The sequence below is a fragment of the Priestia sp. SRI_019 genome, assembly GCF_057586255.1.
Genome location: NZ_JBYCZN010000001.1, coordinates 1,478,818 through 1,873,672 on the forward strand (window position 1 = coordinate 1,478,818; position 394,855 = coordinate 1,873,672).

The following is a 394,855-nucleotide window of genomic DNA, read 5'->3' on the forward strand; positions in this document are numbered from 1 at the left end:
TAAGTTAGTTCAAAAAACAAGCAATATTAATAAAAGGAGTGTTTGATATGTATTATTACAAAGAAGGATTAATCAATGGCATTAAACCGGATAAGCCCGATCCAGCGGCGGCGAAGGTACTGCAAGAAGCCTTAGGCGGGCAGTTTGGTGAAATGCGGACGATGATGCAATATTTCTTTCAAAGCTCTAACTTCAGAGGAAAAGAGACGCAGTATCGCGATTTAATGAAAGGTGTTTTTTTAGAAGAAATAGCTCACGTAGAACTCGTTCAAAATACCATTAATGCATTGTTAGATGAATCTGGCGGAGCCGGGGTAGGAAGTCAAGGTTCAGATCAGGCTCCTCTTGATGAAGCCGTAAAACATGCTAATCCTCATCACTATATCATGGGCGCTCAAAGCTCACTGCCAGTGGATGCGGGCGGAAATCCATGGAACGGCTCATGGGTTTATAATCACGGAAATCTAGTGGCTGATTTGCTCAATAACGTCGTATTAGAATCAACCGGTGTTTTACAAAAAACAAGAATATACGAAATGAGTTCTAACCAAACGTTAAGAGAAACGCTAGGTTTCTTAATTGTTCGAGATAATGCTCATCAAAATGCGTTTGCAAAAGCTCTTGAAACATTAGGCGTGGACTGGGGAAAACTATTCCCTGTACCAAATTATGATATTAACAAATACCCTGAATGCAGAAAATTTGTCGAGATGGGGTATCATAACACGCAATTTGATTTTAGGTTAGATCCGCATCGAATGGGAGAAATATTCCAAGGGCAGACGCCAAGCAGAAATGGCGGAGACTTGAGTGTAACACCTCCACCGGAAGCTTTTCCAGTCCCTCATTTACCTGAAATGCCCAATGAGCATGCTCCAGGTTTAGGAGATATGAACGCGTAAAAGTACCTGAATCGACTTTAATTACACACAGCTAAAATAAATAAAAAAGCATTGACTTAGAGCTAGTAGTCAATGTTTTTTATGCTTCTAAGCTAAATGCTGTCGTTCCTCTAAAGGCAAGAACATCTCGCCGTTTGCATAAACTCCGGATAAACCGGTTATTTTACCTCTGTGTATTAATTTAATTGTTTTTTATAAGAAGAAAAGGGAATACTTTCTTTAATCACTTGTGATAGAAAGCTAATAAGGGGCATGCTGCTATGAGTAGTCAACAAGATGAATTTTTATTTAAACGAGAGCTCTATCGCTTAGTACAAGAATACAAACGCTGTAAAGCTGAAGAAATTAGACGGGCAATTAAAAAGGATATTCTTCTTTTGAAGAAGGTTATAAATAACTAAAATAGATAGACACCGGCAAAAAAGCTCATGTTGGTTAATAAATGAGCTTTTTTGCCTGCTTTAAACTTGTTCAAACGAATTAGTATGTCTATAAACGGTATTGGGAAGATTATGGATCATGTTAAACAGAGCTAACGCAGTTGTTTCTGCTTCTTCATAACGATAAATAATATCGTTTTCAATATCGCAGATTTGAAAACTGTTTAATTGTTTTGAATAACTTAGTGTAAACCTATTGGCAAGAGTATGAGTAATGTCGCTATCTCTATAATTTACTAAATTTGCTGTCATGTGCTTAATTTCAGTTAGGTTCATCCACCAAGTCACCCTTTCATGTTATTGAGGTTATCATACCATGTGCAGGTAGTTTAAATGCTGTTTTTTACAATTTGTAACAACAATTTTCAAAATGAAACATAAAGGTAATAAAAAGTTAAAACGAGCAGCTAAACGGAAGCTGAACATTTCCTATGAGGGTGTAGGATTTTCGTTGCAGTAGGTCAACTCCAACTTTTTATCCGCGATTTCTTTTAGCCCAATATGAATCATACTGAATACCAAAATCCGTAATATAACCGTTAAAATCGTATGTCCAGCGGGAAAAATACCTAGTATAGGTGAGTCCCAAAGAGCGTGCATAAAAACGACAAGCAAAAATACACCGAGAAATTTTGGTTTAATCAACATGCTCCACTGAAATTTCTTATTTCCTTGCACGATGCAGATGGCAGCTCCAGTCAAGGCAGCCCAAGCCACATGTCCTCCAGGAGCAAAAATACTGCGCCAGAGTATTGTAGAATAAAGCATGTGAAAGCTCCCGGAAAGAAGTGCTCGCAAAGCATAGCCATCGGTTTCAAAAGCAGCAAAACCAGCTCCTATTGCAGCTCCTAAGAGAAGACCGTTAAGGATATATCTATATTTAAGATCGCGTACAAAATAAATAACCGCGATAACTTTAGCCAGTTCCTCACATATCCCAATCACGATCACGTTTGTGTTATTGCCAAGAATATCATAAAACACAAGTGCTAATAAAAGTGAAAGGATTCCGCCAATAAAAACGACATAAACAATTTTGTAAATAGCAATATTCTGCGGAGCGTTCATTTCCCAAAAGAAAATGAGAGTAGTAAATGGCACTGCAAAAGCACCAACTACAATAAGACCGGGTATGAAGTTGATGTTTTCGAACAAGCTTACGCCTAGATATAGCCCTAAGTATGCAACAAGCTCAATAAGAAAGACCCTTGCAAAAAGCCAAGGCTTTGGCTATGTATTTACAAATTCTTCTATTTTAGGAGTCGTAAGCCCTGTTCCTACAATAAAAAGCCGTTCAGCTTCCATTTCACTGTGCTGTCGGAAGACTCGAGAGAATATATTTCGAAATTTAGGTTCAACTGAACGTTCATTTCTTGGAATTTTATCAACACGATGGGCAAACAAGTAGAATATGCTGTAGTTTTCGTCCTGTTTCACGATTTCATGGCCGCAATTTAAGCAGAATTTTACCCCTTCTGGCTTAGAATAAGCGCAATGGGGCATTTCATTTATCTTCCTCCTTTTTCTAGATACAAATCGTTTGACGCTTGTCTTATGACATCTTCTACATATATTATGTGAACTGATGAAAAAAGCATAAGAGGGTTTGATAGGTAATTTGCTTAAATAATGGAATGGTATGTATATAAAAGACAGAAGCTATTGCTAAAAGAGACCTCATGAAACCAAAAAAGGCTGCGTCATAAGGCGAATATTCGACTTGTGACGCAGCTCTTTATATGATTAAAAATGTGGGTTTAAGCCTGTTTTCTTTACAATACTACTACGCAATAAAAAAGCTTCCTGAAATAAAAACGATGACACCAATGATCATCATTAATGTTTCGCGGTCTTTTTTTCCTGGTTTTTTATTAGCAGGAAGCAGCGATTTTGAAAGAGGCTTGGCAAAAATGATGACAAGCATGCAAACAGCAGCAAAGATGCCAAGCGCCACCTGAAAATTACCTTCAATAAAGACGCATGCCATTAAAAGTACAAGACTTATTTTCAGAAAAATTTTTGATAGGTTCACTATCAACACTCCTTTAGAACACTTAATATGAAAGACTTAGTGATTTTTTTATGTGCCTGTTGTTTTCTACGGCTTGAAGGAGAAAATGAGCGACGTCAGAACGGCTGATGTTGCGTCCGTTTTCTGGTATGCTAGCTTCTCCTATACGATAATACGCAGTTAATGGACCGCTCGTTAAACCCATTGGCCGAGCAACAGTCCAGTCGAGTCCGCTTACCTTCAAGAGCTTCACGGCTTCGTGATGATCGCGAAGCACATTTTTTAAAATACGCTGAGCAAGCCAGCCCGTCATGCCTGGAATTTCTCCGTCGATTCCGGCAGAAGCCGTGTAGGCGATACGCTGAATTCCGTTTTCGTTCATACATTGAATCAGCAGATTTGTCGTTTCTACTAAAAGGGTAGAATGCCCTAGATTTTCGGTTCCAAGACAAGAAATTACTGCATCACACCCTCGCATGGCCTGACACACTTCATAATAATCAAGCACGTCGCCTTGTATGATGTGTACGTTCGCATGCGTTATCTTAAGTTTAGATGGATTTCGCACAAATGCTTTTACATAATGTCCGTTTTTAATCGCTTGCTTTATTAATTCCTGTCCGGTCCTGCCGCTTGCGCCAATCAAAAAAATGTTCATACGATCAACCCTTTCGTTTCAATGTAGGTAGTAAAAACGAAATTTTCTTTTACCATAACACATTTTTCTCGATTTAGCTTGTCAAAACATAAAAGCTGCTTACGAGATTCACCAAAGTAAGAGGTATCCTCTGTTCTTTTTTAAAACTTATGTCATAGACTGTCTAGAAAACAAAGAAATGTACGAACGGTTTATAAAGGTGTTTAATGCTATAGAAGCGAAAGGGTATGATAGGAATAAGGGACGAACAGAAGGGGCGATGCACTATGAAAAAATCGGTAAGCCGAGCACGCGTTATCATAGTACTAATAGGTTTTCCGCTCATCTTTCTCATTATGGCGCTTGTGACGGGTGAGTGGCGATATATGACTTGGACCATTCCGCCTGCACTGATGTCATGTTGGACGGCACTCTTTGTATTAAGGAAGCAAGAAGAAAGATAACAGGAAATTTGAACTATTGCATCGAATTTATAGAAAAAGTATAAAATGATAGAAAGCTATAGTAAGAAAATCTAATGAAGGACGGTGTGAAGATGAACGGACAACAGTTATTGTATGGGTTGCTTACGTCTAAAGGCGATATCCTAAGAGCTGCTTATGTGTTATGTGACCACCGCATTTATACGGAAATGTCAGCACAGTATCAGCAAACGGAGCATACGGATTTTCAAGCGTCATTGGTAGAAGAAATGAAATTGCTTGAAAAACAGCCTGAAGTAGACATGCATCTGCATATTTTGCTTGAAATGGCGAAGTTTTTTGAACTTCCTGTTTCCCATGCTACAACAAATGGCGAGCTGTACGAGCTAAGCGATAACATTGGAAATTTGCTTGTATCTAAATACAATGAGCTGTTTTCAATTGCACGCTGTCATACGCTAGAAGACGTAATGCGCCATCAAATCCGGCTGTTCTTTCATCTAATTGATTCGCAATACATGATTGCTACAAATCGTCAGCAAGCTGTGTTTCAGCAGCAGCTGATGAATTGGATTGAACAGCTGCCCCCCATGTATCAGGAAAGAATGATTGATGCATTAGGAGAATATCAGCAGGAAGCACTTGTGAAACTGCTGCAGAAAAAAGGGACAATTGAACTGTACAAACAGCTTCCTCCGCACGCATACCCTGCTATTTCAGGCCTTATGGCAACCGTAATGAGTATCTTTATTCCCGTTAATTACCCGCCAGCACTGCTATTTAGTATGAATGCGCCGCTGTTTTTAATGGCGAGCTTTGAAAGTCATGAAATTATTGCAAAACGCAAAGAAGCTGGAACTTTTTTACCGCTGTTATTAGTAGTTGTTCAGCTGATGTGGACGTACAAGCTTGAGCATCAGGATGAGCTGTTGAATTATCAGTCTCTGCTGATCAAGTGGTCATCTGTACACACAGCGTATCAAGATTATATGAAAAAGAAAGAGCAGTCACTGTTTGACCGTGAACGGTTAGACAGCTTTATTTATAAAACAGAGCAGTATGTTAAGCAGCTCCGAGCTACGGAGAAAAAGACGGTGAAGCAAATTGAAACGCTCAAAACAGCCATTCGCCATCAGCTCGATGAAATGGAGCTTACGTCGTTAAACGGAGGGCTTGTGCTTCAAAAAATGATTGAAGAGCATGAATCATTAAAACAAGATGTAGAAGAACTGCAGCGCAAGCTTTCGATTAAAGGTGACTTCTTCTCTAAAGTAAGGCTGACGTTCCGTTCTGCAGAACGAGCCGTCAAAAGCAAAGTGAAAGAAGTAGAGCGTAAAAAAGTGCTTATGCAAATGACCGACTTTATTTTAGCAAATCGCTTGCCCGTATGCGTGGATATTCAAAATGAAATTTATGATTATCAAGACGAGCTGACGACGACTATTTTTCAAATTAATCAGCAGGTCGAACTGCTTGAAGAAACAAAACAAAGCCGTCAGCTAGCCGATGCAAAAGTACGCCGTTATGATCAAGAAATAAAGCGATTCGAACGGAACTATTATGGCTTAAAAGAAGGAACCGTTGAAGAAATGGCACAGTAAAACTGGGACAAACACATTTTATCCGAACGAGTTTGATTCTTGATGGAGAATCGAACTTGTTCGGATTTTTTTTATGATGGTCGTGAACATAGGTTTTATGTATGTAATTGCTTCTAGCTTTTTATTGGAGAGCAAGGCGAAGACTCCGGCCGCCTGCGGAAAGTAAAGCCCTGTACGGAAACCAACAGCGATGTCTCAGGCGATCCATACGAACTTATTCACCTCATTTGTCTGCCTTTAGAGTGGCGTAATTTAGTTATGTCTCAACCTTATTCTCTGTCTGTAGGAGCGGACAGCTGATCTTTATACTCATCTACATAGAGCATGCCGTTTGTTGACACAACTGCATACAGCACTTGGTTCAACTGAAGCTGGCGATTTGAAAGCTCAAGGTTGATTCACTGTTCGGTATATTGAGATGTTAAATTTTTATGAATAATTTCTCCGTCCATGATGAGTTCTACCGGTAAATTCATTTCTTTAAACGGCTTAGACAAAACGTCCTGTTTGGCAATGTTTTGATAAGCAGTTTTCTTTAACACCGACAGTTTTCCGCTTACTTCTAAAACAGCAAATTCTACTTAAGCAATGTTGAACGTTCCTAGTTCTCGTAAATGCTGATTCAAGTCGTCAATAGAATATTTGACTTTTTTCATATTTGCTTCAAGAAGCTTTCCTTTTTCCATAATAACCGTCGGGCGTCCTGTAATCCATTTTCGCAAGCGCCTGCTTTTTAGAGCTGTTGATGCTAAAAGAAAATGAATGGCCACAAGAAAAGCAAAAGAAGCGAACATCGGCAGAAATTTTAATTTTAAATCAAATCCCATATTTGCGATGAACGACCCAATGATGATGGACATCGCAAATGTAAAATGATTATTATGCGTGTTAATTTGTTTTCCAATCAGGAAAGTTGTAATGCTTAAGATAAGGAAAGAAACAAAGGTTCTAAGAAGGGACATGAGAATGTCTTCCATAGGTTGTGATGTCACCTGCTTTCTCATAAATAGAAAGAGTATCTATCTCTATAGCGTTATCCATTTAAAGGATCGTTATACAAGAAAAAACACCAAGAAGAAATGCGGATAATGCGTTCACATTCGGCTACTTAAAAAGGGGCGGAAAGGCTGTAGGTAAGGGACCAAAGCAAACAAAAAGAATGTGCAAATTCCTTTGAAATTTTTGGGGGGATTTGTTACAATAAAAGTGCTTATTTTTGTTCGGTAAGGATAGTTCGAAGTGTTCGTCTTGACTTATTGTAAGAGCAGGAATAGAGTAATACACAATGTGTGGATTGTCACACAAGGAGGAAAAGAGATATGTTACAAGGTAAAGTAAAATGGTTCAACGCTGAAAAAGGTTTCGGTTTCATCGAAGTAGAAGGACAAGACGATGTATTCGTTCATTTCTCTGCTATCCAAGGCGAAGGTTTCAAAACTTTAGAAGAAGGTCAAGAAGTTACATTTGAAATCGTTGAAGGCAACCGTGGACCACAAGCTGCTAACGTTCAAAAGTAATTTTTTTTATAAAGTTTAAGCCGATCAGCAGAACGTTTCTCTGGTCGTTCGTTAAACTAAACTGGGAGAAGGCCCCTTTTATAAAAGGGGTCTTTTCTTGTTCGCTTTTTACACCTTGTTGACGATTTCTTTGATTTTGTAGAAGTATTCAAATATGAAAAAAACTAGTCACGCAGTATAAAAAAAGCGTATAATGAAATGATGAAAATAGGAATTGTAGAGCAGAAAGGATTTTAAAACGTATGAACAACCAACTTCAAGAAACGATGGTCGATTCACGTCGTACATTCGCCATTATTTCTCACCCGGATGCCGGGAAAACAACGTTAACAGAAAAAATGCTGTTACTGGGCGGAATGATTCGTTCAGCCGGAACGGTTAAAGGAAAAAAATCAGGCAAGTTTGCTACATCTGACTGGATGGAAATCGAAAAACAACGTGGAATTTCGGTTACATCAAGTGTTATGCAGTTTGAGTATAAAGATCACTTTATTAACATCTTGGATACACCAGGACACGAAGACTTCAGTGAGGATACGTATCGTACCCTAACGGCTGTAGACAGTGCGGTCATGGTTATTGACGGAACAAAAGGAATTGAAGCACAAACGCTTAAACTTTTTAAAGTTTGTCGTATGCGCGGTATTCCTATTCTAACATTTATCAATAAATTAGACCGTGAAGGAAAAGAGCCGCTTGAGCTGCTTGAAGAAATTGAAGATGTACTCGGTATTGAATCATACCCCGTAACGTGGCCAATTGGCATGGGGAAACGATTCCAAGGAACGTATGACCGCTTTTCAAAACAAATTGAGGTATACCAAGGAAACAAAGAGTCATATTTTGCAGACTTTGACGGTGAAAATATCGACGATGAAATTAAAAAACACGTCGATGAAATGTATTTACCAGGCTTAGTGGATGATTTATCTCTATTAGACGAAGCAGGTAATGATTTTTCAATTGAAAAAGTAAAGCAAGGCCTATTAACACCTGTTTTCTTCGGAAGTGCGATTGCAAACTTTGGTGTACAGTCTTTCTTTAATTCATTTTTACAATTAACATCACCGCCGCAGCCTCGTGAATCAACGAATGGCACCGTTCAGCCTACGGATGAAAACTTCTCAGGTTTCATCTTTAAAATTCAAGCGAACATGAACCCAGCTCACCGCGACCGCATTGCGTTCGTACGCGTATGTTCAGGGAAATTCGAGCGTGGAATGAACGTGACGTTAGCAAGAACGAACCGTAAAATGAAGCTAGCGCAGTCTCATCAGTTCTTGGCATCAAGCCGTGAAACAGTAGACACAGCGTATCCAGGGGATATCATTGGCTTGTATGACTCGGGTACGTATCAGATTGGCGATACCATTGTAGGAGAGGGAAAAGTATTCGAATTTGATGCTCTTCCAAAGTTCCCGCCTGAACTGTTTGTAAAAGTTCGTGCGAAAAATGCAATGAAATCTAAGCACTTTGAAAAAGGGATTAATCAGCTTGTACAAGAAGGAGCCGTACAGCTTTACCGTACGCCGTTCTTTGGAGATTACATTTTAGGAGCAGTCGGTGAACTTCAGTTCCAAGTGTTTGAACACCGTATGAAAGGTGAGTACAATGTCGATCTTGAATTCACGCGCATGTCTCATAACATTGCAAAATGGGTAGACAAATCAACAATTGAAGATCGCATGCTAGATTCTCGCGTGATGCTAGTAGAAGATCGTGATAAACATGCCGTTCTTATGTTTGAAAACGATTTTGTATGGCGTTTGTTCCAGGACAAATATCCATCTGTTAAATTCCTAGACCCGTTTAATCTATAAAAGAGTATAAAAAAAAGGAAAACGATACATACTACTTTCATAAGTAGACAGTCGATTTTCCTCCTTTGCTTAAGAGTCAGTATTTACTGGCTCTTTTTTTAGTGAGCCGCTGATTTTAAATTTAAAAGAATGACTCCTGCAATGATTAATACGATGCCAAATACCATCGTGAGACTGCCGCTTTCTTTCCAAATAACTACGCCAATCACAGCTGTCACAGCAGTTCCTACACCAGACCAAATGGCATACGCAACGCTGAGTGGAATGTGCTGAAGCGATGTGGAGAGCGCATAGAAAGCAAGACCAAACCCTAATAAAACACCAAGACTAGGCCAAAATTTTGTAAATCCGTTTGATGCTTTTAACATAGATGTACCAAATAACTCTGAACTAATAGCAATCGCTAAAAATAAATAGGCTTTCATCGAAAACCCTCCTCTGTTAATTTCCGAAGTTGTTGTTGAATCTGTTTTTGCATGTCTGGATCCACGGGTGCGAGCCCAAACATTTGACTGAACCATAATCCGTCAGCTGCTAGGCGCACAATGGTAGCAAGCACGGGATCAATGTCGTCTTGTTCAATGTGCTGCTGCCACTTTTCGTATTGCTTTTGAAAGTGCTGCAGGAGTTCAGGATTGGTTGCAATACCTGCAAGTAACCCAGCGCTCATCACTTGTTCACGCTGAAGGTCATGAAGCGTCTCAGCGAGATAAGCCCGGCTCCATTTGCCAGGAGAATTGTCATGTTCAACTTGTACGTTTAGTCCGTCATCATATTTCTTTGTGACTGAATACAGCATTTGCTTAATCAATTCATCTTTTGAAGAGAAGTGATACAACAAACCGCCTTTACTGACGCCGGCTTCTTTTGCTACTTTTTCAAGCGTCAAATTTCCAACGCCGTCACGCTGTACAACCTGCGTAGCTGCAAGCAATATATCATCAAATGTAGACACACGAATTTCCTCCTTTTTGATTTTCCCTAGAATACTTTACCGTCTGGACGGTTTGTTTGGCAATACTTTTATTTCGAATTTCAAAAAAAATTTTTGTGCACACTAAAATATAAAGTATAAAAACAAAAATAAACGAGTAAACAAAGGGTTAATACCTTTACTATATGAAGAAAAAGAAAAAATAAAGCCTGGGTATATGAAAGATAAAAGAAAGGTGTGAAGAAACGGATGAGGGATGTGTATCAAAGTTTTCAAGAACTATCACAGTGTGAACGAGCGGGAATTGATTACGAAATAGAATGTGTCATTCGCCGGAGAGAAATTGTCGTGCTTGCTATTCACGGAGGAACGATGGAAATTGGGACAGAAGAAGTAGCAGAAAAAATAGCAGAAAAGCTGAACGCAACGGTGTACGTATTTAAAACGCTGAAAACAGAAAATCCGTTTGAATTGCATGTTACGTCTGCAAACTACGATGAAGAAATGGCGCGTCACCTCGTTAAAAAATCAGAGATCACCATTTCTCTTCACGGCGCCTATAGCGATGTATGCACAACTTATATCGGAGGAAGAGACGAAGAGTTAGAAAAAGCGGTGCGTCAAGCGCTTTCGAATTTTCCGATCAGTGAAACGCCCGTCCATTTAAAAGGCGTTTCACCTCGAAATATCGCCAATAGCAATCAGCGGCATAAAGGACTGCAGCTTGAAATAACCACTCCGCAGTATGAACAATTATTACAGAATAATCAGCTGTTTAACGAGTATGTGAATGCGGTAGTATCGGCTGTGAACTCAGTGATGTAAAGATAAATTCAACAGCTTCCTGCACGTTGGCTGCAATAAAGGCTGCTTGCACGTCAGCCCATTTTTCCCGTGCATGTAACGTGTCGTGCCCAGCACCTGTTAACACTAAAATACATTGAGCCCCTGCTGTATGGGCCGCTACGAGGTCTTTCCACCGGTCGCCAATCACGATGCAGTTAGCCAAATTTAAGCTGTGCTCCTCGGCTGCTCTTAACAGCATGCCGGGGTTTGGTTTGCGGCATGAACAGGCGTCCGAATCTTCATGAGGACAAAGGTAAACATCATCAAATCCAAAAGCTAAAAGCTCAGAGATAAACTGTGATTTCTTTACCTTTCCTTTTGCAATATCGGGCTGATTCGTAAAGGAAAACAGCGGAATGTTTTGTTTCTTTATGTCGATAATCGCTTGCTTTGCGTGGGGGAACAGCTGAAAATCACCTGGATATTGTATTTCATTACTGCCTCCAATCGTTCCGTCTCGGTCTAAAAATATTGCTTCAATCATATTCTTCACCTCTTTTTCTATCATAATATAAAACAGGATTAATTTGGTAAAAACTTTGTTTTTTGAAAAAAATCAAAGAAATATGACTGTCTTTTTACTTCTCATCATATGGATAAGTTAAATAGAAGTGGTGAGGAGGGGAAGACAAGTGAACGAAGAATCGTTTTATTCACCATTTATAAGCGAAGACGGAAAGAAAAAAACAATTGGAGAAATTGAGTTTTCAGATGTGCAGCGCATGATGGAAAAACATTTAGAAGAAGGCTATCAGCTTGAGTTCAAGCGCGAAGTAAGCTCAACGGTCAAACGAAAAATCCCAAATATCATCGCTTCGTTTGCCAATGAAAAAGGAGGGTGGCTTATTTTTGGCGTAGATGAAGACGACCATTCCATTAACCTGCTCGAGCGCAAGGAATATGAGCTGTTTATTAATAATATGCTTAAAGATGTCACCAATCCCATTCCTCGTATTGTTACGCGTTTTTTATCACCTGAAGATCACCCCGAGCAAGGTGTTTTTGTTATTTGGATTCCCGAAGGTCCGAACCCTCCGTACATGTCTTACGGGAAGATTTACAGAAGAATTGGAAGCGGCACATCTCCCGTTACGGAAATCGATGACCGCTATCATTTAGATCGACTCTATCAAAAATCCGAGGATCAAACGCAGCGAATAGAGGACTTTTGCACAAAAGAACTGTCTATCTATAACAGAAAATGGCCGATGCATGGAAAAAGCTATATTCATTACGGGATGTGTAATATGTACGTGCTGCCACTATATGATTTGCATTTAGTTGAACAAATGGAAGAAGAACGGTTAAAGCAATATATTTTAAGCAAGTCTAGCGAACCCAAACACTATCGTTTGGACGAGGAAAGTACGGTAATGCTGCATACACCGTTTGTTAAAGCCTCTTATTCAGCGGAATCCATCATTTTTCGAAGCACAGATGTGATTGATGCGTATGATAAAACAATTGCGTGGGAGCAGTTTTATAACGGATCAGCTAAGTTTCATATTCCTATTCCGTACATGGAAGAATCAAAACCAATTCATGACGTATTAAAGTCAAGTATTTCAAGCTACATCGATGAGACGATTTTTGAGCAGTTTCAATATATAAACGGACCCTTTTTTCTCACATCTTTAATCAGCTGCATCGGCGGATACATTGATTGTATGATGGAATTAAAAGCAGAGCTGGAAGATATGATTATTGTGATTGACTTAGAGAACGTTCGAAACGATGTGCTGTACTTTCCGCATGAGCAGTTTCAAACATTTCTAGAAGAAGAAGGGCTCGTCTTTTCAGATAAAAAGCAATATCGATTTAATCGATCATTTAAAACAACAAAATTAGGAGGGAATCTGGAGCTTCTTGCCTACGTTGATTATATCGTGACAGCGTTTGGCCTTTCAAAAAACCAGTCCATTGACTTTCTTAAACACTCATTAAACCAAGGATAAAATATACAATTTTTTGACAATAACTAAAAAAATGACAAAAGTGAAAAAAAGTATGATAATATCTTTCGTAAGTAATGAGCAAGTAAAGAAGAGAAAGGGGACTCTTCTTTTACGGATGCCGTTGCTAGGTAGGGTTAAACATAAGGGGAGAAAAGGCAATGAAAAAAGCGACATCCATACTTCTAATTGTCCTAGCACTGGCTGGATTAGGAGGAGTATGCGCTGCTTATTACCATCTGGAGCAGCAAAAGCAAACGGAAGAAATGACGTATGAACAGAAGTACATAACCGTAAGAAATGCATGAAAAAACCAGCCAATTGGCTGGTTTTTTTGGGTTTCAAGTCATAGTAAGTAAAATAAAGATTTTGCTTGTTCAGTTTTTTTAAATAACTCCAATGATGTATAGACGCAAAATAGAAAGCCAACGCTTGAAAAAACAAAAAACAAGCGGAGAAAAGGGCGTTTTTTTTGAATGCGAAAGTACGTAAAAACAACGAGTGAACATACAAGCAGTACGCTCATAGCAGCAAATCGAATCGCGAGGTCTGCTAAATCATCAACCGTACGCTGAAACAATTTTAGCGTTTCATCGTTCAAATCAGTCTCAGGAATGTTCGTTTTGTCTTGCTGATTTAACACCCCTACATCCCATTTTTCTCGACTATAATCATGAGAAACCGTGTAGTAAAACGGACCAAGCTTTTTTTCATCTGCACCGTCGTCAGCAAGTGCTGAAGCTGGGTGCATGAATGCTAGAACAAAAAATAAAAAGCTCCACTTTCTCATTACCAAAGCCTCTTTCTAACTCAGACTATCTCCCATTATAAACCAAAAATTTTTATGTTTCCATCATCCCTCTTTCCTATTTCCATTTCTATATATAAAGTGAAAGGGGGAATAAAAGATGGCAGAAAAAATTCAGCATTCAAGCCAGCTTCGCTTAGTATTAGAACAAGGAATAAAAGAGGATGGAAAACCCGATTTAAAGACAAAATCCTATATGAACATTCAGCCTGGAAGTTCTGCAGATGCACTCATTACAGCAAGCGAAACCATCGCCAGCCTGCAGTCGCTGCCGCTTGTTGAAATCAACGAAGTTGTCACGTTTTCACTTTTAAAATAAGAAAAGAGGTAGAGTATGAAAACTTTAACGATGCAGTTTTTAAATGAGTCACAAAAAGCAGTAAGCCTATCGATTGAATCACCAAAAGATACGTTAGACGCAGCAGCCATCACAGCAGCAATGAACGCACTGATTGCAAGCGATGTCTTTACTTCAAGCGGCGGAGCGCTCGTTGCCAGAAAAGGCGCCCAAATCGTCGAGCGAAATGTAACCGAATTTACGATTTAAAAATGAAAGTCCTTCCACTTCGGTGCGAAGGGCTTTTTTAAAAGGAGAGAGGAAGATGACAGAGTGGTTTAAGCTTGTTTCAGACGTTGGTTTTCCAGTCGTGGTGACGCTTTATTTACTTCACCGAATCGAAGCCAAGCTTGATACAGTTGTGCTGTCCATTCAGCATTTAACCGATGAAGTAAAAAAGTGATTATGACAATTGTAAGGCGGTTGTCATGGAAAAGTTGACGTATTTGACACCTCACACTACAATTAGTAGTGTGAGGTGTCGAATATGAAAATTGAAAAATTCAAATTTAACGAAACCGGCCTTAATCGCTTTTTTGGCCCGCTTGAAGCAAAAATTATGACGGCTTTATGGAACGGAAGTGAAATGTCTATTAAAGACGTGCAGCACGTGCTTGAGAAAGAAAAAGCAGTGAACTTCAACACCGTTATGACCGTTATGAATCGATTGGTGGAAAAAGGCGTGTTGCAAAAGCGTTTAAAAGGACGTACGTCGATGTATCAGCCGATTCTTTCTAAAGAGGAATTTATCGACGCTCAGTCGAAAGAGTTAACGCACGAATTGATCGACGAATTTGGCTCGCTTGCTGTTACTCATATGCTTGATGCGTTAGAAGAAGTCGATGATTCACTGTTAAGCATGCTCGAATCAAAAGTCAAACAGTTAAAAAAGGATGAATAATCAATGAATCAAGGAATACTAAAGCGTTCTAAGCTTATTTTTAACCTGTGCTTTTTTATTGCCGTGACGTTGCTTATGCAAATGGGCATGTATGTGCTGCATTTGCTGTTTGGATGGAATTTATCGTTTAACTTAATTTTACTTTGTAACAAAGTAGCCCACTTTTTCGGCTTGTTTTTTATTGAATACATGCTGAATGCGGTTATTTTTCATACGATGTTCGTACTGTTCATTAAAGCTGTAAAGCAAGTGATTCAAATTCGGAAAGTCCGTAAAATGATTACGAAGCTGCGACATGAAACAGCAACGGCTCACCTGCAAAAAGCGTACGGAAAGAATTTAACAGTTTTAACAACAGATCAGCCTATTGCATTAACAATGGGGCTGTTTACACCGCACATCGTTCTGTCTACAGGGTTGCTCTCAGTGCTTGATGAAAATGAACTAGAAGCTGTTATTTACCACGAGCAGTCACACGTTGCAAACAAAGATCCGCTCAAAACATTTTTACTAAGCACGCTTGCTTCTGCATTATGGTATATTCCGTTTATTAAATGGAGCCATAAACGTTTCAAAGTCATGCGTGAAGTGCTGGCTGATCAAGATGCCATTGTGAAAAATGGCACGTCTGCTCACATCGGCAGCGCCCTTTTAAAAATGGTTAAAACGGGACAGACAAGTCTTTCGTGTGCGCACGTATCATTTGCTGATACGTCGGTTAATTATCGCATTCAATATATTTTAAATCCGGAAACGAAAATGCCGATGCAGCCTCCTGTTGTTTTAACGCTGACGTCGCTATACGTGTTTTTTATTTTGTGTGCGCTAATTTTTACAGCTCTAACAGCTTTGTAAGTTTGTAAGAGAGAGAGAAAGAAAAGAAGGAGATGAGAATTGTGTCAAAAGCAAAGAAAAAGAAAAAAGTAACGCCCAATCAGCAAACGTCCTCGAGCAAGTGGATTTTTTGGGTGATTGGAATTATTGCGGTCTGTATTTTAGGGTTAATCGTCCTTTCTAATATGTCAAAGGGCGGAGAAGATGAAAAGGCCGCTCTTACATATGATAATCAGCCGTATCTTGGAAAAGAGTCAGCTCCGGTAGAAGTAGTAGAGTTTGGAGATTACAAATGCCCGGCTTGTAAAAACTTCACGGAATCCTTTTTCCCGCTGATTCAAAAAGATTATGTAGATACCGGAAAAGTCAAATTCTACTTTATGAACTATGCGTTTATCAACAATGACTCCTCTCGTGCAGCAGAGTTTGCTGAAACAGTATACAAAGAGCTTGGAAACGATACGTTTTGGAAATTCCATGAACTTCTTTATAAAAAGCAAAACGCAGCGGACGAAAAGAAAGATGTCTTAACGGAATCTTACTTAGAAGATACGCTGAAAGAAGTATCTAGCGATGCCGATGCGAAAAAAGTAGCGAGTGCATTTAAAGACGGAAAAGGAAAAGATGGGTTTGATCAAGATATGAAGACAGCCAATGATTTAGGTATCACAGGTACACCCACCATTTATGTAGGCGGCAAAAAATTCGAAGGAAAAACAATCGATGACTTTGATCAAATGGTCAAAGATGCGGCTAAGGAGAACAAATAATGAACAAGTCTTTGGTTTTCGGGTGGATTACAGCGCTTATCGCGATGCTTGGAAGCTTGACGTTTAGTGAAGTTCTTCACTTTATCCCGTGTGAACTTTGCTGGTATCAGCGAATTTTAATGTATCCGCTCGCGATTGTGCTAGGTGTAGCCGTGTACCGGAATGATATGGTCATCTACAAATACGTCCTGCCGTTTTCTGTGATTGGTATGGCGCTTTCAGGCTATCATTATTGCTTGCAGAAGATACCGGCTCTTAAAGCATTTGAAACGTGTACAAGCGGTGTTCCTTGCTCAGGTCAATATATTAACTGGCTTGGGTTTATCACCATTCCTTTTTTAGCGTTTATCGCGTTTACTATCATTACAATTACGATGCTTGTTCTTCGCAAGCAGACGAAAAAAGCTTAACCTCCGGGTTAAGCTTTTTTGTATGAAAACACAAAAAGGCCCGCTTCCAAGAAGCGGGTGCAAATAGGGTACATCTATGAAAAATGATGAAATTGTTTTGACAAGAACAGTATATAAAAGAAAAGTGAAAAAACGGTGAAAAGAGAAAAGCTTTTTTAAAAAATAAGGTGAAAATATGCTTTTCTTACAAAAAAAGCCCCGCTCACAAAAAGCGGGGAATAAATAGGGGTCATTTATGAAAAATGATGAAATTGCTTTGACAAACTTAGTATACAAAAGAAAAGTGAAAAAACGGTGAAAAGATGGAAGCTTTTAGAAAAAATAAAAAAAGACCTGTTTTGGGGAAACAGATCACTAGAAAGGGAGTAAAACTATGAAAAAAATATGCTAATTGGCTTCGCAAGTACTATCCTATACCTTTATGGTGAAAAAATGATGAAAAGAGAAACTGAATATAAAAAAAGACCTGCTCTGGGGAAGCAGATCTTCAAAAGGAGTAAAACTATGAAAAAATATGCTAATTGGCTTCGCAAATACGATTCTATACCTTTATGGTGAAAAAACGGTGAAAAGAAAAGCGGGATATAAAAAAGACCTGCTTTGGGGAAGCAGATCTTCAAAAGGAGTAAAACTATGAAAAAATATGCTAATTGGCTTCGCAAGTACTATCCTATACCTTTATGGTGAAAAAATGGTGAAAAGAGAAACGGGATATAAAAGAGACCTGCTCTGGGGAAGCAGATCTTCAAAAGGAGTAAAACTATGAAAAAAATATGCTAATTGGCTTCGCAAGTACTATCCTATACCTTTATGGTGAAAAAACGGTGAAAAGAAAAGCGGGATATAAAAAAGACCTGCTTTGGGGAAACAGGTCTTTAGAAAGGGAGTAAAACTATGAAAAAATATGCTAATTGGCTTCGCAAATACAATCCTATACCTTTATGGTGAAAAGATAGTGAAAACGATATTAGGATATAGCTCCTATTTTTCCATATTATAGATTCATTTCTCTTTAATAGGGTATACGTTCATTAGAATCGATATAAACTTAAAGAGCTGCCAGGGAGGTATATATATGGAAAAGAAACACGAAGCAACTACAAATCATCGCGTCGTTCATCGCGCTCGAAATAGCTGGTCAGGCTTTTTGTTTGGCGTAGGGTTAGTTGCTTTTATTGATGAAGCAGTGTTTCATCAGCTGCTTCATTGGCATCATTTTTATGATAAGTCCACAACGGCCGCTGGTTTAGTGTCGGACGGTTTGTTTCATGCATTCAGCTGGTTCGCTACAATTGCATCACTTTTTATGGTGGCAGATCTCAGGCGCCGAGGCGGCTGGTGGGTGAAAAGGTGGATAGGAGGAGTATTGCTTGGAGCCGGGGCGTTTCAGCTTTATGACGGGACCGTGCAGCATAAGCTTATGGGACTTCATCAAATCCGGTACGGAGTGAAGATTGCACCTTACGATATTACGTGGAATGTACTTGCATGTTTGATACTGCTTATTGGCATCATGTTAACATGGTTTACACGTAAACAAGGTGCACATCATGATTAAATATGAAGTATTGTCTCAGCTTTTATTAGCCCTGCCTTTTGCCGCTGCCTTTTTTTTATACATGCGGGCTGTAGCGTCTTCAAATGCAACGTATAGAAAATGGTCATTATATAGGACGTCCAGCTGGACACTTGGTATTTTATGCGCCATATTTTCCGTAGCCGGACCGCTCGCAGCCCGTGCTCATATGGACTTTACTGCGCATATGACGGGGCATTTGCTTTTAGGTATGCTAGCTCCGCTTTTAATGGCGTTAGGAGCACCTCTTACGCTGCTGCTTCGCACGCTTCCGGTTCATTCAGCCAGAAAAGTATCAAAACTTTTAAAAGGGCGGTTTGTTCGGTTCATCAGCAGTCCGGTGACAGCTTCTGTTCTTAACGTAGGAGGACTTTGGATTCTTTATACAACAAGTCTGTATGGCATGATGCATCACTCTTTTTTCGTGGATGTCGCTGTACATAATCACGTATTTTTAGCCGGCTATTTATTCACCGTATCGATGATTTCAATCGATCCTTCGCCGCATCAAAAAACTTTTACGCACCGAGCGTCCGTATTGGTTCTTGCTCTTGCTGCTCACGGTATTTTATCAAAATATGTGTACGCTCACCCGCCTATGCACGTCTCGACGGAAGGGGCGCAGCAAGGGGCTATGCTGATGTATTACGGAGGCGATTTAATCGACTTATGTTTAATTGTACTTCTTTGTTATGAATGGTTTAAGCGGTTTCAAAAAGTCTCTTTTACATAAAAAACGCGCAGAAAGCATGGTGCTTTCTGCGCGTTTTTTTAGTGAATGTTTCGTTTTTTAAAGCGTCCGCCGCGGACTTCGGTAATATCTGCAACAGCTAAAAAGGCAGTAGGGTCAAAATCTTCAACAATGGTTTTTAGCTTTGATTCTTCAAGGCGCGTAATGATGCAGAAAATCACTTTTTTGTCATCGCCCGTATAAGCACCTTCACCGTGCAAATAGGTAACGCCTCGACCTAGACGCGCATTAATCGCATCGCCGATGTCATCAGAATGATCACTAATAATCCAAGCTGATTTTGATTCTTCTAATCCTTCTACAACTGTATCAATGGCTTTGGCCGCAATGATGTACGCAAGGATGGAATACATGGCACGGTCCCACGTGAACACAAATCCCGCTGCTCCTAAAATGAAGAAGTTGAAAAACATCACAATTTCTCCTACAGAAAACGGAATTTTTTTGCTGATTAAAATGGCAAGTATCTCCGTACCGTCAAGCGCTCCGCCGTAGCGAATTACGAGTCCAATTCCAATTCCGAGAATAATCCCTCCAAAAACGGTAGCAAGAAGAACGTCTGCGGTAAACGCGGGGACATGGTGAAACCTAGAAGTTAAGATGGATAAAACCAGTATGCCAAAAATAGTGGAAAGGGCAAATGTTTTCCCCATTTGCTTGTACCCGATAAATACAAACGGAAGATTTAGTACAAAAAGAAAGATTCCTAGATTTACGCCAGTAATATGCGAAAGCATGATGGAAATACCGGTAATTCCTCCGTCGACAACGTGGTTTGGAACGAGAAAAATCTCAAGTCCTGTGGCCATGAGCAGGGCACCGATCGCAATAGCGATGGCCCTACCAAATACCTGTCCCTTAGACAGCTTTCGGTGCTGAATTTTCGCTTTTTCGAGTTCTGTCATTTGCATGTCTCCTTTGATGTCTCCTATGTATTTCTCACTTTAGAAAAGTGAAACTATCTTTAATTATACCTTACTATGCACAATTAGTGGGGATAGACGGCTTAATTACTTGTTTCATCCTATAAAAAAAGCCTGCTTTAGAGTCATAAGCAGGCTTTTTAAGGAGTAAAACGATGAAAAAAGATATTGGCTTCACGGCTTTAACTATATAGAAAATTGATGAAAAAACAGTGAAAATGCCGGCATGTGCGCCAAGAAAATCGGGGATACTAGTTAAAAAAGCCAAAAGGAGATGACGAAATGAGCGTGTGGATGATCTATAATCACTTGATGCATTCGCAAATCTTTTTAAGCAGCGTATTAATTAGCGGTATTCTTCTTGTTAGCGGAGGATTTGTGTACGGCAGAATAATGAGCAAAAAGTGAACCTAATATTGCCACGGATAGGTTGTTGATGGAAGATGCTCACTAGTAGCTTGGTTAATGTTATACTTGCTCCATAAGCTTAGCGTGGAGGTGTCAGCATGAGCAAGCATCATGATTTAACAGCATCATACGGAGAATCGTTAGTGACGTGTGAACATCAGTTTGAAGCTAGCTATTACTATCATCAAGTGCGCGAACAGTGCATGAATCACATTCATGAAATAAGCAAAGCGGTAGATGAATTCACCGTTGATTTTACAGATGAAAGTTTGAAAATATTAGAGCTTCTTTACTATGATCTAGAAGACAGCAATTGTTTTGACTATTTTTCGATGACAAAAGAAGAATTCGAAGAGTGTATGGGCGTATACTTTGGTGAGGTGGTTACGTCTACTATTGATGAAGCGCGCTGGGTTGTGAAAGAATATCCGCTTATGGAAAACAAGTATGTGACCGGAATTGAAAAAGGGAATCTTTCACTCATGTTTCCCCACGGCTTTTTTAACCATAAAGAGCGTCATCCAGAGTGCGTTTTTACTCTTTATCATTTATATAAACAGCTGCAAAAATAGGAAAAAGGTGAACGTAAGTTCACCTTTTTTATTGTCCCAGCTTTATGGGAATATAAATATCCATTTCATATGTATCACTATATAAATTGCTGTGTATAGCTGTATTTACAATTTCAAGAGCAGGACCTTCAATCATGCTGTAAGGAGAGTTCGGCAGCCATTCATTCCAGATGCTGTTGTACGTCGACCCGAGCGATGTAATGGGACCTCTGTGTTTAAACTGCAGGTATGTAAACGAAGGAAACGTATGAACGCTCATACCGTTTGGAATACAAGCCGTATCAGCCACTTCTGTCCCTGCAATATAAAAATAATTTTCTTTTTTCGGAGCCATGCAAATGCCTGTAACCATATGAGGTTCTTTTGAAGTGCTAATCATTTCTTTTTCTTTAAGTATTTGCTTCAAAAGATTCTCTTTTTGATACTCTCCGTTTTTTGCTATGCCTATCACTGAAAATCCTTCTTTATATACAACTTTACCTTGCATAATCCACCTCGAATTTTTCAAGCTCTAGCTTTTATTCTATCAATCATAAATTACTTTACCGTGATTGTAACATAATCTTAAGTAGATATCGATGCAGAAAATGGAACATTACAGTAGCCAGCTTTTGTGAATTAAGAAATAGTTTTAGCAAGCTGGTTAACGGAGGTCTTTGAACTCTTAGTCATGTAAATCAAAAGGGAAGTATATACTTTATTACCATATATTTCATATAACTAAGAGGAGGGAAAGTAATGGGAGACGTAATTCAAAGCCAGCTGAATATATTTTCATCGCAGTCTCAAAGCGTGCAGTCGTTGACTTACGGTTCTGAAACGAGCATTTTAACAGTAAATGCTGAGACAAAAAAAAATAATCAGAAGATGAAAATAGATGGGTTTGCTACAATTGAAGCAAACATTCCTCTTGGGTTAACTAGCTATCAATACGGGGTAACACTTAGAGTATATAGAAATTCTCAGCTTTTGTTTTCACAGAATTTACAGCAAGGAGCTGCAGCCGTTCTAACACTATCATTTACTCAGCAAAATGCTCTTTCTTTTACATGGGTAGATACAGTAGCATCAATCGGTACATACACGTACTCAGTCAGAATGGAATTTTTTGTCCGGTCTTCAACTGGGGTGACCGTTCAAACGACTACCAGTGCAATTGCGATTACTACATAAAAACAGCGCCAGAATTCTGGCGCTGTTTTTTTACTGATGCAACACTTTATTTATATAACGTTTACGAAGAGTAAATCCGGGAAACTCCTTAATATAAGTCAAAATGGTAGCTAAACCAGTAGTCGTCCTGCACATTCTTTGTGTTTGAAGCGACAATATGCTCATGACCTTGTTCGTCCGTGGCAATCCAGTTGTAGTTGATATCCATTTTAATCGGATACATATTGCCTTTTTTAAACAAAATAACGGGGGGAGTTACTTCAACGAACTCGTTTAGTTTTTTAACAACATTTTCTTTACAGCGAATTAGCTCCATGTCTTTTTCTCCTTCGGTGTTATTGCACAATCATATTTTTTGCGTTGTGCACAATATATAATTTAAAATAACAAAAGTAAGTTTAGCACATTTTACAAAAAACAGAGAAATAAAAAGGAGCGATATCGATGAATGAACAAATTTTATTAGCAGAACGTCCAAAGGGAATGCCAACAAAAGATACGTTTAAATACGAAAAAATTGAAATGCCTACAGCAAAAGAAGGCGAGGTACTTGTTCAAACACTGTACCTTTCTGTTGATCCGTATATGAGAGGACGCATGAACGATACAAAATCATATGTTCCTCCATTTGAGCTAAACGCACCGCTTGCAGGCGGCATTGTAGCACGCGTAACGGAATCAAAATCAGATCGCTTTAAAGAAGGCGATATCGTGACAGGTATGCTTCCTTGGAAACGCTATTCAGCGGCAGAAGCAAAAAACTTACACAAAGTTGATCCAGAGCTAGCGCCAATTACAACGGCTATCGGCGTTCTTGGTATGCCTGGTCTCACAGCTTACTTTGGACTGCTTGAAATCGGTCAGCCAAAAGAAGGCGAAACAGTAGTCGTTTCAGGTGCAGCAGGTGCTGTTGGATCTGTTGTTGGTCAAATCGCTAAAATTAAAGGCGCACGTGTTGTCGGCATCGCAGGTTCTGAAGATAAAATTGCTTATTTAAAAGATGAGCTCGGATTTGATGAAGTGATTAATTATAAAAAAGGAAATGTGAAAGAAGCGTTAGAAGAAGCGTGTCCTAATGGTGTTGACGTTTACTTTGAAAACGTCGGCGGAGAGATTTCAGATGCAGTTGTTAGCTTATTAAATAAATTTGCGCGCATTCCACTTTGCGGCCAAATTTCACTGTATAACTTAGAAAAACAAGACGTTGGGCCGCGTGTTCAAACACCTTTATTAATTAACAGTGCGTTAATGAAGGGCTTTATCGTAGCCGACTATGCAGACAAATTCCCTGAAGGCATTAAGCAGCTAGGCGAATGGGTGCAGCAAGGAAAAATCAAGTACAGCGAAAACGTTGTAGAAGGTTTTGAAAATGTACCTGAAGCGTTCCTTGGTTTATTTGAAGGAGCAAACTTAGGAAAACAGCTTGTAAAAGTAGCAGAATAAGCAAAAAAACTTGCGGGATCATTCCCGCAAGTTTTTTTTACATAGTTGAAGCCGTTTGTTGTTTCGCTTCTTCTTCAATATGTTCACCAGTGCGTTCGATTGGGGAGCGTTTGTGATAGCGTCCAAGCAGTCCTGTCATGATGAAGATCCCAATTAACGAATAAAGCACTTGCACCACGCCAAATACCACCGTTGCAGAGCCGACAATCAGTACATCTGTTAAAAGCATTGTTTTACCTGGATTAATGCCAAATCGTTTATCAAGAAACACGCATAGCATGTTGATTCCGCCAAGAGAAGAACCGTGGCGAAACAAAAAAATCAGTCCAATGCCGACAATAACGCCTCCCACAACCGCAGCTACAAGCGGATGCGGAAGCGCAAACGAAAAGTTGGCAGCTAATAAATCGGACATCACTGACATCAGGCTAACGCTGATGAAGCTTTTTATCGTAAACTGAAGTCCAATTTGTGTAAGAGCCATAAAATAAAATGGTAAATTGATAATAAAAAACAATACCCCAAATGAAATACCGGTTAAATGCTGCAGGACGATTCCAAGTCCTGCTGTTCCGCCAATAACGAGGTTAGAAGCGGTTAAAAATTGAATTCCGATGGCAACGCACAAGCAGCCAAAGGTAATCCATCCCCATTGTTTTACGTGATTCATATCTCCATCCCCTTTTGTATATTTATACAATACTTTCGATAGAAAACACCGTCTTTTAATTCACAAAATCTATTTTACTATATATCTTTTCAAAAAAAAGCACTTTTGTGAGAGAATCTAACACAAGATTAAAAGTTAGATAATTCAGATTTATTAAGTTTTTTTGAAGCGAATGAGTGATAAACCAATATGTTTCTAAAAAAAAGATTACAAAGAAAGAATGAGAAAAACGGATTTTGGAAAATGTATAAACAAATATTTGGATAATGGTTAAAAAAAGGGAGGAAACATTAGTTGAAACGAACAATTTTAAATAAAATTAAAATATAATTCGTATTTTTATTGATTTTTTGTTTAATTGAGGTAATATATAACATTATTAGCATGAAAATATGTAGAGATGGAAGTGGATGCGAAATGAATAAGAAATTATCAGCGTTGACAGGGGTGGCTGTACTTGCTTTTTCACTGACAGCATGTGCCCCTCAGCAGGAAAAAGAAGTGTCTGCTGAGAAAAAAGAACCCGCTCAAAACCTAGCTGATCAGCAAATCATGGCGGACGCTTGGTACCAAACATCGGGAGAAATGAAAACTTTGTATTACCAAGGCTATAATACAGGAAAGCTTCGTTTAGATGAGGCGCTTGCAAAAAGTACCGATAAAAAGCCTGCCATTATTTTGGATTTAGATGAGACCGTGCTTGATAATAGCCCATTTCAAGCTTCAGCAATCAAAACCGGCAAAGGATTTCCTTATAAGTGGGATGAGTGGGTGCAAGCAGCAAAAGCGAAAGCAGTACCAGGTGCTGTTGATTTCTTGACGTATGCGGATCAAAAAGGCGTAGATATTTACTATATTTCAGGCCGTACAACTTCTCAGCTTGAGGCAACAATTAAAAACCTAAAGAATTTACATATTCCTCAAGCAACCAAAGACCATGTGCTATTAACGGGTCCAAAAGATGAAGGAAAAGAAACGCGCCGTCAAAAAGTAGCGACAAATCATAATGTAGTCCTGCTGTTTGGTGATAACTTATCTGATTTTAGCGGCTTTGATAAAAAGTCCATTACTGATCGAAATAAGCTTGTAGAAGAGCAAAAAGAAGCGTTTGGCCAAAAGCTAATCGTATTTCCAAATCCAATGTATGGAGATTGGGAAGGAGCTATTTATAACTACGACTACTCAATTTCGGACAAACAAAAAGATAAGCTTCGCCGCGAACAGCTTCAGTATTTCAACTAAAAAAGAAATGGAGACATAACGAAATCGCTCCAATTCAAAGACGAACAAATTGGATATATGAGCTGAACCGCTTGTTACACCGCTGTTGACTTCCGTGCAAGACTTCGCTTTCCGCGGGCGGCCGATGAGCCTCCTCGTCGCTTCCGCTCCTGCGGGGTCTCATCTATTCCGCTTTTCCCGAAGGAGTCTTCGTCTTGCTCTCCAATCAACAGCTAGAAGCATCTGCATTGAAACCTGTGTTCACCATCACAATAAAAAATCCGAACGAGGTTGATTCTCCATTAAGAATCAACCTCGTTCGGATTTCCCTTCAACTAACATATTGTTGTCCCAGCTTCTTTTAATCTTTTCACTATAGCTTGTCCAACTGATCCCGCTTTTTAAGAAAGAAGCCAAGGAGCATAAGGAGCTTGCTTCCACTCGTGTTTTAACATGCCATAAATCACAAGGTCATGGTAGTGATCATATAGGTATTCACCTTCTCTGCAAATGCCTTCTTCTGTAAAACCTAGACGCGCAGGGATAGCTTTACTTTTTTCGTTATTAACCCCGCAGCGTATTTCGACTCGATGAAGGTTTAACGTATTAAATGCATAATTCAGGCATCCGTGTACGGCTCTTGTCATAATACCTTTTCCTTGAAAATCATGTCCAATCCAATAGCCGAGACTTGTACTTTTGTTTCCCCAATTAATTCCGTGAAAACCAATCATCCCGGCGATTTCTCCGTAGTACCGAATGATGGCCTGGAATCCTTGGTTATTATAATATTGAGCTCTCCATTCAGGGATGAGTTCATCATAGTCAGCAATACTTTGCATGCTATCTACCCATGGGAGCCATTCTTTTAGGTAAGGTCTTGACTCGTTAATAAGAGAAAGCAAGGGGAAAGCGTCAGTTGATTCAATCAAATGCAAACTAACTTCGTCATCAATTTTGTATTCAAACATACGAAAGCCTCCTGTGATGATGGGCCTGCTGAGATAAGCGTAGCGTGTAGGCAGTTCTAACATCTAGTTTTTCTTTATTCTACCACAAGTAACAGAAGGGAGAACGAGGAAGTTTAGGCTAAAAGTAAATAACGTATAAAGTCGATAGGATTTTAATGATTAAAAAAATTAATAATTGAAAGCACTTTTATCAATATTTTTACAGAAAAGAAGCATATACAGTGATACAATGGAAGAAGAGATAAGGCGCTGTATGTATTATACATACTTTCTAACAAACATGATATTGGATCGATAAAAGCAGGTGGTAAAAACATGGATGTACAACTATTAATAACGGTATTTGCACTCGGGTTTTTCGGGTCATTTTTAGCAGGTATGCTTGGAATTGGAGGATCAGTTGTTTTGTACCCGCTGCTGCTATTTGTCCCGCCTCTTGTAGGAGTGGGAATGTTCAGCGCGCACGAAGTAGCTGGTATAGGAGCCGTGCAGTCGCTGTTTGCGTCTGTTTCAGGAGCTCTTGCTTACAAAAAGGGCGGCTATTTGAATAAACCGTTAATTTTATATATGGGCATCAGCGTCTTAGTTGGCAGTCTCATTGGTTCAACGCTATCAAACTCGTTTTCAGAAGGAATGATCAATTTCATTTACGGCGTGATGGCAACAATTGCTGCAGGATTAATGTTTATGCCCAAAAAAAATAATCCAGCGGCCGATTCATTCGAAGTGACGTTTTCAAAACCCTTGGCAGCAGCTCTGGCGTTTTTAGTTGGAATTTGCGGGGGGATTGTTGGAGCAGGGGGCGCATTTTTACTTGTTCCTATTATGATTACCGTGTTAAAAATTCCTGTGCGCGTAACGATTGCAAGCTCATTAGCCGTGACGTTTATTTCGTCTATGGGAACAACATTCGGTAAAGTAATGACGCATCAAGTCCTTTTGCTTCCGGCGCTTATGATTATTGGAGCAAGCTTACTAGCAGCTCCAATCGGCGCTTTTGTCGGGCAAAAGACGAAGGTAGCGTCGCTGCAAGTTATCTTAGCGATCGTTATTACGGCGACTTCGCTGAAAATATGGTTTGATTTACTAATGAAATCTATTCATTAAAAAAAGCTGCCTTTTTAAGGACAGCTTTTTTATTTGGTTGTTGATGACACAAGGTGAGCGACTAAAATATAGCGTTCAGGTGCTGAACCAACGTAATTAAACGGATAACAGGTGCTGACGGTTAAAGTAGCTCTAGGCTTTGGCACAATAACGGTCCGGTCATCCGCATCAACGATTCGTACTTTGTTCACTTTGTATGTGAAGGTGCCTGCTGCCGTGTTCACTACGAGCGAATCGCCTTCACCGACGTCTCCAAGCTTACGAAAAACCGTATCGCGATGTCCTGATAGAACAGAATTGTCGTTTTGACCAGGCAGCACGCTTCCTGCAAAATGACCCACGCCTTTTTCTAATTCATCTTCGTTCGTACCGTGATAAATCGGCAGCTTAGCGTTTAATTTAGGAATATATAATTCTCCCATTAAATCACCGATTTTTGGCTGTTTCGGGTAAGACACATTTGACACTTTCGGCTTTTTTTCCGGGCTAGCAGTACGAGAGTGTACCGTTTTTTTAGCTTCAACAGAAGAAGCTTCAGCAGAAGAGTCCGCTGTTGAAGAATCCTTGCTTTTAGAAACTGAAGCTGCGGCTGGTTCTTCTGTATCCATTGTTTTAAATGCCAAATAGCCTCTTGCAAATTTATAGGCATTTGTTGTTGTAAACCAAAGACCAAAGCAAATGACGGCGGCTAAAAGGGAAAGAACAATCAACCGCTTTTTGCGATTGATTGTTCTTCTTGTTTTTCTTGGTTCCATTTTATGCGCGTCTCACTTTGCGGAAAAGAACAAAGCCAGCGGCTACAAGCACTAATCCAATTAATGTATTTGTTACATAATTAGAAGCCGTTTCCGGAAGCTTTCCGCCTTTAACGGTTTTTTGTACAGCGCCATTCGTTTGTTTCTTTACCGGTTCTTGCTTCTTTTCTACTGCTGGTTTTTGCGCTTGAGCTGGTTTTGCTACAGCTTCAGCAGATTTTTCCACTTCTTTTCCTGTGTCTGTGATGATATCAGAATTAAACATATCGCCTGTGATCACCATGTCTGCTAAAAATTTACCGTCTGTTGTATAAAGAGAAATTTTTAGACTTGCATTTTTTAATTCTTCTAAGTTGATTAAATCAGTAAGAGAAAGCGGTCTTTCATTTCCGCCTTGTACAAGTGAAAACTTAGCGTCTAAATGGAAGATTGATAGCATTTCTTTATAAATAGACATTAATTCAGCGATTTGATCAGCAGATAATTCTGTTGCTGTATCAAAATCTTCGAATGCCGCTAAGCGCTCGCCTAATTGATCTAAGCGGTTAAGCGTTGCTTCATTTGAAAGCTCATCTTCTAACGATGTAAAATGTGCTTCAATTCGATTTAACTCTTCTGAAGTTAAGCCTAATTCAGACTGCATAAACGATAGTAAGCCGCTTAAATCTTCTTCGCTTAATTCATCATCGTAAGAAGCGGCTTCTTCGTCATATGACTCATCATCTTCATACCAGTCGTCGCCCTCTAGATAGAAGTCAACATCCTCGTATAAATCATCTAGATATACATAATCGTCTAAGCTTTGGCCGTTCTCTTTTAATAACGCATTTAAGCTTGTTTTGTCTAAGTCAAAATCTGCATACACATCTTGTACGTTATGTAAGTCAGCTGAAATTGGTTCACCTAAAAATTCTTCTAAATCTGCGATTGTATCGTAGTTTTCAAGACTATCGTCATACAGTGAAAGTGAATATTCAACGTCGTCTTTGGTTACTTCAAAGCCTCGCGTTTGGCTTACCGATTTTAAATACTTGTTGAAATCTGCGTCAAATGTTGACGCTGCTGCGAATGAAGACGTTGGAAATACGCCAACAAACAGCAGAAATGATAATAGTATTGCCCCCAGTTTTTTCATCAATTTTCTCCTTTTTTTTACGTTTTCTACAAGATTATATAGGAAGAGTTATAAATTTACAATATATACTTATATTATATATAGCTTGAATATAGTGGTAATTTAAGGGATTTATAGAACTGTAGATTTTGAGAATCCCGTATGAAAGGGAGCGGAAAGCCCTAGATAGAAAAAGGAGGAAATAAAGAAAAAGGTTTATAATTTTTTTTGGCAGAGGCAGAAATATAAAAAAGCACCAAAAAAGAACAGCACTTAGAAGCTGTTCTTTTTGAAATGATATGTAAGCCTTAGCATAGATAGTTGAAATTCGATACCGTTCCGCTTTAGAAAAAGGTGGTTACGAGTTATGATTTTAGTAAGGATAGTGAAGAAAAGTGAGAGCGCGGTTTTGTCAGCTCTATTTTGATTCCTTTTAGCCTTAAACGTTCTACAAACTGTTTGCGTTTTTTTCGCTTTTCATGCGGGGATTGATTCATATTTGCCTCATCCTCCATATTTAGTCAAGTAGCTAACATATCATTATCATAATCAAAAGATCACGGTTACACAATAAACATTCTCAAATATTCACAAAGATTTAAAATTTGTTACATTGATAGTGTACATGTACCCCATTCTCTTTTTTTATAACATCTCAATGTGCTGTTTTTAAATCGAAGTTTTGTAAATCCTGTCGCAGGCTAAAAAACGCGCTGACTTTTATATTTTGATTCACTGTGCTTAAAAGCTATACTAGTAGTGCGTATAGAAAAGAGTAAAACGAATTTTTACATCTCATCTATTCGTATACAAAAAAGAAAGAGGGATTTTGATGAAAACAGAACAGCAGTATTTTGAAGAAGGAAAATCAATTCAAACATATATGAACGACATGAGTACATTAAAAGAGGAAAGTTTAGCTGTTTATGAACAATTTCAGCTTCCTAAAGATGGAGTGGCTGACAAATTAAAGGCTCACAAGCTTCATTTCTTAGCGATTACTGAAGATTGGTGCGGAGATGCGATGATGATTAACCCAATCATTCGTAAAGTAGCTGAAGCTGCCGGTATCGATGTGCGCGTTGCACTGCGAGATGCGGACACCAAATTAATTGACCGTCACTTAACAAACGGAGGACGTGCCATTCCGATTATTTTAATTTTTAATAATGAAGGGACGCTACTTGGGAAGTGGGGCCCCCGTGCTCCCGAAGTTCAGCAAATTGTTGATGAGCTTCGTGCCACGCTCCCTTCAAAAGAAGATCCTTCGTTTGAAGAGAAACAAAAAGAAGTTTTTTCTTCGTTACGAACAAGATATAAAGAAGAACCAGCTCTTTGGTCGCATGTTTATAACAGCTTTAAAGAAACGGTTTTAGCAGTTGTGAAATAACTTAAAAAAGCAGGATAAAATGAGCGCTTCATTTTATCCTGCTTTTTTTTCTAGCTATTGCAACAAGATCGTTTGTATATCACTTTAATGGAAAGGCAGCTCTTATGAATGTTAGTGTTCAAATCGCGCACTTTTAATTGAAAAAACGCACAAAATTCTAAAAATAAAAATATTTTTTATTCAAAACGCGTACTTTTTAACTTGATGATGATATAATAACAAATAATAAATGAAGAAGGAGGACACGTGAATGAATGGAAAAGCTTTCGGCTAGTACTTTTAAGCAGCATTTTTAAAGTTCAAAATGAATTTTATTTTTTAAATTTAATGAAAGCGCTTAATAACTCACTTCTCAGAAAATATAGAAGAAAGGTGTTAGATACATGAATAACTTACATAGAAAAATGGGAACGTTTTCTCTCATGATGGTCGGCCTTGGATCTATTATTGGATCAGGATGGCTGTTTGGGGCATGGAGAGCTGCTCAAATTGCAGGCCCCGCAGCAATTGCTTCTTGGATTATTGGAATGGTTGTTATTTTATTTATAGCTCTTTCTTACAGTGAACTAGGATCGATGTTTCCAGAAGCAGGAGGTATGGTTAAATATACGCAATACTCGCACGGCTCATTTCTTGGCTTTATTGCGGCTTGGGCAAACTGGATTGCAATCGTATCGGTTATTCCTGTTGAAGCCGTTGCTTCTGTTCAGTATATGAGTTCATGGCCGTGGGAGTGGGCGAAATGGACAGGCAGTTTAGTAGAAAACGGGATTCTTACCGGAAAAGGCTTGGCTATTGCTACAGGACTATTAATCATTTATTTTCTTTTAAATTACTGGACCGTCGGCTTATTTTCGAAAGCTAATTCACTTATTACCGTGTTCAAGATTGTAATACCAGGGCTTACGATTGGTGCTCTTTTATTCGCAGGGTTTCACGGAGGAAACTTCTCCTCTGCAGGAGGCGTTGCTCCAAATGGATGGGCAAGCGTTTTGACAGCTGTTGCTACGTCTGGGATTGTGTTTGCTTTTAACGGTTTTCAAAGCCCTATTAATATGGCGGGAGAAGCAAAAAATCCGGGTCGCTCTATTCCGATTGCAGTAGTAGGCTCCATTTTAATTGCAACCGTGATCTATGTATTGCTTCAAATTGCGTTTATTGGAGCGGTAAATCCTTCAGAAATCGTAAAAGGATGGAGTCATCTTAACTTTAATTCGCCGTTTGCCGATCTAGCGATTGCGTTAAATATTAACTGGCTTGTTATTGTGTTATATGCCGATGCTTTTGTATCGCCATCAGGAACAGGTATTACGTATACAGCTACCACGTCACGCATGATTTATGGTATGGAAAAAAATAAATATTTGCCGAATATACTGGGACGAGTTCATCCGCTTTATGGAGTTCCTCGTCAAGCCATGTTTTTTAATCTATTTGTCTCATTCATCTTTTTATTTTTATTTAGAGGCTGGGGAATTTTAGCCGAAATTATTTCTGTAGCTACGTTAATTTCATATCTTACTGGTCCTATCACAGCTATGACCTTAAGAAAAACGGGGACCGATCTTTATAGACCTTTACGTATAAAAGGGTTAAATGTAATAGCGCCTCTTGGCTTCATCTTTGCTTCACTTACTCTTTACTGGGCAAGATGGCCGTTAACTGGACAGGTATTATTTATTATTTTAATAGGGTTACCGATTTATTTTTATTACCAAGCAAAATCAAAATGGAAAGGCTTTGGTCAAAACTTCCGAGCCGGCGTTTGGATGATTGTCTACTTATTATGTATGATGACAATCTCTTGGATAGGAAGTGAAAAGTTTGGGGGACTCAATATTATTAAATACGGCTGGGATATGGGTCTTATTGCAATCGTTGCACTTTTCTTTTATGCTTGGGCACTTAAAAGCGGATACAAAACAGAGTATTTAAAAGAAGCAATTCATGTTAATAATGAAATGAAAGCAGCGGAAGCACAGACTGCCTCAGCTAAAGAGCAGATCATAGAAAAACAAATTAAATAAGTAGTAAAAATGAGGCTGGGACAAAAGTATTTCAGTTGAAGTCAAATGCGAACTATTAATTATTTTTTGATTGGTAGTTCGTGTTTTTTTGTTGTTATGTTGAATATAGATTTTATGTGTATAGTTGGTTCTAGCAGTTAATTGGAGGGCAAGGCGAAGGCTCCTTCGGGAAAAGCGGAATAGGTAAGACCCCGCAGAAGCGCAAGCGACGAGGAGGCTCACTGGCCGCCCGCGGAAAGCGAAGTCTTGCACGGAAATCAACTGCGGTGTAACAAGCAGTCCAGCTTATGTATCCAATTAGTTATGTGTCAGCCTCTTCTTTTGTGGATAAATTTTATTTTTTTGAATACTAGATAGTAAGAAATGCTATAATGGTTGGCAAAATCATGCAGGGGGAGAACGACTTATGGATATCGTATCAATCACTTCTTTTTTAGGCGTAGCCGCTTTGCTTACGGTTATGCCTGGACCTGATAACTTATTTGTTTTAGCACAAAGCATATCAAACGGTAGATATGCAGGAATCTCGACTTCATTAGGGCTTTGTACGGGCTTGCTTGGTCATATAGCTGCAGCAACATTGGGTCTATCGGCTGTTATCTATCAATCGGCTTTAGCATTTGCTATTGTAAAATACGCTGGAGCAGCTTATTTATTATATCTGGCTTATAAGACATTTACAGCAAAAGATTCCGCTCTCGCTGTTGAAAACAAAGAAGCTGTTGAGTACAAGGTGCTATACAAAAAAGGAGTGATTATGAATCTGCTAAACCCAAAAGTTTCGCTCTTTTTTCTTGCTCTTTTACCTCAGTTTGTTAATCATTCAACCGGACACGCCACACAGCAAATGCTTGTTTATGGAGCTGTATTTTTAGTTCAAGCGCTGATTATTTTTACGTTCATTAGTCTATTTGCAGGTAAAGTAGGGGAGTTTTTGCGGAAATCTCCGGCGCTGTCTAAGCGGCTTAATCTTGTGCAAGGCTCTATCTTTACGCTTATTGGCTTAAAAATTGCTTTTAGTGAGAAATAGCAGAAGATAAGACGGCCAACCTTCTTTTTATCTCTATTAAAAGGTGTGGACATAGGTTAGTTAAACGGAGATCCGAACGATAAATCCAATTCGTTCGGATTTTTTATGTATGTAGTTGCTTCTAGCTGGTGATTGGAGGGCAAGGCGAAGGCTTCTTCGGGAAAAGCGGAATAGGTAAGACCCCGCAGAAGCGCAAGCGACGAGGGGGCTCACTGGCCGCCCGCGGAAAGCGAAGTCTTGCACAGAAATCAACTGCGGTGTAACGAGATTCACGCTAGCTCATTTATCCGTCTTTATTTTGTGCTTTAAAACAGCGGTCCCTAGCAAAATCCTGCTTTTTTGAGTGAATATTCTCGAATGTTTTAAGGGGACGAACCCTTCTTGTCCAATCACATATATATATAGAATGAGAGATAAAACATCAGGTATAGCCAGTGTTAATCACAAGTTCTTTCATATTATGATTGAAAGGAAAGATTCACATGAAAAAAGTATGACTAGATGCAGGACACGGCGGTACAGATTCAGGTGCTTTAGGAAATAATTTGCGTGAAAAAGATATTACGCTGCAGCTTGTACTACACGCGCGGGCGTATTTAGAACATAACTATTCCGTAGATGTTCAAGTAACCCGTTCAACCGATGTGTTTGTTTCATTATCAGATCGAGCGAACCGGGCTAATGCATGGGGAGCGAATATTTTTGTTTCTATGCACATCAATGCTGGAGAAGGTACTGGATTTGAAACGTATCGATTTCCATCACAAGAGGGAAGTCAATCTTCTCTTTTACAAAAAGAGCTGCACACGGAGATTTTACCAACCATGCGCAAATTTGGGACGATTGCAGATCGTGGTTTAAAAACGGCTAATTACGCTGTACTGCGTGAAACAAATATGCCAGCTGTTTTAACAGAAAACTTGTTTATCGATACGACAGCCGACGCTGAAAAATTTAAAAACGCGACGTTTCTTCGGGAAGTGGGCAAAGCGCACGCGCGTGGAATTGCTAAGTATTTAAACTTACCTTCTAATGGAGTTACATTCTATACCATTCAATCTGGAGATACATTTTATAGCATTGCAAAGAAGTATAATATCACCGTTCAGCAGCTGCAGGATGCAAACCCTGGCGTAGATCCTGCAAAACTGCAAATTGGCCAGCAAATTGTTCTTCCTGTCACTACGTATACTGTACAAGCAGGAGATACGTTTTATAGCATTGCGAAAAAATATAGCATGACCGTTCAGCAGCTGCAGGATGCAAATCCTGGTGTGGATCCTGCAAAATTACAAATTGGCCAGCAAATTATCATTCCCGCTGTTTAATATCTGTAAATAAAAAAGATGACACGGCAGCGTGTCATCTTTTTTATTTATTGAACTAATCTTACAAGCATATGGGCAAGGTGATGCTGCTGTTCTTTGTCTCCAACCTTCCACAGTTCGTGAAGCAGGTTTTCCTCTCGATTGCGAGGCTCTTCATGCTTAGCAAGGTAATCAGCTACTTTTTGAGCTGTTTTAGCCAGCTGTTCCTCATTCATCCCTAACTTTTCACCTTTTGAGACCTTGTCCCCTAGATAACTTTTAAATCCTTCGAAGCTAGAGAGGATATCCTCTTTTTTCTCCTCGCTCATAGAATTAATTGCTCCTTCAACTTTTGCTGAATGATTTGTTTCTACAGAATTACTCATAGTTTTTTTCTCCTCTCATGGTTATATTTGGGTGTTAGAAAGCATATTCCCTGAGGCTTCAGTAACTAAACGTCCGAATGTGTTATTTTTATATTATGGCGTTTTACAAGGACTTAAAAAGGTGAGGTCAACCGAGATTTTATCAGCCAATAATAAAATGACAAAAAAGACTTTGAATAAAGAAATCAAAGTCTTTTACTGATTTTTATACTGCAGCATCATACTTCGGGCGTAGGAGTAGGAGTGGCATAGCCTTCCTTATATTTATCATTGATTTCTTGACGAATGTCTTCGATGCTTTTGCCTTTGCTGTAGTCTACTACAGCTTGAGCGGCTATTTCTAAACAGACGCCGCATTTTGTTCCGTGATCATCCCACGTCACTGCCCCGTTTCCTTTGTTTTCAAAAATAAAACAGTCGTAGTTGTTTTGATGATTAGCTTCTTCTCCACATCCGCAGTAGCAAGGAATGTTTTCAAGTAAGGTTTGATGCTTAGCAGCGGCTGCATAAATAAGCTGCATATCTTCGGGCTTGTCACTTAGAAAAGAGGGAAGAGTTTCACTATTTTTTGTTTCTTCTCGTTTATCACCTAATGTGTGCTGCTGATGTTCTTCATGTTGTGTTGCTTCTGTATGTTTGCTCCCTGAACTTTCTTTACTTTCGTTTCCGCAGCCGGAGACCATGCCCGCTGCAAGGACAGCTGTTATGACCTTTGATTTTATCATCAGAATGTTCATCCTTTCTTCAATTAAAGCTAGACAATCATATGTAGACCCATCATGTTGAGCAGGTATCATTTGTCTTTAAAGTCATTCATCAACTTTCTGCAAAATAATTTTCCGATACATACCTTTCAACATGACGCTTGAATTCTCCTTCAAGATAAGCTGATCCCGGCTTGCTTCAAACACATGTTCAAAAGAGAGTCCAATATCCGTTCCCAGTAATTTTACGAAAGGGCGGAATATCTTTTTAGGAAAAGCCGCTGATTTCTTTTTGGTTTCAAATTTATCAAAAATCAGGATAGTTCCCTTAGGCTTTACTACTCTTGTCATTTCTTTTAAAGCTTGCTTTGCATCAGGTACTACGCTAAGAATTAAGCTTGCTACAACTACATCAAACGAAAAAGAGTCGAATGTTAGCTGCTGAGCGTCCATTTGGTGGAAGGTTATAGATGGATTTTTGTATTTATCTTTTGCTTTTTGAAGCATTTCACTGGAATAGTCGATGGCTGTTACATTTACTTCATGAGGAATAAAAGCTAAATCTGCCCCCGTTCCAACACCTACAAATAAAATGCGCTGTTCAGATGAAAAGTGGACGTCTTGAAAGACTTTTTTTCTGGCTCGATAAAACATCCCGTTATTAAAAAACGCATCATAAAAAGGAGCCCAACACTTATAAATAAATTGATTCCAGCGGTTATTCACGTAAACCCTCCTAGAAAATAAGCTTTCCAACGCCTGCTGGAAAGCTTATGGATTACATTTAATTTTTCATTTTGAGTAAGCGAAGACTGTTTAAAATAACAAGTAGCGCTGCTCCTGTATCGCTTAAGACGGCAATCCATAGAGTAAGCCACCCTGGGAAGATAAAGGCTAAGGCAATGACTTTAACAATAATAGAAAACCAAATGTTTTGTTTGATGACAGCTAACGCTTTGCGGCTTAGCTTCATCGTATGAGGAAGCTTTTCTAAATTGTCTGCCATCAGGACAATATCAGCTGTTTCCATGGCCGTATCAGTACCAGCACCGCCCATTGCAATGCCAAGATCAGCAGTTGCGAGGGCAGGGGCGTCATTAATTCCATCTCCAACCATAGCGGTTTGATACCCTTCATGTTGAAGCTGCTGTATGGCTTTTACTTTGTCTTCAGGCAGCAAATCAGCAAAATAGCGGTCTACCCGAGACTCAGAGGCAATCCTTTTAGCTGTTCCTTCGTTATCACCGGTCAACATCACAATCTGCTGCATTCCGTTTTGTTTCAGGCTTTCTAAAGCAGATACGGTTGTATGTCTGATGGTATCAGCTACGCTAATGATGCCTAGAACACTTTTAGCTGTTCCGACAATAATAATCGTTTTACCTTCGTTTTGAAGCTTTTCAATATGAGGCCAGCAGTGGGATAGAGGTGTTTCTAAATCTGAGAATAATTTTGCATTACCTGCGTAATAAACCGTTTCTTGAATTGTTGCTTGCACGCCTTTTCCTGTAAGGATTTTAAAATTTGATCCTTGTAAAGAACCGACTTTCTTCTCCGCTGCATAATCCACGATAGCGCGGGCAATGGGATGATTTGAATAATCTTCAAGCGTTTTTGTTATTGCTAAAAGCTGATTTTCTTCAGCAGCAAGGGAAACAACCTCTGAAACAGCTGGTTTTCCTTCTGTTAGCGTTCCTGTTTTATCAAAAGCAATCGCATTGATTGCACCCGCTTTTTCTAAAAATGTCCCGCCTTTAATGAGCACGCCATTTTTCGCCGCGTTTCCAATCGCAGATACAATAGCGACGGGAGTAGAAATGACTAGCGCACATGGACAAGCCACAACTAATAATTCAAGCCCCTTGTAAAACCACTCACCCCATGCACCATCAAACAGGGGAGGGATGACCATAATGAATAAAGCTAAAATAAAGACGATAGGCGTGTAAATGGTTGCAAATTTATCAACAAATGCTTGAGTAGGCGCTTTTTTCTCCTGTGCTTCTTCCACTAAATGAATAATTTTAGAAATCGTCGTATCTTCTACTAGCTTTGTTACTTTAATTTCTAACGATCCGCTTTCGTTAATGGTGCCTGCATAAACAGCATCACCGACTACTTTATCAACTGGAATAGATTCACCTGTAATAGGGGCTTGGTTGATACTGGATTCGCCATTTGTAATTTCACCATCCAGCGGAATTCGATCTCCTGGCTTTACGACAATCACAGTGCCGATTGAAATATCTTCCGCTGCTTTTTTAATCAGCTGGCCATTTTCTTTCACCCATGCTTCAGAAGGAGCTAAATCCATCAAACCTCGTATCGAGTTTCTTGTTTGTTCAATCGACCTTGTTTGTAAAGCAACGCCTAAAGCAAATAGCCAAACGACCGTAGCACCTTCAAGCCATTCACCAATAACAGCTGCTCCAAGTGCTGCAACGGTCATTAAAACATTCATGTCTAAAGAACGGCTTTTAATTCCGTAATAAGCACTTTTAGCCGGCTTATATCCGCTAACAATCATGGCAATAGCGTACAGTACAGTTGTCATATAAGAAGCAATTCCTGTATGAGAACCGATAAAACCTAATGCGATGAGAATACCTGAAAAAATAATCGGACCATTTTTGCCTTTATGGTGCCTAGATTCAGAAGGCTGCCTGCTGCTCGTCACTAAAGTAGCGGTATAGCCAGCTTTAGATACTTCCTTAATAATGTCATCCGCTTCATTATCATGTTCAATTTGTGCTTTTCCCGTTGAAAAGTTAACGCGTACGTCTTTGACAGCAGGAACTGTTTTTAAATGATTCACAATTGTGTTCGCACAAGCTGCACAGTCCATTCCTTCAATCAAATACGTTTTCATTTTCTTGTTTGATTGAATAGGCTCAATACTAAACCCTAGTCTTTCCACGGAGTTTGGAATGAGTGACAGAGCCGACTCGCTTGTTGCCGCCACTTGAAGCTTTCCTGTATTGTAGTTGATTGCTACATGTTGAATGTCGTTTAACGTTTTTAAACTTTTTTCAATGGTAGCAGCACAGGAAGGGCAATCCATTCCATACACGCGGTATTCAGCCGTTTCTTCTATGTTGCTGCCTGTTGCTATATCCTGGTCGCCGCAGCAGGCATGCTGGCTTTTATCGGTCGTTAACGCAATCGTATCTGAACAGCAGCTGTGACTGTGTTCATGACTCTTTGTGCCGCAGGAAGAAGGCTCTTCAGTAGATGCGGCTTCTGAAGAAGAGGAGCAGCAGGTCTTGCTTTCAATTTCTGGTGAAGAAGATCCGCTGCAGCAGTTTCCGGTATGCTGATGATTTTTTTTATCTTCGTGTTTCATTGTGTCCCACTCCCTATACGGTAAGAAAAACTTAAATAGTTACGTCTTCTTTTTTAGCAAACATGATATCAATTACTTGTTTAATATGTGCATCTCTTAAAGAATAAAAAGCTAACTTTCCTTCTTTGCGATAATTGGCAATTCCTATATTACGCAGCAGTCTTAGGTGATGAGAAGCAGTCGCAACTGTAGAGCCTACAATATTGGCTACGTCACATACACATAATTCCTCGCCTTTATACAGAGCCAAGACGATTTTAAGCCTCGTTTCATCTCCTAACGCTTTGAACAGGACAGAAACCCCTTGAACAGCTTCGGCATCGATAGCAGGCTTAATACGGTTTACTTTTTCTTCATTAAAACAATAAATATCACAGCGGTCTTTTGGCATGATTTCCTCCTTCATTCAAACATTCAAATGATTGTTTGTTTATAATATATGTCAATTTTTAAAAATGTTCAAACATTTATTGAGTATTCGGAATTTTTTTCTGAGCAAAACATAAATATAGAAAGAATAAATATGAAAAGTATGCCTATTAGTGTATGTACTCTGGACTAAATGGTGCGGGCGAAAAGAGAATGACTTTACGTGTAGAACAAAACAAAAAGCCACCCCTATAGGTAGCCTTTCAATGACTTTAAAAATGATAGCAATAATGAAATACAGCTTAGACTTTGTTCACTTAATTAGCGTTTTAATCGATTAAATAATAAATCTGCTGCATTATTTAACACCTTGTCCGATTCTTTTAATCGTTTGTCTGAGTTTTCTAAATAGGATTGAGCAGATAATACAACATCTAACGGATCCTTGACATTCTTCTTTTCGGTACATACTAAATGCCCTACACCATTTTTCCAATGAATCGTGCATTTAAAATTTACAAATGTATCCTCGCTCGTTCTCAAACGCAAATGCCTGATGATGGGGTTAGATGAGGAGTACTGTGACAGCATCCACATTGCTTGTTTCCGGTCGTCTTTATGAATAATGCTCCACAGACTGGAGACTGAAGAAAAATAAGAATGTGCTTGACTAGAAAAATGAAGGATTTCACCTTCTTGATTTAATTGAAAGTAAGGAACGGGGATCCATTTAAGTATGTTACTTTCCATCATGCACCTCTCCCAACTTAAGTAATCTCTTTTACCATATCACAATTACCTAATATTTGTATGATTTTTATTAATTTCCCCGTGCTTTTTCCAGTTTTAAGCTGTAAAACCTAAAGAACTATTCAGTTTAAAACACTTGAAAAAAGAACGTATGTTCGATAAACTAAAAATTAAAGGAGCGAATTCTATGCGGCGGCTACTTCAAGAAAGCTACTCTTCAAAACGACCTGTTGAAATTATTTATATGGACGATAAAGGATGTTTGACACAGCGATTTATCATTGTGTATAAAATTTATCCTCAGAGCGTAAAAGCTTGGTGCTTACTAAGGAACGAGAAACGAACGTTTAAAATAGAGAATATCCTTTCATGCGGATTCAGCAATAAAAGAAAAAGCAGTTTTAGGCAGAAAGCTCACTCAATTTAAGAGTGGCTTTTTCATATCATTTCCTCTTATGGCGTGTGAGTTATTTTCATACACTATATCCACCAGAAAGGGGAATGAACATGACATTAAACCAAGGAAATAAAACTAAGCACAGCGCTAAAGGAAGAACGGAAAAAGATGATATGACCATGCAGGGTGAGAAAAACCAGCATGAAGCAAAAAGTACCTCTTTGTCTCATAACAATTGTCGGGCAAACCTTGATGGAGATTAATCTAAGAAAGGAAAGCTTTCGTTTCCGAAGCTTTCCTTTTTTGTGTATATCGCATTTTTAAGTTAACCTGTATTTTTCTGGGCCAATCACAATATAGTCTCTCGCTTCACGTGTTCATACTATCCTATCTCGCATCCTTCATTTGTAGAAACATCTTTCTAACGTTTGTGCAACATTGGTTCTACTATATTACTCATAAGCGAACTTCAGTTTTAACGGGAAAGAAAAGGGGAAATGAAAATAAAAATTCTGCGTTTCTTCATTATAATAAGAAAAAACGATCTGTTTACTAGTATTTAAATCTTTCGAAAAGTCAAAATAAATAATGATTGATTTCGTCACTTTATTGTGGTTTTATAATAAAGTGTAAAAAGACCATTTTTCTTTCAGAGAGAAATGAGATAGAGTACTTCTGTGTTGATTCTTTCTTTTGAATATAGTATACATACAGGGGTATAGAAATTAATTGGGAGGAAAACATGGCGATACTATATATGAGCATAGGTATTTTACTTTTATTAATTTGTTACAGTTTTTATAAACGCTATGTGCCGGTGCAGGGAATAAAGAAAGTGACGACCGCCGACTGTGCTTCTACAACAATTTCGTATGTAGATGTTCGTCATTTTCATGAAATGAAACAAAATCCCTGTCAAAAAGCAATCCATATTCCGCTTCCTTATTTAGAGAGACAGCATGAGGAAATTCCATATAAAGAAGTGGTCGTAATTGTTCCTGACAGCATTTCCCGAAATTTAAGCATCCGGCAGCTCAAAAAACATGGGTATCAGGTCAAGGGATACATGTGTGCGGAAAGATGTGTGTAATAAAAAGAACAGCAAATGACCCTTTATAGGGTTTCCTTTTGGAAAGCTGTGATATATAAGCTAAAAGATACCTGTGTCAAAATGGGTATCTTTTTTTGTTATGAAGATGAGAAGGGGGGGCAGGGAACGGTTTCTTTTGGTTCAACAGACACTGAGTCTTTTAGCGTATTTTTATGACAAAAGGTTTGAAAAATCCCTTTTGTGGTAAAAAAAAACGTAGTTCTCCTAGTGCATAGACAGAGGTTTAATAGGCAGTTATAATTTAGGCAATTACATAAAAGGGGAGTAAGCTAAGGAAGGTGAATAGATGTGCGAAAGATAAAGCGGTTGCTATTTCTGTTCATTTGTATAGCGGTTGTAATTGTTGCGTATGAGATGATTCGATATCCGATTAAAAACAATGCTACAAGTGTGCAGCAGCATTTGCGAAATTGGGAGCATAAAGAAAGTATTGATGGTTCTGCAAAGATTACGCTGCAAGATTTTAAACGGGTTGATCACTCTAATACATACATAGCCTTATTCTCCATACCTGGTGATAAAGAAGGAATGGCCGTATTGAAGCAAGGATGGAACAAACGCCTGCGTATTGAAGTCAGTACTAAAATGAGCAATTTAGTGGATTATGATGATATCCACACAAATAAAGGGACATATGCGCTGTTTACAGGAACAAATAGAAGTAAACAAATTGAGCGAGTAAAGGCGGCTTTGGTGCATGATACATATACCATTGATGCCGCGGTCCCAAAAAGTGATTATTTTGTGCTGTATGAAAAGATACCGAGTCATATTAAACATCCATTTCCAGCAACGACAACGCTGCTAGATAAAGCAGGGGATGATATCACGGTTAAAGAATTTATGGATCAGGAGCTGCGTGAATAACACGCAGCTTTTTTCTGTAATAAAAGCTTTTTAAAAAAATTCACGTTTTGTTCATATTTTCGAAAGAAAGAATTTTAAGCAAAGAAATCAAATATTTTCTACAAAATAAAGGGGAATTAACGGGCAAAATAAGGTTCATACAGAACGTCACATTTTCTTTGAAAATTTGTCACAAAATATTCAATTATGTCGATGTGTATTGATATATCAATGTTGAAGCAAACATGCAAAGCTAATTTTGCAGTTATTCCTAAAGAAATAGTTAAGAAATGGGAGCTTAATCCTTTTATTTACATTTATTCATACCAAATTATGTGATAGAATATCGCAAGGTTGAAGCACTCTAACCCCATTGGTACAGTCACTATATTAGAATATTTTTAATATAAAAAAATAAAGCAAAAGGGACGAAAAAAATGTCATTTTGTATTACAATAGTAGTGGCCTACAAATAAGGGGGAAGAGAGTCTGTATAAAAATGTCGTTATCTAGCGAAAGATAGCGCATTTTGAATGTTCATCAATATAGGCTTCGCATCATGTGTTGTTAGAAAGGAGAGTTTTAAGTGAAACCAAAAAAAGGATTTTGGAAGCTAGTAGGTTTACTATCTGCGCTTTCACTAGTATTTTTGAGCGGTTGTTCAAAGCTTGCTGTATTGAACCCGCAAGGTCCTGTTGCAAAAACGCAATCTGATTTAATCATTTGGTCTATGTGGATGATGTTGATCGTGGTTGTTGTCGTATTTGCTATTTTTATATTTGTTCTTGTCAAATATCGTGAAAAACCAGAAAACATGGACTATGAGCCACCTGAGCAAGAAGGTAACTTAAAGATGGAGGTTATTTGGACAGCATTCCCAATCATCATCTTAATTCTATTAGCAGTGCCAACTGTTAAAGCGATCTACTCTGCAGAAGAAGTACCGGCAGAATCAAAGGATAAAGATCCAATCGTGATTCACGTTACATCTGCAAACTGGAAATGGATTTTCAGCTATCCGGAACAAAATATCGAGACGGTTAACTACGTAAACATTCCAGCGGATACGCCAGTGAAATTTGAGTTAACGGCTCAAGGACCTATGAACTCCTTCTGGGTACCAGAACTTGGCGGACAAAAATATTCGATGAACAATATGTCAATGCCATTATACTTAGAAGCGGATAAGCCTGGTTCTTATATCGGACGTAGTGCTAACTTCTCTGGTGAACATTTCACTCAAATGCAGTTCGAAGTTCAAGCTCAAACGGACAAAGACTTCAAAGAGTGGGTTAGTGATGTAAAAGGTACAGCTGGTAAATTGACTGAAAAGAAATATGATCAAATCCTAAGCCCAGGCGTTGTTGGACGTCAAACTTACAACGGTACACATTTAAAATGGGTTGACCATGCAAAAGATGTATACATTCCTGGCAAAGAGCTAGAACGTGGTACAGGACATGACCACAGCAAGATGAAAGAAGACGAAAAAACGAGTAATGAAGAAATGGAAAACATGGATCACTCAAATCATGAATAACATTCATTTATTACACTAAATAACGCAATGATTGGGGGAAGACATAATGAAGCTAGATGAATTTTTCGTCACTGGCGAACCTATGATTTACGCTGCTGATGCAGCAATCGCTATGACGGTCATCGGTATCGTTTTTGTCTTAACATATTTCAAGAAATGGAAATGGTTATGGACAGAATGGTTAACAACAGTTGACCATAAAAGACTCGGTGTCATGTACATCCTTTCAGCTGTATTAATGCTTTTCCGCGGCGGAATCGATGGAATCATGATGCGTATGCAGCTTGCATTCCCGGGTATGAACATCTTAGATGAACATCACTACAACGGAGTCTTCACGGCTCACGGTGTTATCATGATCTTATTCATGGCAATGCCATTTATTATCGGACTAATGAACGTAATCGTTCCATTACAAATTGGTGCGCGCGACGTAGCATATCCGTTCCTAAACGCAATTAGTTTCTGGACATTCTTTATGGGAGCAATGCTATTTAACCTTTCTTTCGTAATCGGAGGAGCTCCTGATGCAGGTTGGACAAGTTACTTCCCGCTTGCAGGTAAAGAATTTAGTGAGGGCATTGCAAATAACTTCTATGCCGTTTCACTACAGATTGCTGGTGCTGGTACATTAATGACTGGTATCAACTTCTTTGTAACAATTTTAAAAATGCGTGCTCCTGGCATGACAATGATGAAAATGCCAATGTTTACTTGGTCAATCTTCATCACATCAATTATTATTATTTTCGCGTTCCCTGTATTAACAGTAGCGCTTGCACTTATGACACTTGACCGTGTATTCGGAACAGCCTTCTTTACAATGGCTAACGGCGGTCTTCCAATGATGTGGGCTAACTTATTCTGGATTTGGGGTCACCCTGAAGTATATATCGTTATTTTACCGGTATTCGGTGTCTTCTCAGAAGTTATCAGTACACATTCTCGCAAGAACTTATTCGGTTATAAAGCAATGGTAGTATCAATGGTCGGTATCGCATTCTTAAGTTACCTTGTATGGGTGCATCACTTCTTTACAATGGGTAACTCACCGTCAGTTAACTCGTTCTTCTCAATCACAACGATGTTAATCGCCGTACCAACCGGAGTTAAAATCTTTAACTGGCTCTTTACAATGTATAAAGGCCGTATCAAATTTACGACTGCGATGCTTTGGTCATTAGCGTTTATTCCAAACTTCGTAATCGGTGGGGTAACAGGGGTTATGCTTGCGATGGCATCAGCCGATTATCAATATCATAACAGTTACTTCCTAATCGCTCACTTCCACTATGTATTAATCTCTGGTACAGTGTTTGGCTGTTTCGCAGGTTTATACTACTGGTATCCAAAAATTTTCGGTCACACGTTGAACGAAAAATTAGGAAAAATTTCATTCTGGATTTTTGTTGTTGGATTTAACGTATGTTTCTTCCCACAATTCTTCCTAGGTTTAGACGGTATGACTCGTCGTATGCAAACTTATGCAGACAACCTTGGCTGGAACGGATTAAACTTAGTTTCAACAATCGGTGCATTTTTAATGGGTCTTGGCTTCTTCGTATTAGTAGTTAACTTATTATACAGTGCATGGAAAAACAAACGCGACACTGCAAACGATCCTTGGGATGGCCGTACACTTGAGTGGTGGACTAAATCACCAGTTCAAGCTTACAACTTTGCAGTAATTCCTCATGTGAAAGAAATGGATGCATTCTGGCACATGAAAAAACGTAATGAAACAGAAATTAAAGCAGAAGACTTAAAACCAATTCACTTACCAAGCAACTCTGGCGTGCCGTTTATCTCAGGTATTTTCTGGTTTATCGGTGGATTTGGCTTAGTATTTGAATGGATGCCAATAGCAATCTTCGGCTTAGCAGGTATTTTTGCTTGTATGCTTGCTCGTTCATTTGATTATGATCCGGGCTTCTATGTAAAAGTAGATGAAATTAAGAAGGTTGAAGGAATTACAGGGGGTGACAAATAATGGCAGGGCATTTAGATAAATCATTGCCGTTAGAATACCAAGAAGAACAAAGTCGCCTGAATATCCTTGGATTCTGGATTTTCTTAGGTGCCGAGATCGCGTTGTTCTCTACGCTGTTCGTAACGTACTTAACGTACCATACGCGCACAGCGGGTGGCCCTACTGCAGAAGAACTGTTCGTTGTTAAAGATTTTATGATCGAAACGCTGTTACTACTATTCAGTAGTTTCACGATGGGAATTGCCATCTTTAAAATGCGTAATAATGATTTAAAAGGACTTTTAGTTTGGTTCGTTATTACGCTTGTGCTTGGTGGAGGATTCCTTTTCTACGAAATTCGTGAGTTTTACGTGTACGCAGTTCACGAAGGTGCGACAATGCAAACAAGTGCCTTCTTATCAGGGTTCTTTACACTACTTGGAACGCACGGTCTTCACGTAACAGTCGGTGTATTCTGGGCAATCAGTATTATTATTCAATTAGTAAGACGAGGATTAACACCAGTTACTGCTCGTAAAGTATTTATTATCGGTTTATACTGGCATTTCCTTGATGTTGTATGGATCTTCATCTTCACGCTTGTATACTTGAACGGATTGGTGGGATAAGACATGGAAAATAAACAAGGCCAAAAAGCAGGTTTTCCGCTTAGTCATGTATTTGGGCTTATCCTTTCACTAGCCTTAACATTCGCAGCGCTTGGTTTAGTAGTGCTAGCTGATCTATCAAGAAGCATTACGATGACTCTTATCATGATCCTAGCGTTATTACAAGCAGCAATGCAGCTAGTAATGTTCATGCACATGACTGAAAGTGAAAATGGTAAAGTACAGGTTGCAAATATTCTTTACAGTTTCTTTATTGCACTTTGTATCGTTGTTGGTACACTGTGGATTCTTGCAGCTCACTTTAACCATTAAAAATAAAACCACTTACTTCGGTAAGTGGTTTATTTTTTTTCATTCAGTTTATATTTCAACGTTTGATATTCTCCCGTGGGAACTTTTTTTACTACTTTTCCTTTATCATCGCTATAAACATTTACTTGTTCGTACACTTCAATTCGGTATCCGCCTCTTTTTTCTGTTTTAACATGAACTTCTTTGACTGACATATTTAATTGTTCCGCCTCGTCTTCATCTGCAGAGGTTTCAACAGCTCCTCCATCAAGTGAAAGGTGAGATAAGCTGTCAAACGACTGCTGGGAATTGTTATCAATATAGCTTGTCACGACTAAAATGCCGGCAAAAAACAATACTAAAAAAAGCGTCCGGACTTTCATCTTCATTTTAAAACACCCCCGTAAACTGACAAACCAGCACGACTGCACCTAATATCCAAACGTAAATTGCAAACGTTTTTAATGAATGATTCTTTAAATAATTGATCATCCATTTTACCGCTACATAACCAAATAAAGCAGATGAAAGGGTGGCGACGAATAAAAAGAAAACGGAAAGCTGCTCGACTTCACCTGTGACTACATCTTTTAACTGAAGTAACACCGCTCCGCAAATGGCCGGAGTCGACAATAAAAATGAAAAGTAAGCGGCTGTTTCACGGTCTAATTTTCGCATTAACGCAGCTACCATCGTTAAGCCTGACCTGGATACAGCAGGGAATATCGCAGCTGCTTGAAATGAGCCGATAAAAAAGGCATCTCCGTATGAAATATGATCCATTTTTTTATAGCCATTTTTTACGGAATCACCAAACCATAACAGCAGTCCCGTCGCAAGAAATTCCCAGCCGATCGTTAAGCCAGATTTCGAAATACTGTCAAAATAGTCTTTGAACAAAAGACCAATCGCAACTGCAGGGATCGTTCCTATCACTAAAAGCCCTGTAAGCTTGCTAAACGGATGACGAATAATATGCCATAGCTCACGCTTATAAAAGACAAACACAGCAAGCAGAGTGCCCATATGGAGCATCGTATCTAAATACAATCCTGCATCGTCTAAACCAAACAAGTGGCGCCCTAAATACAAATGCCCCGTGCTGCTTATCGGTAAAAACTCTGTAAGCCCTTGAATGATTCCCAAAATAAATGCTTCAAACCACGACATCTTATCACCTCATACAGCGTGTCCTTATTAGTAGTGTATAGAGGAAGTTCTGAGAACATGACAAAAACATGGAAGTATAGGCATTCATTTAGTGAAATAAATACATAAAAATAGGTCATAGTATAAGAAGAGACGACCATTCTTATCTTTATCTCCTCCATAACGGAAAGAGGTGCTAAAAATGATACGAAAATGGGTTGCTGTATGCGTCGTATTCGCTGCTTTTATTTTTCCGCAGGCAGTAAGTGCTGAACAGCCAAAAGTAGAGGTATTTCAAATTGAAACGGGCAGAGTCGTTCGTTCAACGCCCAAACCTCCAAGTGTTCAAAAAGAAGCCGAAAAAAGTATTGCGTCCATTACTGGTTTATATAAAAAGGCAAGTCCGCTTCCTAAAAAAGGCTATCTTGTTAAAGTACCTCTTGATCCAGCCGTAAAAATTGAAAATAGTGCGATCAACACGCTGGCAAGTGAAGTTATTTTTGTTCTTGAGCCGAACAAAAAACCAATCATGATGGTATTTGACAATGAAAATAGAACCTATTTTTTTGAATTTACTCATGATTTAACTCTTTTCAGAAAAGCATTACAGCTATAAGTCATCGAAATGATGGCTTTTTTTTACATAGACAGTTGACAGTTTATTATGATAAATGTAATATATTTAGAAAAGTCAGAAATAATAAGGGGGAGAATTATGTGATAGCTTTACGACCATTCTCCAAAAAAGACTTTAAACAGCTAATGGAGTGGATTCCCTCCGAGTCATTTATGGTGCAATGGAGCGGCTCTAGCTTTTCTTTTCCGCTTACTCCTAGACAGTTAAAACACTACATTCGATATGCAAATGAAGATGGTGCTTCTACCTATGCTTTTTCGGTCATAGATGACAATGAACAGCTTATTGGGCATATTTCTCTGGCTCACATTGATTATTATCATAAAACAGGAAGAATTGGCCGAGTGCTGCTTGGTGAAAAGTATAGAGGAAAAGGACTTTGCTCGCACATGTTTGAAAAAGTGTTAGCTTTCGGTTTTGAAGAACTGGGTCTTCACCGAATTTCGCTCGGCGTCTTTGACTTTAACGAGCGGGCGATTCAGTCCTATGAACGAATTGGCTTTACACGCGAAGGCCTTCTTCGAGATGTCCGACTTGTAGATGGACAGTACTGGAGCTTAATTGAAATGAGTATGTTAGAAAGTGAATGGGCACAGCGTGATGTGCATCAAAAATCAAGCTAACATCTACTAGTGAAAAGCCAGCTTCTCAACAAGCAGGCTTTTTTGACGTGTGCTTAAATTTCTCTAAAAAGGTATAAATTTTCATTCATTAAGGCATATAGAGAGTAAGTGACGTGTAAAGGAGACCGTATGAATGAAAAAATACAAAATAGGGATCTTAGCGGCATGTATTTTGCTTTTAGGAACCGCTGGATTTGGAATTGTCTATCAACAGCAAACATCTGCTAAAGAGCAGCCTCACTCATTTAATGTACTGATGATGGGCGTAGATGAAAGGCCAGGAGATACAGGCCGCTCAGATGTATTAATGGTGGTTAACTTAGATACGAGCCACAATAAAGCAAAAGTTATGCCGATCCCTAGAGATACGCGCGTGCACATTGATGGAAAAGGAACGGATGAGAAAATTAATCATGCTTATCGATACGGAGGCATTCCTTTAACCGTACGCACGGTTGAGAACTTCTTAGATATCGATGTCGATTATTATGTGAAAGTAAATATGGAAGGCTTTAAAGATGTGGTAGATGAACTTGGCGGGGTAAACGTTAAGAACCCGTTTCCTTTTGTGTTTGATTCATTTATCTTTCCTGAAGGAGAAAATGCGTTGAACGGCGAAAAAGCTCTTGCCTATGTGCGGATGAGACACGAAGATCCAAAAGGAGATTTAGGAAGAAATAATCGACAGCGCCAAGTAGTGGAAGCCCTATTAGATAAAGGAATGAATATGTCAACGGTGAAAAACATTCCAAGTCTCCTCACGCTTGTAAAGAAGCATATTCGAACGAATATTGATGTCAGCGATGCATTTACGATGTATAACATCATTAAGAATGGACGGCCCGATTTCGAAACGGTAACGGTAAAGGGAGAAGGGCAAGTGGTAGATGGTACATGGTATTATGTTGTCAAACCATCTGAAAAAAAACAGCTGAGCGCTATGTTTCAACAAACCCATTAATAAAAAAGAGGGCTGAAGAAATTCAGCCCTCTTTTTATTCACCAATTTCTTCTTGACGCTGCAAGCAGGAAATTTGTTTTTTCTCTGGATGGACACCAAATGTATAGCCCCACGTTTGCAATTTATCTAGAATGATTTCATCTTTTTTAAAGCCAAAGATCATCACCACATCTTGGTTTTCATCTAAAAGCAAATACTTTTCATCTTTGCGCCACATCGTTAAGTTTGACGCGTAGAAAAGATTCCAGCCGTTATTCATGCGATGACCGGTTGCTTGGTTTTTATAGTTGACAATCATATTTCTTCCTCCATTAGTGAATCTTTCTAAAAGTAAAACTTCAAAGAATATTATAAACGTTCTATTCCTAGAAATCTATTATTTATCCTGTTGAAGGGAACTCGCCGTGGTGTTCATAAAATACATGTGATAAAAGATTTAGTATATAAGGATATATTTGTATAAAACGAAAGTCAATAAGTAAGAAAACGGAGAAAAGAAGGGTCTAAAAGCGTATATAATTGAAAAAAATATAAGTTATCTAGCTTTAAAGACTTAAAAACACGCTTTTCAGACCATGGACATGCTTTTTCAAATTTCTACCTACAAGAAAGAAGGCAGAGATGCGAAATGTGTAGGTGAATCTAAATGAGTTTACGGTAAACATGAGGCCCCAAAACGTGGTAAACGCTAGAAAAGGGGGAAATTCAACGATGTCAAAAAAAGCGCTATGGATTAAAAATGCTTCGCAAGTTGTAACGGCCAAAGAAGATAAAGGTCCTTTAGCTGGAAAAGAAATGAGAAACTTGACGGTGATTGAAAATGGCTCAGTCTGGATAGAAGGAGATCAAATTGTGACCGTAGGTACAACAAAAGAGCTAGAACAAAAATATGAAAGGGAAAGAAATGATGCAACGATTATTGATGCTTCTCATAAAATTGTGACTCCGGGTCTGATTGATCCCCATACACACGCTGTGTACGCTGGCTCGCGTGAAGAAGAATTTTATAGGCGGTTTGAGAGGCCAACTTCTTACTTGGATTTATTAGAAGAAGGCGGAGGTATTCACTCCACTGTCGTTCAAACACAGGAAGAGTATTCGTACCGGATTTATCAGCAGAGCTATGAGCGTCTTACGTCTTTTCTAGCTCACGGAGTCACAACTATAGAAGTGAAAAGCGGGTATGGCTTAGAATTAGAAACAGAACTAAAGCAGCTGCAAATCGCTAAAATGCTGAATGATACGCACGCAGTTGATGTAGTAAGTACCTTTTTAGGCGCCCACGTCGTACCTCTTGTATATAAAAAAGATACGCAGAAATATGTCAATTTACTTATTCACGAAATGATTCCTCAAATTTCTTCTTATAAGCTTGCAGCATTTAATGATGCTGTATGTCTTCCGAATGCTTTTTCATTCAAACAATGTCAAGAAATACTCGAAGCCGGGAAAAGCCATGGCATGCTTCCTAAAATACATGCCGACCCCTTTGAATACTGCAGAGGAGCAGAGCTCGCAGCAGAGGTAGGAGCGATATCAGCAGATTATCTTTTGTATGCTTCTGATGAAGGATTAAAGAAACTGGCTGAAAAACGGATCGTAGCCACGCTTTTACCGGGGAATTCCTTATTTGTTGGAATGAAATGGCCAGATGCTAGAAAAATGATCGATTTAGGCGTTCCGGTTACTCTTTCTACGGACTGCAATCCAGGTTCATCTCCAACGACTTCACAGCAATTTGTGATGAACCTGGCATGTATGAATATGAACATGAGTCCTGAAGAAGTGCTTGTAGCCACAACTATTAACGCAGCGCATGCTATTAATCAAGGAGATAAGATTGGGAGTATTGAAGCCGGAAAACAGGCTGACTTAGCGATTTTTAATGTCTCTAGTTATCGAACCCTTCAATATCAGTATGGCTTAAATCATATTGACTGCGTAGTGAAAAAAGGAGAAGTAGTTGTAGAAAACGGAAAAGTTTTGTAAAACAAGTTTATAGAAAAAGAGAAAAGGGTAAAGAATAGAGAATTTGTCACATATGCAAAGGCAGGGAATTTAGATATGATTACAAAACAAAATGTTATTCCATTACTAAAAGAAGCTTGCCCATCTTTTGAGCCAAGCGAAGAAGTGGACCTCAACGATAAAGACGAGCTGCAGCATGAATTAAGCCGTGTTGCGGGTCATTTAATCTCTCTAGAATATAACGGCCAGCTCCAGCGTGAACCGGACGTATTTGAAGCGATTGAACAGCTGTATATAGAAGGTGAAGCTGATGTGAAAGAAGCTGTTACAACGGGACTCTTTCAAGCAATGCATGAAATGATTATAGATCAGCAAATTAGTCCAGAAGAAATCGGAATGCTATTAAAACCTCACTCACTGAAGTGGTGGAAAACGATTGACCATTTTAGCGAAAACAGTGGTGAACAGTAAGGAAAAAGAACGTCATGGAAACATGATGTCCGTGACGTTCTTTTCTTTTACTGTTCTTTTTTCAGCTGTCTCTCTAAAATAAAAGGGCCAAACGGAATAACCGACATAAGAAACGCAAATAAAGAGCGGCCGATTGACCATTTATGCGCGAATTTTACATGAACGACTGCAAGAGCGTACAGCACAAAAAGTGCACCGTGTGCTGCGCCTACAACTGATACAGCTTCTGGTATGCCTGCTGCATATTTTAGGGGCATAGCAATGCCAAGCAGCAGTAAAAATGAAATTCCTTCTAAAATTCCTACTAAACGCAGGCGACCGATTGGTGATGTAAGAACCATGTTTTCTCCTCCCGTAACGACGGAATAAATTTCTGTATCAATGACAAAAATGTACCATAGCGGGCTCTTCATATACAAGCATCATTTGTATCTGTCACAAAAAAGTCGAAAACGCTTTAATTTGCTCTATAGAAGTGTTTGGTTTAAAAAACTGACATACTCTTGTGATGCAAGGGATAAAAGAGCACACTACGTGTTGACAAGTTAGTTTAATTATTTTATATGTATAGTATCGAAAACGTATGAGAGGATTTTTTACCATGACAAACCGAAAACAGCAGAGAGAGAAAATTTTAGATGCTGCTTTTGAAGTGTTCGGATCCAAAGGCTACTATGAAGCAAAAATGATTGATATTGCTAAACTAGCCGGTGTATCTAAAGGAACGCTTTACTTGTACTTTTCGTCTAAAGAGTCGCTTTATATCGCTGTGAACAATCGTTCGTTTGAGGAGTTTTTGTATCATGCAAAGCGAAGAACGGATGAATGCCAAACGTTTCATGAAAAGCTGTATTCAATTGCGAAGCATCATCTGCTCTTTTTTTATGAAACTAAAAAATATCCCGACTCTTTTTGGCAAGCCCCTCACCAAATGCCAGAGATGATGGGTCTTCTTCATCAATTTTTTGAGGATTATCACGGGCTTGTTGCTAAATTGATTGAAGAGCAGAAAATAAAAAATGCTTTTTTACATTCAAAAGCGTTTTGCAGCATGTTAAATGGGTATAGGATGGATATCGTTTCCGATGATGATATAACAGAAGAAGATATCATGAACTATGCGGAGTTCATTGTGAACTTATACATTGAAGGCTGCCATTTTGAGACCCAAAAATGACTCGTCGGTACTGGTTGATAATGGAGGGATATGATGAATACCAGCAGCACAGTAATTAATTTTTCATATTTTCAAGAACAAACCGTTACCAAGGTTAACACAGACAATACCCTGCCGTTTTCTCTTGGATTTAGTAAAGGTGGACTTGTGGCAGAATGTCCATGGAGAATAAAAAACAAACGCAGCATCTTGCTTGGTCAAGCGGACTGGAAATCGCTACATTCTGCCGAGCAGCGTCAGCAAGTCGAAGCGCTGCTGCTTGGCCAGCACATTATTTCTATACAGTGGTATGAAGATATCGGTATACTTCGAATTACGTTTTCTAATGGGTATGCGCTAGATATGTTTCACGACAGCTCGTTTTTTGAAGGTTGGGATTTATATGGTCAAGACGGCTTTTCCTTTATCTCGCTGCCAGGAGGAGCGTGCGACCATCAAATTTCAGTTTGTATAGACAGTTCATCAGCACATGAAAGGAGGTGAGTTTTTTTTGCGAAAAACTGACCCGTGGGTACTCTAAAATTGTTGAAAAATTAAAACGGGTCTGCAGCTATTAAAGGATGAAGGCTTCTCAAATAACTTAGTTACGTAACGGAGGAAAAAGATGAATTTTTTGACGAGATTTAGTTTAAAAAATGCGGTAGCTGTGTTTATCGTTTCATTTTTACTTATTTTAGCGGGGCTATATTCATTTTCAAAACTAAAAATTGATTTACTGCCGAATATCGAATTTCCGCAGCTGTCCATTGAAGCAACGTATCCCGGGGCTTCTCCTGATGACGTAAATGAAAGCGTCACGTCGAAAATCGAAGACCAAGTGAAAGGAATTGAAGGCGTTAAAAGCGTACAAAGCGTATCGTATGAAAACGTTGGTATTATTAATTTAGAATTCCCGTTTAATACGGATTTAGATAAAGTTGAACAGCAAATTAACTCGTCGATAAAAGAATTAGATTTACCAGAGTCATCAAATGTAGACGTAAATCGTTTTTCGTTTGGTTCATTCCCGATTTTCAACATTTCACTGTTTGCGAAAGATGATGCAAATCTTGAAAAAGTATTAAACGATGAAGTGATTCCTGAATTGAATAAAATTCAAGGCATTAACTCCGTCTCAGTTGGCGGCGTGAAAGAGGACCTTTTACAAATTACGGTCGATAAAGAAAAAGCAGCTCAAGCTGGCTTAACGCTTGATGAGATGAAAGAACAAATTAATCAAAAAGCTGTTTCATTCCCAGCAGGAACATTAAACGGAAAAGAGCTTCAAATTCCAGTGCGAGTAGAAGAAAAAGTTGCGACGATCGATGCATTAAAGAAAATCCAGCTGAAATCTACGATGAATCCTGAAGCAAAGCCTGTGAAGCTTGGCGATATTGCCAAAGTCGAAGCCGTAACAGAACAAGGCGAATATACGCGCTATGACGGCAAAGATGCGCTGTCGATGGCCATCACAAAAAAACAAGATGCCAATACGGTTGAAGTGGCAAGCGAAACGATGAAAATTTTGAAAAAATATGACGATCAGTTAGACTACGCAATCGGCTTTGACTCAGCTGACGGCATTGAAAAGTCTGTTGAAACATTAGTGCGTGAAGGATTGCTCGGAGCATTATTTGCGTCACTTGCCGTGCTGATTTTCTTGCGTAACTTCCGTGCTACAATCATTGCGATTATATCAATTCCATTATCGCTGTTAGTATCAGCTATTTTCTTAAACCAGCTTGATATTTCACTTAACATTATGACACTAGGCGGAATGGCTGTAGCCGTTGGGCGCGTAGTGGATGACAGTATTGTTGTGATTGAGAATATTTTCAGACGCGTACGCCGTTCAGAAGAAGGCATGAGCAATGAGCTTGTCGAATCGTCCACAAAAGAGATTTTAAAAGCCATTACCTCGTCTACGATTACAACGGTTGTGGTATTCTTGCCAATCGGCTTTGTAGGAGGAATTACAGGAGAGTTCTTCTTGCCGTTTGCCTTAACAGTTGTTTTTTCACTGTTAGCATCTCTTCTTGTAGCGATTACAATCGTGCCTATTCTAGCAAAGTTTGCATTTAAAAAAGTTCCGCCTGAAGAAAAAGAAGGAAAGCTGCAGCGCGGATATGCAAAAGCGATTGCATGGTCGCTTAATCATAAAATCAAAATTTTAATTTTGTCCTTTATTTTACTGTTTGGCTCATTTGCGCTTGTTCCTTCACTTGGCTTTACGTTTATTCCAAATGAAGAACAAAAAATGCTTCAAGCCAATGTTCAATTACCGGCATCTACATCACTTGAAAAAACAAACGATGTATCTTTAAAAATTGAAAAGATGTTTGCGGATCAAAATGAAATTTCAGATGTGACCACGGAAGTTGGATCACGCGACTTTTCAACAGGTGTAAAACGCCCGAACCAAGTTGGCTATTTCTTGAACGTAAAAGAAGGCGTGAATGTTGATACGTTTATTGATAAAGTTCAAAAGAAAATGGAAAGCATCACGAAAGAAGAATCACCGAAAGCAACAGTTAATGTGCAAGAAGCATCAACAGGAGGGCCTCCTACAAATAATAACGTAACGGTTGATTTGTATTCTTCCAATTTAGATGACTTGCAAAAGGCAGCTAAGCAAGTGGAAAACCACTTAAACAAAGACAAACGTCTTAAATATGTAACAAATAACTTCTCAGATAAGCAAAAGCAGCTTGTAGTAGAAGTAGATCCTGATAAAGCCGCAGAGTACGGAGTATCTGGATTTCAGCTGCTTGGTACAATCTCTGATCAAACCAAACCAGTATCCGTTGGAGACTTAAAATTAGACAATACAAAACGAGCGGTTCAGCTTTCGTACGATAAAGATCTTAGTTCAGTAAAAGAAATTAAAGATCTTCAAGTATTTACAGAGCGAGGGCCTGTGTTAGTAAAAGATATCGCTGACGTTCGTACAATTGATACGTTCACTTCTATTCAAAAGCTTGACGGCAAAGTATTTGCGCGAGTAGAAGCAGACATTAAAGGCGACGATGTTCAAGCTGTGACCAAAGATGTTGTAGATGGAGTGAAAAAGTTAGACTTGCCAAAAGATGTGAGCTTGGACGGTGGAGGCGGAAGCGACGAGACAGTGGAAGTCTTCCAATCTCTAGGTCTAGCTATTTTAACAGCAATTGGCCTTGTGTATTTAACGATGCTCGTTACGTTTGGAAAAGCGCGCATTCCATTTATCATTTTATCGTCACTCATTTTTGTGCCAATCGGTTCGTTAGTTGGCCTAGTCCTTGCAAAAGAACCGCTGTCTGTCAGCGTCATGATTGGATTCTTAATGCTGATCGGAATTGTTACAACAAACGCGATTGTGCTTGTAGATCGAATTACCCAAAATCGTGAACAAAAAGGCATGACAATCCGCGAATCCCTTATTGAAGCTGGGAAAACGCGCTTGCGTCCAATTTTAATGACGGCATTTGCTACCATTGCTGCATTAATTCCGCTGGCGCTTACTACGTCAAGTGGAACGCTGATTTCAAAAGGCTTAGCTATCACGGTAATCGGGGGGCTTACGTCATCTACCCTTCTTACCTTAATTATTATTCCAGTGGTATACGAACTCTTCTTCGCAAAGCAAGTAAAAAGAGAAAAACAGCTGGAAAAAGAAACGACATAAGAACTATTTTCTAATAGAGGAAAATATGACCATAGACTATATGTTATAATAAAAGTACGTTTTAACCCCTTATATTATAGAAAAAGAAGCGACGCTTTCGAGCGCCGTTTCTTTTTTGTGTAAAATCATTATTTACAAAAAATGATTAAATGTCTTGTATGGAGGGAAAGAGTGTTAACAGGAAGCTTTACTATATCCTCGTAGAGTTATCTAAAAACATACAAAGTACAGGAGTGTCGTTTTCGTGAGTTCAACAAAGAAAGTTGTATTTATCAGTTCCATTATTTTAAATGTCCTTTTCATAGGTGTTTTTGCTTTTTATGCCACAAGCAGCAGCGCAATGAAAAATCCGCTGTCATCTAAGGATTCGTCTAAGCAAAGCTATAAAGATAATCCTTATTACATTGAACGGACCACTTTGTTTAAGCAATTAAGTATTCCTAAAGAGTCAATCGTATTTCTCGGTGATAGCATTACCCAGCGCTCTGAATGGAGCGAACTTTTTCATAATAAGCAGATTGTCAATCGAGGCGTAGCCGATGATACAACAGAAGGGGTATTGCATCGTCTAAAAAGTATTACAGATGCTAAGCCAAAAAAGATTTTCTTAATGATTGGCATTAACGATTTAAACGAGCAAAAATCTGTAAAAAAAACCAAAGCCAATTACGCTGAAATTCTTGAACGTATTCATAAAGAATCACCAAATACAAAAGTCTACATTCAAAGTGTACTGCCCGTGAACAATAAAAAATGCGGCGACGCAGTGGACAATAAAGATGTTATCGCATTAAATAACTATTTAGAGCGTCTGGCTAAGAAACACAATGATTCTTACATTGACCTGTATTCGAAAGTATCTACACATAATCAGTTAAAAAGTAATTTCACGGTTGATGGTCTTCATTTAAAAGGCCAAGGCTATGCTATTTGGAAACAAGAGGTTCAGGCATACGTAAACCAATAAAAAAGCGCTCCGGAAGGAGCGCTTTTTTTTTAGATAAGCTCTGGTAAATGTTTTTTAGCATCGTATTCGACAAGAGACTCACCGTTTTTAATGCGCTGTAAATAATCAGGATTTGAAATAAGCGGGCGGCCAATAGCAGCTACGTCGATCCAGCCGGCCTGCAGCGCTTTTTCAGCTGATTCAGGCGTTAAGTCACCTACACCGATAATCGGTCCATCCCAGTACTTACGCGTAATTTCATAAAGATTTTGACCGTTTTGAACATCTTCATAAAAATCCAGCATAGACGGATGAATGATCTCAATTCCTGTTTCTTTAAATGCTTCTGTATACGTTTGAATAGCTTTTTCAGTGTCGTCCCAGCGATAGTCGGGTTTATCAAGCTTATGAGGAGAGAAGCGAATCACAACGCGCTCTTTTCCAATGGCGTCGATAACAGCAGAAATCACTTCTTTCATAAACGTTAATCGCTGTGCAAGGTCGCCTCCGTACTCATCAGTGCGTTTATTAGACCAGTCTGAATTAAACTGATCGATTAAATAGCCGTGAGCACCGTGAATTTCAACGCCGTCAAATCCTGCTTCAATGGCATTTTTAGCGGCTTGAGCATACTGTCCTACAACTTCTTTAATATCTTCTTTTGACATTTCTTCAGGCTCTTCGTAGGGCTTGCGGAAACGAGGCACTTGGCCTTGTGCTGCAATAGCGGAAGGTGCCTGAGGTTTATGTCCATTGATTAACCCGGAATGACTCAAGCGGCCAACGTGCCAAATTTGAGCGATAATCGTGCCGCCTTCTTCGTGAACAGCTTTCGTTACAGGCTTCCATGAATCAATTTGTTCTTGGGTATAGATACCCGGAACGCCAGGATTTCCTTTAGCGCGTTCGCTGATAACAATTCCTTCACTAATAATTAAGCCAATACCATCCTTTGCGCGGCGGCGGTAATAGTCTACAACGTCTTGACCGACTACGCCTGTCTCTGGATCAGCAAAGCATCTTGTCATCGGTGCCATTGCTGTACGAGTGTGTAAATCAAATGCTTCAATGTTTGTTGGTTGGAATAGTTTTTCAAATGTACTCATTTTATATTCAGCTCCTTAAGAGGAAAGTATAGCTGCGAACGTTTTGCAGCGGGTTCAGTTTATTGTAACAGGGGATTTGTTTTATCTTCAAACATTTCGACTTCCGAAAAAAGTTCAAAAAAAAAGTCGGCTGTCTTTACAGCCAACTTTTACAACATTAATGCTGTTTATTAGGAAGTTTTTTCTCAGGATGTCCAGTAGCTTGACCCTGCTTATTTTTACGCTGCTTTTCTTGATTATCATTCAGCTTTTGAACAAATTCATTTGTGTTTTCCATATTATCTAAACCTCCTTTATGAGCCTTTCCCTGTTACTATAACCCATTGCCTGTAAAAACATGACGCCAATTCGCTAAAAGCCGCTCCATATATCCACCGGTATATAGAAATTAACAGGAAAATCGTGTATACTGTTGTAAAAATAACGTTAATGTTTCGTGAGTTTATAAATTCTTATTCATTCATGAACAAGAAAAGGTGTTACGCAATGAGTGATTTTTTTAGCGGGAAAGAAATGTCGTTTATTTTAATTTTGACATTCAGCGTGTACATATTTGTCTGGAATGTGCCCCTTCAGGCGACAAATGCCATGATGATCTACTTTATCCTGCTGTTTTTGTATACAGTCAGTAAGCTGCTTTTTTCTCCTCAGTTCCGGCAATTTCCGCTTGTTAAGGTGCTATTGGCCATTTTATTCGTTCTTATGCTGGCTGAAATAATCGTTGCTTACAGCACTCATAGCATAAAGATTACAGATTTCCATCACATTTTTGATTATTTTAGTCATATGGATTTATATTCATAGTATGTACAGCAAACAAATGATTTACGACGAGATCCTCTCTGAGTTCTGGCTGTGCTTCTTTATATTTTTTACACACTGCTTGCACAATGAAAGAGAAAGCGTACGTTCTTTGACCAAAAGATCAGGGGAATGCCAAATTTCTTTGAATAGCTCTGTTAAGATGCTTTCGCAAGCATGTGGATCTTTTACTGCTGAATAGACAAGACGATACAAAAGCGATTCATATCGATTGTAAAGCTGATGAAGTGCTTCTTTCTTTCGGGTTTTTATCTCTTGAATGAGTAAAAGATCATTGTTCATAACCGAGCCCCTTCGAAAATCAATTATAGTTCATTGTACCCGTGTTAAGGTGAGTATAAACACCTAAAAAGGAGAGGCTTATGAGCGATGTAGTATCAAAAAAAACAAGACAAAATATTCAACGAGATATCGAACAAGGGAACTTGGGGAAAGTGAGAGACCGCCTGCACGGTTTGCTCGTTACGTATCCAAATGAGCTGTCTTTGCGAAAAGAACTCGGAGATATTTATTTTCATCTTCAAGATCTTCAAATGGCGGGACGCTACTGGTATTTAGAAAAAGAAAAAACGGTGGAAATGATTCGCGCTTGTCAGCTCTTTGAAAAGGAGTGTGGCGACAATCCAGCTATGATTGCAAGAGCATTAAAATTCAAAGGAGATAAAGAGCAAATTCACGATTTACGCATACAGGAAATGCTCTCACAAACTCAGCGTACGGTAATAGAAAAATTGATTGAACCGCCGGAGGAAGAAACGATAGGTGATAAACTTATCGCAGCTGGATGTGCATTGATTTTCCTTACAGTCGTCAGTTTACTAATCATTGGCGTATATACAGTTTGTACATGGCTGTTTTAATAAAAAAGGTGCACAAGATGTGCACCTTTTCTTTATGAATGCTGCTTCACTATGTGATTTACAATTGTTTCAGCTGCTGCAGCCGGACCGGATGCCTGCTGGAAACTTGCGCTGATTTCTTTAATTCCTTTTTTATAGCAATCGTCGCGGACAACTTCGTCAACGGCACTTCTTAAAAGAGAGGCATTTACCGTTTCTTTTGCTAAGCGATAACCAGCGTTTAGTTCCACGAGTCTTTGAGCAACGATCGGCTGATCTTTGCCATGAGGTAAAACGACTAACGGTACGTTAAAATGAATAGCTTCGTTTACGCTGTTCATGCCCCCGTGCGTGATAAAAACGTCCGCTTCTTTTAATACGTCAAGCTGAGGAACATAGGGCGAAATAATAAAATGCTCCGGTGCTTTTTTTATTTTTTTAAAATCAGCCCGGTCTCCTGCTGCAATCACAACTTTTCCATCAAAGTCGCTAAATGCGTCGATGCAAAGGTTGAAAAAGCCTTCTACATCATGAAGCACCGTGCCCATTGAAATATAAAGAACTTTTTCGTCTTTTAGCTTTTCTAGCGGAAAATCATGAGAGCCGCGACGCTCTGGAAAGCTTGGCCCAATAAATAAACATGAGTCATCAAAATGTTCATGAAGCGGCTGAAAAAAGCGGCTTGTATATACGACCGTTAATTCGCCTTCATTGTTCATAAATTGAAGCAGATTTTTAGGTTCTACGCCAAACTGATTTTTTAGCAAGCTGAGCCCGTACTGAGCTTTTTCGTCAGGTTTAAATGGAACGCCTGAATCCGGATGCAGAGGCATCATTGCTAGGCGTTCTTTTGGCATTAAAAAAGAAGCAGAGGATACAATTCCGGGAATCCGCAAATAATCACGCACTAATTCGCCTGCTCCAAACTTGTCGTAAAACACAAAGTCAAAGTCATTTTTTTTTGATAATGTATGAACAAGCTTCAGTGTATCTAAAGACGTTTGGATGTGGATATTTAAAAACGCGTTGATTCCTTGAGGAGTTTCAGGCTTGATGGATACACCGCTTAATAAGTCTCGGTGAGTGTGTACGATAGCCCCGGCGTTTTCAAGGCGCTCTTTAAAACGCTCGGCCGTAATGTAATGAACGGTATCACCTCGGTCTGAAAAAGCTTTTACCATTCCAAGCGTTGGGTTTACGTGACCTTCAGCGGGAAAATTAATCATTAAAATGTTTGCCATTTTTTCACTTCACTTTCGGTAAGATTTCTTCAAGCGTAATCAAATATAAGGAAGTTGACAACTAATTTGGCTAGCTCATTTATCTTTTCAAACTCTACCTTTGTGTGTAAAATGTGAAAAAATATAACTTTTTTCCTAAAAAATAACATAATTAAGCGGAGATTATGGTAGAATTTTGAGAGCACTAGAGAGAAAGAATCATTTTTGGAGGTTGCTATTTTGAGTACGTTATCAACAAATTCAGAACCGGTTTTAAAGCCTAAAAAGAAAAAAGAGTTTACTTACTTCACGCTGCTTCTATTTATTGTGTTGGGCTTCGGCCTGCAGATTATAGCCGGAATTGGAGTAGCTATTTACGATGAAGTTACAGGTTCAAATATGACGGGAATTTTATTAGAAGGACCATATGCTCTGCTGGTAGACGCGGCGTTTTTTCTAGGCGTTGCCGTGCTGTACAGGCCTGTGCGCAGATTTTTAAAGCCTATGTGGAACTTCTCAGTATTAAAAGAAAGAAAAACGTATGTATATATTGTAGTAGGCTTTTTAATTGTAGCCGCGGTGCAGTACGTGATGCTTTCATTTTTAAACGTAGAAAGCGCAGATCAGCAGCAAAAAGATTTAAATCAAGGCAGTTTTAATCAAACGCTGCTTTCGAGCTGGATATTTTTTATAAGTGTAGCAGTTATCACCCCTATTAAAGAAGAGTTGCTTTATAGAGGTGTTTTATGTGGTTTCTTAACTAAACGCCACCACATGCTTGTGGGCATTTTCGTTTCCGCTCTTGTATTTGGTCTTTTACATATTGGCTTTCCGATTACAGCTACCGTCATGGGACTTGTCTTTGCCATTATTTATTACCGAACAAAATCTATTTTTCCATCTATGATTTTACATATGCTGTGGAATGGATTAGTGAGTATAACCGTGTTCTTTTAAAAGCCGCTTAAGCGGCTTTTTTATTTGGATAAAGACGCAGAATGCTTTACGCGAATTTTCCCAACTATTAATAATCCAAGAGGGTAAAACAATCCAAATAACAGACTGTACGGAATCCACGTATCTCTGTCCCACGTTTGTTCATATGGAATGCTTGGATACACGATAAGTGAAAATGTAACGGCAATAATGCCTAGCGGAAGAGTTAAAACTCGGTAGTTTTTTAATTCAAGAATTTGAGCGAGTCCAGAAACGGTCGCATAATAGTAGAGAGATGTTTTAAAATAAAGAGATAAAAACCACATAATAGCCATAATGACTTCAATGTTTTTTAGAAAATCCGCAACTTCGATCCGTCTTGCAAGCTCATAGCTTGGATATAAAGCAATACGTGTATACGTATTTCCAAGTACAAGAATGCCAAGTAATAAGATAATAATCATAATGCCTCCGCCGATTAAGCTTCCCGTAAAAAAAGCGCGGTTTCGCTGATCTGGTTCCCCTACGTGAGCAGGGAAAACGGTTAGCAATACAATAAAAGTGAGAGACGTAATACTTGTAAATACCAGAATAGATCTGATAATAGGCTTAACGCCTACCTCTAACAAAGGCTGCAAGTTCTCATAATGAATTTGAGGGAAGATCGAAAAAACTAAGATTAAGAACGGAATAACAAACCATGGAAAGAGAATTTCGGCACAGCGGGCAATCGTTTCAATGCCAAGCCGAACACCGACAATCACAATTCCCATAAACAAAATATGAACAGCAAGCATAGGCGTTTGAATAATAATACGAGTTGTTAGAAACGAGCCCACGTAAAACAAAACTTGACTGCAAAAAAGAAGAGTAGAAGCGACAAATAAAAGAGAGACAAACTTTCCTAGCCACTTTCCTAAAATGGCTTCGTTTAGTTCTATGAGCGTTTTATTTGGATAAAGGCTAGAGAGTTTGATATACATCCATACAAGTAAAACGCCTACACCTACGCCTAAAATAGCTGGAATCCATGCCTCTTGTTTAGAGTCAGCCGTTAAGCTTCCAGGCACAACTAAAATAGTGTCGCCTAAACTATAAAAAATGACGAGTATTCGAAACTGTGCTGCGGATAATTTCATCTGACTGTGCACGTTGTTCACTTCCTTTTATTTCAACAGACTGAACAAAAAATCACTAAAAGGTTTTAATAAAAAAGCAATGCCGTCCCCAGGGTTAGGGATCTCCACACCGCCGTACTTTAAACTAACAATTAAAATGCTTACTATGAACAAACTCCAAAACATTCGCTTTTCTTTTTTACTGTTCACTTTTTTTAAATAAGGTATTTCTACTAAACAAACAGCTGCACAAAGTAAAAAAATCCCTAAAAATATAAGCATGTATCAACCTCGATTAGTAACCCTTTAAAAATGATCAAGGGATGTTAAAGACGCCTGTGTTTCAAAGATAGTATGACCCAAAAAGGCTTCATTTATGAAAAGTAAGACTAAAGGCAGGGCAAAACCGTGTTATAATGACCAAGTTGAGCGTTATAATAGAAAAACAGCATGAGTACAAACAAGTAGATACATAACAAGGTAAGGATGGGAGAGATATATATGGCAGATGAGCTCAAAAAAATGCTAGATGACAAAGAAAAGGTGCAGCTTATTATCGCCGCTGTTGTCATGCTTGGAGGCCTGGTCGTTTTGTTAAAAAGCGTTGCAACAGGGCAGGTCATGGGTCAAAAATGGCTAGAAAGTCAAGGGAACGCAGACACGGATCTGTATCTTGAAACGATAAAAAGCTACATACATCTGTATCAAATTGTGGGTGGCGTCATGTTTGGAGGAGGCCTTCTCACGTTACTTCGTGCTAAGCTAAAGAAATAAAGCGGCAGCAAAATAAAAGATCATAGTCCAAAAGAAGTGTCATATCTTTTTAATAACTTAAAAAATAGTGAAAAGGAGTTATGTATGAATAATGAAGAAAATACACCGGCTTATCATCTGTTTATGATGATAGGAGCGCTTGCTATGCTGATTTTTGGTGTTGTCGGTTTCTTTATTCAGTATCCTGCTACGTTAAGTTTTGTGATGTGTATTGGCGGAAGTATTATATTTTTGCTGCATTTATTTGAATATATGAAACCTAAAAATGAACTATAGCATCTTCAAACGAGGAAATCTAGAAGCAAAGGAAGATGAGAAATGCGGAAACACCGTACGTATGAAACGCTAGTTGATCTTTATCAAAAAAGCGCCAAAATTCATTATGAAATCGATTATCGAAATAAAAAATCTGTAAAAAAAGGCAATCGAGCTGCAGAGGATATGAAAAAAATTGCGCAGCTCATTCATTTATATTATCCAGGCATGCTGTTTGAATTTGCAACACTGCTGACGAATCCTACTTACCGAATTGACCTATGGGCTGCACATCATATTTTAGAAATCATGAGCTATTCACCAATGCTTGAGGACAACGCGCTTTCCGTCATTGAACGCTACGCCGATGAAAATGATTTTACAGCTTTAGGAAATCGCATGTGGTTAGATCAGTGGAGAGAAAAACAGCGCTAAAACTCGGCTAAGCAAACAAGAATAACCAAAAGGAAGATAAGTATATGAGTCTACGTACATTAAAGAACGGTATAGGCGTCAGCATTCGAGAAGCAGCACCGAAAGACGCAGAGAAAATGATTGCTTTTTACAACCGCGTAGGAGGAGAAAGCGATTTTCTTTCATTTGGAGAAGGTGAGTTTCTTACACCTCTTTCAGAGTACGGACTGTTTTTAGCTTCTGTAAAACAAGAGCAAAATGCTCTTATAGTTGTGGCTGAAAAAGAAGAGAAAATCATTAGTATTGCATCCATCACCTCGTCTCAAAACCCGCGTAATAAGCATGTGGGAACCCTCGGTATTGTAGTAGAGAAATCTTATAGCGGGCTAGGGTTAGGCAGACAGCTAATGATTGAGCTGATTGAATGGACACGTACGAATAAACAAACAAAAAAAATCGAACTTGTGACGCGAGAAGATAACCAAAGAGCTATTTCTTTATACAGGGAGCTAGGGTTTCAAACAGAAGGATTAAAAGAAAAAGACACCTATATAAATGGCGTGTACTATAATACAATGCTTATGGGTCTTCATTTATAAAAAGAGGCTGGAACAAAAGTATATCAAGTGAATGAAAATCCGAACGATGAATCGTTCGGATTTTTTCATTGTGGTGATGAACATAGGCTTCATATAGGCAGGTGCTTCTAGCGGTTTTGAAGGCTCAGCGGTGCCCGCGGAACGCGAAGCCTTGGACGGAAATCAACAGCGGCGGAACAAGCAGGTCAGATCATATATGCTAATTGTTCTTCTTTAGATTGAATTGACCTAGTTATATCTCAGTCTTTGGGTTTATTATTTTTAGCGTCTGCAAATACACTCATCGCCTCGTTCATAAATTTGGCTAATCCTTTTCCATAGCTGTCAATGGTAGTTGTAAACCGCTCATCTTGCACATACATTTCTCCAAGACCTTTAAAGGCTTCTAATGAATACGTTCCAAAGTTCTCATTTAAAAATTGATACCATGTCGCAATAGCTTTTTGAGCTTCTGTAGAAGAGGGTGACAGATCACGAAGCGAAGCTAAGTGAGTGTAGATACTTTCCCATTCGTTTGACATGTGCTGCTGTTCTTTTTGTGAGAAGCTTTGTACTTTTTCATTCGCTTCATCTACCCGCTGGTTTCCCCAGCGCTTCCGTGCTTCTTCTTCGTATGGGTTATGCGAAAAATCCAGTCCGTTAAACCGCTCTTTTTCGTTCATTTCAATCGCTCCTTCTTCATATTGAATCGTTTTATTAATGGTTACGATCATTTGATCGAGCCGACTGCGTTTTTCAATCAGCATGTTTTTTTGCAGTATCAACGCTTCTGTGCGATTAAACGTCGGGTCTGCTATAATCTCGTGAATTTGTTTTAAAGGGAAGCCAAGCTCTTTAAAAAATAATATTTGCTGAAGCATATCCAGATTAGCCGGTGAATAAAGCCGGTAGCCGGATTCACTAACGGCATCAGGTTTTAATAGCCCGATTTCATCATAGTGATGTAGCGTGCGGACGCTGATTCCTACTAAGTCAGCAACTTCTTTTACTTTTCTGTTCATTCTTTCATCTCCCTTCTGAAATCTACTATAAAATATAACGCAGCGTAAGGGTCAATACTAAAAAAGAAATAATTGACTTTTAGTTTATACGCATTTATATTTAATTAGCATTAACTATTTATGACATGAAATAAATAAGCAAGCCTGGAGGAATAGATGTGACAAAAAGCAATCAGTATCTTGGAGAGATTCGTTCATCGCTTCAAGTGCTATTTGAAAAAATGCAGCCTGAAATGATGGAGAGTTTAAATGAGCATGAGATGACTCCTACGCAATTATTTGTTCTTTCTTATTTAAAGAAAGTAGGGAGCAGTAAGGTTTCTCAAATTGCAGAACTAATGGATGTAAAACCGAGCGCCGTGACTCTTTTAGTAGATCGTCTCGAACAGCACAATTTTGTTGTAAGAGAACATAATAAAGAGGACAGACGAGTCGTTGATATTACTTTAACGGAATTTGGGCATCGCAAGCTTGAAGATGTGCTGAATAGTCGAAAAGCCATTATGGACCGCTATCTTTTGCATCTAACAGAAGAAGAGCTTTCCATGATGGCTTCTATTACGAAAAAGCTTGCAACATCAGCTGCTTCTTATAAAAATAAGCAGCAGTAACAAAAAAGAGGAGAGACACACGATGGAAAATCAAAAAAATTCAAAGCGCACGCTTTTATTAATTGGCTTAATTATTGCGATGTTCTTTTCTGCACTTGATGGAACCATTGTCGGAACAGCTATGCCAAGAATCGTCGGAGACCTTGGTGGTTTAAGCATGATGACATGGCTGACAACAGCCTATTTGTTAACATCCACAACGGTTGTTCCGATTGCAGGGAAGCTCGCTGATTTAGTAGGACGCAGAGTAATTTATGTTACAGGACTTATTATTTTTATGGTTGCTTCTGCTTTATGTGGAATGGCAAATAATATGACAGAGCTTATTTTATTCCGTGCATTACAAGGAATTGGCGGCGGCGTTATGATGCCGATGGCAATGATTGTAATTGGTGATTTATTTACAGGAAAAGAACGAGCAAAGTTTCAAGGAGTATTCGGAGGAATTTACGGTCTTGCTTCTGTCATCGGTCCACAAATTGGCGGATGGATTGTTGATTCACTGAACTGGAAATGGGTGTTTTACATCAACTTGCCGGTAGGGATACTCGCTACCGTTTTTATTGCACTGGGACTTCAAGGAAAGAAACATACGGGACCTGTGAAATTCGATGTAGCCGGTATGTTCACAATGGTTATCGGAGTAGTGAGCTTGCTTCTGGCCCTAAGCTTTGGAGGAAAAGACTATGACTGGAACTCTTGGCAAATTGTTAGTCTATTTACACTTGCTGTTGTTGGGATCATAAGCTTTATTATTGTGGAAACGAAAGCAAAAGAGCCGATTCTTCCGATGTATTTATTTAAGAATCGAACGTTTACGCTTTTAAATATCATTGGCTTTTTTATGAGCATCGGCATGTTCGGAGCCATTACGTTTGTTCCGTTCTTTATGCAAGGAATCGTTGGAGTCAGTGCCTCGGAATCAGGTACCATTATGACGCCGATGATGATTTCAATGATCGTAACGAGTATTATTGGAGGGCAGCTTGTTTATAAAGTTGGAATCAAACCTCAAATCGTAACGGGTATGCTTATTATGGCAGGAGGGTTCTTTTTATTAACAACTTTAGACCTTCGTACTAGCAAGCTTGTTGCCACTTCTTATATGGCCATAATCGGTTTAGGAATGGGTCTTGTGATGCCAATTTTAACGCTTGCTCTTCAAGAAAGCTTTTCAAAAGAAGAGCTCGGTGTGGTTACATCATCAAGTCAATTTTTCCGTTCAATCGGAGGAACGTTCGGTATTACCATTTTAGGAGCGGTAATGAATGCAAAATCAGGTACACTTCTTACTGACAAACTCGTTCCATATTTAAACACATTGCCTGCTCAAGCAAGTGCTTTTGCAGACGGATTTAAAAAAGCAATTGATACGAATCCTGAAAGTGTGCTGCAGATGCTGTTTAGCCCTGAGGCGCTAAAGAGTATTCCAGCTGTGCTTTCAGACAGCATTGTGCCAATTTTGAAGACCTCGCTAATGAGCGCATTGCACAGCGTCTTTTTCATGGGCTTAGCTTTTATTGTTTTAGGGGCGGTATGCACATTATTCTTAAGGCAGATCAACCTTTCAAATAAAAAAGCCGAAGAAAAACCAGAAGAAGGCATTGCTGAAGTAGAGCCATCACATTAAAAAAAGCGCACAAATTTGTGCGCTTTTTTCTATATCAACTAGTGGTTTCATTAGGCTTACGAAGAAAAGGGGATTGTTTAGACGTGTCATACGAAATTTGATCAAGTAAATACGTTAAATATAAGTTCAGTTCAAACCTATCTTCTGACACAAAATCTGTAAGCGCTTGCTTATTATCTTTCCACATGGTAATTCCTCCTTAATTTTACATACTAATGAATGGATTTAATATCAGAAAGCAAAAGGGAAACAACGGCTTCATTTTCGTCTTTTACGGATAGAATTTGCTGATGGAGATTTAAGTTGTGCACGCGGCCTTTGCACGTTTGCAACGTTCCATCTTTATAGTAAGAAACAGTTATCGTCCCACTTTTCGTTAATTCTCGTAAAAACATTTAAGAAGCCTCCTTAAAAAAGATTACCTGATTTAAAAGCCAGTCCTTTCATTTGAGATGAGCAAAAGGGAATTGTATGTACTGCAAAAGCTTCCCTTTATATTCTCTAACGTGTATGAATAGATCGAATAAAAGGTTGCTAGCTCATCTATAAACTGTCCTAAGTTTCAGAATATACTGTCTTTTCCGTATAGTGTTTTTTAAAAGGATTAATGTTACATTTATTATGTAACATTCTGATGAGAAAGAAAACCGTTTCTACAAAACTTCTCTAAAAATTACAAAATATTCATATTCATGTGAAGGATGTAGAATGAACAAATATGGAAGTAACTGCATTTATAAAAAACGTAATGACAGCTTCAATTATTAATCATCTTAATACTAGTTATCAATTATATGTATTTTACTAATTTATTCTTCTCCGATAAAATGCAGGTAGACGAATTTGATAAGAATTTTCTAATGATTTATATAATTAAATTTGATATAATCTATAGGAATAATAATGTATGAAGGGAAACATCATTGATTAATTAGACACAGGTATTAAATGTTGTTGAAGATGATTCGTAAAAGCATACATATTTAAATTATATATTTTTGTGAGGTGGACAGTGTTGCAACTTAAGGTAGTAAACAGCCCTTTTAATCAAGAACAAGCAGATTTGCTTAATCGCCTTCTGCCGACATTAACAGAAGCACAACAAATGTGGTTGAGCGGTTATTTAACAGCATCTCAATCTACGTCTGCCGAAGGAACGCCAGACGTTTCTACAGCAGCGCCTGATCAAACGAAACAGAAGGTTTCAAAAGACGTAACGATTCTTTACGGATCACAAACAGGAAATGCTCAAGGACTTGCTGAAAATACAGGCAAAACGCTTGAAGCAAAAGGTTTTAATGTAACTGTATCTTCTATGAATGATTTCAAACCAAATAATTTAAAGAAACTTGAAAATTTATTAATTGTCGTAAGTACACATGGAGAAGGAGAGCCGCCTGATAATGCGCTATCTTTCCATGAATTTCTTCACGGCCGTCGAGCGCCAAAACTTGAGAACTTCCGTTTCTCTGTCTTATCGCTTGGAGACAGCTCATACGAATTTTTCTGTCAAACAGGAAAAGAATTTGATGTGCGCTTAGCGGAACTTGGCGGTGAAAGACTGTATCCGCGCGTTGACTGTGATTTAGATTTTGAAGAGCCCGCGAATAAATGGCTTAAAGGTGTTATTGACGGATTAAGCGAAGCGAAAGGACACAGCGCTTCGGCAGCTGTTCCAGCGGAAGCTCCTGCAGGAACTTCACCATATTCAAGAACAAATCCTTTTAAAGCAGAAGTGCTTGAGAACTTAAACTTAAACGGCCGCGGATCAAATAAAGAAACGCGACACTTAGAACTATCTCTAGAAGGTTCAGGTTTGACGTATGAACCAGGAGACAGTTTAGGTATTTATCCTGAAAATGACCCGGAGCTTGTTGATCTTCTTCTTAACGAATTCAAGTGGGATGCAAGTGAAAGTGTAACGGTGAATAAAGAAGGAGAAACGCGTCCTCTTAGAGAAGCGCTAATCTCTAATTTTGAAATTACCGTTTTAACAAAACCGCTTTTAAAGCAAGCAGCTGAGCTTACTGGAAACGATAAGTTAAAAGCGCTTGTAGAAAATCGCGAGGAATTAAAAGCATACACACAAGGCCGTGATGTGATTGACTTAGTTCGTGACTTCGGCCCATGGAACGTATCGGCACAAGAGTTTGTAGCCATTTTACGTAAAATGCCAGCGCGCCTTTACTCGATTGCAAGCAGTTTATCAGCAAACCCTGATGAAGTTCATCTAACAATCGGAGCGGTACGCTACGAAGCGCATGGACGCGAGCGTAAAGGTGTTTGTTCAGTCCTATGTTCAGAACGTTTGCAGCCAGGCGATACGATTCCTGTATACCTTCAAAGCAATAAAAACTTTAAGCTTCCTCAAGATCAAGAAACGCCAATTATTATGGTAGGACCTGGTACAGGTGTGGCTCCGTTCCGCTCGTTTATGCAAGAGCGTGAAGAAACAGGAGCAAAAGGTAAGTCATGGATGTTCTTTGGAGATCAGCACTTCGTAACAGACTTCCTTTACCAAACAGAATGGCAAAAGTGGTTAAAAGATGGCGTACTGACAAAAATGGACGTGGCGTTTTCACGCGATACTGAAGAGAAAGTATACGTACAAAACCGTATGCTCGAACATAGTAAAGAATTATTCCAATGGTTAGAAGAAGGCGCATCTTTTTATGTGTGCGGAGATAAAACAAATATGGCACGCGACGTGCACAACACGCTAGTTGAAATTATCGAAACAGAAGGCAAGATGAGCCGTGAACAGGCGGAAGGTTACCTTGCTGAAATGAAGAAACAAAAACGTTATCAGCGTGATGTATACTGAGGATTGAAAGGAGATTTTCAACATGGTAAACAAAATTTTAAAAGCGCCCGAAGGTCCTCCAAGTGACGTTGAGCGCATAAAGGATGAAAGTAATTATTTGCGCGGTACATTAGGAGAAACAATGCTCGACCGCATCAGCTCAGGTATTTCTGAAGACGATAATCGTTTAATGAAGTTCCACGGAAGCTACTTGCAAGATGACCGAGATCTTCGTAACGAACGTCAAAAACAAAAGCTAGAGCCAGCTTACCAATTCATGCTTCGCGTCCGTACGCCAGGCGGTGTTTCAACACCAGAACAGTGGCTAGTGATGGATGATTTAGCACAAAAATACGGAAATGGAACGTTAAAGCTGACAACTCGTCAGGCATTCCAAATGCACGGCATTTTAAAGTGGAACATGAAGAAAACGATTCAAGAAATTCATGCTTCTTTATTAGACACAATTGCAGCTTGTGGAGATGTAAACCGTAACGTAATGTGCAATCCGAATCCGTATCAGTCAGAAGTACATGCTGAAGTATTCGAATGGTCAAAAAAATTAAGTGATTACTTATTGCCTCGTACAAGAGCGTACCACGAACTTTGGCTAGATGAAGAAAAAGTGATCAGTACACCGGAAGTGGAAGAAGAAGTGGAACCAATGTATGGTCCGCTATATCTACCAAGAAAGTTCAAAATTGGCGTAGCTGTTCCACCTTCTAACGATATTGACGTGTATTCACAAGACCTTGGACTTATTGCCATTTTAGAAGACGAGAAACTTGTTGGATTTAACGTAGCAATCGGCGGCGGTATGGGCATGACGCACGGAGATAAAGCAACGTACCCTCAGCTTGCAAAAGTGATTGGGTTCTGTCGACCTGACCAAATTCTAGAAGTAGCGGAAAAAATCATTACGATTCAACGTGATTATGGAAACCGCTCTGTGCGTAAAAACGCGCGCTTTAAATACACGGTTGATCGTCTTGGATTAGAAACGGTAAAAGAAGAGCTTGAAAAGCGTCTGGGCTGGAGCTTAGACGAAGCAAAATCCTATCACTTTGATCACAACGGCGACCGCTACGGCTGGGAAAAAGGTGTAAAAGGAAAATGGCACTTTACTCTTTTTGTTCAAGGTGGACGTATTGCTGACTTTGAAGGCTATAAGCTTATGACGGGTCTTCGTGAAATTGCAAAAGTTCATAGCGGTGATTTCCGTTTAACGGCCAATCAAAACTTAATTATCGCGAACGTATCAACTGAAAAGAAAAAACAAATTAGTGATCTTATCGAACAATACGGATTAACTGACGGCAAGCATTATTCGGCTCTTCGCCGCAGCTCATTAGCTTGCGTATCGCTTCCGACTTGTGGGCTTGCGATGGCAGAAGCTGAGCGTTATCTCCCAGTTCTTCTTGAGAAAATTGAAGCAATTGTAGATGAAAATGGTCTTCGCGATAAAGAAATCACGATTCGTATGACGGGCTGTCCTAACGGCTGTGCACGTCCTGCTTTAGGTGAAATTGCTTTTATTGGTAAAGCACCGGGTAAATACAATATGTATCTTGGAGCAGCATTTGACGGCAGCCGTTTAAGCAAAATGTACCGTGAAAATATCAGTGAAGAAGAAATTTTAAATGAACTGCGCGTCTTACTTCCTCGCTATGCAAAAGAAAGAGAAGAAGGGGAGCACTTTGGTGACTTTGTCATCCGCGCTGGAGTAATTGAAGCTGTAACAGACGGCACGAATTTCCACGCGTAATATGTATAGAGGGACTTTTCTAACTTACAGAAAGGTCCCTTTTTCTATTTTAATATTCTCTAACAAATACAGCTACTCCAAATACTCCTAATCTTTCAGCAGTAATTTGTTCAAAGCCGTTGTCAAGTAAACAATGAGCTGCAGTGCGGTAGCGCTGACCTTGAGCTAACAAGCGTCCGCAAGGCTTTGCGCTGCCGATTACTGTTGCTTCTACGACAGTACGAGGAGCTTGTCTATCCAAAGGATTTCGCTCCCACAGAATTGTCACCACATCCGGAGGACGTGGGATAGATACATTACCTGTGTGTTCATGCATAGCCATCACCTCCTTACACTATAGTAAATGCCAAAAATGACAGACTGCTTGTACACACGCTGATTTTTATTAAAAAAGGCGTTCAACTATGTCCCAGTTAACCAATTTCACGGCAATGAAGTAATTGATAGAAACAGCTGATAGAAAAAAAGAATGCTATAATGTAAAAGCAAGGAATTTTCACCAAGGAGGGAGAAACATGCAGCAAAAAACGAGTAGCGGTTATTACAGGGGGAGCAAGCGGAATTGGCAAAGAAACTGCCTTAAAGTTTGCGCAAAAAGGAGACGCCGTCGTCATTGCTGATTATGATGAAGGGAAAGGTAAAGAGACTCTTCAAAAAATTGAAGAAGCTGGCGGTAGCGCTTTGTTTGTGAGAACGGACGTCACAAAGTTTGAAGAAGTAGAAGCACTAATTGAGAAAACGGTGAACAAATTTGGTCGAATTGATGTTATGTTTAACAATGCAGGTATTGGACGTCCAACATCTATTTTAGATCAAGATTTAGAAGAATATCACCGTATTATTAATGTAAATCAGCACGGCGTTACATACGGGATTATGGCGGCGGGTAGAAAAATGAGAGAGTTGGGTATTAAAGGAGTTATTATTAATACGGCATCTATTTTTAGCTTTTTAGCCTCACCCGGAACGTATGCTTATCACGCAACAAAAGGGGCTGTTGTGATGATGACGAAATCAGCTGCGCTAGATCTCGCTAAATACGGTATTCGCGTCGTCGCCATTGCACCAGGATTTGTTGATACGCCCATTATTCAAGGCTATAAAGACAGCGGTATGATTGAAGGAATGAAAGTGAAAACGATGAGCAGGGAGCTCACTGCACCAAAACAAATTGCAGATATGGTTTATTTGCTTTCCTTAGAAGAAGCGGGAGCTGTAAACGGCAGCGTCATCATGGCTGATGATGGGTATGCGGCATTTAAATAAAACGAAAAAGGATTCTTTTCTTAAAAAGAATCCTTTTTTATTATGTAGTAGGCAGTGAACTATAAACAAACGTATCGTGAGCTTTTCCGTTTTGATACATATAGTTTTTTAACACTCCTTCTTTTTGAAACCCGAGCTTTTCAAGAACATGCTGTGATGCTTTGTTTTCAAGAAACACAACAGCTCCAATCCGCACTAGCTGAAGGGTATCGAATCCATAAGCCATAACAGCCGAAGCAGCTTCTGAAGCATAGCCATGACCCCAGTGCTGAGGGTGTAGCTCATAGCCAATTTCCGCGCGCTTATGCTTTTGGTTCCACTGATTAAATCCAACTGTCCCGATTAGTTCCCCCGTATCGAGCCGTTCAATTCCCCAGCGCACGCCTTTTTGATTTCTGTAATTTTCAGCAAAAATATCAATTAGAACCAGAGCTTCTTGAATAGTTGTAAATTTTTCTTGCCCGTAATATCTAATAACTTCTTTCTGAGAGAAGCAGTCAAAAATAGTATCTGCATCCGCTTCTGTTATTTCACGCAGTGTAGTGCGAGGTGTACGAAGAATAGGAAACATACTTTTCTCCTTTCTATTTTATATAGAAAGATTTCGTCAGCTCAGAGAAAATACCTTTTATTTTATTTTTCTGTTATAAATTAAGTAGAAATATGAGCTAAACGACTAAGAAAAAGACAGGAACAGCTTCTAAATAACGCAAACATTTGTTACGTACTAGCACTAAAAACAGTATACTAAAAAAACAAATAGAGCTAGCTGCACGTAGAGCAGCTAGCTTTCCTGCAGGAAAGAACCTATTTTTTAGTTAACTGATTGCGATCTTCAATTTGAGGAGGCTCTTCAAGCCATCCGTTTTGAATCATAATTTTGCCGCCTTCTTTCGCCAAACTGTAAATGTCTTTTGCAAGCTGGAGCATCTTTAATGGCAAATCACTTCTTAAACTAAAGGCTCCTCCTAAAGCATTACTCCCCAGACCGAACGTACTCAAAAGACTCGTATTGTACATCATCAGCTTATCTGAAAAAGGAGGAACGGTTGAATTCGTCGCTTTTCCGGCATGAGTAGCCGGGGGTTCTATGTAGCTATGGCGTAAAATATCACCTAGTTCTGTTTCAATTTTCTTCGAAAGCTTCATACCCCTGACAAAATGCTGCTGTGCCTCTTTGTTGTTGGCCACTTGAGCAAAACCAATCATCAGCTGCATTCCTACAAGATTTGTATCAACAGCATGTTGAATAAGTGACACTTCAATGGTATTCAGCGATCGTTTTTCGCTAAACCAGCTCAATCCGCCTATATAGTTTTGTTCATGGACAAAATGGACTTCCTTAGGCATAGAAACGTATGGGGGTTTTGCGATGACACCCGTTTCTAACAATACTTGTGTGGATTGATTGTATATGTCCTGTGCTTCTGCTGTTGCCTCTACGAAGAAATTTCGGACATCTTCTCGGTAAGACATGGTCGAATGCAAAGCAAACAGTCCTGTTTCAATTTGAGACATTAAGCGTATATACATGACTTCGAACATGTGGTCATATAGTTTAGGAACTCCTACGTTCACGTCATCTTTCGTAAAACCAATTGGGATAACAGCGCCTTCGTTCTCAAATATTTCTTTAATTCGAGCTACACTTTTTAAAGATCGGCTATAATATAGCTCAAAAAGTTCTTTGTAATCTTGTTTATCTTCCAGAAAATATTCTAGAAACCTCAAAATCATCGTTTTTTCTTGATAAGTCATCCATAAGTTAGCAAGCTCCGAGGACGTGAGCGGCGGAAGTTTTGATGTGCTCATTGTACACATTCCTCCTGAAAATAGTGATAGGTAAATATGTATAGCTTCATTAGTATTTCTTTTATTTATAGGAATATGCTTCTTTTTAATTTATTTAAAAGCTTCAGTAGCGGTTATTATAGTAAGATAGTTGAAGGAAATAAAGCTTACCAACAAGTCAGTTGTATGATAACTGATATGAATAAAACTAAGTTTTTCTATTACTTTAAATAATTTGACAATTGATGTTATTCTTACTATTATGGAAACATAAGTTTTACATATATTGCTAGAGTTCGGCAACAAATTCTAGCAGCACCATAAGTAAGGAGCTTACGATGAAGCACATTGTCCAAGCAACAGATCATCCTAGAACGAAAGATACATTAAAAGAAGATTTACGCAGGTTAGGCATAACAAAAGGGATGACTATCATGGTTCATTCTTCGCTATCTTCATTAGGGTGGGTAAACGGAGGTTCAGTAGCCGTTGTTCAAGCTTTAATGGAGACAGTGACAGAGGAAGGAACGATCGTGATGCCGTCACAGTCGGTCGATCTTTCGGATCCATCAGAATGGGGCAATCCGGCTGTGCCAAAAGAGTGGTGGGAAACGATTCGGGAAACGATGCCCGCATATGATCCAGCTCATACGCCAACAAGCGGTATGGGACAAATCGTGGAAACTTTTCGAACATACCCTGGCGTAAGAAGAAGCAGCCATCCAATGTATTCATTCGCCGCTTGGGGAAAGGACAGCGAAGACATCTTAAGAGATCATCCCCTTGAATTCAGTTTAGGCGAAAATTCTCCTCTTGAAAGGCTTTACAAAAAACATGCCTTTGTTTTATTATTAGGTGTCGGGTTTGGGAACAATACTTCTTTTCATCTAGCAGAATATCGTATTCCATATCGAAACGTGATTCAAAAAGGATCTCCAGTTATGGATGCAGGAAAGCGAGTATGGAAGACGTATAAAGAATTAGAGTTTAGAGAAGAGCTGTTTGAAAAGATAGGTGAAGCGTTTATTGAAGCAAAAGGAATAAATGCTAAAAAAATTGGTTCAGCATGTGCATACTTCTTTTCAATGCCTAAAGCCGTCGATTTTGCTGAAACGCATTTGAAAGCGCTATAGTGAGCGGTTGTATGCTTTCTAAGTTGTCTGTATATCAGACAACTTAAAGTGAGACAAACATGAGTCGCCGCGTCCAGACTTTATATTAACAAAGCGCATAAGTGGTTTAAGCAAGATAGTTTACTTTTTATATTCCTTGTTTCATAATGGCACTTGGCAGTGAATTTATTCGGTCAGGTTGTCTTACAATTATGGAGATAAAAAGCAAGTGTTAAATAAATTCATTAAAAAATTTAAATGTATAGAAAAAAAGGAGAGAATACAATTATGTCACTACGTGATCAAGCACTACATATGCATCAAGAAAAACAAGGTAAGTTAGAAGTTAAATCAAAAGTTGAAGTTCAAAACGCTCAAGATTTAAGCTTAGCTTACTCTCCAGGAGTAGCAGAACCTTGTAAAGAAATTCATGAACATCCAGAAACGGTGTATGATTACACAATGAAAGGAAACATGGTCGGCGTTGTGACAAATGGTACGGCTGTTCTTGGCCTTGGAAACATCGGACCTGCAGCTTCACTTCCTGTTATGGAAGGAAAAGCAATTTTATTTAAAAGCTTTGCAGGCGTAGACGCATTCCCAATTGCACTTGATACAACAGATACAGATAAAATTGTTGAAACTGTGAAATTAATGGCTCACACATTCGGAGGCATTAACTTAGAAGATATCGCAGCTCCACAGTGCTTTGAAATTGAAGAGCGCTTGAAAAAAGAAGTAGATATTCCTGTATTCCATGATGATCAGCATGGTACAGCAATCGTAACGGTAGCAGGACTTGTAAATTCATTAAAAATTGTAAACAAATCAATGGAAGACTTAAAAATCGTCTTAAACGGAGCAGGGGCTGCCGGCATTGCCATTACAAAACTTCTTTATTCTTACGGCGTGCGTGACATGATTATGTGTGATACAAGAGGTGCTATTTATGAAGGACGCCCTCAAGGTATGAACAAAGTAAAAGCGGAAGTGGCTTCTTATACAAATGTAAACAAAGAAAGCGGTACGCTAAGCGATGTAATTAAAGACGCAGATGTATTTATCGGCGTATCTGCAGCAGATGCATTATCTCAAGAGATGGTTAAATCAATGAATGAAGATGCAATTATCTTTGCGATGGCAAATCCTAATCCAGAAATCAAGCCGGATGCTGCAAAAGAAGCAGGAGCGGCTGTTATTGGAACAGGTCGTTCAGACTTCCCTAACCAAGTAAATAACGTTCTTGCATTCCCTGGAATTTTCCGCGGTGCGTTAGACGTTCGCGCTACTCATATCAACGAAGAAATGAAAAAAGCTGCTGTTGAAGCAATTGCAGCCCTTATTACAGAAGAAGAGCTGAACGCAGATTACGTTATCCCTGGACCATTTGATCCTCGCGTAGCGCCAGCTGTAGCAGAGTCTGTAGCAAAAGCGGCAATGGATTCAGGCGTTGCCCGCATTACAATTGATCCAGCACGTGTAAAAACACATACAGAACAATTAACAAAAATCGAAAACTAATAACGGTAAAAAAGCCCTTTGAAACGCTGTTTCAAAGGGCTTTTTGTTTTAAAGACCTGCTGTAACCGCTGTGAAATCTAAACGTAACACCATTTCATCTCCCATATGATGTACAATAAAGAGAAAAGAACCCAGGTTTTGTATCATAAAGGGAGGAACAAAGATGTACACCGTATTTTCAACATTTAATGTACCGGATGAAAAAGCTGAAGAAGTGATTGGAATTTATAAAAATCGTTCAAAATCAGTCGACGAGGCTCCAGGATTTGTAGACTTTCTACTTCTTCAAAACGATAAGCGAGCAGGGGAGCTCACCGTTCAGCTTACATTTGATACGAAAGAGAATTATTTAAGCTGGGTACGAAGCGAAGATTTCAAGCGTATTCATGATTTAGAGAAAAAGTACCCTGATCAAGAACTGGCAGCCGTCATCCCAAAAGTTTCTCAGTACAAAGTGGTGGCACGATGAGCTCACTTCCCGTTAATAAGATCGTCGAAAGAGTAACGGAGAAAATCTACGAGTTAGAACCTTCTTTGCTCGAAAAATTTGGAGAGCGCGGCAAAGAAAGATGTCATGAAGATAATCACTACCATATGAAGTATCTTGAGACAACATATAAGTTAGACAACCTGCAAATTTTTACCGACTATGCCTTATGGTTAAACAATTTACTCACAAGCCGAGGCATGAAAACACAGCATATTATTGATAATTTTAATTTTATACAAGAAGCGATGTTTGAACTAGATAATTATGGTGACAAACAAGTACAGGCGTATGTGGCTTACTTAGAAGAAGCAAATCATATACTGAAGCAACAGCAGCTTTAAAAAAGAGGCTAGTACAAAAGTGTTTTAGTTAAATGAAAATCCGAACGGGTTTGATTCTTGATAAAGAATTCAACCCGTTCGGATTTTTTTATTGGTAGGGTGAGCGCAAGTTTTCTGTATGTAGTTATGTCTCACTTTTTTGTTTTACATATGTATAAAGGTGGAAATAAAAAAGAAAAAGGAGAATACATATGCAAAAACAGCTAACAAAAGGAATCATGTTCTTAATCGCTATGTGTATGATTGGAAGTGCGGCAGCTTGTTCAGGTGAACCAGCTAACAAAACAAAATCTGATAATCATAAAGCAGAGGAAAAACCAATTGAAGACCGTCAAGAATTGACAAAGCTACAGCAGTATTCGAGCGACCCAGACATTAAAAAAGGGAAAGATGAAGATTTTGACTTGATGGGTACGTTAAAAAAAGACGCTGAAAAAGAAATGACGCTGAATATTGATGGTCAACTCGTTAAAGTACCAAAAAGCTCTGGGATGGAAGTGGAAGGCTCACAGCTAAAAGATATGATTAATAAAGAAGTAGAAGCTGAAATTGACGCAGCTAAACAAGAAGCAACTAGTATTGAATTAACTCCAAAAGCAAAAGCAGATAAAGATGGCGTGTATGAACAAGATGGAAACGAACGTAAAATTGTGGGTGTTTTTATAGAGGAAAGTAACAAACACCTAACGGTAAAAGTTCCAAACGGCAAAAAAACGTATCAAAAAAGCACAGACTTTGAAAAAGAAGAAAAAGGCAGTTTAAAAGAAAAGACGGTATACCTTGAAATCAACTCAGCTAACGAAGTAGAAAGTATAGAAAAAGAAGATCGTGAATAAATAAAGCTACAGTTCTTCTTTCCCTCCTTGCTCTCTTGACTTTTCGAACTGTGTCACTTAACGTTACAGTAGAGAAAGAAAAAAGGTGGTTTATGGAAGATGAACAGTGAATTTACCATTGCCGTGCACAGCTTAGTGTTCCTAGCAAATTTACCAGATCACCGAGCAAGCAGTGAATCGATTGCTTATAACATCTGTACCAATCCTGCACGGGTTCGGAAAATAATGAGTACACTCAGAAAAAACAACTTGGTTCGGACAAAAGAAGGGCTAGGCGGCGGTTATACTTTAGGCTGCAGCCCTGCTGAAATAAGTCTTGGGTTGATTTACCGAGTTATATCGACAGGAACACTGAAGCCTCACTGGTGCAGCGGCGACCCTGACGCTGACTGTATTGTCAAATCAAACATTCAAACAGTGATGGACGACATTTTTACAGAGAGTGAGCAAAGCGTAATCAGGCATTTAGATCAAATGACGATCGAAGACGTGCTGAAAAAAGTTAAAACTGCTCACTAAAAAGCACCTTGCATGAGCAAGGTGCTTTTGTTATGACTCTTTGGAAGCGGCTGTTTCAGCAGCTGCTGCTTTTAAGCCGTCATTTACTTTTCTTCCATTCTCTAAATACTCTGTTTTGAAGCCGCTTTTTAAAGCCCATGTGTAGAAGAGAAGAGAAACAACAACAATAATTCCCATATCCCATCCATATTTAATGACGTTAAGGCCCCCAAACTTTTCGCTTCCAAGCCATGAAATAGTCATCATACACAGTAAGTATACAACCATCCATACGCCGCCTTTGAAGTTCTGGCGGAATCCCTTCCATTTAGCCTTTGCTTGATAATAAAAATAAATAGGCAGGCCGATTAAAATAATAAACAAAACTTGTCCAGTTAGCGGCCAGCGCGCCCAATATAGCGTTAATGAAGCAAAAATAAAGCCGAGCGGCGCAATAATGCTTAATCCTTTTAAACGAAGGGGACGATATAAATCGCTTCCAGTTCGTCTTAGCGTCATAACCGTAACAGGACCTGTAATGTAAGAAATAAGCGTAGCGACTGAAATAATTTCAGCAAGCACGCCCCAGCCCCGAAATAAAAACAAAAAGACAAGAGCAACAGCTAAGTTAAAAAACATGGCTTGACGCGGAACACCATAAATAGGATGAAGGCGTCCTAGAACACTTGGCAAATATTTATTTTGTTCCATACCATAAATCATTCGAGCAGTAGTAGCTGTATACGTAATACCCGTTCCAGATGGTGAAACAAACGCATCTGCATACAGTACAATGACAAGCCAGTTAATGTTAAGGGCAATGGCTAAATCTGCAAATGGAGAGTTAAAATTTAAATGACTCCATCCCTTCGCAATATCAGAAGGATTTATTGCCCCGATAAAGGCAATTTGTAGAAGCAAATAAATGACTGTAGCCACTAAAATTGAGCCTACAACCGCAATTGGAATAGATCTTCCAGGATTCTTTGCTTCTCCAGCCATATTAATGGGACTTTGAAAACCGTTAAAAGCGAATACAATTCCAGATGTAGCAACAGCTGTTAGCACACTAGCCCAGCCGTTTGGTGCGATGCTGCTTCCAGAAGTGAAGTTCTCACCGTGAAAGCCTACAAATAAAAGTGCTCCAATTGTAAGTCCCGGTATAACAATTTTAAAAATAGTGATTAACGAGTTGGCCTTGGAAAATAGTCCAACTGTCCAATAATTCAGTAAAAAGTAAATAATCAATAGCACCGTAGCGATAGCTAATCCTTCGCCAGTTAACGTTCCTTTTTCTACGAGGTGGCTTGTCCACTGTGCCCACTTCCAAGGCCACGAACTCATATACTGTACAGAAGCTACTGCTTCGACTGGAATAACGGATACAATCGCAATCCAGTTTGCCCAAGCAGCGATAAAACCAATAAACGAACCGTGTGAGTACTGCGTATACTTGACCATCCCGCCGGCTTCGGGAAACATGGATCCTAATTCACTGTAAGAAAGTGCAATAAATAAAATAACGACCATTCCAATGACCCATGATAAAATAGCAGCCGGACCTGCAATTTGAGCTGCTCGCCACGCTCCAAATAACCAGCCGGACCCAATAATTGATCCAAGTCCCGTCATGGTTAACGCGAATGTTCCCATTCTTCGATGTAAATTGTTCATCTGACTAACACCTTTCATGTAAAATAAGTCCTTCAATTAAACATTGTTGCTTTATTATTATTATTCTGAAATCTTTAGTTGTCAACTTTTGTCGTTACATGAAGTTCTTGGTACCTATTGATTTCCAGTTATATAGGACAGCTATCCTCAACCTTTCTGCCAAGGTAATTAAAGCGCTTTACTTTCTTTTTCATCCTACAGGAAACCCTACAGAAATAGATAGAAACCGACAAAAAGTTATCAAGTTCATACCTTATGCACTAGCAATATGAAAAAATTAGGGGATAAGTGGTAGTTATGTTCCCTAAAAACGTGAAAAAAAACATGTTTCATAATAAAGCCCCTTTTGAATAGGGAAGTCACTACCTTCAAAAGGGGTAAATATTAGCTAATCAGATCTTTATCTCTCTTGATGCTTATACTCAAGCAGTTTTACAACGTTTTCTACATCATTTTCAGCAGAAAGTTCGTTAATATTCACTTTATAAATAAGCGTATCCGTTGCAAAAAATTCATCTTCTCCCTCAGGTTTTACTTTTAAGTTTAAGATTTTCACCCGCACAATATGAGTGAACTTACCGCCTTTACCGGGCTGTATTTCACCCATTTGTATCCCGATATCATCTTTTTTAATCGGGCGAACTTTTACTTTTTTATGCTGTTTACCGTAAACCTTCTCATAATGAGAAGTAATATCTTGATGTACCCAAGGTTCAAGAGATTGATAAATAAAATCTTTTACAACAGGCTGACTTACGTGTGATTCTATATTTTCTTCTGGTATATTTTCTTCTGCGGAAATGGAAAGCGTAAAACAAAAAAAGACAAATGCTGCTAAAAATAGAAATTTTCCCACGAAAAAACCCACCTTACCTGTTCGTTTATGTAGCCGATTTACTAGATCTGCCTTTTTATCTTTTGAACAAAGGCAGGAAGGTATGCACAATTTTTTTTGTGGAATTTACCTTATTTAAAATCAATTTAGTTTAAATAAAATATGTTCTAAATAATTAATTGAAAATTCAAATGCGGTTTACGTACAAAAATAGCCAAGTGCTCCTTTACATAGGGACATTTGGCTATTTTCATGAATATTTTATGCTGCTGTTTTCTTATTGCCTTTGAAAATAAAATAAAGAGCTAATAACATAAATGCTACACCAATCCAGCGGGATAGATCAAAGGGTACTTCCTTGCTTCCAAACCAGCCGAAATGGTCGATAATCATACTTGCAAATAACTGACCGATAACAGTTGAGATATTAGCTGCTGTTACACCAATTTTAGGTACAGCTAAAACTGTTAGAAATAAATAAGATGCTCCGAATAAAGCGCATGTAAGCTGCCATTTAGGGACATCAAAAACCGAGAGAATGTTTCCTTGACCAAAGAATACAACGACAATCGTTAAAATCATGGCACCTGTCGCAAAGGTTAAAAAAGCTGTTTCAAACGTACCTGTTTTTTTACTTAGTGTACCGTTAATAGAAGACTGAGCGCTTAGCGTTAATCCTCCTATTAAGGTAAGTATCACCATCAATAAACTCATCGTAAAACCCTCCTAGAAAATAAGTACAAGCGCAATTCCCATACATACAATAGCCATTACGCGTTCTTTGTTAATTTTAATTTTGCTGCTGCCAAGCCAACCAAAATGCTCAATGATCATGCTTGTAATCATTTGCCCTACAATAACAGCAACCATTGAAATCCCAATTCCGATAAAAGGAATACTAATAACTAGAATCGTTAAATAAAACGTACCTAATAATCCGCCCGTCAAATTCCACTTAGGGGCTCTTAAGACGTAAGGTAAATCTCCCTTTCCAGCAAATAAAGTGGTCAGACTTAAAATGAGCGTTCCCATGATAAAAATATAATAGCTGCTTTCAAGTTTCCCCACTGTTTTTCCGAGTTCTCCGGCAATAGCGCCTTCCATACTTAAAGCAGCGCCGCCTAGAACCGCAACTAAATAAACCAAAAACTTCACGTTTATCACTCCAATATTTCTTTATATTTGTATATCTAGAAAAATAGATATAATAAGTGAAAAAAACTCGTTAAAGTTTTTTTCGTAAGAATGAAGAAAGCTCTTGAAGCGTTTCTTCATTTCGGCGATAGTATGTCCATTGACCGTGCCGAATTGACTCTAACAAACCTGCTTTTTGCATCATGGAAAGATAACTGGACACTGTGGACTGAGACAGCTGAGCTTTTTCCTGAATATCTCCCACGCAAACACCGCCTCTGCTGCTGACCTCCTTAGGCAAATGTGCTTGTTTATCTTTGAAATGCTTTTCAGGTTCTTTTAACCACTCCAATATATTTAATCGAGTTTCATTAGATAATGCTTTGAAAATATCAATAGGTTTCATACTTATTATTTTATTCGTAACAGCTCAGATGTCAAATGTTCAAGTTTGCATTTTATAGTTGAATGACAAGCGATGGGTTGAATTATAACAGCTGCGCAAAAAAAGTCAACTTATAATAGAGGGTAAAGAAGAACGGTTTACTCAGTCATTTTTCTATGTATAGGATCAAAAAGTATCTTATTTTTTTGAGTAGAAAAGGTGACATATTCCTTATTTTTCAAGGGATAGTTTAGTAAAATAGAAAAAAGTGAATAACAAAAGAAGCTAGTCTATTTACTCAGGGGGAGGGCTGCATATGCAAGGGAAAACAAAACAAGTGCGCTTTCGTAATATGATAGCGTATGGATTTGGGGATTTGTTTGGCGGAGGATCCTTTTTTATTATCGGCACATTATTTATGGTTTTTTTAACGGATGTAGTCGGGCTTTCTCCTGTAGAAGCAGGAACGATTGTAGCTCTTGGAAAAGTGTGGGATGCTTTGTTAGATCCAACCATTGGGTACATATCTGATCATCTTCAGACAAAAAAAGGACGAAGAAGAGTCTTTTTTCTTTTTGGAATCATTCCAGTTGCGATCACGTTCAGTATGCTGTGGATTCCTATTGAAGGCTCACATATGTTCAAATACGCCTATTTTATCTTAGCCTACCTTTTATTTAACACGGCGTTTGGTATGGTCATGGTTCCTTACAATACGCTAGCAGCGGAGATGACGACAGATTATAGCATTCGTTCGAAAATGACGGGAATACGCATGGTCTTTTCACAAGGCGCTTCATTTTTAGGCGCTTTCTTCCCAAAACGAATCATTGATGCGTTTCCAGGTGGACAAGGGTATTTAATCATGGGCATTATCTTTGGTCTTCTTTTTGCTCTTCCATGGATTTTTGTCTATAAGGGAACATGGGATAGCGGAGAAGTAGTGGAACGCAAAAAGCAAAACGGATTTTGGTTAGAATTTAAGCAGCTTTTTATCAGTTTTGGAAGTGCATTTAAAAATAAGTCGTTTAACGTGTATCTTGCCATGTACTTAGCATCTTACATTGCAATGGATGTATTTAATGCCCTTTTCTTTTATTTTATTGCCTATTACATGCTGCGCGAAGCGATCTATGCAGACACCCTTAGCTTTGTGCAAATTACACAAGTGCTATTTATTCCTCTTGTTACGTACATAGCCATTAAGTTAGGAAATAAATTAACCTATAACTTCAGCATGATCATCTGGGGAACGGGCATTATTTTATTCAGTTTTCTAACAACAGATAGCTCGTTAGTTCTTATTTACTTAGCGGCATTTTTCTTAGGAAGCGGTCATTCTGGAGCAATTATGATTCCATGGAATGTACTGCCGTTCGTATCAGATGTAGATGAAATGATTACGACAAAAAGAAGAGAAGGCGTGTATGCAGGGCTGATGTCGTTTATTCGAAAATCTTCTCAGGCGTTTGCGATTTTTCTTGTAGGCGTTGCGTTAAAGAATATTGGCTATGTACCAAACGCTGAGCAGTCAGCGTCTACGCTAGCCGGCTTACAAAAGCTTTTCATGATTGTACCTGCTATTTTGATTCTCGCTGGAATTATCGCAACCGTATGGTTTAAAATAAGTCCGAAAAATCACAAAATCTTATTAACTGAAATTCAAAGAAGAAAAAAGGGAGGCCGAGCGAAAGACGTTACTCCTGAAGCGAAAGCGGTTTGTGAAAGTTTAACGGGTTATAAATACGAACAGCTTTGGAAAGACGTAACCATTTCAAAAGGAATTCGAGATAAAACGGTTGTTTAACCTATGACTTCACCAAAAAGCGCAAAATTTTCAGCGTAAACAATCGCTAATTATATCCAATAAGAAACTTCCTCTGACGTATTGCCTTTTGACAAGAAAAGAAATTCTCCTGTCTATCGACTCATTTTTCAGGTGAATTTTAGAAAGGAAGGATTTCTTACCATTAAAGATGTGCAATTTGGCACGTCTTGATAGGGTGGATTGTACAACTTATAATGAAACTATAAACTAACCACAGGCGCTTTCAAGGCGCAGGTATAAATTAGAAAGAAGGAAGGTACAGTTTATGCCAATTCGATATGTTTGTCCACAATGCCAAGGAGCCGGTAAGAAATTTGGATTGATAAAGTGCAAAGTGTGCAACGGCGAAGGAAACATTATCATGTCTTCAAATGAGTCAGATCCAACTAAAAATAAAAAATTAAAATCATCCTCTAAACAAGATAAAGCAATGTAAGGTATTGCTAGTAAAGGTATGTATGAACCCCGCTTTTCTATAAAAAAGCGGGGTTTTCTTCTAGACAGACGAACGCTTTTCTTATGATACAATAAAATGAAAGTCGCTAAAATAAGGGGTAGGGAACCGAAAGAAGAGGGAGATAGATGGAATACACCGCAAAACAATTTACGCCGCAGTTAGAACAACATATACATACAGTTGAAATATCTATGCAAGAACTTCTCAAATCAATATATGCACAATATAAAGAAGCTTTTGAAAAAAAAGGGATGGAGCTTTCTGTAGATGTGATCCGTGAAGGGGCAAATCCTTTTCAGCCTGGTTACCACGCCACCATTCAAGTGGGTATTTTGGAAAAAGGTGAGTTTTTAGACGGTCTTTTTATTCCTATCTGGCACTGTGTACGCACGTTTTGGGGCATCCGTTCTTCGAGGAAGCTCCCAGGCAGCAAGATAACCGGCGAGCTGCTGGAAGAAACAGAAGAGGAAATAACAAAAGAAGTAGTAGGGTATTTAGAAATGCAGCTAGAAGATTAGAAGCACCCTGCTTCTAATCTTCTTTAAATTGAAGAAGGTGCAGTTTCTTTTTCAATTTGTCTTTTAGCACGAATAAAAGCCGTCAGCTGCTGAATTTCTTCTTGAGATAGTTCGGCACCGTCGACTGTAATCGTATGAGGTTGAGGCGAGGTTAATTCAATGGATGCATCTGAAAGAGAATGAGGTTCCTTTTCCTTACCTAGCAAGTAGTCTGTTGATGTATCAAATAGTTCTGCGATTGTAACGAGTGCTTCAAGAGAAGGACGACGATAGCCAGATTCGTATCCTGCGTATGTGCTTTTAGCAATTTCAAGCTGGTCAGCTGTATATTGAAGAGACCATTTTTTTTCTTTCCTGAGTTGAGCTAATCTGCTTAACATTCATGACGCTCCTTTGTAGGTGTAGTATGTAAAAAAACCGAGGCATTCAGCTCGCGCGCAGATTTTTGTAATCAAACCGTGAGCTAATTTACATTTTTATTCATTATATCATTGCTGCAGAAAAAAGTGTACGCGAAACGAATAATTTTTCTCTTGATTTATTGATTTTTGGTTACTATAATTACAGGTGAAGTACGCGAAATGAATATAATTTATTTGATAGATTGTCAGGTTTTTTTACAAAAATTAAGCAAAGGGGATGTCGGTTTTGAAAAAACTATTATTGTTATCAACTGGTGGAACGGTCGCTTCACTTGAAGGTGAAAATGGACTTGTTCCTGGAATGGAGCCAGATCAATTACTAAGCTACATACCTGATTTAAATGAACATTGTCAAATTGACAGCAAATCTCTTATGAATCTTGATAGTACAAATATGCAGCCAGAATGTTGGATAGAGATGGCAAAAGCGATTGAAGAGCATTATAATGAATACGATGGTTTTGTTATTACCCATGGAACTGATACAATGGCCTACACATCGGCAGCTCTTTCTTACATGCTTCAGCATTCTAAAAAACCAATTGCGATTACAGGATCTCAAATTCCTATTTCATTTAGTAAAACGGACGCGAAGCGCAATATTGCAGATGCGATTCGCTTTGCTTGTGAAGAAACAGGCGGAGTCTATGTAGTCTTTGACGGTCGTGTGATTCAAGGCACAAGAGCAATCAAGCTTCGTACAAAAAGCTATGATGCATTTGAAAGCATTAATTATCCATACGTGGCGTCTATCCATGATAATGCGGTGGAATATACAAAACCCGTTCGCTCTAGTAAAGAAGAGTTGACGGTTAATACATCTCTTTGTACGGATGTAGCGGTTGTTAAACTGTTTCCCGGCATTAAACCCGAATTTTTCGATGGATTAAAGGATGTATATCAAGGCGTTGTTGTTGAAAGCTATGGAAGTGGAGGTATTCCATTTCAAGTTCGCAACATTTTAGCCAAGCTTGTTGAGTTAACACACCACGGTGTATCCGTTGTCATTACGACTCAGTGTCTTGAAGAAGGAGAAGACATGGGCATTTATGAAGTAGGCCGAATGATTAATCATGATAGCGTCGTTCGCTCAAAAAACATGAATACAGAAGCCATTGTTCCTAAATTAATGTGGGTGCTCGGACAAACCAAAGACCCTCACCAAGTTAAAAAGATGATGGAAACGTCGATTGCAGAAGATATTAATTAAAAAAGAAAGCAGGTACAGCTATGAAACAAGAAACAGCAGGATATCGTACAGAAGCTGATTTTCTAGGAGAAAAACAAATCCCAGCAGACGTATACTATGGTGTACAAACCGCACGTGCCGTAGAAAATTTCCCGATTACAGGTTATAAAGTACATGAAGAAATGATTAAAGCGCTTGCTATTGTAAAAAAAGCGGCAGCGCTTGCAAATATGGATACAAAGCGCTTGTATGAGGGTATTGGAAATGCGATTGTGCAAGCAGCTGATGAAATCTTAGCAGGTCAGTGGCATGAATACTTTATTGTGGACCCTATCCAAGGTGGAGCAGGAACGTCAATGAATATGAATGCTAATGAAGTTATTGCAAACCGTGCCCTTGAAATTATGGGAGACAATAAAGGCGAATACGGTAAATTAAGCCCTAACAGCCATGTGAATATGTCTCAGTCAACAAATGATGTATTTCCAACGGCTATTCATATTTCAACGCTGAACTTATTAAATAAACTTCTTGTTACAATGAATGATATGCACGATGTGTTTAAACGAAAAGCGCAAGAATTTGATCATGTAATTAAAATGGGACGTACGCACCTTCAAGATGCTGTACCCGTTCGCCTTGGTCAAGAGTTTGAAGCATACAGCCGCGTGTTGGCGCGCGACATTAAGCGTATCAGCGCAACGCGTGACCATTTGCATGAAGTAAATATGGGAGCGACAGCTGTTGGAACAGGCTTAAACGCAGATCCTCGCTATATTGAAAATGTAGTCAAGCATTTAGCCGATATCAGCGGTCTGCCTCTTGTGCATGCAGAGCATTTAGTGGACGCTACTCAAAATACAGATGCTTATACAGAAGTATCTGCAGCCCTTAAAATCTGTATGACGAATATGTCTAAAATCGCAAATGACCTGCGTTTAATGGCATCTGGACCTCGTGCAGGTCTAGGAGAAATCAGCCTTCCTGCTCGTCAGCCTGGTTCTTCAATCATGCCAGGGAAAGTAAACCCGGTTATGGCTGAATTAATCAATCAAATTGCGTTTCAAGTAATGGGAAATGACCAAACGATCTCTCTTGCTTCAGAAGCAGGTCAGATGGAGCTTAACGTCATGGAACCTGTGCTTGTATTTAACTTGCTTCAATCAATCAGCATTATGAATAACGGTTTCAGAAGCTTTACAGATCACTGTTTAGCAGGAATTGAAGCAAACGAAATGCGCATGAAAGAATATGTAGAAAAAAGCGTAGGAATTATTACAGCTGTTAATCCTCACTTAGGCTATGAAGTCGTATCGCGTATTGCGCGTGAAGCGATTTTAACAGGAAAACCAATTCGTGAGCTTTGCCTTCAATACGATGTGTTAACAGAAGAGGAATTAGATCTCATTTTAAATCCATTTGAAATGACGAATCCTGGTATTGCAGGAAGTTCATTGTTTGATCGTCAGTAAAAAGAACGGCTTCGATAAGGAAGCCGTTTTTTTTATAAAGACATTTGCTGAATGACTGAGCGCATTTTCTGAGCTGTTGCAGCCAAAGCGTCATCTTTTTCAGCAAACTGGGGAATTTGCGTATAAAAATCTCCGAAACACTCCTCTTGGTAGCGTGGAACGATGTGCATGTGAAAATGAGTTAACTCGTTAAACATTCCCCCGTTTTGAGAGAGAGTAACTCCGTCTGGAACAAAGAGTGTCTTCACTGCTTTTGTCATTAGCTTCGCTGCTTTCATCACGGCCAGTACGTGTTCAGTATCAAATTCGTCGATTTCCACTATATGTGTTTTAGGAAGAATTAAGAGGTGGCCTTCGTTAAATGGCTTGTGGTCTAACAGACATGTCACAAATAAATCTTCAAATATCACATGTGATTTCTCTTGGTTATTTGCTAATCGACATCCTAAACAATTTATACGTTGATTCCCCACTATGCGTTCTCTCCTTTTTATAAAGTATATAATAGTAATTTTTAGAAGTAGTAGCTTGAGATATAAGCAGCTATTTTTTGCATTCCCTTTTTTAATTCTCTTATATTTTACAAATTTTTACCATGGTTTTAATTGTAAAAACAAAACAATTACAGTATAATGACAGTGTAACAGTTAACTGTAACTAACAAGGGGGGATTGTTTGAATACATATACAGGCAAGCAAATTACGGAGTTATTAAATAGTGAAGGTGCGGACCTGAACCTGCGTACGGTACGATATTACACGCAAATAGAAATCGTTCCTCCGCTAGTGCTAGTAGGGAATAAACGCGTGTATACAGATCAGCACGTTCACTACTTTCGAGCTGTTTTAACATTATCAAAAGCAGGGGATTCATTAGCTTCCATTCAAGAAACATTGCGTTCAATGAGTGATGAAGAAGTAAAAAACATCGGCGCGCAGTTTCCTCTTTACCAAAGTAAACAAATTCAAAATCAAGAAATGCATCAAGTGAATGAAGATGTATTTGTCGCTATGAACCGAAATTTATCAGCGGACGTACGGCAAAAAGTGATTGAGTCTGTTACTCAGATTTTAAAGGATCATTTATCGCATGATTAAATTAGCATTAGCAAAATCAGTGATGGAAAAAGAAGAAGGAATGAACCACCTTTGTATTGCATTTGAACGTTCGCAAGTAAAAGTAACAAACATCACGATTGATATTCAGCTGCCCGAAGGTCTGTTTAAAACGACAAACTTAAATGGATACCGGGAAAACAAACAGGGGCAAATCGAAGTAAAACATATCGACGACGAACCTCTATTAATAGAGCTCTACACGGAAGAGGCCGTTTTATATCCACACGCAGAGGTTGCAGTTGCTGTGACTTACCGGGATGAAAGCTTGCATATGCAGCAAGAAAGACATTCTCTAATGATTAAATTTACGGATGAAGATTTGATAGGGGATTCATTTTTAAATCATGAAATCAGTACAAAAGTGAAAAAATTTGCTCGTACTAATTCAGGGGAAAGAGGCGGTCACATGAACTTAACGCCATATGTAGTGGAACAAACAAGCAAGGGAGAGCGTGCCTATGATATTTATTCAAGGCTGTTGCTCGACCGAGTGATTATGCTCACAGGTGAAGTTACGGATGAAGTGGCTACTAGCATCATCGCTCAGCTTTTATTTTTAGATGCAGAAAATCCAGAAAAAGATATCAGCATTTATATTAATTCAGCGGGAGGATCTATTACAGCTGGCATGGCTATTTTTGATACGATGCAGCTAATACGTGCAGATGTAAGCACATTGTGTATAGGGCTAGCAGCATCTATGGGTTCATTTTTACTAGCGGGCGGTCAAAAAGGGAAACGTTTTGCTCTTCCTAATAGCGAAGTGATGATTCATCAGCCGCTAGGAGGAGCAAAAGGGCAAGCAGCTGAAATTGAGATTCGAGCAAAGCGTATTTTACGGTTAAAAGATCACCTAAATGAACTTCTGTCTGCACGAACAGGACAATCGCTTTCAACAATTAAAAAAGACACTGATCGAGATACATTCTTTACAGCGGATGAAGCAAAAGAATATGGCTTGATTGATCAAATTTTAGTTCATCAATAAGGAGGGTACCGTGTGGAAAAAATAAATCGTTATTCAGTAGAATATGAATGGGCGAACGTGATTTTTTATCAAGAAGTAGAAGCAATGACTATACAGGAAGCAAAAGAGCGCATTCAACACACAAAAGTAAACGCCTCTATTCGCGCTGTTCATGTCATAGAAGATGTCGAATCGTAACGAAAAACTGGATCCTTTGGGGGATTCAGTTTTTTTGGGTAAATGAAGCAGGGATTTAGATGAAGAAAAGAGAATGCAAAAAGAGATTTAAAAACGAGCAGCTGGTAGCATCATTCAGCAAGAACATCTCATTTCAATTACAAAAAGAAAGGTAGATGTAAATGAAAAAAGTATGGTCTGGATTAGTTGTTCTCATTGCTATTTGTTGGGTGATAACAGGATGTCAGCAAAGCAGTGCTTCAAGCGGTACTGTTGAACAAAAGCTCGTAATCGAAAAATACATAGCCGATAATCAATATGGCCATGCGGTTAAAATGAAAGACCAAAATCAAGTGCAGAAAGTGCAGCAGTGGTTAAAAGATGTATCATGGAGAGAAGAAAAAGCTGAAATGATTCGAAAACCTAACTACATTCTTCACTTTGAACCGGTAGAAACAAAAAAGGATATAAGGGTACAATCTTATCGGATGTGGGTCAACTTAGGGAACGAAACCGTTGAATTAGCTACAGATACACACTACGCACAGTTAAAGGGCAAACAAGCAAGATCATTTATTGAATTAGTAGAGCCGAAATAGAAAGCAGCTATAAAACAATGTCCAATAAAAGCTAAAACTGCACCCGTTCATATTGAAGCTATCTTCACCGATATGCTTGAGGATATCGAAGGGACAGAGCTACTCATTACTAACGCGCTTGATATGGGGATATAGAAGTATTAAATGTGAGAGGTGACAAGCAGCAATTTTTAAATGTAGCAATAAAAAATTACACTTACAGGTACGTCATTGTTAAAACATTTTGCTACAAGAAGTAAGGGAAAAAGAGAAATCAAAACGCTGATTTCTCTTTTTCATTCAGGCATGTCGATGATTGTTATTTCCGCGCATTTTGCGTAAAACAAAACTCACAATTAAGACTAAAATAACAGCACCAATAATAGCAGGAACAATTGCGAATCCGCCGATCTCTGGACCGAAATCTCCAAAAATTAGAGAGCCTAACCATGCTCCAATGAACCCAGCAATGATGTTTCCGATAATTCCACCTGGAACATCTCGTCCCGTTAACACACCAGCAAGCCAGCCGATAAGCCCTCCAACAATAAGCGTCCAAATAAATGACATATACCTAACCTCCTTTTTATAGGGAATTCCTTTTCATTCTTTCCTAAAACACACCCTGTCATGCGACATGCTTGCTGCAAACCCTTTTACATTTTTTTATTTATTTATCATATATGCTAAGATAGCCTAACATTAAATTGAAGAGTTATGTATGAGAATTCACTGTGAAAGTAACGATAAAACGAAGGAGAGAAGTTCAGCTTATGTACGGTTTAAATTCAATTTAGCTCATTCTATTCGTAAAAAGGGACATCCGGTTCACTTTTTAAAGCTTTTTCCCCTAGTTTTACTTTTTTTAACGGTATTTGTGATATCATTTTAAATAAACAAATTCTTAACGGGAGAACAATATGGAGTCATTATTATTAGATAAAAAGCTTAAACACATTACGAATTTAATTCTAGAAAAAAAAGAAGAGTTCTCAAAACAAAAACAATATGAAGAAAAAGATATTCAACAACAGTTAGAACCGTGGCGCGTTCATTTAATTCAAATATATGCTGATTCTGTCTCAACAAATGATACAAAAAACGTTGAAGTGCTTGAGGAGTGGGGAAGAGAAGTAGCCAATTTACTCGTTGTCCTTCAGCTTCCTTTGGATGTAGCATTAGAAGAAATCAGCTATTACCGAAATCTTATCGGGGAAATTATTAAAGAAGAGGCAAAAGCCGAAACGTTTACGTTTGATGCCTTCTATCAAGTTATTTCTCGTTTCAACGTAGTAGTAGATAAGGCCGTACACTGGGTTAGTAAATCATATATGACCGACTTTGCAAACAAAATCCAATCGGCTCGCTATGCAATCGATGAACTTTCAATTCCTGTGGTACGCATTACGAAAGAAATTGGCGTGATTCCTCTTGTTGGCGATTTAGATACAAACCGCGCTCAAATTCTAATGGAAAATGCGCTTCAACACGGCAGCGACTACAAGCTAAATTGGTTGATTATTGATTTATACGCGGTTCCAATTATTGATACGATGGTAGCGGACCAAATTTTTAAAGTAATCGGTGCTTTAAGATTATTAGGAATTCAAGTGGTTTTAAGCGGGATTCGTGCTGAAATTGCTCAGACGATGGTGAACTTAGGGTTAGATTTGGCTGACATTACGACTTTCAGTAGCCTTCACCAAGCAGTGGAATACGTTAATCAAGAGGATTAATACAACACAAAAGCCCATGAGTATGTAACCATATCATGGGTTTTTATTGGTGGAAGAAAATTTGAAGCTTATTTAATAAAGCATCTAATGATTGACTAACTTGAAGTGTGTTAGGACTTGTCATTCCTTCACGGACAGCCGTTTGAATCATTAACGTTCGTGTCTGTTCGATTTCTTCTATTAGTATTTGGTACATGGATTTGTCTTTTGAGTGGGTTGAAAGCAGCATGTTAATTCCTCTTTTTTCTATAGTGATTATGGTTAAATTAACATTAATAGGTTTATTTTTCAATATTATGAAATTAAAAATAGTAAATTTTAAGAGTTTTTCATATAAAAAAAGAACCTCTTTTTCAACAGAGGTTCTTTTTCTAATATAATAATTTATTAGGCATGTTTATGACTACCACGCATTTTTCTCATAATGAAACTTACGATTAACACTAAGATGATTGATCCGATAATAGCAGGAATAATAGCAAATCCACCTACAACTGGTCCGAAGCTTCCAAAGATGGCTGAACCTAACCAAGAACCGATAAAACCGGCAATGATGTTACCAATAATACCTCCCGGAACGTCTCTTCCGGTAATTAATCCGGCAAGCCACCCAATAATACCACCTACAATAAGTGCCCATAAAAATGACATGAATATCATCCTCCTTTTTAATGATGTATTGCTTATATAGGTTAATACCCCACTTAAGAGAAAACTATTCATAGAATAACAAAAAAAAATAAAAAAACTTCTAAAAGGATTTAAGAACTGCGATAGAGTCATAGAAAATAGACTAACTAGTATATAATAGAAAAAGAAACATAGGTTAGAAGAGAAAGGAGACATGAAGTGAAAATAAAAAATCAAAGCGATGTAGTAGAACAGCACTTGATTCAGCACTGGATGTATTTTCAGCATACGAAGAAATCTGTGAAGGTGGATACATCAGAAATTAAATGGATTTCTGCATCTCCTTACAATCGGGGTATATATGCAGGAACCCGTCATATTGAGCCAGCGCTAGGGATATGCTCTCGGGAAGGGGAGGAACCTCTATGGATTGTTGGTCCATCTTCATATGATAACCTTGGGCCAGTTCTTCATAAAAATGGATTTGTTCCTTATGAAAAATGGATCGGAATGATTCAGCACATTCAAGAAAAAGAATACATACATACAGGAGTAGAAGGGTTTCAATGTAAGCGAGTGCGCTCAGAAGCTGAATTGAAAGAATGGATAACGGTATACATAGACGGCTATCAAAAACCAAAAGAATATCAAGCTGACTTTCTTGAAAGGTTTAGGGAGCTTATGCAACACGCTGACCAATATCACTTATATCTGGGTCTTTATCACAACCGGCCAGCTGTAGCTGGGTCTCTCTTTTTTTATGATGGTACAGCGGGTTTGTATTGTATCACTACAGCTAGACATATGAGGAGAAAAGGCCTGGCCACCGCATATTTGAAGGAAGTTCTTACTGAAGCAAAAAAACGGGCGGATACGTGTATTTTGCATGCTACAAGTGCAGGAAAGCCAGCCTATGAGAAACTTGGTTTTACAGCGGTTAACGAATTTGATGTATACAGATGGAAAAATAGGAATGGAACAAAATGTGCTGCAGTTCACGAAAAAAAGAGACAAAATTCGACAAAATTTTAAAAAAGTGTAGCTTCCATTTCATTTTTGGTGTATCCTAGGACAAAGTAGCAGCATGAGCTAGTGTTGTACATAGAACACAGATAAAAGGAGTCATTATGAAACATTTTTTTAAAACGAGCACGTTTTGGATAGGTTTGGTTGTTGGAATCGCGCTCACATTTGGGGGATATTTTACTGTTACTAGTATTTACGATTATTATTTAGGACGAGAACAGCTGAAAGTATTGACTGCCTCTCAGAAAAACCTTCAAACTGCTTTTAAAGAGTATAATCAGCTGATGGCCGAAAAGAAAACCAAAAAGCAATTTATCAATGAACTCGATGATATTTCAAATACTATAAACTATGAATATAATGAATTAGCTTCCCTTGATCCTACGATAAAAACGATGTATAAGCATACGGGCGTCATCGATGATATGGAACTGATGATTGATAATATCGATAGCATCTATGAATTAACGATGAATGATCACAAAGACGCAACAAAACCGCTTCAAACCTACGTATCTGATTTAATGGAATATGTAGAAAAAGATATGAAAAAAGAAATAAGCATGCTAAGTAAATAGAACAAAACAGCTGTCTAAACAAATAGGCAGCTGTTTTTTTGTTGATTATAAAAGGAATCTTTTGGTTGCAGGCGAAAGAGTATACTATGCACCCACTCGCTTACGTGCACCACGTTTACAAAAAAGGGAGGACATAGTATGAAAAAAGTGGTGATCATCCTATTTAGTTTGTTTTCATTAGCCGCATGTCAGGTTCCTACAGCTGAAACGCTTGAAGATCCTTATCCACCCGCTATAAAAATAATAGCTGAAGGCAAAGAAGCCATCATCAAGCCTTTATTCTTTTGCTGGACCGAATGTGAAGCTGATTTTGGCGAACGAAAAAATTTTAGACAAATTGTTATGAAAGATAGTATTCCCGTCTCTCAAGATGGTCAAGTGTCCATTAAAATAGATGGTAAAAAACCTAATGCGCTTTATTACAAACAAATTCGCAATCAGTCTATTCATGAAAACATAGTAGAAAAAAAGGACATAAAAAAAACATCTGCTATTACAGTAGACTCTGCCTCTCACAGTGACAGTGATCGGTATATACTCGTAGCAGATTGGAAAGATAACAAGGGAAAAAAGTTAATCGGGCGTGTCTACTATACTCCAGTAAAATTTGAAACACCATAGATATGGCTCTCTATGCTGTAATAGAGAGCCATGTGCTTAACTAATGGAATTAAGTGCTTGTGCAAGAGAAGAAGTAGTTTTAACCTGTTCAAATGAAAGCCCTAAGCGAATGGCAGTTTGAGAAATTTCCGGTCGAATTCCAGATAAAATTGTTTGCACACCAATTAAACGAAGAGCTTTTACCAAATTAAAAATCTCTTGTGCCATCATCGTATCAATCGTAGCTACACCGAGCAGGTCAATACATAAATGTTCAACGCCTTTTTCCGAGCATTGCTGAAGCGTGTTTTCTAAAATAAACTGACTTTTGACCGTTCCAATATCCCCCACAAGAGGCAGAAGTGCAACTTTATTTTGAAGCATGATCACAGGAGAACTTAATTCATTAATTAAGTCTTTCTGAGCGTTCAGCTGTTCTTGCGTATTTTTATGATATTCTTGAATAAAGATATAAATAGATAGATCAAAAGCTTTAACAATAATGTCATACCACATAAATATCTTATCTACGCTTACCTCATCCGAATGCAAAGAGATAAACTTCTTTAAGTAATTAACGGCAATTTTTTGTGAATTAAAATATTCTCGAATAATAAAGTGAAGAGGCGTACTTAAATGCTTTGGATCACGCGCTAGTTCTATCGACCACTGCTGAAAATCCGAAAAAAAATAATCCTCATCTCTTATAAATACATCAAATAAATGCTGAAAATAATCTTGATTTTGCTGCTTCAGTTCTTTCACAATTGCTGGATTTTTACTCGAATAGACAGAGAACTCATTTTCATCGTCGAGCTGATTGTACCAGTCTTCAGTTAATTGAAGAGAATGTTCTTTGAAAAAATGATATAAGTCCTGATTTTTATGCATGAAGACTCTCCTTATATATGTATAGTCTAATTGTTTTATAAATAAAGGCATAAAAGCATCCCCTGATCTAGAGTGAGGATGCTTATAAATAAATCCATTATGAAGCGCATTTATTTTCCTATACGCCTTGTTTTCCCTAACTGTATACTCTCAAACCCAATTTATTAAAAAATAAACATTTTTTAACTACCATATTCATGCATTTTATCTATTTTTCATAAAGAACCACTTCTTGTGCTTATAACTTTAGCTTCCGTAAGGCATCTTTAATGCTTTGATAGACTAAAATAAAGGACATATCATCTTCTATAGTGCTCATATGTATGGCCATGTTAGGAGAAATTCCTGTTAAAACAAGCTGAGTTCCCATGAGCTTCAGCCAATTGTAAATATTAAGAATATCACGGCCGAATGAATCATTAAATTGCGCTAACCCTGAGACGTCTAGGATTAAATAACGATCTTTGCTGCTTGTGTTACGCGAGGTAAAGCTATTAAATAGCATTTCTATACGACGTTCGTTTAACGTTCCGATTAATGGAAGAACAGAGATTCCTTCCTCTATTGGCACGATAGGGGTGGATAGCCTTTCAACTTCTTCCAAAGCTTGCTGAAGCTGTTCCTGAGCTGTAATCTCTATTGTTACGTCTTTTTGAACACCAATAAAGTAGTATTTATCTTCTTCTTCTACATATGTCGGGTCAATCGTTAGCTGATTATGAAAGAAAGAGCCGTCTTTTCGATAATTAACAAGCGTAACAGAGACTGACTGATTGCGGCTGATAGCGCTGCGAATTTCATCAACGTGGTGCGGGTTTGTAAGAGGACCTTGTAGAAAACGGCAATTTTCTCCTAATACTTCTTCTTCCTTATAGCCGGTCATAAGGGAAAACCCGTGATTGAGGTAAATAATTGGGTTATCAGGCAAAGAAGGGTCCGTCACAATAATACCAGATTGTGAGCTATGAAGGGCTTTATTTAAAATGGACCATTTCGAATCTTGAGCTTCAGGTGTAGTCAATGCATTCCCTCATTCCTTGGAATTTTTATAAAAATATTGTGACATAAACATGTCAAAAAAACAATTTTCGACGCGTTTGTTCCTAGAGAAAGAATGAAGATAAGGAAAAATATGTTATAATAGTTTCAGGGGCAAAGGGAGTGTGAACAAATGTGATAACCATCAATTTATTTAATGTTAGTTTCTTTGTGATGGCGCTAGCAGGCTTTATTCTCATTTTTTGTTTGCGTATAAAGTTCAAGCGGCCACTGTCATTATTTAAATGGTCTTTTTTATTCGGAACAGTGCTGCTGTCGTTAAGTTTATACTTGTTTATGGCGACCAGCCAATATATTCATTTGATATGCAATACAATCGGCTCAGTTATGACAGCGCTCTACCTTATCAGTATTATGGTTGGAGCAGAAGAATCATAAATACATATGTTTAAAAGTCTATTAAAAGTGGAAAAAAGGAAAGATGCATAAAAGAGAAAGAGACGCACTTACATTCTTTTAGCCGACGAAATGATAACAACTTGAAAAACACTTCGGTACAAGATGCCGAGGTGTTTTTCGTAAATGAAAGGGAAAGGAGAATATTTAGAGAAATACTAGTCATGTTTTACTGAGTGTAGTAAAATAAAAAGTTATTATTCTATTTTTAGGTTGTTGCTATTAGCAACATGTGTTAGTCTAAAAGTGGTATACATTTTAGGCGATCTTGAAAAAGAGAGACGAGAAGCTTTTATTCAAGTTTCTTAAAAGCTTTACGTTTACTGAGGTGAAACAATGAAATCTCAAGTACAAAAATTTGTAGGCTATTTATTAGCTGGTGATCAAGACAGCGCTTGGGAAGTTGTGCTAGAAGAAATCCAACAGGGAAAGAACAGCCTAGATATTTATGAAAATTTAATTACAACCGCAATGCGAGTAACTGGAGATATGTGGGAAGAAAATATCATTTCTGTAGCTGATGAGCATGTTGCAACTACGACATGTGATTATGTGCTAACTCGCTATCGCTTTTATAAAAAAATTCAGGGACACGCTTCAGACACCGCTCCAAGGGCACTGCTTCTATGCTTGGAACAAGAACAGCACTTCATTGGTTTAAAGATGGTGGCTTTATTGTTTGAGGAACACGGTTGGAATACTCGCTTTTTAGGGGCCAATCTACCTCTGGAATACGCTGAGAAAATGGCTATAGAATGGAAGCCTCACATGGTAGGATTATCCGTCAGCATCCCCTATCATATTGAGAGGCTTGCTGAATACACCAAAACTTTGGACAAATTAGAACCAAGACCAACAGTAATGGTAGGAGGGCGCTTAGTTTCTCAAATTGATTTCCGTTCTTACTGTTCTGAGCATACACGCCTAATTCCGGATCTTCACCAACTAAATAACTGGTTACTCAGTTATCACAAAGGAGTGGAAGTTAATGTCGATGCTTGAATATGTTCCAATTCCTTACTTTTTAGTGGATACTGAATTTAATATTTTGGAATGGTCGCAACAATCAGGTCATTTATTTAAGCCTTCAGCTAATTTTTTAGATCTTGTAGACGTATTTAGTCAAGAAAAGGCGAGAAAGTTTTTAAGCTTGCGCCAAAAAGATTCTCGAGAATTGTCTGTAGACGAACCCCACGATGAGCAAACGCTTGTCCAAAGCCGAGGCCAGGCTATTCAGAAAGTAGAGCTCGTGATGCAAACCAATGATTCGCCTTATTCATTGTTTGAATGCTTAATTCAATGGGATAGCGATATAGGTCATTTAGTTTGTATTCGCCAAGATGAACGTATACAAGAGCTAACGAGTCTTGTTCAAGACCATCGGAAACGATTAGCAGATACAGATTTTGAACTGCTTGAACAAAAAGAACGTCTTGAAAAATCGTTACAAAAAATTAAGCAACTGTCCGCTTCTTTTATTAAGTTATCCTCTAAAGTAGGACTTATACCTCTTTTTGGAGACTTAGATACAGATCTTGTAGCTGAAAATACGTCCATTTTGCAAAACTTTGCGCATGAAGGAAATTACACCACGCTTCTATTTGACTTTGGGGGACTAGATATATTAACGACCGAAGGAATTCAAGCTTTTGCAGGCTTTATGCAGTCCTTCTATCTCATGGGTATCACATGCTATATTATTGGCATGAAGCCGCACCATACGGCTGCTCTGAAAAATAGAACGTTTGGTGACCAAATTATTTATATGAATAACTTGAGTGAAATTATTGCTGTGAATAAAAATGTGAGTTAAAAGAGTGGAGGAGAAGAAAGTTATTCTTCTCCTCTTTCTGTATACACTTCTTTTCTTATAATTAAACATCTATTAAAGAATCTTTTTATATTTCAGCTGAAAGAATGGTGTTAAGACGTTGAAGTCCCGTGTTCAAATCAGTATCACTAAGGAGGGAATAGCTTATTCGAATGTAAGCATGAAGCGATTTGTGAACAAAACAAGCTTCACCAGGTAAAAAGCAGATATTGTGCTCCTGGGCTTTTTTTAATAACCCAAATGTGTTTATTTTTTGAGGCAGTTTTAACCATAAGTTGAATCCTCCTTTAGGAACTTGGAATTGAACGGATTCGGAAAGAGGCGAAAGCAGGTCGCTTGCATGATCTCTTCTCAGCTGCAAAGCGGTCCTCAGTTTTTCCATGTGATGTTTCATTCGCTCAGTCCGTAAAAAAGCTAGCACGGCTTTTTGAGTTAGCAAGGGACTACCAATATCCATCAGTGCTTTAACCGCATATAGCCAATCAAATACAGAACCTTGTGCATAAAGTAATCCAATTCGAAGTCCTGGAGCCAACGTTTTACTAAACCCCTTCAAGAACAAAACATGCCCGTTTTTATCAAACGTTTTGATCGGTGGAGGCACCGATATATCATCGAAATAAATCTCTCCAAACGATTCATCTTCAACAATAAAAAAGTGATACAATTCGGCCAAATCAACTAGTTCTTTGCGGCGCTGTCTGCTCATTAGTATACCTGTAGGGTTTTGAAAAGAAGGGTTCACGTACAAAAGCGAAGGCTTTATTTTTTGGCAGCATTCTTCTACTAAATCAGATTGTATTCCTTCTTCATCTAGTTCAATTGAAATGACGTTGACACCTTTATTGGTGAAGACATCAATTGCAGCTCCGTAGCATGGACTCTCTACTATAACCGTATCCCCTGGCTTTAAAAGCGTTTGAGCAATTAAATCAATACCTTGCTGAGCGCCACTTGTAATTATAATTTCATGAGGATCAGCTTTTATTCCTTGCTCTCTCTGTAAATAAGAAGAAAACTCTATGCGAAGCTCCCGGTCTCCTTGAATTGGACCGTATGTGGCTAAAACAAGCTCATTGGTACGTAACAGACTTTGCATTTCTTGCGCTAAAAACTGATTAGGAAGGAGACGAGGGTAAAGAATAGCCTGAGAGAAATCATAATATTTACGATCACGATTTAAGCTATACTGAGAGCGCGTGATATTTACGTTTAATTCATCTTGCCATGAAAAATTATTTAATACCTTGGAAGAACGTTTAGTAACCCCTTTAACAAAAGCTCCTTTTCCTGACTGTATTACGATTAATCCTGATTTTTGTAAGAGCTGATACGCTTTTCGTACCGTTAATAAGCTTATTTCTAACTCTTGTGATAGCTTGCGTAAAGAAGGGAGCTGATCACCAGGTTTTATCATGCTCGTTTGGATGCGATAACGAATCTGTTCATAGATTTGCTGATAAATGGGGGTAGAAGATTTTTTATGTACATTAAATCTCATTGTGTCACCTAACTATTCTTTTTCTTTAGTTAACCTCAAAATAAGCATGGGCGCAACTGGAAAAACAGCAACTGTTATAGTCAAGGTTTTACTGTTATACTTCCTTTCTTTTATACTCGTGGCATATTTAAAGGAGGAAGATATATGATTATTATTAATTACGTACTTATCTGTTTTATTTTCGGCACGACATTTTTAACTATTAAATTAGGGATTGAAGCAGGAATGCCTCCACTTTTCTCAGCTGGAACTCGCTTTCTTTTAGCAGGAATCTTAGTAATCTCGTACTTTGCATATAAAAAAGACGTTCGACGCTCGTTATTATTTTCAAAAAAAGTGATGATGGTAGGGTTTTGTTTGACCTTTATGACATTTTCAACGCTCTATTGGGCAGAACAACATGTGACATCGGGTCTTGCAGCTGTTTTATCTGCTACTGGGCCAATGATGATATTGCTTATTCAAGTGATGCAAAGAAAAATGGAATTAAAAAAAGAGCAGTTATTCGCTTTGCTTCTGGCTTTTACCGGTGTTATTTGCATTTCACTTCCCAATGTGACAGCCACTATGTCTTATTCGTGGACGTTAGGGTGTATTATTATCATAGTAGGAGAGGTATTTTACGGCATAGGCAGCAATTATTCGAAAGCTTTATTAAATGAACTAAAAGAAGTGTCACCGTTTTTAATTAACGGTATCCAAATGTTTTACGGGGGAATATTTCTACTGGTGCTATCTTTGTGTACAGAGCAGATCCATGTTTCAACTATTATGCCTTGGAACGCAGTATGGTCTATTGTATATTTAATTTTTGTTGGTTCAATTGCTGGCCACGGCTTATATTATTGGCTAATCGCCCAAACAAATCCGGTTTTTCCATCTACTTGGTTGTATGTATCTCCTTTAATCGCAGTGTTAATCGGCTATGTAGTCTTAAATGAAGCTATCACGCCTTCTATTATTGGCGGAAGCCTTCTTATTTTAATAGGAGTGTTTATGGCCAATCGTGAAGCTTTGGGAGTACATTTTAAAAAAGGTGTGCTATTCAAAAAGCAGCTGTAAAGCAAGTCGCCATTTGCTGACTTGTTTTTAGTTGATCGCAAGACAAAAAAGATTGAAGAAAGATATATAAGATGACTAAAAGCCTCTTCCTAATGAAAGAAGAGGCTTTTTTGTTAAGAGTTTGCTGACATCGTATGAGATGGTAAAATGATATCTTGGTCGACGAGAAAGGACAAAAGTTCTCGTGTAGCATATGACATATAGCGATCTTTTTTCAAAATAATGCCGAGCTCCCACATTGGAGTAGGTGCGGCAATTGGAATACTTTTAATAAAGGGATTATTGATTTTCGGAAACACGGACTTTGGTAAAATAGCAATACCTAATTCAGAAGCAACTAGTTCAATAATTAAATCCCATTGAGAACTTTCGTACGCTATTTTTGGATGAAAACCCGCTTGAATGCACTCATGAATAATGCGATCATGAAGAGAGAAATCTTTGCTGAACAGAACAAACGGCTCTTCTCTAAGCTCGCTCAAAGCAACAATTGATTTAGCTGCCAGCGGATGCTCATGATGAATGTATAAATTAAACTCTTCTTCAATAAACGGATAGACGTGAAAAAGAGGGTTTTGAATAGGCAACACGATAATGCCAAGGTCTACTTGTTCGTTTTCTACAAGTTCGACAATTCGCTTTGCGCCAAGCTCCACAAGCTCTAATTTCACCTGAGGATGTTTTGCTGTAAAGTTTTTTGCAATCATCGGGAAAACAACAGTCCCTACTAAAGGAGGAATTCCTACTTTAATATCTCCTGTAGGCAGATTTCGTAAATCATCTAACAGAGCATGCAGCTCGTGAAGAGTGGATACCAGCTTTTGGCTTTGCCCATACACAATCTGTCCTGCATCGGTTAACGTCAGCTTTCGAGTAGAGCGATCAAAAAGATCTACGCCGAGTTCTTCTTCTAGTTTTTTTACAATTTTACTTAATGCTGGCTGAGACAAGTGAATTGTAGCTGCTGCTTTCGTGAAACTTTTTTGATTAACTACTTCCATGAAATGTTGCAGTTCTCGAATATCCATAAATTCTCCTCACTAGTATTCTTAGTTTTCATACTATTTATTCTATTTATCTATTTTACTTATGATTCAAATAAATGTAAACTCTTACATAAGGAAATGAATAGTGATTCATCTAAAAATAGTACATCAAATTCCTCTAAATACGTTAGAAACCCGCATGTTTGTAAGCGTTAACAAAAAAAGCGCCCTCGAAGAAAATCCTAGAAAAATATTTTTTCCTCCCGTAAAACAAAGCCGCGAGCGCAGAAATAACACGTGTTGAAATGTTCATTTTGTATACTGTTCTGACAATTAAGAAAGAGGAATAAAATGGTATAGTGCACCACTAAGGTGAGTCTATTCATTCTGCAAACGAGCCGTACATAGAAAAAAGGGCCGGTTTGTTAAAAATAATTGGGGGAGTGGTTGAGATGACATACGTTAAAGGATTAGAAGGAATCGTTGCAGCTGAAACAAAAGTAGGGCATGTTGATGGAGAGAAAGGTCAGCTGATTTATCGCGGATATTGGGCAAAAGATTTGGCAATCAATTATTCTTTTGAAGAAGTTTCTTATTTAATTTGGAACGGCACGTTGCCAAATCATGATGAGTTAAAAGCATTTAAACAAAAAATGGTGACTCATCGTACGCTTCCAGCTAATATTGTTGCGTTAATGGACTGTTTGCCAAAAGATACAGAAGTGATGAGCGCGCTTCGCACATGTATCTCAGCTTTAGGAGACCCTTCATACAGCTGGCCTCCGACAAAAGAGCAGGCGCTTGCGATTACAGCGGTAACACCTACCATTATTGCGTATTGGTATCGTAAAATGAATGATTTAGAAGTAGTAGAGCCTAACGAGCATTTAGATCATGTAGCAAACTATTTATACATGATTAACGGAGAAATTCCAAATCAAAGTTTGGTTACTGCGCTGAACGCATATTTTGTTTTGACAATTGAGCATGGAATGAACGCCTCAACCTTCTCATCACGCGTTATTTCATCTACCGAATCTGACATGGTTTCAGCTATTTGCGGAGCAATTGGCGCGATGAAAGGTCCTCTTCATGGAGGAGCTCCTTCTGGTGTTATTACCATGTTTGATGAAATTGGAAGTGAAGAGAATATTGAGCCTTGGGTTCGTAAAAAGTTAGATAATAAAGAGAAAATCATGGGATTTGGTCATCGCGTTTATCGTACACATGATCCAAGAGCAGAAGCATTAAAAGAAGTATCGAAACAAATCTCAGGAGACAACGGGTTATTTGATTTAATTGTTAAGATTGAAGATAAAACCATTGAATTACTCAATGAATACAAGCCGGGTCGAGGCATTTATACCAATGTAGAATATTTCGCTGCAGCGGTTATGAAAGCGGTTGAGCTTCCGTCTGAACTATTCACACCAACCTTCACAGCAAGCCGTTTAGTTGGCTGGACAGCTCATGTCGTAGAGCAGTCAGAAAATAATCGTATTTACCGACCTCAGTCTGCGTATACAGGTTATACGCCAGTTGAACAAAATCAATAAATAAACTCGGTTTCACATAAAAAACGTCGGTAGATCCGACGTTTTTTTCATATGGTTAAATATATTCTTTTTGAGAATAAAATCGCTTTAATAAATAGAATAATCCGACTGCTAAGCATAAACTTGCTGCAGCTAAGCTAGAGGTAATCATGGCGTGCTCACCTTCTGTAGGGGTATGTGAAAGTTTATAGCTGCTGTAGCATAAGAGAGCTGTGATACATAAACAGCAGGAGCTAATCAATCCATACCGCTTTTTGAAGCCAATAATAGATAGTAATACAATCAAATAAATCCCGCTCACCATCATCATAATTGGAAACTGAGGATGGAATTTAATTGTATATAACAAATAATCGATGTGAGAATAGTGATGAACCGCCGAGGACTTTGTTAGCCCTCCGGTCAAACTAGCTGATAAAGGTCCTTCAAGCATCGAAGAGCCGTTATACCAAGTAGCGACTGAGGAAAGTAAAAAAACAAAACAACTTGCAAATAGCTGCGTCATGCATTTTATTGACACGTATAGAAAGCTCCTCTCAATAACCATCTTTTGTTAATACAAGTCCGAAAATTATTATAGCAGGTTTTGAAAGTAAAAAAAGTACTATTGGAATGGTTTCATAAAACGTTCATATTTGAAAAGGTTTGTTTTTTTTTAAGAAAGGGAAAAAAGGTGAAACGGAAGATATGAATAGAGGAGAGAGAAAGATGAAGGCAGCAGTGATTTTGAATCCAAACGCAGGAAACAAAAAATTAGTAAATGAAATTGACTTTATATGTGATCGGTTAAACACTGCATTTGAGACGGTTACTTTATATAAAACAGAGCAACCTGGAGATGGTGCCGATCTGGTAAGAAAATTGGAAGGCAAAGCGGATGTCATTATTGGAGCAGGAGGAGACGGGACAATTTATGAACTTATCAATGCTCTTGCTCCGCTGCAGCAACGTCCTGTATTTGCTATTTTACCTGGTGGAACGTGCAACGACTTTTCGCGTGCAATTGGAATGAATCAAAATCCTTTAAAAGCAGTGGAGCAAATTATTGAAAAGCAGACGGAAGCAGTAGATGTTGGAAAACATGGCGAAGATTATTTTTTAAACTTTTGGGGAATCGGCCTCGTAGCTGATGTATCTGAAAATATTTTGGAAGAAAACAAAGAAAAATTTGGTAAGCTCTCTTACTACATGAGCGTAGGTAGAACTTTAAATCAAGCAGAGCCTTTTCAATTAAAAATGACGAGCGAAAAAGCTTCCTATGAAGGAGAAGCTGTTATGGTGTTAATTGGAAACGGTCCTTTTTTAGGAGGAACTCGCGCTATGCTAGGAAACAGCTCATTTCAAGACGGATTATTAGACGTATTCGTTATTAAAGAAATGGGAATCGAGCCTGTTATGGCATGGTTACAAACAAGCCCTGATGAAGAACAGCTTAACCCCGAAAGCAACCTTATGCATTTTCGTGCAAAAGAAGTCCATATTGAAACTACTCCTGAAAAAACGGTAGATTGTGATGGAGAAAAAGAAACGACAACACCTTCAACGATTACGGTTCTCCACAATCACATAAATATGATAGTCGGAAACAGATAAAAAAACGCTGGAACTTCCAGCGTTTTTTTATGAAGAGAGCCATCGTGGAGAAGTAAAGAGCATAATCATTATGCTGCTCATCGTAACAACAAGCATGGAGTAGCAAAAAGCAGTAAATCCGATAATATGTAAGCCCACTATCATAATCGTACTGTCTAAGATGAAAATGGTTATTCCAATATTGATTTTCCATTTTTTCGATACAATAATGGCAATTAAATCAAGCCCATCCGAACTGATGCCGTAGCGAAGCATCAGTCCTATTCCCATTCCTACGAGTGCGCCTCCAAGCAATGAGCTAAAAAGCAAAGGAAGCTCCAGCGTACCTTCGAGAATAGACAGCCATTCTGTCATAAAAAAAGAAACAACTAAACCTATACTTCCATAAAAAAAGTTTTGACGATGACGAAAAAAAGCATATAAATAGACAGGTACGTTCAAAAAGAAAATGGACAGTCCGATAGGAGTTCCAAACACATAATATACGATAAGCCCAAATCCTATAAGTCCACCGTCTAGTAAGTGATAAGGAGCAATAAATCCGTTTAGCCCTAGTCCAATTAATAAGCTGCCACAGCAAATCGAAACCACTCTCGAAAAAATATTCCTCACCCTATACGTTAAATTTTAATAGGAGTACTCGTCCATCTATGTATATGGCAAGCTTAGGTTATTTAGAAGTAAAGAAGAAAAAAGAAAATTATGTAAAAAGTATTGATTCTATAACTCTGATATTCTATAGTTAATCTAACTTCGTTTTCACGACAATTTCTTGATTTTTTACGATACTGTTTAACTGTTTGTATTTTTTAATATATATAAAAGTTGTGTTTTGTAAAAAGCATACGATTGTAATAAGTGGGTAAAAGCAAGCCGCTATATAGAGGAGTTGATTACGTGTAGGATTCTCTTTCTTTTCAGTCATACTAAAAAGAAAGAGGGATTGTCGTGAAAAATCGTTCCGTACTTTTTTTATGGTTTGGTCAAAGCCAAGCCAATTTAGCAGATGTATTATATATTGTTGCGTTAATCAGCATTCTTTATGCTCAAAATAGTTCTCCTGTGCTGCTTTCATGCATTCCGTTTACCATTACGACTGCTAAGTTTTTGAGCAGTTTTACTGTGCCTTTTCTTATAGATCGCTACAGGGCTAAGCGTATTCTTGTGGTGTCTCAGCTGTTAAAAACCAGTGTTTTATCTATGTTTTTCTTGTGGCATATGTCGCTTATCAGCATGCTGTGCTGCGTGGCGTTTATTGCTTTTTTCGATGGGTGGGCAGCTCCTGTTCAAAGCTCTATGCTTCCTCACTTAGTAGATAAAGAAAAGCTGTTAAAATGGAACAGTATGTTTAATGTCACGGATCAAACGATTCAAATTGCAGCCTATCCGCTTGGAAGCTTTCTGATCATTAGCTGGGATGCTACTAGCCTTTTATGGCTGTCATTTTCATTATTCAGTTTGTCAATCGTATTTATGCAGGCCATTCGCATTAACGCTCATTCTTCTAAAACGAAGCAAAAACAAGGGTTAAAAGAGGGATGGAAGCTAATTTGGCATTATCCGCGCCTGCGGGTTTTATTAGTCATGGAGGTTTTAGAGGGGATGGCTGCCGGCGTTTGGGCATCAGCAATTGTCTACGTGTTTGTGAAAGAGATATTAAATAAAAATGAAGCTTGGTGGGGATATATCAACAGCAGTTTTTTTGTTGGAACGGTTCTTGGAGGTTTCGTTTTGTTGAAGATTTCAGTTGAACAAGAGAAAAGTCTTTATCATATCGTAACACTAGGCAGTCTTTTATCAGGTTTCTTTACATTATTGTTCGGAGTGATGTCTGCTCCTTTTCTTTCACTTTTACTTAGTTTTGCTATTGGCATTGCCCTTCAAATAAGCGCTACGTGTTCTTACACGCTTACACAAACGGCCGTTCCTTTAGAAAAGCTTTCTAAGGTACTTTCCGCTACGCTGAGCGTTTCATATGTGACGTTTGGGCTTTCGGTGCTGCTGCTTGGAGCTGTTGCTTCGCTAAATGTGACGGCGGCGTTTCTAACAGCAGGAGGACTGATTGTAATCAGCGGCTGTGTAGGTTTATTCTTACGAAATTATGCGCTTGCTAACTAAAAAAGGTTGCTATTTGCAACCTTTTTTTAAAACATCGTATTTTCTCTCCTCAACCATACGCCGTATACGGTTGTTTGCTTTAAATATCCCTTGTGTAAAAGTAGGGAGCTTTTCACGAAAACGAAAGGAAAAAAAGTATGGCTATCGAATTATGTTAAGAGCGTTGAGCTAAAAGGAGTGATTAAATGGTTGTCATTCGACAGGCGGTTGAAACTGATCGAGAGCGACTGGCTACGTTAATGCAAGAATATATAGTGAAATTTTGTGAGCAGCCTGCCCCTTCCCGGAAAGCTTTAACTTTACATATTAAGCGCTTATTGAATAATCCTTCCTATGGTATCCAGTTTGTTGCTGAATTGGAAGGGAAACTAGTAGGTTTTGCGACGGTTTACGTATCGTGGAGCACCTATTATTTTAAAGAAGTAGCCATCTTAAAAGACTTGTACGTATCTCCTTTAAACAGAGGAAATAAAATCGGTGAACGTTTGTTTAAAATCTGTCTGGCCTATTCTCAAAAGTATGAGTTTGCAGGTATGACCGCTGAGTGCAACAGTGAAAATAAAGTGGCTCAAAACCTTTATCAAAAAATGAACGGTAAAGAAAATGCAGGGGTTCAATACCGTTTTTTTTAAGAGAAGTGCAGCTTTTACTTTTAAGACTTCTACTAAATGGCAAAAATATGTTATAGTATGAAAAGTGAAATTGATGAAAATGTCGGTGGGCTATATGTTAGATGATCGTATCAATAGTAGGGGGAAGTTGGACTAGCTGTTTGAAAGGCGGCATCCTATTTTTAGTATAGCCGCAAGGAAGGAGCAGGACCTTGAAAAAAAATCCAATCTTAAACGCGTGGAAAATAGTAACTGCGACGAGCGGTTTTTTACTTGCGCTGTTTATCTTTAAAGTCCGAAAAGGAAGATAACCATATAAAGAAAGCTCCTCGATTGAGGAGCTTTTTATTATTTAGTAATAGGAAACGTCAAGGGAGTCACGGTTGATAAAGAATCTCTGTAAGAATGATAGGTGAAATAATGACGTGTTGGACTATAAATAGTCATGTAAAGTAAATAATCATATTTCGTTTCCATATAGAAAAAAACGCCGTCTGCGTAGAGTGTATAGAAAGAGTACGAAATCCCGAGCAGCGTTTGCTTTTGTACACTTGTGCTTGGGTTTTCTTTAATCCATTCATACAGTTCAAACGCACTCACTCCCGGTGATGATTGCAGCGTATGTACTTTGTCATATAACTTATCAGATACATCGGAAACCGACTGTTTTAATTGGTGAAATAAGTTGGACATTTGTTCTTTCATTGTGGTGAGCTCCTTTACGGGTAGTAAGCTATTAGCATGCTCAGGGAAATCCACGCTTATGTATAGTTAGTGGATGGCTGATTTGAATTTGCCGCCCTGCGCTTCTTGGGTATCCATAATGGTTGTAAATGCATGTGGGTCTATTTCGGAAATAATGGTTTTAAGCTTGGTAATTTCCAAACGCGTCACAACTACGTATATGACTTCTTTTTCTGTACCTTCAAATCCGCCTTTACCGTAAAGCTTTGTAACGCCGCGTCCTAGACGATGCGTAATAGCGTCTGATAGCTCTTCATAGTGATCTGAAACTATAAAAGCTGCTTTTGTTTCATCAAGACCCTGAATAATCGCATCGATTGTTTTAGAAGCAATATAGTACGTAAGGATCGAGTACATGGCCTGTTCCCAACCTAGCACAAACCCTGCCCAAGCAAAAATGAAGATATTTAAAAACATCACAAATTCGCCCACAGAAAACGGGATTTTTTTTGTTAATAAAATACCTAAAATCTCAGTTCCGTCTAACGCTCCGCCGTGACGAATGACCGTTCCTACACCTGCTCCTAACAGCAGCCCGCCAAATACAGTAGCAAGAAGCGGTTCAGATGTTACAGCTGGAACATGGTGCAATTGAGATTCTACAATGGATAAAGCAACGACTGCAAACATAGATGAGAAGCAGAAGTTACGACCAATTTGTTTGTACCCACTATATAAAAAAGGGAGATTAAAGATGATGATAAGAAGACTGAACGGCAATTTCGTTAAGTAAACTAAAATTAGAGAAATACCGATAATACCGCCATCAATTACGGAATTTGGGACTAAAAATAATTCGATAGAAACGGCAGCCAAGGAAGCTCCAATTAACATCATAATGTAGCGATAAATGAGCCGACCTGCCTTTTCCTTTTTGTGCTGTTTCGTTGTCATAAAATCTTTCCTTTCAAAATACTGCCTATACGCAACTCTTACTAGTATAACTAAGTCTTGGGAACTCTATCCAATTATCTATTTTAAAAAATACTAGCCAGAATAAATAAAATCCTGTTAAATTAAACGGTAGACATTTGCTGAAATAAAGGAGCTGTACATATGATAAACGTTTATATTCCAGCGCTTCAAACAAGCGCTGGCGAAAAAGCGGCACGCTATATTGATACATTAACCAAGCCGATAGGAAGCCTTGGAAGACTCGAAGAAATAGCAGTTGAATTAGCGGCCATGACCGGGGAAGTTTTTCCGACGGTCACACCCCCAGGAGTCCTCGTTTTTGCAGGCGATCATGGGATTGTAAAAGAAGGAGTTTCAGCTTATCCGCAAGACGTAACGGCACAAATGGCGCTGAATTTTTTGCAGGGAGGAGCAGCTATTAACGTGTTTAGCCAGCAAATAGATGCACAGTTCAAACTGATTGACATCGGCATTGCTTCTGATCTTTCTCATAAGGACCTTGTACAACGCAAAGTGAAGCGGGGCACAGCAAGTTTTTATAAAGAAGATGCGATGACGCGCAGTGAGGCAGAATTGGCTGTTCAAGTCGGATATGAAGAAGCTGAAGAGCTTATTGCCCAAGGAATTAAATGTTTGATTGTAGGAGAAATGGGCATCGGAAATACTACGTCAAGCACGGCTATTTTAGCTGTATTGACAGGAGAAAAAGTCTCTAAGCTTGCAGGAATGGGCACGGGGATTTCTGACGAACAGCTACGCCATAAAGTCAACGTGATTGAAGAAGCGCTGCAAAACAGGCACATCAACCCTCAGGATCCGATTGATATTATCAGTAAAATAGGGGGTCTTGAAATTGCCGGGATGACAGGTGCTATGCTGGCGGCAGCTGCTCACCGTATTCCTATTTTAGTAGATGGTTTTATTTGTACAGTTGCAGCCCTTCTAGCGACAGAAATCAATACACAAGCAAGAGACTATATGTTTGCTAGTCACGAATCTGTTGAACAAGGTCATGCGTGTGCAATGAAGCTTCTTGGCAAGAAACCGCTCCTCAATCTCAATCTTCGGTTAGGCGAGGGAAGTGGAGCTGCTGTTACATTTCCGCTGCTGCACTCGGCTTCACTGATGATTGCCAATATGGCCACGTTTCAATCTGCAGGAGTGTCTGAGAAAGAATAAACCTAAAAAAGACATGGAAACAAAACCATGTCTTTTTTTCTTTATTTTATAAAAAAACCTTATATTTTTAACATCATAAACCAATAAATGCTAAAGCTAGCACCTGTTAAAATAAATGATCCAATAATTAACAATACCAGTGCAACGCGTCGTTTAATCGCTTGAATTTCTCTATCTTTTGGCAAACGTCCCATTGGTCTTCCTCCATTATGTAAATATTTCACGTATTTTCCTATTTTACTCCGCTTTAAAAAGAGAGAACATATGTCAAAGTTACTAAAAATCAAATTATTTTACAAAAAAATTGTATCACCGTTACAGCAGGGTAAAGAATACGTATTTTTTCAGTTAGAAAAGGACTGCTCTAAAGGTTTACTTACATGGCAACAACCTTTATCATATAACTGACTATACTATGATGTTATCCAAAGTTGGAAGAAATCTCAATAAATGTGAGTGTTATAATTACATGATAAGAGTCAGAAAATTTTAAAAAAGAGTGTGAGCAAACAATGAACGGTATGTTGATTATTCGGAACGGTGCTCCTTTTTATGAAGGAGCTTCCGTGCCTATTCCAAAAGATAAAGCCTGTATTATCGGACGAAGCAGTGAAGAATGGGAGCCTTATCTGGCCTTTCAGAGTGCTTACATTTCACGCAAGCATTTTGAAGTAACGTACGAAAGCAATACATTTTTCATTACAGACTTGTTTAGTAAACACGGGACAAAAGTAAACGGAGAAGAGTTACAGCCTGGAACCCCTCGTTTATTGAAAGAGCAGGATGTCATTACCTTAGCAAATGAGGAAGCATCTTTAGTATTTAGAAATGATGATATGGATGCAACCCTCGATTTAGGACCTTTGCTAAAACAAATAAATAAGCCATTTTACACATTAGATCCAATTTTGCAGAAAGTAAAAGTAAAAGAGGAAACGTATATTCTGTCAGATAAAGAATACGCGTGCTTAGCTTATCTTCTAGAATACAACAATCAATTTGTTTCAAAAGAGGCATTAAAAAAAAGCGTTTGGCCTGAACGAGTAGAGTCAAATGGAGAAATTCTAGTAGCAGCGGAAGAGCTGAATGCGCTGATTTACCGGGTTCGCAAAAAAATTGGAACATATTTAGAAATCGAAGTGATTCGAGGAAAAGGATATTGGCTGCACTTTAACGAAAATGGACGTGAATAGAATCACGTCCATTTTTTAATCTCGTTTTACAGCATGTACACGTATATGTTTAGCTTCTGCCAGCCAAGATCCATTTTGAAATAGTTTATCTTGCATTCGATTTTCTAAGCGCGTAATGAGGACATTTTTAGTTTCTGTCGTCACGTGAGCAAAAAGAGGGGCTGCATTTGTTTCTAACCAATTACGCAAGCCGTTTTCCCCTTTTAACAAGAAGGGACGGCTGTAGTGAATGGCTGTGGTGACTTGAAAATTCTGTGATTCCAAAAGAGAAGAATATTCAGCTACAGAAGGAAAGTACCATGGGAAATCTACATCGTTATAAGGGATATCAAACGTTTTAAAGTGACGAATGATTTCTGTGAAAATTTCGTCCATGTTTCCTTTTCCCCAAAATTCTGCTACAAATCGGCCATTTGGTTTTAAAGCATTGTAAATGTTTTTAATGACAAGGTGAGGGGGACGGATGTCGTGTAAAGTTGCATTGGAAAAAACTGCGTCAAATTGTTCGTAATAAGGAAGGTTAAGGGCATTTAACTGTTCAAAGGATAGAGTTGGGTACTGATGACGAGCCTGTTCAATCATATTTTCAGAGCAATCGATGCCCGTTGCACGGACATGAAGCTTATTGAGCTGCGAAATAAATTCGCCAGTGCCACAGCCAATATCTAAAATATGTTCGCCAGCTTGAGGAGAAAGAAGGTTCATAGCACTTCCTCCAAATGAAGAAACAAACGGAAGATGATACACTTGAGCAATTTTTTGTTGGTTAACAGTTTGACTCATGAAGTGATTCCTCCTTTGTAAAAGATGATGACTATCGTTTTATAAGAAGAAACAAGCTTTGAATAGTAGATATGAAGTTATTGATAGAATTATACCATATATCTCACTTATTATGCCGAAAACTGCAAAGAAAAAGCGCACCAAACTTCTAGCTTGGGCGCTTACAAGCACGAACTATTTTCTAACCATTAACCGAACTGAACAAATAGAGGAAGATCTGTATGACCCATCTCACGTACGTAGACGTATAAATTTCCTTTATGATGAATTTCATGGTCAATGGCCATTTGTAAAAGTTGTCTTCCGGGAAGCTTTTTTCCAAACGCTGCAGTGGCGTCAATTGTTTTGTTTAAATCATCTTCGCTAAGTGAACGTAATACGTCTACTGTTTTTTGCGTATATTCAGCTGCAAGGTCCGATAATGACTTACCGCCAAAATCAGCTTTTTGACCAAGTGGAGATAAATCACCGGATTTTACCACTGATGCAAATGCATAAAAGGATGTTAAAATATGGGTAGATAAGTCAAAAGCGGACATAGATGTCGGGGCAGGCTTGTATTCGTAGTGACCTGCTTCAATTTTGTTGATTAATTCATTAGTTACGTTTCGATGTGCTAAAAAGTGATGAGTCATTTGTTCGACTGTCATGATAAAAGGCTCCTTTATTATGTATTCGCTTCTGAGTATAGCATTTGAAAATCAGAAAGCGAAGAAAAAACTTTATCAATAAGAAAAACAGCTGCATAGTAGCAGCTGCTTTTCTTATTATTAGAAATTACGTTGTTTTAACTCTTCAAGCAATAACTCCATACCTTCGCGGCTTAAAGTTAATTTGCCATCTGCGATTGTTACGTTATCAGAAGATACTTCGCCAGTAATCGCACAAGCACCGTTCGGCTCATATTTCTTTAAAATAATTCGATCTGTTTCGACAAAAATTTCAACAGGATCTTTTACATCTATTTCAAGAACACGTCTTAACTCTTTAGGAATTACGATACGACCTAAATCATCTACTTTTCTTACAATACCAGTCGATTTCATTTTTTAATCACCTTTACTTTTATATTTTATTGAGTACGCAAAATATTATTTTTGGAATTTCTAAGATGATTATATACTAGATAACCGCTAAATTTGTCGAAGTTATTAATATGTAAATGAACTGTAATATTATTGAAATATTATCTGTAAATACAAATCCTCCTACAATATGGAATATGTAGGGCTCTTTGTATGATATAGGAGATGCAGGAATTAATTACATTTGACATACAATTTTATTTATGTTTATGCAGCAGCCTGCGGGGAGGCTACATGTGAGTGTGGAAGCAAATAAGTTGAAAGAATGAAGAGAATATGATTAGATTAGAGAAGTGACTTGCTCAAAACATTTAAATCGTAATGATTACGTATTTCAAATAAAAAAGTAATAAAACGAAAGGATGACAAAGAATTTGGCTAAAAAATCAAAAGTTATAAAAGAACAAAAGCGTCAAGAGATGGTAGCGAAGTATGCGCAATTGCGCCAAGAGCTGAAGGAAAAAGGAGATTACGAAGCGTTAAAAAAATTGCCTAGAGATTCTTCGCCAACGCGCTTAAATAATCGTTGCCGCGTTACTGGTCGTCCGAGAGGCTACCTTAGAAAATTTGAAATGTCACGCATCGCTTTTAGGGAATTAGCCTACAAAGGGCAAATTCCAGGTGTTAAAAAAGCAAGCTGGTAGTATAAAAGCCCTCATAATGAGGGCTTTTATTATTTATTAGCTGCAAAATATCGAGCAATTCCTTGGTAAATACCTGTAGATATTTGCTGCTGATACGCGTTAGAAGAAACAATTTGCTCATCGTGAGCATTTGATAAAAAGCCTAATTCAAGAAGTACGGCCCGCTGGTTGTTTTCGCGAGTAACATAATAATCTCCAAAACGAACCCCCATATCCTTCATAGAAGGCGCGTTTTCAGCCATGCTTTCTTGAATGTATTTTGCTAATTCTTTATCTTTGGATTCACTGTAATAAAATGATGCGATGCCGTTTGCAGAAGATGAAGTAGAAGCGTTATAGTGAATGCTGATAAATGCATCTGCATGCTTTGCTTCACTAACATTCACCCGTCCGCTCAGTGAAATAAAAGTATCGTTTGAACGCGTCATAAATACATTTGCTCCAGAATTAGCTAGGCGGCTTGCCACAAGTTTTGCTGTTGTTAACGCTAAATTTTTCTCAATCGATGACTTGCCTGAAGTGCCAGGGTCATATCCGCCGTGCCCAGCGTCTACTACAATAATTTTATCTTTTAAAGCAGCAGAAGGAGAAGGCAAACTAGCTGAAGGTGTAGAACCAGCCGCAGCTGTTAACCCTTTTGATACCCATGCTGTTTGACTCGCAGAGTACTGAATTTGCACCCAGTCATTCGCTTCGCCTAATTTTTTGAATCTTTCACCTGCTTTTGCTACGCGAATAATTCCCGCATTTAAGCTCGGCTGACTGCGTAAATTTGAAGCTTTTGTAATTTGAATCGACTGGGCTGTTTGTGAAGACTGTCCGGAATCAGTTTGTAAATACTGACTTGCTACCCACCCCGTTTTGCCGCTTGCCGTTTTAATCTGTGACCACGATCCGCTTTCTTTTACCACGGTTACTTTTGCATTGCGCGGTAAGTTTGTCACGAGGGATGCGCTTGTGCTCGCAGAAGAGCGAACGTTTAATGAGCTCGCATTAACGGTCGCTGACTTGGACGTCGTGGACCCAGAATCTTTAGCTGGCGTAGAAGAAGCAGAGCCAGTTTTTAAATACTGACTCGCCACCCAGCCCGTTTGACCGCTTGCCGTTTTAATCTGTGACCACGATCCGCTTTCTTTTACCACGGTTACTTTTGCATTGCGCGGTAAGTTTGTCACGAGGGATGCGCTTGTGCTTGCAGAAGAACGAACGTTTAATGAGCTCGCATTCACGACCGCTGACTTCGATGTCGAATTTGCAGTAGACGTACTGTTTGTTTGCGTTTTATTTATGTATTGAGATGAAATCCAAGCTTCTTTACCGTTATAGGTAATTTTAGCCCATCCTTTGCTTTCATCTACTATATCAACGGTGTTTCCCTTCGTTATTTTTCCAACGATAGCACCGCTTGTACTAGGCGTTGCACGTACATTTAACGATGTAGCAGTTACTTTAGCCGATTCAGCTGCATTTGCATCAATTGAATGCAAAAGCAATGAAGAGCTTAAAAGAACAGAAGAAACGGCTGTGTACATGACATGTTTTTTATTCATTTTTTCCTCCTTGCAAATTACAAATTTCAACATAAGGTTATTAGTATACAAAGCATATATCGGCAAATAGCCCAAAAATTTGAGTTAAATCTACTATTATCTCATAATACCGATATTATCCATCATACTATATGTCGAAATTCAATTGTATAATGAATTTGAACTATCTGCCATCCTTAACGATAAAATTTTACATTAATGTAAAATATAATTATGTTGAAGGTGTAATTTAGCGATAGTAAAGACCTTTAATCCTTTGTTCATCTACATTTTGAGGATATGTCTTCTACTAACAAAAAGGTAAAATAGTATAAAACAGCTGAGTGTGAATATGATAGAGGAAAGATAGACACTAAAAGTGTATCTATCTTTTGGAGGAGGAAACATCCACAATTATGAAACATGTAGAATAAAAATAACAAAAATATATAAAATAATACAAAGCCTGTCTGGAGGGGTGTAAAGCTCGTAGCATAAACTAAAAGTAAATAGTTAGAAAATTCTTTCTTTTTATTTTAAAACATGATACAGTATAAAAAAGTGAAAGGGTGGAAACTGATATGCGAAAGATTGTTCAGTATGAAACAAAGTGGTCGCTTTTGTATCAAATGGAAAAAGAAGCGTTGCTTAATACACTAAAAGATTTTTCAGTAGACATCGAACATATTGGAAGCACGTCCGTTCCAGGATTAGCTGGTTCACCAATCGTTGATATTTTAATCGGAGTCAAACGCGAAGAAGATATAAATGAAGTGCGCGCTATATTAAAAAATAAATCTCACGTATATGTAGCGGAAAAAGAGATGTTTGTCTTATTAAAAGAAGGCGTTCCAGCTGCACACTACCCTACAATTATGACAGCTGAAAATGCCCGTAAGCTCATTCCACATGATGCGAGAAGAAGTCATGTGTACGTAACGGTCAGTGAATCACCTTACTGGAACGAACGAATTAATTTCAGGGAGCAGTTACGCTCGAACGAACGTGCTAGAAAAAAATATGAAGGTATGAAATACGAGCTTTCAAAACGACTGTGGAACGACATTTCTACCTATGAGTGCAAAAAAGAGGAATTCATTCAGCGCAGTCTATAAAAAACGTCATTTCAATTGAAATGACGTTTTTTTAATTAATTATCTTGTAAAACAATGGTCTCAAGCTTGTCAGCAGTATTCACTGCGAGAACCGTATAGTTTTTACCGCTTTGAAGATTTGTTCCAGGAAGACTTAGTATTTCTTTTCCATCTGCCGTAGAAACAGATAGATCATACGATCCCGGATTTACTACTTGATAACCTGAAATGCTTTTAAAAGACAGATCTTTAAATAAAGGAGCAGCACCTTTGGGACCTACGTTTACCGCAGGAGCATCAGGAGATAAATGAGCAACACGTAAGCTTGCTTTCCCATCCATTCCTTGCTTATTATTCGTGAAAGCCTGTAGTTCAAGGTTTTCTGCTTTATTTACAGCGGCCACTGTATACGATTTTCCACCGTCTACAACAAGGGTAGCTTCGATGATGGAATCTTTTGTTCCTTTTGTCTTCGCTTCGTATACTTCTACTTTATGAGAACCGGCTGCCAAAGGCAAAGAGTTGGCGACATCTTTAAACTTTGCTCCTTCTACTAAAGCTTTGTCATCCACAAAAATGTCTACAGCCGGAGCATCCGGTGAAGCATGAACGATGCGAACTTCTGCATTTTGAGCTGTTCGCTCATCTGCAGCAGGAGGTGTTTCAGCGGCAAATACTAACATGCGGCTAAGTGCCAAGAAGGCAATCACTGCTGCCATTACGAATAGTCGTTTCATCAAGTATCACTCCTTTTTTAGTATACACAGCTTTATGTAAAGAGAAGGACTGTGCAGTTGTTAGCGTATACTAAATAAAATCAACTATTCGTTTGTTTGTTAACTTTTGATGTGTTTACTGAGATTTCTGACGAAAAAATCGAAGAATAGCCAAAATATTGTACAGAGCTGTTAAGAGCCATGTCAATAAAAAGCCTAGGCTAAGCCCAATATTGGCATCTATATACGTATGCGTAAAGTCATCATATACGACGTAGGCAAGAGGAGCAATCGACAGTAAAAATAGAAGAAAAAACAAAAGCGTTTTCCAACTGTTTAATGTGAAGGTTAAATAAAACAAAAGGAATGCAGCGAACAATAGAAGAGCGTCTCGAATAGCCCAAGGTAAAACGCCGATATGTGGATTAGCGAGAAGAAAAGTCGGGACAATTGAAAAGAAGAAAAGGAGAGAAAGTAAAGTCACGTGAAGAGTGTGCTTTTTTGTAACAGCCGGCACCAATAAAAACGCTGCGGTTGCACTTAAAAGAAAATTACAAATTAAAATAAACTCCATACCAACACCTCATTTATTGAGTATTACTTTTAGTCTATTCAGCACGCTGTTAAAGTAGATAAAAAAGCTGCGATGTTCATCGCAGCTTTTGGTTATTCGAATTTAAACCCTTGTTTTTCAAGCATCGCTCGAACTTCTGGGTAATAAATGGTCTTATAAATAGCTGATACCGTTTGTGACCAGTTGCGGTCATCAGCACCGTTTGTTCTCTTTTTCATATACTCTGCCATTTCAGCATCATAGTCTTGAATCAATGACTTTAAGTCATGATTATAGCTTTCACGATGGTGCACAGCAGCTTGTGGCAATCGAGGTTTCTTCGCAGAATGATCTGCCGGATGTCCAACCACAAGACCGCTTACTGGGAATACGTATTCCGGTAAATCGAGCAGTTCAATGACTTCTAGCGGCTTTCTGCGAATTCCTCCGATTGGGACTGTACCTAAACCGAGTGATTCTGCTGCAACTGTTGCGGCTTCTAAAGAAATTCCAGCATCGGTTGCCCCGACTAAGATTGATTCAAGCCCATCAGTTACGCCAAGAGGGGCATCGTTAAGTTCAGCTGCAATCTTAGCACGATTAAAATCTGCACAAAAGATTAAAAATAGAGGAGCTTGGTCGATCCACGCTTGGTTGCCGGCAAGCTCTGAAAGTTTTTTCTTCTTTTCTTTATCTTGGACGCTAATAATAGTCACTTGCTGTCCATTGATAGAAGAAGCGGCTGACTGAGCAGATTGAATAATCGTATCTAAATGCTCGTCACTTACTGCTTCGTCTGTATACTTACGGATAGAACGGTGATCTTGAATTGTACGAATTGCTTCATTCATGATGCGTCATCCTTTCAAAGAAGTTATGATTAACCTTGTAATGTTTTTACATCTAAAGGTGCTACAAGTACGCCAGTTTGAGCAAATGCTACAAAACTTTGGAAGTGAGCTGATTTATTGTGGGCTTGAATTGCTTCTTCGCTTTTCCACTCTTCAATCATCATAAATGTGTTAGGTGTAAAAGCATCTTCAAATAGTTGATAGTTGCTGTTTCCTTCTTCTTGTAAAGAATGCTTAATTAGTTCTTGTACGTTTTCTAAAAATTCTTCTCTTTTTGCTGGGTTAACTTTCATTGAAGCTTGTAAATGAATCATGGGTGATTCCTCCTTTAATAATGATGGTGCTTTATATTATTTGTTTTGTTTTTAATCTTTCATTCAATTTATGATTAAAATGAAGATAAGTTCGAATATCATCGAACAATGAAACTATAACACCGATTAAATAACAGTGCAAGGAATTTAGTTCGAAAGTTATCGAACATTGATACACAAAAGAAGCTGTGTTATATTTTAAGCATGAGAAAACCTTATCAACCACCGAAATCTGAAATTAAATTAACGCCTATTTTACACGCGTTGAGTGATCCTAACCGGCTGCGAATTGTACAGTGTTTAGCGACAAGAAAGGAGCAGACCTGTTCGTATTATCAAAAATTAAATGTATCAAAATCAACGCTATCACATCATATTAAAGTACTTCGCGAAGCTGGAATTATCAAACTACGTATAGAAGGTACGCAGCACTATTATTCCTTGCGTTTAGAAGAACTTGAGGAATTGTTCCCAGGTCTGCTTCCTTCCATTATAAATATAGATGAGCAGTTATTTTAAAAGCTGAACTACGTTTTGTTCAGCTTTTTTGTTCAAAATAAATGTGTCCATGCAGGCTGCATCCGGGATTAAAAGAAGAACGACAGTGAGGGCAAGTCGAGTTACAGGTTAAATATTCATGAATTGATAACTCATGTTTACATACTCCGCAAAGAATAGCTTTTTCATTAAACATAGCTTTTGGCCACGTTTTAATATCATGATCAGCATGTCCGTTATGACATTGATAGCATGGATAATATGTATTACAGCAATAAAATTTTATTGCAATAATATCTTTATCCGTACGATAGTGCATGCAGCGCGTTTCGGAATCCACCGTATCACCTTTTACGACAGGTGCAGATTTGTTCATTATCATCACTCCCTATGAAAAGTATAGCATGCTTTTATACGCCTTATCATACATATGTAAAAAGAAAAATGCTATAATAAAACCATCGTTTTACATGTCAGATTGCATGCTAAAAAGATCAGATAAAAATTGATGTTAAAACAGATCAATTAAGTGAAGTAAAGAGAGGAAGAAAAAATGAGTAAGCAAGTTATCGTTTTTACCGGAGGCGGAACAGCTGGACACGTAACACCAAACATTGCCATTATGAAAGAATTAGACAGTGAAAAATGGGATATCCATTATGTCGGTTCTCACAATGGTATCGAGAAAGAATTAATTACAAAATTAAACGTTCCATATCATGCAATTTCAAGCGGTAAGCTACGTCGCTACGTAGATATGGAAAATGTAAAAGATGTATTTCGAGTAGCAAAAGGAGTTGGCGATGCACGTCGCGTGCTGAAAAAGTTAAAGCCTTCTCTTGTGTTTTCAAAAGGCGGTTTTGTCACAGTTCCTGTTGTAATGGCTGCTAAATCGTTAAACATTCCCGTGTTCATTCATGAAAGTGACTTAACACCGGGACTGGCAAATAAAATTGCGCAGAAATTTGCCACTAAAATTTTTACTTCTTTTGATGAAGCGGCAAACTATTTTCCAAAAGAAAAAGTGCAGGTTGTTGGTTCACCTATTCGAAAAGAATTATTTAGCGGAAGCGCAGCGAACGGGGAAAGCTGGCTTCGCTTTTATGATAAGCGCCCAATTTTAACGATTATGGGCGGAAGTTTAGGAGCACGCCGCATCAATGAAGTTGTTCGAGAATCCTTGCCTGAACTGCAAAAGAAATTTCAAATTGTACACCTGTGCGGAAAAGGCAATATTGATACAAGCCTTGAAAAAGAGTCGGGCTACCGTCAGTTAGAATATGTCAATGAACAGCTTCCAGATGTTCTAGCAGCGACTGATTATGTGATTACACGCGGCGGATCCAATGCCATATTTGAGTTTTTAGCCCTTCATAAACCGATGATGATTATTCCTTTATCAAAAGCACAAAGTCGAGGAGATCAAATTTTAAATGCACAGTCCTTTAAGAAAAAAGGCTACTGTATGGTTGTGGAAGAAGAACAGTTAACAAAAGAAGTGTTTTTGCGTGAAGTAAATGAACTTCAGCAGCAGGCAAGTACGATGAAGCGTACAATGCGTGAAGCAACAAAAACGGATGCCATTTCAATTCTTGTAAATGAAATTGAGAAAATGAGCTAAAAAAAGCGTTCTTATCGAGGAGATAAGAACGCTTTTTTTCTTTGAATCTATTATTTTAAAATAATGAATAAACAGCAAAAAATAAAGATTTTAAAATTTCAAAAAATGTTGTTGACAGTAAATTTTAACAGGAGTAAGATTACTCTCATGAAACGTTCCACAGTGAAACGCTGAGTCTTTCCTGAAAGAGAGGGAAAGAGCGGAGGACCCAATTATTAGGGGTGAATCTCTTAACTGAGTAGGGTTACTTTCTTGACCCGAACCCGTCAGCTAACTTCGTAAGCGTTAAGAGAGAGGATGGTGTAATCGTGGTCGTTTTCTATAACAGCGGATAGCGCGTTCCTTTCAAAATATAGGTGAAAGGAGCGTCAAGATGCATCTATCTAAGCAAATGATTCAAATGATTGAATATCGCGCAATATGCGATCAGCAATCTTTTGATCTAGCAAACCGCTATTTGTCTACGTTGGCTAATCAAAGTATTAAACGCAGCAGTAAAAAACATAATTAAGCCTAAAAATTAAATAACAAATATACGCTTAATCAATTATGAGCGGGGGACCCAATATTTTGTACGTATGTACTAGGGGTGAATCTCTTAACTGAGTAGGGTTACTTCCATAACCCGAATCCGACAGCTAACTCCGTAAGCGTTTTGGGAGTAAAAAAATTCGTGTCGATCACGGCTTATTTGTCGTGCATTAAACCGCGGAAGAGGACTCTCTTCTGCGGTTTTTTTAATAAAAAAACAGGAGAGCAGGTTATGTCTGCACCGTAAAGAGGCTATAGTAGGGCTGTTAAAACGTGATTAACAATACGTGAGGAATAAACAATCAAAGATAACCTTTCGCAGCTAGCTCACTTGGGCGTGATGCTTTACGCACAGTAACAGTCACTAAGCTCAGACAATCATTGGTAGTAAGAAACAGTTAGGAGGGAGCAACTTGGATATGATCATGCTTGGAACGCTTGTCATATTAACAGCTGCTATGTACGGAATTATTTGCTGGTCGTCTCATGTAGTAGATGAAAGAGAGGAGAAGTGAACATGTCGTTCATTTTGCTAGGTATTTCAGTTCTCGTTTTAATTTATTTAGTATATGTACTGTTAAATCCAGAACATTTTTTAATAAGCGGAGGAATAAAACGTGGGGATTTTTCTACTATCAGTTGCGCTGCTGCTTGTTTTTGTAGCGCTTATTGCAAAGCCCGTAGGTATTTATATAGCGAATGTGTTTTCAAACGATAAAAACACTAGCTTGGTAGGAAAGATAGAAACGGTGATGTTTAAAGCAGCAGGAATCAAAGGATACAATCAGACGTGGAAGCAATATGCACTTGCTCTCGTTTTGGCGAATACGTTTATGATTTTTGTGGTGTACATTATCTTCCGGTTTCAAGGGGTACTGCCGCTTAACCCAAGCCACATCAAAGGAATGGATCCGGCCCTTGCTTTTAACACGGCCATTAGTTTTATGACAAATACGAACTTGCAGCACTACAGCGGTGAATCAGGTTTGTCCTATTTCTCGCAGATGGCAGCCGTTGTATTTATGATGTTTGCTGCACCAGCAACGGCACTTGCAGCAGCAATCGCTTTTATTCGCGGGTTGGCAGGGAAGGAAATGGGAAACTTTTTTGTTGATTTTGTAAAGTCAATTACGCGTGTTTTACTTCCTATCGCTTTTATAACAGGCATTTTATTTATGTTTTTAGGTGTCCCTCAAACGTTAAGCGGAACGGTGACTGCCCATACATTAGAGGGGGCAACACAGCAAATAGAAAGGGGACCAGTTGCTTCTTTTCTTTCAATTAAAGAGCTAGGCAACAACGGAGGGGGGTTTTTTGGTGTTAATTCAGCCCATCCGTTTGAAAATCCTAACGCGTTAAGCAATGTATTACAAATCGTCCTTATGCTTTTATTGCCAACAGCACTTCCTTTTACGTACGGAAAAATGATCGGACAGCGTAAGCAAGGCCGCATCTTGTTTGTAGCGATGAGTATGCTGTTTATCGTTATTTTAAGCACAGCGTTTGTAACAGAGTGGGGCGGTAATCCAAGACTTGGTGCTTTTCACCTAAATGAAGCGAGCGGTTATATGGAAGGGAAAGAAGTCCGTTTTGGTGTCGGTATGTCAACTCTGTACGCCATCGTGACGACAGCAAGTGAAACAGGTGCAGTCAACACCATGCACGATACTCTTACGCCTCTTACCGGGTTATTGACGCTTGGAAATATGATGTTAAATACCGTATTTGGCGGTGTTGGAGCAGGGTTTATGAATGTGATGATGTACGTCATCATTGCCGTATTTTTATCAGGTTTAATGGTTGGCAGAACACCAGAATACGTAGGTAAAAAAATTGAAGGAAAAGAAATGAAGCTCATCGCCGTGACGCTTATTCTGCAGCCGCTGCTAATTTTAGGAGGAACAGCCGTAGCGCTCACTACTCATTTGGGAATAGAAGGTATATCAAACCCAGGCTTTCACGGCTTAAGTCAGGCACTGTATGAATTTACATCATCAGCAGCAAACAATGGATCTGGTTTTGAAGGACTAGGTGATGCAACGCCGTTTTGGAACATTTCTACGGCAATTGTTATGTATATTGGACGCTACTTCGGACTAATTACGATGCTGGCGGTATCGAGCTCACTAGCATCCAAGCAGCTTATTCCTGAAACACCTGGGACATTTAAAACGGATACGTCTTTATTTAGCGGCATTTTAATTGGAACTACCGTTATTGTAGGAGCACTTACGTTTTTCCCAGTGCTTGTACTTGGGCCGGTTGCTGAGTATTTGACACTGTAATCAAGAAAGCGGAGGATTATAATGAATAAACGGAATTTTACGAATAATCTTGAATTGGATCGTAACAGTCACATTCAAGGTTCTGTAGATAAACAAACTTCATCGATTTTTATTCAATCAGTAAAGCAGGCTTTTATCAAGCTAAGTCCAAGAACGATGATAAAAAATCCTATCATGTTCGTAGTAGAAATCGGGTTTGTTATTACGCTTTTTTTAGCTGTTGTTCCAGACCTTTTCGGAGAAAGTACAGTAAGCGCAGGCTTTAATATTGCCGTATCCCTCGTGTTATTTTTTACAATTGTTTTTGCTAATTTTGCAGAGGCATTGGCAGAAGGTCGGGGAAAAGCACAGGCAAACTCATTAAAACAGTCTAAAGGGGATATTACAGCTAATAAACTTGGAAACGGGCAAATGATACAAGTGTCGGCATCGCAACTAAAAAAAGGAGATATCGTCGTCGTTTCACAAGGCGAAATGATTCCTGGAGATGGAGAAATCATTAAAGGACTGGCATCTGTTGATGAATCGGCCATTACCGGTGAATCGGCACCTGTTATGAAAGAAGCAGGCGGGGATTTTAACTCTGTAACTGGAGGTACAAGAGTTGTCAGCGATGAAATTACAGTTAAAATTACGTGTGAACAAGGTGAATCGTTTTTAGATAAAATGATTTCGCTTGTTGAAGGAGCAGAGCGTCAAAAAACGCCAAATGAAATTGCGCTAAATACGGTTTTAACAAGCCTGACGATTATTTTCTTATTAGTTGTTGTGACGCTTCCTGTCTTTACAAACTACTTACATTTTCAACTCGACACGGCTATTTTAATTTCACTGCTCATCTGCCTCATTCCTACAACAATTGGAGGATTATTGTCAGCCATTGGAATTGCTGGGATGGACCGAGTTACGCAGTTTAACGTGATTGCTATGTCAGGAAAAGCAGTAGAAGCAGCTGGTGACATCAACACAATTATTTTAGATAAAACCGGCACCATTACGTTTGGAAACCGAATGGCTCATCAATTAACGACTGTAGAAGGAATAGACGAACGTGAACTTTACAAATGGGCGTTTGTTTCTTCTCTTTATGACGAAACACCAGAAGGGCGCTCAGTTGTTGATTTTATTCAAAATCGCATGGGAGTAGAAGATCTTAGAAAAACCGAAGGAACGTTTGTTGAATTCAAAACCGAAACGCGAATGAGCGGCATTGACTTACAGAATGTATCTGTACGGAAAGGGGCAGTGGACGCCGTCACGGCATGGATAGAGTCAAATGGAGGGAAGATTCCCTCTGATTTGCAGCAAAAAGCAAACGAAATTGCAGGAGCTGGTGGCACGCCGCTTGCTGTGGCCGCTGATGATAAAATTTACGGCTTGATTTATTTAAAAGACACGGTAAAACCAGGAATGAAAGAACGCTTTGAGGAACTTCGTAAAATGGGTATCAAAACAGTCATGTGTACAGGAGATAACCCATTAACCGCAGCAACCATTGCAAAAGAAGCGGGAGTAGATGAATTTATTGCGGAATGCAAGCCACAAGACAAGATTCAAGTGATTAAATACGAACAGCAGCAAGGAAAGCTAGTTGCCATGACAGGTGACGGAACAAACGATGCCCCTGCACTTGCTCAGGCTGATGTTGGCTTAGCAATGAACAGCGGAACCTCAGCTGCTAAAGAAGCAGCAAATATGGTGGATTTAGATTCTGATCCCACTAAAATCATTGAAGTCGTTTCGATTGGAAAACAGCTATTAATGACAAGGGGTGCCTTAACTACATTCAGTATCGCAAACGATATTGCTAAGTATTTCGCTATTATTCCAGCGATGTTTACCTTGGCGATTCCGCAAATGGAGGCTCTTAACGTAATGAAGCTGAATTCACCTCTATCTGCCGTATTGTCAGCGCTTATTTTTAATGCGGTCATTATCCCGCTGTTAATTCCCTTAGCCATGAAGGGAATTGCGTATAAGCCGATGAGTTCTAACGCCCTGCTGCGAAAAAATTTGTTCATTTACGGGTTAGGTGGGGTATTGGTTCCATTCATTGGGATTAAAGCAATTGACTTACTACTTTCATTTGTAATGTAGAGGAGAAGAAACGATGATACAAACAGAACGAACGGGAAGCATTATTGTTCGCTTAACAATTATGATGATAATTCTTTGTGGCCTTATTTATCCTGTTGTGATGACAGGAATTGCTCAGACGGCTATTCCAAGTAAAGCAAACGGCAGCTTAATCTATTCAAACAAGCATCAAGTTATCGGTTCTGAGCTCATTGGGCAGCAGTTTACGAGCAATACATTTTTTCATGGCAGAGTCTCTAGTATTGATTATAACGGGGCAGGGTCTGGGTCGTTGAATTTAGCACCTTCAAATAAAGATCTTACGAATCGTATCGAGAAATCCGTAGCGGCGTGGAAAAAAGAAAACGAGGTGCCAAAAGAAGGAATTCCAATTGATGCCGTCACAAATTCGGCTTCTGGACTCGATCCTGACATTACGCCACAAGCTGCATATGCACAAGTAGAACGTGTGGCAAAAACAGCACATATTAACACCAACAGGCTAAAAGAGCTGATCAAAGAACATACTCAGCAAGGAGCTTTTGGTGAAAAGCGAGTAAATGTAGTAGAGCTGAATTTAGCTGTTCAACGAGAGCGCTAATTACATGCACTCGCTTCATATGTTGAAGCGAGTGTGATAAAGGAGTACAAACAATGAAAGAAAAAGAAGCTCATCCATACTTTCGAAGAAAAACTCCGGAAGAACTATTGCGTGAACTTCATGATCAGAAGCGTGGAAAGCTTAAACTTTACATCGGTGCCGCGCCGGGAGTAGGAAAGACGTATAAAATGCTTCAAGATGCGCACGATTTAGTCAAAGAAGGCATAGATGCCGTAGTTGGATATATAGAAGCACACGGCAGGCACGAGACTAAAGAGATGCTTGGAAATCTAGAAGTAATCCAAAGAGAAACCATTTTTTATAAAGGAAAAGAATTGCAAGAACTTGATTTGCTGGCGATTGTAAGAAGGCGCCCAAAAGTTGTAATTATCGATGAACTCGCTCATACAAATGTTCCGACAAGCCGTCATAAAAAACGTTTTGAAGATGTTTCTTACCTGCTCAACCAAGGTATTTCAGTCATGTCAGCAATGAATATTCAGCATATGGAAAGCGTACATGATCTCGTATATGCCATTACCCAGGTAAAAGTTCGTGAAACAGTGCCAGATTTATTTATTCAGCAAGCAGATGAAATTCAGCTTGTCGACGTTACGCCGGAACAGCTGCAAAAGCGTCTTCGTGAAGGCAAAATATACGAAGGCCATAAAATTGAACAAAGCCTGCAGTCTTTTTTTAAGCTCGCAAATCTCCATGCTCTTCGTGAATTAACGCTCAGAGAAATAGCGGATGAAGTGGACGGCAAACTCATTCATTCCCATGAAATTGGCGTAACAGGTATTTGCGAACGCATTTTAGTATGTATTCAATACAGTGAAACAGCTGAAAAATTAATTCGACGAGGCTGGAGAATGGCGAACCGATTGAAAGCAGATTTACTGCTGCTTCATGTTTTTACAGGCGAGCAAACTGAAAGGCATCAAGCACAAATCAAACAGTGGCAGGAATTTGCTAATCGCTTTCACGCATCGCTACTTGTTGAAGAAGCTAAAAAGCAAAAACCAGCTGCAGTGATTGTGAACGTAGCCAAGCAGTATCGCGTTACTCAAATCTTACTAGGGCAATCAGCGAGGACAAGGTGGGAAGAGATTCGAAAAGGCTCTATTGTGAATACAATTATGCGGCAGACTCATAACATCGATATTCATATTGTTTCAGATTCAGCAAAGCAATAACAATAAAATGGATGTATAGTAAAAGGAGAATATAAGTGAATATTGCGTTCTTTTTACTTCCTAAAAAAGAAGTCGTTACCTTGTCGACACAGTCAACTGTCCGTCAAGCATTGGAGAAAATGGAGTATCATCGCTACTCTTCTGTACCTCTCATTAACCAAAAAGGAGAATATGAAGGGACTTTGGCAGAAGGAGACTTGCTATGGAAGCTAAAAAGCCTAGAACATATAGAACTCCATGAGTTAGAACACCTGCGAATTGAAGAGGTCCCAAGGCATCGCGATTATGAACCTATCACCATTAATGACGAAATGGAAAGTATTTTGTCACGCGCGGCGGAACAAAATTTTGTACCAGTTGTAGATGATCAAAACATTTTTATTGGACTTGTGCGGCGAAGAGAGATTATAGAGTATTGCATCTCTCAACTTTTTATACGTGGAGAAGCCCCTTTAAATATGAAGATTTAGTTAAGTTTACGTAAAAAACATAATTTTTACATAAAAGGTAGTCTCTTTTTATATAATTAATGTTATAATAAGAGATGTAAAGACGAAACTTGCGTAATGTAAGCCTCTAACATTTGTTAGAGGTTCTTTTTTTACATAACATAAAACATTTGATTTCAGTTCTTTCTACGGTTAAGTTAGAATAAGTGTTAAAGTAAGAGGTTTCTTGCTTTTTTACATAAGAAAAGTGAGCTGTACAAAGGAGACAAAGTATATTGACTACGGAAAAAACAAAAAGCGATCAATTACGCAGCATATTCAAAACTATTATCTTCGCTATCGCTCTAGTATTTATGATTCGCGCATTTTTATTTTCTCCGTATATTGTAGAAGGCGCTTCAATGAACCCAACGCTGCATAACGGAGAGCGTTTGTTTGTGAATAAACTGTCGTATTCGCTCCATGATATTCGCCGCGGAGATATTGTGATTATTAAAGATGAGGCTAAGAATAAGCATTATGTAAAAAGAGTAATCGGTCTGCCAGGTGAAAAAATCGAAATGAAAAAAGATCAGCTTTATATTGATGATAAAAAAGTAAGTGAACCTTATTTAAAAACGAATCGTCAAATTGCCAATAACATGGATATGGAGCTAACAGGAGATTTTGAACCCGTTCAAATACCTAAAAACGAAGTATTTGTAATGGGTGATAACCGTCTGTACAGTATGGATAGCCGCAACGGTCTAGGTCTCATTGATGAAAAACGGATTGTCGGAAAAAGCGAATTTGTATTTTACCCCATTAAAAAAATAAGAAAAACAACGTAAAAAGAAATGCCGGCCAAGGTATTTCTTTTTTTGTGCCTATGTCTACTCGGCTTCTAGATGGGCAAGCTAAGGAAAAAAGGTGTGAATTAATTGAAGACAGCCTATGAAAAATTATTTAAGCATTTTAAATTTGTTGATGCTCTTGAGATGAAAAACCGATTAGCAATGGGACCTATCCTCACATACGCTTCACGGGAAAACGGAGAAATGTCTGATATTGATATGTCTTTTTACGAAAAACGAGTAGGGGGCGTCAGTACGGTAATTATCGGCCCCGCGTTTACCACAGAAAATGGCCAAGTAGCACATGGTCAAATCGGAATTCATCGTGATCACGTCATACGAAAGCTTCATCAACTAACCCAAATGATTCATAGAAGAGGAGCTAAAGCGATTCTTCAACTATCGCACGGGGGCAGAAAGTGTGTAGAAATGGAAAATAAGTGGCAAGCTATTAGCCCAAGTGAAAAGCCTCATAAACGTAAAGGGAAAAAGCCTGTTCAAATGACCGAGCGCGATATAACTTATGTAGTTCAAGCGTTTGGCGAAGCTACCACCAGAGCTATTGAAGCAGGGTTTGATGGAGTAGAAATTGACGGGGGAAATGAATGTTTACTGCAGCAGTTTATGTCAAGGCAAGCCAATGAACGAAGTGATTCTTATGGCGGAAGCGCAGAAAACCGCTTCACTTTTGCACTTGAAGTTATTCGTGAAGTGACGCGTCGAGCAGCACATGCGGGCAAACCATTTATTGTGGGGTATACATTAGCACCCAAAGAAAAAGGCTATTTAGGAACTAAAGTGGAAGATACATTTGAGTGGATTGATCGTCTTGTTCATACAGAAATTGATTATTTACATATCAGTGCTTTGCATGAACCTACCTTAAATAGGGAAGAAAATCGTTCACTGCTTTCTTCGATTATTAAGCACGTCAATCATCGGGTCCCTCTTGTGGGTACAGGAGGACTTACGGCAACAGAAGTAGCAGAAGCTTTCGAGCAAGGGCTAGCTTTAATTACGATTGAACAAGCATTAGTTGTACAGCCAGATTGGGTAGAAAAAGTGATAAATAGCGATGAGCCCGCTTCTATGGATGAGACGTCATTAGATAAAGATGTGAGTTTGCCTCCTGAAGTGCTGGCTCATTGGAAAGACACGCATAAAAACGACCGCCCTTATTAAGTGAGCGGTCGTTTTTATGTTGTTGACTTAACAAGAAGAATTTTATTTTACTGATACTATAACCAAGCAGCGTACATAGACTAAAAGAAAAAATCAAAAACACAGTTGACTTCTAGGAATAGTTAGGATTACAATATAAACAACTTATTCATAAAACGGACAGCTGATCGGACATACCGAAGGCTTCTAGCAAACAACTGTTGGAGGCCTTTTTGTGCTTTCTAACAGAAGATGAAAGTGGAGGGACAACATGAAAAAGTTAATTACGTTTGCACTTATTGGCTTTTTAGCTCAGTTAATTGATGGATCACTCGGAATGGCATACGGGGTGACATCAACTACGCTGCTTTTAACGTTTGGAATTGCACCAGCTGTAGCTTCCGCATCTGTTCACTTAGCAGAAGTTGTAACAACAGCAGCTTCTGGTGTTTCGCATATTAAATTTGGAAATGTAGATAAATCGATGGTGTTAAAACTAATTATCCCAGGTTCCATCGGAGCTTTTGTAGGAGCCTGCTTTCTAAGTAATTTACCTGGAGATGCAGTAAGGCCTTACGTTTCAACATTCTTATTACTCCTAGGAGTTTATGTGTTATTTCGTTTTTTATTTACGTTTAAAACAAACGAAGAAAAGAGCACCAAACCTTTATCGACGAAGCAGTCCATTCCGTTGGGATTAATTGCTGGATTTGCTGATGCTACAGGCGGCGGCGGCTGGGGGCCGATAGCAACGCCTGTATTGCTAGCTAAAAAAGGCACAACAGCACGGAAAGTCGTTGGAACCGTGGATACAAGTGAATTTGCTATTGCCGTCTCGGCTACACTTGGCTTTTTAATTTCTCTTGGCTGGGAGCAGGTAAACTGGTTCTGGGTAGGCGCCCTTATGATTGGCGGAATTATCGCAGCTCCGATTGCTGCATGGTTTGTTCGTATTATCCCGGCTCACTTGCTTGGTTCACTTGTTGGTGGGTTTATCATTTTAACAAATGCTCGAACACTCTTAAACACTTGGGTATCAAGCAGCTCAACTCAGATAGCTGTATATGCATTCATACTTATTGTGTGGGCAGCAGCAATCATTTACTCACTGTTACAAGGAAAAAAATATAATCAAAATCGAAACGTAGAAGTTTCGTAATAAAAGAGGATGGAATAAAAGTAGCTTAGTTAAAGGAAGACCTGAACGCATTTGATTCTGGATGGAGAATCAAATGCGTTCAGATTTTTTTATGTTTAGGGTGAAGGTAGTTTCATATATATAGTGGCTTCTAGCTGTTGATTGGAGCGCAAGCGACGAGGAGGCTTAGCGGCCGCCTGCGGAAAGCGAAGGCTTGCACGGAAATCAACAGCGGTGTAACAAGGGGGCCATACTAGCGTATTATCCCATTTGTTCGTCTTTAGATTGGGGTGATTTCATTATGTCTCAATCTCTTTTATTATCTGAATTCCTTAAAATAGAGAAGCGTAGATATTTTTTTTGCATCTTATGATACAATAGACGAGTTCATTCATGAGTGGGAATACTTTCTAACACATATAAAATTCATTGAATCGTCGAGGTGTGAAGAGTAAGTGGTCTATTTTATTTTAGTATTAGTAGCAGCTATCGAAGTAATTGTCTTATTGATTAATCGACCTGTATTTGCAAACATTCCATATGTTCAAGTATATATTGTTCCTTTGTTAATAGTAATTGTCATCACGATGCTACTTTCGCGAAATCCAAAGAGATTTATGCGGTGGTTTAAACAAGGGCTTATTACGATTTCAGTCGTTGTGCTTGTATTCGTACCGGTTCTCTATGCCAAAAATCTCCCGCTGTATGGCTATAATGAAGCAAAAAAAATGCTTGCGCAAAGAGAACAGCTCTTGCTAAGTCAGTTCCAAAAAGGAAAATACGTATATCCAGCAAAAGACAGCCCTAAAAAATACCGTTATCTATTTAAAGTCAATCGTGGAAACGGCATGCTTGAATATGTATTCGACCCATACACGGGCGGTTATGAAGTTGTGACAGATGTGATAAAAAAATAAAGGTTTAGCTTATTTAAAGCTAAACCTTTTAATATGAGAAAAATTGAAACTTTTTGAAAATCTGTGCGTATTTATTAAAGAACGTTCACAAAAAAGTCACAAAAGGAGTTGCACAATGGGAAAGTTAGAATACCGACTGCTAAAGCCTGATGATACGTTTGTATCTATTTATCACTATCAATCTATTGAACTTGAACAAATTTTAGCAAGAAGAGAATGCGAATTTTTTGTTAAAGAAGGAGTAACGTATAAACAAACTTCATCTGCAGTCGAAGGTGATATACATATTATTTATGTAAAAGAACATGAACATGGACCGAAAGAGCAAGCAGAAGATGATCACAGAGAGATTATATTAGAATTCCGCGAACTGAATTCTCTTCTAGGACACCCGATTTTATTCATCTCTTCATTTGATACGCATTTGGACGTATTAAGCTATATCGGAACAGTTTATACCTACTACAATGGATGGGAATGGGAAAGAGACTCTGCGGAAATTGATGAAGATCGCAGCGTGTACAGTTTATATGTAACAAAAACAGGCGTAACGTATGAAGGGGGGAAGGTGTAATGTCAAAAACAAAAAAAATGATGGCTGGAGTTTTGACCACAGCTTTAATGACGTCGCTCGTTGCCTGTGGTTCAACTGATCAGGCAAGACCAGCTAAACCGAAAGATAAATCGTGTGACAAGTGGAAGTGGGATGAAGATACCCAAACGTACTACTGTTCAGATTCTTCTTCTTCGCACAGCGGCTCATATTATCATGGAGGCCGCTACTACGGCTCTAAAAAACAGTTGACCTCATCATCGGCCTATAAATCATTTAAATCAAGCAGCTCGTATAAATCGGGAATTGGGAGCGGCTCTAAAGGCGGTTTTGGCGGGTAATGCATAAAGAAAAGCGAGAAATGTTTTATAAAGAAATTGAAGATTTTTGGCACGATTTATACGGAACAGAGTATGCTCTTTATGACGTACATATAGAGTCTTCTCATATCATTGATTCTATTAAAGAAGCTGCAAATCAAATTGGGGAATTATTTTTTAAAACTGCACCTTTACTTCGTTCATTAGATAATCAGACGCTTTTTTCTTTAGGATTTCCAAAAGACAGCCTCCCGTACCTACGACTGAAAACGATGGAAACAGAAAGTGTGATTTCGCGCCTTGATTTTGCTGTTACGACTGATCAAATCAAGCTTTTAGAACTAAATGCGGATACGCCTACGTTTATTAAAGAATTATTTCATGTAAATGAGTTAGTCTGTCGGCATTTTCAAGTACAAGACCCTAATAAGCTTGAAGAAAAAAAGCTTGCTTTAGTATTAAAACACGCCATTTTTGAAGCTTATAACGAGCTCGATAGAACGAACTATCCAAACGTCGTTTTTTCTTCTCATGATACACATGAAGAAGATAAGCTAACGACTCTTTACTTAATGAAGCTAGCCGATGTAGATGCTACATACGTTCCATTATCCCAGCTTCGAATTGTCCCTTCCTCTACAGTGGAAGAAGGTGAACATATAGAAGCGGGCGTGTATGATCAATATGGACAAAAAATAGACGTACTTTATCGCCAAACGTATCCGCTTGAACATTTAATTGAAGATGAAGATCCGAGTACGCATGAAAAAGTCGGACATATGCTTTTAACATTGGCACAGCAAAAACAAGTAGCCATAATCAATCCGCCTTCTGCATTTTTGCTGCAGTCCAAAGCCGTTCAAGCCCTCATTTGGGCTTTGCATGAACAATATCATCCTTTTTTCACTAAAGAAGAGCATCACATCATTGAAACATACTTTTTACCAACGTATTTAGAAGAAGATCCATTTATTGAAAGAAAACAAGCATTTGTAAAGAAACCATCTTTTGGTCGTGAGGGAGATACCGTTGAAATTTATAATGAAGACGGAATCAAAATAGACGAAGATCAGCATAAAACATATCAAGAATACACGGCTGTGTATCAACAGTTTATTCCATTGCCAACTGCAACGATGAAGACTCAAACGCAAACAATAGAGGCTCATATCATGTACGGGTGCTTTTTATTAAATGGAAAAGCAAGCGCAGTAGGAATACGAGCTGGAAATCAAATTACCGATAACGAATCGTATTATTTGCCGATTGGATTAAAATGAAAAGGGGAATAAAAATGACACAATGGATTGATTGGGCTAGTATAGGAAGTTTTTTATCTCACGTAGCGGTAGGGTTAGGGCTATTATTTATCGGAGTTATGGTATTTGAATTAACAACAAAATTTAATGACCGTGAACTCATAAAAAAAGGCAATGTGGCGGTCGCTTTGAAATTATGGGGAAAAGGAATCGGGCTTGCTATTGTCATTTTTACTGTATGGAGCAACAGCTTAAATTTGGTAGATGCAACTCTTTGGGGAGTAGTAGGTATCATTACTCAAGTAGTGGCATATTGGATTATTGAATTTATCATGACGCCTAAAACGAGCCTAGCCAAAAAAGTAGAAGAAGGAAATATAGCGGTTGGAGTAACTCTTTTTGCAGCGTCGGTTGCCGTCGGCCTTATTGTGGCCGGAAGCTTAACATATTAAAAGAAGGCGATTCCTGTTTTACGGGGAATCGCTTTTTTTATGTCCAGATTGCTCGTGTTCACTTAGTGATAATGTACGTGTATTTTCACGGTCGGCACGAACAATTTTTTGCTGTGTGTAAAGCGGAATGACAAAGAGCAAAATAAATAAAAAAACATAGCTCATTTTTGTTATCCTCCCATGTAAATTGTAAACGCCTGCTAATAGTGTGTGACAAACAATACGTAAATATATCATATTTGACTGGGTGAACTGGAAAAAATTGAGGGATGCAAAAAGAATATAATCTTACCTTCAACAAAAACTAAAATCAGTATAGAGGCACGTCTTTTATTGAGAAAGGAGTTGGAAAAAATGAAAAGGTGGCTCATTTTGTGCTTAATGATTATAATCACAGCTGGATGTGGACGCCCAGATGAAACGTCTCAACCGAGCATTTTCCTTATACCAGAAGGGTACAAAGGATGGGTGATGGTCGAATATGATAAAGATAACGGAAATCCCAGCAAGACAGAAGGAGACTACACTGTATTTAAAGTAAATGACCAGGGAGTCGGGAAAACCAAAACGCTTTTAAGCGGCGGCGGCTGGGCAAGAAATAAATATTTCTATGTAAATAAGAATGGAGAGCGAAAGCAATTGAAGCAAGGGAAGATGATTCATGGAACGACTCAAGGTAACAAAAATCATACGGTAACCTACTTTTTCGTCGGCACCGCAAAAGAGTTCGATAAGGCCGGAGACTATCGAAGAAAACTTACCGAAGAAAGTCCTTCGTAAAAAAAGAAACGTTGCCTCTTTGGCAACGTTTCTTTTCTATCTTCATTTGAATGTGCAAAAGACGGTATCTTTTAAACGTTGAATTTCAATTAATGCTTCTTCTTGCTTATGAATTACCCAATCTGGCAATGAATGTTCAACCGACAGCTCGTCGAAACAAGCCCCGCATGTTTTAACTTCAATATAAGACTCAATATACTGAAGATGATCTAAGTTATAAGCCCAAAGTCGACGTTCAGGGCATATTGTTTCTAAGTAAAGCGGAAGCTGAAAAAAAGGATCTACTGCTTCAGAAAGTTCTAACGGTCCTTGGCTATCAGCATTGGCTACGTCTAGATAACCGCAGTGAGGACACGTGCATGAGTGCGTTGACCCGCTCAATTTTTTATCCAGTTTTACAACTCGCGCACATAGTTCGCAGTTTGGACATTTTACTAAGATAAAGTCAAGGAACTTATCTAAAAATTGTTGCTGTATTACTTGCTGATTTGTCATTTTTTGTACCTCTAACTGTCAAACTTTTTTTAGTTACGAAAATAAATCATGAAACCTACATACTATTCATAACACATGATGAGGGTTAAAACAACAAAAACCCTTTTCGACAGAAGGGTTGTGTGATATAGTATGACAAATCAGAATAAATAAAGAAAAATGGTGAGAAAAAATGAGTCAAAACGAACAATGGACATCAAAACTGGGCTTTATCTTGGCATCTGCCGGTTCCGCAATTGGAATCGGAGCCATTTGGAAACTGCCTTATGTAGCCGGAACAAGCGGAGGAGGGGCCTTCTTTTTACTGTTTATCTTGTTTACAGCAATTATTGGTTTGCCGCTTTTGCTTGCTGAATTTGTACTAGGCAGACATACACAAAAGGAAGCAATTCGTGCTTATGATGCAGTTGCTCCCGGTTCCCTATGGAAAGGAATCGGGTATTTAGGTGTGATCACATGCTTTATTTTATTATCCTTCTATAGTGTAGTAGGAGGCTGGATTTTGCAATATATTTTTGCAAGCGTCACGGGTCAGCTGAATGGAGTAAGTGACTACGGGAGTTTATTTAACTCGACCATTGCTAATCCAACAAGTGCTGTTATCTCTCAATTTGTTTTTCTTCTTTTAACAATTGTTGTAGTAGCAAGAGGCATTCAAAATGGTATTGAAAAAGCAAACAAAATTTTAATGCCTGCTCTCTTTATTTTATTTATTATTATCATTATTCGTTCTTTAACATTAGACGGGGCAATGGAAGGCGTATCTTTCTTTTTGTATCCAGATTTTTCAAAGCTTACATCCCAAACCATTTTGTTTGCGATGGGACAAGCATTCTTTTCCCTTAGCGTAGGCGTTTCAGTTATGGTTACGTACAGTTCGTATCTATCTAAGCAGCAGAACTTGCCAAAATCGGCTATTTCAATTTCAGCGTTAAATATTTTGATTTCTTTACTAGCAGGACTGGCAATTTTCCCTGCGGTCTTCTCAATGGGTGTAAAACCGACGGAAGGACCAGGTCTTTTATTCATTGTATTGCCTTCTATTTTTGAACAGCTTCCGTTCGGAATTGTTTTTCAAACTTTCTTTTTGGCGCTGTTTTTATTTGCCACTTTGACATCTGCGTTTTCGATGTTAGAAATTATTGTTGCTTCTTTAGCCAAAGGAGAGCAACATAAGCGTATAAAGCTATCTTGGATTTCGGGCTTGCTAATCTTCATAGTAGGAATACCTTCAGCGCTATCGTATGGTTTATTAAGTGACGTATCGATTTTTGGAAAAAGCATCTTTGACGCTTTCGATTTTCTTGTAAGTAATATCCTTATGCCACTAGGTGCTCTTTTAATTGCCATCTTTGTTCCTTGGAAAATGAAAAAAGATGTACTAATTGAAGAATTTAAGCACGGTTCAACGAATGTGAAGCGCTGGTTCTCTTTATGGCTTCTTGCTATTCGATACATTGCACCTGTTTTAATTATCATTGTATTTATTAATATGCTAGGCTTTATCTAACGAAGAAACGCTGTTAAAACGCTTGGTTTTAACAGCGTTTTTTTGAAGGAAGAGGGGGATTATGATGCTTGATTTCTTGTATGATATGTTTGCAGGGGCAGGGGTATTTATTTTATTAATAATTGTGTTGCTAGTAGCGAGAACGTCAGGGAAACGCAAGAAATAGGCGGGTATAATTCCCAGTGTAAAAACCCCAAAAAAGACTAACACCACAGAATTAAACTATGATAATATATTATCCTATGAGCATAATCAATGCTCACATATGTTGTGATGAAGCGTTTTTTAGAAAGAGGGATCATCTTGAGTGGAGAAGTTCTTGTCAAGATTTTATCTCAAGCGTATGAACAAAAAAAGACATTACCAATCGTCTCATTCTCGTCTTTTTTTGAACAAAAAAAGGTGGGCTTTCGTTTAAATAACGATGTGTCCGCTGATATTATCTACCATACGCTTATGTGTATTCAGAGAAAAACGTGTGTCCAAGATGTGTTAGTGGAAGTACTAAAAGTTGATAGTCCAAACAATGACGGGGCATTTTCTGATTGTGTATATATTTTAGCAAATGGTACAAAACAGCAAGTGAAAGAATGGGTTCAACCTTTACATCCTAAAAGAGTGAAACAAGGATATCAGCACGGGACACCCATTGATGCGCCACAGTTAAAAAATGACTACCACGTGTTTGCCGTTACTTGGTCATAAGCGTTTAACCCAAAAAACATCCTGCTGTCGCTGCAGGATGTTTTTTGTTAATAAGGATGAGCATCGTGTCCTTTTTCATTAGCTTCTTCTACCGCATCAGCAGCTTTGTTGCTTCCTAACGGTGAACCGCCTTCTTTTGGCAATTTCCCGTATGTAGGAGTCATTTCTGCTCCCATTTCAATTTCTAGGGAACCATCATCATGCATTAGAAGACCAATGCCATTTGCTACTCGATTGCCATAGTCAAAATCACATTGAGTTAAAAGCTCAATCATCTTTGTTTGAACGGTATGGTGACAACATTTTAAGCCGTCTACTAAATTTTGAATAAGCTCATCACGTTCCCAGTCCTCTAGTAAACGATAGCGTTCACCAGCTTGCTTAAAATCATTTGTACGATCAATTTTTTCTTTTTTTACATTTCCTTCAACATAAGGCTGATGAGGTTTTGGATGGTCATGCGCTTCTTGAAGACCTCCAAGAGAAGAAGGCTCGTAATTCACGTGCGGGTTTTGACCTGGAGCAGCATCTACATGATAGGCCATTTGACCGTCGCGTTGATTTGTTGCTACATGTTTTTTCGGCGCGTTAATAGGCAGCTGCAAGTAGTTTGTTCCCACCCGGTGACGCTGCGTGTCGGAATAAGAAAACGTTCTTCCTTGCAGCATTTTATCATCAGAAAAATCTAGCCCGTCTACAAGTACACCCGTACCAAATGCGACTTGCTCCGTTTCAGCAAATACGTTGCTTGGATTTTTATCTAGGACCATTTTACCTACTGGTAGAAATGGAAATTGGTCTTCCGGCCAAATTTTCGTGTCATCAAGCGGATCAAAATCTAGTTCGGGATGCTCTCCATCTGCCATGATTTGTATACAAAGTTCCCACTCGGGGTAGTTACCGCTCTCAATCGCTTCATACAAGTCTTGAGTGGCGTGACTGATATTTTTAGCTTGAATTTCTTCTGCTTGCTTTTGGGTCAAATTTTTAATTCCTTGTTTTGGTTCCCAATGGTATTTCACAAGAAACGCATCGCCATCTTTGTTTACCCACTTATATGTATTAACACCGGAACCTTGCATTTGCCGATAGTTAGCAGGTATTCCCCAAGGTGAAAATAAAAAAGTAATCATATGCATAGCCTCAGGGGTGTGAGAAATAAAATCAAAAATACGCTCGGTATCTTGACGGTTTGTCACAGGATCGGGCTTAAAAGCATGAATCAAATCAGGGAATTTAATAGCATCGCGGATAAAAAATATTTTAAGGTTATTTCCTACTAAATCCCAGTTTCCGTCTTCTGTGTAGAACTTTACAGCAAACCCCCTTGGGTCTCGCATTGTTTCTGGAGAGTCCTTTCCATGGGTTACGGTAGAAAATCTGACAAAAACGGGCGTCTGTTTGCCTGCTCCTGAAAAAACTTTTGCGCGGGTGTATTTTTCAACGGGCTCGTCCCCAAGCTTTCCGTACGTTTCAAAATATCCGTGAGCTCCCGTTCCTCGTGCATGAACAACACGTTCCGGTATACGTTCACGATCAAAATGCGAAAGTTTTTCAATCAGCTGGTAATTTTCAAGAGTAGCAGGTCCTCTGTTGCCTACCGTTCGAGAATTTTGGTTATCACGAATGGGGTGACCTTGACGCGTCGTAAGCGTCTGCTCGTTTTCTCCGGCTGCATAGCGTTTGTCTTCCGAGTCACCTGATCCGCTAACATTTGTACCATGAATGCCTTTATGGCTCATAAAATAATCCTCCTTGTTTCAAACATAACAAGACTATTTTTTTCAGCTCTCGCTTTTTTATTCATTAATATGGAAATAATATAAATTTTTAGAAGAAAAACCGTTTTACTAGAGAGGGGGAACAAATCCACTAAACGAATAAATTTTAAAAAAGTTTCACATTTCAAAAAAAATAAATTGTTTTTTTTGAAATATAAAGATAATGTTACGGGTGATTTTTTACCTATTATTAGTGTAGGAAAAGGAATAATTTTGGAATATATTAGCTTTTTTGTCGAACTTATTAAGTGTTAAACGACAATAAACTACGACAATATACACCATGCAGCTGTGATACTGTCGTTTCTTGTAACATAAATGTAATATTAGTGATGTTATTTTGTAATAATGTGTTGTTACAATGTAAACGTCTTATAGATTAGTAGATTATGGCATTGGAGGAACCTTTTTTTATGAAAAAGTTGATATATTCGTTAGCGTTATGTGGATCTTTAACAGTAGTACCTACAATTAGTGAAGCTGCTTTAGGAGATGCTACGCTGCACCCAGGAACAAGTAATTCAGATGTAAAAGAATTACAGCAAAAATTAAAAAACAAAGGTTATTTTACATACGGTACAACAACAAACTATTACGGTTCAATCACGACTAGCGCAGTAAAGTCGTTTCAGCGTGCAAATGGCTTGTCTGCAGATGGTATTGCAGGTCCATCTACATTTAATAAACTGCTAGGAAGCGGAAGCTCATCAAGTTCATCAATTAGCTCAAGTTCATTGCTGCGCGTTGGTTCAACTGGACCAAACGTACAATCTTTACAGCAGCAGCTAAAGAATAAAGGCTATTTTAAGGGAACTACGACTCAATACTTCGGTTCAATTACAAAAAATGCAGTAATGGCATTTCAACGTGCAAACGGACTGTCTGTGGACGGAATTGCGGGTCCAGCTACGTTAAGTAAATTAAAAAATGGCGGTTCTAGCGCTTCAACTGGTGGTTCTAGCTCTAGCAACTCAACTATTTTACGTCAAGGTATGAAAGGTTCAGCAGTAAGCAGCCTTCAGCAAAAACTAAAAAATAAAGGTTACTTCTCAGCTGGTGTAACAGGCTACTTTGGCTCAATTACAACAAGTGCAGTAAAATCATTTCAACGTGCAAATGGTTTATTAGTAGACGGAGAAGCGGGTCCAGATACGCTGAATAAATTAAATTCAAGCAGCTCTAGCAGCTCAAAACCTTCAACATCAACAGGAAGCAGCACAAGCTCAAGCTCAGCTTCAAAAGTTATTTCATACGGTAAACGTTTTATGGGAACACCTTATGTTTGGGGTGGAGCTGCGCCTGGAGGATTTGATTGCAGTGGTTACCTTAACTATGTATATCGCAATGCAGTAGGTGTAAGTCTTCCTCGTACAGTTGCTAGCATCTATCAAACTGGTACGCGTGTAAGTTCACCTCAGCCTGGCGATATCGTTTTCTTTGAAACGTACCAACCAGGAGCTAGTCATGCTGGAATTTATATCGGAAACGGTCAATTCATGCATGCAGGTTCTTCAACAGGCGTGACAATCACATCACTAAGCAACTCTTACTGGTCAAAACGTTACTTAGGAGCAAAGCGTTACCTATAAGAGTGTAACAAAAAGGAGTAGTTGTAGAACTATTCCTTTTTTCTATGCACCATAAACGTAAAAGTAGGAAATTTTTGCGCGATTTGGTATGATAACTAGGGAACAAATAAAAGGAGTGTATAACATGGCTATTGTAGATGTAACCATTATTCCGGTAGGTACGGAAACGCCAAGCGTGAGTCAGTACGTAGCTGATATTCAAAAAGTGTTGGCCAAGCATGAAGATGAAATTACATATCAATTAACCCCTATGAATACATTGATTGAAGGGGAATTAAGCACGCTGCTAAACATTGTTCAAGAGATGCATGAAGTACCTTTTGAAAATGGCATTCAGCGCGTATGTACAAATTTACGAATTGATGATCGCCGTGATAAAGAAAATCATACGATGGCTGGGAAATTACAATCCGTACAGTCTAAATTAAAAGCGAAATAAAAAATATGCAATACAATAAAAAACGCTTGAGTATCCACTCAGGCGTTTTTTATTGTATTTATACTTAATTAGCATGCACAAGAGAAAAAATTTGAAAAGCTACGCGCAGCCGAAGGGTTTCCTCTGACGTGTGAATAGGTCTTTTTAATAACTCTTCGCATTTTTCAATTCGATAGATCACCGTGTTCCGGTGAACGAATAACTGCTTAGCAGTCTCTGAGATTTGGCAATTGGAATTTAGATATGTTTCCAGCGTGTCAAGTAAGATGGAGCGATCTTTCTTATCGTACTGCAGCAAACCTTCTAATGTTTGAGAATAGTAATCCTGTAAATCGTTTGCTGGAAGCAACCTCAGCAGTTCTTTAAACTGTTTTGGTTGATAAAATTGAATAAGCTTCGACTGATCTTTAAAATGGATGGTTTCAAGAGCTTCAACAGCTTCTTTATATGAGTCAGCGATTGTAAGTAGGGATTGGCTTTGATTTCCAACTCCAAATGACATTCGCTTATCGTAGTGACGGTAAACAGCTTCTTGCAAGCGATGCAAGCATTCTATAATCATAGGTTGAGAATGAGGTGTAAACAAAAGAATATAAAGATTGTCATAGAAAAACAAAACGGCCTCTGTATGACCTGCTGATAACTCATAGTGAAGGAGCTCATAGATCATATCATCATCGCTGTAAGGCGTGAATGTAGAATGGATTTTCCCGACGGCGCAAATATAGCTGTTTGCTGCTGATAAGCCCATCATCTGTGCTTGAAAGGAAGCATCTTCTAGCGTTTTATAATAATTGTTAACAAGCTGATTGAAAAAATCGTTTTTTCGTCGCCGTTCAGCTTCATACAAAGCCTGCTGTCTCATCATTTCGAAGGATAAAACGTTTGTCGCTTGTTCAATCGTTAGGAGCGCTGAATCGGATAAAGAAACTTGGTGTTCAATAAGTAAATAACTGTACTTTCTTGTATGTGTCGCAATCGGAAAAAGCGTAACGGTTTTTTTGGTGTGTAAAAAAGAAAAGGTTGTATATTTTGACGTTCGTAAAAACAGCTGCTTAGCACCCGCTACCGCTTCTTCCATCGGGAGTGAAAAAGGTTCGCGTTTGTTTGTATAAAAGAGTTCATGGCCATGGGTATCAAAAAGGGCAACGTGAGCATTGCATAACGTTTGAATAGATTGCATAATTTTCTCAATGCCTTTTCCTTGTAAGATGTATGAGGAAAATAGCTGATGTGTGACCATCGCTTGCTGAAGCTCGGCTGTTTTTTTATCTAAAATAAAGCTGAGAGATTCGTTAATAACCGCGCCTAACGTTTCGTCCGTTTGGAAATCAATGATCGGAAAGTGAAGTTCATCAGCTAGCTGACAAATAGAAGCAGGCACGTGTTCGAAAAAGCGCTTTGTTTTGATGGCCAATCCTGCACATTTCTTTTTAGCCATTCCTTCTACAAGTTTTGCTAAGCTTTCTTCATGTTCTTTGAAGTGATAACCGGTTGTAATTAAAAATTCTCCTTCTTTTAAAAAAGATAAAATATCGGGTGCGTCCATCATATTGACGTTATGTACTTTGCGGGTGACTCCTTTTTGCCCGGCTACTACAGATGCTTTCTCATAAATTGGAATGCGTAAAAGAGTTTGTAGTTCCATTATTTATTACTCCTTTTGTTAAAAATTCTCACATTTCCCTGCGCGTATCTTTATCTATCTTTTATTTTATAAGAAAGTTTAGTTAAAATAAATAAAATTTTCAGAAAAAAATGTATAAATTGTTAATGAAGAAGTGTATTCAATCCTGTAAGATAAAATAAATAACATATAATGTTAGAAAAAGTGACGTATATAAGACTTTATATATTTAGTGATACTAGCTAAAAAAACACTAAATCATTGTAGGACGTGTTAATGAAAACAATCAGTCATTTTCTTAAAATGAAGATAGCAGGAGGGATAGCAATGGTTGCAGATATGACGGGGAAATCTAAGCTTTGTCAGCAAATCGAAGAAAACGTTAGCTGGCTGTCACAGTTTGGGTTAGATGAAAAAGAAGGGGTCACGAGGCTTTTATATACGGAACAGTGGAATGCAGCTCAAAAGGCATTGGAAGAAAAAATGAAGGAACTTCATCTCAAAACGTATTACGATGATGTAGGAAATTTATTTGGACGGTTGCAAGGAACGGGTTCAGAACAACAAGTTATTTTAACAGGATCCCATATCGACACCGTGATAAACGGAGGAAAGTATGACGGGGCGTTTGGTGTTGTGGCAGGTATCATTGCTCTGCAGTACCTATATGCGCATTACGGCTTCCCCACAAAAACCTTAGAGGTCGTATCACTTTGTGAAGAAGAAGGCAGCAGATTTCCTCTTACGTATTGGGGATCAGGTAATATGAATGGATTACACAGCAAAAGTGATGCAAAACATGTTATAAATAAAGAAGGGGTTAAGCTGGATGACGCAATGAAACAGCTCAATTTCGGAAAAGGCCTCCACAGCGAGCCATACCGCACGGACATCGCTTCTTTTATTGAACTGCATATCGAACAAGGAAAGCAGCTTGAAATGTCTCGTTGCGATATCGGAATTGTTTCTAGTATCGTCGGGCAGAAACGATTTACAGTATCTGTTAAAGGTGAAAGTAACCATGCGGGCACAACCCCGATGAACATCAGAAAAGATGCATTTTATGTGAGCTGCAAACTTGCTAAAGCATTTATTGAACTGAGCGAAACATATCATAACGCTTTATACGTAACGGTTGGCAAAATTACACTTTCTCCAAATGCACCGAATGTAATACCAGGATATGTAGAATTCACGGTCGATATAAGACATCATGAATATGAGGCTTTACAAGAGGCAGAACGAGAAATGAAGGAGATTATAAAGCGAACAGCAGGGGGTTTAGAAGTGAATATCGACTGCTGGATGGATGAAAAACCTGTCGCCATGAGCGAAGAATTATCTGAACTTTCCAAAATTATTTCCTCGGAAAAGAATATCTCCTCCCGAGAATTAGTAAGCGGTGCAGGACACGACTCACAGGTATTTGGACGAAGAATTCCAACATGTTTGTTATTCGTACCGAGCCAAGATGGAATCAGCCATTCCCCAAAGGAATTCACCAAAGGAGAACAGTTAGAAAAAGGAGTAAAGGTCTTAATAGAACTATTATATAAACTTGCCTACTAGGAGGAATTTGACATGACTATAACAAAACAGCTTCATACACCGCCGCGTACGATTATGACACCCGGACCTGTAGAAGCAGATCCCCGCGTATTAAGAGCATTAGGAACACCTATTTTAGGTCAGTTTGACCCCGCATTTACGCACATTATGAATGAAACGATGGAAATGCTTCGTGAACTATTTCAAACCAAAAACAAATGGGCTTTTCCCGTTGATGGAACGTCTAGAGCTGGGATTGAAGCAGTTCTTGCAAGTGTAATTGAGCCTGGCGATAAAGTATTTGTCCCGATTTTCGGCCGCTTCGGCTATTTATTAACAGAAATTGCCGAGCGCTACGGAGCTGATGTACACAATATTGAATGCGAATGGGGAGAAGTGTTTGACCCTGAAACAGTTATTCGTGAAATAAAAAAAGTAAATCCGAAAATTGTTGCAATGGTTCATGGTGAAACGTCTACAGGAAGAATACAGCGGCTTAAAGAAATTGGGGCTGCATGCCGAAACCAAGATGTTTTATTTATCGTCGACGCAGTAGCCACTATTGGCGGTACGGATGTAAAAGTAGATGAGTGGAACATTGATGCATTGATTGCAGGCACACAAAAGTGTTTATCTGTTCCGTCGGGTATGGCGCCTATTACGTACAATGATCGTATTGAAAAAATTATCATGGAACGTAAAAAAGTTGAAAAAGGAATTGCCACAAAAGCAGATGCTCAAACTGTTCGTCTGCGTCCAAATATTATCAGCAACTATTTTGATTTGAGTCAGCTTCAAGACTATTGGAGTGAGCGCAGATTAAATCATCACACGGAAGCAACGTCCATGCTCTATGCTTTAAGAGAAGGGCTGCGCGTTATTTTAGAAGAAGGATTAGAGGAAAGGTTTGCAAGGCATCGCCTCCATGAAAAAGCACTTGTAGCCGGTATTAAAGCAATGGGATTATCTTTATTCGGAGATGAGGATTCAAAAGTTCCAACCGTTACTTGTGTTTTAATTCCCCCAGGTATTGACGGAGAGGCAGTTCGTTCTACGCTCCTTGAACAATTTGGGATTGAAATTGCAAGTTCTTTTGGGCCGATGCACGGAAAAATATGGCGTATCGGTACAATGGGATACAGCTGTCGAAAAGACAACGTTCTCTTTACATTGGCTGGTCTTGAAGCAGTGCTTATTCGAAACGGCGCAACCGTGAATGCAGGTTCTGCTTTACAAGCAGCATTAGAAGTTTACGAGGAAGAAGTAGCGCTGTCTAGTCTGTAAAGATTCGTTTTATTCATCATATAAAGAAAAGAGGAGATTTTCTATGAGCGAATACTTTTTTACACACCCCTATGCATCGCAGCGTACGTGTACGTTTGGAAAAAATGGAATGGTAGCAACCAGTCAGCCTCTTGCCGCTCAGGCGGGTCTTGAAATGTTGAAAAAAGGAGGCAATGCGGTAGATGCTGCTATTGCCTCAGCGGCTTGTTTAACGGTTGTAGAGCCTACGTCAAATGGAATTGGCGGAGACGCATTTGCTCTCGTGTGGATCAATGAAGAGCTATACGGACTCAACGCGAGCGGTCCTGCTCCTGCTTCTATCTCTATTGAGGCTCTGCGTGCCATGGGGATAAAAGAGATGCCGGTTCGCGGTTTTGTTCCTGTTACGGTCCCAGGTGCCCCGAGTGCGTGGGCGGAACTGTCAAAACGCTTTGGGCGACTGTCGTTAAAAGAAGTGCTGCAGCCTGCTATTTCGTATGCACAAGAAGGGTTCCCAATCTCCCCAATTTTAGGGTACAATTGGGAACGAGCGTTTGAACGATTTACACACGCGTTAAAAGGTGACGAATATAAGCACTGGTTTGAGACATTCACCAACAATGGATCTGCTCCTAAAGTAGGGGAAATGTGGCGATCACCGGACCACGCTGCTACGCTGCTTGAAATTGCCGAAACGAATGGAGAATCTTTTTACAGAGGGGATTTAGCTGATAAAATAGCAGCTTTTTCGAAAAAACACGGCGGATTTTTAGCAAAAGAAGATTTAGCAGCTTTTAGAGCAGAGTGGGTGAAGCCAATTTCAACTTCTTACCGAGGATATGATGTGTGGGAAATTCCGCCAAACGGCCAAGGCCTTATTGCACTTTTAGCTTTAAATACGCTAAAAGGCTTTTCTTTCGATGCCAAAGATTCTGTCGATACATATCACAAGCAAATTGAAGCCATGAAGCTAGCGTTTGCAGATGGACAAAAATTCATTACAGATGCTGATAAAATGACAGTAGCAGTTGAAGATTTGTTGAATGATTCTTATGCAAACAAGCGCAGAGGGCTGATTGGCGAAAAAGCGCTTATTCCCGAAGCCGGACAGCCGTCTCATAGCGGCACGATCTATTTAGCGACAGCTGATGGAGAAGGAAACATGGTATCATTCATTCAAAGTAATTACATGGATTTTGGCTCAGGACTTGTCGTACCTAATACGGGCATATGCCTGCAAAACCGCGGGCATAATTTTTCGTTAGACCCACAGTACCATAACCGATTAGAGCCTGGAAAACGAACCTACCATACCATTATTCCTGGATTTTTAACAAAGAATAAAAGCGCTGTAGGTCCATTCGGTGTAATGGGCAAATTCATGCAGCCTCAAGGACATGTGCAAGTCGTCATGAATATGATCGATTTCCATCTAAATCCTCAGGCAGCTTTAGATGCACCAAGATGGCAGTGGATTGAACATAAAAAGGTTCTTGTGGAAAAAGAAATGCCTTCACATATTGTAGAAGCATTAGAACGCAAAGGGCATGATATTCATGTGGCTACGAGCAGACATACGTTTGGAAGAGGACAGATTATTTTAAGAGATGAACAAACCGGTGTATTATACGGCGGCACAGAAGCGCGAACAGACGGAGCGGTCGTTGCTTATTAGATCACAGAGAAAGGAGCGCGAGAAATGCGACAATTGGATATTTTTATAGCGTTTTTTCGCTCAGGTATGCTCGGCTACGGAGGCGGACCTTCAGCTATTCCACTCGTAAAAAAAGAAGTGGTCGATACGTACAAGTGGATGGATGACGATGAATTTGGCGATTTGTTAGCAATTGCCAATACGCTGCCTGGGCCTATTGCTACAAAGCTGGCTGGATACATCGGCTATCGAGTCGGCGGTATTTTGGGTCTCGGGACAGCTTTATTTGCAGCCGTTATTCCAACCGTTTTTTTAATGGTATTGCTGTTAACAACTTTAACGCAATTTAAAGATCAGCCGTGGGTTATGGGCATGACTAAAGCAGTTGTTCCTGTAGTGGGAGTTATGCTCGCGGTTATGACGTGGGACTTTTTTAAAAAATCAACGTCTGGTTTAGGGTGGACGCCAGCTATTATCTTACTGATTATTAGCTTAGGATTAATGGAATTTGCCCATATCCATCCAGCGGTCATTATTATTGTTCTTATGGCGGCAGCTTGGATTCCGCTAAAACGAAAAGGAAAAAAAGGCGAAAGTGCTGAACACAAGCAGAAGAGGGAATCGGTATGATTTATATTCAGCTATTCATGGCGTTTTTTGTTTCAAATATTTTAGGGTATGGAGGCGGACCTGCGTCGATTCCGCTTATTCAAAAAGAAGTCGTAGATCGCTACCATTGGCTTACGGTCAAAGAGTTTAGTGAAATGCTGGCAATTGGAAATGCGCTTCCTGGTCCGATTGCAACAAAAATGGCGGGGTTTATCGGATATCAGCAGGCTGGGATTTTAGGCTCTGTGATTGCTCTTTTTGCAACGATTGCTCCATCGGTTTTACTTTTAGTTATTTTACTTCGAATATTATTTAAGTATAAAGATTCGCCAAATGTTAAGAAAATGACGAACTACATTCGTCCCGTTATCGCTATTTTACTGGGCTTGATGGCATATGAATTTTTTATGAATTCATACGGTGATTCAGGGATATGGCAAACTTTATTTTTAGTAGCAGCCAGCTTTCTTTTATTGGAAAAATTGCGTGTGCATCCAGCGTTCGTTATTGTCGGAGCACTCGTATACGGAGCTGTTTTTCTTGCTTAAATGAAGCTCTCAAATAATGAGAGTTTTTTTGTGTAAAAGAGACGAAAAGAGGGGAAGTCATGGTTGAAAAAGCAGCGCTAGAAAACGTTCAGGATTTGGTTAAACTGCGAATGTTGCTCATGAAAGAACTGGGAGAATTAAACGGCAACGAGGAGCTGTTTCAAAAAGCTACAGAAAAATATTTTACTGCAAATATAAATAATCCAAATAGCTATACGGCTATTTTAAAAGCGGATGGAGAAATTGTATCAGCAGGAAGCATCGGATTTTTTATACGTCCGCCTTCACCGAGTAACCTCCAAGGAAAAGAAGCATATGTTATGAACATGTATACAGCTTTTGATCACCGAAAGCACGGCTATTCTTCAGCTGTTTTAAAGCATTTGATGCAGTACTGCCAAAAAAGTGGCGTAAATCGAATATGGTTAAATGCTTCTTCCGCTGGAAAAAGCTTGTATCAAAAACATGGATTTATTGAATGTGAATCTGAAATGGAATACAAGTTTGAAAAAAATTAGAGCAGCAAAACTCTTGATAGAGAAGGGTTTGAAAGAGCTGTGGTTTTTAAAAAATAAAAAAATTAATAAAAAGTGTTGACGAAGATAAAAAAACCATTCATAATACAAATCAACATCACACAACATTACACACAACTTGGAAGCGACAAACAGTTTCAAACGATCGGAACTGATTATCCAAGTACACATACATAGTCAATACTGAGCGTTGATAGGAGCACTAGTAGAAAAAATTTCCCTGTAACAGAGAGCTGACGGTTGCTGCGAGTCAGAACACAAATTTTTTCGAAGTACATTCCTTGAGCATCTTTTCCGAGCAGGAAAAGACGGCCTGGCCGTTATTTTAATGAAGAGGCAAGCAAAATGCTTGCAACTAGGGTGGTACCGCGAATTTTCGTCCCTACTGACTCTTAAGAAAAATCTTAAGGGTGAGTAGGGACTTTTTGTATTTCGGTCCGTTATAATTTTATATCCATTACAAGCGATGAAAAGAGCATAGTAGCAAAATCTTCCCTGTATTCAGAGAGCTGATGGTTGGTGCGAATCAGTACAAAAGAGATTGCGAATTACATTCTTGGAGCTTTCTTTTGGCGATAGTCAAAAGCGGCAATAGCCGTTATCTTAATGAAGAGGCAAGCAATGCTTGCAATTAGGGTGGTACCGCGATCAATTCGTCCCTACTGATACAATCAGTAGGGACTTTTTGTATATCCGCATAAGCGGCTGTGTAGGTGTAAAACGGATTTTTCAATACAAACTAAACGAGAAGATCCGTTCAAGGTTATAAAATCAAAGGAGGATTTTTAAAATGACAAAATCACTAGAACAATTACGAGGACAAATCGACGAAATAAATTTAGAAATTTTAGAATTATTAAATAAACGCGGTGAAATCGCACAAGAAATCGGAAAAGTAAAAGGTACACAAGGTGTGAATCGCTTTGATCCAGTTCGTGAACGTAAATCGTTAGATCAAATCTTAGCTAACCATAATGGACCATTCGAAGCTTCAACAATTCAGCATATTTTCAAAGAAATTTTCAAAGCAAGCTTAGAGCTTCAAGAAGACGATCACCGCAAAGCACTTCTTGTATCTCGTAAAAAGAAATCCGAAGATACAATCGTTGACATCAACGGTACAAAAGTAGGACCTGGAAACTTAGAATTTGTGATGGGACCATGTGCAGTAGAAAGCTACGAACAAGTAAAAGAAGTGGGCTTAGCGCTTAAAGAACAAGGCATTACGTTAATGCGCGGCGGAGCGTTCAAACCACGTACATCACCTTACGATTTCCAAGGTCTTGGAGTGGAAGGGTTAAAAATCTTACGTCAAGTAGGCGATGAGCTAGGCCTATCAATTATTAGTGAAATTGTTTCTCCTCAAGATATTGAAACGGCTCTAGACTACGTAGATGTGATTCAAATTGGAGCACGTAACATGCAAAACTTTGAGCTATTAAAAGCAGCAGGTTCTGTAGACAAACCAATTCTTTTAAAACGTGGATTGGCAGCAACAATCGAAGAATTCATTAACGCTGCTGAATACATTATGTCTCGCGGAAATGGAAACATTATTCTTTGTGAACGCGGTATCCGCACATACGAGCGTGCAACACGCAACACATTAGATATCTCAGCTGTTCCAATCTTGAAAAAAGAAACACATTTACCAGTTGTAGTAGACGTAACGCATTCAACAGGACGCAAAGACTTACTATTACCATGTGCAAAAGCAGCGATTGCTATCGGCGCAGATGCGGTAATGGCAGAAGTTCATCCAGACCCAGCAGTAGCACTATCAGATTCAGCACAGCAAATGAACATTCCTGAATTCCACAAATTCATGGAAGAATTAAAAGGTGCAGCAGTAAAATTATCTTAATTTCATAGTGATACAGTGATAAGAAACTAGTAGCAAACATTTCCCTGTCTCAGAGAGCTGACGGTTGGTGGAAGTCAGTACACAAATGTGAGCGAATTACACTCTTTGAGTACTCTTTTATAGAGCGGTCAGCGGATCGTTAACAATTCGAGGTGGCAAGCAATGTTTGCAACTAGGGTGGTATCGCGAGAAAAACTCGTCCCTATGACGTAGGGGCGAGTTTTTTATTTTTTATAACAGAAAGGAATCGATAATATGAGATATTTAACAGCAGGAGAATCGCACGGACCTCAATTAACAGCGATTATTGAAGGAGTACCGGCAGGGCTTGAATTAACAGCCGAACATATTAATGAAGATTTAGCAAGAAGACAAAAGGGACATGGGCGCGGACGCCGCATGCAGATTGAAAAAGATCAAGTTCAGATTAAAGGCGGGGTTCGCCACGGTGAGACGCTTGGTTCACCCATTGCTTTAGTCGTTGAAAACAAAGATTTTACTCACTGGAGAAATATTATGGGTGCTGATCCAGTTGATCATGATGAAGAAGTGAAGCGACAAATTACAAAACCTCGTCCAGGTCATGCGGATTTAAATGGAGCGATTAAATACGGCCACAGAGATATGCGAAACGTATTGGAACGTTCATCTGCTCGTGAAACGACGGTACGAGTAGCCACAGGCGCAGTTGCCAAACAAGTACTAAAAGCTGTAGGCGTAAATATTGCATGTCACGTACTTGAAATCGGCGGTGTGAAAGCTGAAAAAACGGCATATGAGTCACTGACAGAACTTCAGGAAAAAACAGAAGCGTCACCTGTTCGCTGCTTAGATGAAGAAGCGGGACAGAAAATGATGAAAGCAATTGATGATGCAAAAGAAAATGGAGACAGCATTGGTGGCGTAGTGGAAGTAGTAGTAGAAGGAATGCCAACTGCAGTAGGAAGTTACGTGCACTATGATCGTAAGTTAGACTCAAAGCTAGCTGCTGCTATTATGAGCATTAACGCGTTTAAAGGCGTTGAAATCGGCGTAGGATTTGAAGCAGCTCGCAGACCGGGAAGTGAAGTCCATGATGAAATTCTATGGGATGAACAAAACGGCTATACGCGTAAAACGAACAATGCTGGAGGTTTAGAAGGAGGCATGACAACTGGGATGCCGATTGTTGTGCGAGGTGTCATGAAACCTATTCCTACCTTATACAAGCCGCTGCAAAGTGTAGATATTGATACAAAAGAGCCATTTGCTGCAAGTATTGAACGCTCAGACAGCTGTGCAGTACCGGCGGCAGCGGTCGTAGCAGAATCAGTGATTGCTTGGGAACTAGCATCTGCTATTATCGATCAATTTGGGGCAGATCGAATTCAGTTAATTCAAGAAAACGTAAAAAAACATGAAGAATACGCAAAGCAATTTTAATGAATAGAGGAGAATGAAAGGTGAAAACACGTGTATTACTTATTGGCGTTGGTCTTATTGGAGGATCATTAGCGCTAGCTATGAAGAAGCATCGTCACGTCACAGTCGTTGGAGCTGATATCAATACAAATGAAGTACAAGTAGCCAACCAGCTAGGTATCGTTGATTATGTAGCTGAAGATATAAAAACAGAAGCAGCCCAAGCAGATTATATCGTGCTTGCTACTCCAGTAGAGTACACGACAGCATGGATACACGACCTTTCTACTTGGAAGCTTAAAGAAACGGTTATCGTAACGGATGTCGGAAGTACCAAAGGTGAAATTATGAAATCAGCCGAAGCGCTGAATAAAAAACGTATTTCATTTATTGGCGGACATCCGATGGCTGGTTCTCATACGAGCGGTGCAGTCAATGCACGAGCGGATTTATTTTGTTCGGCGCGCTATATTTTAACGCCGTTTGAAAATGAGCAAAAAGAAAAAATAGATGCGCTTATGCATTTGCTAGAGCCTACAGGTGCACAATTTGTACCGCTTGATGCAGCTACTCATGACCAAATCACTGGAGTTGTCAGTCATTTACCTCATGTGATTGCGACCAGTCTTGTAAGACAAGTAAAAGGATATTCAGCACAGAATCATCTTGTCACGGAAATGGCAGCAGGCGGTTTTCGAGATATTACGAGAATTGCTTCAAGCAACCCTCATATGTGGAGAGATATACTAAAACAAAACCGTTCTATGCTTTTAACATTGCTTGATGACTGGATGAAAGAAATGGAACAAGTAAAACTATTAGTAGAAAAAGGTGACGGTCACGAATTATTTGATTACTTTTCAGATGCGAAAGAATTTCGTGATTCGCTTCACGCATAAAAGGAGAGACGTATTGTGACAGTAAAAGCTTTACGAGGAACGATTCAAATTCCAGGAGATAAATCCATTTCTCACCGTTCCGTCATGTTTGGTTCGATTGCAGAAGGAAAAACAACGATTAACGGATTTTTGCCAGGAGACGATTGCCTTAGCACCATTTCCTGCTTTCAAAAATTAGGTGTAGATATTCAAATGATTGATGAACAAAGCGTCGTAGTAAAAGGAAAAGGTATACAAGCTCTAAAAGAGCCATCTGATATTTTAGATGTTGGAAATTCGGGCACAACGATTCGCCTTATGATGGGGATTTTAGCAAATACACCCTTTCATTCAACATTGATTGGAGACGAATCTATTGCCAAACGCCCTATGAAGCGTGTAACCGGTCCGCTTCGTGATATGAATATTCATTTAGACGGCCGAAAAGACGCTAATTTTACACCGCTTGTTATTCGTGGTGGGAAAGCAAAAGGCATACACTATACATCTCCTGTTGCAAGCGCACAAGTAAAATCAGCTATTTTACTTGCTGGACTGCAGGCGGAAGGAACAACTTCTGTAACGGAACCGGCGAAATCGCGTGATCATACAGAACGTATGCTAGAGGCATTCGGTGTTAAAGTGAAAGAAGAAGGCTTAACGGTTTCAATTGAAGGCGGTCAAACGTTAAGAGGAACGCATGTAGAAGTGCCTGGTGATATTTCGTCAGCTGCATTCTTTTTAGTAGCGGGGGCTATTATTGCAAACAGCCGCATTGAAATTCAAAAAGTGGGGATGAATCCGACTCGAACGGGTATTTTAGATGTGCTTTCAAATATGGGCGCTTCGATCGAGACAGTCAAAGAAACAAAAGAAACAGCGGAACCCTATGCAGATTTAGTTGTAGAAGCTTCTCACTTAAAAGGTACGGAAGTAGGCGGAGACTTAATTCCACGCTTAATTGACGAAATCCCAATTATTGCACTAGCTGCCACGCAAGCAGAAGGAATTACAGTTATTAAAGATGCTGCAGAGTTAAAAGTCAAAGAAACAAACCGTATTGATACGGTAGTGAATGAGTTAACCAAAATGGGCGCTAACATTGAAGCAACGGAAGATGGAATGATTATTCACGGAGGTGCAAAACTTCACGGAGCAAATGTAAACAGCCACGGAGATCACCGTATCGGTATGATGCTCGCTGTTGCCTCTTGTATTGCAGAAGGGGAAACAATTATTGAAAATCGTGACGCGGTATCCGTCTCTTACCCGCAGTTTTTTGCTCACTTAGAGTCTTTACAGTAGTAAATTCCCTTATTATGTTAAAATAGCAGTTTGAAAGTTGTAAGGAATTTATAAAATTAAAACCAATGACTCTATATTTCGCCGGAGAAATCCGATATAATCATTACAACACCTCTAGTATTAAATAGAATTTGGTGAATGATTATGTTTTTGATGATTGTCTACATCGGGGCCATTTTATTTTTTATAAAAATGTTTATGGATCGAGATTTTATTTGGTTTTTGTTTTTATTGCCATTTTTGATGTTTGTTATGTTTTTTGAAACAGACTATCTTGATCATGTCCCTGAATCTGGAAGGTTAATTATCTTTACGTTTTCTTTTTTAGTCATTTATGCAATGGTTTTGGTGTATAATCGATACTTTAGAAAAGAAGGATGTAAAGAGTAAACTCAAATGTGAATCCATTGATAATGATAAAAAAAGCATGCCCTACGGCGTGCTTTTTTTATCGCTTGAATTGACATCCACTGGTGTAAGCGGCTTTTTAGCAGGGCCTTCTACCACAGATCCGTCGTAAGAGAAACGAGAACCGTGACAAGGGCAGTCCCACGTGCGGTCACCAGCGTTCCAATTCACTTCACATCCTAAATGCGTGCATGTAGTATCGACGCAGTGAAGCTTCCCTTGAGGATCTTTATAAGCCCCCGTACGTTTGCTGCTTACATATACGACCGACCCTTCATCATTTTGGAGCTGATCCAGTCCTTTTTCAGGCATTGAAAACTTACCGGTAATAAAGTGTTCAGCCACATCAAGATTTTGACGAAAGAAATGCTTAAGGCTAGGGTCCGCATAAAAACGAGATGGATTATACAACTCTGCATATGGGTTGTCTTTTCCGGTTATTGCATCTCGAATAATATGTGCTGCAATGGTGCTATGAGTCATGCCCCATTTTTTAAATCCGGTGGCAATAAAGATATTTGGCTTGCTTTCTTTAATGGGACCGATATATGGAATTTTATCAAGCGTAAATAAATCTTGTGCAGACCATTTGTAACGAAAATGTTGAACAGTAAAATTTTCTTCGGCGAACCTCTGAAGGGACTCATAGTGGAACATAGTATTAATTCCTTGTCCAGCTTTGTGGCCTTCTCCGCCAATTAAGATGAGTTCTTCTCCGTCAACTTTTGTTGAACGCAGCGAATGAGTAGGCTGATCAGCACTTAAATACATGCCTCCAGGGTAAGCTTGTTCAACTTTTGCTGCTAACACATACGAACGTTTGGCATACATGCGCGTATAGTAAAAGCCCGCTCCATCATAAAATGGAAAATGTGAACACGCCACTACATATTTGCAAGAAATTCGATGGCCGTCTCTTGTGACAACGGTGGGCGCCGTGCTTTCTTCTACGTCCGTTGCTACGGTGTTTTCAAAAATCAATCCGCCGCTTTCTGTGAATTTTTTGACTAAATGAAGCAGATATTTTAACGGATGAAACTGAGCTTGATCTTTCATAATAGCTGCTGCCCTAATATCAAAATTAAAAGGAAGCTCTGTTGCAAATTCACATGGAATATGTAATCGCTGATAAGCTCGAAATTCTTTACGAACTCGATGATCAAACTCCAGCGTTTCTCCGTATAAGTAAGCATCTTGTACCGAAAAATCACAGTCAATGTTTTCCAATTGAATTAAGTTTTTCATAAACTGCAGAGCTTGTTCGTTTGCTTTATAATACAGCAGCGTTTTTTCTTCGCCAATGTGTGAAAGCAGCTCATCGTAGATAACGTCATGCTGAGCTGTAATCTTTGCTGTTGTGTGACCGGTTGTACCATTTAAAATATTATCAGCTTCAATTAACGCCACGTTCAGTCCTTCTTTTTGTAATAAATAAGCTGTTGTAATACCGCTAATACCGCCTCCTACTACTACAACATCAACTTTTCGATTTTCTGAAAGAGATGGGTATGTTGGAAACTTTAAATGATCGCGCCAGTAGGGTTCAGTATCCTTTGGGATATTTGCCAATTTATTCACCTCCATATGATAAGTCTTATTTTTACCATAGTTTTCTAAAAAATGTATGCAAAATAAAGGAATCTACTCCAATAGCATCTCTTTGCTATACCTATTTAAGCAAACGGAGGGGAAAAGAGTGATTACAATCAGCCCTTGTACGATTGTTGCGAACGAAGCAGAGGTTAAACAAAAATATTTGCTCTTTAAGATTCTTCTTTTTCAACGTGGCTTCCGTACCTGCACCTTGCCGTTTGCTACGATAGAACTGGTGAATAAAAAGCAGAGTATGAAATAGTAAAAGTTACAGATTTAAACATGAAGAGCAATAAATTCATATAAATGATAGGGAGCATCATATAATAAAAGTATAGAGGCTTAATTCGGCAAAGGGTATTTAAACATCAGGGTCCAAATAAAAGGGCAAACGGCATGTTTGTCCTTTTTTCATGATTATAGTGACAATTTTCATATATAGTAATAAAGTATATATATAGCAAAAAAATCCCAAATTTTAAGAAGATAAAAAACGGCTTAAAACCAAAACAAGTTGTACTCTCAGAGTATGTAGAACGTGCAAAAAAACGAAATAATATGTAGTATTGTAATACAGGACGTAATTGGGAAGAAAAATGAAAACGTTGACAAAAAGAGGAGGGGTACCATGTTGGGTTCACTACCTAATGTTATAAATACGTCAACGCTTGTGTCTTCAAGTGAACAACAAGAAGCGTCATCTGAATCATTTAAAACATATACTCATAAAGGAAAAAAATTCAAGGTCTATTTACCTAAATCCTATCATATTTTAAAATCTTACCCACTAATGGTTATGCTGCATGGATGTACACAAAATGCAGATGATTTTGCAATAGGCACGCAAATGAACGAGCTCGCCGACGAAAAAGAATTTATTGTCGTATATCCACAGCAGTCTTCTAACTCAAATATGAATAAATGCTGGAACTGGTTTGAACCTCTTCATCAAATTAGAGGGTTTGGCGAACCAGCTATTATCGCAGGAATTGTAAAAAAAGTCCAAAACATGCACTTTATTCAGAAAAATAAAGTGTTTATTGCCGGTCTGTCAGCAGGAGGAGCAATGAGCATCGTTATGGGGGTAACGTATCCAGAACTGTTTGCTGGAATAGGTGTGTCAGCAGGTATCGAATATCAGGCGGCTCTTAACGTATTTAATGCGTATTCTGTCATGGCCAGTAAAGGTCCTTCCCCCGTTAAACAAGGGAGAATTGCTTATCAGCAAATGGGGAAACGGGCAAAGCCACTGCCGCTCATTGTATTTCATGGTAACGCTGATTCTACGGTAAATGTAGCCAATGCAGATCAAGTGGTTCACCAGTGGATTACAACGAATAATCTTGCTTATAACGGAAGAATAGATGGATGGATTCAAGATAGCCCGGTTAAAACGAGAGAAGAAAAAATTCTCTTTGGACGGGATTATACAACATATCGCTACGAAAGCAGCAAGGGAGAATTGGCTATTGATAAATATATTATCAATGGAATGGGTCATGCATGGTCAGGAGGGAACTCAGCGGGCAGCTATACAGACCCTAAAGGCCCCAACGCTAGTCGAATCATGTGGGATTTTTTCATGAGTCAACAAGTATAAACAGAGCATATAATGAGGTTCAGTTGCGTTCTTATCGCAGAGAAGAAGAGCTGAAAGTAGCTCTTCCGGCCCTTATTAGTATAAAGAAGCAGCTGCAGGAACCACTATTTTAACTAGACGTGTTTTTCTAAAAATTAGGATTTGATTATTTAGAAAACGGGTACTGTAATAAAGAAAATAAGAAGTCAAAATTACATAGCTTAGGATTGACAGCTTATAGTTGTAAATGTAAGATAACTGCGAGCTGCATTTTGTATGATTAAAACATTAAAATAAGCCGAAAACTGAAAAAATAAATAGAAATTGTAAGATGAGCGGGTAAGGAAAAGGAGATTAAAAAATGAATATTGCATTTTTCTTAGTACCAAAAAGTGATGTTGTAACACTAAATATTCAATCCACATTAAGACAGGCTCTTGAAAAAATGGAGTATCATCGCTATTCTACAGTTCCGCTAGTTGACGATGATGGTAAATATGTGGGCGTTCTTACTGAAGGAGATCTTCTTTGGAAGTTAAAAAGCCTAGGAGACTATCGCTTTCAAGATACGGAAAATATTAAATTAACAGAGATTGACCGCTATCAAGATTATAACCCAGTTGCTATATATGATGAAGTTCAAAACATCCTTTCAAAGGCAATTGACCAAAATTTTGTTCCTGTAACGGATGATCAAGGTGTATTTATTGGAATTGTGAGAAGAAGAGAAATTCTAGAGTTTTATGCAGAAAGCGCAAGTAAAGTGAAAAATCAAATATAAAAAAGCCATCTCTAGATGGCTTTTTTTCTTGTCTTATCTCCCCCGTACATACTCCTAAAAACAGGCTTAGGTCATGGCCCACAGCAATGCACTTCCTTGTACTAGTTTACATAATCTATTTATATATAGGTATAAAATTGCCTATATAAATCTTATTTATAGATAAGGATGGTTTATGTGAGTTACAACAATAAAAAGAAGTGTTGCTGGTGTTCTAATCAGTATTATTACAAAACTTCTGGCTATGATCCAAGAAGCAGCCATGAAGGAAAATGCTGTCATAACGATTATAAGCATAACGATCATTGTCCTAAACATGATGATGATCATCGTTCTGGACATAAAAAATGCCATCATGGGAGCAACCATGGCGGAGGTCACGACGGTAACCATGGCGGAGATCACGGTGGCAACCATGGCGGAGGTCATGGCGGTAATCATGGCGGTTGTCATGGCGGAGGTCACGGCGGTAATCATGGCGGCAACCACGGCGGAGGTCACGGTGGTTGTCATGGCGGTAACCACGGCGGTTGTAAAAGACGTCGCTGCTGTTGGGGCTGGGTGTTTTAATTTAATAAATAATTGAATTAAAATGAAGCGTTGATTTAGCAGAAAGAACTCAAGAAATTGAGTTCTTTTTTTGTAAGTTGAAACTTATAAACGGTATACTTCGTATATATAGTAAGAGCATTTTGGAGGAGGAAAAAAAATGTTTAAAAAAATGTTTGCTAAAATTGGAGTTGGAGCTGCCAAAGTAGATTTACGCCTAAATGAAACGGCCTATACGCTCGGTCATGTAATTGAAGGAGCTATTATCATCCAAGGTGGAAACGTTCAGCAACATATTAATTTAATTGATGTTGAATTTTGGCTTGAAGTTCAAATGAAAAGCGGTCAAATGCATACACATCGTGTGGAAAGCCTGCGCGCAGCTTCTTCATTTACAATTAATGAAGGCGAGAAAAAAGAAATTCCATTTACATATCATTTACCTTTGGATCTTCCAATCTCTGCGAGCAACGTCAGCTATTTCTTTAAGACACACTTAGATATTGAAGGGGGAGTAGATTCAACAGACCGGGATCCTGTGCGCATTAAAGCTCCAAAAAGCTTATATCAGTTAGTAGAGGGATTTGAAGCACTTGGGTTTAGAGAAAAACATCATTCAGGAAAATTTAACGGATACAAACAAGAATTTGCATTTTTTCCTACGGATTTCTTAAAGGGGTATGTAAATGAGGTTGAGTTTGAGGTAGCCATTGAACGAGAAGGTATTCGCGTGTTATTGGAGCTGGATTTGCCTTCTTTCGGCCGAGAGAGGGAAATAAAAAACGAACTCTTTTTTACAAATGATGAACTAAGCCAGCCATCCACTATCGCTCGCTTGCTGGAAGAAGCGATGGAAGAGATGATGGAAAATCCTCGAGACTATGAGTATTATAAGCCTTCTCACTATGATCAGCATTCACACCACCCACGTATGAGCGGTTTGGGAGGAGCAATGGGAGGCTTTGCAGCCGGTATGTTAGGCGGACTGCTCATTGAGAATTTGATGGATGATATGTTTGAAGACTCGGCGCTTGGCGAAATTGGAGAAGATATTGAAGAAGCCGGGGAGGATCTGTTGGATGGAGATTTTTTTGATGGAGGAGACGATTGGTAAAAGGGATTTTGAATAAATAAAAAGGATGATTAATGATGATCATCCTTTTTTTCTTTCTTCTTTCTTTTTTTTACTTCTATATACTTAATGTGAAAATCCTCTATAATCAGAACTTTAAAGTAAAATTGCTCATGCTGAATGATATCATTTTTGGTCACATCAAACTTTTCGGTTAACACCCACCCGGCAATGGTATCTACTTCTTCATCGCTAATATCCGTACCGAGTAAATCATTTACTTGGCTAATGAGCATTTTTCCATCAAGAATATAATGATCATCTTTAATTTTTTGTACATAAGGAATTTCGTCCGTATCAAACTCATCTCGAATTTCTCCTACAATTTCTTCAATAATATCTTCTACTGTAACAAGCCCAGCGGTTCCGCCATACTCATCAAAAAGAATAGCCATTTGAATACGTTCTTTTTGCATCTTTACAAGCAAGTCATGAATAGGTACAGTTTCAATTACTTTAAAAATAGGCTTGACGTACGATTCTAACGTATTGGTGCCGTCTTTTTCGTTAAATACAATATCATTATAAATTTCTTTGATATTAACAAGACCGATTACTTTATCTTTATCCCCATCTTCAACAATTGGATAGCGCGTATATTTTTCGACATTTGCGATTTGCAAAAAAACCTCTACGACGTCGTCTTTGGAAGCACTCACAATTTCCGTACGAGGAACCATTACTTCTTTAGCTAAACGATCATCAAAATCAAAAATTTTACTCATATATCGATATTCGGATTGATTAATTTCGCCGCCTTCGAAGCTCTCAGATAACAAAATGCGCAGCTCTTCTTCACTATGAGCAGCTTCATTTTCTGAAATCATGGTTATACCAAAAACCTTGGTCAACATACGAGCTGAGCCGTTTAATATTTTAATGAACGGATACATAAGTTTGTAAAACACGATAATCGGTTTTGCAAAGTTCAGCGTAATTTGTTCAGCCATTTGAATAGCAAACGTTTTAGGAGCTAATTCTCCCAAGACAACATGTAAAAAAGTAATAACAACAAATGCAATGACAAAAGATAAAATGCCAGCAAGCGGCTCATTCGTATGGAAGGTAGTAAAAAGAGGGTGAAGCAACCGATCTAGCGTCGGTTCACCAAGCCAACCAAGCCCGAGAGCCGTAATGGTGATACCAAGCTGACAAGCGGATAGATATTCATCTAGATGCGTAATAACATGTTTGGCAGAGACGGCTTTTTTATTTCCTTCTTCTAGAAGCTGATTAATTTTTGAACTTCTTACTTTTACAATAGCGAATTCTGTCGCTACAAAAAAAGCAGTTAATGCAATTAAAACTGCGACTAATAGTAATTTTACGGCGATCATTAAAGTCACCACCTTGTACGTAAATGTATATCTTAAGTGTTAGCCAAAGTGGAGAAAACATGTATTAAATCCGGAAAAGAAAAACGCACATAAAAAAACTGCTTCTATCTTTAAAAAGAATAAGAAGCAGTTTATTATGTTACATGTTCATTTAGGGGAATTAATCTTAACTTTACCATCATGGTCTATCACGTATCGGTTCTACAGTTCAACTGACTTTTAGCAAACGTATTGCGAGCGTGTTATGACACCTCCTTTAACTGTAATCCGAGTATATATGATGCATCTCTCACTCCTTTCTATTGGTTATATTTATTATAATACATAATTAATCAAAATACTACAAATATTCAGAAAATAATTTAAAATGCATAGTTTTTTGTCATTTTCTGAAATATACACAAAAAACGAGATTGAGATATAACAAAATCAATACAATCTACAGACGAATAAACTGAGTAAATGATCTAGTACGGGTCGTTTGGTTACACTGCTAGTGATTTCCGTGCAAAGCTACGCTTTCCCTCCAATCAACAGCTAGAAGCAACTCTAAACAACCTATATTCACCATACTAATGAAAAGATCCGAACGATTCATCGTTCGGATCTTCCTTTACTTAAAATAGTTTGCCCCGGCCTCTTTTTAATTAATGCAGGTTATGGTTATTAGGCATCTGAGGAGAGGCAGTGGCTTTTGCAAAACTTGTGATCATTTGCTGCATATCTTCTTTTGCAAGCTGCGGTACTTGATAATAATGGTGTTTATTTTGATAAAGAGAAATTTCATAAGCCATTTCAATCCAATTAGGAACACTGTCTCCGAATATTCGACGAACAACAGGATTTGTTATTTCTAAAGCGGTCATGGTTAAAAGAGATGCTTGAGACTTAACTAGACCTAGCATATGACCTGATATGCCTTTTTCATTAATTTCCTCAACGGACTGATTCGGCTTTTTAGGCTGCGAAGGCTTTAAGCCATAAACAAAGGTATGAGACTGCTTCATGTTATATACATGTGTAGAACCGGCCGGCTTTTGACCAGTAGAAAAAGCTTCTACGATTAAATTATATTCATTTAAAATAAACTGATATTGCCGATCAATGATATCAAGCAGCTCTTGTTCTTTTACATATTGCCTAAACATCATAAACTGATCCATTACATTAATCGAGCCGGCTAGTGTTTCATGAACGTCAAATAGTTCATGCCCTCCATGGTTCAATTGAGGGGGTACAGCTCCAGTTTGCATGTTTGTAGGAATTTCGTGATTATTCATACTAAGTCCTCCTTAAAATCGGTATCAACTATAGTCTTTAAACTTCTTCGGGTTTTATACTCAAACTTGGTTTATTCATAAAATGTTGCTCTACATAACTTAATTTACAACTAGTTATTTAATTAAAGGATAAAAGTGAAAGGGTTTTATGAAAAAAAAGCGAATATCAATAACAATTCACGATCTATAGATAGGGGAATCAAAAAACATGAATGAGCTGCTGTCATACTCAAGTGAATTAAAACACGAAGCAAATCAACTGGTGGTATCCAATCATTTATTGGACCTGTTAAGAGAATATGGTTGTCCTCTCTCAGGGGAGAGTTTTGAGTTAAATGTCATGACAAATCGCATCATTAATTTTTACGTAGGAAATGATGAAATGGATGAAGAATCTATTTTTCACATGGGGTATCAGCTTACAAAGCGCTTTAACCCTTATAAGATGATAGTTGCTAATGAAAAAGATAAGTATCAGTGGAGTGTGTATATGATTCAGAAGGGAGAAGAGTGGAAGCTTGATATTTCCGTGCTTCCAGAAAATATCGTGAAAAGCAAAGTTGAGAAACAAGAGTTATTAAAATCACTTCTCACTGAAAAGAAGCGGGAATGCATTTTATTTTTCAAGCAGCAAAGCGGATATAATCGCTATTATACGAGTGATCATGTCTATAAGGCTGTGCTAGAAGATGACATTCACGATGATATGTCTTTTTTTATGTGGCTGCAAAGACAAAAAAAAGTAAATCAGCAAACGTAAAAAAGAGCCGCTTAGGCTCTTTTTATGCGTTTACGGATGTTTTTACAGGTAAAGCAGCTTTTAGCATCCAAATATGTTTTTCAATGTTACCGATTGTTCCAATGAATAAGTCAGCTGTTACGTGATCATGCGCTGCTTCTGCTTTTTCAACTCCATTTTTTAAACTTTTAACAAGCAGCGTATAGTCGTTAATTAAGGTTTCTACCATTTCTTCGCTCGTTTGTTCGTCCCCATCTTCAGAAAGAGTAGCTGTTTGTAAAAACTGCTTCATTGTAGCAATTGGGCTTCCTCCAATGGCTAGTAATCGTTCTGCATATTCATCTATATAGTCCGCCGTCTCATTATAGAATTCTTCAAATTTTTCATGAAGCGTAAAAAATTGAGGCCCTTTTACATACCAGTGAAAGCGATGTAGCTTCGTATACAATACGTTAAAATCGGCAATTTGTTGGTTCAATACGTTTTCTAAATTCATAGTTAATAGCCTCCTAATGAGTTGTTTTTATCTTATGTTCATATTATATCAAATATCAAATTAAAATCAATACTTATTTAGAATAATTATTAAATAATAATCAGGATGCTTTTAAATTGCAGTTATTCTCTTTAAAAACTCTAAAGATATGATAGGATAGAGCAAGAGTATTTAAAGGAAGAAGGGTTAGTCATGCATATTACACCAGAAGCAAAACAATTAATTAACAATATACTTGAAGAGCAGGAGATAACAGGAATTCGCTTGTATTTCAAAGGAATTAGCTGTGAAATCCCTAATATTGGGTTAGCTTTTGAAGAGCCTTTTGAAAATGATGAAATGTATGAAGTCGATGGAGTACAAGTAGCAATGGAAACTTCTATTGTACCTTATACAAATGAATTAATGTTAGATGTTCATACCACGCCGTACGGTCCAGGTTTAGCATTAGTTGGGGCTAAAGAGGCTGAATAAAAATTTTATGTAAGAGAAGCTAACAGGTTTGTTGTTTGTTTTGGTAAACCTTGGTTTACTTAATTTAAACGTTAGTGAAATGGAGGGGGACCTATGCTTCTTTCTCATCATGTAACGGTTGAACAAAGACAGCAAATCAAACGCTTTAAGCAGCAAATACAAGACGCAAAAACACTAGATGAGCGCCGTTTGTATCAAGCACAGCTAAATAAATTTGTTGAGCGCCTATTTATTGAGAATCGCTTGCAGCGCAGCGGCGAACAATAAAAAACACCTAGAAAAGAAGCCTTCAAAGAAGGTTTCTTTTTTTTAGTAGATTATTATACTTTTACACCTTGTCATTATTCATTTTCTTATATATCACCTTTTATCTACTTGAAATCCGGTTTTCTGTATGAATATAGAACTAAAAACGTGTAAGTGACTATTAAATGAAAGCGCTTTCTGTTATAGTGAAGGTATAGAATTGTACTTGTTCACCTACAATGTTCATAAGGAGTGGTTTGTATGATTGAAAGAGGAAACTTCTTAATTGGTTTAGCGTGGGGAACATCTTTGAGCATACCTTTATGGATCGCCTTCTTTGGCTGGATAAAATTAGTTTGGCGCTTGCTTTAAATAAATAAAAGCAAAAAAACTTCAGTGAATATGCGCTGAAGTTTTTTTAAATAGCATAAATAGGTATTAAGAACTATTAAATAAATTATAATTTGTAACGATAAGTAAATAAGACTACTATAATATTATTTTTGGTTTTTTTAAGATTCTAATGCTTTAGGTCTTATTACACAACGGAAAGCAGGAGTACAAATTGAAAAGCTATCGTTTAGTAAGTTTCTCTACCTTATGTATCTGTCTACTCGTTTTATTCATTTCACCTTTTCAAGATACATCTAGTGCGTCAACTGATAAATATCAAAATTTCAAGCAGCTCTCACAGCACGAGCCTTCAGCTAGCTATAAAGTGACGACCAAAAAAACGAAAAGCCCTGTCCTTATCTTTGCTCCACACGGTGGAGGAATTGAAGGGGGGACAAGCGAAATTGCCCAAGAGCTTGGCAAACAAAATGCTCTTTACCTATTCGAATCGTTAAAGTCGAAAGGATCACGAGACCTGCACCTCACAAGCACTCATTTTGATGAGCCCACAGCGCGTAAGATGGTAAGCAAGTATGATAATGTTTTATCTCTTCACGGGTATTCTGGGAATGAAAAACATATTTTTGTGGGGGGAACTGACCGGGAGCGTGCAAAAAAATTAACGCAATTATTAAATCAAAATGGATTTCCCGCGGAACTGATTACAAAAGGGCACGATGAGATTGCAGGCATTAAACCTGGAAATATTGCAAATAAAAATCGTACCGGGAAAAGTATTCAATTGGAGATTAGCCAACCGCTGCGAAGTGCTATGTTTCATTCATTCACTTCAAAAGGAAGAGCTTCGTCTAAAACTCAAACTTTTTATAGGTTTACAAATGTGCTTTCTACATTTGTTTCCACTTCTTACTGAATCAAAAAAAGAATGCTTTCACAAGCATTCTTTTTTTATAAACTAGTTTCGCTACTCGTGACTTATAATAGGTTTCCAGTTAAAATCTTTTACATCTTGAACAGAAGGCTTTCTCACGTGCTGTAAGCTTTCTTTATTACACGCTCCATAAACTATAAAATTTTCCTGAGCTTCTATTAAAGAAATAGAGTTGGCTCCTAATTCATTGGCATTCAGCTTTTGGTACGGATCGTCTTCCCAAAAACATATCTCACAAATATCATAGTCACCATCACTGTCTAACGATTGATAACCACAGCAAGGGCATGTATACTTTTTCATTGTTTCTATCCTTTCTGTATGGGATTTTAAGCTAGAAAAAAGTCAGCCATCTTATTTAACTATTTTACTATATTCAAGAATAGTCTGAAAGAATATTCAAAAAATTACAGCGGCACCTTTCCTAGGAATTGTGAACATTTTATAACGAATTGGGAATAGTTATTGTGAGACTGAGTAAAAAAGGAGTACACTTACTAGGAAAATAGATCGTGTTCGGAAACGTCTACATAAAAACATTTTTGGATATGATGAAAAAAGAAAAAAGAGATAGGGAGTCATAAATATGAAAAAAATAATAGGTTTACTTTTAGCATGCTTTTTAGCTGTTCCGACAGTTAGTTTTGCTCATACACATGTGCAAACAACCGTGCCGGAAAATGGTGCAACTGTTACAGCTCCTCTAAAAGAAATTAAATTAACCTTTGAAACACACATCGAGAAAATCAGTACTGTGACCGTTACAAAAGATGGACAAAAAGTTTCACTTGCATCGCAAAAAGTAGAAGATCATGATTTAATAGCTTCTGTTGATCAGCCTCTTGAAAACGGATCTTACGAAGTGAACTGGGAAATTGTAGGGGAAGATGGTCATGTAATGAAAGATTCGATTGCTTTTAAAGTAGATGTGAAAGATGAGGCGAAAGAAGAAAGCACTCAAGCAGCCGGAAAAGATAGTGAAAAAAAGCAAGGCGCCACGCAATCTGAACAGCACCAAAAAAGTGCAGTAGCAAATGATGAAAAAACAGAGAACAATGATTCTTCATCGTTTTTTGTTATCATGATTATTGCTATTGTAGTGGTGGTTGGAGCATTACTCTTAATCTTCAGAAAGAAAAAGGCTTAAAAAGATGAGTATTTTGTTGCCTGTTTTTGAGTGGTTCACATACGTAGGTCTTTCCTTATTATTAGGATTTGCCGTACTGCAATATGTACCGCTTACAAAAAAGCCAACAATTTTATTATCAAAGCGATGGCTACTTGCAAGTGCAGCGGCTATCGCTATTTTTTCGGTTGGAAATTCGCTTGAGATTATTTTATCTTTTTCAAAAATAAGAGGGTTAGGTGAAACAGTTCGTCTTGTATTATTGGAAACAAGAACGGGACACGCCTGGATCTTTGTTGTGCTGATTGCTATTTTATGTATGGTTGCTGTTTCAATAGAGAGCCATCCTCATATGTATACATTACTGACTGTAGCCTTGGTGGGAGGAATCGCCTACGCAAGTCACGCAGCATCGGCTTCTGCGCTTAGCGGCATGCTTTCTCATTCTCTTCATATTTTAGCAGTTGGACTGTGGGGAGGGGTGGTTCTGATTGTTGCCGCTTTTTCAAAAGAAACCTCCAATTGGAAAAGTTTCTTAAGCTGGTTTACGCCTTTTGCAATCGCTTGTTTTGTGCTTCTTTCATTAAGTGGGTTCATTTCGATGGTCATTATCATGGGGCTGTCCAACTATGTAAATTCATGGGCTACAGATTACGGGCAGGCTCTTTTACTAAAGCATATTACGATTATTCCGCTGCTTGCATTTGCCGTCATCAATGGCTTTCTTATGAAAAAAACGATAAAACATCCAGAATATAAGCCCGTGATGTGGATTCGAGCAGAAAGCATTATTTTGCTTATCATTTTTTTATTTACAGCTATGATGGTGACGCAATCGCCGCCAACTAATATAAGTCATATGGCAATGGATTCATCGATTCTTCCATTTATCTATGGGAAACAAGTGACGCTCCCTCTAACGTTTCACGTAACGATTGTAGGAATCCTATTCTTATTTGTCGCACTGCTGTTTTTTGTGTATTTACTTATTTGTTTTTACAAAAAGACAGTATGGCTTAGCGTATTAAGTGCGGGTTTGTTTGTTTTTGCTTTTTATATTGCGATGATGACAAGTATTCAAGTCTAAAAACAGTGAGAATTACCTCACTGTTTTTTATTAGCCATTAAAAGTGGTGTTATCTCTCGGGCCTTTTTCCGGAGAAGGAGGCATCGGCATTTGGGAACTAGAGCTAGAACCAGAGCCGGACGTAGAGCCGCTTGGAGGCGATATATTTCCTGCGTTTCCAAAAATAACGATCCCGCCAGAAATTGTGCCAATAGAAATAGATTTAATATAAACAGACATTCTTATTCAACCTCTCATCTAGTAAAAGAATTCAGTGTACCATAGTATATGACCAGCTTGTCATTTTCGTATAGACGAGTTTGAAAAATAGGTAAAAGCTTAGAAGTTCAGGTTGAAAAAGGAAATGGTGTAAAATAAGATAGAACTTTGAAGGTAAAGTGTGTGGTGTCTGCCTAAAGTGTGTATACCACCTATTAAAAGAATTAGAAAGGAACTAAGATGAATACGCAAAAAGGAATTCATTTTTCATTTAAAAAATTATGGTTGCTAACGAACCCTCCGACAGGAAAGCTACTCATTTCGTTCATACTGGCCTTAATTAATACCGGAGCGTCGCTTTCTATTCCTCTTGTCATTAAAGAAGTAATGGAGAAAATTACAGTAGGCGTCTCACCTCAGCTTATAGCAGGGCTCCTTGGTTTATTTGCTGCTCAAATGGTAACAAGCGCAGTATCTCTTTATCTCCTTGCTCAAGTAGGGCAAGGTGTTGTAAAAGAACTCAGACGTAAAGTGTGGAACAAGCTCATAAAGCTTCCGGTTTCATTTTACGACCAAAACCGTTCCGGTGAAATGGTAAGCCGCATTACAAATGATACAACCATTGTGATGAATTTATTGTCAACAGAAATGATTGACTTTGTTAAAAATATTTTATCTATTATCGTTGCCATTGTTATTTTATTTACGCTTGATGTACCCATGACGCTCATTTTATTAGCGGTTATTCCCGTTATGTTTGTACTGGTTATGCCGCTAGCCCGAAAAATACATAAAATTTCACGTGAGCAGCAGGATAAAATGTCTAAGCTTACGGCTTTTTTAGCCCAAATGCTGAGTGAAATCCGCTTGATTAAAGTATCCGGTTCAGAGAAAAAAGAAGTTGATTCCGGCTTACAATCGTTTCAGTCACTCTACCTCTTCGGTGTAAAGAGAGCTAAAATTGAAGCCATCATTACCCCGATTATTAGCACGGTGATGACCGCTGTTATGATTGCCATCGTCGGGTTTGGTGCATACCGTGTGAGTGAGGGATTTATCACTGCAGGAGAGCTGGTAGCTTTTGTTCTTTACCTTTTTCAAATTATGGTTCCGGTTGGTTCACTTACCCGATTTGTTACGAGCTTTCAGCAAACTAAAGGCGCTTCAGAAAGAATCTTTGATATATTAGCTGAGAAAGAAGAAAACTATGAAAATGGAGAAGTGCTTGAACAGGTAGGGAGTTTAAGGTTCGATAAAGTTGCTTTTCAATATGAAGATAAACCAGTATTGCAGGAAGTTTCATTTTCTGCTAAAAAAGGAGAAGTTACCGCTTTTGTTGGACCTAGCGGAGCTGGAAAATCTACTGTTTTTTCACTTATTGAACGCTTTTATGAGCCTTCATCGGGGCGCATATTCTTGGATGGAACAGACAGTCAAAACGTCAACTTACGTTCGTGGCGTCACCTGTTTAGCTATGTTCAGCAGGATTCTCCGATTTTAGCAGGAACAATTCGAGAAAATCTCATTTACGGATTAGAGCGGCATGTGACGGATGAAGAAATAGAAGAAGCAGCGAAGTTAGCGAATGCTCATCATTTCATTCAGTCCTTTGAAAATCAATATGAAACAATGATTGGAGAAAGAGGTATTAATCTCTCAGGAGGACAGCGACAGCGTATTGCAATTGCCCGAGCGCTGTTACGCAATCCCCAGTTTTTACTACTGGACGAAGCGACAGCTAGCTTGGACTCCGAATCAGAAAAGCTTGTGCAAGAGTCATTGGAAACGGTAATGAAAGAACGCACATCACTCGTCATTGCCCACCGTCTATCTACGGTTATTAATGCGGACCAAATTGTTGTAATAGAAGAAGGGCAGGTTACAGGAAGCGGAACGCATAAAGAGCTGTTAGCCTCTCATTCTTTTTACCAGCGTTTGGTAGAGCAGCAGTTTCAAACATCCCTATAGAACAAACAAAAAAGACTGCTTTCGAGCAGTCTTTTTTTAGTTTATTTATTTAGCTTTTTAACTAATTCATCACCCATTAACTCAGAAGAAAAAGGATCTCGGCTTGTGACAATTTGATCATTTGCCCAAACGGCATATGCTTTTTTATCCCTTTCAGGGATGTAGTTAGCCACTTCACGAAGTTCTTGTTCTAAACTGTATGGTAAAAAGGGAAGTACTTCTTCCGGTTCAATTTCATCAGGATAACCGGTTACGTCTAGTCCTTTAATTAACAGTTCATCCTCGGATCCTTTCAAGAAAGCAAAAACAGAAGGTCCGTGACACTCAGCTGCTAAAATACCTCCGTTGTCGTACACTTTGTTCATAAGTGCATGCAAGTCCACATTTTTTGCTAAGTCAAACATAGCGCCGTGGCCGCCTACTACTAAGATAACGTCATAGTTCTCAGCATCTACTTCTTCAAGTTTCATTGTCTGATCCGCTCTTCCTGATTCATATAATTTCTTATACGTTCCGTCTGGATCAAAGTCTTCTGAAATACTTCGAACGTCTACTTCCGGCTTACCTCCAAAAGGTGAGGCTAAATCAACGGTGTGCCCTGCGTCCTCAAGCTTTTGCAGCGGAGCAAATAATTCTTCTGCCCACCAACCTGTGTGATAATCTTTCTCTTCGTATCCGCTTGATAATACAGCTAACACTCTTGCCATGTTTATACCTCCTAAATGATGTAAAACGTATAGTGATACATATCATGTATTCATTGTGAACTGTACCCTATATAAAAAAACTTTAAACAATGGCAAGTTATGAAAAGGTAGCATGAATCATAAACAAAACCAAAAAAGAGATAGCAAATTTAAGATGCCACTTTTTATCTGTACGCTTATAGCGCTTCACGCCCATCACGAGTAAACAAGCTAGAACAGCCATCGTAATAATTCCTGAAAAGTACGTAAAATTTGCTTGAAATCCTTTTATTAAAGCCATATACCATGTAAAATAATCAAGGCCGTTGATGTAAGAGCAACGGGAACGTGCCACTGACGAACGTACTTGACTAAAAATTGGATAAGCGGTTTGAACTCAAAATTTCCTTTTTTTATGTGCGATAACGGTTTCCATTTTAATAATAAAAAAATAGGATAAATGGCTAAAGCTGCAAAGAAACCAATTCGTGCGATTGAACCAAGCTCTTTAAAATTCCCTTCATATATTTTAAAATCGAGTGGAAGGGAATGTTTATAAATAGGGATGTAAATAAGCCCTGCTACAACTAGTAAAAAAGACATAGTAAAGATAAAGATCACTTTTTTGCGCTCACTTTTATTTTTAATTAATGTCTGTAGCCATGATTTTTTAGCTGGAGATTTAGCTAAATTCATTTTCTTCCTCCTTGGAAAAAACTAGTTAGCATCAGTATGAACTTTTTTTCTTAAAAAATCTTTAAAAATCCTTCTTTTTTAGAAAAATTCATTTTTTTCTTGTTAATACGCGTTATAGTTAAAGAAAGGATTTAAAAAGGAGATGAATACATGAAAAAAAGAATAAGTATATCTATAATCAGTCTTTGTTTACTTTTAACGGCCTGTGGTCAGGAACCTGCTCAAAGCACAAATGCTGAGCAGCCAAAACCGTTGAATGTAAATCTTCAAGGTCCAGAAGCGTTGCAGAAAAATGAAAGCGGTACCTACAAAGCTGAAGTTACATATGGAGACGAAAAAGTGAAAAATGATGATGTTGAAATGATTGAATTTGAAATAGGGAAAAAAGATGGCGAAGGGAAAGGGAAGATGTTAAAGCCTAAACAAGTAGAAGAAGGTGTATATGAAATACAAACATCTTTCGCTGAGCCTGGCACGTATACCGTGCAATCACATGTTTCTGCAAAAGGGACGCATAATATGCCTCTTATAACCGTTACGGTTAAATAAAAGAAGTCAAGGACGCTAATTCCTTGGCTTCTTTTCGTTTAGTATGTCCACTGAATTCCCATTCTACAAAGGGAAAAGGTTATTTGGAATAGGATGATGTTTTCTATCATCAATTAAAGTAATGCACTGAGCCAGCTGTTCAATTCCTCGTTTGATTGTATTCGTATTTACTTGTGAGATGCTTAATCGGAGAAGAGTGTCTCGTTTGTATTCTGGTAAAAAAAATCTAGAAGCATCATCAACATATATGTGCTGCTCGTTTAGCATGTGAACGATCTGTTTTGCTTTCACATGCTCAGGCAAACTAATGGATAAATAGAATCCTGAAGTTGGTTTAGAAAAATGTGTATGAGCGGGTAGCAGTGAATCACATGCTTCTACAAGAGTTTGCATTTTGGTATGGTATACCTCTTTTATCTTTTTAAGATGACTCGTAAACATGCCGCTTTTTAAATATATTTCAAGAGCACCTTGGGAAAGCGCTGAGCTATTAAAATCTGAACTGAATTTATATCGTAAAAAGTTACTATTCATTAACGAAGGAAGCACAACAGCAGCAATCCGTAAACCAGGAAGAAAAATTTTCGAAAAGCTTTTAATGTAAATGACTCGTCCAGAAGGATTAAAAGAAAATAAAGGATCTGATTTTGCATCCGGATCAAGGTCGCCCAAAAAGTCATCTTCCACTATATATACATCGTATTTTTCGGCTAGCTCCACGATTTTTTTCTTCTCAAAATTTGTATAACAATGCCCAAGAGGATTGTGAAACCTTGGAATAATATAAAAAAATTTTATATCATTGTTTCGAAAAATGTATTCTAAATGATCAAGATCAATCCCTTCCATCGATAGCTCGATCCCAAAAGTAGTAGCTTGGTGCAGCGTAAGAGACTCAATAAAACCGAAATAAGTGGGCTGCTCAATTAGGATATTATTTTTTCCATTTGGAAATGGCATAGAAACTAGTAAGTGAAGAGCTTGCTGAGACCCGGATACAACAACTAACCTTTCAGCTTGAGTGAACACCTGTAGGTTCTGCAAGTGTTTCACTAACTGTACCCGCAATGAGTAAGAGCCTTGTTGATCAGAGTATGTAAAAAGCTCTTCTTTGTAGTGTTCAATCGCTTGGTTTATGCAATGCTGAAATTCAAGATAAGGCATAACGTTTTTATCTGGACCCGCAGACAAGAAATCAATCACTTCATTTTCATTCGTCTTATGTTGAAATTCTGCCACAACGTAGTAGCCGCTTTTAGGACCAGAATAAATTAAATGCTCTTTTTCTAGTTCGCTGTACGCTTTGATAACGGTATTCTTGCTGCACGAAAAATGTTGGGAGAGTCGGCGAACAGAAGGGAGTTTACCACCTGCAATAAGCGATCCATTTGCTAGGCCAAGCTTAATTTCTTCCATGATTTTTAGATATTTCACACTCATAGGTCCTACTCCTTTAATTTGTACCCGTACAGATAGGTAAAAGAATGATTTATTTTAGTAGTTGTCTTGGTCTATCCTTTTAATTATATCAGAACTTTTTTTAGAAAAATGATACAGTTCTGAAAAATAAAAAGACAGGGGTAGGGTAAGATGCAAAAAGAAACGAGAGAGAAGGTGGGCTTATTATTGGGGGTAGTAGGCGTTATCTGTTTTAGCTTAACCCTTCCTTCTACAAGCATTGCAGTCAAGTATTTCGGAACGACAGTCGCCGGTTTAGGAAGAACAGATGTAGCGGCTATTTTAGTAGCTGTGATATTGATTGTACGAAAAGAGAACTTTCCTTCTCTTCGCCAATTTAAAAGTCTGCTGATCGTTGCTTTAGGTGCAGTTTTAGGATTTCCTCTTCTCACTTCTTGGGCAATGAAATCATTGCCTGTTTCTCACGGAGCGGTTGAACTCGCTCTTTTACCATTAGCCACAGCCGGTTTTGCGATGTTTAGAGGGAGTGAACGTCCTTCTTTAAAATTCTGGGTCTCAAGTATAATCGGTGCGGCAGCTGTTATCGTGTATGCTCTTCACCTCGGATTCGGTCAACTGCAGTTTGCTGATGCAGCTTTACTAGCAGCGGTGCTGATACTTGGACTGAGCTACGCAGAAGGAGGGGTGTTAGCAAGAGAATTAGGCAGCTGGCAAGTGATTGCTTGGGCCATTATCATCGGTGCGCCATTTTTTATGATTCCAGTGGGACTAAGCATTACAGCTGAAATGCTCCATGCGCCTTTACAAGCGTGGGTTAGTTTGATTTATCTCTCAGTAGTGAGCCAATTTTTAGCATACGTTGCTTGGTACAGCGGGATGGCGATGGGGGGAATAGCCAGAGTTAGCCAGGTTCAATATTTACAGCCATTTTTAATGATTCTGTTTGCAGCTCTATTTCTAGGCGAATCAATTACACTTTTTACTCTTGCTATAGCAATAATTGTTGTCTTTTCGGTTGTACTAGGCAAAAATGCTTCGGTGTCAAAAAAAGAAGTGCATCCACAGAAAATGATGAATAAAGACGCTTAACTAATATGTGAATTTGTTACATTAAAACAACATGCTCTATTCCCGTTAGCAATCAGCAGGCTCATTGCGTCTTCTGTTTTTCTATGTAAGTCTCAAGAGTCAAAAGATAAGAAATGAATGAATTTCCTATGTGAAAAAGGTATATAACGGTTTTTTTTCACATAGGTTGAACATTATACAAGAACTTGTACACCGAAAAAATACAATTAGACAAATAATTCGTATTGGGCTTGTCATATACATAGAGAGAAGAGGTAGTGATGAAAAAGGACGGGAAATAGAGGAGATAACGAGATGAACACTTTTTTGAAAGGAACGTTTATTCTAGCAGGTGCTGCCTTTGCAGGAGAGTTAATTGAATTTCTTGTAAATATGGTGCTTGCTAGAGAATTAGGTAGGGAAGGCATGGGCATGTACATGACTGTTCTTCCTATCATTTTTCTTATTGCCACGGTAGCCAACTTAGAACTGCCTATTTCTATTTCTAAATTTTTGGCCGAACATCACCGCAAAGAACATCAGCATATGATGAAGCATGCCACCATTTTTGCGACTGCTGTGAGCTTGGGAATCTTTTTTATTACACTGGCCGTATTAGCAGCCTTTCCATTTTTTAGTCACTATCATCCTTACTTAAAATGGGTTGTACTATGTTTCATTCCGGTCGTTTCATTTTCAGCCGTGCTTCGTGGATATTTTACGGGTAAAAATAATATGACGACTATCGCCGTGTCTAATTTTATCCGCAAAGCCTTTCAGCTAACGATTTTATTTATTGTTTTTCAAATGTTTGCTTTCACAGATGTTAAAATGTCGCTGTTTATTGCGATTTGTACGCTAATTGGAACCGAAGCTGTTATTTTACTTTATTTTTTTATCACGTATGTTACTCAGTTAAGTGTTTTATCAAGAGGGCACAGACCTCTGCTTTCTCCAAGTGAGATTCGGAAAAAGCTGTTAGGCGTCTCACTTCCGACCACGGGACTGCGTTTATTTAATGCGGTATGTAATGCTGTTCAGCCGTTTTTAATCAAACACGCGCTCGTTTTGTCGGGCATGACTTTAACCGGGGCCACGCAGCATTTTGGTATGCTAACAGGGGTAGCGATGTCGATCGGCTTTTTTCCGGCTTTCTTTGCTCATTCTCTTTTAGTAGCACTCATACCCGCTGTATCTGAAGCTCATGCGAAAAATCAGGAAGAACAGCTTCAAAGACTTTTGACTCAAAGCATGCAAATGACGTTTTTATATGGCATTCCGTCTATAGTGGCGATGTATTTCTTTGCTGAGCCGCTTACCAACTTGTTTTTTCATTCTACCGAAGCCGTTTACTATTTAAAAGCTTTATGGCCGTATTTTCTTTTCCACTTCTTTGCGGTTCCGCTTCAAGCTTATTTAATTGGCCTTGGCTATGTGAAAGATGCTTTTTATCATACGATATGGTCGCATATTGTGTCTTTTTCCCTGATGTTTTTCTTAGGATCACAAACAAATATTGGCATGCAGGGAATTATAATCGGGATGAACTGTGGGGTGGTTGTCTTAACGGTTCTGCATTATGTAACGATTTGCAAAGTTATTAACGTTTCCTTTTTTTCACTTAAGCATAAAACGCATCTATCTTAAAAAAACCTCCAACAGTGAAGTTGGAGGTTTTTTGGTTACCAGTTATTCATAATTGAGCTAAACAGTGTAGCAGGATCTTGTCCGCCGCCGCCTGATAAGTACTTCTTTTCTTGCGTAGAATTGGCGTTATCAAAGCCAGCGTGGATAGAGACCACTGCATCATCGGTATACCCGACAAACCAAGCATCTTTGTCATCGTTAGTTGTACCGGTTTTACCTGCAGCATCTCTTGAAGAACGAGCGTTAACACCTGTTCCATAGCTTTTTTCAATAACATCTTGCAGCATAGATGTCATCGTATCTGCATTTTCTTCACTCATTACTTGCTCTGTCTGAATATCGGGCTTTTTCACTGCACCGCCGCGCATCTCAAGTTTTCGAATTGCATAAGGCTTAGTCATAACACCTTTGTTAGCAAACGTTGTATATCCTTGTGCTAACTGAAGAGGTGAGAACGTCGCTGTCGTTCCTCCAAGAGCAAGTCCTAGCTGCTTCTTATCATTATCTTCAAGAGGAAGTCCTGCTTTTTCCATAAATTTTGCACCTTTACTAATACCGATTTCTTTTAAAAGCCACACGGCTGGAACGTTAAGCGAACGAGTAAGCGCTTGACGCATTGTAACATGGTCTTGATATTGTCCATTTGCATTTTTAGGACTGTATCCACCGCCAAAGTCCTGACGTTCATCACTTAACAGTGAAGTTGGCGTATAGTCTCCAGTTTCTAATGCAGGACCGTATACAGCTAACGGCTTAATAGCTGAGCCAAGCTGATAGCCGCTAGTAGCGCGGTTTAAGCCGTTCCGCTCATAGCTGCGTCCTCCATACATAGCCGAAATGGCGCCCGTTTTAGGATTGACAGCTGAGATTCCTACTTCTACTTTGCTGTTGATGTCATCATCTCGGAACGTATGATTTGCTACAGAGTTATTAATCGATTCCTGTAAATTAGGATCAAAATCTGTGTAAATCGCATAGCCGCCTTCATAAAGATCGTCCGCTGATACGCCGTACTCCTGAGCAGCTTCTTTAATCGCGTAATCAATAAAGGCCTGATTTTGGCTTGCTTTTTTGACCGGAATGCTTGGCTTTACAACACGTTCGTTTAGTGCTTGCTGATACTGCGTGTCGTTAATAACGTTTTGGTCATGCATCAGTTTTAATACAACGTTTCGTCGGGATGTCGCTTTTTCTGTACTATTGCTTGGTGAATACGTACTCGGCGCTTTCGGCAGTCCTGCTAAAAGCGCAGCTTCGCCTACGGTTAAATCTGATACAGGCTTATTAAAATAAAGCTGAGAAGCTGCACCAATACCATATACACCGCTTCCGAAATAAATTTGATTTAAATATAATTCCAAGATTTGATCTTTTGTAAATTGTCTTTCTAAGCCTAGTGAGAGAAACATTTCATCTACTTTACGTTTAATGGTCTTATCACTAGATAAGTAAAGATTTCTTGCTAACTGCTGTGTAATGGTACTTGCGCCTTCAGCTTTACTCATTGTTACAATGTTCGTAAAAAGGGCGCGGCCAATACCTTGTAAATCAATCCCAAAATGCTTGTAAAAGCGACGGTCTTCCGTTGCAACAAACGCCATTTTTACATAATCGGGAATTTCATTGCTCGAAACATTTTGACGGGGAACGGTTTTATACAATTCGTCAATCTTACGGTCATTTTTGTCATAGACTACCGTACTTTGAACCGACTGCAGTTTCGAGTAAGATAAATCAGCCGTTTGCTGAAATTGCTTTAATACATAGGTAACTCCTAGCATTACAATTAAAACAACGACTAAAAAGGCTAAAATAAATTTCCTCATGTTGGTTCACTCCACTAAGTAATAATTCCATGTTCACACATAGCTACATTCTTCGTCTTTACAAGGTCGTTATGTAAAGAATGCTGAAGTTTGTTGACCCATTCAATCTTTTAACAGAGAAATGGATGATAAAGTATTAACGTTCACAAGCTGACGCGCTAAGTTTAATAAAGGCTATTATTCAAGTGCAGGTAAGTTTTTAGGGTATAAGATGATTGACATAAATAGCTCTTTACGCAGTTATTTTTTGCTTACTCGCAGATGCTTCGTTTTTTTATTAAAACTGAAACGAAGTGAAATACAATCATCTGAACTTAGTTTACCCATAAATTTGTGTTTGTCAAATAAAGTCGTATAAAGCACCATTCGGGGCTTTGTTCCCCTTTATGAAAAAACAAGCTGGTATTTTACTTTCTGTTTCTCATAGAAAAAAGTTGTTATAACACGTATACGAAATACGATTTAGTACGTTCGGGTATAAATGCTGATATCTGTTGAAAGTAACGAAATAAAGCAAAAATTAACTAATTTATCAGACTAGGGCACTTTTTATACGACGGAGGACGGGTGAGTTTTGATCATTATCCACCTTTTGACCGGAGCACTTAGCTAAAAGTGGAATATTTCTTTCCCCGTTATAAGTCAAACGAATTAAATACCTAGCTGCATATGAGCAATAGCCATATGAAGTTATTCAGTATTATGTGATACTGCCAGCAAAACATACAGGTATTTCTTTGACAGTGGTTCCTTTACAAATGCTTCGAAAGTTCTTATAATGAAATTATCTTTAATTCGAGATATTTAAAAGGAGTGGATATACGTGAAACATATTTTTAAAAAAGGGACGGACGAAACGAAACCGACTTTATTGCTGTTGCATGGTACAGGAGGTACAGAACAAGATCTGCTCCCTATTGCAGATATGATTGATTCCTCTTGCTCCGTATTATCTGTAAGAGGAAATGTATTGGAAAACGGAATGCCCCGTTTCTTTAGACGTTTACAAGAAGGAATATTTGATATAGAAGATTTAATTGAACGTACAAAAGACCTTCATCAATTTTTAGATGAAGCGGCTGAAACATATTCATTTGACCGAAACAACATCGTAGCTGTAGGCTACTCAAATGGTGCCAATATTGCAGGAAGTTTGCTATTTCATTATGAGAATTCTTTGAAAGGGGCAGCCCTTCTTCATCCAATGGTTCCAAGAAGAGGAATTGAAGTGCCTAAGACCGACGCTTCTATCTTTATTGGCGCAGGCACAAACGACCCTATTTGCCCAGCATCAGAAACGGAAGAACTTTCTGCGCTTTTAGAAAAAGCCGGAGCGGACGTACAGGTGCATTGGGAATCATTTGGTCATCAGTTAACACGAACAGAAATTGAAGCAGCTGAAAAATGGTATCGGTCAAAATTTTAACTTAAAAACTTTCCGCACAGGTGCGGGAAGTTTTTTTATTTTTAAAAAACAATGACAGTTATCATACAAAAGATAGATATAAATGGTAAAAAGTACTTTTTTTACTGAATGAAGGGAAATTTTATGATATCATTTTATTTCCGGTATATCCTTGCAGAACAGCTATTTTTAGGTGAAGTATCAAATTATTTTAAAATTCCGGACTTCTATCACAAAAAAATGAAACCAAAGGCTGAGTAAACCGTTATAATAAATGCAGGATTTAAATTTAAAAGGATGGTTAAAAGCATATGACTCGTTTTTTTATTGTTTTATTTTTCGTTCTAATGGTTATATGTGTATATACCATTATTTCGCAAACCCTTTACCGTCGCTATCATCCATCAGTCATAATAAAAGGGGCAAAAAAGCATAAAATAGCTATAACATTTGACGATGGGCCTCATCCTGTTTATACGCCAAAAATTTTGGACTTGTTCAAACTGCATGAAATGCAAGCTACTTTTTTTATTGTGGGAGAACTAGGGGAAAAGCACCCGTCTATTTTAAACAGGATGATCGATGAAGGACATGAAGTAGCTATACATCATCATCGCCATGTGAGTGCATGGACGCAAACACCTTGGCAATTAAAAAGACAAATTCATCAATGTGCACAGGTTATAGAAAAAGTAACAAATCAAAAGCCGCTTTTTTATCGTCCGCCGTGGGGACATTTAAATATGAGCAGTTTATCAATGGCCAAGCCATATCACCTTGTGATCTGGACAGGAATCTTTCAGGATTGGACACTAAAAACAACGAAAACGGCATTAGTTCAAAAACTAATGCGTAAAGTAGGAGATGGAGCCATTTTTGTTTTACACGATAATGGAGATACCCCGGGAGCAGATGAAAAAGCACCTGAAATGACGATTGCGGCGTTAGAAGAATTTTTACCTTACTTAAAACAGCAAGGATATGAAAGTATAACCATGCAGCAATTGATGAATCAATCGTAAATAGAGGAGCGAGCAGTGGACTTAACAATTATTTCTCAGTATATACATTCTTATGGTTATATTGTTATTTTACTTGTACTTTTTTGTGGGATTGTTGGAATTCCAGCGCCTGAAGAATCATTTTTAATATTATTAGGCATGTTTATTGCCAAACATCAGCTGAACTTATACGAATCATCTCTTTTTGCTTTTTTAGGTGTTATAACTGGAATGCTTACTGCTTATGGGCTAGGAAGGTATGCGGGAACCCCATTTTTTGATAAATACGGAAAATACGTAGGGTTAAACAAAGAGAAAATTGAAGCGGCAAGCGGCAGCTACCATAAATACGGGATATGGACCATTTTATTTGGTTTATATATTCCAGGCTTGCGTCAGATTAGCCCATATATGGCGGGAATAAGTCGCTATCCGTTTTTACTTTATTTATTGTTATCGGTAGTAGGAAGTCTAGTATGGGTCCTTTCTTTTCTGATTCTAGGTTACTATGTAGGAGATCGAATTCATATTTCGTATATTATCATGGGCGCTGTAGCTTTTTTCGTCATTTATTTACTTATAAAAAGAACAAGAAACCGAAAACGTCTTGAGAGGAGGGATGGTCAATGAGGAAGGTTTTATTTCTACCGCTTTTTCAGATGCCATCTGGTCATCACCAAGTAGCAGACGCCGTTATGGATGCCATCATGGAGCGTTTTTCGCACGTTATTTGTCAAAAAATTGATTGTTTAAGCTATTGGAGCAAACCGCTTGAACAAATGATTTCATCGATATACATGAAATGGATTTCTGTTTTTCCAAAGCAGTTTGAAAAATTTTATTACGGTCATGTATACAAAAAAAACGACCATACGATGGATGATTTTGTTGTAAAAAAGTGGCCGATTATCGAATACCATATGAAGAAATTAATTGATGCAGAGCAGCCGGATGTCATTGTTTGTACACACAGCTTTCCTTCCTGTGTATTAAGCGGGTTAAAAGAAAAAGGCATCATTGATCTTCCTATTATAAACGTATACACCGACTTCTTAGTAAGCGACGTATGGGGTAAAAATGGAATTGAGCTTCACTGCGTGCCTGATCAGGATACAAAAGCGTTTTTACAAAACGTTCACGGTGTAAAAGAGTCTTCTATTTATGTAACGGGCATTCCGGTTCATAAAGCGTTTTTAAAAAGACGGATTGACCATCTCATGCCACAGAAACATATACTGATTGCCGGAGGGAATTCCGGCCTTGGAAATGTACGCAAAATGCTTCAGCAGCTTCCGCAAAACTGTACGTATATGTATTATGTGCTGTGCGGAAAAAACAAAAAGTTGTATCAAGAACTAATAAAATTAAATCACCCGAGAATTAAAGCGGTCTCGTATGTAAAATCGAGAGAGAAAATGAATGATTTATATGAGGGAGCAGATGCGATTGTCACAAAAGCGGGCGGAGTGACAATTAGCGAAGCCCTTCACAAGAGACTACCTATTTTTATTCACTCATCTCTTCCCGGTCAAGAACAAATTAACATTGAATATCTAAAAGAAAAAGAGCTGCTGATACCGCTTAATGATGCTGAAGCCTTTGAACAGCAGCTTAAGAACATTTTAGAAAATGATGTGAAACGAAACCGCTTGATGAAACGAATGGACGAATATGTAGACAGCTTAGAAGTAAAAGTAGATCGCGTGCTTGCAGATCATTTTAAGCTGTATCGATATGAGACAAGTCAAAATCAATTTTAAGCAGAACATTGGTTATTTCTTTTTACATTCGATAAACTAACTGTAGACATAACATCTGTAGAAGGTTAAATGAAGTAAAAGGAGATTATAATATGAACTCAGTTATTGAAACGATTTTAAATCATCGTTCTATTCGCAAATATGAAGACAAACCATTGTCCGAAGAGCAAATTCAGACGATTGTAGAAAGCGCACAGGCAGCTTCCACATCAAGCTATATTCAAGCGTATTCCATTATTGGAGTAAAAGATAAAGAAACGAAGCGAAAGCTTGCTCAATTAGCAGGAAATCAACCTTACGTAGAAACCAATGGACACTTCTTTGTATTTTGCGCTGACTTTCATCGTCATGATGTCATTGCGGAAATGGAGAAAAAAGATTTATCAACAGCGCTCGAAAGCACAGAGCAGTTTATGGTAGCTATTATTGACGTTGCCCTTGCTGCGCAAAATGCAACGCTTGCTGCTGAATCAATGGGGCTTGGAGCTTGTTACATTGGCGGTTTGCGTAACGAATTAGAAGAAGTAAGCAAAGTGTTAAAACTGCCTCATCATGTAATCCCGTTATTTGGTCTAACGGTTGGGCATCCAGCGGGTATTACGGATAAAAAGCCGCGCTTACCATTTAAACATGTGTATCATGAAGAAACATATGAGCCGAATGATGAGCAGACGAAAAAAGAATTAACAGCGTATAACGAAGAAATTTCTGCTTATTACAACGAAAGAACAAATGGCAAACGCCAAGACACGTGGACTGGTCAAATGGCTGAAATGCTTTCCAATCCTAAGCGTATGTATATGAAAGAGTTTGTTGAAAAGCAAGGATTTAACAAGAAATAAAAAAGCTGGGACAAAAGTAGTTTAGCCGAATTGAAAAGCGAACCGCTCATCAAAAATTTTGATGAGCGGTTCGCTTTTTTTGTTATGGTGAACATAGGTTTCATTTATGTAGTTTCTTCTAGCAGTTGACTGGATTCATTTCCAACCTCTTTTTTTGTTATGAAAAAAACTTAATATACCCGTTAAATGGTCAATAAAAAAGAAGAGGCATAGCCAGCCATGATAGAGAAATTTAACTATTTTGGTAAAAACAACAACAAAAAGCAGTAAAAAGTAGAAACGTTTCATCATATAGCCAAATTATCAGAAATATTACGTTTAGACGTTCCGTTTTGTTAAGTTTTGTAATAAAAGTAGCATGGCTCTGTAACGGCTGTGAAATGTGAGGATGATATCATTCAATCATTGAGTAAATAAGGAGGTATTCGTAATGAAAAAATTTATATTTACTCTAGGAACAACAGCAATCCTTTCAGCGGGATTTGTAGGTGCAGCTTCTGCTTCTACAAGCGGAACGTATCACGTAGAAAAAGGTGATACGTTATGGAAAGTCGCTCAAAAGAACAGCGTGAGCGTAGACGAGCTAAAAGATGCAAATAACTTAACATCTAATATTATTTATCCAAATCAAGAATTAAACGTAGCTACTATAAAAGAAATGACGCACAAAGTTCAGCAAGGAAACACATTATGGTCCATCAGTCAGCAATACGGCGTGACGGTAGATCAAATTAAAGAATGGAACGGACTGAAGTCGGATTTAATTTATCCTGGCGAACAATTAAAAATTCAGTCTCCAAACGGCCAAGTTCAGCAATCAAGCCCTTCAGTAGCCCAGGCTGCTCCAGAAGCTCAGCAAGCTCAAGCGCCGGCTGAACAAACTCAAAAAGAGCAGCAGCAAGCTCAAGCTGAACAGGCTCAAAAAGAGCAGCAGCAAGCTCAAGCTGAACAGGCTCAAAAAGAGCAGCAGCAAGCTCAAGCTGAACAAGCTCAAAAAGAGCAGCAGCAAGCTCAAGCTGAACAGGCTCAAAAAGAACAACAACCTGCTGAATCGTCACAACAAGCCAGCGGCAAATCAATGACAGTTGAAGCAACTGCCTATACGGCTAATTGTGCTGGATGTAGCGGTACAACTGCTACAGGAGTGGATTTAAAAGCAAATCCAAATCAAAAAGTAATCGCTGTTGACCCTAGTGTTATTCCATTAGGTTCGAAAGTTTATGTAGAAGGCTATGGTGAAGCTGTAGCTGCCGATACAGGTGGAGCAATTAAAGGCAATCGAATTGATGTATTCGTTCCTGCTGAAGGTGATGCTCAACAGTTCGGAAGAAAATCTGTTAAAATCACTGTTATGAACTAAGAAGTTCTTTATAAAATTGCTAGTCTAGTATTAGAAATACATAGCTAGTAAAACAAAAGAGGTGCCTTATGGCACCTCTTTTTATTTTATAATACGCTTTGCTCCCGCATAGCTGTTTTTCCAGTAAGCTGTTGAAAGTGATTGCGTTTTAACGCCTTTGCTGCTGACATAAATGAATTCTTGTTTGTCTAGGTAAATTCCTACGACTGAAACGGATTTGCCGTTTTTAAAGAAAACTAAATCTCCAGCCTGCAGGCTGTTTTGCTTTACGTTCGTGCCGCTTTTATACTGATCTGCTACTGTACGAGGGATAGAAATATTTGAACCCGCGTTTTTATATACATACTGTGTGTACCCTGATACATCAAAACCTTTTGGTGTCGTGCCTCCATATTTATATGGCTTTCCAATTAGCGTTTTAGCATACGATATAATTTGCTGCTGTTTTGCACTAACAGAAGTTTGAGGTGCTGGAGCCGGCGAAGGTGCGCTTGCACTTTTCACTTTCAGAACTTGTCCAACTTTTAGCGCATCTGTTTTTAAGTTGTTTAATTTTTTTAATTCAGCTACCGTCATGCCGTACTTTTTAGCGACTGCTGTCAGCGTGTCTCCTTTTTTCACCGTGTAGGTGCCATTGCTATCAGCGGGTGTAGATGGAGCTGTTGGTGAAGGTTGAATATCTTCATCAAGCAAATAACTCATATTTGCGTTAAACGTTACTTTTCGCTTCGTTTTATAACTCTTCGCTTTTTGCTGAAATTGCGTATTGTATGCGTTGATTTCTTTTTCAAAATTTGCAGAGATCTTATTAAATTCCGCGTCACTTACATCTCCATACGCATAGTCTTCAAGATCCACAATGTAATTGTAAAGAGCAATTAAGCTGTCGTATAAATACCCTTGAAGCTGATCAGCTTCTGAATTAAGGTGATTCATCGCGTAATTTTTATCAGTCTTTGTTAGAAACTGGTCAATTTGATCCGCAAGCTGATCATATGCAGCTAACGCTTTTTCGTCATCTTTTATTCCTTCAATTTCTTTTAGCTTTTTTTCTACGGTTTTATAAAATGGTGCGTAATAATCTGCTAGCGAATTAACGTCTTTTTGATAAACGCTGACAGAAGAAGCAGCATAAGCAGAGTGACTAAAAACAGGCGTTGTCACCGATGCTCCTACTAAAACAGATGCCGCTATAAATGGTACAAGTAGTTTCTCTTTTTTCATTTGTAAAGTCCCCCAAATATCCAAATAATAGTATAGCAGATAGATTATACTATATTATGTTATAAAAGAACTAGTGCTTTTCCTTTAATTTCATATTTTTTAGCAGTTTGCGTACCTGATAGAAGATAATCTAAGGAACAAAGAAAATATGTGATACAATGTACAAATATTCAGTTAAAAAGGAAGTGTACGATATGCAGCAATTTATCAAAGAAATAGCGCGCGGAAAAAGGGGATCAACTGACTTAACGTATGAACAAGCAAAAGAAGCAGCTCGCTTAATCGCTTCTGGACAAGCTACGGATGCTCAGATCGCTGCTTTTTTTATCGCGGAACGTATTAAAACTGAAAATGCAGATGAACTATTGGGATTCGTTCATGCTTTTCGTGAAAAAACAAAAGAAATACCGCTGTCTCAGCCGTTAAAAGATAAATCAATTGATTTTGCAAGCCCTTATGCAGGGAGGAATTCATTTTTTGCGACCATTCCTGTATCGATTTTATTAGCTGAAAGAGATGTGCCAGCTTTTTTACACTGTACAGAAGCGCTTCCTCCAAAGTTTGGAACAACGATTGAAGACGTACTTCATTCATTACAGATCCCTCAAGCTCAAACGATTGACGACATCGGTCATGCGTTTGAAACGTTAAAAATTGGCTTTGTAAATGCCGAAACAATCTCTTATCCTCTTAGCCGCATCAAACAAGTTCGTCATGAAATTGGTGTAAGGACACTTATTAATACGGTTGAAAAACTACTAAACTTATCGAATGCTTCTTCTTTAATGATGGGCGCTTTTCACCGTACAGCCATTAATAAGATTGTGCCTATTTTTGCTTCTCTGTCTTTCAAACACGTATACGTGGTACAAGGGATAGAAGGATCAGAAGATGTACCTGTACATAGAAGCAGCTTTGTTTTTACGATCTCAGAAGGAGAGATGGAGTCGTTTATTGTCAATCCAAAAGAATACGGACTGTTTGTGGAAGAAGAGCACTTTGAAAAGAAAATAAGCGTTGAAAAACAAGCGGAATATGTGACGCGCATTCTGGAAGGTGAATCTTCTTCCGAACTGACTTACGTCTATAATCAAGTAGTATTAAACGCTGGCTTGCGCTATTATTTATTCGGGTATGAAGCTTCTATTGAAAAAGGAGTAGACTATGCAAAACGTCAGCTGGCTGAAGGTTTGGGCTGGAAACACCTGCAGAAATGGAAAACACAAGCGATTTCAGAAAAGTAAAAGGTGAGCAAATATGCTCATCTTTTTTTTATCGGAAGAGATAAATTCTTTGTTTTTTGTCAGAAAATTTACTATAATTAGTTATGTATTTTGTGTTAGAAAATGTCACATTTGATGTTAATTAGAAAATAGATTAGCAGAAAGGAAGCTTTCATTGAAACTTACGTCGAGAGAACAAGAAAAATTAATGATTGTCGTAGCTGCAGACTTAGCAAGACGCCGTCAAACAAGAGGATTAAAACTTAATTATCCCGAAGCAGTAGCTATTATTACATATGAAATTATGGAAGGAGCTCGTGATGGCAAGACGGTAGCACAGCTAATGCGAGAAGGGACCAAGATTTTAAAACGAGAAGATGTAATGGAAGGTATTCCGGAAATGATTCATGATATTCAAGTGGAAGCTACCTTTCCAGACGGAACCAAGCTCGTCACTGTGCACGATCCAATTCGTTAAGAGGAGGGAAAGATATGATTCCAGGGGAATATTTCTTAAAAAAAGACCCAATCACATGTAATAACGGAAAGAAATCAATTAGCGTGACTGTAATCAACAGAGGCGATCGACCTGTTCAAGTAGGGTCACACTTTCATTTTTTTGAAGTGAATGCTGCGCTCGAGTTCCCCCGCGAAGCTTCGCTTGGCTATCATTTAAATATTCCGGCCGGCACAGCCGTTCGTTTTGAACCAGGTGATGCAAAAGAAGTCGATCTCGTTGCTTTCTCGGGAACAAGAGAAATCTACGGTCTTAACAATAAAACAAACAGATCGCTTTCTGATAGAAAGGAAGATGTATAAGATGAGTTTTCAAATGTCGCGACGTCAGTATGCAGATATGTTTGGACCAACCGTTGGAGATGCGGTTCGTTTAGCAGACACAGAGCTATTTATTGAAATTGAAAAAGATTTCACCACGTACGGAGATGAAGTAAAGTTCGGCGGAGGAAAAGTCATTCGTGACGGAATGGGGCAGCATCCTCTTGCAACACGAAGCGAAGCAGCGGACTTAGTATTGACAAATGCAATTATTGTTGATTATACAGGCATATATAAAGCAGATATTGGAATAAAAGATGGGCTCATTCAAACCATCGGAAAAGCGGGCAATCCCCTGCTGATGAATGAAGTAGACATCATCATTGGTGCGAGTACAGAAGTGGTTGCAGCTGAAGGAAAAATTATAACCACCGGCGGTATTGATGCACATATTCATTTCATTTGTCCGCAGCAAATTGAAACTGCTCTTGCTTCTGGCGTTACAACAATGATTGGAGGAGGAACAGGACCGGCTACAGGAACAAAAGCGACAACTTGTACACCCGGAGCTTGGCATATTGAACGAATGCTTGAAGCTGCTGAAGCATTTCCAATGAATATTGGCTTTTTAGGAAAAGGGAATGCAAGTGCCAAAGAGCCTTTAATTGAGCAAATTGAAGCTGGAGCGATTGGACTAAAGCTTCATGAAGACTGGGGAACCACGGCATCTGCTATTGACACAAGCTTACAGGTAGCAGACGATTACGATGTTCAAATTGCGATTCATACAGATACTTTAAATGAAGGCGGCTTTGTCGAAGATACGATTGCAGCGATTGGCGATCGCGTCATTCATACCTATCATACTGAAGGAGCTGGAGGCGGACATGCACCTGATATTATGGAAATGGCAAGCTTTCCAAACGTGCTTCCATCATCAACTAATCCAACAAGACCTTATACTGTCAACACGCTTGAAGAACATTTAGATATGCTCATGGTATGTCATCATCTTGATCCCTCTGTACCAGAAGACATCGCTTTTGCTGATTCTCGCATTCGCAAAGAAACGATTGCAGCTGAAGATATTTTACACGATTTAGGTGTATTCAGTATGATTTCTTCAGATTCTCAAGCAATGGGACGTGTAGGCGAAGTGATTACAAGAACGTGGCAAACAGCTGATAAAATGAAAAAGCAGCGAGGAAAACTTGATGGTGACAGCGAAGCCGGCGATAACGCACGCGTCAAACGCTATGTAGCTAAATATACGATTAATCCAGCTATCGCTCATGGAATTTCCGAATACGTAGGATCGGTAGAAACAGGGAAAATGGCTGACTTAGTCCTATGGGAGCCAGCGTTTTTTGGAATAAAGCCTGACTTGATTGTAAAAGGCGGTTTGATTGCACACAGCTTAATGGGAGATCCTAACGCTTCAATTCCAACTCCACAGCCGGTTTTATACCGTCCGATGTTTGCTTCTTATGGAAAAGCAAGAGCTAAAACGTCTCTTACATTTGTGTCAAAAGCAGCTTACGAGAACAAAGTGGGCGAGAAACTGGGGTTACAAAAGCTGCTTAAACCGGTTAAAAATATTCGTCAATTAAAAAAAACAGATATGAAGTTAAACGGGGAAATGCCTAAAATTGAAGTTAATCCCCAAACGTACGAAGTAAAAGTAGATGGACAAATGATTACATGTGAAGCAGCAGAAGTTGTGCCTATGGCGCAGCGATACTTTTTATTTTGAGGTGAAAGAAATGGTAATCGAAAAAATTATCGGAAATATGGCAACATTAGAAAAACGGGCTCCACATATAGAAAAGGTATATATCGAAAGTGATCACTTAGTAAAACGCGTTCAGCGCGTTGTAACAGATCACGGCAAGGAACTGGGAATTCGTCTAAAAGAAAACCGTGAGCTCACTGATGGCGACGTGCTGTTTATGGATGAAAGCAATATGATTGTTGTGCAGGTGCTGGCAGACGATATTTTAACCATTCAGCCGATTGATATTCAGCAAATGGGAGAAATTGCTCATCAGCTTGGCAACCGACATTTGCCGGCACAGTTTGAAGGTGGAGACATGCTCGTACAGTACGATTATTTAGTCGAAGAATTGCTTCAACAGCTTGATATTCCCTATAAGCGCGAAAAAAGAAAAGTAAAAAAAGCTTTTAAGCATATTGGACACAGTCATGACTAATTCATTGCTTTCGCTGATTCAACTATGTGATTCAAATTTTCCATCCGGTGCATTTTCACATTCGTTTGGCTTTGAAACGTATATTCAGCGAGATCAAATTCACAACACAGAAACCTTTCAGGAAGCGCTTCGTACATACCTTGATGTTCAGCTGACGTATACGGACGGCTTAGCATGCAGACTGGCTTATGAGTATGCGGCTCATGACCAGTTTAACGACATTATGAGAGTGGATCATGAATTATACGCTCTTGCTTTGTCAAAAGAAACAAGAGAAGGGACAAGACGCGTGGGCCAGCGCATGTTAAAACTTTGCTTAGAATTATTTCAAGGCTCTTATTTAGAAACGTATATGAGTGAGGTAAAAGCAAAGAAGGCGTATGGACATCCTGCTGTTGTATTTGCGTTAGCCAGCCTGCAGTTAAATATCACAAAAGAAGAGGCAATTTTAAGTCACTTGTACGCTAGCATTTCTTCGTTAATTCAAAATGCTGTTCGCGGCATACCGATCGGTCAAACGGATGGACAAAAAACGCTCATTCTTTTTCAGCCGCTGCTGCAGCAAGCACTTCAGCATATTTTACAAGCGGATCAAGAGGAATTTGGTGCCGTGACACCAGGGTTAGAAATCGCTCAAATGCAGCATGAACAATTGCATGTCCGATTGTTCATGTCATAAAAAAGGAGGGAAGGCCTTCTAACGATGAAGGCGTAAAAAATGAATGCAATTAAAATTGGAATTGGTGGACCTGTTGGTGCAGGAAAAACAATGTTAGTAGAACGAGTAACGCGTGCACTAGAAGGACAGCTAAGCATGGCAGTCGTTACAAACGATATTTATACAAAAGAAGACGCGCAATTTCTAGTAAAAAACAGTATTTTACCGGAAAATCGTATCGTAGGAGTAGAAACAGGAGGATGTCCTCACACGGCCATTCGAGAAGATGCATCTATGAACTTTGCTGCGATCGATGAGTTAGTGGAACGTCACCCCGATGTTGAACTTATTTTTGTAGAAAGCGGAGGAGATAATTTAGCTGCAACGTTTAGCCCAGAGCTCGTTGATTTTTCGATTTATATCATCGACGTAGCACAAGGGGAAAAAATCCCGCGTAAAGGCGGTCAAGGAATGATTAAATCTGATTTATTCATTATCAACAAAACAGATTTAGCCCCGTATGTAGGAGCCAGTTTAGAAGTAATGGAAAAAGATACAATCCAAGCAAGAGGGCACAAGCCTTTTGTTTTCACCAATTTAAAAGAAGATAAAGGGCTCGACCAAGTGATAGAATGGATTAAAAAAGAGGCCTTTTTAATCGGCCTTGAATCATGAGCTACACGGGTTATTTAGAGCTTCGAGCAGAAAGAAACAGTGAGCGAACCGTTATTAAAGATACGTACCATTACGGTGCTTTCAAAGTTGCCAGACCTATTTACCTGACTCCTGAATCACCTTTTGTTTATATGCTTCACGTAGGCGGAGGATACGTGAGCGGAGACAAGTATAAAACGATGATAACGGTAGAGAAAAATGCCCAGCTGACGGCTACTACTCAATCTGCGACAAAGGTGTACAAAACACCGAACGAAGCTGTTTTACAAGAAACGTGTATAACCCTTGAAGAACAAGCCATCATGGAATATATACCAGACCCGCTTATTTTGTATGAAAATGCTGCATTTGTCCAAGAAATAACGGTTCATATGGCACAAAACGCTGCTTTGTTTATGTGTGACAGCATCACCCCGGGGTGGTCGCCGGACGGGCAGCTGTTTCAATATACCTCTATGCGTTCCAAGCTTAAACTGTATGTAAACGAGCAGCTGAAGGTATACGATCACTTATACTTGAAGCCAGAAAGCCATTTGCGCGGCATGATGAAAATGGAAGGGTATACTCATTTTGGATCGATTATCATTGTTCATCCAAACGCCGACGACGCATTTATAGCGAAAGTACATCAGCTGTGCGAAGAGGCTGGGTGTAAAGTAGGAGCTTCCGCACTTCGAATCCCTGGATGTGCTATTCGAATATTAGCTGCTAGTACACAAGAAGTTGAAGACATAATCGCTAAAGTATACGGATTGTTCCGACAGCATTTACTAAAAGCTGAAGTATCACTTTTGCGTAAGTATTAAAGAGGCTGGGACAGAAGTATTGTAGTTGAAGGAAGATCCGAACGAGCTGGATTCTTAATGGAGAATCAAATTCGTTCGGATTTTTTTATTGCTAGGGTGAACGTAGGTTTTCTGTATGTAGTTCCTTCTAGACGTTGATTAGAGGACAAAGCAACGTCTTGCACAGAAATCAACAGCTGTGGAACAAGCAGTTCAGATCATTTGTCCTGCTTATTCGTCTTTAGATTGAATTGTTTTTGTTATGTCTCATTCGCTTTTAGAACCACAGGCTAAATAATCCGTCGCTTACACCTAAATTGTACATATAATAAAGGCCAAATATAATGCTGACAGCGCCTGTTACCTGCATTAAGCAGCGGTTTAACGTGACTTGCTTTTTAGTTGTAACAAATGGAATTCCAATAACCGTTGTAAATAACAGCATGCCAAGACAAGTGCCGATTCCAAAAATGACAATGTACAGAGCACCTTGCCATACGTGAGTAACGGTGCTCATCGTTAATACCACCATCGCTGCGCTTCCGGCCAGTCCATGAACAAAGCCAATGCCCAATGACTTTAAATAAGACGTTTTTTCGTGATGCGTATGTATTTGTTTTTTGTAAGACAGAAGTGAGGTAAAACCGAGGTAAACGAGCATAATGCCCACTAAAAATTCAAGTGACATGCTCATCCGTTCAGAAATACTGCTTTTTGACACCATTAAAATCATGCCAAAAATAAACAGCGTAAGCGTATGACCAATCCCCCAGTATACTCCTGCAAGCGAAGAGCGCCACAGTTTTTTACTTTTTGAAGCAATGGTTGATACAGCGATAATATGATCTGGTTCTAGAGCATGCTTGATTCCTAAAAAAAACCCTAGTATTAAAATTGAAAAAAAACTTGTTTCCATGTCAGCTTTCTCATCCTTTCGTACGTATAAAACTAGTATATCGTACGCTTTTGTTTTAATAAACGGAAAATTCTAAACAAAAACGTCTGGTCAAATAGCTAAACTATTTATCAATTTACAATAAGTTACAAATATTAAAGGAGATGTAGTATAAAAATTTTACATTTACAAAAACTATGAGTAAATTATTGTGAGGTTGATAACTATGGACAAAATTTCTACTGATATCATGCTGTGGAGTTCTTTTATACGTCAAAATGTTAGGACAGAACGTGACTAGACTAGAAGCTCTTTTATGGAGCATTGCGTTGCCGGGCTTTGGCCAATTACTAAACAAAAAACATATAAAAGGAATTTTGTTTATTGTACTTGAATTTCTCATTAATGTGGGGGCAAATTTTAATGAAGGCATTCGCTTAAGCTTTTTAGGAGAAACAAGGCAGTCCCTAGAGGTAATGAACATGCAATGGTTAATGTTTTATCCATGTTTGTATTTTTTTGCAATTTGGGATGCTGTTAAAGAGGCAGAAAACGGCGCATCGAGATTTACATTTATTCCTTTTGTCTCCTGTGCTTATTTTGTTACAGTAGGCATTATGTATTCCTCAGTAACAACCATCAGCGGCGTTTTTATAGGGCCGATTTGGCTTCCTATGCTGTCTGTTATACCCGGACTTGTTGTCGGACTCATTGTCAAAAAGCTATTAGAAGTGTATATACATAAGAAAAAATAAACGTCATTACAATCTATACATCAGTAGATTTTAATGGACGTTTATTTTATTTTTGTTTATAAATAAGTAATAAAGTCTCTTATTTAGGGAACGTACTAACAGTGGCTGTTTTTACATAACTTTAAGAGAGCGGGGACTACTCATAAAAAAGAGCACATTGAAAATGGAGAGAATGTGTACAAGCTTATATAATAGCACTTTGACAAAAAGAAGCTGGAGAGAAGGTGGATAGAGGATGATCACAAATGGTATTTATCGTTTTTTTCTTATCTGGTACGTATGCGGAGTCGTCTTGCTTTCCTTCGATTTGCTGCCTTCATGGTTAGAATGGGCAAACGCGGTCTTTTTACACTTGAGCAGTCTTCTTGCTCTTATTTATCTAGCTAAAGCTTATGGAGTAAGGCGGGCACTGCTCGTTGCGATATTTGTGACAGGCGCATCTATTTATATCGAAAGTCTAGGTGTTAAGTATGGATTTTTATTTGGATCCTACGATTATGAAAAAGATTTTGGCGCCAAAATTTTAGGGGTTCCTCTGACCATTGGTTCGGCTTGGTTTATGGTTGTGATTACAAGCAGAATATTAGCTCTCGGAATTATGAAACGTATGGAACTGCCGTTTATTGTCCATGGAATTGCCTATGCAGTCATTAGTTCGCTTTTTGCTGTTATTATGGATTTGGCTATTGATCCTGTTGCTTATGTTGTTAAACAATATTGGGTGTGGGAAGGGGACAGCTTTTACTATAATATTCCTTTATCAAATTTCTCCGGCTGGTTTTTATTGTCTTTCTTCATTCAGCTGGTCGTATATTTCTTTTTAGCTAAGTCTCCTAAAGAGGAAAATCCAGTGTGGGAAAGAAGAATGGTATTTTTGTATAGTGCAGTTGTCATGATGTTTGTTATTGTAGCGTTAGCAAATGGCCTATGGCTTGTCGTATGGCTGACGATGATTCCTTTTCTTATTCTTTATATTGTGTATAAAAAGGAGACTCGCCTATGATTTACCCGAAGAAAAACTCAATATTTGAGCGATTTTTTCAACTGTTTGTCACATATCAGCTTAAAAAGCAATTTTATCGTATTCATTTACATATAGAAGGGCTCCCAAAAGATAAAAAAATCTTATTAATTGCTAATCATTCCAGCTGGTGGGACGGTTTAGTGACATTTTATTTAAATAACGCGGTATTAAAAATAGATCTATACGCTATGATGTCTGAACAAGGAATGAAGGATTTTCCTTTTTTTCAGCGAATCGGAGCTTTTTCAGTAAATGCAGCGTCTCCGAAGCACACGGTGGAATCGTTAAGGTTTGCCAGTAAGCTGTTAGAAGAGAAAAAAGCGGTGCTTATTTTTCCTCAAGGAAAAGAAGAGCATCTTGAAAAAAGACCGTTAACTTTTTCTGAAGGACCTGCTTTCCTTCTAAAAAAGCATTCTGACGTTGAAGTTATTCCCATTACGTATTATTATACGTTTCGCCATGATCAGCGACCAGAGCTTTTTATCTGGGTAGGGCAAGCTGTTTTTTACGACTCAGCTAAGGCAAGAGAAGAGATAACCAACACGCTAGGCGGTGCAGTCACTGCTCAGCTCGATCATCAGAAACAGAAAATAATTCAAGAAAACGATGAGGAATTTACGGTTTTATTAAAAGGAAAAAAGACGCTTAGTGAATGGTTAACGTGGTGGAAAGCGAAGGTGAAAGAATGATTTACTATGTGCTTTTATTTATTTTTATGCTGCTTTTAACCATTGTAAATATTCAAGCAATGCCTAAATTAAAAAGATACGAGCCGGATTCCAAAACCCCTCAGCCTCTCATTTCTATTTTGATTCCAATGCGAAATGAAGAACGAAATGTAAAACGAATCATTTCCTCTATTAAAGGATTAACGTACAGCAATCTAGAATGTGTCATACTAGACGATCAGTCCACAGATCAAACACGACCACAGCTGTTGAAAGAAATTCACGGCGATCCGAGGTTTACCATCATAGAAGGAAAAGAGCTGGGAGAGGGCTGGGTCGGAAAAGTTCATGCTTGTCATCAGCTGTCGCAAGCTGCAAATGGGGACTATTTATTGTTTGTAGATGCAGATGTAGAACTAAAAGAACGTACGCTAGAACATACTTTAGCCACAACACAAGCGACAAAAGCTGCTCTTTTAACAGGTTTCCCACGTTTTCCCGTAAAAACGTGGTTAGAAGCATTGGTTGTTCCGCTTCAGCATGTGGTTGTTTTTAGTTATTTACCGGTTGTCGTAGCTAATCGTAACAAGATGAGCAAAGCTTCAGCTGCTCACGGTGCTTTTATGTTTATAAAAAAAGAAGCTTACGAGGCCGTAGGAGGACATGAAGCCGTCAAATCTTCACTAGTAGAAGATGTACACCTGGCCCAGCTTTTTAAGCAAAAGAAATATCGCGTCATTTTAGCTAATATTACCTCTCATGTTAGCTGTTATATGTATGAAACAAGAGAAGAAGTATGGAACGGTTTTGCTAAAAACATCTTTGTAGGTTTGGGCCGCTCTGCTAAAGCGGTTTGGGTACTAAGCGTTTTTTTTGCCTGTTACTATGTGCTGCCGCTTCCTTTTTTTATAGCAGGAGGATTCACAGGCAACTTGCTTTGGATTCTGCCTTTTTGCATTATGCTTTTTCAGCGGTTTTTAATTGACCGGTCGGCTCAGCAAAAAGGGCTTTTGTTTTGTACGATGCCGGCGTCGGCAATTGCGCTCATGCTGCTGATGAATCATTCCATGAAGCGTGAACGAAAAAAGCAGGGATATGAATGGAAAGGAAGGCATTATCAATGAAAAAAGTACTAATAGTCGGGGCAGGATTGGGCGGATTAGCTGCAGGAGTTCTTCTTCAAACAAAAGGGTTCGATGTCACAATTGTGGAAAAAAACGAGCATGTAGGCGGAAAGATGATGCCTGTGCAGCTAGGAGAGTATTCTTTTGATTTTGGGCCTAATACCATTACAATGCCCGAAGTTTTTCAGTGGTTATTTGAGCAAGCGGGTGAACGGCCAGAAGACTATATGCCTCTTGTCAAACTAACCCATCATACGAATAATTTTTTCATCGACGGCTCACAATTTTCCATGTCTATAGACGAAAGAAAAATGATTCAGCAGCTTGAACGTCTCGATCCCTTTGCTGCGGAGCAATACCCTGCCTATTTAAAAGAAGTAAAAAGAATATACGACGTTGCAAAAAGCCAATTTTTCTACCGGACATTTTCATCGTGGAAAGATTACACAAACCCTTCTTTATTAAAAGCGTTGCTGCAAGTAAGGCCGTTCGAAACAGTAGATACGTTTCATCAGCGTTTTTTTCGAAACGAAAACATTCGAAATGCATTTAATCGATATGCAACCTATATTGGATCTTCACCTTATACATCACCCGCTACGTTTTCACTGATTGGACACTTAGAAATGAATGATGGGGTGTACTATGTAAAAGGAGGAAATACTAGAATTGCAAAAGGGCTGGGACATGTTTTCCGAAAAGCTGGAGGAAAACTGTATACAAACTGCAGCGTTACTGAAATAATCGTAAAAAATAAACGGGCTGTCGGAGTGGAAGTAAATGGAGAAGAAAAGATAGACGCGGATATCGTTATTGTGAACGGCGACTTGCTAAAAGCCTACCCGGCACTTGTAAAAGAACAGGATAGACCTCATTTTAAAAACAAAAAAGCAGCTGAATTTGAGCCTTCCATATCAGCTTATGTGATTATGGCAGCTGTTAAGAAGCGCTTTTCTCAGCTGATTCATCATCAAGTGTATTTTTCTCAGGATTATAAACAGGAATTTTATGAGTTATTTCAGCAAAAAACGCTTCCAACCGATCCCACCATCTATATTTGTAATTCTTCATATACCGATAACACGGTAGCACCGGGTGATAATTTATTTATTTTAGTGAATGCTCCTGCCGTGAAAGAAGAGAATCAAGAAGAAATGAACGCTTACAGAGAAGTTGTCTATCGCAAGCTTTCTCAGTTTGGTTTAGATATTGAGCCCTCGCTTGTACATGAACGAATTGTTACTCCATATGAAATTGAACAAACGTTTGGGGCATTTAAAGGTGCTTTGTACGGCGTGAGTTCAAATCGGAAAATGGATAGTTTTCTTCGGCCAAGCAACGTCTCAAAAGATGTTAAAAACTTATATTTTGTAGGAGGAACGACTCATCCAGGCGGAGGGTCTCCTATGGTCACAATTAGCGGTATCAATGTAGCTACGCTTATTTCCTCTTCCTAATTGATAAATCAGGATTGTCAAAAAGTTTAGTTTTTTGGTACTATAAGAAAGGACAGAGGCTGTTAACCACCTGTTCTTGCGGATGGAAAAAATGTTACATAATGAAGTTGAAAAGGTGATTACATAACTATATGATTGTATTTACGTGTCTTATTATTATCATAAGCATTATTCGTCCGTACTTGGAAAGCGTGACTGTTAAGCGAATTGCTTCAGAAGGCAAAAAAATTCGCTACTACAAAGAACAGTTCTTTTTTTATGTGCTAATTTTACTATTTTATATTGCGGTGATGGTATACCATAGGGTTCCAATTTCTATGTTAGGATTACAGGGAGTATATCTCGATACGATTCATCGCACGGCTCCGTATCCAGCGTGGATTGAATATTTGCTGCTTTTAATCTTTGCAGGCTTTATCGTTCTTTCCATTATGCTTCAATGGATGAAAGATCATGGAGAAACGGTTTTTGTGGAACAGGAAATGCCCACGTCAATTGAGGCAACCGTTCCTAAAACAGAAAGAGAGCAAAAGTGGTGGCTAGCATACAGCGGTATTTCCAGCTTCGTAGAAAGCACCGTCTATTTTCCTAGCTTTTATTTATATAGTCACTATATATTAGCCATTGAAAACACATGGGTATTGGCCGTTTTAATTGGTATTGGTTATTTCCTATCACAGCTAGCTTTCCAGCGTGACCGTTTAAGTGTCCAGACGCTGTTAGTTGGTATCGGGCTAGGCGCTTTATTTATCATGACGAAGTCAGTTGTCATCATAATCTTGTACTATGGCTTTAGCTTTTTGATTTATGATATTTACCAGCAAGATCGCAATCTAGTAAAAAGTACAGATGATCACTAAGAAACAACACGGCATAAAGCTGTGTTGTTTCTTTTTTTTATAATTTATAAAAAAAGCTTGAAAAGCGCTTTCAATAGTCTTATAATTTAGATAAATCGATTTACTAAACCGGTTTAGTAAGTGGTTAGTTAGTATAATAAGAAAGGTAGGTCGATTTATGAATAGTATCATTATCCCGTTAAATGCATTCGAAACAACAGGCTTTCAGCACACCATGATTGGGAAAATATATGAGCAGCAAGTACATGGAGTGGAAATTCGAAGAGAGTTAATGAAAAAAGTAGATCAAGAGATTAAGCTTATTGCCGAAGAATTAAAAAAATATCCGCTTTTTACAGTATATTCGGCTCCAATTGAACTCTGGAGAGAAAATGGAGAGTTAAACACACAAGAATTAAAAGCTATTCTTAAAGAAGCCTTATCACTTGGCGCTCAGTGGGTAAAAGTTTCTCTTGGTTTTTATCAGCCCCAATCACCTATGGAAGATTTACAGCAGCTATTAGAAGCATTTCCAGCTTTACGCCTATTTGTAGAAAACGATCAAACCAGTCACGGAGGCAACATAGCATCTCTGCATGCATTTTTTGATAACGCTTACGAAGTTCCTGTTTCCATGACGTTTGATATTGGTAATTGGCTTTATGTACATGAACAACCCAAAGAAGCAATCAAAATGCTAAGGTCATTTGTAGGCTATATTCATATTAAACACATCATAAAAAATAGCGGAGAGCTAGTGACAACAGCTATATCGAACGATTCAAATGAAATGTGGAAAGATATTTTGAAAGGGTTTTCTCATTCGATTTTTAAAGCTTTAGAGTTTCCAATCGGTGAACCGGAACAAATCCCCGGCTTCATTTCATTGGTGCAAGCAGTAGAACAGGAGGAAGTTCAATGAATTCATTAGACGTTATTACCTTCGGAGAAGCAATGGTGATGTTCATGGCAGAACAACCAGGACCGCTGCATGAGATTAAGCATTATACGAAAGAACTGGCCGGAGCAGAAACAAATGTAGCAATTGGTATCGCTCGTCTCGGTCTGCGCGCAGGCTGGGTGAGCAAAGTCGGCAACGATCCTTTCGGTACGTTTATTATGAAAAGGCTACAAGAGGAGTCAGTCAACACCGATTGTGTACTAATAGATAGCGAGCATGCAACAGGCTTTCAAATTAAATCAAAAGTGGAAGTGGGAGATCCGGAAGTTTGTTACTTCCGAAAAAATTCAGCAGCCAGTCACTTGCACTCCAGCGATTTTAATCAAAATTATTTTTTAGCGGCAAAACATATGCATATGACAGGCATACCGCTTGCTGTGTCAGCAAGTATGCGCGATTTTGCTCTACATGCACTTACATCGATGAAAGCAGCTGGAAGAACGGTTTCTTTTGACCCAAACCTTAGGCCCACTCTTTGGGCATCGAAAGAAGAAATGATTGTTACAATCAATGAAGCTGCTAAACAAGCAAACTACGTTCTGCCGGGTATTGAAGAAGGAAAAATCTTAACCGGCTACGAAAACCCAGAAGACATTGCTTCTTACTATTTAGATGCAGGCGTAGAGCTTGTCGTTATTAAACTAGGTGAACAGGGAGCCTTTTTTAAGACGGCTAAAGAGCAAGGGATAGTTGAAGGAATAAAAGTGAAACAAATAGTTGATACAGTCGGAGCAGGAGACGGTTTTGCAGTAGGACTGTTAAGCGGACTTCTTCAAAATGATTCTCTTACTCAGTCTCTAAGGAGGGCAAATGCTATTGGGTCATTAGCTGTACAAAGCCCTGGAGATAACGACGGATATCCAACCGAACAGCAGTTACAAAGATATATGGAATCCCAAAAACAAGGAGTGAAGTGATAATGAAACAGCAGCTAGCAAAAAAAAGATGGCTTCGGTTAATTCCTATCGTATTTATTACGTATAGCCTTGCATATTTAGACCGTGCAAACTATGGGTTTGGAGCAGCGGCAGGGCTGGCAGAAGACCTTCATATTACGCCAGGTATTTCGTCTTTATTAGGATCTCTCTTTTTCTTAGGTTATTTCTTTTTCCAAATTCCAGGCGCTCACTATGCTGAAAATAAAAGCGCTAAAAAGCTGATTTTTTGGTCTCTGATTTTATGGGGAGCACTTGCTACAGCTACGGGTATGGTAAGCCACGTCGGATTTTTGTTTGTTATCCGGTTTGCTTTAGGAGTGGTCGAAAGTGCCGTTATGCCTGCTATGCTCGTGTTTTTAAGCCACTGGTTTACAAAAGCAGAACGTTCTAGAGCCAACACGTTTTTAATTTTAGGAAACCCGGCAACCGTTCTTTGGATGTCTATTGTTTCTGGGTATTTGCTAGAATCGTTTGGCTGGAGATGGATGTTTATTTTAGAAGGTTTTCCAGCTGTTATTTGGGCATTTTTATGGTGGAAACTAGTAAATGACGAGCCAAAAGATGCAGGCTGGCTGTCGAAAAGAGAAAAAGCAGATTTACACGATGCGCTGCAAAAAGAACAAGAAGGAATCAAACCTGTTAAAGGCTATAAAGAAGCTTTCAAAAATCGTACTGTCATTTTATTAAGCATTCAATACGCTTTATGGAGTATAGGCGTCTACGGATTTGTTATGTGGCTTCCGTCTATTATTAAAGCAGCGCCTAACATGAGTATAGTGAAAACAGGTTGGTTAGCGTCCGTTCCTTACGTATTAGCAGTTGTATTAATGTTAACGGTTTCATATCTGTCAGATAAGTTTTTAAAACGAAGCGCATTTGTATGGCCGTTCTTATTAGTAGGAGCGCTTGCTTTTTACGGATCTTATTTAGTTGGCACAAGCAACTTCTGGCTTTCTTTTACCTTACTCGTTATCGCCGGAGGAACGATGTACGCTCCGTACGGACCGTTCTTTGCGATTATTCCTGAAATTTTACCCCGTAATGTTGCCGGTGGAGCAATGGCTTTAATTAATAGCATGGGTGCACTTGGTTCATTTGCCGGTTCTTATATTGTAGGATTTTTAAATGGATCAACAGGAGGATTTGGCGCTTCATATATCTTTATGGCTGGATCATTATTCCTTGCGGCAGTTTTAACCATTGTCGCAACGAAAAAGCCAAGAGAAGTTCAAAGTGTAAAGCCAGTCGAAACAACGGCTTAATGTAACGATAAAAAAGGAGAATGGAAATGCATATTGAGAAAATTACAAGTAGCGGTATTGTAGCGGTCATTCGAGGAGCAAGTGCTGAGCGGATTATTCCGCTTGCCTACGCGTTAAAAGAAGGCGGAGTAACAAACCTAGAAATTACAATGGAAAACCCTGCTGCTGTAGAGGTTATTAAAGAGTTGAAAAATGAATTTGACGACTCGATGTTTATTGGAGCAGGAACTGTTCTAGACGAAGAAACAGCACGAATTGCTATTATGGCAGGAGCGTCATTTATTTTTTCTCCTACGGTTAATGAACGAACAATTAAAACGGCTAAAAGGTACGGCGTCATTAGCGTGCCGGGCGCTTTTACACCCACTGAAATTTTAACAGCCTATGAATGCGGTGCAGATATGATTAAAGTCTTCCCGGCAAGCGTAGTAGGCCCCGCTTATTTTAAAAATATAGCAGGACCGCTTCCTCATATTCCATTAATGCCAACAGGCGGCGTTACGGCTGAAAATGCAGGAGCTTATATTAAAGCTGGAGCAGCTGCTATTGGGGCAGGAAGCACATTAGTGGATGGAAAGCAGCTTCCAACTCCTGAATACTTACTTCAAGTAACAAAGGAAGCGAAGCGTTTTACTCATGAAATTCAAGAAGCTAGGCTTGCGTACGCTTAATAAATAAAGCCTTCTGCTAGCAAGAAGGCTTTTCCTTTTTCGTTTTTTTCGTTTACACTAGGAGTAGCATAATTTTAGGGATTGAATGAAAAGGACGGATTATGATGCAAAAAGTTACTATGCTGGACGTTGCAAAAGCAGCAAATGTCTCCAAAAGTACCGTATCACAATACATTAACAAGCGGTATGAATATATGGGCGAAGAAACACGAAAGAAAATTAAAGAAGCGATTGATACACTCGGCTATCAGCCCAACTATCTAGCAAGGAGCTTAAAACAAAAGCGAACGTCGATGATTGGGATTATTGTCGCGAATATTATGCACAGGTTTTCTACTGAAGTCATTCGTGCAATTGAAGACTATTGCCATTCACAAGATATACATGCCATCATCTGTAACGCAGATGATGACCCTGATAAAGAAAAGAAATATATTAATATGTTAAAAGCCAAGCAAGTAGATGGCCTTATTTTATTTCCAACAGGAGCCAATACTTCTCTTTATGAGCAGATGATCAAAGAAGAATATCCGGTTGTTATTATGGACCGTAAAATTCATGATGTAAAAGGGAAAATTCCATCCGTAGTGGCAAACAATCAAGAAGCCACAAAACAGGCTATTTTGCATCTCCTCGAGCTTGGACATAAGCATATAGCGATCATTACAGAACCATTAACTATTACACCCCGGATTGAACGTGTAGAAGGGTACAAAGAAGCGTTAACATCAGCCAATATGCCTGTAAATGAATCCATGATTATCAACTGCAAAAAAGCGGACATGCAAAAAGCGCTTAAGAAGCTATTTGCAGCCGATAATCCGCCGACAGCGCTGCTTGCTGGAAACGATTTAGTATTCATTGAAGTGCAGAAATTTATTAAACAACACGGATTTAATATCCCAAATGATTTATCTTTAATTGTTTATGATAATATTCCTTACGCAGATGTAGCAACGCCTGCCGTTACGACGATTTCGCAGCCCGCTTTTGATATGGGAACAAAAGCAGCAGATTTACTTATTAAACAAATTTTGAAAGAAAAGATAGCTTATGAAGAGTACCAGTATGAGTGTGAATTAATTATTCGAGAAACAACTTTGTCGCATTAAGCTGAAAAGAGCGCCCATGGCGTGCTCTTTTTAGCTCATCAAAATATTAGTTTTTTTTACGTTATCACTAAACCGGTTTAGTAGAAAGTGAGGAGAAAAAATATGAAGATACAATTAGCATTAGATCGCGTCACAATTGAAGAAGCTATCATCCTTGCCAAGCTGGCAGAACCCTCCGTTGATTGGATTGAAGTAGGTACATCTCTTATAAAAGAGTATGGAATTGAAAGTATTTATAAAATCAAACAGGCATTTCCGCACAAGACGATTGTAGCAGATATTAAAACGATTGATAACGCAGAGTATGAATTTACCATGTGCTATCAAGCAGGAGCAGATATAGCAACAGTCATGGGCGTATCACCTTTACCTACGATAGAGACTTGCGCAAATGTCAGCGAAAAATGGAATAAAAAAATGATGGTGGATTTATTAAACACGTCAAGCAGTTCGCAAAAACAAGTAGGTATTTATAGAAACGCTATTTTTTGCCATCATATCAGCAAAGACGAGCAAGAAAAAGAAGGAAAATCGCTGAGTCAAATAAATTTGCGGCAATATTTTCATTCAGGTGCCCAAATAGCAGTAGCAGGAGGAATTAATCCAGCCTCAGCAGCATCATTAATTCAAATGAAAGCGAACGTCGCAATTATTGGATCAGCGATTACAAAAAGTGCGGATGTGGCAAAGGCATCTGCTGAATTTCAAGACTTATTTATGAGCAGGGGGAACGTATAATGACAAAAACACAAACGATTTTAGACGAAATTACGGCCGTAATGAATCACATAAAAGAACCGCAAATAGAAGAAGTAGCGTTTTCACTTTACCAAGCGAAACGAATTTTTGTTATAGGCGAAGGCCGCTCTGGGCTAATGGGCAAATCATTTGCGATGAGACTGATGCATTTAGGTGCGACAGTATATGTTGTAGGGGAGACTATTACTCCTTCGATTGCAGCAGGTGACGTGTTGGTGGCTGTATCTGGTTCAGGAAAAACACAGCAAGTGGTGAGTGTAGCTAAAAAGGCCAAAGAAGTAGGATGTTCCGTTATCGGCATTTCAGCTAGTACAGAATCACCGTTAACTGCTCATACTGATGAGCTGCTGCATATTCCTGCTGCAACCAAATACCGAAGCGAAAATGAAGCAGCTTCCATTCAGCCACTTGGCTCGTTATTTGATCAATGTGCTCACGTTGTATTTGATACCATTTGTTTAGAATACGGGAATTTGAACCACACGGATCATGAACAGGCGTTTAAGCAGCACAGCAATTTAGAATAAGAGGAAAGAGGCTAGAAAAAAGTAGGTTATTTAAAAGAAAATCCGAACGATGAATCGAGATTCTTGATGGAGAATCACATTCGTTCGGATTTTTTCATTGGTATTGGTGAGCGTAGGTTTCATGTGTGTAGTTGTTTCTAGCTGTTGATTGAATCGATATAGTTATATCTCAATCTCTTTTGATACAGGCAAGTCTAAGTCTAAGCGTTTACTTCAGTTTTGTTTATTGCGAGTATATTACTTTGCTTCAAAGTAAATAACAGCATTTTTATGCTGAAATTGCTATAATATACAAGCCGGTACATATACTAAGGCGACTGAAAATAAAGGAGTTTTGATTAATGACAAAAATAAAATTAATTTCACATAACGATTTAGACGGGGTAAGTCCAGCACTATTGGGTCGGTTAGCGTTTGGCGACGACAACTTTGATTACAGCACGGTAAGCATTGGCCGCATCAATGACATAGTGACGCATTTTATTGAAGAAGAAAACGATGGAGACACAGCTTTATACATAACGGATATTAGCGTAAATGAGGAAGTAGCGGAAAAATTAAATGAACTGGTAAAAAAAGGTCAACAAATCACTCTTATTGACCATCATATCTCTGCTCTTCCACTAGCTGAGAAATACGATTGGGTTCATGTTATTGCAGAAGATGAAAACGGTAAAAAGACGGCAGCTACATCTCTTTTCTACGACTACTTAGTGCGCCACGACATGCTTCAAAAAACGGCGTTGCTTGATGAATACGTAGAACTTGTACGCTTATTCGATACGTGGGACTGGTTCCACGAAAATAACTTGAAAGCAAAGCGCCTTAATCACCTATATTACCTAATCCCGCATGAAGAATTTAAAGAAACCATTCTAGAAACGCTTCGTGAATCGTACCATACTGAACATCAAGAATTTACGTTTACGGACAAACACGAAATTTTACTAGAAGCAGAAGAAAAAAAGATTGAAAAATACATTTATGACAAACAAAAACAAATCATAAAAGAAAGGGTTGAAATTGATAACACAGCCTACAATGCAGGAATTGTATTCGCAGATACATATCAGTCTGAACTAGGAAATGCACTGTGTCTAGAAAACGAAGATATCGACTTTTCCGTTATGGTGGACATGGGACGCCAAAAGATTGGCTTCCGTGCAGTAAAAGACGAAATCAACTTAGCAGAAATTGTTGGGCATCTTGGAGGAGGAGGTCATCCAAAAGCTTCTGGATGCAAGTTAACGGCTGAAACATTTGCTCTTTTCGTCACGGATCACTTGTTTAAAGACGAAGAAAAAAGTGAATAAAGCGTATAAGGAGGAGATGCTATGTCGTTTAAAGATTTAGTTGTTGTTGTTACCGGAGCTGCGAACGGAATAGGTAAAGAGGTATCCCGCGCATACGCGAAACAAGGAGCAAAAGTGGTATTGGCAGATGTGGACGAAACCGAAGGAGAGCGTCACGCAGAAGCTATTCAAAGACAAGGCGGAGAAGCAATTTTTGTAAAAACAGACGTCCGAAAAGAAGGCGACATTTTAAATCTCGTTGAAAAAACGGTCAGTACTTATGGGACGATACATATTTTGATTAATAATGCAGGCGTTTCCCGCTGGAAATCACCGTATGAGCTAACCATTGATGAATGGGATGACATTATCAATACGAACCTGCGCAGCGTGTTTCTATCCTCTCGCGAAGCAGCTAAGGTGATGAGAAAAAACGAAAGCGGAGGCTCCATTGTAAACTTAGCTTCTACAAGAGCTACAATGTCTGAACCTCACACAGAAGCTTATGCTGCTACAAAAGGAGGAATCGTTGCTTTAACTCATGCACTTGCCATTTCACTTGGTGATGACAACATCACAGTAAATGCTATTTCTCCAGGATGGATTGAGACATCTGACTACGATGGCCTTCGTGAAATCGATCATACGCAGCATCCGTCTAATCGGGTGGGAACGCCAGCCGATATCTCAAAAGCGTGTATGTACTTAACAAACGTTGAAAATGATTTTGTAACAGGAGCTAACCTCGTAGTAGACGGGGGAATGACGCGAAAGATGATTTATGAACATTAAGCATCTATAAAAAAAAGGCTAAGACAAAAGTATTTTAGACGAAGTGAAAAAATGAACCATTGATCAAATTTTTGATTAGTGGTTCATTTTTTTGTTACGGTAAACGTAGGTTTCACCTGTTTCGTTCCTTCTAGCAGTTGATTGAAGGGCACGACGAAGACTCCGGCGGAAAAAGCGGTTCAGCTCATATATCCCATTTGTTCATTTTAGATTGGATTCATTTCGTTATGTCTCAACCTCTTTTGATAATCAACAGAAGAAATAATAATTTTTCTGTTGACAGATAATAATAATCATTGTAAAGTAAGTTACATAAAGTAATTAAATTTCAATTAATATTTTTTTAGTTTAATATCTCGAATTAGAGATATAAGAATTCATTATATCTTGTTTATCTCCTTTTATCAGGGGGAAGGGTATAAACATGCAATTTAAGCTTAAAAAAACAAACAATTAGGAGTGTGGAAAATGGGTTTTTTAGATAAATTATTTGATAAATCAAGTGATCAACAACAGGTTGGAAAAGATTTTTATGAAGCAATTAAAAACCGACGTTCTATTTATGCAATTGATAAAAATGTAAAAATATCAGAAGAAAAAATTGAAGAAATTATTAATTTTTCGGTAAAACATACTCCTTCATCATTTAATTCTCAAAGCGCACGTGTAGTTGTTTTATTTGGTGAACAGCATGATAAAGTATGGGATATTACGAGAGAAACGCTTCGTAAAATTGTTCCAGCTGAAAATTTTTCAGATACGGATCAAAAAATGAACTTATTCGGAAGCGGCTATGGAACAGTTCTTTTCTTTGAAGATCAAGAAGTAATTGAAGGATTGCAAAAGCAGTTCGCATCTTATAGCGAAAACTTCCCGGTTTGGTCTAACCAATCATCAGGCATGCTGCAGCATGTGATCTGGACAGCACTTGAGCTAGAAGGCCTAGGAGCAACTTTACAACATTACAATCCATTGATTGACGATGAAGTAAAAGCAACTTGGAATATTCCAAGCTCATGGAAATTAATTACTCAAATGCCATTTGGTAATCCTGTGTCACCTGCGGGAGAAAAAGAATTTCAACCGCTAACTGAACGTGTAAAAGTATTTAAATAAGCAAAAAAAGGCACGGACAAAATTATTTTATTTGAAGCAAAATCCGAACGATTCATCGTTCGGGTTTTTTTATTGGGATGGCAAGCGTAGGTTTTGCGTATGTAGCTGCTTCTAGCGGTTGATCTCGTTATGCCTCAGCCCTTTTGTTATGATAAATAGTTTGAATATTCTTTTATGTTTAATCTAAGAAAAATGCGGTTAAATAGGAGGAGTAGTCCTCAAATCTTCGGTGGAATTTATGCGCTATACATAAGCAATTCAATGATGTTTTACAAAAAAATAAATTTTTTAACTTGGTTTTTTAGAGAATATTTGTTAACATATCCACTTGTGAGGTCTTAGTAAGAGGAGGATGATGTAAAGAATCCCATATCGGACGCAAGGGCGTAGATATGTGGAGTGGGAATTTTAAAGGAGGATTTTATGTCTGATCAAGGAAATCAAGGAAAATTTAAAAAATCAATATCGTTACTTGACCTAACGTTAATTGGGATGGGAGCTATTTTTGGTTCCGCCTGGTTATTTGCGGTTAGTAACGTAGCGTCAAAGGCTGGTCCAGCCGGAAGTTTTTCGTGGCTGATTGGCGGAGTCATTATTTTACTTATCGGCTTAGTGTATGCTGAACTTGGAGCAGCGCTGCCGCGTACCGGTGGAATTATCCGTTATCCGGTTTATTCACATGGTCATTTAGTAGGTTACTTAATTTCATTCATTACCATTATTGCTTATACAAGTTTAATTGCCATTGAGGTAACAGCTGTACGTCAGTATGTTGCTGTATGGATTCCTGGTCTAACTAAACATGGTTCTGAATCGCCTACAACGATTGGATGGCTATTCCAGTTCGCGTTATTAACACTATTTTTTATCATTAACTACGTAAGTGTAAAAGCATTTGCTAAGTCAAATGTCATTATATCTGTGTTTAAATATGCGGTTCCTCTTACAATTATCGTCGTGTTAGCTTATCACTTCAAATCAGCTAACTTTACAACTGGCGATTTTGCTCCGTTTGGTTTTAATGGTATTCAAGCAGCCATTTCAACAGGTGGCGTTATGTTTGCTTACTTAGGACTTCACCCTATTGTTTCGGTAGCCAGTGAAGTTAAAAATCCGCAGCGTAATATTCCAATCGCGCTCATTATCTGTATTGTACTTTCAGCGATTATTTACACAGCACTGCAAGTATTGTTCATCGGTAACATCCCGGCTGATATGCTATCAGGAGGATGGGGAACAATTCAAGAGCAATTCTCTTTACCATTTAAAGATATTGCACTTATTTTAGGCCTTGGCTGGTTAGTAACGCTTGTTATTTTTGATGCTATTTTATCACCAGGCGGTAACGGAAACATCTTTATGAATACAACTTCTCGTCTAGTTTATGCTTGGTCTCGTAATGGAACACTATTTAAACGTTTCTCAAAAGTAGATAAGAAAACAGGAATTCCACGTGCGTCACTATGGCTATCATTTGGAATGTCCGTATTCTGGACACTGCCATTTCCTTCTTGGGAAGCGCTAGTAAACGTATGTTCAGTAGCACTTATTCTGTCTTATGCTATCGCACCAATTTCAGCTGCAGCATTCAGAGTAAATGCAAAAGATCTTAAAAAACCTTTCAAATTAAAAGGCATGAGCATTATTGCTCCTGTTTCATTTATCTTCTGTTCATACATCGTATACTGGTCAGGATGGACAACAATTTCTTGGCTGCTAGGATCACAGCTTCTAATGGTTGTTATCTACGTAGCGTTTAAGAAATACGTACCAACTGACGTTGTGAAATTTGCACAGCAGCTTAAATCTGCTTGGTGGCTAGTTGCTTATTATATTATTATGCTTGTTATCTCTTATCTAGGTTCATTTGGTGGAGGACAAGGTGTGTTAAGCAACCCACTTGACTTAATTTTAATTGCTCTTGTTTCACTCGGTATTTTCTACTGGGCGAAATACACAGGTTTACCAAAAGCAGTTATCGATACAGATGATTAATAAAAAACACGGCATGAATTCATGCCGTGTTTTTCGTTTGTATAGGCGTGTACTCTATTTATTTATCAAACAGCCATGTTTTTAATATAGCAGCATACTCACGAAAGTAGGCTTGAAGTTTAATTGAATTTGGTGTCTTTGCGCCTAAAGGATAAACATCAAAACCTTGGCGCTTTGCAATAATAGAAGCGCGAAACAGATGAAAATCACTGCTAACAAGCACGATTCGTTTATCTGGAATATCAACTTTCTTTTTGGTGAAAGTAAAATTCTCAAAAGTAGAGGTTGACTGACCCTCTTTTATAATTCGATTCTTTTTAATTCCTGCTTTTCGTAGAAAACGGTAGGCTGCCTCTGCTTCAGAAATTTCTTCATCGGATCCTTTTCCACCCGTTACGATAACTTTTGTTTGTTTATGAGTCTTTAAATAAGATAAAGCCGTTTTTGCTCGTTCTTTTAAACTAGGAGACATTTGATCTCCATCTACTTTCGAACCTAAAATAAGCACATAATCTGCTTTTTGCGGAACAGGCTGATGAGCGGTTTGATACATACAAAAAGACATGATTACAGCATAAAGAACAAGCAAACTAATAAAGATATAAATGATTTTTTTCTTCAACTACGAGCACCTTCCTAGCTATTTCATAAGATGTTTGGAAAATAATTGTTATTATAGCATAAGAGACCCAAATAAGTATAAACACAGTAATATATAATAATAGAAGAAAATCGTTATTGTGAATGGTTATAAAATTCGTTACAATAAAGAATAAATGATTTTAAAAGTGCCTCTAAGGAGGATAATAGGGAAATCGGTGAGAATCCGGTGCAGCCCCCGCTACTGTAAATGTGGATGAACCTGCAAAGACCCACTAGTCAAACTAGGAAGGATGCAGAAGTAAAATGAAGCATAAGCCAGGAGACCTGCTTTTAAAAACCCCTTATTTTTCGGTGGGAGAAATAAGTCAAGACAATGTGTTAATGAGCGCATGACCAAACCTTGACTTTTACAGTTAAGGTTTTTTTATGTGATAGGGAGTGGGAAAAGTGAAAAAAGGAAAACCTCTTATGATTCAAGGAACGCACTCAGACGCTGGAAAAAGCATGATTGCTACAGCGTTTTGCCGTATTTTTAAAGAAGACGGCTATCAAACTGCACCGTTTAAATCGCAAAATATGGCGCTTAATTCATACATTACAATGGATGGAAAAGAAATTGGAAGAGCGCAAGGAATTCAGGCAGAAGCGGCTGGAGTCGAAGCAACAACCAATATGAACCCTATTTTGATTAAACCAACTCGTGATCATGAATCTCAAATTGTCGTTCATGGAAAGCCGCTTCGTAATATGTTTGCTTTTCAGTATCGGCAAGAATTTTTTAATGAAGGTTTGAACGTTATCACGGAGTCTTATAAAGAGCTTGCCAATCATTATGATCGAATTGTGATTGAAGGTGCTGGAAGTCCTGCTGAAGTGAATTTGAACGATCGTGAACTGGTAAATATGCGCGTAGCAAAGATAGCCCAAGCCCCTGTTGTGTTAGTAGGAGACATTGATAAAGGAGGGGTTTTTGCGAGTTTAGTGGGTACTCTTCAATTGCTCCCAGATGAACATAAGCCTAGAGTGATTGGGGTGTTAATCAATAAATTCCGAGGAGACTTAGAGCTTTTAAAACCGGGGCTAAAGTGGTTTGAAGAATACACGGGAGTTCCGGTACTAGGAGTGATTCCTTATATGCATGACGTGGAAATTGACGCTGAAGATTCGTTATCACTCAGAAATTACTCAACGCTTGTGAACCCGTTAAAAGAAATCGATATTGCGGTTATCTCGTATCCTCGCATCTCAAATTTTACAGACATCGATCCTTTAAGCTTAGAAGAAGACTGTCACGTGAGGCTTGTAACCAAGCCATCACAACTAGGTACGCCTGATTTAATTGTTTTACCAGGAAGCAAAAATACGATTGAAGATGCGCAGTTTTTACAAGAAAGCGGCCTGGCTCTAGCCATTAATCAAGTCTTGAACGCAACGAACGCTCACGTTATTGGCATCTGCGGGGGATATCAAATGTTAGGCGAGACGATTACGGACCCCGATGCAGTAGAGTCCCGGATTGAATCTATTAAAGGGCTGGGTTTGCTTCCAGTGGAAACCGTTATGACAACCAGCAAAAAAACAGAAAGAGTTTCTGGATATGTTCAGTTAGAGAGTGAGAAGGTTTCGATTGAAGGCTATGAAATTCATATGGGAAAGACGGTTTCTCAAAGTTTGACGGAAGCCTTTGCGGTGGTAGATGATCAAAAAGAAGGAACGGTTAAAGAAAACATCATTGGCACGTATGTTCATGATGTGTTTCATAACGATGCTTTGCGCAGAGCTTTGCTTAATCAAATTCGTAAACATAAAAAATTGCCACCTATTACGGATACATTCAACAGCCGTCTGCAAAAAGAGGAGTCTTTTTCAAAAGCAGCAGCATATGTGAGAGAAGCTGTAGATATGGAAAAGCTGTATCATTTAATAGACAACTATAAAAGCCCGGAGCAAGCACAAAAAGTATAGCTTGTAGAGGCTTTCGCTTGTTTTTTTACCGAGAACTTTAGTACGCTGTGCTACGTTGCCTAGTTCAACAGTCTAGCACTCGCAACAAATAAAAGATGATTGTTTCCAACTTAATGCATGGTGGAAGCATCGTTTATGGACAGGAAAATGAATGGTTAATGTAATGTAAAACATCACGCCTCGTTTCCTAGAGGAGCTGAAAGTATTGATTTTTAAACGTATTTTTTTTAACAAAGCATCTATTTTATACATAGTCAGTTTATTTATTGTATGTACTTCGGTAATTATGGGCGTATTTATTGGTACAGTTTCGTTAACCGTAGGAGATACAATCAAAATTATTATTGGCCACCTTACCGGGCTATCCTTATATCACGGTCCGGAAAATATGGATTTAATCATTTGGCAAATTCGTTTTCCAAGAGTACTGGTGGCATTTTTAGTAGGAGCTTCGCTTTCAATAGCAGGGGCTGCCTTTCAAGGGCTATTAAGAAACTCTCTTGCCGATCCTTATACGATCGGGGTTTCCTCAGGTGCAACCCTTGGCTCTGTCATGGCAATTTATTTTCATTGGAGTATTTTTGGTTTGTCTATCTTCACGCTGCCGGTAGTCGGGATTGTATCTGGTTTTATTACCCTTCTTTTAGTTTTTGGTATTACGAAGCTCGCAAGCGGCAATTTGGCCAATGAAACCATCATCTTAGCAGGGATTATTTTATCATCCTTTATGAGCGCGCTTATTTCATTAATTGTGGCTCTTTCTCCTGAAGAAGATGTAAGGCAGGTTTTATATTGGCTAATGGGAAGCGTATCAATGAGAGGATGGGCTCATATTCAAATTTTAGGGCCGTTCTTTTTAGTCGGTACGATTATGCTGCTGTTACACGTAAAAGAGCTGAACGGCTTAGCATTTGGCGATCAATCCGCTCAGTTTATGGGAATAGACGTAAAGAAGAAAAAAAGAATGATTTTAATAGGTGCATCCGTATTAACAGGGGCTGCGGTATCAGTATCTGGGGCAATTGGATTTGTTGGCTTAGTTATCCCCCACGTAGTGCGTCTCGTAGCGGGAGCTAATCATAAGCATGTACTGCCGCTTTCTATTTTAATTGGAGGAAGTTATTTGGTTTTAGCAGATTTATTGGCACGAACGATATTAGAGCCTCGTGAACTGCCGATTGGAGTTGTAACCGCCTTAATTGGTTCGCCGATTTTCACCCTGCTCCTTGTAAAAGAACGTATGCGGAAGAGAGGAATATCATGATTGAACTATATAATGTGACAGGAGGATACGATAAGCAGCAGCCGACCGTTCGTGACATCACGTTCACCGTAGACAAAGGTTCTTTTGTTGCTTTACTAGGACCAAATGGAAGCGGGAAAACAACGCTTATTCGCTTAATTATGAATGTATTAACCATTCAATCAGGAGAAGTGAAGGTGGAAGGAAAGTCAGTAAAGGCTTATTCACCAAAACAACTGGCGCAAAAAGTTGCAGTCATGACGCAAGAAAATCAAATTGGATTAGAATTTACGGTTCAAGAAATTGTTTCACTTGGACGTTATCCTTATCAGGCAAAAGGATTGTTTAGCACCGTATCAGCACAGGATGAAGAAGTGGTGGAAAGCGTGATGAAATTAACAAACATCTGGCACTATAGAAACCATACTTTTCAATCGCTAAGCGGTGGAGAAAAACAGCGGGTTTTGCTGGCTAAAGCACTAGCGCAAGAACCTGACTACTTACTTCTTGATGAACCAACGAATCACTTAGATGTAAAACATACAATGGAACTACTTCAGCTGTTAAAAACTTTACAGCAGGAAATGAGCTTGACGGTCCTGGCCATTTTGCATGATCTCAACATTGCCTCGCTGTTTGCAGATAATGCCGTGTTACTGAAAGATGGAAGAGTAGAAGAAACGGGGATGGATGCCATTTTTCAGGATGCAGCTACGTTAAAAAGAGTATATGGCGTTGATTTGCATGTATTTCACCATCCTGCTGTGAATAAGCGACAAATTGCTTTTGTGCCGCCTTATCAATATCCAGAGACGGACTTCCATGAGTTGTATCAGTTGCAAAAGGAACCGGGCAAGCTATGTTTATCCTTTGTTCGTCCTTTGAGAACTCTTTCACTGAGTTCCAATGAAACAGGTCTAGACTGGTGTCAAGAAATTGTTCAACAGCAAAACAGTGCTAACGCGGTATGGAAATCTGAGTCTTTATCTAGTCATGAAGTTCGCTTAAAAGACGATAAAGGTTACTCGTGGCTGGCTGTGCTGACACATGGACAAAAAGAAAACGAAGTAAATATTGTGCTACTAACAAATGCGCCGCTTTCGGACGGGAACTTACTTCATGCTGCGATGAAGGTAATTGAGTACCGGGCTTTCTTAGGAAAAACAGGACGTATTGTTGTAGCATCATCTCATCATAAAGAAGAAAATCAAGAAGAAATTTCAGAGTTCTTGATGGGACGCCTTAAAAAAGAATTACAACTATTTATGGAAACAAAAATGACCGACAATTGCTTTAAATAAGCAGTAGCGGTCATTTTTTATTCATCGGAGTGATCATCAGACTTTTCTGTTTCACCTCCTGAACTCATCGTTGTCTCAGTTGTATGTTTATCAATCTTTTTTTCTTTTAGCTTAACAGAAAACAAGTCTTTGACTTCTTCATCTACTTGATCAGAGTCAGCGCTGTAAGTGGTGCCGATGTTTAAGTGACCGGTCAAATCTTTAATGCCTAGCTGGCCAAAATTATTAATAAGATCAATTTTGTCTAACAATACTTTTTCGACCATGATTTTTTCAACAACAATGGACTGCTTTGGCTGAGTTACTTCATCAATCTTTTTGTCAAGAGTTTTCACCATCTCATATAAGGCTGTATTGGACGATTCTTCCTTTAACGCAGAGAGCTGATTTTGAATAGCTTCGAAATTAGGAGCTGACTGCATAGCCGAGAGTAAATGAGCTGTTTGCTCGTGCAGTTGAGACAGTGATTGAATAAGAAGAACTGATTCATTTAATTGCTGATGAAGCTCTTCTATTTTAGGGATCGCGTCGGTTAAACGCGCCACTTTTTAAATTTTCCGTGATTCATATTTGTCACCTTCTTTAAAAAAATAAAACAAGGCCTTTTGCATCTTTCTATTTTATATGTATGCATGAAAATAGAAAAAAACGTCCACTTTAATCTAAATCGTGGACGTCTATTTGAGACATAGGAATATTAACATGTTTAGGCATCCGGATTTCCAACACTCCGGAACGATAGATGGCGCGTGTGCCTTTTTTACGAACCGAACAAGGAAGCTGAATTTCTTCTTTGAAGGATTCTTCTCCATCTATTCCTTCAATCGTACACATATATGGCGTATGATAGACTTTAATGCTTGATACAATATCGCGGTTAGGGATTTTTAGCTGTACAATGCATTCATCTAATGTATTGATGACGTTTGAATCAAATCTTCTTGGCTTTTGTCCATGACCTTCAGTTCCCATATCCTGCTGTTCTTTCATCATGTCTTGGGCTTGCTTAAAGAATTCATTTCCTTGCATGAAATCCGGAAAAGAATGGGACATGGTAGAAGAAATCATTTGCTGAATATACTTATTCATGTCTTTAGATGCCATTCCTTTTGGGATATTTTCCATCATTCCTTTAAAAGGAGACTTTCCAAATGGAAACATATTTACACACCTCCTTGTAATGTGCCAAGTAAAACGACAAAATTGTTAAAGCTAAATTTGATTTCCAATTGGAGCTGAAGGGTTTGCAATTTGATCTTGATCGCTTACATCAGGATCTAACACGCCTGTATTCATTTGAGAGCAAGTAGGAGAGAAGTTACCTAGAGAAAAATTCGTGCCGTTAAATTTTGAGTTCGCCGTGTGACTGTTTTGAATGGTGGAACCAAAATCAATATTTGCGTTTTGCGTGACACCGTTTGTTACGATATTAAAAACGTTAATTTGAAGAGGCATAAAGAGACTCCTTACTGTTTTTATTCATTCTACTCCAACGGCCTATTACGTTTAGAGAGAATGTATTCACCGTTTGTCGTCATGCTGTTGACAAGCATTGCCCTATATCACTGCTGATAACCATTGACATGATCAACGTTTGCAATATCTGTTTGGTCATTTGTATCAGGATCGATATAAATGTTTCGCATTTTCGAGGAAGCAGGTGAGACATCGCCATAAGAAGAGTTCGTACCAGTGGATTTTGAATGGGCCGTGTGACTGTTGTGGAGTGCTTCGCCAATGTTGACAGAATCGTTGCTTGAGATACTGTTGATCTTTAAATTATAAATGTTAATAACACTTGGCATATGCTCTCACCCTTTTCTATGGTTGATTAATGTATCCTATGATGATAAGTGCCTAAACGTTCACAATTCCTCATAACTAAAATCGCCTTTTCCGATTGAAGGAAAAAGCGATTGAGAGAGGATTACTTAATGATATGATGGGCTTATGAAATGGGTGCAATACGATAATTCTTTTTTTCTAAAATGTAAGAGATGCTTTGTTGGACAGTGGAAAATGTCCGCCAATTAAACTGAGAATCTACAAGCGAGAGAGCCATTTTTGAAGAAAGACCAACAATAAGGCAAGTGGTACCAATCAAACGCAAAGCATCGTGGAGCGTGTTAATATAATAACCGTGTTCTTCATCTAACGAATGAAGGGAAGATAAATCAATAAGCAAATAGCGCGCCTGTTCTTTTACAACTGCCTCCAATACCGTTTCAGTTAGCTTCTTTCCACGTTCTATATCCATCTTACCGGTAATGGGCACAGCTAACACCTCGTCCCATATCTTTAATAAAGGAGTGGACAAATCCTCAATTAACCGTTCTTTTTCAAGCTCTGCTTCGGCTTGATCTGTAAAGTCTAATAGCATAAGTAAGTAGCCATAACGCTCGCCGTCTTTTGTATCAATGGGGTGAATCACAGCTTCTGCTACATATTGAGTTCCAATTGTTATACGCGTTCTGTAAGTTGTATGAAGAGAGGTGAGTAATTTTTCCGCTTCTTCAGAATTGGAATGAAAGAAGTCCATATGCTTTCCAATTAACTCTTCGATATGAGATAACTGGTAGATTGGGAGTACTGGTTGGAGTGTTTCAATTGCTCTTGCATTCATCCACTGCACACGATAGTCTTTATCCGCAATGATCATGGTTTCTTGAATATTTTCTAAAATCAAATGTCCATTAAGCTTTTGTGGAAGTCGTCCAATTCCATTCATTCTCCATCTCTCCTTATGCGTGTAGTAAGTTTATGTACATCTACTTTATATTTTACAGTGAAAAGAATGAAGAAGGCTATAAGAAATTTAGTAACGTGTATAGGGATCATGGTATGTAAAAAGCGTAGGAGTAAGCACTCGCTTCAATCAAAAAACTCCCCTGTGCAAAAGGGGAGTCCACCTTACTCATATGATTTAATAAAATCAATGTTATATTTTTCAACGCTTGATAAGTAGGAGTCTCTGAATGATGAATCAGGGGTATACCATGACTTTTCATAAAAATAGGCTTGAAGATCTTTCGATTTAAATACATACCCATGCCGCGCATAGATTTCATTTCGAGCTAGCCTTAATTCACTCGAGCTCAAACTGCTAATATCACTATAGCTTAATTTGTAAGAATCCGAACCAGGAAGAATATAAGAGCTTGAAGTAGCATAAGAGCGCGGCCCAGGCACGATCACTTCTCGTTCTTTTATGACGGTTTTTTCCTTTTCGACGGGCGGAGTTTGTATATTTAACATAATACTTTCTTCACTTTGAATAGTGTAGGGACTGCTTTTGAACGTTGTGCCGTCTTTTTGCACTTCTGCATGAACAGTGACGCTTCCATCCGTGGCAACAGGGCCTATTTGTGATGAGCTATTCACCTGCAGTCCTGTGCTTTTTCCGTTTACGAATAAAATAGCGTCATCTCTATTCGATGAGATTGTGACGTAAGTCCCTTTAAATACAACAGATATATTTTCTTCTTTTTGCCGGTGGAAATTTACAGTCGTTTGGTCTGTAAGTTTTCCGTAAGAGCTATCGTAAGAAGCCGTAAGCGGGTAATTTCCAATCATAAAAGGCCCTATTTTTTGCGTTTGATTTTTGGATATCGATTGTTTTGTATCATTGACTGTAACCGTTGCATCCTCTGGCGTGGCGAGGGAGATATAATATGATGACGGCACAACCACGTACTGTTTTTTGAAGAGTAGTGAATGTTTCTGTTCTTTTATTGTAAAGTAGATACTTGATTTATTTTTCAAATCATTTTCAACGTCTCGTAAAATAGAACCATCGGAAGTTGCATCCAACAGAGCTTGAATAGATGTGTCATTAATAACTATAGTAGACTGCGAAGAGTCTAATAACTCTCTTAACACAGCTGTATCTTTCGATTCTAATGCCTCAATAAAGCGGTCAGCCGTCTTTTCTTCTGAGCTAGAGAACAAGAAATAAAATACAAAAGTTAAAAGAAGTATAAGCGCAATACCCCCGCCAATATACCAGCTCTTTTTATACTTAGCTGCAGCTGGAGACACGGTGAAAGAAAAGCCGCAGTTATTGCAAAATAATTGGTCTGTGCTTGCACTCGCACCGCATTTTGGACATTGATTCATTCACACCATTCCTTTCTTTTTATTCCATTAAATGTATGGAATACATAGGTAAAACAGACCATTAAATTGGAAAAAGAATAGATTCAACAAGAAAGATAAACACACCAAACATGCACAGAAAAGGTGAGGTATGCTATGATAAGAACTGTATATTAATCCGATAGGGACACTCTGTCATATAAAAAGGAGATGAAGCAAATGAGTGTTTCATTTGTAAATAAAAATCAAAAGTCTACGTATGAAAAATTGCTGCCTCTAGTCGAAAAATTTAAGAAACGAGCTTTTAAAATAGATGAAGAAGGTACGTTTCCGTTTGAAAATATTCAAGAGTTAAAAGAAACGGGCTATACACGTCTTTCTCTCGAAAGCAAATATGGTGGAGATGAATTGCGCCTTTATGATTTTTTATTATTTCAAGAATTAATTGCTCAAGGAGACGCTTCTACGGCTCTTAGTATTGGATGGCATATGGGGATTACAATGGACTTGCGTGAAAAACAGCCTTGGAATCAGCAAATGCTCGATTTTATTTTTAAAGAAATAGAAAAAGGCGCACTTATTAACACCGCTGCTACTGAACCGAAGACAGGAAGTCCTACTCGAGGAGGAAAACCGGAAACGACAGCCGTAAAAACAAAAGAAGGCTGGCGAATCAATGGCCGAAAAACATTCACCACGATGTCTCCAGTGTTAAATTACTTTTTGGTAAAAGCAAGCATTGAAGGTGAAGAAGAGATCGGCTTATTTTTAATTCCTCGTGAAACAAGCGGACTTTCAATAGAAGAAACATGGGATATGATTGCAATGCGCGGGACAGGAAGTCATGATCTTGTGCTAGAAAACGTTGAGATTAAACACGACTTTCTTGTTGAACGCCTCGGTGGTTTTAAAAAGAATGAGCCAAGCGGCTGGCTTCTTCATATACCAGCTTGCTACATGGGTACAGCCATCGCAGCAAGAGATTATGCTGTCGCATTTGCCACAGAATATTCGCCTAATAGTATTGAAGGGACGATTAGCGAGTTGCCAAATGTGCAGCGTTTAGTAGGAGAGATAGAACTTGAACTCATGCAGGCGCGTCATTTTATGTACAGCGTGGCAAATAAATGGGATGAAACAAGCGAACGAGCAGCATTAGCGGGAGAGTTAGCAGCTGTCAAACACGTGGTGACTAATAGTGCCTGTACGGTTGTTGACAAAGCCATGCGCATAGTAGGAGCGCGTAGCTTGCAGCGCAGTAATCCGCTGCAGCGCTATTATAGAGACGTGCGTGCTGGGCTCCACAACCCTCCAATGGATGATATGACGATTGTTAATTTAGCGAAGCAGGCGTTTACTAGATAAAACTTAATAACATGTTAAATGATGAAAAACTGCTTATTATAGGCTATTCTATAATAAGCAGTTTTTTCGTTGCAAAAGGAGGAATTGAAGATGAAGTCCGTAAGAGAAATTCAGCTGACACCTTATAATATCGCGTGGGAAAAGGAATTTTCAAAAGAAGCTGCCACCTTAACAACTACAATGTCAGCTCAAGTTTTAGAGATTCATCATATCGGAAGCACTGCTGTTCCCGGCTTAAGCGCAAAACCGATTATTGATTTACTTATTGAAGTGAAAGATATAAAAAACGTAGATACATATAATCAAAAGATGGAACAACTTGGTTACGAAGCAAAAGGTGAAAACGGCATAAAAGGAAGACGATACTTCCAAAAAGGTGGAAACGAAAGAACCCACCACGTTCATGTTTATGAAAAAGGCCACCCCGAAATTAATCGTCATCTATCGTTTCGGGATTATCTGCGAACTCACCCTGATGCAGCAAAAGAATACGAAACGTTGAAAATAGAGCTAGCGCATCGCTATCGCTTTGAACCGAAAAAATATGTGGAAAATAAAACGAATTTTATCCATAAAATAGATGGGCTAGCTTTAAAATGGAAAAAAGGGAGACAGCAAGAGTTAGAATGAGAAGAATGACCTTAGATAAAAAGGAGGGAAAAGCTTGACTCCAGTTCTAAATAGACAGACCCCTACAGGTAAAAAGAAAAAAACGATATGGATCAGTCTGATATCCTTTGTTGCTCTTTGTTTTGTACTTTGTACGGCCATTTCTCTTTATGTAGGCATAAGCCTGACAAAACTAGATAAAAATCCTGCTGTGAAAAATCCTGGTAATTACGGCATGTACTATAGCAATCAAGTATTTTTGAGCAAAGACGGAATAACCCATTTAAAAGGATGGATGATTAAACCAACGGAACAGCCAAAAGCGACCATTATTATGTCACATGGATACGGAAATAACCGTGAAGCACAAGGAGCTGGCTTTCTGCCGCTGAGTAAAGAGTTTGTAAAAGCGGGATATCGAGTAGTCATGTTTGACTTCAGAGATTCAGGAGACTCAGAAGGAAATCAAACGACGATTGGTGTAAAAGAACAGCTCGATTTATTAGGCGTTATTCAGAAGATGAAAGAAACAACAAAAGAGCCAATTGTGCTCTACGGCATTTCAATGGGAGCAGCCACTTCTTTATTAGCAGCTTCTCAAGATGACGACGTAAAAGCAGTGGTAGCCGATAGTCCTTTTAGTGATTTAACCTCTTATTTAAAAGAAAATCTATCTGTATGGTCTCATTTACCAAACTTTCCGTTTACGCCGCTAACCATTGCTATTCTTCCTGTTATTGCAGATGTAAATCCTGCTGAAGCTAGTCCTATTAAAGCAGTCGAGCATATTTACCCTCGACCAATTTTATTTATACACAGCACAGGAGATACAAAAATTCCTTACACCGAAAGTGAAAAAATGGCTAAAACGCATCCAGATGCTTTTCACTTCTGGAAAACTAAGAAAGCAGAACACGTTCAAAATTATCACGTATATAAAAAAGAATATGTAAAGCGCGTATTATCTTTTATTGAGCAATCACTGTAAAAAAAGAGGCTGGGACAAAAATATTTTAGACGAAATGTAAAACGAACCATTGATCAAGACTTTTGATTAGTGGTTCGTTTTTTTTGTTAGGACAAACGTAGATTTCATGTGTGTAAATCTTTCTAGCAGTTGATTGGAGGGCAAGACGAAGACTCCTGCGGGAAAAGCGGAACAGGTGAGACCCCGCAGGAGCGAAAGCGACGAGGAGGCTCAGCGGCCGCCCGCGGAAAGCGAAGCCTTGCACGGAAATCAACTGCGGTGTCTCAAGCAGTTCAGCTCATATATCCCATTTGTTCATCTTTAGATGGGATTCATTTCGTGATGTCTCAACCTCTTTTAGCCGTTGATTTTACCTTGTTCTATAAGCTCAGCATATAAATTACGAAGAATGTAGGTTTTATAACTTTCTAGCTTTCTTCCATCAATTTTAGAGATGTTGGCTGCTTTTAACTGCTGAACAAACCAGCCCTTTGAATACATATGAGCCATCGTTAACCACTCCTTTAAAAAAGGTGCACTCTAAATAATTAACTATATTCATAAAAGGAAATAAAAAGAAGTGAACGAAGCAAATGAATTGACGTTCATTTTTTACAGCGTTATACTGCTCTACAGCTACATAAAAGGAGGAAATGAACAATGAGTAAACAGTATATAAACGTAAATGGCGTTAAACTGCACTACATAAGCAAGGGACAAGGAGATCTTATGCTATTTCTTCATGGGTTTCCTGACTTTTCGCATATTTGGCGACACCAGATCGATGAATTTTCTAATGATTTCCACACAGTTGCTTTGGATTTAAGAGGATATAATCTATCTGAAAAGCCAAGCGGACTAGAATCATACGAAATTGATGTATTAGTAGAAGATATCCGCCAAGTGATTGAAGGTTTAGGATATAGCTCCTGCACGCTAGTTGTACACGACTGGGGAGCAGGAATCGGCTGGACATTTGCTTATCGCTACCCGGAATATGTACAAAAATTAATTGCTTTTAACGGTCCGCATCCTTATACATTTATGCGTGAGCTTAGAACAAATAAAAATCAGCAAAAAGCAAGTGAGTATATGAAATGGTTTCAAAAACAAGAAGCACAGGACTATATGGAACGAGACAACTTCTCCGGTTTGCGTAAGCTTGTGATCGACCCAGGTGTAAAAAAAGGATATCTAACAGCTGATGATGTTCAAGCATACATGAACTCTTGGGAAAATGGCTCTGTGCTGTCAATGCTAAGTTATTACCGCAATTTAAAAATCTTCACGGAAGAAGATCTTCAAAGAAAATCTTTGTTTCCGTTAGAAGAGGAAGTGTTAAACATCCCTGTACAGATTATTTGGGGAAATCAAGATCCTACTTTTATGCCTGAAAACTTAGATGGCATTGAAGAATATGTGCCAAACATATCTGTTCATCGATTAGCTGAAGCATCTCATGCCCCTCAGCATGAAAAGCCTCAAGAAGTAAACGACGTGATGTGGAATTTTTTAAATAAGTAAAGATAAAAAAAGCTCAGACAAAAGTAGTTTAGTTAAAAGAAGATCCGAACGATGAATTGAGATTCTTAATGGAGAATCCAACCCGTTCGGATTTTTTTATTAATACAGTAAACGTAGCTTTCATGTATATAGAGGCTTCCAGCTGTTAAAATTAAAATATTTTTTCAAAAAGTGATCCAACTGAATAAGGTGCTCGTTAGGTAAGTAGGAAAGGAAGGCATTCTTAAGAAAAGGCGCTTAAAAACTTTTTTTTAAAAAAAGTGATCTAGCTGAAGAAGGCGTTCGTTAGGTAAGTAGAAAGGGAAGGCATTCTTCACGAAAATGACATTTTAAAAAATTTTTTTAAAGAGTGATCCAACTTCACTCAGCAATCGTTTAGTAGATAGAAAGAGAATACTTCCTAAAAAGGATCATTAAATGTGAGGGAACATGAAGGTTAATTATACAGAATATTCAAAATGTTCTATTTATTTAATGGTTTAAGATGTAGTAAGAATGAAAAAAGTGGCGTATATCAACTAAAAATGAGGAGAGTGGAAAATGATGAAATTAAGTAAAAAATTAATGATCCCTGTACTAGGAGCTTCACTATTGATGCCGACTATTGCAAATGCAGAGGAAGCAAAACCAACGGCAGTAACAAAAGCTTCAGATCTACGAGCGAACTTAGACTACTTATTATCTGAACACTTTACGCTTGCCGTTGCCGCTATGACAACAGCCTATGACGGTTCTAAAGATGCTGACGCTGCGTTCAAAGCACTCGATCAAAATGCCGTCGACATGGAGCCAGCCATTGCTTCTATCTATGGTGATAAAGAAGCGGCTGAATTTGAACGGATTTTTAGAGAACACAACAATTACACAGATGATTTTGTAAAAGCAACAAAAGAAAACGACAAAGAAGCCATGGCGGAAGTAGATAAAGAAGTAGATCAATTCGTGAATGAATTTGCTAAGTTTCTAAGCACTGCTACGGAAGGTAAACTACCTGAAGATGCAGCAAAAGAAGCGCTTCGTGTGCACGAAGATCAAGTAAAAGAAACGTTTGAAGATTATGTAGAAGGTGACTATGAGGCAGCCGCGAAGACATACCGCGAAGGATATCAGCAAATGTTTGCCATTAGTAAAGCGTTATCAAATGTAATCGTAACGCAAATGCCCGATAAATTCGACAATACAAAAGTAGATATACCAGCAGCAGATTTACGTTCTTCATTAAACAGCTTAGCAGCAGAACATTTTGCTTTAGCAACAATGGGAATGGAAAAAGGGTTTAACGGTTCAAAAGATTACGACTATGTTAGCTGGTTAGAAAATGCCAACACAGCAGATTTTAAAGCTGCAATCGGCTCAGTATATGGCGATGAAGGAGCTGCACAATTCGAAAAAATTTGGCAAGGAGACCACATCAATGCCCAAGCTGAATTAGTAAGTGCACAAGTAAAAGGCGATGAAGCAGGAGAAAAAGCTGCAAAAGATAAGCTCCATAAATTCGCGCAAGAATTTGGTACATTCTTAGGCACAGCAACAGATGGAAACCTTCCAACTGCAGACGCACAGGCAGCTATAAAAGCACATGAAGATACGGTTATTAAAACATTTGAGCAATATGCATCCGGTGACTACGCTGGAAGTTATGATACGTATCGTGAAGGGTATAAATTAATGTTTGGTGTCGGCCAAGCTTTAGGTGAAGCGATTGTAAAACAAAACCCCGATAAGTTTGCTGAAACAACTATGCCAACAGATATGCCGAAAACAGGTATGGGCGGGGCATCTGAATCAACGATGAACCCACTAACAGCGATCTATATTGCACTAGGTTCATTAGCCGTATTAACAGCTGGAGTTATTTTACGCAAGAAACCAGTAAGCAAATAATATTTTTTCTCCTTTTCCCTATCGATTACAAGTCAAGAGTCCTGAAAAAAGAAGAGAGGTTGTTCTCTCTTCTTTTTTATAAACAGCTGTGAAATGAGGTGACGATGTGAAAAAAGCGATTGTTTTTGCCTATTGTATATTAAGTTTAGTCCTGCTTGTTAGCGGCGGACTATATTTTAAAGAACAAATGGTAGAAGCAAAAGAAACAAAGCAACAGGCTGCAGCTAAGCAACAAGAGAAAGAAGCACAATCAAAGGATCTAAAAAGCCGGGTAACGCTTGAAGAAGAATTTGCTGTATTAAAAAAACATAAAACAGAAGCTAAACAGTTAAACAAAGAATTCAAAGGAATCATCCCTGAAAAAGTGTCCATTCCTGCTATTGGTGTGGAGGCTTCAATTGAAGAAGTAGGATTGTTAGATAACGGTGAAATGGCAGCACCCTCTACAGAAAATGGAGTTGCTTGGTTTGAACCAGGAGCTAAACCTGGCGTAAAAGGAAATGCTGTATTAGCAGGACACGTAGACAGTAAAACCGGCCCTGCCGTCTTTTACAATCTAAAAAACTTAAAAAAAGACGATGAAATTACCGTAAGAGATGCACAGGGGACCACGCTTACTTTTGTTGTTAAACGTATAAAAAGCTATCCGCGAGATAAGGCACCTCTAAACGAAATTTTTGGGTACAGCAACAAACGTAATTTAAATCTGATTACGTGCACAGGCACGTTTGACCGTGCGGAAGGAACCCATCAAGAGAGGTTAGTTGTCTATACAGAACTAAAAGCTGACCAAGCAAAAGAATTGGAGCGTGAAGCAACTGCCCCGCAACCTCCTACACATGTAAAGATGAGCGGTAATTTGCTTACGTGGTACGCGGTACGAGAAGGCAATATTATCGGTTATCGAATTTATAAAAAGAAACCAGGCGGAACATTTGTCCATATTGGCAGCGTTTCGGAATTTGAGCGAAAAAGCTTTGCTGATTCCGACGCATCTCAGTCTCGTTACTATGTAACAGCTGTTAATGAGTCAGGAAAAGAGTCTGCTCCGTCTAGTATAGCGAAATAACAAAAAGCTCTCTTCAAACGGAGAGCTTTTTGTTGTCGATTAAAAAGATATCTTCTGCCTTTCTATTTATCTAAATGCTATTAGTTTTAATAGATAAATAAAAAGCCCTTAAAAATAATACTTGAATAATATAAATATTCAGATTATTATGTACTAATAGTGTTTTGGTAATTAAAAGGAAAGAATCCAAAAGAAAAAGGAGAGAAAGCATGGCACAACCTAATTTGCAAACAGAGCAAAAATCACACCCAACAACCTTTCTAGACAAACTATTAGGAAGAGTAGAAGTGTTCGGAAACAAACTACCTGATCCTTTTATTTTGTTTGTATGCCTAGCGCTTATTATCGTAGTAGCATCTGTTGCTATTAATAGTATGGGAGTAACGGTGGTCCATCCTGGTACTAATAAAACTCTTCCAATTAAAAGTTTGTTGTCGCATGAAGGCATTCAGTATATCTTAACATCGATGCTGACCAATTTCACTGAATTTAAGCCCCTAGGACTTGTACTTGCTATGATGCTTGGAGTGGGACTTGCAGAAAAAGTAGGTCTGCTTGAAGTGGCCATAAAAAAAACGATTTTAAATGCTCCAAAAGCTCTTATTACATACGCCATCATATTTACAGGGATTATGGCCAACTTAGCGGCAGATGCTGCTTTTGTCATCGTGCCTCCGCTTGCCGCAATGATTTTTTATACAGTAGGAAGGCACCCGCTTGCTGGATTAGCAGCAGGATTTGCTGGGGTGGGATCAGGCTTTACAGCGAATCTTATTATATCTGGAACCGACGGATTGTTATCAGGCATTTCGACTGAAGCTGCCAAAACAATTGACCCAAGCACTGCTGTAAGTCCTGCAGCAAACTGGTACTTCATGGCGGCTTCTGTATTTGTTTTGACCGTTATAGGGGCGGTCGTCACCGAAAAGATTGTAGAACCTAGGCTGGGCAATTATAAAGGAAAAAAACGCAATGATTTTGGTGAAATTAGTGAGGCAGAAGCAAAAGGATTAAAAAACAGTATCGTTGCTACATGTATTTATGTCGCTGTACTAGCTGTTTTCTTATTTTGGCCCAACTCTCCTCTACGAAATGAAGACGGTGGAATTGTTCCATCTCCTTTTTTAGATGGTATCATCCCGATTACGCTGCTGTTTTTTGTGGTAGTTGGCTCTGTTTACGGAATAACAGTAGGGAAAATCAAAAGTTCTAGAGATGTACCTGCTTATATGACTGATTCGATGAAAGATATGGCTAGCTATATTGTCCTTATTTTTGCGGCTGCTCAATTTATCGCTTACTTTAATTGGACTAATATTGGAACGTGGATTGCAGTAGAAGGAGCGGATGCATTAAAAGCACTAAATCTAACTGGACTTCCAGTTGTGGTTGGTTTTGTATTTTTAACTGTTGTTCTAAGCCTTCTTATTTTTAGCGGCTCCGCTCAATGGGCACTAGAAGCACCTATTTTTATTCCATTGTTCATGCTGTTAGGCTACAACCCTGGATTTATTCAAGCAGCTTACCGAATAGCGGATTCGTCTACGAATGTAATCACTCCTTTAAATCCATACATGATTGTCATTTTAGCCTTTATGAAAGAATACGAGCCGAAAGCGGGGCTTGGAACCATCATTTCACTTATGCTTCCTTATACTTTAGCCTTTTTAGGAATTTGGATTATAATGTTGATTGTTTTTGCTGTATTCGGTATTCCTCTAGGACCAGGCGTATATATGTATTTGTAAAGAAAAATCCTCTTCTACTCCAAGAAGAGGATTTTTTTGTGTTAGAAATTCTAACACACACAAATAATATTTCAGTTTATGTGTACATAGGAGAATAAATAACAAAAAGAAAAGTGTATAAAAAAACAAAAGTTTTCTGAAAAAATTTGCAAAAAGTAGTTGCTAAATACATACAAATCAAATATGATAGTAAACATAACAAAAGATGTTATATAATCTAACATTTAATTTAGGGGTTATTTATTCGTACTTAAGGGGGAAATCATCATGCAAATGGGCGATTCAGTATTTATGTTTTTTTCAGCATTATTGGTTTGGATTATGACACCAGCTATTGCATTGTTTTACGGAGGCATGGTTCGAAGTAAAAACATGTTAAGTACCGCGATGTATAGCGTAGGTTCATTAGCAGTCATATCTGTTCTTTGGATAGTAGCTGGCTATTCTCTAGCATTTTCGACCGGTGGCAATGCTTTTATTGGTAACTTGGATTGGGTAGGATTAAAAGGAGTCGGGTTTACTCCAAACGGGGACTACAGTGCTACGATCCCGCATAACATGTTTATGATGTTTCAGCTAACATTTGCTGTGTTAACAGTAGCTATTATCTCCGGTGCTTTTGCAGAGCGCATGAAGTTTTCAGCATTTATCTTATTTGCTATCCTATGGTCATTATTTGTATATGCACCCGTTGCACACTGGGTTTGGGGAGTTGGCGGATGGCTTCGTGAACTAGGAGCGATCGACTTTGCCGGAGGAAACGTCGTTCACATTTCGTCAGGTGTAGCAGGATTAATTCTAGCTCTTGTTGTTGGAAAACGAAAAAATGCCGATGCCGCAGCACCTCACAATTTACCGCTAACTCTTTTAGGCGGAATGCTGATTTGGTTCGGGTGGTTTGGTTTTAACGTTGGAAGTTCTTTAACAATTAACAGCGTCGCAATGACGGCTTTCATTAACACGAATACAGCGGCAGCAACAGGAATTATCGGCTGGCTTGTAGTAGAGTGGATTATTAATAAAAAACCTACGCTGCTTGGAGCCGTTTCGGGAGCAATTGCTGGACTTGTAGCTATAACACCAGCTTGTGGATTCGTTACACCGTTTGCTTCTATTGTAATTGGTTTTATCGGCGGAGCGGTTTGTTTCTGGGGTATCTTCTCACTTAAAAAGAAAATCGGTTACGATGATGCGTTAGATGCATTTGGTCTTCACGGTATTGGGGGAACGTGGGGAGGTATCGCAACAGGTTTATTTGCCACAACTTCTGTAAATGACGCCGGTGCGAATGGTTTATTCTACGGAGATCCAAGTCTGCTTTGGAAACAGCTGGTGGCTATCGTAGCAACGTATCTATTTGTCGGCATTGCTACCTTCATTATTGTTAAAGTGGTTGGATTAATTGTATCTCTGCGTGCGACACAAGAAGAAGAAACGCTTGGGCTTGATATTACGCTGCACGGTGAAAGAGCGTATCACGAATCGAATATGTAAAAGGGGTGGGCACAGTGAGTGATGTTTTAACAAAAATTGAAATTATTACACGCCCTTCAAAGTTTGAAGAGCTTAAGCAAGAACTGGCGAAAATCGGCGTTAGCGGTATTACAGTTACAGATGCGCTGGGGTGCGGGTTGCAAAAAGGCATTACGGAACTTTATAGAGGCGTTAAAAAACAAGACAATATGCACGCACGAATTAAAGTAGAAATTGTGGTATGCGAAGTTCCAGTATCTGACGTTGTTGATAAAGCAAGAAAAGTACTAAATACAGGTCAGCCTGGAGATGGGAAAATATTCATCTATGAATTAAAAAATGCGATTAAGATCCGAACAGGGGAAGAGGGATCACAGGCATTACGAAATAATAGTTAAACTTAGGGAGAAAGAGAAAACAAAGGGTCATATAAAAGGTGCATACTATGCACCTTTTTTTAGGTTGAATAGTTACACGGCATGTTTCCTTACGGTGACATGCTTTTTTGTTATATATATAGCCAAAAAGTATATCACAAAAAATAAGTGAATATAATTAAAATTATTTTTATAAAATTTAGAAAATTATAAAAATATGTGTCATTATTACTGACAAGTTTGGTGAAATACTGCTGTTTATCCTTTTATAATAGTAAAAAATAACTATATTTTTACTTTTATTAGTGTCTCTTTATATATGAAAGTGAATCTATTATGAAAGGATGTGAAAAAAGATGTACATAAACAGCAAGCTGTTTCACCGTTTTCAGAGATGACATTTGTTGCAAAGATAAAAAGCGTTCTAGACGCGAGCAAAGGGAGGGAAAATCGTTATAAAAGACTAGCCGCTATTAAGCGCTTTATAACGATTACTACATGCTAAGTAAAAAAATGTTATCTATTTTAGCAACAACGGTCTTATCGGTAGGATTTGTAGCTGGCTGTGGGAGCAACAGTACATCAGGAGAAGATAAAGGTAGCAATGTTATTAAAATTGCTACGCAAAGCCCTTTGTCAGGAGGTAGTGCGACGTTGGGTGAAGCGATCAAACTGGGAGCTCAGCTAGCTCTTGATGAAGAAAAAGACACGTTTAAAAAATTAGGATATAAACTTCAGCTTGTACCGTATGACGATCAGGGCGATCCTAAAAAAGGCGTAGCGAACGCTCAGTTAATTGGATCAGATAAAGCCGTCTATGGAGTGATAGGACATTTAAATTCAGGGGTTACCATTCCTTCATCTGAAACGTATGAGAAATATTCAATTCCAATGATTTCTCCTGCAAGTACAGCAACGGACGTAACAGACCGAAAATTAAAAACGGTTAACCGCATTGTAGCGCGCGATGACTTCCAAGGGCCTGCAGGAGCTGAATATGCTGTTAAAGAGTTGAAAGCAAAAAATATTTTTGTCATTCAAGATAAAACAGCTTACGGACAAGGGCTTGCAGATGCTTTTAAAACAGCAGCTGAAAAAGAAGGAGCAAAAATTGTTGGATTTGAAGGAATTACGGTTGGAGAAAAAGATTTTAACGGCGTGTTAAATCAAGTCTCTAAAGAAAAGCCGGATCTCGTTTATTTTGGTGGTCTTTATGCAGAAGGCGGACTTTTAATTAAACAAGCTCGTGATAAAGGAATTACCGCTAAGTTTATGGGAGGGGATGGCTTAGACTCATCAACTTTAGTTGATATTGCCGGAGATGCTGTAAAAGATACGTATCTTACGTCAGTAGCAGGCGATGCTTCCAAGACGCAATTTGCTAAAGATTATGAGAAGAAATTCAATAAAAAAGTAGAGTCATATTCTGTATACGGGTATGATTCCATGAAAGTTATGCTTCAAGGTATTCAAAAAGCAATTGAAGACAATGATAAAAAGCTTCCTTCTCATGAAGCAGTACGTGACGCCGTACGCGGTATTAAAGAATACAAAGGAGAACTTACACAGGTAGGATTTGATGAGAAAGGAGACAATAAATACGCTAAAATCTTTATCTATAAGTTTGACGCTCCTTCGTACCCAGCTAAATTAGAAGGAGAAATCTCACAGTAAACCTTAGAAAAGAAAGGTATGGATGTTCCGTACCTTTCTTTTCTTAAAATCGATTTTATAGGACGAAAGGGACGAGGTTATATGTTTGCTCATATTATACAAACGCTGCCGCAAGTGTTAATTGACGGACTAACATTAGGAGCTGTATATGCAATTATTGCCCTAGGTTATACGATGGTATATGGCATTTTAGAACTCATCAATTTTGCACACGGCGAAATCTTTATGTCAGGCGCCTTTATCGGAACCGCTATTTTAATAGGGTTAACAGGCGTAGGCTGGATTGCAGCTTTTCCAGCTGTTGTGACGTTAATTTTAGTTCTTCTTATTACGAGCGTTGCGACTGGGTTTCTTGGTATGGGAATTGAAAGAGTAGCTTACCGCCCCCTGCGCAAGTCTTCTAAACTAATTACACTTATTACAGCTATCGGAATGTCGTTTCTATTACAGGATTTTGTGCGCTTCATTACGGAACTTAAGAATGGTAACTATATTGTTAATACCCCTGCTTTATTTTCAGGAAAAGTATCGGTTAGTGCTTCTTCTCTTTCATCATCATTTGATGATGCTACATTTAAAGTAACGTTTATCGTAGTGTTACTTGTTGCTTTTTGCTTAATGATCGGACTTGAAATTTTCGTCAATCGGACCAAATGGGGAATGGCAATGAGAGCTGTAGCTCAAGATCCTGATACAGCTTCATTAATGTCCATTAATGTAAACAAAGTTATTTCTCTTACTTTCTTTATTGGTTCGGCTCTAGGAGGCGCGACCGGTGTGTTATTTGCGCTTCATTACGGAACAATTGATCCTTACATTGGGTTCATATTGGGATTAAAGGCTTTTACAGCAGCTGTTTTAGGAGGTATAGGCAATATACGAGGCGCAATGTTTGGAGGCCTAATGCTCGGCATTCTTGAAATGTTTGCAGCTGCGAATTTATCAACAATTACCGGCAATGTTTTAGGAGCAGAGTATAAAGATGTATTTGCATTTGCCATTTTGATTTTGGTGTTAATTTTTAAACCAGAAGGCTTATTTGGAAAAGCCGTTACAGAAAAAGTGTAGGTGATGAAGATGAAAAAAATAATGAGTAGGCTTGAAGGAAACAAAAAGGCGCAAATCATTCTATTTTTTATATATGTAATTGCAACAAGCGGTAGTTTAATGCTTGCCCAAAAGTCCGTTGTCGCATTTTTACTTCTTTTATTTTCATTATTACTTCTGTATTTTATGTCTCTTTCTATTAAATTAAAATGGCTAATAGCAGGGGTCATTTTAATTGTGCTGCTTCCTTTTTCAGCTAGCCAAGGCCCTGCTTATGAATCATATATGGAAGTATCTACACTAGTAGGCATCTATATTGCTATGGCACTTGGGTTGAACATTGTAGTGGGGTTAGCCGGATTATTGGATTTGGGATTTGTTGCTTTCTTTGCAGTTGGGGCTTACACGTATGGAATTTTTGCGACCAATCAAGCTGCTAATTTTATGCCTTTTGGTACGTACCCATTATCAGGAGAAAGCTTTTGGTTTTTTATTATTGCAGGGTGCCTAATAGCCGCTTTATTTGGAGTTTTGCTTGGTATACCTGTGCTGCGCGTAAAAGGAGACTATCTAGCTATCGTTACGCTTGGATTCGGGGAAATTATTCGAATTGTGTTTAACAATTTGGATAAACCAATCAATATTACAAACGGGGCAATGGGGCTGTCCTCCGTGACGCCGCCTTCTATTTTTGGGATTAACTTAGTATATCCAAGTCAGTTTTATTATGTAGTATTAGTCATCTTAGCTGCGGTTATTTTTATTGTACGGCGATTTGAATATTCTAAAGTAGGACGATCGTGGAAAGCGGTTCGTGAAAATGAAATTGCAGCTCAAGCGATGGGAATTCACCTTGTCAGAACAAAGCTGCTTGCGTTTGCTATTGGTGCCTCTTTTTCAGGGATGATGGGAGTTGTTTTTGCCGCTAAGCAAACGTTTGTCGATCCAACCAGCTTTACCCTGTTAGAATCAATTACGATTTTAGTGATGGTTATTTTAGGAGGGATGGGGAGCGTTCCAGGCGTCATACTTGGAGCGGCGGTTGTAACCATTCTTAATCTTCAAGTATTGACGGAGCTCACTGATTGGTTTAATCAACTGAGTTTAAACGGGGTTATCTCTATACCAGATGCACTTTCGCCAGCTAAAATGCAGCGATTTATTTTTGGCGGACTTCTTATTCTATTTGCTCTATACAGGTCTCAGGGGTTGCTTCCTGCTAAACAGCCTACGTTCGATTTGAAAGAGCTGAAAGAAGAAGCTGAAGAAGAAATACAGCCTGTGATTTCAGCGGCTAAGAAAAACGTCAATCTATAGAGGTGAAAGAAATTGTCTATTTTAGAAGTGAAAAATGTAACCAAGACCTTTGGCGGTTTAGTTGCCAATCAAGACGTAACAATGGATATTCAAAAAAATTCAATAACAGCTGTAATAGGACCAAACGGCGCTGGAAAGACCACGTTTTTTAATATGGTGACAGGTGTTTATCAGCCAACCTCAGGTGATATTATGTTAAATGGTCAATCCATAACAGGGCTAAAGCCTCACAGCGTATCAAAACAAGGGATTTCTCGGACATTTCAAAACATCAGGTTGTTTAGTAATATAACGGTTTTAGAAAATGTGTTAGTTGGGATGCACAATCATTTGAAAGCAACCACTTTTGAAACGCTGTTGAATTTACCTCGAGCAAGAAGAGCGGAAAAAGCAGCTAAAAAAGAAGCGTATAAGCTGTTAGAATACGTTGGGCTAGAAGCTTTATATAACGAAGTAGCCAATAACTTATCATATGGAGCGCAGCGCCGACTCGAAATTGCCAGAGCGTTAGCTACTAGACCCTCACTGTTATTATTAGACGAACCGGCTGCTGGTATGAATCCGCGTGAAACAAAAGAGCTGACGGATCTTATTCACACGATACGAAAAGACCGGGAAATAACTATTTTATTAATTGAGCATGACATGAAGCTCGTCATGGAAATTTCTGATCATATTATTGTATTAGATCATGGAATAAAAATTGCAGAAGGAAACGCTGAACATATCCGTACGTACCCGAAAGTGATCGAAGCCTATTTAGGAAAAGGAGCGGCAGAGGAGATAGAGAGAAAGGAGAAAAGCACATGACTCTACTAAAGTTAACTGAAGTTGACACCTTTTACGGAGGAATCCAAGCGCTTAAAGGAATAACGATTGATGTAGAAGAAGGAGAAATTGTGACTCTTATCGGAAGCAATGGAGCCGGTAAATCTACCACACTAAAGTCCATTAGCGGTCAAGCTCCTGTCAATGCAGGTAGTATCGTGTATAAAGGCACCCACATCACGAAATTCCCTCCTCACCAAACGGCCCGGCTAGGAATAGCTCACGTACCAGAAGGAAGAAAGATTTTTCCTAAGATGACGGTAAAAGAAAATTTAACGATCGGAGCATTCTCACTTTCTAATAAAAAAGTAATAGAAGAAAATATGGCTAGAGTATTCACGTATTTTCCAAGGTTAAAAGAAAGGTTGACTCAAAAAGGAGGAACGATGAGCGGCGGTGAACAGCAAATGCTAGCTATCGGGCGAGCGCTTATGATGAACCCTTCCATGCTTATGCTAGATGAACCTTCTATGGGGCTTGCTCCTATCATTGTAGAACAGATATTTGAAATCATTATGGAATTAAATAAAAGCGGAATGACCATTTTACTCGTTGAACAAAACGCTTATCAAGCGCTGCAAATCGCGCACCGAGGCTATGTGATTCAAACGGGCGAAATTATTCTGCAAGGGAAAGGACCGGAATTAATTCATAATGAAAAAATAAAAGAAGCTTATTTAGCTTAAAAAAACAAACCGCATCGCGTTTTAACGCTGCGGTTTGTTTTTGTTCACAATGGATGATTTGGATAAAGCAGGTAAGCATTACTATTATCTGGTTTAGTTCCTTAATTAAGTAGGGAACGTTTAAAATAAGATTATTGAATAAGTGAGTAATTAGATAACCTCCTAGATGAAAGGAATGCTTCAATTTAAAGCTTTTTTATAAAAAACAAAAAAAGTTGAAACTTTTTTCATTAAAAAACGTTTATAAAGTAATAGAAAAAAATGGGTACGGTTATTTACACTCAAAAAGGAAGTGAGAGCGTGGCGACGCTGAAAACTAATTATTTGACTGACTTATGCTTAATCTATAGAGAAAGTCAATTTTATGTAATGCAAATACCTAGTTTCTACAAAAAAATGGCTAGCAAATACTTTCAGTTTCAGCCCCAAGAAAAAATAATTGCGTATTTACACAGCTCTTTTATAGCAGGCCTAGATAAAAGGGGAGTTTGCTTTACAAATAAGGGGATTTACTGGAAAAGCAGAGGGATGAAAAAAGGAAAAATGTTATGGGAAGAGTTCGCTAACATTCAATCCATTACCATTCGAAGAGAAGAAATGATTTGTTTTAATGACGTGGAGAAGTTTCAAGTCAATCAAAACGATTACTCAGCTAGAAAGCTAGTATCTCTATTAAAAAAAATCAAGAAATTTATTCGCACTCATTCCCATGAATATATGTGTCAAGACTATATATATCCGTGTGTGTCCTCAAAAGAATTAACTTCTATTTGTTCATCTTTTCAAATTCATCAAACCCCTGATCCAAAAGATGTGTTGTCGGTAGAAGGACAGCTATGTGAAGAAGTTGAAAAAGAGATGCGAAACAGGCTCTATTTACCTGCTAAAGAAAAAATTGTAGCTCATTTAAATACATATCCTCTTCAAAAAACCGAGGGGATTACCATTTGTTCTAAAGGGATTTATTTCTCAAAATCTTTTAAAACAGTTTACTACCCTTGGCACTTATTTCGCCACGTGAGCATTTCAGTGGAAACCGAGGAATTAAAAATTGCGAAAAAACATTCGTTATCTCTCAACTCAGCTGCAGTATCAAGCGGAGAAGTAATGCTGTTTCTCAAACAAATTAAACAGCATGTGCAAGCTTTGCATGAAAAAGAAGTCGATATTAAACAAGATAATAAGTTTGCATGGAAAATGTTAATTTAAAAAACAGGTTACGCGTAATCTGTTTTTTGTTTTGTAGTTCTTTAGAATCATTTATTTGGAATATTGAAAGACATCATACAAGTAAACAAGACTAGAATATTGGAAGTTAAGAAATTTTTTCCATGACTATAAGGTTAATTTTACCAAAATCTCTTTTCTGTTTGGATAATTATGCTAAAATAGAGCTCGAGTTTATTTTAAGGAGCTGACAACAAGATGGAACGTAATTATTCAATTGATTTTATTAAGTTTTTTGCTACAGTGTTTGTAGTTTGTATCCATGTTAATCCATCACATGACGATTTCTTTTTAGGGAACCAGGAAAATGTGCTAGATGTCATTGTTGACACATTTGCACGATTCGCGGTTCCTTTTTTCTTTATTGTATCAGGTTACTTGTTTATGAATAAAATTCAAAAACATCCAAAGCCTTCTGCATACTTAAAAAAATACACGTGGAATATTTCAAAACTTTATGCATGTTGGTTCGTCTTTTATTTATTGTTTGGTGTAGTTCTGCGCTTATTTCAAAACCACGGAACATTAGCAGAACGAAAAGGTGCAGTAGCTGATTATTTAACATCATCCATCACATTCAAAGATATCTTTTATTATGGAAGTGACACAAGTGGATTTCAGCTTTGGTACTTGATTGCATTAATTTGGGCTGTTGTCATTGTGTTCTTATTTCAACGATGGAAAAAGATTGGCTTATTAATGCTTATCAGCACCGTATTATATGTAACTGGGTTATTTGGGCAGTCTTATTCTTTATTTTTTCCACTTTCTTTTCAAACGAGAGATGCCCTGTTCTTTGGTTTGTTCTATACAGTATTAGGAGCTATGTTTGCCCTTTATGGTAAGCAAATTCTGTCAGTATTAAACGTAAGGCCAATGATTTATTTAGCCAGCTTTTTTGTGTTTTCAGCATTAGAGATCGTCGAGCGTTACTGGTTGGTTAATATCCAGCACAGCAAGCCCGGAGACTATTTTATTTCTACAATTTTTTTATCGGCATCATTGTTTTTATTCGTATTGAGCAGTCCAAGCCTTGGCAAAAACTCATTCTTTTCAAAGGTTGGGAAAAATTCAGTTGGCATTTATGTCGTGCATATATGTATATTAAATGAGACCTATCGATTGCTTCGTTCTATAGATTCTTCTTTCTTTACAAATAGTGTCGTTGCCTACGTACTTATCGTTCCAGCAGTTTTTTGGTGCTCGTACTATTTATATAGAGGGATTCAATGGACAAAGGGAAAATTACATGTGAAGCCGCATAAACATTCATTTACAAAGCTACAGCATAAATAAAAAGAGCTGGCTAACTAAGCCAGCTCTTTTTATGATGCAATAGCGTACAAAAGCTGCTTTTGCAGTTGAGGGGATAAAGAAATATTTTGATACAATTCGTAAATATGATGTTCGTTCCGGTGATAACAAATCCAATCCTTGTATGTTCCTTTTAAGAAGATGCGAAAAAACACGATTCGCTTATTCGTGCCGCCTGTTTTTAATTCAATTTTCAAATCATCTGTTTCTAATGTATACTGTACTGTAGAAGAGGAAAGAGCAAGTTTAGTTGTTTTTTTACTTGTTTTAATGAATTCGGCAAGTTCAATGATCTTCATTTTTTTACCTCACTCTATTGTAAATTAGGGGTATCTTATACGTATGATGTGTACAAGGAAAATAGAATCGTTTTTTTATAGCTTAGAAGAATGATCTTCAGCCCCTTCGTTAAGGGATTTGCACAAAAGGTTGACGTTTTCTTTGAATACAAATAAAATGCATATTAAGAAGTATTTCCCTCATTGTAACTACAGAAAAAGAAGAATTAAGGGGGCTCAATATGTTGACTGACTTAGTTGTAAGTCAAAAAGTAGTCAAGGTAAATGAATTTACTGTTGTAGGAGTGCCTATTCGAACAGATGAACCTGTGGAAGAAACGGGCACAGGTCTTATTCCTGAGCACTGGCAGACTTTTTATAAACAACAGTTAGCTAATAAAATCGCCAATAAAGTAAATGGCAATACATTTGCTCTTTATACAGAATTTGAATACAATCAAAAAATGGATTTTACATTTGCTCTCGGATATGAAGTTTTACCCGGGGGCGAACTGAAAGATGATATGAGAGAGTTCATCATCCCAGAAGGTGAATACATGGTGTTTACAACAGCTGTTGGGCCAGCTAGACAGGTAGTCGTAGAGGCTTGGGCTTATATTCGCGAGTGGGCTAAAAAAAATCATCGTGCCTATAAAATGGATTTTGAATTATATGATGAACGCTGTATTGATCCTGAGTACAGTCAAGTCGATATTTATGTTTCAATTTAATAGCTAGTTTTGCTAAGTAGTTAAGATGCAGAGAAGCGTTTTTTGCTGCGTTCTTACTTTTGACGATAGGAATACAAAAGGGGTTTAGCGAGAGTGATCAGCAACGATTTATTACAAGCTTTAAAAGACGGATATAAACAGAGAATTAAATGGGTACTTATAAGTCAAATGGCACTGTTCATCACCGTAGCAGTCATACTTGTATCAAATTTTGTCACTAAATTTTCGTTTAACCAATTAAGCTTTATTTTTGTTTTGGTTAGTATAAGTTCGCTGTTATCAGGAGTAGAGCACGTATTGTTAAAACGTGAAAAGTGGCAATGGATTTTTGATTTTATTTTAGCTGCTTTTTTTATTGGTTTATCTATTTTTTTACACCGTTAAAGCGCCTGATTCAGCGCTTTTTTATTTTGGGCAGCTCCGCACGCAATGTTCGGACCTTTCTAGTATAAACAAAACAAAAATAGGTATTTATGACGAAAATAGTAAGAAAATTTAGTAAAAAAGTCTTGTATCTTGTCTTTATTTCGATTATGATAAGTTTACACCCTTCGTATTCACTTCTTTGGATGTCAGTACCTCTATTTTCACACTACAGAAAAGAGGTGAAGCCATTTCTTCAGTTTTCCTGCTAGCCTGCATACTAACCCTTTTAGCTATTTTATTTAGTAGCAACTACCCTCAAAATTAAAGGAGAGATCCGCGCTTATGTCAAAAGCTCCTGTAAAAAACGATATTGAACTTCAACTATCTGAAACGCATTTTTTTCAACTGCTGGATTTAATTTATTTAGGTAACTGGATGGTCACGGCATGTTCTGGAGTGGAAGATGAGCATGCACAAGAATATACGGATGTAGAAAAACAAATGTTTTCTCATGCAGAGCCTTTCCTTGAAAAAGGACCTTTTCACACGCTAAACAGTGAGGTTATGTTTACAGAAGAACATGAAGATTCTCTTCAAGATATTATTGGAGAATACGATAACGAAGTGTTTTGGGAAGCGCTAGCCTATCGCATGGCTAAACGAGATGTGATAGAACAAATAGGACCCATTAAAGAAATAAAAAATGAAGTTTTTATGCAAATTTTTCATCGAGAAATGGAGTATATACGAGAGTTTGAAACAAATGGAATTAAACGAATAACCATACCGCCTTTGCAGTAAAGGAGACAAATCGGCTTTCAAATTTGAAGGCCGATTTGCTGTTAAGCTGAAGCTTTTCTATTCCGTCTGAGAGGCGGGAAAGATCGGTATGTAAAGCTCCGCCATAACCATTCAAACGGGCCGTAATAGAAATAATAAAGCCACCACTTATTAAAAAAAAGCTGGAGTGTATATATAATGAGACAAATAATCGTGCTTTCTGTTAAGGTAAGAGTTCCGTATAAACCAAAGGCTCTAACCATCCACAGGCAAATTAAAGTTTGGCTAAGGTAAGTTGTTAATGCCATTGTTCCACTATACTTAAAAAGACCCAGCATCGAAGCGTAAGGAGAAAATTGCAGGAATAACAGTAAGGTGGTAAGATAAAAAAAACATAGAAAAATGCCGCTCAAACTTGTAAAAAGGTGAATGGCCGCCTGCTGATAGAGTCCATATTTTAAAATTTCTAGTTTTAAGATAGCAAGAATAATAGTTAAAGTAAAACCTGCTGCGCCTGTTATTGACTGAATTTCCTTAAAAAAAGAACGATTTTGTTCGATACTATGTACTAATTCTTTTTTAGCAGTATATAAGCCAAATAAAAACATAGAAAATACGGGAAAGATAGAAAACGGTAGATTTAATAGCATAGGTACCACTTCAACATTCAAACGATAAAACAGCCAAGATAAATAGTCTGCTTGCCTGTAGGTGGATAAATATTGGACTAAGGCATGTTCTTGTAAAACCTTATACTCCAACTGAGCCTCCTGCAAGACGTGGGCTGGAATAAAAAACTGCATGCAAGCCAAAAGATAAAAAAAGCATAGCAGGCCTATTGCCCACAGCAAAATCGTCTTGGTTTTTCGATTATAAAAAAACAACAATAAAAAACCGCTAATAGCATACACATGCAAAATGTCTCCATACCAGAAAAAGACAAGATGAAAAAGTCCGATTAATAGCAAAGAAGCCATTCTTCTGGACCATAAAGCAGCGGCAAAGTAATGCTTTTCTTCAGCTCTACGCAAAAAGATTCCGCATCCAAGTCCAAATAAAAAAGAGAAAATCGTAAAAAACTTTCCTTGAACAAACAGCAGCAAGAATAAATCAATATAAGCATCGATTCCTTTATATTCATAAGGAATATCGTACAGCTGAAAAATAAATATCGGATAAGCAAAAGCAGGGATATTTACTAAGAAAATGCCTAGCAAAGCAATACCCCGAATAATATCAAGAACAACAAGGCGTTCGTTAAGGGGAAGTGGAGAAGGCTTCATCACTGTCGCTCCTTTTTGTTAGATATGTACATCTTAACACGACAGTGGCGAAAAAATAGGTGGGAATATAAAAAAATAAGCGGAAAGATTCATAGCTTTACGAACAAAAAAGTTGGATAATAATGGTATGGTTATCCATATCAAATACGAAAGGTGGAGAAAAGGATGAAAACAGCACTTGTGTTAGGTGGAACTCGTTTTTTTGGGAAAAATTTAGTCCAGACATTGCTCTCTAAAGGAGTTAAGGTTACGTTAGCGACGCGAGGTAAAACACCAGATGATTTCGGCAACCGAGTTGAACGGATTTTTCTTGATCGTGTAGAAAAAGATTCTGTAATCGAAACAACACGAGGAAGAAAATGGGATGTTATCTTCGATCAAATATGCTATTCTTCACACGGCGCAGCTGTGGCTGTTGAAGCTTTTCGTCATAGTACGAGTCACTATGTACTCACCTCGACTCTTTCAGTATACGGTTCTTTAGAAAAAACGTGTTATGAAGAAGATTTTGACCCATACAAGTATCCTATTTCATATACACGTCGTGAAAATATTTCCTACCAAGAAGGAAAGCGCCAAGCGGAGGCTGTATTCTTTCAAAAAGCACCGTTTTCGGTAACGGCTGTCCGTTTTCCAATTGTAATGGGAAAAGATGATTATACGGATCGTTTACGTTTTCACGTAGAAAAAATTATGCATGAAGAAGAAATTGGTGTACCGGCTATTGAAGCAGAAATGAACTTCATTTCACAGGAAGAAGCCGGTGAATTTTTAGTCTGGTGTGCAGAACAGAAGCTAAAAGGACCGATTAACGCTTGTTCAAATGGTACTATTTCACTCAAAAATTTATTTTCATATATTGAACAAGCAGCGAATAAAACCGCAAAAACAACCTCTCGTTTAACAGATGAAAATAGTTCTCCTTACGGAGTAGATCATTCTTGGACGATGAGCAATGAAAAGGCTAGCTTTTGGGGATATTCATTTACAAACCTGCGGGACTGGCTGCCATCATTAATCAAAGCTTTCGTTGAAAGCGAAAAGAAAGTACCTTTAAGTTAAGAAAAAACAAAGACTGCGCCGTTTAGCAGTCTTTTTGCTGTGACAAGCAGAACATTTTTATTTTATATATAAAAAGGGTACGCTAGGTACACATCATTATATAGAAGAAAGAAGGATAAACTATGGCAAAACATCACTTTCATTTGCAAGCAAATTGGCCAGGAGGCCGAAATGAAGTAGGTGCAATTGAATCAGGACAATTAAAAACAAAAATTTCTATTCCACCAGAAATGGACGGGCCAGGAGTGGGAACAAATCCAGATGAAATGCTGCTAGGGGCAGCAGCCACTTGCTACATCATCACGCTTGCAGCGATGTTCGAAAGAAGCGGAATCCGTCAGGAGGGTTTAACGATGGAATCAGAAGCTATTGTGGACGTGACGAACGGCGTATTCACATACGAAAAAATTATTCATAAACCTCATGTTATCATCACATCTGAATTTGCGGCTCAAGAAGAAAAAATCAATCGACTTATAAAAAAAGCAGAAACATCTTGTATGATTTCAAGAGCCATTCAAGGAAATGTTGAGATTGAATTAGAGCCTCAGCTCACAGTAAAAGCGTAATGGACCCATTACGCTTTTCTTATGTTTATTTCTAAAAAAAGCACATTTAAGATTGTAAAATACTCAAATTTGAATATAATAATTTAAGTAGCTATCATTTCTGTTCATCAAAAAGATGACGCGAAAGGAGGAACTGAAATGGTTTCATCAGAAAAAAATATTCGTTTTATCGTAGCAGGATTGCTGCTCGGTATTTTTATGTCAGCCATGGATAATACCATCGTAGCGACGGCTATGGGGAAAATCATTTCTGATCTAGGCGGGTTAGATAAGTTTGTTTGGGTGACGTCTGCCTATATGGTTGCCGTGATGGCGGGTATGCCGATATTTGGTAAACTATCCGATATGTACGGCCGTAAACGGTTTTTTATTTTTGGATTGACGGTATTTTTACTTGGCTCTGCATTGTGTGGCCTAGCGCAAAGCATTGTGCAGCTAAGTATTTACCGGGCGATTCAAGGAATTGGAGGAGGAGCGCTTCTTCCGATTGCTTTTACCATTGTATTTGATATTTTCCCTCCCGAGAAACGCGGGAAAATGACGGGATTATTAGGTGCCGTTTTTGGCTCAGCAAGCGTTTTTGGTCCGCTTCTTGGTGCATACATTACGGAATACATCAGCTGGCACTGGGTGTTTTATGTGAACGTGCCGATTGGACTTTTATCGTTATTTTTTATTGTGCGCTTTTATAAAGAATCAACAAGTCATAAAAACCAAAAAATTGACTGGGCTGGTGCAGCCACTCTTGTAATTTCAGTAGTCAGTTTAATGTTTGCTCTTGAACTTGGAGGAAAAGAGTACGAGTGGTCTTCTCCGCAAATTTTATCTCTTTTTGCTATCTTTGCTGTGGCGCTATCACTCTTCTTTTTTGTGGAAAAACGCGCGCAAGAACCAATTATTTCGTTTTGGATGTTCAAACGCCGTTTATTTGCAACATCACAAATTCTCGCTTTCTTATACGGAGCAACGTTTATTATTTTAACGGTATTTATTCCTATTTTTGTTCAAGCTGTCTATGGAGGTTCTGCTACAAATGCAGGTTTAATTTTAACTCCGATGATGTTAGGCTCGGTAGCAGGAAGTGCTATCGGCGGGATTTTTCTAACAAAAACAAGTTTTCGAAACTTAATGATTATGTCCGTTTTTTCATTTGCAGTAGGAATGTTTTTATTAGGAACAATGGAACCTGATACACCTCGTTGGATGCTGACGGTATTTATGATTTTGACTGGGTTTGGCGTAGGATTTAGCTTTTCTCTTTTACCAACTTCGTCAACGCATAAGCTGGATCCACAGTTTAGAGGTTCTGCCAACTCAACGAACTCATTTGCGCGTTCTTTAGGAATGACGCTGGGAGTTACGATTTTTGGAACGATTCAAAGCAATACATTTACAAATGAGCTGCAGCGCAATTTTCAAGGTATGGGAAATGGATCACAAGGAGCATTTTCTCAAATAGGAGATCCGAGTGCAGTTTTTCAATCAAGTGCCCGAAACAGCATTCCACCTCAAATATTAGATAAGATTGTTGATGCTATGTCTACATCGATCACGTATGCATTTATGCTTGCTCTTATTCCAATTGCAGTAGCTATCATTACTGTCTTTTTAATGGGAAATGAACGAGTGGAAGTTCCCCCTAAAAAGCGGGTAGAAGCTAAGGAACCTGCAGCTCAAAAATAGAAAAAGCGCGAAGATGTTCGTGCTTTTTTTACTAAATAAGATGCATGTCAAGAGGTGAAAGGTGTTATGAGTGTTAAATTAGTCATACTGGGCTTATTAATGGAAGGAAATAAGCACCCTTATGAAATTCAGCAAACCATTAATGAAAGACAAATGAAGCACTATATTAAACTTGCAAGCGGTTCTTTATATTACGCTTTTGATACGCTCGAAAAAGATCAGTTGGTAAAAGTAGTCGATGTGATTCGAGAGACGAACAGACCTGAAAAGACCGTTTATTCTATCACGGATGCAGGAAAAGAAGAATTTGAGCGCCTTTATTTTGAACAGCTGTTAAAAAAAGAGCATATGCATAGACCAGTTTATGCTGCGCTTTCATTTACTTCTTACGTCGATCAAGGACAAGTGGCTTCTGCTTTAGAAAAAAAGATTGAGGAAACGGCTGCTTATTTAGAAAAAATGCAAAATTTGTACCAAGTTAAAAAGGTGGATCATTCCATTGCAAATCTGTCGATCATTATGCGCACGATTATGCATTTGAAAGTAGAACTAACTTGGTTCACTCATTTACTCGAAGCGGCGAAAAGCAGCAAGCTTACAGAAGTAGATGATGGTTATTTTGAAGACGTTGAAAAAATCATAGATGAGTTTTAAAAAAGAAGCAAAACGCTGCTTCTTTTTTTAATAGTCATAAAATATATTTCAAGCAATTTAATTTTGTCAAAAGCTAGGTCAATAACAATTAATTAACACTTGATTCGACCTTTAATCAGCTTTACTTATAAAACGCTTTCAAAAAGTAGTAAGACTATTAAAAAAGTAAAAAAAATTAAAGAAATATAGCGATTTCATTTTGATTGACGAGTAAAAGAGTGGTAAAATATAAGCAGATATCAGATACACACGCAGTGAGATTTATCACTCGTTGTAAAGATGTCAGACGATAAGGTAATCGACATTCAAAATGGAAAGATTGTTGAGTACGACAATTATTATAACTCGTTGGGGGTTTTATCATGGGTAACGAAACGTCGAATAGAGGGGAGCCTTGGCAAGGATTTTTGGGTCCGAACTATGGCTATGTATTAGAACAGTATGAGTTATATGAAGAGCAGTCAGATCTAGTAGATCCAGAGTTAAAAGAATTATTTGATTATTGGGGTGCTCCTCCATTAAACGAAAGTGAGCAGGTTCAGCAAGCTGAATACGCACAGGCTGCACCTTCAGCTAACACATCTAAAATTGCATCGGCTATTAAGCTAGCGGAAAACATCCGTGCTTATGGTCATCTATACGCATCAATTAAGCCTCTTGAAAGCGAGAAGAAAGATCCTGTCTTGCTTCACTTGGAAGATTACAATTTAACGCAAGAAGATTTAAAATCAATTCCGGTTGATATTTTATGTACGAATGCGCCATCACACGTCAAAAATGGTTTAGACGCAATTAACTATTTAACAGATGTCTACACAAAAACCATTGCGTTTGAATTCCATCACGTACATAACATGGAAGAGAATAAGTGGCTGACTGATATGGTCGAGTCAGGTGCTATTTTCCAACCTCTTTCAAATGAGAAAAGAACTTCTGTATTAAAGCGTTTAACAGAAGTAGAAGGCTTTGAACAATTTTTACACCGTACATTTGTCGGACAAAAACGCTTTTCTATTGAAGGCGTAGATATGTTAATTCCACTTGTAGATGAACTGATTGCACGCTCAGTGGAAACAAGCCCAAAAACGGTTAATATCGGTATGGCTCATCGTGGACGCTTAAATGTATTGGCACACGTATTAGGCAAGCCGTATGAAATGATTTTTGCAGAATTCCAGCATGCACCTAACAAGGAATTAGTTCCTTCAGAAGGTTCAATCGGTATCAACTACGGCTGGACGGGGGACGTAAAATATCACCTGGGTGCCGACAAACAAATTAAAGCAGAGAACACAGTTCGAGCTCGTTTGACATTGGCTAGCAACCCTAGTCACTTGGAGTTTGTTAATCCTGTTGTGGAAGGGTTTACAAGAGCGGCTCAAGATGAGCGTGATGTGAATGGATACCCAAAACAAGATGTAAAAAAATCGTTCGCGATTTTAATTCACGGAGATGCTGCGTTCCCTGGTGAAGGTATTGTACAAGAAACACTGAACTTAAATCAATTGACTGGTTATCAAACAGGTGGAACAATCCACATTATTGCTAACAACATGATTGGATTTACAACAGAAAGCGTCGATTCTCGTTCAACGAAATATGCAAGTGATTTAGCCAAAGGGTTTGAAATTCCAATTGTTCACGTAAATGCGGATGATCCGGAAGCCTGTTTAGCTGCTGCTTATTTTGCTTATGAGTATCGCAGACGCTTTAACAAAGATTTCTTGATTGATTTAATTGGATACCGTCGATTTGGCCACAATGAAATGGATGAACCGTCTGTAACGCAGCCGAAGATGTATGAAATTGTGACAAAACGTCCAACCGTTCGTGCTATGTATGCAAAGCAGCTTGAAGAACAAAAGGTGATTCAAAGCGGCCAAGCAGATCAAATTAATGAAGAGTTACAAGCAAAGTTAAAAGCAGCTTATGAGAAAGTACCGCCAAAAGCTGAAAAGCAACATAGAATTATGGAAATGCCACAAGCAGTCTTCAAAGGAATTTCAGACATTGATACATCTGTTACAAAAGAAGAGCTGTTTGAAGTGAATCAAGAGCTAGTGAAATATCCTGAAGGATTTAACGTATTTCCAAAACTTGATCGCATCTTATCTAAACGTGCCAAAGCGTTTGAAGAAAATGAAAGCGTAGATTGGTCATTGGGTGAAGCATTTGCATTTGCTACGATTTTAAGAGACGGCACGCCAATTCGTATTACAGGCCAGGACTCTGAGCGTGGTACGTTTGCACATAGACATCTTGTTCTTCATGATCATAAGACAGGGGATGTTTACTCACCACTACACGCAATGAAGAACGTAAGCGCTTCCTTTGATATTCGTAACAGTCCATTATCTGAAGGATCCGTTCTTGGATTTGAATACGGCTATAATGTATTTGCTCCTGAAACGCTTGTTCTTTGGGAAGCACAGTTCGGTGACTTTGCCAATGCAGGTCAAGTTATTATTGACCAGTTTATTGCAGCAGGCCGCGCTAAGTGGGGACAAAAATCTGGAATGGTCTTATTGCTACCACACGGCCATGAAGGTCAAGGGCCAGAACACTCAAGCGCTCGTCTAGAACGTTATTTACAGCTAGCTGGAGAAAACAACTGGACAATTGCAAACGTAACAAGCGCTGCACAATATTTTCACTTACTTCGACGACAAGCTGCCATTTTACAGCGCGAAGAAGTAAGACCGCTAGTAGTTATGACACCAAAAAGTTTGCTTCGCAATGCTTTTAGTGTGTCAAACCTTGAAGAGTTTACAAAAGGCTCTTTCCGCTTAGTAGTAGAACAGCCTGGACTAGGCAAAAAAGAAGATGCAGTTGAACGAATCGTTCTGTGCAGCGGAAAAATCAGCAGTGAATTAACGGAACGCTTGAACAAAGCAGAAGATGATAAAGATTGGCTACACGTCCTTCGTCTAGAACAAATTTATCCGTTCCCAAGACGCGTAATTGCTGAAATCTTTGCTCGCTATAAAAATTTAAAAGAAATTGTCTGGTTACAAGAAGAGCCGGAAAACATGGGCGCATGGAACTATGTAGAAGATCGACTGCGTGAAGTAGCACCAGAATGCGCTACAGTTGACTACATCGGCCGCACAAGACGCTCAAGTCCAGCTGAAGGAGATCCAACAGTTCACAGACAAGAACAAGAACGTATTTTACAAGATGCATTAACTAAAAATGAAATTGCTAACGACGTTGTTACACGATAAGGAAGGGGAATGAACCATGGGAGAGATTAAAGTACCGGAATTAGCAGAATCAATTTCTGAAGGAACAGTTGCACAGTGGCTAAAACAAGTAGGAGATTTCGTTGAAAAAGGCGATTATATCGTTGAACTTGAAACAGATAAAGTTAACGTTGAAATTACAGCTGAAGACTCTGGTGTACTAACGGAACTTCTTGCTGGCGAAGGCGACACAGTGCAAGTTGGTGAAACAATTGCACGTCTTGAAGCGAAAGAAGGAGCTTCAGCACCAGCAGCACCAAAAGCTGAAGAAAAACCGGCAGAGGAAGCACCAAAGCAAGAAGCGGCTCCAGCTCAGCAAAAAACTGTTGAAGAAGTAGCGCCAGCAGCTGAAGCGCCTCAGCAAGGAAATCAAAAACAATGGCTAATTGCTTCTCCTGCAGCTCGCAAAGCAGCAAGAGAACGCGGGATTAAGCTAGATCAAGTGCCAACCACTGATCCTCTTGGCCGTGTGCGCAAACATGATATTGATTCGTATGCAGACCAAAAATCAAATGAGCAAAAGCAGCAGGCACAAGCAAGTAAGCCAGCTAACCCGGTATCTCCGTCTCCAGCGGCAAGTGAAAATAGCGACAAACCTGTTGAACGCGAACGTATGTCACGTCGTCGTCAAACAATTGCCAAACGTCTTGTTGAAGTTCAGCAAACAGCGGCTATGCTAACAACGTTTAACGAAGTAGATATGACGGCTGTTATGGCTCTTCGCAAACGACGCAAAGACAAATTCTTTGAACAGCACGACGTAAGACTTGGCTTTATGTCATTCTTTACAAAAGCAGTAGTAGCAGCACTTAAAAAGTATCCATTGTTAAATGCTGAAATTCAAGGAAACGAGTTATTAATAAAAAAATTCTATGATATCGGTATTGCTGTGTCAGCTCCAGACGGTCTTGTTGTTCCAGTTGTACGTGATGCTGACCGCAAAACATTCGCTGGTATCGAAGGATCTATCGTTGATTTAGCGAAAAAAGCGCGCGACAACAAATTAGCATTAAAAGATTTACAAGGTGGAACGTTCACAATTACAAACGGCGGCGTATTCGGTTCATTGATGTCTACACCAATTTTAAACGGGCCTCAAGTTGGGATTTTAGGAATGCATAAAGTTCAGCTTCGTCCGGTAGCAATTGATGAAGAGCGTATCGAAAATCGTCCGATGATGTACATTGCACTTTCTTACGATCACCGTATCGTTGACGGCAAAGAAGCCGTAAGCTTCCTAGCTACTGTTAAAGAACTATTAGAAGATCCAGAATCTTTATTACTAGAAGGTTAATAAAAAGAACCTGCTATTCTCTTAGAGAATAGCAGGTTCTTTTTATGTTCGCTTAATGCCTGCAACATAAGCAGGACCCAAAAAAGTCATGCTAGCGAGTGTCAGAGCCATTTCTCGCGGTGACTGCTTCATGCCTTGTTCTAGCCAGTGCTGAATGATTCCAAGGTGCGCTGACGTTACATAAGCCATTAAATGTTCAAGTGGAACAAGCGGAGACGTTTTATTATCCATAAGCTCTAATTTTTCCAGCATATTGGTTTTCATCACCTCTTTAATTTTAAGATGAAATCCAGGATTTCCTTTTGGACCAAGCATAACCTGCATAAAACGCGCATTTTCTTGAATATATTCAAAAAGTGCAATAATAAACGGTAAAGGCTGTTCTTTCAAATTAGCAGACACAATCTCATTTGGATTTGCTTTTTTGATAAATTCTTTTATCTCTTGAATGACTTCATTTTCGCTTTTTTCAAGCAAATCGTATTTGTCTTGGTAGTGTAAATAAAAAGTTCCGCGATTAATATCCGCTTTTTTCGTCAAATCCCTGACCGTGACGCCTTCAAACCCTTTCTCCTCCATTAATTCTGTCAAAGCATCTCGGATAAATCTTTTCGTTCGAATAATTCTGCGATCTGTTTTTGAATTCCCCACAGCTTTTAAACACCTACTTTTTTCTTTAATAATGAACAGTTATATGCTTTGTGTTAAGTAATCGACATTCCCGCTATTATTGCATATTGAGAATACAGATAAATTCATTATAATTTACATAGTGATCACTAATCAACACCATGTACATTATCTTTTCGTTAACGTGTATATCCTTAAAACATAAAGGGGAGATCTATATGAAATTAGGTAATCAAAAGCTTATATATTTTTCACCAATTATAGTAGTAGCTGTTATTTTTATCTTTATTCTAACCTTAATTCCTTCAGCAAGCTCAGCACCTAAGAATTTACCAATTGCATTCGTAAATGCTGACGAAGGAATGACAGTTCCAGCAAAGGGTAATGTAAATATAGGAAATCAAATGGAACAAAATATGAAACGGGCAAGTACTGAACAATCTTTAGTTAAATGGATTTTTGTCTCAAATACTAAAGAAGTTGAAAAAGGCTTAAATAATCAAAAATACTATGGGGCGCTTATCATTCCAAAAGATTTCACCAAAAAACAGGCGACTCTTCAGACGGCTAAGCCTGATGTACCTGCTATTAGATTATTAGTGAATCAAGGAATGAATACAGCTGCTTCAACACTAGCAAGTCAGGTGCTAAACGGGGCAGTCGATAAGATGAGTGAAAATATGCGCTTGCAGCTAGTGAAAAGATTTGAACAAAACGGAACGCAACTAAGTGCAAACCAAGCATTAGCACTCGCTGCACCAATTCAAAAGACAGTGATAAACGTAAACGAAACAGGGACTCATAGTGTCAACGGAAATGCCCCCGTTTCATTATTTCAGCCGCTGTGGATGGCGAGTATAGCCGGTGCCGCAATTGTCTTCCTCAGCATCCAAAAAATCACGTTTTCTTCTCGTAAAGAGAAACTCGTTAACCAAGTAGGGTTCATAGTCATCGGGGCTATACTTGCTTTAGCTGCTGGTTTCGGGCTTGTGTGGCTTGCTAAAGTAGTTGGAATAAGCGTTCCTTCATTTTTGGATACGGCACTATTCTTAGCTATTGCTTACTTCAGCTTTTTCACCTTGATATCAGCCGTACTTTCATGGCTAGGACTAAAGGGACTTCCAATTTTCGTTATTATTCTATTTTTTGGCGCACCTTTGCTTTCAATGGCCCCAGAAATTATGCCTGATTTTTATAGAGAGTGGATTTATCCATGGCTGCCAATGAAATTTATGGTAGATGGCGTAAGAGAATTATTTTTCTTTGGAAAACATCTGACATGGAATTCTTCTGTATCTGCTCTAACTCTTATCTCTTTAATAAGTTTGTGTGCTCTGTTTGCTTCTGCTTTACCTGCATCTTCTGTGAAAAGAGAGGAGTCTCGCTCAATATAAAAAATACTGTGACTGAATGAAAAGGAGAGATGATGATGAATCCACAAATCTTAATCGTTGGCGCCGGCCCTACTGGCCTCGTTATGGCCTACAATTTAGCCAGACATAACATTCCTTTTCGAATTATTGATAAAAGCGACGGGCCTGGGCAAGCCTCCCGGGCAATGGCTATTTTACCGCGAACCCTTGAATTTTATCAGCAGTTCGGTTTTGCAGATGAAGTCATAGACCGCGGGATTAAGATGGAAGATGTATACGTCCGAGTAAAGAATAAAATAAAAGCAAAAGTTCATCTAGGATCTTTAGGAGAAGGATTAAGTCCTTTTCCTTTTATTCTTACATTTCCACAGGACGACCATGAGCAGTTTCTGCTTGGAAAATTAAAAAATCTCGGGATTGAAGTAGAATGGAAGACGGAATTACTATCTCTAGCTGAACACGGAGAAGGGGTAAAAACTTTATTAAAAGCCCAGCAAGAGGAAACCGCTTATTTTAAATATATTTGTGGATGTGACGGAGCACACAGTACAGTTCGTAAACAACTGAAGATAGAATTTAAAGGAGAAAAATATAAACAGCATTTTTATGTGATGGATGTTCACGGCTCTGGTGAAGTGATGAAGGATCAAAAAATCAGTATTTCATTTAGCAATGAAGAATTTTTGATTTGTATGCCTGTTAGAAGTAAAGGAACGTATCGAATGATCGGCATTATTCCTTCAGCTTTTGAGGATCAAAACGATGTAAAAGCTGAAAACATTCACGCTTTTATTCAACGAACATTTGGTGCCCAGGTTGAGGGTATAAATTGGTTCTCGACATATCATATCCATCACAGAGTAGCAAGTCGTTTCCGACAGGGACGTATTTTTCTAAGTGGAGATGCGGCCCATATTCATAGTCCTGCAGGCGGACAAGGAATGAACACAGGAATTGGAGATGCAATCAACCTTTCATGGAAATTAGCAGCTGTCCTTCAACGCAAAGCGGCACTTTCCATATTAGATACATACGAAGAAGAAAGGTTGCCTTTTGCAGAGCTGCTTGTAAATACAACTGATCGCGCTTTTAAGCGAATGGTGGCACGAGATAAAACGAGTCAATTTTTTAGAAAACATATCTTTCCGCCTGTACTATCCTTTTTATTTCGTTTCCCTTATCCTCGTCACAAAGCATTTACGATTTTATCTCAAATCCGCATTGAGTATCGAAGTAGTGACCTAAGCAGCGGGAAAGGAACAAATGTGCAAAGTGGTGATCGGTTACCTTATGTAGAAGGGAATTTTGAATATTTACAGTCTATAAACTGGCAAATACATGTCTATGGAACAGCAACAGAGAAGCTAAAAAAGAGCATGCAAGAAAAAGACTTCTCCTTGCACGAGTTTTCTTGGAACCCTTACTTAAAGAAAGCAGGGCTTCAAAAAGATGCTCTATACGTTATTAGACCGGATGGATACATTGGTTTTATTGGCAGCGAGCAGCGTATAGATCTACTTCATCAATATTTGAATACTCATAAAATCCTGCCTTTTACAAATGAATAATAACGCTAATAAAAAGCTAAGACAACATGATTTTAGCTGAAAGAAAATTGGATCGATGAATCGAGATTTCTCAAGGAAAATCAACTTTATTCGAATTTTTTTATAGTCATGGTAAACGTAGATTTCATCTATTTAGTTTACTCTAGCGGTTGATTGGAGTACAAGGCGCAGACTCCTGCGGGAAAAGCGGAACAGGTGAGACCCCGCAGGAGCGCAAGCGACGAGGAGGCTCAGCGGCCGCCCGCGGAAAGCGAAGCCTTGCACGGAAATCAACAGCGGTGTAGCGAGCAGTCAAGCTCATTGACCCCGTTTGTTCGTCTTTAGATTGAATTGATTTTGTTATGTCTCAATCTATTTATTTTTGTTTACAATTTCGAAACAACTTGGAGATGTTTTTGCTAAAGCTGTTTGATAAGATAGACGAAGAGAAATATCAAATGAAAGTACGTGATACATTGAATAAAAGGATTTTAGTAGTTGATGATGAAAAAAGTATTGCTACAGCGGTATCTTATGCTTTCAAGCGCGAAGGATATATTGTAGACACAGCATCTGACGGTGAAGAAGCACTTGGAAAAGTAAAAAGCTTTCAACCTGACGTGATGATATTAGATGTGATGATGCCGAAATTAACCGGCTACGAAGTATGCCGAAAACTTGAGAATCGAAGAGGAATGGGGATTATCTTATTAACGGTTAAAAATGATATCGTCGATAAAGTTCTAGGTTTAGAGTTAGGCGCTGATGATTACATGACCAAGCCGTTTGATGTAAGAGAACTTGTAGCTAGAGCTAAAGCACTTGTTCGACGAATAGAAAAAAATGAAGCTCCTGAAGCTGTGGGAGAAATCACGGTGGGAAAAGTGAGAGTAAACTTAATTCAGCGCACGTTACATGTTGCCAATGAGTTAGTTAAGCTTACACCAAAGGAATTTGACCTTATTGCTTTATTACTTGCCAATTTAGAGAGAGTATACACACGAGAAGATTTACTAGATCTTGTCTGGGGGATGGATTATGCAGGCGGTACACGTACGGTAGACATTCACATGCAGCGCCTTCGAAAAAAAGTAGGAGAAGCAGAGCCTTATTTGCTTCAAACGGTATATGGGGTTGGATATAAAGCGACAGCAGGGATCAATGAATGAAAATCAGCCTAAAAGCTAAGATGGGGCTCGTTCTTGCTTTTTTAATTATTTTAACAGTAACCGTACTGAGCGTACTTGTGTTAAAAGGAATTGAGACAAATCAGCGTGATCAGCTAGAAAGTGAACTTATTCAAAAAAGCAAAGCAGCCGAGCAGACGATTCGTCAAAGTTATGTAACCGGTGACACGTCTTTGAATACAGATTCTTTTCTTCAGCAAAAAGGACAGCGTCTTGCCTCTTCGATTGCATCACAAAGCGGAATGCAAACAGTCCTATATAATCAAAAAGGACAGGAAGCAGGAAGCTCTATTCCCATCGGCCAAAAAGATGTGGATGTTTCTGACACGCTTAGCTATGCTTTGAAAGGAAAAATAGCTTATCAAATCTCGGGTTCTTCCCTTATTTACTTTGCACCTGTGTCAATCGATAATCAATTTATCGGCGCCATTCGTTTTGACCATTCCCTAAAAAATAATCAGCAGTTTATAGCTGACATTAGGCACCTATTTCGTACTTGGGGAACGATTGCAGCAGCAGCAGCTTTTTTAATTGGCTACGCTTATTTTTACCGTATTGCTTCGCTTATTGCTAGCCTTCAAAAAACTTCACAGCAGATTCGAAAAGGTCGTTATTTAACCGACCTGCCGTTCAAACGGCGCGATGAACTCGGAGAGCTCAGTCAAGGCTTGTTTTTTATGAGTACGTCGATTGAAAAAAATATCGATCAAATGAATGAAGAAAAAAGAAAGCTTGAGTTCGCTATTTCGAGACTGCAGTCTCTTGAACAGCAGCAAAAGCAGTTTATCGGTAACATCAGCCACGAATTTAAGACGCCTTTAACATCGATCAAAGCTTATGTTGACTTACTTGATATGTATCGAGATGATCCTCAGCTTATGGAAGACGGCGTGCAAAATATTCGTAAAGAAACGAATCGCCTTCATGAAATGGTAGATAAAATCTTAAAACTTTCAGCGCTTGAGAAATATGATTTCGAGCAGCGGCCAGAGAAAGTTGAATTGAAGCGGCTTATAGAAGACATATGCGATCGTATGAAAGGAAAAGCAGCTAAATTTGATTTGACTCTTCATACAAATATAAAAGAAGCAGTTGTTTGGGCTGATCGTGAAAGCTTAATACACATTTTTATCAATTTAATTGACAATGCTATTAAATATAATGAACCAGGCGGAAAAGTGGAAGTAACGTCTTACACTTTAGAGAATTCTATTATTGTGGATGTAGCTAACACCGGAATAGGGATTCCACCCGAAGCAGAAGAGAAATTATTTCAACCATTTTTCACCGTAAATAAAGATCGGTCGCGTTTATCCGGAGGTACAGGCCTTGGCTTAGCATTAGCCAAAGACTTAACTGAAAAGCAAAAAGGCGTTATCAAGCTGCATCATTCTGATTCTAAATGGACGATTTTCAAAGTGTCGTTTCCTTTGAAAACAGAGAAATGAGTTAGCTAAAAGGAGTGAACCGTTATTGAAACGGTATAGATTAATGATATGTATAGCAAGCACTTTTCTTATTTTAACATCGTGCGGACAAGAAGAAAGCCATAGAGAAACCATTGAAAAACCCGACAAGAAAATTACTGTATTGGACCAAGTAGATAAAGATGGAAAAATAGAAGTGAAAGACGTTCAGGATATTAACGGCGTAAGGGCGTTTCAATTTTTAAACGAAAACACAATGATTGTTAGTAAAGAAAATAAACAATTTCGTTCGCACGATTTCGGTCCCAAAGAAGTATATGCACAGAATTTAGCTACTTATAATCTAAAAAACAAGTCTACTTTTGTGTTGCATCCAAGCAATGAAATTCAACATGCGGCGAAGCTTTCTCCGAACGGTGAATATCTTTTTTATAAAGTAGCAAAAGGCGAAGATACATTTGGTTATATGATGAACCTTCAAACAAAAAAAACAGTTAAAATAAAGAATGTTCTGCTCTATCCATCAAGCGGAGAGTGGCTTAATAATTCAGAAGTAATGTTTATTACAATGGAAGGAAAGCTTTCTAAAGCAAATGTAAAAGGAGAAGCAGAACCTCTGTTGCACAGAGACGATCGAATCTTAGATGCAGTTAAAGGAATAGGTGGCATTTATTATATTGGTGTAAACAACAAGCTGTTTTTTCTTCATAACGAACAGACGGACCCTGAAAAAATCCGAGATAATGTGGTTTCTATTATCCCGTCTCCAAACGGAAAACAATTAGCGCTCGTTCAGCAAAAAGATGCCCAAACGAGAACGCTGTCTATCACAGATTTAAAAGGATCAGAGGCCTTTCAGCTTGCTCTGTCTACTCAAATTTTTGGTGTAAGCTGGTCTCCCGACGGTTCGAAATTAGCTTATAACTTTATTTCTGAAAAAAAGGGAGATAAAGGGATATTCATAGCAGATGGATTAACAGGAGATGTTACACACTTAAACCTAAATTTAGACTATGCTGCTGATCAGCTTGCTTGGAGTCAATCAGGAAATAAACTAGTTGCATCGAGCTTTACGCAAAATCAAGTTCATACGTATATTATCTTTTTGGAATAGACTGCTTAGGCAGTCTATTTCTATTTTTTCACACCTTGAATTTTTTTAAGAGTGTTTACAAGTTTGAAACAACTGAATAACAGACAGAAACATTTATATTTTATCCTTTCTGTATAGGCTTTTGTAGCGCATCAAAAGCCTATACAGAAAGGAGTAAGACATCATGAAATACTTTTTATTTATTTGTTCTTTAGCTTTTACGCTGATGATAGCAGGGTGCGGAACAAGCAATTCTTCATCAAAGCCTGCCAGAGAATTCACAAAAAATGGACAGGCTCAAAAACTAGAAAGCTCATCAGCTTCTCCATCTTTAGCGAAACCTAATGTAGACGAAACAGTGGTAATAGCCAATCCAGAATCGGTTACAGCTTTAGTTAATAAAAAGCATCAGCTTCCTGAATCCTATCAGCCTTCCGATTTAGTCTATGCCGACATTCCGTTTATCTTCAACCAAAAAATAGAAAAACGAATGCTTAGAAAGCCCGCGGCACAAGCGCTTGAAGAACTTTTCCGAGATGCTGAAAAAGAGGGAATCAGCTTACTTGGTGTATCCGGTTATCGATCTCACGAGCGTCAAAAAGAGCTTTTTGCATTTTACGCAAAGCGAGACGGAGAAGAACAAGCACGCACCTATAGCGCCTACCCTGGAACAAGTGAACACGAAACGGGATTAGCAATCGATGTCACGGGAGGAAGTGGAATGTGTGCTGCCGCAGACTGCTTCGCTGCTACATCAGAAGCTCATTGGCTTTCAAAAAATGCGTATCAATACGGATTCATTATTCGATACCCTGAAGGTGAAGAACAGGTTACCGGCTATAAATACGAACCATGGCACCTTAGGTATGTAGGGAAAAAAGCAGCCGCATCCATTTTTAATCAATATGCAACGTTAGAAACATATGCAAGTAAGAAAAAAGCTTAATCAAAAGTGCTATAACTGGAGAACGAAGAAAAATCAAAAGTCAGGTTTATCACTCTCACATATGATACAAACTGATACTATAACATGCTTGCTATAGAGGAAGGGTATCAATGTATAAAGATATTGCGATTGAACTGATATGTGGATTTTTAGCGCTATTTATTATGCTGAAGCTTTTAGGTAAGACGCAGTTTGCTCAAATCACTCCGTTTGACTTTATTACAACGCTTGTCCTGGGAAATATTGTGGGGGATGCAGCTCTTGAAAAAGGAGTAGAGTTAACTGAAATTCTTTATAGCATTTTGATTTGGGGGCTTCTGATCTACGCAGTGACAAAGCTATCTCAAACCTTTACAGGATTTAGAGGAATTCTTGAAGGAAAGCCTTCAATGATTATTTATAAGGGGAAAATCCTTTATAAAGAGCTTAGGAAAAACAACTTGGACTTGAATCAGCTTCAGCATCTAATGAGACAGCAAGGGTATTTTTCACTGTACGAAGCAGAATACGTCATTTTAGAAACAAATGGAGAGGTGAGCGTCGCTCCTAAACACGAATTCAGCCCTCCAACGAAAAATGATTTAAACATTCCTTATTCTCAAACCAATTTACCTATTGCTTTAATTATGGATGGAAAAGTAGTGCCTGGTAACTTGAAAGAAGCAAACGTAGATGAAAAATGGTTAAAAAAACAGCTTGCAATCAAAAAAATTAAAAAATACAGCGAAGTTTTTTATGCTGAATGGCAGCAAGAGCGAGGGCTGGAAATAACAAAATTTTAAAAGAGGCTGAGACATAACTAAATTCATCTCATCTAAAGACGAACAAATAGGAGAAATGAGCTAAATCGCTTGAGACACCGCTGTTGATTTCCGTGCAAGACTTCGCTTTCTGCGGGGTCTCACCTATTCCGCTTTTCCCGCAGGAGTCTTCGTCTTGCCCTCCAATCATCAGCTAAAAGCAGTCACATACATAAAACCTGTGTTCACCCTATCAATAAAAAAATCCGAACGAGTTAGATTCTTTATCAAGAATCTCAATTCATCGTTCGGATTTTCCTTTAACTAAAATACTTTTGTCCTAGCCTCTCCTAGCTTCCTTTTAGCATCTTAGCAAAATCTTCAATCGTTGTAGAATACGTGACGTACAGACGAGGAATAAGATAGTTTTCATTCTTTTGTCCGCTCTCAGTGAAAAATTTTGGAATCGTTGAAAGACCAAATGTATAATTCTTTTTTGTTTCTTCCACCACGCGGCTATTGAACTTTCCATAAGGGTAAGCAAGAGCAATAACGCGCTGGCTCGTGATGGCTTCAATTTTTCGTTTTGAATCAGCTAGCTCATAGGATACATTTTTCGTCTTAGTTAAATCCGGATGAGTAGCGGTATGAGACTGAATGGAAAAAAATCCTGAATCAACAAATTTTTTTAAATCGGCTGGCGACAAACGGTTGGGACGGCCGATAAAATCTGAAATCACAAAAATTGTAGCCGCTGGATGAAATTGAGGGCTGGCTGCTCTTTGAAAAATAGGCAAGATAGTAAGATTATTTTTATATCCATCGTCAAATGTAATAAATATAGGTTTTTTCACACGCTTTAGTTCCTGCCATTTTTCAAATGTTAGCGGCGTATATCCTTGCTTTTTGAGATAAAGAAGTTGTTTCTCAAAATTTTCAGGCGTCACATACAGTTCTTTTTCCCCGTGGCCTGTGTAGGCATCAATAGAATGGTAAATCAGGACGGGCACTTTCACTTGGCTAAAAGCGGGGGAAGGTAAAATAACAGTTAGCACTAAGATAACAAAAACCGAAATTTTTCTCATAACAATCCTTTCTGTTGCACAGTGGTGACGAGACTGTTTTAGTATGTCAAAAGAAAAGGAATGTATAAGCCAAGCTTTCTTTTTTACAAATATAAGCCTTCTTTTTTAAATATTTTATGCAGAACCAAATGCTCAGCAGAGTTCACAACTGCAAACTGTTTTTTAGAGAGAGAATGGGGAGAAAAACGCATTAGCTTAGTAAAGTCTGGTGGCAGCGTAGTAGATGAAACATCAGTAGAGAGTATAGGGGCAGACAAAGGTGTTTTCGAGCCGATGTGAAAACCCCAATCTCCAAAAGAAGGAATAATGGTGTGGTAGCTCAACGTATAAAACTGAGAAGCTTTCATCGTCTTATTAATGCTCCAAAAAACGATAGGTGTGTCTCTAGGAGAATTTGACTGACACACGACCAAGCAGCTGCGCGATAGTGAACGTTGGAGAAGTGCGTAAAATTCTTTTGTATAAAGAGCACTTATTTTTTTGTTAGTAGGATCAGGGAAGTCAATAATGATGATGTCATAACACGCTGAATTCAAAGAGAGGTAGTCAATAGCATCTTGAATATGAACGGTGACACGAGAATCTTCAAATGAGCGTTGATTTAACTTCTTTAATTCTTCTACATTCATCGCAGCATTTACAACGTCAGCATCTATTTCCACAAGGTCTATTTCTTTAACTTCTTTATATTTAAGGACTTCTCGTAAAGCTAAACCATCTCCACCGCCTAGAATAAGAATGCGGTGAGGACGTAAGGAAGCTGCAAAGATAGGATGTACAAGAGCTTCATGGTACGCATATTCATATAATGAACTAAATTGCAGCTGTTCATCCAAATACATTCGAATATCAGATGCTTTGATCAACTGAATATCTTGAATACAGTTTTTTTGATGAAACAAAACGTCGTGCTGGCCTGATAAGATCTGCTGTAGACTAACGTGATCTGAGTCATCTCCACGATTGAGAAGAAGCGTGCTTTCAGCATGCTGACGATTTTTTGTTGGAGTTTCGATGTGTTGAATTCCCCGAGAAATCGAATACACAACAGCTTTTTTTGAAGCTAATTGCTTCAGCAACGCATAACCGATTTCAATTATTTCTTTGTCTCCGCACGTATAAAAATCTAATGAAGCGTAGTTTTCCTCTGGCCACGTATGAATAGACAAGTGAGAGGTAGCTAATACGAGAATCCCTGTAATGCCTTGGGGCGTAAACTGGTGAAAATAACAATGCAAAACTTCCATCTCTGCATCTAATGCAGCTTCAACAAGAATTCTCCTTAAGAGTGAGGGGTCGTTTAATATCACTTCATCGCATTCGAACGCATCCATTAGCAAGTGTTTGCCTTTAATATCCACTACTTCAGCCTGCTTTTTGAGCATTATTTTCACTATCTTATGAAACTTTTTAGAAAAAGGAAACGTAAGCACGTTATTTTATGGATATTTTCGGGAAATAACTAATTATCTTTCCATAGAGAAGAAGCTGGGAAAACGTATTTTCGTTGAAAGGAGATCCGAACAATCAATCGAGATTCTTAACGGAGAATTCAACTCGTTCGGATTTTTTCATTGTGATGGTGAACGTAGATTTACCGTATGTAATAGCTGTTAATTAGAGGCAAGGCGAAGACTTCTGCGGGAAAAGCGGAACAGGTGAGACTCCTCAGGAGTGTAAGCGACGAGGAGTCTCATCGACCGCCGGCGGAAAGCGAAGTCTTGCGCGGAAATTGACAGCACTAGCTCACTTATCCAATTTGTTCGTCTTTACATTTGATTGATTTCGTTATGTTTCAATCTTTCTGCTCTTTATCAGTATTAAACCAGCCTTTTCGCTTGAACCATAGAATTAACCCCAGCGTTATCAGTCCCATGAAGCCAAGCACAAAGAAATAGCCATAGTGCCACTTTAGCTCAGGCATATTTTCAAAATTCATTCCGTATACGCCAACGATAAAGGTAAGGGGAATAAAGATAGATGAAATAACAGTCAGTGTCATCATGATTGAATTCATCCGGTTTGAATTAAGAGAAAGATAATTATCGCGCATATCAGACGTCATTTCCCGATTTGATTCAATCATATCGGCTAATTTTAATAAGTGGTCATAGACATCTTTAAAATACCTTTTTTGTTCAGGATGAACATCTAGGCGTTCAGAATTTATAATACGGTACAATAAATCGCGCATAGGCAAAATGGTTCTTCTGATTTTCAGCAAATCACTTCGAAGTTTGAATACATCTTCCATTAAAACAGAGATCGATTTTTTTGCATCTATGTTTTCTATATCATTCAGCTCATCTTCAATCTGATATACAGTGGGGAAATATTCATCTACCACTTTATCCATCACAGAATACGCAAGATAGCTTATCCCTTTTTCTTGAATCGAAGGTGTATGAAGCAGCTTTTCCCATACTTTATCAATTGCAGCTGACGGGTGAAAATGAAAAGTAACCACATAATTTTCGCCGATAAAAAGGTCAACTTCTTCAGCTTCTAACGTTTGACGATTTAACGAGTGAAGGACAAAAAAACTGTATCCTTCATAATAATCGAGTTTTGGGCGCTGCAGAAAATGAAAGCAATCTTCAATCGCTAACGGATGAAAGTGAAAGGATGATTGAAGCAGCAGCGCTTCTTCTTCCGAAGGGCAGTTAAAGTCAATCCAATAGTACTGAATAGAGGGATCGTGAATCTGATCTAATTGTATATGTTTCACAAGTTTGTCATCGTTCGTAAGAGCTAACGTTCGTATCATTTGAAAACTCCTTTGTGTTTTTATAGCTATTTTCAATGTAGCATAAAATCATAAACTGCACGTATTTTAAAAAATAATTTTCTTTCTTCTCTTTTTATAAAACTAGTAAGGGTGAAAAAGTTGAATTATAATGATAGTAGTAGCTGGTATGGAAAGGGGAATCGTTTTGAATAAAAATGAAGCACTTCGAATGTTTTTTTTAAAGCATGCAGATCAACTGACGGAAGAATGGTATGAAAGCATTGAAGACAATGACCCAGAATCGGTTTATGCATCTACTCATCCAGAAGTCATTTCAGTATTAAAAGGTCAAAATAATGAATTTCATTTATACATAGCCGATGTATTTATAAAAAGTGAAAAAGAATTTTTTGATTCATTTGAAACGTGGATTTTAAAGATTGCGGAAGACGGAGAGCATGTAAGAACGCCTATTCATTATATTATTCGAGAATTTTTCCGAGTTAGAAAACAGTATTTAACGTATTTAAATCAATTTGTAGAAGAGTACGAGCAAGATATTACGCAAGAAGAACTAGACGAATGGAACGAATTAATTGTACGCGTGTTTGATATCACCGTTTATAAATTTGTAGAAGAGCACCATCAGCATTCAAAGCGGTTGCTTGAAGCACACAAAGAGTTGATCAATGAGCTGAGCTCGCCAGTTATTCCATTAAGCGATCATATTGCGATTCTTCCGCTTGTTGGGGATATCGACACAGCAAGAGCGCGCCGCATTTTAGAAAATACGTTAACTCGCTGCGCTGAACAGCAAGTGAATCACCTTTATATTGATATTTCAGGAGTAGTTATTGTCGATACGATGGTTGCTCATCAGATTTTCCAGCTGATTGATGCATTAAAATTAATAGGTGTAGAATCAACTATCTCTGGGGTACGTCCTGAAATCGCAATTACCGCTTCTCATTTAGGTTTATCGTTTGAAAATATCTCAACAAAATCAACCCTTGCTAACGCGATGGCTTCACGTATGAGGAAATAAAGCAAACAAGAATTACTTTTAATTCTTGTTTTTTTATTCCAATTCATACTTGACATATAGGTTAAAGAGGTATTATGATTTTACTAATTTAATAAATAAAAAGAGTCGTATTACATACGCTAATATAAAAATGCATCTCTGTAATTAACGGACAAGAATTGAACAAACAATATGAAAACGCTTTATATAGAATACGAGAATATTTAGGAGGAAATAGAAATGAACATCTTATGGTTTTTCCCTACAGCAGGCGACGGACGTTATCTAGGCACAACCGAAGGAAGCAGAACAAGCGACATTCACTACTTAAAGCAAATCGCACATGGACTGGATTATCTAGGATATGACGGCGCTTTGTTGCCCACTGGTTCAAATTGTGAAGATTCATGGGTGATTGCATCAGCACTTGCTTCCGTTACGAATCGACTGAAGTTTTTAATTGCACTTCGCCCAGGTGTAATGTCTCCAACACTTTCAGCACGGATGGCTTCGACATTCGATCAAATGTCAAACGGCCGACTTATGTTAAATATTGTGACGGGAGGAGATCCCGTGGAGCAAGCGACGTACGGTAACTATTTAAGCCATGATAAACGCTATGAGTTAACAGATGAATTTTTAACGATTTGGCGAGATGTAATGGAAGGAAAAAAAGTGGACTATAAAGGAGAACATGTTGATGTAACAGGCGCGTACATTCCATCGCCTCCTATCCAAAAACCGTATCCTCCGCTGTACTTTGGCGGATCTTCTCCGGCAGGAAAAGAAGTAGGAGCAAAGCATGCAGATGTATATTTGTTATGGGGAGAGCCGCCCGCAGTGATTAAAACAAAAATTGATGAGATGAAAGAAAAAGCTGCAAACGAAGGCAGGGACATTCGCTTCGGTATTCGCCTGCACGTTATTGTAAGAGAATCAGAAGACGAAGCGTGGGAATCTGCAGATAAATTAATTAAACATGTTAATGATGATACGATCAAAGCGTTTCAAGATAAGTTTGCCTCATTTGACTCCACTGCTCAAAAAACACAGTCAAGTTTGCACAGCGGCACAAAAGATCGAGGTGCACTGGAGATTGCTCCGAATCTATGGGCGGGCATTGGCTTAGCACGAGAAGGAGCTGGAACTGCTCTTGTTGGAAGTCCTGAAATTGTAGCGGATCGGTTAAAAGAGTACAAAGAGCTAGGAATTGATACGTTTATTTTATCAGGCTACCCGCATCTAGAAGAAGCATATACGTTTGCTGAGCTAGTATTTCCACATATTCAAAAAGAACGAAGCAAGAGATAATTCTTGCTTCGTTTTTTTGAATCGCAAAAAAATAAATACCCCAGTTGACTTATAGGAATTATAGGTGTATTATAAAGATAGTTCATTTAGTCAGAAAATTTGTGATAAAGGGTGAAGAAAATGGAACGTTATGACGTAATTCAAGGCGCAGAATCTTTTTATTATAAAGGCAACGACATTGGTATACTTGTTTCTCATGGATTTATGGGGACTCCTCAAAGTATGGAATATATCGGAAAAGAATTAGCTGAAAAAGGTTTTACTGTGTACGGTTTGCGACTAACAGGACATGGTACTCACTACTATGATATTGAACAAACAACGTATGAGGAATGGAAGCAGGACTTTTTAAATGGGTATCAGCGTTTGAAGCAAGAATGCCGTCATGTATTTATCTTGGGTCAGTCCATGGGGGGCACTCTCACCTTTCATACAGCAAGCCAAGGATTAGATCTTGACGGAGTTATTGCCATCAATCCGGCTATGACGTCCATTCCTTCAATGGAGCCTTACCGCTCTCGTCATACGCCTCGTTATTTAAAAGAAGATCATCCTGATATTAAGGATCCAAACGTACATGAAATTACGTACGACAAAGTACCAGTGCGCTCTATGCGTGAGCTGCTTTCTTTAATGGACGAAACAAAAGAACGCTTATCTTATGTAACGTGCCCTGCTTTAGTCCTAACATCAACAGTTGATAACGTAGTACCGCCTGAGAATTCAGCTTATATCTTAAACCATATTCAATCAGCAGAAAAAAGACAGCACATGCTTCGAAACTCTTACCATGTTGCGTCGATGGATTTTGATAAAGACACAATTGTTGCACAAACGGCACAGTTTGTACAAGCAACAGTTGCCAAAAAAAAAGTGCATGAGCGAATTTTTTAATTTTTAAATTCGCTCCGTTTCTTTTTTACTTCAAGTAAGATAAAATGAATCTTGAATGAAAACAAAGGAGTGTACATACATGATTCATTTAGAATGGAACGATCGTCCAACAATTAAACAAGTAACATGCATACATACAGATGCAAAAAAATTCGTGGTTGAAAATGTTTTAACAGCAGGAAAAACATATGATGTAAAAAACGAAACAGAAGAATTTTATTTTGTTGTTGATAACACTGGCCAAGTCGGCGGCTTTTATAAAGAATACTTTGAAGGCTAAACAAAAAAATCATCGTCTCGGCGATGATTTTTTTATTGCAATAATTAAATGGAGCTTTCCTTAATGAAAACGAATGAACATACTTTTAAAGAGAAATTCCATATATCTCATCATTTCGAAAAAAGCTTTATGATAAAAATAGGATGTAAGACCTAAATTCTTCCGTTTCTTGTTCTGATTAAAAGGGTAACTGACTATAAATACCCATGACAACAATTATTTTACAATGTAAAATGAAAGCGACGCTTAACAGAAAAAGGAAAAGAGGAGGTCATACGATGAAAAAGCGTAATACAGCAGCTTTTACATTTTTAGCATGGACAGCTTTTATTACAGCACTATTAGCTATGTTTATAGGAATTTATACCTTAGATGCATCACTACCGGTAAAAGGTTATTATGCCGTTGGAACTTTATACTTAACGATGTCTGCTTTTGTGCTTCAAAAAACCATTCGTGATAACGAAGAAGATACGGCGCACGAACGCAAATATGACAAAGCAGAAGAAGAATTGTAGAGCTAAAAAAAAAGCATTTTTCTAGCTCCTTGAAAAACATCCCCATTTTTGGGAGATGTTTTTTTATATAAAAAAACAGGGAACTTGTCACTCCGTGTCGTATTAGTAAAGAAGGAGGCGATTGAATTGACACAACTAATGATTAATAACGTAAATTTTCACGTTGATATGTTTGAAGAAAAAATGATTACTGATGCGAATACAGGTGAAGAGTTGAAAAGGCTAAACTTTTCTTTTTCGGTTGTAGGCAAAGCAGCTTATGATAAATATGATGCATTTTTTGAGGATCCGTATTTTGAAGTAACAAATATGGAGACAAAAGAAACGCTAACACTAAAAAACATTTCGCACAGCACATTTTATCAGTCACCTGAAATTACCGATCATACAAATATTGTTTTCAGGGTCAAGCTGCAGCAAGAACCTGTTAAAGAAAAAGAACAAGTGAAAAATGAACGTCCAACAGAGAGCACGGTAAATGAAATGCTTTTATCTAGAATAAAGTTTAAGGCTCTTGTCGAATTACTTGAAGAAAAAGGACTTCTAACAGAGAATGAATTGTATACAAAAATTGAAGAAGTAGCAGAACGAGATTTTGATATTTTGCGGGATGAATTAAGTCATTCTAAAAAAGAGGTAAACGCGTAAAAACACCCCACTCTGCAGGGGGATTTTTTATTTATATCCATTAATTTATAACCCTTTTGATAAACCGTTCATATATTACATCACGATGAAAATAAAAAGGGTGAGGATAATGCCAATTGTTATTAACCATGTAGTGATTCCAAACGTTACAGGAGGAGTCGTTACGTTTGGAGATACGTACTATGTTTCTCCTAAAAGCAATAGTAAAACCGCACAAGGTTCAGGATCTTCAAATACAGGAATTTGTGTAAATACAAATTCAGGACTTTCTAATACACATACGCTCGATCCGGATGGTTCTGACCAAAACGGCTTCGGAAACGGATAAGGAAAGAGATGTTTTACTCTTCTTTCTACACGCCTTTTCAATATTCGTTTTATCCGTATTTTATGCCTTCTTTTGCACGTCCAATTGGATTTGTTGTGTCACCTGATGGAGCGATGGATAACTGGTGGGGCAAAAAACCATCTTGGTGGGGGAAAATCACGCCTTCAGCCGGCGTTTTCCCTCCTGTTACCCAGTATTATACGGGCAGTTTAGTTCCTTATAGTTTAAGGGGCTATTACTAATATAAAAAAGAAGTTCAGATTAAGCCATCTTGTTAGCGTCTATTTCCTGAAAATAGGCGTTTTTTTCCGTTTTACTTGATTCAAAGTTATTTTTGCTGAATAATAAGGAAAAGAGAAATTTTAGAAGTAAGCTGTAAGTAAGGAGATGTTCAATCATGACAGATAAATGGAGAGTTCATAAAATAAAAAGTGATTGTGAACCTTGGCTGTTTTTAGAAGGCTGGGAAAAAGATATTATTGAAACCATTGAATTTGAAAAAAAAGAAGAAGCGCTTCGCTACTACGCGATGATGATTTATGAATTTCATCAAAAATACGCAAGCGTGCGAAGTGATGAACTAGCGCTCTTTAGCTTTTGGAACGAAGGCGAAAAGGAATTTTGTGAAGCCTGTGATGATGACCTTCAAATCTTCCACGGTGTTTTATTCGCTAAAAACGATGAAGTCTATTCATTAGAAGAAGATGAAGAAGGATTAAAAATGCTTCGTACTAAATAAAAACGTCCTGCGGGGCGTTTTTTTTATATAAAAAATGAACGATTTCAATCGCTCAAGCGTCATATAGATGATGAAACAAAAAGGAGGGGTGACCGCTTTGGAACAAGATGATTTCATCCTTGTCCAAAAAGCATTACAAGGTGATGATGATGCCTTCTCATTATTATTTCAGCGCTATCATTCATTTTTATATAAATACCTTTTAAAGCTGACATTAGATGAGGACTTATGCAGTGAATTGTGTCAGGAAGCAATGATGAAGTGTTACGTGAATCTTTCTTCATACAAAAATGAAGCAAAGTTTTCGACTTGGATGATATCCATTGCTTCAAGACTGTACATGGATTATTTGCGTAAACAAAAACGTGAAAAAAGCAGTCTCCAGCGAATAAAGCAGTCTTTGTCGCACCAGCTTCAGTGGAAAGCTAAATACAAAGGAGTGGAATGGAGCGAGATGTTTTCCGATTTTAATGAACTCGATTCACGCTTTCGAATTCCTGTCTTGCTTCGACATTATTACGGATATACGTACGATGAGATTGCCCATATGCTGAATATGCGAGCAGGAACGGTCAAATCAAGAGTAAATAAAGGAGTAAACATACTGAGAAAGGAGTGGAAAGAATGAGAGAAGAAAATGACAATCAGTCCTTACATTCTTTAAAAAAAGATTGGGAGCAGCTAGAGAGTTTAGCAAGTCATGAACGTATTTCTCTTCATGCAATTCAAGAACAGCTTCTCATTCAAAAACAAAAGCAGAAAAAAGCTTTCCGGAAAGAGTTATGCTTATTTACATTAACAGCACTTGTTATTTTAACGATAATGGCAACTGCTATTTTACAAATACCTGCCTTGTTTATCGCCATTGAAGTAATTGGGATCATTGTTGCTCCTATTTCTTTTATCGTTTTTCACTATAAACGAAAAAAGGAGATGTTTTTATAATGAATGAAAAATGGATTCTTGTGCTGTTTATTTCACCATTTCTCCTTCTTCAAAGCTTTCTACTTTTTATCAATGCAAAAAAACGCGGCGCTCATCCATGGTTTTGGGGAATATGGGGACTGATTCAAATTCCAATGCCAACTCTGTTTTATTGGTTTTTTATTATTTGGCTTCCAGCACGAAGAAAAAGGAGGATGTAAATGAAGGACATTAACTGGTTGTTAATTGCTCCAATTCTATTCTTACAATTGCTTTTAATGATTCCAGCGTTAATAAGCTGCATAAAGCAAGAAGAGACAAACGGACCAAAATGGCTATGGGGACTCATTATTTTATGTGTAAGTACAGTTGGCCCCGTTTTATATTTTGTTTTAGGACGTAAAAAACAGTGAGGTGGAGCGAAGATGTTTATGCAAGTAGAAGGACTGACAAAAGCGTATCGTAATATAACCGTTGTGAATAACCTTTCATTTAATCTCGACAAAGGAAAATGTGCAGCGTTGTTAGGCCCTAATGGTGCAGGTAAGACGACTACTTTGCATATGATTGCAGGTCTTACTGCACCCAATAAAGGGAAAATTTCTTTTGAAGATAAACAGCACCAAGACGTACGATCATTTATTGGCTTTCTGCCACAGCATCCTACGTTTTTTAATTGGATGACGCCTCAGCAGTATTTAACTTTTTTAGGCCTTTTATCTAACATTTCAAAAAATGTGCTTTCTCAACGAATAGATGAAGTACTTGAAACTGTAGGTTTAAAAGGAAAGGAAAAGCAGAAAATTGCTGGGTTTTCTGGAGGAATGAAACAACGTTTGGGATTGGCGCAAGCCTTGTTACATAAACCTGAACTGCTAATTCTAGATGAACCGGTTTCGGCTTTGGATCCTGAAGGCAGAAAAGATGTCCTAATGATTATCGAAACATTAAAAAAAGATACGACTATCCTTTTTTCAACTCACATTTTGCATGATGCAGAACAAATATGCGATAACATAATCATGATTAAAAACGGACGTATGAAATGGAATGGAACAAAGAGTTCGCTGCGCCAAGAGTTTACGTCTCCTGCTTTTACGATTGAAACAGAAGAAAGGCTCCCTGCATCACTTAGCAGTCTGCCAAGTGAACAGGTGCTGTTTCATTCTCCTTATAAAGCCACTGTAAATGTAAAAGATACATCTCAGCAGCAGCAGCTGCTTCAACTGCTTGTTGATCAGCAAGCAAACCTTGTTTTATTTGAACGAAAACAGCATTCTCTCGAAGACGTGTATCTAGAGGTGATGAACAAATGAAAATATTTGGAGTCTTATTTAAAAAGGAACTGCATGAATTATTTGCGAACGGCAAAGGAATTTGGCTGCCAATTTCTCTAATTTTACTAGGCATCACACAGCCTTTAACCAATTATTATATGCCACAAATCATTAACATGGCAGGGAATTTACCAAAAGGAGCAGTTATTCAACTTCCTACGCCCACCGGTCAAGAAGTAATGCAAGGTGTCCTTTCACAATATAGCACAATAGGAACCTTACTGATTGTACTAGCAAGCATGAATATGATTTCAAATGAACGACAAAATCATGCTGCTGTTCTTGTTATGATGAGACCGGTAAGCGTCATTCAATACATTATGAGTAAATGGGCTGCGCAAATCGTACTCGTCATTGGCTCAACGTTTATAAGCTATATAGCAGCATGGTATTATACAAATCTTTTATTTTCACATGTGGATTGGACTCATATGCTAGTTAGCTTTCTTTTATACAGCCTGTGGCTGATTTTTATCTTGTCCGTTTTAGTGGCAGCTGGAACATTCCTTTTACAAAGCGGAGGGATTGCTGGAGTAAGCATTTTGATCATTGGATTACTTTCATTTTTGAGTACTTTGTTTACGAATCAATTAAAGTGGAGTCCTGCAGCGCTGTCGCAATACGCTGCTCGTTTGCTTGAACAGTTGCACTGGTCACAGAGTGTCACCTATACCGTAGTTGTTGCGTTAATGAGCAGCTTTTTTCTTTTAATCGCTGCTGTTCGTAGATACAAAAAAGTGGAATATGTATAAAAAGACTTCTTTAACGAAGTCTTTTTTCTAAGGGATTAATTTGCAAATCCATGCAATATAAAGAGCAGCGGGAACTAAGAGAATCTGGGCACAGACGGTTCCGCACAAACGAGAGATGACGAGTGTACCAACCATTTTGTTCATAGATTGCTTAGTCGATTCACCTTTCATTACCTTTTCAGTTAAAATGGCTACTTGCGGATCTACAAACACAGCAAGGGTAATCATCGCTAGTCCGTTAATAAGACCAGAAGACATCAGAATCGATTTAGAAAGAGTAGGCTCGAGCGTAGAAGCATAAAGAGTGGAAAGAACACCTACTGTATAAATGGTCGTAGCCATTAAATTTAAAAGAAGCAGCCGCTTAGGCACTCCGCCTATTCGCAGCTGAGACAGCATAATCCACCTAGGACGCTTCACGTGTTTTTTTGCTTTCTCAAGCGTATGTATGGAAGCAATGTTTTTCATCATTTTGGGTACAGATCCCGCTACTTCTAAGTGTGAAATCATTCGGGAGAAGATTGATACAAAGCTAGGAATTAAAAGAGCACCTGCGATTGTCCCAATAGAAGCCGCGAGCAAAATGGTTTGAAGCTGATGAAGCAGAACGGGCAAATCTTCTTTCGACTGAACCGCATCTCCTAATTTGCCGGTCAGCGGAGCTTGCACCATATTAGCTGTTCTTGACACAATGACAATAATATTAAAAAGAGATAGAGCCACGACTAGCTTCCGAGTTTTCAAGCCCGCAAGTCTCACAGAGTAGGCTAGTGTTTCAATCATGTGAATAATTCCTACAAATACACAAATAATAAGTAATTTTTCCATCATAATAAGCAAGTTCCTTTCTTTGATACACGCACTTCCTCATTATGTATAAATTTGGTTGATTTGTAAATAAAAAGCCGCTTGCTACCAATAGTAGCGAGCGGCTTTTTATTATCGATGCTGGTTAATATCACGCAGTATATCTTTGCTAGCCTGATAATCTTTTTCTCGTTCTTTTTCCACCTGTAGACGTTTGTCTAGTTTACGGCTATATTCAGCATACCCCACGCCGTGAGAAAGCTGCATGGCCTTTTCCATTTCTGACGTGTACGTTAGGTGAAGTGCGATAATGAATCAATCCTTTCAGCATTTTTCACTTGTGGCACATGTATTGCTGCTCAAGTGTTTGGATGTTTATGATTCTTGAAGTCTTTCTAGAAATCGTTTTCCCTGTCGCTCTGGATCTAAACATCAAATGATTAAAATTTCATAACATTCCAGGTAAAAGCCTTTTTTTCTTGCGTAGTATCCCATATAATAGCAGGAACAACGTTTTTAAAGGAGTTATATATGAACAATACAAAACGAGTATGGTTTGATTTACTTTTTTATATCGCTATTCCTTACCTAATATGGAACCAAGGAAAAGACATTATTGGTGATTACTATGCCATTTTGCTTTCAACAGCACCAGCGTTTGTGTATACCATTTATACATTTATTAAAGATCGCCAGTTTAACGTAACAGGATTGTTTATTGTCATTACGCTGCTGGCACGTACCATTATTGATTTAATTTCAGGAAACGCAGCAACGATGTTAAACAATCAAGTATACTTTATGATTGGACTGGCTGTAGTTGTCCTTTTTACCATTGTGATAAAAAAGCCAATTGGTTTGTACTTTTTTGTAGATACGGCTTACTTAATGGGCTATAAGCGAGAAGACTCTCTAAAACTCTTCCACCAGCCTGATTTATTCAAAATGATGAACTGGCTTACAGTACTGTTCGCAGGTCGCTATGTATTTTTAGCAATCGTAAAATACGTATTGATTCAAAAGTACGGAGTAGAAGGGTACGGGAACATGATTGTATTCCGTCAGGCCGTTACGTGGGCATTCTCCATTTTAATTGCCGTCTACACGTATTTTATCTATAAAAAAATTCAAGATAAAACAGGGATGGATAATCCAATGAATCCAAATGTAAATGAATAAAAAAGAAGCGTGCGTTTAACTAACGTACGCTTTTTTGTTACAAAACAGTGAACAGTGCTCGAAACACTAACATCTCATTTAAAATTAATAGTAAAATAACGCTATTAAAACCGGGATGAAAGTAGGTCAAGAAATGAAACTATTATTAGCATGTCAAAAGCAGCCTTATCGAATTTTAGAAATGATTATGGTGTTTTTTACCTTAATTTTTGTCGTACTGTCGTTTTTTGATTACCGCCAGCTTTTTTTCCTTGTGTTTACGCTTGGAATTGTATTTGCTATCCGGGCGTTTGAAATGCAAGAAGGAGAGAAAAAGACTCAAGGAAACATCTGGCTGCTTGTCGGTGTTGTAATGATTTTGCTAGACATAGTTTTATTTGTTGTATATGCCATTAATCGATCTTAACTAAAAGAAAAAAAGCTTCCGTTCAGAGGGGTACCTCTAGATACGGAAGCTTTTTTTGATTAAGGAATCATCCACGATAATACATTAGATTGTAAAAATGTTAATACGCAGACAATCAGCAGTAAAAATAAGCTGTGCTTCACCGTGAAACGAAGCAAATCGGACTCTTTTCCAGCTAACCCGACCGCAGCACAGGCAACGGCGATAGATTGCGGTGAAATCATTTTACCGGTTACTCCACCAGAAGAGTTTGCTGCAAGCGCAAGAAGCGGGTCCATTCCAATAGACGTAGCCGTGATTTTTTGCAAGTTGCCAAACAATAAGTTGGCTGAAGTATCTGATCCTGTAATAAAAACACCGAGCCAGCCGAGTACAGGAGAGAAAAAGGGAAATAACGCGCCTGTTTTAGCTAACAGCAGCCCTAAGGTTGTACTCATTCCAGACGCATTTGTCACGTAAGCAAATGCCACAACGGACATAATGGTAAGCAGCGGCAACGCTAATTCTTTGCACGTCTCGTTAAACGTAATGAACCAGTCTTTCCAAGAGATGTTGACGATAAATTTTGTGACAACAGCAGACAACAGGATAGCTGTACCGGCAGCGCCTAGTAATTCTAATTTATAAACTGCCGCAATCGGTTCTCCATTTCCATTTAAAATTAAATTATTTAACCAAGGTACTTCTGGCATAAACGTTAAATAATGTCCGATGGAATTGATAGCGCTCAAAAAAGCGTTAGCTCCTTCATAATGTCCTGTCAAAGCGGTTTTAATTTGAGGAATTCCCCATATAGAAATAAAGATCGTTAAAATTAAAAAAGGTGACCACGCCTTTGCAATTTGAGCCCCTGTGAATGCTGGTTGATCTCGAGTTTCTCTTGCCTCAGCCGAAGCGGAAGCTACTTCATGTGCTGCTTTTTCAGATTGAAAGCGAAACGTTGTTTTCGGTTTCCAGAATTTTAAGAAAATAGCGAGCGCAAAAAGTGAAACGAGTGCCGATAAAATATCGGGAAGTTCCGGTCCTAAAAAGTTAGAGCTGACAAACTGGGTAAGGGCAAAAGAGATGCCGGATACTAAAATAGCAGGGAGTACTTCTACTGTTTTCTTAAATCCTGCCATTACAAAAACCAAATACAGCGGAATAAATACAGAAATAAAAGGAAGCTGGCGGCCTACCATTTTAGAGATTTCCATTGCCGCTACTCCAGTAGGACCTTCCATAGCTGTGATAGGAATACCGATTGCACCAAAAGCAACGGGTGCTGTATTTGCTAATAAACATAAGCCAGCGGCATACAGCGGATTAAATCCTAAACCTACTAGCAAAGCTGCTGAAATAGCAACAGGTGCTCCGAAACCAGCGGCCCCTTCAAGAAAAGCCCCAAACGAAAAAGCAACCAACAAAGCTTGAAGTCTACGATCTTCTGTAATAGATACGACAGAGGTGCGAATAATATCAAACTGACCGGTTTTTACGGTTAGTTTGTAAAGAAAAACGGACGTAATGATAATCCATCCAATCGGCAGTATACCGTATACGGCTCCTTGACTGGCTGACATAAAAGCCATGCTAGCCGGCATTTTATAAGCAAATATTGCAACGGCAAGTGCGACCAGTAAAGTTGTAACTCCAGCCATATAACCTTTCATTCGTTTAATAGCCAGAGCCCAAAAGAAGTAAAGAATAGGAATCAAAGCGATTAATGAAGACCAAATGACGCTGTTTCCTACAGGAGTGAACTGCTGTGTCCATGTCATAACTAACACCTCATTTTCAAATTAGTGAACTATAAATTTAGTAAAACGAAACCATTAAAACTACGATGATAAGGTCATCTGATGACTTATGTAAAAATGAATTCGCTTACATTATATTCTAATCCTTTTAGGATAGGCAAGTACTAAAAGAAACTTTTTTTCAAAAGAACGGACATTTTTTTGGTGATAAGAAGAAAATACTGGTTGAAAATCCCAAGAATAGGTGATTTAATGATTGTAAGCGCTTAAAATATATCTTTTCATCTATTCTACTAATTATTCTTCTTATTAATCTACTACTTTTAGTCGTATTATACATGGCACTTCTTTATGTTATTAGTGAAACGTTGTTTGCTATTACAAAACGAGAGGAGTCAATTTATTGAGTACGTTAAAGCTTCCAGGTCATTTAAAATCCATTTTATCTCATCCTTCCACACTTGAAGAACAGCATATGAATCACTTCCTTGGAAATAACGGGTCCCTGAATATTAAGCCAACTTCAGAACAAGAAATAGCAGCCGTTTTAAAGTATGCGACAGAACACGGAAAAAAAGTCGTCATTGAAGGGAACGGTACAAAAAAAGGCTTTGGCGGACTTATAGATACAGCAGACCTTTTGCTTTCGCTGACTGAATACAGCGGAATTGTTGAACATACAGTAGGTGATATGACGGTTACTGTAAAAGCTGGTACACCGTTTGGAGAGCTCCAAACGTATTTAAAAACGCACAATCAGCAAGTTTCACTTGATCCATCTCTAGGAGACTACGCTACAATCGGCGGAGTTATTGCAGCGAATGAAAGTGGTCCAAAGCGCTTATCTTATGGATCGGCTCGAGATGCAGTAATCGGTATGAGAGTCGTATATTCAGATGGAACCTTTGTTCGTTCAGGGGGAAAAGTCGTCAAGAACGTGGCTGGCTATGATATGAATAAGCTGTTTATTGGTTCAATGGGAACGCTCGGCGTTATATCCGAAATAACGTTAAAGCTGCGTCCGCTGCCCAAGTATCAAAGCATTGTCTTTATTTCTTTTTCAACAGGCAATATCGAAGAAATTCATGCGTTTGTTAGCAAAGTCTTAGATTCCATGATAGAGCCTGTTGCTTTGGAGTTATTAAATCCTTCTCTAGCTGAAGATGTAATAGGGCAGCATTTGTTTACACTTGTAATCAGCTTTGAAGATGTGGAAAGTTCCGTTCATTATCAAGAGAATTACATCAAAAGTATTCAGCCGTCTGATACGATTTTAAAAGTGCTGCATGAAAAAGAATCCGAAGTATTTTGGAGATTTTTTAGTAACATGAGTCCAAATGGTGCATGCTGTTCTTCCGAAGAGGAAACGGAAGCCGCGCTAAAAATTGGCGTACCAAATATGAATGTACTCGATGTAATAAACAAAAGTACTGCATTAAAAACGTCCCGTCCAATGCTGATAAAAGCACATGGAGGAGTTGGCCATGGTCTTTGTTCAGTCTACATAAAAGGCTCAGAAGATGCCATTCTTTCCGTTATTACTTCATTTACTGAAACTGCTAAAACGTACGGAGGATATGTGGTCGTTAAACATTTGCCTTTTATACTGCGCCAAAAAGTAAATGTATGGGGAGAAGAACCTTCTCATTTTCCGTTACTGGCAGGAATTAAAGCAAAGATGGACGCTAAAAACGTGCTTAACTATAAACGATTTATAGGAGGAATCTAAGTGAATTCAGCGAAAGCGGATATCAAAGATGCTCCATGCCAAAGCGTTAGCAATTATTTGTGGAAAGACGCGCCAGACGAAAAAAAATGGGCGGATTGTGTACACTGCGGAATGTGCTTAGAGTCTTGTCCTACTTATGAAATAACGGGGCAAGAACAGCATTCACCAAGAGGACGCGTGCACCTTATCAAATCGGTAGCAGAAGGAAAAATAAGCGTGAATGAGCAGTTTACAGACCCTGTGTTTGCCTGTTTGGATTGCCGGGCCTGTACAACTGCTTGCCCTGCAAATGTAGACGTTGGCGGACTCATTGAAGAAGCTCGCGGCCAAATTCGTCAGGCAATGCCTTTGACGGGATGGAAAGGCATGATCAGCAAGTTTTTTCTAAAAGAACTTTTTCCTCAGTCTCATCGCTTAGAAGCCGCAGGAAGCTTATTGAAGCTGTATCAAAAAAGCGGAATGCAAAAAATGATGCGCACAACAGGCATGTTAAATATGATGCCGACACACCTAGCGGAAATGGAACATGTAATGCCTAAAATTACCCGTTCTGTTCGAAAAAAATATAAAAAGAAACGCGTTCTAAAAGCAAAAGCCGAAAGAAAAGCAGAAGTTGCTTTTTTAACCGGCTGCATCATGGACGTCATGTTCAGTGATATTAATGAAGCGACTCTTAATGTATTACGAAGAAATGGAAACGACGTCGTTATTCCTCCATCTCAAACGTGCTGTGGTGCTTTGCACGTTCATGCAGGAGACCGAGACATGGGAAGACAGCTTGCCAAAAAGAATATAGAGGCGTTTCAACATGCGGACACTGTTATTGTAAACGCTGCAGGATGCGGATGCATGTTAAAAGAGTATCCCGAACTATTTAGAGAAGAAGAGCAAGAGTGGCTTGAAAAAGCCGAAGTCTTTGCTGAAAAAGTCCAGGATATTTCAAAATACCTTCACGATACGGGATATCGCCCCCCGCAGACAACGTTGCATAAGCGCATTACGTATCACGACGCTTGCCATTTAGCTCATGGTCAAGGAGTTAGGAAAGAACCAAGAGATATTTTGCTTTCTATTCCGGGAGTGGAAATGGTTCATATGGCTAATGCGGACCGATGCTGTGGAAGTGCAGGAATTTATAATTTAACAAATCCTGATATGGCGGGAGCTGTGCTTCAAAGTAAAATGGAACATGTGCCTCATGACGTAGAAATGATTTCAATGGGAAACCCGGGATGCATGCTGCAGATGGCAGTAGGAGTGAAAAAATATGGACGAAGTCAGCAAATTGTTCACACGGTACAGCTTTTGGAGTGGGCCTATCAAAAAGAAGAGGAGGAAGCACATCGTGTTGAAGAAAAATAGAATAAAAGATCTTCACGTAAAAAATCTTTCTCAACTAGTAGATGCTCATTCTATTTTGCACCATAAAGAAGATTTGCTTGCGTACGACTGCGATGGCTTTACCATTCACAGACATTTGCCTAAAGCGGTGTTATTTCCTCAAAATACGAAAGAAGTTTCTAGCATTGTTAAATATTGCAATGAACATGATTTGCCTTTTCTTGCAAGAGGAGCAGGCACAGGACTGAGCGGGGGAGCGATTCCTCTTAATAACGAAGTGGTTATTAGTTTAGTGAAAATGAAGCGCCTGCTTAGCGTCGACTATGAAAACAGGCGTGCCGTTGTAGAGCCGGGATTTATTAATCTTAAATTAACTAATTCAATCTCTGAAAAAGGATATTATTATGCACCGGATCCTTCGAGTCAATATTGCTGCACCATTGGTGGAAATGTAGCGGAAAACGCAGGAGGGGCACACTGTCTTAAATATGGAGTAACCACCAACCATATTTTAGGGCTAGAGGTGGTGCTTCCGAATGGAGATGTGATTGAGCTTGGCAAGCAAGGTATTCCAGATGAACCGGGATATGATTTATTAGGGCTTTTAACAGGATCAGAAGGGACGTTAGGAATCGTTACAAAAATTACGGTACGCATTTTGAAAAATCCCCAAGCAAAACAAACGGTTCTTGCCTATTTCGACCGCGTAGAAGACGGGAGCCAAGCGGTATCAGACATTATATCAGCCGGCATTGTGCCTGCTGCGCTTGAGATGATGGATAAAACCGCCATTGAAGGAGTGGAAGCTGCTGCGTTTCCAGTCGGACACCCTAGAGATATTGAAGCTCTTTTATTAATTGAAGTAGACGGCATTTCAGCCGGTATCGAAGAGCAAATCCTTCGTATTTTAGACGTATGTAAAAAACAAAACGTACGGGAGGTGAAAGTAGCTGAAAGTGAAGAAGAGCGCGCGAGGTGGTGGGCAAATCGTAAAACAGGATTTGGAGCGATGGGAGCCATATCCCCTGACTATCTCGTACAAGACGGCGTTATTCCAAGAAGTAAACTGCCTCAAGTGCTGAAGCGAATTAACAAAATTAGCGAAGAATCTGGCCTTCGCATTGCCAATATTTTTCACGCCGGAGACGGGAACTTGCATCCGCTTGTATTATTTGATGCTAGAAAGCCCGGGGAAACGGAAAAAGCACTCGACGCCGGAAGCGCATGTTTGCAAGTATGTGCAGAAGTAGGAGGAACGATTACCGGCGAACACGGCGTAGGCATTGAAAAAAAAGAAGAAATGCGATTTGTTTTCAATGAAGATGAAATTCAAGCACAAACGAATATACGAGAAGTATTTAATCCTAAAAATCTATTAAATGCAGGAAAGCTTTTTCCAAGTCCAAGCCGCTGCGCTGAAGTCAAAAAAGAAATGAAAAAAACAGAATATTTTTAGAAAATTCTTGAAAATATATTCGCTCGATGATATGATTTTTTTAACAAAAATAAAACACTGTTTTGTAATAAGAAACAGTGCCGCATATGTTCGTCTTAATCATTTTGTCGAAAAGAAATGAAAGCGCGTCCAAATTTAAAGATGTAAAAGAGTAAGAGGAGGAAACAGACGGTGACAAACTACAAACAAGTTGGAAATCTGAAAGTAGCTCCAGTTCTCTATCAATTTATCAATGAGGAAGCTCTTCCGGGCAGCGGCCTAAGTACAGAAAATTTTTGGTCTGATTTTGAAGCGTTAGTAACCGAGTTAACACCCGTAAATAAACGTTTGTTAGAAAAGCGTGATCAGCTGCAAGCTCAAATTAATGCGTGGCATCAAGAAAACCCTGACGGTGACTTTAGCGAATACAAATCGTTTTTAACGAGAATTGGCTATTTAGAAGACAAGACAGAAGATTTTCTTATTGGTACAGAAGGAGTAGACAGCGAAATTGCCTATCAGGCAGGACCGCAGCTTGTTGTACCAGTAAATAACGCTCGGTACGCTATTAACGCTGCTAACGCACGCTGGGGAAGTCTCTATGATGCTCTTTACGGCACTGATGCAATCAGTGAAGAAAATGGAGCTTCGCGCACGAGTTCTTATAATCCAATTCGAGGAGAAAAAGTTATTGCGTTTGCGAAGAATTTTCTTGATGAAGTTCTTCCGCTCGTTCAGTCTTCTCATGCGGAAGTGGTTCAGTACAGCCTTGAAAATGGAAAGCTTGTCGCTCAATTAAACGATGGCAGTTTAACCGAATTACAGGAAGAAGAGAAATTTGCAGGGTATCAAGGAGAAGAAGAAAGCCCTGATGCTCTTTTATTCAAAAACAACGGTCTGCATTTTGAAGTTCAAATTGATCGTACGGATTCGATTGGTAAAACAGACGATGCGGGTGTAAAAGATATTTTAATGGAAGCAGCTCTTACGACGATTATGGACTGTGAAGATTCAGTAGCGGCAGTAGACGCAGAAGATAAAGTAGATGTTTACCGCAACTGGCTGGGATTAATGAAAGGTGATTTGACGTCTACTTTTAAAAAAGGAAGTCAAAACATGACAAGGCGTTTAAATCCAGACCGTACTTATGTTTCTCCCGACAAGAAAAAGATTTCACTGTCTGGCCGTTCGCTTATGTTTGTTCGAAACGTTGGACATTTAATGACAAACAGCGCTGTTTTAGATCGAAACGGCAACGAAATCTATGAAGGTATTTTAGACAGCGTGATTACTAGTTTAATTGCCAAACACACCTTGCTTAAAAACGGTACGTATCAAAACTCTAAAAAGAGCTCTATCTATATCGTTAAACCGAAAATGCACGGCTCCAAAGAAGTGGCTTTTGCCAATACGTTATTTAATTCAATTGAAGATATGCTAGGGCTTGAGCGTCATACAATTAAAATTGGCGTAATGGACGAAGAGCGCCGCACGACGCTTAATTTAAAAGCGTGTATCAAAGAAGTAAAAGACCGAGTGGCTTTTATTAATACTGGATTCTTGGATCGAACAGGTGACGAAATTCATACCTCAATGGAAGCGGGCGCTGTTATCCGTAAAAATGATATGAAAGCGTCTAAATGGCTTCAAGGCTACGAGCAGTCTAATGTAAATGTAGGATTAGCAAGCGGATTCCAAGGCCGCGCTCAAATCGGAAAAGGAATGTGGGCAATGCCGGATATGATGGCGGAAATGCTTAAACAAAAAGTGGGGCATTTAAAAGCAGGAGCGAATACGGCATGGGTGCCTTCACCAACCGCAGCAACGCTTCATGCTCTTCACTATCATCAAATTGATGTAAGAGATGTTCAAAACGAATTGCTTACTCAGTCTGCTGATTTACAAGATGACATTTTGCAAATTCCTGTAGCAGAAAAACCAAATTGGAGCAAAGATGAAATTCAGCAGGAGCTCGACAACAACGCTCAAGGAATACTTGGTTATGTAGTAAGGTGGGTCGACCAAGGAGTAGGGTGCTCAAAAGTACCGGATATTAATAATGTAGGGCTAATGGAAGACCGGGCAACGCTTCGTATTTCCAGTCAGCACGTGGCTAACTGGCTTCATCATGGAATTTGTACAAAAGAACAAGTAACGGAAACGCTAAAGCGAATGGCAAAAGTAGTGGATCAACAAAATGAAAATGATCCTCTGTATCAGCCAATGGCACCGAACTACAGCGCATCCATTGCTTTTCAGGCAGCCTGCGATTTAGTATTTCAAGGCTATGATCAGCCAAACGGCTATACGGAGCCCATTTTACACCGCCGCCGTATCGAAGCAAAGGCAAAAGCAGCTATAAAACAGTAAAACAAACGGCCTGTCAGCATAGAGATGGCAGGCTGTACTTACACCTTCAGAATCTGACTATCTACTATTCTTATTAAAATTAAGCAAATGGGAAAAGGAGCTATGTTATGAAATTTGTAAGGTTCGCTGTACAAGATAGCCGTCATACAGGTGTTCTAAAAGAGGATACGATCAGCGTCATTAAAGGAAATATATTTGAGAAATGGGACTATACAGGGCAGACTTTTTCACCGAGTGAAGTAAGGCTTTTGGCTCCTTTAGAGCCAAATCAAATTATTGGAATAGGCGCAAATTATGCAGCTGCAAAGTCGGATCTGCCAGGAGAAATGCCTTCTATTCCTGTCTTCTTTTTTAAGCCCACATCCTCTGTGATCGGTCCAAACGAGGCCATTGTCATCCCAACCGCGATTAAGCACGTCAAGTTTGAATCCGAGCTTGCAGTTATTATTGGAAAAGAAGCGAAGAACATCGCAAAAGAAGACGTGCTGGACTATATATTTGGGTATACAATTGGAAACGATGTAACGGCTCCGGATTATTTTCATGAAGACGGGCACTGGACCATTGGAAAATCCTTTGATTCATTTACGCCTCTTGGCCCCGTAATCGAAACGGAGCTTGATTTTAAATCCATTCATGTAAAAGCGTTTTTAAATGGCGTTGAAAAACAAAATAGCTCGACAGATTTAATGATTATTTCCGTTGAGCAAATGATCGCTTACCTTTCTACTGTTATGACCCTTAAGCCGGGAGATGTGGTTTTAACAGGAAGTCCGGTCGGCGCGGAGCTGGTAAGCGCAAACGATGTCATTGAATGCACCATCCGAGAAATTGGAACTCTCCAAAATCCGTTTGCTGCAGAGAAAGAACGTGTAAACGTATAAGAGTGATACAAAATGCCCGGCAGTAACACGACACATAAAGGAGAGAAAAAAATGGAGAGAGAAAATATGGTGAAGTCTGTAAGCCGGGCGTTGGATATCGTCACAATTGTCAGCATGGAAAGAGAAGGGGTAGGCGTCACAGAAATTGCAAAGCAAATGGACATCAACAAAAGCTCCGTATACCGTATTCTAACTACCCTTGCTCAGTACGGTTATATTGAACAAGATCAAGAAACCGGGCGGTACAAGCTTGGGTATAAGTTTTTAGAAGTAAGTTCAAAACTTTTAGATTCTATTGATCTTCGAACGGAAGCAAAGCCGTTTTTGCAAGAACTTGAAAGTGAAACAAATGAAGTTATTCATCTTGTTGTCTACGATCAAGGTGAAGTAGTGTATATTGAAAAATTAGAAGGCAATCAGACGCTGCGCATGCATTCAAAAGTGGGGAAAAGAGCCCCTATGCACTGTACGTCTGTCGGTAAAGCTATCCTAGCTTTTTTACCGCTTAACACGGTAACAAGCATTCTTGAAAGAAAAGGCTTACCAGCTCATACCGATCACACCATTACAGATGAAGAAAGCTTTCTTCGAGAACTTTCAGAAGTGAAGCAAAAGGGATGCGCGCTCGATTTAGAAGAAAATGAATATGGAATTACCTGCATTGCAGCGCCTATTTTTGATCACCTTGGTCAAGTCGTTGCCGCAGTCAGCATTTCCGGTGCTACGATGCGTATGACAAATGAGCGATTAACGTATCTTCAGGAACGCATGGTTGATATAGGTAAGAACATTTCGGAGCGGCTCGGCTACAAAACTGAATCTGTGAAAGACAAAAGTTTGTTCTGATTCTTCGAGAACAAACTTTTGCTATATAATAATCTGTAAAATAACGTAATTATATTATGTAAACTATAGGCTATGATTTTTAATTGATGTTTTATTCATGATACAATGAAGTTGTTAGAATATATACGTAAAGGAGATAAATTATGGAACAGTTTGAGCGCAATATTGAAAAGTACGCCGAGCTGGCTGTAAAAGTCGGTGTAAACATTCAAAAAGGGCAAGTATTAAACATTAATGCCGATATTTCTTCCGCTGATTTTGTTCGTGAAATTGCGAAAAAAGCGTACGAAGCCGGAGCAAAGTCTGTTGATGTAGACTGGCATGACGATCATTTAGTTCGTTTGAAATATGAAAAAGCGGATGAATCTGTATTTAATGAATTTCCTGCTTGGAAAGCTCAAGCAAGAGAAGAGCTTGTGAAAAACGGAGGCGCTGTTTTATCTGTAATTTCAAGCGGTCCTGACTTACTAAAAGGAGTAGACGGCAAACGTATTGCTGCGTTCCAAAAAGTAAGCGGAAAAGCAATGAAAAAATTCCGTGAAGCGATCCAATCCGATAAAATCAGCTGGTCCATTGTAGCTGTTCCTTCAAAAGACTGGGCAGCTAAAGTATTTCCTGACGTTCCAGAAGAACAGCAGCAAGAAAAACTGTGGGAAGCTATTTTTAAATCCGTGCGCGTAGATCAAGAAGATCCAGTGGCCGCATGGGAAGAGCATAACGCTTCATTACATACAAAAGTAGACATTTTAAATGAAAAAAGATTTGCTAAGCTTCACTATAAAGCGCCAGGAACAGATTTAACAATTGAGCTTCCTGACAAACATATTTGGGTTGGCGCAGGCAGTGTTAATGAAGACGGCAACTCGTTCATGGCCAATATGCCAACAGAAGAAGTATTCACACTTCCGAAAAAAGACGGCGTAAATGGTCAAGTAACGAGCACAAAACCGCTTAGCTACGCAGGAAACTTAATTGAGAACTTCACGCTAACATTTGAAAATGGAAAAATTGTTGATGTAAAAGCAGAAGAAGGCGAAGAAACGTTAAAGCACCTAATTGAAACAGATGAAGGTGCCAAATACTTAGGAGAAGTAGCCTTAGTACCGCATCAATCGCCAATTTCTCAGTCAAATATCATTTTCTACAACACGCTGTTTGACGAAAATGCATCCAACCATTTAGCCATCGGCAGCTCGTACTCTTTCTGTCTAGAAGGCGGAAAAACTATGTCTAAAGAAGAGCTGTCACAAAACGGAGCAAACGACAGCATCACCCACGTTGACTTCATGATTGGCTCAGCTGAAATGGACATCGACGGCATCAAAGCTGACGGTACAAGCGAGCCTGTGTTTAGAAAAGGGAACTGGGCGTTTTGAATTAAATAAATAACAATAATAAAAGCTTCTGCGCTATATCCGCAGAAGCTTTTGTTATGAGCACTAAATTTCTGTAAAACTGAGATTTTATATATCTTACACGTAATTACGCTTTATAACAATACCATAGTCATTTTTAAGTCAGTACATCTGTATCAGAATCAGGAGCAAAGTTTGTAACTTCTAATACTATAGGAGAACCAACCAAAATGGTAGATCCTGCAGGAACAGTAATGGCTAAAGAACCAACACCTGCAGCTCCCGCTGTATAAGCTGAAACGCCAGCCATTTGTAAAACGCCGTTAATATACACATTATAGTAGCTGTTATCCGTAGCTAAAGCAGGGAGTTCAGTAGCAGCTGCACCCGTATCGCCAAAAAAGTCAGCGGCATCGATTGTTAAAGTGGCTGCACCCGTAGTTGTAGCAGTTGCTGTATAAAAGAAACGTGAGACGGTTGGGCTGACTGTTACAGTGGTAGTAGCGGCTATAGCGAGTTTCATAATTTGAAGAGGCATAAATGTGTTACCTCCTTTCATGTTCTATCCTTCAATATGTGCATTCGTTCCTTCTAAGGAATAGGTTTAGTGGCATAAATTTAATTCTTAAAGACTATAACTAAACTAAGTACATCTGTGAAGGAGATTTTTTCTTGAAGAAAAAATCTTACGGCTGCGATCAGTATGCATCCTCTTGTTCGACACCTTTTATTAAGCTTCCCGTGTTGCCTCAGCAGGAATTTAGGTATATATTCCTGAAAAAAGTTCGCATCTTTGAATACTATACGGTAGCCGGAGGCAGCAAGCGCATCTTTACAGATCAAGACGCGTTAAAAGAATACGGCACGCAGCATATATTGGATCCTGAGAACTATTCATACAGTAATTTATTTATCAACGGTGTGTTACAGCCTTCCTCCAATTACAGCGTCCAAAAAGGACTTCTTATGATTAACACAGAGGATATTCCTTTAGAAAAATCACCCGTGATTTTACAAATGATTAAAGTAATCTAACTTTCAACCACAGAATGCGAAGTACACATGCCTGCACATAAAAAAACAAGGTGAACGTTAGTCAGTTCCACCTTGCTGTGATTCTTCTTTTTTAACCGGAGCGTCACGCTTGAACATGTGATAGTAGGTAAACCCTAAGCATAGAGCGCCGGCGATTGAACAAAAATATTGCAAAAAACGGACGAAATCCATTGGAATGACCTCCCATTTTCAGTTTCGCTTCTAGTATGTACAGGGAAGTGAAATAATATGTGAAAAAGGGAGGTTTTTTCTTATAGTTCGTATGGTTCTTGGAGAGTAAGATAAGGCTGCTGATCTTCAAGACCAAGACGCTTATTTAATTGTCTTTTCATTAAATCATATTGGTAGATGAGGTGAAATTGATTTTTTTTCGGTGTTTCACAGCGAATGTATGTTTCTTGCCCGTTTTTGTCTGTGAAATGAATGGTTAGTTCACCGAAATAGCGTTGAACAGGAGCTCCGTGAAGGCCTTTTTCATTTTTGACAACCTTTGAAAATTCTGCTCGTTGAATACGGTTAAATGGAATAATAGCTACTTGATTGATAACAAGACGCTGATCGTACATGTCAATTTTAGATATGGAAATTTGATTAATCCCTTCTGCAAATTTAACATGTCCGTTTACAGAAACAAGCGGTTTGCGATCCTCAGGATCAACAGCGCCTTGAGGCCGCTTAATGACGTAGAAGCTAGCTACGCCAAGTGCTACGATACCAACCACAACAATAAGTGCAAACATCATTTTGCATTCCACCTCCTGAGTATAGATGTGTAATCTGAATTTAACAGCAAGCTGTTTCAGTTGCCATATTGCCTCAACAATGAGGATAGAGAAAAGCAGTTCGGCAGTTCATTATAAGTATATACATACGTTCGACAATATGGTGTGATATTCCTTCTTATTATGACTTTTTTACGACAAAATGGGCAAAACTCTTTTCGAAAATGAAGCAAATCAGTTACAATTTAAGGATAAGGTACCAAATTTCTTTTTTATCTCAAAAAAGTGCAGAAAAGCGTAAAAAATTCTAGGTATTTTCTCATATTTTTACTATTTTTATAGAATTTATCCCAATTTCTAATCCTTTATCGTGTATAATCTCTTGTGTGCAGCATGATATACATAAAGGTGTAAGGAGGCACAGTTCATTGTCTTTATCAGCAAAAAAGATATTATTATTAGTTTTAGTAGTTATATGTTTAGTGTTAGTTGTGATGCAATTCATAAATCGATCAGCAGAGCCCACTTCTGAACAGGCCCAAGAAACACTGAGTAAGCTTCCTGAACAAGAAACCGTTAAAGAAAAAGCAAAGGGCGACGAGGAAGCGCACAAATATCGAGTGTATTATATTACTATTGAAAAAATCGAAAATGGTACATACAGCGGAACAACAAAAGAAGGAACGGGCATTAAATTTTCCGATAAAAATTTAAATGAACCGATTCCAAGCAATTTGAAAAAAGGGGATATCGTTAAAGCATACTTTGATCTTGAATATAGCACGAAAGGTCTAGTCAAAGTAGAAAAGGTAGACGAGATGCCCGATGATGAAGAGAGCTCAAGTTAATTGAGCTCTTTTTTTGTATTTTACGAATGTGGTAAAATATTGAATATACAGTACGATATAGGGGGGAGAAGATGATAGCAGCCATTATAGTAGGAGCGGTAATTCTTTTAGCTTTGATTAGTAAAGGAATTGCAAAGTCGAGAGGATTTCGCTTGTACAAAGAGGAGCTTCCAGATGAGCTCGGCATACATAAAGATCAGGGGTTTGAAGATATTGTCCATTCACTAGAAGATTCTTTACACACAGCCTATGTTCAACAGGTGAAACAGCGTATGAAAGGGAAAAATACAAAAGCCGATGAAGTAGAATGGACGTTTTTTGAGATGAAGCGCTACTTTTTATTAAATGCAGTCATCAAAGACGTACCGATGTTTAGTGCAAAAGTGGATGAAGTATGGCATGAAATGATTATGTTTACAGTGGATTATGAACGTTTTACAGACCGTTTTTTCAACCGCTTTTTGCATCACCAGCCAAATGTAGAGACAATTCCATCCCCACAGCCGAATAAGCGAGCGTTCTTTGATTGGATGTATGCTCATTTGTTTGACATAACGGGTAACAGCCGACTGCTTTGGGGGAAATTTTTTCAGCATCCGCTTGATAAAAGTACGCTTCAAGATTTTCAAAGGTTATCAGAAGATGAATTACTAGATCGCTATTTTTTAAGAAACGGCAAATGGGAAAAACAACAGAGGCACTTGATTCAAACATTAAAAGAAGAAATTAAGGATGCAAAAAAACGAATGAAATCCGGAGGATCGTCGTACTTTAAAAAAGCATTAACAAAAGGGAATGTATCAACCGAACTTCTTTTTCAAGGCTTTGTTTTTTATTCACTTTACGAAGCTACCGACTTTTCAAGACATATGAATGAACTGCTGCTATACAAAAAGACAATCTATGCGGGAGATACAGCCTCGTACAGCGGCTATAGCTGTTCAAGTCCATGGGAAGACAACCGTCATCATCACCACGACGGAGGTCACCATCATCATGACAGCGGCAGCAGCTCAAGCTGTTCAAGCTCTAGCTGCGGGAGCGGGTGCAGCAGCAGCTAGTACAGTGAAAAAACTCGTATAAAGCGAGTTTTTTTACTGCAAATGTAACAATGATAAAAAGGTTAACTGACAAGCAATGAAAAATTTGGTATAATCGTTACGTTTTTAAAAAGGAGAGACAGTGAAAATGAATATTTTATGGGACTTTGATGGAACCATCTTTGATACCTATCCGACTATTGTAAAAGCATTTAAAGAACTACTAACAGATCAAACGATCTCAGAAGATGATATTCTAAGACAAATGAAGGTTTCTTCTGACGTAGCAATTAAGCATTTCAATATTGAAAAGTCTTTGTTTGATAAACACTTCCATGTGGTCGAACAGAAAATCAACCCTAAAGATAAGCCTGCTTTTCCTCACGTAGAAGACGTACTGAGCTTTGCGGATACAAATGTAATTGTTACGCATAAGTCTAGACAGTCTACTCTTGATATTCTTGCATTTTTTAATATGGAGCACTATTTTACGGAGATTATTACAAAGGATGATGGCTACAAACGAAAGCCTGATAGCGGCGCTTATGCATATCTTCACGATAAGTATCAGCTCGATTTAGTGATTGGAGATCGCGAGCTCGATTTAAAACCTGCTCGTGAACTGGGAATTAAAACATGTGCATTTCAAAATGACGATATTGAAGCAGATTATCACCTTACATCATATGATCAATTCTTTACAACGGTCGTAAATAAAAACTCGTGAAGCTATTCTTCACGAGTTTTTATTTGTTCAGGTGTATGTATTTCGGGAATTTCACCGAGCGTGTAGTTCGCTACTTTTGTAATGTTACTATTGGCAAAAAAGTAAAACTCTCCGTCAACTCCGCGAATTTTTGTCGTGCGCAATCCAATTTCTTCAACAGTTCCTTTTGTATCATTTATGGATACGTGATCTCCTACTGAGAATTGATCTTCAAACAGAATAAAAAAACCGTTTAAAATATCTTTAATTAAATTCTGTGCACCTAAGCCTGTAATAAACCCTGCTACGCTAATACCAGCTAAAAGTGCTTTCATATTAATTCCGATTGCTTCTAAAGATGTGATAAGTACAATAAAATACACGACGTACATGACAATGCTCAGACAAAGTTTTTTGAGCGTTATTTCTTTACGTTCATTGTACCTCAGCAGCTTAGTTTTAAATCTGAAATCAAAGATTTTATTAATTACACTACGAGCAAACCGTATGACAATTTGAGCAATGATAAAAATGAGGATAATCTTTATGATTACTTCACTAATGTCAATCCACTTACCGGTATTAAATAGAGTTTGCTGTATCCACTGTATGTATTTCATGACTAAGTCCCTTTCTTGCTTTATAAAATTTTCTCTACTGAATAGTATAATTTATTTTAAAAAATATACTACTAGAATTTATTAAGGTAAGTTTGAACGATTGTATGGTTTTATTTTAATTTAATTTATTTGTATCTGGTATATGTAATAAAAATTCCTTAATTTAGAAAAAGAGAAATCTTCAAGTATAGAGATTTTTAAAGCATTTCTTTATACAAAGATTAAATAAAAAATTATAGCAGATATTAGTATAGATCTTATTAGCAAACATTATATACAGATATTAAAGAAAGAAAAATCTTCTAAAAACACAATGATATCAAGGGTTAGAAAGAAAATAGCTTTTCAATAAATAACTGTGTGGAAAATAGACCTTTTTTGTGAACAGCATCCTTTAGCTAAAGGATGTTTTTTATCGTAGTAAATATGTAATATATTTTATTTACTATGTTTTTTCTCCTGCAATAGAGGGATTTTAAAATCAATGGTATGAAGATTGCTGTTAAAAGTATGAATTATTTCCACTGTGGATAAAAGTAGTTGTGTTAAAGAGTAAATAACCTGGAAATTATCGTTAATAAAAAAATAAAAGGGATGTTTTTATTAACAAAGAGGATGATATAACAGTCATTGAATATGTTTTCTTTCTTTTGTGGATAAGTATGAAGGTGTTTTTTTAGTAATATTCCGTAGTTATACACAAGAAATATCATTTATTTGAACTCATTACGTTTATATGGATAGGATAATGGAATTGGAGAGCTGCAAAAATGGGTGTTTGTTTGCGCTATTTGTATCAAAAAGAGAAGAGAAGGGAGATAAAATAAAAAAAAAGCATGCCAAATAAGCCCCTTATGAAGCTGTAAGTTCGGCAGGGACTTGATCTTGAAGATTTTTTGAAAGCTCTTTTCGAATGAGCGTACGGATTTTTCCACCATAATTTTCAACGACTTGAGCGTCATGGCTGAAGAAGGCCTGTTCAATCAATGTATAAAGGGCAGACTTCACTCGTTCAATACCATATTCAAAAGAAAGCTGAACCAAATCAGCGATGTCTTCGTTTTGGAATGAAGACATAACAATTCCTGTAGAATCTGTGCTGTGTCCAGATAATTTTGCAAAAGTTTCTTCAATAGTACGTCGAATCGCCGCATTATATTGATCTTTCTTTTCTTGTTTTGACATCTTGCCATTTTTCGCTCCGTCTTTTAAAACAAAGAAAATAGTAGATCCTTGGACAACGGTTTTAAATGCGCTCGTCTGTGTTTCAGCTATCTTTTGCATCATACCTTTGTAGTGAGTATATTTCGGCGTAAAAATCTTATAGTCATTAAAGCTAATTTTTGAAGTGTTTTCTCCAGGATTAAACTGACGCTTAATCGTATCGTTGTCATAAACCAATTCTTTGCGCAGCTCTAAGCGAAGGGCGTTTACGTTTTCAATTAGAATAAGCTCTTCAAAGCGAGTATATTCTAATTCCATAAACCCAAAGCCGTGTTCTTCAAAATATTGAGGATAGGGAACAATACAAATATTGATTCCTTTGCCGCTGCGAGAATAGGAAATTAATTCTGTTTCTGCTAATACTACATTGTTGTTGCGAACTGTTCGAACTGTACAATTCAAAGCGGCTGCAATCTCTTTTTCAGAAACATCACAAATAATACCTCTTTCATCAACATGAAGGAAGTGATAAAAAATTAATTGTGAAATTTGAGATTTAGATAAACGGTGATGTTCTGCTACTGTTTTGATTGTAGGGTTCCCATGAGCGTCTAGGTCCATGTGATCTTCAATATCTTTATATTTTTCTACGGTGCTAGACAATTGGCGAATAATTTGTTTTCCAATTTTCGCAAATTCTTTTTTTATCATGAGAATCCCTCCAATCTATTTCATATCAACAATAATTTATTAGGGTAAAATAACAAAGAATACCTTGTGAAAATTATATCAATAAGAAACAGAATCGCAAACGAACGAGTAGTACGCTTAAAACGGCAAAAGGTTCAAAGAATGCTGTCGTATCAAGGGGTTCAGAGTATAGGTTTTTTAGTACGACAAAAACGGCAAAAGCAAGCAAGTACCGGTAGAACAGTGTTTGTTACGATCAGTAAAAACCAAAAAAAACTTTATGCGTTTTAGTACGTAAAAAACGGCCAAAGTTTCAGTATAGTACGCTAAAAATAGCAAAAGTGAAGAATGGTACGCTAAAAACAGCAAAAGCTACCTCGATTCACCTAAAAAAAGGTAAAAAAATCGCTTCTCTAATCTTTGTACATAACACAATGAATTTTATTGGTACGTCAAAAATGGCAAAAGCTATTTTTAGTACGTGAAAAACGTCAAAAACGACGTAGTAGTACGACAAAAACAGCAAAACTTATCGTTTGGTACGTAAAAAACGGCCAAAGCTTTATATATGCTGCGAAAAAAATAAAAAATGGGGTTTGAAAAGGCAATAATAAAGGGAAAAGCAATGTTTAGTACGCAGAAAACGGCAAAAGTAACGAAGGAGTACGACAAAAACGGTAAAAGGTAGGATTGTTTTACGGAAAAAAGCGAATAATTAACAATTAATAAGTAATTATTAGTAAATAAAATGCATTTAGTACGTCAAAAATGGCAAAAGAATCAGAGTGGTACGTCAAAAACAGCAAAAGGTAGTAATTAGTACGCTAAAAACGGCAAAAGAAGCGAAGGAGTACGTAAAAAACGGCCAAAGCTTCTGGTTAGTACGTTAAAAATGACAAAACTTCCAAACTATGAAATAAAAGTAGAGGGATATTTTGTATTTATAAGCTGAAAGTGGCAAAATATCAAATAAAAAAGGAAGGGAACAATTTACCCTTCCAATGTTTCTCTATGTTCTCCTCCAAAATAGTCTTGAATTTCATAATTTTGAAGAGGAATAAAAGAGATTTCAAATCCTTGAAGTTTTTGCTGATAACTTTGGATCAGGACTTGATTGCTAACAAACTCTGCTAGAGATTCATTAATTAATTTTAGATTGACATCAATTTTCTTTGAACGAAAACGAACTTTTGAAGCAAAATATTGATACGGGTAAAAATGAGTGTAAGACTTCTCTTGTAAATAACAATCTAATCGCTCTTTTTGAAATGCATACAGCAGTAAAGAAGACAGCGAGTTATCTTTAAACTTTTTAATAACGTCACTGTAAATTTGTACAAACTGCTGATTTAAAAAGCCTTGATGCGTATCGTCGCTAAATACGATGGTTGCATATCGTCTGCCCGTTACTTCATCGGTTTCAATAACAGCTTTTTGGAAGAAGTTTATCGCAAATTTTGTATCTCTGGAATTTTTCTTCTTCGCTACACCTTCTACGTGGTATCTAGCAATTTTCATAATGCGGGCTTCAACCGCTTCATAGTTTTTTACACCTTTTGAATTATAAATTTCCTTAACGATATCCGCTAAATCAAGAGTCACCGTTTTTTCTTTATAAAACATCTCGTCGCGCTGTGAAAGAGCAAACTGGATAATTTGGGAATCTTTTGGGTCTAAAACCATATTTCGTTTGGAAAGAACCGTTTGATTATCATTCACTGGGATAATGGTGCGAATGAAATATTCTTCATCAACTTTATAGTCATTATATAAAACGACTTCTTGGGAGTTTGTTTTAACTTCCATATTGGTTTTAAGAGAATGACTTTCATTTGAGAAGATAGGGGCCTCTACCCACGAATTTAATCTTTTATCAATCCAGTTACTCAAATTTCCATTGTATTTTTCTAGTATGATTTCAGCAATTAAAAAAGTAAAGTCTGTGTGAAATGCTTTCTCTATTTGATAATTCATCTTTGAATCTAAATAAGGAAAATCGGTAATATTTGTTTTTTTACTTTTAGCCCATGCCTCTACTTCTTTTAACTTTATCTTTAAAATATCTTCAGGCTTTTCCACGCCAAACAGCTTTTTTAAGTGTTCGGTATCCACTTTTTTATCCATCACTTTTTTGGCCAATTCAATGTCTTCAAAAATAGGGTTAGGCTTTTCTGCTTTAATATCTTTTTTTAATGTTTGCAGCCAGTTTTTCTTATTCGACTGTCTTCTTTTGTAGGCAGGGTTTCTGATTTCCTTAGGATTTATTAATTTATTCTCTAAAACAAACGTATCTTGCAATATATTTAAAATGTAGTCTTCTATAAAATCTTTTTCATTCGAAAAGAACGAGTGAGAATCATATAAAAAGTCTATACACTTTGCTTTGATATTGTCATCGATCGCATCGCTGATTTGTTTAATAAGGTAAGGAGAAAAATTGGATGGTTCTTTCATGTTGACCTCCTCTGTATGTATTTAATCTGTAACAATCTTATTATATCTTTTTTGAACGATACTCTAAAGGCTAAAAGGAAAATTCATTTTTGTGAAAGTTGTTTTATACCAAATAAGCCCAGCCGGCTATTAGTATATAAAGACTTATTGTAAATATAAATAGCTTTTTGTGGGGCCTCCATATAGTTACGTACTTTTGATATGAAGAGAGTATTATAGTAGCTTTATAGAAGCGAAAAGCAAAGTACATTCATTGAGTTTGAAAATGGAAAAGTTTATACTTGCCAAGTACACTCTTTTTACAAATAGGGGGAATAAATATGTTATTAAAACCTAAAGCAATTTTTTTAGATATGGACGGTACGATATTAAATCGCTCCAACAAAGTAAGTATTCAAACAAAAGAAATCATTGACGAATTACGAAAACAGGGAATTTTTGTTTTTATTGCTACGGGAAGAGCGTTTGATGAAATAGAAGAGTTAGTTCCTGAAGGCTTTCAAGTGGATGGATTTATCACGTCAAATGGTATGGCAGGGTACGTAGAAAAAGAATCAGTCTTTCAGCATTCGCTTTCGCTCCAGTTGGTGGAAACCATTATTGAAAAAGCAAGAGCGAACAAGGTATACTACGAGCTTTTCCCGTACGGCACACCTCGCGTGACGTTAAAACAAGATCAGCCGTATGTTGAAAATGAAATTAGAGAGCCAAAGCCAGCCAGTGTGGAAATTAACGAATGGCTTTCCCGTAAACAAGCAATTAAAGAAGAAATTGACTGGACAGATTCCGTAGAAGGAAGCGAATTTTCAAAGTTCTATTTCTTTGCAAGAACGCACGAGCAGATCGATAACTGGAAAGAGGAGCTTGAAAAACTCAAGCAAGAAATCGACTTTACAACTTCTACTTCATCTAAACACAATGTTGAAGTGATGGTGGCAAACGTAAATAAAGCAACGGGAATTCAGCAAATGCTAAAACATTTTAATTTGCCCGAGCAAGACATTCTAGCAATTGGCGACAGCAACAATGATTTACCAATGTTTCAGTTTGCCAGCTACGCTGTAGCTATGAAAAACGCGCCGGATCATATTAAAGAAATTGTCGATGACATAACGGAATTTAACTGTGACGAAAACGGCGTATCTCATTATCTTTCTAAATTTTTATTGCAAAAATCTACTAGAAGTAATCCCGTTTTATAAAAATTAATCTATTTTACGACATATAACCAACTATTCAAAACATCGTCTTTTAGGCGGTGTTTTTAGTATGTATAAGGTAAAAAGTAAACCGTTCATTATTTTTAGTTATAGCACTCTTAGCTAAAAAGAATAGATAAGAATAAATCTTCTATAATTTAAAAATCATGTTATAAACAACATAACTATTCTCGTGCCTATTCCTGCAAAACGCCTCTCAGCCCTGATGAGTGCCACCATGCCAAAGCATAAAACATTTTGAAATCTAAACTTTTTCTTTCTTCAAACTTTTTATAAAATGCGTAGAAAAGGGATTGTATCTCCGTATATTTAATGCTAATATAACATTTAACGAAAATAGTATAACATATTTAGCTTTATTTTATAATTAGTATGACATAAACGTTGAATTAGATCGTTTTTTTTGAAGTGTTTATAATCACATGTCCAAAATATTAGTCCATTCATTACGAATAAAATATGTATCTTGCAAGCTGCTAAATAATAGTTAAACAAAAAATACTAGCGTTATTAAACTATTAAAATCAAAGAATAGGAAGATTTAATGTGAATAAAAGAAAAATTGTCTATATAGTTTCCGACTCAGTAGGTGAAACGGCTGAGCTGATGGTAAAAGCAGTTTTAACTCAATTTAGTGGAGAAGATATTGAAATTCAAAATACTTCTTACGTAGAAGATGAGGGAAATATTGATAATATCATTGCTGAAGCAAGGTATAATGAGGCCATCATTGCGTATACCATCGTCATTCCACCTTTAAAACAGTATCTTGACAAAAAGGCACAAGAAGAAGGAATTGTAGCCATTGATTTAATGACTCCTCTTATGAGTGCCTTTAGCCAAACTTTTAATAAGGAACCTAATCTTCAACCGAGATTAACGAGAAAATTAGATGATAACTATTTTAGAAGAGTAGAAGCAGTTGAATTCGCTGTTAAGTATGATGATGGACAAGACTTCAGAGGTATCAAGCGAGCTGATCTAGTGTTGATTGGTGTTTCGAGAACATCAAAGACGCCACTTTCTATGTATTTAGCTCATAAAAGTCTTAAAGTAGCGAATATACCGTTAGTTCCAGAAGTGACGCCTCCTGATGAACTTTTTACTATTCCGAAAAATAAATGTATTGGTTTAGTTATTACACCGGATAAGCTCAATGAAATCCGAAAGGAACGATTAAAAAATTTAGGTTTAGCGTCTCGAGCCAACTATGCCAATGTAGATCGAATCCTTGAAGAGCTGGACTATGCTGAGAAAATTATGAAGCGCATTGGCTGTCCTATTGTTAATGTCTCAGGTAAAGCAGTTGAAGAAACCGCTGAAGTGATATTGAGCATGTTAAAAAAAGATAAGATGAAAGGGTATGTATAAAAACTCCCATTATGTAAGACAGATAACTTGTCAGACATACTTAATCTATAGAGGGTCAGGTAGAACAGGCGTGTTGCTAAAAGGTGCTTTTTAAAAATACAAAAGATAAGGAAGATTGTGATGGGCAATGTATATAAAAAAACAGACGTTATCTTAATTGGGGCCGGAGTTATGAGCGCAACGTTGGGGTCTTTACTAAAAGAGTTAGCGCCGGAATGGGAAATCAAAGTATTTGAGAAACTCGCAGATGCAGGAGAAGAAAGCTCAAATGAATGGAATAATGCAGGGACGGGCCATGCTGCACTGTGCGAGTTGAACTATACATCTGAACAAGCTGACGGATCTATAGATATTACGAAAGCAGTGCGAATCAACGAACAGTTTCAGCTTTCAAGACAGTTTTGGTCGTATCTTGTAAGCAGTAATTTAATTCATCATCCGCAAGAGTTTATTATGCCAATCCCTCATATAAGTTTCGTACAAGGAGAAAAGAACGTATCCTTTTTGAAAAAACGTTTTGAAGCGCTATCAAATAATCCGTTGTTTCAAGGGATGGAGTATTCGGATCGTCCTGAAAAGTTAAAAGAATGGATACCGCTTGTTATGAAAGGCCGTACATCGACTGAAGCAATTGCGGCAACCAAAATTGACTCAGGGACGGATGTGAACTTTGGAGCTTTAACTCGTATGTTGTTTACACATTTAAAAAGTAAAAGCGTAGAAATAAACTATAACCACAGCGTTGAAAATCTGACACGTACCGCAGATGGCTCGTGGGAAGTAAAAGTACATGATATTCATAGCGGCAAACAGGAATATCACACGGCGAAATTCGTTTTTATTGGAGGAGGAGGCGGAAGTCTGTCTTTACTCCAAAAAACGGGTATTCCCGAGTCCAAACATATTGGAGGGTTCCCGGTAAGCGGATTATTTATGGTATGCAATAATCCCGAAGTTGTAGCTCAGCATCACGGGAAAGTATACGGAAAAGCGAAGGTTGGGGCTCCGCCGATGTCGGTTCCGCACCTTGATACACGCTATATCGACCGCAAAAAAACACTGCTGTTTGGACCTTTCGCCGGATTTTCACCAAAGTTCTTAAAAACGGGTTCAAATTTGGACTTAATCAATTCTGTAAAACCGAATAATATCTTGACGATGTTAGCAGCAGGCGTCAAAGAGATGGGCCTAACGAAATACTTGATTCAGCAGGTGATGTTGTCCAATGAAAAGCGTATGGAAGAACTTCGCGAGTTTATTCCAAACGCAAAAAGCGAAGAATGGGATATCGTCGTAGCGGGTCAGCGTGTACAAGTAATCAAAGATACGGAAGCCGGAGGTAAAGGAACTCTTCAATTTGGTACAGAAGTTGTGAGTTCAGCTGATGGTTCCGTTGCTGCATTGCTCGGGGCTTCGCCAGGTGCTTCGACTGCCGTTCATGTTATGCTTGAAGTGCTAGAAAAGTGTTTCCCCCAGCATATGAAGAAATGGGAATCAAAAATAAAAGAAATGATTCCTTCTTACGGCTTGTCACTGGTAGAAAATCCAGCGCTTTTTAACGAAATTCATGCTTCTACAGCACAAACGCTTGATTTAAGTAAAAAAGAACTTGTGTACCGATGATTTTAAGCAGCTTTTGACACATGTGCTTTAGATTAAAAGAATCTTTTAGGAGCTGTTGTAAAGTATTAAAAATATAGGTGAAATCTATAAGAAAAAATGAGGGAGCTCCGTTATATGACGGACTTCTTTTTATTTATTTCCTTTATTAGCAGAATTTACTTCGTATTCATGATATAATTCTTATTAGTAAGCGTTTACATATAATGGAGTGAAGAATTGGAAAATAGCTATTTCGAGGAGCCGATAAAAGATGATTCTAACTAATACATCTTTACTAACGAAAGAACAAACGATTTTTAATCATATAGGGAATAAAGTTAAATTAGAAGACAGAGAGATTAATATTGTTGCTCGATTTGAAGAGCCTCTTGTTCTAGTTTTAGGAAATGTCCTAAGTAACGAAGAATGTGACGAACTTATACAGTTATCCAAAGATAAAATGCAGCGATCAAAAATTGGTGCTGCACGTGAAGTAAACAGTATTCGAACGAGCAGCGGCATGTTTTTTGAAGAAAGCGAAAACGAGCTTGTACATCAAATCGAAAGAAGACTTTCTAAAATAATGGGACCCTCTATTGAATATGCTGAAGGTCTTCAAGTTTTAAAATACTTGCCTGATCAAGAATACAAAGCACATCACGATTATTTCACTTCTGCAAGTAAAGCATCTAAAAATAACCGTATTAGTACATTGGTTATGTACTTAAACGATGTCGAAGAAGGAGGAGAAACTTATTTTCCTAAGCTGGGTCTTTCCGTATCTCCAACAAAAGGAATGGCCGTGTACTTTGAATATTTTTATAGTGATGCTGAACTTAATGACCGTACTCTCCACGGGGGAGCTCCTGTTATAAAAGGAGAAAAGTGGGTCGCTACCCAGTGGATGCGCAAACAAAAAATTCGATCGTAAAAACAAAGGTTTGAAGAGCCCTATTAGCTATTGTTAATGAGGGCTCTTATTTATGTTACAGAAAAAATAGCAATCATGTTAGCTAGTTATTATATTGAAATATTCATACTTATTCTATTTGTGCGGCTATTCCTTATTCTTATAAGCCGGTAGACGATAAATGTATTTGTAGTGTAAAATATCCTCATGATTAAAAATCTGGATACACGAAAACGAAAAATGTGTTCGTGAGATAAAAATAAAATAGATGCCATTTAAATAATGATTTTAAAACAGGTAACCAATTTTTATAACAGGTGCACGAAAAAACTCGTGAAAGGTATTTTCACGAGTTTTTGTTTTTAGGTGATTTACACTATTTATAAAATCATTTTACTTTTATATAGTAGATAGGGAACGTGTTAAAGGAGGACCCGGGTTTTGAAAGAAATAAAAGCAATTATTTACGCGATGCTCGCGACGTTTATGCTGCTTCTTACTGGATGCAGCGATGAGCAGGCAAGTCATTCAACCACATCTTCTACGGATACAAAACAAGCAGTTCAAGTAGAAAGTTCATCAGATCAAGAAGACGATCATAGTCCTTCTAAAGCAAGTCGTGAAGATGTAGTAGGTGAGGCAGCTACGGCAGAAAGAGTGGTGGATGGTGATACGCTTAAAGTGAAAATGCTGAACGGAAAGAGAGATCGAGTGCGACTACTTCTTGTCGATACCCCTGAAACAAAGCATCCCAAACTAGGCGTACAGCCCTTTGGTCCAGAAGCATCTGCTTACACGAAAAAAAGGCTAGAAGGGCAGGAAATCACTCTTGAATTTGATGTGCAGGAACGTGATCAATATGGACGCTTGCTTGCGTATGTATGGATAGACAATGAGCTGTATAATGAAGAGCTGCTAGCAAAAGGGTTAGCCCGCGTAGCGGTATTTCCTCCTAATACAAAGTACGTAGATGAATTTAAGAAAATACAGGAGCAGGCTCGAAAAAGCGAAAAAGGCATCTGGAGTATTGAAAACTATGCCCAAGAAAAAGGCTATAACACGGATGCTGTAAAAAATCAGTCCTCTTCTAAACAAAAGGATACTCAGTCTGCCAAAAGCTGTGAAGGTAAAATAAAAGGAAATCAAAACTCTAAAATTTATCACGTGCCAACAGGGGCACACTACAGCCAAACCATGAACAACGTCATTTGGTTCTGTACGGAAAAAGATGCGCAAGAAGCAGGATACACAAAAGCAAAAAACTAACAAAGAAATTCAGTAGCTGCTGAGTTTCTTTTTTTGTGAGTTCCGTAAGTATGTGTATAGGATTGGCTAAATACCATCCAACAAAGAGCGACCAATCCGTATAAGAAGACGCAGTGGCCATATGAGCAGCTGAGGCACCTGTAAAAGAATTTCTGCTAAAACTTCCCATCCACTTACCGTAGTATCTTTCTGCTGACGGCGTTTTTTCATAGTCATCATCCATTCATTTGAAAATATACATTAATTATACAATGAAAGGAAGATTAGGAGTTAATTTTTTCTTTCTTTTCTTTTTCGTGTTAAAGTAGATAGGTAAGAAGGTTTGCTACAAATAACGCAAGCGAAGAGAATAAAGGGAGTTTGAAAATCGTGAAAATAAGGAAAGCAAGAAAAGAAGATGCTTCTGCTGTAACGGAATTACTTTATGACATGCTTGGCAGTATTGCGCGCTCTCACACAGCGGCTACAACGAATGAAGAAGCGCTTTTAAGACTTAAAGCGTTTATTCTGTCTGAGAAGAATCGCTATAGCTATCATCATATTACAGTCGCAGAAGTCGATGAGAAGGTAGTTGGACTTATGCTTTGCTACGAAGGAAGTATGTTACAAACGCTTTATGAACCAGTTAAGCGTTTTGTGCGTGCTAAACTTAATAATCCAGCGTGGGAAATTGATATAGAAACTGAACATGGAGATTATTATATTGACTCTCTATGTGTAGATGAAGCTTACCGTGGAAAAGGGATAGGAACGGCTCTTTTAAATGTAGCCAAGCAAGAAGCCAAAAAGCGTAAGATGTTTTTATCGTTAAACGTTGAATATAATAACCTAGAAGCCAAAAAATTGTATCAGCGTATAGGCTTTCAAGAGTATAAAACCATTTTTATTGATAAAAAACCATTTTTTTATATGAAGACTGCCTGAGCATCTTTACGGTAGTATTTTTTGTGATAAAATGGATATATAAGTAAAATAATAAGAACCAACAGCTCAGCACTTTTGCTGAGCTTTCCTGTAAATCGCGTAAACGTATCAAAATGGAAAGAATCCTACATCCAATGGACCATAAGCAAGCGGTCATGAAAGTATGTTTGCTGATGTGCCACATGAAAGGAGCGTGCATGAACATCAGAGATCTTCCGTTTAATATGAGTTATCGATTTAATGAACAGCTTCGAGAAGTTCCGGTTAACCCACACCAAATGAAGCAGGGAATTATCTATTTAAAGAAACGAGCTCTTGAAGAAGAGGATGAGTGTGCCGCTGCTAAAACATATGGACATATTGGTGTATATGAGCGCATACTTGGAGAATTAACGAGCAGTGAAAGACATCTGCTGCTGGCCATTTATCTATATGACCGGCATGCTGATACAATAGGTGAATTTTTGAATACGATCCGACTTGGACATACATATCACTGGCAAGAACAGTGGGATAAAGCGAATGAAACGTTTCAGCTACTCATTGAACAATTAAAAGCAGATGAAGACCTTCACATATATGAAGACTTTGTCTATCAGCATTATGGAAAATGTTTACTTGATCAGCGGGTTGTTTCCAGAGCACATCACTATTTTCAACGTGCGTTAGAAATTCGATTGAAAAAAGGCGATAAAGAATTAATTGAGTCAACTAATTCCTGCATACGTCTTTGTTTAAATAAATTAAAACATTCCTAGTATACATAAAAGATAAATGACTCATAGCCTTGGTTACACATAATGCATAAACTTTCCGTTTGACAAACGTATTTGAACATATTATAGTCATACATGGCAATTTAAGAATACGTAATATAAAAACTAAACATAAGCGTCTCTTCTCTTTTGGAGAAGGGGCTTTTTTATGTGAATTTTTATGCCGAGGAGGGTTTAATCGATGAGTAAAACAGTAAAAGATGTCATCTTTTTATTAATAGGTTCGTTTGTATTTTCACTTGCAGTTAACATGTTTGTCATTCCAATAGGACTAGGTGAAGGCGGCGTTACGGGTATATCAATTATTTTATATTATACAACGCATCTTTCAACGGGCATCACTAACTTTATTTTAAACGGTATCTTGCTTATCGTAGGGTATAAATTTTTAGAGAAAAAAACCATCGTCTATACGATGATTACGATTATCGCTACATCTATTTTTCTTCATGTAACTGAAGGCTGGGGTCTTCAGTTACATGAAGAACTCATTGGCATGATTTTTGCCGGTGTACTGCTAGGCGTTGGAATTGGGATGATTTTGCGAGTTGGTGGAACAACAGCAGGTTCAGCCATTATTGCTCGAATTCTAAATAAGTTTTTAAACTGGAAAGTCAGTCATGCACTTTTAATGGTTGATTTACTAGTGGTATTGGCTTCTTATTTTATTATTGGAATCGAAAAGCTACTATTTACAATCGTCATGCTGTACATTACAACAAAAGTAATTGACTTCGTTATTGAAGGGTTCGATGCCAAAAAGGCCGTTACCGTTATTTCAAGCAACAAAAACGAAGTAGCGGATCAAATAAATGAACAGCTTGATCGCGGAGTAACGATTCTAAACGGTCGAGGAAACTATACAAAAGAATCAAAAGAAATCTTGTATGTAGTCATTAATAAACAAGAGCTTATTAAACTTAAAAAGCTGATTAAAAAAATTGATGATGAAGCATTTGTGATTGTACACGATGTACGAGATGTAATTGGAAAAGGCTTTCTAAGTGCATAATGCTGTGGTTCTTGGCAATTTTTTCTGACGTTGGTGTTCTCCGGAAAAGTATGATATAAGTGTGTCTAGAGACAATTCAATATACGAAAGGAAGAACCCATATGCGTAATAAAAGGCATGTAAAACGTCTTCTTCAACGTCGAATTCGTTCTTTACGATACGTTGTCTTGATTTTATTTACGATACTGATCTTAAAGTACGTTAGTGAAATTATGTAACTTTTTTATATGAGTCTTATCGCTGATTTGGAGTGCTTTTTCTTTTAATTTAGTAAACCAATTTGTATAATAGGTTTTAAGAAGGAGGAGTTCCATGAGCATTCCCAAACCATTAGTTCAGCTTAATCAACTCTTTATCGTTATAACGGTTTTGATCGCTTTACTTGCGGCAAAGTGGCTTTTACTTTTGCCTTTTCTCGTTGGAGTAGTCACACTTGCAACAAAGCGTAATCCCGTAATTATGGCAGGGAAAACGCTTCTCAAAAAGCCTGCTTCTTCTTATCAAATGGAAGACCGGGATCAGCAGCTTTTTAACCAATGGATTGCAACGATATGTATGGGAGTTGCTTTCATTTCTTTTTTAGTGGGTTATACGCTTGTCGGCTATGTATTTAGTATAATGGTCATTCTTGCTGCTGGTGTAGCACTGATGGGATATTGTATAGGCTGCACGATTCGTTATCGATATATGATGTGGAAATATAAAAGAAAAAAACACGCTGCATAAACAAAGCCTCGATAAGGCTTTGTTTTTTTATGCTCATTTGTATGCGTTAATCATCATAACGGGTGAAAACAAGTGTTGGAGCGCCTATATCCTTCAAAAACCTTTGTTGACAAAGTAAGGTAAACAAATTAAACTTTTTATGATAATAATAATCGTTACGATTTAAAAGGGGGAAGTTATAGTTAGAAACCGTACATAAAAAAAGATAGTTTTGAATAAAGGAGGGGTTTTATATGAGAAAAAGGATAAGTTTGCTATGCTTAACGCTTGCTGCGATAGGTATGCTAGTGGCATGTTCGGCTAACTCTGCGAGTACCGAAGAAAAGAGTGAAAAGAAATCACTTACTTTTGTATCGAATTTTCCAAGTGACACGCTCGATCCACAGTTAAATTATACAACTGTACGAGCCGGTATTGCCGAAACGTTAGTGAAAGTTAATGAGCAATTACAGATTGAACCGTGGCTTTCAAAAAAGTGGAAAACAGAAAATGATGGGACGACCTGGGTGTTTGAGATTAGAGACGGGATTACGTTTCAAAATGGCAAGGATCTGAATGCTGAAGCTGTGAAACATTCGTTAGAAAGAACGATAAAAGAAAGCGAAGCAATGAAAAGTGCACTTAAAATTAAAGAAATGAAAGCCAGTGGCCAAATCTTAACCATTACAACAACAGAGCCGCTTGCCACGCTGCCTTCTGAACTTGTTCATCCAAATACAGCAATTATTGATGCTGATGCTCCAAATAAAAAAAGTAAACCCGTGGGAACAGGGCCATTTAAAGTAGCTTCGTTTAAACAGGATAATGAAATGAAAGTAAAAAAATATAAAGAATACTGGGGCGGGGAACCAAAATTGGATGAAGTTGTGTTAACATTTAATGATGATGAAAATGCAAGAACGTCCGCTTTGCAATCAGGTGAAGCCGATATTGTATACCGTCCGGCTATTGAAAGCTTAAACACATTAAAAAAAGATTCTTCTATCGTAGTAGATATACAGCCGAGCCTGAGAAATCAAATGCTTTTCTATAATTCAAGGCAAGAAGCGTTTAAAGATAAAAATGTTAGAAAAGCGTTTGATGTATTATTAAATCCAAAAGACGTTGTCGATACAGCGCTTGCAGGTCAAGGATCCCCAGCAAATGGTCCATTTTTAAAGAGTTTAGATTTTTCGAACGATCAAAAAACGAAAACCTATGGACCGAGTGAGGCTCAAACATATTTAGAAAAAGCCGGTTATATACTCAAGGATGGAAAAGCAATAAAAAATGGAAAACAGCTTTCCTTTAAGCTCGTTACATACCCTTATCGTCCAGAGCTGCCTTTAATGTCACAAATGCTTCAGTCAGAAGCAAAAAAAATTGGTGTAAAAATAGACATTCAACAAGTAGAAAATATGGACGAATATATGACAACAAAAGATGAATGGGGAATCGTTACATATAGTCTAGTAACCGCGCCGCGAGGAGATGCAGGATACTTCTTTAATGCTCTTTACATGGAGGGAGGAGCATTTAATGTTGGGCATTTTCATGAACCAGCATTAGCATCCATTATTAATGAGCTTAATAAAACCGTTGATCAAAAACAGCGCAATAAGTTAGCAAGACAAGCCGGAGAAATAGCAGAAAAGGAAACGCTGCACTCTTCGATTGTTCATCCGAATAATTTTGTGGCCTATAGAGACAATGTGAAAAATTGGGTCACAACCAAAAGTGAATACTACGTGATAACAAAGGATTTAGATGTGAAATAGATATGAAATTAATTGGTAAAAGAATAATAGAATTACTCATTTTTTTAGTTATCCTATCGTTTCTCAGCTTTGTTTTGATGAAGCTGGCTCCAGGAGACCCAGTTAAGCAAATGCTCCGCGTAGATGACGTGGCAGTTTCTGAGGAACAAATAAATAGTTTGCGAACAGAGCTAGGGTTTAATGAACCCGTATATATTCAATATGTAAAGTGGCTGAAGCGCTTTTTTCAGTTTGATTTAGGATCTTCATATATGATAAAAGAGCCTGTCATTAATGAATTAGCCGAGAAGTTTCCGGCTACGCTGCGCTTAACGGCTGCATCTTTGGTTGTGATGCTGCTAATAGCTGTGCCACTCGGCACGCTGTCAGCACTATACCAGAATAAGTGGATTGATTATCTCAGCAGAAGTATTTCCTTAATTGGAGCGTCTATTCCCAGCTTCTGGCTCGGTCTTTTGTTTATACAGCTGTTCTCCGTGCGTCTTCAATGGCTTCCTTCGATGGGGACAGGCACAGCAGCTCATCTTGTGCTGCCTTCTTTAACACTTGGTTTTGCCATGTCCGCTGTGTATATGCGAATGGTTAGAGCTAGTCTGCTAGAAGGACTGAAACAAGATTTTGTACGATCCGCTCGAGCAAGAGGAATAAGTGAAAGCCGCATTTTTATTTTTCACGCGTTCCGGTATAGCTTAACGCCCATCCTTACCATTTTAGGAACGAGCTTAGGCAGTTTGCTTGGAGGAACGGTCATCATTGAAGTGCTTTTTGCTTATCCTGGCATTGGAAAATTAGTTATTGATGCGATTATGAATCGCGATTATCCTGTGATTCAAGGGTATATTTTGTGGATGGGCCTGTTTGTTGTGTTAATTAATTCACTTGTGGATTTGAGCTACAAATATGTAAATCCCCAGCTCTATGTAAAGGGAGGGGATAAAACGTGAAAAAGCCGCAGCTTCCTTTTGTAGTGGTAAGCGTGTGTGGTATTGCGCTTATTTTATTTTGTCTGTTTGGAAGTCAGCTAACACCGATGGATCCAACACAAGTCAATATGCAAGACCGGCTTCAAAAATCCACCGGTGATCACTGGTTAGGAACTGATCACTTAGGCAGAGATCTCTTTTCACGAATCGTAGCTGGAGCTCAGACCACAATTGGGACTAGTTTTCTTGTCTTAGCTCTTTCTCTTTTGATTGGAGTACCCGTTGGCTTAGTTTCAGCGTATATTGGAGGAAAAATAGACCGCTTTTTAATGAGAATTGTAGACGCTTTTTTAGCTTTTCCTGACTATATTGCAGCCATCGTCTTAAGCGGACTGTTAGGGCCTGGATTATTGAACTTAATTGCTGCGATGGTTATTGTAAAGTGGGTTAGTTATGCAAGGGTAGTGCGCAGTATTGTGCTTCAAGAAAAGTCAAAAGAATATGTGCTGATCGCTAAATTAAACGGAGTGGGAACACTGCCTTTAATCCTGCGCCACTTTCTTCCTCATGTGGGAGGACATATTCTTGTTCTTGCTACGCTGGATATAGGGAAAATTATTTTAATGATGGCTTCACTATCCTATATTGGACTAGGGACTCAGCCGCCTACTCCGGAATGGGGAACGATGCTAAATGAAGGCAGGGCCTACTTTTACAATGCTCCGCAGTTAATGTTGATACCAGGCTTGGCCATTATTTTATTTGTGCTGACGTTTACAGCTTTAGGTGAATATATTCGAGGAAAATATCAAGTTAGTCGGTAAAAGAGGTGATTGTCATCGTTTTAGAAATAAAACATCTAGTCATTCATAATAAAACAAAACAAATTGTAAAAGGCATTTCTCTTACAATCGAGCAAGGACAGTGGATGGCGCTCATTGGAGAAAGCGGAAGCGGTAAAAGTATCACTGCTGCATCAATAGGAAGGTTGTTGCCGTCAGGTGTCACGCTTAAAGGAGGCTCTATTACTTTTAAGCAGGAAGGATATGCGCCTATCCTTGGAAAAGATATTTCGTATATCTTTCAAGATTATCGAAGCGCCTTTACGCCTTTTTTAACAATCGGAAAGCAGTTTGATGAAACGATTCGTACACATTGTAAACTGTCTAAAAAAGATAGGAAAGCTGCTATTTTTCAGGCTCTAAAAGCTGTGAATTTACCGAATGAACGCGTGTATAAAAGCTATGCTTCTCAGCTGAGCGGTGGACAGCTTCAGCGAGCAGCGATTGCTTTAGCACTGGTGATGAAGCCTGCCTTGATTATTGCAGATGAGCCAACTACTGCTTTAGATAGCGTGGCAGCAGCTGAAGTTCTTCAGCTGCTGTATAAGCTGAAAGAAGAAGCAGGCTGTGCCATTTTATTCATTACCCATGATTTGCGTCATGTGCGGAAATATGCAGACCGAGCAGCCATTATGTTAGCAGGAGAAATCGTGGAAGAAAACAGTATCGAATCTCTGTTTCAAGCTCCGGATCACTTTTATACAAAAAAACTGTTTAACGCCATTCCTTCTTTACAGAAAACGCCTGATCGATTGTTAGATACGCAGAAAAAAGTGTTGATATAGGAGTAAGATATGAAAGAAAAAAGTATATTACGCGTCACGGAGCTGGTGAAACAGTATAAAGACGTTAAAGCGCTAAATAATGTTTCCCTGCATATCGATAAAGGGGAATGCTTAGGGGTTGTTGGAGAAAGTGGCAGCGGAAAAAGTACGCTTGTAAAAAGTGTGCTAAGGTTAACAGAAATTCAGCAGGGAGAAGTATGGTTTGCAGAGAAACCTCTTCACCGGTTAAAAGAAAAAAAACTGCAGCAAGCTCGTCTAGGCATGCAAGTTGTATTTCAAAACCCCGCGGCTTCTTTTAATCCAAAAGTAAAAATCATCGATTCTTTGCTCGAGCCTTTGCGGCAGCAGCGAACCGTTCCTTCATTTTTATCTCATGTGAGCAGAAACGAAAAAGAACTCGCTTTTTATTTGTTAGAAACAGTCGGGATTAGCGCAGAATATGCGTTGAATTATCCTCATGAACTCAGCGGTGGACAGCTTCAGCGTGTAGCGATTGCGCGTGCCATTAGCGTAGGTCCGTCTCTGGTGCTATTAGACGAGCCAACAGCGAGTCTTGATGTTACGGTACAAGCGAAAATTTTAAATTTATTAAAAGATTTGCAGGAGACGTTTCAGCTATCTTATTTGTTTATTTCGCATGATTTAGCAGCGGTAAATTTTATGAGTACCCGCATGATAGTTATGCAGCAAGGTGAGATTATTGATCAGTTTGAACGTGCAAAGCTATTTGATAAAAACAGGCATCCCTATACAAAAAAGCTTGTGCGTTTATTTGAATAGAGAGTAAAGCTCTTCGTTTAATATACTAAACGAAGAGCTTTTTTATAAATGAGAATGAGACAAAGTCAGGGATGCGGCGGTGGAGTATGCATATGTATAAAATGATAGCCTGCTTGGCAGAGCATGACAAAACTAACGCTGAGTACAAGGAGAGGAATTAGCTTGTTTTTTCCTCGTTCTTCATATAGTCCGGCTACGCTTAAAAGGAAGCCAACAGTAGCTAATGGAGGAGAGACGCGAAAGAATAAATCTGCAGCGGTAAACGCTTGATTTGTATATTTATAATAAAAAAATAGACCTGTAATCAATAAAAATAGCCCAATCCAAAACAGCGTAAGTTTTCCAAAAAGGGTTTTAGGCACTGCGATTTCACTCCTTTTGTCAGTCAAGTACCATAAAATACTAGCATAAAATGTTCTGGTTTGCATTAGAGAAAAAGAACGTGAATTATACAATAAGTGTAAAAAAACAGATTTGAAGTAGGAGGAGATGAAGTATTCAAAGCGCTTTATGTAAAAAAATACATATCGTTGGATCTGTTGGAAGTGGAAAAACAACTCTTGCTCGTTTATTATCCCATGAATTAAAAGTTCCTCACTACGAACTTGATAATATTATTATTATGTGGGAACGAACATATGAAGGAGATAAAAGAAGAAGTGAAGCGGATAGAAAAAAGTGTTTACATCATATTTCAGCTTCAAAAGAATGGATTATAGAAGGCGTACACTATACGTGGGTGAATGAAAGTTTTAATAGAGCTGACCTTATTATTTTTCTCGACATCTATTATCTAAAAAGAATATGGTTTATTATAAAAAGGTATGTTCTGCAAAAAGCTAAAATAGAAAAAGCAAATTATGCACCGACGTTTTCTATTTTCATTAAAATGTTTCAGTGGAATGCGGATTTTGAAAAGCAAAGTAAACCTGAAATTTTGCATATCCTTCGTACGTCATATAACGATAAACTTATAATAGTGAAAAAGAGAGAAGAGATAGAGCACTTTATATCGTAAGAAAACGCCGCTCAGTTGATGAGCGGCGTTTTTTGGTTTTTATTCTATCAACATAGAAGCGCCTTTTTTTTCACAAGCTTTTGCAAGGTTTTTGAGCAGCTGATTAAGAAACTCTTTGTCCATTTTAAGCCACTTTTCTTTTTGCAGCCCTTCTACGATATAGGAAGAAAAAAACCACACGTCGTTTTTGATGGCAGAGCGATTTGTTTCAGCGATTACGGTTAATGCCTTAATGACAGCAGACATCACGGAAACATCTTCTTTCCCATAATGGCGAATTTGGTAGAATGCTTTGTACAAATAATCCATAAAAGAAGGTTTTTCTAGCATGACGCGAATGCACCCTTCTTCATCGTAATAATAAGAGGAAGAAGAATAGCTTTTTCCAAGTTTAATAAACACTTGCGTGAGCTGTTCAATGCAGTTAATGGCTGTTTCAGGATCATTAATAGCGGGTGAAATAGCTCTTAATGCAATTTCACTCAGCTTTTGAATCCCTAACTTCACATCTTGAATCGATTCTTGATCATTTGTAATAAACAAACAATGAAGAAATTTTTCGTGTTCTAATGATTGATCGTGATGGATCACGCTTAGCAGAGGTGTGTCTTCTTCGACGTACTCACCGGGTGCTTTTTCAAGTTTCACAATAACATTATGTTTAGATGCTAGTGTAGTTAAATGCTTGAGTTCAATATAGTGAATATATCCTTGTTTGTTACTTTTAATTTGCAGCGTGTTTTCACTATCAAAATTAAGCTGTTCTTCATTTTTTGATTGAGGTGATTTTTGCTGTTCTAGCTGCCGTTCTTCAATGGTTAGCATCGTTTTTTGGGCAATGTTTGAAATTAAGTTGCCGACTTTAATCCAGTTAATGACATGATGAATTAAAAATACAAACATACCTAGACAAATGAAAGCTACCAAAATGGCTAGTGAAGGAACAATGAAAGTGTTGCTGACTTGATTGCTTCGAACTTGAATAAGTAGTACAAGCACGTACACATACCCACCGATAAAAGTGCCAAGCACACGCTGGGTTTTGGCATCTGTATTAAAATTTTGAATCGTTCTAGGAGAAAACTGGCCTACAAACGTAGTCAGTACCACTAACACAGAAGAAAACGTAATCGTCGTCATCGTTAATAAGGAGTTTGACACTGAACTCAAAATAGTATGAGCAAGCTCTTTATCCGTTAGAAATACAGAAGGAACCAACTTTAACCACTGTTTATGAGCTGTTAAAAATCGGTCTATAAACGTACTAATAGTGGCTAAAACAAAAGCAACGATTCCGTATATAGAAGGAGTAATCCAAAAATTAGCTTTGATTCGATTTTGCTGCAGTTTTATTGACATAACGAAATCTCCCGTATCATGATTTAATAAGTTCGGACTTCTTTTAACTCGAAGAAAAAAAGGTAGTCATACTCATCCCCCTATTATTACCCGCATCAGCAGGGGAAAAACTTCTTTAAGAAAAGTTTTGTCATTCATTTGTAAAGGGTAAAGATTAAAAAGGAGGGAAGAGCCGTGGCATTTGATTATTCACTTGATTTTGAGCATGTCGATTTTAGAAAACATCCTGAAAAATATAGAGTAGGAAAAGGCGAGCAAGGAGTTCTGCTTGTTGAGCCCTATAAAAGTGAAATTCTTCCTCATTGGCGATTTCGAACACCTGAAATTGCTGAAGAATCCGCGGATGCTATCTATCAACTTTTTTTAACCTACAAAGAAAAAAACGATTTTGTTGGAATGGATATGGCTCGCAAATTTCTCCAAATGGGATACACGCGATCCAGGCGCTACGCGAACTATAAAGGTGGAAGAAAATACAGCAAAGACGGAGAGCGTAACGAAAGGCAAATTGATGAACAAAAAGCAGAATCGGCGGCTATTTTTATGGAAAAATGGAAGGAAGCACGAGAGAATAAAGAGTACTTGCAGTTAAAAAAAGAGCATCAAAAAAAGTACGGATAATCAGCTGTTATCCGTACTTTTTTTCTTTGTGACTTCGATTCGTTTGATATGGTGATGTTCAATATCAATGACTTTAAACAAAAAACTTTCGTGTGTGATGCTATCACCTTTAGCAAGATCAAACTTTTCGGTCAGCATCCAGCCGCCAATGGTATCAACGTCTTCTTGTTCAATAGTTGTTCCGAGTAAATCATTTACTTCTTCAATCAACACCTTCGCATCGAGTACGTAGTGATTTTCATTCATTTTGTGTACGTCCGGTATTTCATCATCATCAAATTCATCACGAATTTCACCAACAATTTCTTCTAAAATATCTTCTACCGTTACAAGCCCTGTTGTTCCTCCGTACTCGTCTATTAAGATGGCCATGTGAATTCTGTCTTTTTGAATTTTAAGCAATAAGTCGTAAATGGCGATGGAATCAATGACTTGAATGATGGGCTTCATATACGTTTGCACGGTACGTGGTTTAATATCATCTTCTTTTATGTAATCCGCTAATATTTCTTTAATATTAACTAATCCCACCACTTGATCTTTGTTTCCATCTACAACTACTGGATAGCGAGTATATTGCTCTACTCTAGCCATTTTTAAGAATTCTTCTATTGTTTCATCTGCTGATACGCTAACAACTTCTGTACGAGGCACCATGATTTCTTTAGCCGTACGATTATCAAATTCAAAAATATTATTCATGAACTTAAACTCCGATTGATTAATTTCACCGCTCTCATAGCTTTCAGATAAAATAATTCTAAGCTCTTCTTCACTATGAGCTACTTCATTTTCAGAAGCTGGCTTCAGGCCGAATAATCCTACAACGCCTCTGGCTGAGTGGTTTAAAAGCCAAATAAACGGATAAAGTAACTTAGAAAAAAGAATAAGGGGACGGGAAAATAACAGCGTCACTTGTTCGGCTTTTTGAATTGCCACCGTTTTGGGCGCAAGTTCTCCAGCTACCACATTTAAAAATGTGACAATCGAAAAAGCAAGAACAAAAGATATGACATGCGAAAGTGATGTAGCAAAAGGAAGCATGTCAATAAGCGGCTCTAATAAATGACCTACCGTAGGTTCACCTATCCAGCCTAGACCCAGTGCGGTAACCGTAATGCCCAGCTGTGTGGCTGAAAGATAACCATCTAAATTTGATACTACTTTTTTTGCTGCTAAAGCGTTCCGGTTCCCTTCTTCAATTAACTGGTCGATTCTAGTCGACCGTACCCTAATGACGGCAAATTCCGTTGCAACAAAAAAGGCTGTTAATATGATTAATACGATGAATAAGATGACATTTACTGTTTCCAAATTTATCTCCTTACCCCGTTGAAACGGATAAGGGAACACCTCCTTTATAAAAGTTTGATGAGCTGATTTATATGGTAAATAAAGAATATCATGTATACTGTTCCCTTAATCTCCGTAGAAATAAACTTACCGAAAAGAAAGAGCACTTTTTAATAACCCGCAACATTTTTTGGCAGAAAAAGTGTAAACTAAACACTATAAAATGAACGAAAAGAGATAACGTGATACTTTAAAAGGATGTAAATAGAAGTAGGAGTCGATTGTTTTTATGGAATTTTTTCTGACGATATTAGTCTTATTGGCTTTGATTGGTCTATCTAATATCATTAATCATTTTGTACCATTTATTCCTGTTCCATTAGTTCAAATAGCTTTGGGAGCAGGGCTTGCTATCTTGCCATTTGGCGGAGATGTCCATTTGGAGCCTGAATTATTTTTTATTTTATTTATTGCCCCACTATTATTTAATGATGGGAAAAACGTGTCCAGAGCTGCTCTTTGGAAGCTTCGTACACCTATTTTATTACTAGCGCTGGGACTGGTTTTTGTAACGGTGGCAGTAGGGGGATATCTAATCAACTGGCTCATTCCTTCCATTCCATTACCGGCTGCATTTGCACTAGCGGCTATTTTGTCCCCAACAGATGTAGTGGCTGTTGGAGCTATGGCGAGCCGAGTAAAGCTGCCTAAGCGAATTATGCATTTGCTGGAAGGCGAAGGGCTGATGAATGATGCCTCTGGTCTTGTAGCGTTTCAAGTAGCAGTAGCTGCTACCGTAACGGGCGTCTTTTCGATAGTAGATGCTACATTTCAGTTCCTTTGGGTAGCGCTGGGAGGTTTGTTTGTAGGAGCATTTATCGCTTTTCTGATTATCAGACTGCGTGTACTTGTTCGACGTTTAGGAATGGAAGATATTACGATTCATATGTTAATACAAATTCTAACTCCATTCGTTGTCTTCTACATTGCTGAGCATTTTCATTTATCAGGAATCTTGGCAGTTGTAGCAGGCGGGATTGTGCATGCGATTGAGCGCGACCGAGAGGAATCACCTAATCAGCAGCTTAAAGTAGTATCAAAAAGTACTTGGACGGTTATTTTATATTTGTTAAATGGCTTGGTGTTTGTACTGCTTGGTCTGCAAATACCAAAAGTGGCGAAAGCAATTATTCAAGATCCAAACTTTAATAATGGACAAGTGCTTCTTTATATTTTGATTATTACTGTCTTTTTGCTTGTACTACGATTTATTTGGGTAATGGTGTCATGGTCAGTAGGCTGGTATTACAAAAATAACAAGCATCTAAAACCTGAGCCTCGGTCTATTGGCATTATCACGGTTTCAGGTGTACGAGGAGCTGTTACGTTAGCCGGAGCGTTTTCGATTCCATATACGCTTGATAACGGCAGTGATTTTCCGGAACGCTCTCTGATTATTTTTCTAGCAGCAGGCGTTATATTGTTAACCTTAGTTGCGGCAAGTATTCTTTTACCTGTCATTGCGAAAACAGAAAAGGCGCCGAAAAAGCCTGAGCGCAATACAAAAGAGGTTAAAGCACGCATTAAAGTGCACAAAGCTGCTATTCAGCGGTTAAAAAGAGAAATGACCGAGGAAAATCGTGGAGCAGCGCTTTCGTTAATTTCAACGTATAATACAACGATTAATAACATCATTGTTAAAACTCATCCTTTAGAAGCCTCTGAAAACAAACAGTATGAAGAAGAAATTCGATTGCTGGCTCTTCAGGCCAAGGGGAAATTGGTGGAAAAGCTATTAAAAGAGGAAAACATAGACCGTGAGACAGCGTATATTTGTTTGGAACATACGCACAAGCTTGAAATGGCTGTAACCAATCGTGTAAGGTACAAATTATTGGTGAGTTGGATGAGGTTTAAAAAAGTTTTATTATTACTAGTCCGAATTTTTTCACCGAATAAGCAGGCGTTAAGAAAACAAAGCTTGCGAAGAAGAAGCAAAGTGAACAAAGTACGTATTCAAATGATGGAAGAAGCGATAAAGGTCATTAAAGAAAATATGAACGAAGAAAATCGAATGATTTCACTTGCTATCATTAGTGAATACCATAGATCCATGGCAAGACTTAGAAAAGAGAGTACGGAGTATAATTCGGGAAAACGTAAAAAAGCAACGAGAGATTTATGTTATAAAGCGTTTCATACCGAGCGGGAAACGGTGCAAGAACTTTATGAAAAAGGAGAAATCACGCGTGAAATCGCTCATAATATCCGAAAAGATATCGCTTTGCGTGAAGCATTAACAATTGAAGAAAATGGTTATTAAAAAGTCGCAGAGAGTAGTCTCTGCGACTTTTTCTAGTAAGTTTCATTCTATTGCTTTTCAAAAAGATAAAGCTTTCCGTTAACAGCAATATCAAACCGAGGCCCTTTAAAGCCGCGTTTTATAAGTTCTTTACGCATAAACTTCATAATGCCTCCGTGGCTGACAATCAGCAAATCGTCTTCTGACTCGGAAATAGCGCGATCTAGCACTGCTGCTACTTTTCTCTTAGTCTCAGCCATATCTTTACGAGCTTGTTTGTTGATGAGTCCGGACATGCGAAACAGTAATGCCCAGAGGATAAAAGGAAGTTTAAATTTTACTGGAATAATAGGCATAGGTATTTCTCTAAGTTCCGGAAGAAGCGTGATCTCTTGTTTATAAATATGCTTTGCCGTTTTGTGTGCTCGCGGCATATCGCTTGAAAAACAGCGTTTCCATTCGATATTATTCAAATCAGTCTCTCCATACGTAATATCTGATTCATCATATTCCTGAAACCAAGTCACTAGTTCATCAGTGGATAAGCGGTTGTTTTCTGGAAGCCCTTTGTTTACTTCGTAATGACGTACTAATGCTACTTTCATTGTGAAATCTCCTTAAAATCTAAGCGCCAAAAATACTTATTCGGCGCAGCTTGATTTTCTTATTTAACGTTATTTTCATCATGCTGCACCTCCTTTCAAATATTTGTAAAATAAGTATAAAATGTATTGAGGAAATTGTAAATACGGCATAGAAGAAGATTTTGAGATAGAATAACTGGAAAATGAAACCTTTTCACAACGTAAAACGTATTACTTATAGATAATTCAAACAAATTGAAATACATATAAAAGGGTGGATTATAATGATGGATACAGAGAGAAAAGTGAACATCAGAGAAGAGTTTGGAACATTATTTGCACAAGGGGATTTTAAGAAGCTTTATGATTGTGTAAGCGAAGAATTTAAACGTCAAGTTTCGCTTCAGCAATTTTTAGAGCAGAGCAAATTGTTTAATCAAGGAGAACAGTTCTACAGACTAGAAACAAATCTCTATTTAACTCCTCAAATTGAGCAGTTTATTTGGTTAAATTCTAGGCAGACAAAATTCATCAGCGTCATGTTTGATGAACATAACATTATACAAGCACTTGTGATTGCTCCTATAGAATCATTTTCAGAGAGAGATCGATGGAGTACAAACAAATATACGATGCCGATTCAAAGTGAATGGTTTGTCTATTGGGGAGGAAAGCATGAGGTGTTGAACTATCACCATCCAGTCGAAAACCAAAGGTATGCGTATGATTTAGTCGTGCGAAAAGGAAAGCAAAGCTATAAAAATGATGGAACGAAAAACGAAGATTACTATGCTTATGGAAAAAAAGTTGTAGCGCCGCTTGAAGGAGTCGTTATCACAGCAGCTGATGGTCAAGAAGATAATGAAATTGGACACACGAATAAAAAAAATCCTTTAGGAAATCACGTTATCATTGAGCATGAAGGAAAAGAATACAGCGTGCTTGCACATTTGAAGAAAGGAACGGTTTCTGTGAAAAAAGGAGACGTGGTTCGTAAAGGAACGCTGCTTGGAAGATGTGGAAATTCCGGGAATTCATCCGAACCTCACATTCATTTTCACGTCATGGATGCCTCTGACATCGAAACGTCAAAAAGTTTGCAAATTCAGTTTCATGCGGCCGTTGAACCGATTCGCGGAGATACGGTTATTCCATTTTTTTATTGATTAAAAAGCCATAGCGTTTGCTGTGGCTTTTTATGCAGGGCTTTCCTCAAATATAAAGTCAAGCATCCGTTGAAACAAGTAAAGGATAATGGCTACGGTAGTCATGACAAGGAAAAGCCCAAAATGACTGATATCATACAGATTATAAAGCCCAATTTTAGCGAGAAAAGGAACAATAACATAACCATGAATCAAATCCAAAATAATGTTAACAATTATGTACAAGATAAACCCGGGATACGTAAGGTAAAAGACAAAGATCGTAATCACAATATGAAGGCAATAAATCGTTGCTCCCATGCTAGTAAGAAAAAATACGTTTTCTTGAACCGTCCACCAGTGCATTTTTTCCGCTACTTGATAGGCGATTGTCATCATTAATGCAGCAAATAGCCCTACAGTAAAAAATCGTTTAACACGCTGTTTATCAAGCAGCAGCAGTAAAAACCATGGAATAACAAGAATCCCCCATAATATCATTTGATTCATTCATCTTCCCACCTTTTATTTATCAGTAGTTCTTAGTGTAAGAAAGAATTGTAAAAATATACATTCTATAAAGAAAGCGTTTACAATTGGGTTTCTTATCTCTATACTAAATCTTGAATACTTGTATACAAGTTGGCTAAGGAAGTGATGACACATTAAAAAGGTAACCTACCCGGAAAGATGGCTTCGCGGAGCCTCGCTGGGAGAACAAGTTGTTAGCAAATTAAGAATTCAAATTATGAGCGGCGAGCTAAAGAAAGGAACCATTCTATCGGAAAATCAGCTCTCGGCAGAGTTTGGAATGAGTCGATCTCCTATAAGAGAAGCACTGCGAGTCCTTTCAAACGAAGGGCTTATTGAATTGCAGCGAATGGGAGCAGTTGTTATTGGTTTAACAACTAGGGATTTAAACGAGCTGTACGATGTTCGTCTGCTTTTAGAACATTTTGTCTTAGAACGTTTATCTGAAGTCAACCATGATTCGCTTATTAAAAAGCTTGAGCAAAGCATTGATCAAATGAACATGGCAGCTAAATACGATGACTATGTAGAGTTTGCTTATCAAGATTTGCGGTTTCATGAGCTCGTGATTATCGAAGCAGACCACAAGCGGATATTAAAATTGTGGGAAAGCATCCGTGAAATTATTTTAGCTGCTCTTTTAATTACCACTGAAAAAAGGTTTCGAGATGATAAAGCAGCTGTGCTCCCACTGATAAAGCAGCATCATGAAATGATTAAAGCATTAAAGTCTCAAAATACAGAACGCATTCAAGATGAAGTGAAGCGTCACTTTGAAGACACGCGAAATACGATAACAGCTTCACTTTTGAATGAAGCATAAAAAAGGGATAAAAAATTCAAAATGTTTTGGACCTTTTTATCTTCAAGTTGTCGACAAGTATACAAAGGGGATGGAGAAATGAAAGCAGGTGTCTACGTTTCAGAAACAAAAACCGTTATGCAGCAAAAAGCGAAACCGGTTATAAAAGAAGGAGAAGCGCTTGTAAAAGTATCTCATGCTGGAATTTGCGGAACGGATATGATGATTTATTTTGGAAAACATCCTAGAGCACAAGCGCCGCTTATTATGGGACATGAATTCAGCGGAGTTATAGAAGAGATCCGAGGGGAAACAACATTTTCTTTAGGTGACCGCGTAGCAGTTGAACCTACGCTTAGCTGTGGAATATGCGAAGCATGTGTAAAAGGACAGTTTCACGTCTGTAAAAAGTTAAAATTAATTGGCATTGATCAAGATGGAGGCTTCGCGCAGTACGTGGCTGTTCCAGTGAACCGCCTTCACCTCTTGCCAGAGAAACTGTCTAGCGAGCATGCCGCTCTTGCAGAACCTGTAGCAGTTGCCGTACATACAGTACGACGCTCGCGGTTGAAAGTAGGAGACCAAGCTGTCATTTTAGGAGCAGGACCTATTGGACTGCTGATCGGGATGATTGCGAAACGAGCAGGAGCAAAAAAAGTAATGATCTCAGATATTAGTTCTTATCGCTTAGCTAAAGCGAAAGAACTTGGCTTTATACCTATTGATGCAGCAAAAAAAGACGTTGTAAAAGAAGTACAGTTGCTTACGAGCAACGTTGGTGCAGACGTTGTGTTTGAAGTAGCCGGAAATCAAATGACAGCAAAACAAATGGTTGAAACAAGCCGTATTCAAGGAGAGATTGTGGTGGTGAGCGTATACAAAAAAGCTCCAGAAGTAGATTTAGCAGCGATGCACTTTAAAGAAATTTCATTAACTACAACGAGATGTTATACAAGGGAAGATTTTCAGACGGCTATTGATTTACTGGCAAGCGGTGAAATAGCAGCAGATTCTTTAATTTCTCATAAGCTGCCGCTTGAAGATATTCAAGCAGGGTTTGAGTTTATGCAGCGGCCTGATGAATCACTTAAGGTTTTATTTGCACCAAACGGAGAGGGGAATGAACAATGACAGTAGATTTGTTTTCTTTAGATGGTAAAGTAGCAGCGATTACGGGGGCAACAAGAGGAATTGGAAGGTCAATGGCGATTGCTTTGGCAGAAGCAGGTTCGGATATAGCTCTTTTGCAGCGATCAAAGGAATTTCTTGGAGTAAAAGAAGAAATTGAACGTCTCGGAAGAAAATGTTTTATTGTTAATTGCGATCTAGAAAATGCTTCTGAAGTAAGCGAAGCGATCTCATCGGTTGTTGCTTATTTTGGCAAGCTCGATATTTTAGTGAACAATGCGGGCATTCAAAGACGTTCACCCGCTGTAGACTTTGCAGAAGAAGATTGGGAAGCTGTTATCAATGTTAATTTAAAAACCGTATGGCTGTTATGTCAGCAGGCAGGCCGCCAAATGCTTAAACAAGGAAGCGGAAAAATCATTAATATGGCATCTTTGCTTTCTTACCAAGGAGGTATTACCGTTCCGGCCTATGCTGCAGCAAAAGGCGGAGTTGCTCAGCTTACAAAGGCTTTATCTAATGAATGGGCAGCAAAAGGCGTAAATGTTAATGGAATTGTACCAGGGTATATTGCTACTGATATGAATGAAGCACTTATTAACGATGAAACGCGCAGCAGACAAATCATTGAACGTATTCCCGCAGGCAGATGGGGGCAAGCAGATGATTTTAAAGGAGCGGTTGTCTTTTTAGCATCTGATGCATCTGCTTATATTCATGGGCACTTACTTGCTGTAGACGGAGGATGGCTAGGAAGATAACGCATGAATGAACGAATTTTTTCATATCATGAACAAACTTAATTAAAAGGAGCGTTCGTGGTATGAAAAGGTGGATGTTAAATGTGGGTATTTCTGTCACAGTGCTCATAACTGCTTGGGCGGTGTATACAAAGCCTGAAGAGAAAGAGGTTTCGCTATTTTCTTACGATCAGCCTTCTATATTTGTTCAAAAAGAAAGCACAGACTTTGAAAAAGTGTTAAAAGCTTTTTTGACGCAGCATGGCTTTCAAGAAGTTAGGGTGCTGAATAACTATGCGGAAGCTCAAATTCTGATTCTTCTACCCCGCGAACACCTTTCTTCCCATAAGAAAAGGGAAATTCAGCAAATGGTAAATCAAGTTGCCAAACAGTATTACGTTCATCCTGATGTAGTTAATGTTCAGCTATATGAAAAAAAGTAAAAAGCCTTTTAGAAAGGGGAATCACCCCTCGATAAAAGGCTTTTTTTACTCTTTTTTCTTCTCTTGTTCAGCGAGCCCTTCTTGTCTCTTAAAATGTGATTTTCCTAACGCATACACAAAACTAAAAAACAAAGGAAGTAAAATAGTTAGCAGCACAAGGCGGGTAAGCATATCGCCCAGATCATTTCTCGTTAAGTAAATATTAATAGCTGCAATGACAATATAAATAAAAATACCGAGGTTTCGTAAAAATCTCTTTAGCATAGATGCATTCATTTTTTTCACCTTACTTTTATATACTCACATTTAAGGTAAAGGAAACGATTCATAAAAGCAACCTATTTACTACAAAGAAAGAAGGAATATAGGAATTTATGATGAATATTTATAGGTTGCCTGAAAATTATGGGGATAAAAATCCTAACATGAAGCCGTTTTATAAAGCTGCCTTCTCTTCAATCAGCTTTATTTCTTAAAAAGGTAAGGTGATGAGATGAAAAGAGTACTGGTAATGGGCGTTTCTCCAGGAGTAGGAAAGTCTACATTTGCCAAGAAATTAGGGGAAAAGCTTGATCTAGAAGTATATCATTTAGACAGCTTGTATTGGCAGCCTGGCTGGATGGAAAGAGACAATGATAGCTTTAGAGAATTGCAGGAGCACATTATAAAAAAAGACAGCTGGATTATCGACGGGAACTATAGCAATTCGTATGACGTGCGAGTGAAGCGTGCAGATACCATTATTTATTTAGAGCTGCCGCTAATCGTTTGTGTGTACCGAGTAATAAAGCGAAGAATCGTATATGCAAGAAAAACGCGTGAAGATATGGCAAAAGGATGCCCTGAAAAAGTAGATTGGTCATTTTTTACGTTTATTCTTACTACGTATCGAGAACGGCAAAAAAAGATGAGAAACCGGTTTAAAAAGCTTAAAAATGATGAGGATTGCAAGATTTTTATGCTGATGAACAGAAAGGACATCGAGAACTATATATACAACCTATAAGGGGAGTATGTGCTGAATTTTGAACAAAAATAGCCACGTAACAAGTTCGCTTGTTACGTGGCTTTATTAAAAAAACAATCATTCTTGCGTAATCTTCAACATTCCTTCTTCGTCGAGCGCAACTGTTAGAGAATGATTGACCTTTGCCATTAAAGGATGAACTTCAGAGTCTCGGTTCGAAAAAAACCACCGTCTTTTAGGCGTTCCTACAAGAAAAAACGCACTGCCGCTTCCTAAAAAGTTAAAGGTCTCGTTTAATAGCCTGTTGTTGCGCACGGTGATACCGGAGTTAATAAGCTGTGTCCCTACAGAGTGGACATGAGGAGTTGTCAAGTTGATTTCTCCTATGCTTAAAAGCGACTTAGAAGAAAAGGGGTCCTTGGATGACGGGCAGTCCGAATGTCTTGAAATGTATTCAACAATATTATGAGCAGGGTCTTCAAAATAAAACGAATGAGCATCAAACGCTTCAAAATAAATCTCATCTTTCTTCTCTTCCGTATTGAGTATGACTCTCTGAGTAGCCCATTGCTTTGCTTCCATAAAACGGTTTGCTGGAACATTAAAAGCAAAATGGTAAAAGGGCTTTGTATGTAGAGAACTTGCTTTAAAGGTTAGCTCACTTTCACCAACCTTGATGGAAAAAGAACGCGGTGAAGCGGCGGTTAATGGAAAATCGAGAGAATTTACATAAAAATCCTTCATTGTGTCCAATAAGTGGGTGTACAGGACAGCTTGATTAATGATCATAAACCATTCCTCCTCGTTTAAGCGTTGTCTAAAATGGTATTACACGAATTTTTCGCTCTCTTTTTGATTACTGCTTTTCCAATGAAGCTGAAAAGAGCCTTTATGCTCAGAGCCTACAAAATTAATACGATATCTCCTCGTTTTTTCAGGTGTTAAATAAAGAGAGTTATTAGTCATTTCAAAAAATCGTGTCTGTTTTGGATCTTCTACGTACAGGGACAGGTCTCCGCTTTTGGTATTTTTAGATAGCGTAAAAGCGTAGGTTACACCTTTTTTGAGTTTAATGCTCCGGGAGTAGCGGCCCGTAAAGCTGTCGTATTCGCCAAAGAAAACCTCACTTCGTTCCTTTTTTATTTTGCCTCCTACAATTTGATTTTCCTGACCGTTAAAGTTAATAAGTAAAAAAGCGATAAGAACAATAAGAAAACTATATTTAAACATAAAAACCTCCATCTACTAAATTATAGATAGTTTTGGATTTCGTCAAATAGTGTTATAGTTTAAAAGGGAAAAATTAACAAAAAGTGAATTATCTTTTTACATGTTATGTCTAACAGAAAGGAGGAAAGAATTGACACAGCGTTTTTATCTTTTAGCAGCAAGTCAAGTAACCGCAAATGTAGGTTTTGTTCTTTATACAATGGCCGTCACTTCTTATATAAAGGAAAACACCGGTTCAACAGCTCTTGCGTCGATGATTACGATGACGAGCTTACTTGCACGGCTCCTTAGCGGCCTTAGCGTACCTTTACTAGCCGATACGTATAAATCCCTTCACATTATGCGGTCTGTTCAAATGATGCAGATAGGTATGCTTGTTGGATTGTATGTGCTGCTTACACAAGAATTTACAGTCACAGTACTAACGATGGGTTTTATCATTGTTGGAATCATTTCTTTTTTGAACGGCTTTTTTTCCATTTTTAAAACGTCAGTTGTACACAGCTTAGTAAATGACAGTCAAAGAATGCAGGCGAATAGCTTGCTTTCAACAATTGATCAAACTTTTCTGTTTGCAGGGTGGTCGCTTGGTGGTTTCGTTTTGTCCTTAACGGGATCCACTCAGTCTCTATTTATAACGGCAGGTCTTCTATCGATTTCATTTGTTTGCTTACTGTTTATAAAAGAAGTCCATACATACAAACAAACACAAAATCGAAGAGTGGCAAAACTAATGGAAGGATGGCGCATTTTATGGATAGATAAACGCATCAGAGCCCTCGTTATAATGGACATCATCGAGTCGCTTTTTGGAACCATTTGGATTGGAGCTATTACTCTTTCTTTTGTGAAAGAAGTGCTTGAAAAAGGAGAAGCGTGGTGGGGATATATAAACGGTGCGTATTATTTTGGAAGCATAGTTGGAGGAATTATTGTGTACCGAATGTCTTCTATGGTAAGAGGAAGGCTTTTGCTTTTTATGTTCTTAGGCTCAATTGGTTATGCTGTTTTAACCGGTTTTTACGGTCTAGTAACGAACCCGTATCTAGCTTTAGTACTTTTGATAATGATGGGTCCTGCCTATCAGCTTCGAGATGTAGCTCAGGAAACCATTTATCAAAATACCTGCAGCAACGGGATGCTTCCTAAAGTAATAGCGGCAAAATCAACTCTTGTACAGGCTGTGTTTATACTTTCCATAGCATTTGTAGGGACAGTAGCCGATCTGTTTGGGGTAAGGTTTGTATATCTATTTTCAAGCTTCATGCTGCTGTTAACGGCTCTGATAGGCGTGGCAGCGTTAGTGTATAACAAGCATTCTATTGAAATAAAATCACCTGCTGAACGGCGAGAGAATATATGAAAATCATCAGGCTAACGTATCTTATGGAGCATGATATAAAAGAACTGCTAATGGAAAGTCAGCAAGAAGGTTTTGCCTTTCTTACAAAGCTAATAGCAGAATATAAAAATGGTCAAAACATATTTAACAAAACAAGAGAAAGGTTGTGGGGAGTTTACGGTGAACAAAACCAATTAATAGCCGTAGCGGGCCTTAATCAAGATCCTTACAGTAAGTGTGCTAACGTTGGAAGAGTAAGAAGCTTTTATGTTTCAGCTCAGTTTCGGAGAAAGGGTATGGGCAAGCGACTTTTAAAAGAGGTCATTCACTATGCAGAGGACTATTATGACACCCTCGTTCTCTATACAAATAACGCTCAGAAAAAATCTGAGCGTTATTCATTACCATTCATATTGCCAATTAGGTTTCTATTTACATGGATTTTAGCATTTTTTCCGTATTGACCAAACCTGTTACTCTTTTTAGTTTGCTTTTTTTAGTTTAAGAGCTGTTTTAGGAGCAGGGCTTTTTTTGACAATATATAAACCGCTAAAAATAATAAGTCCTCCAAGTAGCTGCATAGCATTGATGGTCTCTCCAATGGCTACAGCAGCAAAAACAACGGCAAACAAAGGAATAACATACATATAAACCATTACTTTTGTAGAGCCAATTTTTCCAATTCCTACATACCACATCACGAGTCCGTACACCGTCACAAATAGAACAGAGTATGCCAGAGAGCTCCAGCTGACTATATCTGTGGGCCATACAAGTGTTTGATAGGTGAAAAGACAGTAGACAGTAAGCGGAATAGCGCCGATTAAAGCAGACCACGCAGTCACGCGCAAGGCAGAATATTTTACGACTAAAGGTTTTGCTAAAATCGGGTACCAGCCCCAAGCAATGGCTGCCACAATCCCCATGATGTTTCCGAACCATGCAAGCTGCGACAGCGCATGACTAGAGTGACCAAACAGTAGTACAAACGCAGCCCCGAAAAAAGCAAGCACAGAGCCTAGCTGTGTTTTTAACGAAAAAGCTTCATGCTTATATAATATAGCTAGGATTCCTGTGAAAATAGGAGACATGGAAATAAGTAAAGAAGCATTTGTAGCTGTCGTATACTTAACAGATACCATAAACAGCGTTTGATAGAGCGTAACGCCTACTATGCTGACCGCTATTAAACGTCCCCAGTCTTTTTTTTCGATCCGAATGCCTCGCTCTACTATTCCTGTAATAAGTAAAAGAATAGGAGCAACCATTATAAAACGCAGTGCGCTAAATTGAATGGAAGACATATGAGCAACTCCAAATTTTCCGATTGTATAATTGGCTCCCCAAATTAACGCCACGGATAATAATATCCATTCCAGCCAGCCTTTTTTCATGTAATCACCTCGAGTAAGTATAGAAACTAAATAAGTGCGAATATCCTTAGTTACAAAGTATACAGGAAGAAATTATGTAAAAGGCCAGCCAATTCAGCTATTTTTATCTCATCCACTTGTTTTTAATACAAACAAAAAAGCAGCTACATTAGCTGCGTTCATGACTGTTATCCACATTGTTCTATCTCATCTAATCGCACAAGTTCGACTTTAAAAGCATGATCAATCGGTCGAATTTCACAGTATCCTGAATCATATACGTGAATTAGTACAAAGCGTTTTCCTTTATATAATACTTCTTTGTAGGCTGTCACGAGATACACCCTTTCTTTTCATAGGTTTGTTTTTCATTCTATGAACAAAAAACGGCGTAATTGCCTAATATAAAAAGAATTTTTAAGGTTGATAAAATTGCTTGGCAAAACGAGTTCGCTTATACTGTACTGTGATTCTATTTACGTATAAGTTCTAATTACTAGAACAGCTTTAGCATATGGACAACGAAACCAAACAGCAGTACATAAGGAGCAGCATATGGATATTAATTATTTATATACATTTAAAGAAGTAGCGAAGTGGGGGAGCTATACACGAACGGGCGAGGAGTTAGGGTATGCTCAGTCAAGCGTTACCACTCATATAAAAAAATTAGAGGATCATTACGGTCAAAAACTATTTGAACGAACAGGGCAAAAAATGAAGCTGACTCAGCCTGGTGAAGAATTGCTTTATTATGTGAATCAAGTAACCGAGTTATTAAATGAAGCAAAAGAGCGCCTTACTACGAACGAAGATGCTAGAGGAACCGTTTCAATAGGAACCGTGGAGTCGCTGGCCGCTTATTTTATTACACCGTATATTCGTGAATTAAAAAAGCAGCACCCTTCTCTAAAGATTATGCTAGAAGCGGGGTTATGTCCAAATTTAACACAAGGGATTATTGACGGAAAGTATGATGTAGCCGTTTTGCTTGATCGCCTTCAAGCATCTTCAAGCTTAGAAGTAATTCCTATTCGAAAAGAAAAGATGGTTATGATTGCTTCGCCTTCCCATTCTTTTAGTAAAAGAAACAGCGTTCTAATGGAAGAATTTGAGGGAGAGACCATCATTTTAACTGAGAGCGGCTGCCCTTATCGCACGCTTTTAGAAGAGATGATGCGCAGCAGCGGTATTCATATGCAATCGGTCATCTCGTTTAGCAGTCTTGAAGCGATTAAACAGTGCGTAGCGGATAATTTAGGTATTGCTCTTGTACCGGAAATAGCGGTAAAACAAGAGATGGAAAGTGGAAAACTGATTAAAGTCCCGTTTGACCACGAAGAATTTTATCTTTATTCACAGCTTATATTCAAAAAGAAAAAATGGCTGACGGCACCTATTCAACAATTTATTTCACTTGTTAAAGAAGGTTATCAAAAATATTGATAATAGATATAGAGAATCTTCAATAATGATGAAGTAGTTTTCGTGCTACACTTTTTATAAAACATGAAACTAGAGGTGTAGAACATGAATATATTTTTGCAGCACAATCCTACAAAATTATACTTTGGAAAAAATCAAATTACGAAGCTATCGCAAGAGCTTGCTTCTTATCATAAACAAGTAAACGTTCTGTTAGTATACGGAGGAGGAAGTATCAAACGAAATGGCGTATACGACGAAGTGAAAGCTGAACTTCAGTCTATTAACGCGGTTGTTCACGAGCTGTCTGGTGTAGAACCTAATCCTCGTTTGACTACGGTAGCTAAAGGCGTGGACATCTGTAAAAAAGAAAACATTGATTTTCTTTTAGCCGTTGGGGGAGGAAGTGTAATCGATTGTACAAAAGCTATTGCAGCTGGAGCCGTGTATGAAGGAAATACATGGGACTTAATTACACGTAAAAAAGAGATTACAGATGCGCTTCCTTTTGGAACGGTCTTAACACTTGCAGCAACTGGGTCTGAAATGAATTCAACTTCTGTTATAACAAATTGGGAAACAAAAGAAAAGCTCGGATGGACGTCTTCTCACGTATTTCCCGTCTTTTCTATTTTAGATCCGTCGTACACATTTTCAGTGCCGCGCGATCAAACCGTCTATGGAATTGTTGACAGTATGTCGCATGCGCTTGAACACTATTTTCATCGCACGGAAAATACGCCGATGATCGACGGCTTTATTGAATCTTTACTAAGAACGGCTGTAAAAGAAGGTCCTAAGCTTCTTAAAGACCTGACTTCTTATAAGTATCGTGAAACAATGATGTATATCAGCACGACGGCATTTAACGGAAGCTTAGCAAACGGAACGGACGGGGGAGACTGGGCTACTCATCGTATTGAACATGCTCTGTCGGCCGTATATGATATTCCCCACGGAGGCGGTCTTGCTATCTTGTTTCCTAACTGGCTGGAGCACGTCTTAAAAGAAGATCCTTCTCGTGTAAAACAATTGGCTGTAAATGTATTTGGCATTGATCCAGCAGGAAAAAGCGATGAAGAAACAGCAATGGAAGGAGCAAAAGCGCTTCGCACTTTCTGGAATGACTTAGGAGCTCCGAACAGCTTGCGTGATTATGATATTGATGATGCTGAATTTGATGCGATTGTTGAAAAGACCTTTGTAAAACCAGGTGTTGGAACTTATAAAGAGCTTGATCATGCAAGCGTTAGAGATATTCTAGAAAGATCCAAATAAAAAAGACGAGCTGCCTGCTCGTCTTTTTTATATGTACTCAATAATCCATTAGAAAGTAAAGAAAAAGAAAAAAGCACAGCAAGATGCCTCCTGCTCCTACCGCTATTTCCGAAAAGCCTTGAATAAACGTACTTTTAGGACTACCTCCGTCGTTTTGCAGATGAAATACACGTTTTCTTTTGCGTTCATGTACGATCACCAACGAGCCAAAAGCAACCGATAATAAGGTAAAGAGCGGCACCACAATTAAAAACAGCTTAATAGAATACGCCCAGTACGATATATAGAGCGTATAATACATTGCTCCGGTACTTAAGGCAAAGAGTATTAAAGAAAATAAAAACCACTTCGTAAAACGGTTTTTGCTCATGTATGGTTCACTTCCTTTTATCAGGTGCGTCTTATGATGTAGACAATAAAACACGTCTATCATTTTACCAAAACTTTTTAATACATTCTATTTTAGCGGAAAAATAGGGTTTGTAAGTTTCTTAAAAGTGGTATAGTTCCTAAGAACTATTCATGTGTACATACAAAAAACTGATGATAAATGAGGGAGAAGATGAGCTATGGGGTGCGACGCGTGTCTGCCAATTAGGACAGGATATACGGTTTCTTTTCAGAAATCAAGCGATGTGAAGAAATTGGAAAAATACTTTAAGGATATTTCTCAAAGCCAATGGAAGACTCTTGGAGAAGATATGGTCTGGATGAGGGAAGATATCTTTTGGAGTTTTATGGATTATGTTCATCAGCATCTAGACCCTCGGCATGTGTGGGCTGTAGAAGCCAAGCAGCGGAGCCCGTTTGAAAACCTGCGGGATATGGAGCCAATCACCGTTTTTCAAAAAATGAAAGATGCCTTGTGGATTGATGAGCTGATTGAAGACAAGCGAATTTGCTCATATTATCAGCCGATTGTATCGATTGATCACGAACGCGTGCATATAGTTGGCCACGAAATTTTATCAAGAGGATTAGAAGAAGACGGAAGTATTATACCGCCTTTTAAAATGTTTGAAGCTGCTCAAATAAGAAATAAAACCTTCGCTCTTGACCGAGCCTGCCGCTTAGAAGCTGTAAAAAATGCTAGTATTATTGATCGTCAGCTGATTTTTATTAACTTTATTCCTACAGCAATATATAATCCCGAGCATTGCTTGGCATCTACATTTGCGTTAATTCAAGAATTGAATATAAAACCCGAACAAATAGTGTTTGAAGTGATTGAAACCGAGGATGTTCAAGATATTGAGCATTTAAAAAACATTTTGAATTATTATCGTTCCCACGGATTTAAATATGCTTTAGATGACGTAGGGGTTGGTTATAACACGCTGAAGAGGCTTTTAGAAGTGGAGCCTGACGTGGTGAAGTTAGCATTTGAATTCACAAACGGAGTCAGTAAAAATGAGAAACAGAAAAAAGTGGCCCAAGAGATGTTAGCTATCACCCATAAAATGGGGGCGAAGGCTCTTGCGGAAGGAGTAGAGACAGAAGAAGATTTAAAATGCCTGATAGAGATGGGATATGATTTGTTTCAAGGGTATTATTTTGCAAAGCCTCATCCTACTCCGGTAAAAGAGATTCATTCTATTTACGCTTAGCAGCGAAAAGCAGAAGGATAGAAGCTTCTGCTTTTTGTATGACTAAAGGTAAGAATATTTTAAAAATAAACAATTCACTTTCATTTTGCTAAACAGTTTACAGGAGAAGGGAAGTGCTATAAGATGATAAATATTAATTCTTAGTATTTCTATCAGAAAAGGAGTGGATGATGTGGCGCAAACGTTGCACTCATCATATAAATCAAAGCCTACTACTGTTGTAACAGAATTAAGCCCTATGCAAAAGCCATTATTTGCAGGAGGAGTTATAGCAGCGATTATTTTACTTCTTGCGATTGTGCTAACAACTAACTGGACGCAAGGTGTTTTATTTATGATCGGTCTAGCGTTAGGGATGACGCTTTTGTACGCACGGTTTGGCTTTACATCAGCATTTCGCCGCCTTGTGTCTGTCGGCAATGTTCAAGGCTTGCAAGCGCATATGCTTATGCTTGCAATTGCGTCAACGCTGTTTGCTATTATTTTAAGTACAGGCTTTAGCTTTACAGGGGTAACGCCAAAAGGATATGTTTCACCTGTAGGAGTAAGCGTGATAGTTGGTTCGTTTATGTTTGGAATTGGCATGCAGTTAGGAAATGGATGTGCCTCAGGGACGCTGTATTCGTTAGGTGGCGGCTCCTCTTCCATGATTTTAACGCTTTTAGCCTTTATTGTAGGTTCTATGTTTGGGGCGTATCATTTGCCATTTTGGCAAAAACAACCTTCGCTTCCCCCTATCTCATTAGCTGAATCGACAGGTCTTGGTTATTTTGGAGCTTGGATTGTACAGCTTATCGCGTTCGCAGCGATTTACTGGATTACGATTCAAATTGCCAAAAAGAAAAATCCGCCTATGATGAAACAGCTTCCTACTACAAAAGGGTGGAAAAAGATTATTCGCGGCTCTTGGCCTCTATTCACAGCAGCGATTGTACTGGCCGTGTTAAATGCATTGACGCTTGCTGTAAGAGGAAATCCTTGGGGAATTACCTCTGCTTTTGCTTTATGGGGCGGAAAAGCGATGATGGCAGCTGGGATAGATGTATCGAGCTGGGGATTTTTTCAAGGTGCAAATGGAGAAGCGCTAACGCAAAGTGTGCTAGCGGACTCTACCAGCGTGTTAAACTTTGGGATCATACTAGGCGCTTTCATTTCAGCAGCGGCGCAAGGGACGTTCAAACCAGGAAAGATTAAGCCCGGAGTTGCAGGATCAGCTGTTGTTGGCGGCCTTTTAATGGGATATGGTGCACGTCTTGCTTTTGGCTGTAACATCGGCGCTTACTTTGGCGGCATTGCTTCATTTAGTCTTCATGGATGGGTATGGATGGTGATGGCGATGCTTGGCACAGGCGTAGCACTATTTATCCGACCGATATTTGGACTCAAAAACCCTAAATCTAATGATTCGATTTGTTAAGTTTAGATAAAACCTTCTTTGCATGAGCAAAGGAGGTTTTTTATTTTAGGTGATGTTTGAAAATCTCTATATTTTTGTAAATTCCTTGACGTTTATCAAAGATAATCAGTTTTCTTCATAGCGCTTGTATTACAAAAACCTCTTGTTCTAATCCAAAAAGAAGATAGGAATTTCCTTTTTTTATAAAAATTTCACTTATTTTGCCGATATAACAGGAAGATTGTATGTATTTGGCGAAATGTACATTAAACACCATGTCCAAACACAGTTATTAAAACGTAAAAAGGGGTTTTAACGTTACATGAACAAGTATTTAAAAAAAGCTGTTATTTATGGAAGTTTGTGTTTTTTACTGGGAGCGTGCGGAGGAGCAGGAGAACAAACATCTTCTGAACCGCAGAAAAAAGAAGAAGCTGTAAAATCTAAAGAAGAAGCGACAAAAAAAGAGAAAAAAGAGGGCATTAATACAACCATTAAAATTAGCGCAGCGGGAGATTTTACTTTAGGAAATGATGAAAGCTTCAGCTATGATTCTACTTTTAATGACGTAGCGGCAAGAAATGGCCTTCCGTATTTTACGCAAAATGTAAAGTCGATTTTTGAACAAGATGATTTAACAACGGTTAATTTAGAAACGACGCTGACAACTGCGACTGAAAAAGCAAGTAAAACATTTCGTTTTAAAGGTGATCCTTCTTTTGTGAATATTTTAAAACAAGGAAGTATTGAAACCGTTAACTTAGCTAATAATCATACACGTGATTATTTACAGCAAGGATATGATGATACAAGAGAGAACTTGAAGAAAAGCGGAATAGGCTATTTTGGCTATGAAGATACATACGTCACAACGGTAAAAGGAGTCAAAGTAGGGTTGCTTGGATATCCAGGCTGGGATGACACCAAAGAAATAAGAAGCCAGATTAAAGACGGAATTAAGTCTTTAAAAGAAAAAGGAGCTAAAATTATCATTGTGCATTTCCACTGGGGATCTGAACGACACTATGTTCCTGATACAGCGCAGCAAGCATTGGCGAAATATACAATTGATAACGGAGCAGATTTAATTTTAGGTCATCATCCTCACGTTGTTCAAGGAATTGAAGAGTACAAAAATAAATTTATTGTCTATAGCTTAGGAAACTTTATGTTTGGTGGAAACAAAAATCCAAGTGATAAAGATACATTTGTATTTCAGCAGAAGTTTACGATTAAAGATGGAAAGCTAACGACGAATAAAGACATCAACGTCATTCCATTCCGTATTTCTTCCACAACAGCGCGAAACGACTACCGACCTACGCCTTTAACAGGTGAGGAAAAGGACCGAGTGAAAAATAAACTGATTGATGTTTCCAATCAAATCAAACAGGAAAAGTGGACAGTTTATGATGAAGATAGTAAATGAAGCTCTCAGCATTGAGAGCTTTTTTTATAAACTAAAGCAAAAACAACCAAAAAAATGATATAATGTAAAAAAATAGATTAAAGGTGGAGTTATGGTTAATACAGGTGATATTATTTTTCAAATTCTTATGCTGCTGATTCTTATAGGCGGAGCAGGGATAATTATTGCATTCATTATAGGTGTAAAAAGATTGATTCAAAGGCAGGGAGGAAATGAAAAAAGGCTTCAGCGAATAGAGCAAAGATTAGATGATATGCTAAAAAATAAAGAGTCTTGACTATACAGAAGCACTGTCAATACATCAGTGCTTCTGTACTTGACATTTTATAAAAAAGCAGTAAGATATGTATACATCGTTTATATAGGGAGGAAGTTACATGGCAAAGTCAAAAGCAAAAAAAATGCGTGATAAAATGACGCGTGAAGGAAAGCGAAATCCAGAATTAAACCGCAGCCTGTTTGTATTTGCAGACATGGAAACCCGCAAAACCAAAACAAAGAAGGAAAAACTTCAGCATCAGCAAACAAAACATAAAAAACGATTATCAGACGGAGCGTACAGTACCGGAGATGATCGTTTTTTTATTGCGTTTCATACATCTACAAAATGAAAAAAGAGCTTTTTGACTATCCATCTTCACTTTGCTCAAACATTTTTACTGTAAACTTTCACAAAAAACCCTTATGATAGGAAAAGAAGGGGATGAACTAAGAATGCTTACGATTGAAAAAGTACCTAAAAACCAAGCGGGCGTTTTGCAAAATTTGTATTCTCTTTATCTCCACGATTTATCTGCGTATACACCTTCTTTAGATATTCGCGAAGATGGAGCTTTTCACTTTGAAGAGCTGCCGCTGTTTTGGAAAGTAGAAGGCCTCTCGCCATACTTTATTAAAGTAGATGATAAGCTGACGGGCTTTTTTTTACTTCTTGAACAGCCCGCACTTCAGCAGGAAGCAGATTACTGCATCAATGATTTTTTTATCTTAAACAAATACCGAGGGCAGGGCATCGCTTCCAAAACGGTAAAAGACATTTTCTCTCATCGAAAAGGAACGTATATGATTATTGAGCTTGCAGGGAATAAGCGGGCTATTTCATTTTGGAAACATATTTATAAAAGCTTACATATTTCCTTTCAAGAAAAGAAAATTGAACTTGACGGAGAGCCAACTCTTATTCAAACATTTAGTGTGTAAAACCCTTCTGAAAAACAGAAGGGTTTTTTATTTAAACTAAATATTAACAATTTTCAACAAATTATGTATAATTAAAGATGCTTGTCGACATTTATTCACAGGAGTATTCCTGTAAAGGAGGAGTAAAATGAAAGCGTTATCTAATTTCTTTACGGCGCTTGTGCAGCGTTTTTTACCTGATCCGTTTGTATTTGCTTTAATCTTGACGCTGATTTTATTTGTATCAGGTATTGTTTTTACTCCTCACGGACCGATTGAAATGGTTCAGTTTTGGGGAAGTGGCTTTTGGAACCTTTTAGCATTTGCGATGCAAATGAGTTTAGTGCTTGTCACGGGACATGCGCTTGCCAGCTCGCCGCTTGTAAAGAAGTGGCTTGTGAACATAGCGCTGTTAGCCAAAACTCCGGCACAAGGGGTAATTCTTGTCACGCTCGGCGCAGCTATGGCCTGTATGATTAACTGGGGGTTTGGTTTAATTGTAGGTGCGCTGTTTGCGAAAGAAGTAGCGAAACGCGTGCCGGGATCTGATTATCGGTTTTTAATTTCCTGTGCTTACATAGGGTTTTTAACATGGCACGGAGGCTTGTCGGGTTCGATTCCTCTTGTTGCTGCTACACCTGGAAACCCAATGGAAAAAACGGCTGGACTTATTCCGCTGTCAGACACGATTTTTACAGGGTACAACTTATTTATTACCCTCGGGTTATTAATTGTCCTTCCTATTATGACAAGACTGATGATGCCGACGGGAAAAGAAGTGGTAGAAATTGATCCAAGACTGCTGGCGGAAGATGAAATGGCTCCGGCTACAGTTGTTGAGACCACTTCTTCTAAGCCAACATTTGCTGTACGGATGGAAAACAGCAGGTTTTTAAGTCTGACGATTGCGCTTCTTGGGTATTCATATTTAATTTATTATTTTGCTACAAACGGTTTTAAAATGGATATTAACACAGTGAACTTATTGTTTTTTACAACGGGTATTTTACTTCACCGCACGCCTTTATCCTATATGAATGCCGTTTCTAATGCTGCGAAAGGAACCGCTGGGATTGTGATTCAGTTTCCATTCTACGCAGGTATTCAAGGCATGATGGAGCTATCAGGTTTAGGCGGGAAGCTAACGAACGCCTTTATCTCGATTTCAAATGAAACGACATTTCCGTTTCTTGCGTTTTTAAGTTCTGGCGTTGTGAACTTTTTTGTTCCGTCTGGAGGAGGACACTGGGTTGTACAAGGACCTTTTATTATGCCGGCAGCTGAACAGCTTGGCGTAGATCCGGGAGTCGCTGCGATGGCCATTGCTTACGGAGAAGCATGGATGAATATGGCGCAGCCATTTTGGGCACTGCCCGCACTAGCTATCGCAGGGCTCGGAGCGCGCGATATAATGGGCTACTGCGTGACGACCTTAATTGTATCAGGCTTTATTTTTGCTATAGGACTAACGTTTTTCTAATACGAAAAGGTCAGCTGAAAAGCTGACCTTTTTTTATTCTACATTATAAGCCAACTTCGCGTGCACTCCAGTTCCAGAATTCTTCTGCAAACCGTTCATTTTTTGCTCTTGAAGAAGGGGGCGTCACGCGTTTTTTATAAAAGTAAGCGCCGCTAATATGCGTCACTTCAGGGCTGTCTGCTAAATAAATAGCTGTTTCGGCACCTTGAAGAGGTGTTAAAAAGAAAGGGCGAAGCACGGCGTGAACGCTTTTTCCAAAACCCGTTTGACGATTAACGCCGATAGCGGTAGAGACTGCACCGGGGTGTAGGCAATTTACGGTTACAGAAGTATCTTTTAGCTTTTTACTTAAATGGACCGTAAATAAATTATTCGCTAATTTAGACTGAGAGTATCCTCGCCATATTCCGAATCCTGTTGTTAAGTGAGGGTTGTTGAAGTCTATTTTTCCAGATTTATGGGCACCGGACCCAACGTTTATAATGCGTCCTTGCTGAGATTTTTTCAGCGGATCTAAAAGTAAATTAGTTAATAAAAAGTGACCCAAATGATTAACACCAAGCATCATTTCGAATCCGTCTTGTGTTGTTTCCCGCTTAACTGTCACGACGCCCGCGTTATTAATCAGCACATCAAGCATACTGTAGCGAGACATAAAGTCATCACTGAAAGCCCGGATACTAGCGAGAGAAGCTAAGTCGCAGGTCATAAGAGATATGGAATCCGATCCGCTTTGACGCTTCGCTTCTTCTAAAGCCGTATTTCCTCTTTCTTCATTTCGGCATACCATAATGACTTCGAATCCTTTTTTAGCTAGTTCAATCGTTGTGGCCAGCCCCATTCCAGAATTGGCACCCGTAATTAACGCTCGTTTGGCTGTCATGCGTATGTTCCTCCCAACTACATCTTTTTTCTAGTGTATAAGATAAGAAGATACGCCGTCCACTTCTAGCTTTTCTTTCACGCATACTTTAAAAAAATGCGTAAAGTGTGCACAGGGGAGAAAATGTTGCACAAAGGTCAATATTTTACACCCTACTCGTCAATTAAAGCGGTTTCATAAATAACTGATTTCGCTAAAATAAGACATAGGGAGGTGCTAGTAAGATGAATAGCCAAAGTAAATTACAGGAGACAGAATATGTTCCTTTAGAGCAAGAACTTAAAAGAGAACCATCCATTAATACGAAAAGACGTAAAAATTTGAAAAATGTAGGTTTATTTGCACTATTTGTAGGACCCGCACTATTAGCATTTTGTGTGATTGTACTTATACCATTTTTTACAGGAATTTATTACTCATTTACAGACTGGAACGGAGTAAACGGTACAATTAACTGGGTGGGACTTGATAACTTTAAGTACTTATTCACTGAAGATAAGCAGTTTCAGCAATCGTTTTGGATCACAACAAAATATACCGTCGTTGCAATTATCTTAACGAATGTGGTTGGGTTCGTGTTAGCAATCCTTGTTACTCAAATGTTAAAAACACGAAACATTTTACGTACGGTTTTCTTTATGCCGAATTTAATTGGCGGACTTTTACTAGGGTTTGTATGGCAGTTCATTTTTGTAAAAGGATTTGCATCTATCGGACAAATCACGGGAATTTCGCTTTTTGAGCTTCCTTGGCTGGGAGACGCAAAAACAGCATTTTGGGGCATCGTGATTGTAAGTGTATGGCAAGGAGCGGGTTATATCATGCTTATTTACACAGCAGCACTGCAAAACGTACCGCAAGAGCTAATTGAAGCAGCAAAAATTGACGGAGCAAGCAGATGGCAAATTCTTCGTCACATTACAATTCCAATGGTAGCACCGGCAGTAACGGTTTGTTTATTCTTAACGATTTCATGGTCATTCAAAGTATTTGATGTCAACTTATCATTAACAAACGGTGGTCCATTTAAATCAACAGAAATGTTAGCGCTTAACATTTATACAGAAGCATTTGTTAATAACAGATACGGTCTAGGTGAAGCAAAAGCCTTAATTTTCTTCATCGTCGTAGCAGCAATTACAATTATTCAAGTAACATACACCAAGAAGAAGGAGGTTGAATCGTGATGGGAAACAAATATACGAGCAAAACCTTTATTGTTGAAATTTTAGCAGTCCTGCTTGGACTAGTGTTCTTGGTTCCATTTTATTACGTGCTTTCAAACTCACTGAAGTCATTTGCAGAAATTTTATCAAACACATCGGCGCTGCCGACAACGATTCAGTTTCAAAACTTTGTTAATGCATTCAACCAAATGAATTACTTAAAAGTGCTTAGCAACTCGCTGATCATTACAGTCATCAGTAACGCAGTTCTAGTCATCTTCTGCTCAATGGCAGCTTACATGCTGGTTCGAACAAAGAAAAAAATCAGCAGCATTATCTTTATGGCATTCGTAGCGGCAATGGTTATTCCGTTTCAATCCATCATGATTCCACTTGTAAAAGTAGCAGGAAACTTAAATCTGTTAAACAGCATCTGGGGTATTGTGATCATGTATTTAGGCTTTGGTTCAGGTATGACGATTTTCTTGTACCACGGATTTATTAAAGGAATTCCAGTTGAGCTAGAAGAAGCGGCAATCATCGACGGATGCTCACGTCTAGGCGTATTCTGGAGAATTGTATTTCCGTTATTAAAACCAATTACAGTAACCGTAGTTATCTTAAACAGCCTATGGATTTGGAATGACTTCTTACTTCCGTCTCTTGTTCTTCAAGATCCTGAGCTAAGAACAATTCCACTTGCGACATTCTTCTTCTTTGGTCAGTATACAAAGCAGTGGGATTTAGCACTAGCAGCACTTGTAATCAGTATTATCCCGCTATTAATCTTCTTCTTTGCAATGCAAAAACACATTGTTAAAGGAATTACAAGCGGTTCAATTAAATAATAGTATCGGCAACAGGGCTGGTTTTGAGGCTGTGGCGTCAAAACCAGCAGCAAATAGGGAGGAACGGAAAATGGCATTTAAAATGAAAAAATGGCCTTTAGCAGCAGGTGTTTTATCGGCTACGCTTTTATTTTCAACCGCGTGTTCAAACGAAAGCGCATCGGGTAATAAAAAAAGCGGCGGAGATCAAGTAGTAGTAGATGTATTTCAAGGAAAAGTAGAAATCGCTGATCAGCTAAAAGCTCTAACTGATCAATACACAAAAGAACATCCAAATGTGAAGTTCAATATCCAAACGGTTGGTGGAGGAGCTGACGGTGCAGCAGCTTTAAAAGCGCAGTTTGCGTCGGGGAATGCACCTGACCTTTTCACAAACGGCGGATATCAAGAGGCAAAAACGTGGAAAAATAAATTAGAAGATTTATCCGATCAGCCTTGGATTGATGACGCGTACGAAAACACACTTACACCGATGACGATGGACGGTAAAGTATATGGACAGCCGATCAGTCTTGAAGGCTATGGATTTACATATAACAAAAAACTGTTCAAAAAAGCAGGCATCAAAGAACTTCCAAAAACATATTCAGAATTAGAAGCAGCGGCTAAAAAGCTAAAAGCTGCCGGCATTACGCCATTTTCTATCGGTTACGGCGAGTGGTGGGTGCTTGGAAACCACGGCTTAAATATTCCATTTGCTAGTCAAAAAGATCCGGATGCATTTATTAAAGGGCTAAATGACGGCAGTACGAAAATCGCAGGAAACGAGCAGTTCAAACAGTATGTGAAGCTGCTTGATTTAACGGTAAAATACGGAAACAAAAATCCGTTAACGACGGACTACAACACGCAAGTAACGAAGTTTGCGAACGGTGAAGCAGCGATGATTCAGCAAGGAAACTGGATTCAGCCAATGCTTGATAAAATTACGCCGAACATGGATGTAGGTATTCTGCCTATGCCGTTAAGCGATGATGCAGCTGTAGCTGACAAGCTTGCAATTGACGTTCCAAGCAACTGGGTTATTCACAAACAAGCACCAGCGGCAGATAAAAAAGCAGCCAAAGACTTCTTAAACTGGATGGTCACATCTAAAGAAGGCCAAAAAGCGCTAGTAGAAGACTTCAAGTACATTCCAGCCTTTAAGTCAATCGAAGCAAAAGACATTGGACCTCTAGGTGAAGAACTTCTTAAATATTCTAAAGATCAAAAAACGCTTCCTTGGGAATGGACAAAATTCCCTGAAGGCGTAACGCAAAAATTCGGAGCGGATGTACAAGAATACATCGGCGGCCAAACGTCTGAAGATGAGCTGTTAAAATCATTAGATAAAAGATGGGCTGAATTGAAGTAATGAAAAAGACAACCTTTGGGTTGTCTTTTTTTGTGGAATCAAAGATATGATATTTTTGTATCTTTATCCTTTTTATAGAAATTAATTGTGTATAAAAGGTTAGATATTCCTATTTAGATAGGTTAGCTGAAACTTTATAATGGATAATATAGGGAAAAATTAGATTAAATACAAAAAATTTGATGGCTTTCTAATTACAGTGATAAAAGAGGGAATTTAATGGGTAAAGTGTATGAAGCAAGTTCACTGCTTGCTTATGCAAAAGAGCGTGTAAGTACATATAAAAAGCTTAATCAAGAACTAGGTGAACTGAAAAAAGCATTACAAGGTGTAGCAAACTTAGATACCGAATTTCAAGGGAAAGGTGCAGACCAAATTAAAAAAATTTATCAAATGCAGGTAGACGTGGTTGGCTATTGGGAAGCATTAGTTTCTGCTAACCATGCCTATTTTTCTGTATTGTCAGAACGTGCACATGAAGAAAAATTAGATGGTCACACAATTGTTGATGTATCTTTTTTAGAACATGAACTCGAAGTAGCTAATAATCAGGCAACACAAATGATTGAAGAACAACATAAAGATTTAAAAGATATCTTGAATGATATACATGATATTTTGCCGTTGGACGCTTTTTCAACAAAGGATGTTCAATCGAAGCTAAAGAGCGCAGATAAAAAGAGAGCTAGTACCATTACTGCAGTAGAAAAACTAGATCATAATTGGTCTACTGAATATGCAAGTTTAGATGAAAATTACCAATCTGTAAAAAGCAGTGTTGATGAGCTAGAAGCGTTAACTTCTCAAGGGAGTGGAGCTTATCAAGTTGTTTTTGACACTAAAGCCTATCATAATAGTGAAAAATACAAAATACAGCAAAAAATCAGCCAAAATACTAAAAGTTATTTAAAAGCAAAAAAAGAAGAAAAAACATACTATGAAAATAAAAGACAAGCAGAAATTGAAGCGAATAAACCATGGTATGAAAAAACATGGGAAGTCGTTTCAACCTTTACAGGAGAAGCGACTGGATATTATGATTATAAGCGAGCAACCGAAGGTGTAGATCCTGTGACGGGTAAAAAGCTCTCTGCCACTCAGCGAGCAACTGCAGCGGCAATGGCTGCAGCTGGTTTTATTCCAGTAGTAGGATGGATTGGTAAAGGAGCAAAAGGAGCAAAAGGTGTATATAAAGCTGGTAAAGGAATGAATGCGGCTCACGATGCACTGCTTGCATATAAAAATCCTAAATCGTTTCATGTTCTTCAGAACACCGAAAAAGGTCTTTACGGACTTGTAGGTACGAATGGGACGTACGAATATGTAACAGGAAAAGATGTACTTGGAAATAAGCTAGATGAAGATGAGCGTAAAAGCGCGTTAATAGGAGCATTTGGAGGGCTATTTGGAAGCGGAGCTGGTGCAGTAATTACTCAGAAAGTCGCCAAAGATACGAAAGAAGCCATTAAAGGAGCAAAAGTGCTAGGTGAACAAGCAAAGCATACGTTTAAAGAAACCTCTAATTTAGCCAATACTACAGGCGTTCAAAGACACTTAGCATTTGCTGGAGAAAGTGCAGTGTCTGAGTCAAGCTTATATTCCAAGTCTTCATCTCATCTAGAAAACAATATTTATAAAACTACTTCTGATTGGAATGTACCACCGAAAGGTAATGGAAGAGGCTCTCAATCTTCAAAAAGTCTTGAGGCTGTTAACTCAGAAACTAGATCTGCTGAAACTTTATCAAAGAACTTAGATATTATTAACAAACTAGAGTTTAATCAAGCTAGTAAGGCCAAATTAGCAGCGGCTGTAAAAGAGGGTTTAGTTGACCCAGCAAGTTGGAAAGGTAGCTTAGTAGCTCCTAGTAAAGATGTTACACACCTAACTAACCGGGAGCTTCAAGCGATTAATTTACGTTTAAGCAAAGAAAAAATATTAAAGATAATACCGGTAAAACGTAAGGTGAATGCTGATAGAATTCAGCGATTAAGGTTAATGGCTGCTAAAAAAGCAGAACAATACGCTAATCAAGTGAGGAAAAATCAAGCTTGGACTCTTCAGAAAACACATAGTAAATCCAAACAAGATTCTGTAATACTAAGCGATGAATTAAAGAATGCCGGTATTATACGGCCGAAAAATTCTCAAGCTCATCATATCGTTCCTGTAAACGATGGAGGGATGAGAGAGTATTTAGAGAAATATGGTATAGATATTAATTCTGCTGCTAACGGAGTTTTTATAACCGCAAAAGAGTTTAAATTTTGGCCAGGACAAGTTGTCCACCATTTGTATGGAGATTATTGGCTAACTGGAAAGAGTTTTTGGGGGCATGGGAAAGCTTATAAAAAACATTTGGATGTAGAATTGCGTCGAATTGATAGCTTGAATATTTCACCTTTAATGAAAAAAGATTTAATTTTAGAGTTATTAGAGGATACCAGAGAAGGTTTATTTACCGGAAGAATAGACTTTTTATATAAAAATTAAAACAGAGGTGATTTTATGAAAATATGGCAAATGTATTGCACCGAAGAAGCTGTTCAACTGACAGCAAAGAATAAACAAAAGAATGAAGATTTTTTTGATAGGGGACTTATGGGAGAGTCTCTTCAGCACAGCTGGGAATCTATTGTAATGGAAACTTTTCAAGAAGGAGAGTATAAGGACTATATAACATATAAAGGGCGTTCGAATCCCCCTATTTTCTCACAAAAGGCTACTCAGCATTTAGACCGTTATTTAACAGACAGTGCTGAAATACTACCGGTAGTTCATAATGATGATAATTATTATGCAATTAATATTACAAATATTTTAGAATGTATTGATTATGAAAATTCGATACCTAATAAGTTTGGTGGTTTTGAACAAATAGCATTTATAGAAAACGAATTGAAAAAGAGTCATATTTTCCGTACAAAATCAACCAAGCATCGTTTCGGAGATTTCCCAATAATCTCTCAAGAAATTTATGTATCAGATGACGTACGCGATTATATCCTTCAAAGTGATTTAACCGGTTTTACTTTCTATGAAGTATGGTCATCACAAGAAGAAGAAGCATCAGTTGAAGAGGTAAATCCATTTGTTCGGGAATCACTCGATGAGGATGTGGAAGCTCACTTACAAGCATATTATGGGCCCATTATACGCCGTGTCGAAGCAGAATCAGCTGAGGTGACAGAGGCAGGTTTTTATGAAATGGCTCCTACAGAATCAGTGCCGTTTTATACGGTCGCAACACATGGTTATAGTACGCTTCGCCTGCCGACACCCCCTGGATTAGACAGCGCGTACGTTGAACTGGTGATGCATGCAGATCAAGATCCGTTTGAAGATGAAAAGTACAGCTGGATTCCACAAGTCATGCATCAAGTAGGAAGCTTTGCGGTAAACCATATGAATTGGATTGGTCAGTGGATGGTGTTTCCAAATCAAGAGCTGGATCGCTACGTGGATACTTATGAACGAATGTTAACAGGTGAAAAGGTGAAGTTTCCTTTACACGTTCAACCGTATTCACCAGAAAGCGGCTTTTGTGGTGTTATGGTCGTGCCGCCTCTGCCGCAGTGCCAAGAGGCATTTACGATGCCGTATCTTGAAAATGGAAAAGAAATTGACGGAGAGTGGCCAGTCTATTTCCACACGCTTCTTCCTTTGTACGAAGAAGAAATGGAGTACTATTTCCAGCATGGACAAGAAGCGTTGTTAGAAAAGATGATGGAAAATGGCATCGAACACCTATTTAACTTACATAGACCTAATACGTTTAAGGAAAAAAGAAAAGGCTTTTTCGGCAGGTTCAATAAGTAATAAATAAAAAGTAGCCAATATATAGGCTACTTTTTATTTTGGTTTCTCTTAACAAAAGGGGAGAAAACGCGCTCCTTCCTGTGTGATTACTTAACTTCTTGGCCAAAGCATAACCGCTACGCCAATCAGACACACAAGTCCGCCGATCCAATCGTATGTATCGGGCATTTTTTTATCAACCCACCACGCCCAAAACAGGCTTAAAACAATAAAAATACCGCCGTAAGCTGCATATACACGTCCAAAGTCCGGGAACGACTGCCACGTAGCAATGACGCCGTACAGCACCAAAGCAATACCGCCTAGAAGCCCTAACCAGCTTGATGCTCCTTCGCGCAGCCACTGCCAAATCAGATAGCCTCCGCCAATTTCAGCAAGACCTGCTAAAATAAAAAGAAAAATTGCTTTAATCATAAACTATACTCCTTATATCATCATTTCATCTCTTTATTCTATCTTACTTTTTTCGTTTGATGAACCATTTGCTCGTTTTAAATAAGTACACTGGAAAGCATTCCTTTATCAATTTGTCTTCAAACCTGCTAAACTATTAATAGTATGAGTTTATGTAGAATGTTTGTGGGAGTACAAAGAGTCATTCAATTATTGATGCTCAGGGTACTTTTAAAAAAGGTGAAAGTTAGCAGTAAATGGACTATATAAAAGAATGCAGATATAGGGGTTTGGTAAAATGAGTTTAGATCATAAAGTAATACGCATTGAGCTGCCTACGCCATTTCCAATTGGACCAGTGAATGTGTTTTTATTAAAAGCAGACAAGTTAACGTTAATTGATGCAGGGATGAAAACCGAAGAAGCGTGGAATATTTTTGAAGAGGCGCTTCGTAAAGAAGGATATAAAGTAACAGATATTGAACAAGTGATTCTTACTCATCAGCATCCGGATCACACTGGATTTTTAGAATGGCTGCCGGGTGATATACCGGTTTACGGTCATAAGCTTGTAGAGCCTTGGATTTATCAAGATGAAGAGTTTGTTCAGCAGCATAATGAGTTATACCGTAATTTTCTTATGGAGTTTGGAGTTAGTGATGATGTAATGGGAAAATGGCTTCGTAAAGCCACGGCTGCGATTCAAGTGTATTCACCTAAAGGGCAGAAGCTAACCGGGTATTTACAGGAAGGAGATACACTTCCGTATGCGAGTGATTGGGAAGTGATTGAAGCGCCGGGACATTCCTTGAGTCAGCTGATGTTTTACAATCGAAAAGAAAAAGTCGCGTTTGGCGGAGATCATATTTTGCCAAAAGTACCGTCAAATCCATATTTAGAGCCAACCATTCAAAATCCTAAGCCAACGCCGCTATTGGACTACTTGGCGTCTCTTGAAAAAACGTTGAACTACGACATTGATTTGATTTATAGCGGACATGGTGAACCGCTTAGTGACATTCATTCTTTAATTATGGAACGTATTCAAAAGCAGCATAAATGGGCGCTGCGCGTGTTACAAGCGATGGGGGAAGGAAAGAAAACAACGCTTGAAGTCAGCGCAGCTTTTTTCCCGGATATGTATCAAAAAGCACCGGACTTTATTTTCTCAGAAGTGTACGGTCAGCTTACGTATTTAGAGAAAGAAGGATACGTTGAATTAACAAAAAGTGAAGAAGGCGTCTTGCTGTGGGAAACTACACGTGTGCTTGCTCCTCAGTCATAACATAAAAAACCAGCTTCTATAAAGAAGCTGGTTTTTATGCTTATAGTGAATGCAAGCGCTCAATGCGTTTTTCAAGCGGCGGGTGAGTAGAGAATAAGCGTGAGAATTTTTCTTTGCCGCTAATTTTAAAAGCGGCAATTGATTTTTGGCGGTCATCTACTAATGAAGTAGTATGACGAAGCGATTCTAACGCATAAATCATTTTTTCTTTACCACCGAGTTTAGCTGCAAGCTCATCGGCTTTGAATTCACGTCTTCTTGAATGCCAGAAGATAATTGGGCTGCTTAAGATACTAAAGAGAATCTCAAATACAATCGATGTAAGGAAATAAACAACCATCGCAAACTCTTCTCGCACAAAGTTTGACACCGCTTTGGCTACTAAACGAGAGAAGAAAATAACGAATGTATTTAATACTCCTTGCAGAAGCGTAGTTGTGACCATATCACCGCTTTTAATATGCGCTATTTCGTGAGCGATAACGCCGCTGATCGCATCGCGGTCCATTCGTTCAAGCATTCCGCTTGAAACGGCAACAAGCGAGCGTCTTTTACTTGGCCCAGTTGCAAAAGCGTTAACTTCTGCTGAATGATAAATTCCGACCTGAGGCATTTTTCTTAATCCTGCAACAGATGCAAGTCGATGCGTTTCTTCTAAAACAAATCGTTCATATTCACCTTGAGGAGAACGTTCATCAATAACTTGAACACCCATCATCCACTTTGCCATCACGCGTGACATCATAAGAGAAATAATCGCGCCGCTGAAGCCGGCAATGACGCTAAATGCCAGCAGGCCGCCGTAACCGCTGCTTCCCATATAGCTTTGAACACCTAATAAAGATGTAATCGTTGTGATTGTAATTAATACTAAAATATTAACGAAAATAAACAGTGAAATTCGTTTTAGCACCAGTCTTCCTCCTTTAACTAATACGTGCATGATAGGTATACGGTCAGAGGAGAGGAAAGGTTTCATTTATTTATTCAAATTTACTAAAAAGATTACTATGTTAAGTTATTAAATAGTAAATATCAAATTACAAAATGAGATATAGAAAGCAGCAAAATGTATTGTTTAGTCTATAATTAAGAGCATTTTTTAAGAAATTTCATAATTTACGTCTATCTTGGGACAAGACGTACTAAAATAATTAAAAAGGTGTTCAACTCCTGAACACCTTTTTGATAACACCATTTAAAGATTACTAACTTTAGTACGCTTAAAAATTAACTTTTGGTTCTGTACCTAATTTAATACGTTTGAAGTTTTTAATATGCTTCCATGTAATGAAAACAAAAATAACGGCTGCAAATACCATTAATACTACATCGCCTACATAAATTGATGCTAAAAAGGCAACCAATGCGCCAATAGGTGAAGACAAGGATACGTATTTAGAAATTTTGAGAGAAATTAAAAAAGCAAGAATTCCTAGAATGAAAGCTAATGGTGAAAATGCAAGGAATACACCAGCGGCAGTCGCTACAGATTTTCCTCCTTCAAACTTTGCAAAAACAGGATAGCTATGTCCAAGAATAGCGATAAATCCAGGGACAAGCATATGCAAGTGACTATTCATCATAAGCGGTAAACAGACGGCTAGCGAGCCTTTTGCTATATCGCCAATCAATACTATAATACCTGCTTTCTTTCCTAAAGTGCGAAAGGTATTAGTAGCTCCTAAGTTACCGCTTCCGTGCTTGCGAACATCGGTTTTGTAAAAGCCCTTTCCAATCACTAAAGCAAAAGGAATGGATCCAATTAAATAAGCTAATAAGATAATTATAGCGTTTGTTAATACGTTCATCGTTGGCACCTCAAATTGTGTCGTTATTATTCATTTTATAGCAAGATATCAAGAGTAAAGTTTATTTTGTTTCTGAACACTTCTATCAGTATGTATTGCTTCCCAGCGAGTAAATTGTGGAAGGTAGTCTTTTATATCTCTACAAAAGATAAACGCGGTAAAAGCAGTCTTTTGTATGAATAGAGGTTGCTGGCTGTTTCGGTAGAGCATTTGCAAATTCAACTATATTTTTAACGGAATAGCTTCATGACTTTATGTTAAGATATTTTTGGATTTTCAAGCCTTCCTACGTATTAGGACGAATCCATATGTCCGTTATAAATATGTGAAAAAAGAAAAGAGGATAGGCGGAAAGGCAAAAATAAAAAACTTGCTACAACAACAGCAAAGTTTTTTGCGCATCAGCCGTTCTGATTTTCTCTACAAAAATAAAAACTTGTAATACAATTTTTAAAATATAACATAAATGTTTAAGGATTAAAAGATATTTTGGGTATATTGTATTAGAAGAAATGTGTTTTAATATTTTTTCATAAAAAATAAGACAAAGAAATTAACAAATCAAAAGAAATATAATAAAATGTAAAACGGTGTTTCGAAATATTAACTTCTTAAAGTTGAAAGGGGTCCTGCACTTGTTGTGGACAGATATCAAAGAACGAGAAGTAGTTATGTACAAAAACTGCCAGGCGAAAATTTTAGAGAAAAAGGTGCCGAATAAAATAGTCGTGCGCAATCTAGAATTCCCGGAAAAAGGCGATTGGATATCAGCCGAGCTTGATTTTGAAGCTGTTGAAAAATTTGAGAAGAGTCGAGAACACTAATACGAAAAACATTTTACAATACTTCTATTTGTTATATAGAAAAAAGCCGAGCTTACATTTTGAGTTCGGCTTTTTTGTTTATGTTTAATTCGTTTTCTTTACGAAGAGCTTCTCGTTATTACATGTAAAACCACGTCTTTTCCTCTCATACATTTTCCACTATTACAATAGTCCTGCACAAAAACGTATCTTTATGAGGGACTATTGATTTATTTTTAGTACACGTATTTTTGCCACTTTTTTCATATACAAACGTTCAGAAACAAAATCTCTGTGCATACATTGAAGACAAAGGGGGAGGATACATTGGGAAAAACAAGTCGTATATTGAAATGGGTCAGCGGAGGATTAGAGGCTCTTTGGGGGATTCCCCTCCTAGGCGGCACCCTGGTTATAAGTCTAGCCTACACGCCGCTTATTCTAATGCTCGCATTGCATGTCGTAGGTTTAGTATTCGCGATTAAAACAAACAAAATTCGGACAGGGCATATCATGGGAATTGTCTGTTCTGCTATTGCGTGGATTCCAATTGTGGGCATGATCATGCATATCTTAACGGCTATTTTCTTACTGATAGAAGCAGCCAAAGATAACGAGCCATCTGAAGACGCAGCATAAAAGAAAAGCCGCCTGATTTTTAGGTGGTTTTTTGTATTTACTATCACAGACTTGAAGGCTATATTATTTTGGGAAATCCTTTTTATGTTAGAATATTAGAAGTATTTTCTAAAAAAGGGGGTAAACATAATAGGCAAAGCCAATCAAAAAAACAAAAGACTTTTTACAGTAGGACTCATAGTAGTCGCTCTTGTAAGCTTTATATTTTTACTATGGAGTAAAGGATGGGTAATTCCTAATGCGATAAGTGCCAACCGTTATGATGTAAAAGGCGTAGACGTATCTTCTTATCAAGGGGAGATTGATTGGAATGTGCTGAGTAAACAAGATATTCAGTTTGCTTTTATCAAAGCAACGGAAGGAAGTTCATTTCAAGATCCTTTATTTAAACAAAACTGGGAACAAGCAAATCGGAAAAACATGCGGATCGGAGCTTATCACTTTTTTAGCTACGATAGCAAAGGTTCCACACAAGCGGCTAATTTTATCAAAGCGGTCTCTCTTAAAAATAACGATTTGCCACCAGTGATTGATGTAGAATTTTACGGAGATAAAAAACAAAACCTTCCGTCTCAGAAACATGTATACAAGGAGCTTTCTAGTATGATTGCACGTCTTGAATCTCATTATGACAAGCGCGTTATTCTTTATACGACGCCTAAAGCGTATGACTTGTATATTAAAAACAGATATCCTGAGTGTGATATTTGGATTCGTGATGTTGTGAAAAAGCCTACTCTTGAAGAACAGCAGAAATGGACGTTTTGGCAGTATACGGACAAAGGACGGTTAAGCGGCTACAAAGGTAAAGAAACGTTTATTGATTTAAATGTGTTTAACGGAAATCAAGCAGAATTTGAAAAATACTAGTTTACTAGAAAGGTAAGGGATGGAGGGGGAAATAATGCCTACTTATAACAAGCTAGTGCGAGATAAAATTCCTGCGATTATTGAACAAAGCGGAAAAACCTTCAAATCACGCGTGCTGCAGCAAAAGGAATATCAACATGAGCTGATAAAAAAAGCAAAAGAAGAGTTTCAAGAATATATAGAAGCCCAAACGCACCAAGAGGCCATTGAAGAACTCGCAGATTTACTGGAAGTTATGCAGGCGCTAGCAGCTGTGCACGGGGCCACGCCAGAACAGCTGGAGAAAGTGCGTGAGGAGAAGGCGAAGGAGCGCGGGAAGTTTGATGATCGGATTTATCTAGTGGAAACAGAAGAAGGGTAGTTTGGTGGTGCAATAGTGGAAGGAGCGAGCGGTGGCAGGTGAGTTTTAATTTAAAAGTAGGAGAAATAAAAAAAGCTTATTTAACAGAACAAGAAATTTGGAAGATCATTAATCAATTTTTCGCTAATGGTCACTTTACCACAACGTATAAATATGGATTAATGAAAGCTTTAATTGAAAACCTATATAACGTTGACAATCGGTTAGTACTCACGTTTGATCAAGTGTATTTTTCCTTTGCTAAAATATATTGGAATTTGGTTATTCATCATGATTTAAATCAATTAAATACACACAATAGACAAGCTGGAATTCAAAAAGAGTTAAAGGAATTTCAGTTAATGCATGGTGTCCCAAATAAAGTAGTATTTGATCGTTTACCAAGTAATCTTCAATTGCAGTTAGTAGAAAGAACTAAAAAAGTGGGGGCAAGGTATGTAGTAGGGGCGTTATACGGAGATATGGAAGGTTCCATTTATGAGTTTGATAAAAGAACAGAATACATAAAGTTTAACAGCAGTATATATATTTTTTTGCAAAAGTATAGACAAATTGTTACTCATTTAACCAATTATCATTTGGCGAAATTTTTAGAAAAGCATAATGACAAAAATAAGTTAGAAGATGTCTTGTTAAAAGTGGAGAATATTTCAAAACGCGAATCGCTGCATGCATTCTATAACATCCTTTGGAAATACGAAACAAAAGAATGTTTTTATTGTGGGAAAGTTCTTTCTGACAAACGCATCGCTACTCATGTAGATCATTTTATTCCATGGAGTTATATCCAATCAGATAATATGTGGAATTTGGTGTTAAGCTGTCAAAGCTGCAACACAAAAAAGAGCAATAAACTTGCTAAGAGTGTATACCTCGAGAAGATGTTTGTTCGTAACGATAATCTTAAATTAACAGCAGTTCACAATGATTTTAACTATTATTCGGAGCGTAAGTTAGAAGCTCTTTATGAGTTTGCTGGAATGAATGGATACGTAGAAAACTGGTCTCCTTAACCCCGAGTATTTCTCTTTTCATTTCAGTTACAAAATCCCCTCTTGAAATTTTGTTCATCAAACAAGTAAACTAAAGACATAAGTTTGGTAAAATTGGGATAAGAAATTCATGAGGTAAGGGAGAACAAGTCGATGGAGATGGATCAAGAGAAATTTAATAAGGTGATTGAAGCGGCAAGGATGTATTATATTCTTGATTATAATCAAAGTGAAATTGCAAAAAAGCTTGGTGTATCAAGGCCTACGGTTTCTCGATTGCTGCAGACAGCAAAAGAAGAAGGCATTGTTCAAATTAAAATTGTGGATTCATCTATCAATAGTGAAAAATTGTCTTCTCAACTTGAACAAAAATTCAATTTAAAAAAAGCAATCGTCACACCGGTGCCTCAATATGAAAATCACATTATTAAAAGTCATCTAGGCGTGGCAGCAGCTGACTATCTCTATGACATCGTAAAAGACGGAGATATTATTGGGGTGACGTGGGGAACAACTCTTTATCAAGTGGCCATCGATTTAAAACAAAAGTATGTGAATGACGTGCAGGTTGTGCAGTTAAAAGGCGGAGTAAGCCATTCGGAAACGAGCACGTATGCTTCTGAAATTATGTACTTATTTGGAAAGGCATACAATACGCCTCCTATGCATCTTCCTTTGCCTGTAATTGTCGATCACGTGGTAGTCAAAAAAGCAATGGAAACGGATCGTCATATTAAGCGTATTTTAGATTTAGGCAAACAAGCCAATATTGCCGTCTTTACTACGGGACCCATTAAAACGGATTCGCTGCTTTTTCAGCTTGGCTACTTTTCCGAACAAGATGTAGAGATGATTTCCTCGCGAGCGGTAGGAGACATTTGTTCACGTTTTTTTGATAAAGATGGACAAATTTGCAATGAAAGCCTGGATGAACGGACGCTTGGACTTGATTTGGACGAACTAAAGAAGAAAGAGTACGCCATTTTAGTAGCGGGCGGGGATCAGAAAATTGACAGCATTTATGGAGCGCTGCAAGGGAAATTTGCAAATGTACTCGTTACGGATCAGTTCACGGCGCGCTTTTTGTTAGATAAACAAGAGTAAGGGAGATGAAGAAGCTGTTTTTTCAAGAGCAAAAGCTTCATCGAATCGAAATAGTAGAAGATATTGTATCTTATTCGGCGCCATCTCTGCAGGAGCAGCGAAACCGGTATCCTTTTCACACAGACGTCTCAAAAGACGGGGTGATTGCCAAAGGAACCACAGGCTATATTATTAAACGGTGGGGAAGAATGTATTTTTCTCCTGATGCTAATCAAAAAGGAATTGAACGTTTTACGCCGCCTGATCAGCCGCATGTATTAATTACTTATAAAAAGGTAAAGAATAAGTATCGAATCATGTTGTCATTTGTGATAAAAGCTAAAAAATAAGGGAAGACTTCCGAGTGCGGAAGTCTTTTTTTATTCACTAAAACAGCGGCTATAAATATTTTTGAACAAATGTAAATATATATGTTTACAATTGTTCAAAGCTATTATATAGTAAGGGTGTAAGTTGTTGAAAACGTTTTAGTGGATGCACAATATGCAGATACTTTTAGGGGGAAAACGTCATGAGAATGGTTGACTTAATTGAAAAAAAACGTAATGGACATGAATTAAATAAAGCTGAAATCGATTTTATTATCGAAGGTTATACAAAAGGGGATTTACCTGATTATCAGCTATCGGCATTTGCGATGGCGATTTACTTTCAAGGAATGACGCAGGAAGAACGCGTAAATTTAACGCAAGCAATGGTTGAATCAGGTGATCAAATCGACTTATCAAAAATTGAAGGTATTAAAGTAGACAAACACAGCACAGGCGGCGTAGGTGATACAACAACACTTGTATTAGGACCTTTAGTAGCTGCGGTTGATGTACCAGTTGCCAAAATGTCTGGCCGCGGCTTAGGACACACTGGCGGTACGATTGATAAACTTGAAGCAGTGCCTGGCTTCCACGTTGAAATTACAAATGAAGAATTCATTCGTTTAGTAAATACAAATAAAATTGCCGTTATCGGTCAAAGCGGAGACTTAACGCCGGCGGATAAAAAACTTTATGCGCTTCGTGATGTAACAGCAACGGTTGATTCGATTCCGTTAATTGCAAGCTCAATTATGAGTAAGAAAATTGCAGCTGGAGCAGATGCTATTTGCTTGGATGTAAAAACGGGGAACGGCGCATTCATGAAGAAACTTGAAGACGCTGAAGAATTAGCAAAAGCAATGGTTGAAATCGGAAAAGGCGTAGGCCGAAATACAAAAGCAATCATCTCAGATATGAGCCAGCCTCTAGGATTTGCGGTTGGTAATGCGCTTGAAGTGAAAGAAGCTATCGACACGTTAAAAGGCGAAGGTCCTGAAGATTTAACAGAACTTTGCTTAACATTAGGAAGTCACATGGTTGTACTTGCTGAAAAAGCAAGCAGCTTAGATGAAGCGCGTGCAATGCTTCAAGAAGTAATTAAAAACGGAAAAGCATTAGAATCGTTCAAAACGTTCTTAAGCGCACAAGGCGGAGACGCTTCTGTTGCAGACGATCCGTCTAAATTACCTGATGCAGCGCACAAAATTGAAGTGCCAGCAAAAGAAGATGGCTACATTTCAGAAATCGTTGCAGAAAAAATCGGCGTAGCAGCAATGAAGCTAGGTGCAGGACGTGCAACAAAAGAATCTGAAATCGACTTAGCAGTTGGTATCATGCTTAATAAAAAAGTTGGCGATTCAGTGAAAAAAGGCGACTCTCTTGTTACAATTCACAGCAATAGTGAAGATGTACAGGAAGTAATGGATATCGTTTATGATTCTTACAGCACGGTCGCTGAAAAAGTGGAAGCTCCAACGTTAATTTATAAAGAAATTCATTAAGAGACAGAGAGGAAGAACAAAATGAGTCAAAACATTACGGGTATTATTGATCATACATTATTAAAAGCAGATGCAACAGAAGAGCAAATTACGGTTTTAGCACAAGAAGCAAAAGAATATTCATTCGCTTCGGTTTGTGTAAATCCAACGTGGGTAAAAAAAGCAGCTGAGTTATTAAAAGATGCTCCAGAAGTAAAAGTGTGTACGGTAATCGGTTTCCCTCTTGGAGCTACTACTTCAGCAGTAAAAGCATTCGAAACAACAAATGCAATCGAAAACGGTGCAGATGAAGTAGATATGGTAATCAACATCGGCGCGTTAAAAGATAAAAACTATGACTTAGTGCAAAGCGACATTCAAGCAGTAGTAGATGCTGCAAAAGGCAAAGCGCTAGTAAAAGTAATTATTGAAACAGCTCTTTTAACAGACGAAGAAAAAGCAAAAGTTTCTGAGCTAGCTGTAAAAGCTGGAGCTGATTTTGTTAAAACGTCAACGGGCTTCTCTACAGGAGGTGCAACGGTAGAAGACGTAGCGCTTATGAGAAAAACGGTTGGACCAGATGTAGGTGTAAAAGCTTCTGGCGGCGTTCGAGGCTTAGAAGATGCAAAAGCAATGATTGAAGCTGGTGCAACACGTATTGGTGCAAGCTCTGGCGTATCAATTGCAAAAGGTCAATTAAGCAACTCTGATTATTGATAAATGACAGCAGGTTAGTACTAGCTAACCTGCTGTAAACTAAGCAAAGGATGATGACGGTGGAGCCAAAACAATTAATAGATGAAGCAATCGCAGCAAGCAAACAAGCACATGTACCATATTCTCAATTCCATGTTGGTGCAGCTCTTTTAACAACCGATGGGAAGATTTATCGTGGATGCAATATTGAAAACGCTTCCTATGGATTGACGAACTGCGCTGAGCGAACGGCTATTTTTAAAGCTGTTTCAGAAGGGGACAAGCAGTTTTCAGCTATCGCAGTTGTAGGAGATACGGACGGCCCAATTTCTCCTTGCGGCGCATGCAGACAAGTATTAGCTGAGTTCTGTGATGATCACACACAAATTATCTTAGCAAACCTAAAAGGAGATTTTGTGATTACCAACATCAACGAAATCTTACCGGGCTATTTTTCATCAAAAGACTTACAAAAATAAGTAAGCAGTGGAGGATACTATGAAATATTTAATTGGCATCTTAGGGTTACTCGTTGTCTTTGGATTAGCGTATCTTGCAAGTAATAACCGTAAAGAAATCAAATATAAACCAATCGTTATTATGGTTGTGATTCAAGTTCTTTTATCAGCTTTACTTCTAAACACAAAGTTTGGCTTGATTATTATCAATGCGATTGCCAGCGTTTTTGGAAAGCTGCTTTCATACGCAAATGAAGGAGTAGAGTTCGTATTTGGCGGAATCGCGAATAAAGGATCAATGCCGTTTTTCTTAAACGTGCTGCTTCCTATCGTTTTTATCTCTGTCTTGATTGGGATTTTACAGCACTTTAAAATTCTTCCTTTCATTATGAAATGGATTGGCTTAGTTCTCAGCAAGATTAACGGAATGGGAAAATTAGAGTCTTATAACGCAGTAGCTTCTGCGATTGTAGGTCAGTCAGAAGTATTTATTACTGTTAAAAAGCAACTAGACAAACTGCCGCCAAACCGTTTATATACGCTTTGTGCATCAGCTATGTCGACTGTTTCAATGTCAATTGTCGGTGCTTATATGACAATGATTGAACCAAAATATGTAGTAACAGCAATCGTGATTAACTTATTTGGCGGATTTATTATTTCTTCTATCATTAACCCTTACACAGTAACGGATCAAGAAGATATTTTAGAAGTACAAACTGGTCATAAACAAACGTTCTTCGAAATGCTTGGCGAATACATTATGGATGGATTTAAAGTAGCGATTATCGTAGGTGCAATGCTAATTGGTTTCGTTGCGCTGATGGCTGCGATTGATAACGTGTTTGAAATGTTATTTGGTCTATCGTTCCAGCATCTGCTTGGCTATGTGTTTGCACCGTTTGCATTCATCATGGGTGTTCCTGCTTCAGAAGTTGTGGCAGCGGGTGGAATTATGGCAACAAAACTTGTAACAAACGAATTTGTGGCAATGATGAGCCTGTCGGATATGGCTTCAACATTCAGTGCTAAAACGCTTGGAATTGTATCTGTATTCTTAGTATCATTTGCTAACTTCTCATCAATTGGAATCGTGTCAGGAGCTGTTAAAGGCTTAAGCGAAAAGCAAGGAAATACAGTAGCGCGCTTTGGTCTTCGTTTACTATACGGAGCTACGCTTGTAAGCGTACTGTCAGCAATTGTTGTCAGCTTTATTTTATAAGTGTAATAGAAACAGAAAGAAAAGCAGTTTCCTTTTTAAAAGGAATTGCTTTTTCTTTTTTACATGTAAACCACAACTCCGTACATCCTAAAGAAAAACATAGACGCAGAGGAGGACAAGAAAAGCTGGGGGCTTTTCTTACTGAAAAATGGATCAAATTGGACTGTTGCTGTCAGGTGCAGCTTTATTTTTAAACGGACTGATGCTGCTTGGAAAAGCAGATGAAAAAAACGTAGGCGTATTTAACTTATTTGTTGGAGCTTTTCAAGTTATTGTTCCGTTTTATTTAATTATTACGTCAGATCAAAGCAACTGGATTTTGTATGAAAGAACGGCAATCTTCTTATTTGGCCTTACGTATTTGTATGTAGGGGTGACGGTATTAAAAGGAATGCAGGGAACAGGACTTGGCTATTACTCGCTTTGGGTATCGATTATCGCTTTAGTGTACGTGACCGTTTCTCTTGTTCACTATCATGACGTAGTTAACGCCATTACATGGATTCTTTGGTCGTTTTTATGGTTTTTATTTTATGTGCTTAATACGAGCAAAAAAGATGTATCTGCATATGTGGGGAAAGTGGCGATCGTCCAGTCGTGGGTGACGTTGACGATTCCAGCGCTGTTTTCACTAACAGGCGTATGGGGAAATAAGGATATGTACAATATGTGGGGAATTGTGCTGGTGGCGTCTATCATTTATTTCGTATATCTAGGGTATCGACTATTCTTTTCTCAGCCGCAAAAAATGATTTTGAAATAAAGTATTTACAAAAAATAGATAATAATGGTAAGATGTTAGAAATTAAATGCCGTGAAGAGAAAAGTAGACAGCGCGTATTCTTAGCAGAGAGCTCCGGAAGCTGAAAAGGAGCAAGAAAAATGCTGTTGAAACAAGCCTCTGAGCAGCGCATTGGATCTAACGTGATAGTGCGACGGCTGCTTCCGTTACAAAGCTAGAGTATAAGCGAAAGCCGTACTCGATAAGGTTTATATGGCGACATATGAACAAACTAGGGTGGCACCGCGATTCATAATCTCGCCCCTAAGACACATGTCTTGGGGGTGGGATTTTTTTATTGACCGAAATCAATAGTGAAGCGGAGGCCTTTCTTTTATGAAAAATAAGCTGTTGTCTTGGAAATACCCGTGTTTATTGCTGTTTGGAATTGGCACTAGCAATATCGGCGACTGGATTTATTTAATTGCTTTAAATGTAATGATGCTTGATATGACGAATGCGCCGCTTGCGGTTTCAGGGCTATACATGATAAAGCCGCTTGCTGCGCTATGTACAAATATATGGTCTGGAAGCTTAATTGACCGCATGAACAAACGGAAGCTTATGATGGTTTTAGATTGGACGCGCGCGGGAATTATTGCTTGCCTTCCGTTTTTCTCATCCATACTGATCATTTATGTGCTGATATTTATCATCAGTATGGCAAGTTCAATGTTTCGGCCGGCATCGATGGTTTATATCACAAAGCTTATTCCACGTGAAAAACGACAAAGATTTAATTCGCTGCGCAGTTTGATTGACTCAGGTGGTTTTCTTATTGGGCCAGCCGCAGCAGGTGCGCTATTTATGATTGGAACGCCTGCGTTTGCCATTTATGCTACTGCTGCAGCGCTGGTATCGTCAGGGATAGTTACTTTGTTTATGCCGAACCTGGATACAAAAACAGAAGTTAAAGAAAATAAGCTGTCTGTAAACACCATTCGAGAAGATTGGAAAGCGGTATTTCGTTTCAGTAGAGCCAACAGATACATTATCACCATTTATGTATTATTCAGTTTCTTAATGGTCATGGCCACGGCAATTGATTCTCTTGAAGTTTCATTTGCAACAAAAGTCATTCGTTTGTCCGAAAGTGAATACGGATTTTTATTAAGCATAGCAGGCGCTGGCATTATGATTGGAGCAGTTGTGAACACACTGTTTGCTAAAAAGCTGTCGACCAACTTTCTCATAGGCGCCGGCAGTGTAGGAGTGTCGCTTGGCTATTTGCTGTATGCGTGTTCGTCTTCTTTTCAAACTATCGGAGCAGGATTTTTTAGCTTATCCTTTGCGTTAGCTTTTGCAAGTGCTGGTTTTCAAACCTTTTATCAAAACAGTATTCCCGTTCACATGATGGGTCGAGTAGGAAGTATCTATGGACTGCTTGAGTCACTCCTGATCATTATCATGACTTTTTTCTGCGGCATGGCTGCGCACATCTTTTCGATTCAAGGAGCTGTAATTGGTGGAAGCCTGGTTATGCTTTTAAGTACAACTGTATTGTTTTTGTGCACGTTAAAGCCGGCGTTTTATAAAGTGAATTTGATCAAAAAGCAAAGAATCTAACGCACGGGTACGAGTGGACAAATAAGCTAAGAAGCCGATAAAAAGAAATGAATACAGGATAAAGGATGGAAAAGCACAGTGAAAATGAAAGATGCGTTAAAGAAAAAAGGAATGTTTGTTAAAAAAATTATCGAATCAAGGTGAATTCTTTCGAAAGCGATGGAAAAATGAATTTGCAAGTGCTTTAAGCGCATCGCAAAAAAAGAAAATTTATATGGACCAATTTTTGTGGCATGCGTTTAGCTATGAAAAGCTCCCTTGCTTGCAAGGAGAACAAGCGATTCAAGCGTTCGAACAGCAAATAATGAACGACTGTTATTTGCTGTTTGAGCATGATGAACGAGTGCTGCAGCTATCTAAATGTAAGCATCTAACAAGCGCTGATTTAAGTGAAAATACAAACATGTATTTAGAAGATTTATATGTGGTTGATAAAAACTTCACGTGGACTTACGTGATTACCCATGAAAGCTCATGTGGACCTTACTTTTACCGCACATAAGTAAAGATAGAGCCTGCCGATTAATACGGCAGGATTTTTGTTATAAAAAAACATTTTATAAATTAAAAGTAATTATAGTAATTAAATGGTTTTTTGACTGAATTTATTGGGTGTTTATTACTAACTATTATCCATCTCTTCCCTATATCTATATTACCATTTGGGATTTTTTCAAAAAATAGGATATGAAATTAATTTTTTGTATGCTAAGGTAATTACTGCTAGTAAGCTTGTCTTACAAAAAACGTTTTAAAAAAGGAGGTTTTTGTATGAAATGGTATTTACATGTACTAAAAAATTATGCAACGTTTCAAGGAAGAGCAACGCGTAAAGAGTATTGGATGTTTGTCTTATTTAATTTTATTATATGGTGTGTGCTTTCAGCTATTGAACTTATAACAGGTATGCCTCCGTTTTTGCGTATAGTTTATCTTGTTGCACTCTTCATTCCATCTCTTGCTGTGACGGCACGCCGACTGCATGACATAGGAAGAAGCGGCTGGTGGCAGCTCATTAGTATTATTCCGATTGCAGGAGCTATTTGTCTATTAATTCTTCTTTGTCTAAGAAGTGAGTCGCAGTTAAACCGTTTTGACGTACCTCATAAAGTTGCGTAGGCTTTTAACGGTTAGGTAGTTTAATTTTATGAAAAAAGAGAGGGTTTATCATGCACTGGTATATAAAAGCTTTAAAAAATTATGCAACGTTTCGAGGAAGAGCAACGCGTACGGAGTATTGGATGTTTACATTATTTGCTTATATCTTTACGCTTGTTCTATATGCCTTGGTTTTTATTGATTCAATTGCTCTACTTGTATCTATTTTAATATTGCTCTATGGAGTAGCAATGATTCTGCCTTCACTTGCCGTTACTGTTCGCCGACTGCATGATACAGGAAGAAGCGGCTGGTGGTATTTAATTAACTTTGTTCCAGTTATCGGAGGCATTTGGCTGCTCATCTTACTTTGTCAAAGAAGCGAAGTAACAGCCAATATTTACGATACATACACGCAGGCATCTTAACCAGAGTAGTTTATTAGTTTAAAAATTAATAAACTAAACGTGCGAATTATTTCTAATTAAAAAGAGGTTGGGACAAAAGTAATTTAGTTGAAGGGAAATCCGAACTAATCGAGATTCTTGATATAGAATCCAATTAGTTCGGATTTTTTCATAGTGTGATGGTGAACGTAAATTTTATGTATGTAGATTCTTCTAGCCGTTGATTGGAGGGCAAGGCGAAGACTCCTGCGGGAAAAGCGGGAGAGGTGAGACCCCGCAGGAGCACAAGCGACGAGGAGGCTCAGCGCCCGCCCGCGGAAAGCGAAGCCTTGCACGGAAATCAACGGCGGTGTCATAAGCGGTTCAGCTCATGTATCTGATTTATTCGTCTTTAGATTGGATTGATTTCATTATGTCTCAATCTCTTTTTTTTATTTTCCCACACGCTGCTGGGAATTTCTTTTCGAAGAACAGGTGCAATATCACTTGCAAAGCGCTCTAGCTGTTCGCGCTGTTCTGCTTCGCTTAGACCGTCTACGCTGATGCTCAGCACTTCGTTTCCATAAGCGCGGTGATAGTCTATTATTTTTTCAATGATTTGCTCCGGACTTCCTACTAAAGCAGGACCGTGTTGAATGATATCTTCTAGTGACGTGAACGGCGATTGATTATGTTTGGCTGCTTCTGTATTGCTAAATGCGTTATAGTACGGGCGATAGCGGCGAATTGCTTCTTCCGTTGTATCGGAAATATATAGGCTGCTTGCCCCCGAACCGACGATGGCCTTGCGTGGATCATGCCCATAATAAGCGAAGCGTTCGCGGTAATGGTCAATCAGCGCTTTATATTTAGCCTGAGGGTGGAAGGAATTAGATGAAAATAGGGGCTCTCCGTATTTAGCTGCAAGTTCTGTAGACAGCGGGCTTGACGCACTTCCATGCCAAACGGGAATAGAAGTTTGAAACGGACGAGGCTGAGTCGTAACGTTAGTTAAAGGCGGACGATAACGGCCGCTCCACGTGACATCTTCTTCTGTCCAAAGCTGTTTCAAAAGAGCGTATCTTTCAGCAAGAGACTCCCATTGTTCTTCTTCTGTAATGCCAAAAAGCGGATAATGACGCGGGTCATTGCCTTTTCCGATAATCAGTTCAAGGCGTCCACCCGACAGGTGATCAAGCGTTGCATAATCTTCAGCTACTCGTACAGGGTCTAAAATGCTTAGAACGGTAACAGTCGTAAGGAGACGGATGTGTGACGTTTTAGCCGCAATTGCACTTAAAACAACGGGAGGAGAAGAAGACAAAAAAGGAGCTCCGTGTCTTTCGCCGACTCCGTAAGCATCAAAACCTAACTTTTCTGCCAGCACCGCTTGATTTAACACATGCTGAAACTTTTCTTGAGCAGTGAATGTTTCTCCAGTAACCGGGTTCGGGATGTTTTGAATAAGACTAAATAAAGCAAATTTCATACGCTTTACCTCCAAAAGATAAAATGGTGGACGACAATAAAAAAAGCAAACGTACACGCATTATCGTGTCCATTTGCCTCCAGTTGACTGGTAGATATGTAGTTTCAATGTTTTATTAGTTGTATCTTAAGCGGTAGAAACCGAGCTGTCAAGATAATCTTTTTCTAAAAACCCACTTGATTTATCGGTTAACTAGTATTATGATGTGAATAATCTTACACGAAGTAAGCCCACTGGTTAACCAGAGGCTCTTGAGGAAGCAGCTGCTTCCTCAAGAGCCTCTTTTTATTACATAATATAGGGATTTAGGGGAGGAACGTATGAAAAAATATTGGCTGTTTTTACTTTCAATTGTAGTAGCTGTGAGCGTGGCAGGATGCGGAACCAACGCATCTTCAAGTGCAGGAGAAAAGAAAGAAAAAGATGTTCAAACGATTATTGTTGGAACAGGCACTCAGTTTCCTAATATTTGCTTTATCGATGATAAAGGCAAACTGACCGGCTATGATGTAGAAGTAGTAAGAGCAATCGACAAAAAGTTAAAGGATTATAAATTTGAATTTAAAACGATGGAATTTTCAAATCTGCTTCTCAGCTTAGAAAGTAATAGAATTGATATGATTGCTCATAATATGGCTCAGAACGCTGAGCGAAAGAAAAAGTTTTTATTTAATGATGAAACATATAATTATTCGCCGCTTTATGTAACAGTTCCTAAAAATCGAAACGATATTCATTCCTTAAAAGATTTAGAAGGTAAAAAAATGATTGTAGGAGCTACAAGCAATGCGGCGGTTTACCTAGACAAATACAATCAAAAACACGGCAATAAAATCGATGTAGTTTACGCCGGTCAAGGTGCGGATGATGCCACAACTCAATTAAAAACAGGCCGGGCAGATGCTACGCTTGCGACTCCATTTTCTATCGACTTTAGCAATCAAGCGCTGAAATTTCAGCAAAAAACGGTTGGAGATATCGTGATTAATTCAAAAGTATATTTTATGTTTAACAAAAAAGACGAAAAGTTAAAGTCGGAAGTCGATCAGGCGATTAAAAAGCTGAAAAAAGACGGTACGTTAAAAAAACTCAGCACAAAATGGCTAGGAGAAGACTATACGGTGCAAAATTGACTATAGCAAAAAAGCAGCTGCCCATACAGCTGCTTTTTTTGTAGGATATAAATCCAATAGATAGAAGAAACGATCTGCAAAGAAAACAAAAATTAGTGTATAGTAGAGCTATAAGTACTATAAAAGCAGGACCGCAGTAGGAGGCAATTCATTGATTACGGATTTACAGCGCGGAGATTTCTTTCAAAAAGGACATCGTTATCGCAGAAAACAAATTCATAAGCTTTATAAAGGACAAGAACAAAGCGAAATATCAACGCCAAAAGCGCATCCATATATTTTTATTTTCACAAAAGAAAGCGGAAGTGAATACGGAACGGGACACGGGTGGAACAGAGATAAAACCGCTTTTTTCTATACGGGAGAAGGCCAAAGAGGGTCGATGCAGCTCATTAAAGGCAATAAAGCGCTTCGTGAACATTTTTTATCAGGAAAAGCCGTTTACTTGTTTCACTACGTGGAGCCTGGAGTAGTAGAGTTCATTGATGAAGTGACGTATATTAATCATCAATTAGAAATCATGTGGGACTCAGACGGAGAGCTTCGTGAAGCCATTATTTTTGAACTTGAACGAAATTCCGTGATCGAGGAAAAAGCAGCAAAGCTGGATGTTTCACCTTATTCAACTGAACAGCTTCGTCATATAGCATTAGGAGAAGAAAAAAAGATAAGTGTTTACGAACAAACGGCAGCTCTTAAACAATATGTTCACAAACGCGCAGCAGGTATTTGCGAAGCCTGCGGAGAAAGCGCGCCGTTTATCGCAAAAGATGGCAGCTCCTTTTTGCAAATGTACCATCTTTCAAAGCTTTCAGAGAGCGGACTCGCTAAGCCAAAGGACGCTGCGGCACTATGTCCCAACTGTCATAGCCGTCTACGCTACGGGAAAGATAGTGAAGTATATAAAGAAGAGCTGATTATTAAAATTAATGAAAAAGAAGCAGGAAAGAAAAATGAGTAATATCGTCTTTTTTCATTTTATAAAAAACCGTCTCTAGGCAGGCCAGCTGCCGAGGCGGTTTTTTTGTATGTAGAATGACTTCAAAAAATAAAGACAGTAAAGCGTATAAAAATAATAGAAGAACAGATAATGAAAAACTGAAGCTTTCGTTTAAAAATAGTAAAAGCTGGGGTGATGTGCTGTGGCAGATAAGTATGACTGCGTCATTATAGGTGGAGGAATTGCCGGACTTCAAGCCGCTATTCAGCTTGGAAGATATAAGCGCAGTGTAGTGGTTATTGATTCAAACGATGGACGTTCCAATCTTTGCAAAAATTATCAAAATATATTGGGGTGGCCTGAGGGAATAAGCGGGCAAACTCTAAGAGAAACGGGAAGGCAGCAAGCAAAAAGCTACGGCATTCAATTTGCAGAAGAGCGTGTCCTTCAGTGTGAAAAAGAAATAGAAGGGTTTAACGTCATTACAAACTCTGCGAACTACGAAGCCGCTACTTTACTGATTGCGACCGGAGTCGTAGACCGGATTCCTTCTGAACTTCAGCAAGAGCTATATCCGTGCATGGGAAAAACGGTATATGTATGTCCCGACTGCGACGGGTATGAAGTAAATAATAGAAGGGTATTGGTACTAGGGTCAGGAAAAGCAGGAGCCAGTTTATCTCTTACGTTAACATATTGGACAAATGACATTACGTATATTAATCATGACAAAAAAGAGATTGGACCTTTAGCAGATACCTTGAGGCAAAAAGGAATTACCTATAAAGAAGGGGCAATAAAAAAACTCATAGCTGAAGCAGAAAGGTTAAAAGGAGTCATCCTCGAAAACGATGAATTTATCTATGGAGAAAGAGGTTTTTTAGCGTTCGGAGGAAATGAAGTTCGGACAGAATTAGCGCATGGGCTCGGAGTAGAACTCCTAGAAAATCAGCACATTATCGTAAATTCGCGTACAAAAGAAACAAATGTTTCAAACGTGTGGGCAGCAGGAGACATTGTGGCTCATTCTGAACAAGTTACGGTAGCGATGGGAGAAGGTTTACAAGCCGCTATTTGGATACACAAACGCTTGTTAGAGCTTTGTGAAAAATAATTGTTTTTTTATCTGTTTCTGAACACGCTACATTCTAAGTGGGAAAAGTCGATTTTTAGTGTTTTTTGTAATGAAACTCTGTACAGTATTCTGTGTTCAATAACCTTTCTTATTCTATTTTATATTACAATCAAATAAGAGAAAAATAAGAAAGAGTGATAATAGGCGTTTATTGGATATGCACGTGTATCAACAGGATTATAAAAATAAAAGGTATTTTCTACAAATAGAAAATACCCCCCCCGTTGGTTGCTACATTAAAAAGGTTAGGTTTGTTATAGCGTGACTTTATTTACCTGATAGCATGGATGATTTAGGACAATAAAAAGGATTAGATTTTCTCGATGACCATTTAAAAGATGAACTATGTATAAATTTGAGAATAGAAACTTTGCAAAAACGAATAGAAGAAAGTATTAGAGCTTTTGATTTACGAAAAGTTGGATTTATTGTAAATGAATTGGCTAAAGACTCCAAATCTGACGTTAGTAAATATTCTGCACGTTCATTTGCCAAAGCCATAGCAACAGGACAAATGAGAAGACAGGCAATGGTTAGCAGTGACTACGCAATAAAGGTAACAAATCTTCTAACACATAACTCCTTAGATTCCTCAACAAAGGAAAGGGTAAGGCAATTAAAGATAATAGATGAATTGTTAGAATCGCCAAGCTGATAATCAACAATCAGAAACAAGGACACTATGTTTTATTCCATATAGTGTTTTTCTTTATTCAAAAAATCAACAATAAAGTTTAACAGAGCCTTATAAAACTATTCTTTTTATAATTTAGTTTGTTATTTTACTCCTTTACATAGAAGATGTGATCTTTTTATTTTTAATAAATTTTATCTTATTTAAAGTATATTAACATTAGACACTTTATTATTTACTTAATGTAACGTACTTTCTGGGAAGATAGGAAGGTAATAAAAGTAATGACCATCTTTTGAAATAAATGGGTATGATATATAATAAATCTTTAATCAAAACATTTTGAAGGGAAATGTAATATGATAATTTCTAAGCCACGTAAAAAACATAAAGTGAAGCATCTGGAACCTGCAAGTATCTTGTTCGTGGGGTTTTTAGGATTAATATTGCTCGGCACCGGCTTATTAATGATTCCTGCTGCTACAAGCGATAGACATCATCTAAGCTTTATTGATGCTCTTTTTGAAGCCACTTCTACTGTATGTGTAACAGGCCTAGCCGTGGTAGATACGGGGACAACATTTACTTTATTTGGACAGCTCATTTTGCTTGTGCTCATTCAAGTTGGTGGCTGGGGATTCATGACTATTGGTATACTCATGTTTATTGTACTAGGTAAAAAAATAGGATTACAACAAAGATTAATACTTAAGGAATCTCTAAATGCTTTTTCGCTACAAGGCGTTATTGCATTAGTCCAACGTGTTGTGCTAATTACATTGGCTGTGGAAGGTATAGGAGCGCTTATCCTAGCTATTCGTTGGTCCCAAGAAATGAGCTGGGGAAAGGCTATTTATTATGGCATATTCCATTCTATCTCTGCTTTTAATAATGCAGGATTTGGTTTGGAACCAGATAATTTAAGCAAATGGGTAGGAGATCCAACCGTAAATATTATGATTACGTTACTTTTCATAATAGGAGGGACTGGATTTTTTGTCATTGCAGACATTTTTCAGAAACGAAACATAAGAAAGTTTTCTCTTCACACTAAAATTGTATTAGTTTCAACTATCCTACTAAATGTCGTGAGTACACTCATTATTTTTACTCTAGAATATCATAACTCTCATACTTTAGGTCAATTAAGCATGGGGGATAAATGGTGGGCAGCTTACTTTCAGGGTGTAGTTCCTCGTACTGCTGGTTTTAATACCTTGGATATCGGGGCGCTCACATTGCCTTCAAAAGTGTATATAATGGGTCTTATGTTTATTGGAGCGGCCCCAGGTTCAACAGGCGGTGGAATTAAAATAACTACGTTTGTCTTAATATTGTTTGCTTTATGGTCAGTATTGACAAATAAAGAAGAGATTAATGTTTTTCGACGCCGAATTCCTAAATCGCTTGTGTATAGAGCTTTTTCTATTGCTACTTCTGGCATTATTTTTGTTTCTATTATTTTCTTTCTACTCACAATCACAGAAAAAGGTATAGACATGTCTACCCTTTTGTTTGAAACGTTCTCTGCTTCTGGAACAGTTGGATTAAGTGCTAACTTTACAGGAGATTTAAGTCCTATAGGCCGAATTCTGATTACAATTATGATGTTTATTGGCAGAGTGGGACCTCTTACCATTGGCTTTGTACTTGCGATTCGTTCAAACAAACAATCTAAAATTAGGTATGCAGAAGAAAAGATTCTTATTGGTTAAAAATTTATTTTAAATATATAATTTGGTCAACATATTCATGATGTAGGCACAAGTAGCCTAAACCACGAATATCTCTTTTTATTATGAACAAACTACTCAAGGTGCTGAGAATTATCTTCGATCTAAATCTCATTAACCTGTAGAAAAACTCCCTATTTATTGGAGGGAGTTTTTTCTAATTTTAAACTGTATATGATTTTAGTTAACATAAAACATTTATCGGAAATAGTATGAGCTATTCTAGAAACCAACTTAGTTATAATAAAGAATTTAACATCTCATTAAAGTCTTCCTGAGTATCTTTGATATTATTAAAAAACTGTTCATCTACTTTTTCTACAATTGGAATCCCTTGTTTAACCTTATTTTTTCCTTCTGCAGTTATAGATAATAAAATTTCTCGCTTATCTAAGGGGTTCTTACTTCGCTCCAAAAGCCTTTTTGTTTCAATAGTACGTACTACATCAGAAACCATCATAATATTTAACTTTGTAAAATCAGCAAGCTTTTTTTGAGTCACGTTTTCTCCTTTAGTCTGTAGAAAATCACATGCTGCTAGTAACACAAATTGTGAATGAGTAACATTTATCTTACTCAGTTCTTTTGTTATGAGTCTTTGCCATGCATGTGTTACTTGCCATAATAGAAATCCTGAGCTATCTTCTGGATTATTAAATTTGGAAACCCATTTCATGTTGTTTTACCCCCATAGCTTTAGCAATTATTAAAAAGTCTTCCCGTTCTATCTCAAAATGCCCTCTTCTAAAGAGTAAACCTACATTTGGGGTCATACGGGCAAAATTTAATAAAGGCTTAATTTCTAAATAACTAGCAGATTGACATTCTTTGAACTCTACATCTATTCTATTCGGTATAAAGTTTGGATTCATTTCGTAAAGATAAACCTCCCCGGATTTAACTTTACCAATAGCAGTAAAAGACTGTAAAGGTAAGCCATTTTTATAAGATGTCTTTGGTGAATAATAAATGAGCCAATCTCCTGCTTTCATTCGTTTTAAAGGATATGCTTTACCATGACATAGTTGAGCAAAGCCATTTTCCTCTCCTATTCTTACATGATCCTCAGATACTACACCTATCCAATATCTTATTTTAGTCATTCGTTTTCACCTGCCAATTTAACAAGTCTATCCATAGAATGAGGGATATTTTTTGTTAACAAGGGTCCTATCTGACCTCCTATTTCCTTAGCATGAAGACCTGAAATGCTAACGCCATGAGTAATTTTAGTTTGGGAATCAGCATTGTTTATGTAATGGTAAAAAGCAATTTGTATATTTTGTTCGTCTATTACCATAACATTTGTAAAGCTTCGATTTTCTTTCACTTCTTTAAGAGTAAAGGTACTAGGTTTTTGATTGAGAACTGTTAGAGTTCCAATACTCCCCGTTGTAAAGGGACCCTCTAAATGAGCCTCTATAATTTCGTCATCCCACTTTGACCATTTAGATATATCTTGATACAGATTCCAAATAGATGTAGGGCTAGAAGTAGTAAAAATAGCATGTTCGTAGTTCCACATAATAAGACCTCCTAAAGTAGTAAGTGCACGTATTATTAATAATACGTGCACTTACTATCTGTGTAAATATTTAACAGAAGGTTTATCCTGCATAAAAATCTAGTTACCATAATCGCGATTACCGGAACAAATTGAATTATTAGATTAAAAGTATCCAAATACTCCATTTTAGTGTAAAATTACACTAAAATGGAGTATTTATTTTGATTATAAAGAGGAGTCAATGTAATGAAAAAGATAGTAATTATAATCTTATTTTTAGCACTTGGAATAGCTGGTTTTTCTGGTTATATAAATTACAAAAAACATTCTGCTAAAGCAGCAGTAGAAAATTATCTGGTAAACGAGAAGCATATAAGTGAAGAGAATATTGAAAAAATAAGTCCCTTTATGGGGAATCTGCAGGGTGATAAAAATTGGTTGGTTTATGTGAAAATTAAAGGGGACAAAAAGAAATATTACTATTACAAAAACGCTAAAAACAATAAGGTTATTCTGGAATCCTATATTTTGAATGGAAAAGAATACGGTAAATGAGAAAGATTTTGTACTAAATACACATGTCTTTATTTCAATAAGTTGTAACCTTATACCAATACAGTTTACATGATGTGTTTTATCGGCACGGATATGACGAAGAAGCTTTACTAATTTAATTGACATAATATATTAGTCGTATATCAAAAGATATAATATAATGAAATAAAAAAGGGAGAAATATCCAAGATGAAAAAACGCTTGTTGAATTGGGTCATCTTCATTGGGGTTATTATTATTTTAGCTATCAGTATACCGAGAATAACAAATAATGAAGCACGCTATTTAAGTTCACCAGAAGAAGAGAAAGAGGTAGCGCAACTTGAAGGGGATTTCAGAAAATGGTCACTTAGACCACTAGATAAATTTATGGTGCAAGGTTATCAAGCGAAACCGAATGGTCACGATTGGAACAGTGTGAAACAAAAATCAATAAAAAATTATCGCGTTACATATTACACCTTTTTTGGTATCCGTTATATGGAGGTAGAAGTCAGTTAAATCTAATGGTAAATATTTAAAAATGGAGGGGTAGAAAAATGTTTATAATCGAAACTATTATAGGCCTCATTTGCTTCTTTATTTTCAATATTTTATACGATACGTATATTACTAAAAGAAATAGTTCTTTTATACAATTAAGTATCATTTCAGTGGTCCAAACTATTATTGCAATGAGTATTTACAGCATTGTGTGAGGATTTCGAACTACTTTAAGACTCGGGCATAATAGAATTTTATACCCCATACATTTTTAGTTACCATAATCAAAATTCTAGGAATTTAAAAAACTTAAATCAAATTCTTATTTTTAATACACCAATCTAACATAAATGTTAAAATATGTAGAAAACACTTAAGGAGAACTACACATGAGAGAAGACTTTAGCAATACAGCTTTAATTGTCATTGACGTTCAAAGAGCTTTTGAAGATGAGAAATGGGGCACAAGAAATAACCTTAATGCTGAGGAGAATATCCAAAATCTTTTAAAGACATGGCGAGAAAAAGAATACCCTATTATACATATCCAGCACTTGTCCGATAACGATCAATCCATTTTCCACCCTAGTAAACAAAGTTCGGGTTTCAAAGATATTGCAGTTCCAGTTAAAAACGAAACAATTTTTAAAAAGAAAGTAAACAGTGCCTTTATAGGAACTGGACTTGAGAATCATTTAAAAGTACATAAAATAGAAAAAGTCGTAATAGTAGGATTAACAACTCCACATTGTGTATCAACTACTACTCGAATGAGTGGTAATTTAGGATTTGAAACGTACCTAGTATCAGATGCCACAGCTGCATTTGCAATAAAAGGAGCAGATAATACATATTATTCAGCTGAACAAATACATAATGTGTCATTAGCAACTTTAGACGATGAATTTGCTACAGTTTTAACAACTGAAGAATTAATCGAAAAGTTAGAGCTAAACGAAAAAATACAGTCTTAAGAGTTTTGTTTTAACTGTATATGATATGCATTTCTAGTTAACATAATGTTCCTTCTAGGTAGTAAATAAAAAAGAAGCTCTCTAAAAGAGACTTCTTTTTAACCTTTATCGAAGCTTTTTATTTTTAAAGAATACGTTACGGAGTTAATGAGACATAGGGCCACTATTATTAAAAACATGTAAGTTGAAATCGTATCTCCAGATAGATTAAGATCATCTACAATTATCCCTTCTAAGAAAAGGATTAAGCCTGAAATGAATAAACTAATGATTGCTATAGTGATTACATGCAAACCAGTAACTAATTTCTTCTTATGTTGCATTAAAATTGTGACGAACAAAGCAAACAATACAACAATGAAAAATACAAATAATGGTCTTGAATACAAAAGGCTTATAGCTCCCTCACTATTACTCCACATATACATATTAAACCTTCAGTACCACCTTTATTTTTCCATTTTATCAATAATATTCATTTAAATCACTATGTATAATATATGCCTTTAACTACCATGAAACGGATTCTAGGCACTCTTAACAAAAAAATGAAGCTCATCTAACAAAATTGTAAGCCCGTCTTACATTATTGTTAGGTGAGCTTTATTAAATCTCGTATTATAATTATTTGTAGAAAATATTTACAATTAGCTAAAGGGATGAGATATATTGAAGATAAAAAAAGACAATCAACCTATTATTATGTTTGATGGTATATGTAACGTATGTAATCATTGGGTCCAATTTGTGATAAAAAGAGATCCTAAAGGCATATTTAAATTTTTGTCTCTTCAATCGGATTTAGCACGTTCATTGATAATAAATCACAATCCGAATAACACGCAATTAGATTCCATTATCTTAATGGACAAAGGTCAAATATATACGGAATCTACAGCAATCTTACATATCATAAATAAGCTTACCGGACCTATAAGGTTTTTCATTCTCTTTTGGATAATACCTAAAAAAATTCGAGATAGAGCGTACCGTTTTATTGCAAAGAATCGATATCGATTCTTTGGGAAAAAAGAAAGTTGTCTCGTCCCTAGCAAAGAAATACAAAATAGGTTTATTAAAACGAAAATAGAAAGTGGGAAAATCAATGAATAGAAGTACATTTCTAACAAAGCTTAGAATGACAATTATCACTACATTTAGATGGTCTTTAGCATTAACTTTCTTGATTTACGGCATTGCCAAAATCTATCCAGGCCAGTTTTCTACTGGCGACTTTATATATGACTCGACAAAGGACTCAGCAATGCAATTGGCTTGGCACTTCTTTGGATATTCGGATACATATAATCTTTTTATTGCTTTGGGAGAAATAACAGCAGCCTTATTATTAGTAATTCCAAAGACAGCAACTTTAGGAAACATTATTTATTTACCTATCACAGTAAATATTACTATTCTTGATTTTTGTTTTGAGATACCAGCTCGTTCTGTTACCACATTGTTAACCTGTATGAGTATAGCTCTACTTTTCTTTGAATATAAAAAATTAAAAAGAGTATTTTTTGACTCTCCAGTAACAGCTGAAACGTCTATCCCAACAGGCCTTATGAAAAAGAAGGTGAACATACAATGATTGTGCTACCTATTATATTTGTTAGTTTGGGAATTTCTGCTTTCTACTATTTTGTTCTTAAAAAAGAAGCTTGAGATGAGTGCAATATACAGACTCAGTTAGCATAATCACTGTTATCGGTAGATAGGATTTCATTGTTCAAATATGTATTTTTTGGTAACATAAGGAGCGTTAAGAATAGTTATTTAAAACTCATCTAAACTATTAAGCAAGCGAGGCATAACACATTGAGAAAACATTTTGGTAAAATTTCATTTGCTTTTTTAATTTTGACTTTTGGCTTTTATTTCATGGTTCCTACAAATAATAATTACTCATCAACAACTATTAATACATGGTTATTGATTGGGTTAGCTTTGACATTAATTTTTGCTTTTTTAAGTCCTAAAAATATATGGAAAAGGATCGTACTAACCGTTATTACAATAGCAATTGTACTATTTTTATTTATTGCTGTAGCATTTGGAATATCAGGTCTATAAAGAATGCAGCTGTTATTTACATAATCATCATCATAGGTACTAAAAAGTCTAATAAACCAAGAATGAGTTTATTAGGCTTTATCTTTAAATAACATTTCTTTTAATTAAATCTCTAACGGCATATTGTACGCTTTCAGTTTGGGAATATTTAGTCTTGAAGCCTAAACTTCTTATTTTTTTATCATCCCAGATTCGATTTGTGCCGAAAGTACTTAAAGCGTAAGACATGGGTGTATTTTTCTCTACTATTTTAGATAAGTCGTGTATATTTGCTATTGTCCCTCTTGCTTCATCTATAGCTGCTTTTAGACTTCCCCAGGTTGTGTCAAATCCTTTAAGTAAAAAGACGTTTTGTTTTTTTGTAAACACCTTATAGGTACCTAACCATTCCATTGCTCTTCCTATATCGCGTGTATCAACTAAAGAAACTATCGTTTGACCATTTTTCAAAATCGGAAATTTTTTATCTACATGATTTTTTAGTAATCTTGAGAAAAAAGAAGCCTTATCTCGAGATCCTATTGCACTTGCTGGACGTAGAATAATCGTTACCATATCTGTTTCTTTTCCTATCTCTTGAACAATCTCTTCTCTTTTTAGAAGCAACTCCTGAATAGGGTACTCTGGACGTATATCATAGGATTCAGTTATAGGTTTATTTGTACGAAAATCATATACTACAATTGAGCTTAATTGTATAAAACGCTCAACACCATTTAAAGCAGCCTGTTTAAGGAGTTTTCTTGTCAATCCAATCTCCACAGGTGCTTCTAAATTAACATCAGTGCTTAGATTAGCATCTGCGGTACAGTTATAAACTGTTTGATGCCCTTTAATGATCTCTCCAAAAGATTCAGTTCTGGAGAAGTCTACTCTAACTACTCGCACACCTAAGCTATCCAAAAAGGAAGTGTCGCTAGTTTGGCGAACCACGGCTGTAACCTCGTGTCCTTTTAACCGCAATTGTTCTACCGTATGACTTCCTATAAAACCTGTACCTCCAAAAACAATGGCTTTCACCTTTATCATTCCTTTTATAAATGTATTATAAATAACCATTTACTGGGCGATTTATAATAATTATACTAAATGAAGTACTTGCATTTTTATAGTCCTGATATTTTTTATAGTAAGTATCCTTATGAATAGTAATGGAGGAATATCATGAATAATCAACTTGAACTGAAATCTAGTTCTTCTAAATGTCCTATAGAAAAGACAATGAATGTTATTGGAGGGAAGTGGACCTTCTTAATCTTAAGAGAACTTTTTACTGGACCAAAACGTTTTGGGGAGATACAAAAATCTTTAAAAGGAGTAAGCCCTCGAACTCTCTCTTTACGTTTAAAGGAACTACATGATGAGGGAATTATTACACGTAAAATATATTCAGAGATACCTCCTCATGTAGAATACTCTCTTACTGATAAAGGAAAAACAATGCGTCCAATATTCGAAGCAATGAAAGAATGGGGAAATACGTGGGATGTGCTAGGTATTAAAGAAAGGTAATAAGTTCTTTTTAGTTACAAAACCTCATGTATGCATATTAATTCATAGTTAACGTAATCAACATTTCCGGAACACTACATAAATGTTTCATAGCTTGTGAAACATTTATATGAATGATTTATATCCTAATTGAGCACACTATTGAAAAGACGGAGAGATGTTCATTCTCAATCTTTCATTGTGTACTATAAATAAGCTAAAAGAAAAACCTACTATCGTCCATGTTCAGTAGGTTTTTTCTCTTTTCTACACATAAATTCTTACTAACTTGAACAAACTACTCAAGACGCCGTGAGGTATCATAGAATGATCCTTCAATCCTTACGAGGACAGAAAAAGCTACTGATCCCTGGGGACTGACCCCTGTTCAGTAGCTTTTTCTCTTTTTACGCTGTATATCATATACAAAGGTAGTTAACATAATCACTCTTTTCCGGTACACATACCAAAAAAGAACCCTTGTCGCAGAACGGTTCTGCCGAGGGTTCTTTTTCCGGAGTATGCAGCTTTTTATACATCCTTGATATGACGGCCTTTACTCGATACCCAAGTGGGAGGCGGATGAATAAAAAGTGCACGTTTTATTCATATGCTTGTAATGGAAAAGATAGTATTTATAGCGAAAATTCGCTATGTCTTATAAGCTACCTCACCTGACGACCCGAGGTAGTTTTCTATTTGTTCTTTGTAAGACATACTTTTTAAAATATATATTTGTGTAATCATTATCTTTGGACAGACGTAGGGAATTGTGAGAAGATATACATATAATAAAGCCAAAAAACACATCTCTAAGAGATGTGTTTTTTGTTTCAATTTTCACTTTATAACACTCAATGCATAAAGTAAGCAAATTGATAACCATTGAGTAAATACTAGCATAATTAAAAAGCAGTGGCAAATCGTAGATGGCAGCTTTTTATTTGAAAAAAGTATTAGAAAGTCTTCCTTCTAGCCCTTCCTATTTATTGACATTAAACCAGCCTTTTCGTTTAAACCAGAGAATCATACCGATGGTCATTAAAGCCATAATTCCTAAAACAATATAATATCCGTAGTGCCAGTGAAGTTCAGGCATATGATCAAAGTTCATCCCATATAACCCTACGACAAAGGTAAGGGGGATAAAAATAGAGGAGATAATTGTTAGTGTCATCATAATAGAATTCATCCGATTGGCATTAAGTGAAAGGTAGTTATCTCTCATATCTGATGTCATATCTCGATTGGCTTCCACCATGCTTGTTAATTTTATTAAGTGATCATAGATGTCATTGAAATAGGCTTTCTGCTCTGTAGGTATATGTAAACGCTCAGAATTAATAATTCGATATAGCAGATCACGCATAGGAAGAACGGTTTTTCTGAGCTTTAATAAATCACTTCGGATATCAAAAACATCATTCATTAGTAAAGCAATTGACTTTTTGGCATCTTTGCTTTCAATTTCATTTAATTTATCCTCAATTTCATACACAATTGGGAAGTAATCATCCACTAATTGGTCCAGCACCGCATAAGCGATATAGGACACTCCTTTATTAAATCCACTAGGATGTTGTAAAAGACGTTGTTGTACTGTTTCAATACTGAGTAATGGTTTAAGGTGAAAGGTTACTAAATAATTATCTCCGATAAATAAGTCCACTTCTTCAACATCTAATGTGTGGCTATTTAAATAATGAAGAACTAAAAAGCTGTAACCCTCATAATAATCAAGTTTAGGGCGTTGTAATAAGTGAAGACAATCTTCGATAGCTAAAGGGTGAAAGTGGAAAAACGTCTCTAACACTTTTGCCTCCTCTTCAGAAGGAGAGGAAAAGTCTACCCAAAACCATTTAATTGAGGAATCAGATAAGTGAGCAAGGGGCACATCTTCTTTAACCTGTAGGTCTTGTGTAATAGCTATTGTTCGAATCATACTGCTGCTCCTCCATGTGATTAACGATTCTATACATTATAGTATGTTACATAAAATAAACGATTAATCCAACTGCTAACAAGACAATGAAATCTTTCTGATACTTTCTTCTCTTTTCTTCACTTGTATCTTTATTTTTACCAAAATATTTATCTATAAAAATAATAAAACAAAGCAGGAGGAAACTAAGAATGATATCTAGTATTAAGAAATGAAAGAAATCATCTGTAGTAGTCAATGACATAGTAATTCTCCTTATTTCTCACGTTTAAGTGTGAGAATACTAAATAAGTCTCTCTTCATATTTTAATCAGGGACAAAAAGTTCTAAAATCAATGTAGCTGTATAATAACGAATAGCATATAAAAGAAAGGATTCGCTTTTTATTGTTTTCCTTATCCTAATGTTTATAATTAAAACATGAAAAACAACTTATTATATAACAAAATGTTCTATATGTCCTGATTTTTTGGAAGAAAGAGAATGATTAATCTTAAAACAGGAACGTCTAAGAAGTGTATAAGTTAATAAGGTGAGATGGAGAGGAAAGGATAAAACGTAACGATATATAATAAAAGAGATAGTAGTGGGAGATTTTTATGAAATATGCACAAATTTTTATTGATAATCGAATTCGAAATGCAACGTTGATTGTATTGCTTATTTGTATGAGTATAGCTTGGCTTTTTGATAGCGATTACTGGTACAATATAGCCGTTCTTATGGTTTCAGTATCTTTTCTCTTACATGGTATAAATGATTATATCGTAGGAAAGAACAAAGCACGAGGAACTGTTATTATACTATTGAGTGTTCTTTTTACTCTATATAATCTACTAAGAATCTTTGTTTTATGATAAAAATAAGATTTTTACACTTGCAAGGAACGAGGAGTTTTTATGTTTAAGAAAATAGTAAAATGTTATGATTACAAATTTATTGTAGCCTTAATTGTTCTAAGCCTCATCGGTTTAGTCATGGTCTACAGTGCTAGTATGGTAACGGCGGTTAGTCGTTACGGTGTTGAAGGGGATTATTTTTATCAAAAGCAAAAACTTGCTCTGATAGCAGGCTTTTTCTTTTTCTGTGTTGCTGCCTTTATTCCTTATAAAATTTATCGAGAGAAAAAAGTATTAAAAATCTTATTAATAACAGTGATTACACTCCTTGCCTTGGTCCTTATTTTTGGACATACGGCAGGAAATGCACAAAGCTGGCTTATCCTGGGCCCGATTAGAATACAACCATTAGAATTTACGAAACTAACGATCATTGTATATTTATCGGCTGTTTTTGCGAATAAACAAGAGTATATCAATGATCTAAAGCGCTCTGTTATTCCACCTACCCTTGTTGTATTGTTTATTTGTTTCTTAATTGCTTTACAACCCGATTACGGTGGGATTTTACTTATTTTAGGTACAGTTGCAGCTATTGTTTTATGTTCAGGTATCTCGAAGAAATCAATGCTAAAGATTGCCTTACTAGGAGTAATAGGCATCCTTATTATGTTAGTCGTTTTATTAGTGACGGGACATATAGACACCGTGTTTTCGCCTGTTCGTTTAGCTCGTTTTACTGGCTATCTACATCCTTTTGAGAACCAACAAGGAAATGGGTACCAACTGGTTAACTCCTACTTGGCAATAGGGAGTGGTGGACTATCGGGCATGGGATTAGGGCAAAGTGTTCAAAAGGCAGGTTATCTGCCTGAATCTCACACAGATTTTATTATGGCAATTATTGCGGAGGAACTAGGTTTTTGGGGAGTACTTCTTGTATTAGGACTATTATTTTTTATTATCCTTCAAGGGTTAAAAATAGCAAGAAAATCTAATGATCCTTTTGGGGCACTACTAGCTATCGGTATTTCCGTTATGATAGGTATTCAAGCATTTGTTAACCTTGGAGCAGTAACGGGAATTCTTCCTATTACAGGTGTAACGTTACCTTTTGTAAGTTATGGTGGTTCTTCTCTTACCTTGCTTATGTTTGCTGTAGGAGTACTAGCGAATATATCCATGTTTAATAAATTTGAAAAGAAATACAAGCACAAAGTAACAGATCCAAGGAAACTGAAAAGTATCTAATGATTTGTATGAATGACATTTCTATAAAAATTATTGAGGATAAAATAAAATTATAAACAAAAGACACTGGTTAAGAGCCAGTGTCTTTTGCTTATGTAGAAAGGTTAAGTTTGTAGTATTACTAAAGGAATTCAAAGGGCTATTAGAAATCCTCTTATGTATGATTCATATACTTTACTAAAAATCTTTATTTAGAAGATGAAAATTATTCCCTTCGAAAAAACTGCAAGGCGCTATAAATGATCCATAGAAAGCAGGCTGCAATAACTTGTTTTTCTATGCAAAGAATAATTGTCCATAGTATCACTAAAATTAAAATAGGAATAGATAACTTTCTTATCATTCACACCTTCCCCCTTCTTCATTATTCTCCTATCTATATTCATGAAACCGTAGTGGATTGCCTTTTCTGCAAAAAAAAAAGACGCCATAGTAGGCGTCTATATCCAACAAAATTGTTGGGAAAAAGGGAAAGAATGCTAAATTAAAGCATTAACATGATCTTATTTGGTCATTATCCTTTTTAAAAAGAACAAAACATACATTGTAGGTAACACAAATAAGCTACTTAAATTCTCTATTTCATTTATTGATCCTGTGGATCTACCTCGAGACTTTCAACTTCATCAGTCTTCTTTACTTCTAATCGCACAACTTTGTTTTTACTATCTCCAGGCATATTGTCGTCATCTTGCTCAAAGTCTTTAGCTTTTTTATAAGTCTTTTTTCCACTAGACACTTCTATTGTTACATCATTATCGGTTTCATTAATTAATTTTCCAATTATGCTGTAATCTCCATCAGCATCTTTTTCGTATATACCATTTGAATCTGCTTTTGCTTGAGGAGTTAACTCTAGACTTTCTGCATTATTATTTTTAGCATCAATCTCTACGTTTACTTGTTTTCCATTAATATCTTTAGGTGTATCTTTTTCTTTTTTAAACGACTTACTTTTAGGTATCTTTACTTTTTTACCATCGATAACAAGTGTTAACTCATCGTTCGTTTCTTTCTCTAATGTTCCTACTAAATCAAAGTCTTCACCTTGCTGTTTACTATCCGGATCTTTGGAGAACTGTTGTAAATTTGATTTATTTTCAGAAGAGCTATTTTCACTTTGTGATGTATTTTGCGATGATTCATTTTGATTAGAGCATCCTACAAGAAATCCTGTAGCTAAAGTACCGGCTAATGAAATACAAAGCATTACCATTTTTTTATTCATATAGCTTATTTCTCCTTTTTCTTTGTTTTTATTTATATTGCCTATTCTTTAAAAAACCAAACGAAATTACTTTTTTAAAACCGGAGAAGTTATATAGCATAGTCACAAGAATAATCATAATTATTCTTGTGTTAACTACTATCTTTGTATGAGACCTTGCTGTCACCAAATTGAAATTAATTAGTTAGACATTTTTTTCTTTTCTTTATAATGAACTGTATATAGCATTATAACTATGAACCAAAACGCACTAATAAGGTATCCGCCTAAAATATCGCTTGGATGGTGTACACCTAGATAAATACGACTGAATCCCATTGCTAAGATAAGAATGCTTGCTAGTAAGGAAAATACGGCCTTTATTTTATTGCTCTTTAAATGTGTCCATAACAGAAATAGAAGTATACCGTAAAGAACAAAGGAATTCATAGCATGTTGACTAGGAAAGCTATGTTTATCCACCTCTACTAAATGAGATCCATCTGGTCGTGAACGGCTAAATAAATACTTTAGACCCTCGCTAAGCAGTCTTTCTCCTATCATGGCAACAATGAATAGAACAGAGGCAAAACGACGTTTAGTTACAAAATAAAGGTAAAATAAAATTGCAAGACAGATTCCGATAACACAGTAAGTTGATCCAATAAAATCAAAAAATTTCATTATAGGCGTTAAGTAAGAAGATCGTTTATGATGGATAAAAGATGATAACCATTTGTCAAATTCACTAAACTTGCCCATTTCAACTAAGATACCAGTACAAACAAAGCTAATTAGCAGTAACAGTCCAAGAACATATAATTTTAACTTTACTGATACCTTCATATTGAAATCTCCAGTTCTATATAAGTAATACTATTATTTACATGTATTTCACATATATACAATTTAGCTTCCTCAGAACCCTACTGTAGTAACCTGGCTTTCTTTCACTAAAGATGCGGTAATTATGGAGAGGCTAAAAGTGTTTATAATACTCAAAAGGAGCACTAACAAAGTTGCCCGAAAACTTCTGAATATTTACATTTTAATAAATATTATTTAGAGAATTAGTGTTAAAATAATGAAAGTTCCATTCTCTAGGATTACCGTTCATATAGATGGTCATTCTAATGTAAGCAAATTCTTTAACATAATGAATTATAATTTGGAAAGGAGGAAAATAGATGGACTCTATCTGGATCGAATACGCTTGGGCATTGTTAATTCTAATTGGTTTAGAAGGTTTATTATCAGCTGACAATGCTCTTGTACTAGCAGTCATAGCTAAACATCTACCGGATAATGAGAAGAAAAAAGCAATTAATTATGGAATTCTTATGGCATTTATTTTTCGATTTGGTGCTCTCTTCGCTATTTCATTTATCGCCAACGTCTGGTGGATTCAGGCGGTAGGAGCAGCTTATCTTCTGTATTTAGGTTTGAAGCATGTCCTTAAGGCACGGCTTGGGAAACACAACGAGAATATTCATAATGATGATGAAAAGGAGTCTGCTGGAAAAGGATTCTGGCCGACAGTAGGAAAAATTGCGTTAGCTGATTTGGCTTTTGCGATTGATTCTATTTTAGCTGCGGTAGCTATAGCCCTTGGTCTTCCAGATTCACAGTTTGGTGAAATTGGTGGTATGGGTGGGGGACAATTTGCAGTTGTAGTTTTGGGAGGAATTGCAGGTCTTATCTTGATTAAGTTTGCAGCGACCTGGTTTGTAAAACTCCTCGAAAAGCGTCCTGCCTTGGAAACTACAGCATATGCCATTGTTGCTTGGGTGGGTGTCAAACTTGCTGTTATTACACTTGCTCATAAAGATATAGGTGTCTTAGACCCTCATTTTCCCCATAGTACTATTTGGACATTAATCTTCTATGGAGTATTAGTTGGTATTGCTCTACTAGGTTGGTTTGCACCGAGCAATAAGTCTTTAGAAAGGCCTTCAGCTTAAAAAAATAATTAAGTATGGCGTATTAACGTAGAGAAACTTTCTGAATTAGACTATGTAAAAAAGGAAAATTAGAAGGCCTTGTAAAATTCACAGGGCTTTTTTGCATATAAAGACAATCTAGATAAATTAAATAGTTCGTAAAAGTATACCTTTACGGACTTTTCTTTTATATAAGGAACTTATCACTTTGATCGTTCGTTTTAGTTTTAAAACAAATTACGAACGTCTTCATATGTTTATGCACTTTTATGAACATTTTTGATGAAACAAAAGGAAGTTTGATATTAGAATAAATAAGTTAGAGTGGAGGAGCTGACGCAGGGAAAGCAACTTCAATACCTCAAGTAGTATTAGACGGTCCTAAAGAAATTGTTGATAGAAGATGCATCTATGTTATTATGTATACTAATGCTCTAAGAGACCGTATAAAAAATTATCAAATTAAATAAGAAGATACCTAAGCAGTTAGATACTAAAACCTTGCAGTTCCTCTTATTAAGAAAGTTTATCCCTCCATTGCACCACCTTTTTTATGAACAGCAATTTATAAAAGGAGCACAGATAAAATTGTTACTTAATTAAACGTAGCGAAGTCTTATATAGCTGTTATATCAAATGATTCAAGGGAATACATGTTAATTATACGAATGATTCATCACCCACTATAAGTAAGTATTAAACCGTTGAATTATATAGTTTGACTTAGAGTGCAAGCAGCAAATATCTTACAAGGTGGTATATCTATTGAAAGTTGAAACACGTAGCGTTGAATTTGTTCCAGTAGACGAACGTCATGGAAAAGCAAAAGATTTGTTCCCTATTTGGTTTGGAGCAAACATGCACATTACAACTCTTGTAACAGGTGCATTACCAATTAGTTTAGGCCTTAATTTATTTTGGAGTTTCGCAGCTATTATACTTGGAACCTTATTGGGTGCTATTTTTATGGCTTCACATTCTGCTCAGGGACCTAAACTTGGAATTCCTCAAATGATTCAAAGTCGAGCACAGTTTGGAGTAATCGGAGCTATTTTCCCGTTATTTCTGGTAATGTTCGTGTATTTAGGTTTTTTCGCAAGTAGTAGTGTGCTTGCAGCACAAACATTAAACAGTTTAATACCCATTAATCAAAGCTGGGCCATAATAATCTTAAATATTCTTTGTTTTATTGTTGCAATTTTTGGCCATGATTTAATTCATAAAATGCAGAAAGTATTATCATGGTCTTCATTTGTTGTGTATCTAGCAGCAACAATTATTATATTTCAGTTACCACTTCCGACAGGAAGTTTTTCATTAAGTGGTTTGGATTTACCTGTATTTTTACTCGCTATCAGCATTGTAGCAACATGGCAATTAGCATATGCACCATACGTAGCAGACTATTCACGCTATCTGCCCGTTAATACATCAACTGCACAAACCTTTTGGTATAGTTACCTGGGTACATTTGTAGGGACTGTATGGATGATGATTTTAGGAGCAACTTTAACAACTACTATTCCTAATTTCCTTGATCATTCTGGTGGGAATTTAGCTCACTTATTCGGAAGTTTTGCTATCTTTATGTATTTGATCATTATTTTTGGTCAACTAGCTATTAATGTTTTTAATTTATATGGTGCTTTCATGTCAACCATTACAACTATAGAGCCCTTTTGGAAGCTGAAAGTAACACAAAAAGTTAGAGTAGGGATGATGTTTTGTGTTACATTGGCAGGTACTATCCTATGTTTATTAGGCCAAAGTAATTTTCTATCATTTTTCTTAAATTTTATCTTTTTCATTAGTTATTTCTTGATTCCTTGGACGTCTATCAATCTTGTGGACTACTACTTATTACGCCGTGGTCAATATAATGTGAAAGATATCTTCGATGTAAATGGTCAATACGGAAAAATAAACGGAATCACTTGCATGGCATTTGGTGTATCAATTGTTGCAGAGATTCCTTTTATTAACACATCATTCTACATTGGTCCCGTAGCAAAGGCATTTGGTGGCGCAGATATTGCTTGGCTAATTGGAATAATAGTTCCCGCGATCTTATATTATTTTCCGATGAAACAAAAGTTAAATAAAGAGGTTTGTGGTAACTGAACTCGAAAGAAAGGCCTGTATCTAAACAGATACAGGCCTTTCTTTAACCCATGAAAAGAGAATAAACATTCTTTTTTTATGTAACAAAAACGAGATGCAAACGATTATGCATCCCGTCATATGAAGAAGGAAAAAATAGCTTTTAATGCAGCATATGATCTTTAAGGAACACCTCATTTACGTAATTGCATTGCCTAATGAAACAGTAACTTGAAAAAGTATATTCTCTTTAACAAACACCTCATTTAAGCATTGAACTAAAAAAATATACAATGTGAACGAAATCGTTCTTGGTCTGGGACAAACACCTCATTTGCATAGTTATAAATGAACGTTATTGTCTACCCATTATATATATTCTTACTACGCTCATGATTACCATCCCCTTATGAATCAAACATACATCGATTTACAATAAGGTTTTCTGAAATATGCCTGCTGTAGACACCTCATCCCAAATGTAAGAAGCTTTGTAATGATTAGTTGTAATCAATAACTTGTTTTCCTTCTTCCCTAAATAGAATATCCCAATAGCCTATTTATAATTCAGTAAAGCTAACAGGGGTTTTTTGGATTACATGTACCCTTTATTTATAAGAAAGATTAAATAATGAAGTTTTATTATGAAGAGCTATAATAAGTAAATATATGTACTTATTCATTTTATTTAATGTGCTAGAGCATCAAAAAGCTATGCTACATGTGCCTATCATAAGTCTTGGCAGGGGGAAGATGAATAGTTAGAACTTGTTGAAGGGGATATTTTTCTTATTTGCTATCCATCCTACTATGTGTTACACTACGGATAACTTATTTTTGTTCGGTATATTGAGAAAAGAAAAAACCCTAATTAGAAGTTTTTATCTTGAAATAGTATGTTTGGGCAAGATTGGTAATACATTTGTGGATCATTCCACAGCAGGAGGCAACATTATGACACAAGGTACAGTAAAATGGTTTAATGCAGACAAAGGTTTCGGTTTCATCGAAGTTGAAGGCGGAGACGATGTATTCGTTCATTTCAGTGCTATTCAAGGTGAAGGTTTCAAATCATTAGAAGAAGGTCAAAAAGTTACTTTTGATATTGAGCAAGGTCAACGTGGAGCACAAGCTGCTAACGTTCACAAAGCATAATAAAAAGTAATCACAAAAAAGACTCCTGTACAGGAGTCTTTTTTTTATGGTTTTATAATTAGAAAACCATGATTTATCTACCAGTAATTGAATAGAAACCCCAGGGTTTTAAAAAACCTGGGGTTTAGACAAGACGATCGATACAAGGTTAATTAGTTATAACATACAATAGAAATAGAAAGCAAATATGAACAAAGGCTTTTTTATGTATAGGTAGTGTTTAATCTTTTAAAAAGCATAGGTGTACATTATTTTCTATGGGGATTACGGGGGATTTTATCAATAAGGCGTTTTTTAGCTTCCATCTGACTTTTACACAAAGGACATTTCTGATGACTATCGTAAGAAAAGTCTTTCCTCATCCAGCCTTTACATTCTTCTACTGTACATTCCCAAATTTCTGTTTCTTCTTGAACCGGAGGTTCTTGATTTCTTTTACTATAATACATACTAATCACTACTCCTCTCTTTATAAGTATGCCTTATAAAGAGAGCGTAGATACTTTATATTTTTTCTTTCGTTCATGTTTTATTAGCACCAATTTCATAGTTAAAAAAGTGGAGTGGGATATTAAGAGACAATAGTTAATGTTTAATGAATAGTTGTTACCGTGATGTGTAAAATACAATGGAAATAAAAAAGAATGTTTTTTTAGAAAAACTATTGACGTTTCATATAATATGTTTTATTATTATTAGGCGTCGTTGAAACGACAACTTATAATTTGAACA

At 38.1% G+C, this 394,855-nt stretch carries 434 protein-coding genes, 5 pseudogenes, 3 riboswitches and 4 other annotated features; of the genes and pseudogenes, 303 read left to right on the forward strand and 136 right to left on the reverse strand.

Features of this window, described 5'->3' with window-relative positions; genetic code table 11:
* Positions 1-47: 47 nt before the first annotated feature.
* Complete coding sequence (locus AC2YJL_RS08000; protein WP_230933067.1) at positions 48-902, forward strand: manganese catalase family protein; 855 nt, start codon at positions 48-50, stop codon at positions 900-902.
* Between the two features lie 260 nt (positions 903-1,162).
* Positions 1,163-1,303, forward strand: coding sequence for a hypothetical protein (locus AC2YJL_RS08005; protein ID WP_176343797.1), 141 nt, complete (start codon positions 1,163-1,165; stop codon positions 1,301-1,303).
* Positions 1,304-1,363: 60 nt separating this feature from the next.
* On the opposite strand, the gene AC2YJL_RS08010 is transcribed toward AC2YJL_RS08005, so the two are convergent.
* The 5 genes from AC2YJL_RS08010 to AC2YJL_RS08030 form a co-directional block, all read right to left on the reverse strand.
* On the reverse strand, positions 1,364-1,618 hold the full coding sequence (locus AC2YJL_RS08010; RefSeq protein WP_195696509.1) for a hypothetical protein: 255 nt from the start codon (positions 1,616-1,618) through the stop codon (positions 1,364-1,366).
* A 153-nt stretch (positions 1,619-1,771) separates the two neighbouring features.
* A complete protein-coding gene (locus tag AC2YJL_RS08015; RefSeq protein ID WP_487374699.1) occupies positions 1,772-2,497 on the reverse strand; it encodes a PrsW family glutamic-type intramembrane protease in 726 nt (241 codons plus the stop codon).
* Positions 2,498-2,572: 75 nt separating this feature from the next.
* Complete coding sequence (locus AC2YJL_RS08020; RefSeq protein WP_487374700.1) at positions 2,573-2,845, reverse strand: hypothetical protein; 273 nt, start codon at positions 2,843-2,845, stop codon at positions 2,573-2,575.
* 280 nt (positions 2,846-3,125) lie between these two features.
* Positions 3,126-3,374, reverse strand: a complete 249-nt coding sequence (locus tag AC2YJL_RS08025) for a hypothetical protein (RefSeq protein WP_487374701.1) — start codon at positions 3,372-3,374, stop codon at positions 3,126-3,128.
* A 22-nt stretch (positions 3,375-3,396) separates the two neighbouring features.
* Positions 3,397-4,011 (reverse strand): NAD(P)-dependent oxidoreductase, encoded by a 615-nt coding sequence (locus tag AC2YJL_RS08030; RefSeq protein ID WP_195696510.1) that lies wholly within the window; start codon positions 4,009-4,011, stop codon positions 3,397-3,399.
* Positions 4,012-4,277: 266 nt separating this feature from the next.
* Here AC2YJL_RS08030 and AC2YJL_RS08035 point away from each other — a divergent pair, with 266 nt between their 5' ends.
* Both AC2YJL_RS08035 and AC2YJL_RS08040 read left to right on the forward strand, forming a co-directional pair.
* A complete protein-coding gene (locus AC2YJL_RS08035) occupies positions 4,278-4,454 on the forward strand; it encodes a hypothetical protein (protein ID WP_016764823.1) in 177 nt (58 codons plus the stop codon).
* 92 nt (positions 4,455-4,546) lie between these two features.
* Positions 4,547-6,034 (forward strand): hypothetical protein, encoded by a 1,488-nt coding sequence (locus tag AC2YJL_RS08040; RefSeq protein WP_050691542.1) that lies wholly within the window; start codon positions 4,547-4,549, stop codon positions 6,032-6,034.
* A 398-nt stretch (positions 6,035-6,432) separates the two neighbouring features.
* Here the strand turns inward: AC2YJL_RS08040 and AC2YJL_RS08045 are convergent.
* A pseudogene (locus AC2YJL_RS08045) lies at positions 6,433-7,038 on the reverse strand (DUF421 domain-containing protein).
* Positions 7,039-7,353: 315 nt separating this feature from the next.
* Here AC2YJL_RS08045 and cspD point away from each other — a divergent pair.
* Together cspD and AC2YJL_RS08055 are read left to right on the forward strand one after the other, a co-directional pair.
* A complete protein-coding gene (gene cspD / locus AC2YJL_RS08050) occupies positions 7,354-7,551 on the forward strand; it encodes a cold-shock protein CspD (protein ID WP_013057877.1) in 198 nt (65 codons plus the stop codon).
* A 242-nt stretch (positions 7,552-7,793) separates the two neighbouring features.
* On the forward strand, positions 7,794-9,371 hold the full coding sequence (locus AC2YJL_RS08055) for a peptide chain release factor 3 (RefSeq protein WP_016764821.1): 1,578 nt from the start codon (positions 7,794-7,796) through the stop codon (positions 9,369-9,371).
* A gap of 98 nt (positions 9,372-9,469) precedes the next feature.
* Here AC2YJL_RS08055 and AC2YJL_RS08060 read toward each other — a convergent pair whose 3' ends face one another.
* Entirely contained in the window at positions 9,470-9,796 is a 327-nt protein-coding gene (locus tag AC2YJL_RS08060) for a DMT family transporter (protein WP_195696511.1), read from the reverse strand.
* Positions 9,793-10,326 (reverse strand): TetR/AcrR family transcriptional regulator, encoded by a 534-nt coding sequence (locus tag AC2YJL_RS08065; RefSeq protein WP_043981414.1) that lies wholly within the window; start codon positions 10,324-10,326, stop codon positions 9,793-9,795. The genes AC2YJL_RS08060 and AC2YJL_RS08065 overlap by 4 nt, the downstream gene beginning before the upstream one ends.
* Before the next feature lie 228 nt (positions 10,327-10,554).
* Here AC2YJL_RS08065 and AC2YJL_RS08070 point away from each other — a divergent pair, with 228 nt between their 5' ends.
* On the forward strand, positions 10,555-11,130 hold the full coding sequence (locus tag AC2YJL_RS08070; protein ID WP_195696512.1) for a poly-gamma-glutamate hydrolase family protein: 576 nt from the start codon (positions 10,555-10,557) through the stop codon (positions 11,128-11,130).
* Here AC2YJL_RS08070 and AC2YJL_RS08075 read toward each other — a convergent pair.
* Positions 11,081-11,635 (reverse strand): HAD-IIIA family hydrolase, encoded by a 555-nt coding sequence (locus tag AC2YJL_RS08075; RefSeq protein ID WP_195696513.1) that lies wholly within the window; start codon positions 11,633-11,635, stop codon positions 11,081-11,083. The two genes, AC2YJL_RS08070 and AC2YJL_RS08075, sit on opposite strands and share 50 nt — an antisense overlap.
* A gap of 148 nt (positions 11,636-11,783) precedes the next feature.
* Here AC2YJL_RS08075 and AC2YJL_RS08080 point away from each other — a divergent pair, with 148 nt between their 5' ends.
* On the forward strand, positions 11,784-13,106 hold the full coding sequence (locus AC2YJL_RS08080) for an AlbA family DNA-binding domain-containing protein (protein WP_251568664.1): 1,323 nt from the start codon (positions 11,784-11,786) through the stop codon (positions 13,104-13,106).
* A gap of 158 nt (positions 13,107-13,264) precedes the next feature.
* A complete protein-coding gene (locus AC2YJL_RS08085; protein ID WP_013057870.1) occupies positions 13,265-13,411 on the forward strand; it encodes a hypothetical protein in 147 nt (48 codons plus the stop codon).
* Between the two features lie 38 nt (positions 13,412-13,449).
* Here the strand turns inward: AC2YJL_RS08085 and AC2YJL_RS08090 are convergent, their stop codons facing one another.
* Positions 13,450-13,893, reverse strand: a complete 444-nt coding sequence (locus AC2YJL_RS08090) for a hypothetical protein (protein WP_028409250.1) — start codon at positions 13,891-13,893, stop codon at positions 13,450-13,452.
* A 118-nt stretch (positions 13,894-14,011) separates the two neighbouring features.
* Between AC2YJL_RS08090 and AC2YJL_RS08095 the strand changes: the two genes are divergently transcribed.
* From AC2YJL_RS08095 to AC2YJL_RS08135, 9 genes are all read left to right on the forward strand, one after another.
* The gene (locus tag AC2YJL_RS08095; protein ID WP_013057868.1) at positions 14,012-14,230 is read left to right on the forward strand and encodes a DUF1659 domain-containing protein; all 219 of its coding nucleotides are present in this window, start codon (positions 14,012-14,014) and stop codon (positions 14,228-14,230) included.
* A 15-nt stretch (positions 14,231-14,245) separates the two neighbouring features.
* A complete protein-coding gene (locus AC2YJL_RS08100) occupies positions 14,246-14,458 on the forward strand; it encodes a DUF2922 domain-containing protein (RefSeq protein ID WP_013057867.1) in 213 nt (70 codons plus the stop codon).
* A 55-nt stretch (positions 14,459-14,513) separates the two neighbouring features.
* Complete coding sequence (locus AC2YJL_RS08105) at positions 14,514-14,651, forward strand: YvrJ family protein (RefSeq protein WP_195696515.1); 138 nt, start codon at positions 14,514-14,516, stop codon at positions 14,649-14,651.
* Positions 14,652-14,735: 84 nt separating this feature from the next.
* On the forward strand, positions 14,736-15,149 hold the full coding sequence (locus AC2YJL_RS08110; RefSeq protein ID WP_013057865.1) for a BlaI/MecI/CopY family transcriptional regulator: 414 nt from the start codon (positions 14,736-14,738) through the stop codon (positions 15,147-15,149).
* Positions 15,150-15,152: 3 nt separating this feature from the next.
* Positions 15,153-16,004 (forward strand): M56 family metallopeptidase, encoded by an 852-nt coding sequence (locus AC2YJL_RS08115; protein WP_195696516.1) that lies wholly within the window; start codon positions 15,153-15,155, stop codon positions 16,002-16,004.
* Between the two features lie 41 nt (positions 16,005-16,045).
* Complete coding sequence (locus tag AC2YJL_RS08120; RefSeq protein WP_230933059.1) at positions 16,046-16,753, forward strand: DsbA family protein; 708 nt, start codon at positions 16,046-16,048, stop codon at positions 16,751-16,753.
* Positions 16,753-17,163 (forward strand): disulfide oxidoreductase, encoded by a 411-nt coding sequence (locus AC2YJL_RS08125; protein ID WP_195696518.1) that lies wholly within the window; start codon positions 16,753-16,755, stop codon positions 17,161-17,163. Before AC2YJL_RS08120 ends, AC2YJL_RS08125 begins: the two co-directional genes overlap by 1 nt.
* A 1,075-nt stretch (positions 17,164-18,238) precedes the next feature.
* Positions 18,239-18,721, forward strand: coding sequence for a DUF2243 domain-containing protein (locus tag AC2YJL_RS08130; protein ID WP_487374702.1), 483 nt, complete (start codon positions 18,239-18,241; stop codon positions 18,719-18,721).
* On the forward strand, positions 18,714-19,472 hold the full coding sequence (locus AC2YJL_RS08135) for a cytochrome c oxidase assembly protein (RefSeq protein WP_230933057.1): 759 nt from the start codon (positions 18,714-18,716) through the stop codon (positions 19,470-19,472). Before AC2YJL_RS08130 ends, AC2YJL_RS08135 begins: the two co-directional genes overlap by 8 nt.
* 38 nt (positions 19,473-19,510) lie before the next feature.
* Here AC2YJL_RS08135 and AC2YJL_RS08140 read toward each other — a convergent pair whose 3' ends face one another.
* Positions 19,511-20,395, reverse strand: coding sequence for a YitT family protein (locus AC2YJL_RS08140; protein ID WP_033580547.1), 885 nt, complete (start codon positions 20,393-20,395; stop codon positions 19,511-19,513).
* A gap of 300 nt (positions 20,396-20,695) precedes the next feature.
* On the opposite strand from AC2YJL_RS08140, the gene AC2YJL_RS08145 reads away from it, so the two are divergent.
* A complete protein-coding gene (locus tag AC2YJL_RS08145) occupies positions 20,696-20,821 on the forward strand; it encodes a hypothetical protein (protein ID WP_269067657.1) in 126 nt (41 codons plus the stop codon).
* Positions 20,822-20,919: 98 nt separating this feature from the next.
* Complete coding sequence (locus AC2YJL_RS08150) at positions 20,920-21,393, forward strand: hypothetical protein (protein ID WP_013057856.1); 474 nt, start codon at positions 20,920-20,922, stop codon at positions 21,391-21,393.
* Positions 21,394-21,421: 28 nt separating this feature from the next.
* Here the strand turns inward: AC2YJL_RS08150 and AC2YJL_RS08155 are convergent, their stop codons facing one another.
* A complete protein-coding gene (locus tag AC2YJL_RS08155) occupies positions 21,422-21,880 on the reverse strand; it encodes a GyrI-like domain-containing protein (RefSeq protein WP_195696521.1) in 459 nt (152 codons plus the stop codon).
* A gap of 251 nt (positions 21,881-22,131) precedes the next feature.
* On the opposite strand from AC2YJL_RS08155, the gene AC2YJL_RS08160 reads away from it, so the two are divergent.
* A complete protein-coding gene (locus AC2YJL_RS08160) occupies positions 22,132-22,566 on the forward strand; it encodes a hypothetical protein (protein WP_487374703.1) in 435 nt (144 codons plus the stop codon).
* Between the two features lie 88 nt (positions 22,567-22,654).
* On the opposite strand, the gene AC2YJL_RS08165 is transcribed toward AC2YJL_RS08160, so the two are convergent.
* A complete protein-coding gene (locus AC2YJL_RS08165) occupies positions 22,655-22,882 on the reverse strand; it encodes a hypothetical protein (protein ID WP_013057853.1) in 228 nt (75 codons plus the stop codon).
* A gap of 128 nt (positions 22,883-23,010) precedes the next feature.
* On the opposite strand from AC2YJL_RS08165, the gene AC2YJL_RS08170 reads away from it, so the two are divergent.
* Positions 23,011-24,009: an NADP-dependent oxidoreductase gene (locus AC2YJL_RS08170; protein WP_251568669.1), complete on the forward strand. Its 999-nt coding sequence runs from the start codon at positions 23,011-23,013 to the stop codon at positions 24,007-24,009.
* A gap of 37 nt (positions 24,010-24,046) precedes the next feature.
* On the opposite strand, the gene AC2YJL_RS08175 is transcribed toward AC2YJL_RS08170, so the two are convergent.
* The gene (locus AC2YJL_RS08175) at positions 24,047-24,679 is read right to left on the reverse strand and encodes a YitT family protein (RefSeq protein ID WP_014459318.1); all 633 of its coding nucleotides are present in this window, start codon (positions 24,677-24,679) and stop codon (positions 24,047-24,049) included.
* Between the two features lie 417 nt (positions 24,680-25,096).
* Here AC2YJL_RS08175 and AC2YJL_RS08180 point away from each other — a divergent pair, with 417 nt between their 5' ends.
* On the forward strand, positions 25,097-25,921 hold the full coding sequence (locus AC2YJL_RS08180) for a 5'-nucleotidase, lipoprotein e(P4) family (RefSeq protein WP_251568670.1): 825 nt from the start codon (positions 25,097-25,099) through the stop codon (positions 25,919-25,921).
* 74 nt (positions 25,922-25,995) lie between these two features.
* On the opposite strand, the gene AC2YJL_RS08185 is transcribed toward AC2YJL_RS08180, so the two are convergent.
* Together AC2YJL_RS08185 and AC2YJL_RS08190 are read right to left on the reverse strand one after the other, a co-directional pair.
* Positions 25,996-26,130 (reverse strand): hypothetical protein, encoded by a 135-nt coding sequence (locus tag AC2YJL_RS08185; RefSeq protein WP_269067753.1) that lies wholly within the window; start codon positions 26,128-26,130, stop codon positions 25,996-25,998.
* A gap of 171 nt (positions 26,131-26,301) precedes the next feature.
* Positions 26,302-26,871: a GNAT family N-acetyltransferase gene (locus AC2YJL_RS08190; protein ID WP_025751097.1), complete on the reverse strand. Its 570-nt coding sequence runs from the start codon at positions 26,869-26,871 to the stop codon at positions 26,302-26,304.
* Between the two features lie 315 nt (positions 26,872-27,186).
* Here AC2YJL_RS08190 and AC2YJL_RS08195 point away from each other — a divergent pair, with 315 nt between their 5' ends.
* Positions 27,187-27,978: a sulfite exporter TauE/SafE family protein gene (locus AC2YJL_RS08195; RefSeq protein ID WP_013057848.1), complete on the forward strand. Its 792-nt coding sequence runs from the start codon at positions 27,187-27,189 to the stop codon at positions 27,976-27,978.
* Between the two features lie 29 nt (positions 27,979-28,007).
* Here AC2YJL_RS08195 and AC2YJL_RS08200 read toward each other — a convergent pair whose 3' ends face one another.
* From AC2YJL_RS08200 to AC2YJL_RS08210, 3 genes are all read right to left on the reverse strand, one after another.
* Positions 28,008-28,733 carry a class D sortase gene (locus tag AC2YJL_RS08200; protein WP_028409236.1) on the reverse strand — a complete coding sequence of 242 codons (726 nt, stop codon included), beginning with the start codon at positions 28,731-28,733 and terminating at the stop codon, positions 28,008-28,010.
* 1 nt (position 28,734) lies between these two features.
* Positions 28,735-29,868, reverse strand: coding sequence for a processed acidic surface protein (locus tag AC2YJL_RS08205; RefSeq protein ID WP_195696523.1), 1,134 nt, complete (start codon positions 29,866-29,868; stop codon positions 28,735-28,737).
* 344 nt (positions 29,869-30,212) lie between these two features.
* On the reverse strand, positions 30,213-30,344 hold the full coding sequence (locus AC2YJL_RS08210) for a hypothetical protein (RefSeq protein ID WP_013057845.1): 132 nt from the start codon (positions 30,342-30,344) through the stop codon (positions 30,213-30,215).
* Between the two features lie 335 nt (positions 30,345-30,679).
* Between AC2YJL_RS08210 and AC2YJL_RS08215 the strand changes: the two genes are divergently transcribed.
* The 5 genes and pseudogenes from AC2YJL_RS08215 to AC2YJL_RS08235 all read left to right on the forward strand — a co-directional run.
* Positions 30,680-31,237: a thioredoxin family protein gene (locus AC2YJL_RS08215; protein WP_251568673.1), complete on the forward strand. Its 558-nt coding sequence runs from the start codon at positions 30,680-30,682 to the stop codon at positions 31,235-31,237.
* A 383-nt stretch (positions 31,238-31,620) separates the two neighbouring features.
* Positions 31,621-33,264, forward strand: a complete 1,644-nt coding sequence (gene aimA, locus AC2YJL_RS08220) for a glutamate/serine transporter AimA (RefSeq protein ID WP_060746356.1) — start codon at positions 31,621-31,623, stop codon at positions 33,262-33,264.
* 406 nt (positions 33,265-33,670) lie between these two features.
* Complete coding sequence (locus AC2YJL_RS08225; RefSeq protein ID WP_195696525.1) at positions 33,671-34,294, forward strand: LysE family translocator; 624 nt, start codon at positions 33,671-33,673, stop codon at positions 34,292-34,294.
* A gap of 128 nt (positions 34,295-34,422) precedes the next feature.
* Positions 34,423-34,557 carry a hypothetical protein gene (locus AC2YJL_RS08230; RefSeq protein ID WP_369383374.1) on the forward strand — a complete coding sequence of 45 codons (135 nt, stop codon included), beginning with the start codon at positions 34,423-34,425 and terminating at the stop codon, positions 34,555-34,557.
* A gap of 246 nt (positions 34,558-34,803) precedes the next feature.
* A pseudogene (locus tag AC2YJL_RS08235) lies at positions 34,804-35,622 on the forward strand (N-acetylmuramoyl-L-alanine amidase); the annotation flags it as partial.
* Positions 35,623-35,669: 47 nt separating this feature from the next.
* Here the strand turns inward: AC2YJL_RS08235 and AC2YJL_RS08240 are convergent.
* The 6 genes from AC2YJL_RS08240 to AC2YJL_RS08265 all read right to left on the reverse strand — a co-directional run bounded on the left by AC2YJL_RS08240 (position 35,670) and on the right by AC2YJL_RS08265 (position 41,156).
* The gene (locus AC2YJL_RS08240) at positions 35,670-35,987 is read right to left on the reverse strand and encodes a DUF3243 domain-containing protein (RefSeq protein ID WP_013083905.1); all 318 of its coding nucleotides are present in this window, start codon (positions 35,985-35,987) and stop codon (positions 35,670-35,672) included.
* A gap of 218 nt (positions 35,988-36,205) precedes the next feature.
* Positions 36,206-36,712, reverse strand: coding sequence for a PCYCGC motif-containing (lipo)protein (locus AC2YJL_RS08245; protein ID WP_251568675.1), 507 nt, complete (start codon positions 36,710-36,712; stop codon positions 36,206-36,208).
* A gap of 84 nt (positions 36,713-36,796) precedes the next feature.
* A complete protein-coding gene (locus AC2YJL_RS08250; protein WP_230933049.1) occupies positions 36,797-37,417 on the reverse strand; it encodes a class I SAM-dependent methyltransferase in 621 nt (206 codons plus the stop codon).
* Between the two features lie 58 nt (positions 37,418-37,475).
* Positions 37,476-40,034: a heavy metal translocating P-type ATPase gene (locus AC2YJL_RS08255; protein ID WP_251568676.1), complete on the reverse strand. Its 2,559-nt coding sequence runs from the start codon at positions 40,032-40,034 to the stop codon at positions 37,476-37,478.
* A gap of 31 nt (positions 40,035-40,065) precedes the next feature.
* Positions 40,066-40,425: an ArsR/SmtB family transcription factor gene (locus AC2YJL_RS08260; protein ID WP_230933047.1), complete on the reverse strand. Its 360-nt coding sequence runs from the start codon at positions 40,423-40,425 to the stop codon at positions 40,066-40,068.
* A gap of 299 nt (positions 40,426-40,724) precedes the next feature.
* Positions 40,725-41,156 carry a PAS domain-containing protein gene (locus AC2YJL_RS08265; RefSeq protein WP_251568677.1) on the reverse strand — a complete coding sequence of 144 codons (432 nt, stop codon included), beginning with the start codon at positions 41,154-41,156 and terminating at the stop codon, positions 40,725-40,727.
* Positions 41,157-41,660: 504 nt separating this feature from the next.
* Between AC2YJL_RS08265 and AC2YJL_RS08270 the strand changes: the two genes are divergently transcribed.
* The 7 genes from AC2YJL_RS08270 (at position 41,661) to qoxD (ending at position 47,957) form a co-directional block, all read left to right on the forward strand.
* Positions 41,661-41,813 carry a hypothetical protein gene (locus AC2YJL_RS08270; RefSeq protein ID WP_230933045.1) on the forward strand — a complete coding sequence of 51 codons (153 nt, stop codon included), beginning with the start codon at positions 41,661-41,663 and terminating at the stop codon, positions 41,811-41,813.
* Positions 41,814-42,292: 479 nt separating this feature from the next.
* Entirely contained in the window at positions 42,293-42,640 is a 348-nt protein-coding gene (locus AC2YJL_RS08275; RefSeq protein ID WP_028409228.1) for a rhodanese-like domain-containing protein, read from the forward strand.
* Positions 42,641-42,949: 309 nt separating this feature from the next.
* On the forward strand, positions 42,950-43,528 hold the full coding sequence (locus AC2YJL_RS08280; RefSeq protein WP_251568678.1) for a hypothetical protein: 579 nt from the start codon (positions 42,950-42,952) through the stop codon (positions 43,526-43,528).
* A 565-nt stretch (positions 43,529-44,093) separates the two neighbouring features.
* On the forward strand, positions 44,094-45,047 hold the full coding sequence (gene qoxA, locus AC2YJL_RS08285; RefSeq protein ID WP_050691424.1) for a cytochrome aa3 quinol oxidase subunit II: 954 nt from the start codon (positions 44,094-44,096) through the stop codon (positions 45,045-45,047).
* A 46-nt stretch (positions 45,048-45,093) separates the two neighbouring features.
* Positions 45,094-47,037 carry a cytochrome aa3 quinol oxidase subunit I gene (qoxB, locus tag AC2YJL_RS08290; RefSeq protein WP_050691425.1) on the forward strand — a complete coding sequence of 648 codons (1,944 nt, stop codon included), beginning with the start codon at positions 45,094-45,096 and terminating at the stop codon, positions 47,035-47,037.
* Positions 47,037-47,645 carry a cytochrome aa3 quinol oxidase subunit III gene (qoxC, locus tag AC2YJL_RS08295; RefSeq protein ID WP_050691426.1) on the forward strand — a complete coding sequence of 203 codons (609 nt, stop codon included), beginning with the start codon at positions 47,037-47,039 and terminating at the stop codon, positions 47,643-47,645. The genes qoxB and qoxC overlap by 1 nt, the downstream gene beginning before the upstream one ends.
* Before the next feature lie 3 nt (positions 47,646-47,648).
* On the forward strand, positions 47,649-47,957 hold the full coding sequence (gene qoxD, locus AC2YJL_RS08300) for a cytochrome aa3 quinol oxidase subunit IV (protein WP_013057824.1): 309 nt from the start codon (positions 47,649-47,651) through the stop codon (positions 47,955-47,957).
* A gap of 29 nt (positions 47,958-47,986) precedes the next feature.
* Here the strand turns inward: qoxD and AC2YJL_RS08305 are convergent, their stop codons facing one another.
* Positions 47,987-48,325: a hypothetical protein gene (locus AC2YJL_RS08305; RefSeq protein WP_195696533.1), complete on the reverse strand. Its 339-nt coding sequence runs from the start codon at positions 48,323-48,325 to the stop codon at positions 47,987-47,989.
* A gap of 1 nt (position 48,326) precedes the next feature.
* Positions 48,327-49,106 carry an undecaprenyl-diphosphate phosphatase gene (locus AC2YJL_RS08310; protein WP_195696534.1) on the reverse strand — a complete coding sequence of 260 codons (780 nt, stop codon included), beginning with the start codon at positions 49,104-49,106 and terminating at the stop codon, positions 48,327-48,329.
* Between the two features lie 181 nt (positions 49,107-49,287).
* Here AC2YJL_RS08310 and AC2YJL_RS08315 point away from each other — a divergent pair, with 181 nt between their 5' ends.
* From AC2YJL_RS08315 to AC2YJL_RS08325, 3 genes are all read left to right on the forward strand, one after another.
* On the forward strand, positions 49,288-49,701 hold the full coding sequence (locus tag AC2YJL_RS08315) for a hypothetical protein (protein ID WP_251568679.1): 414 nt from the start codon (positions 49,288-49,290) through the stop codon (positions 49,699-49,701).
* A 101-nt stretch (positions 49,702-49,802) separates the two neighbouring features.
* Positions 49,803-50,345 carry a GNAT family N-acetyltransferase gene (locus AC2YJL_RS08320; RefSeq protein WP_195696535.1) on the forward strand — a complete coding sequence of 181 codons (543 nt, stop codon included), beginning with the start codon at positions 49,803-49,805 and terminating at the stop codon, positions 50,343-50,345.
* Positions 50,346-50,478: 133 nt separating this feature from the next.
* Entirely contained in the window at positions 50,479-51,306 is an 828-nt protein-coding gene (locus AC2YJL_RS08325) for an LCP family glycopolymer transferase (RefSeq protein ID WP_230933044.1), read from the forward strand.
* Between the two features lie 34 nt (positions 51,307-51,340).
* Here the strand turns inward: AC2YJL_RS08325 and AC2YJL_RS08330 are convergent, their stop codons facing one another.
* The gene (locus tag AC2YJL_RS08330; protein ID WP_013057818.1) at positions 51,341-51,604 is read right to left on the reverse strand and encodes a hypothetical protein; all 264 of its coding nucleotides are present in this window, start codon (positions 51,602-51,604) and stop codon (positions 51,341-51,343) included.
* A 413-nt stretch (positions 51,605-52,017) separates the two neighbouring features.
* On the opposite strand from AC2YJL_RS08330, the gene hutI reads away from it, so the two are divergent.
* Both hutI and AC2YJL_RS08340 read left to right on the forward strand, forming a co-directional pair.
* Entirely contained in the window at positions 52,018-53,295 is a 1,278-nt protein-coding gene (gene hutI / locus AC2YJL_RS08335) for an imidazolonepropionase (protein WP_487374704.1), read from the forward strand.
* Between the two features lie 75 nt (positions 53,296-53,370).
* Positions 53,371-53,745 (forward strand): DUF7674 family protein, encoded by a 375-nt coding sequence (locus AC2YJL_RS08340; RefSeq protein ID WP_013057816.1) that lies wholly within the window; start codon positions 53,371-53,373, stop codon positions 53,743-53,745.
* Positions 53,746-53,792: 47 nt separating this feature from the next.
* Here AC2YJL_RS08340 and AC2YJL_RS08345 read toward each other — a convergent pair whose 3' ends face one another.
* Positions 53,793-54,086 carry a DUF3817 domain-containing protein gene (locus tag AC2YJL_RS08345; RefSeq protein WP_013083888.1) on the reverse strand — a complete coding sequence of 98 codons (294 nt, stop codon included), beginning with the start codon at positions 54,084-54,086 and terminating at the stop codon, positions 53,793-53,795.
* A 260-nt stretch (positions 54,087-54,346) separates the two neighbouring features.
* On the opposite strand from AC2YJL_RS08345, the gene AC2YJL_RS08350 reads away from it, so the two are divergent.
* The 4 genes from AC2YJL_RS08350 to AC2YJL_RS08365 all read left to right on the forward strand — a co-directional run bounded on the left by AC2YJL_RS08350 (position 54,347) and on the right by AC2YJL_RS08365 (position 59,532).
* Positions 54,347-54,922 carry a TetR/AcrR family transcriptional regulator gene (locus AC2YJL_RS08350; RefSeq protein ID WP_230933043.1) on the forward strand — a complete coding sequence of 192 codons (576 nt, stop codon included), beginning with the start codon at positions 54,347-54,349 and terminating at the stop codon, positions 54,920-54,922.
* 33 nt (positions 54,923-54,955) lie between these two features.
* Positions 54,956-55,405, forward strand: a complete 450-nt coding sequence (locus tag AC2YJL_RS08355; RefSeq protein ID WP_195696539.1) for a DUF6188 family protein — start codon at positions 54,956-54,958, stop codon at positions 55,403-55,405.
* 121 nt (positions 55,406-55,526) lie between these two features.
* Positions 55,527-58,565, forward strand: coding sequence for an efflux RND transporter permease subunit (locus tag AC2YJL_RS08360; protein WP_251568681.1), 3,039 nt, complete (start codon positions 55,527-55,529; stop codon positions 58,563-58,565).
* Between the two features lie 244 nt (positions 58,566-58,809).
* Positions 58,810-59,532: a GDSL-type esterase/lipase family protein gene (locus AC2YJL_RS08365; protein WP_195696541.1), complete on the forward strand. Its 723-nt coding sequence runs from the start codon at positions 58,810-58,812 to the stop codon at positions 59,530-59,532.
* 29 nt (positions 59,533-59,561) lie between these two features.
* Here AC2YJL_RS08365 and AC2YJL_RS08370 read toward each other — a convergent pair.
* Both AC2YJL_RS08370 and AC2YJL_RS08375 read right to left on the reverse strand, forming a co-directional pair.
* A pseudogene (locus AC2YJL_RS08370) lies at positions 59,562-60,602 on the reverse strand (alkene reductase); the annotation flags it as partial.
* Between the two features lie 172 nt (positions 60,603-60,774).
* Positions 60,775-60,894, reverse strand: a complete 120-nt coding sequence (locus AC2YJL_RS08375) for a DUF4023 domain-containing protein (protein ID WP_013057809.1) — start codon at positions 60,892-60,894, stop codon at positions 60,775-60,777.
* 209 nt (positions 60,895-61,103) lie between these two features.
* Here AC2YJL_RS08375 and AC2YJL_RS08380 point away from each other — a divergent pair, with 209 nt between their 5' ends.
* On the forward strand, positions 61,104-61,421 hold the full coding sequence (locus tag AC2YJL_RS08380; protein WP_195696543.1) for a hypothetical protein: 318 nt from the start codon (positions 61,104-61,106) through the stop codon (positions 61,419-61,421).
* Between the two features lie 21 nt (positions 61,422-61,442).
* Here AC2YJL_RS08380 and AC2YJL_RS08385 read toward each other — a convergent pair whose 3' ends face one another.
* Complete coding sequence (locus AC2YJL_RS08385) at positions 61,443-61,721, reverse strand: RNA polymerase sigma factor (protein ID WP_116514096.1); 279 nt, start codon at positions 61,719-61,721, stop codon at positions 61,443-61,445.
* Positions 61,722-61,801: 80 nt separating this feature from the next.
* On the opposite strand from AC2YJL_RS08385, the gene AC2YJL_RS08390 reads away from it, so the two are divergent.
* Positions 61,802-62,299 carry a DUF6584 family protein gene (locus tag AC2YJL_RS08390; protein WP_195696545.1) on the forward strand — a complete coding sequence of 166 codons (498 nt, stop codon included), beginning with the start codon at positions 61,802-61,804 and terminating at the stop codon, positions 62,297-62,299.
* Positions 62,300-62,331: 32 nt separating this feature from the next.
* Here the strand turns inward: AC2YJL_RS08390 and AC2YJL_RS08395 are convergent, their stop codons facing one another.
* A complete protein-coding gene (locus AC2YJL_RS08395) occupies positions 62,332-63,519 on the reverse strand; it encodes a macrolide family glycosyltransferase (RefSeq protein WP_251568682.1) in 1,188 nt (395 codons plus the stop codon).
* A gap of 219 nt (positions 63,520-63,738) precedes the next feature.
* Between AC2YJL_RS08395 and AC2YJL_RS08400 the strand changes: the two genes are divergently transcribed.
* Positions 63,739-64,455, forward strand: coding sequence for a CPBP family intramembrane glutamic endopeptidase (locus AC2YJL_RS08400; RefSeq protein WP_050691438.1), 717 nt, complete (start codon positions 63,739-63,741; stop codon positions 64,453-64,455).
* Between the two features lie 20 nt (positions 64,456-64,475).
* On the opposite strand, the gene AC2YJL_RS08405 is transcribed toward AC2YJL_RS08400, so the two are convergent.
* Positions 64,476-65,585, reverse strand: a complete 1,110-nt coding sequence (locus tag AC2YJL_RS08405; protein ID WP_195696548.1) for a GerAB/ArcD/ProY family transporter — start codon at positions 65,583-65,585, stop codon at positions 64,476-64,478.
* A 15-nt stretch (positions 65,586-65,600) separates the two neighbouring features.
* Positions 65,601-65,834 carry a hypothetical protein gene (locus AC2YJL_RS08410; RefSeq protein WP_050691440.1) on the reverse strand — a complete coding sequence of 78 codons (234 nt, stop codon included), beginning with the start codon at positions 65,832-65,834 and terminating at the stop codon, positions 65,601-65,603.
* Between the two features lie 219 nt (positions 65,835-66,053).
* Between AC2YJL_RS08410 and AC2YJL_RS08415 the strand changes: the two genes are divergently transcribed.
* The 4 genes from AC2YJL_RS08415 (at position 66,054) to AC2YJL_RS08430 (ending at position 67,594) form a co-directional block, all read left to right on the forward strand.
* Positions 66,054-66,326, forward strand: coding sequence for a hypothetical protein (locus AC2YJL_RS08415; protein WP_230933038.1), 273 nt, complete (start codon positions 66,054-66,056; stop codon positions 66,324-66,326).
* An 84-nt stretch (positions 66,327-66,410) separates the two neighbouring features.
* A complete protein-coding gene (locus AC2YJL_RS08420) occupies positions 66,411-66,602 on the forward strand; it encodes a hypothetical protein (protein WP_014459359.1) in 192 nt (63 codons plus the stop codon).
* 42 nt (positions 66,603-66,644) lie between these two features.
* Positions 66,645-67,016, forward strand: a complete 372-nt coding sequence (locus AC2YJL_RS08425) for a hypothetical protein (protein ID WP_050691441.1) — start codon at positions 66,645-66,647, stop codon at positions 67,014-67,016.
* Between the two features lie 44 nt (positions 67,017-67,060).
* Positions 67,061-67,594, forward strand: coding sequence for a GNAT family N-acetyltransferase (locus tag AC2YJL_RS08430; RefSeq protein WP_230933037.1), 534 nt, complete (start codon positions 67,061-67,063; stop codon positions 67,592-67,594).
* A 239-nt stretch (positions 67,595-67,833) separates the two neighbouring features.
* On the opposite strand, the gene AC2YJL_RS08435 is transcribed toward AC2YJL_RS08430, so the two are convergent.
* On the reverse strand, positions 67,834-68,595 hold the full coding sequence (locus AC2YJL_RS08435) for a MerR family transcriptional regulator (protein ID WP_195696551.1): 762 nt from the start codon (positions 68,593-68,595) through the stop codon (positions 67,834-67,836).
* A 158-nt stretch (positions 68,596-68,753) separates the two neighbouring features.
* Between AC2YJL_RS08435 and AC2YJL_RS08440 the strand changes: the two genes are divergently transcribed.
* A complete protein-coding gene (locus tag AC2YJL_RS08440) occupies positions 68,754-69,206 on the forward strand; it encodes a MarR family winged helix-turn-helix transcriptional regulator (protein ID WP_050691444.1) in 453 nt (150 codons plus the stop codon).
* Positions 69,207-69,228: 22 nt separating this feature from the next.
* Positions 69,229-70,836, forward strand: coding sequence for an MDR family MFS transporter (locus AC2YJL_RS08445; protein ID WP_230933036.1), 1,608 nt, complete (start codon positions 69,229-69,231; stop codon positions 70,834-70,836).
* 34 nt (positions 70,837-70,870) lie between these two features.
* On the opposite strand, the gene AC2YJL_RS08450 is transcribed toward AC2YJL_RS08445, so the two are convergent.
* Together AC2YJL_RS08450 and AC2YJL_RS08455 are read right to left on the reverse strand one after the other, a co-directional pair.
* Positions 70,871-71,023: a hypothetical protein gene (locus AC2YJL_RS08450; RefSeq protein WP_013057796.1), complete on the reverse strand. Its 153-nt coding sequence runs from the start codon at positions 71,021-71,023 to the stop codon at positions 70,871-70,873.
* A gap of 25 nt (positions 71,024-71,048) precedes the next feature.
* Positions 71,049-71,231: a YolD-like family protein gene (locus AC2YJL_RS08455; RefSeq protein WP_013083869.1), complete on the reverse strand. Its 183-nt coding sequence runs from the start codon at positions 71,229-71,231 to the stop codon at positions 71,049-71,051.
* A 620-nt stretch (positions 71,232-71,851) separates the two neighbouring features.
* On the opposite strand from AC2YJL_RS08455, the gene AC2YJL_RS08460 reads away from it, so the two are divergent.
* Together AC2YJL_RS08460 and cysI are read left to right on the forward strand one after the other, a co-directional pair.
* Positions 71,852-73,660, forward strand: coding sequence for an assimilatory sulfite reductase (NADPH) flavoprotein subunit (locus AC2YJL_RS08460; protein WP_230933035.1), 1,809 nt, complete (start codon positions 71,852-71,854; stop codon positions 73,658-73,660).
* A 22-nt stretch (positions 73,661-73,682) separates the two neighbouring features.
* Positions 73,683-75,404, forward strand: coding sequence for an assimilatory sulfite reductase (NADPH) hemoprotein subunit (gene cysI, locus AC2YJL_RS08465; RefSeq protein WP_195696554.1), 1,722 nt, complete (start codon positions 73,683-73,685; stop codon positions 75,402-75,404).
* A 49-nt stretch (positions 75,405-75,453) separates the two neighbouring features.
* Here cysI and AC2YJL_RS08470 read toward each other — a convergent pair whose 3' ends face one another.
* The gene (locus AC2YJL_RS08470) at positions 75,454-75,720 is read right to left on the reverse strand and encodes a hypothetical protein (protein ID WP_028409202.1); all 267 of its coding nucleotides are present in this window, start codon (positions 75,718-75,720) and stop codon (positions 75,454-75,456) included.
* A gap of 176 nt (positions 75,721-75,896) precedes the next feature.
* Between AC2YJL_RS08470 and AC2YJL_RS08475 the strand changes: the two genes are divergently transcribed.
* Complete coding sequence (locus tag AC2YJL_RS08475; protein ID WP_369361410.1) at positions 75,897-76,670, forward strand: SDR family NAD(P)-dependent oxidoreductase; 774 nt, start codon at positions 75,897-75,899, stop codon at positions 76,668-76,670.
* Between the two features lie 40 nt (positions 76,671-76,710).
* On the opposite strand, the gene AC2YJL_RS08480 is transcribed toward AC2YJL_RS08475, so the two are convergent.
* Positions 76,711-77,241 carry a GNAT family N-acetyltransferase gene (locus AC2YJL_RS08480; RefSeq protein WP_050691450.1) on the reverse strand — a complete coding sequence of 177 codons (531 nt, stop codon included), beginning with the start codon at positions 77,239-77,241 and terminating at the stop codon, positions 76,711-76,713.
* 236 nt (positions 77,242-77,477) lie between these two features.
* Positions 77,478-78,482: a DUF3231 family protein gene (locus AC2YJL_RS08485; RefSeq protein ID WP_195696556.1), complete on the reverse strand. Its 1,005-nt coding sequence runs from the start codon at positions 78,480-78,482 to the stop codon at positions 77,478-77,480.
* 317 nt (positions 78,483-78,799) lie between these two features.
* Between AC2YJL_RS08485 and AC2YJL_RS08490 the strand changes: the two genes are divergently transcribed.
* From AC2YJL_RS08490 to AC2YJL_RS08515, 6 genes are all read left to right on the forward strand, one after another.
* A complete protein-coding gene (locus tag AC2YJL_RS08490; RefSeq protein WP_230933032.1) occupies positions 78,800-79,594 on the forward strand; it encodes an AAC(3) family N-acetyltransferase in 795 nt (264 codons plus the stop codon).
* Between the two features lie 267 nt (positions 79,595-79,861).
* The gene (gene ystJ / locus AC2YJL_RS08495; protein ID WP_369361144.1) at positions 79,862-81,094 is read left to right on the forward strand and encodes an NADP-dependent malic enzyme; all 1,233 of its coding nucleotides are present in this window, start codon (positions 79,862-79,864) and stop codon (positions 81,092-81,094) included.
* Positions 81,095-81,257: 163 nt separating this feature from the next.
* A complete protein-coding gene (locus AC2YJL_RS08500; protein ID WP_013057785.1) occupies positions 81,258-81,563 on the forward strand; it encodes an antibiotic biosynthesis monooxygenase family protein in 306 nt (101 codons plus the stop codon).
* Positions 81,560-81,925: a hypothetical protein gene (locus AC2YJL_RS08505; RefSeq protein WP_195696558.1), complete on the forward strand. Its 366-nt coding sequence runs from the start codon at positions 81,560-81,562 to the stop codon at positions 81,923-81,925. The genes AC2YJL_RS08500 and AC2YJL_RS08505 overlap by 4 nt, the downstream gene beginning before the upstream one ends.
* Positions 81,926-82,116: 191 nt before the next feature.
* On the forward strand, positions 82,117-82,761 hold the full coding sequence (locus AC2YJL_RS08510) for a hypothetical protein (protein WP_369361141.1): 645 nt from the start codon (positions 82,117-82,119) through the stop codon (positions 82,759-82,761).
* A 99-nt stretch (positions 82,762-82,860) separates the two neighbouring features.
* Entirely contained in the window at positions 82,861-83,280 is a 420-nt protein-coding gene (locus tag AC2YJL_RS08515; RefSeq protein WP_195696560.1) for an Rrf2 family transcriptional regulator, read from the forward strand.
* A 30-nt stretch (positions 83,281-83,310) separates the two neighbouring features.
* Here AC2YJL_RS08515 and aimA (AC2YJL_RS08520) read toward each other — a convergent pair whose 3' ends face one another.
* The 5 genes from aimA (AC2YJL_RS08520) to AC2YJL_RS08540 form a co-directional block, all read right to left on the reverse strand.
* A complete protein-coding gene (gene aimA, locus AC2YJL_RS08520; protein ID WP_369361139.1) occupies positions 83,311-84,933 on the reverse strand; it encodes a glutamate/serine transporter AimA in 1,623 nt (540 codons plus the stop codon).
* Between the two features lie 400 nt (positions 84,934-85,333).
* Positions 85,334-85,789 (reverse strand): hypothetical protein, encoded by a 456-nt coding sequence (locus AC2YJL_RS08525; protein ID WP_014459377.1) that lies wholly within the window; start codon positions 85,787-85,789, stop codon positions 85,334-85,336.
* A 240-nt stretch (positions 85,790-86,029) separates the two neighbouring features.
* On the reverse strand, positions 86,030-86,482 hold the full coding sequence (locus AC2YJL_RS08530; protein ID WP_013057779.1) for a DMT family transporter: 453 nt from the start codon (positions 86,480-86,482) through the stop codon (positions 86,030-86,032).
* A 12-nt stretch (positions 86,483-86,494) separates the two neighbouring features.
* On the reverse strand, positions 86,495-86,923 hold the full coding sequence (locus AC2YJL_RS08535; RefSeq protein ID WP_369361136.1) for a DMT family transporter: 429 nt from the start codon (positions 86,921-86,923) through the stop codon (positions 86,495-86,497).
* A 70-nt stretch (positions 86,924-86,993) separates the two neighbouring features.
* Positions 86,994-87,308 (reverse strand): ArsR/SmtB family transcription factor, encoded by a 315-nt coding sequence (locus tag AC2YJL_RS08540; RefSeq protein WP_013083854.1) that lies wholly within the window; start codon positions 87,306-87,308, stop codon positions 86,994-86,996.
* A gap of 295 nt (positions 87,309-87,603) precedes the next feature.
* On the opposite strand from AC2YJL_RS08540, the gene AC2YJL_RS08545 reads away from it, so the two are divergent.
* The 3 genes from AC2YJL_RS08545 to AC2YJL_RS08555 all read left to right on the forward strand — a co-directional run bounded on the left by AC2YJL_RS08545 (position 87,604) and on the right by AC2YJL_RS08555 (position 90,090).
* The gene (locus tag AC2YJL_RS08545; RefSeq protein ID WP_369361134.1) at positions 87,604-89,094 is read left to right on the forward strand and encodes an MFS transporter; all 1,491 of its coding nucleotides are present in this window, start codon (positions 87,604-87,606) and stop codon (positions 89,092-89,094) included.
* A 286-nt stretch (positions 89,095-89,380) separates the two neighbouring features.
* Complete coding sequence (locus AC2YJL_RS08550) at positions 89,381-89,551, forward strand: hypothetical protein (RefSeq protein ID WP_487374705.1); 171 nt, start codon at positions 89,381-89,383, stop codon at positions 89,549-89,551.
* Positions 89,552-89,697: 146 nt separating this feature from the next.
* Positions 89,698-90,090 (forward strand): hypothetical protein, encoded by a 393-nt coding sequence (locus tag AC2YJL_RS08555; RefSeq protein WP_487374706.1) that lies wholly within the window; start codon positions 89,698-89,700, stop codon positions 90,088-90,090.
* Between the two features lie 23 nt (positions 90,091-90,113).
* Here AC2YJL_RS08555 and AC2YJL_RS08560 read toward each other — a convergent pair whose 3' ends face one another.
* Positions 90,114-90,470, reverse strand: a complete 357-nt coding sequence (locus tag AC2YJL_RS08560) for a helix-turn-helix domain-containing protein (protein ID WP_028409189.1) — start codon at positions 90,468-90,470, stop codon at positions 90,114-90,116.
* A 268-nt stretch (positions 90,471-90,738) separates the two neighbouring features.
* Here AC2YJL_RS08560 and AC2YJL_RS08565 point away from each other — a divergent pair, with 268 nt between their 5' ends.
* Together AC2YJL_RS08565 and aspA are read left to right on the forward strand one after the other, a co-directional pair.
* Positions 90,739-91,722: an asparaginase gene (locus tag AC2YJL_RS08565; protein ID WP_025751148.1), complete on the forward strand. Its 984-nt coding sequence runs from the start codon at positions 90,739-90,741 to the stop codon at positions 91,720-91,722.
* A 20-nt stretch (positions 91,723-91,742) separates the two neighbouring features.
* Positions 91,743-93,173 (forward strand): aspartate ammonia-lyase, encoded by a 1,431-nt coding sequence (gene aspA, locus AC2YJL_RS08570; RefSeq protein WP_176343823.1) that lies wholly within the window; start codon positions 91,743-91,745, stop codon positions 93,171-93,173.
* A gap of 32 nt (positions 93,174-93,205) precedes the next feature.
* On the opposite strand, the gene AC2YJL_RS08575 is transcribed toward aspA, so the two are convergent.
* Entirely contained in the window at positions 93,206-93,649 is a 444-nt protein-coding gene (locus tag AC2YJL_RS08575; RefSeq protein WP_195697027.1) for an HIT family protein, read from the reverse strand.
* Between the two features lie 199 nt (positions 93,650-93,848).
* Between AC2YJL_RS08575 and AC2YJL_RS08580 the strand changes: the two genes are divergently transcribed.
* From AC2YJL_RS08580 to AC2YJL_RS08595, 4 genes are all read left to right on the forward strand, one after another.
* Entirely contained in the window at positions 93,849-94,271 is a 423-nt protein-coding gene (locus AC2YJL_RS08580) for a MerR family transcriptional regulator (RefSeq protein WP_487374707.1), read from the forward strand.
* Positions 94,272-94,698: 427 nt separating this feature from the next.
* Positions 94,699-95,280, forward strand: a complete 582-nt coding sequence (gene clpP, locus AC2YJL_RS08585; RefSeq protein WP_230933716.1) for an ATP-dependent Clp endopeptidase proteolytic subunit ClpP — start codon at positions 94,699-94,701, stop codon at positions 95,278-95,280.
* Positions 95,281-95,292: 12 nt separating this feature from the next.
* Complete coding sequence (locus AC2YJL_RS08590) at positions 95,293-95,457, forward strand: hypothetical protein (RefSeq protein WP_195696566.1); 165 nt, start codon at positions 95,293-95,295, stop codon at positions 95,455-95,457.
* Between the two features lie 161 nt (positions 95,458-95,618).
* Positions 95,619-96,035: a YhfM domain-containing protein gene (locus tag AC2YJL_RS08595; protein WP_369361130.1), complete on the forward strand. Its 417-nt coding sequence runs from the start codon at positions 95,619-95,621 to the stop codon at positions 96,033-96,035.
* 279 nt (positions 96,036-96,314) lie between these two features.
* Here the strand turns inward: AC2YJL_RS08595 and AC2YJL_RS08600 are convergent, their stop codons facing one another.
* A complete protein-coding gene (locus AC2YJL_RS08600) occupies positions 96,315-96,584 on the reverse strand; it encodes a GlsB/YeaQ/YmgE family stress response membrane protein (protein ID WP_013083843.1) in 270 nt (89 codons plus the stop codon).
* Positions 96,585-96,934: 350 nt separating this feature from the next.
* Between AC2YJL_RS08600 and AC2YJL_RS08605 the strand changes: the two genes are divergently transcribed.
* Positions 96,935-97,750: an STAS domain-containing protein gene (locus AC2YJL_RS08605; RefSeq protein ID WP_195696567.1), complete on the forward strand. Its 816-nt coding sequence runs from the start codon at positions 96,935-96,937 to the stop codon at positions 97,748-97,750.
* Positions 97,751-97,793: 43 nt separating this feature from the next.
* On the opposite strand, the gene AC2YJL_RS08610 is transcribed toward AC2YJL_RS08605, so the two are convergent.
* Together AC2YJL_RS08610 and AC2YJL_RS08615 are read right to left on the reverse strand one after the other, a co-directional pair.
* Complete coding sequence (locus AC2YJL_RS08610) at positions 97,794-97,979, reverse strand: aspartyl-phosphate phosphatase Spo0E family protein (protein WP_050689875.1); 186 nt, start codon at positions 97,977-97,979, stop codon at positions 97,794-97,796.
* Positions 97,980-98,137: 158 nt separating this feature from the next.
* Positions 98,138-98,401 carry a GlsB/YeaQ/YmgE family stress response membrane protein gene (locus tag AC2YJL_RS08615; protein ID WP_013083841.1) on the reverse strand — a complete coding sequence of 88 codons (264 nt, stop codon included), beginning with the start codon at positions 98,399-98,401 and terminating at the stop codon, positions 98,138-98,140.
* Positions 98,402-98,599: 198 nt separating this feature from the next.
* Here AC2YJL_RS08615 and AC2YJL_RS08620 point away from each other — a divergent pair, with 198 nt between their 5' ends.
* From AC2YJL_RS08620 to AC2YJL_RS08630, 3 genes are all read left to right on the forward strand, one after another.
* Entirely contained in the window at positions 98,600-99,412 is an 813-nt protein-coding gene (locus AC2YJL_RS08620; RefSeq protein ID WP_195696568.1) for a GNAT family N-acetyltransferase, read from the forward strand.
* Between the two features lie 95 nt (positions 99,413-99,507).
* The gene (locus tag AC2YJL_RS08625; RefSeq protein WP_195696569.1) at positions 99,508-99,984 is read left to right on the forward strand and encodes a hypothetical protein; all 477 of its coding nucleotides are present in this window, start codon (positions 99,508-99,510) and stop codon (positions 99,982-99,984) included.
* 138 nt (positions 99,985-100,122) lie between these two features.
* The gene (locus AC2YJL_RS08630) at positions 100,123-100,605 is read left to right on the forward strand and encodes a hypothetical protein (RefSeq protein ID WP_195696570.1); all 483 of its coding nucleotides are present in this window, start codon (positions 100,123-100,125) and stop codon (positions 100,603-100,605) included.
* Between the two features lie 36 nt (positions 100,606-100,641).
* Here the strand turns inward: AC2YJL_RS08630 and AC2YJL_RS08635 are convergent, their stop codons facing one another.
* Both AC2YJL_RS08635 and ytvA read right to left on the reverse strand, forming a co-directional pair.
* Positions 100,642-101,475 carry an STAS domain-containing protein gene (locus AC2YJL_RS08635; RefSeq protein WP_195696571.1) on the reverse strand — a complete coding sequence of 278 codons (834 nt, stop codon included), beginning with the start codon at positions 101,473-101,475 and terminating at the stop codon, positions 100,642-100,644.
* A 238-nt stretch (positions 101,476-101,713) separates the two neighbouring features.
* Entirely contained in the window at positions 101,714-102,496 is a 783-nt protein-coding gene (gene ytvA, locus AC2YJL_RS08640) for a YtvA family blue-light photoreceptor (protein ID WP_369361125.1), read from the reverse strand.
* Positions 102,497-102,648: 152 nt separating this feature from the next.
* Here ytvA and AC2YJL_RS08645 point away from each other — a divergent pair, with 152 nt between their 5' ends.
* The 3 genes from AC2YJL_RS08645 to AC2YJL_RS08655 all read left to right on the forward strand — a co-directional run bounded on the left by AC2YJL_RS08645 (position 102,649) and on the right by AC2YJL_RS08655 (position 104,743).
* Positions 102,649-102,912 carry a hypothetical protein gene (locus tag AC2YJL_RS08645; RefSeq protein ID WP_082178482.1) on the forward strand — a complete coding sequence of 88 codons (264 nt, stop codon included), beginning with the start codon at positions 102,649-102,651 and terminating at the stop codon, positions 102,910-102,912.
* Positions 102,913-103,266: 354 nt separating this feature from the next.
* Positions 103,267-103,932: a cobalamin B12-binding domain-containing protein gene (locus tag AC2YJL_RS08650; RefSeq protein ID WP_050689869.1), complete on the forward strand. Its 666-nt coding sequence runs from the start codon at positions 103,267-103,269 to the stop codon at positions 103,930-103,932.
* Positions 103,919-104,743: an STAS domain-containing protein gene (locus tag AC2YJL_RS08655; protein ID WP_047932508.1), complete on the forward strand. Its 825-nt coding sequence runs from the start codon at positions 103,919-103,921 to the stop codon at positions 104,741-104,743. The genes AC2YJL_RS08650 and AC2YJL_RS08655 overlap by 14 nt, the downstream gene beginning before the upstream one ends.
* Positions 104,744-104,828: 85 nt before the next feature.
* Here AC2YJL_RS08655 and pdxR read toward each other — a convergent pair whose 3' ends face one another.
* Positions 104,829-106,262, reverse strand: a complete 1,434-nt coding sequence (pdxR, locus tag AC2YJL_RS08660) for a MocR-like pyridoxine biosynthesis transcription factor PdxR (protein ID WP_487374708.1) — start codon at positions 106,260-106,262, stop codon at positions 104,829-104,831.
* A gap of 144 nt (positions 106,263-106,406) precedes the next feature.
* Here pdxR and AC2YJL_RS08665 point away from each other — a divergent pair, with 144 nt between their 5' ends.
* A complete protein-coding gene (locus tag AC2YJL_RS08665) occupies positions 106,407-107,324 on the forward strand; it encodes a DMT family transporter (RefSeq protein WP_487374709.1) in 918 nt (305 codons plus the stop codon).
* A 113-nt stretch (positions 107,325-107,437) separates the two neighbouring features.
* Here the strand turns inward: AC2YJL_RS08665 and AC2YJL_RS08670 are convergent, their stop codons facing one another.
* Positions 107,438-108,352 carry a LysR family transcriptional regulator gene (locus AC2YJL_RS08670; RefSeq protein ID WP_195696574.1) on the reverse strand — a complete coding sequence of 305 codons (915 nt, stop codon included), beginning with the start codon at positions 108,350-108,352 and terminating at the stop codon, positions 107,438-107,440.
* A gap of 410 nt (positions 108,353-108,762) precedes the next feature.
* Between AC2YJL_RS08670 and AC2YJL_RS08675 the strand changes: the two genes are divergently transcribed.
* A complete protein-coding gene (locus AC2YJL_RS08675) occupies positions 108,763-109,866 on the forward strand; it encodes a citrate synthase/methylcitrate synthase (protein WP_195696575.1) in 1,104 nt (367 codons plus the stop codon).
* Positions 109,867-109,921: 55 nt separating this feature from the next.
* On the opposite strand, the gene AC2YJL_RS08680 is transcribed toward AC2YJL_RS08675, so the two are convergent.
* Entirely contained in the window at positions 109,922-110,386 is a 465-nt protein-coding gene (locus AC2YJL_RS08680; protein ID WP_223260182.1) for a DUF4306 domain-containing protein, read from the reverse strand.
* Between the two features lie 188 nt (positions 110,387-110,574).
* Between AC2YJL_RS08680 and AC2YJL_RS08685 the strand changes: the two genes are divergently transcribed.
* Entirely contained in the window at positions 110,575-111,459 is an 885-nt protein-coding gene (locus tag AC2YJL_RS08685) for a diacylglycerol/lipid kinase family protein (protein ID WP_025751162.1), read from the forward strand.
* Positions 111,460-111,486: 27 nt separating this feature from the next.
* Here the strand turns inward: AC2YJL_RS08685 and AC2YJL_RS08690 are convergent, their stop codons facing one another.
* The gene (locus AC2YJL_RS08690; RefSeq protein ID WP_230933023.1) at positions 111,487-112,050 is read right to left on the reverse strand and encodes a YitT family protein; all 564 of its coding nucleotides are present in this window, start codon (positions 112,048-112,050) and stop codon (positions 111,487-111,489) included.
* 357 nt (positions 112,051-112,407) lie between these two features.
* On the opposite strand from AC2YJL_RS08690, the gene AC2YJL_RS08695 reads away from it, so the two are divergent.
* Positions 112,408-113,577, forward strand: a complete 1,170-nt coding sequence (locus tag AC2YJL_RS08695; RefSeq protein WP_230933022.1) for an MFS transporter — start codon at positions 112,408-112,410, stop codon at positions 113,575-113,577.
* Between the two features lie 185 nt (positions 113,578-113,762).
* A complete protein-coding gene (locus AC2YJL_RS08700) occupies positions 113,763-114,209 on the forward strand; it encodes a GNAT family N-acetyltransferase (protein ID WP_369361120.1) in 447 nt (148 codons plus the stop codon).
* Positions 114,210-114,536: 327 nt separating this feature from the next.
* Here AC2YJL_RS08700 and AC2YJL_RS08705 read toward each other — a convergent pair whose 3' ends face one another.
* A complete protein-coding gene (locus AC2YJL_RS08705; RefSeq protein WP_230933021.1) occupies positions 114,537-114,893 on the reverse strand; it encodes a hypothetical protein in 357 nt (118 codons plus the stop codon).
* A 66-nt stretch (positions 114,894-114,959) separates the two neighbouring features.
* Positions 114,960-115,826 (reverse strand): YitT family protein, encoded by an 867-nt coding sequence (locus AC2YJL_RS08710; protein ID WP_153254895.1) that lies wholly within the window; start codon positions 115,824-115,826, stop codon positions 114,960-114,962.
* A 162-nt stretch (positions 115,827-115,988) separates the two neighbouring features.
* Between AC2YJL_RS08710 and cobT the strand changes: the two genes are divergently transcribed.
* A complete protein-coding gene (gene cobT / locus AC2YJL_RS08715; protein WP_230933020.1) occupies positions 115,989-117,026 on the forward strand; it encodes a nicotinate-nucleotide--dimethylbenzimidazole phosphoribosyltransferase in 1,038 nt (345 codons plus the stop codon).
* Positions 117,027-117,085: 59 nt separating this feature from the next.
* Here the strand turns inward: cobT and AC2YJL_RS08720 are convergent, their stop codons facing one another.
* A complete protein-coding gene (locus AC2YJL_RS08720; protein WP_013057740.1) occupies positions 117,086-117,220 on the reverse strand; it encodes a hypothetical protein in 135 nt (44 codons plus the stop codon).
* Between the two features lie 318 nt (positions 117,221-117,538).
* On the opposite strand from AC2YJL_RS08720, the gene AC2YJL_RS08725 reads away from it, so the two are divergent.
* Complete coding sequence (locus tag AC2YJL_RS08725; RefSeq protein WP_369361117.1) at positions 117,539-118,219, forward strand: FHA domain-containing protein; 681 nt, start codon at positions 117,539-117,541, stop codon at positions 118,217-118,219.
* A gap of 15 nt (positions 118,220-118,234) precedes the next feature.
* On the opposite strand, the gene AC2YJL_RS08730 is transcribed toward AC2YJL_RS08725, so the two are convergent.
* From AC2YJL_RS08730 to AC2YJL_RS08740, 3 genes are all read right to left on the reverse strand, one after another.
* Complete coding sequence (locus AC2YJL_RS08730; protein ID WP_195696582.1) at positions 118,235-119,002, reverse strand: class I SAM-dependent methyltransferase; 768 nt, start codon at positions 119,000-119,002, stop codon at positions 118,235-118,237.
* A 188-nt stretch (positions 119,003-119,190) separates the two neighbouring features.
* Positions 119,191-119,652, reverse strand: a complete 462-nt coding sequence (locus tag AC2YJL_RS08735) for a DinB family protein (protein ID WP_195696583.1) — start codon at positions 119,650-119,652, stop codon at positions 119,191-119,193.
* A gap of 120 nt (positions 119,653-119,772) precedes the next feature.
* Complete coding sequence (locus tag AC2YJL_RS08740; protein WP_013057736.1) at positions 119,773-120,048, reverse strand: AbrB/MazE/SpoVT family DNA-binding domain-containing protein; 276 nt, start codon at positions 120,046-120,048, stop codon at positions 119,773-119,775.
* Between the two features lie 413 nt (positions 120,049-120,461).
* Here AC2YJL_RS08740 and rpsN point away from each other — a divergent pair, with 413 nt between their 5' ends.
* A complete protein-coding gene (rpsN, locus tag AC2YJL_RS08745; RefSeq protein WP_098600994.1) occupies positions 120,462-120,731 on the forward strand; it encodes a 30S ribosomal protein S14 in 270 nt (89 codons plus the stop codon).
* A 29-nt stretch (positions 120,732-120,760) separates the two neighbouring features.
* Here the strand turns inward: rpsN and AC2YJL_RS08750 are convergent, their stop codons facing one another.
* Positions 120,761-122,281 carry an N-acetylmuramoyl-L-alanine amidase family protein gene (locus tag AC2YJL_RS08750; RefSeq protein WP_369361114.1) on the reverse strand — a complete coding sequence of 507 codons (1,521 nt, stop codon included), beginning with the start codon at positions 122,279-122,281 and terminating at the stop codon, positions 120,761-120,763.
* A gap of 560 nt (positions 122,282-122,841) precedes the next feature.
* Between AC2YJL_RS08750 and AC2YJL_RS08755 the strand changes: the two genes are divergently transcribed.
* Positions 122,842-123,375, forward strand: a complete 534-nt coding sequence (locus AC2YJL_RS08755; protein WP_230933016.1) for a GrpB family protein — start codon at positions 122,842-122,844, stop codon at positions 123,373-123,375.
* A gap of 35 nt (positions 123,376-123,410) precedes the next feature.
* Here AC2YJL_RS08755 and AC2YJL_RS08760 read toward each other — a convergent pair whose 3' ends face one another.
* The 4 genes from AC2YJL_RS08760 to AC2YJL_RS08775 all read right to left on the reverse strand — a co-directional run bounded on the left by AC2YJL_RS08760 (position 123,411) and on the right by AC2YJL_RS08775 (position 125,788).
* Entirely contained in the window at positions 123,411-124,091 is a 681-nt protein-coding gene (locus AC2YJL_RS08760; RefSeq protein WP_025751171.1) for a DUF4397 domain-containing protein, read from the reverse strand.
* 115 nt (positions 124,092-124,206) lie between these two features.
* Positions 124,207-124,644: a hypothetical protein gene (locus AC2YJL_RS08765; protein WP_230933015.1), complete on the reverse strand. Its 438-nt coding sequence runs from the start codon at positions 124,642-124,644 to the stop codon at positions 124,207-124,209.
* A gap of 92 nt (positions 124,645-124,736) precedes the next feature.
* Positions 124,737-125,474 carry an oxygen-insensitive NADPH nitroreductase gene (nfsA, locus tag AC2YJL_RS08770; protein WP_195696588.1) on the reverse strand — a complete coding sequence of 246 codons (738 nt, stop codon included), beginning with the start codon at positions 125,472-125,474 and terminating at the stop codon, positions 124,737-124,739.
* 29 nt (positions 125,475-125,503) lie between these two features.
* Complete coding sequence (locus AC2YJL_RS08775; protein WP_013057729.1) at positions 125,504-125,788, reverse strand: putative quinol monooxygenase; 285 nt, start codon at positions 125,786-125,788, stop codon at positions 125,504-125,506.
* A gap of 204 nt (positions 125,789-125,992) precedes the next feature.
* On the opposite strand from AC2YJL_RS08775, the gene AC2YJL_RS08780 reads away from it, so the two are divergent.
* A complete protein-coding gene (locus AC2YJL_RS08780; protein WP_013083811.1) occupies positions 125,993-126,307 on the forward strand; it encodes an ArsR/SmtB family transcription factor in 315 nt (104 codons plus the stop codon).
* Between the two features lie 19 nt (positions 126,308-126,326).
* On the opposite strand, the gene AC2YJL_RS08785 is transcribed toward AC2YJL_RS08780, so the two are convergent.
* The gene (locus AC2YJL_RS08785) at positions 126,327-126,662 is read right to left on the reverse strand and encodes a CHY zinc finger protein (protein WP_050689852.1); all 336 of its coding nucleotides are present in this window, start codon (positions 126,660-126,662) and stop codon (positions 126,327-126,329) included.
* 177 nt (positions 126,663-126,839) lie between these two features.
* Between AC2YJL_RS08785 and murG the strand changes: the two genes are divergently transcribed.
* The 16 genes from murG (at position 126,840) to AC2YJL_RS08865 (ending at position 141,678) form a co-directional block, all read left to right on the forward strand.
* Positions 126,840-127,907 carry an undecaprenyldiphospho-muramoylpentapeptide beta-N-acetylglucosaminyltransferase gene (gene murG / locus AC2YJL_RS08790; protein WP_230933014.1) on the forward strand — a complete coding sequence of 356 codons (1,068 nt, stop codon included), beginning with the start codon at positions 126,840-126,842 and terminating at the stop codon, positions 127,905-127,907.
* 158 nt (positions 127,908-128,065) lie between these two features.
* Positions 128,066-128,208, forward strand: a riboswitch (cyclic di-AMP (ydaO/yuaA leader).
* Positions 128,209-128,280: 72 nt separating this feature from the next.
* Positions 128,281-128,418: a hypothetical protein gene (locus AC2YJL_RS08795; RefSeq protein WP_153254884.1), complete on the forward strand. Its 138-nt coding sequence runs from the start codon at positions 128,281-128,283 to the stop codon at positions 128,416-128,418.
* Positions 128,419-128,433: 15 nt separating this feature from the next.
* Positions 128,434-128,574, forward strand: a riboswitch (cyclic di-AMP (ydaO/yuaA leader).
* Between the two features lie 381 nt (positions 128,575-128,955).
* Positions 128,956-129,156, forward strand: coding sequence for a potassium-transporting ATPase subunit F (locus AC2YJL_RS08800; protein ID WP_487374710.1), 201 nt, complete (start codon positions 128,956-128,958; stop codon positions 129,154-129,156).
* A complete protein-coding gene (gene kdpA / locus AC2YJL_RS08805) occupies positions 129,062-130,723 on the forward strand; it encodes a potassium-transporting ATPase subunit KdpA (RefSeq protein WP_195697030.1) in 1,662 nt (553 codons plus the stop codon). Before AC2YJL_RS08800 ends, kdpA begins: the two co-directional genes overlap by 95 nt.
* A gap of 21 nt (positions 130,724-130,744) precedes the next feature.
* Positions 130,745-132,820, forward strand: coding sequence for a potassium-transporting ATPase subunit KdpB (gene kdpB, locus AC2YJL_RS08810; RefSeq protein WP_487374711.1), 2,076 nt, complete (start codon positions 130,745-130,747; stop codon positions 132,818-132,820).
* A 13-nt stretch (positions 132,821-132,833) separates the two neighbouring features.
* On the forward strand, positions 132,834-133,400 hold the full coding sequence (gene kdpC / locus AC2YJL_RS08815; RefSeq protein WP_230933012.1) for a potassium-transporting ATPase subunit KdpC: 567 nt from the start codon (positions 132,834-132,836) through the stop codon (positions 133,398-133,400).
* A 53-nt stretch (positions 133,401-133,453) separates the two neighbouring features.
* Entirely contained in the window at positions 133,454-134,596 is a 1,143-nt protein-coding gene (kdpDN, locus tag AC2YJL_RS08820; protein ID WP_230933011.1) for a KdpD-like non-kinase potassium sensor, read from the forward strand.
* Between the two features lie 35 nt (positions 134,597-134,631).
* Positions 134,632-135,066, forward strand: coding sequence for a CBS domain-containing protein (locus AC2YJL_RS08825; RefSeq protein WP_251568684.1), 435 nt, complete (start codon positions 134,632-134,634; stop codon positions 135,064-135,066).
* A 254-nt stretch (positions 135,067-135,320) separates the two neighbouring features.
* Positions 135,321-135,875 carry a signal peptidase I gene (gene lepB, locus AC2YJL_RS08830; protein ID WP_013057720.1) on the forward strand — a complete coding sequence of 185 codons (555 nt, stop codon included), beginning with the start codon at positions 135,321-135,323 and terminating at the stop codon, positions 135,873-135,875.
* A 90-nt stretch (positions 135,876-135,965) separates the two neighbouring features.
* Positions 135,966-137,060: an oxidoreductase gene (locus AC2YJL_RS08835; RefSeq protein WP_487374712.1), complete on the forward strand. Its 1,095-nt coding sequence runs from the start codon at positions 135,966-135,968 to the stop codon at positions 137,058-137,060.
* A gap of 250 nt (positions 137,061-137,310) precedes the next feature.
* Positions 137,311-138,198, forward strand: a complete 888-nt coding sequence (locus AC2YJL_RS08840) for a sulfite exporter TauE/SafE family protein (RefSeq protein ID WP_013057718.1) — start codon at positions 137,311-137,313, stop codon at positions 138,196-138,198.
* Positions 138,199-138,632: 434 nt separating this feature from the next.
* Entirely contained in the window at positions 138,633-139,094 is a 462-nt protein-coding gene (locus AC2YJL_RS08845) for a hypothetical protein (RefSeq protein ID WP_013083806.1), read from the forward strand.
* Between the two features lie 115 nt (positions 139,095-139,209).
* Positions 139,210-139,668 carry a hypothetical protein gene (locus AC2YJL_RS08850; RefSeq protein WP_230933008.1) on the forward strand — a complete coding sequence of 153 codons (459 nt, stop codon included), beginning with the start codon at positions 139,210-139,212 and terminating at the stop codon, positions 139,666-139,668.
* Entirely contained in the window at positions 139,668-139,988 is a 321-nt protein-coding gene (locus tag AC2YJL_RS08855; RefSeq protein WP_013057715.1) for a hypothetical protein, read from the forward strand. The genes AC2YJL_RS08850 and AC2YJL_RS08855 overlap by 1 nt, the downstream gene beginning before the upstream one ends.
* Positions 139,988-141,247: a glutathionylspermidine synthase family protein gene (locus AC2YJL_RS08860; RefSeq protein WP_487374713.1), complete on the forward strand. Its 1,260-nt coding sequence runs from the start codon at positions 139,988-139,990 to the stop codon at positions 141,245-141,247. The genes AC2YJL_RS08855 and AC2YJL_RS08860 overlap by 1 nt, the downstream gene beginning before the upstream one ends.
* A gap of 14 nt (positions 141,248-141,261) precedes the next feature.
* On the forward strand, positions 141,262-141,678 hold the full coding sequence (locus AC2YJL_RS08865) for a DUF350 domain-containing protein (protein WP_013083802.1): 417 nt from the start codon (positions 141,262-141,264) through the stop codon (positions 141,676-141,678).
* 18 nt (positions 141,679-141,696) lie between these two features.
* Here AC2YJL_RS08865 and AC2YJL_RS08870 read toward each other — a convergent pair whose 3' ends face one another.
* Entirely contained in the window at positions 141,697-141,843 is a 147-nt protein-coding gene (locus tag AC2YJL_RS08870) for a hypothetical protein (RefSeq protein WP_195696598.1), read from the reverse strand.
* 189 nt (positions 141,844-142,032) lie between these two features.
* Between AC2YJL_RS08870 and AC2YJL_RS08875 the strand changes: the two genes are divergently transcribed.
* Positions 142,033-142,458 carry a DUF6843 domain-containing protein gene (locus AC2YJL_RS08875; protein ID WP_195696599.1) on the forward strand — a complete coding sequence of 142 codons (426 nt, stop codon included), beginning with the start codon at positions 142,033-142,035 and terminating at the stop codon, positions 142,456-142,458.
* A 42-nt stretch (positions 142,459-142,500) separates the two neighbouring features.
* Here AC2YJL_RS08875 and AC2YJL_RS08880 read toward each other — a convergent pair whose 3' ends face one another.
* The gene (locus AC2YJL_RS08880) at positions 142,501-142,953 is read right to left on the reverse strand and encodes a hypothetical protein (RefSeq protein WP_230933006.1); all 453 of its coding nucleotides are present in this window, start codon (positions 142,951-142,953) and stop codon (positions 142,501-142,503) included.
* A gap of 172 nt (positions 142,954-143,125) precedes the next feature.
* Between AC2YJL_RS08880 and AC2YJL_RS08885 the strand changes: the two genes are divergently transcribed.
* Complete coding sequence (locus AC2YJL_RS08885; RefSeq protein WP_230933005.1) at positions 143,126-144,463, forward strand: sodium-dependent transporter; 1,338 nt, start codon at positions 143,126-143,128, stop codon at positions 144,461-144,463.
* A gap of 303 nt (positions 144,464-144,766) precedes the next feature.
* Positions 144,767-145,168 (forward strand): hypothetical protein, encoded by a 402-nt coding sequence (locus AC2YJL_RS08890; protein WP_013057709.1) that lies wholly within the window; start codon positions 144,767-144,769, stop codon positions 145,166-145,168.
* A gap of 217 nt (positions 145,169-145,385) precedes the next feature.
* On the opposite strand, the pseudogene AC2YJL_RS08895 reads toward AC2YJL_RS08890, so the two are convergent.
* A pseudogene (locus AC2YJL_RS08895) lies at positions 145,386-146,910 on the reverse strand (catalase); the annotation flags it as partial.
* Between the two features lie 452 nt (positions 146,911-147,362).
* Here AC2YJL_RS08895 and AC2YJL_RS08900 point away from each other — a divergent pair.
* Entirely contained in the window at positions 147,363-148,538 is a 1,176-nt protein-coding gene (locus AC2YJL_RS08900; protein WP_025751189.1) for a C40 family peptidase, read from the forward strand.
* 124 nt (positions 148,539-148,662) lie between these two features.
* Positions 148,663-148,977, forward strand: a complete 315-nt coding sequence (locus tag AC2YJL_RS08905) for an MTH1187 family thiamine-binding protein (protein WP_013083795.1) — start codon at positions 148,663-148,665, stop codon at positions 148,975-148,977.
* 64 nt (positions 148,978-149,041) lie between these two features.
* On the opposite strand, the gene AC2YJL_RS08910 is transcribed toward AC2YJL_RS08905, so the two are convergent.
* Positions 149,042-150,625, reverse strand: coding sequence for a PucR family transcriptional regulator (locus AC2YJL_RS08910; protein WP_230933004.1), 1,584 nt, complete (start codon positions 150,623-150,625; stop codon positions 149,042-149,044).
* A 306-nt stretch (positions 150,626-150,931) separates the two neighbouring features.
* On the opposite strand from AC2YJL_RS08910, the gene allC reads away from it, so the two are divergent.
* The 11 genes from allC (at position 150,932) to AC2YJL_RS08965 (ending at position 162,600) form a co-directional block, all read left to right on the forward strand.
* Positions 150,932-152,173, forward strand: coding sequence for an allantoate deiminase (gene allC, locus AC2YJL_RS08915; protein ID WP_230933715.1), 1,242 nt, complete (start codon positions 150,932-150,934; stop codon positions 152,171-152,173).
* Positions 152,174-152,185: 12 nt separating this feature from the next.
* Positions 152,186-153,436 carry a pyridoxal-phosphate-dependent aminotransferase family protein gene (locus AC2YJL_RS08920; protein WP_230933003.1) on the forward strand — a complete coding sequence of 417 codons (1,251 nt, stop codon included), beginning with the start codon at positions 152,186-152,188 and terminating at the stop codon, positions 153,434-153,436.
* A 43-nt stretch (positions 153,437-153,479) separates the two neighbouring features.
* Positions 153,480-155,090, forward strand: a complete 1,611-nt coding sequence (locus tag AC2YJL_RS08925) for a gamma-glutamyltransferase family protein (protein WP_369361104.1) — start codon at positions 153,480-153,482, stop codon at positions 155,088-155,090.
* A gap of 24 nt (positions 155,091-155,114) precedes the next feature.
* A complete protein-coding gene (locus AC2YJL_RS08930) occupies positions 155,115-155,699 on the forward strand; it encodes a chromate transporter (RefSeq protein ID WP_013057701.1) in 585 nt (194 codons plus the stop codon).
* A complete protein-coding gene (locus AC2YJL_RS08935; protein ID WP_014459451.1) occupies positions 155,696-156,226 on the forward strand; it encodes a chromate transporter in 531 nt (176 codons plus the stop codon). The genes AC2YJL_RS08930 and AC2YJL_RS08935 overlap by 4 nt, the downstream gene beginning before the upstream one ends.
* A gap of 59 nt (positions 156,227-156,285) precedes the next feature.
* Complete coding sequence (locus tag AC2YJL_RS08940) at positions 156,286-156,744, forward strand: GNAT family N-acetyltransferase (RefSeq protein ID WP_230932999.1); 459 nt, start codon at positions 156,286-156,288, stop codon at positions 156,742-156,744.
* A 199-nt stretch (positions 156,745-156,943) separates the two neighbouring features.
* Positions 156,944-157,149 (forward strand) — a binding site (T-box leader).
* A gap of 70 nt (positions 157,150-157,219) precedes the next feature.
* Positions 157,220-157,426 (forward strand) — a binding site (T-box leader).
* A 126-nt stretch (positions 157,427-157,552) separates the two neighbouring features.
* Positions 157,553-158,626, forward strand: a complete 1,074-nt coding sequence (locus tag AC2YJL_RS08945; RefSeq protein WP_013057698.1) for a bifunctional 3-deoxy-7-phosphoheptulonate synthase/chorismate mutase — start codon at positions 157,553-157,555, stop codon at positions 158,624-158,626.
* A gap of 6 nt (positions 158,627-158,632) precedes the next feature.
* Positions 158,633-158,833, forward strand: a binding site (T-box leader).
* Between the two features lie 48 nt (positions 158,834-158,881).
* Positions 158,882-160,048, forward strand: a complete 1,167-nt coding sequence (gene aroC, locus AC2YJL_RS08950; protein WP_013057697.1) for a chorismate synthase — start codon at positions 158,882-158,884, stop codon at positions 160,046-160,048.
* Between the two features lie 20 nt (positions 160,049-160,068).
* Positions 160,069-160,926, forward strand: coding sequence for a prephenate dehydrogenase (locus tag AC2YJL_RS08955; protein ID WP_028409144.1), 858 nt, complete (start codon positions 160,069-160,071; stop codon positions 160,924-160,926).
* A gap of 15 nt (positions 160,927-160,941) precedes the next feature.
* Complete coding sequence (gene aroA, locus AC2YJL_RS08960) at positions 160,942-162,210, forward strand: 3-phosphoshikimate 1-carboxyvinyltransferase (protein WP_369361102.1); 1,269 nt, start codon at positions 160,942-160,944, stop codon at positions 162,208-162,210.
* Positions 162,211-162,354: 144 nt separating this feature from the next.
* Positions 162,355-162,600: a hypothetical protein gene (locus AC2YJL_RS08965; protein ID WP_013057694.1), complete on the forward strand. Its 246-nt coding sequence runs from the start codon at positions 162,355-162,357 to the stop codon at positions 162,598-162,600.
* 42 nt (positions 162,601-162,642) lie between these two features.
* Here AC2YJL_RS08965 and AC2YJL_RS08970 read toward each other — a convergent pair whose 3' ends face one another.
* Positions 162,643-164,187, reverse strand: coding sequence for an FAD-dependent oxidoreductase (locus AC2YJL_RS08970; protein ID WP_369361101.1), 1,545 nt, complete (start codon positions 164,185-164,187; stop codon positions 162,643-162,645).
* 127 nt (positions 164,188-164,314) lie between these two features.
* On the opposite strand from AC2YJL_RS08970, the gene AC2YJL_RS08975 reads away from it, so the two are divergent.
* From AC2YJL_RS08975 to AC2YJL_RS08995, 5 genes are all read left to right on the forward strand, one after another.
* Positions 164,315-164,473, forward strand: coding sequence for a hypothetical protein (locus AC2YJL_RS08975; RefSeq protein WP_195696610.1), 159 nt, complete (start codon positions 164,315-164,317; stop codon positions 164,471-164,473).
* Positions 164,474-164,839: 366 nt separating this feature from the next.
* On the forward strand, positions 164,840-165,811 hold the full coding sequence (locus tag AC2YJL_RS08980; RefSeq protein WP_028409141.1) for an extracellular catalytic domain type 1 short-chain-length polyhydroxyalkanoate depolymerase: 972 nt from the start codon (positions 164,840-164,842) through the stop codon (positions 165,809-165,811).
* 340 nt (positions 165,812-166,151) lie between these two features.
* Positions 166,152-166,571, forward strand: coding sequence for a CBS domain-containing protein (locus AC2YJL_RS08985; RefSeq protein WP_013057690.1), 420 nt, complete (start codon positions 166,152-166,154; stop codon positions 166,569-166,571).
* A gap of 262 nt (positions 166,572-166,833) precedes the next feature.
* A complete protein-coding gene (locus tag AC2YJL_RS08990; RefSeq protein WP_369361099.1) occupies positions 166,834-167,157 on the forward strand; it encodes a hypothetical protein in 324 nt (107 codons plus the stop codon).
* A gap of 123 nt (positions 167,158-167,280) precedes the next feature.
* The gene (locus AC2YJL_RS08995; RefSeq protein WP_028409139.1) at positions 167,281-168,234 is read left to right on the forward strand and encodes a sporulation protein; all 954 of its coding nucleotides are present in this window, start codon (positions 167,281-167,283) and stop codon (positions 168,232-168,234) included.
* Between the two features lie 29 nt (positions 168,235-168,263).
* On the opposite strand, the gene AC2YJL_RS09000 is transcribed toward AC2YJL_RS08995, so the two are convergent.
* Together AC2YJL_RS09000 and AC2YJL_RS09005 are read right to left on the reverse strand one after the other, a co-directional pair.
* The gene (locus tag AC2YJL_RS09000) at positions 168,264-169,589 is read right to left on the reverse strand and encodes a hemolysin family protein (protein ID WP_060746966.1); all 1,326 of its coding nucleotides are present in this window, start codon (positions 169,587-169,589) and stop codon (positions 168,264-168,266) included.
* A gap of 647 nt (positions 169,590-170,236) precedes the next feature.
* Positions 170,237-170,869, reverse strand: coding sequence for a spore coat protein (locus AC2YJL_RS09005; RefSeq protein WP_369361097.1), 633 nt, complete (start codon positions 170,867-170,869; stop codon positions 170,237-170,239).
* 208 nt (positions 170,870-171,077) lie between these two features.
* Between AC2YJL_RS09005 and AC2YJL_RS09010 the strand changes: the two genes are divergently transcribed.
* A complete protein-coding gene (locus AC2YJL_RS09010; RefSeq protein WP_369361096.1) occupies positions 171,078-171,629 on the forward strand; it encodes a hypothetical protein in 552 nt (183 codons plus the stop codon).
* 22 nt (positions 171,630-171,651) lie between these two features.
* On the opposite strand, the gene AC2YJL_RS09015 is transcribed toward AC2YJL_RS09010, so the two are convergent.
* A complete protein-coding gene (locus tag AC2YJL_RS09015) occupies positions 171,652-172,104 on the reverse strand; it encodes a Dps family protein (RefSeq protein WP_369361094.1) in 453 nt (150 codons plus the stop codon).
* 192 nt (positions 172,105-172,296) lie between these two features.
* On the opposite strand from AC2YJL_RS09015, the gene AC2YJL_RS09020 reads away from it, so the two are divergent.
* The 3 genes from AC2YJL_RS09020 (at position 172,297) to AC2YJL_RS09030 (ending at position 174,091) form a co-directional block, all read left to right on the forward strand.
* Positions 172,297-172,578: a Fe-S cluster assembly protein HesB gene (locus AC2YJL_RS09020; protein ID WP_195696615.1), complete on the forward strand. Its 282-nt coding sequence runs from the start codon at positions 172,297-172,299 to the stop codon at positions 172,576-172,578.
* Positions 172,579-172,671: 93 nt separating this feature from the next.
* Positions 172,672-172,845 carry a hypothetical protein gene (locus tag AC2YJL_RS09025; protein ID WP_013057683.1) on the forward strand — a complete coding sequence of 58 codons (174 nt, stop codon included), beginning with the start codon at positions 172,672-172,674 and terminating at the stop codon, positions 172,843-172,845.
* A gap of 544 nt (positions 172,846-173,389) precedes the next feature.
* Positions 173,390-174,091 carry a poly-gamma-glutamate hydrolase family protein gene (locus AC2YJL_RS09030; protein WP_369361093.1) on the forward strand — a complete coding sequence of 234 codons (702 nt, stop codon included), beginning with the start codon at positions 173,390-173,392 and terminating at the stop codon, positions 174,089-174,091.
* 51 nt (positions 174,092-174,142) lie between these two features.
* On the opposite strand, the gene AC2YJL_RS09035 is transcribed toward AC2YJL_RS09030, so the two are convergent.
* Positions 174,143-174,412 carry a CPCC family cysteine-rich protein gene (locus tag AC2YJL_RS09035; RefSeq protein WP_013057680.1) on the reverse strand — a complete coding sequence of 90 codons (270 nt, stop codon included), beginning with the start codon at positions 174,410-174,412 and terminating at the stop codon, positions 174,143-174,145.
* 283 nt (positions 174,413-174,695) lie between these two features.
* On the opposite strand from AC2YJL_RS09035, the gene AC2YJL_RS09040 reads away from it, so the two are divergent.
* Both AC2YJL_RS09040 and AC2YJL_RS09045 read left to right on the forward strand, forming a co-directional pair.
* Positions 174,696-175,256: a copper resistance CopC family protein gene (locus tag AC2YJL_RS09040; RefSeq protein WP_195696616.1), complete on the forward strand. Its 561-nt coding sequence runs from the start codon at positions 174,696-174,698 to the stop codon at positions 175,254-175,256.
* A 4-nt stretch (positions 175,257-175,260) separates the two neighbouring features.
* Entirely contained in the window at positions 175,261-176,322 is a 1,062-nt protein-coding gene (locus AC2YJL_RS09045) for a copper resistance D family protein (RefSeq protein WP_369361091.1), read from the forward strand.
* A gap of 30 nt (positions 176,323-176,352) precedes the next feature.
* On the opposite strand, the gene AC2YJL_RS09050 is transcribed toward AC2YJL_RS09045, so the two are convergent.
* Positions 176,353-176,541 carry a hypothetical protein gene (locus tag AC2YJL_RS09050; protein ID WP_028412801.1) on the reverse strand — a complete coding sequence of 63 codons (189 nt, stop codon included), beginning with the start codon at positions 176,539-176,541 and terminating at the stop codon, positions 176,353-176,355.
* Between the two features lie 219 nt (positions 176,542-176,760).
* Between AC2YJL_RS09050 and AC2YJL_RS09055 the strand changes: the two genes are divergently transcribed.
* Complete coding sequence (locus AC2YJL_RS09055) at positions 176,761-178,488, forward strand: ABC transporter ATP-binding protein (protein WP_369361090.1); 1,728 nt, start codon at positions 176,761-176,763, stop codon at positions 178,486-178,488.
* A gap of 41 nt (positions 178,489-178,529) precedes the next feature.
* Here the strand turns inward: AC2YJL_RS09055 and AC2YJL_RS09060 are convergent, their stop codons facing one another.
* From AC2YJL_RS09060 to AC2YJL_RS09070, 3 genes are all read right to left on the reverse strand, one after another.
* Complete coding sequence (locus AC2YJL_RS09060) at positions 178,530-179,195, reverse strand: type 1 glutamine amidotransferase domain-containing protein (protein WP_195696618.1); 666 nt, start codon at positions 179,193-179,195, stop codon at positions 178,530-178,532.
* A gap of 97 nt (positions 179,196-179,292) precedes the next feature.
* Positions 179,293-179,418, reverse strand: coding sequence for a hypothetical protein (locus tag AC2YJL_RS09065; RefSeq protein WP_276511002.1), 126 nt, complete (start codon positions 179,416-179,418; stop codon positions 179,293-179,295).
* Positions 179,419-179,465: 47 nt separating this feature from the next.
* Positions 179,466-179,870, reverse strand: a complete 405-nt coding sequence (locus AC2YJL_RS09070) for a hypothetical protein (protein ID WP_369361088.1) — start codon at positions 179,868-179,870, stop codon at positions 179,466-179,468.
* Positions 179,871-180,020: 150 nt separating this feature from the next.
* Between AC2YJL_RS09070 and AC2YJL_RS09075 the strand changes: the two genes are divergently transcribed.
* Positions 180,021-180,419: a FixH family protein gene (locus AC2YJL_RS09075; protein ID WP_369361086.1), complete on the forward strand. Its 399-nt coding sequence runs from the start codon at positions 180,021-180,023 to the stop codon at positions 180,417-180,419.
* A gap of 63 nt (positions 180,420-180,482) precedes the next feature.
* On the opposite strand, the gene AC2YJL_RS09080 is transcribed toward AC2YJL_RS09075, so the two are convergent.
* Complete coding sequence (locus AC2YJL_RS09080; protein ID WP_369361084.1) at positions 180,483-181,859, reverse strand: aminotransferase-like domain-containing protein; 1,377 nt, start codon at positions 181,857-181,859, stop codon at positions 180,483-180,485.
* 150 nt (positions 181,860-182,009) lie between these two features.
* On the opposite strand from AC2YJL_RS09080, the gene AC2YJL_RS09085 reads away from it, so the two are divergent.
* Together AC2YJL_RS09085 and AC2YJL_RS09090 are read left to right on the forward strand one after the other, a co-directional pair.
* Entirely contained in the window at positions 182,010-182,927 is a 918-nt protein-coding gene (locus AC2YJL_RS09085; RefSeq protein ID WP_407818888.1) for a DMT family transporter, read from the forward strand.
* A gap of 294 nt (positions 182,928-183,221) precedes the next feature.
* Positions 183,222-184,553, forward strand: coding sequence for a polysaccharide biosynthesis protein (locus tag AC2YJL_RS09090; RefSeq protein WP_116514018.1), 1,332 nt, complete (start codon positions 183,222-183,224; stop codon positions 184,551-184,553).
* Positions 184,554-184,588: 35 nt separating this feature from the next.
* Here AC2YJL_RS09090 and AC2YJL_RS09095 read toward each other — a convergent pair whose 3' ends face one another.
* Complete coding sequence (locus AC2YJL_RS09095; protein ID WP_230932984.1) at positions 184,589-186,379, reverse strand: transglycosylase domain-containing protein; 1,791 nt, start codon at positions 186,377-186,379, stop codon at positions 184,589-184,591.
* A gap of 823 nt (positions 186,380-187,202) precedes the next feature.
* Here AC2YJL_RS09095 and AC2YJL_RS09100 point away from each other — a divergent pair.
* From AC2YJL_RS09100 to AC2YJL_RS09125, 6 genes are all read left to right on the forward strand, one after another.
* Complete coding sequence (locus AC2YJL_RS09100; RefSeq protein ID WP_195696622.1) at positions 187,203-187,805, forward strand: alpha/beta hydrolase; 603 nt, start codon at positions 187,203-187,205, stop codon at positions 187,803-187,805.
* 290 nt (positions 187,806-188,095) lie between these two features.
* Positions 188,096-188,806 (forward strand): polysaccharide deacetylase family protein, encoded by a 711-nt coding sequence (locus AC2YJL_RS09105; RefSeq protein ID WP_195696623.1) that lies wholly within the window; start codon positions 188,096-188,098, stop codon positions 188,804-188,806.
* Between the two features lie 15 nt (positions 188,807-188,821).
* A complete protein-coding gene (locus AC2YJL_RS09110; protein ID WP_369361080.1) occupies positions 188,822-189,415 on the forward strand; it encodes a DedA family protein in 594 nt (197 codons plus the stop codon).
* The gene (locus AC2YJL_RS09115; RefSeq protein ID WP_195696625.1) at positions 189,412-190,545 is read left to right on the forward strand and encodes an MGDG synthase family glycosyltransferase; all 1,134 of its coding nucleotides are present in this window, start codon (positions 189,412-189,414) and stop codon (positions 190,543-190,545) included. The genes AC2YJL_RS09110 and AC2YJL_RS09115 overlap by 4 nt, the downstream gene beginning before the upstream one ends.
* A 92-nt stretch (positions 190,546-190,637) precedes the next feature.
* The gene (nfsA, locus tag AC2YJL_RS09120; protein ID WP_153254509.1) at positions 190,638-191,387 is read left to right on the forward strand and encodes an oxygen-insensitive NADPH nitroreductase; all 750 of its coding nucleotides are present in this window, start codon (positions 190,638-190,640) and stop codon (positions 191,385-191,387) included.
* A 430-nt stretch (positions 191,388-191,817) separates the two neighbouring features.
* A complete protein-coding gene (locus AC2YJL_RS09125) occupies positions 191,818-192,747 on the forward strand; it encodes a 3D domain-containing protein (RefSeq protein ID WP_369361077.1) in 930 nt (309 codons plus the stop codon).
* A gap of 81 nt (positions 192,748-192,828) precedes the next feature.
* Here the strand turns inward: AC2YJL_RS09125 and AC2YJL_RS09130 are convergent, their stop codons facing one another.
* Positions 192,829-193,971 (reverse strand): C40 family peptidase, encoded by a 1,143-nt coding sequence (locus tag AC2YJL_RS09130; RefSeq protein WP_195696627.1) that lies wholly within the window; start codon positions 193,969-193,971, stop codon positions 192,829-192,831.
* A 194-nt stretch (positions 193,972-194,165) separates the two neighbouring features.
* On the opposite strand from AC2YJL_RS09130, the gene AC2YJL_RS09135 reads away from it, so the two are divergent.
* The 8 genes from AC2YJL_RS09135 (at position 194,166) to AC2YJL_RS09170 (ending at position 200,320) form a co-directional block, all read left to right on the forward strand.
* Positions 194,166-195,215, forward strand: a complete 1,050-nt coding sequence (locus tag AC2YJL_RS09135; protein ID WP_369361074.1) for an anthranilate phosphoribosyltransferase — start codon at positions 194,166-194,168, stop codon at positions 195,213-195,215.
* 154 nt (positions 195,216-195,369) lie between these two features.
* Positions 195,370-195,672 (forward strand): urease subunit gamma, encoded by a 303-nt coding sequence (locus AC2YJL_RS09140; protein ID WP_013057659.1) that lies wholly within the window; start codon positions 195,370-195,372, stop codon positions 195,670-195,672.
* 14 nt (positions 195,673-195,686) lie between these two features.
* Positions 195,687-196,013 carry an urease subunit beta gene (locus tag AC2YJL_RS09145; RefSeq protein WP_013083758.1) on the forward strand — a complete coding sequence of 109 codons (327 nt, stop codon included), beginning with the start codon at positions 195,687-195,689 and terminating at the stop codon, positions 196,011-196,013.
* Position 196,014: 1 nt separating this feature from the next.
* Complete coding sequence (gene ureC / locus AC2YJL_RS09150) at positions 196,015-197,724, forward strand: urease subunit alpha (RefSeq protein WP_369361072.1); 1,710 nt, start codon at positions 196,015-196,017, stop codon at positions 197,722-197,724.
* Between the two features lie 10 nt (positions 197,725-197,734).
* Positions 197,735-198,181 (forward strand): urease accessory protein UreE, encoded by a 447-nt coding sequence (gene ureE, locus AC2YJL_RS09155; protein ID WP_098332826.1) that lies wholly within the window; start codon positions 197,735-197,737, stop codon positions 198,179-198,181.
* The gene (locus AC2YJL_RS09160) at positions 198,174-198,860 is read left to right on the forward strand and encodes an urease accessory protein UreF (protein WP_369361070.1); all 687 of its coding nucleotides are present in this window, start codon (positions 198,174-198,176) and stop codon (positions 198,858-198,860) included. The genes ureE and AC2YJL_RS09160 overlap by 8 nt, the downstream gene beginning before the upstream one ends.
* Positions 198,861-198,899: 39 nt before the next feature.
* The gene (gene ureG, locus AC2YJL_RS09165; RefSeq protein WP_028409112.1) at positions 198,900-199,514 is read left to right on the forward strand and encodes an urease accessory protein UreG; all 615 of its coding nucleotides are present in this window, start codon (positions 198,900-198,902) and stop codon (positions 199,512-199,514) included.
* Complete coding sequence (locus AC2YJL_RS09170; protein WP_369361068.1) at positions 199,511-200,320, forward strand: urease accessory protein UreD; 810 nt, start codon at positions 199,511-199,513, stop codon at positions 200,318-200,320. The genes ureG and AC2YJL_RS09170 overlap by 4 nt, the downstream gene beginning before the upstream one ends.
* A gap of 256 nt (positions 200,321-200,576) precedes the next feature.
* Here AC2YJL_RS09170 and AC2YJL_RS09175 read toward each other — a convergent pair whose 3' ends face one another.
* Positions 200,577-201,215, reverse strand: a complete 639-nt coding sequence (locus tag AC2YJL_RS09175; RefSeq protein WP_369361067.1) for a HoxN/HupN/NixA family nickel/cobalt transporter — start codon at positions 201,213-201,215, stop codon at positions 200,577-200,579.
* 272 nt (positions 201,216-201,487) lie between these two features.
* Here AC2YJL_RS09175 and AC2YJL_RS09180 point away from each other — a divergent pair, with 272 nt between their 5' ends.
* The 17 genes from AC2YJL_RS09180 (at position 201,488) to AC2YJL_RS09260 (ending at position 218,486) form a co-directional block, all read left to right on the forward strand.
* Entirely contained in the window at positions 201,488-201,949 is a 462-nt protein-coding gene (locus AC2YJL_RS09180) for a hypothetical protein (protein WP_230932975.1), read from the forward strand.
* A 235-nt stretch (positions 201,950-202,184) separates the two neighbouring features.
* Entirely contained in the window at positions 202,185-202,952 is a 768-nt protein-coding gene (locus tag AC2YJL_RS09185) for a carotenoid biosynthesis protein (protein ID WP_116514009.1), read from the forward strand.
* Entirely contained in the window at positions 202,949-203,662 is a 714-nt protein-coding gene (locus AC2YJL_RS09190; protein ID WP_369361064.1) for a lysophospholipid acyltransferase family protein, read from the forward strand. Before AC2YJL_RS09185 ends, AC2YJL_RS09190 begins: the two co-directional genes overlap by 4 nt.
* Positions 203,626-204,765, forward strand: coding sequence for a glycosyltransferase family 2 protein (locus AC2YJL_RS09195; RefSeq protein ID WP_369361062.1), 1,140 nt, complete (start codon positions 203,626-203,628; stop codon positions 204,763-204,765). The genes AC2YJL_RS09190 and AC2YJL_RS09195 overlap by 37 nt, the downstream gene beginning before the upstream one ends.
* The gene (locus AC2YJL_RS09200; protein ID WP_230932972.1) at positions 204,762-206,222 is read left to right on the forward strand and encodes a phytoene desaturase family protein; all 1,461 of its coding nucleotides are present in this window, start codon (positions 204,762-204,764) and stop codon (positions 206,220-206,222) included. Before AC2YJL_RS09195 ends, AC2YJL_RS09200 begins: the two co-directional genes overlap by 4 nt.
* Positions 206,223-206,353: 131 nt before the next feature.
* A complete protein-coding gene (locus tag AC2YJL_RS09205) occupies positions 206,354-207,082 on the forward strand; it encodes a hypothetical protein (RefSeq protein ID WP_230932971.1) in 729 nt (242 codons plus the stop codon).
* Positions 207,083-207,239: 157 nt separating this feature from the next.
* The gene (locus tag AC2YJL_RS09210) at positions 207,240-207,983 is read left to right on the forward strand and encodes a sugar phosphate isomerase/epimerase family protein (RefSeq protein WP_369361059.1); all 744 of its coding nucleotides are present in this window, start codon (positions 207,240-207,242) and stop codon (positions 207,981-207,983) included.
* Positions 207,980-208,939, forward strand: coding sequence for a sugar kinase (locus AC2YJL_RS09215; RefSeq protein WP_230932969.1), 960 nt, complete (start codon positions 207,980-207,982; stop codon positions 208,937-208,939). Before AC2YJL_RS09210 ends, AC2YJL_RS09215 begins: the two co-directional genes overlap by 4 nt.
* Before the next feature lie 2 nt (positions 208,940-208,941).
* Entirely contained in the window at positions 208,942-210,222 is a 1,281-nt protein-coding gene (locus AC2YJL_RS09220) for an MFS transporter (protein ID WP_195696635.1), read from the forward strand.
* 26 nt (positions 210,223-210,248) lie between these two features.
* On the forward strand, positions 210,249-210,893 hold the full coding sequence (locus tag AC2YJL_RS09225) for a bifunctional 4-hydroxy-2-oxoglutarate aldolase/2-dehydro-3-deoxy-phosphogluconate aldolase (protein WP_057235406.1): 645 nt from the start codon (positions 210,249-210,251) through the stop codon (positions 210,891-210,893).
* A 101-nt stretch (positions 210,894-210,994) separates the two neighbouring features.
* Positions 210,995-212,005 (forward strand): LacI family DNA-binding transcriptional regulator, encoded by a 1,011-nt coding sequence (locus AC2YJL_RS09230; protein ID WP_195696636.1) that lies wholly within the window; start codon positions 210,995-210,997, stop codon positions 212,003-212,005.
* 102 nt (positions 212,006-212,107) lie between these two features.
* A complete protein-coding gene (gene hxlA / locus AC2YJL_RS09235; RefSeq protein ID WP_195696637.1) occupies positions 212,108-212,743 on the forward strand; it encodes a 3-hexulose-6-phosphate synthase in 636 nt (211 codons plus the stop codon).
* Positions 212,743-213,291, forward strand: a complete 549-nt coding sequence (gene hxlB / locus AC2YJL_RS09240) for a 6-phospho-3-hexuloisomerase (RefSeq protein WP_028412834.1) — start codon at positions 212,743-212,745, stop codon at positions 213,289-213,291. The genes hxlA and hxlB overlap by 1 nt, the downstream gene beginning before the upstream one ends.
* A 341-nt stretch (positions 213,292-213,632) precedes the next feature.
* Positions 213,633-214,604 (forward strand): DHH family phosphoesterase, encoded by a 972-nt coding sequence (locus AC2YJL_RS09245; protein WP_195696638.1) that lies wholly within the window; start codon positions 213,633-213,635, stop codon positions 214,602-214,604.
* Positions 214,605-214,625: 21 nt separating this feature from the next.
* Positions 214,626-215,375 carry an SDR family oxidoreductase gene (locus tag AC2YJL_RS09250; RefSeq protein WP_251568690.1) on the forward strand — a complete coding sequence of 250 codons (750 nt, stop codon included), beginning with the start codon at positions 214,626-214,628 and terminating at the stop codon, positions 215,373-215,375.
* A 468-nt stretch (positions 215,376-215,843) separates the two neighbouring features.
* Positions 215,844-216,491, forward strand: coding sequence for a nitroreductase family protein (locus tag AC2YJL_RS09255; RefSeq protein ID WP_487374714.1), 648 nt, complete (start codon positions 215,844-215,846; stop codon positions 216,489-216,491).
* Between the two features lie 423 nt (positions 216,492-216,914).
* Entirely contained in the window at positions 216,915-218,486 is a 1,572-nt protein-coding gene (locus AC2YJL_RS09260) for an APC family permease (RefSeq protein WP_014459507.1), read from the forward strand.
* Positions 218,487-218,544: 58 nt separating this feature from the next.
* On the opposite strand, the gene AC2YJL_RS09265 is transcribed toward AC2YJL_RS09260, so the two are convergent.
* Positions 218,545-219,108: a YdcF family protein gene (locus AC2YJL_RS09265; RefSeq protein ID WP_487374715.1), complete on the reverse strand. Its 564-nt coding sequence runs from the start codon at positions 219,106-219,108 to the stop codon at positions 218,545-218,547.
* A 147-nt stretch (positions 219,109-219,255) separates the two neighbouring features.
* A riboswitch (cobalamin riboswitch) is annotated at positions 219,256-219,435 on the forward strand.
* A gap of 92 nt (positions 219,436-219,527) precedes the next feature.
* Between AC2YJL_RS09265 and AC2YJL_RS09270 the strand changes: the two genes are divergently transcribed.
* The 3 genes from AC2YJL_RS09270 to AC2YJL_RS09280 all read left to right on the forward strand — a co-directional run bounded on the left by AC2YJL_RS09270 (position 219,528) and on the right by AC2YJL_RS09280 (position 223,598).
* Positions 219,528-221,054: a cobyric acid synthase gene (locus AC2YJL_RS09270; protein WP_369361053.1), complete on the forward strand. Its 1,527-nt coding sequence runs from the start codon at positions 219,528-219,530 to the stop codon at positions 221,052-221,054.
* A gap of 205 nt (positions 221,055-221,259) precedes the next feature.
* On the forward strand, positions 221,260-222,318 hold the full coding sequence (locus AC2YJL_RS09275) for a FecCD family ABC transporter permease (RefSeq protein WP_369361051.1): 1,059 nt from the start codon (positions 221,260-221,262) through the stop codon (positions 222,316-222,318).
* Complete coding sequence (locus tag AC2YJL_RS09280) at positions 222,315-223,598, forward strand: ABC transporter ATP-binding protein (RefSeq protein ID WP_369361049.1); 1,284 nt, start codon at positions 222,315-222,317, stop codon at positions 223,596-223,598. The genes AC2YJL_RS09275 and AC2YJL_RS09280 overlap by 4 nt, the downstream gene beginning before the upstream one ends.
* Before the next feature lie 17 nt (positions 223,599-223,615).
* Here the strand turns inward: AC2YJL_RS09280 and AC2YJL_RS09285 are convergent, their stop codons facing one another.
* The 6 genes from AC2YJL_RS09285 to AC2YJL_RS09310 all read right to left on the reverse strand — a co-directional run bounded on the left by AC2YJL_RS09285 (position 223,616) and on the right by AC2YJL_RS09310 (position 227,714).
* The gene (locus AC2YJL_RS09285; protein WP_369361047.1) at positions 223,616-224,143 is read right to left on the reverse strand and encodes a hypothetical protein; all 528 of its coding nucleotides are present in this window, start codon (positions 224,141-224,143) and stop codon (positions 223,616-223,618) included.
* A 112-nt stretch (positions 224,144-224,255) separates the two neighbouring features.
* Entirely contained in the window at positions 224,256-224,759 is a 504-nt protein-coding gene (locus tag AC2YJL_RS09290; RefSeq protein WP_195696644.1) for an Hsp20/alpha crystallin family protein, read from the reverse strand.
* A gap of 51 nt (positions 224,760-224,810) precedes the next feature.
* Positions 224,811-225,053, reverse strand: a complete 243-nt coding sequence (locus AC2YJL_RS09295) for a spore germination protein (protein ID WP_098599660.1) — start codon at positions 225,051-225,053, stop codon at positions 224,811-224,813.
* A gap of 107 nt (positions 225,054-225,160) precedes the next feature.
* Positions 225,161-225,403, reverse strand: coding sequence for a spore germination protein (locus AC2YJL_RS09300; protein WP_369361045.1), 243 nt, complete (start codon positions 225,401-225,403; stop codon positions 225,161-225,163).
* Between the two features lie 143 nt (positions 225,404-225,546).
* Positions 225,547-226,326 (reverse strand): STAS domain-containing protein, encoded by a 780-nt coding sequence (locus AC2YJL_RS09305; RefSeq protein ID WP_195696645.1) that lies wholly within the window; start codon positions 226,324-226,326, stop codon positions 225,547-225,549.
* A 182-nt stretch (positions 226,327-226,508) separates the two neighbouring features.
* Complete coding sequence (locus AC2YJL_RS09310; protein ID WP_369361043.1) at positions 226,509-227,714, reverse strand: TcaA 3rd/4th domain-containing protein; 1,206 nt, start codon at positions 227,712-227,714, stop codon at positions 226,509-226,511.
* Between the two features lie 198 nt (positions 227,715-227,912).
* Here AC2YJL_RS09310 and AC2YJL_RS09315 point away from each other — a divergent pair, with 198 nt between their 5' ends.
* The 4 genes from AC2YJL_RS09315 (at position 227,913) to AC2YJL_RS09330 (ending at position 231,033) form a co-directional block, all read left to right on the forward strand.
* The gene (locus AC2YJL_RS09315) at positions 227,913-229,058 is read left to right on the forward strand and encodes an acyl-CoA dehydrogenase family protein (protein ID WP_195696646.1); all 1,146 of its coding nucleotides are present in this window, start codon (positions 227,913-227,915) and stop codon (positions 229,056-229,058) included.
* 90 nt (positions 229,059-229,148) lie between these two features.
* Positions 229,149-229,688, forward strand: coding sequence for a GrpB family protein (locus AC2YJL_RS09320; protein WP_487374717.1), 540 nt, complete (start codon positions 229,149-229,151; stop codon positions 229,686-229,688).
* A 34-nt stretch (positions 229,689-229,722) separates the two neighbouring features.
* Positions 229,723-230,655, forward strand: a complete 933-nt coding sequence (locus tag AC2YJL_RS09325; RefSeq protein ID WP_230932959.1) for an alpha/beta hydrolase — start codon at positions 229,723-229,725, stop codon at positions 230,653-230,655.
* Positions 230,656-230,784: 129 nt separating this feature from the next.
* A complete protein-coding gene (locus AC2YJL_RS09330) occupies positions 230,785-231,033 on the forward strand; it encodes a hypothetical protein (protein WP_195696649.1) in 249 nt (82 codons plus the stop codon).
* On the opposite strand, the gene AC2YJL_RS09335 is transcribed toward AC2YJL_RS09330, so the two are convergent.
* Positions 230,992-231,144: a YflJ family protein gene (locus AC2YJL_RS09335; RefSeq protein ID WP_097825168.1), complete on the reverse strand. Its 153-nt coding sequence runs from the start codon at positions 231,142-231,144 to the stop codon at positions 230,992-230,994. The genes AC2YJL_RS09330 and AC2YJL_RS09335 overlap by 42 nt on opposite strands.
* Before the next feature lie 150 nt (positions 231,145-231,294).
* Here AC2YJL_RS09335 and AC2YJL_RS09340 point away from each other — a divergent pair, with 150 nt between their 5' ends.
* The 13 genes from AC2YJL_RS09340 to AC2YJL_RS09400 all read left to right on the forward strand — a co-directional run bounded on the left by AC2YJL_RS09340 (position 231,295) and on the right by AC2YJL_RS09400 (position 246,784).
* Positions 231,295-232,158 carry an alpha/beta fold hydrolase gene (locus AC2YJL_RS09340; RefSeq protein WP_230932958.1) on the forward strand — a complete coding sequence of 288 codons (864 nt, stop codon included), beginning with the start codon at positions 231,295-231,297 and terminating at the stop codon, positions 232,156-232,158.
* A 540-nt stretch (positions 232,159-232,698) separates the two neighbouring features.
* Positions 232,699-234,042: a copper amine oxidase gene (locus AC2YJL_RS09345; RefSeq protein WP_369361039.1), complete on the forward strand. Its 1,344-nt coding sequence runs from the start codon at positions 232,699-232,701 to the stop codon at positions 234,040-234,042.
* Between the two features lie 106 nt (positions 234,043-234,148).
* Entirely contained in the window at positions 234,149-235,111 is a 963-nt protein-coding gene (locus AC2YJL_RS09350; RefSeq protein WP_115654236.1) for a class F sortase, read from the forward strand.
* A 209-nt stretch (positions 235,112-235,320) separates the two neighbouring features.
* Positions 235,321-236,859, forward strand: coding sequence for an AbgT family transporter (locus tag AC2YJL_RS09355; protein WP_369361037.1), 1,539 nt, complete (start codon positions 235,321-235,323; stop codon positions 236,857-236,859).
* A 267-nt stretch (positions 236,860-237,126) separates the two neighbouring features.
* The gene (locus AC2YJL_RS09360; protein WP_013057612.1) at positions 237,127-238,353 is read left to right on the forward strand and encodes an ammonium transporter; all 1,227 of its coding nucleotides are present in this window, start codon (positions 237,127-237,129) and stop codon (positions 238,351-238,353) included.
* 14 nt (positions 238,354-238,367) lie between these two features.
* A complete protein-coding gene (locus AC2YJL_RS09365; protein ID WP_013057611.1) occupies positions 238,368-238,730 on the forward strand; it encodes a P-II family nitrogen regulator in 363 nt (120 codons plus the stop codon).
* A gap of 477 nt (positions 238,731-239,207) precedes the next feature.
* Positions 239,208-240,383, forward strand: a complete 1,176-nt coding sequence (locus tag AC2YJL_RS09370) for a branched-chain amino acid ABC transporter substrate-binding protein (RefSeq protein ID WP_230932955.1) — start codon at positions 239,208-239,210, stop codon at positions 240,381-240,383.
* Positions 240,384-240,464: 81 nt separating this feature from the next.
* Positions 240,465-241,451 (forward strand): branched-chain amino acid ABC transporter permease, encoded by a 987-nt coding sequence (locus AC2YJL_RS09375; protein WP_014459527.1) that lies wholly within the window; start codon positions 240,465-240,467, stop codon positions 241,449-241,451.
* Between the two features lie 9 nt (positions 241,452-241,460).
* Positions 241,461-242,747 (forward strand): branched-chain amino acid ABC transporter permease, encoded by a 1,287-nt coding sequence (locus AC2YJL_RS09380; protein WP_115654234.1) that lies wholly within the window; start codon positions 241,461-241,463, stop codon positions 242,745-242,747.
* 12 nt (positions 242,748-242,759) lie between these two features.
* Positions 242,760-243,557: an ABC transporter ATP-binding protein gene (locus tag AC2YJL_RS09385; RefSeq protein WP_369361033.1), complete on the forward strand. Its 798-nt coding sequence runs from the start codon at positions 242,760-242,762 to the stop codon at positions 243,555-243,557.
* The gene (locus AC2YJL_RS09390) at positions 243,554-244,261 is read left to right on the forward strand and encodes an ABC transporter ATP-binding protein (RefSeq protein ID WP_042992066.1); all 708 of its coding nucleotides are present in this window, start codon (positions 243,554-243,556) and stop codon (positions 244,259-244,261) included. Before AC2YJL_RS09385 ends, AC2YJL_RS09390 begins: the two co-directional genes overlap by 4 nt.
* A 528-nt stretch (positions 244,262-244,789) precedes the next feature.
* Positions 244,790-245,470: a hypothetical protein gene (locus AC2YJL_RS09395; RefSeq protein ID WP_230932953.1), complete on the forward strand. Its 681-nt coding sequence runs from the start codon at positions 244,790-244,792 to the stop codon at positions 245,468-245,470.
* A gap of 216 nt (positions 245,471-245,686) precedes the next feature.
* Entirely contained in the window at positions 245,687-246,784 is a 1,098-nt protein-coding gene (locus AC2YJL_RS09400; protein WP_075420842.1) for an acyltransferase, read from the forward strand.
* Positions 246,785-246,813: 29 nt separating this feature from the next.
* Here AC2YJL_RS09400 and AC2YJL_RS09405 read toward each other — a convergent pair whose 3' ends face one another.
* Positions 246,814-247,101 carry a hypothetical protein gene (locus tag AC2YJL_RS09405; RefSeq protein ID WP_028409073.1) on the reverse strand — a complete coding sequence of 96 codons (288 nt, stop codon included), beginning with the start codon at positions 247,099-247,101 and terminating at the stop codon, positions 246,814-246,816.
* A gap of 221 nt (positions 247,102-247,322) precedes the next feature.
* Between AC2YJL_RS09405 and AC2YJL_RS09410 the strand changes: the two genes are divergently transcribed.
* The 3 genes from AC2YJL_RS09410 to AC2YJL_RS09420 all read left to right on the forward strand — a co-directional run bounded on the left by AC2YJL_RS09410 (position 247,323) and on the right by AC2YJL_RS09420 (position 248,978).
* The gene (locus AC2YJL_RS09410) at positions 247,323-247,811 is read left to right on the forward strand and encodes a GyrI-like domain-containing protein (RefSeq protein WP_195696659.1); all 489 of its coding nucleotides are present in this window, start codon (positions 247,323-247,325) and stop codon (positions 247,809-247,811) included.
* Between the two features lie 93 nt (positions 247,812-247,904).
* Positions 247,905-248,195: a hypothetical protein gene (locus tag AC2YJL_RS09415; RefSeq protein WP_013057601.1), complete on the forward strand. Its 291-nt coding sequence runs from the start codon at positions 247,905-247,907 to the stop codon at positions 248,193-248,195.
* A 324-nt stretch (positions 248,196-248,519) separates the two neighbouring features.
* Positions 248,520-248,978 carry a hypothetical protein gene (locus AC2YJL_RS09420; protein ID WP_050689770.1) on the forward strand — a complete coding sequence of 153 codons (459 nt, stop codon included), beginning with the start codon at positions 248,520-248,522 and terminating at the stop codon, positions 248,976-248,978.
* 41 nt (positions 248,979-249,019) lie between these two features.
* Here AC2YJL_RS09420 and AC2YJL_RS09425 read toward each other — a convergent pair whose 3' ends face one another.
* Complete coding sequence (locus AC2YJL_RS09425) at positions 249,020-250,240, reverse strand: DUF418 domain-containing protein (RefSeq protein ID WP_369361028.1); 1,221 nt, start codon at positions 250,238-250,240, stop codon at positions 249,020-249,022.
* A 165-nt stretch (positions 250,241-250,405) separates the two neighbouring features.
* Here AC2YJL_RS09425 and AC2YJL_RS09430 point away from each other — a divergent pair, with 165 nt between their 5' ends.
* The 6 genes from AC2YJL_RS09430 to odhB all read left to right on the forward strand — a co-directional run bounded on the left by AC2YJL_RS09430 (position 250,406) and on the right by odhB (position 258,744).
* Complete coding sequence (locus tag AC2YJL_RS09430; RefSeq protein WP_195696662.1) at positions 250,406-251,302, forward strand: NAD-dependent epimerase/dehydratase family protein; 897 nt, start codon at positions 250,406-250,408, stop codon at positions 251,300-251,302.
* 122 nt (positions 251,303-251,424) lie between these two features.
* Complete coding sequence (locus AC2YJL_RS09435; protein WP_369361025.1) at positions 251,425-251,871, forward strand: OsmC family protein; 447 nt, start codon at positions 251,425-251,427, stop codon at positions 251,869-251,871.
* Between the two features lie 138 nt (positions 251,872-252,009).
* Positions 252,010-253,554 (forward strand): MDR family MFS transporter, encoded by a 1,545-nt coding sequence (locus AC2YJL_RS09440; RefSeq protein WP_050689766.1) that lies wholly within the window; start codon positions 252,010-252,012, stop codon positions 253,552-253,554.
* A 66-nt stretch (positions 253,555-253,620) separates the two neighbouring features.
* Positions 253,621-254,208, forward strand: a complete 588-nt coding sequence (locus AC2YJL_RS09445) for a PadR family transcriptional regulator (RefSeq protein WP_195696664.1) — start codon at positions 253,621-253,623, stop codon at positions 254,206-254,208.
* A gap of 362 nt (positions 254,209-254,570) precedes the next feature.
* Positions 254,571-257,432, forward strand: a complete 2,862-nt coding sequence (sucA, locus tag AC2YJL_RS09450) for a 2-oxoglutarate dehydrogenase E1 component (protein WP_369361023.1) — start codon at positions 254,571-254,573, stop codon at positions 257,430-257,432.
* A gap of 16 nt (positions 257,433-257,448) precedes the next feature.
* Positions 257,449-258,744, forward strand: a complete 1,296-nt coding sequence (gene odhB, locus AC2YJL_RS09455; protein WP_014459542.1) for a 2-oxoglutarate dehydrogenase complex dihydrolipoyllysine-residue succinyltransferase — start codon at positions 257,449-257,451, stop codon at positions 258,742-258,744.
* A 42-nt stretch (positions 258,745-258,786) separates the two neighbouring features.
* Here odhB and AC2YJL_RS09460 read toward each other — a convergent pair whose 3' ends face one another.
* Positions 258,787-259,395 carry a TetR/AcrR family transcriptional regulator gene (locus AC2YJL_RS09460; protein WP_195696666.1) on the reverse strand — a complete coding sequence of 203 codons (609 nt, stop codon included), beginning with the start codon at positions 259,393-259,395 and terminating at the stop codon, positions 258,787-258,789.
* A gap of 197 nt (positions 259,396-259,592) precedes the next feature.
* Here AC2YJL_RS09460 and AC2YJL_RS09465 point away from each other — a divergent pair, with 197 nt between their 5' ends.
* The 8 genes from AC2YJL_RS09465 to AC2YJL_RS09500 all read left to right on the forward strand — a co-directional run bounded on the left by AC2YJL_RS09465 (position 259,593) and on the right by AC2YJL_RS09500 (position 267,729).
* On the forward strand, positions 259,593-260,768 hold the full coding sequence (locus AC2YJL_RS09465; protein WP_407818896.1) for a YhgE/Pip domain-containing protein: 1,176 nt from the start codon (positions 259,593-259,595) through the stop codon (positions 260,766-260,768).
* A 35-nt stretch (positions 260,769-260,803) separates the two neighbouring features.
* Entirely contained in the window at positions 260,804-262,315 is a 1,512-nt protein-coding gene (locus AC2YJL_RS09470) for an FAD-dependent monooxygenase (protein ID WP_407818897.1), read from the forward strand.
* A 149-nt stretch (positions 262,316-262,464) separates the two neighbouring features.
* Complete coding sequence (locus AC2YJL_RS09475; protein ID WP_369361417.1) at positions 262,465-262,599, forward strand: hypothetical protein; 135 nt, start codon at positions 262,465-262,467, stop codon at positions 262,597-262,599.
* A 171-nt stretch (positions 262,600-262,770) separates the two neighbouring features.
* Complete coding sequence (locus AC2YJL_RS09480; RefSeq protein ID WP_195697032.1) at positions 262,771-263,463, forward strand: response regulator transcription factor; 693 nt, start codon at positions 262,771-262,773, stop codon at positions 263,461-263,463.
* Positions 263,460-264,929 (forward strand): sensor histidine kinase, encoded by a 1,470-nt coding sequence (locus AC2YJL_RS09485; RefSeq protein WP_369361018.1) that lies wholly within the window; start codon positions 263,460-263,462, stop codon positions 264,927-264,929. The genes AC2YJL_RS09480 and AC2YJL_RS09485 overlap by 4 nt, the downstream gene beginning before the upstream one ends.
* Positions 264,930-264,954: 25 nt before the next feature.
* A complete protein-coding gene (locus AC2YJL_RS09490; RefSeq protein ID WP_230932944.1) occupies positions 264,955-266,022 on the forward strand; it encodes a TolB family protein in 1,068 nt (355 codons plus the stop codon).
* A 163-nt stretch (positions 266,023-266,185) separates the two neighbouring features.
* Positions 266,186-266,947, forward strand: a complete 762-nt coding sequence (locus AC2YJL_RS09495; protein ID WP_369361015.1) for a M15 family metallopeptidase — start codon at positions 266,186-266,188, stop codon at positions 266,945-266,947.
* Positions 266,948-267,057: 110 nt separating this feature from the next.
* Positions 267,058-267,729, forward strand: a complete 672-nt coding sequence (locus AC2YJL_RS09500) for a DUF421 domain-containing protein (protein WP_230932942.1) — start codon at positions 267,058-267,060, stop codon at positions 267,727-267,729.
* A 28-nt stretch (positions 267,730-267,757) separates the two neighbouring features.
* Here the strand turns inward: AC2YJL_RS09500 and AC2YJL_RS09505 are convergent, their stop codons facing one another.
* The 4 genes from AC2YJL_RS09505 to corA (AC2YJL_RS09520) form a co-directional block, all read right to left on the reverse strand.
* Positions 267,758-267,898, reverse strand: a complete 141-nt coding sequence (locus tag AC2YJL_RS09505; protein WP_230932941.1) for a hypothetical protein — start codon at positions 267,896-267,898, stop codon at positions 267,758-267,760.
* Between the two features lie 139 nt (positions 267,899-268,037).
* A complete protein-coding gene (locus AC2YJL_RS09510; RefSeq protein ID WP_230932940.1) occupies positions 268,038-268,772 on the reverse strand; it encodes a polysaccharide deacetylase family protein in 735 nt (244 codons plus the stop codon).
* A gap of 83 nt (positions 268,773-268,855) precedes the next feature.
* Positions 268,856-270,157, reverse strand: a complete 1,302-nt coding sequence (locus AC2YJL_RS09515; protein ID WP_369361012.1) for a polyamine aminopropyltransferase — start codon at positions 270,155-270,157, stop codon at positions 268,856-268,858.
* 410 nt (positions 270,158-270,567) lie between these two features.
* Complete coding sequence (gene corA, locus AC2YJL_RS09520; protein WP_195696674.1) at positions 270,568-271,539, reverse strand: magnesium/cobalt transporter CorA; 972 nt, start codon at positions 271,537-271,539, stop codon at positions 270,568-270,570.
* 130 nt (positions 271,540-271,669) lie between these two features.
* Here corA (AC2YJL_RS09520) and AC2YJL_RS09525 point away from each other — a divergent pair, with 130 nt between their 5' ends.
* The 15 genes from AC2YJL_RS09525 to AC2YJL_RS09595 all read left to right on the forward strand — a co-directional run bounded on the left by AC2YJL_RS09525 (position 271,670) and on the right by AC2YJL_RS09595 (position 280,255).
* Entirely contained in the window at positions 271,670-272,545 is an 876-nt protein-coding gene (locus AC2YJL_RS09525; protein WP_372586380.1) for an STAS domain-containing protein, read from the forward strand.
* A gap of 219 nt (positions 272,546-272,764) precedes the next feature.
* Positions 272,765-273,835 (forward strand): FMNH2-dependent alkanesulfonate monooxygenase, encoded by a 1,071-nt coding sequence (ssuD, locus tag AC2YJL_RS09530; RefSeq protein WP_230932938.1) that lies wholly within the window; start codon positions 272,765-272,767, stop codon positions 273,833-273,835.
* Positions 273,836-273,955: 120 nt separating this feature from the next.
* Positions 273,956-274,729: an alpha/beta hydrolase gene (locus AC2YJL_RS09535; protein ID WP_116513967.1), complete on the forward strand. Its 774-nt coding sequence runs from the start codon at positions 273,956-273,958 to the stop codon at positions 274,727-274,729.
* Positions 274,730-274,808: 79 nt separating this feature from the next.
* Positions 274,809-275,009 (forward strand): DUF6501 family protein, encoded by a 201-nt coding sequence (locus tag AC2YJL_RS09540; RefSeq protein ID WP_369361010.1) that lies wholly within the window; start codon positions 274,809-274,811, stop codon positions 275,007-275,009.
* A 278-nt stretch (positions 275,010-275,287) separates the two neighbouring features.
* Positions 275,288-275,527 carry a YiaA/YiaB family inner membrane protein gene (locus AC2YJL_RS09545; RefSeq protein WP_013057577.1) on the forward strand — a complete coding sequence of 80 codons (240 nt, stop codon included), beginning with the start codon at positions 275,288-275,290 and terminating at the stop codon, positions 275,525-275,527.
* Positions 275,528-275,653: 126 nt separating this feature from the next.
* The gene (locus AC2YJL_RS09550) at positions 275,654-276,175 is read left to right on the forward strand and encodes a hypothetical protein (RefSeq protein ID WP_195696679.1); all 522 of its coding nucleotides are present in this window, start codon (positions 275,654-275,656) and stop codon (positions 276,173-276,175) included.
* 109 nt (positions 276,176-276,284) lie between these two features.
* Positions 276,285-276,503, forward strand: coding sequence for a spore germination protein (locus AC2YJL_RS09555; RefSeq protein ID WP_369361008.1), 219 nt, complete (start codon positions 276,285-276,287; stop codon positions 276,501-276,503).
* Positions 276,504-276,511: 8 nt separating this feature from the next.
* On the forward strand, positions 276,512-276,745 hold the full coding sequence (locus AC2YJL_RS09560) for a hypothetical protein (protein WP_028412882.1): 234 nt from the start codon (positions 276,512-276,514) through the stop codon (positions 276,743-276,745).
* Positions 276,746-276,900: 155 nt separating this feature from the next.
* Positions 276,901-277,242: a DUF1033 family protein gene (locus tag AC2YJL_RS09565; RefSeq protein WP_013057574.1), complete on the forward strand. Its 342-nt coding sequence runs from the start codon at positions 276,901-276,903 to the stop codon at positions 277,240-277,242.
* 70 nt (positions 277,243-277,312) lie between these two features.
* On the forward strand, positions 277,313-277,870 hold the full coding sequence (gene sigY / locus AC2YJL_RS09570; RefSeq protein WP_223260193.1) for an RNA polymerase sigma factor SigY: 558 nt from the start codon (positions 277,313-277,315) through the stop codon (positions 277,868-277,870).
* Positions 277,867-278,187 (forward strand): YxlC family protein, encoded by a 321-nt coding sequence (locus AC2YJL_RS09575; RefSeq protein WP_028409037.1) that lies wholly within the window; start codon positions 277,867-277,869, stop codon positions 278,185-278,187. Before sigY ends, AC2YJL_RS09575 begins: the two co-directional genes overlap by 4 nt.
* Positions 278,187-278,387 (forward strand): hypothetical protein, encoded by a 201-nt coding sequence (locus tag AC2YJL_RS09580; RefSeq protein ID WP_050690560.1) that lies wholly within the window; start codon positions 278,187-278,189, stop codon positions 278,385-278,387. Before AC2YJL_RS09575 ends, AC2YJL_RS09580 begins: the two co-directional genes overlap by 1 nt.
* Positions 278,388-278,579 (forward strand): PLD nuclease N-terminal domain-containing protein, encoded by a 192-nt coding sequence (locus AC2YJL_RS09585; RefSeq protein ID WP_013057569.1) that lies wholly within the window; start codon positions 278,388-278,390, stop codon positions 278,577-278,579. It abuts the gene before it with no gap.
* A 12-nt stretch (positions 278,580-278,591) separates the two neighbouring features.
* On the forward strand, positions 278,592-279,482 hold the full coding sequence (locus AC2YJL_RS09590; protein WP_369361005.1) for an ABC transporter ATP-binding protein: 891 nt from the start codon (positions 278,592-278,594) through the stop codon (positions 279,480-279,482).
* Positions 279,479-280,255, forward strand: a complete 777-nt coding sequence (locus tag AC2YJL_RS09595; RefSeq protein WP_195696682.1) for an ABC transporter permease — start codon at positions 279,479-279,481, stop codon at positions 280,253-280,255. Before AC2YJL_RS09590 ends, AC2YJL_RS09595 begins: the two co-directional genes overlap by 4 nt.
* A gap of 27 nt (positions 280,256-280,282) precedes the next feature.
* On the opposite strand, the gene AC2YJL_RS09600 is transcribed toward AC2YJL_RS09595, so the two are convergent.
* Complete coding sequence (locus tag AC2YJL_RS09600; protein WP_153254391.1) at positions 280,283-281,086, reverse strand: lipid II flippase Amj family protein; 804 nt, start codon at positions 281,084-281,086, stop codon at positions 280,283-280,285.
* A 108-nt stretch (positions 281,087-281,194) separates the two neighbouring features.
* Positions 281,195-281,341, reverse strand: coding sequence for a YuzK family famiily protein (locus AC2YJL_RS09605; protein WP_014459567.1), 147 nt, complete (start codon positions 281,339-281,341; stop codon positions 281,195-281,197).
* A gap of 252 nt (positions 281,342-281,593) precedes the next feature.
* Between AC2YJL_RS09605 and AC2YJL_RS09610 the strand changes: the two genes are divergently transcribed.
* The gene (locus tag AC2YJL_RS09610) at positions 281,594-282,241 is read left to right on the forward strand and encodes a VC0807 family protein (protein WP_013057564.1); all 648 of its coding nucleotides are present in this window, start codon (positions 281,594-281,596) and stop codon (positions 282,239-282,241) included.
* 133 nt (positions 282,242-282,374) lie between these two features.
* Positions 282,375-282,647 (forward strand): hypothetical protein, encoded by a 273-nt coding sequence (locus AC2YJL_RS09615; protein WP_223260190.1) that lies wholly within the window; start codon positions 282,375-282,377, stop codon positions 282,645-282,647.
* Between the two features lie 59 nt (positions 282,648-282,706).
* Here the strand turns inward: AC2YJL_RS09615 and AC2YJL_RS09620 are convergent, their stop codons facing one another.
* Complete coding sequence (locus AC2YJL_RS09620; RefSeq protein WP_195696683.1) at positions 282,707-284,407, reverse strand: L-lactate permease; 1,701 nt, start codon at positions 284,405-284,407, stop codon at positions 282,707-282,709.
* Positions 284,408-284,789: 382 nt separating this feature from the next.
* On the opposite strand from AC2YJL_RS09620, the gene AC2YJL_RS09625 reads away from it, so the two are divergent.
* From AC2YJL_RS09625 to AC2YJL_RS09655, 7 genes are all read left to right on the forward strand, one after another.
* The gene (locus AC2YJL_RS09625; protein WP_230932935.1) at positions 284,790-286,115 is read left to right on the forward strand and encodes an FAD-binding oxidoreductase; all 1,326 of its coding nucleotides are present in this window, start codon (positions 284,790-284,792) and stop codon (positions 286,113-286,115) included.
* The gene (locus tag AC2YJL_RS09630; protein WP_195696685.1) at positions 286,116-287,477 is read left to right on the forward strand and encodes a (Fe-S)-binding protein; all 1,362 of its coding nucleotides are present in this window, start codon (positions 286,116-286,118) and stop codon (positions 287,475-287,477) included. It abuts the gene before it with no gap.
* Positions 287,461-288,912 (forward strand): FAD-linked oxidase C-terminal domain-containing protein, encoded by a 1,452-nt coding sequence (locus tag AC2YJL_RS09635; protein ID WP_195696686.1) that lies wholly within the window; start codon positions 287,461-287,463, stop codon positions 288,910-288,912. The genes AC2YJL_RS09630 and AC2YJL_RS09635 overlap by 17 nt, the downstream gene beginning before the upstream one ends.
* A 171-nt stretch (positions 288,913-289,083) precedes the next feature.
* Complete coding sequence (locus tag AC2YJL_RS09640; protein ID WP_369361002.1) at positions 289,084-291,261, forward strand: malate synthase G; 2,178 nt, start codon at positions 289,084-289,086, stop codon at positions 291,259-291,261.
* Between the two features lie 107 nt (positions 291,262-291,368).
* Positions 291,369-292,145 (forward strand): fumarylacetoacetate hydrolase family protein, encoded by a 777-nt coding sequence (locus tag AC2YJL_RS09645; RefSeq protein WP_195696688.1) that lies wholly within the window; start codon positions 291,369-291,371, stop codon positions 292,143-292,145.
* A 51-nt stretch (positions 292,146-292,196) separates the two neighbouring features.
* Positions 292,197-292,991, forward strand: coding sequence for an IclR family transcriptional regulator (locus tag AC2YJL_RS09650; RefSeq protein WP_230932933.1), 795 nt, complete (start codon positions 292,197-292,199; stop codon positions 292,989-292,991).
* Positions 292,992-293,134: 143 nt separating this feature from the next.
* A complete protein-coding gene (locus AC2YJL_RS09655) occupies positions 293,135-294,367 on the forward strand; it encodes an aminopeptidase (RefSeq protein WP_025751295.1) in 1,233 nt (410 codons plus the stop codon).
* A 136-nt stretch (positions 294,368-294,503) separates the two neighbouring features.
* Here the strand turns inward: AC2YJL_RS09655 and AC2YJL_RS09660 are convergent, their stop codons facing one another.
* Positions 294,504-294,884 carry a DUF4183 domain-containing protein gene (locus tag AC2YJL_RS09660; RefSeq protein WP_230933713.1) on the reverse strand — a complete coding sequence of 127 codons (381 nt, stop codon included), beginning with the start codon at positions 294,882-294,884 and terminating at the stop codon, positions 294,504-294,506.
* 134 nt (positions 294,885-295,018) lie between these two features.
* Between AC2YJL_RS09660 and AC2YJL_RS09665 the strand changes: the two genes are divergently transcribed.
* The gene (locus tag AC2YJL_RS09665) at positions 295,019-295,381 is read left to right on the forward strand and encodes a DUF4183 domain-containing protein (protein ID WP_230932932.1); all 363 of its coding nucleotides are present in this window, start codon (positions 295,019-295,021) and stop codon (positions 295,379-295,381) included.
* 57 nt (positions 295,382-295,438) lie between these two features.
* On the opposite strand, the gene AC2YJL_RS09670 is transcribed toward AC2YJL_RS09665, so the two are convergent.
* Complete coding sequence (locus tag AC2YJL_RS09670) at positions 295,439-295,573, reverse strand: hypothetical protein (RefSeq protein ID WP_013083673.1); 135 nt, start codon at positions 295,571-295,573, stop codon at positions 295,439-295,441.
* An 80-nt stretch (positions 295,574-295,653) separates the two neighbouring features.
* Positions 295,654-296,145, reverse strand: coding sequence for a hypothetical protein (locus tag AC2YJL_RS09675; RefSeq protein ID WP_028409022.1), 492 nt, complete (start codon positions 296,143-296,145; stop codon positions 295,654-295,656).
* 407 nt (positions 296,146-296,552) lie between these two features.
* Between AC2YJL_RS09675 and AC2YJL_RS09680 the strand changes: the two genes are divergently transcribed.
* The 3 genes from AC2YJL_RS09680 (at position 296,553) to AC2YJL_RS09690 (ending at position 298,739) form a co-directional block, all read left to right on the forward strand.
* Complete coding sequence (locus AC2YJL_RS09680) at positions 296,553-296,972, forward strand: hypothetical protein (RefSeq protein WP_097825133.1); 420 nt, start codon at positions 296,553-296,555, stop codon at positions 296,970-296,972.
* A 71-nt stretch (positions 296,973-297,043) separates the two neighbouring features.
* Positions 297,044-298,033 (forward strand): glycine-rich domain-containing protein, encoded by a 990-nt coding sequence (locus tag AC2YJL_RS09685; RefSeq protein WP_195696690.1) that lies wholly within the window; start codon positions 297,044-297,046, stop codon positions 298,031-298,033.
* Between the two features lie 127 nt (positions 298,034-298,160).
* A complete protein-coding gene (locus AC2YJL_RS09690; protein ID WP_230932930.1) occupies positions 298,161-298,739 on the forward strand; it encodes an HAD-IA family hydrolase in 579 nt (192 codons plus the stop codon).
* Positions 298,740-298,741: 2 nt separating this feature from the next.
* On the opposite strand, the gene AC2YJL_RS09695 is transcribed toward AC2YJL_RS09690, so the two are convergent.
* From AC2YJL_RS09695 to AC2YJL_RS09705, 3 genes are all read right to left on the reverse strand, one after another.
* On the reverse strand, positions 298,742-299,338 hold the full coding sequence (locus tag AC2YJL_RS09695; RefSeq protein ID WP_014459595.1) for a mechanosensitive ion channel family protein: 597 nt from the start codon (positions 299,336-299,338) through the stop codon (positions 298,742-298,744).
* An 852-nt stretch (positions 299,339-300,190) separates the two neighbouring features.
* Positions 300,191-301,213 (reverse strand): hypothetical protein, encoded by a 1,023-nt coding sequence (locus AC2YJL_RS09700; RefSeq protein WP_195696692.1) that lies wholly within the window; start codon positions 301,211-301,213, stop codon positions 300,191-300,193.
* 969 nt (positions 301,214-302,182) lie between these two features.
* Positions 302,183-303,646, reverse strand: coding sequence for a hypothetical protein (locus AC2YJL_RS09705; RefSeq protein ID WP_115654203.1), 1,464 nt, complete (start codon positions 303,644-303,646; stop codon positions 302,183-302,185).
* Positions 303,647-303,966: 320 nt separating this feature from the next.
* Here AC2YJL_RS09705 and AC2YJL_RS09710 point away from each other — a divergent pair, with 320 nt between their 5' ends.
* From AC2YJL_RS09710 to AC2YJL_RS09730, 5 genes are all read left to right on the forward strand, one after another.
* Positions 303,967-304,848 carry an HAD family hydrolase gene (locus tag AC2YJL_RS09710; RefSeq protein ID WP_251568695.1) on the forward strand — a complete coding sequence of 294 codons (882 nt, stop codon included), beginning with the start codon at positions 303,967-303,969 and terminating at the stop codon, positions 304,846-304,848.
* 564 nt (positions 304,849-305,412) lie between these two features.
* The gene (locus AC2YJL_RS09715) at positions 305,413-306,237 is read left to right on the forward strand and encodes a pyruvate, water dikinase regulatory protein (RefSeq protein WP_195696694.1); all 825 of its coding nucleotides are present in this window, start codon (positions 305,413-305,415) and stop codon (positions 306,235-306,237) included.
* A 120-nt stretch (positions 306,238-306,357) separates the two neighbouring features.
* The gene (locus AC2YJL_RS09720) at positions 306,358-307,860 is read left to right on the forward strand and encodes a malate:quinone oxidoreductase (RefSeq protein WP_195696695.1); all 1,503 of its coding nucleotides are present in this window, start codon (positions 306,358-306,360) and stop codon (positions 307,858-307,860) included.
* Positions 307,861-308,110: 250 nt separating this feature from the next.
* Positions 308,111-308,770, forward strand: a complete 660-nt coding sequence (locus AC2YJL_RS09725; RefSeq protein ID WP_369360995.1) for a 2OG-Fe(II) oxygenase — start codon at positions 308,111-308,113, stop codon at positions 308,768-308,770.
* 420 nt (positions 308,771-309,190) lie between these two features.
* On the forward strand, positions 309,191-310,015 hold the full coding sequence (locus tag AC2YJL_RS09730) for a thermonuclease family protein (protein WP_195696697.1): 825 nt from the start codon (positions 309,191-309,193) through the stop codon (positions 310,013-310,015).
* A 66-nt stretch (positions 310,016-310,081) separates the two neighbouring features.
* On the opposite strand, the gene AC2YJL_RS09735 is transcribed toward AC2YJL_RS09730, so the two are convergent.
* On the reverse strand, positions 310,082-310,225 hold the full coding sequence (locus AC2YJL_RS09735; RefSeq protein WP_153254062.1) for a hypothetical protein: 144 nt from the start codon (positions 310,223-310,225) through the stop codon (positions 310,082-310,084).
* 159 nt (positions 310,226-310,384) lie between these two features.
* On the opposite strand from AC2YJL_RS09735, the gene AC2YJL_RS09740 reads away from it, so the two are divergent.
* The 9 genes from AC2YJL_RS09740 (at position 310,385) to AC2YJL_RS09780 (ending at position 318,540) form a co-directional block, all read left to right on the forward strand.
* Positions 310,385-310,939 carry a GNAT family N-acetyltransferase gene (locus tag AC2YJL_RS09740; RefSeq protein ID WP_195696698.1) on the forward strand — a complete coding sequence of 185 codons (555 nt, stop codon included), beginning with the start codon at positions 310,385-310,387 and terminating at the stop codon, positions 310,937-310,939.
* Between the two features lie 197 nt (positions 310,940-311,136).
* Complete coding sequence (locus AC2YJL_RS09745) at positions 311,137-311,697, forward strand: hypothetical protein (protein WP_034651039.1); 561 nt, start codon at positions 311,137-311,139, stop codon at positions 311,695-311,697.
* A 199-nt stretch (positions 311,698-311,896) separates the two neighbouring features.
* Positions 311,897-312,727, forward strand: coding sequence for a YitT family protein (locus AC2YJL_RS09750; protein ID WP_369360992.1), 831 nt, complete (start codon positions 311,897-311,899; stop codon positions 312,725-312,727).
* A gap of 312 nt (positions 312,728-313,039) precedes the next feature.
* Positions 313,040-313,453, forward strand: a complete 414-nt coding sequence (locus AC2YJL_RS09755) for a DUF4395 domain-containing protein (RefSeq protein ID WP_195696700.1) — start codon at positions 313,040-313,042, stop codon at positions 313,451-313,453.
* Positions 313,454-313,686: 233 nt separating this feature from the next.
* Positions 313,687-315,210, forward strand: coding sequence for a nickel ABC transporter substrate-binding protein (gene nikA, locus AC2YJL_RS09760; RefSeq protein ID WP_195696701.1), 1,524 nt, complete (start codon positions 313,687-313,689; stop codon positions 315,208-315,210).
* 2 nt (positions 315,211-315,212) lie between these two features.
* Entirely contained in the window at positions 315,213-316,154 is a 942-nt protein-coding gene (gene nikB, locus AC2YJL_RS09765; RefSeq protein ID WP_487374718.1) for a nickel ABC transporter permease, read from the forward strand.
* Positions 316,151-316,957, forward strand: coding sequence for a nickel transporter permease (nikC, locus tag AC2YJL_RS09770; protein ID WP_195696703.1), 807 nt, complete (start codon positions 316,151-316,153; stop codon positions 316,955-316,957). The genes nikB and nikC overlap by 4 nt, the downstream gene beginning before the upstream one ends.
* Before the next feature lie 5 nt (positions 316,958-316,962).
* A complete protein-coding gene (locus AC2YJL_RS09775) occupies positions 316,963-317,760 on the forward strand; it encodes an ABC transporter ATP-binding protein (RefSeq protein ID WP_195696704.1) in 798 nt (265 codons plus the stop codon).
* Between the two features lie 9 nt (positions 317,761-317,769).
* Entirely contained in the window at positions 317,770-318,540 is a 771-nt protein-coding gene (locus AC2YJL_RS09780; RefSeq protein WP_195696705.1) for an ABC transporter ATP-binding protein, read from the forward strand.
* Positions 318,541-318,605: 65 nt separating this feature from the next.
* Here AC2YJL_RS09780 and AC2YJL_RS09785 read toward each other — a convergent pair whose 3' ends face one another.
* On the reverse strand, positions 318,606-318,902 hold the full coding sequence (locus AC2YJL_RS09785; RefSeq protein ID WP_230932926.1) for a hypothetical protein: 297 nt from the start codon (positions 318,900-318,902) through the stop codon (positions 318,606-318,608).
* Between the two features lie 695 nt (positions 318,903-319,597).
* On the reverse strand, positions 319,598-320,917 hold the full coding sequence (locus AC2YJL_RS09790) for a DUF2254 domain-containing protein (protein WP_230932925.1): 1,320 nt from the start codon (positions 320,915-320,917) through the stop codon (positions 319,598-319,600).
* 174 nt (positions 320,918-321,091) lie between these two features.
* On the opposite strand from AC2YJL_RS09790, the gene AC2YJL_RS09795 reads away from it, so the two are divergent.
* Positions 321,092-321,538, forward strand: a complete 447-nt coding sequence (locus AC2YJL_RS09795; protein ID WP_195696707.1) for a DUF4385 domain-containing protein — start codon at positions 321,092-321,094, stop codon at positions 321,536-321,538.
* Here AC2YJL_RS09795 and AC2YJL_RS09800 read toward each other — a convergent pair whose 3' ends face one another.
* Entirely contained in the window at positions 321,539-322,852 is a 1,314-nt protein-coding gene (locus AC2YJL_RS09800; protein WP_230932924.1) for a hemolysin family protein, read from the reverse strand. It abuts the gene before it with no gap.
* Between the two features lie 268 nt (positions 322,853-323,120).
* Here AC2YJL_RS09800 and AC2YJL_RS09805 point away from each other — a divergent pair, with 268 nt between their 5' ends.
* The gene (locus AC2YJL_RS09805) at positions 323,121-325,154 is read left to right on the forward strand and encodes a Na+/H+ antiporter (protein ID WP_050690517.1); all 2,034 of its coding nucleotides are present in this window, start codon (positions 323,121-323,123) and stop codon (positions 325,152-325,154) included.
* Positions 325,155-325,201: 47 nt separating this feature from the next.
* Here the strand turns inward: AC2YJL_RS09805 and AC2YJL_RS09810 are convergent, their stop codons facing one another.
* Complete coding sequence (locus AC2YJL_RS09810) at positions 325,202-325,738, reverse strand: histidine phosphatase family protein (protein WP_369360988.1); 537 nt, start codon at positions 325,736-325,738, stop codon at positions 325,202-325,204.
* Positions 325,739-326,001: 263 nt separating this feature from the next.
* Here AC2YJL_RS09810 and AC2YJL_RS09815 point away from each other — a divergent pair, with 263 nt between their 5' ends.
* The gene (locus AC2YJL_RS09815) at positions 326,002-326,883 is read left to right on the forward strand and encodes a M23 family metallopeptidase (protein ID WP_195696710.1); all 882 of its coding nucleotides are present in this window, start codon (positions 326,002-326,004) and stop codon (positions 326,881-326,883) included.
* Between the two features lie 30 nt (positions 326,884-326,913).
* On the opposite strand, the gene AC2YJL_RS09820 is transcribed toward AC2YJL_RS09815, so the two are convergent.
* Positions 326,914-327,372, reverse strand: coding sequence for a hypothetical protein (locus AC2YJL_RS09820; protein ID WP_195696711.1), 459 nt, complete (start codon positions 327,370-327,372; stop codon positions 326,914-326,916).
* A 199-nt stretch (positions 327,373-327,571) separates the two neighbouring features.
* Here AC2YJL_RS09820 and AC2YJL_RS09825 point away from each other — a divergent pair, with 199 nt between their 5' ends.
* From AC2YJL_RS09825 to AC2YJL_RS09840, 4 genes are all read left to right on the forward strand, one after another.
* Positions 327,572-328,216, forward strand: coding sequence for a GntR family transcriptional regulator (locus tag AC2YJL_RS09825; protein ID WP_269067690.1), 645 nt, complete (start codon positions 327,572-327,574; stop codon positions 328,214-328,216).
* A 78-nt stretch (positions 328,217-328,294) separates the two neighbouring features.
* Positions 328,295-329,326 carry a zinc-dependent alcohol dehydrogenase gene (locus AC2YJL_RS09830; RefSeq protein WP_195696712.1) on the forward strand — a complete coding sequence of 344 codons (1,032 nt, stop codon included), beginning with the start codon at positions 328,295-328,297 and terminating at the stop codon, positions 329,324-329,326.
* The gene (locus AC2YJL_RS09835; protein ID WP_195696713.1) at positions 329,323-330,084 is read left to right on the forward strand and encodes an SDR family oxidoreductase; all 762 of its coding nucleotides are present in this window, start codon (positions 329,323-329,325) and stop codon (positions 330,082-330,084) included. Before AC2YJL_RS09830 ends, AC2YJL_RS09835 begins: the two co-directional genes overlap by 4 nt.
* A gap of 62 nt (positions 330,085-330,146) precedes the next feature.
* The gene (locus AC2YJL_RS09840; RefSeq protein ID WP_369360985.1) at positions 330,147-330,506 is read left to right on the forward strand and encodes a hypothetical protein; all 360 of its coding nucleotides are present in this window, start codon (positions 330,147-330,149) and stop codon (positions 330,504-330,506) included.
* Between the two features lie 45 nt (positions 330,507-330,551).
* Here the strand turns inward: AC2YJL_RS09840 and AC2YJL_RS09845 are convergent, their stop codons facing one another.
* Positions 330,552-330,782, reverse strand: coding sequence for a hypothetical protein (locus tag AC2YJL_RS09845; RefSeq protein WP_195696715.1), 231 nt, complete (start codon positions 330,780-330,782; stop codon positions 330,552-330,554).
* Between the two features lie 217 nt (positions 330,783-330,999).
* On the opposite strand from AC2YJL_RS09845, the gene AC2YJL_RS09850 reads away from it, so the two are divergent.
* Positions 331,000-331,512: a P-loop NTPase family protein gene (locus AC2YJL_RS09850; RefSeq protein ID WP_230932921.1), complete on the forward strand. Its 513-nt coding sequence runs from the start codon at positions 331,000-331,002 to the stop codon at positions 331,510-331,512.
* A 78-nt stretch (positions 331,513-331,590) separates the two neighbouring features.
* Here the strand turns inward: AC2YJL_RS09850 and AC2YJL_RS09855 are convergent, their stop codons facing one another.
* Together AC2YJL_RS09855 and AC2YJL_RS09860 are read right to left on the reverse strand one after the other, a co-directional pair.
* Positions 331,591-332,262 (reverse strand): glyoxalase, encoded by a 672-nt coding sequence (locus tag AC2YJL_RS09855; RefSeq protein WP_251568704.1) that lies wholly within the window; start codon positions 332,260-332,262, stop codon positions 331,591-331,593.
* A gap of 39 nt (positions 332,263-332,301) precedes the next feature.
* A complete protein-coding gene (locus AC2YJL_RS09860; protein ID WP_028408992.1) occupies positions 332,302-332,703 on the reverse strand; it encodes a hypothetical protein in 402 nt (133 codons plus the stop codon).
* Positions 332,704-332,833: 130 nt separating this feature from the next.
* Between AC2YJL_RS09860 and AC2YJL_RS09865 the strand changes: the two genes are divergently transcribed.
* Both AC2YJL_RS09865 and AC2YJL_RS09870 read left to right on the forward strand, forming a co-directional pair.
* Positions 332,834-334,066 (forward strand): MFS transporter, encoded by a 1,233-nt coding sequence (locus tag AC2YJL_RS09865; protein WP_369360982.1) that lies wholly within the window; start codon positions 332,834-332,836, stop codon positions 334,064-334,066.
* Positions 334,063-334,509 (forward strand): GNAT family N-acetyltransferase, encoded by a 447-nt coding sequence (locus tag AC2YJL_RS09870; RefSeq protein WP_369360980.1) that lies wholly within the window; start codon positions 334,063-334,065, stop codon positions 334,507-334,509. Before AC2YJL_RS09865 ends, AC2YJL_RS09870 begins: the two co-directional genes overlap by 4 nt.
* Positions 334,510-334,527: 18 nt before the next feature.
* On the opposite strand, the gene AC2YJL_RS09875 is transcribed toward AC2YJL_RS09870, so the two are convergent.
* Together AC2YJL_RS09875 and AC2YJL_RS09880 are read right to left on the reverse strand one after the other, a co-directional pair.
* On the reverse strand, positions 334,528-335,439 hold the full coding sequence (locus AC2YJL_RS09875) for a DMT family transporter (RefSeq protein ID WP_195696719.1): 912 nt from the start codon (positions 335,437-335,439) through the stop codon (positions 334,528-334,530).
* A gap of 167 nt (positions 335,440-335,606) precedes the next feature.
* On the reverse strand, positions 335,607-335,753 hold the full coding sequence (locus AC2YJL_RS09880) for a hypothetical protein (RefSeq protein WP_013057506.1): 147 nt from the start codon (positions 335,751-335,753) through the stop codon (positions 335,607-335,609).
* Positions 335,754-335,973: 220 nt separating this feature from the next.
* Between AC2YJL_RS09880 and AC2YJL_RS09885 the strand changes: the two genes are divergently transcribed.
* Both AC2YJL_RS09885 and AC2YJL_RS09890 read left to right on the forward strand, forming a co-directional pair.
* Positions 335,974-336,864, forward strand: a complete 891-nt coding sequence (locus AC2YJL_RS09885) for a LysR family transcriptional regulator (RefSeq protein WP_369360978.1) — start codon at positions 335,974-335,976, stop codon at positions 336,862-336,864.
* Between the two features lie 84 nt (positions 336,865-336,948).
* Positions 336,949-338,121 (forward strand): iron-containing alcohol dehydrogenase, encoded by a 1,173-nt coding sequence (locus AC2YJL_RS09890; RefSeq protein WP_369360976.1) that lies wholly within the window; start codon positions 336,949-336,951, stop codon positions 338,119-338,121.
* Positions 338,122-338,158: 37 nt separating this feature from the next.
* Here the strand turns inward: AC2YJL_RS09890 and AC2YJL_RS09895 are convergent, their stop codons facing one another.
* A complete protein-coding gene (locus tag AC2YJL_RS09895; protein ID WP_098248235.1) occupies positions 338,159-338,491 on the reverse strand; it encodes a hypothetical protein in 333 nt (110 codons plus the stop codon).
* A 199-nt stretch (positions 338,492-338,690) separates the two neighbouring features.
* Between AC2YJL_RS09895 and AC2YJL_RS09900 the strand changes: the two genes are divergently transcribed.
* From AC2YJL_RS09900 to AC2YJL_RS09930, 7 genes are all read left to right on the forward strand, one after another.
* Complete coding sequence (locus AC2YJL_RS09900; RefSeq protein ID WP_369360974.1) at positions 338,691-339,728, forward strand: EAL domain-containing protein; 1,038 nt, start codon at positions 338,691-338,693, stop codon at positions 339,726-339,728.
* 172 nt (positions 339,729-339,900) lie between these two features.
* Positions 339,901-341,145 (forward strand): YeeE/YedE family protein, encoded by a 1,245-nt coding sequence (locus AC2YJL_RS09905; protein WP_369360972.1) that lies wholly within the window; start codon positions 339,901-339,903, stop codon positions 341,143-341,145.
* A gap of 301 nt (positions 341,146-341,446) precedes the next feature.
* Positions 341,447-342,553, forward strand: a complete 1,107-nt coding sequence (locus AC2YJL_RS09910) for a CapA family protein (protein ID WP_195696724.1) — start codon at positions 341,447-341,449, stop codon at positions 342,551-342,553.
* A gap of 91 nt (positions 342,554-342,644) precedes the next feature.
* Positions 342,645-342,830, forward strand: a complete 186-nt coding sequence (locus tag AC2YJL_RS09915; protein WP_230932914.1) for a DUF4083 family protein — start codon at positions 342,645-342,647, stop codon at positions 342,828-342,830.
* Between the two features lie 100 nt (positions 342,831-342,930).
* A complete protein-coding gene (locus tag AC2YJL_RS09920) occupies positions 342,931-343,164 on the forward strand; it encodes a hypothetical protein (protein WP_028408981.1) in 234 nt (77 codons plus the stop codon).
* Positions 343,165-343,267: 103 nt separating this feature from the next.
* The gene (locus AC2YJL_RS09925; RefSeq protein ID WP_013057497.1) at positions 343,268-343,753 is read left to right on the forward strand and encodes a GNAT family N-acetyltransferase; all 486 of its coding nucleotides are present in this window, start codon (positions 343,268-343,270) and stop codon (positions 343,751-343,753) included.
* Between the two features lie 127 nt (positions 343,754-343,880).
* Positions 343,881-345,212 (forward strand): TIGR00366 family protein, encoded by a 1,332-nt coding sequence (locus tag AC2YJL_RS09930; protein WP_230932913.1) that lies wholly within the window; start codon positions 343,881-343,883, stop codon positions 345,210-345,212.
* A 43-nt stretch (positions 345,213-345,255) separates the two neighbouring features.
* Here AC2YJL_RS09930 and AC2YJL_RS09935 read toward each other — a convergent pair whose 3' ends face one another.
* Positions 345,256-346,095: an SDR family oxidoreductase gene (locus AC2YJL_RS09935; protein WP_195696726.1), complete on the reverse strand. Its 840-nt coding sequence runs from the start codon at positions 346,093-346,095 to the stop codon at positions 345,256-345,258.
* Positions 346,096-346,319: 224 nt separating this feature from the next.
* On the opposite strand from AC2YJL_RS09935, the gene AC2YJL_RS09940 reads away from it, so the two are divergent.
* The 5 genes from AC2YJL_RS09940 (at position 346,320) to AC2YJL_RS09960 (ending at position 353,282) form a co-directional block, all read left to right on the forward strand.
* Complete coding sequence (locus AC2YJL_RS09940) at positions 346,320-347,282, forward strand: carbohydrate ABC transporter permease (RefSeq protein ID WP_028408977.1); 963 nt, start codon at positions 346,320-346,322, stop codon at positions 347,280-347,282.
* Positions 347,282-348,109 carry a carbohydrate ABC transporter permease gene (locus tag AC2YJL_RS09945; RefSeq protein WP_013057493.1) on the forward strand — a complete coding sequence of 276 codons (828 nt, stop codon included), beginning with the start codon at positions 347,282-347,284 and terminating at the stop codon, positions 348,107-348,109. Before AC2YJL_RS09940 ends, AC2YJL_RS09945 begins: the two co-directional genes overlap by 1 nt.
* A gap of 70 nt (positions 348,110-348,179) precedes the next feature.
* The gene (locus tag AC2YJL_RS09950) at positions 348,180-349,463 is read left to right on the forward strand and encodes an ABC transporter substrate-binding protein (RefSeq protein ID WP_025751355.1); all 1,284 of its coding nucleotides are present in this window, start codon (positions 348,180-348,182) and stop codon (positions 349,461-349,463) included.
* 219 nt (positions 349,464-349,682) lie between these two features.
* Positions 349,683-351,956, forward strand: coding sequence for a T7SS effector LXG polymorphic toxin (locus tag AC2YJL_RS09955; protein WP_487374720.1), 2,274 nt, complete (start codon positions 349,683-349,685; stop codon positions 351,954-351,956).
* Between the two features lie 15 nt (positions 351,957-351,971).
* Positions 351,972-353,282 (forward strand): suppressor of fused domain protein, encoded by a 1,311-nt coding sequence (locus AC2YJL_RS09960; protein WP_251568715.1) that lies wholly within the window; start codon positions 351,972-351,974, stop codon positions 353,280-353,282.
* Positions 353,283-353,372: 90 nt separating this feature from the next.
* Here the strand turns inward: AC2YJL_RS09960 and AC2YJL_RS09965 are convergent, their stop codons facing one another.
* Positions 353,373-353,696 carry a YnfA family protein gene (locus AC2YJL_RS09965; RefSeq protein ID WP_014459650.1) on the reverse strand — a complete coding sequence of 108 codons (324 nt, stop codon included), beginning with the start codon at positions 353,694-353,696 and terminating at the stop codon, positions 353,373-353,375.
* A 277-nt stretch (positions 353,697-353,973) separates the two neighbouring features.
* On the opposite strand from AC2YJL_RS09965, the gene AC2YJL_RS09970 reads away from it, so the two are divergent.
* Complete coding sequence (locus AC2YJL_RS09970; protein ID WP_230932909.1) at positions 353,974-354,960, forward strand: MBL fold metallo-hydrolase; 987 nt, start codon at positions 353,974-353,976, stop codon at positions 354,958-354,960.
* A gap of 40 nt (positions 354,961-355,000) precedes the next feature.
* Here AC2YJL_RS09970 and htpX read toward each other — a convergent pair whose 3' ends face one another.
* A complete protein-coding gene (gene htpX, locus AC2YJL_RS09975) occupies positions 355,001-355,873 on the reverse strand; it encodes a protease HtpX (RefSeq protein ID WP_013057489.1) in 873 nt (290 codons plus the stop codon).
* Positions 355,874-356,183: 310 nt separating this feature from the next.
* On the reverse strand, positions 356,184-356,771 hold the full coding sequence (gene plsY, locus AC2YJL_RS09980) for a glycerol-3-phosphate 1-O-acyltransferase PlsY (protein WP_251568717.1): 588 nt from the start codon (positions 356,769-356,771) through the stop codon (positions 356,184-356,186).
* Between the two features lie 635 nt (positions 356,772-357,406).
* Between plsY and AC2YJL_RS09985 the strand changes: the two genes are divergently transcribed.
* The 17 genes from AC2YJL_RS09985 to AC2YJL_RS10065 all read left to right on the forward strand — a co-directional run bounded on the left by AC2YJL_RS09985 (position 357,407) and on the right by AC2YJL_RS10065 (position 369,918).
* Positions 357,407-357,595: a hypothetical protein gene (locus AC2YJL_RS09985; RefSeq protein WP_225049418.1), complete on the forward strand. Its 189-nt coding sequence runs from the start codon at positions 357,407-357,409 to the stop codon at positions 357,593-357,595.
* 306 nt (positions 357,596-357,901) lie between these two features.
* On the forward strand, positions 357,902-358,213 hold the full coding sequence (locus AC2YJL_RS09990) for a hypothetical protein (protein WP_098964915.1): 312 nt from the start codon (positions 357,902-357,904) through the stop codon (positions 358,211-358,213).
* 129 nt (positions 358,214-358,342) lie between these two features.
* The gene (locus tag AC2YJL_RS09995) at positions 358,343-359,083 is read left to right on the forward strand and encodes a glycoside hydrolase family 25 protein (protein ID WP_251568753.1); all 741 of its coding nucleotides are present in this window, start codon (positions 358,343-358,345) and stop codon (positions 359,081-359,083) included.
* A 34-nt stretch (positions 359,084-359,117) separates the two neighbouring features.
* The gene (locus AC2YJL_RS10000) at positions 359,118-359,444 is read left to right on the forward strand and encodes a nucleoside triphosphate pyrophosphohydrolase (protein ID WP_251568719.1); all 327 of its coding nucleotides are present in this window, start codon (positions 359,118-359,120) and stop codon (positions 359,442-359,444) included.
* 38 nt (positions 359,445-359,482) lie between these two features.
* A complete protein-coding gene (locus AC2YJL_RS10005) occupies positions 359,483-360,457 on the forward strand; it encodes an HNH endonuclease (protein ID WP_251568720.1) in 975 nt (324 codons plus the stop codon).
* A gap of 132 nt (positions 360,458-360,589) precedes the next feature.
* Entirely contained in the window at positions 360,590-361,540 is a 951-nt protein-coding gene (deoR, locus tag AC2YJL_RS10010) for a DNA-binding transcriptional repressor DeoR (protein WP_035335328.1), read from the forward strand.
* Between the two features lie 5 nt (positions 361,541-361,545).
* Complete coding sequence (locus AC2YJL_RS10015; RefSeq protein WP_251568721.1) at positions 361,546-361,869, forward strand: hypothetical protein; 324 nt, start codon at positions 361,546-361,548, stop codon at positions 361,867-361,869.
* A gap of 182 nt (positions 361,870-362,051) precedes the next feature.
* Complete coding sequence (locus AC2YJL_RS10020; RefSeq protein ID WP_013057477.1) at positions 362,052-363,353, forward strand: pyrimidine-nucleoside phosphorylase; 1,302 nt, start codon at positions 362,052-362,054, stop codon at positions 363,351-363,353.
* A 21-nt stretch (positions 363,354-363,374) separates the two neighbouring features.
* Positions 363,375-364,049, forward strand: a complete 675-nt coding sequence (gene deoC / locus AC2YJL_RS10025) for a deoxyribose-phosphate aldolase (RefSeq protein WP_013057476.1) — start codon at positions 363,375-363,377, stop codon at positions 364,047-364,049.
* A gap of 59 nt (positions 364,050-364,108) precedes the next feature.
* Positions 364,109-364,507: a cytidine deaminase gene (locus AC2YJL_RS10030; protein WP_028408960.1), complete on the forward strand. Its 399-nt coding sequence runs from the start codon at positions 364,109-364,111 to the stop codon at positions 364,505-364,507.
* 19 nt (positions 364,508-364,526) lie between these two features.
* Positions 364,527-365,708: a NupC/NupG family nucleoside CNT transporter gene (locus AC2YJL_RS10035; protein WP_028408959.1), complete on the forward strand. Its 1,182-nt coding sequence runs from the start codon at positions 364,527-364,529 to the stop codon at positions 365,706-365,708.
* A gap of 148 nt (positions 365,709-365,856) precedes the next feature.
* The gene (locus AC2YJL_RS10040) at positions 365,857-366,471 is read left to right on the forward strand and encodes an AmiS/UreI family transporter (RefSeq protein WP_025751370.1); all 615 of its coding nucleotides are present in this window, start codon (positions 365,857-365,859) and stop codon (positions 366,469-366,471) included.
* A 42-nt stretch (positions 366,472-366,513) separates the two neighbouring features.
* Positions 366,514-366,758 (forward strand) — a binding site (T-box leader).
* A gap of 67 nt (positions 366,759-366,825) precedes the next feature.
* Positions 366,826-368,055 (forward strand): MFS transporter, encoded by a 1,230-nt coding sequence (locus AC2YJL_RS10045; RefSeq protein ID WP_251568722.1) that lies wholly within the window; start codon positions 366,826-366,828, stop codon positions 368,053-368,055.
* Positions 368,056-368,170: 115 nt separating this feature from the next.
* Positions 368,171-368,557 (forward strand): DUF4275 family protein, encoded by a 387-nt coding sequence (locus AC2YJL_RS10050; protein ID WP_487374721.1) that lies wholly within the window; start codon positions 368,171-368,173, stop codon positions 368,555-368,557.
* Positions 368,558-368,826: 269 nt separating this feature from the next.
* Positions 368,827-369,174 (forward strand): DUF805 domain-containing protein, encoded by a 348-nt coding sequence (locus tag AC2YJL_RS10055; protein ID WP_251568723.1) that lies wholly within the window; start codon positions 368,827-368,829, stop codon positions 369,172-369,174.
* Positions 369,175-369,224: 50 nt separating this feature from the next.
* Positions 369,225-369,581: a DUF805 domain-containing protein gene (locus AC2YJL_RS10060; RefSeq protein WP_251568724.1), complete on the forward strand. Its 357-nt coding sequence runs from the start codon at positions 369,225-369,227 to the stop codon at positions 369,579-369,581.
* 199 nt (positions 369,582-369,780) lie between these two features.
* Positions 369,781-369,918 (forward strand): hypothetical protein, encoded by a 138-nt coding sequence (locus AC2YJL_RS10065; protein WP_181170503.1) that lies wholly within the window; start codon positions 369,781-369,783, stop codon positions 369,916-369,918.
* 33 nt (positions 369,919-369,951) lie between these two features.
* Here the strand turns inward: AC2YJL_RS10065 and AC2YJL_RS10070 are convergent, their stop codons facing one another.
* Complete coding sequence (locus AC2YJL_RS10070) at positions 369,952-371,028, reverse strand: LLM class flavin-dependent oxidoreductase (RefSeq protein WP_195696736.1); 1,077 nt, start codon at positions 371,026-371,028, stop codon at positions 369,952-369,954.
* 320 nt (positions 371,029-371,348) lie between these two features.
* On the opposite strand from AC2YJL_RS10070, the gene AC2YJL_RS10075 reads away from it, so the two are divergent.
* The 5 genes and pseudogenes from AC2YJL_RS10075 to AC2YJL_RS10095 all read left to right on the forward strand — a co-directional run bounded on the left by AC2YJL_RS10075 (position 371,349) and on the right by AC2YJL_RS10095 (position 376,585).
* Complete coding sequence (locus AC2YJL_RS10075; RefSeq protein ID WP_195696737.1) at positions 371,349-372,161, forward strand: amino acid ABC transporter substrate-binding protein; 813 nt, start codon at positions 371,349-371,351, stop codon at positions 372,159-372,161.
* A 151-nt stretch (positions 372,162-372,312) separates the two neighbouring features.
* The gene (locus AC2YJL_RS10080) at positions 372,313-373,122 is read left to right on the forward strand and encodes an HNH endonuclease (protein WP_195696738.1); all 810 of its coding nucleotides are present in this window, start codon (positions 372,313-372,315) and stop codon (positions 373,120-373,122) included.
* 181 nt (positions 373,123-373,303) lie between these two features.
* Positions 373,304-374,215, forward strand: a complete 912-nt coding sequence (locus AC2YJL_RS10085) for an NAD(P)/FAD-dependent oxidoreductase (RefSeq protein WP_195696739.1) — start codon at positions 373,304-373,306, stop codon at positions 374,213-374,215.
* A 343-nt stretch (positions 374,216-374,558) separates the two neighbouring features.
* A pseudogene (locus AC2YJL_RS10090) lies at positions 374,559-374,891 on the forward strand (putative immunity protein); the annotation flags it as partial.
* Between the two features lie 338 nt (positions 374,892-375,229).
* Positions 375,230-376,585: a TrkH family potassium uptake protein gene (locus AC2YJL_RS10095; protein ID WP_487374722.1), complete on the forward strand. Its 1,356-nt coding sequence runs from the start codon at positions 375,230-375,232 to the stop codon at positions 376,583-376,585.
* 256 nt (positions 376,586-376,841) lie between these two features.
* Here AC2YJL_RS10095 and AC2YJL_RS10100 read toward each other — a convergent pair whose 3' ends face one another.
* Genes AC2YJL_RS10100 through AC2YJL_RS10110 form a run of 3 tightly spaced genes read right to left on the reverse strand, consistent with a single transcriptional unit; the run spans position 376,842 to position 378,128 of the window.
* Positions 376,842-377,279 carry a MarR family winged helix-turn-helix transcriptional regulator gene (locus tag AC2YJL_RS10100; RefSeq protein WP_136790394.1) on the reverse strand — a complete coding sequence of 146 codons (438 nt, stop codon included), beginning with the start codon at positions 377,277-377,279 and terminating at the stop codon, positions 376,842-376,844.
* Positions 377,257-377,706 (reverse strand): EVE domain-containing protein, encoded by a 450-nt coding sequence (locus tag AC2YJL_RS10105; RefSeq protein WP_136790395.1) that lies wholly within the window; start codon positions 377,704-377,706, stop codon positions 377,257-377,259. The genes AC2YJL_RS10100 and AC2YJL_RS10105 overlap by 23 nt, the downstream gene beginning before the upstream one ends.
* Positions 377,703-378,128, reverse strand: a complete 426-nt coding sequence (locus AC2YJL_RS10110) for an SRPBCC family protein (RefSeq protein WP_136790396.1) — start codon at positions 378,126-378,128, stop codon at positions 377,703-377,705. Before AC2YJL_RS10110 ends, AC2YJL_RS10105 begins: the two co-directional genes overlap by 4 nt.
* Before the next feature lie 228 nt (positions 378,129-378,356).
* Here AC2YJL_RS10110 and AC2YJL_RS10115 point away from each other — a divergent pair, with 228 nt between their 5' ends.
* The 5 genes from AC2YJL_RS10115 (at position 378,357) to AC2YJL_RS10135 (ending at position 381,716) form a co-directional block, all read left to right on the forward strand.
* Positions 378,357-378,665: a DUF3139 domain-containing protein gene (locus tag AC2YJL_RS10115; protein ID WP_251568726.1), complete on the forward strand. Its 309-nt coding sequence runs from the start codon at positions 378,357-378,359 to the stop codon at positions 378,663-378,665.
* Between the two features lie 189 nt (positions 378,666-378,854).
* Positions 378,855-379,166, forward strand: a complete 312-nt coding sequence (locus AC2YJL_RS10120) for a hypothetical protein (RefSeq protein WP_251568727.1) — start codon at positions 378,855-378,857, stop codon at positions 379,164-379,166.
* 371 nt (positions 379,167-379,537) lie between these two features.
* The gene (locus tag AC2YJL_RS10125) at positions 379,538-380,122 is read left to right on the forward strand and encodes a cysteine hydrolase family protein (RefSeq protein WP_230932900.1); all 585 of its coding nucleotides are present in this window, start codon (positions 379,538-379,540) and stop codon (positions 380,120-380,122) included.
* Between the two features lie 702 nt (positions 380,123-380,824).
* Positions 380,825-381,235 (forward strand): thiol-disulfide oxidoreductase DCC family protein, encoded by a 411-nt coding sequence (locus tag AC2YJL_RS10130; RefSeq protein WP_251568755.1) that lies wholly within the window; start codon positions 380,825-380,827, stop codon positions 381,233-381,235.
* Complete coding sequence (locus AC2YJL_RS10135; protein WP_251568728.1) at positions 381,228-381,716, forward strand: hypothetical protein; 489 nt, start codon at positions 381,228-381,230, stop codon at positions 381,714-381,716. The genes AC2YJL_RS10130 and AC2YJL_RS10135 overlap by 8 nt, the downstream gene beginning before the upstream one ends.
* Positions 381,717-382,282: 566 nt before the next feature.
* On the opposite strand, the gene AC2YJL_RS10140 is transcribed toward AC2YJL_RS10135, so the two are convergent.
* Positions 382,283-383,227, reverse strand: a complete 945-nt coding sequence (locus tag AC2YJL_RS10140; RefSeq protein WP_251568756.1) for an NAD-dependent epimerase/dehydratase family protein — start codon at positions 383,225-383,227, stop codon at positions 382,283-382,285.
* Positions 383,228-383,362: 135 nt separating this feature from the next.
* Between AC2YJL_RS10140 and AC2YJL_RS10145 the strand changes: the two genes are divergently transcribed.
* On the forward strand, positions 383,363-383,710 hold the full coding sequence (locus AC2YJL_RS10145) for a winged helix-turn-helix transcriptional regulator (RefSeq protein ID WP_251568729.1): 348 nt from the start codon (positions 383,363-383,365) through the stop codon (positions 383,708-383,710).
* A gap of 961 nt (positions 383,711-384,671) precedes the next feature.
* Here the strand turns inward: AC2YJL_RS10145 and corA (AC2YJL_RS10150) are convergent.
* Both corA (AC2YJL_RS10150) and AC2YJL_RS10155 read right to left on the reverse strand, forming a co-directional pair.
* The gene (gene corA, locus AC2YJL_RS10150; protein WP_230932899.1) at positions 384,672-385,631 is read right to left on the reverse strand and encodes a magnesium/cobalt transporter CorA; all 960 of its coding nucleotides are present in this window, start codon (positions 385,629-385,631) and stop codon (positions 384,672-384,674) included.
* Positions 385,632-385,677: 46 nt separating this feature from the next.
* The gene (locus tag AC2YJL_RS10155; RefSeq protein ID WP_230932898.1) at positions 385,678-385,875 is read right to left on the reverse strand and encodes a hypothetical protein; all 198 of its coding nucleotides are present in this window, start codon (positions 385,873-385,875) and stop codon (positions 385,678-385,680) included.
* A gap of 655 nt (positions 385,876-386,530) precedes the next feature.
* Here AC2YJL_RS10155 and ftsW point away from each other — a divergent pair.
* Positions 386,531-387,721 carry a putative lipid II flippase FtsW gene (gene ftsW / locus AC2YJL_RS10160; protein ID WP_098433829.1) on the forward strand — a complete coding sequence of 397 codons (1,191 nt, stop codon included), beginning with the start codon at positions 386,531-386,533 and terminating at the stop codon, positions 387,719-387,721.
* A 586-nt stretch (positions 387,722-388,307) separates the two neighbouring features.
* Here the strand turns inward: ftsW and AC2YJL_RS10165 are convergent.
* On the reverse strand, positions 388,308-388,949 hold the full coding sequence (locus tag AC2YJL_RS10165; RefSeq protein ID WP_251568730.1) for a hypothetical protein: 642 nt from the start codon (positions 388,947-388,949) through the stop codon (positions 388,308-388,310).
* Between the two features lie 180 nt (positions 388,950-389,129).
* A complete protein-coding gene (locus AC2YJL_RS10170; protein WP_251568731.1) occupies positions 389,130-389,774 on the reverse strand; it encodes a phosphatase PAP2 family protein in 645 nt (214 codons plus the stop codon).
* Between the two features lie 341 nt (positions 389,775-390,115).
* Between AC2YJL_RS10170 and AC2YJL_RS10175 the strand changes: the two genes are divergently transcribed.
* The 3 genes from AC2YJL_RS10175 (at position 390,116) to AC2YJL_RS10185 (ending at position 394,123) form a co-directional block, all read left to right on the forward strand.
* Positions 390,116-390,889: a TerC family protein gene (locus AC2YJL_RS10175; protein WP_251568732.1), complete on the forward strand. Its 774-nt coding sequence runs from the start codon at positions 390,116-390,118 to the stop codon at positions 390,887-390,889.
* 744 nt (positions 390,890-391,633) lie between these two features.
* Entirely contained in the window at positions 391,634-392,989 is a 1,356-nt protein-coding gene (locus AC2YJL_RS10180; protein ID WP_369360953.1) for a purine-cytosine permease family protein, read from the forward strand.
* A 933-nt stretch (positions 392,990-393,922) separates the two neighbouring features.
* Entirely contained in the window at positions 393,923-394,123 is a 201-nt protein-coding gene (locus AC2YJL_RS10185; RefSeq protein ID WP_045295226.1) for a cold-shock protein, read from the forward strand.
* A gap of 248 nt (positions 394,124-394,371) precedes the next feature.
* Here AC2YJL_RS10185 and AC2YJL_RS10190 read toward each other — a convergent pair whose 3' ends face one another.
* Positions 394,372-394,572, reverse strand: coding sequence for a cold-inducible protein YdjO-related protein (locus tag AC2YJL_RS10190; RefSeq protein ID WP_153255403.1), 201 nt, complete (start codon positions 394,570-394,572; stop codon positions 394,372-394,374).
* Positions 394,573-394,855 lie beyond the last annotated feature (283 nt).

What these genes read in the sequence shown, in the direction of transcription:
- AC2YJL_RS09465 (WP_407818896.1), top strand. Translation starts at nt 259,593, where the DNA reads ATGAAATTAGGTAATCAAAAGCTTATATATTTTTCACCAATTATAGTA.
- AC2YJL_RS08930 (WP_013057701.1), top strand. Translation starts at nt 155,115, where the DNA reads ATGCGACAATTGGATATTTTTATAGCGTTTTTTCGCTCAGGTATGCTC.
- AC2YJL_RS08785 (WP_050689852.1), bottom strand. Translation starts at nt 126,662, where the DNA reads ATGAACAAATCTGCACCTGTCGTAAAAGGTGATACGGTGGATTCCGAA.
- plsY (WP_251568717.1), bottom strand. Translation starts at nt 356,771, where the DNA reads ATGAACGTATTAACAAACGCTATAATTATCTTATTAGCTTATTTAATT.
- nikB (WP_487374718.1), top strand. Translation starts at nt 315,213, where the DNA reads ATGAAATTAATTGGTAAAAGAATAATAGAATTACTCATTTTTTTAGTT.
- AC2YJL_RS09815 (WP_195696710.1), top strand. Translation starts at nt 326,002, where the DNA reads ATGATGGATACAGAGAGAAAAGTGAACATCAGAGAAGAGTTTGGAACA.
- hxlB (WP_028412834.1), top strand. Translation starts at nt 212,743, where the DNA reads ATGACAAAAACACAAACGATTTTAGACGAAATTACGGCCGTAATGAAT.
- AC2YJL_RS09430 (WP_195696662.1), top strand. Translation starts at nt 250,406, where the DNA reads ATGAAAACAGCACTTGTGTTAGGTGGAACTCGTTTTTTTGGGAAAAAT.
- AC2YJL_RS10015 (WP_251568721.1), top strand. Translation starts at nt 361,546, where the DNA reads ATGAAGAAGCTGTTTTTTCAAGAGCAAAAGCTTCATCGAATCGAAATA.
- AC2YJL_RS09660 (WP_230933713.1), bottom strand. Translation starts at nt 294,884, where the DNA reads ATGCCTCTTCAAATTATGAAACTCGCTATAGCCGCTACTACCACTGTA.
- AC2YJL_RS08255 (WP_251568676.1), bottom strand. Translation starts at nt 40,034, where the DNA reads ATGAAACACGAAGATAAAAAAAATCATCAGCATACCGGAAACTGCTGC.
- AC2YJL_RS08795 (WP_153254884.1), top strand. Translation starts at nt 128,281, where the DNA reads ATGCATCTATCTAAGCAAATGATTCAAATGATTGAATATCGCGCAATA.
- AC2YJL_RS09340 (WP_230932958.1), top strand. Translation starts at nt 231,295, where the DNA reads ATGAGTAAACAGTATATAAACGTAAATGGCGTTAAACTGCACTACATA.
- AC2YJL_RS08610 (WP_050689875.1), bottom strand. Translation starts at nt 97,979, where the DNA reads ATGCTGCTTTCAACCCACTCAAAAGACAAATCCATGTACCAAATACTA.
- AC2YJL_RS09195 (WP_369361062.1), top strand. Translation starts at nt 203,626, where the DNA reads ATGGTTAACGTGGTGGAAAGCGAAGGTGAAAGAATGATTTACTATGTG.
- AC2YJL_RS09615 (WP_223260190.1), top strand. Translation starts at nt 282,375, where the DNA reads ATGAAACTATTATTAGCATGTCAAAAGCAGCCTTATCGAATTTTAGAA.
- qoxC (WP_050691426.1), top strand. Translation starts at nt 47,037, where the DNA reads ATGGCAGGGCATTTAGATAAATCATTGCCGTTAGAATACCAAGAAGAA.
- AC2YJL_RS09605 (WP_014459567.1), bottom strand. Translation starts at nt 281,341, where the DNA reads ATGGAAAAGGCCATGCAGCTTTCTCACGGCGTGGGGTATGCTGAATAT.
- AC2YJL_RS09790 (WP_230932925.1), bottom strand. Translation starts at nt 320,917, where the DNA reads ATGTCAATAAAACTGCAGCAAAATCGAATCAAAGCTAATTTTTGGATT.
- AC2YJL_RS09085 (WP_407818888.1), top strand. Translation starts at nt 182,010, where the DNA reads ATGCAAAAAGAAACGAGAGAGAAGGTGGGCTTATTATTGGGGGTAGTA.
- AC2YJL_RS08850 (WP_230933008.1), top strand. Translation starts at nt 139,210, where the DNA reads ATGGGAAAGTTAGAATACCGACTGCTAAAGCCTGATGATACGTTTGTA.
- AC2YJL_RS08750 (WP_369361114.1), bottom strand. Translation starts at nt 122,281, where the DNA reads ATGAATAAAAAACATGTCATGTACACAGCCGTTTCTTCTGTTCTTTTA.
- AC2YJL_RS09610 (WP_013057564.1), top strand. Translation starts at nt 281,594, where the DNA reads ATGAACAATACAAAACGAGTATGGTTTGATTTACTTTTTTATATCGCT.
- AC2YJL_RS08020 (WP_487374700.1), bottom strand. Translation starts at nt 2,845, where the DNA reads ATGCCCCATTGCGCTTATTCTAAGCCAGAAGGGGTAAAATTCTGCTTA.
- AC2YJL_RS09850 (WP_230932921.1), top strand. Translation starts at nt 331,000, where the DNA reads ATGAAAAGAGTACTGGTAATGGGCGTTTCTCCAGGAGTAGGAAAGTCT.
- AC2YJL_RS08355 (WP_195696539.1), top strand. Translation starts at nt 54,956, where the DNA reads ATGAATACCAGCAGCACAGTAATTAATTTTTCATATTTTCAAGAACAA.
- AC2YJL_RS09910 (WP_195696724.1), top strand. Translation starts at nt 341,447, where the DNA reads ATGAACAAGTATTTAAAAAAAGCTGTTATTTATGGAAGTTTGTGTTTT.
- AC2YJL_RS09755 (WP_195696700.1), top strand. Translation starts at nt 313,040, where the DNA reads ATGAGCATTCCCAAACCATTAGTTCAGCTTAATCAACTCTTTATCGTT.
- AC2YJL_RS09890 (WP_369360976.1), top strand. Translation starts at nt 336,949, where the DNA reads ATGAATATATTTTTGCAGCACAATCCTACAAAATTATACTTTGGAAAA.
- AC2YJL_RS09410 (WP_195696659.1), top strand. Translation starts at nt 247,323, where the DNA reads ATGTTGACTGACTTAGTTGTAAGTCAAAAAGTAGTCAAGGTAAATGAA.
- AC2YJL_RS08115 (WP_195696516.1), top strand. Translation starts at nt 15,153, where the DNA reads ATGAATCAAGGAATACTAAAGCGTTCTAAGCTTATTTTTAACCTGTGC.
- AC2YJL_RS10110 (WP_136790396.1), bottom strand. Translation starts at nt 378,128, where the DNA reads ATGTGGAACTACGAACATGCTATTTTTACTACTTCTAGCCCTACATCT.
- kdpDN (WP_230933011.1), top strand. Translation starts at nt 133,454, where the DNA reads ATGAAAGAAAAAGAAGCTCATCCATACTTTCGAAGAAAAACTCCGGAA.
- AC2YJL_RS08910 (WP_230933004.1), bottom strand. Translation starts at nt 150,625, where the DNA reads ATGGAACTACAAACTCTTTTACGCATTCCAATTTATGAGAAAGCATCT.
- AC2YJL_RS09355 (WP_369361037.1), top strand. Translation starts at nt 235,321, where the DNA reads ATGGCACAACCTAATTTGCAAACAGAGCAAAAATCACACCCAACAACC.
- AC2YJL_RS09555 (WP_369361008.1), top strand. Translation starts at nt 276,285, where the DNA reads ATGCCAATTGTTATTAACCATGTAGTGATTCCAAACGTTACAGGAGGA.
- AC2YJL_RS09420 (WP_050689770.1), top strand. Translation starts at nt 248,520, where the DNA reads ATGTCAAAAGCTCCTGTAAAAAACGATATTGAACTTCAACTATCTGAA.
- AC2YJL_RS09215 (WP_230932969.1), top strand. Translation starts at nt 207,980, where the DNA reads ATGAATTCATTAGACGTTATTACCTTCGGAGAAGCAATGGTGATGTTC.
- AC2YJL_RS08985 (WP_013057690.1), top strand. Translation starts at nt 166,152, where the DNA reads ATGAATATTGCATTTTTCTTAGTACCAAAAAGTGATGTTGTAACACTA.
- AC2YJL_RS08160 (WP_487374703.1), top strand. Translation starts at nt 22,132, where the DNA reads ATGGGAGACGTAATTCAAAGCCAGCTGAATATATTTTCATCGCAGTCT.
- AC2YJL_RS09675 (WP_028409022.1), bottom strand. Translation starts at nt 296,145, where the DNA reads ATGATGTTTGCACTTATTGTTGTGGTTGGTATCGTAGCACTTGGCGTA.
- AC2YJL_RS09580 (WP_050690560.1), top strand. Translation starts at nt 278,187, where the DNA reads ATGAATGAAAAATGGATTCTTGTGCTGTTTATTTCACCATTTCTCCTT.
- AC2YJL_RS09810 (WP_369360988.1), bottom strand. Translation starts at nt 325,738, where the DNA reads ATGAAAGTAGCATTAGTACGTCATTACGAAGTAAACAAAGGGCTTCCA.
- ureE (WP_098332826.1), top strand. Translation starts at nt 197,735, where the DNA reads ATGGTAATCGAAAAAATTATCGGAAATATGGCAACATTAGAAAAACGG.
- AC2YJL_RS10070 (WP_195696736.1), bottom strand. Translation starts at nt 371,028, where the DNA reads ATGAAATTTGCTTTATTTAGTCTTATTCAAAACATCCCGAACCCGGTT.
- AC2YJL_RS08905 (WP_013083795.1), top strand. Translation starts at nt 148,663, where the DNA reads ATGGCTATTGTAGATGTAACCATTATTCCGGTAGGTACGGAAACGCCA.
- AC2YJL_RS09595 (WP_195696682.1), top strand. Translation starts at nt 279,479, where the DNA reads ATGAAAATATTTGGAGTCTTATTTAAAAAGGAACTGCATGAATTATTT.
- ftsW (WP_098433829.1), top strand. Translation starts at nt 386,531, where the DNA reads ATGTTTAAGAAAATAGTAAAATGTTATGATTACAAATTTATTGTAGCC.
- AC2YJL_RS09830 (WP_195696712.1), top strand. Translation starts at nt 328,295, where the DNA reads ATGAAAGCAGGTGTCTACGTTTCAGAAACAAAAACCGTTATGCAGCAA.
- AC2YJL_RS08420 (WP_014459359.1), top strand. Translation starts at nt 66,411, where the DNA reads ATGAATAATGAAGAAAATACACCGGCTTATCATCTGTTTATGATGATA.
- AC2YJL_RS09335 (WP_097825168.1), bottom strand. Translation starts at nt 231,144, where the DNA reads ATGGCTCATATGTATTCAAAGGGCTGGTTTGTTCAGCAGTTAAAAGCA.
- AC2YJL_RS08940 (WP_230932999.1), top strand. Translation starts at nt 156,286, where the DNA reads ATGGTTGAAAAAGCAGCGCTAGAAAACGTTCAGGATTTGGTTAAACTG.
- AC2YJL_RS09840 (WP_369360985.1), top strand. Translation starts at nt 330,147, where the DNA reads ATGAAAAGGTGGATGTTAAATGTGGGTATTTCTGTCACAGTGCTCATA.
- AC2YJL_RS08550 (WP_487374705.1), top strand. Translation starts at nt 89,381, where the DNA reads ATGCCAATTCGATATGTTTGTCCACAATGCCAAGGAGCCGGTAAGAAA.
- nfsA (WP_195696588.1), bottom strand. Translation starts at nt 125,474, where the DNA reads ATGAATGAAGCAATTCGTACAATTCAAGATCACCGTTCTATCCGTAAG.
- AC2YJL_RS09820 (WP_195696711.1), bottom strand. Translation starts at nt 327,372, where the DNA reads ATGAATCAAATGATATTATGGGGGATTCTTGTTATTCCATGGTTTTTA.
- AC2YJL_RS08995 (WP_028409139.1), top strand. Translation starts at nt 167,281, where the DNA reads ATGTTTAAAAAAATGTTTGCTAAAATTGGAGTTGGAGCTGCCAAAGTA.
- AC2YJL_RS08515 (WP_195696560.1), top strand. Translation starts at nt 82,861, where the DNA reads ATGAACAGTGAATTTACCATTGCCGTGCACAGCTTAGTGTTCCTAGCA.
- AC2YJL_RS10120 (WP_251568727.1), top strand. Translation starts at nt 378,855, where the DNA reads ATGAAAAAACGCTTGTTGAATTGGGTCATCTTCATTGGGGTTATTATT.
- AC2YJL_RS09895 (WP_098248235.1), bottom strand. Translation starts at nt 338,491, where the DNA reads ATGAGCAAAAACCGTTTTACGAAGTGGTTTTTATTTTCTTTAATACTC.
- AC2YJL_RS09750 (WP_369360992.1), top strand. Translation starts at nt 311,897, where the DNA reads ATGAGTAAAACAGTAAAAGATGTCATCTTTTTATTAATAGGTTCGTTT.
- AC2YJL_RS09220 (WP_195696635.1), top strand. Translation starts at nt 208,942, where the DNA reads ATGAAACAGCAGCTAGCAAAAAAAAGATGGCTTCGGTTAATTCCTATC.
- AC2YJL_RS09860 (WP_028408992.1), bottom strand. Translation starts at nt 332,703, where the DNA reads ATGTTTAAATATAGTTTTCTTATTGTTCTTATCGCTTTTTTACTTATT.
- AC2YJL_RS09575 (WP_028409037.1), top strand. Translation starts at nt 277,867, where the DNA reads ATGAGAGAAGAAAATGACAATCAGTCCTTACATTCTTTAAAAAAAGAT.
- AC2YJL_RS09060 (WP_195696618.1), bottom strand. Translation starts at nt 179,195, where the DNA reads ATGGCAAGAGTGTTAGCTGTATTATCAAGCGGATACGAAGAGAAAGAT.
- AC2YJL_RS09205 (WP_230932971.1), top strand. Translation starts at nt 206,354, where the DNA reads ATGATTGTATTTACGTGTCTTATTATTATCATAAGCATTATTCGTCCG.
- AC2YJL_RS09725 (WP_369360995.1), top strand. Translation starts at nt 308,111, where the DNA reads ATGATTCTAACTAATACATCTTTACTAACGAAAGAACAAACGATTTTT.
- AC2YJL_RS09130 (WP_195696627.1), bottom strand. Translation starts at nt 193,971, where the DNA reads ATGAAAAAAGAGAAACTACTTGTACCATTTATAGCGGCATCTGTTTTA.
- AC2YJL_RS09050 (WP_028412801.1), bottom strand. Translation starts at nt 176,541, where the DNA reads ATGTCTGTTTATATTAAATCTATTTCTATTGGCACAATTTCTGGCGGG.
- AC2YJL_RS09230 (WP_195696636.1), top strand. Translation starts at nt 210,995, where the DNA reads ATGATGCAAAAAGTTACTATGCTGGACGTTGCAAAAGCAGCAAATGTC.
- qoxD (WP_013057824.1), top strand. Translation starts at nt 47,649, where the DNA reads ATGGAAAATAAACAAGGCCAAAAAGCAGGTTTTCCGCTTAGTCATGTA.
- AC2YJL_RS09585 (WP_013057569.1), top strand. Translation starts at nt 278,388, where the DNA reads ATGAAGGACATTAACTGGTTGTTAATTGCTCCAATTCTATTCTTACAA.
- AC2YJL_RS09655 (WP_025751295.1), top strand. Translation starts at nt 293,135, where the DNA reads ATGGAACAGTTTGAGCGCAATATTGAAAAGTACGCCGAGCTGGCTGTA.
- aimA (WP_060746356.1), top strand. Translation starts at nt 31,621, where the DNA reads ATGAATAACTTACATAGAAAAATGGGAACGTTTTCTCTCATGATGGTC.
- AC2YJL_RS10130 (WP_251568755.1), top strand. Translation starts at nt 380,825, where the DNA reads ATGTTTGATGGTATATGTAACGTATGTAATCATTGGGTCCAATTTGTG.
- AC2YJL_RS08030 (WP_195696510.1), bottom strand. Translation starts at nt 4,011, where the DNA reads ATGAACATTTTTTTGATTGGCGCAAGCGGCAGGACCGGACAGGAATTA.
- AC2YJL_RS09170 (WP_369361068.1), top strand. Translation starts at nt 199,511, where the DNA reads ATGAGCTACACGGGTTATTTAGAGCTTCGAGCAGAAAGAAACAGTGAG.
- AC2YJL_RS09315 (WP_195696646.1), top strand. Translation starts at nt 227,913, where the DNA reads ATGAGTGTTTCATTTGTAAATAAAAATCAAAAGTCTACGTATGAAAAA.
- AC2YJL_RS08170 (WP_251568669.1), top strand. Translation starts at nt 23,011, where the DNA reads ATGAATGAACAAATTTTATTAGCAGAACGTCCAAAGGGAATGCCAACA.
- AC2YJL_RS08740 (WP_013057736.1), bottom strand. Translation starts at nt 120,048, where the DNA reads ATGAAATCGACTGGTATTGTAAGAAAAGTAGATGATTTAGGTCGTATC.
- AC2YJL_RS09600 (WP_153254391.1), bottom strand. Translation starts at nt 281,086, where the DNA reads ATGATGGAAAAATTACTTATTATTTGTGTATTTGTAGGAATTATTCAC.
- AC2YJL_RS08625 (WP_195696569.1), top strand. Translation starts at nt 99,508, where the DNA reads ATGAAACATTTTTTTAAAACGAGCACGTTTTGGATAGGTTTGGTTGTT.
- AC2YJL_RS09515 (WP_369361012.1), bottom strand. Translation starts at nt 270,157, where the DNA reads ATGCTCAAAAAGCAGGCTGAAGTAGTGGATATTAAAGGCAAACACTTG.
- AC2YJL_RS08100 (WP_013057867.1), top strand. Translation starts at nt 14,246, where the DNA reads ATGAAAACTTTAACGATGCAGTTTTTAAATGAGTCACAAAAAGCAGTA.
- AC2YJL_RS10175 (WP_251568732.1), top strand. Translation starts at nt 390,116, where the DNA reads ATGGACTCTATCTGGATCGAATACGCTTGGGCATTGTTAATTCTAATT.
- AC2YJL_RS08605 (WP_195696567.1), top strand. Translation starts at nt 96,935, where the DNA reads ATGGAGTCATTATTATTAGATAAAAAGCTTAAACACATTACGAATTTA.
- AC2YJL_RS08010 (WP_195696509.1), bottom strand. Translation starts at nt 1,618, where the DNA reads ATGAACCTAACTGAAATTAAGCACATGACAGCAAATTTAGTAAATTAT.
- AC2YJL_RS08415 (WP_230933038.1), top strand. Translation starts at nt 66,054, where the DNA reads ATGGCAGATGAGCTCAAAAAAATGCTAGATGACAAAGAAAAGGTGCAG.
- AC2YJL_RS09310 (WP_369361043.1), bottom strand. Translation starts at nt 227,714, where the DNA reads ATGAATCAATGTCCAAAATGCGGTGCGAGTGCAAGCACAGACCAATTA.
- AC2YJL_RS09720 (WP_195696695.1), top strand. Translation starts at nt 306,358, where the DNA reads ATGGGCAATGTATATAAAAAAACAGACGTTATCTTAATTGGGGCCGGA.
- AC2YJL_RS09735 (WP_153254062.1), bottom strand. Translation starts at nt 310,225, where the DNA reads ATGAAAAAACGCCGTCAGCAGAAAGATACTACGGTAAGTGGATGGGAA.
- AC2YJL_RS09710 (WP_251568695.1), top strand. Translation starts at nt 303,967, where the DNA reads ATGTTATTAAAACCTAAAGCAATTTTTTTAGATATGGACGGTACGATA.
- AC2YJL_RS08865 (WP_013083802.1), top strand. Translation starts at nt 141,262, where the DNA reads ATGACACAATGGATTGATTGGGCTAGTATAGGAAGTTTTTTATCTCAC.
- odhB (WP_014459542.1), top strand. Translation starts at nt 257,449, where the DNA reads ATGGGAGAGATTAAAGTACCGGAATTAGCAGAATCAATTTCTGAAGGA.
- AC2YJL_RS08070 (WP_195696512.1), top strand. Translation starts at nt 10,555, where the DNA reads ATGAGGGATGTGTATCAAAGTTTTCAAGAACTATCACAGTGTGAACGA.
- AC2YJL_RS08140 (WP_033580547.1), bottom strand. Translation starts at nt 20,395, where the DNA reads ATGACAGAACTCGAAAAAGCGAAAATTCAGCACCGAAAGCTGTCTAAG.
- AC2YJL_RS08710 (WP_153254895.1), bottom strand. Translation starts at nt 115,826, where the DNA reads ATGACAACGAAACAGCACAAAAAGGAAAAGGCAGGTCGGCTCATTTAT.
- AC2YJL_RS08760 (WP_025751171.1), bottom strand. Translation starts at nt 124,091, where the DNA reads ATGAAACGACTATTCGTAATGGCAGCAGTGATTGCCTTCTTGGCACTT.
- AC2YJL_RS09485 (WP_369361018.1), top strand. Translation starts at nt 263,460, where the DNA reads ATGAAAATCAGCCTAAAAGCTAAGATGGGGCTCGTTCTTGCTTTTTTA.
- AC2YJL_RS08675 (WP_195696575.1), top strand. Translation starts at nt 108,763, where the DNA reads ATGACATACGTTAAAGGATTAGAAGGAATCGTTGCAGCTGAAACAAAA.
- AC2YJL_RS09470 (WP_407818897.1), top strand. Translation starts at nt 260,804, where the DNA reads ATGAATCCACAAATCTTAATCGTTGGCGCCGGCCCTACTGGCCTCGTT.
- AC2YJL_RS08110 (WP_013057865.1), top strand. Translation starts at nt 14,736, where the DNA reads ATGAAAATTGAAAAATTCAAATTTAACGAAACCGGCCTTAATCGCTTT.
- AC2YJL_RS09380 (WP_115654234.1), top strand. Translation starts at nt 241,461, where the DNA reads ATGAAAAAAATAATGAGTAGGCTTGAAGGAAACAAAAAGGCGCAAATC.
- AC2YJL_RS09375 (WP_014459527.1), top strand. Translation starts at nt 240,465, where the DNA reads ATGTTTGCTCATATTATACAAACGCTGCCGCAAGTGTTAATTGACGGA.
- AC2YJL_RS10190 (WP_153255403.1), bottom strand. Translation starts at nt 394,572, where the DNA reads ATGTATTATAGTAAAAGAAATCAAGAACCTCCGGTTCAAGAAGAAACA.
- AC2YJL_RS08190 (WP_025751097.1), bottom strand. Translation starts at nt 26,871, where the DNA reads ATGTTTGAATACAAAATTGATGACGAAGTTAGTTTGCATTTGATTGAA.
- AC2YJL_RS09300 (WP_369361045.1), bottom strand. Translation starts at nt 225,403, where the DNA reads ATGCCAAGTGTTATTAACATTTATAATTTAAAGATCAACAGTATCTCA.
- AC2YJL_RS08040 (WP_050691542.1), top strand. Translation starts at nt 4,547, where the DNA reads ATGAACGGACAACAGTTATTGTATGGGTTGCTTACGTCTAAAGGCGAT.
- AC2YJL_RS10185 (WP_045295226.1), top strand. Translation starts at nt 393,923, where the DNA reads ATGACACAAGGTACAGTAAAATGGTTTAATGCAGACAAAGGTTTCGGT.
- AC2YJL_RS08555 (WP_487374706.1), top strand. Translation starts at nt 89,698, where the DNA reads ATGGAATACACCGCAAAACAATTTACGCCGCAGTTAGAACAACATATA.
- AC2YJL_RS08215 (WP_251568673.1), top strand. Translation starts at nt 30,680, where the DNA reads ATGAAAACAGAACAGCAGTATTTTGAAGAAGGAAAATCAATTCAAACA.
- AC2YJL_RS08685 (WP_025751162.1), top strand. Translation starts at nt 110,575, where the DNA reads ATGAAGGCAGCAGTGATTTTGAATCCAAACGCAGGAAACAAAAAATTA.
- AC2YJL_RS10135 (WP_251568728.1), top strand. Translation starts at nt 381,228, where the DNA reads ATGAATAGAAGTACATTTCTAACAAAGCTTAGAATGACAATTATCACT.
- AC2YJL_RS09685 (WP_195696690.1), top strand. Translation starts at nt 297,044, where the DNA reads ATGATAGCAGCCATTATAGTAGGAGCGGTAATTCTTTTAGCTTTGATT.
- AC2YJL_RS09425 (WP_369361028.1), bottom strand. Translation starts at nt 250,240, where the DNA reads ATGAAGCCTTCTCCACTTCCCCTTAACGAACGCCTTGTTGTTCTTGAT.
- AC2YJL_RS08780 (WP_013083811.1), top strand. Translation starts at nt 125,993, where the DNA reads ATGAGAAAACCTTATCAACCACCGAAATCTGAAATTAAATTAACGCCT.
- AC2YJL_RS09065 (WP_276511002.1), bottom strand. Translation starts at nt 179,418, where the DNA reads ATGGCTGTTCTAGCTTGTTTACTCGTGATGGGCGTGAAGCGCTATAAG.
- AC2YJL_RS10020 (WP_013057477.1), top strand. Translation starts at nt 362,052, where the DNA reads ATGAGAATGGTTGACTTAATTGAAAAAAAACGTAATGGACATGAATTA.
- AC2YJL_RS08095 (WP_013057868.1), top strand. Translation starts at nt 14,012, where the DNA reads ATGGCAGAAAAAATTCAGCATTCAAGCCAGCTTCGCTTAGTATTAGAA.
- AC2YJL_RS08410 (WP_050691440.1), bottom strand. Translation starts at nt 65,834, where the DNA reads ATGCTTATATTTTTAGGGATTTTTTTACTTTGTGCAGCTGTTTGTTTA.
- AC2YJL_RS09225 (WP_057235406.1), top strand. Translation starts at nt 210,249, where the DNA reads ATGCATATTGAGAAAATTACAAGTAGCGGTATTGTAGCGGTCATTCGA.
- AC2YJL_RS09855 (WP_251568704.1), bottom strand. Translation starts at nt 332,262, where the DNA reads ATGATCATTAATCAAGCTGTCCTGTACACCCACTTATTGGACACAATG.
- AC2YJL_RS10055 (WP_251568723.1), top strand. Translation starts at nt 368,827, where the DNA reads ATGAAATGGTATTTACATGTACTAAAAAATTATGCAACGTTTCAAGGA.
- AC2YJL_RS08870 (WP_195696598.1), bottom strand. Translation starts at nt 141,843, where the DNA reads ATGAGCTATGTTTTTTTATTTATTTTGCTCTTTGTCATTCCGCTTTAC.
- cspD (WP_013057877.1), top strand. Translation starts at nt 7,354, where the DNA reads ATGTTACAAGGTAAAGTAAAATGGTTCAACGCTGAAAAAGGTTTCGGT.
- AC2YJL_RS08470 (WP_028409202.1), bottom strand. Translation starts at nt 75,720, where the DNA reads ATGCATGAACACACAGGTAATGTATCTATCCCACGTCCTCCGGATGTG.
- AC2YJL_RS10155 (WP_230932898.1), bottom strand. Translation starts at nt 385,875, where the DNA reads ATGTCATTGACTACTACAGATGATTTCTTTCATTTCTTAATACTAGAT.
- AC2YJL_RS08315 (WP_251568679.1), top strand. Translation starts at nt 49,288, where the DNA reads ATGATACGAAAATGGGTTGCTGTATGCGTCGTATTCGCTGCTTTTATT.
- AC2YJL_RS09185 (WP_116514009.1), top strand. Translation starts at nt 202,185, where the DNA reads ATGATCACAAATGGTATTTATCGTTTTTTTCTTATCTGGTACGTATGC.
- AC2YJL_RS08595 (WP_369361130.1), top strand. Translation starts at nt 95,619, where the DNA reads ATGAAAAAAGTATGGTCTGGATTAGTTGTTCTCATTGCTATTTGTTGG.
- AC2YJL_RS09935 (WP_195696726.1), bottom strand. Translation starts at nt 346,095, where the DNA reads ATGACAGCCAAACGAGCGTTAATTACGGGTGCCAATTCTGGAATGGGG.
- AC2YJL_RS08875 (WP_195696599.1), top strand. Translation starts at nt 142,033, where the DNA reads ATGAAAAGGTGGCTCATTTTGTGCTTAATGATTATAATCACAGCTGGA.
- AC2YJL_RS09940 (WP_028408977.1), top strand. Translation starts at nt 346,320, where the DNA reads ATGAATAGCCAAAGTAAATTACAGGAGACAGAATATGTTCCTTTAGAG.
- AC2YJL_RS08135 (WP_230933057.1), top strand. Translation starts at nt 18,714, where the DNA reads ATGATTAAATATGAAGTATTGTCTCAGCTTTTATTAGCCCTGCCTTTT.
- AC2YJL_RS08840 (WP_013057718.1), top strand. Translation starts at nt 137,311, where the DNA reads ATGAAAAAGTTAATTACGTTTGCACTTATTGGCTTTTTAGCTCAGTTA.
- AC2YJL_RS10125 (WP_230932900.1), top strand. Translation starts at nt 379,538, where the DNA reads ATGAGAGAAGACTTTAGCAATACAGCTTTAATTGTCATTGACGTTCAA.
- AC2YJL_RS09055 (WP_369361090.1), top strand. Translation starts at nt 176,761, where the DNA reads ATGAATACGCAAAAAGGAATTCATTTTTCATTTAAAAAATTATGGTTG.
- AC2YJL_RS08670 (WP_195696574.1), bottom strand. Translation starts at nt 108,352, where the DNA reads ATGGATATTCGAGAACTGCAACATTTCATGGAAGTAGTTAATCAAAAA.
- ureG (WP_028409112.1), top strand. Translation starts at nt 198,900, where the DNA reads ATGAATGCAATTAAAATTGGAATTGGTGGACCTGTTGGTGCAGGAAAA.
- AC2YJL_RS08360 (WP_251568681.1), top strand. Translation starts at nt 55,527, where the DNA reads ATGAATTTTTTGACGAGATTTAGTTTAAAAAATGCGGTAGCTGTGTTT.
- AC2YJL_RS09105 (WP_195696623.1), top strand. Translation starts at nt 188,096, where the DNA reads ATGACTCGTTTTTTTATTGTTTTATTTTTCGTTCTAATGGTTATATGT.
- kdpC (WP_230933012.1), top strand. Translation starts at nt 132,834, where the DNA reads ATGATACAAACAGAACGAACGGGAAGCATTATTGTTCGCTTAACAATT.
- AC2YJL_RS09295 (WP_098599660.1), bottom strand. Translation starts at nt 225,053, where the DNA reads ATGCCTCTTCAAATTAACGTTTTTAATATCGTAACAAACGGTGTCACG.
- AC2YJL_RS10045 (WP_251568722.1), top strand. Translation starts at nt 366,826, where the DNA reads ATGAAAAATAAGCTGTTGTCTTGGAAATACCCGTGTTTATTGCTGTTT.
- AC2YJL_RS08435 (WP_195696551.1), bottom strand. Translation starts at nt 68,595, where the DNA reads ATGAACAGAAAAGTAAAAGAAGTTGCTGACTTAGTAGGAATCAGCGTC.
- AC2YJL_RS09930 (WP_230932913.1), top strand. Translation starts at nt 343,881, where the DNA reads ATGAAAGCGTTATCTAATTTCTTTACGGCGCTTGTGCAGCGTTTTTTA.
- AC2YJL_RS08165 (WP_013057853.1), bottom strand. Translation starts at nt 22,882, where the DNA reads ATGGAGCTAATTCGCTGTAAAGAAAATGTTGTTAAAAAACTAAACGAG.
- AC2YJL_RS08755 (WP_230933016.1), top strand. Translation starts at nt 122,842, where the DNA reads ATGCGAAAGATTGTTCAGTATGAAACAAAGTGGTCGCTTTTGTATCAA.
- sucA (WP_369361023.1), top strand. Translation starts at nt 254,571, where the DNA reads ATGGGTAACGAAACGTCGAATAGAGGGGAGCCTTGGCAAGGATTTTTG.
- AC2YJL_RS09900 (WP_369360974.1), top strand. Translation starts at nt 338,691, where the DNA reads ATGGGGTGCGACGCGTGTCTGCCAATTAGGACAGGATATACGGTTTCT.
- AC2YJL_RS08385 (WP_116514096.1), bottom strand. Translation starts at nt 61,721, where the DNA reads ATGAACAATGATCTTTTACTCATTCAAGAGATAAAAACCCGAAAGAAA.
- AC2YJL_RS10100 (WP_136790394.1), bottom strand. Translation starts at nt 377,279, where the DNA reads ATGAAATGGGTTTCCAAATTTAATAATCCAGAAGATAGCTCAGGATTT.
- AC2YJL_RS08430 (WP_230933037.1), top strand. Translation starts at nt 67,061, where the DNA reads ATGAGTCTACGTACATTAAAGAACGGTATAGGCGTCAGCATTCGAGAA.
- AC2YJL_RS09095 (WP_230932984.1), bottom strand. Translation starts at nt 186,379, where the DNA reads ATGAGGAAATTTATTTTAGCCTTTTTAGTCGTTGTTTTAATTGTAATG.
- nikA (WP_195696701.1), top strand. Translation starts at nt 313,687, where the DNA reads ATGAGAAAAAGGATAAGTTTGCTATGCTTAACGCTTGCTGCGATAGGT.
- AC2YJL_RS09210 (WP_369361059.1), top strand. Translation starts at nt 207,240, where the DNA reads ATGAATAGTATCATTATCCCGTTAAATGCATTCGAAACAACAGGCTTT.
- AC2YJL_RS09115 (WP_195696625.1), top strand. Translation starts at nt 189,412, where the DNA reads ATGAGGAAGGTTTTATTTCTACCGCTTTTTCAGATGCCATCTGGTCAT.
- AC2YJL_RS10040 (WP_025751370.1), top strand. Translation starts at nt 365,857, where the DNA reads ATGGATCAAATTGGACTGTTGCTGTCAGGTGCAGCTTTATTTTTAAAC.
- AC2YJL_RS09495 (WP_369361015.1), top strand. Translation starts at nt 266,186, where the DNA reads ATGAAATACTTTTTATTTATTTGTTCTTTAGCTTTTACGCTGATGATA.
- AC2YJL_RS09345 (WP_369361039.1), top strand. Translation starts at nt 232,699, where the DNA reads ATGATGAAATTAAGTAAAAAATTAATGATCCCTGTACTAGGAGCTTCA.
- AC2YJL_RS09405 (WP_028409073.1), bottom strand. Translation starts at nt 247,101, where the DNA reads ATGAAGATCATTGAACTTGCCGAATTCATTAAAACAAGTAAAAAAACA.
- AC2YJL_RS08305 (WP_195696533.1), bottom strand. Translation starts at nt 48,325, where the DNA reads ATGAAGATGAAAGTCCGGACGCTTTTTTTAGTATTGTTTTTTGCCGGC.
- deoC (WP_013057476.1), top strand. Translation starts at nt 363,375, where the DNA reads ATGAGTCAAAACATTACGGGTATTATTGATCATACATTATTAAAAGCA.
- AC2YJL_RS08540 (WP_013083854.1), bottom strand. Translation starts at nt 87,308, where the DNA reads ATGAAACCTATTGATATTTTCAAAGCATTATCTAATGAAACTCGATTA.
- corA (WP_195696674.1), bottom strand. Translation starts at nt 271,539, where the DNA reads ATGATACGAACGTTAGCTCTTACGAACGATGACAAACTTGTGAAACAT.
- AC2YJL_RS09500 (WP_230932942.1), top strand. Translation starts at nt 267,058, where the DNA reads ATGTATAAAGATATTGCGATTGAACTGATATGTGGATTTTTAGCGCTA.
- AC2YJL_RS09690 (WP_230932930.1), top strand. Translation starts at nt 298,161, where the DNA reads ATGAATATTTTATGGGACTTTGATGGAACCATCTTTGATACCTATCCG.
- AC2YJL_RS09565 (WP_013057574.1), top strand. Translation starts at nt 276,901, where the DNA reads ATGACAGATAAATGGAGAGTTCATAAAATAAAAAGTGATTGTGAACCT.
- AC2YJL_RS08180 (WP_251568670.1), top strand. Translation starts at nt 25,097, where the DNA reads ATGAATAAGAAATTATCAGCGTTGACAGGGGTGGCTGTACTTGCTTTT.
- AC2YJL_RS08205 (WP_195696523.1), bottom strand. Translation starts at nt 29,868, where the DNA reads ATGAAAAAACTGGGGGCAATACTATTATCATTTCTGCTGTTTGTTGGC.
- AC2YJL_RS08765 (WP_230933015.1), bottom strand. Translation starts at nt 124,644, where the DNA reads ATGGAGTTTATTTTAATTTGTAATTTTCTTTTAAGTGCAACCGCAGCG.
- AC2YJL_RS08510 (WP_369361141.1), top strand. Translation starts at nt 82,117, where the DNA reads ATGCAAAAACAGCTAACAAAAGGAATCATGTTCTTAATCGCTATGTGT.
- cobT (WP_230933020.1), top strand. Translation starts at nt 115,989, where the DNA reads ATGATAAACGTTTATATTCCAGCGCTTCAAACAAGCGCTGGCGAAAAA.
- AC2YJL_RS08545 (WP_369361134.1), top strand. Translation starts at nt 87,604, where the DNA reads ATGCAAGGGAAAACAAAACAAGTGCGCTTTCGTAATATGATAGCGTAT.
- AC2YJL_RS09670 (WP_013083673.1), bottom strand. Translation starts at nt 295,573, where the DNA reads ATGGATTTCGTCCGTTTTTTGCAATATTTTTGTTCAATCGCCGGCGCT.
- AC2YJL_RS08925 (WP_369361104.1), top strand. Translation starts at nt 153,480, where the DNA reads ATGAGCGAATACTTTTTTACACACCCCTATGCATCGCAGCGTACGTGT.
- AC2YJL_RS08340 (WP_013057816.1), top strand. Translation starts at nt 53,371, where the DNA reads ATGATTACAAAACAAAATGTTATTCCATTACTAAAAGAAGCTTGCCCA.
- AC2YJL_RS08325 (WP_230933044.1), top strand. Translation starts at nt 50,479, where the DNA reads ATGAAAAAATACAAAATAGGGATCTTAGCGGCATGTATTTTGCTTTTA.
- AC2YJL_RS09200 (WP_230932972.1), top strand. Translation starts at nt 204,762, where the DNA reads ATGAAAAAAGTACTAATAGTCGGGGCAGGATTGGGCGGATTAGCTGCA.
- AC2YJL_RS08105 (WP_195696515.1), top strand. Translation starts at nt 14,514, where the DNA reads ATGACAGAGTGGTTTAAGCTTGTTTCAGACGTTGGTTTTCCAGTCGTG.
- AC2YJL_RS09650 (WP_230932933.1), top strand. Translation starts at nt 292,197, where the DNA reads ATGGAGAGAGAAAATATGGTGAAGTCTGTAAGCCGGGCGTTGGATATC.
- hxlA (WP_195696637.1), top strand. Translation starts at nt 212,108, where the DNA reads ATGAAGATACAATTAGCATTAGATCGCGTCACAATTGAAGAAGCTATC.
- aroC (WP_013057697.1), top strand. Translation starts at nt 158,882, where the DNA reads ATGAGATATTTAACAGCAGGAGAATCGCACGGACCTCAATTAACAGCG.
- AC2YJL_RS08260 (WP_230933047.1), bottom strand. Translation starts at nt 40,425, where the DNA reads ATGCCAAAAGACCGCTGTGATATTTATTGTTTTAATGAAGAAAAAGTA.
- AC2YJL_RS08490 (WP_230933032.1), top strand. Translation starts at nt 78,800, where the DNA reads ATGAAGCACATTGTCCAAGCAACAGATCATCCTAGAACGAAAGATACA.
- AC2YJL_RS08455 (WP_013083869.1), bottom strand. Translation starts at nt 71,231, where the DNA reads ATGTTTTTACGAGAATTAACGAAAAGTGGGACGATAACTGTTTCTTAC.
- AC2YJL_RS09040 (WP_195696616.1), top strand. Translation starts at nt 174,696, where the DNA reads ATGAAAAAAATAATAGGTTTACTTTTAGCATGCTTTTTAGCTGTTCCG.
- AC2YJL_RS08060 (WP_195696511.1), bottom strand. Translation starts at nt 9,796, where the DNA reads ATGAAAGCCTATTTATTTTTAGCGATTGCTATTAGTTCAGAGTTATTT.
- AC2YJL_RS08600 (WP_013083843.1), bottom strand. Translation starts at nt 96,584, where the DNA reads ATGTCATTTATTTGGACGCTTATTGTTGGAGGGCTTATCGGCTGGCTT.
- ssuD (WP_230932938.1), top strand. Translation starts at nt 272,765, where the DNA reads ATGAACATCTTATGGTTTTTCCCTACAGCAGGCGACGGACGTTATCTA.
- AC2YJL_RS08735 (WP_195696583.1), bottom strand. Translation starts at nt 119,652, where the DNA reads ATGACAGTCGAACAAATGACTCATCACTTTTTAGCACATCGAAACGTA.
- AC2YJL_RS09145 (WP_013083758.1), top strand. Translation starts at nt 195,687, where the DNA reads ATGATTCCAGGGGAATATTTCTTAAAAAAAGACCCAATCACATGTAAT.
- AC2YJL_RS08635 (WP_195696571.1), bottom strand. Translation starts at nt 101,475, where the DNA reads ATGCATAAAAATCAGGACTTATATCATTTTTTCAAAGAACATTCTCTT.
- AC2YJL_RS08175 (WP_014459318.1), bottom strand. Translation starts at nt 24,679, where the DNA reads ATGAATCACGTAAAACAATGGGGATGGATTACCTTTGGCTGCTTGTGC.
- pdxR (WP_487374708.1), bottom strand. Translation starts at nt 106,262, where the DNA reads ATGAGATTTAATGTACATAAAAAATCTTCTACCCCCATTTATCAGCAA.
- AC2YJL_RS09545 (WP_013057577.1), top strand. Translation starts at nt 275,288, where the DNA reads ATGAAAAAGCGTAATACAGCAGCTTTTACATTTTTAGCATGGACAGCT.
- AC2YJL_RS08900 (WP_025751189.1), top strand. Translation starts at nt 147,363, where the DNA reads ATGAAAAAGTTGATATATTCGTTAGCGTTATGTGGATCTTTAACAGTA.
- AC2YJL_RS09160 (WP_369361070.1), top strand. Translation starts at nt 198,174, where the DNA reads ATGACTAATTCATTGCTTTCGCTGATTCAACTATGTGATTCAAATTTT.
- AC2YJL_RS08240 (WP_013083905.1), bottom strand. Translation starts at nt 35,987, where the DNA reads ATGAGTAATTCTGTAGAAACAAATCATTCAGCAAAAGTTGAAGGAGCA.
- murG (WP_230933014.1), top strand. Translation starts at nt 126,840, where the DNA reads ATGAGTAAGCAAGTTATCGTTTTTACCGGAGGCGGAACAGCTGGACAC.
- AC2YJL_RS09260 (WP_014459507.1), top strand. Translation starts at nt 216,915, where the DNA reads ATGTCTGATCAAGGAAATCAAGGAAAATTTAAAAAATCAATATCGTTA.
- AC2YJL_RS09255 (WP_487374714.1), top strand. Translation starts at nt 215,844, where the DNA reads ATGGGTTTTTTAGATAAATTATTTGATAAATCAAGTGATCAACAACAG.
- AC2YJL_RS09525 (WP_372586380.1), top strand. Translation starts at nt 271,670, where the DNA reads ATGATAGTAGTAGCTGGTATGGAAAGGGGAATCGTTTTGAATAAAAAT.
- AC2YJL_RS08330 (WP_013057818.1), bottom strand. Translation starts at nt 51,604, where the DNA reads ATGATTGTCAACTATAAAAACCAAGCAACCGGTCATCGCATGAATAAC.
- AC2YJL_RS09290 (WP_195696644.1), bottom strand. Translation starts at nt 224,759, where the DNA reads ATGTTTCCATTTGGAAAGTCTCCTTTTAAAGGAATGATGGAAAATATC.
- AC2YJL_RS08375 (WP_013057809.1), bottom strand. Translation starts at nt 60,894, where the DNA reads ATGGAAAACACAAATGAATTTGTTCAAAAGCTGAATGATAATCAAGAA.
- AC2YJL_RS08720 (WP_013057740.1), bottom strand. Translation starts at nt 117,220, where the DNA reads ATGGGACGTTTGCCAAAAGATAGAGAAATTCAAGCGATTAAACGACGC.
- AC2YJL_RS08200 (WP_028409236.1), bottom strand. Translation starts at nt 28,733, where the DNA reads ATGGAACCAAGAAAAACAAGAAGAACAATCAATCGCAAAAAGCGGTTG.
- AC2YJL_RS09835 (WP_195696713.1), top strand. Translation starts at nt 329,323, where the DNA reads ATGACAGTAGATTTGTTTTCTTTAGATGGTAAAGTAGCAGCGATTACG.
- AC2YJL_RS08500 (WP_013057785.1), top strand. Translation starts at nt 81,258, where the DNA reads ATGTACACCGTATTTTCAACATTTAATGTACCGGATGAAAAAGCTGAA.
- AC2YJL_RS10170 (WP_251568731.1), bottom strand. Translation starts at nt 389,774, where the DNA reads ATGAAGGTATCAGTAAAGTTAAAATTATATGTTCTTGGACTGTTACTG.
- AC2YJL_RS09395 (WP_230932953.1), top strand. Translation starts at nt 244,790, where the DNA reads ATGAAAAAAGGAAAAATGTTATGGGAAGAGTTCGCTAACATTCAATCC.
- AC2YJL_RS08665 (WP_487374709.1), top strand. Translation starts at nt 106,407, where the DNA reads ATGATTATTATTAATTACGTACTTATCTGTTTTATTTTCGGCACGACA.
- AC2YJL_RS09245 (WP_195696638.1), top strand. Translation starts at nt 213,633, where the DNA reads ATGACAAAAATAAAATTAATTTCACATAACGATTTAGACGGGGTAAGT.
- AC2YJL_RS09400 (WP_075420842.1), top strand. Translation starts at nt 245,687, where the DNA reads ATGGAACGTAATTATTCAATTGATTTTATTAAGTTTTTTGCTACAGTG.
- AC2YJL_RS10095 (WP_487374722.1), top strand. Translation starts at nt 375,230, where the DNA reads ATGATAATTTCTAAGCCACGTAAAAAACATAAAGTGAAGCATCTGGAA.
- aimA (WP_369361139.1), bottom strand. Translation starts at nt 84,933, where the DNA reads ATGAACAATTTACATCGAAGAATGGGAACATTCGCGTTAACCATGACG.
- AC2YJL_RS08425 (WP_050691441.1), top strand. Translation starts at nt 66,645, where the DNA reads ATGCGGAAACACCGTACGTATGAAACGCTAGTTGATCTTTATCAAAAA.
- AC2YJL_RS08035 (WP_016764823.1), top strand. Translation starts at nt 4,278, where the DNA reads ATGAAAAAATCGGTAAGCCGAGCACGCGTTATCATAGTACTAATAGGT.
- AC2YJL_RS08980 (WP_028409141.1), top strand. Translation starts at nt 164,840, where the DNA reads ATGTTGGGTTCACTACCTAATGTTATAAATACGTCAACGCTTGTGTCT.
- AC2YJL_RS08965 (WP_013057694.1), top strand. Translation starts at nt 162,355, where the DNA reads ATGTTTTTGATGATTGTCTACATCGGGGCCATTTTATTTTTTATAAAA.
- AC2YJL_RS09035 (WP_013057680.1), bottom strand. Translation starts at nt 174,412, where the DNA reads ATGAAAAAGTATACATGCCCTTGCTGTGGTTATCAATCGTTAGACAGT.
- AC2YJL_RS09920 (WP_028408981.1), top strand. Translation starts at nt 342,931, where the DNA reads ATGGCAAAGTCAAAAGCAAAAAAAATGCGTGATAAAATGACGCGTGAA.
- AC2YJL_RS09445 (WP_195696664.1), top strand. Translation starts at nt 253,621, where the DNA reads ATGAGTGTTAAATTAGTCATACTGGGCTTATTAATGGAAGGAAATAAG.
- AC2YJL_RS08195 (WP_013057848.1), top strand. Translation starts at nt 27,187, where the DNA reads ATGGATGTACAACTATTAATAACGGTATTTGCACTCGGGTTTTTCGGG.
- AC2YJL_RS09845 (WP_195696715.1), bottom strand. Translation starts at nt 330,782, where the DNA reads ATGAATGCATCTATGCTAAAGAGATTTTTACGAAACCTCGGTATTTTT.
- AC2YJL_RS09700 (WP_195696692.1), bottom strand. Translation starts at nt 301,213, where the DNA reads ATGATAAAAAAAGAATTTGCGAAAATTGGAAAACAAATTATTCGCCAA.
- AC2YJL_RS09010 (WP_369361096.1), top strand. Translation starts at nt 171,078, where the DNA reads ATGAATGAGCTGCTGTCATACTCAAGTGAATTAAAACACGAAGCAAAT.
- AC2YJL_RS10145 (WP_251568729.1), top strand. Translation starts at nt 383,363, where the DNA reads ATGAATAATCAACTTGAACTGAAATCTAGTTCTTCTAAATGTCCTATA.
- AC2YJL_RS09390 (WP_042992066.1), top strand. Translation starts at nt 243,554, where the DNA reads ATGACTCTACTAAAGTTAACTGAAGTTGACACCTTTTACGGAGGAATC.
- AC2YJL_RS08485 (WP_195696556.1), bottom strand. Translation starts at nt 78,482, where the DNA reads ATGAGCACATCAAAACTTCCGCCGCTCACGTCCTCGGAGCTTGCTAAC.
- AC2YJL_RS08705 (WP_230933021.1), bottom strand. Translation starts at nt 114,893, where the DNA reads ATGAAAGAACAAATGTCCAACTTATTTCACCAATTAAAACAGTCGGTT.
- AC2YJL_RS10000 (WP_251568719.1), top strand. Translation starts at nt 359,118, where the DNA reads ATGCCTACTTATAACAAGCTAGTGCGAGATAAAATTCCTGCGATTATT.
- nfsA (WP_153254509.1), top strand. Translation starts at nt 190,638, where the DNA reads ATGAACTCAGTTATTGAAACGATTTTAAATCATCGTTCTATTCGCAAA.
- AC2YJL_RS09915 (WP_230932914.1), top strand. Translation starts at nt 342,645, where the DNA reads ATGGTTAATACAGGTGATATTATTTTTCAAATTCTTATGCTGCTGATT.
- deoR (WP_035335328.1), top strand. Translation starts at nt 360,590, where the DNA reads ATGGAGATGGATCAAGAGAAATTTAATAAGGTGATTGAAGCGGCAAGG.
- AC2YJL_RS08700 (WP_369361120.1), top strand. Translation starts at nt 113,763, where the DNA reads ATGGTTGTCATTCGACAGGCGGTTGAAACTGATCGAGAGCGACTGGCT.
- AC2YJL_RS09070 (WP_369361088.1), bottom strand. Translation starts at nt 179,870, where the DNA reads ATGAATTTAGCTAAATCTCCAGCTAAAAAATCATGGCTACAGACATTA.
- qoxB (WP_050691425.1), top strand. Translation starts at nt 45,094, where the DNA reads ATGAAGCTAGATGAATTTTTCGTCACTGGCGAACCTATGATTTACGCT.
- AC2YJL_RS08775 (WP_013057729.1), bottom strand. Translation starts at nt 125,788, where the DNA reads ATGATTCATTTACAAGCTTCAATGAAAGTTAACCCAGCAAAAAGAGAA.
- AC2YJL_RS09645 (WP_195696688.1), top strand. Translation starts at nt 291,369, where the DNA reads ATGAAATTTGTAAGGTTCGCTGTACAAGATAGCCGTCATACAGGTGTT.
- AC2YJL_RS09370 (WP_230932955.1), top strand. Translation starts at nt 239,208, where the DNA reads ATGCTAAGTAAAAAAATGTTATCTATTTTAGCAACAACGGTCTTATCG.
- AC2YJL_RS09250 (WP_251568690.1), top strand. Translation starts at nt 214,626, where the DNA reads ATGTCGTTTAAAGATTTAGTTGTTGTTGTTACCGGAGCTGCGAACGGA.
- AC2YJL_RS08560 (WP_028409189.1), bottom strand. Translation starts at nt 90,470, where the DNA reads ATGTTAAGCAGATTAGCTCAACTCAGGAAAGAAAAAAAATGGTCTCTT.
- AC2YJL_RS08505 (WP_195696558.1), top strand. Translation starts at nt 81,560, where the DNA reads ATGAGCTCACTTCCCGTTAATAAGATCGTCGAAAGAGTAACGGAGAAA.
- AC2YJL_RS08310 (WP_195696534.1), bottom strand. Translation starts at nt 49,106, where the DNA reads ATGTCGTGGTTTGAAGCATTTATTTTGGGAATCATTCAAGGGCTTACA.
- AC2YJL_RS09320 (WP_487374717.1), top strand. Translation starts at nt 229,149, where the DNA reads ATGAAGTCCGTAAGAGAAATTCAGCTGACACCTTATAATATCGCGTGG.
- AC2YJL_RS08085 (WP_013057870.1), top strand. Translation starts at nt 13,265, where the DNA reads ATGAAAAAAGCGACATCCATACTTCTAATTGTCCTAGCACTGGCTGGA.
- AC2YJL_RS09970 (WP_230932909.1), top strand. Translation starts at nt 353,974, where the DNA reads ATGAGTTTAGATCATAAAGTAATACGCATTGAGCTGCCTACGCCATTT.
- AC2YJL_RS08155 (WP_195696521.1), bottom strand. Translation starts at nt 21,880, where the DNA reads ATGCAAGGTAAAGTTGTATATAAAGAAGGATTTTCAGTGATAGGCATA.
- AC2YJL_RS08150 (WP_013057856.1), top strand. Translation starts at nt 20,920, where the DNA reads ATGAGCAAGCATCATGATTTAACAGCATCATACGGAGAATCGTTAGTG.
- AC2YJL_RS08270 (WP_230933045.1), top strand. Translation starts at nt 41,661, where the DNA reads ATGACATTAAACCAAGGAAATAAAACTAAGCACAGCGCTAAAGGAAGA.
- AC2YJL_RS09540 (WP_369361010.1), top strand. Translation starts at nt 274,809, where the DNA reads ATGATTCATTTAGAATGGAACGATCGTCCAACAATTAAACAAGTAACA.
- AC2YJL_RS08350 (WP_230933043.1), top strand. Translation starts at nt 54,347, where the DNA reads ATGACAAACCGAAAACAGCAGAGAGAGAAAATTTTAGATGCTGCTTTT.
- AC2YJL_RS08450 (WP_013057796.1), bottom strand. Translation starts at nt 71,023, where the DNA reads ATGTGGAAAGATAATAAGCAAGCGCTTACAGATTTTGTGTCAGAAGAT.
- AC2YJL_RS08380 (WP_195696543.1), top strand. Translation starts at nt 61,104, where the DNA reads ATGAGTGATTTTTTTAGCGGGAAAGAAATGTCGTTTATTTTAATTTTG.
- AC2YJL_RS10140 (WP_251568756.1), bottom strand. Translation starts at nt 383,227, where the DNA reads ATGATAAAGGTGAAAGCCATTGTTTTTGGAGGTACAGGTTTTATAGGA.
- sigY (WP_223260193.1), top strand. Translation starts at nt 277,313, where the DNA reads ATGAAACAAAAAGGAGGGGTGACCGCTTTGGAACAAGATGATTTCATC.
- AC2YJL_RS08390 (WP_195696545.1), top strand. Translation starts at nt 61,802, where the DNA reads ATGAGCGATGTAGTATCAAAAAAAACAAGACAAAATATTCAACGAGAT.
- AC2YJL_RS09780 (WP_195696705.1), top strand. Translation starts at nt 317,770, where the DNA reads ATGAAAGAAAAAAGTATATTACGCGTCACGGAGCTGGTGAAACAGTAT.
- AC2YJL_RS08090 (WP_028409250.1), bottom strand. Translation starts at nt 13,893, where the DNA reads ATGAGAAAGTGGAGCTTTTTATTTTTTGTTCTAGCATTCATGCACCCA.
- AC2YJL_RS08990 (WP_369361099.1), top strand. Translation starts at nt 166,834, where the DNA reads ATGAAGGAAAATGCTGTCATAACGATTATAAGCATAACGATCATTGTC.
- corA (WP_230932899.1), bottom strand. Translation starts at nt 385,631, where the DNA reads ATGATTCGAACAATAGCTATTACACAAGACCTACAGGTTAAAGAAGAT.
- AC2YJL_RS09190 (WP_369361064.1), top strand. Translation starts at nt 202,949, where the DNA reads ATGATTTACCCGAAGAAAAACTCAATATTTGAGCGATTTTTTCAACTG.
- AC2YJL_RS09590 (WP_369361005.1), top strand. Translation starts at nt 278,592, where the DNA reads ATGTTTATGCAAGTAGAAGGACTGACAAAAGCGTATCGTAATATAACC.
- AC2YJL_RS09805 (WP_050690517.1), top strand. Translation starts at nt 323,121, where the DNA reads ATGGAATTTTTTCTGACGATATTAGTCTTATTGGCTTTGATTGGTCTA.
- AC2YJL_RS08480 (WP_050691450.1), bottom strand. Translation starts at nt 77,241, where the DNA reads ATGTTTCCTATTCTTCGTACACCTCGCACTACACTGCGTGAAATAACA.
- AC2YJL_RS08880 (WP_230933006.1), bottom strand. Translation starts at nt 142,953, where the DNA reads ATGACAAATCAGCAAGTAATACAGCAACAATTTTTAGATAAGTTCCTT.
- AC2YJL_RS09695 (WP_014459595.1), bottom strand. Translation starts at nt 299,338, where the DNA reads ATGAAATACATACAGTGGATACAGCAAACTCTATTTAATACCGGTAAG.
- AC2YJL_RS08130 (WP_487374702.1), top strand. Translation starts at nt 18,239, where the DNA reads ATGGAAAAGAAACACGAAGCAACTACAAATCATCGCGTCGTTCATCGC.
- AC2YJL_RS09005 (WP_369361097.1), bottom strand. Translation starts at nt 170,869, where the DNA reads ATGAATAATCACGAAATTCCTACAAACATGCAAACTGGAGCTGTACCC.
- AC2YJL_RS08245 (WP_251568675.1), bottom strand. Translation starts at nt 36,712, where the DNA reads ATGATAAAATCAAAGGTCATAACAGCTGTCCTTGCAGCGGGCATGGTC.
- AC2YJL_RS10035 (WP_028408959.1), top strand. Translation starts at nt 364,527, where the DNA reads ATGAAATATTTAATTGGCATCTTAGGGTTACTCGTTGTCTTTGGATTA.
- AC2YJL_RS09560 (WP_028412882.1), top strand. Translation starts at nt 276,512, where the DNA reads ATGTTTTACTCTTCTTTCTACACGCCTTTTCAATATTCGTTTTATCCG.
- aspA (WP_176343823.1), top strand. Translation starts at nt 91,743, where the DNA reads ATGAAACAAGAAACAGCAGGATATCGTACAGAAGCTGATTTTCTAGGA.
- AC2YJL_RS09705 (WP_115654203.1), bottom strand. Translation starts at nt 303,646, where the DNA reads ATGAAAGAACCATCCAATTTTTCTCCTTACCTTATTAAACAAATCAGC.
- AC2YJL_RS08800 (WP_487374710.1), top strand. Translation starts at nt 128,956, where the DNA reads ATGTCGTTCATTTTGCTAGGTATTTCAGTTCTCGTTTTAATTTATTTA.
- AC2YJL_RS09965 (WP_014459650.1), bottom strand. Translation starts at nt 353,696, where the DNA reads ATGATTAAAGCAATTTTTCTTTTTATTTTAGCAGGTCTTGCTGAAATT.
- AC2YJL_RS09870 (WP_369360980.1), top strand. Translation starts at nt 334,063, where the DNA reads ATGAAAATCATCAGGCTAACGTATCTTATGGAGCATGATATAAAAGAA.
- ystJ (WP_369361144.1), top strand. Translation starts at nt 79,862, where the DNA reads ATGTCACTACGTGATCAAGCACTACATATGCATCAAGAAAAACAAGGT.
- AC2YJL_RS08125 (WP_195696518.1), top strand. Translation starts at nt 16,753, where the DNA reads ATGAACAAGTCTTTGGTTTTCGGGTGGATTACAGCGCTTATCGCGATG.
- clpP (WP_230933716.1), top strand. Translation starts at nt 94,699, where the DNA reads ATGAACTTAACGCCATATGTAGTGGAACAAACAAGCAAGGGAGAGCGT.
- AC2YJL_RS08885 (WP_230933005.1), top strand. Translation starts at nt 143,126, where the DNA reads ATGAGTCAAAACGAACAATGGACATCAAAACTGGGCTTTATCTTGGCA.
- AC2YJL_RS08530 (WP_013057779.1), bottom strand. Translation starts at nt 86,482, where the DNA reads ATGAGTTTATTGATGGTGATACTTACCTTAATAGGAGGATTAACGCTA.
- AC2YJL_RS09885 (WP_369360978.1), top strand. Translation starts at nt 335,974, where the DNA reads ATGGATATTAATTATTTATATACATTTAAAGAAGTAGCGAAGTGGGGG.
- kdpB (WP_487374711.1), top strand. Translation starts at nt 130,745, where the DNA reads ATGAATAAACGGAATTTTACGAATAATCTTGAATTGGATCGTAACAGT.
- AC2YJL_RS08075 (WP_195696513.1), bottom strand. Translation starts at nt 11,635, where the DNA reads ATGATTGAAGCAATATTTTTAGACCGAGACGGAACGATTGGAGGCAGT.
- AC2YJL_RS08000 (WP_230933067.1), top strand. Translation starts at nt 48, where the DNA reads ATGTATTATTACAAAGAAGGATTAATCAATGGCATTAAACCGGATAAG.
- AC2YJL_RS09505 (WP_230932941.1), bottom strand. Translation starts at nt 267,898, where the DNA reads ATGATTGGAGGGCAAGACGAAGACTCCTGCGGGAAAAGCGGAATAGGT.
- AC2YJL_RS08225 (WP_195696525.1), top strand. Translation starts at nt 33,671, where the DNA reads ATGGATATCGTATCAATCACTTCTTTTTTAGGCGTAGCCGCTTTGCTT.
- AC2YJL_RS08935 (WP_014459451.1), top strand. Translation starts at nt 155,696, where the DNA reads ATGATTTATATTCAGCTATTCATGGCGTTTTTTGTTTCAAATATTTTA.
- AC2YJL_RS09440 (WP_050689766.1), top strand. Translation starts at nt 252,010, where the DNA reads ATGGTTTCATCAGAAAAAAATATTCGTTTTATCGTAGCAGGATTGCTG.
- AC2YJL_RS08945 (WP_013057698.1), top strand. Translation starts at nt 157,553, where the DNA reads ATGACAAAATCACTAGAACAATTACGAGGACAAATCGACGAAATAAAT.
- AC2YJL_RS09945 (WP_013057493.1), top strand. Translation starts at nt 347,282, where the DNA reads ATGGGAAACAAATATACGAGCAAAACCTTTATTGTTGAAATTTTAGCA.
- AC2YJL_RS08345 (WP_013083888.1), bottom strand. Translation starts at nt 54,086, where the DNA reads ATGGTTCTTACATCACCAATCGGTCGCCTGCGTTTAGTAGGAATTTTA.
- cysI (WP_195696554.1), top strand. Translation starts at nt 73,683, where the DNA reads ATGGTAAACAAAATTTTAAAAGCGCCCGAAGGTCCTCCAAGTGACGTT.
- AC2YJL_RS09435 (WP_369361025.1), top strand. Translation starts at nt 251,425, where the DNA reads ATGGCAAAACATCACTTTCATTTGCAAGCAAATTGGCCAGGAGGCCGA.
- AC2YJL_RS10105 (WP_136790395.1), bottom strand. Translation starts at nt 377,706, where the DNA reads ATGACTAAAATAAGATATTGGATAGGTGTAGTATCTGAGGATCATGTA.
- AC2YJL_RS09510 (WP_230932940.1), bottom strand. Translation starts at nt 268,772, where the DNA reads ATGAGAAAAATTTCGGTTTTTGTTATCTTAGTGCTAACTGTTATTTTA.
- AC2YJL_RS09045 (WP_369361091.1), top strand. Translation starts at nt 175,261, where the DNA reads ATGAGTATTTTGTTGCCTGTTTTTGAGTGGTTCACATACGTAGGTCTT.
- AC2YJL_RS09020 (WP_195696615.1), top strand. Translation starts at nt 172,297, where the DNA reads ATGCATATTACACCAGAAGCAAAACAATTAATTAACAATATACTTGAA.
- AC2YJL_RS09535 (WP_116513967.1), top strand. Translation starts at nt 273,956, where the DNA reads ATGGAACGTTATGACGTAATTCAAGGCGCAGAATCTTTTTATTATAAA.
- ureC (WP_369361072.1), top strand. Translation starts at nt 196,015, where the DNA reads ATGAGTTTTCAAATGTCGCGACGTCAGTATGCAGATATGTTTGGACCA.
- AC2YJL_RS09125 (WP_369361077.1), top strand. Translation starts at nt 191,818, where the DNA reads ATGAAAAAATTTATATTTACTCTAGGAACAACAGCAATCCTTTCAGCG.
- AC2YJL_RS08855 (WP_013057715.1), top strand. Translation starts at nt 139,668, where the DNA reads ATGTCAAAAACAAAAAAAATGATGGCTGGAGTTTTGACCACAGCTTTA.
- AC2YJL_RS08860 (WP_487374713.1), top strand. Translation starts at nt 139,988, where the DNA reads ATGCATAAAGAAAAGCGAGAAATGTTTTATAAAGAAATTGAAGATTTT.
- AC2YJL_RS09875 (WP_195696719.1), bottom strand. Translation starts at nt 335,439, where the DNA reads ATGAAAAAAGGCTGGCTGGAATGGATATTATTATCCGTGGCGTTAATT.
- AC2YJL_RS08920 (WP_230933003.1), top strand. Translation starts at nt 152,186, where the DNA reads ATGACTATAACAAAACAGCTTCATACACCGCCGCGTACGATTATGACA.
- AC2YJL_RS10165 (WP_251568730.1), bottom strand. Translation starts at nt 388,949, where the DNA reads ATGAATAAAAAAATGGTAATGCTTTGTATTTCATTAGCCGGTACTTTA.
- AC2YJL_RS08630 (WP_195696570.1), top strand. Translation starts at nt 100,123, where the DNA reads ATGAAAAAAGTGGTGATCATCCTATTTAGTTTGTTTTCATTAGCCGCA.
- AC2YJL_RS09745 (WP_034651039.1), top strand. Translation starts at nt 311,137, where the DNA reads ATGAACATCAGAGATCTTCCGTTTAATATGAGTTATCGATTTAATGAA.
- hutI (WP_487374704.1), top strand. Translation starts at nt 52,018, where the DNA reads ATGTCAAAAAAAGCGCTATGGATTAAAAATGCTTCGCAAGTTGTAACG.
- AC2YJL_RS08145 (WP_269067657.1), top strand. Translation starts at nt 20,696, where the DNA reads ATGAGCGTGTGGATGATCTATAATCACTTGATGCATTCGCAAATCTTT.
- AC2YJL_RS09015 (WP_369361094.1), bottom strand. Translation starts at nt 172,104, where the DNA reads ATGAATTTAGAAAACGTATTGAACCAACAAATTGCCGATTTTAACGTA.
- AC2YJL_RS09000 (WP_060746966.1), bottom strand. Translation starts at nt 169,589, where the DNA reads ATGATCGCCGTAAAATTACTATTAGTCGCAGTTTTAATTGCATTAACT.
- AC2YJL_RS09955 (WP_487374720.1), top strand. Translation starts at nt 349,683, where the DNA reads ATGGGTAAAGTGTATGAAGCAAGTTCACTGCTTGCTTATGCAAAAGAG.
- AC2YJL_RS10060 (WP_251568724.1), top strand. Translation starts at nt 369,225, where the DNA reads ATGCACTGGTATATAAAAGCTTTAAAAAATTATGCAACGTTTCGAGGA.
- AC2YJL_RS08730 (WP_195696582.1), bottom strand. Translation starts at nt 119,002, where the DNA reads ATGAGTCAAACTGTTAACCAACAAAAAATTGCTCAAGTGTATCATCTT.
- AC2YJL_RS09960 (WP_251568715.1), top strand. Translation starts at nt 351,972, where the DNA reads ATGAAAATATGGCAAATGTATTGCACCGAAGAAGCTGTTCAACTGACA.
- AC2YJL_RS09925 (WP_013057497.1), top strand. Translation starts at nt 343,268, where the DNA reads ATGCTTACGATTGAAAAAGTACCTAAAAACCAAGCGGGCGTTTTGCAA.
- AC2YJL_RS09280 (WP_369361049.1), top strand. Translation starts at nt 222,315, where the DNA reads ATGATTGAACTATATAATGTGACAGGAGGATACGATAAGCAGCAGCCG.
- AC2YJL_RS08725 (WP_369361117.1), top strand. Translation starts at nt 117,539, where the DNA reads ATGAACGGTATGTTGATTATTCGGAACGGTGCTCCTTTTTATGAAGGA.
- AC2YJL_RS09305 (WP_195696645.1), bottom strand. Translation starts at nt 226,326, where the DNA reads ATGAATGGAATTGGACGACTTCCACAAAAGCTTAATGGACATTTGATT.
- AC2YJL_RS08650 (WP_050689869.1), top strand. Translation starts at nt 103,267, where the DNA reads ATGAAATCTCAAGTACAAAAATTTGTAGGCTATTTATTAGCTGGTGAT.
- AC2YJL_RS09075 (WP_369361086.1), top strand. Translation starts at nt 180,021, where the DNA reads ATGAAAAAAAGAATAAGTATATCTATAATCAGTCTTTGTTTACTTTTA.
- AC2YJL_RS08655 (WP_047932508.1), top strand. Translation starts at nt 103,919, where the DNA reads ATGTCGATGCTTGAATATGTTCCAATTCCTTACTTTTTAGTGGATACT.
- AC2YJL_RS09135 (WP_369361074.1), top strand. Translation starts at nt 194,166, where the DNA reads ATGCAGCAATTTATCAAAGAAATAGCGCGCGGAAAAAGGGGATCAACT.
- AC2YJL_RS08210 (WP_013057845.1), bottom strand. Translation starts at nt 30,344, where the DNA reads ATGAATCAATCCCCGCATGAAAAGCGAAAAAAACGCAAACAGTTTGTA.
- AC2YJL_RS09175 (WP_369361067.1), bottom strand. Translation starts at nt 201,215, where the DNA reads ATGGAAACAAGTTTTTTTTCAATTTTAATACTAGGGTTTTTTTTAGGA.
- AC2YJL_RS08615 (WP_013083841.1), bottom strand. Translation starts at nt 98,401, where the DNA reads ATGTCATTTTTATGGGCACTTATTGTAGGTGGTATTATTGGGTGGCTT.
- AC2YJL_RS10075 (WP_195696737.1), top strand. Translation starts at nt 371,349, where the DNA reads ATGAAAAAATATTGGCTGTTTTTACTTTCAATTGTAGTAGCTGTGAGC.
- AC2YJL_RS08275 (WP_028409228.1), top strand. Translation starts at nt 42,293, where the DNA reads ATGGCGATACTATATATGAGCATAGGTATTTTACTTTTATTAATTTGT.
- AC2YJL_RS09360 (WP_013057612.1), top strand. Translation starts at nt 237,127, where the DNA reads ATGCAAATGGGCGATTCAGTATTTATGTTTTTTTCAGCATTATTGGTT.
- AC2YJL_RS08055 (WP_016764821.1), top strand. Translation starts at nt 7,794, where the DNA reads ATGAACAACCAACTTCAAGAAACGATGGTCGATTCACGTCGTACATTC.
- AC2YJL_RS10115 (WP_251568726.1), top strand. Translation starts at nt 378,357, where the DNA reads ATGAAAAAGATAGTAATTATAATCTTATTTTTAGCACTTGGAATAGCT.
- AC2YJL_RS08265 (WP_251568677.1), bottom strand. Translation starts at nt 41,156, where the DNA reads ATGATGGAAAGTAACATACTTAAATGGATCCCCGTTCCTTACTTTCAA.
- AC2YJL_RS08395 (WP_251568682.1), bottom strand. Translation starts at nt 63,519, where the DNA reads ATGGCAAACATTTTAATGATTAATTTTCCCGCTGAAGGTCACGTAAAC.
- AC2YJL_RS08005 (WP_176343797.1), top strand. Translation starts at nt 1,163, where the DNA reads ATGAGTAGTCAACAAGATGAATTTTTATTTAAACGAGAGCTCTATCGC.
- allC (WP_230933715.1), top strand. Translation starts at nt 150,932, where the DNA reads ATGGTTGCAGATATGACGGGGAAATCTAAGCTTTGTCAGCAAATCGAA.
- AC2YJL_RS09950 (WP_025751355.1), top strand. Translation starts at nt 348,180, where the DNA reads ATGGCATTTAAAATGAAAAAATGGCCTTTAGCAGCAGGTGTTTTATCG.
- AC2YJL_RS09620 (WP_195696683.1), bottom strand. Translation starts at nt 284,407, where the DNA reads ATGACATGGACACAGCAGTTCACTCCTGTAGGAAACAGCGTCATTTGG.
- AC2YJL_RS09090 (WP_116514018.1), top strand. Translation starts at nt 183,222, where the DNA reads ATGAACACTTTTTTGAAAGGAACGTTTATTCTAGCAGGTGCTGCCTTT.
- AC2YJL_RS08445 (WP_230933036.1), top strand. Translation starts at nt 69,229, where the DNA reads ATGGAAAATCAAAAAAATTCAAAGCGCACGCTTTTATTAATTGGCTTA.
- AC2YJL_RS09025 (WP_013057683.1), top strand. Translation starts at nt 172,672, where the DNA reads ATGCTTCTTTCTCATCATGTAACGGTTGAACAAAGACAGCAAATCAAA.
- AC2YJL_RS09080 (WP_369361084.1), bottom strand. Translation starts at nt 181,859, where the DNA reads ATGAGTGTGAAATATCTAAAAATCATGGAAGAAATTAAGCTTGGCCTA.